Origin of the sequence: Kitasatospora terrestris (genome assembly GCF_039542905.1) — a bacterium.
GTDB classification, from domain to species: domain Bacteria; phylum Actinomycetota; class Actinomycetes; order Streptomycetales; family Streptomycetaceae; genus Kitasatospora; species Kitasatospora terrestris.
The window spans coordinates 1-451,118 of the sequence record NZ_BAABIS010000001.1 but is presented as its reverse complement, the minus strand read 5'-3'; the positions used below and the strand labels follow the sequence as shown (position 1 = coordinate 451,118).

428 protein-coding genes, 4 tRNA genes, 16 pseudogenes and 1 riboswitch (1 of these 449 running past the window's edge) are annotated in these 451,118 nt (G+C 72.8%); of the genes and pseudogenes, 235 read left to right on the top strand and 213 right to left on the bottom strand.

All coding sequences use genetic code 11. From position 1 onward, the window contains the following. On the bottom strand, positions 1–70 hold the start of the coding sequence (locus ABEB06_RS02225; RefSeq protein ID WP_345695054.1) for a putative Ig domain-containing protein. The gene continues 1,640 nt to the left of window position 1, outside the view; 70 of the gene's 1,710 nt are visible here — the first part of the coding sequence; the start codon lies at positions 68–70; its stop codon lies off the left edge, out of view. Positions 71–242: 172 nt separating this feature from the next. Between ABEB06_RS02225 and ABEB06_RS02220 the strand changes: the two genes are divergently transcribed. Genes ABEB06_RS02220 through ABEB06_RS02210 form a run of 3 tightly spaced genes read left to right on the top strand, consistent with a single transcriptional unit; the run spans position 243 to position 2,920 of the window. Continuing rightward, positions 243–890, top strand: coding sequence for a hypothetical protein (locus tag ABEB06_RS02220; RefSeq protein ID WP_345695053.1), 648 nt, complete (start codon positions 243–245; stop codon positions 888–890). A gap of 47 nt (positions 891–937) precedes the next feature. Then, entirely contained in the window at positions 938–2,734 is a 1,797-nt protein-coding gene (locus tag ABEB06_RS02215; protein WP_345695052.1) for an acyl-CoA dehydrogenase, read from the top strand. 33 nt (positions 2,735–2,767) lie between these two features. After that, on the top strand, positions 2,768–2,920 hold the full coding sequence (locus ABEB06_RS02210) for a hypothetical protein (RefSeq protein ID WP_345695051.1): 153 nt from the start codon (positions 2,768–2,770) through the stop codon (positions 2,918–2,920). Between the two features lie 98 nt (positions 2,921–3,018). On the opposite strand, the gene ABEB06_RS02205 is transcribed toward ABEB06_RS02210, so the two are convergent. Continuing rightward, on the bottom strand, positions 3,019–3,306 hold the full coding sequence (locus ABEB06_RS02205; protein WP_345695050.1) for a hypothetical protein: 288 nt from the start codon (positions 3,304–3,306) through the stop codon (positions 3,019–3,021). Positions 3,307–3,389: 83 nt separating this feature from the next. Between ABEB06_RS02205 and ABEB06_RS02200 the strand changes: the two genes are divergently transcribed. From ABEB06_RS02200 to ABEB06_RS02190, 3 genes are all read left to right on the top strand, one after another. Then, positions 3,390–3,839 carry a DoxX family protein gene (locus ABEB06_RS02200; protein WP_345695049.1) on the top strand — a complete coding sequence of 150 codons (450 nt, stop codon included), beginning with the start codon at positions 3,390–3,392 and terminating at the stop codon, positions 3,837–3,839. A 93-nt stretch (positions 3,840–3,932) separates the two neighbouring features. Then, positions 3,933–4,139, top strand: coding sequence for a hypothetical protein (locus tag ABEB06_RS02195; protein ID WP_345695048.1), 207 nt, complete (start codon positions 3,933–3,935; stop codon positions 4,137–4,139). Positions 4,140–4,181: 42 nt separating this feature from the next. Beyond that, positions 4,182–4,922 carry a VOC family protein gene (locus ABEB06_RS02190; protein ID WP_345695047.1) on the top strand — a complete coding sequence of 247 codons (741 nt, stop codon included), beginning with the start codon at positions 4,182–4,184 and terminating at the stop codon, positions 4,920–4,922. Between the two features lie 14 nt (positions 4,923–4,936). Here the strand turns inward: ABEB06_RS02190 and ABEB06_RS02185 are convergent, their stop codons facing one another. Then, positions 4,937–5,347, bottom strand: a complete 411-nt coding sequence (locus ABEB06_RS02185; RefSeq protein ID WP_345695046.1) for a hypothetical protein — start codon at positions 5,345–5,347, stop codon at positions 4,937–4,939. A 44-nt stretch (positions 5,348–5,391) separates the two neighbouring features. On the opposite strand from ABEB06_RS02185, the gene ABEB06_RS02180 reads away from it, so the two are divergent. Further along, on the top strand, positions 5,392–6,210 hold the full coding sequence (locus ABEB06_RS02180) for a class I SAM-dependent methyltransferase (protein WP_345695045.1): 819 nt from the start codon (positions 5,392–5,394) through the stop codon (positions 6,208–6,210). Between the two features lie 22 nt (positions 6,211–6,232). Here ABEB06_RS02180 and ABEB06_RS02175 read toward each other — a convergent pair whose 3' ends face one another. The 6 genes from ABEB06_RS02175 to ABEB06_RS02150 all read right to left on the bottom strand — a co-directional run bounded on the left by ABEB06_RS02175 (position 6,233) and on the right by ABEB06_RS02150 (position 11,457). Then, a complete protein-coding gene (locus ABEB06_RS02175) occupies positions 6,233–7,147 on the bottom strand; it encodes a hypothetical protein (protein WP_345695044.1) in 915 nt (304 codons plus the stop codon). 120 nt (positions 7,148–7,267) lie between these two features. After that, complete coding sequence (locus ABEB06_RS02170) at positions 7,268–7,930, bottom strand: GNAT family N-acetyltransferase (RefSeq protein WP_345695043.1); 663 nt, start codon at positions 7,928–7,930, stop codon at positions 7,268–7,270. A 59-nt stretch (positions 7,931–7,989) separates the two neighbouring features. Next, positions 7,990–8,412: an amidase family protein gene (locus tag ABEB06_RS02165; RefSeq protein ID WP_345695042.1), complete on the bottom strand. Its 423-nt coding sequence runs from the start codon at positions 8,410–8,412 to the stop codon at positions 7,990–7,992. A 266-nt stretch (positions 8,413–8,678) separates the two neighbouring features. Continuing rightward, positions 8,679–9,158, bottom strand: a complete 480-nt coding sequence (locus ABEB06_RS02160; protein WP_345695041.1) for a flavin reductase family protein — start codon at positions 9,156–9,158, stop codon at positions 8,679–8,681. 100 nt (positions 9,159–9,258) lie between these two features. Then, a complete protein-coding gene (locus ABEB06_RS02155) occupies positions 9,259–10,488 on the bottom strand; it encodes a serine hydrolase domain-containing protein (RefSeq protein ID WP_345695040.1) in 1,230 nt (409 codons plus the stop codon). Positions 10,489–10,551: 63 nt separating this feature from the next. Then, the gene (locus tag ABEB06_RS02150) at positions 10,552–11,457 is read right to left on the bottom strand and encodes an alpha/beta hydrolase (protein WP_345695039.1); all 906 of its coding nucleotides are present in this window, start codon (positions 11,455–11,457) and stop codon (positions 10,552–10,554) included. 462 nt (positions 11,458–11,919) lie between these two features. On the opposite strand from ABEB06_RS02150, the gene ABEB06_RS02145 reads away from it, so the two are divergent. After that, entirely contained in the window at positions 11,920–12,834 is a 915-nt protein-coding gene (locus ABEB06_RS02145; RefSeq protein ID WP_345695038.1) for a hypothetical protein, read from the top strand. 219 nt (positions 12,835–13,053) lie between these two features. Here the strand turns inward: ABEB06_RS02145 and ABEB06_RS02140 are convergent, their stop codons facing one another. Next, positions 13,054–13,620 carry a TetR/AcrR family transcriptional regulator gene (locus tag ABEB06_RS02140; protein ID WP_345695037.1) on the bottom strand — a complete coding sequence of 189 codons (567 nt, stop codon included), beginning with the start codon at positions 13,618–13,620 and terminating at the stop codon, positions 13,054–13,056. A 112-nt stretch (positions 13,621–13,732) separates the two neighbouring features. Here ABEB06_RS02140 and ABEB06_RS02135 point away from each other — a divergent pair, with 112 nt between their 5' ends. From ABEB06_RS02135 to ABEB06_RS02110, 6 genes are read left to right on the top strand one after another with little or no spacing between them, the layout of a single operon-like run. Further along, positions 13,733–14,218, top strand: coding sequence for an ATP-binding protein (locus ABEB06_RS02135; protein ID WP_345695036.1), 486 nt, complete (start codon positions 13,733–13,735; stop codon positions 14,216–14,218). 56 nt (positions 14,219–14,274) lie between these two features. Beyond that, complete coding sequence (locus tag ABEB06_RS02130) at positions 14,275–15,954, top strand: CocE/NonD family hydrolase (protein ID WP_345695035.1); 1,680 nt, start codon at positions 14,275–14,277, stop codon at positions 15,952–15,954. Next, positions 15,951–16,901 (top strand): ABC transporter permease, encoded by a 951-nt coding sequence (locus ABEB06_RS02125; RefSeq protein ID WP_345695034.1) that lies wholly within the window; start codon positions 15,951–15,953, stop codon positions 16,899–16,901. Before ABEB06_RS02130 ends, ABEB06_RS02125 begins: the two co-directional genes overlap by 4 nt. Beyond that, positions 16,898–17,800: an ABC transporter permease gene (locus ABEB06_RS02120; RefSeq protein ID WP_345695033.1), complete on the top strand. Its 903-nt coding sequence runs from the start codon at positions 16,898–16,900 to the stop codon at positions 17,798–17,800. The genes ABEB06_RS02125 and ABEB06_RS02120 overlap by 4 nt, the downstream gene beginning before the upstream one ends. Beyond that, entirely contained in the window at positions 17,797–18,822 is a 1,026-nt protein-coding gene (locus ABEB06_RS02115; protein WP_345695032.1) for an ABC transporter ATP-binding protein, read from the top strand. Before ABEB06_RS02120 ends, ABEB06_RS02115 begins: the two co-directional genes overlap by 4 nt. Continuing rightward, positions 18,815–19,594, top strand: a complete 780-nt coding sequence (locus tag ABEB06_RS02110; protein ID WP_345695031.1) for an ABC transporter ATP-binding protein — start codon at positions 18,815–18,817, stop codon at positions 19,592–19,594. The genes ABEB06_RS02115 and ABEB06_RS02110 overlap by 8 nt, the downstream gene beginning before the upstream one ends. Before the next feature lie 90 nt (positions 19,595–19,684). Here ABEB06_RS02110 and ABEB06_RS02105 read toward each other — a convergent pair whose 3' ends face one another. The 5 genes and pseudogenes from ABEB06_RS02105 to ABEB06_RS02085 all read right to left on the bottom strand — a co-directional run. Further along, positions 19,685–20,488: an alpha/beta fold hydrolase gene (locus tag ABEB06_RS02105; RefSeq protein ID WP_345695030.1), complete on the bottom strand. Its 804-nt coding sequence runs from the start codon at positions 20,486–20,488 to the stop codon at positions 19,685–19,687. A 74-nt stretch (positions 20,489–20,562) separates the two neighbouring features. Continuing rightward, the gene (locus ABEB06_RS02100; RefSeq protein WP_345695029.1) at positions 20,563–22,176 is read right to left on the bottom strand and encodes a sodium:solute symporter family transporter; all 1,614 of its coding nucleotides are present in this window, start codon (positions 22,174–22,176) and stop codon (positions 20,563–20,565) included. Continuing rightward, the gene (locus ABEB06_RS02095; RefSeq protein WP_345695028.1) at positions 22,173–22,514 is read right to left on the bottom strand and encodes a DUF485 domain-containing protein; all 342 of its coding nucleotides are present in this window, start codon (positions 22,512–22,514) and stop codon (positions 22,173–22,175) included. The genes ABEB06_RS02100 and ABEB06_RS02095 overlap by 4 nt, the downstream gene beginning before the upstream one ends. A gap of 416 nt (positions 22,515–22,930) precedes the next feature. After that, positions 22,931–23,182 (bottom strand): annotated as a pseudogene (locus ABEB06_RS02090) (ABC transporter substrate-binding protein); the annotation flags it as partial. A gap of 109 nt (positions 23,183–23,291) precedes the next feature. Next, positions 23,292–24,002, bottom strand: a pseudogene (locus ABEB06_RS02085) (ABC transporter substrate-binding protein); the annotation flags it as partial. A 430-nt stretch (positions 24,003–24,432) separates the two neighbouring features. On the opposite strand from ABEB06_RS02085, the gene ABEB06_RS02080 reads away from it, so the two are divergent. Beyond that, positions 24,433–24,894 (top strand): DUF3237 domain-containing protein, encoded by a 462-nt coding sequence (locus ABEB06_RS02080; RefSeq protein WP_345695027.1) that lies wholly within the window; start codon positions 24,433–24,435, stop codon positions 24,892–24,894. 70 nt (positions 24,895–24,964) lie between these two features. Here the strand turns inward: ABEB06_RS02080 and ABEB06_RS02075 are convergent, their stop codons facing one another. Continuing rightward, entirely contained in the window at positions 24,965–25,396 is a 432-nt protein-coding gene (locus ABEB06_RS02075) for a MarR family winged helix-turn-helix transcriptional regulator (protein ID WP_345695026.1), read from the bottom strand. A gap of 154 nt (positions 25,397–25,550) precedes the next feature. Between ABEB06_RS02075 and ABEB06_RS02070 the strand changes: the two genes are divergently transcribed. The 4 genes from ABEB06_RS02070 to ABEB06_RS02055 are packed head-to-tail and all read left to right on the top strand — an operon-like array spanning position 25,551 to position 29,404. Then, positions 25,551–26,462 carry an SDR family oxidoreductase gene (locus ABEB06_RS02070; RefSeq protein ID WP_345695025.1) on the top strand — a complete coding sequence of 304 codons (912 nt, stop codon included), beginning with the start codon at positions 25,551–25,553 and terminating at the stop codon, positions 26,460–26,462. A gap of 40 nt (positions 26,463–26,502) precedes the next feature. Next, complete coding sequence (locus ABEB06_RS02065) at positions 26,503–27,375, top strand: amidohydrolase family protein (protein WP_345701716.1); 873 nt, start codon at positions 26,503–26,505, stop codon at positions 27,373–27,375. Between the two features lie 10 nt (positions 27,376–27,385). After that, positions 27,386–28,906, top strand: coding sequence for an acyl-CoA synthetase (locus ABEB06_RS02060; RefSeq protein ID WP_345695024.1), 1,521 nt, complete (start codon positions 27,386–27,388; stop codon positions 28,904–28,906). Between the two features lie 39 nt (positions 28,907–28,945). After that, a complete protein-coding gene (locus tag ABEB06_RS02055) occupies positions 28,946–29,404 on the top strand; it encodes a MaoC family dehydratase (RefSeq protein WP_345695023.1) in 459 nt (152 codons plus the stop codon). 48 nt (positions 29,405–29,452) lie between these two features. On the opposite strand, the gene ABEB06_RS02050 is transcribed toward ABEB06_RS02055, so the two are convergent. Further along, a complete protein-coding gene (locus tag ABEB06_RS02050) occupies positions 29,453–31,180 on the bottom strand; it encodes an amidase (RefSeq protein ID WP_345695022.1) in 1,728 nt (575 codons plus the stop codon). 81 nt (positions 31,181–31,261) lie between these two features. On the opposite strand from ABEB06_RS02050, the gene ABEB06_RS02045 reads away from it, so the two are divergent. Then, positions 31,262–31,861 (top strand): TetR/AcrR family transcriptional regulator, encoded by a 600-nt coding sequence (locus tag ABEB06_RS02045; protein WP_345695021.1) that lies wholly within the window; start codon positions 31,262–31,264, stop codon positions 31,859–31,861. Between the two features lie 56 nt (positions 31,862–31,917). Here the strand turns inward: ABEB06_RS02045 and ABEB06_RS02040 are convergent, their stop codons facing one another. Together ABEB06_RS02040 and ABEB06_RS02035 are read right to left on the bottom strand one after the other, a co-directional pair. Beyond that, positions 31,918–33,459 (bottom strand): amidase, encoded by a 1,542-nt coding sequence (locus tag ABEB06_RS02040; protein WP_345695020.1) that lies wholly within the window; start codon positions 33,457–33,459, stop codon positions 31,918–31,920. A gap of 127 nt (positions 33,460–33,586) precedes the next feature. Then, positions 33,587–34,288 carry a substrate-binding domain-containing protein gene (locus tag ABEB06_RS02035; RefSeq protein WP_345695019.1) on the bottom strand — a complete coding sequence of 234 codons (702 nt, stop codon included), beginning with the start codon at positions 34,286–34,288 and terminating at the stop codon, positions 33,587–33,589. A 74-nt stretch (positions 34,289–34,362) separates the two neighbouring features. On the opposite strand from ABEB06_RS02035, the gene ABEB06_RS02030 reads away from it, so the two are divergent. From ABEB06_RS02030 to ABEB06_RS01990, 9 genes are all read left to right on the top strand, one after another. Continuing rightward, complete coding sequence (locus tag ABEB06_RS02030; RefSeq protein ID WP_345695018.1) at positions 34,363–35,130, top strand: IclR family transcriptional regulator; 768 nt, start codon at positions 34,363–34,365, stop codon at positions 35,128–35,130. 128 nt (positions 35,131–35,258) lie between these two features. Beyond that, complete coding sequence (locus ABEB06_RS02025) at positions 35,259–36,464, top strand: 4-hydroxybenzoate 3-monooxygenase (RefSeq protein WP_345695017.1); 1,206 nt, start codon at positions 35,259–35,261, stop codon at positions 36,462–36,464. Positions 36,465–36,503: 39 nt separating this feature from the next. Then, positions 36,504–37,532: an amidohydrolase family protein gene (locus ABEB06_RS02020; RefSeq protein ID WP_345695016.1), complete on the top strand. Its 1,029-nt coding sequence runs from the start codon at positions 36,504–36,506 to the stop codon at positions 37,530–37,532. 16 nt (positions 37,533–37,548) lie between these two features. Then, the gene (gene ligK, locus ABEB06_RS02015) at positions 37,549–38,241 is read left to right on the top strand and encodes a 4-carboxy-4-hydroxy-2-oxoadipate aldolase/oxaloacetate decarboxylase (protein WP_345695015.1); all 693 of its coding nucleotides are present in this window, start codon (positions 37,549–37,551) and stop codon (positions 38,239–38,241) included. A gap of 2 nt (positions 38,242–38,243) precedes the next feature. Then, entirely contained in the window at positions 38,244–39,158 is a 915-nt protein-coding gene (locus ABEB06_RS02010; protein ID WP_345695014.1) for an amidohydrolase family protein, read from the top strand. Between the two features lie 29 nt (positions 39,159–39,187). Beyond that, positions 39,188–40,495 carry a protocatechuate 4,5-dioxygenase subunit alpha gene (ligA, locus tag ABEB06_RS02005; protein WP_345695013.1) on the top strand — a complete coding sequence of 436 codons (1,308 nt, stop codon included), beginning with the start codon at positions 39,188–39,190 and terminating at the stop codon, positions 40,493–40,495. Between the two features lies 1 nt (position 40,496). Continuing rightward, positions 40,497–41,471 carry a Gfo/Idh/MocA family oxidoreductase gene (locus tag ABEB06_RS02000; RefSeq protein WP_345695012.1) on the top strand — a complete coding sequence of 325 codons (975 nt, stop codon included), beginning with the start codon at positions 40,497–40,499 and terminating at the stop codon, positions 41,469–41,471. Beyond that, complete coding sequence (locus tag ABEB06_RS01995) at positions 41,468–42,484, top strand: aldo/keto reductase (RefSeq protein ID WP_345695011.1); 1,017 nt, start codon at positions 41,468–41,470, stop codon at positions 42,482–42,484. The genes ABEB06_RS02000 and ABEB06_RS01995 overlap by 4 nt, the downstream gene beginning before the upstream one ends. 90 nt (positions 42,485–42,574) lie before the next feature. After that, positions 42,575–43,195 carry an L-threonylcarbamoyladenylate synthase gene (locus ABEB06_RS01990; protein WP_345695010.1) on the top strand — a complete coding sequence of 207 codons (621 nt, stop codon included), beginning with the start codon at positions 42,575–42,577 and terminating at the stop codon, positions 43,193–43,195. Between the two features lie 27 nt (positions 43,196–43,222). Here the strand turns inward: ABEB06_RS01990 and ABEB06_RS01985 are convergent, their stop codons facing one another. Further along, the gene (locus ABEB06_RS01985; RefSeq protein WP_345695009.1) at positions 43,223–43,498 is read right to left on the bottom strand and encodes a hypothetical protein; all 276 of its coding nucleotides are present in this window, start codon (positions 43,496–43,498) and stop codon (positions 43,223–43,225) included. 328 nt (positions 43,499–43,826) lie between these two features. On the opposite strand from ABEB06_RS01985, the gene ABEB06_RS01980 reads away from it, so the two are divergent. The 3 genes from ABEB06_RS01980 to ABEB06_RS01970 all read left to right on the top strand — a co-directional run bounded on the left by ABEB06_RS01980 (position 43,827) and on the right by ABEB06_RS01970 (position 47,312). Next, positions 43,827–44,285, top strand: a complete 459-nt coding sequence (locus ABEB06_RS01980; protein ID WP_345695008.1) for an SRPBCC family protein — start codon at positions 43,827–43,829, stop codon at positions 44,283–44,285. A 187-nt stretch (positions 44,286–44,472) separates the two neighbouring features. Beyond that, positions 44,473–45,975: a glycosyltransferase family 39 protein gene (locus ABEB06_RS01975; protein WP_345695007.1), complete on the top strand. Its 1,503-nt coding sequence runs from the start codon at positions 44,473–44,475 to the stop codon at positions 45,973–45,975. An 89-nt stretch (positions 45,976–46,064) separates the two neighbouring features. Then, positions 46,065–47,312 carry a serine hydrolase domain-containing protein gene (locus ABEB06_RS01970; protein ID WP_345695006.1) on the top strand — a complete coding sequence of 416 codons (1,248 nt, stop codon included), beginning with the start codon at positions 46,065–46,067 and terminating at the stop codon, positions 47,310–47,312. Positions 47,313–47,383: 71 nt separating this feature from the next. Here ABEB06_RS01970 and ABEB06_RS01965 read toward each other — a convergent pair whose 3' ends face one another. Both ABEB06_RS01965 and ABEB06_RS01960 read right to left on the bottom strand, forming a co-directional pair. Continuing rightward, entirely contained in the window at positions 47,384–47,911 is a 528-nt protein-coding gene (locus tag ABEB06_RS01965; protein ID WP_345695005.1) for a hypothetical protein, read from the bottom strand. A 10-nt stretch (positions 47,912–47,921) separates the two neighbouring features. Continuing rightward, positions 47,922–48,497, bottom strand: a complete 576-nt coding sequence (locus ABEB06_RS01960; RefSeq protein WP_345695004.1) for a hypothetical protein — start codon at positions 48,495–48,497, stop codon at positions 47,922–47,924. A gap of 103 nt (positions 48,498–48,600) precedes the next feature. On the opposite strand from ABEB06_RS01960, the gene ABEB06_RS01955 reads away from it, so the two are divergent. Next, entirely contained in the window at positions 48,601–49,590 is a 990-nt protein-coding gene (locus ABEB06_RS01955) for an SMI1/KNR4 family protein (RefSeq protein WP_345695003.1), read from the top strand. A 42-nt stretch (positions 49,591–49,632) separates the two neighbouring features. Here the strand turns inward: ABEB06_RS01955 and ABEB06_RS01950 are convergent, their stop codons facing one another. The 13 genes from ABEB06_RS01950 to ABEB06_RS01890 form a co-directional block, all read right to left on the bottom strand. Continuing rightward, the gene (locus ABEB06_RS01950) at positions 49,633–51,879 is read right to left on the bottom strand and encodes an MMPL family transporter (RefSeq protein ID WP_345695002.1); all 2,247 of its coding nucleotides are present in this window, start codon (positions 51,877–51,879) and stop codon (positions 49,633–49,635) included. A gap of 133 nt (positions 51,880–52,012) precedes the next feature. Further along, complete coding sequence (locus tag ABEB06_RS01945; RefSeq protein WP_345695001.1) at positions 52,013–53,122, bottom strand: sensor histidine kinase; 1,110 nt, start codon at positions 53,120–53,122, stop codon at positions 52,013–52,015. Continuing rightward, a complete protein-coding gene (locus tag ABEB06_RS01940) occupies positions 53,115–53,807 on the bottom strand; it encodes a response regulator transcription factor (protein WP_345695000.1) in 693 nt (230 codons plus the stop codon). The genes ABEB06_RS01945 and ABEB06_RS01940 overlap by 8 nt, the downstream gene beginning before the upstream one ends. 97 nt (positions 53,808–53,904) lie before the next feature. Continuing rightward, positions 53,905–54,660 (bottom strand): dienelactone hydrolase family protein, encoded by a 756-nt coding sequence (locus ABEB06_RS01935; RefSeq protein WP_345694999.1) that lies wholly within the window; start codon positions 54,658–54,660, stop codon positions 53,905–53,907. Between the two features lie 150 nt (positions 54,661–54,810). Beyond that, positions 54,811–55,452, bottom strand: coding sequence for a VanZ family protein (locus ABEB06_RS01930; protein ID WP_345701715.1), 642 nt, complete (start codon positions 55,450–55,452; stop codon positions 54,811–54,813). A 98-nt stretch (positions 55,453–55,550) separates the two neighbouring features. Further along, positions 55,551–56,783 (bottom strand): serine hydrolase domain-containing protein, encoded by a 1,233-nt coding sequence (locus tag ABEB06_RS01925; RefSeq protein WP_345694998.1) that lies wholly within the window; start codon positions 56,781–56,783, stop codon positions 55,551–55,553. Between the two features lie 118 nt (positions 56,784–56,901). After that, complete coding sequence (locus ABEB06_RS01920) at positions 56,902–57,498, bottom strand: O-methyltransferase (RefSeq protein WP_345694997.1); 597 nt, start codon at positions 57,496–57,498, stop codon at positions 56,902–56,904. 162 nt (positions 57,499–57,660) lie between these two features. Beyond that, complete coding sequence (locus ABEB06_RS01915; RefSeq protein WP_345694996.1) at positions 57,661–57,813, bottom strand: hypothetical protein; 153 nt, start codon at positions 57,811–57,813, stop codon at positions 57,661–57,663. Between the two features lie 150 nt (positions 57,814–57,963). Beyond that, entirely contained in the window at positions 57,964–58,896 is a 933-nt protein-coding gene (locus ABEB06_RS01910; protein ID WP_345694995.1) for an acyl-CoA thioester hydrolase/BAAT C-terminal domain-containing protein, read from the bottom strand. A 110-nt stretch (positions 58,897–59,006) separates the two neighbouring features. Continuing rightward, a complete protein-coding gene (locus ABEB06_RS01905) occupies positions 59,007–59,705 on the bottom strand; it encodes a DUF1062 domain-containing protein (protein WP_345694994.1) in 699 nt (232 codons plus the stop codon). A gap of 267 nt (positions 59,706–59,972) precedes the next feature. Further along, positions 59,973–60,959, bottom strand: a complete 987-nt coding sequence (locus ABEB06_RS01900; protein ID WP_345694993.1) for an AraC family transcriptional regulator — start codon at positions 60,957–60,959, stop codon at positions 59,973–59,975. A 211-nt stretch (positions 60,960–61,170) separates the two neighbouring features. Next, on the bottom strand, positions 61,171–62,136 hold the full coding sequence (locus tag ABEB06_RS01895; RefSeq protein WP_345694992.1) for a coiled-coil domain-containing protein: 966 nt from the start codon (positions 62,134–62,136) through the stop codon (positions 61,171–61,173). A 160-nt stretch (positions 62,137–62,296) separates the two neighbouring features. Next, complete coding sequence (locus ABEB06_RS01890) at positions 62,297–62,689, bottom strand: hypothetical protein (protein WP_345694991.1); 393 nt, start codon at positions 62,687–62,689, stop codon at positions 62,297–62,299. 184 nt (positions 62,690–62,873) lie between these two features. On the opposite strand from ABEB06_RS01890, the gene ABEB06_RS01885 reads away from it, so the two are divergent. After that, a complete protein-coding gene (locus ABEB06_RS01885) occupies positions 62,874–63,629 on the top strand; it encodes a nucleotidyltransferase domain-containing protein (RefSeq protein WP_345694990.1) in 756 nt (251 codons plus the stop codon). Positions 63,630–63,690: 61 nt separating this feature from the next. Here the strand turns inward: ABEB06_RS01885 and ABEB06_RS01880 are convergent, their stop codons facing one another. The 3 genes from ABEB06_RS01880 to ABEB06_RS01870 form a co-directional block, all read right to left on the bottom strand. Then, positions 63,691–64,407, bottom strand: a complete 717-nt coding sequence (locus ABEB06_RS01880) for a histone deacetylase (protein WP_425559564.1) — start codon at positions 64,405–64,407, stop codon at positions 63,691–63,693. A gap of 132 nt (positions 64,408–64,539) precedes the next feature. Beyond that, positions 64,540–65,796 (bottom strand): MFS transporter, encoded by a 1,257-nt coding sequence (locus ABEB06_RS01875; RefSeq protein ID WP_345694989.1) that lies wholly within the window; start codon positions 65,794–65,796, stop codon positions 64,540–64,542. Positions 65,797–65,808: 12 nt separating this feature from the next. Further along, positions 65,809–66,153: a helix-turn-helix domain-containing protein gene (locus ABEB06_RS01870; RefSeq protein ID WP_345694988.1), complete on the bottom strand. Its 345-nt coding sequence runs from the start codon at positions 66,151–66,153 to the stop codon at positions 65,809–65,811. An 83-nt stretch (positions 66,154–66,236) separates the two neighbouring features. On the opposite strand from ABEB06_RS01870, the gene ABEB06_RS01865 reads away from it, so the two are divergent. Both ABEB06_RS01865 and ABEB06_RS01860 read left to right on the top strand, forming a co-directional pair. Then, a complete protein-coding gene (locus ABEB06_RS01865) occupies positions 66,237–66,818 on the top strand; it encodes a hypothetical protein (RefSeq protein ID WP_345694987.1) in 582 nt (193 codons plus the stop codon). Positions 66,819–66,862: 44 nt separating this feature from the next. Next, complete coding sequence (locus ABEB06_RS01860; protein ID WP_345694986.1) at positions 66,863–68,539, top strand: SpoIIE family protein phosphatase; 1,677 nt, start codon at positions 66,863–66,865, stop codon at positions 68,537–68,539. A 16-nt stretch (positions 68,540–68,555) separates the two neighbouring features. On the opposite strand, the gene ABEB06_RS39225 is transcribed toward ABEB06_RS01860, so the two are convergent. Beyond that, positions 68,556–68,672, bottom strand: coding sequence for a hypothetical protein (locus ABEB06_RS39225; RefSeq protein WP_425559756.1), 117 nt, complete (start codon positions 68,670–68,672; stop codon positions 68,556–68,558). Here ABEB06_RS39225 and ABEB06_RS01855 point away from each other — a divergent pair. Next, entirely contained in the window at positions 68,617–68,745 is a 129-nt protein-coding gene (locus ABEB06_RS01855; RefSeq protein ID WP_345694985.1) for a hypothetical protein, read from the top strand. The two genes, ABEB06_RS39225 and ABEB06_RS01855, sit on opposite strands and share 56 nt — an antisense overlap. A 62-nt stretch (positions 68,746–68,807) precedes the next feature. On the opposite strand, the gene ABEB06_RS01850 is transcribed toward ABEB06_RS01855, so the two are convergent. Then, entirely contained in the window at positions 68,808–69,242 is a 435-nt protein-coding gene (locus ABEB06_RS01850) for a DUF5959 family protein (RefSeq protein ID WP_345694984.1), read from the bottom strand. Positions 69,243–69,319: 77 nt separating this feature from the next. Continuing rightward, positions 69,320–69,393 (bottom strand) — tRNA-Met (locus ABEB06_RS01845). Positions 69,394–69,645: 252 nt separating this feature from the next. Here ABEB06_RS01845 and ABEB06_RS01840 point away from each other — a divergent pair. Beyond that, the gene (locus ABEB06_RS01840) at positions 69,646–70,743 is read left to right on the top strand and encodes a serine hydrolase domain-containing protein (protein ID WP_345694983.1); all 1,098 of its coding nucleotides are present in this window, start codon (positions 69,646–69,648) and stop codon (positions 70,741–70,743) included. A 61-nt stretch (positions 70,744–70,804) separates the two neighbouring features. Here ABEB06_RS01840 and ABEB06_RS01835 read toward each other — a convergent pair whose 3' ends face one another. Then, positions 70,805–70,984: an OsmC family protein gene (locus tag ABEB06_RS01835; RefSeq protein ID WP_345694982.1), complete on the bottom strand. Its 180-nt coding sequence runs from the start codon at positions 70,982–70,984 to the stop codon at positions 70,805–70,807. 22 nt (positions 70,985–71,006) lie between these two features. On the opposite strand from ABEB06_RS01835, the gene ABEB06_RS01830 reads away from it, so the two are divergent. After that, positions 71,007–71,333: an alkyl sulfatase C-terminal domain-containing protein gene (locus tag ABEB06_RS01830; protein WP_345694981.1), complete on the top strand. Its 327-nt coding sequence runs from the start codon at positions 71,007–71,009 to the stop codon at positions 71,331–71,333. A gap of 404 nt (positions 71,334–71,737) precedes the next feature. Then, positions 71,738–71,947 (top strand): annotated as a pseudogene (locus ABEB06_RS39220) (catalase); the annotation flags it as partial. 57 nt (positions 71,948–72,004) lie between these two features. On the opposite strand, the gene ABEB06_RS01825 reads toward ABEB06_RS39220, so the two are convergent. Then, positions 72,005–72,178 carry a hypothetical protein gene (locus tag ABEB06_RS01825; RefSeq protein WP_345694980.1) on the bottom strand — a complete coding sequence of 58 codons (174 nt, stop codon included), beginning with the start codon at positions 72,176–72,178 and terminating at the stop codon, positions 72,005–72,007. 255 nt (positions 72,179–72,433) lie between these two features. Between ABEB06_RS01825 and ABEB06_RS01820 the strand changes: the two genes are divergently transcribed. Beyond that, the gene (locus tag ABEB06_RS01820) at positions 72,434–74,200 is read left to right on the top strand and encodes an ABC transporter ATP-binding protein (protein WP_345694979.1); all 1,767 of its coding nucleotides are present in this window, start codon (positions 72,434–72,436) and stop codon (positions 74,198–74,200) included. A gap of 90 nt (positions 74,201–74,290) precedes the next feature. Here the strand turns inward: ABEB06_RS01820 and ABEB06_RS01815 are convergent, their stop codons facing one another. Further along, on the bottom strand, positions 74,291–74,446 hold the full coding sequence (locus tag ABEB06_RS01815; protein WP_345694978.1) for a DUF6131 family protein: 156 nt from the start codon (positions 74,444–74,446) through the stop codon (positions 74,291–74,293). Between the two features lie 93 nt (positions 74,447–74,539). Continuing rightward, the gene (locus ABEB06_RS01810; protein ID WP_345694977.1) at positions 74,540–75,733 is read right to left on the bottom strand and encodes a DUF4240 domain-containing protein; all 1,194 of its coding nucleotides are present in this window, start codon (positions 75,731–75,733) and stop codon (positions 74,540–74,542) included. A 127-nt stretch (positions 75,734–75,860) separates the two neighbouring features. Between ABEB06_RS01810 and ABEB06_RS01805 the strand changes: the two genes are divergently transcribed. After that, entirely contained in the window at positions 75,861–76,766 is a 906-nt protein-coding gene (locus ABEB06_RS01805) for a LysR family transcriptional regulator (RefSeq protein ID WP_425559755.1), read from the top strand. Positions 76,767–76,879: 113 nt separating this feature from the next. Then, complete coding sequence (dmpI, locus tag ABEB06_RS01800) at positions 76,880–77,062, top strand: 4-oxalocrotonate tautomerase DmpI (RefSeq protein WP_345694975.1); 183 nt, start codon at positions 76,880–76,882, stop codon at positions 77,060–77,062. A 268-nt stretch (positions 77,063–77,330) separates the two neighbouring features. Here dmpI and ABEB06_RS01795 read toward each other — a convergent pair whose 3' ends face one another. Beyond that, entirely contained in the window at positions 77,331–77,936 is a 606-nt protein-coding gene (locus tag ABEB06_RS01795) for a hypothetical protein (RefSeq protein ID WP_345694974.1), read from the bottom strand. 256 nt (positions 77,937–78,192) lie between these two features. Between ABEB06_RS01795 and ABEB06_RS01790 the strand changes: the two genes are divergently transcribed. Beyond that, positions 78,193–79,344: a DUF3103 family protein gene (locus ABEB06_RS01790; protein ID WP_345694973.1), complete on the top strand. Its 1,152-nt coding sequence runs from the start codon at positions 78,193–78,195 to the stop codon at positions 79,342–79,344. Positions 79,345–79,529: 185 nt separating this feature from the next. Then, entirely contained in the window at positions 79,530–80,060 is a 531-nt protein-coding gene (locus ABEB06_RS01785) for an RICIN domain-containing protein (RefSeq protein WP_345694972.1), read from the top strand. Between the two features lie 156 nt (positions 80,061–80,216). On the opposite strand, the gene ABEB06_RS01780 is transcribed toward ABEB06_RS01785, so the two are convergent. Then, positions 80,217–82,745, bottom strand: coding sequence for a DUF7617 domain-containing protein (locus ABEB06_RS01780; RefSeq protein WP_345694971.1), 2,529 nt, complete (start codon positions 82,743–82,745; stop codon positions 80,217–80,219). Positions 82,746–83,054: 309 nt separating this feature from the next. Here ABEB06_RS01780 and ABEB06_RS01775 point away from each other — a divergent pair, with 309 nt between their 5' ends. Together ABEB06_RS01775 and ABEB06_RS01770 are read left to right on the top strand one after the other, a co-directional pair. Further along, complete coding sequence (locus ABEB06_RS01775) at positions 83,055–84,653, top strand: FG-GAP repeat domain-containing protein (protein ID WP_345694970.1); 1,599 nt, start codon at positions 83,055–83,057, stop codon at positions 84,651–84,653. 101 nt (positions 84,654–84,754) lie between these two features. Then, positions 84,755–85,573, top strand: a complete 819-nt coding sequence (locus ABEB06_RS01770) for an alpha/beta fold hydrolase (RefSeq protein ID WP_345694969.1) — start codon at positions 84,755–84,757, stop codon at positions 85,571–85,573. A 10-nt stretch (positions 85,574–85,583) separates the two neighbouring features. Here ABEB06_RS01770 and ABEB06_RS01765 read toward each other — a convergent pair whose 3' ends face one another. Then, positions 85,584–86,267 carry a VanZ family protein gene (locus ABEB06_RS01765; RefSeq protein WP_345694968.1) on the bottom strand — a complete coding sequence of 228 codons (684 nt, stop codon included), beginning with the start codon at positions 86,265–86,267 and terminating at the stop codon, positions 85,584–85,586. 168 nt (positions 86,268–86,435) lie between these two features. Here ABEB06_RS01765 and ABEB06_RS01760 point away from each other — a divergent pair, with 168 nt between their 5' ends. Next, positions 86,436–86,900, top strand: coding sequence for a phage tail protein (locus tag ABEB06_RS01760; RefSeq protein WP_345694967.1), 465 nt, complete (start codon positions 86,436–86,438; stop codon positions 86,898–86,900). Between the two features lie 63 nt (positions 86,901–86,963). On the opposite strand, the gene ABEB06_RS01755 is transcribed toward ABEB06_RS01760, so the two are convergent. After that, positions 86,964–87,266: a hypothetical protein gene (locus ABEB06_RS01755; protein ID WP_345694966.1), complete on the bottom strand. Its 303-nt coding sequence runs from the start codon at positions 87,264–87,266 to the stop codon at positions 86,964–86,966. Between the two features lie 559 nt (positions 87,267–87,825). Between ABEB06_RS01755 and lanKC the strand changes: the two genes are divergently transcribed. From lanKC to ABEB06_RS01740, 3 genes are all read left to right on the top strand, one after another. Continuing rightward, entirely contained in the window at positions 87,826–90,408 is a 2,583-nt protein-coding gene (gene lanKC, locus ABEB06_RS01750; RefSeq protein ID WP_345694965.1) for a class III lanthionine synthetase LanKC, read from the top strand. 94 nt (positions 90,409–90,502) lie between these two features. Further along, positions 90,503–90,640 carry a SapB/AmfS family lanthipeptide gene (locus ABEB06_RS01745; protein ID WP_345694964.1) on the top strand — a complete coding sequence of 46 codons (138 nt, stop codon included), beginning with the start codon at positions 90,503–90,505 and terminating at the stop codon, positions 90,638–90,640. Positions 90,641–90,770: 130 nt separating this feature from the next. Next, complete coding sequence (locus ABEB06_RS01740) at positions 90,771–92,540, top strand: ABC transporter ATP-binding protein (protein ID WP_345694963.1); 1,770 nt, start codon at positions 90,771–90,773, stop codon at positions 92,538–92,540. Positions 92,541–92,585: 45 nt separating this feature from the next. On the opposite strand, the gene ABEB06_RS01735 is transcribed toward ABEB06_RS01740, so the two are convergent. The 3 genes from ABEB06_RS01735 to ABEB06_RS01725 form a co-directional block, all read right to left on the bottom strand. Next, the gene (locus ABEB06_RS01735) at positions 92,586–94,139 is read right to left on the bottom strand and encodes an NlpC/P60 family protein (protein ID WP_345694962.1); all 1,554 of its coding nucleotides are present in this window, start codon (positions 94,137–94,139) and stop codon (positions 92,586–92,588) included. A gap of 398 nt (positions 94,140–94,537) precedes the next feature. Beyond that, positions 94,538–94,762 carry a DUF397 domain-containing protein gene (locus tag ABEB06_RS01730; protein WP_345694961.1) on the bottom strand — a complete coding sequence of 75 codons (225 nt, stop codon included), beginning with the start codon at positions 94,760–94,762 and terminating at the stop codon, positions 94,538–94,540. Then, the gene (locus ABEB06_RS01725; RefSeq protein ID WP_345694960.1) at positions 94,759–95,589 is read right to left on the bottom strand and encodes a helix-turn-helix domain-containing protein; all 831 of its coding nucleotides are present in this window, start codon (positions 95,587–95,589) and stop codon (positions 94,759–94,761) included. Before ABEB06_RS01725 ends, ABEB06_RS01730 begins: the two co-directional genes overlap by 4 nt. Positions 95,590–95,713: 124 nt before the next feature. Here ABEB06_RS01725 and ABEB06_RS01720 point away from each other — a divergent pair, with 124 nt between their 5' ends. Continuing rightward, the gene (locus ABEB06_RS01720) at positions 95,714–96,124 is read left to right on the top strand and encodes a hypothetical protein (RefSeq protein ID WP_345694959.1); all 411 of its coding nucleotides are present in this window, start codon (positions 95,714–95,716) and stop codon (positions 96,122–96,124) included. 143 nt (positions 96,125–96,267) lie between these two features. Here the strand turns inward: ABEB06_RS01720 and ABEB06_RS01715 are convergent, their stop codons facing one another. Next, positions 96,268–96,738, bottom strand: coding sequence for a hypothetical protein (locus ABEB06_RS01715; RefSeq protein WP_345694958.1), 471 nt, complete (start codon positions 96,736–96,738; stop codon positions 96,268–96,270). 117 nt (positions 96,739–96,855) lie between these two features. Between ABEB06_RS01715 and ABEB06_RS39215 the strand changes: the two are divergent. Both ABEB06_RS39215 and ABEB06_RS01710 read left to right on the top strand, forming a co-directional pair. Beyond that, positions 96,856–97,042: pseudogene (locus tag ABEB06_RS39215) on the top strand (IS982 family transposase); the annotation flags it as partial. Between the two features lie 200 nt (positions 97,043–97,242). Then, entirely contained in the window at positions 97,243–97,737 is a 495-nt protein-coding gene (locus tag ABEB06_RS01710) for a protein-tyrosine phosphatase family protein (protein ID WP_345694957.1), read from the top strand. A 79-nt stretch (positions 97,738–97,816) separates the two neighbouring features. Here ABEB06_RS01710 and ABEB06_RS01705 read toward each other — a convergent pair whose 3' ends face one another. Further along, positions 97,817–98,317 (bottom strand): GNAT family N-acetyltransferase, encoded by a 501-nt coding sequence (locus tag ABEB06_RS01705; RefSeq protein WP_345694956.1) that lies wholly within the window; start codon positions 98,315–98,317, stop codon positions 97,817–97,819. Between the two features lie 304 nt (positions 98,318–98,621). Here ABEB06_RS01705 and ABEB06_RS01700 point away from each other — a divergent pair, with 304 nt between their 5' ends. The 3 genes from ABEB06_RS01700 (at position 98,622) to srmL (ending at position 101,075) form a co-directional block, all read left to right on the top strand. Further along, positions 98,622–99,377 (top strand): GNAT family N-acetyltransferase, encoded by a 756-nt coding sequence (locus ABEB06_RS01700; protein ID WP_345694955.1) that lies wholly within the window; start codon positions 98,622–98,624, stop codon positions 99,375–99,377. Positions 99,378–99,438: 61 nt separating this feature from the next. Further along, positions 99,439–99,663, top strand: coding sequence for a translation initiation factor IF-1 (gene infA, locus ABEB06_RS01695; protein WP_345694954.1), 225 nt, complete (start codon positions 99,439–99,441; stop codon positions 99,661–99,663). A 284-nt stretch (positions 99,664–99,947) separates the two neighbouring features. Continuing rightward, positions 99,948–101,075: a PheS-related mystery ligase SrmL gene (srmL, locus tag ABEB06_RS01690; protein ID WP_345694953.1), complete on the top strand. Its 1,128-nt coding sequence runs from the start codon at positions 99,948–99,950 to the stop codon at positions 101,073–101,075. 16 nt (positions 101,076–101,091) lie between these two features. Here srmL and ABEB06_RS01685 read toward each other — a convergent pair whose 3' ends face one another. Further along, positions 101,092–101,457 carry a DoxX family protein gene (locus tag ABEB06_RS01685; RefSeq protein WP_345694952.1) on the bottom strand — a complete coding sequence of 122 codons (366 nt, stop codon included), beginning with the start codon at positions 101,455–101,457 and terminating at the stop codon, positions 101,092–101,094. A gap of 80 nt (positions 101,458–101,537) precedes the next feature. On the opposite strand from ABEB06_RS01685, the gene ABEB06_RS01680 reads away from it, so the two are divergent. Continuing rightward, complete coding sequence (locus ABEB06_RS01680; protein ID WP_345694951.1) at positions 101,538–102,389, top strand: LysR family transcriptional regulator; 852 nt, start codon at positions 101,538–101,540, stop codon at positions 102,387–102,389. 116 nt (positions 102,390–102,505) lie between these two features. On the opposite strand, the gene ABEB06_RS01675 is transcribed toward ABEB06_RS01680, so the two are convergent. Continuing rightward, complete coding sequence (locus tag ABEB06_RS01675; RefSeq protein WP_345694950.1) at positions 102,506–103,237, bottom strand: helix-turn-helix transcriptional regulator; 732 nt, start codon at positions 103,235–103,237, stop codon at positions 102,506–102,508. Positions 103,238–103,479: 242 nt separating this feature from the next. Between ABEB06_RS01675 and folE the strand changes: the two genes are divergently transcribed. Further along, positions 103,480–104,091: a GTP cyclohydrolase I FolE gene (folE, locus tag ABEB06_RS01670; RefSeq protein ID WP_345701713.1), complete on the top strand. Its 612-nt coding sequence runs from the start codon at positions 103,480–103,482 to the stop codon at positions 104,089–104,091. 16 nt (positions 104,092–104,107) lie between these two features. Here folE and ABEB06_RS01665 read toward each other — a convergent pair whose 3' ends face one another. The 3 genes from ABEB06_RS01665 to ABEB06_RS01655 all read right to left on the bottom strand — a co-directional run bounded on the left by ABEB06_RS01665 (position 104,108) and on the right by ABEB06_RS01655 (position 105,616). Continuing rightward, the gene (locus ABEB06_RS01665; RefSeq protein WP_345694949.1) at positions 104,108–104,782 is read right to left on the bottom strand and encodes an endonuclease; all 675 of its coding nucleotides are present in this window, start codon (positions 104,780–104,782) and stop codon (positions 104,108–104,110) included. 115 nt (positions 104,783–104,897) lie between these two features. Next, positions 104,898–105,125: a helix-turn-helix domain-containing protein gene (locus ABEB06_RS01660; RefSeq protein WP_345694948.1), complete on the bottom strand. Its 228-nt coding sequence runs from the start codon at positions 105,123–105,125 to the stop codon at positions 104,898–104,900. After that, positions 105,125–105,616 carry a DUF2975 domain-containing protein gene (locus tag ABEB06_RS01655; protein WP_345694947.1) on the bottom strand — a complete coding sequence of 164 codons (492 nt, stop codon included), beginning with the start codon at positions 105,614–105,616 and terminating at the stop codon, positions 105,125–105,127. The genes ABEB06_RS01660 and ABEB06_RS01655 overlap by 1 nt, the downstream gene beginning before the upstream one ends. Positions 105,617–105,929: 313 nt before the next feature. On the opposite strand from ABEB06_RS01655, the gene ABEB06_RS01650 reads away from it, so the two are divergent. From ABEB06_RS01650 to ABEB06_RS01640, 3 genes are all read left to right on the top strand, one after another. Continuing rightward, a complete protein-coding gene (locus ABEB06_RS01650) occupies positions 105,930–106,262 on the top strand; it encodes a hypothetical protein (RefSeq protein ID WP_345694946.1) in 333 nt (110 codons plus the stop codon). Between the two features lie 342 nt (positions 106,263–106,604). After that, positions 106,605–107,354 (top strand): transposase family protein, encoded by a 750-nt coding sequence (locus tag ABEB06_RS01645; protein ID WP_345694664.1) that lies wholly within the window; start codon positions 106,605–106,607, stop codon positions 107,352–107,354. A gap of 290 nt (positions 107,355–107,644) precedes the next feature. Further along, positions 107,645–108,082 carry a protein-tyrosine phosphatase family protein gene (locus ABEB06_RS01640; RefSeq protein ID WP_345694945.1) on the top strand — a complete coding sequence of 146 codons (438 nt, stop codon included), beginning with the start codon at positions 107,645–107,647 and terminating at the stop codon, positions 108,080–108,082. 30 nt (positions 108,083–108,112) lie between these two features. On the opposite strand, the gene ABEB06_RS01635 is transcribed toward ABEB06_RS01640, so the two are convergent. After that, positions 108,113–108,949, bottom strand: coding sequence for an undecaprenyl-diphosphate phosphatase (locus ABEB06_RS01635; protein ID WP_345694944.1), 837 nt, complete (start codon positions 108,947–108,949; stop codon positions 108,113–108,115). A 330-nt stretch (positions 108,950–109,279) separates the two neighbouring features. Continuing rightward, the gene (locus tag ABEB06_RS01630; protein WP_345694943.1) at positions 109,280–110,251 is read right to left on the bottom strand and encodes a helix-turn-helix transcriptional regulator; all 972 of its coding nucleotides are present in this window, start codon (positions 110,249–110,251) and stop codon (positions 109,280–109,282) included. Between the two features lie 65 nt (positions 110,252–110,316). Between ABEB06_RS01630 and ABEB06_RS01625 the strand changes: the two genes are divergently transcribed. Next, positions 110,317–110,793, top strand: coding sequence for a hypothetical protein (locus tag ABEB06_RS01625; protein WP_345694942.1), 477 nt, complete (start codon positions 110,317–110,319; stop codon positions 110,791–110,793). Here the strand turns inward: ABEB06_RS01625 and ABEB06_RS01620 are convergent. Further along, a complete protein-coding gene (locus ABEB06_RS01620; RefSeq protein ID WP_345694941.1) occupies positions 110,774–111,832 on the bottom strand; it encodes a helix-turn-helix domain-containing protein in 1,059 nt (352 codons plus the stop codon). The two genes, ABEB06_RS01625 and ABEB06_RS01620, sit on opposite strands and share 20 nt — an antisense overlap. A gap of 157 nt (positions 111,833–111,989) precedes the next feature. On the opposite strand from ABEB06_RS01620, the gene ABEB06_RS01615 reads away from it, so the two are divergent. Beyond that, entirely contained in the window at positions 111,990–113,528 is a 1,539-nt protein-coding gene (locus ABEB06_RS01615; protein ID WP_345694940.1) for an MFS transporter, read from the top strand. Between the two features lie 83 nt (positions 113,529–113,611). Further along, the gene (locus tag ABEB06_RS01610) at positions 113,612–114,271 is read left to right on the top strand and encodes a DUF402 domain-containing protein (RefSeq protein WP_345694939.1); all 660 of its coding nucleotides are present in this window, start codon (positions 113,612–113,614) and stop codon (positions 114,269–114,271) included. A gap of 76 nt (positions 114,272–114,347) precedes the next feature. Here ABEB06_RS01610 and ABEB06_RS01605 read toward each other — a convergent pair whose 3' ends face one another. Continuing rightward, on the bottom strand, positions 114,348–115,094 hold the full coding sequence (locus ABEB06_RS01605; protein WP_345694938.1) for an SOS response-associated peptidase: 747 nt from the start codon (positions 115,092–115,094) through the stop codon (positions 114,348–114,350). A gap of 272 nt (positions 115,095–115,366) precedes the next feature. Between ABEB06_RS01605 and ABEB06_RS01600 the strand changes: the two genes are divergently transcribed. From ABEB06_RS01600 to ABEB06_RS01585, 4 genes are all read left to right on the top strand, one after another. Continuing rightward, positions 115,367–115,885 carry a hypothetical protein gene (locus ABEB06_RS01600; RefSeq protein ID WP_345694937.1) on the top strand — a complete coding sequence of 173 codons (519 nt, stop codon included), beginning with the start codon at positions 115,367–115,369 and terminating at the stop codon, positions 115,883–115,885. A gap of 111 nt (positions 115,886–115,996) precedes the next feature. After that, complete coding sequence (locus ABEB06_RS01595; RefSeq protein WP_345694936.1) at positions 115,997–116,896, top strand: UTP--glucose-1-phosphate uridylyltransferase; 900 nt, start codon at positions 115,997–115,999, stop codon at positions 116,894–116,896. A 128-nt stretch (positions 116,897–117,024) separates the two neighbouring features. Continuing rightward, a complete protein-coding gene (locus ABEB06_RS01590) occupies positions 117,025–117,201 on the top strand; it encodes a hypothetical protein (protein ID WP_345694935.1) in 177 nt (58 codons plus the stop codon). Positions 117,202–117,350: 149 nt separating this feature from the next. After that, on the top strand, positions 117,351–119,738 hold the full coding sequence (locus tag ABEB06_RS01585; protein WP_345694934.1) for a SpoIIE family protein phosphatase: 2,388 nt from the start codon (positions 117,351–117,353) through the stop codon (positions 119,736–119,738). On the opposite strand, the gene ABEB06_RS01580 is transcribed toward ABEB06_RS01585, so the two are convergent. After that, positions 119,695–120,981, bottom strand: coding sequence for an MFS transporter (locus ABEB06_RS01580; protein ID WP_345694933.1), 1,287 nt, complete (start codon positions 120,979–120,981; stop codon positions 119,695–119,697). The two genes, ABEB06_RS01585 and ABEB06_RS01580, sit on opposite strands and share 44 nt — an antisense overlap. A 99-nt stretch (positions 120,982–121,080) precedes the next feature. Here ABEB06_RS01580 and ABEB06_RS01575 point away from each other — a divergent pair. Together ABEB06_RS01575 and ABEB06_RS01570 are read left to right on the top strand one after the other, a co-directional pair. Then, positions 121,081–122,179, top strand: a pseudogene (locus ABEB06_RS01575) (DUF5937 family protein). A gap of 154 nt (positions 122,180–122,333) precedes the next feature. Further along, positions 122,334–122,972: a histidine phosphatase family protein gene (locus ABEB06_RS01570; protein ID WP_345694932.1), complete on the top strand. Its 639-nt coding sequence runs from the start codon at positions 122,334–122,336 to the stop codon at positions 122,970–122,972. Positions 122,973–123,013: 41 nt separating this feature from the next. On the opposite strand, the gene ABEB06_RS01565 is transcribed toward ABEB06_RS01570, so the two are convergent. Genes ABEB06_RS01565 through ABEB06_RS01555 form a run of 3 tightly spaced genes read right to left on the bottom strand, consistent with a single transcriptional unit; the run spans position 123,014 to position 125,208 of the window. After that, positions 123,014–123,289 (bottom strand): hypothetical protein, encoded by a 276-nt coding sequence (locus ABEB06_RS01565; RefSeq protein ID WP_345694931.1) that lies wholly within the window; start codon positions 123,287–123,289, stop codon positions 123,014–123,016. Between the two features lie 47 nt (positions 123,290–123,336). Next, positions 123,337–124,083, bottom strand: a complete 747-nt coding sequence (locus ABEB06_RS01560; RefSeq protein ID WP_345694930.1) for a barstar family protein — start codon at positions 124,081–124,083, stop codon at positions 123,337–123,339. A 12-nt stretch (positions 124,084–124,095) separates the two neighbouring features. Further along, positions 124,096–125,208: a serine hydrolase domain-containing protein gene (locus ABEB06_RS01555; RefSeq protein ID WP_345694929.1), complete on the bottom strand. Its 1,113-nt coding sequence runs from the start codon at positions 125,206–125,208 to the stop codon at positions 124,096–124,098. An 80-nt stretch (positions 125,209–125,288) separates the two neighbouring features. Between ABEB06_RS01555 and ABEB06_RS01550 the strand changes: the two genes are divergently transcribed. Both ABEB06_RS01550 and ABEB06_RS01545 read left to right on the top strand, forming a co-directional pair. Then, the gene (locus ABEB06_RS01550) at positions 125,289–126,176 is read left to right on the top strand and encodes an AraC family transcriptional regulator (RefSeq protein WP_345694928.1); all 888 of its coding nucleotides are present in this window, start codon (positions 125,289–125,291) and stop codon (positions 126,174–126,176) included. 78 nt (positions 126,177–126,254) lie between these two features. Then, positions 126,255–126,881, top strand: coding sequence for a hypothetical protein (locus tag ABEB06_RS01545; protein WP_345694927.1), 627 nt, complete (start codon positions 126,255–126,257; stop codon positions 126,879–126,881). A 57-nt stretch (positions 126,882–126,938) separates the two neighbouring features. On the opposite strand, the gene ABEB06_RS01540 is transcribed toward ABEB06_RS01545, so the two are convergent. The 3 genes from ABEB06_RS01540 to ABEB06_RS01530 all read right to left on the bottom strand — a co-directional run bounded on the left by ABEB06_RS01540 (position 126,939) and on the right by ABEB06_RS01530 (position 129,187). Then, positions 126,939–127,838: an ion transporter gene (locus ABEB06_RS01540; protein ID WP_345694926.1), complete on the bottom strand. Its 900-nt coding sequence runs from the start codon at positions 127,836–127,838 to the stop codon at positions 126,939–126,941. A 232-nt stretch (positions 127,839–128,070) separates the two neighbouring features. Then, positions 128,071–128,616 carry an RDD family protein gene (locus ABEB06_RS01535; protein WP_345694925.1) on the bottom strand — a complete coding sequence of 182 codons (546 nt, stop codon included), beginning with the start codon at positions 128,614–128,616 and terminating at the stop codon, positions 128,071–128,073. A 142-nt stretch (positions 128,617–128,758) separates the two neighbouring features. After that, positions 128,759–129,187 (bottom strand): hypothetical protein, encoded by a 429-nt coding sequence (locus tag ABEB06_RS01530; RefSeq protein ID WP_345694924.1) that lies wholly within the window; start codon positions 129,185–129,187, stop codon positions 128,759–128,761. A 176-nt stretch (positions 129,188–129,363) separates the two neighbouring features. Here ABEB06_RS01530 and ABEB06_RS01525 point away from each other — a divergent pair, with 176 nt between their 5' ends. Beyond that, a complete protein-coding gene (locus tag ABEB06_RS01525; protein WP_345694923.1) occupies positions 129,364–129,780 on the top strand; it encodes a hypothetical protein in 417 nt (138 codons plus the stop codon). Between the two features lie 36 nt (positions 129,781–129,816). On the opposite strand, the gene ABEB06_RS01520 is transcribed toward ABEB06_RS01525, so the two are convergent. Continuing rightward, entirely contained in the window at positions 129,817–131,013 is a 1,197-nt protein-coding gene (locus ABEB06_RS01520; RefSeq protein ID WP_345694922.1) for an ROK family transcriptional regulator, read from the bottom strand. Positions 131,014–131,206: 193 nt separating this feature from the next. Here ABEB06_RS01520 and ABEB06_RS01515 point away from each other — a divergent pair, with 193 nt between their 5' ends. The 8 genes from ABEB06_RS01515 to ABEB06_RS01480 all read left to right on the top strand — a co-directional run bounded on the left by ABEB06_RS01515 (position 131,207) and on the right by ABEB06_RS01480 (position 139,652). Next, positions 131,207–132,544, top strand: coding sequence for an ABC transporter substrate-binding protein (locus ABEB06_RS01515; RefSeq protein WP_345694921.1), 1,338 nt, complete (start codon positions 131,207–131,209; stop codon positions 132,542–132,544). After that, positions 132,541–133,536: a carbohydrate ABC transporter permease gene (locus ABEB06_RS01510; protein WP_345694920.1), complete on the top strand. Its 996-nt coding sequence runs from the start codon at positions 132,541–132,543 to the stop codon at positions 133,534–133,536. The genes ABEB06_RS01515 and ABEB06_RS01510 overlap by 4 nt, the downstream gene beginning before the upstream one ends. Then, positions 133,533–134,363, top strand: a complete 831-nt coding sequence (locus ABEB06_RS01505) for a carbohydrate ABC transporter permease (RefSeq protein ID WP_345694919.1) — start codon at positions 133,533–133,535, stop codon at positions 134,361–134,363. The genes ABEB06_RS01510 and ABEB06_RS01505 overlap by 4 nt, the downstream gene beginning before the upstream one ends. A gap of 43 nt (positions 134,364–134,406) precedes the next feature. Then, positions 134,407–135,696, top strand: coding sequence for a Gfo/Idh/MocA family protein (locus ABEB06_RS01500; RefSeq protein ID WP_345694918.1), 1,290 nt, complete (start codon positions 134,407–134,409; stop codon positions 135,694–135,696). A gap of 95 nt (positions 135,697–135,791) precedes the next feature. After that, positions 135,792–137,099 (top strand): family 16 glycosylhydrolase, encoded by a 1,308-nt coding sequence (locus ABEB06_RS01495; protein WP_345694917.1) that lies wholly within the window; start codon positions 135,792–135,794, stop codon positions 137,097–137,099. Positions 137,100–137,185: 86 nt separating this feature from the next. Continuing rightward, entirely contained in the window at positions 137,186–137,839 is a 654-nt protein-coding gene (locus tag ABEB06_RS01490; RefSeq protein ID WP_345694916.1) for a hypothetical protein, read from the top strand. 130 nt (positions 137,840–137,969) lie between these two features. Beyond that, positions 137,970–139,235 (top strand): ABC transporter substrate-binding protein, encoded by a 1,266-nt coding sequence (locus ABEB06_RS01485; protein ID WP_345694915.1) that lies wholly within the window; start codon positions 137,970–137,972, stop codon positions 139,233–139,235. 51 nt (positions 139,236–139,286) lie between these two features. Continuing rightward, complete coding sequence (locus ABEB06_RS01480; RefSeq protein ID WP_345694914.1) at positions 139,287–139,652, top strand: iron chaperone; 366 nt, start codon at positions 139,287–139,289, stop codon at positions 139,650–139,652. 47 nt (positions 139,653–139,699) lie between these two features. On the opposite strand, the gene ABEB06_RS01475 is transcribed toward ABEB06_RS01480, so the two are convergent. Both ABEB06_RS01475 and ABEB06_RS01470 read right to left on the bottom strand, forming a co-directional pair. After that, positions 139,700–140,461 (bottom strand): SDR family NAD(P)-dependent oxidoreductase, encoded by a 762-nt coding sequence (locus ABEB06_RS01475; protein WP_345694913.1) that lies wholly within the window; start codon positions 140,459–140,461, stop codon positions 139,700–139,702. A gap of 49 nt (positions 140,462–140,510) precedes the next feature. Beyond that, on the bottom strand, positions 140,511–141,650 hold the full coding sequence (locus tag ABEB06_RS01470; protein WP_345694912.1) for an acyl-CoA dehydrogenase family protein: 1,140 nt from the start codon (positions 141,648–141,650) through the stop codon (positions 140,511–140,513). Positions 141,651–141,740: 90 nt separating this feature from the next. Between ABEB06_RS01470 and ABEB06_RS01465 the strand changes: the two genes are divergently transcribed. Further along, on the top strand, positions 141,741–142,343 hold the full coding sequence (locus ABEB06_RS01465) for a TetR/AcrR family transcriptional regulator (protein ID WP_345694911.1): 603 nt from the start codon (positions 141,741–141,743) through the stop codon (positions 142,341–142,343). A gap of 57 nt (positions 142,344–142,400) precedes the next feature. On the opposite strand, the gene ABEB06_RS01460 is transcribed toward ABEB06_RS01465, so the two are convergent. The 5 genes from ABEB06_RS01460 to pip form a co-directional block, all read right to left on the bottom strand. Continuing rightward, positions 142,401–143,180 (bottom strand): hypothetical protein, encoded by a 780-nt coding sequence (locus ABEB06_RS01460; protein WP_345694910.1) that lies wholly within the window; start codon positions 143,178–143,180, stop codon positions 142,401–142,403. Beyond that, a complete protein-coding gene (locus ABEB06_RS01455) occupies positions 143,164–144,387 on the bottom strand; it encodes a hypothetical protein (RefSeq protein ID WP_345694909.1) in 1,224 nt (407 codons plus the stop codon). The genes ABEB06_RS01460 and ABEB06_RS01455 overlap by 17 nt, the downstream gene beginning before the upstream one ends. Positions 144,388–144,562: 175 nt before the next feature. Continuing rightward, positions 144,563–146,020 (bottom strand): MFS transporter, encoded by a 1,458-nt coding sequence (locus tag ABEB06_RS01450; protein ID WP_345694908.1) that lies wholly within the window; start codon positions 146,018–146,020, stop codon positions 144,563–144,565. Between the two features lie 91 nt (positions 146,021–146,111). Beyond that, positions 146,112–146,609, bottom strand: coding sequence for a MarR family winged helix-turn-helix transcriptional regulator (locus tag ABEB06_RS01445; protein WP_345694907.1), 498 nt, complete (start codon positions 146,607–146,609; stop codon positions 146,112–146,114). Between the two features lie 64 nt (positions 146,610–146,673). Next, on the bottom strand, positions 146,674–147,630 hold the full coding sequence (gene pip, locus ABEB06_RS01440) for a prolyl aminopeptidase (RefSeq protein ID WP_345694906.1): 957 nt from the start codon (positions 147,628–147,630) through the stop codon (positions 146,674–146,676). Between the two features lie 134 nt (positions 147,631–147,764). On the opposite strand from pip, the gene ABEB06_RS01435 reads away from it, so the two are divergent. Beyond that, on the top strand, positions 147,765–148,265 hold the full coding sequence (locus ABEB06_RS01435; protein ID WP_345694905.1) for a hypothetical protein: 501 nt from the start codon (positions 147,765–147,767) through the stop codon (positions 148,263–148,265). 13 nt (positions 148,266–148,278) lie between these two features. On the opposite strand, the gene ABEB06_RS01430 is transcribed toward ABEB06_RS01435, so the two are convergent. After that, positions 148,279–148,899: a hypothetical protein gene (locus tag ABEB06_RS01430; RefSeq protein ID WP_345694904.1), complete on the bottom strand. Its 621-nt coding sequence runs from the start codon at positions 148,897–148,899 to the stop codon at positions 148,279–148,281. A gap of 298 nt (positions 148,900–149,197) precedes the next feature. Here ABEB06_RS01430 and ABEB06_RS01425 point away from each other — a divergent pair, with 298 nt between their 5' ends. Further along, on the top strand, positions 149,198–149,752 hold the full coding sequence (locus tag ABEB06_RS01425; RefSeq protein ID WP_345694903.1) for a GNAT family N-acetyltransferase: 555 nt from the start codon (positions 149,198–149,200) through the stop codon (positions 149,750–149,752). Positions 149,753–149,808: 56 nt separating this feature from the next. Here ABEB06_RS01425 and ABEB06_RS01420 read toward each other — a convergent pair whose 3' ends face one another. The 6 genes from ABEB06_RS01420 to ABEB06_RS01395 all read right to left on the bottom strand — a co-directional run bounded on the left by ABEB06_RS01420 (position 149,809) and on the right by ABEB06_RS01395 (position 154,722). Further along, complete coding sequence (locus ABEB06_RS01420; RefSeq protein ID WP_345694902.1) at positions 149,809–150,258, bottom strand: type III secretion system chaperone family protein; 450 nt, start codon at positions 150,256–150,258, stop codon at positions 149,809–149,811. A 55-nt stretch (positions 150,259–150,313) separates the two neighbouring features. Further along, complete coding sequence (locus ABEB06_RS01415) at positions 150,314–151,951, bottom strand: serine/threonine-protein kinase (RefSeq protein ID WP_345694901.1); 1,638 nt, start codon at positions 151,949–151,951, stop codon at positions 150,314–150,316. Positions 151,952–152,037: 86 nt separating this feature from the next. Then, positions 152,038–152,937 carry a pyrroloquinoline quinone biosynthesis protein PqqB gene (gene pqqB, locus ABEB06_RS01410; RefSeq protein ID WP_345694900.1) on the bottom strand — a complete coding sequence of 300 codons (900 nt, stop codon included), beginning with the start codon at positions 152,935–152,937 and terminating at the stop codon, positions 152,038–152,040. After that, a complete protein-coding gene (locus tag ABEB06_RS01405; protein WP_345694899.1) occupies positions 152,934–153,125 on the bottom strand; it encodes a hypothetical protein in 192 nt (63 codons plus the stop codon). The genes pqqB and ABEB06_RS01405 overlap by 4 nt, the downstream gene beginning before the upstream one ends. Beyond that, on the bottom strand, positions 153,122–153,277 hold the full coding sequence (locus ABEB06_RS01400) for a hypothetical protein (protein WP_345694898.1): 156 nt from the start codon (positions 153,275–153,277) through the stop codon (positions 153,122–153,124). The genes ABEB06_RS01405 and ABEB06_RS01400 overlap by 4 nt, the downstream gene beginning before the upstream one ends. 461 nt (positions 153,278–153,738) lie before the next feature. Continuing rightward, complete coding sequence (locus ABEB06_RS01395; RefSeq protein ID WP_345694897.1) at positions 153,739–154,722, bottom strand: GlxA family transcriptional regulator; 984 nt, start codon at positions 154,720–154,722, stop codon at positions 153,739–153,741. Between the two features lie 70 nt (positions 154,723–154,792). On the opposite strand from ABEB06_RS01395, the gene ABEB06_RS01390 reads away from it, so the two are divergent. Further along, a complete protein-coding gene (locus tag ABEB06_RS01390; protein WP_345694896.1) occupies positions 154,793–155,446 on the top strand; it encodes an HD domain-containing protein in 654 nt (217 codons plus the stop codon). A 95-nt stretch (positions 155,447–155,541) separates the two neighbouring features. On the opposite strand, the gene ABEB06_RS01385 is transcribed toward ABEB06_RS01390, so the two are convergent. The 5 genes from ABEB06_RS01385 to ABEB06_RS01365 form a co-directional block, all read right to left on the bottom strand. After that, complete coding sequence (locus ABEB06_RS01385; RefSeq protein WP_345694895.1) at positions 155,542–156,408, bottom strand: NmrA family NAD(P)-binding protein; 867 nt, start codon at positions 156,406–156,408, stop codon at positions 155,542–155,544. Further along, positions 156,405–156,977, bottom strand: coding sequence for a hypothetical protein (locus ABEB06_RS01380; RefSeq protein ID WP_345694894.1), 573 nt, complete (start codon positions 156,975–156,977; stop codon positions 156,405–156,407). Before ABEB06_RS01380 ends, ABEB06_RS01385 begins: the two co-directional genes overlap by 4 nt. A 93-nt stretch (positions 156,978–157,070) precedes the next feature. Next, positions 157,071–157,592, bottom strand: a complete 522-nt coding sequence (locus tag ABEB06_RS01375) for a MarR family winged helix-turn-helix transcriptional regulator (protein ID WP_345694893.1) — start codon at positions 157,590–157,592, stop codon at positions 157,071–157,073. 53 nt (positions 157,593–157,645) lie between these two features. Continuing rightward, positions 157,646–158,320: a class F sortase gene (locus ABEB06_RS01370; protein WP_345694892.1), complete on the bottom strand. Its 675-nt coding sequence runs from the start codon at positions 158,318–158,320 to the stop codon at positions 157,646–157,648. Next, positions 158,310–158,978: a hypothetical protein gene (locus tag ABEB06_RS01365; protein WP_345694891.1), complete on the bottom strand. Its 669-nt coding sequence runs from the start codon at positions 158,976–158,978 to the stop codon at positions 158,310–158,312. Before ABEB06_RS01365 ends, ABEB06_RS01370 begins: the two co-directional genes overlap by 11 nt. A 231-nt stretch (positions 158,979–159,209) precedes the next feature. On the opposite strand from ABEB06_RS01365, the gene ABEB06_RS01360 reads away from it, so the two are divergent. The 3 genes from ABEB06_RS01360 (at position 159,210) to ABEB06_RS01350 (ending at position 162,013) form a co-directional block, all read left to right on the top strand. Next, a complete protein-coding gene (locus ABEB06_RS01360; protein WP_345694890.1) occupies positions 159,210–159,962 on the top strand; it encodes a hypothetical protein in 753 nt (250 codons plus the stop codon). Positions 159,963–160,193: 231 nt separating this feature from the next. Next, complete coding sequence (locus ABEB06_RS01355) at positions 160,194–161,453, top strand: DUF6493 family protein (RefSeq protein ID WP_345694889.1); 1,260 nt, start codon at positions 160,194–160,196, stop codon at positions 161,451–161,453. Positions 161,454–161,593: 140 nt separating this feature from the next. Further along, a complete protein-coding gene (locus ABEB06_RS01350; protein ID WP_345694888.1) occupies positions 161,594–162,013 on the top strand; it encodes a VOC family protein in 420 nt (139 codons plus the stop codon). A gap of 9 nt (positions 162,014–162,022) precedes the next feature. Here ABEB06_RS01350 and ABEB06_RS01345 read toward each other — a convergent pair whose 3' ends face one another. Further along, positions 162,023–162,463 (bottom strand): SCO4402 family protein, encoded by a 441-nt coding sequence (locus tag ABEB06_RS01345; RefSeq protein ID WP_345694887.1) that lies wholly within the window; start codon positions 162,461–162,463, stop codon positions 162,023–162,025. 105 nt (positions 162,464–162,568) lie between these two features. Between ABEB06_RS01345 and ABEB06_RS01340 the strand changes: the two genes are divergently transcribed. Then, on the top strand, positions 162,569–162,871 hold the full coding sequence (locus ABEB06_RS01340; protein WP_345694886.1) for a putative quinol monooxygenase: 303 nt from the start codon (positions 162,569–162,571) through the stop codon (positions 162,869–162,871). Between the two features lie 187 nt (positions 162,872–163,058). Then, on the top strand, positions 163,059–163,901 hold the full coding sequence (locus tag ABEB06_RS01335) for a hypothetical protein (RefSeq protein WP_345694885.1): 843 nt from the start codon (positions 163,059–163,061) through the stop codon (positions 163,899–163,901). Between the two features lie 9 nt (positions 163,902–163,910). On the opposite strand, the gene ABEB06_RS01330 is transcribed toward ABEB06_RS01335, so the two are convergent. Both ABEB06_RS01330 and ABEB06_RS01325 read right to left on the bottom strand, forming a co-directional pair. Continuing rightward, on the bottom strand, positions 163,911–165,284 hold the full coding sequence (locus ABEB06_RS01330) for a GNAT family N-acetyltransferase (protein WP_345694884.1): 1,374 nt from the start codon (positions 165,282–165,284) through the stop codon (positions 163,911–163,913). 32 nt (positions 165,285–165,316) lie between these two features. Next, the gene (locus tag ABEB06_RS01325) at positions 165,317–165,925 is read right to left on the bottom strand and encodes a hypothetical protein (RefSeq protein ID WP_345694883.1); all 609 of its coding nucleotides are present in this window, start codon (positions 165,923–165,925) and stop codon (positions 165,317–165,319) included. Between the two features lie 193 nt (positions 165,926–166,118). On the opposite strand from ABEB06_RS01325, the gene ABEB06_RS01320 reads away from it, so the two are divergent. After that, the gene (locus ABEB06_RS01320; RefSeq protein WP_345694882.1) at positions 166,119–167,810 is read left to right on the top strand and encodes a glycoside hydrolase family 99 protein; all 1,692 of its coding nucleotides are present in this window, start codon (positions 166,119–166,121) and stop codon (positions 167,808–167,810) included. Between the two features lie 18 nt (positions 167,811–167,828). On the opposite strand, the gene ABEB06_RS01315 is transcribed toward ABEB06_RS01320, so the two are convergent. Beyond that, the gene (locus tag ABEB06_RS01315) at positions 167,829–168,275 is read right to left on the bottom strand and encodes a hypothetical protein (RefSeq protein ID WP_345694881.1); all 447 of its coding nucleotides are present in this window, start codon (positions 168,273–168,275) and stop codon (positions 167,829–167,831) included. 192 nt (positions 168,276–168,467) lie between these two features. On the opposite strand from ABEB06_RS01315, the pseudogene ABEB06_RS01310 reads away from it, so the two are divergent. The 3 genes and pseudogenes from ABEB06_RS01310 to ABEB06_RS01300 all read left to right on the top strand — a co-directional run. Next, positions 168,468–168,743, top strand: a pseudogene (locus ABEB06_RS01310) (peptidoglycan-binding protein); the annotation flags it as partial. A gap of 9 nt (positions 168,744–168,752) precedes the next feature. Further along, positions 168,753–169,142: a M23 family metallopeptidase gene (locus tag ABEB06_RS01305; RefSeq protein WP_345701712.1), complete on the top strand. Its 390-nt coding sequence runs from the start codon at positions 168,753–168,755 to the stop codon at positions 169,140–169,142. 165 nt (positions 169,143–169,307) lie between these two features. After that, the gene (locus tag ABEB06_RS01300) at positions 169,308–170,912 is read left to right on the top strand and encodes a phospholipase D-like domain-containing protein (RefSeq protein WP_345694880.1); all 1,605 of its coding nucleotides are present in this window, start codon (positions 169,308–169,310) and stop codon (positions 170,910–170,912) included. A 29-nt stretch (positions 170,913–170,941) separates the two neighbouring features. Here the strand turns inward: ABEB06_RS01300 and ABEB06_RS01295 are convergent, their stop codons facing one another. Beyond that, positions 170,942–171,922: a helix-turn-helix transcriptional regulator gene (locus ABEB06_RS01295; RefSeq protein WP_345694879.1), complete on the bottom strand. Its 981-nt coding sequence runs from the start codon at positions 171,920–171,922 to the stop codon at positions 170,942–170,944. A 101-nt stretch (positions 171,923–172,023) separates the two neighbouring features. Here ABEB06_RS01295 and ABEB06_RS01290 point away from each other — a divergent pair, with 101 nt between their 5' ends. Next, on the top strand, positions 172,024–172,713 hold the full coding sequence (locus tag ABEB06_RS01290) for an alpha/beta fold hydrolase (protein ID WP_345694878.1): 690 nt from the start codon (positions 172,024–172,026) through the stop codon (positions 172,711–172,713). A 28-nt stretch (positions 172,714–172,741) separates the two neighbouring features. Here ABEB06_RS01290 and ABEB06_RS01285 read toward each other — a convergent pair whose 3' ends face one another. From ABEB06_RS01285 to ABEB06_RS01265, 5 genes are all read right to left on the bottom strand, one after another. Further along, entirely contained in the window at positions 172,742–173,563 is an 822-nt protein-coding gene (locus tag ABEB06_RS01285; RefSeq protein ID WP_345694877.1) for an NPP1 family protein, read from the bottom strand. 122 nt (positions 173,564–173,685) lie between these two features. After that, positions 173,686–175,623, bottom strand: a complete 1,938-nt coding sequence (locus ABEB06_RS01280; RefSeq protein ID WP_345694876.1) for a lamin tail domain-containing protein — start codon at positions 175,621–175,623, stop codon at positions 173,686–173,688. Between the two features lie 145 nt (positions 175,624–175,768). Beyond that, positions 175,769–178,660: a poly(A) polymerase gene (locus ABEB06_RS01275; protein ID WP_345694875.1), complete on the bottom strand. Its 2,892-nt coding sequence runs from the start codon at positions 178,658–178,660 to the stop codon at positions 175,769–175,771. After that, positions 178,660–180,405 carry an RNA ligase family protein gene (locus tag ABEB06_RS01270; RefSeq protein ID WP_345694874.1) on the bottom strand — a complete coding sequence of 582 codons (1,746 nt, stop codon included), beginning with the start codon at positions 180,403–180,405 and terminating at the stop codon, positions 178,660–178,662. The genes ABEB06_RS01275 and ABEB06_RS01270 overlap by 1 nt, the downstream gene beginning before the upstream one ends. 180 nt (positions 180,406–180,585) lie before the next feature. Continuing rightward, positions 180,586–180,732: a hypothetical protein gene (locus ABEB06_RS01265; protein WP_345694873.1), complete on the bottom strand. Its 147-nt coding sequence runs from the start codon at positions 180,730–180,732 to the stop codon at positions 180,586–180,588. 615 nt (positions 180,733–181,347) lie between these two features. Here ABEB06_RS01265 and ABEB06_RS01260 point away from each other — a divergent pair. The 8 genes from ABEB06_RS01260 (at position 181,348) to ABEB06_RS01225 (ending at position 187,264) form a co-directional block, all read left to right on the top strand. Then, complete coding sequence (locus tag ABEB06_RS01260) at positions 181,348–181,905, top strand: YrhB domain-containing protein (protein ID WP_345701711.1); 558 nt, start codon at positions 181,348–181,350, stop codon at positions 181,903–181,905. Positions 181,906–181,914: 9 nt separating this feature from the next. After that, a complete protein-coding gene (locus ABEB06_RS01255; RefSeq protein ID WP_345694872.1) occupies positions 181,915–182,397 on the top strand; it encodes a hypothetical protein in 483 nt (160 codons plus the stop codon). Next, entirely contained in the window at positions 182,397–182,732 is a 336-nt protein-coding gene (locus tag ABEB06_RS01250; protein WP_345694871.1) for a hypothetical protein, read from the top strand. Before ABEB06_RS01255 ends, ABEB06_RS01250 begins: the two co-directional genes overlap by 1 nt. A 147-nt stretch (positions 182,733–182,879) precedes the next feature. After that, entirely contained in the window at positions 182,880–183,260 is a 381-nt protein-coding gene (locus ABEB06_RS01245; RefSeq protein WP_345694870.1) for a hypothetical protein, read from the top strand. A 105-nt stretch (positions 183,261–183,365) separates the two neighbouring features. Next, positions 183,366–183,725: a hypothetical protein gene (locus ABEB06_RS01240; RefSeq protein ID WP_345694869.1), complete on the top strand. Its 360-nt coding sequence runs from the start codon at positions 183,366–183,368 to the stop codon at positions 183,723–183,725. Between the two features lie 426 nt (positions 183,726–184,151). Further along, positions 184,152–185,429, top strand: a complete 1,278-nt coding sequence (locus ABEB06_RS01235; RefSeq protein WP_345694868.1) for a cation:proton antiporter — start codon at positions 184,152–184,154, stop codon at positions 185,427–185,429. A gap of 75 nt (positions 185,430–185,504) precedes the next feature. After that, the gene (locus tag ABEB06_RS01230; RefSeq protein WP_345694867.1) at positions 185,505–185,969 is read left to right on the top strand and encodes a CBS domain-containing protein; all 465 of its coding nucleotides are present in this window, start codon (positions 185,505–185,507) and stop codon (positions 185,967–185,969) included. Continuing rightward, complete coding sequence (locus ABEB06_RS01225; protein ID WP_345694866.1) at positions 185,966–187,264, top strand: ArsB/NhaD family transporter; 1,299 nt, start codon at positions 185,966–185,968, stop codon at positions 187,262–187,264. The genes ABEB06_RS01230 and ABEB06_RS01225 overlap by 4 nt, the downstream gene beginning before the upstream one ends. Positions 187,265–187,368: 104 nt before the next feature. On the opposite strand, the gene ABEB06_RS01220 is transcribed toward ABEB06_RS01225, so the two are convergent. Beyond that, positions 187,369–188,259: a LysR family transcriptional regulator gene (locus ABEB06_RS01220; protein WP_345694865.1), complete on the bottom strand. Its 891-nt coding sequence runs from the start codon at positions 188,257–188,259 to the stop codon at positions 187,369–187,371. 130 nt (positions 188,260–188,389) lie between these two features. Here ABEB06_RS01220 and ABEB06_RS01215 point away from each other — a divergent pair, with 130 nt between their 5' ends. Both ABEB06_RS01215 and ABEB06_RS01210 read left to right on the top strand, forming a co-directional pair. Further along, positions 188,390–189,115 carry an SDR family oxidoreductase gene (locus ABEB06_RS01215; RefSeq protein ID WP_345694864.1) on the top strand — a complete coding sequence of 242 codons (726 nt, stop codon included), beginning with the start codon at positions 188,390–188,392 and terminating at the stop codon, positions 189,113–189,115. 65 nt (positions 189,116–189,180) lie between these two features. Continuing rightward, positions 189,181–189,825, top strand: a complete 645-nt coding sequence (locus ABEB06_RS01210; RefSeq protein WP_345694863.1) for a class III extradiol ring-cleavage dioxygenase family protein — start codon at positions 189,181–189,183, stop codon at positions 189,823–189,825. Between the two features lie 271 nt (positions 189,826–190,096). Here ABEB06_RS01210 and ABEB06_RS01205 read toward each other — a convergent pair whose 3' ends face one another. After that, complete coding sequence (locus tag ABEB06_RS01205; protein ID WP_345694862.1) at positions 190,097–191,425, bottom strand: IS630 family transposase; 1,329 nt, start codon at positions 191,423–191,425, stop codon at positions 190,097–190,099. A gap of 82 nt (positions 191,426–191,507) precedes the next feature. Here ABEB06_RS01205 and ABEB06_RS01200 point away from each other — a divergent pair, with 82 nt between their 5' ends. After that, positions 191,508–192,728, top strand: a complete 1,221-nt coding sequence (locus ABEB06_RS01200; RefSeq protein ID WP_345694861.1) for an RNA-guided endonuclease InsQ/TnpB family protein — start codon at positions 191,508–191,510, stop codon at positions 192,726–192,728. An 89-nt stretch (positions 192,729–192,817) separates the two neighbouring features. Continuing rightward, the gene (locus tag ABEB06_RS01195) at positions 192,818–193,552 is read left to right on the top strand and encodes a hypothetical protein (protein ID WP_345694860.1); all 735 of its coding nucleotides are present in this window, start codon (positions 192,818–192,820) and stop codon (positions 193,550–193,552) included. An 18-nt stretch (positions 193,553–193,570) separates the two neighbouring features. Here ABEB06_RS01195 and ABEB06_RS01190 read toward each other — a convergent pair whose 3' ends face one another. Then, positions 193,571–195,082 carry an alpha/beta hydrolase family protein gene (locus tag ABEB06_RS01190; RefSeq protein WP_425559563.1) on the bottom strand — a complete coding sequence of 504 codons (1,512 nt, stop codon included), beginning with the start codon at positions 195,080–195,082 and terminating at the stop codon, positions 193,571–193,573. 371 nt (positions 195,083–195,453) lie between these two features. Here ABEB06_RS01190 and ABEB06_RS01185 point away from each other — a divergent pair, with 371 nt between their 5' ends. Together ABEB06_RS01185 and ABEB06_RS01180 are read left to right on the top strand one after the other, a co-directional pair. After that, a complete protein-coding gene (locus ABEB06_RS01185; protein ID WP_345694858.1) occupies positions 195,454–196,683 on the top strand; it encodes a sensor histidine kinase in 1,230 nt (409 codons plus the stop codon). Beyond that, entirely contained in the window at positions 196,680–197,351 is a 672-nt protein-coding gene (locus ABEB06_RS01180; protein ID WP_345694857.1) for a response regulator, read from the top strand. Before ABEB06_RS01185 ends, ABEB06_RS01180 begins: the two co-directional genes overlap by 4 nt. A gap of 58 nt (positions 197,352–197,409) precedes the next feature. On the opposite strand, the gene ABEB06_RS01175 is transcribed toward ABEB06_RS01180, so the two are convergent. Continuing rightward, positions 197,410–199,206 carry a discoidin domain-containing protein gene (locus ABEB06_RS01175; protein WP_345694856.1) on the bottom strand — a complete coding sequence of 599 codons (1,797 nt, stop codon included), beginning with the start codon at positions 199,204–199,206 and terminating at the stop codon, positions 197,410–197,412. A 348-nt stretch (positions 199,207–199,554) separates the two neighbouring features. Here ABEB06_RS01175 and ABEB06_RS01170 point away from each other — a divergent pair, with 348 nt between their 5' ends. After that, positions 199,555–201,618, top strand: coding sequence for a discoidin domain-containing protein (locus ABEB06_RS01170; protein WP_425559754.1), 2,064 nt, complete (start codon positions 199,555–199,557; stop codon positions 201,616–201,618). A gap of 121 nt (positions 201,619–201,739) precedes the next feature. Here ABEB06_RS01170 and ABEB06_RS01165 read toward each other — a convergent pair whose 3' ends face one another. Continuing rightward, positions 201,740–202,321, bottom strand: coding sequence for a TetR/AcrR family transcriptional regulator (locus ABEB06_RS01165; RefSeq protein ID WP_345694855.1), 582 nt, complete (start codon positions 202,319–202,321; stop codon positions 201,740–201,742). 460 nt (positions 202,322–202,781) lie between these two features. Between ABEB06_RS01165 and ABEB06_RS01160 the strand changes: the two genes are divergently transcribed. Then, the gene (locus ABEB06_RS01160) at positions 202,782–203,093 is read left to right on the top strand and encodes a hypothetical protein (RefSeq protein ID WP_345694854.1); all 312 of its coding nucleotides are present in this window, start codon (positions 202,782–202,784) and stop codon (positions 203,091–203,093) included. On the opposite strand, the gene ABEB06_RS01155 is transcribed toward ABEB06_RS01160, so the two are convergent. After that, entirely contained in the window at positions 203,077–203,565 is a 489-nt protein-coding gene (locus ABEB06_RS01155) for a YfbM family protein (protein ID WP_345694853.1), read from the bottom strand. The genes ABEB06_RS01160 and ABEB06_RS01155 overlap by 17 nt on opposite strands. Positions 203,566–203,632: 67 nt before the next feature. Between ABEB06_RS01155 and ABEB06_RS01150 the strand changes: the two genes are divergently transcribed. After that, the gene (locus ABEB06_RS01150; RefSeq protein WP_345694852.1) at positions 203,633–204,361 is read left to right on the top strand and encodes an SDR family oxidoreductase; all 729 of its coding nucleotides are present in this window, start codon (positions 203,633–203,635) and stop codon (positions 204,359–204,361) included. A gap of 352 nt (positions 204,362–204,713) precedes the next feature. Next, the gene (locus ABEB06_RS01145) at positions 204,714–205,121 is read left to right on the top strand and encodes an NUDIX hydrolase (protein ID WP_345694851.1); all 408 of its coding nucleotides are present in this window, start codon (positions 204,714–204,716) and stop codon (positions 205,119–205,121) included. Positions 205,122–205,540: 419 nt separating this feature from the next. On the opposite strand, the gene ABEB06_RS01140 is transcribed toward ABEB06_RS01145, so the two are convergent. Beyond that, a complete protein-coding gene (locus ABEB06_RS01140) occupies positions 205,541–206,266 on the bottom strand; it encodes an HU family DNA-binding protein (RefSeq protein ID WP_345694850.1) in 726 nt (241 codons plus the stop codon). A gap of 559 nt (positions 206,267–206,825) precedes the next feature. Next, positions 206,826–207,287, bottom strand: coding sequence for a DUF4265 domain-containing protein (locus tag ABEB06_RS01135; RefSeq protein ID WP_345694849.1), 462 nt, complete (start codon positions 207,285–207,287; stop codon positions 206,826–206,828). Positions 207,288–207,666: 379 nt separating this feature from the next. Here ABEB06_RS01135 and ABEB06_RS01130 point away from each other — a divergent pair, with 379 nt between their 5' ends. The 4 genes from ABEB06_RS01130 (at position 207,667) to ABEB06_RS01115 (ending at position 212,379) form a co-directional block, all read left to right on the top strand. Beyond that, entirely contained in the window at positions 207,667–208,203 is a 537-nt protein-coding gene (locus ABEB06_RS01130; protein ID WP_345694848.1) for a hypothetical protein, read from the top strand. Then, positions 208,200–208,409, top strand: coding sequence for a hypothetical protein (locus ABEB06_RS01125; protein ID WP_345694847.1), 210 nt, complete (start codon positions 208,200–208,202; stop codon positions 208,407–208,409). The genes ABEB06_RS01130 and ABEB06_RS01125 overlap by 4 nt, the downstream gene beginning before the upstream one ends. A 484-nt stretch (positions 208,410–208,893) precedes the next feature. Next, the gene (locus tag ABEB06_RS01120; protein WP_345694846.1) at positions 208,894–211,761 is read left to right on the top strand and encodes an AfsR/SARP family transcriptional regulator; all 2,868 of its coding nucleotides are present in this window, start codon (positions 208,894–208,896) and stop codon (positions 211,759–211,761) included. A gap of 126 nt (positions 211,762–211,887) precedes the next feature. Further along, positions 211,888–212,379: a GIY-YIG nuclease family protein gene (locus tag ABEB06_RS01115; protein ID WP_345694845.1), complete on the top strand. Its 492-nt coding sequence runs from the start codon at positions 211,888–211,890 to the stop codon at positions 212,377–212,379. 114 nt (positions 212,380–212,493) lie between these two features. On the opposite strand, the pseudogene ABEB06_RS01110 reads toward ABEB06_RS01115, so the two are convergent. From ABEB06_RS01110 to ABEB06_RS01045, 14 genes and pseudogenes are all read right to left on the bottom strand, one after another. Further along, positions 212,494–213,517 (bottom strand): annotated as a pseudogene (locus ABEB06_RS01110) (aldo/keto reductase). Between the two features lie 10 nt (positions 213,518–213,527). After that, complete coding sequence (locus tag ABEB06_RS01105) at positions 213,528–217,535, bottom strand: ABC transporter ATP-binding protein (RefSeq protein WP_345694844.1); 4,008 nt, start codon at positions 217,533–217,535, stop codon at positions 213,528–213,530. Continuing rightward, complete coding sequence (locus ABEB06_RS01100) at positions 217,532–218,875, bottom strand: LLM class flavin-dependent oxidoreductase (RefSeq protein WP_345694843.1); 1,344 nt, start codon at positions 218,873–218,875, stop codon at positions 217,532–217,534. Before ABEB06_RS01100 ends, ABEB06_RS01105 begins: the two co-directional genes overlap by 4 nt. 18 nt (positions 218,876–218,893) lie before the next feature. Next, a complete protein-coding gene (locus ABEB06_RS01095; protein WP_345694842.1) occupies positions 218,894–219,400 on the bottom strand; it encodes a flavin reductase family protein in 507 nt (168 codons plus the stop codon). Then, positions 219,397–220,470 (bottom strand): LLM class flavin-dependent oxidoreductase, encoded by a 1,074-nt coding sequence (locus ABEB06_RS01090; RefSeq protein WP_345694841.1) that lies wholly within the window; start codon positions 220,468–220,470, stop codon positions 219,397–219,399. The genes ABEB06_RS01095 and ABEB06_RS01090 overlap by 4 nt, the downstream gene beginning before the upstream one ends. Before the next feature lies 1 nt (position 220,471). Further along, complete coding sequence (locus tag ABEB06_RS01085; protein ID WP_345694840.1) at positions 220,472–221,266, bottom strand: ABC transporter ATP-binding protein; 795 nt, start codon at positions 221,264–221,266, stop codon at positions 220,472–220,474. Beyond that, entirely contained in the window at positions 221,242–222,141 is a 900-nt protein-coding gene (locus ABEB06_RS01080) for an ABC transporter permease (RefSeq protein WP_345694839.1), read from the bottom strand. Before ABEB06_RS01080 ends, ABEB06_RS01085 begins: the two co-directional genes overlap by 25 nt. A gap of 2 nt (positions 222,142–222,143) precedes the next feature. Further along, positions 222,144–223,172 carry an ABC transporter substrate-binding protein gene (locus ABEB06_RS01075; protein WP_345701709.1) on the bottom strand — a complete coding sequence of 343 codons (1,029 nt, stop codon included), beginning with the start codon at positions 223,170–223,172 and terminating at the stop codon, positions 222,144–222,146. Between the two features lie 74 nt (positions 223,173–223,246). Beyond that, the gene (locus ABEB06_RS01070) at positions 223,247–224,197 is read right to left on the bottom strand and encodes a TauD/TfdA dioxygenase family protein (protein ID WP_345694838.1); all 951 of its coding nucleotides are present in this window, start codon (positions 224,195–224,197) and stop codon (positions 223,247–223,249) included. A 435-nt stretch (positions 224,198–224,632) separates the two neighbouring features. Beyond that, entirely contained in the window at positions 224,633–225,817 is a 1,185-nt protein-coding gene (locus ABEB06_RS01065; RefSeq protein WP_345694837.1) for an ROK family transcriptional regulator, read from the bottom strand. A gap of 182 nt (positions 225,818–225,999) precedes the next feature. Beyond that, a complete protein-coding gene (locus tag ABEB06_RS01060) occupies positions 226,000–226,713 on the bottom strand; it encodes a GNAT family N-acetyltransferase (RefSeq protein WP_425559753.1) in 714 nt (237 codons plus the stop codon). Positions 226,714–226,790: 77 nt separating this feature from the next. Continuing rightward, a complete protein-coding gene (locus ABEB06_RS01055; protein ID WP_345694835.1) occupies positions 226,791–227,813 on the bottom strand; it encodes an ABC transporter substrate-binding protein in 1,023 nt (340 codons plus the stop codon). A gap of 59 nt (positions 227,814–227,872) precedes the next feature. Then, positions 227,873–228,679 (bottom strand): amino acid ABC transporter ATP-binding protein, encoded by an 807-nt coding sequence (locus ABEB06_RS01050; protein ID WP_345694834.1) that lies wholly within the window; start codon positions 228,677–228,679, stop codon positions 227,873–227,875. Then, positions 228,676–229,665, bottom strand: coding sequence for an amino acid ABC transporter permease (locus tag ABEB06_RS01045; protein WP_345694833.1), 990 nt, complete (start codon positions 229,663–229,665; stop codon positions 228,676–228,678). The genes ABEB06_RS01050 and ABEB06_RS01045 overlap by 4 nt, the downstream gene beginning before the upstream one ends. Before the next feature lie 490 nt (positions 229,666–230,155). Continuing rightward, a riboswitch (SAM riboswitch) is annotated at positions 230,156–230,269 on the top strand. 29 nt (positions 230,270–230,298) lie between these two features. Between ABEB06_RS01045 and ABEB06_RS01040 the strand changes: the two genes are divergently transcribed. The 5 genes from ABEB06_RS01040 to ABEB06_RS01020 all read left to right on the top strand — a co-directional run bounded on the left by ABEB06_RS01040 (position 230,299) and on the right by ABEB06_RS01020 (position 235,318). Next, positions 230,299–230,463, top strand: a complete 165-nt coding sequence (locus ABEB06_RS01040; RefSeq protein WP_345694832.1) for a hypothetical protein — start codon at positions 230,299–230,301, stop codon at positions 230,461–230,463. A 157-nt stretch (positions 230,464–230,620) separates the two neighbouring features. Further along, complete coding sequence (locus ABEB06_RS01035) at positions 230,621–231,892, top strand: LLM class flavin-dependent oxidoreductase (RefSeq protein ID WP_345694831.1); 1,272 nt, start codon at positions 230,621–230,623, stop codon at positions 231,890–231,892. A 21-nt stretch (positions 231,893–231,913) separates the two neighbouring features. Continuing rightward, positions 231,914–233,278, top strand: a complete 1,365-nt coding sequence (locus ABEB06_RS01030; RefSeq protein ID WP_345694830.1) for an NtaA/DmoA family FMN-dependent monooxygenase — start codon at positions 231,914–231,916, stop codon at positions 233,276–233,278. A gap of 41 nt (positions 233,279–233,319) precedes the next feature. Further along, positions 233,320–234,453: an LLM class flavin-dependent oxidoreductase gene (locus ABEB06_RS01025; protein WP_345694829.1), complete on the top strand. Its 1,134-nt coding sequence runs from the start codon at positions 233,320–233,322 to the stop codon at positions 234,451–234,453. 40 nt (positions 234,454–234,493) lie between these two features. After that, positions 234,494–235,318, top strand: coding sequence for a DUF1684 domain-containing protein (locus tag ABEB06_RS01020; protein WP_345694828.1), 825 nt, complete (start codon positions 234,494–234,496; stop codon positions 235,316–235,318). A gap of 69 nt (positions 235,319–235,387) precedes the next feature. Here the strand turns inward: ABEB06_RS01020 and ABEB06_RS01015 are convergent, their stop codons facing one another. Continuing rightward, entirely contained in the window at positions 235,388–236,173 is a 786-nt protein-coding gene (locus tag ABEB06_RS01015) for a YqjF family protein (protein WP_345694827.1), read from the bottom strand. A gap of 174 nt (positions 236,174–236,347) precedes the next feature. Between ABEB06_RS01015 and ABEB06_RS01010 the strand changes: the two genes are divergently transcribed. After that, on the top strand, positions 236,348–236,779 hold the full coding sequence (locus ABEB06_RS01010; protein WP_345694826.1) for a hypothetical protein: 432 nt from the start codon (positions 236,348–236,350) through the stop codon (positions 236,777–236,779). A gap of 185 nt (positions 236,780–236,964) precedes the next feature. Here ABEB06_RS01010 and ABEB06_RS01005 read toward each other — a convergent pair whose 3' ends face one another. Further along, positions 236,965–237,207, bottom strand: coding sequence for a hypothetical protein (locus tag ABEB06_RS01005; RefSeq protein ID WP_345694825.1), 243 nt, complete (start codon positions 237,205–237,207; stop codon positions 236,965–236,967). Between the two features lie 49 nt (positions 237,208–237,256). Next, entirely contained in the window at positions 237,257–237,469 is a 213-nt protein-coding gene (locus ABEB06_RS01000) for a DUF6011 domain-containing protein (protein WP_345694824.1), read from the bottom strand. Positions 237,470–237,700: 231 nt separating this feature from the next. Here ABEB06_RS01000 and ABEB06_RS00995 point away from each other — a divergent pair, with 231 nt between their 5' ends. Then, complete coding sequence (locus ABEB06_RS00995; RefSeq protein ID WP_345694823.1) at positions 237,701–237,904, top strand: cold-shock protein; 204 nt, start codon at positions 237,701–237,703, stop codon at positions 237,902–237,904. A 48-nt stretch (positions 237,905–237,952) separates the two neighbouring features. Here the strand turns inward: ABEB06_RS00995 and ABEB06_RS00990 are convergent, their stop codons facing one another. Then, positions 237,953–238,384 (bottom strand): hypothetical protein, encoded by a 432-nt coding sequence (locus ABEB06_RS00990; RefSeq protein ID WP_345694822.1) that lies wholly within the window; start codon positions 238,382–238,384, stop codon positions 237,953–237,955. A 305-nt stretch (positions 238,385–238,689) separates the two neighbouring features. On the opposite strand from ABEB06_RS00990, the gene ABEB06_RS00985 reads away from it, so the two are divergent. Both ABEB06_RS00985 and ABEB06_RS00980 read left to right on the top strand, forming a co-directional pair. Continuing rightward, a complete protein-coding gene (locus tag ABEB06_RS00985) occupies positions 238,690–239,457 on the top strand; it encodes a protein kinase family protein (protein WP_345694821.1) in 768 nt (255 codons plus the stop codon). A gap of 173 nt (positions 239,458–239,630) precedes the next feature. Beyond that, on the top strand, positions 239,631–240,290 hold the full coding sequence (locus tag ABEB06_RS00980; protein WP_345694820.1) for a VOC family protein: 660 nt from the start codon (positions 239,631–239,633) through the stop codon (positions 240,288–240,290). Between the two features lie 74 nt (positions 240,291–240,364). Here ABEB06_RS00980 and ABEB06_RS00975 read toward each other — a convergent pair whose 3' ends face one another. Continuing rightward, complete coding sequence (locus tag ABEB06_RS00975) at positions 240,365–241,894, bottom strand: TerD family protein (RefSeq protein WP_345694819.1); 1,530 nt, start codon at positions 241,892–241,894, stop codon at positions 240,365–240,367. 236 nt (positions 241,895–242,130) lie between these two features. On the opposite strand from ABEB06_RS00975, the gene ABEB06_RS00970 reads away from it, so the two are divergent. The 4 genes from ABEB06_RS00970 (at position 242,131) to ABEB06_RS00955 (ending at position 245,825) form a co-directional block, all read left to right on the top strand. Further along, entirely contained in the window at positions 242,131–242,772 is a 642-nt protein-coding gene (locus tag ABEB06_RS00970) for a restriction endonuclease (protein WP_345694818.1), read from the top strand. 48 nt (positions 242,773–242,820) lie between these two features. Continuing rightward, positions 242,821–243,414: a DUF4240 domain-containing protein gene (locus ABEB06_RS00965; protein ID WP_345694817.1), complete on the top strand. Its 594-nt coding sequence runs from the start codon at positions 242,821–242,823 to the stop codon at positions 243,412–243,414. A gap of 135 nt (positions 243,415–243,549) precedes the next feature. Then, entirely contained in the window at positions 243,550–244,248 is a 699-nt protein-coding gene (locus ABEB06_RS00960) for a response regulator (protein ID WP_345694816.1), read from the top strand. Continuing rightward, positions 244,245–245,825 (top strand): ATP-binding protein, encoded by a 1,581-nt coding sequence (locus ABEB06_RS00955; RefSeq protein ID WP_345694815.1) that lies wholly within the window; start codon positions 244,245–244,247, stop codon positions 245,823–245,825. Before ABEB06_RS00960 ends, ABEB06_RS00955 begins: the two co-directional genes overlap by 4 nt. 88 nt (positions 245,826–245,913) lie before the next feature. On the opposite strand, the gene ABEB06_RS00950 is transcribed toward ABEB06_RS00955, so the two are convergent. From ABEB06_RS00950 to ABEB06_RS00940, 3 genes are all read right to left on the bottom strand, one after another. Then, entirely contained in the window at positions 245,914–246,537 is a 624-nt protein-coding gene (locus ABEB06_RS00950) for a hypothetical protein (RefSeq protein WP_345694814.1), read from the bottom strand. 186 nt (positions 246,538–246,723) lie between these two features. Beyond that, positions 246,724–247,239 carry a class F sortase gene (locus tag ABEB06_RS00945; protein ID WP_345694813.1) on the bottom strand — a complete coding sequence of 172 codons (516 nt, stop codon included), beginning with the start codon at positions 247,237–247,239 and terminating at the stop codon, positions 246,724–246,726. 311 nt (positions 247,240–247,550) lie between these two features. Then, positions 247,551–248,009 (bottom strand): excalibur calcium-binding protein, encoded by a 459-nt coding sequence (locus tag ABEB06_RS00940; RefSeq protein ID WP_345694812.1) that lies wholly within the window; start codon positions 248,007–248,009, stop codon positions 247,551–247,553. Between the two features lie 316 nt (positions 248,010–248,325). Here ABEB06_RS00940 and ABEB06_RS00935 point away from each other — a divergent pair. The 3 genes from ABEB06_RS00935 to ABEB06_RS00925 all read left to right on the top strand — a co-directional run bounded on the left by ABEB06_RS00935 (position 248,326) and on the right by ABEB06_RS00925 (position 248,599). After that, a tRNA-Gln gene (locus ABEB06_RS00935) sits at positions 248,326–248,397 on the top strand. A 26-nt stretch (positions 248,398–248,423) separates the two neighbouring features. Continuing rightward, a tRNA-Ser gene (locus ABEB06_RS00930) sits at positions 248,424–248,515 on the top strand. A 1-nt stretch (position 248,516) separates the two neighbouring features. After that, positions 248,517–248,599: transfer RNA gene (locus ABEB06_RS00925), tRNA-Tyr, on the top strand. A 57-nt stretch (positions 248,600–248,656) separates the two neighbouring features. Here ABEB06_RS00925 and ABEB06_RS00920 read toward each other — a convergent pair. Both ABEB06_RS00920 and ABEB06_RS00915 read right to left on the bottom strand, forming a co-directional pair. Then, complete coding sequence (locus tag ABEB06_RS00920; protein ID WP_345694811.1) at positions 248,657–250,435, bottom strand: serine/threonine-protein kinase; 1,779 nt, start codon at positions 250,433–250,435, stop codon at positions 248,657–248,659. Between the two features lie 145 nt (positions 250,436–250,580). Beyond that, positions 250,581–251,777, bottom strand: coding sequence for a PP2C family protein-serine/threonine phosphatase (locus ABEB06_RS00915; protein WP_345694810.1), 1,197 nt, complete (start codon positions 251,775–251,777; stop codon positions 250,581–250,583). Positions 251,778–252,033: 256 nt separating this feature from the next. Between ABEB06_RS00915 and ABEB06_RS00910 the strand changes: the two genes are divergently transcribed. After that, on the top strand, positions 252,034–252,855 hold the full coding sequence (locus ABEB06_RS00910; protein ID WP_345694809.1) for a ribonuclease BN: 822 nt from the start codon (positions 252,034–252,036) through the stop codon (positions 252,853–252,855). Between the two features lie 11 nt (positions 252,856–252,866). Here the strand turns inward: ABEB06_RS00910 and ABEB06_RS00905 are convergent, their stop codons facing one another. From ABEB06_RS00905 to ABEB06_RS00890, 4 genes are all read right to left on the bottom strand, one after another. Further along, a complete protein-coding gene (locus tag ABEB06_RS00905; RefSeq protein WP_345694808.1) occupies positions 252,867–253,340 on the bottom strand; it encodes a hemerythrin domain-containing protein in 474 nt (157 codons plus the stop codon). 127 nt (positions 253,341–253,467) lie between these two features. Beyond that, positions 253,468–253,647, bottom strand: coding sequence for a hypothetical protein (locus ABEB06_RS00900; RefSeq protein ID WP_345694807.1), 180 nt, complete (start codon positions 253,645–253,647; stop codon positions 253,468–253,470). Between the two features lie 30 nt (positions 253,648–253,677). Beyond that, on the bottom strand, positions 253,678–255,243 hold the full coding sequence (locus ABEB06_RS00895; protein WP_345694806.1) for an MFS transporter: 1,566 nt from the start codon (positions 255,241–255,243) through the stop codon (positions 253,678–253,680). A 228-nt stretch (positions 255,244–255,471) separates the two neighbouring features. Continuing rightward, complete coding sequence (locus tag ABEB06_RS00890) at positions 255,472–256,578, bottom strand: YihY/virulence factor BrkB family protein (RefSeq protein ID WP_345694805.1); 1,107 nt, start codon at positions 256,576–256,578, stop codon at positions 255,472–255,474. Between the two features lie 193 nt (positions 256,579–256,771). Between ABEB06_RS00890 and ABEB06_RS00885 the strand changes: the two genes are divergently transcribed. Next, positions 256,772–257,656, top strand: a complete 885-nt coding sequence (locus ABEB06_RS00885; RefSeq protein ID WP_345694804.1) for an IS5 family transposase — start codon at positions 256,772–256,774, stop codon at positions 257,654–257,656. A 23-nt stretch (positions 257,657–257,679) separates the two neighbouring features. Here ABEB06_RS00885 and ABEB06_RS00880 read toward each other — a convergent pair whose 3' ends face one another. Beyond that, positions 257,680–258,366, bottom strand: coding sequence for an alpha/beta fold hydrolase (locus ABEB06_RS00880; RefSeq protein WP_345694803.1), 687 nt, complete (start codon positions 258,364–258,366; stop codon positions 257,680–257,682). Positions 258,367–258,553: 187 nt separating this feature from the next. Between ABEB06_RS00880 and ABEB06_RS00875 the strand changes: the two genes are divergently transcribed. Beyond that, positions 258,554–258,988, top strand: a complete 435-nt coding sequence (locus ABEB06_RS00875) for a DoxX family protein (RefSeq protein ID WP_345694802.1) — start codon at positions 258,554–258,556, stop codon at positions 258,986–258,988. Between the two features lie 81 nt (positions 258,989–259,069). Then, complete coding sequence (locus ABEB06_RS00870; protein WP_345694801.1) at positions 259,070–259,297, top strand: DUF6458 family protein; 228 nt, start codon at positions 259,070–259,072, stop codon at positions 259,295–259,297. An 86-nt stretch (positions 259,298–259,383) separates the two neighbouring features. On the opposite strand, the gene ABEB06_RS00865 is transcribed toward ABEB06_RS00870, so the two are convergent. The 3 genes from ABEB06_RS00865 to ABEB06_RS00855 form a co-directional block, all read right to left on the bottom strand. Next, entirely contained in the window at positions 259,384–260,121 is a 738-nt protein-coding gene (locus tag ABEB06_RS00865) for a hypothetical protein (protein ID WP_345694800.1), read from the bottom strand. A gap of 114 nt (positions 260,122–260,235) precedes the next feature. Further along, complete coding sequence (locus ABEB06_RS00860) at positions 260,236–260,844, bottom strand: hypothetical protein (protein WP_345694799.1); 609 nt, start codon at positions 260,842–260,844, stop codon at positions 260,236–260,238. 199 nt (positions 260,845–261,043) lie between these two features. Continuing rightward, a complete protein-coding gene (locus tag ABEB06_RS00855) occupies positions 261,044–262,228 on the bottom strand; it encodes a hypothetical protein (RefSeq protein ID WP_345694798.1) in 1,185 nt (394 codons plus the stop codon). A 260-nt stretch (positions 262,229–262,488) separates the two neighbouring features. Here ABEB06_RS00855 and ABEB06_RS00850 point away from each other — a divergent pair, with 260 nt between their 5' ends. Together ABEB06_RS00850 and ABEB06_RS00845 are read left to right on the top strand one after the other, a co-directional pair. Further along, a complete protein-coding gene (locus ABEB06_RS00850) occupies positions 262,489–262,908 on the top strand; it encodes a hypothetical protein (RefSeq protein ID WP_345694797.1) in 420 nt (139 codons plus the stop codon). Between the two features lie 145 nt (positions 262,909–263,053). Next, positions 263,054–263,458, top strand: a complete 405-nt coding sequence (locus ABEB06_RS00845) for a hypothetical protein (protein ID WP_345694796.1) — start codon at positions 263,054–263,056, stop codon at positions 263,456–263,458. A 64-nt stretch (positions 263,459–263,522) separates the two neighbouring features. Here ABEB06_RS00845 and ABEB06_RS00840 read toward each other — a convergent pair whose 3' ends face one another. From ABEB06_RS00840 to ABEB06_RS00800, 9 genes are all read right to left on the bottom strand, one after another. Beyond that, positions 263,523–264,020 carry a phosphoribosyltransferase gene (locus ABEB06_RS00840; protein WP_345694795.1) on the bottom strand — a complete coding sequence of 166 codons (498 nt, stop codon included), beginning with the start codon at positions 264,018–264,020 and terminating at the stop codon, positions 263,523–263,525. Between the two features lie 171 nt (positions 264,021–264,191). Further along, entirely contained in the window at positions 264,192–264,431 is a 240-nt protein-coding gene (locus tag ABEB06_RS00835) for a hypothetical protein (RefSeq protein WP_345694794.1), read from the bottom strand. 71 nt (positions 264,432–264,502) lie between these two features. Then, entirely contained in the window at positions 264,503–264,994 is a 492-nt protein-coding gene (locus tag ABEB06_RS00830) for a hypothetical protein (RefSeq protein ID WP_345694793.1), read from the bottom strand. Beyond that, the gene (locus ABEB06_RS00825) at positions 264,919–265,098 is read right to left on the bottom strand and encodes a hypothetical protein (protein ID WP_345694792.1); all 180 of its coding nucleotides are present in this window, start codon (positions 265,096–265,098) and stop codon (positions 264,919–264,921) included. The genes ABEB06_RS00830 and ABEB06_RS00825 overlap by 76 nt, the downstream gene beginning before the upstream one ends. Then, complete coding sequence (locus ABEB06_RS00820) at positions 265,095–268,844, bottom strand: DUF4132 domain-containing protein (protein ID WP_345694791.1); 3,750 nt, start codon at positions 268,842–268,844, stop codon at positions 265,095–265,097. The genes ABEB06_RS00825 and ABEB06_RS00820 overlap by 4 nt, the downstream gene beginning before the upstream one ends. A 180-nt stretch (positions 268,845–269,024) precedes the next feature. Continuing rightward, positions 269,025–269,660 carry a dihydrofolate reductase family protein gene (locus ABEB06_RS00815; RefSeq protein WP_345694790.1) on the bottom strand — a complete coding sequence of 212 codons (636 nt, stop codon included), beginning with the start codon at positions 269,658–269,660 and terminating at the stop codon, positions 269,025–269,027. A 192-nt stretch (positions 269,661–269,852) separates the two neighbouring features. Continuing rightward, positions 269,853–270,371, bottom strand: coding sequence for a GNAT family N-acetyltransferase (locus tag ABEB06_RS00810; RefSeq protein WP_345694789.1), 519 nt, complete (start codon positions 270,369–270,371; stop codon positions 269,853–269,855). A 324-nt stretch (positions 270,372–270,695) separates the two neighbouring features. Next, positions 270,696–271,529 (bottom strand): class II glutamine amidotransferase, encoded by an 834-nt coding sequence (locus ABEB06_RS00805; RefSeq protein WP_345694788.1) that lies wholly within the window; start codon positions 271,527–271,529, stop codon positions 270,696–270,698. Positions 271,530–271,769: 240 nt separating this feature from the next. Further along, positions 271,770–272,045, bottom strand: a complete 276-nt coding sequence (locus ABEB06_RS00800; RefSeq protein ID WP_345694787.1) for a hypothetical protein — start codon at positions 272,043–272,045, stop codon at positions 271,770–271,772. A 1,318-nt stretch (positions 272,046–273,363) separates the two neighbouring features. Here ABEB06_RS00800 and ABEB06_RS00795 point away from each other — a divergent pair. Both ABEB06_RS00795 and ABEB06_RS00790 read left to right on the top strand, forming a co-directional pair. Beyond that, the gene (locus tag ABEB06_RS00795; RefSeq protein WP_345701708.1) at positions 273,364–274,248 is read left to right on the top strand and encodes an IS5 family transposase; all 885 of its coding nucleotides are present in this window, start codon (positions 273,364–273,366) and stop codon (positions 274,246–274,248) included. Between the two features lie 100 nt (positions 274,249–274,348). Further along, complete coding sequence (locus ABEB06_RS00790) at positions 274,349–274,507, top strand: hypothetical protein (RefSeq protein WP_345694786.1); 159 nt, start codon at positions 274,349–274,351, stop codon at positions 274,505–274,507. 74 nt (positions 274,508–274,581) lie between these two features. Here ABEB06_RS00790 and ABEB06_RS00785 read toward each other — a convergent pair whose 3' ends face one another. Both ABEB06_RS00785 and ABEB06_RS00780 read right to left on the bottom strand, forming a co-directional pair. After that, entirely contained in the window at positions 274,582–275,589 is a 1,008-nt protein-coding gene (locus tag ABEB06_RS00785) for an acetylxylan esterase (RefSeq protein ID WP_345694785.1), read from the bottom strand. Positions 275,590–275,682: 93 nt separating this feature from the next. After that, positions 275,683–277,002, bottom strand: coding sequence for a DUF3370 family protein (locus tag ABEB06_RS00780; protein ID WP_345694784.1), 1,320 nt, complete (start codon positions 277,000–277,002; stop codon positions 275,683–275,685). Between the two features lie 378 nt (positions 277,003–277,380). On the opposite strand from ABEB06_RS00780, the gene ABEB06_RS00775 reads away from it, so the two are divergent. The 9 genes and pseudogenes from ABEB06_RS00775 (at position 277,381) to ABEB06_RS00735 (ending at position 289,119) form a co-directional block, all read left to right on the top strand. After that, on the top strand, positions 277,381–278,697 hold the full coding sequence (locus tag ABEB06_RS00775; RefSeq protein ID WP_345694783.1) for an ABC transporter substrate-binding protein: 1,317 nt from the start codon (positions 277,381–277,383) through the stop codon (positions 278,695–278,697). A gap of 159 nt (positions 278,698–278,856) precedes the next feature. Further along, positions 278,857–279,735, top strand: coding sequence for a carbohydrate ABC transporter permease (locus tag ABEB06_RS00770; protein WP_345694782.1), 879 nt, complete (start codon positions 278,857–278,859; stop codon positions 279,733–279,735). Beyond that, complete coding sequence (locus ABEB06_RS00765; RefSeq protein ID WP_345694781.1) at positions 279,732–280,655, top strand: carbohydrate ABC transporter permease; 924 nt, start codon at positions 279,732–279,734, stop codon at positions 280,653–280,655. Before ABEB06_RS00770 ends, ABEB06_RS00765 begins: the two co-directional genes overlap by 4 nt. Next, entirely contained in the window at positions 280,652–281,416 is a 765-nt protein-coding gene (locus ABEB06_RS00760; RefSeq protein WP_345694780.1) for a GntR family transcriptional regulator, read from the top strand. The genes ABEB06_RS00765 and ABEB06_RS00760 overlap by 4 nt, the downstream gene beginning before the upstream one ends. Continuing rightward, positions 281,413–282,417, top strand: coding sequence for an ROK family protein (locus ABEB06_RS00755; RefSeq protein ID WP_345694779.1), 1,005 nt, complete (start codon positions 281,413–281,415; stop codon positions 282,415–282,417). The genes ABEB06_RS00760 and ABEB06_RS00755 overlap by 4 nt, the downstream gene beginning before the upstream one ends. Continuing rightward, positions 282,414–283,973 (top strand): DUF4127 family protein, encoded by a 1,560-nt coding sequence (locus ABEB06_RS00750; protein ID WP_345694778.1) that lies wholly within the window; start codon positions 282,414–282,416, stop codon positions 283,971–283,973. The genes ABEB06_RS00755 and ABEB06_RS00750 overlap by 4 nt, the downstream gene beginning before the upstream one ends. Further along, positions 283,970–285,427 (top strand): annotated as a pseudogene (locus ABEB06_RS00745) (FAD-dependent oxidoreductase); the annotation flags it as partial. The gene ABEB06_RS00750 and the pseudogene ABEB06_RS00745, both read left to right, overlap by 4 nt. Positions 285,428–285,784: 357 nt before the next feature. After that, positions 285,785–286,480, top strand: a complete 696-nt coding sequence (locus tag ABEB06_RS00740; protein ID WP_425559752.1) for an N-acetylmannosamine-6-phosphate 2-epimerase — start codon at positions 285,785–285,787, stop codon at positions 286,478–286,480. After that, complete coding sequence (locus tag ABEB06_RS00735) at positions 286,477–289,119, top strand: glycoside hydrolase family 38 N-terminal domain-containing protein (RefSeq protein ID WP_345694777.1); 2,643 nt, start codon at positions 286,477–286,479, stop codon at positions 289,117–289,119. Before ABEB06_RS00740 ends, ABEB06_RS00735 begins: the two co-directional genes overlap by 4 nt. A gap of 103 nt (positions 289,120–289,222) precedes the next feature. Here the strand turns inward: ABEB06_RS00735 and ABEB06_RS00730 are convergent, their stop codons facing one another. Then, positions 289,223–290,017 carry an SGNH/GDSL hydrolase family protein gene (locus tag ABEB06_RS00730; protein ID WP_345694776.1) on the bottom strand — a complete coding sequence of 265 codons (795 nt, stop codon included), beginning with the start codon at positions 290,015–290,017 and terminating at the stop codon, positions 289,223–289,225. 290 nt (positions 290,018–290,307) lie between these two features. Here ABEB06_RS00730 and ABEB06_RS00725 point away from each other — a divergent pair, with 290 nt between their 5' ends. The 8 genes from ABEB06_RS00725 (at position 290,308) to ABEB06_RS00690 (ending at position 301,047) form a co-directional block, all read left to right on the top strand. Then, positions 290,308–291,282, top strand: coding sequence for a LacI family DNA-binding transcriptional regulator (locus ABEB06_RS00725; protein WP_345694775.1), 975 nt, complete (start codon positions 290,308–290,310; stop codon positions 291,280–291,282). Positions 291,283–291,525: 243 nt separating this feature from the next. Further along, positions 291,526–292,884, top strand: coding sequence for an ABC transporter substrate-binding protein (locus ABEB06_RS00720; protein WP_345694774.1), 1,359 nt, complete (start codon positions 291,526–291,528; stop codon positions 292,882–292,884). A 65-nt stretch (positions 292,885–292,949) separates the two neighbouring features. Further along, positions 292,950–293,873 carry a carbohydrate ABC transporter permease gene (locus tag ABEB06_RS00715; RefSeq protein ID WP_345694773.1) on the top strand — a complete coding sequence of 308 codons (924 nt, stop codon included), beginning with the start codon at positions 292,950–292,952 and terminating at the stop codon, positions 293,871–293,873. Next, positions 293,870–294,763: a carbohydrate ABC transporter permease gene (locus ABEB06_RS00710; RefSeq protein ID WP_345694772.1), complete on the top strand. Its 894-nt coding sequence runs from the start codon at positions 293,870–293,872 to the stop codon at positions 294,761–294,763. The genes ABEB06_RS00715 and ABEB06_RS00710 overlap by 4 nt, the downstream gene beginning before the upstream one ends. Positions 294,764–294,768: 5 nt before the next feature. Continuing rightward, positions 294,769–296,805: a beta-galactosidase gene (locus ABEB06_RS00705; protein WP_345694771.1), complete on the top strand. Its 2,037-nt coding sequence runs from the start codon at positions 294,769–294,771 to the stop codon at positions 296,803–296,805. Then, positions 296,802–298,964 carry an alpha-galactosidase gene (locus ABEB06_RS00700; protein ID WP_345694770.1) on the top strand — a complete coding sequence of 721 codons (2,163 nt, stop codon included), beginning with the start codon at positions 296,802–296,804 and terminating at the stop codon, positions 298,962–298,964. Before ABEB06_RS00705 ends, ABEB06_RS00700 begins: the two co-directional genes overlap by 4 nt. 116 nt (positions 298,965–299,080) lie before the next feature. Beyond that, entirely contained in the window at positions 299,081–300,631 is a 1,551-nt protein-coding gene (locus tag ABEB06_RS00695; protein WP_345694769.1) for a PucR family transcriptional regulator ligand-binding domain-containing protein, read from the top strand. A 92-nt stretch (positions 300,632–300,723) separates the two neighbouring features. After that, positions 300,724–301,047: a hypothetical protein gene (locus ABEB06_RS00690; RefSeq protein WP_345694768.1), complete on the top strand. Its 324-nt coding sequence runs from the start codon at positions 300,724–300,726 to the stop codon at positions 301,045–301,047. 40 nt (positions 301,048–301,087) lie between these two features. Here the strand turns inward: ABEB06_RS00690 and ABEB06_RS00685 are convergent, their stop codons facing one another. The 5 genes from ABEB06_RS00685 to ABEB06_RS00665 all read right to left on the bottom strand — a co-directional run bounded on the left by ABEB06_RS00685 (position 301,088) and on the right by ABEB06_RS00665 (position 307,354). Next, positions 301,088–302,443, bottom strand: a complete 1,356-nt coding sequence (locus ABEB06_RS00685; protein ID WP_345694767.1) for a M20/M25/M40 family metallo-hydrolase — start codon at positions 302,441–302,443, stop codon at positions 301,088–301,090. Between the two features lie 40 nt (positions 302,444–302,483). Continuing rightward, positions 302,484–303,317 (bottom strand): M55 family metallopeptidase, encoded by an 834-nt coding sequence (locus ABEB06_RS00680; RefSeq protein WP_345694766.1) that lies wholly within the window; start codon positions 303,315–303,317, stop codon positions 302,484–302,486. After that, positions 303,305–304,321 carry a S66 peptidase family protein gene (locus tag ABEB06_RS00675; RefSeq protein ID WP_345694765.1) on the bottom strand — a complete coding sequence of 339 codons (1,017 nt, stop codon included), beginning with the start codon at positions 304,319–304,321 and terminating at the stop codon, positions 303,305–303,307. The genes ABEB06_RS00680 and ABEB06_RS00675 overlap by 13 nt, the downstream gene beginning before the upstream one ends. Then, positions 304,318–306,396, bottom strand: coding sequence for a S9 family peptidase (locus ABEB06_RS00670; RefSeq protein ID WP_345694764.1), 2,079 nt, complete (start codon positions 306,394–306,396; stop codon positions 304,318–304,320). Before ABEB06_RS00670 ends, ABEB06_RS00675 begins: the two co-directional genes overlap by 4 nt. Before the next feature lie 76 nt (positions 306,397–306,472). Beyond that, positions 306,473–307,354: a MurR/RpiR family transcriptional regulator gene (locus tag ABEB06_RS00665; protein WP_345694763.1), complete on the bottom strand. Its 882-nt coding sequence runs from the start codon at positions 307,352–307,354 to the stop codon at positions 306,473–306,475. Here ABEB06_RS00665 and ABEB06_RS00660 point away from each other — a divergent pair. After that, complete coding sequence (locus tag ABEB06_RS00660) at positions 307,327–308,175, top strand: helix-turn-helix domain-containing protein (RefSeq protein WP_345694762.1); 849 nt, start codon at positions 307,327–307,329, stop codon at positions 308,173–308,175. The two genes, ABEB06_RS00665 and ABEB06_RS00660, sit on opposite strands and share 28 nt — an antisense overlap. Before the next feature lie 185 nt (positions 308,176–308,360). Here the strand turns inward: ABEB06_RS00660 and ABEB06_RS00655 are convergent, their stop codons facing one another. The 5 genes from ABEB06_RS00655 to ABEB06_RS00635 form a co-directional block, all read right to left on the bottom strand. After that, positions 308,361–309,377 carry an ABC transporter ATP-binding protein gene (locus tag ABEB06_RS00655; RefSeq protein WP_345694761.1) on the bottom strand — a complete coding sequence of 339 codons (1,017 nt, stop codon included), beginning with the start codon at positions 309,375–309,377 and terminating at the stop codon, positions 308,361–308,363. Then, positions 309,374–310,465 carry an ABC transporter ATP-binding protein gene (locus tag ABEB06_RS00650; RefSeq protein ID WP_345694760.1) on the bottom strand — a complete coding sequence of 364 codons (1,092 nt, stop codon included), beginning with the start codon at positions 310,463–310,465 and terminating at the stop codon, positions 309,374–309,376. The genes ABEB06_RS00655 and ABEB06_RS00650 overlap by 4 nt, the downstream gene beginning before the upstream one ends. Further along, positions 310,462–311,361 (bottom strand): ABC transporter permease, encoded by a 900-nt coding sequence (locus tag ABEB06_RS00645; RefSeq protein ID WP_345694759.1) that lies wholly within the window; start codon positions 311,359–311,361, stop codon positions 310,462–310,464. Before ABEB06_RS00645 ends, ABEB06_RS00650 begins: the two co-directional genes overlap by 4 nt. After that, on the bottom strand, positions 311,358–312,350 hold the full coding sequence (locus ABEB06_RS00640; protein ID WP_345694758.1) for an ABC transporter permease: 993 nt from the start codon (positions 312,348–312,350) through the stop codon (positions 311,358–311,360). The genes ABEB06_RS00645 and ABEB06_RS00640 overlap by 4 nt, the downstream gene beginning before the upstream one ends. A gap of 121 nt (positions 312,351–312,471) precedes the next feature. Further along, the gene (locus ABEB06_RS00635) at positions 312,472–314,304 is read right to left on the bottom strand and encodes an ABC transporter substrate-binding protein (protein WP_345694757.1); all 1,833 of its coding nucleotides are present in this window, start codon (positions 314,302–314,304) and stop codon (positions 312,472–312,474) included. Between the two features lie 265 nt (positions 314,305–314,569). On the opposite strand from ABEB06_RS00635, the gene ABEB06_RS00630 reads away from it, so the two are divergent. After that, positions 314,570–315,454: an N-acetylmuramic acid 6-phosphate etherase gene (locus ABEB06_RS00630; RefSeq protein WP_345694756.1), complete on the top strand. Its 885-nt coding sequence runs from the start codon at positions 314,570–314,572 to the stop codon at positions 315,452–315,454. Between the two features lie 44 nt (positions 315,455–315,498). Here ABEB06_RS00630 and ABEB06_RS00625 read toward each other — a convergent pair whose 3' ends face one another. Together ABEB06_RS00625 and ABEB06_RS00620 are read right to left on the bottom strand one after the other, a co-directional pair. After that, entirely contained in the window at positions 315,499–316,440 is a 942-nt protein-coding gene (locus ABEB06_RS00625) for a MurR/RpiR family transcriptional regulator (RefSeq protein WP_345694755.1), read from the bottom strand. Between the two features lie 82 nt (positions 316,441–316,522). Next, a complete protein-coding gene (locus tag ABEB06_RS00620; protein ID WP_345694754.1) occupies positions 316,523–317,614 on the bottom strand; it encodes a serine hydrolase domain-containing protein in 1,092 nt (363 codons plus the stop codon). A 127-nt stretch (positions 317,615–317,741) separates the two neighbouring features. On the opposite strand from ABEB06_RS00620, the gene ABEB06_RS00615 reads away from it, so the two are divergent. From ABEB06_RS00615 to ABEB06_RS00585, 7 genes are all read left to right on the top strand, one after another. After that, positions 317,742–318,710, top strand: a complete 969-nt coding sequence (locus ABEB06_RS00615) for a GNAT family N-acetyltransferase (RefSeq protein ID WP_345694753.1) — start codon at positions 317,742–317,744, stop codon at positions 318,708–318,710. After that, a complete protein-coding gene (locus ABEB06_RS00610) occupies positions 318,707–320,137 on the top strand; it encodes a type III PLP-dependent enzyme domain-containing protein (protein WP_425559562.1) in 1,431 nt (476 codons plus the stop codon). Before ABEB06_RS00615 ends, ABEB06_RS00610 begins: the two co-directional genes overlap by 4 nt. Next, the gene (locus ABEB06_RS00605) at positions 320,137–321,669 is read left to right on the top strand and encodes a glycoside hydrolase family 3 N-terminal domain-containing protein (protein ID WP_345694752.1); all 1,533 of its coding nucleotides are present in this window, start codon (positions 320,137–320,139) and stop codon (positions 321,667–321,669) included. Before ABEB06_RS00610 ends, ABEB06_RS00605 begins: the two co-directional genes overlap by 1 nt. Before the next feature lie 318 nt (positions 321,670–321,987). Continuing rightward, positions 321,988–323,370: a GH25 family lysozyme gene (locus tag ABEB06_RS00600; RefSeq protein WP_345694751.1), complete on the top strand. Its 1,383-nt coding sequence runs from the start codon at positions 321,988–321,990 to the stop codon at positions 323,368–323,370. Positions 323,371–323,467: 97 nt separating this feature from the next. Next, positions 323,468–324,499, top strand: a complete 1,032-nt coding sequence (locus ABEB06_RS00595; RefSeq protein ID WP_345694750.1) for a peptidoglycan-binding protein — start codon at positions 323,468–323,470, stop codon at positions 324,497–324,499. A gap of 150 nt (positions 324,500–324,649) precedes the next feature. Continuing rightward, entirely contained in the window at positions 324,650–326,242 is a 1,593-nt protein-coding gene (dacB, locus tag ABEB06_RS00590) for a D-alanyl-D-alanine carboxypeptidase/D-alanyl-D-alanine endopeptidase (protein WP_345694749.1), read from the top strand. A gap of 45 nt (positions 326,243–326,287) precedes the next feature. After that, on the top strand, positions 326,288–327,307 hold the full coding sequence (locus tag ABEB06_RS00585; protein WP_345694748.1) for an N-acetylglucosamine kinase: 1,020 nt from the start codon (positions 326,288–326,290) through the stop codon (positions 327,305–327,307). Positions 327,308–327,663: 356 nt separating this feature from the next. Here the strand turns inward: ABEB06_RS00585 and ABEB06_RS00580 are convergent. Then, positions 327,664–328,938 (bottom strand): annotated as a pseudogene (locus ABEB06_RS00580) (glycoside hydrolase family 10-like protein); the annotation flags it as partial. 217 nt (positions 328,939–329,155) lie between these two features. On the opposite strand from ABEB06_RS00580, the gene ABEB06_RS00575 reads away from it, so the two are divergent. From ABEB06_RS00575 to ABEB06_RS00525, 10 genes are all read left to right on the top strand, one after another. After that, positions 329,156–330,376, top strand: coding sequence for an anhydro-N-acetylmuramic acid kinase (locus ABEB06_RS00575; RefSeq protein WP_345694746.1), 1,221 nt, complete (start codon positions 329,156–329,158; stop codon positions 330,374–330,376). A gap of 263 nt (positions 330,377–330,639) precedes the next feature. Then, positions 330,640–332,286, top strand: a complete 1,647-nt coding sequence (locus ABEB06_RS00570; protein ID WP_345694745.1) for a peptide ABC transporter substrate-binding protein — start codon at positions 330,640–330,642, stop codon at positions 332,284–332,286. A gap of 102 nt (positions 332,287–332,388) precedes the next feature. Then, on the top strand, positions 332,389–333,315 hold the full coding sequence (locus ABEB06_RS00565; RefSeq protein ID WP_345694744.1) for an ABC transporter permease: 927 nt from the start codon (positions 332,389–332,391) through the stop codon (positions 333,313–333,315). Continuing rightward, a complete protein-coding gene (locus ABEB06_RS00560) occupies positions 333,308–334,252 on the top strand; it encodes an ABC transporter permease (protein WP_345694743.1) in 945 nt (314 codons plus the stop codon). The genes ABEB06_RS00565 and ABEB06_RS00560 overlap by 8 nt, the downstream gene beginning before the upstream one ends. A gap of 44 nt (positions 334,253–334,296) precedes the next feature. Continuing rightward, positions 334,297–335,337, top strand: coding sequence for an ABC transporter ATP-binding protein (locus ABEB06_RS00555; protein WP_345694742.1), 1,041 nt, complete (start codon positions 334,297–334,299; stop codon positions 335,335–335,337). Positions 335,338–335,390: 53 nt separating this feature from the next. After that, positions 335,391–336,428, top strand: a complete 1,038-nt coding sequence (locus tag ABEB06_RS00550; RefSeq protein ID WP_345694741.1) for an ABC transporter ATP-binding protein — start codon at positions 335,391–335,393, stop codon at positions 336,426–336,428. A 134-nt stretch (positions 336,429–336,562) separates the two neighbouring features. Beyond that, positions 336,563–338,563: an N-acetylmuramoyl-L-alanine amidase gene (locus ABEB06_RS00545; protein ID WP_345694740.1), complete on the top strand. Its 2,001-nt coding sequence runs from the start codon at positions 336,563–336,565 to the stop codon at positions 338,561–338,563. An 83-nt stretch (positions 338,564–338,646) separates the two neighbouring features. Continuing rightward, positions 338,647–340,194 (top strand): C39 family peptidase, encoded by a 1,548-nt coding sequence (locus ABEB06_RS00540; RefSeq protein ID WP_345694739.1) that lies wholly within the window; start codon positions 338,647–338,649, stop codon positions 340,192–340,194. Positions 340,195–340,362: 168 nt separating this feature from the next. Then, entirely contained in the window at positions 340,363–341,184 is an 822-nt protein-coding gene (locus ABEB06_RS39210; protein ID WP_425559561.1) for a WhiB family transcriptional regulator, read from the top strand. A gap of 546 nt (positions 341,185–341,730) precedes the next feature. Further along, complete coding sequence (locus ABEB06_RS00525) at positions 341,731–342,555, top strand: YihY/virulence factor BrkB family protein (RefSeq protein WP_345701704.1); 825 nt, start codon at positions 341,731–341,733, stop codon at positions 342,553–342,555. Positions 342,556–342,821: 266 nt separating this feature from the next. Here the strand turns inward: ABEB06_RS00525 and ABEB06_RS00520 are convergent, their stop codons facing one another. Both ABEB06_RS00520 and ABEB06_RS00515 read right to left on the bottom strand, forming a co-directional pair. Continuing rightward, positions 342,822–343,472 carry a response regulator gene (locus tag ABEB06_RS00520; protein WP_345694738.1) on the bottom strand — a complete coding sequence of 217 codons (651 nt, stop codon included), beginning with the start codon at positions 343,470–343,472 and terminating at the stop codon, positions 342,822–342,824. Further along, positions 343,469–344,617 carry a sensor histidine kinase gene (locus tag ABEB06_RS00515; protein WP_345694737.1) on the bottom strand — a complete coding sequence of 383 codons (1,149 nt, stop codon included), beginning with the start codon at positions 344,615–344,617 and terminating at the stop codon, positions 343,469–343,471. The genes ABEB06_RS00520 and ABEB06_RS00515 overlap by 4 nt, the downstream gene beginning before the upstream one ends. Before the next feature lie 132 nt (positions 344,618–344,749). On the opposite strand from ABEB06_RS00515, the gene ABEB06_RS00510 reads away from it, so the two are divergent. After that, the gene (locus tag ABEB06_RS00510; protein WP_345694736.1) at positions 344,750–345,478 is read left to right on the top strand and encodes a class I SAM-dependent methyltransferase; all 729 of its coding nucleotides are present in this window, start codon (positions 344,750–344,752) and stop codon (positions 345,476–345,478) included. Beyond that, the gene (locus ABEB06_RS00505) at positions 345,475–346,137 is read left to right on the top strand and encodes a DedA family protein (RefSeq protein ID WP_345694735.1); all 663 of its coding nucleotides are present in this window, start codon (positions 345,475–345,477) and stop codon (positions 346,135–346,137) included. Before ABEB06_RS00510 ends, ABEB06_RS00505 begins: the two co-directional genes overlap by 4 nt. A gap of 242 nt (positions 346,138–346,379) precedes the next feature. Here the strand turns inward: ABEB06_RS00505 and ABEB06_RS00500 are convergent, their stop codons facing one another. Further along, the gene (locus tag ABEB06_RS00500) at positions 346,380–346,817 is read right to left on the bottom strand and encodes a hypothetical protein (RefSeq protein WP_345694734.1); all 438 of its coding nucleotides are present in this window, start codon (positions 346,815–346,817) and stop codon (positions 346,380–346,382) included. A gap of 380 nt (positions 346,818–347,197) precedes the next feature. Here ABEB06_RS00500 and ABEB06_RS00495 point away from each other — a divergent pair. Next, positions 347,198–347,461 (top strand): annotated as a pseudogene (locus ABEB06_RS00495) (hypothetical protein); the annotation flags it as partial. Between the two features lie 102 nt (positions 347,462–347,563). Here ABEB06_RS00495 and ABEB06_RS00490 read toward each other — a convergent pair. From ABEB06_RS00490 to ABEB06_RS00470, 5 genes are all read right to left on the bottom strand, one after another. After that, entirely contained in the window at positions 347,564–349,507 is a 1,944-nt protein-coding gene (locus ABEB06_RS00490) for a YhgE/Pip family protein (protein WP_345694733.1), read from the bottom strand. Then, positions 349,504–350,181 carry an ATP-binding cassette domain-containing protein gene (locus ABEB06_RS00485; RefSeq protein ID WP_345694732.1) on the bottom strand — a complete coding sequence of 226 codons (678 nt, stop codon included), beginning with the start codon at positions 350,179–350,181 and terminating at the stop codon, positions 349,504–349,506. Before ABEB06_RS00485 ends, ABEB06_RS00490 begins: the two co-directional genes overlap by 4 nt. Before the next feature lie 121 nt (positions 350,182–350,302). Further along, on the bottom strand, positions 350,303–350,701 hold the full coding sequence (locus ABEB06_RS00480; protein ID WP_345694731.1) for an STAS domain-containing protein: 399 nt from the start codon (positions 350,699–350,701) through the stop codon (positions 350,303–350,305). A gap of 620 nt (positions 350,702–351,321) precedes the next feature. After that, positions 351,322–351,663 carry a DUF3140 domain-containing protein gene (locus ABEB06_RS00475; protein WP_345694730.1) on the bottom strand — a complete coding sequence of 114 codons (342 nt, stop codon included), beginning with the start codon at positions 351,661–351,663 and terminating at the stop codon, positions 351,322–351,324. Continuing rightward, positions 351,660–351,899: a hypervirulence associated TUDOR domain-containing protein gene (locus tag ABEB06_RS00470; protein ID WP_345694729.1), complete on the bottom strand. Its 240-nt coding sequence runs from the start codon at positions 351,897–351,899 to the stop codon at positions 351,660–351,662. Before ABEB06_RS00470 ends, ABEB06_RS00475 begins: the two co-directional genes overlap by 4 nt. Before the next feature lie 531 nt (positions 351,900–352,430). Between ABEB06_RS00470 and ABEB06_RS00465 the strand changes: the two genes are divergently transcribed. Continuing rightward, positions 352,431–352,787 (top strand): hypothetical protein, encoded by a 357-nt coding sequence (locus ABEB06_RS00465; protein ID WP_345694728.1) that lies wholly within the window; start codon positions 352,431–352,433, stop codon positions 352,785–352,787. 444 nt (positions 352,788–353,231) lie between these two features. On the opposite strand, the gene ABEB06_RS00460 is transcribed toward ABEB06_RS00465, so the two are convergent. Then, on the bottom strand, positions 353,232–354,527 hold the full coding sequence (locus ABEB06_RS00460) for an MFS transporter (protein ID WP_345694727.1): 1,296 nt from the start codon (positions 354,525–354,527) through the stop codon (positions 353,232–353,234). Between the two features lie 1,309 nt (positions 354,528–355,836). Here ABEB06_RS00460 and ABEB06_RS00455 point away from each other — a divergent pair. Beyond that, a complete protein-coding gene (locus tag ABEB06_RS00455; RefSeq protein WP_345694726.1) occupies positions 355,837–356,868 on the top strand; it encodes a YihY/virulence factor BrkB family protein in 1,032 nt (343 codons plus the stop codon). Between the two features lie 368 nt (positions 356,869–357,236). On the opposite strand, the gene ABEB06_RS00450 is transcribed toward ABEB06_RS00455, so the two are convergent. From ABEB06_RS00450 to ABEB06_RS00430, 5 genes and pseudogenes are all read right to left on the bottom strand, one after another. Continuing rightward, entirely contained in the window at positions 357,237–357,488 is a 252-nt protein-coding gene (locus ABEB06_RS00450) for a gas vesicle protein GvpG (protein WP_345694725.1), read from the bottom strand. A 9-nt stretch (positions 357,489–357,497) separates the two neighbouring features. Continuing rightward, entirely contained in the window at positions 357,498–358,208 is a 711-nt protein-coding gene (locus tag ABEB06_RS00445) for a GvpL/GvpF family gas vesicle protein (RefSeq protein ID WP_345694724.1), read from the bottom strand. Between the two features lie 3 nt (positions 358,209–358,211). Continuing rightward, complete coding sequence (locus ABEB06_RS00440; RefSeq protein WP_345694723.1) at positions 358,212–358,658, bottom strand: gas vesicle structural protein GvpA; 447 nt, start codon at positions 358,656–358,658, stop codon at positions 358,212–358,214. Positions 358,659–358,714: 56 nt separating this feature from the next. Further along, the gene (locus tag ABEB06_RS39205; protein ID WP_425559560.1) at positions 358,715–358,942 is read right to left on the bottom strand and encodes a gas vesicle protein GvpO; all 228 of its coding nucleotides are present in this window, start codon (positions 358,940–358,942) and stop codon (positions 358,715–358,717) included. Between the two features lie 954 nt (positions 358,943–359,896). Further along, positions 359,897–360,608, bottom strand: a pseudogene (locus ABEB06_RS00430) (IS5 family transposase); the annotation flags it as partial. Positions 360,609–360,845: 237 nt separating this feature from the next. Between ABEB06_RS00430 and ABEB06_RS00425 the strand changes: the two are divergent. Both ABEB06_RS00425 and ABEB06_RS00420 read left to right on the top strand, forming a co-directional pair. Then, on the top strand, positions 360,846–361,364 hold the full coding sequence (locus ABEB06_RS00425; protein ID WP_345694721.1) for a GNAT family N-acetyltransferase: 519 nt from the start codon (positions 360,846–360,848) through the stop codon (positions 361,362–361,364). A gap of 535 nt (positions 361,365–361,899) precedes the next feature. Further along, positions 361,900–362,412, top strand: coding sequence for an SUKH-4 family immunity protein (locus ABEB06_RS00420; protein ID WP_345694720.1), 513 nt, complete (start codon positions 361,900–361,902; stop codon positions 362,410–362,412). Between the two features lie 6 nt (positions 362,413–362,418). On the opposite strand, the pseudogene ABEB06_RS00415 reads toward ABEB06_RS00420, so the two are convergent. Next, positions 362,419–362,613, bottom strand: a pseudogene (locus ABEB06_RS00415) (IS630 family transposase); the annotation flags it as partial. Positions 362,614–362,756: 143 nt separating this feature from the next. Between ABEB06_RS00415 and ABEB06_RS00410 the strand changes: the two are divergent. Both ABEB06_RS00410 and ABEB06_RS00405 read left to right on the top strand, forming a co-directional pair. Further along, positions 362,757–364,349 carry an ISL3 family transposase gene (locus tag ABEB06_RS00410; protein WP_345694718.1) on the top strand — a complete coding sequence of 531 codons (1,593 nt, stop codon included), beginning with the start codon at positions 362,757–362,759 and terminating at the stop codon, positions 364,347–364,349. Positions 364,350–364,372: 23 nt separating this feature from the next. After that, positions 364,373–364,843: a DUF4259 domain-containing protein gene (locus tag ABEB06_RS00405; protein WP_345694717.1), complete on the top strand. Its 471-nt coding sequence runs from the start codon at positions 364,373–364,375 to the stop codon at positions 364,841–364,843. A 57-nt stretch (positions 364,844–364,900) separates the two neighbouring features. Here the strand turns inward: ABEB06_RS00405 and ABEB06_RS39200 are convergent. Beyond that, positions 364,901–365,260: pseudogene (locus ABEB06_RS39200) on the bottom strand (transposase); the annotation flags it as partial. Between the two features lie 595 nt (positions 365,261–365,855). On the opposite strand from ABEB06_RS39200, the gene ABEB06_RS00400 reads away from it, so the two are divergent. The 5 genes from ABEB06_RS00400 to ABEB06_RS00380 all read left to right on the top strand — a co-directional run bounded on the left by ABEB06_RS00400 (position 365,856) and on the right by ABEB06_RS00380 (position 370,483). Then, the gene (locus tag ABEB06_RS00400; protein WP_425559751.1) at positions 365,856–367,445 is read left to right on the top strand and encodes an ATP-binding protein; all 1,590 of its coding nucleotides are present in this window, start codon (positions 365,856–365,858) and stop codon (positions 367,443–367,445) included. Positions 367,446–367,462: 17 nt separating this feature from the next. After that, positions 367,463–367,849, top strand: coding sequence for a roadblock/LC7 domain-containing protein (locus ABEB06_RS00395; protein ID WP_425559559.1), 387 nt, complete (start codon positions 367,463–367,465; stop codon positions 367,847–367,849). Between the two features lie 112 nt (positions 367,850–367,961). After that, entirely contained in the window at positions 367,962–368,324 is a 363-nt protein-coding gene (locus ABEB06_RS00390) for a DUF742 domain-containing protein (RefSeq protein WP_345694714.1), read from the top strand. Further along, positions 368,305–368,922 carry a GTP-binding protein gene (locus ABEB06_RS00385; RefSeq protein WP_345694713.1) on the top strand — a complete coding sequence of 206 codons (618 nt, stop codon included), beginning with the start codon at positions 368,305–368,307 and terminating at the stop codon, positions 368,920–368,922. Before ABEB06_RS00390 ends, ABEB06_RS00385 begins: the two co-directional genes overlap by 20 nt. 91 nt (positions 368,923–369,013) lie before the next feature. Beyond that, entirely contained in the window at positions 369,014–370,483 is a 1,470-nt protein-coding gene (locus ABEB06_RS00380; protein WP_345694712.1) for a cytochrome P450, read from the top strand. 564 nt (positions 370,484–371,047) lie between these two features. Here ABEB06_RS00380 and ABEB06_RS00375 read toward each other — a convergent pair. Continuing rightward, positions 371,048–371,416 carry an SOS response-associated peptidase family protein gene (locus ABEB06_RS00375; RefSeq protein ID WP_345694711.1) on the bottom strand — a complete coding sequence of 123 codons (369 nt, stop codon included), beginning with the start codon at positions 371,414–371,416 and terminating at the stop codon, positions 371,048–371,050. Positions 371,417–371,643: 227 nt separating this feature from the next. Between ABEB06_RS00375 and fdxA the strand changes: the two genes are divergently transcribed. Then, on the top strand, positions 371,644–371,967 hold the full coding sequence (fdxA, locus tag ABEB06_RS00370; protein ID WP_345694710.1) for a ferredoxin FdxA: 324 nt from the start codon (positions 371,644–371,646) through the stop codon (positions 371,965–371,967). A 640-nt stretch (positions 371,968–372,607) separates the two neighbouring features. Here the strand turns inward: fdxA and ABEB06_RS00365 are convergent. From ABEB06_RS00365 to ABEB06_RS00350, 4 genes are all read right to left on the bottom strand, one after another. Next, a complete protein-coding gene (locus ABEB06_RS00365; protein WP_345694709.1) occupies positions 372,608–373,072 on the bottom strand; it encodes an ATP-binding protein in 465 nt (154 codons plus the stop codon). 60 nt (positions 373,073–373,132) lie between these two features. Then, the gene (locus tag ABEB06_RS00360; RefSeq protein WP_345694708.1) at positions 373,133–373,531 is read right to left on the bottom strand and encodes an STAS domain-containing protein; all 399 of its coding nucleotides are present in this window, start codon (positions 373,529–373,531) and stop codon (positions 373,133–373,135) included. A 596-nt stretch (positions 373,532–374,127) separates the two neighbouring features. Next, positions 374,128–374,403 (bottom strand): hypothetical protein, encoded by a 276-nt coding sequence (locus ABEB06_RS00355; RefSeq protein ID WP_345694707.1) that lies wholly within the window; start codon positions 374,401–374,403, stop codon positions 374,128–374,130. A gap of 723 nt (positions 374,404–375,126) precedes the next feature. After that, positions 375,127–376,365, bottom strand: a complete 1,239-nt coding sequence (locus ABEB06_RS00350; RefSeq protein WP_345694706.1) for an IS256 family transposase — start codon at positions 376,363–376,365, stop codon at positions 375,127–375,129. Positions 376,366–376,560: 195 nt separating this feature from the next. Here ABEB06_RS00350 and ABEB06_RS00345 point away from each other — a divergent pair, with 195 nt between their 5' ends. Both ABEB06_RS00345 and ABEB06_RS00340 read left to right on the top strand, forming a co-directional pair. After that, on the top strand, positions 376,561–377,244 hold the full coding sequence (locus ABEB06_RS00345) for a GNAT family N-acetyltransferase (protein ID WP_345694705.1): 684 nt from the start codon (positions 376,561–376,563) through the stop codon (positions 377,242–377,244). Positions 377,245–377,300: 56 nt separating this feature from the next. Then, a complete protein-coding gene (locus tag ABEB06_RS00340; RefSeq protein WP_425559750.1) occupies positions 377,301–377,429 on the top strand; it encodes a transposase in 129 nt (42 codons plus the stop codon). 99 nt (positions 377,430–377,528) lie between these two features. Here ABEB06_RS00340 and ABEB06_RS00335 read toward each other — a convergent pair whose 3' ends face one another. From ABEB06_RS00335 to ABEB06_RS00325, 3 genes are all read right to left on the bottom strand, one after another. Further along, positions 377,529–377,876, bottom strand: coding sequence for an excalibur calcium-binding domain-containing protein (locus tag ABEB06_RS00335; RefSeq protein ID WP_345694704.1), 348 nt, complete (start codon positions 377,874–377,876; stop codon positions 377,529–377,531). 378 nt (positions 377,877–378,254) lie between these two features. Next, complete coding sequence (locus ABEB06_RS00330; protein ID WP_345694703.1) at positions 378,255–378,872, bottom strand: Asp23/Gls24 family envelope stress response protein; 618 nt, start codon at positions 378,870–378,872, stop codon at positions 378,255–378,257. Next, on the bottom strand, positions 378,863–379,516 hold the full coding sequence (locus ABEB06_RS00325; RefSeq protein WP_345694702.1) for an RNA polymerase sigma factor: 654 nt from the start codon (positions 379,514–379,516) through the stop codon (positions 378,863–378,865). The genes ABEB06_RS00330 and ABEB06_RS00325 overlap by 10 nt, the downstream gene beginning before the upstream one ends. Before the next feature lie 182 nt (positions 379,517–379,698). Here ABEB06_RS00325 and ABEB06_RS00320 point away from each other — a divergent pair, with 182 nt between their 5' ends. Genes ABEB06_RS00320 through ABEB06_RS00300 form a run of 5 tightly spaced genes read left to right on the top strand, consistent with a single transcriptional unit; the run spans position 379,699 to position 382,112 of the window. Further along, positions 379,699–380,175, top strand: coding sequence for an Asp23/Gls24 family envelope stress response protein (locus tag ABEB06_RS00320; protein ID WP_425559558.1), 477 nt, complete (start codon positions 379,699–379,701; stop codon positions 380,173–380,175). A 31-nt stretch (positions 380,176–380,206) separates the two neighbouring features. Beyond that, entirely contained in the window at positions 380,207–380,386 is a 180-nt protein-coding gene (locus ABEB06_RS00315; protein WP_345701702.1) for a hypothetical protein, read from the top strand. Continuing rightward, the gene (locus ABEB06_RS00310; RefSeq protein WP_345694701.1) at positions 380,383–380,766 is read left to right on the top strand and encodes an Asp23/Gls24 family envelope stress response protein; all 384 of its coding nucleotides are present in this window, start codon (positions 380,383–380,385) and stop codon (positions 380,764–380,766) included. Before ABEB06_RS00315 ends, ABEB06_RS00310 begins: the two co-directional genes overlap by 4 nt. A 25-nt stretch (positions 380,767–380,791) precedes the next feature. Beyond that, complete coding sequence (locus ABEB06_RS00305; protein ID WP_345694700.1) at positions 380,792–381,469, top strand: DUF6286 domain-containing protein; 678 nt, start codon at positions 380,792–380,794, stop codon at positions 381,467–381,469. Positions 381,470–381,506: 37 nt separating this feature from the next. Then, complete coding sequence (locus ABEB06_RS00300; RefSeq protein ID WP_345694699.1) at positions 381,507–382,112, top strand: alkaline shock response membrane anchor protein AmaP; 606 nt, start codon at positions 381,507–381,509, stop codon at positions 382,110–382,112. 109 nt (positions 382,113–382,221) lie between these two features. Here ABEB06_RS00300 and ABEB06_RS00295 read toward each other — a convergent pair whose 3' ends face one another. Next, the gene (locus ABEB06_RS00295; protein ID WP_345694698.1) at positions 382,222–382,698 is read right to left on the bottom strand and encodes a hypothetical protein; all 477 of its coding nucleotides are present in this window, start codon (positions 382,696–382,698) and stop codon (positions 382,222–382,224) included. A 308-nt stretch (positions 382,699–383,006) separates the two neighbouring features. Here ABEB06_RS00295 and ABEB06_RS00290 point away from each other — a divergent pair, with 308 nt between their 5' ends. The 3 genes from ABEB06_RS00290 to ABEB06_RS00280 all read left to right on the top strand — a co-directional run bounded on the left by ABEB06_RS00290 (position 383,007) and on the right by ABEB06_RS00280 (position 384,690). Continuing rightward, a complete protein-coding gene (locus ABEB06_RS00290) occupies positions 383,007–383,162 on the top strand; it encodes a DUF6131 family protein (protein WP_345701701.1) in 156 nt (51 codons plus the stop codon). Between the two features lie 307 nt (positions 383,163–383,469). Continuing rightward, entirely contained in the window at positions 383,470–383,841 is a 372-nt protein-coding gene (locus ABEB06_RS00285; protein ID WP_345694697.1) for a DUF6193 family natural product biosynthesis protein, read from the top strand. Positions 383,842–384,243: 402 nt separating this feature from the next. Then, positions 384,244–384,690 carry a hypothetical protein gene (locus tag ABEB06_RS00280; protein WP_345694696.1) on the top strand — a complete coding sequence of 149 codons (447 nt, stop codon included), beginning with the start codon at positions 384,244–384,246 and terminating at the stop codon, positions 384,688–384,690. 28 nt (positions 384,691–384,718) lie between these two features. On the opposite strand, the gene ABEB06_RS00275 is transcribed toward ABEB06_RS00280, so the two are convergent. The 4 genes from ABEB06_RS00275 to ABEB06_RS00260 all read right to left on the bottom strand — a co-directional run bounded on the left by ABEB06_RS00275 (position 384,719) and on the right by ABEB06_RS00260 (position 387,977). Next, positions 384,719–384,850 (bottom strand): hypothetical protein, encoded by a 132-nt coding sequence (locus ABEB06_RS00275; RefSeq protein WP_345694695.1) that lies wholly within the window; start codon positions 384,848–384,850, stop codon positions 384,719–384,721. A 53-nt stretch (positions 384,851–384,903) separates the two neighbouring features. After that, positions 384,904–385,818, bottom strand: coding sequence for an IS982 family transposase (locus tag ABEB06_RS00270; protein WP_345694694.1), 915 nt, complete (start codon positions 385,816–385,818; stop codon positions 384,904–384,906). A 55-nt stretch (positions 385,819–385,873) separates the two neighbouring features. Beyond that, positions 385,874–386,815, bottom strand: a complete 942-nt coding sequence (locus ABEB06_RS00265; protein ID WP_345694693.1) for a tetratricopeptide repeat protein — start codon at positions 386,813–386,815, stop codon at positions 385,874–385,876. 595 nt (positions 386,816–387,410) lie between these two features. Next, entirely contained in the window at positions 387,411–387,977 is a 567-nt protein-coding gene (locus ABEB06_RS00260; RefSeq protein WP_345694692.1) for a hypothetical protein, read from the bottom strand. Positions 387,978–388,198: 221 nt separating this feature from the next. Between ABEB06_RS00260 and ABEB06_RS00255 the strand changes: the two genes are divergently transcribed. Further along, positions 388,199–388,546: a VOC family protein gene (locus ABEB06_RS00255; RefSeq protein WP_345694691.1), complete on the top strand. Its 348-nt coding sequence runs from the start codon at positions 388,199–388,201 to the stop codon at positions 388,544–388,546. Between the two features lie 352 nt (positions 388,547–388,898). Further along, the gene (locus tag ABEB06_RS00250; protein WP_345694690.1) at positions 388,899–389,465 is read left to right on the top strand and encodes a hypothetical protein; all 567 of its coding nucleotides are present in this window, start codon (positions 388,899–388,901) and stop codon (positions 389,463–389,465) included. Between the two features lie 117 nt (positions 389,466–389,582). Here the strand turns inward: ABEB06_RS00250 and ABEB06_RS00245 are convergent, their stop codons facing one another. Together ABEB06_RS00245 and ABEB06_RS00240 are read right to left on the bottom strand one after the other, a co-directional pair. Further along, the gene (locus ABEB06_RS00245; RefSeq protein WP_345694689.1) at positions 389,583–390,431 is read right to left on the bottom strand and encodes a hypothetical protein; all 849 of its coding nucleotides are present in this window, start codon (positions 390,429–390,431) and stop codon (positions 389,583–389,585) included. Positions 390,432–390,890: 459 nt separating this feature from the next. Next, positions 390,891–391,687 (bottom strand): IS5 family transposase gene (locus tag ABEB06_RS00240; protein ID WP_425559749.1). Its coding sequence is split into 2 segments (ribosomal slippage): positions 390,891–391,352 and positions 391,355–391,687, totalling 795 coding nucleotides; the frame shifts between segments, so codons are not numbered across the junction. Between the two features lie 275 nt (positions 391,688–391,962). Between ABEB06_RS00240 and ABEB06_RS00235 the strand changes: the two genes are divergently transcribed. The 3 genes from ABEB06_RS00235 to ABEB06_RS00225 all read left to right on the top strand — a co-directional run bounded on the left by ABEB06_RS00235 (position 391,963) and on the right by ABEB06_RS00225 (position 394,522). Beyond that, complete coding sequence (locus ABEB06_RS00235; protein WP_345694678.1) at positions 391,963–392,802, top strand: IS5 family transposase; 840 nt, start codon at positions 391,963–391,965, stop codon at positions 392,800–392,802. Positions 392,803–393,036: 234 nt separating this feature from the next. Further along, a protein-coding gene (locus ABEB06_RS00230; protein ID WP_345694688.1) for an IS3 family transposase occupies positions 393,037–394,226 on the top strand; the annotation gives its coding sequence in 2 pieces (ribosomal slippage) (positions 393,037–393,301 and positions 393,301–394,226; 1,191 coding nt in all). Between the two features lie 41 nt (positions 394,227–394,267). Continuing rightward, positions 394,268–394,522 carry a hypothetical protein gene (locus ABEB06_RS00225; RefSeq protein ID WP_345694687.1) on the top strand — a complete coding sequence of 85 codons (255 nt, stop codon included), beginning with the start codon at positions 394,268–394,270 and terminating at the stop codon, positions 394,520–394,522. 240 nt (positions 394,523–394,762) lie between these two features. Here ABEB06_RS00225 and ABEB06_RS00220 read toward each other — a convergent pair. Both ABEB06_RS00220 and ABEB06_RS00215 read right to left on the bottom strand, forming a co-directional pair. Then, positions 394,763–395,952 (bottom strand): IS3 family transposase gene (locus tag ABEB06_RS00220; RefSeq protein ID WP_345694686.1). Its coding sequence is split into 2 segments (ribosomal slippage): positions 394,763–395,688 and positions 395,688–395,952, totalling 1,191 coding nucleotides; the frame shifts between segments, so codons are not numbered across the junction. A gap of 355 nt (positions 395,953–396,307) precedes the next feature. Next, positions 396,308–396,832 (bottom strand): ferredoxin, encoded by a 525-nt coding sequence (locus tag ABEB06_RS00215; protein WP_345694685.1) that lies wholly within the window; start codon positions 396,830–396,832, stop codon positions 396,308–396,310. Between the two features lie 1,408 nt (positions 396,833–398,240). Here ABEB06_RS00215 and ABEB06_RS00210 point away from each other — a divergent pair. Beyond that, positions 398,241–399,707 carry an alpha/beta hydrolase gene (locus tag ABEB06_RS00210; RefSeq protein WP_345694684.1) on the top strand — a complete coding sequence of 489 codons (1,467 nt, stop codon included), beginning with the start codon at positions 398,241–398,243 and terminating at the stop codon, positions 399,705–399,707. A 141-nt stretch (positions 399,708–399,848) separates the two neighbouring features. Then, entirely contained in the window at positions 399,849–400,448 is a 600-nt protein-coding gene (locus ABEB06_RS00205) for a hypothetical protein (RefSeq protein WP_345694683.1), read from the top strand. 210 nt (positions 400,449–400,658) lie between these two features. Here ABEB06_RS00205 and ABEB06_RS00200 read toward each other — a convergent pair whose 3' ends face one another. Beyond that, complete coding sequence (locus ABEB06_RS00200) at positions 400,659–403,343, bottom strand: MXAN_6230/SCO0854 family RING domain-containing protein (protein WP_345694682.1); 2,685 nt, start codon at positions 403,341–403,343, stop codon at positions 400,659–400,661. A gap of 339 nt (positions 403,344–403,682) precedes the next feature. Then, positions 403,683–404,078 carry a hypothetical protein gene (locus ABEB06_RS00195; RefSeq protein WP_345694681.1) on the bottom strand — a complete coding sequence of 132 codons (396 nt, stop codon included), beginning with the start codon at positions 404,076–404,078 and terminating at the stop codon, positions 403,683–403,685. Positions 404,079–404,483: 405 nt separating this feature from the next. Between ABEB06_RS00195 and ABEB06_RS00190 the strand changes: the two genes are divergently transcribed. From ABEB06_RS00190 to ABEB06_RS00175, 4 genes are all read left to right on the top strand, one after another. Continuing rightward, complete coding sequence (locus tag ABEB06_RS00190; RefSeq protein ID WP_345694680.1) at positions 404,484–405,338, top strand: IS5 family transposase; 855 nt, start codon at positions 404,484–404,486, stop codon at positions 405,336–405,338. Then, a complete protein-coding gene (locus ABEB06_RS00185) occupies positions 405,335–405,733 on the top strand; it encodes a type IV toxin-antitoxin system AbiEi family antitoxin domain-containing protein (protein WP_345694679.1) in 399 nt (132 codons plus the stop codon). Before ABEB06_RS00190 ends, ABEB06_RS00185 begins: the two co-directional genes overlap by 4 nt. 242 nt (positions 405,734–405,975) lie before the next feature. Next, entirely contained in the window at positions 405,976–406,815 is an 840-nt protein-coding gene (locus ABEB06_RS00180; protein WP_345694678.1) for an IS5 family transposase, read from the top strand. 880 nt (positions 406,816–407,695) lie between these two features. Then, entirely contained in the window at positions 407,696–408,046 is a 351-nt protein-coding gene (locus ABEB06_RS00175; protein WP_345694677.1) for a hypothetical protein, read from the top strand. A 248-nt stretch (positions 408,047–408,294) separates the two neighbouring features. Here ABEB06_RS00175 and ABEB06_RS00170 read toward each other — a convergent pair whose 3' ends face one another. Beyond that, positions 408,295–409,266 carry a LuxR C-terminal-related transcriptional regulator gene (locus ABEB06_RS00170; protein WP_345694676.1) on the bottom strand — a complete coding sequence of 324 codons (972 nt, stop codon included), beginning with the start codon at positions 409,264–409,266 and terminating at the stop codon, positions 408,295–408,297. A gap of 390 nt (positions 409,267–409,656) precedes the next feature. Here ABEB06_RS00170 and ABEB06_RS00165 point away from each other — a divergent pair, with 390 nt between their 5' ends. From ABEB06_RS00165 to ABEB06_RS00140, 6 genes are all read left to right on the top strand, one after another. After that, positions 409,657–409,797, top strand: coding sequence for a hypothetical protein (locus tag ABEB06_RS00165; RefSeq protein ID WP_345694675.1), 141 nt, complete (start codon positions 409,657–409,659; stop codon positions 409,795–409,797). Positions 409,798–409,805: 8 nt separating this feature from the next. Then, a complete protein-coding gene (locus ABEB06_RS00160; RefSeq protein WP_345694674.1) occupies positions 409,806–410,108 on the top strand; it encodes a hypothetical protein in 303 nt (100 codons plus the stop codon). Between the two features lie 163 nt (positions 410,109–410,271). Beyond that, positions 410,272–411,483, top strand: coding sequence for an NlpC/P60 family protein (locus ABEB06_RS00155; protein WP_345694673.1), 1,212 nt, complete (start codon positions 410,272–410,274; stop codon positions 411,481–411,483). Positions 411,484–411,578: 95 nt separating this feature from the next. Then, positions 411,579–412,619 carry a transglycosylase family protein gene (locus ABEB06_RS00150; RefSeq protein ID WP_345694672.1) on the top strand — a complete coding sequence of 347 codons (1,041 nt, stop codon included), beginning with the start codon at positions 411,579–411,581 and terminating at the stop codon, positions 412,617–412,619. 649 nt (positions 412,620–413,268) lie between these two features. Beyond that, positions 413,269–414,033 carry a transposase family protein gene (locus ABEB06_RS00145; RefSeq protein WP_425559557.1) on the top strand — a complete coding sequence of 255 codons (765 nt, stop codon included), beginning with the start codon at positions 413,269–413,271 and terminating at the stop codon, positions 414,031–414,033. A gap of 139 nt (positions 414,034–414,172) precedes the next feature. Further along, a complete protein-coding gene (locus ABEB06_RS00140) occupies positions 414,173–414,922 on the top strand; it encodes a transposase family protein (RefSeq protein WP_345694664.1) in 750 nt (249 codons plus the stop codon). A 120-nt stretch (positions 414,923–415,042) separates the two neighbouring features. Here ABEB06_RS00140 and ABEB06_RS00135 read toward each other — a convergent pair. Continuing rightward, positions 415,043–415,478: pseudogene (locus ABEB06_RS00135) on the bottom strand (transposase); the annotation flags it as partial. On the opposite strand from ABEB06_RS00135, the gene ABEB06_RS00130 reads away from it, so the two are divergent. The 3 genes from ABEB06_RS00130 (at position 415,416) to ABEB06_RS00120 (ending at position 417,634) form a co-directional block, all read left to right on the top strand. Next, complete coding sequence (locus ABEB06_RS00130) at positions 415,416–416,069, top strand: hypothetical protein (protein ID WP_345702118.1); 654 nt, start codon at positions 415,416–415,418, stop codon at positions 416,067–416,069. The pseudogene ABEB06_RS00135 and the gene ABEB06_RS00130 sit on opposite strands and share 63 nt — an antisense overlap. A gap of 234 nt (positions 416,070–416,303) precedes the next feature. After that, the gene (locus ABEB06_RS00125; protein ID WP_345694670.1) at positions 416,304–416,549 is read left to right on the top strand and encodes a hypothetical protein; all 246 of its coding nucleotides are present in this window, start codon (positions 416,304–416,306) and stop codon (positions 416,547–416,549) included. 659 nt (positions 416,550–417,208) lie between these two features. Further along, a complete protein-coding gene (locus ABEB06_RS00120) occupies positions 417,209–417,634 on the top strand; it encodes a hypothetical protein (protein ID WP_345694669.1) in 426 nt (141 codons plus the stop codon). A 417-nt stretch (positions 417,635–418,051) separates the two neighbouring features. On the opposite strand, the gene ABEB06_RS00115 is transcribed toward ABEB06_RS00120, so the two are convergent. Further along, positions 418,052–422,032: a LamG-like jellyroll fold domain-containing protein gene (locus tag ABEB06_RS00115; protein WP_345694668.1), complete on the bottom strand. Its 3,981-nt coding sequence runs from the start codon at positions 422,030–422,032 to the stop codon at positions 418,052–418,054. 340 nt (positions 422,033–422,372) lie between these two features. Here ABEB06_RS00115 and ABEB06_RS00110 point away from each other — a divergent pair, with 340 nt between their 5' ends. Beyond that, positions 422,373–429,845: a ricin-type beta-trefoil lectin domain protein gene (locus ABEB06_RS00110; RefSeq protein ID WP_345694667.1), complete on the top strand. Its 7,473-nt coding sequence runs from the start codon at positions 422,373–422,375 to the stop codon at positions 429,843–429,845. 520 nt (positions 429,846–430,365) lie between these two features. Then, positions 430,366–430,704: pseudogene (locus ABEB06_RS00105) on the top strand (transposase); the annotation flags it as partial. A gap of 19 nt (positions 430,705–430,723) precedes the next feature. On the opposite strand, the gene ABEB06_RS00100 reads toward ABEB06_RS00105, so the two are convergent. Together ABEB06_RS00100 and ABEB06_RS00095 are read right to left on the bottom strand one after the other, a co-directional pair. Beyond that, positions 430,724–431,119: a hypothetical protein gene (locus ABEB06_RS00100; protein ID WP_345694665.1), complete on the bottom strand. Its 396-nt coding sequence runs from the start codon at positions 431,117–431,119 to the stop codon at positions 430,724–430,726. Between the two features lie 148 nt (positions 431,120–431,267). After that, a complete protein-coding gene (locus ABEB06_RS00095) occupies positions 431,268–432,017 on the bottom strand; it encodes a transposase family protein (RefSeq protein WP_345694664.1) in 750 nt (249 codons plus the stop codon). Positions 432,018–432,488: 471 nt separating this feature from the next. Between ABEB06_RS00095 and ABEB06_RS00090 the strand changes: the two genes are divergently transcribed. From ABEB06_RS00090 to ABEB06_RS00080, 3 genes are read left to right on the top strand one after another with little or no spacing between them, the layout of a single operon-like run. Continuing rightward, complete coding sequence (locus tag ABEB06_RS00090; protein ID WP_345694663.1) at positions 432,489–432,875, top strand: hypothetical protein; 387 nt, start codon at positions 432,489–432,491, stop codon at positions 432,873–432,875. 10 nt (positions 432,876–432,885) lie between these two features. After that, the gene (locus ABEB06_RS00085) at positions 432,886–433,728 is read left to right on the top strand and encodes a caspase family protein (protein WP_345694662.1); all 843 of its coding nucleotides are present in this window, start codon (positions 432,886–432,888) and stop codon (positions 433,726–433,728) included. Further along, complete coding sequence (locus ABEB06_RS00080) at positions 433,638–434,453, top strand: hypothetical protein (protein WP_345694661.1); 816 nt, start codon at positions 433,638–433,640, stop codon at positions 434,451–434,453. Before ABEB06_RS00085 ends, ABEB06_RS00080 begins: the two co-directional genes overlap by 91 nt. Before the next feature lie 246 nt (positions 434,454–434,699). Here ABEB06_RS00080 and ABEB06_RS00075 read toward each other — a convergent pair. Further along, positions 434,700–434,833, bottom strand: a pseudogene (locus ABEB06_RS00075) (IS5 family transposase); the annotation flags it as partial. Between the two features lie 340 nt (positions 434,834–435,173). Between ABEB06_RS00075 and ABEB06_RS00070 the strand changes: the two are divergent. Continuing rightward, on the top strand, positions 435,174–436,076 hold the full coding sequence (locus ABEB06_RS00070) for an abortive infection family protein (protein WP_345694660.1): 903 nt from the start codon (positions 435,174–435,176) through the stop codon (positions 436,074–436,076). A 619-nt stretch (positions 436,077–436,695) separates the two neighbouring features. Here the strand turns inward: ABEB06_RS00070 and ABEB06_RS00065 are convergent. After that, positions 436,696–437,556, bottom strand: coding sequence for a hypothetical protein (locus ABEB06_RS00065; RefSeq protein WP_345694659.1), 861 nt, complete (start codon positions 437,554–437,556; stop codon positions 436,696–436,698). 183 nt (positions 437,557–437,739) lie between these two features. Here ABEB06_RS00065 and ABEB06_RS00060 point away from each other — a divergent pair, with 183 nt between their 5' ends. Together ABEB06_RS00060 and ABEB06_RS00055 are read left to right on the top strand one after the other, a co-directional pair. Continuing rightward, positions 437,740–439,512 (top strand): acyltransferase, encoded by a 1,773-nt coding sequence (locus ABEB06_RS00060; protein WP_345694658.1) that lies wholly within the window; start codon positions 437,740–437,742, stop codon positions 439,510–439,512. Between the two features lie 2 nt (positions 439,513–439,514). Continuing rightward, positions 439,515–440,135, top strand: coding sequence for a hypothetical protein (locus tag ABEB06_RS00055; RefSeq protein ID WP_345694657.1), 621 nt, complete (start codon positions 439,515–439,517; stop codon positions 440,133–440,135). A gap of 109 nt (positions 440,136–440,244) precedes the next feature. On the opposite strand, the gene ABEB06_RS00050 is transcribed toward ABEB06_RS00055, so the two are convergent. Next, the gene (locus ABEB06_RS00050) at positions 440,245–440,769 is read right to left on the bottom strand and encodes a ferredoxin (protein ID WP_345694656.1); all 525 of its coding nucleotides are present in this window, start codon (positions 440,767–440,769) and stop codon (positions 440,245–440,247) included. A gap of 489 nt (positions 440,770–441,258) precedes the next feature. Between ABEB06_RS00050 and ABEB06_RS00045 the strand changes: the two genes are divergently transcribed. Next, entirely contained in the window at positions 441,259–441,861 is a 603-nt protein-coding gene (locus ABEB06_RS00045; RefSeq protein ID WP_345694655.1) for a ribonuclease FAU-1 family protein, read from the top strand. Positions 441,862–441,885: 24 nt separating this feature from the next. On the opposite strand, the gene ABEB06_RS00040 is transcribed toward ABEB06_RS00045, so the two are convergent. After that, on the bottom strand, positions 441,886–442,164 hold the full coding sequence (locus ABEB06_RS00040) for a hypothetical protein (protein WP_345694654.1): 279 nt from the start codon (positions 442,162–442,164) through the stop codon (positions 441,886–441,888). Between the two features lie 110 nt (positions 442,165–442,274). Here ABEB06_RS00040 and ABEB06_RS00035 point away from each other — a divergent pair, with 110 nt between their 5' ends. Further along, complete coding sequence (locus ABEB06_RS00035) at positions 442,275–443,108, top strand: hypothetical protein (protein WP_345694653.1); 834 nt, start codon at positions 442,275–442,277, stop codon at positions 443,106–443,108. Between the two features lie 320 nt (positions 443,109–443,428). Here ABEB06_RS00035 and ABEB06_RS00030 read toward each other — a convergent pair whose 3' ends face one another. Continuing rightward, entirely contained in the window at positions 443,429–444,805 is a 1,377-nt protein-coding gene (locus ABEB06_RS00030) for a tetratricopeptide repeat protein (protein WP_345694652.1), read from the bottom strand. 259 nt (positions 444,806–445,064) lie between these two features. Here ABEB06_RS00030 and ABEB06_RS00025 point away from each other — a divergent pair, with 259 nt between their 5' ends. Continuing rightward, complete coding sequence (locus ABEB06_RS00025; RefSeq protein ID WP_345694651.1) at positions 445,065–445,871, top strand: alpha/beta fold hydrolase; 807 nt, start codon at positions 445,065–445,067, stop codon at positions 445,869–445,871. A 290-nt stretch (positions 445,872–446,161) separates the two neighbouring features. On the opposite strand, the gene ABEB06_RS00020 is transcribed toward ABEB06_RS00025, so the two are convergent. Both ABEB06_RS00020 and ABEB06_RS00015 read right to left on the bottom strand, forming a co-directional pair. Beyond that, positions 446,162–446,746, bottom strand: a complete 585-nt coding sequence (locus ABEB06_RS00020) for an SMI1/KNR4 family protein (RefSeq protein ID WP_345694650.1) — start codon at positions 446,744–446,746, stop codon at positions 446,162–446,164. Positions 446,747–447,166: 420 nt separating this feature from the next. Continuing rightward, complete coding sequence (locus ABEB06_RS00015) at positions 447,167–447,847, bottom strand: RICIN domain-containing protein (protein ID WP_345694649.1); 681 nt, start codon at positions 447,845–447,847, stop codon at positions 447,167–447,169. 755 nt (positions 447,848–448,602) lie between these two features. Here ABEB06_RS00015 and ABEB06_RS00010 point away from each other — a divergent pair. After that, complete coding sequence (locus ABEB06_RS00010) at positions 448,603–448,977, top strand: hypothetical protein (RefSeq protein WP_345694648.1); 375 nt, start codon at positions 448,603–448,605, stop codon at positions 448,975–448,977. 147 nt (positions 448,978–449,124) lie between these two features. Here the strand turns inward: ABEB06_RS00010 and ABEB06_RS00005 are convergent, their stop codons facing one another. Beyond that, the gene (locus ABEB06_RS00005) at positions 449,125–449,652 is read right to left on the bottom strand and encodes an RICIN domain-containing protein (protein WP_345694647.1); all 528 of its coding nucleotides are present in this window, start codon (positions 449,650–449,652) and stop codon (positions 449,125–449,127) included. Positions 449,653–451,118 lie beyond the last annotated feature (1,466 nt).

The window sequence follows — 451,118 nt, the reverse complement described above, 5'->3', positions numbered from 1 at the left end:
CGCCGGCGAGCACCACCAGCGCGGCGGCGGCGAGGGCCAGGGGACGGGCGGCGGTCGTGGATCTGATCACGTGTCAACACTCCTCGTGCCAGAGGGGTAACAGAGGGAGCGCGCTACGCGCGTAGGCGCGGCCACACGGTGCCATGGTCGGGTAATCGGAGCTTGAACGGAACATGTTGACTCGACGTTTCGCGGAGAACCCCCTGCGGAGATGTCAGTGGGACCGGCCAGGATGGGCTGCCATGACGGATGGAACGACCTGGCTCGCCGAACCCCAGTCCATCGCCTTCGGCGGGTACCGCGTGGTGCTCGCCCGCGGCCTGACCGCCGACGAGCTCACCGCCCGGCTCGCGGCGACGCTCACCTACCCCGGGCCGCACGACGTCGTCGCGATCGGCGAGCACACCGGAGACTCCCTGCTCGCGCACATGGACGACGCCTACGGCTACTCCCTCGACGGGATCGGCCTGCGCGTCGGCCGCAGTGGGGAGTTGGTGTACGCCGTCGCCCACGGCGGCTGGCAGGGCGAGTTCGCCCCGCCCGGCCCGGTGTCGGACGACGGCGCGCACGTCTTCCTGCTGGAGTACGAGGAGGAGAACGGCAAGCTCGTCCCGCCGCAGTTCGCGTACTTCCACGACGGGCGCCCGGTGGTCTCCTTCAACCTCCACCTGGACTCGTCCTGGGGCTACGAGGGCGTCGAGGGCGACCCCGCCACGGCCGCCCGGCTGGAGGCGCTGCTCGCCGACGCCGGGCTGCCGGACCCGGAGCGGGAGGAGCGGGAGGTGCACCGCGCGGCACTGGGCGTCGTCGAGGCGTTCTTCGGGCTCTCGCTGCCGAAGGAGGCCGTCGTCGGGGGTGTGCTGCCGGCCGTCCTGTTGGAACCCGCGTAACCGGCGTACTCTAAGCAAGCGCTTAGTCAATCGGAAGGGTGCGCCCCATGACCTCCCTGCTGCTCTCCCGCCGCGACCTGGACTTCCTGCTGTACGAATGGCTGGACGTCCAGTCGCTCACGGCGCGGCCGCGGTACGCCGACCACTCGCGGGAGACCTTCGACGCCGCGCTCGAGCTCAGCGAGCAGGTCGCCGAGCGGCACTTCGCCCCGCACAACAAGCGGAACGACGCCGAGGAGCCGAGCTTCGACGGCGAGCGGGTCCACATGATCCCGGAGGTGAAGCAGGCGCTGGCCGTCTTCGCCTCCACCGGCCTGCTCGGCAGCGCCATGGACCACGAGGTCGGCGGCGCCCAGCTGCCGGCCGTGGTGGCGAACGCCTGCTTCGCCTGGTTCCAGGCGGCCAACCCGGGCACGGCCGCCTACCCGTTCCTCACCGCGGGCAACGCCAACCTGCTGCTGGCGCACGGCAGCCCCGAGCAGATCGACACCTACGTCCGGCCGATGGTGGACGGCCGGTTCTTCGGCACCATGTGCCTGTCGGAGCCGCAGGCCGGGTCCTCGCTCGCCGACATCCGCACCCGGGCCGAGCCGCGGGCCGACGGCACGTACCGGCTGTTCGGCAACAAGATGTGGATCTCCGGCGGCGAGCACGAGCTGTCCGAGAACATCGTCCACCTGGTGCTGGCCCGGATCCCCGGCGGGCCGCCCGGGGTGAAGGGCCTGTCGCTGTTCGTCGTGCCCAAGGTGCTGGTCGGCGCGGACGGCGCGCTCGGCGAACGCAACGACGTCGTCCTGGCCGGGCTCAACCACAAGATGGGCTTCCGCGGGACCACCAACACGCTGCTCAACTTCGGCGAGGGCGTCCACCGGCCGGGCGGGGAGCCGGGCGCGGTCGGCCACCTGGTCGGCGAGGAGCACCGCGGCCTGGCGTACATGTTCCACATGATGAACGAGGCCCGGATCGGCGTCGGGCTCGGCGCCACCGCACTCGGGTACACCGGCTACCTGCACGCGCTGGAGTACGCCCGCACCCGGCCGCAGGGCCGCCCGGTCGGCGCCAAGGACGCCGCGAGCCCGCAGGTGCCGATCATCGCCCACGCCGACGTGCGCCGGATGCTGCTGGCCCAGAAGGTCTACGCGGAAGGCGCGTTGGCGCTGGTGCTGTACTGCGGCCGGCTCCTCGACGAGGAGCGCACCGCCGCCACGCCCGAGGACCGGGCGCGCGCCCACCTGCTGCTGGACGTCCTCACCCCGATCGCCAAGAGCTGGCCCTCGCAGTGGTGCCTGGAGGCCAACAGCCTCGCCATCCAGGTGCACGGCGGCTACGGCTACACCCGGGAGTACAACGTCGAGCAGTTCTACCGCGACAACCGGCTCAACCCCATCCACGAGGGCACGCACGGGATCCACGGGCTGGACCTGCTCGGGCGGAAGGCCGTGATGGACGGCGGCGCGGGCCTGCGCCTGCTGGTGGAGACCGCCTCGGCGACCGTCGACCGGGCGAAGGCCGTCGGCGGGGACGCCGCCGAGTACGCGGCGCGCCTGGACGCGAACCTCCAGCGGATCGTCACCGTCACCGGCCGGCTGTGGGCGACCGGCGACCCGGAGACGGCCCTGGCCAACGCCACCGCCTACCTGGAGGCCGTCGGCCACACCGTCGTCGCCTGGCTGTGGCTGGAGCAGCTCCTCGCCGCCGAGGGCTCCACCAGCGCCTTCCACGACGGCAAGCGGCACGCCTGCCGGTTCTTCTACCGCCACGAACTGCCCCGGACCGAGGCCCAGTTCCAGCTCCTGGAGAGCCTGGACCGGACGGCCCTGGAAATGCCCGACGACGCCTTCTGAGCCGACGCCGCCACCGGTGAGGCGATGGGCGCCGTGGAGATCGCCGTGACCGGCGGCGAACCGACCGCCGCGATCACCGCCTGCGCCGACGCCTGCGCCGACGCCTGCGCCGAGCCCGGCCCGGCCGCGGGCTCGTCAGTGGTCGCGCTGATCAAGCCGACCGAGGCCGCGCCGGCCACGGTCTGAGCGGGGACACGGGCGTGAGCCCCGCCCGGCCCGACGGAGACTGAGGAACCGTCGGGCCACTCCCGGCAGCCGTGCCCCGAGGCAGATGCGGTCCGGCGTCACAGGCCGTCGTAGCCCTCGGCCAGCGCGGCCAGCGCCATCGTCCCCGCCACCGCGGCGGCCGAGCACAGCACCAGGCCGGCCCACGCGCCCAGCCGGCCGCCCCCGGTGCGGCGGGCGCGCCGCAGACCCGCCACGGCGAAGGCGATGCCCAGGAACGCGCACGGCAGTGCCGGCGCGAGGACCAGCCGGCTCCAGACCAGACCCGCGATCAGCAGCCCGCCGCCGATCGCGACCGCGGGCAGGGTCCACGGGTTCGGCTCGTGCTCGGTTCCGTCGAATTCCACGGTGTCATCAGACCCGGCGCCGCCCGCCCGCGCAACCTGCCCGCCCGACGGTTGGTTCGTCCCCGGAAGGAAAGACGCGGGGCATGTCGCTCATCAGAACCGTTGCCCGCCCCCTGCTCGCGTCGATGTTCCTCTCCGGGGGAGCGCACGCCATCATGAACCCCGAGCGCCTCGCGCCGGCCGCCGAACCGGTGGTCGAAGAGCTCGCCGACGTGCCCGCCGTGCCGCGCGACGTACCGACCGCGATCCGCCTGAACGGCGCCGTCCAGGTCGTCGCCGGATCGCTGCTCGCGCTCGGACGCTTCCAGCGGCTCAGCGCCGCGGCCCTCGCCTGCACCCTCCTACCGGTCACCTGGGCCGGACACCGCTTCTGGGAGACGGAGGACGCGGACGAACGGGCCCAGCAGCGCATCCACTTCCTGAAGAACCTCTCCATGCTCGGCGGCCTGCTCATGACCACCGCCGACACCGGCTCCGGCCCGTCCCTGACCTGGCGCCTCGCCCGCCGGATCCCGTCGCCCGCGCACCACTGACCCGGCGTGGCCGAACCGCCCCGAGGCGGGGGGACGCCCGGCGTGTGGGACATTGACGGTGTTCGAGGAGGCCGTGGTCCCCGAGGAGGGAACATGCTGGGTGCGGTGCTGGTCGGTGTGCTGGCGCTGGTGGCCGGCGGATGCGTGTGCGTGATCTGGGCCGACCGCGGCGGGCCACGCTGGGTACGGACCGTCGCCGCCGTCACCGTCGCGCTGGGAGAGGCACTGCGCCAGCTAGAGAAGGGCAACCGGCGGCGGGGCATCACCAAGGCGGGCGACAGCGGCGGCGGCGACAGCTGAGCCCACCCGCTCGCGGCCGGACGGGTGCGTAGGATCGCCGGCATGGCGCTGCGACCCGTCCAGGTGAACATCAAGGCCCTCGACGCCCCCGCCGTGGGCAGGTTCTGGGCGGAGGCACTCGGCTGGACCGCCTACTTCCCCGGCGTGACCAGCTACGTCGGCCCGGCCGGCGGCCTGCTCTGGCCCGACCCGGTGCACGTCGGCATCGACGTCGTCCCCGTCCCGCAACCCAAGACCGCGACGAAGAACCGGCTGCACCTCGACCTCGCCACCACCTCCGCCGCCCACCAGGAGGAACTCGTCGAACGCCTGCGCGCCCACGGCGCCGCACCCGTCGACATCGGCCAGGGCGACGTGCCGTGGACGGTCCTCGCCGACCCCGAGGGCAACGAGTTCTGCGTCCTGGAACCCCGGGAGGTCTACCGCGACACCGGCCCGGTCGCCGCGATCGTCGTCGACTGCGCCGACCCGCGCGCCATGGCCCGCTTCTGGGGCGAGGCGATCGACTGGACCGTCCACGAGGTCGCCGACGACCACGCCACGCTGCGCTCCGTGAAGGCCGTCGGCCCGTACCTCGAGTTCATCCGCACCCCGGACGTGAAGACCGTGCCCGACCGCGTCCACCTCGACCTGCTGCCCCACCCGGGCGACGACAAGGAGACCGAGGTCGCCCGGCTCCGCGCCCTCGGCGCCACCGACCTCGACCTCGGCCAGGGCGAGGTCCCGTGGACGTGCCTGACCGACCCGGAGGGCCACGAGTTCTGCGTCCTCGCGCTGCACTGAGTGCGTCGTCCCGGTCAGAGCAGGTAGGGGTACAGCTCGACCTTGTGCGCGTCGACGGTGATCTCCACCCAGATGCCGTCGTCCGGTGGGGGCGAGCCGATGTCGAAGGGCAGCTGCGACTCCCCCATCTCGAGGACCGCCGGCATGCCGTCCCCGGCGAGCCGGAGACGCCCTCGCAGGACGACCCGGCCGGACTCCTCGCGCAGCCCCGGTTCGGCGACGGCCGCCCGCCGGGTGTTGACGCCCCAGTGGACGTCCTCGTCGACGGTCCACTCGATGTGGTGCCGGCCGACCGCCTCGTGCGGCTCGCCGCGCCACACGGCGACGGCGCTGCCGACGGGGGTGTGGACCCTTACGGTCATCGGCTCCGACGGGCTCTGCGGCATCAGTTCGGTACGCACCAGCACGTCCTGATCATCCACCACGCCGGCTCCCGGGTGTGTCGCGGGTCGGCCCGGAGCGGTCGGTGGTGAACAGTGGCCGTGTGGAGCGCGAGAAGTACGACGTGTGGGCGGCCGGCGCCGCGTACGACCGGTACATGGGGCGGTGGAGCAGGGAGGTCGCGGGGCGGTTCGTCGGGTGGCTCGGGTGCGGTGCCGGACTGCGGTGGCTGGACGTGGGCTGCGGTACGGGCGTGCTGTCGGCGGTGGTGGCGGAGCGGTGCGAGCCCCGGTGGGTGGTGGGGGCCGACCGCTCGGAGGCGTTCGTCCGGGCGGCGGCCGAGCGGACGGCGTCAGGGTTCGTCGTGGCGGACGCGATGGCACTGCCGGTCGGTCGCGGCACCTGCGACGTGGCGGTCAGCGCGCTGATGCTGAACTTCCTCCCCGAACCGGGGGTGGCCGTCGCCGCGATGGCCGACGCCGTCCGGCCGGGCGGCACGGTGGCGTCGTACGTGTGGGACTACGCCGAGGGGATGGGCCTGCTGCGCTCCTTCTGGGGCGCCGCGGCGAGCGTCCTCCCGGCCGCGGCGGACCTCGACGAGGGGCGCCGCTTCCCGCTGTGCCGGCCGGAGGCGCTGCGCGCTCGGTGGGAGGACGCGGGGCTCGTCGAGGTGTCGACGACGGCCGTCGACGTCCCCACCGTCTTCGCGGACTTCGACGACCTCTGGACCCCGTTCCTGGCCGGCCAGGGCCCGGCCCCCGCCTACGTCGCCTCGCTCGCCCCGGCCGACCGCGACCGCGTCCGCGACGCCCTCGCCGCCGCCGTCCCCCGCCGCCCGGACGGCTCGATCGCCTTCACCGCACGCGCCTGGGCGGTACGCGGCCGCCGCGGGCAGGCCCGGGAGTAGCCCACGACGCGGTGTCCGGCACTCAGACTTCGAACCGGATCCAGGTGTCCCCGGCGCGCAGCCAGAGGACACCGTCGCGGCCCTGCGCGCAGTACAGCACCACGGGTCCGGGGACGGTCAGCTTCTCCTGGCCGGTGATCACCCAGGCGTCGTCGAGGAACTCCGCGCGGCTCAACTCGACACGGGAGCGGCCGTGCTCGCGGCGGGTGAGGAGCATCCCGGTGCCGCGGACGGCGATGCCGTCGGTGCCCCACAAGGGGTTGCGGTAGGTGGTGACGTCGCCGGCGGTGTCGACCCGTGACACGAAGGGGCCCTTGTGGCTGTACCAGGCGAGCCAGGCCGTGGACTCCTCGGTGGCGCCCGCGTTTCCGCCGAGGGGCCACACGGGCAGCCGGCCGCGAGGGCTCCAGGTGTGGGTGCCGTCGGTGTCCCAACGGGCCAGGCCGGGAGCACTCTCCGGGTGGTCGCCGTAAATGCCCTCGTCGCCGTACGAGGTCCAGATGCCCCCGTCGCGGTCGGACAGGGCGTAGTCGATGTCGTCACCGACGCACAAGCTGCTCACGGGGTGTCCCCCGGCCGTGTACAGAAGCGCGTTCCGCTCCCACCCTCCGGTGTCGTCCCGATGCGTGCGGCCTTGAACCAGCAGGAACCGTGACTGCGGGAGCAGGACCAGGTGGGTGGTGTGCGGGAAGATGCCGGTCACCGCGGTCCGGTGCTCGACTCCGCCCGACACCACGACCAGGACACCGTCGCACGGAGCGGCCACGCTCCATCCGACCCAACCCCTGGTGTGCCGGGAGCGGCTCAGGTTCCTCTTCTGGACCAGCATCACCGCGAGTTCGTTGCCCGGTCCGACGCTCCACCACAACGCCCGCCAACCGGCACGGGCATCCGCGGCGGGCAAGCTCCACGCGACGGGCAGCTCACCGAGTGCCATCAGCATCCACCTTCGGGACTCCGGGCACCGACAGCGCCCGAAGGGGGTCACACTACCGGCAGGGGCCGCGGCGCGGCCATCCCGGACGGAAGGCCTCGGGGCTGGGGCCTGGGTGGTGGGTCATGATGTGGCGGGCTCCGGTCCGAGGCCGAGGACGGGGAGGCACGCTTCGACGCCGGTGAGGTGGATGTCGTCGCGGCGGGTCCGCTCCCAGGTGTCGCGGGTGAGGCGCCACTGCTGGATGCGGGCGGGCTCGCCGCGGCGGGTGTCCCAGTCGGTGCCGTTGGGTTCGTAGCCGAGGCTGCGGGAGATGTGGTTGGAGGCGGCGTTGTCGACGAAGGCGTCGCTGCCGGCTTCGCGGGCGCCGAGGCCGGCGAAGGCGAGGTGGAGGACGGCTGCCCGCATCTCCTTGCCGAGGCCGCGGCCGCGGTGGCCGGTGGCGAGCCAGGAGAAGCTGGAGACGGTGCCGAAGCGGTGGAAGTCCCGGCCGATGAGGTCCTGCATGCCGACGGGTTCGCCGTCGACGAGGACGGCGAAGTAGAGGCGCCACGCCTCGGGGCTGACGCGGGACCGGCCGGCCCAGACGGAGCGCTGCCAGCGCCATTCGCGTTCGGGGCTGTCGGCGTAGAAGGAGCTCGGGTCGTCGAGGGGCCACGGCGGGGTGTCGGCGATCCCGGCGCGGACGTGCGGGACGAGGCGTTCCAGCAGGTCGTCGGTGGCGCCGGCGAGGGTGAGGCGCGGCGTGCGGATCTCGACGTTCAGCGGGGGATAGGTGTGGGCCACGCCGGGACATTAGCCAGCCGCGGGGTCGGCCGCATCCGGTTTAACGGGGGAGGGGAACGCTACGAGAGGGTGGGTGTCCGCCCGAACCACGGTCGGGCGGCTTCGAGTTGGGCGGCGAGTCGGAAGAGGGCGGCCTCGCCGCCGGGCCGGCCGAGGACGTGGACGCCGACGGGCAGGCCGGCCGGTGACCAGTGGAGCGGGACGGACATGGCGGGGGCGCCGGTGAGGTTGGCGACGACGGCGGGGAAGGCGACGAAGGGGGCGCCGGCGCGGGCGGTGCGCCACGGGTCGTCCTCGGTGGAGGTCATCTCGCCGAGCGGCAGGGGCGGTTGGGCGAGGGTGGGGGTGAGCCAGGTGTCGTACCGGTGAGGAATCGGGCCACGGTGCGGGCGAAGGACTGCAGGGTGGTGACGGCGAGCAGGTAGTCGCCGCCGGTGACGGTGCGGCCGTCTCCCACCGGCCCGGCGGGTGCGCGGGAGCACGGATGCGCGGGAGCACGGACGTCCCGGTGGGTGCGCGGGTGCGCGGGAGCACGGACGTCGGCTCCCGGACCGTGCCGGCGGCGATCGGTGGGCCGGGCCGACGTCCTGCCCGTCCTACGGGGTGGGACCGGTGGCCATGGTGTGGATGAGGCGGCGGACGCCGTCCGACCCCCGGAAGGCGCCCCGGGGACGGACGGCACCCGCCCGGTCGAGCCCCCGGCCGCCCGTCGGGCGGCCGGCGGGGCGGGCGGGTCGGCGGGGCGGCGTCAGGCCGGATGCCCCGCCTCGATGTCGGAGGCCCCCTTCAGCGTCAGCGACGCGGCGGCGGGGTCGGGGACGTGGGCGGACAGGGGGGAGAGGAGGAAGCCGGTGTGGTCGCCCCCGTCGACCCGGTCGAGGACCCGTCCGGTGAAGCGGGCCGGGACGTCGTCGAGCAGCGGGACGCCGTGCGGGCCCGGCTCCCAGCGGACGGCCGCGAATTTGTCGACCTCGTCGCCGGTCAGAGCGCCGAACAGCTCGGCGAGCCGCCGGTCCGTGGGCAGCAGGTGGACCGCCAGGACGGGGGAGCGCAGGGCGACCCGGTGGGTGTGGTTCGCTTTGGATATCCACACCATGAACCGGGCCGGGTCGATCGAGGTCTGCCCGGCGAAGCCGACCAGGCAGCCCGCCCGCTCACCGTCGGACGCGGCCGTGACCACGTACACCGGATAGTCCAGGAGACCGAGGAAACGCTCGAACCCGTCCACTGCCGCCGTCCTCCTCCACCGTTCGGCACGCCGGACACCTCCCGGGCGGATGCCCCGGTCCGGTCGCCCCACACGTGGCGCCGACCGGCCCGTGCGGGCTCTACGGACGGCCGCAGAGGGCGAGGTGGTGGACGGCCTCCAGGGCGGTGTCGATCGGGTGGGTCCCGGGGGTGCCGGTGGTGTCCGCCCGGCCCCAGCGCATCAGGTTGATCGCGACGGTCATCTGCCGCGCGCCGTCGGCGCGGGTGAGGGAGACGGTCCCGGCGCCCCAGGCGCTGCCGTCGTGGCCCCAGAAGGTGCCGCAGCCGGGCACGGTGACCTTGTGCAGGCCGAGGCCGTACTCGACGGTCGAGCCGTCGAAGGCGCGGACCGGGTGGGTCACCTGCATCTGCGCGAGCGACTCCGGGCCGACGATCCGTCCGGCGAGGAGCGCGGCGAAGAAGCGGTTGAGGTCCTCGGGCGTGGAGACCAGGGCGGCGGCCGGGCCCACCCAGGACATGTCGTAGACGCTGAAGTCGCGCGGCGGGTCGAGGAGGCCGTACAGCGCCTCGTACATCCGCGGGTGCGGGCCGTCGATGCGCGGGCCGGTCGGGAACCCGGTGTGCCGCAGGCCGGCGGGTTCGACGACCGTGCGGGTGATGTACTCCTCGGCGGGTGTGCCGGTGACCTGCTCGATCAGCCGGCCGAGCAGCAGGTAGTTGGTGTTGGAGTAGACGCCGGTCGCCCCGCCGGGCTCGCCGACCGGCGGCGCGGCTACGCCCATGGCGATCAGCTCGTCGGGGTCGAACTGCCGGTAGCGGTTGTCCTCCAGACTGGCGGCGGACCCGTCGGCCAGCGACGGGAAGGCGGCGTACAGGTAGTCGGCGAGGCCGCTGGTGTGGTCGAGCAGCATCCGGACGGTGACCGCGCGTCCGCGCTCGCCGGGCACCAGCTGCGGCAGGTGGTCGCCGATCGGCTCGTCGAGCCGCAGCCGTCCCTGCTCGACGAGGTGCATCACGGCGACGGCGGTGAAGGTCTTGGTGACGCTGCCGACGCGCTGGCGCATGTCGGGGCGGATCGGCCGGCCGGTCGCGAGGTCGGCGACCCCGGACGCGCCGCGCCAGGTCCGCCCGGCGTCGCGCACCTCGGCGAAGACGCCGGGCATGCCGGCGCGGTGCAACTCGTCCAGGGCGGACTGGAGCCGCGCCGGGTCGAGCCCCGGGGTGGCGGCGGCACCCGCCTCGCCTGTGTGCTCCGGGCGCAGGCCGTTCGGTGCCGGGACGGCGGCCGCCGTGCCCGCGCCGATGCTCAGCGCGGCGGCGCCGGCGCACACCGCCAGTCGGATCCTCATGTCGGGTGTCCTCTCGGGTCGAGGTGATCAGTACGAGGTGCTCGGTCAGTACGAGGTGCTCGGTCAGTACGGGTGGGCCAGCGCGCGGCGGAGGGCCGCGGCGAGCTCGGCGTTCTGCCGCTGCGAGACGGCGGCGGAGAGGATGGCCTGCGAGCCGTGGAAGGTGCCGGGCCAGTGGTGCAGTTCGACCGGGACGCCGGCCCGCAACAGGCGCAGCGCGTAGTCGATGTCCTCGTCGCGGTTCGGGTCGAGCTCGGCGGTGGCGATGTACGCGGGCGGCAGACCGGTGAGGTCGGCGGCGCGGGCCGGTGCGGCGTACGGGCCGGCGGGCCGCCCGCCGAGGTAGTGGCGCCACGCCGTGGCGGCCTTGCCACGGTCGAACCACGGGGTGTCGGTGAACCGCCGCTGCGACCAGCTCTCCTGACGGTCATCCAGGCCGGGTTGGTTGAGCAGCTGGAAGCGGATCGCCGGCCCGCCCCGGTCACGGGCGCGCAGCGCGAGCGCGGCGGCGATCCCGCCGCCGGCGCTGTGGCCGCCGACCGCGATCCGCTCCGGGTCGAGGCCGAGCCGGTCGGCGTGCCCGGCGGCCCAGGTGAGGACCGCCCAGGCGTCGTCGAACGCGGCGGGGAAGGGGTGCTCGGGGGCGAGGCGGTAGCCGACGGAGATCACCACCGCGTTGGACGCGGCGGCGATCCTGGCCGCCCAGGGGTGTTCGGTGTCCAGGTCGCCCATGACGAAGCCGCCGCCGTGCAACCAGACGACCGCCCCGCCGTCGGCGTGCCGCGGGCGGTAGATCCGCACCGGGACGTCCGGGTCGGCGGGGACCGTGCGGTCCTCGACGTCCAGGTCCGCGGTGTCGGGTGCGGGGACGGCGGCGGCCAGGGCGGCCAGGCCGGCGCGCGCGGCGGCCGGGTCGGAGAGGTCGGTGCGGGGGAAGAACGGGACGAACGCTTCGAGCTCGGGGTCCATGGCGACCATCCTCCCGAGCACGCCCGGGGAGGTCATCCGCCGTCCGTCGCGGCTCCGGCGCCGATCACGCGCCGACCGGCGCACGGAGCGACCGGTGCAGGGCGCCGACCGGCGCACGGCCGGAAGCCGGAGGCGTCCGAGATGGTTCCCCACGTCGTGCTGCCGTCTTCGGGCGGGGGCCTGGTCTGGGGGAACACGATGGAAGGCGATCAACTCTTCCTCGTCCCCCGGGAGGACGGGTCCTGGACGGTCTCGGCGTTCCGCCGTGGTTGGGCGGACCGGTACGACACCGACCTGGGCTTCATCGACTGGTTCCACCTGGCGCCGGCCGGCCGGCCGGACGGCCACGGACTGGCTGCCGGAGCGCGAGCCCGGCCGGGTGGGAAACGGGGTGCAGTGCCAGACGGCTGCAGAGCACCATGGCGGGCGTTGCCGTTTCTTCCCGTTGAGAGGTCCGAGGCCATGACGAAGCAGCGGTCGGCCGAGGTCGAAGCCGTGCGGGCTGCGGTCGAGGCGTACTACGGGAAGCGGACCGGGTCGTTGCGGATGTTGATCGCCGGGATTCCCGACGGTCTGGTGGAGGTGCTGGAGCCCCAGCTCGGCCGGTTGGAGTCGGAGGTACGGGGCTGGCGGTCGGGGGCGCGGCTGCCGGACGAGGTCGTACTCGATCTCTACCTGGACACCCTCGACCCCGAGCATCCGCAGGACGACCTGCGGCCATTGGCGGACGCCGCGGCAGAAGACGACCGGCAGGCACGGCTGGCACTCCGCCGAGGGCTGCTGGCCCTGGGGTACGGCCTCGAACCGGACCCCCACGCGCCGCCCGCCACAGGCGGCGCTCCCCGCTGGCCGGCGTTGCTGCCCGTTCCGCTCGGCGACTCTCTGGCCACCGAGCTGCGCGAGGCCGGACGGTACGTGCTGGTGCAGTACGGCCGCGCCGTCCACGCGGCGCTGACCGAGGCACAGGTCGACCCGATCGAGGAGGCGCAGCAGGGCCTGTACTTCCCCTTCGCGGCCCGCGACCCGGACCCGCCCGCCGACGGCCGTCCGCCGGTCGGCGCCGCTCCCGCCACGTGGTGGCAGTGCGAGCACGGCGTGGAACTGGACTGGAACGACCGGAAGGGATGGGTCCACGGCCCACTGGACATCTGGTCCGGGGCGGGCTGGGAGTATCACGAGCCGCTGCCGCTGCCGCTGTTCGCCCACCCCGAGGACATCGTCGCCGTCGTACGGCAACTGCTCGCCGGCGACCGCACCATCGCCCCCCGCACCCGGGAGTGGGAGCACGCCGATGCGCTGACGATGCTCTGGGAGCAGATCGAGACCCTGGAGCGGGTCTACCAGGAGCGCGCAGAAGCGCACCCCTGGCTGCGCTAGACCGCCTCCCTCGGACATGTCCGCGGGGTAGCGGCGCGCACGGCCCCGTGGCCGGCGGCGTTCCCGAACCGGTTGCCGGGCAGTCACCCGCGGCGGCTGCCGCACTCACCCGAACGAGACTCCTGTTCGACCGGCACTCCTCAAGACCGGAACGACAATCCGTGACGGACGGGGCCACCGGGGTGAAGCCCCGGTCGCATCAGTGGCTCGACAGCAGCATCAGGAGGTGGTGAGGGCGTCGACGACGGTTTCGGCGACGCGGGCGACGCGTTCGGGGGTCCAGTAGCCGGGTTCCTCCATCGAGGAGATGTAGTAGCCGCGGGTGAGCAGGGAGAGGAGGTCGGCGGCGAGGGCGGCGTCGGGGACGCCGGCGGTGAGCGAGGCTTCGAGGAACTGCTGGCGGGACTCGCGGGGTTCCTGCCGGTCGACGCCGGCCGGGTCGGTGTGGGCGGCGGAGAGCATCTCGACCCAGAGAGAGCGCAGGAGCAGGTCTTCGGGGTCGGTGCTGAGGTGCCATTCCACGGTGGCGCGGAGCCGGTCGGCGCCGGTGCGGTCGCCGACGTGGGCCTCCAGGTCCTCGCGCCACTGGGACTCCGCCGCGCGGACGGCGTTGAGGATGAGGGCGGCCCGGGTGGGCACGTAGTTGGTGACCATGGCGGTGGAGCCGCCGAGTTCCTTGGCGACCGCGCGGATGGTGATCGCGCGCGCTCCCTCCCGGGCGGCGACCGCGAGGGTGGCCTGGGCGATTGCCTTGCGGCGCTGGACTTCGTCGACGTCGATCGGCATGGAGGAAACCTAGCTCAGAGGGGGGTTGACGCAGAACACCGCGTGATGAAACATTGTTATATCACGACGTTGTCTCGTCGAGGGGGGATTTCGCTCCTTGAGGAGAATCCCGATGGACGCCCTGCCGCGCACCGAAAGCCGCCGAGTCGCCGCCCTCTGCCTCCCGGCCACCCTTGAGAACGCGCACCGCGTGCGCGCCTGCTGCACCGGGCTGCTGGCGGCGTGGGGCGTGCCGGCGGGTGACGCGCTGGTCGTCCTCGCCGAGCTGCTGGCCAACGCGGCCGAGCACGGCGGCGAGGAGATGGCCGTCCGCCTGTGCCACCGCGCGGACCGCCTGGAGGTCGAGGTGGTCGACACCGGCTCGTCCGGTCGCCCGCTGCCCGCCGCCCCCGGACCCGCCGCGCGGGGTGGCGTCGAGGCGTGGGGTGACGTCGAGGGGCTCCGGGGCCGCGGGCTGCCGATGGTGTCCGTCCTGTCCGAGCGCTTCGTCCTGCGTCGCGGGTCGGACGGCTCCACCCGGGCGCTCGCCCTCGTCCGGACCGGGGCCGCGCGCCGGATTCCTTCGCCGGACCGGGGGTTGACGCTGGTCGGCGCGTGATGCAACGCTGTTGTATCACGTTGTTTTCCAAAGATTCGCTTCCCTGGAGGGCCCCTATGAGCCTTGCCGTCCAGCGCGTCACCCCGCAGCCCGTCCCCCCGCACGCCCGGCAGCACATGGTGCGCATGCGTGACGGAGTGCTGCTGGCCACCGACGTCTACACCCCGGGCGGGGACGGGCCGGTGCCGACCGTCCTCGCCCGACTGCCGTACGACAAGAACAGCCGGTACGTCTTCTTCGACCGGATCGCCGAGCGGTTCACCGCCCGCGGCTACGCCGTCGTCGTCCAGGACGTCCGCGGCAAGTTCCGCTCGCAGGGCCGGACCCTCGGCTGGACCGGCGAGGTGGACGACGGCTACGACACCATCGAGTGGATCACCCACCAGCCCTGGTCCGACGGGATCGTCGGCATGTTCGGCGACTCCTACTACGGCTTCACCCAGTGGTCGGCCGTCTCCAGCGAGCACCCGGCGCTGCGCGCGATCGTCCCCCGGGTGACCTGCACCGGCAACGGCCCGGGCATCGCCGGCTACGACACCGGGGCCGGCCCGCAGCCGCTCTGGCTGGAGGGCGCCACCTACCAGGCGCAGGTGTGGGTGGACAACGACATCCACGAGTTCGACCTCGACCTGACCCGGCGTCCGGTCGCCGCCGCGTACGAGGAGGCGTTCGCCGCCATCGGCAAGCGCTCGGCGGGCTTCGACCTGATCGTCGCGGGCATCCCGCTCGCCCCCTACAACGGGCCGCACCCGTACGACGCGCGGCCGGTGCCGGTGCTGCACTGCGTCGGCTGGTTCGACAACCTCGGCACCGCCCACATGCGGGACTGGACCGAGCTGGCCCGGCGCCCCGGCTGGTCGGCCGTGCAGTACCTGCTCGCCGACACCATCGACCACGAGAACTACTTCCTGGAGAGCGCCCCCGTCCGGCCCGAGGACGACCACCTGGCCGACGACGCCGCCCTCGACCGCATGATCGACCGCTACACCGGGCCGGCCGCCGACTTCTTCGACGTCTTCCTCAAGGGCACCGCCCGGCCCGAGTCCCTGCCCCGGGTCCGCTGGCGGCTCGGGCACGTCGGCTGGCGCACCGCCGAGAGCTGGCCGCTCCCGGAGGCGGTGGAGACCGAACTGCACCTCGCCGACCCGGCCGCCGCGACCGGACCCGTCCCCGGCGGCCGCCTCGGCACTGACCCGGCGCCCGCCGCAGAGGCGGTCGACTGGCGCTACGACCCGGACGACCTGGTCCCCTCCGCCGCCGCCGACACCTTCCTGCAGCTGCGCGACCACGCCGACGAGCGGGCCACCCTCGACCGCGACGACGTCCTGGTCTTCACCACCCCCGCCGCCGAGACCCCGCTCGACCTCGCCGGCCCCGCGCACGCGGTGCTGCACGTCGAGAGCACCGCCCCCGGCTACGACGTGTTCGTCCGGCTGCTCGACCTCGCCCCCGACGGCACCGCCCGCCTGGTGCTGCGCGGCTGCGCCCAGGCCGACCGGCCCGGCGAGCTGGAGATCGCGCTCGGCCACACCGGCTACCGGCTCCGCCCCGGCCACCGCCTCGCGCTGCTGGTCGCCTCCAGCGACTTCCCGAACCACCTCCCCAACTCCGGTACGGCGGAGAGCCCGTGGACCACGACGACACCGAAGGCGAGCGTCCAGACGCTGCGCACCGGGCCCGCCCACCCCTCCCGGCTGCGCCTGACCGTCCTGCCCGGAAGCGGGGAGCCCCGATGACCCCGCGGTACGTCGCCTCCCGGCTCGGCATGCTGCTGGTGACCGTGTTCGCCTCCAGCCTGGCCATCCACGGCGCCATGTTCCTCACCCCCGGTGACCCGGCCACCCTGCTGGTCGGTGGCAGCCGCAACCCCGACCCGGCCGTGCTGGCGCAGATCCACCGGGAGTACCGCCTCGACGACCCGTTCCTCCAGGGCTACTGGCACTGGCTCGGCGACTGCCTGCACGGTGACTTCGGCCGCTCCCTGGTCTACCGCGACTCCGTCGCCGACCTGATCGGCGCCCGCGCGGGCGACACCCTTGCCCTGGTCGGCTACGCCGCCGTGCTGGTGCTGGCCGCGGGCATCGCCGTCGGCACCGTCTCGGCGCTGCGCGGCGGCCGGACGGAGACGCTGGCCACCGGCCTCACCGCCGGCGCGATGGCGGTGCCGACCTTCGTCCTCGCGGTCCTGCTGATCTGGCTGTTCGCCGTCCGCCTCCCGTGGTTCCCGGTGTACGGGTCCGGCGAGGGCCTCGCCGGCACCCTCTCGCACCTGACGCTGCCCGCCGTCGCGCTGGCGATGACCTGGATCGGCTACGTCGCCCAGGTCACCCGCACCGCCGTCCGCGCCGAGCTGCGCGGCGAGCACGTGGAGACCGCGCGCAGCCGCGGCGTCCCCGAGCGGACGGTGATCCGCAGGCACGTCCTGCACAACGCCTCCGGCCCGGTGTTCGCCGTCTCCGGCGTCGCCGTCGCCGGACTGATCGCCACCGCCGCCGTCGCCGAGCAGGCGTTCGGCACCGGAGGGCTGGGAGCCCTCATGATCGAGGCCGCGTCCAAGCAGGACATGGCCGTGGTCCAGGCCGTCTCGCTGATCTTCGTGGTGGTGTTCGTCGTCCTGAACACCGCCGTCGACCTGGTCAGCGCCGCCCTCGACCCCCGAGCCGCCCAGAAGGGGGCGAGATGACCACCGCCCGGTCCACCCGCGCCACCGCCCGGTCCACCCGCACCGCCGCCGTGCCGGAGACCCGCACCGCCGCCGCGCCGAAGCCCCGCGCCCCGCGCGACCGCCTCACCCCCGTCGCCGGCTGCGTGGTCGCGCTGTTCGTCCTGCTGGCCGTCCTCGGGCCGCTGATCGCCCCGCACGACCCCAACGCCGTCGACCCGCTCGGTGTCAACGCCGGACCGTCCCCGGCCCACCCGCTCGGCACCGACGACACCGGGCGCGACCTGCTCTCCCGGCTGATCACCGGGGCCCGGGCCAGCCTCGCCGCCCCCGCCGTGGTGATCCTGGTGTCCACCACGCTCGGCACCCTGCTCGCCCTGGCCGCCGCCTGGTCCGGCGGCCTGCTCGACCGGATCGTCTCCGGCGCCCTGGACATCGTCTTCGGCTTCCCCGGCCTGATCATGGCCGTGATCGCCGCCGCCGTCTTCGGCGCCGGCCTCGCCGCGCCGATCGCCGCCCTGTCCGTCGCCTACCTGCCCCTGGTCACCCGCGTGGTGCGCTCCGCCGCGATCCGCGAACGCCACCTGCCGTACGTGTCGGCGCTCCAGCTGCTCGGCGCCCCGACCGCCCGGATCTGGCTGCGGCACCTGCTGCCCAACCTGCTGCCGCTCGTCCTCGTCCAGGCCACCATCGGCTTCGGCTACGCGCTGCTCGACGTCGCCGCGATCTCCTTCCTCGGCCTCGGCAGCCGGCCGCCCGCCCCCGAGTGGGGCCTGATGGTGTCCAACGGGGCACCCTCCATCCTCGCCGGCCAGCCGCAGCAGTCGCTCTACGCCGGCCTCGCCGTCCTGGTCGTCGTCGTCGCGTTCAACCTGCTGGGCACCGGCCTGTCCCGACGCCTGCCCGGAGCGAACGCATGAGCCCCCGACCCCTGCTGGAGATCCGCGGACTGCGGATCGACCTGCCGCTCGACGGCGCGCTGCGCACCGTCGTCCACCGCGCCGACCTGACCGTCCCCGAGGGCGCAGCCCTCGCCCTGGTCGGCGAGTCCGGCTCCGGCAAGTCGCTCACCGCCCGCTCGGTGCTGCGCCTGCTGCCCGCGGCCGCCCGGATCCACGGCGAGCTGCTGTTCGCGGGCGAGTCCGTCCCGGCGATGACCCCCGAACGCCTGCGGGCCTTCCGCGCCGGCGACGTCGCCATGGTCTTCCAGGACCCGCGGGCCCACATCAACCCGGCCCGCAGCATCGGCGACTTCCTGACCGAAGGGCTCACCGCCGCCCGCCGCCTCCCGGCCGCCGACGCGGTCGCCAGGGTCACCCGGATCCTGCGCGAGGTCGGCATCGCGGACGCCGAACGGCGGATGCGCCAACGCCCCCACGAGCTCTCCGGCGGCCTGCTGCAACGCGTCATGATCGCCGCCGCGCTCGCCGCCGAGCCGCGCCTGCTGCTCGCCGACGAGCCGACCACCGCCCTCGACGTCACCACCCAGGAGGAGGTGATGGCCATCGTCGCCGAGACCCGCGCGGCCCGCGGACTGGCGATGCTGTTCATCACCCACGACCTGGAACTCGCCGCCGCCGTCTGCGACCGGGTCGCCGTGATGTACGCCGGCTCGACCGTCGAGGAGCTCCCCGCCGACCGGCTGCGCGGCGGCGCCGCCCACCCCTACACGCGGGCGCTGCTCGCCTCCCGCCCCTCGGTCGACGACGCCGGCGCCGCGCTGCGCGCCATCGACGGCCGGCCGCTCTCCGGCTTCGAGGCCCCCGACGGATGCGCCTTCGCCGACCGCTGCCAGCGCGTGGTGGAGCGCTGCCGCGAGGAGCGGCCGCGGCCGTCCGCCGTCGGCGCGTCCACGGCGTCCTGCCACGTCCCGCACCCGCACCCGCACCCGCACCCGCACCCGCACCCGCACTCGTCCGAGGAGGCCGGCAGCCATGCTTGAGGTCCACGACCTGCGCAAGGAGTACGGCGATTTCGTCGCCGTCGACGAGGTCGCCTTCGCGCTCCCCGCCCAGGGCTCGCTGGCGATCGTCGGCGAGTCCGGCTCCGGCAAGACCACCACCGCCCGCATGATCGCGGGACTGGAGACGCCCACCGCCGGCCGGATCACCGTCGCCGGCGAGGAGCGCCGGCCCGGCCGGATCGGCTCGCGCGAGCGCCGGGCCCGGGGACGGCAGATCCAGATGGTCTTCCAGGACCCGTACTCCTCGCTCGACCGCCGCCAGCGCATCGGCGACGCCGTGGCCGAGGCCGTCCGCCTGCACCGCCCGCTGCCCGCCGACGCGCTGCGCGCCCGGGTCGCCGACCTGCTCGACATGGTGGGCCTGGACGAACGCCAGGCCCGCTCCCTGCCCCGGGCGCTCTCCGGCGGGCAGCGCCAGCGCGCGGCGATCGCCCGCGCGCTCGCCGCCGAGCCGCAGGTGCTGATCCTGGACGAGGCGATCGCGGCCCTGGACGTCTCCATCCAGGCGCAGGTCCTCGGCCTGCTGGCCCGCATCCGCGCCGACACCGGCACGGCGCTGCTGTTCATCACCCACGACCTCGGCGCCGTCCGGCACATCAGCGACGACGTCCTGGTGATGCGGGCCGGCCGGGTCGTCGAACGCGGCCCGGTCGCCGACGTCCTCGGCACCCCGCAGGACCCGTACACGCGGCGCCTGCTCGCCTCCGTCCCCAAGCCCGGCTGGAAGCCGCAGCGCAGGTCCGCCGCCTGACCCCCCGTCACCACGAGAGCGCCCGCCCCGCACAGCGAAGTCGACGGGGCGGGCGCTCCCGGTGCTTCCGCCGCCGGACGGACGGCGGTCTCAGCGCGGACCGGCTCCCGCCACCGCCAGCGCCTCCACCAGGACGTCGGCGATCCGTCCCGGCTCCTCGTTGGGCAGGAAGAAGCTGGAGCCGGGAACCGTGACCACCGTCGCGTGCGGGCAGGCGTCCAACGTGCGCCGCTCGTCGGCGGTGAGCCCGCCGTCGCCCTTCTCCGCGTGCACGACCCAGACCGGCACGCCCGCCGCACACAGGCGTACGGCGGGCCGCTCGTGGGTGCCGAGGTGGTCCAGGTAGCCGCGGAGGATCCGGCGCACCGCGCGCGGCTCGTTCCGCCGCAGGTCGCGGAGGAGTTCGGCCCGGCGCTCGGGCGGCACGCGCATGCCTTTCGAGGCCGGGCCCATCAGCTTCAGCAGGGCGGCGGACGGCAGCGGGCCGAGGACGTCGCCCAGGCGGCAGAGGGCCCGGAAGAACGCGGGTTCGTCCGCGGGGGACATGCTGATGCCCAGCAGTACGGTCGGGCCGGTGAACGCGCCGGTCGCGACCATCTCGGCCGCGACCGTGGCGCCCATGCTGAATCCCACCACGACGTCGACGGACCGCTCCTCGGCCAGCCGGGCGGTGTGCCGGGCCAGGGTGCCGACCGTGAAGTCCTCCGGCGGCGCCGTCCCGCAGTGTCCCGGCAGGGTCGCGGCGAGCAGCCGCACCCCGGCGAGTGCGGGCTCGGCCATCACCTCGGCGTACGACCGGGCGGAGTTCAGCCCGCCGGGGAGCAGCAGCACCGCCTGGCGGGCACCGGCCGGCCCGGCGACGGCCAGGTCCCACGCGACGTCGGTCGGGTCCATCGGCTGTCCTCTCCGCACCTGTCCTCCTCATCGTGAGGTCGGCGCCCGCGCCGGGCCAGCGGGCCGGGGCGCGCTCAGGTCCGGCCGACCAGGACCGCGGTCTCCGCCGCGGTGCAGGCCGCCCGTTCGGCGGGCGTCGGGGGCCGCAGGCGGCTGCCGGCCCAGCCGAGCAGGAAGCCGACGGGGACGGTGGCCACGGCGATGTTCTGCAGCGGGAACCAGTGGAAGTCGACGCCGGGGAGCAGCGAGTACGGCTGCCCCGACACGGTCGGGCCGAAGAGCTGCAGCAGGACGCAGCAGGCGAGTGAGCCGTGCAGCGTCCACAGCATCCCGAGCCGGGAGAAGCCGGGCCAGAAGAGGGTGTAGAGCAGGGCGGGCAGGATCACCGAGGCCGCGGCGGCGGCCGCGAAGGAGGCCAGGAAGAGGATGCTCCAGCCGCGCAGCAGGACGGCCAGCCCGACCGCGACCACGCCCACCGCCACGATCGACCACTGGGCGGCGGCGAGCTCCCGCCGGTCGGTGGAGCGGCCGCGGCGCAGCACCCCGGTGTGCAGGTCGTGGGAGAGGGCTGCGGCGCCGGCGAGGGTGAGCCCGGCGACGGAGGCGAGCGCGGTGACGAAGACGGCGCAGGCGACCGCGGTGAACAGCACCCGGCCGCCGGCGCCGTGGGCGAGGGCGTCGGTGAGCAGGAGCAGCGCGGAGTTGCCCTGCGGGTCGTCGGTGGCGATCCCGCGGACGCCGACGACCGCGGCGGCGGCCAGGCCGAGCAGGACCACCAGGCCGTAGAAGACGCTGATCACGGCGGCGGCGCACCCGGTGGCGCGCCGGGCGGCGCGGCCGTCGAGGGAGGCACCGACGCGCATCAGCAGGGGCGGGACGACGGCGGACCCGAGCGCCACGGTCAGGCAGAGCGAGAACTGTTCGAGCGGGCCGGGCGCGCCGGGCCCGAAGAGCAGGCCGGGGGCGTGGAAGACGGCCGCGCCGCCCCCGCCGATCGCCGAGCGGTCCATGAGCGCGTCGAAGTCCCAGTGGAGCGCGCCGCCGGCGGCCACCGCGAGGGCGACGACCACGCCGAGCACCAGGAGGGTCTTGCCGGTCTGGATCATGCCGGTGCCGCGCATGCCGCCGAAGGCCGCGAAGGTGGTGATCAGCAGTCCGCTGAGCACCGTGCAGACCAGCGCCGCCCCGGGGGTGCGCGACCCGAGGACGTACGCGGTGGCCTCGCCCGCGACCCTGAGCTGCACGACGGCCAGCGGGACGCAGACCGCCAGCGTGGTCACCGCGCCCGCGATCCGGGCGGCCCGCCCGGCGGGCCCGGGCGCGCGGGAGGCGAGCACCGACCCCAGGGTGAACCGGCCGGTGTTGCGCAGCGGCTCGGCGAGGACCAGCAGCACGGCCGTGCTCGCGGCGGCGCTCGCGGCGGTCGCCATGCCGTCGTACCCGGCGAGGGCGACGGTGCCGACCGGGCTGAGCAGGGCGGTCGCGGGGAGGTAGTCGCCGCACAGGGCGAGGGCGTTGCGCAGCGCGGGCATCGAGCGCTCGGCCGTCCAGAAGTCGGCGGCGGTGTCGTTGGCGACGCCGGCGACCAGGCAGAGCAGGAAGCAGAGGCAGATCACCACCAGGAAGGCGGTCAGCGGCGAGAGCAGCGAGCCCTGGTCGGCGGCGAGGAGGACGGCGGAGGCGGTCACGGCCGGGCCCTCCCGCGGTCGTGCGCGGCCGCCGCGAGGGCGTCGGCGTGCGGGTCGCCGTGGGTGCGGCAGGCGCGCTCGTACCAGGCGGCGGAGCCCAGCAGGGTGGCGGCCTGGAGGCTGAGCAGCAGCATGCCGACGGTGTAGCCGCCCAGCAGCGGGGTGGCGAGGCCGCCGCCGGTCAGCGGGGCGAGGGCGGTCAGGAGCCCGGCGGCGGCGTTGGCGGCCAGCAGCCGGCGCCGCAGCCGGCGGGTGGTGCGGCGCAGCCGGGCGAAGGAGGGGTGGGCGGCGGGGTCGAACCCCGGTGGTTCGTGCAGCGCCTGGTCGAACGGGGGCATCGGGAGGACTCCGGGTGCTCGGTGCTGGAGGGGGGCGGACGTGCCGCGCCCCCGGCGGTCGGCAGGACCGCCGGGGGCGCGGGGAGTCGGTGTGGCCGGGCTACTTGCCGGTGCCGCCGAGGGCTGCGGCCCACGGCATGCCCAGGTAGGCGAAGGAGGTCGGCGCGCCGGAGAGGCGCTTGTTCATGAACATCCGCTCGTGCGTGGTGGCCAGGTAGACCGCCGGCGCGGTGGGGGGTGAACAGCGCCTGGGCACCGGCGTACGCGGTGGCGGAGGCGGTCGGGTCGGTGGCGGTGCGGGCCTGGTCGAGCAGGCGGGTCACCTCGGCGTCGTCGTAGCCGGTCCAGTTGAAGATGCCGCGCGGGGTGACCATCTCGGCGACGTACGAGGCCGGGTCGGGCATGGTGACGTAGCCGAAGGTGAGCACCAGGTCGAGGCTCCTGCGGACGGACGGGTCGTAGAACAGCGAGGACATCTCGGTGGGCTGCAGCTGCTTGATCTCGATGTCGATGCCGATCTTCTTGGCCGCGGCCTGGATGAAGGTCATCGCCTGGAGCGAGCGCTGGTCGCCCGCCGGGATGGCGGCGGTCAGCGGGCGGGTGAGCGGGCCGGCCTGCTGGGCGAGCTCCTTGGCCTTGGCGGTGTCCGGGGCGGGGACGGCGGGCAGGGCCTGGTAGGCGGCGTCGAAGGTGGCGGCGGCCTGGTCGCCGCCCCAGGTGGCCGGGGGGGACGAGCGACTTCAGCGGGGTGGCGTCGCCGCCGAAGACGTTCCTGATCAGTGCCTCGCGGTCGATCACCCGGGAGAGCGCGTCCAGGCGCCGGTGGTCGGTGGCGGGGGAGTCGGCGTTGGCCGGGATGAGCAGCACGTTCTGGGTGGACGGCCCGAGGTGGATCGCGCCGTTGCCGGTCCGGGCGAGGGCGGTGGCGCTGCTCGGCGGCAGCTCGTAGGTGCCGTCGACCTCGCCGGAGAGCAGGGCGCCGGTCAGCGTGTTGCTGTTGGTGATGAACCGGAAGAGGACCTGGTGCGCCTTGGGCTTCAGCGCGGCGTCCCAGTAGGCGGTGTTGCGTTCCAGGGTGATGCCGCTGCCGGACTCCCAGGAGCCCAGCTTGAACGGCCCGGTGCACATCAGGCCGCCCTTGGCGGTGCCGTAGGCGGCGCCGGCCTTCTCGGTGTACGCGCGCTGGTTCACCGCGCCGAAGGAGGTGGAGAGCGCCTTGGGGAGCGTCCGGTCGTAGCTCCTGGTGGCGAGCGTCACCTGGTGCGGGCCGGTGGCGGTGATCGCGGTGACGGCGGCGAGGTAGTTGCCGTACAGCGCCTGGGTCTTCGGGTCGCGCTGGCGTTCCAGGCTGTACACGACGTCCTGCGGGGTCATCGGGGAGCCGTCCCAGAAGGTCACGTCGGAGCGCAGGTCGAGGACCAGGGTGTGCTCGTCGGCCCAGGTGACCTTCTGCGCGAGGCCGGGGCCCAGCGAGAAGTCCGCGTTCATCCGGGTCAGGGTGTCGCAGAGGTTGGCCTCGACGGTCTGCGGGGAGTAGTCGCCGATCTTCGCCGGGTCCAGGGTGGTGGGTTCGCCGTAGGGGAGTGCCCAGGTGACCTTGGAGAGGTCGGCGTCGCCCGCGGTCGTGGTGGTGGTGAGGTGCGCGGCCCCGGGGGCGGCGTCGCCGCCGGTCGGGGAGGAGGTGCAGGCGGTGGCGGCCAGCAGGCCGAGGCCCGTGAGCAGCGTCAGCACCGACTTCTTCGCAGCCATGGCTGTGCTCCTGTCGAGGAGGAGTGAGGGGGAGGGGCGCTCGGGAGGAGGGGGGGAGCGCGGACGACGAGACGTCGTAAACTAACGTCATATAACGTTGTTGCATGTCACGCTCGCATCTGGTGAGCTGGCGAGTCAAGAGCTAGTTCCGAGGCATTGGAGAACCCTCATGTCCTTCACCCCGGCCCTGCGTTTCGCCTTCGAGATCCGGGCGGAGGTGGCCGAGACGCTCCACATCGGCCACGGCGACGGCGAGGTCACCGAATTCACCCCGATCACCGGCGGCAGCGTCGACGGGCCCCTGCTGCGCGGGGAGGTGCTGCCCGGCGGGGGCGACTGGAGCAGCACCCGCGGCGAGGTCTGCGAGCTCGACGCGCGCTACCTGCTGCGCGCCGAGGACGGCGCGGTGATCGACATCGTCAACCGCGGCTTCTACGCGCCCAAGGCCGCCAGCCCGGACCAGTTCGACGGGGAGCTGCAGGTCAGCGAGGCCGGGCACTACTACCGGACGTCCCCGGTCTTCCGGACGGACGCCCCGGCCCACCGCTGGCTCGCCGAGACCGTCTTCGTCGGCCTCGCCCGCCCGGACGGCGACCGCGCGGTCGTCATCCGGATGTACGCGCTGGACTGACCCGCGACCGCCGGTGGCCCCCGGGCGGGGAGGGGCCACCGGCGGTGCGCGGCGGTTCGGGCGCGATGGTTCAGGACAGGGCGCGCCAGGCCGCGTTCAGCGCCTCGCGGAAGCCGTCGACCTGCTCGGCGGTGAGGCCGGCGACCATCCGCGCCTCCAGCTCCCGGGCCGGTCCGGCGTACTCGGCGAGCAGCCGCCGGCCGGGCTCGGCGAGCAGGACCAGGCGCTCGCGGCGGTTGCCGGGGTTGGGCTCGCGGCGGATCAGCCCGCGGCTCTCCAGGGCGCGGACCATGTCGGCCATCGACTGGGCCGTGACGAAGGAGTCGCGGGCCAGCTGGGCGGCCGAAATGCCGTCGTGGCGCTCCAGCACGGTGAGCGCGGTGTACTGCAGCGCCGTGATGCCGGCGGGCTTGAGCAGCTCGTCGAGCCGGGCGCGCACCGCCAGCTCGGTCCTCTTGACCAGGTACAGCAGCGAGGTGCCGGTCACTGCGGGTCGGTCCATCTCGTTCCCTTCGCCGTCCGCCGCCGGTGCGGCGGCGGGGCCAAGCCTAGGGCATTGACAGGAATCCTGATGATTGACCACACTGCCGTTCATCAGGATTCCTGTCGATCCTGACCTTCCCCCTCCCCACCACCCCTACGAGAGGTGCACCCTCATGGATCTCCAGGGCAAGGTCGCCGTCGTCACCGGCAGCGGCCGCGGACTCGGACTCGCGTACGCCCGGGCCCTCGCCGCGGCCGGCGCCGCCGTCGTCGTCAACGACGTCGACCGCGCCGCCGTCGACGCCGCCGTCGCCACCATCACCGCCGCCGGCGGCCGCGCCACCGGCGCCGTCGCCGCGGTCGGCGACAGCGCCGCCGCCCAGCTGCTGGTCGACACCGCCGTGACCGAGTTCGGCAGCCTCGACGTCCTGGTCACCAACGCCGGCATCCTGCGCGACCGGGTGCTGTGGAAGATGACCGACGAGGACTTCGACGACGTCGTCCGCGTCCACCTGCGCGGCACCTTCACCTGCGCCCGCGCCGCCGCCGTCCGGATGCGCGAGCAGGGCACCGGCGGACGCCTCGTCCTGATCTCCTCCCCGGCCGGCCAGCGCGGCAACTTCGGCCAGACCAACTACGCCGCCGCCAAGGCCGGCGTCGTCGCGATGGCCCGCACCTGGGCCATGGAGCTCTCCCGCGCCGGCATCACCGTCAACGCCGTCGTCCCGGTCGCCGCCACCGAGATGACCCGCACCATCCCGGCCTTCGCCCCGGTCATCGAGGAGGCCGAGCGCACCGGCAGCCCGCTGCCCGACTGGCTGCGCAAGCAGGAGGGCCTCGGCACCGTCGAGGACGTCGCCGCCCTGATCACCTTCCTCGCCTCCGACGCCGCCAAGGACGTCACCGGCCAGGCCATCGGCATCGGCGGCGACCGCCTCGCGCTGTGGGCCCACCCCCAGGAGAAGGCCGTCGCCCTCGCCGACGGCGGCTGGAGCGCCGAGACCATCGCCGCCCAGTGGCAGGACGGCGTCGGCGCCGAGCCCGAGAGCTACGGCATCCCCGCCCCCAAGGCCCCGGAGGCCTGACGTGCCCGACCCCACCCCCGCGCCCGCACCGGCCCCCGCCCTGGACGTCGACCGGCTCACCGCCATCGACATGCACACCCACGCCGAGGTCTCCAAGGACGGCCACGGCGCGCTCAGCCCCGAGCTGTTCGGCGCCTCCGAGGCCTACTTCAAGGCCCACGGCCACCGGCAGCCCACCATCGACGAGATGGCCGAGCACTACCGCGAGCGGCGGATGGCCGCCGTCGTCTTCACCGTCGACGCCGAACACGCCACCGGCCACCCGCGGATCGCCAACGAGGAGATCGCCGAGAGCTGCGCCGCCCACCCCGACGTGCTGATCCCCTTCGCCGGCATCGACCCGCACAAGGGCCGCGCCGGCGTCCGCGAGGCCCGGCGCCTGGTCGAGGAGCACGGCGTCCGCGGCTTCAAGTTCCACCCCAGCATCCAGGCCTTCGCCCCGAACGACCCGCTGGCCTACCCGCTGTACGAGGCCATCGAGGAACTCGGCGTGCCCGCCCTGTTCCACACCGGGCAGACCGGCATCGGCGCCGGCGTGCCGGGCGGCGGCGGCATCCGGCTGAAGTACTCGAACCCGATGCTGGTCGACGACGTCGCCGTGGACTTCCCGGAGCTGCGGATCATCCTGGCCCACCCGTCCTTCCCCTGGCAGGACGAGGCGCTCGCGGTCGCCACCCACAAGCCGCAGGTGTACATCGACCTCTCCGGCTGGTCGCCGAAGTACTTCCCGCCGCAGCTGGTGCGCTACGCCAACACCCTGCTCAAGGACAAGGTGCTCTTCGGCTCCGACTACCCCGTCATCACCCCCGACCGGTGGCTGGCCGACTTCGCGCAGCTCGACATCAAGCCCGAGGTGCGGCCGAAGATCCTCAAGGAGAACGCCGCCCGGCTGCTCGGGCTGCTCACGGACTGAAGGAGTCCCCGTGCTGAACCAAGGCATCGGCTCGTGGCCGGCCCGCCGGGCCCGCAAGACCCCCGACCGGGTCGCCGTCGTCCACGAGGAGGGCTCCCGGACCTACCGCGAACTGCACCGCCGCGTGCTGCGCCTGGCCCACGGCCTGCGCGCGCTGGGCGTGGCGCAGGGCGACCGGGTCGCCTACCTGGGCCCCAACCACCCGGCCTTCCTGGAGGCGCTGTTCGCCGCCGTGGCGCTCGGGGCGGTCTTCGTGCCGCTCAACACCCGGCTCGCCGCACCGGAACTGGCGTACAACCTCGCCGACTCGGGCAGCACCGTGCTGGTGCACGCGCCGGAGCAGGCCGGGGCCGCCCGGGCCGCGGCCGACCGGGCGGGCGTGCGGCTGCGGATCGCGCTCGCGGGCCCCGCCGAGGGCGTCCTCGGGTACGAGGAGCTGCTCGCCGGCGCCTGCGAGGAGCCGTTGGACGTCGCCGTCGCCCCGGACGACCCGTGCATGATCATGTACACCTCGGGGACCACCGGCCGCCCCAAGGGCGCGGTGCTCTCCCACGCCAACATCACCTGGAACAGCGTCAACGTCCTCGTCGACACCGACCTGGCCGGCGACGAGGTGACCCTGGTCGTCGCCCCGCTGTTCCACACCGGCGGCCTCAACATGACCTGCCTGCCCACCCTGCTCAAGGGCGGCCGGGTGGTGCTGCACGGCGCCTTCGACGCCCAGCGGGTGCTGGAGACCGTCGAACGGCTCGGCGTCACCTACATGTTCGGCGTCCCGACCATGTACGACGCGATGGCCGCCCTGCCGCGGTGGGCCACCACCGACCTCTCCAGCCTGCGCTCCCTCAACTGCGGCGGCGCCCCGGTGCCCGCCCGCACCATCGCCGCCTACCTCGAACGCGGCCTGGCCTTCAGCCAGGGCTACGGCATGACCGAGGCGTCCCCCGGCGTGCTCTACCTCGACAAGGAGCAGGCCGCCGCCAAGGCCGGCTCCACCGGGGTGCCGCACTTCTTCACCGACACCCGCGTCGTGCGGGCCGACGGTCGCGACGCCGCACCGGGCGAGCGCGGCGAGGTCCTGGTCCAGGGCCCCCACGTGATGACCGGGTACTGGGGACGGCCCGAGGACACCGCCGCCGCCTTCGCCGACGGCGACTGGCTGCGCACCGGCGACATCGCCCGCACCGACGCGGACGGCTACGCGTACATCGTCGACCGGGTGAAGGACATGTACGTCTCCGGCGGCGAGAACGTCTACCCGGCCGAGGTCGAGGACGCGATCCTCGCCCACCCCGCCGTCGCGGAGTGCGCCGTCATCGGGGTGCCCGACCCGCGGTGGGGCGAGGTCGGCCGGGCCGTCGTCGTCCTGCGGCCCGGCGCCGACGCCGGCGAGCAGGACATCCTCGACCACCTGCGGGGGCGGCTCGCCAAGTACAAGATCCCCAAGTCCGTGGTGCTCGCGGACACCCTGCCGCGGACGGCCTCCGGGAAGATCGTCAAGCCCGCCGTCCGCGACCTGCACGCGTCCTGATTGACCGTCAGATCCCCTACCAGTGAACAGGAACCACCCATGACCACCACCGCCCGCGGCATCGACGGACTCAAGGCCCTGACCGGCACCGACCTCGGCCGCACCGAGTGGCGCGAGATCACCCAGGACCGGGTGAACACCTTCGCCGACGCCACCGACGACCACCAGTGGATCCACACCGACCCGGAGAAGGCCAAGGAGGGCCCGTTCGGCGGCCCGATCGCGCACGGCTACCTCACCCTGTCGCTGATCATCCCGCTCTTCGGCGAGCTGCTGGAGATCGACGGCATCGCGATGAGCGTCAACTACGGCCTGGAGAAGGTCCGTTTCCCGAGCCCCGTGCCGGTCGGCGCGAGGATCCGGCTGCACGGCGCCGTCGGCGAGGTGGCGGAGGTCAAGGGCAACGGCGTGCAGATGCCGCTGACCTTCACCGTCGAGGTCGAGGGCAGCGCGAAGCCGGCCTGCGTCGCCGAGGCCGTCTACCGCCACTACAGCTGAGCCGGCGGGCTCCCGGGACCGCGACCGTCCGGGAGCCCTCTGCGCCACCTACAGCCGCGGCGTGCGCGGCGGCTCCGTCCGGCGGCTGCCCGTCGCCTCGAAGGCCGCGGCGAGGGTCAGCAGGAGGTTGTCCTCGTAGGCGCGGCCCGCGAAGGTCAGGCCGACCGGCATGCCGGTGTCGGCCATGGTGCCCATGGGCACGGTCACCGTCGGGATGCCGAGGTGGCGGGGCACCAGGTTGCCGTTGGCGACCCAGACGCCGTTGCGCCAGCCGAGGTCGGCGGACGCCTCGGAGACGTCCATGTCCGCGGGCCCCACGTCGGCGACGGCGGGGAAGACCACCGCGTCCAGGCTCAGTTCGTCCATCCACTGCTCCAGGTCGACCCGGCGGGTCTCCTCCAGCCCGCGCAGCCCCGCCTCGAGGTGCGGCATGTCGGTGAAGGAGGCGTACGGGCGCTCCCGCACGAAGCGCGGGTACTCGCCGATCGTGTCGTCGAAGCCGGCGTAGCGGTCCGGGAGTTCGCCCTCGTGCTTGGGGAAGATGCGCTCGCCGTCGACCTCGGCGAGGGTGGCGAGCGCCGGGTCGCCGTTGGCGCGCAGGAAGTCGTCCCAGGCCCAGGCCGAGAGGTCCTCGATCTCGACGGTGAGGAAGTCCCGGCCGACCAGGCCGCGGGTGAACAGCGACGGGGCTCCGGGGCGGTCGGCCTCGTAGTTCGACACGACGGGGAAGCCGACCTCGACCACCTCGGCGCCGGCCGCCTCCAGGTCGCGGCGGGCCGCCTCCCACAGGGCGATCACCGAGGGCCGGGTGTCGATCCGCTGCCCGGTCTGGCCGCCGATGCCGCCCTCGGGGTTGGTGCCGGCCTCGGGGTCGGCGTTGATGTACATCCGGGGGACGCCCACCCGCTTGCCGGCGAGCGCGGCCCGCGCGGCACGCGGGTCCGCGGGGGCGAGCGCCGGGTAGGAGGCGGGGCGCACCTGCGACACCGCCGGGAGCGCTATCCAGGGCTGCGCGCGCCACAGGTCGCCGCGGGTCTGCGGGTCCTCCGCCACGACCACGTCGAGCAGTTCGAGCAGGTCGGCCATGGTGCGGGTGTGCGGCACCACGACGTCCATGGTCGGCACCAGCGGCCAGTTGCCGCGCACCGAGATCACGCCGCGGCTGGGCGTGTAGGCGCACAGCGCGTTGTTCGACGCGGGCGCCCGACCCGAGGACCAGGTCTCCTCGCCGAGGCCGAACGCGCCGAACGAGGCCGCGGTCGCGGTGCCGGAGCCGTTGGAGGAGCCGGAGCCGTAGGCGCTGGTCAGCCACTCGGCGCTGTACGGGCTCTCCGCCCGCCCGTAGACGCCGCGCTGCATGCCGCCGTTGGCCATCGGCGGCATGTTGGTCAGGCCGATGAGGACGGCCCCGCCCGCGCGCAGCCGCTCGATCGCGAAGGCGTCGCGCTGCGCGACCAGGTGCTCGAACGCGGGCGAGCCGGACGCGGCCGTCAGCCCCTTCGCCAGGTAGCTGTCCTTCGCGGTGTACGGGATGCCGTCGAGCGGGCCGAGCGTCTCGCCGCGGGCGCGGCGCGCGTCGGAGGCCTCCGCCTCGGCGCGGGCCTCGGGGTTCATCACGACCATCGCGTTGAGCGCGGTGGCGGTGCCGGGCCGGTCGTAGGCGTCGATCCGCGCGAGGTAGGCCTCGAGCAGCCCGACCGAGGTGGTCTCGCCCTTCTCGAGAGCCGCGCGCAGGTCGGCGATACAGGTCTCCACAACGTCGAATGCGGGCGTCATGCGGGTTTCTCCTGAGGGTCACGCTGACTAGATTTTCAGTCTAGACTACAGATCTAGATCCCCGGAGACGAGGGTGCAGCCATGGACAGGAAACGCCAGCCCAGCGGGGACGAGGCGCGGGAGCGGGCGATGCGGGCCGCCATCGGCGCCATCGCCGAGAAGGGCACCGGAGCCGTGCGGATGTCGGACATCGCCGCGCGGGCCGGCATGAGCACCGGGCACATCCTGTACCACTTCGGCCGGAAGGACCGGCTGCTGCTCGAAGTCCTCGCCTGGAGCGAGGCGGACCTCGGGGCCCGGTTCCAGCAGGCGGCGGACGAGGCCGCGTCCCCCGCCGAGAAGCTCGCCCTGTTCGTCCGCTGCTACCTGCCGCGCCACCCGGGCGACGAGCGCTACGCACTGTGGACGCAGGTGCTGGCCCAGCACCACGACGAGGACGGCCGGCGGATCCTCACGGCCCTGTCCGACGCCTGGGAGGAGCGCCTGGAGGCCATCGTGGTCGAGGGCCGGGCGCTGGGGGAGTTCGCCGACGTGGAGCTGCCCGAGTTCGTCATCCGGGCCGTGGCCATGCTCAACGGGCTCTCCGGCGACGTGATGTTCGGCCGGACGCGCTGGGAGCGCGCGTCCGCGCACGCCTTCGCCCTGGCCGCCCTGGAGCGCGAACTGCGGCCCGCCGGCTGACCCGATCGGCCGGGGGCAGGCACCCGGGGAGCGGCGTGCCTGCCCCCGGCGGCGGGTCAGAGCGCGGGGACCAGGCGCGGGGTGCGGTCCTCGACGGCCTGGGCGGCGTCCAGGACGGCCTCCTCCTCGAAGCGGCCGCCGACCAGCTGGACGCTCATCGGCAGGCCGTCGACCAGGGCGCTGGGCACGGTCGCGGCGGGGAACCCGAGGATCGGGACGGCGGCCATCGGCCACATCGCGGCGACCAGCTCGGCCGCCCGCGCGGGGCCCGCCAGGTCGGCGTCCTGCTCGAACGGGGGCTCCGCGGAGACCGGGGTGAGCAGCAGGGCGTCGCGGCCCAGCAGCTGCTGGAGCTCGGTGACCAGCGCGCCGCGGCGGGACCAGCCGTGGATGTACTGCGCCAGGGTCGGCGCCTCGCCCCACTGGCCGGCGGCCGCCGCGAAGGAGTACGCCAGCGAGGTGCGGATGTCCGCGTCGCCGAGCAGCTCCACGGTCGGCATGGTGGGGCGGAAGTCCTCGTAGACGAGCAGCGACCACAGCCGCGCCGCCTCGGCGAGCAGCGGCAGTCCGTCCAGCTCCTCGACCGGGTACCCGGCGTCGGCCAGCTTGGCGACGGCCTCGTCGAGGGCCTTCTCGACGGCGGGGTGGTTGGCCGCGGTGCCGATCGAGCGCACCACCAGGACGCGGGGCAGGGCCTCCGGCGCCGGGCGGGTCGGCAGGGCCGGGACGCCGACCGGGTCGCGCAGGTCCGGGGTGGTCATCACCCGCAGGGCCAGGCGCGCGTCGGCGACGGTGCGGGCGAGCGGGCCCTCGACGGCGCAGTTGAGCACGGTCGGCGGCATGACGAGCTGCTCGCGGCCGCCCGGGGTGTCGACGAACACCGGCTCCGCCCAGTTGGAGATCCGGCCCACGGTCGGGCGGATGCCGACCACGCCGCAGCAGGCGGCCGGGTAGCGGATCGAGCCGCCGATGTCGTTGCCCTGCGCGATCGGGGTCATGCCGGCGGCCAGGCTCGCCGAGGCGCCGCCGCTGGAGCCGCCGGGGGTGCGTTCGGCGTCCCAGGGGTTGAGGGTGCGCCCGTGCAGGTCGTTGGTGGAGAACCAGCGGTAGGAGAAGGCGGGGGCGTTGCTGCGGCCGACCAGGACCGCGCCCGCCTCGCGCAGCGCGGTGACGCAGGCGGCGTCCTCGGTGGCGGGGGTGGCGGCGAGGGCGACGACGCCGTGGCTGGAGGCGTACCCGCGCTGGTCCGTGTTGATCTTCGTGGAGACCGGGATGCCGTGCAGCGGGCCGAGTTCGGCGCCGGAGGCGGTGAGCCGGTCGGCGGCGCGGGCCTGGTCGAGGGCCTCCTCGGGGCGGAGGTCGGCGAGGGCGTTGATGCGGGGGTTGACGGCGTCGATGCGGTCCAGGCAGGACCGCACGACGTCCACCGAGGACAGCGTGCGGTGACGGATCGCGGCCGCGAGCTCGACGGCCGACAGCTGCCACGGTTCGGTGGCGGGGGAGTCGTGTTCCATGATCGCCTCTGCGAGGGCGCGCCCGCGGCGGAGCGCGCGGAGGGAGCGGAAGGCGGCGCGGGGCCGCTCCGGGTTGTAAAACATCGTTATAGGACGACGTTTGATTCAGTCATCGTGACTCCCGGTGCCGGAGCTGTCAAGGCCGCCCCGCCGCCCACGCTACGGACCGGCCGCCCGGCCCGCACACCCGCCGGGCGGCCGGACGAGGGAATCAGTCCAGGTCGCGGGCGGCCCGCAGGCCCCCGGCGCGGGCGGTCGCCCAGGTCTCCTCGGCCCCGAACAGGTCCAGGACGGCGACCGCGCGGGCCGGCTCCGCCGACGCGGCGAGCACGGCCCCGCCGAAGACGGTGCTGATCGCCGCGTCGCCGGGCAGCGGACCGACGACCGCCACGCCGGGCAGGTCCATCAGCTCGCTCTGCTGCTGGAAGGCGAGGTCGGCGTCGCCGGAGGCCAGCAGGCTCCCGGCCGGCACCCCCGGCGGCGCCTGGACCAGCCGCGGCGCCAGCTCGTCCGCGAGCCCCAGCCGGGCGGTCAGCGCGACCAGGGCGGTGCCGCTCGGCCCGGTGGAGTACGCGATCCGCCGGGCCGCCAGCAGGGCGGCCCGCAGGTCCGCCGCGGACGCCAGCGCGGGCAGCGGCGAGCCGTCCGGCACGGCCGCGACCACCTGCGAGACCCACAGCGGGCGCAGCGTCCCGGCGACCAGGAGCCCGGCCGCCTCCAGCCCCGCCATCGCGTCGGCGGCGAGCACCAGCAGGTCGCCCCCGGCCCCCGCGCGCACCCGCCGCGCGACCTCGACCCCGCCCGCCGACTCGAAGCGCACCGCGGCGCCGTGCACGCGCCCGACGTACCCGGACAGCTCGGCCAGGAGCTGCCTGGTCGCCATCGAGGACAGGCCGGTGAGCTCTCGGTTCATCACATCTCCTGGTGGGAGGCCGATGCTGCGACGGGCGCACGAGCGGCCCAGTGCCCGTCTGCGACACTGACCGCGTGAGCACAACCCGGAGCACGGCGGCTGGAAAAGTTCTCGAAGTCCTCTCGACCTTCGGCCGCGACCGCCCGTCGCAGACCCTGTCGGAGATCGCACAGCGTACGGGCCTCGCCCTGAGCACCGCACACCGGGTGGTCGCGGAACTGGCGGCGTGGGGCGCCCTGGAGCGCGGCGAGGACGGCTCCTGGCACGTCGGGCTGCGGCTGTGGGAGATCGCCTCGGGCTGCCCGCGCAGCCAGATCCTGCGCGACGTGGCGCTGCCGTTCATGCAGGACCTGTACGAGGCGACCCACGAGAACATCCAGCTCGCCGTCCGCGAGGGCACCGAACTCGTCTTCGTCGAACGGATCGCCGGGCACCGCTCGGTGGAGCTGGTGACCATGGTCGGCTCGCGCTTCCCGATCGGCTCCACCGGGATGGGCCGGGTGCTGCTGGCGCACGCGCCGGCCGACATCCAGGAGGCGGTCCTGGACGCGCCGCTGCGCGCCTGGACCACCCACACCGTCACCGACCCGAGGAGGCTGCGCGCCCAACTGGACGGGATCCGCCGCGAGCAGGTCTTCGTGAGCGACCGCCAGCTCTCGGACACCACGGTCGCGGTGGCCGCGCCCGTCCGGATCGGCCGCACCGGCCCGGTCGGCGCCGCGCTCGGGATCGTCATCGCGGCGAGCAGCGCCGGCCGGGCGCGGGGCTTGCGCGAACCGCTGCTGCGGGCCGTCCACGGCATCTCCGAGGAGCTCGGGCGGCGGGCCCGCGCGGCGGTCTGACCCGGCGCCCGCCGCGGGTGATTCCGGCGGCGACTTCCGCCTGGCGGAAGTCGCGCTGACGGGCCGAGGTGGCGGATGCCAGCGTTCGGGGTGTTCCGAACCCCCCGCCGTCGCACAGGAGATCCCCCATGGCCGAGGCCATCGTCGACACCGTCACCTCGGTCCCCGTGGCCGTCGTCGGCGCCGGTCCCGCCGGGCTCATGCTGGCCCACCGGCTCGGCCGCGCCGGCATCGACACGGTCGTCATCGACACCCGCACCCGCCACGAGATCGCCACCACCCAGCGGGCCGGCATCCTGGAGGCCGACGCCGCCCGGGACCTGGTGGAGACCGGCGTGTCCGACCGCGTGCTGCGCGAGGGCCACGAGCACGAGGGCATCGAGCTGCGCTTCGGCGGCCGCCCGCACCGCATCCACTTCAAGGAGCTGGTGGGCGCCTCGGCGTGGCTCTACCCGCAGACCGACGTGTTCGTCGACCTGGCCGACGCCCGGACGCGCGACGGCGGCACGGTCCTGTTCGGCGTCCGCGACACCGAGGTCCTCGACATCACCACCGACGCGCCCCGGGTCCGCTGCACCCTGCCCGACGGGACCAGGCACGAGATCCGGGCCCGCTACGCGGTCGGCGCCGACGGCTCCCGCAGCATGTGCCGCGACCTGGTGCCGGAGGACCGGCGGGTGCGGTACGGCAAGGAGTACCCGTTCGCCTGGTTCGGCATCATGGCCGAGGCCCCGGCCAGCGCGCCCGAACTGGTCTACGCCCACTCCGAGCACGGCTTCGCGCTGATCAGTCGGCGCACCGAGAGCGTCCAGCGGATGTACTTCCAGTGCGCCGCCGACGAGCAGGTGGACGCCTGGAGCGACGAGCGGATCTGGGAGACGCTGCAGGCCCGGGTGGCGGGCGAGGACGGCTTCCGGCTCAAGGAGGGGCCGGTGCTGGAGAAGACCGTGCTGCGCTTCCGCTCCTTCGTCCAGGAGCCGATGCGCTGGGGCTCGCTCCTCCTCGCCGGAGACGCCGCGCACACCGTGCCGCCCACCGGCGCCCGCGGGCTCAACCTCGCGCTGCACGACGTGAAGGTGCTCGCCGAGGTCCTGGTGCGCGCCCTCGGCGGCGAGGGCGACCGGGCGCTCGACGACTACCAGCCGCGCGCCCTGCAGCGGATCTGGCGGGCCCAGAACTTCTCCTCCTGGATGACCCGGCTGCTGCACACCGAGCCCGGCGGCACCCCCTTCGACCTGCGCCGCCAGCTCGGCGAGCTTGACAGCGTGGCGGGCACCCGGGCCGGCCGGACCCACCTCGCCGAGCAGTACACCGGCTGGCCCACCGGCGCCTGACCCCGCCCCGACCTCCGCACCACCCCCGGGAGAGCACCCGTGATCATCGACTGCCACGGCCACTTCACCACCGCCCCACCGCAGTTGGCCGCCTGGCGCGAGCGGCAGGTGGCCGCCGCCGACGGCGCCGGCCAGGCGCCCGACCCCGCCGAGCTGGTCATCACCGACGACGACCTGCGCACCGCGATCGAGGGCAACCAGCTGCGGCTGATGGACGAGCGCGGCATCGACCTGACCGTCTTCTCCCCGAGGGCCAGCTTCATGGCCCACCACATCGGCGACTTCGAGGTCTCCTCGGTGTGGGCGCGGATCTGCAACGACCTGGTCCACCGGGTCAGCGGGCTCTATCCCGGCCGCTTCGCCATGGGCGCGATGCTCCCGCAGTCGCCGGGCGTCGACCCCGCCACCTGCCTGCCCGAACTGCGCCGCGCCGTGGAGGACTTGGGGGCGGTCAGCGTCAACCTCAACCCCGACCCGTCGGGCGGGCACTGGACGGCCCCGCCGCTCACCGACCGCAGCTGGTACCCGCTGTACGAGGCACTGGTCGAGTACGACGTCCCCGCCATGATCCACGTCAGCACCTCGTGCAACCCGGCCTTCCACACCACCGGCGCGCACTACCTCAACGCCGACACCACGGCGTTCATGCAGCTGCTCCAGGGCGACCTGTTCGCCGACTTCCCGACCCTGCGGTTCGTGATCCCGCACGGCGGCGGCGCGGTGCCCTACCACTGGGGCCGCTTCCGCGGCCTGGCCACGGCCCTCGGCCGCCCCGACCCGGTGGAGCTGCTGGAGAACGTCCTCTTCGACACCTGCGTCTACCACCAGCCCGGCATCGACCTGCTCACCCGGGTGATCCCCAGCCGGTCCGTGCTGTTCGCCAGCGAGATGATCGGCGCCGTCCGCGGCACCGACCCGGACACCGGCCACCACTTCGACGACACCCGCCGGTACGTCGACGCCACCCCGCACCTGAACGCCGAGCAGCGGGCCGCCGTCCACTCCGGCAACGCCCTGCGCGTCCACCCCCGCCTCGCCGCCCGCCTCGCCGCGGCCACCAGTGACTGACCCCGGGAGAACAGCCATGGAACACACCGAGATCGGGGTCGTCCGCACGGCGATCACCCGCGCCGACCCGGAGGCCGTCGCCGCCCTGTCGGAGTTCGGCGTCGCCACGATCCACGAGGCGATGGGCCGGGTCGGCCTGGCCCGCCCGTACCTGCGCCCCGCCTACCCCGGCGCCCGGCTGTGCGGGACGGCGGTCACCGTGCTGCTGCAGCCCGGCGACAACTGGATGCTGCACGTCGCCGCCGAGCAGATCCGCGCGGGCGACGTGGTGGTCGCCGCCTGCACCACCGAGAGCGAGGACGGCTTCTTCGGCGAGCTGCTCGCCACCTCCTTCCGCGCCCGCGGAGCCCGCGGCCTGGTCATCGACGGCGGCGTTCGCGACGTGGCCGACCTGGAACGGATGGACTTCCCCGTCTTCGCCCGGGCCGTCAACGCCAAGGGCACGGTCAAGGCCACCCTCGGCTCGGTCAACGTGCCGGTGGTCTGCGCCAACGCGCTGGTCCGGCCCGGCGACGCGGTGGTGGCCGACGCCGACGGCGTCGTGGTGGTGCCGCGCGAGCGGGCCGCCGAGGTCGCCGCCGCCTCCGCGAAGCGCGAGGCCGCCGAGGAGGGCAAGCGCGCCCGCTTCCGGGCCGGCGAACTCGGCCTGGACGTCTACGGCATGCGCGGCCCGCTGGCCGAGCTCGGACTGCGCTACGAGGACCGGTGACCATGAGCTTCGAGAAGACCCCCGGCTGGCTGGACTGGTACGCCGGCCCGAGCCGCCCCGCCTTCGAGCTGCCCGCGGGCGCCGTCGACGCGCACTGCCACGTCTTCGGCCCCGGCGCCGCGTTCCCGTACGCCCCCGAGCGCAAGTACACCCCCTGCGACGCGTCCAAGGAGCAGCTCTTCGCGCTGCGCGACCACCTGGGCTTCACGCGCAACGTCGTGGTGCAGGCCACCTGCCACGGCGCCGACAACCGCGCCATGGTCGACGCGCTGCGGGCCTCCGGCGGGCGCGCCCGGGGCGTGGCCACCGTCCGGCCCGAGGTCACGGACGCGGAGCTGCGCGAGCTGCACGAGGCCGGGGTGCGCGGCGTGCGGTTCAACTTCGTCAAGCGGCTGGTCGACGCCGCCCCACCGCAGGACCTGCTGGACGTCGCCGAGCGGATCGCACCGTTGGGCTGGCACGCCGTCGTCTACTTCGAGGCCGCCGACCTCGCCGAACTGCGCGACTTCCTGCTCTCGATCCCGGTGCCGGTGGTCGTCGACCACATGGGCCGCCCCGACGTCACCCGCGACCCCGACGGCCCCGGGTTCCGGGCCTTCCTCGACCTGATGCGGGCCCGGGACGACATCTGGTGCAAGGTCACCTGCCCGGAACGGCTCTCGGTCGACGGCCCGCCCGCCCTCGACGGCGAGCGGCACGCCTACCGCGACGTCGTCCCGTTCGCCCGCCGGGTGGTCGAGGAGTTCCCCGACCGGGTGCTGTGGGGCACCGACTGGCCGCACCCCAACCTCACCGACCACATGCCCGACGACGGTCTGCTGGTCGACTTCGTCCCGCACATCGCCCCCACCGCCGAGCTGCAGCACAAGCTGCTGGTCGCCAACCCGGCGCGCCTCTACTGGCCGGACGCCGACTGACCTTCCCAGCTTCACGATTGGAGACCGGCATGGCGCTGGACAAGACCTACAGGCTGGTGCCGGGGACGACCGTCTTCGACGCCGAGCAGTCCGCCAAGGGCTACCACCTCAACCAGTTCTGCATGTCGCTGATGACCGCCGAGAACCGCGCCGCCTACCTCGCCGACGAACGCGCCTACCTCGACGCCTGGCCGCTGCGCGAGGAGCAGAAGCAGGCCCTGCTCGACCGCGACCTCAACGCCGCGATGCGCGAGGGCGGCAACATCTACTTCCTCGCCAAGTGGGGTGCCACGCTCGGGCTCTCCTTCCAGCAGATGGCGGGCTCGATGACCGGCATGACCGAGCAGGAGTACCGCGCCATGATGGTCGCCGGCGGCCGCTCCGTCGAGGGCAACCGGATCGACCACGCCGTCCTGGAGGCCGCCCACGCCGACCCGGCGCAGCCCGCCGAGCACGCCGTGATCACCGGCGCGGTCTTCACCTCGCACGTGCCCGCGATCGGCGCCGCGATGGACCACCACAAGACCGAAGAGCCGTACTGGAAGCCGGTGTTCGACGGCTACGCGTACAGCCGGCAGTGGCAGCGGGAGAACCTCCCCGACGTCATCTTCCTGGTCTACAACGACCACGCCTCCACCTTCGACCTGTCGCTGATCCCGACCTTCGTGCTCGGCACCGGCGCGGCCTACGCCACCGCCGACGAGGGCTACGGCCCGCGGCCCGTGCCCGGCATCGAGGGCGACCCCGACCTGGCCGCGCACATCGCCCACTCCCTCATCCGCGACGACTTCGACCTCACCCTGGTCAACGAGATGACCGTCGACCACGGGCTGACCGTCCCGCTGTCGCTGATGTTCGGCGACGTCGAGCGCTGGCCGTGCAAGGTCATCCCGTTCCACGTCAACGTGGTGCAGTACCCGGTGCCCTCCGGCGCCCGGTGCTTCGAACTCGGCCGGGCGCTGCGCCGGGCCGTCGAGTCCTACGACCGCCCGCTGAACGTCCAGGTCTGGGGCACCGGCGGGATGAGCCACCAACTGCAGGGCCCCCGAGCCGGGTTGATCAACCGGGAGTGGGACAACGCCTTCCTCGACCGGCTGATCGACGACCCCGCCGGCCTCGCCCGGCTGCCGCACCTGGACTACGTCGAACAGGCCGGCAGCGAAGGCATCGAACTCGTCATGTGGCTGATCGCCCGCGGCGCGATGAGCGACGTCGACGGCGGCGGAACGGTCGAGACCAAGCACCGCTTCTACCACGTGCCGGCGTCCAACACCGCCGTCGGCCACCTGATCCTGGAGAACCACCCGCGGGCCGAGACGCCCGGTACGGAGGAATGACATGACCGACCAGCAGCCCGTCCGCATCGCCCTTGCCGGAGGCGGCGCCTTCGGCGCCAAGCACGCCGCCGCCCTGCGCCGGATCGACGGCGTCGAGCTTGCCGCCGTCGTCAGCAGCTCGCCCGACAGCGCCCGGAAGTTCGCCGCCGAGCAGGGCATCGACCGCGCCGCCGCCTCCCTCGACGAGGTGCTCGCGATGGACGACGTCGACGCCGTCGTCCTGGCCACGCCCACCCCGCTGCACGCCGCCCAGACCCTCGCCTGCCTGGAGGCCGGCAAGCACGTCCAGGTCGAGATCCCGCTCGCCGACGCCCTGCCCGACGCCGAGGCCTGCCACGCCGCGCAGCGGCGCACCGGCCTGGTCGCGATGGTCGGCCACACCCGGCGCTTCAACCCCAGCCACCAGTGGGTCCGCCGGCGGATCGAGGCAGTGGAGTACCGGATCCAGCAGATGGACGTGCAGACCCACTTCTTCCGCCGCAGCAACCTCAACGCCCTCGGCCGGGCCCGCTCCTGGACCGACCACCTGCTGTGGCACCACGCCGCGCACACCGTCGACCTGTTCGCCTACCAGACCGGCTCGCCGATCGTGCAGGCCAACGCGGTCCAGGGCCCGATCCACCCCGAGCTCGGCATCGCGATGGACATGTCGATCCAGCTGCGCGCCGAGAACGGCGCCATCTGCACCCTCTCGCTGTCCTTCAACAACGACGGGCCGCTCGGCACCTTCTTCCGCTACATCGGCGACACCGGCACCTACCTCGCCCGCTACGACGACCTGCTCACCGGCAAGGACGAGCCGATCGACGTCAGCACGGTCGACGTCTCCACCGACGGCATCGAACTGCAGGACCGCGAGTTCGTCGCCGCCATCCGCGAGGGCCGCGAACCGAACTCCTCCGTCGCCCAGGTCCTCGACTGCTACCGGACGCTGGCCGACCTGGAGCGGCAGCTCGACGCCGCCCGCACCGCGTGAACGCCGTGCCCGCCGCGGCCGCGCGCCGGATCGGGCCGTTCGAGGTCCCGGCGCTCGGCCTCGGCTGCATGAACCTCAGCCACGCCTACGGCGTCCCGCCCACCCCGCAGGCCGCCGAGCACCTGCTGCGCACCGCGCTCGACGAAGGCGTCACCCACCTCGACACCGCCGCCCTCTACGGCTTCGGCGCCAACGAGGAACTCCTCGGCCGGGTGCTCGCCGGCCACCGCGACCGCGTCCTGCTGGCCAGCAAGTGCGGCATGACCGGCGTCGACGGCCGGCGCGTCGTCGACGGGCGGCCCGAGACCCTGCGGCGCACCGCGGACCGGGCGCTCGCCCGGCTGCGCACCGACACCATCGACCTGTACTACCTGCACCGCCTCGACCCGCGGGTGCCGGTCGAGGAGAGCGTCGGGGCGATGGCCGACCTGGTCGCCGCCGGCAAGGTGCGGGCCCTCGGACTGTCCGAGGTGTCCGCCGCCACGCTGCGCCGCGCCCACGCCGTGCACCCGATCGCCGCCCTGCAGAACGAGTACAGCCTCTGGACGCGCAACCCCGAGGAAGGCACCCTGGCGGCCACCCGGGAACTGGGCGTCGCGCTGGTCGCGTTCAGCCCGCTCGCCCGCGGCTTCCTCACCTCGGCGCCGCCCGCCCCGGACCGCCTGCCCGCCGGGGACATCCGCCGGGCCATGCCCCGCTTCGGCGCCGACCACTACCCCGCCAACCTGGCCCTGCGGCACCGGCTGGCGGGCACCGCCCGGGACGCCGGCTGCACCCTCGCGCAGCTGGCCCTGGCCTGGGTCCTCTCCCGGGCCCCGCACGTGCTCGCCGTCCCCGGCACACGCTCCGTCGCCCACCTGAAGGAGAACCTGGCCGTGCTCGACCTCGCCGTCCCCGCCGAGGCCCTGGAGGCGGCCGGCGCGGTGCTGAACGCCACGACCGTCCACGGCCCGCGCTACGACGAGGCCACCCTCGCCGGGATCGACACCGAACGCTGCGGGCCGGCCGGCTGACCTGGCGAGCTGGCGGCCGCGGGGCGCCCGGCAGCACGCCGGGAGCCGCCGGAGCGCCCACGGACCACGGCGATCCCGTATGGTCGGCCAATGGCGAAGTACTTCGACGTGCACCCGCAGACCCCGCAAGCGCGCACCATCGGCACCGTGGCCGCCAGCCTCCGCTCCGGCGCCCTGATCGCGTACCCGACCGACTCCTGTTTCGCCCTGGGCTGCCGCCTGGACAACCGCGACGGACTGGACCGGATCCGGTCGATCCGGCGACTGGACGAGCGGCACCACTTCACCCTGATGTGCGAGGACTTCGCGCAGCTCGGCCAGTTCGTCCAGCTCGACAACAACGTCTTCCGGGCCGTGAAGGCCGCGACGCCGGGCAGCTACACCTTCATCCTCCCCGCCACCAAGGAGGTGCCGCGCCGCCTGCTGCACCCCAAGAAGAAGACCGTCGGCGTACGGATCCCCGACCACCCCGTCACCCGCGCGCTGCTCGCCGAGCTCGGCGAGCCCCTGGTCTCCAGCACCCTGCTGCTCCCCGACGAGGCCGAGCCGATGACCCAGGGCTGGGAGATCAAGGAGCGCCTCGACCACGTGCTCGACGCCGTGGTGGACTCCGGCGACTGCGGGACCGTACCGACCACGGTCGTCGACTTCTCCAGCGGCGAGCCGGAGATCGTGCGGCGCGGAGCCGGGGACACCACCCGCTTCGAGTGACCGGCCCGCCGTGCGGGCAGGGGTGCCTCAGCCGACCTCGACGTACGCGACCAGGACGATCGTGCCGAGCACCGTCGCCACGTACGCGACGCGCACGCCGTCCTTCGCGTACTCCCGCACCGGGCTGTCCGGCCGCAGCTGGACACCGGCGCCCGCCGGGTCCTCCGCGATCACGCCGAGGTGCGGATCGAGCCGGGTCAGCGCCGCCTCGTCCATCTCCGCGAGCTGCCGCTCCGCGACCTCGTGGAAGGTGATGACGGCGCGGCGCATCTCGACCTCCAGGACGTCCGGGTGACGGTGCATCGAGGCTAACGCAGCACCGGGGCGCGCAGCGAACCGCCTCCGCCGCGCCACGCCGCGCCACGCCGCGCCGGACCGGGCCGCCTCCGCGTCCACCGGCCGGGACGGAGCCGTCCACGGGTTGATCGCAGCCGACGGCGGAGTACGTCGGCGGGCCCAGCAGGTGGTGCCGTGGCCGGGCGGTGCGCCGTTTCCCGGTGGGGCGGCCGGGCGGCCGGGCAGGTGCGGTGGTGCACGGTCCGCCGCACCCGGCGGAGAAACGGAGGTTTGCGTTCCGAGGGCCCGGGCAGACGAGGCGTCGGCAGGTCGCCTGAGAGATCGGAGGAACCGCATGACCATGGTCCAGGAATCCGTTGACGTGGACGTCCCGCTGCACACCGCCTACAACCAGTGGACGCAGTTCGAGGACTTCCCCCGCTTCATGGAAGGCGTCGAGGAGGTCACCCAGCTCGACGAGCGCCACAACCACTGGCGCACCACCGTCGCCGGGGTCACCCGCGAGTTCGACACCGAGATCGTCGACCAGCTGCCGGACGAGAGGATCGCCTGGCGCACCGTCGGCGGCGACGTCCAGCAGATGGGCGTGGTGACCTTCGAGCGCGTCGACGACCGGCACACCACCGTCCGCCTGGCGATGGACTTCGAGCCCGAGGGCTTCGCCGAGAAGGCCGCGAGCATGACCGGCATGGTCGACCGGCGGATCAAGGGCGACCTGCGGCGCTTCAAGTCCTTCGTGGAGGAGCGGGGCGTCGAGACCGGCGGCTGGCGCGGCCGGATCACCCCCGGCTGACCGCCCGGCACCGACCGTGGACGAAGGCCGGGCCCCGCCGCACGCGGCGGGGCCCGGCCTCGCGCGACGGCCCGGACGGTCCGATTTGCTCACACGGGTCCCTTATCATGCAGTAATGGGAAGTAGCAGCGGCTTGTCGGCTTTTGACATGCCATGGGCGGCATCGGAACGGGTCAGGGCGGCGGCGGTGAGGCACTGGCCGGCCGGCGCCTCGGCGGTCACCGTGCTGCTGGTCGGGATGTGGCGGATCGGCTCCCCGCAGCTGTGGCGGGACGAGGTGTCCAGCTGGAGCGCCGCCAGCCGCAGCCTCGGCGACCTGTTCGCGATGCTGGGGAACGTGGACGCCAGCAACGGCGCGTACTACCTGCTGCTGCACGGCTGGACGGCACTCGCCGGCGACTCGCCGACCGCGCTGCGACTGCCCTCGGCGATCGCCATGGCCGGCACGGCGTGGTTCACCGCGATGATGGCGCAGTGGCTCTTCCGCAGCCCGGCGGCCGGCCTGGCGGCCGGGCTGCTGCTGGCCGTCGCTCCCAGCGTCTCGCGCTACGCGCAGGAGGCCCGCTCGTACGCGCTGGTGGCCTGCGCGGTGACGGCCGCGCTGTGGTGCCTGGTCCGGGCGCTGGACCGGCCGGCGGACCGCACGCTCGACCGGCCCTCGTGGCGCTGGTGGGTCGGCTTCACGGTGTGCACGGCCGTGGGCGGCGTCCTGCACCTGGTGTCGCTGGTCGCCGTGGTCGGCCAACTGCCCCTGGTCCTCGCCGCCGGGCGGCGGGCCCTGAAGCCGTACGCGGCATCGGTCGCGGTGGCCGTGCTGCCGGTGGTCCCGCTGGTGGTGCTCGGCACGGTGCAGGCCGGCCGGCAGCTCTCCTGGATCGAGCGGCCGGACTCCGAGGACCTGCAGTTCTTCTGGCAGGGCCTGATCGGCGCCCACCAGGTGATGTACGCACTCCTCGGCCTGGTCGCGCTCGGACTCCTCCTCCCCGGTGCGGCCGCCGGCACCCGCGCGGTGACCGCGCGACTGGTCCTGCTGGCCGCGCTCCCCGTGCTGCTGGTGTGGCTCGTCTCCCAGGGCACCACCTCCTACTTCGCCGACCGCTACCTGCTGTTCACGGTCCCGGTCTGGGCGATCGCGGCCGGCGGCGGAGTCGCGGCGGCGTACGGCGCGGTCCGCGCGGCCGACACCCGGCACACCGCACTGTCCGGGGCCGCCGCCACCGTCCTCGCCGTCGGCCTGGTGGCCTACCCCGCCCACCTCGCGGTACCCCGCGAACGCGGCGTGCGCGGCACGACCGCCCACTCGCCCAACGACTACAGCGGCGCCGCCGAACTCATCGCCCGCGGCTACCGCAGCGGCGACGAACTGATCGCCGCCGGCGGGCTCGAAGCCTGGCTCATGATCGGCCCGGCACTCGACTACTACCTGCCGGAAGGCGTCGAACCCGCCCAGCCCTACGTGGTGCGCTCCGCCGAGGAGGCGGACGACCTCTACCCCGTCGAGTCCCGCGTCCCGGAGGGCGGCCTGCGCACGGCCCACCGGATCTGGGTCGTCACCAACGGAACCAGCGGCGACCCCTACCAGAAGCTCACCGCCGAGCAGACCGCCGCGCTGCGCGCCGACTTCACCCCCACCGAGGTCCGACGGGTCGCCGGCCTCACCGTGTCGCTGCTGGTCCGCAACCAGCAGTAGCCCGGCGCCCCCCGGGCGGCACCGCTCCGCCACGCCCTCCGACGGCCCAACCGCCGGGGCGTGGCCGGAACCCGGCGCTAGATGTACCCATGCACAACGGAACGACAGGAACCCGGACCGGCAAGCGGCACGCGCGGCAGTGGCGGGCGGTGCTGCTGGCCGCCTCGCTGGCCTGCGCCGTCGCCGTGCCCGCGGCCGCCGCGCCCGCACCGGTCGCCGCGCCCGCCGCCGCGGCCAAGGCCGCCGACCGGCCCGCGTACGCGGGCCGGCTCACGCAGGACATGATCGCGCTGATGCAGCGCCTGCGGATCCCCGGCGCGCTCGTCTCGATCACCACGCCCGACTCCGGGGCCTGGACGACCGAACTCGGCACCGGCGACCTCACCACCGGCAAGCCGATCGACCGCGGCGACCACCTGCGGGTCGGCAGCATCACCAAGACCTTCACCGGGACCGTCGTCCTGCAGCTCGTCCAGGAAGGCCTGCTGAAGCTCGACGACCCGGTCAGCGCCCACCACCCCGGCGTGCCCGACGGCGACCGCATCACCATCCGCCAGCTGCTCAACATGACCAGCGGCCTGTACAACTACTCCGAGGACTACGGCTTCAACCTCAGCCTCGACGAGCACCCCGAACGGGAGTGGACCCCGCAGGAACTCCTCGACCTGGCGTTCTCCCACCCGTCCTACTTCCCGCCCGGCACCGGCTTCCACTACTCCAACACCAACACGGTGCTGCTCGGCCTGATCGCCGAACACCTCACCCACCAACCGCTCGGCAAGCTCTTCGAGCAGCGGATCTTCAACCGCGTGGGCATGCACGGCACCAGCCTCGCCAACGGCGACTCCATCCCCAGCCCCCACGCCCGCGGCCACCAGTTCATCACCAACGTCGAGAGCCTCACCGCCCCCACCCTCACCGGCAAGGAAGCCGCCTGGGCCGACTGGTCGGCGGGCAACCCGTACGACGTCACCCACGTCAACGCCTCCTGGGCCTGGGCCGCCGGCGCCGCCGAGTCCACCGTCGACGACCTGCGCCGCTGGGCCCCCGCCCTCGCCACCGGCACCCTGCTCAGTCCCGAACTCCAGAAGGAACGGCTGACCTTCGTCCCCACCTCCGACGCCCCCGACGCACCCGGCTACGGCCTCGCCGTCGCCGAGTTCTTCGGCTTCATCGGCCACGACGGCCAGATCCCCGGCTACACCAGCTTCATGGGCTACGACCCGAAGCGCTGCGCCACCGTCGTCGTCCTCGCCAACCTCAACCAGTCGCCCGACGGCACCGCTCCCGCGAACGAACTCGCCAAGCTGATCATCGGCGAGCTCTTCCCCAGCTGAGCCGCGCGGCTCCCCGGTACGCGAACGGCCCGGACGGCGAGCCACCGTCCGGGCCGTTCGCCGCGACCGGATCAGTCCGCCCGCCGCGGAGCCCGGGAGGCCGCCTGCGCGCGGAGGTGGGCCTCACCCTCCTCGTGCAGGGTGAAGCGGTGCCGCGGCTCGGGCAGGCCGGTCGGCCCCGCACTCCACAGCAGGCGCCCGCCGAAGAGCTCGACCGGGGGAGCCCCCAGAATGCCGGGCCCGCGGGTCGTCGCCCTGACGCTCGCGTGCGCGCAGACGACGAAGCCGTCCGGCTGGTCGGCGGAGGCCAGGACCAGGAGCAGCGGCGGCCTGCGGACCGGGTCGTAGATGTTGCGCGCGGCGTGCGCGAGCAGACGCTCGCGCTCGGCCGGATCCGCCGCCCGGACGGTCAGCGGCTCGAACCGCTGGTGCAGGCTCATCGCCGCGACCCCGTCGAACCAGACGTCGATCGTCTCCTCGCCCTCCTGCCAGGCCGCACTGCGCAGCATCAGCGTCATGTGGCTGACGGTGTAGTGCCAGACCCGGAACGACCGCTCCACGGTGAAACCCGACGGGTCGAAGACCAGCTCATCGCTCATCCGTGACAACCTACTCGACGTACGCCGGCACCGGCTCGTACCCCGGGCAGCAGACGGAATCCTCCTCGGGGAGCACCGTGCGGCAGTTCTCGCAGACCCACACCGACTCGGTCTCCACCGGCTCCGACGCGGACACCTCGTTGTCACGCACCGTCAGCTGCCACCTGTCCCAACCCTCCTCGCCCCGTGCGTCGACCACGCCGTCGAGCACGTGGTCGAACGTGAACCCCTCGAACCCCGGCCGGCCCCGGGCGTGGGCGCCCGGCTTCAGGAAGTGGTCGATCAGGTACGCCATCCACTCCGGTGCGTCGTAGAACTTCTCGTGCCCGTTCCACTCCAGCGCCGCGCCGTCCGCCGTCGGCACCCACATGCACCACAGCCCGGGCTGCCCCGCCGGCGGCTTGTCGTACTCCCGGATGTCCGCGTCCCGGCCCTGCCCGAAAGGACCGGTGCCGTCCACGAAGTACGGCCCCGCGTCCCGGTCCATCCGCCGGCTGCCGGCGAACTTCCGCAGGTAGGCGATCTCCCGCTTGCCGAGCGGCGGTTCGACGGCGATCCGCCCGGTGAAGGTCGTGGTGTAGCCCATGCGCCGCATCGTAACCACGCCCGCCGACACCCCGGCCGGTACGGCCCGCTGATCGGTGGTGGTCGCGAAGGCGCTGTCCGTGCGATGCGGTTGACTCCTGGGGATGGAGACCACCGCCGCACGATTCGCTGCGATCGAGAACCTGCTGGTCGAGCCGTCGACGGCAGACGACACTGGATTCCGCCTGACCTGCCTCGGGGCCTTCGACCCGACCTCGGCCGCCGGTGACGGTCCGGCTGCCGCTGCCGCTGCCGCTGCCGAACTGGCCGCCATGGTGGCGGACCTGTGGCCGAAGTTCGGCCGGCCCCGGACCGTGGCCATGGACGGGTTCCTCGACCCCCGCCTGGAACTGCACGCCGGACCGGCACTCAGCGAGGCACTCGCCGGGGTCGCCGTGGAGATGTACGGCTGGCAGGTCGGAGAGAGGTGGCTGGGGGTCGGCCTGGTCAAGGGCCCCGAGGCCGAGCCGCTCCGGCTGGTCGCCGTCGCGAGCACGTCGACGGGCGCTGAACCGGCACAGGCGAAGCTCTCACCGACCGAGTGGGCCGAGAAGCTCATCTCCGTTGCGGGCCGCGGCGAGACGCGGCGGACAGTCGACTGGGAGTCGGTGGAGAAGCGCCTCGGCCTTCCCCTGCCCGCGGACTACAAGCTGCTGGTGGAGCACTTCGGTGCCGGCGCATTCGACGGCTCGGTCGTACTCCGTGCCCCGGACTCGCCGACCGGGCACCTCGACCTGATCTCGGAGGCTGTGAAGCTCGCCGCCCTTCTCGATTCCCTTCCGGAGTGCCGCGAGGTCTACCATCCCTTTCCTGTTCATCCCGCGCCCAAGGGACTGCTCCAGTGGGGGGCGACGTCCGCGGAGCACGAGTTCCACTGGCTCACCGAAAGCCCCGACCCGGACGGGTGGCCCATCCTCGCCCGCATGGACTCAGCCGACTCGTGGAAGCGCTTCGACTGCTCGGTGAGCGAGTTCGTGTGCCGCACGCTCACCGACAGCGGTCACCGGTACTCCATCGCCGACCGCTTCGAGACCCACTGGTTCGACTCCTGTGAACGGAGCGAGGGTTGCGACCCGCTCCGGGGAGACGAGTAGCACCGACGACAGGCGTCAGCGGGCCGTGTCGGGCGTCGGGGGTCAGGCGGTCGGTGGGGCGACGGAGTCGCCCTCGGTGTCGATGTGGGGGAGGATCCTGTCGAGCCAGCGGGGGGTCCACCAGGCGGCGGGGCCGAGGAGGGTCATGACGGCGGGGACCATCAGGAGGCGGACGATGGTGGCGTCGATCAGGACGCTGACGGCGAGGCCGAGGCCCATCATCTTGATGACGATGTTGTCGCTGACGATGAAGGCGGCGAAGACGCTCACCATGATGAGGGCGGCGGAGCTGATGACGCGGGCGGTGACCTCCAGGGAGTGGGCGACGGCGCCCTTGCTGTCGCCGGTGGCGAGCCAGGCCTCGTGGACGCGGGAGAGCAGGAAGATCTCGTAGTCCATGCTGAGGCCGAAGACGATGGCGAACATCATCATCGGCACGTAGCTCTCGATCGGGACCTTGCCGGCGACGCCGAGCGCCGGACCGCCCCAGCCCCACTGGAAGACGGCGACGAGCACGCCGTACGAGGCGGCGATGGAGATCAGGTTGAGGACCGCGGCCTTGAGCGCGATCAGCGGCGAGCGGAACACGGCGAGGATGATCAGGAAGGCGAGTCCGACGACGACGGCGATGATCGGGATCAGGCGGCCGGCGACGATGTCGAGGAAGTCGACCTGGGCGGCGGTGGTGCCGGTGACGTAGGTCCGGGCGCCGGTGCCGGCGGTGGCCTGGGGGAGGACGGTGTCGCCGAGGTGGTTGACCAGGTCGGTGGTCTCCTGCTCCTGGGGGGCCTGGGCGGGGACGACGGTGTTGAAGAGGACCTGGCCGTCGCTGCTGGTCTGGAGGGGGCTGACACTGGCGGTGTCGGGCAGTCCGGTGAGCGACTGCTGGACGCTGCTCGCGAGGGCGGCGCGGTCGGCCCCGGGGACGTCGCTCTGGTCGACGACGACGGTGAGCGGGCCGTTGGAGCCGGGGCCGAAGGCGTCGGACATCAGGTCGAAGGCGCGCCGGTCGGTGAAGGTGGTGGGGTCGGCGCCGTCGCCGATGTGGCCGAGCTGGATGGAGAACAGCGGGACGGCCAGGATCGCGACGATGACCAGGCCGGAGGTGAGGTAGGTCCAGGGGCGCCGTTCGACGCGCAGCGCGTAGCGGTGCCACATGCCGGTGACCTCCTCGCCGTCGCCCCCTCCCTTCTCGGCGACCGGGGTGCGGACCTTCCAGCGGTCCATGTTGCGGCCGATCAGGCCCATCATGGCGGGCATCAGGGTGAGGGCGCCGCAGACGGCGGAGACGACGGTGACGGCGGCGGCGATGCCGAGGCGGGAGATGAAGGTGACGCCGGAGACGGAGAGGCCGCCGAGGGCGATGCAGACGGTGCAGCCGGAGATGAGGACGGCGCGGCCGCTGGTGGCGACGGCGTGGGCGGCGGCTCCGGGTACGTCGACGCCGTCCATCAGGTTCTGTCGATGGCGGGTCAGCAGGAAGAGCGCGTAGTCGATGCCGACGCCGAGGCCGATCATCGTGGCGAGGGTCGGTGCGACGGTGGCGAAGGTGGCGAGGGCGGCGAGCAGGCCGAGCAGTCCGAGGCCGACGACGGCGGCGATGAGGGCGGTGACCAGGGGGAGTCCGGCCGCGATGACGCTGCCGAAGGCGACGAGCAGGACGGCGACGGCGACGGCGAAGCCGATGAGTTCGCTGGTCCGGTCGTCGGCGGCGGGCCGGGCGAGTTCGCCGAGCGGGCCGCCGTACTCGACCTGGACGCCGGCTTCGCGCAGCGGCTGGACGGCGGTGTCGACCTGGTCGAGGTAGGCGTCGCCGAGCGTGGTCGGGTTGGTGTCGAACCGTACGGTGACGTAGCCGGTCCGGCCGTCCGCGGAGAGCGGTCCGCCGGGCGGGGCGGGCTGGCCGGGCGGCGGCAGGGGGCTCTGCGCGGACAGGACGTGCGGCAGGTGCTGGAGCGAGGTGACGGCCTGGTCGACCTGGCTCTGGAACTGCTCCAGGGGCTGCCCGTCGTGCAGCACGACCTGCGCGCTCGTCCCGCCGACCGCGGGCTCGTGCGCCTGCAGGACGGTCCTGCCCTGCTGGGCCTGGGTGCCGGGCAGCGAGAAGTCGTCCGAGTACTCGCCGCCGACCGTCCGGTTGGCGACCTGGACGCCGACCAGCAGGACCAGCCAGGCGGCGATCACCACCGCCCAGTGCCGGGCGCACCAGTTGCCGATCCGCCACAGCAGGCCGGGACGGCGGCCGGCCGCTCGGGACGCCGTGGTGGTGGTCGGTGACGACTTGGACATGGGCGGCTCCCGGAGGTGGCCCGACGCCGGGCAATGGGTCGACCGTCACTTTATGTGCGGACAAGGGTGCGGAACGTTCCGCAACACTGGCCCATTCCGGGCGAATCGGGGCAGCCGTCAGGGGCGGCGGTGGCTACGGCGTGCGGGGGAGCCGGACGGTGACGAGGAGTCCGCCCGCAGGGCGCGGCGCGAGGTCGAGCGCCCCGCCGTGCGCCCGGACGACGCTCCGCACGATGGCCAGGCCGAGCCCCGCACCGGCGTGCTCGTCGGTGCGGACCCGGGCCGATCCGCGCTGGAACGGCTCGGTGAGGGTCGGCACCAGCTCGGGCGGGAGCGGGCGCCCGGTGTTCTCGACCCGCAGGACGCTCGTCCCGCCGTCCTCCTCCTCCGTGTGGACCGTCACCGTGCCGCCGGCCGGCAGGTTGTGGACCACCGCGTTCTGGACCAGGTTGGTCGCCAGCCGCAGCAGCAGCTCCGCGGAGCCCCGGGTCCGGGCCGCCCCGCCGGTGACGTCGAGGGCGATCCCGCGCCGTTCGGCGAGCGGCAGCAGCGTCTCGGCGGCCTCCTCGGCGAGCAGGGAGAGGTCGACGTCCTCGCGGGGGAAGTCCGCGCGGTCGCCGCGGCCGAGGAGCAGGAGGGCCTCGGTCAGCTCGATCGCCCGCGCGTTGACGGCGTGCAGGCGCTCGATGACCTCGCCCCGGTCCCGGGCGGGGTCGCGGCGGGCGACGTCGAGGAGGGTCCGCGAGATCGCCAGCGGGGTGCGCAGCTCGTGCGAGGCGTTCGCGGCGAACCGCCGGTGCTCGGCGACGTGGGACTCCAGCTGCTCCAGCATCGAGTCGAACGCGTCGGAGAGCTCGCGGAACTCGTCCCGCCGGCCCGTCATCCCGACCCGGTGGGACAGCGACCCGCTCCCGGCGCGCCGGGCGGCGTCCGTGATCCGGGCGAGCGGCGCGAGCATCCGGCCCGCCAGGAGCCAGCCGCCCAGCAGACCGAACACCAGCAGGAAGGCCATCGCCGCGGCCGCGGCGGGCGCGAACATGTGGACCAGGAGGTAGCGGTTGGGCGAGATCCCGAGCAGACCCTGGGAGTTGTCGGGCACGTACCGGAAGATGAACGCCCACACCACCGCCAGCAGCAGGCCGCCCGCCACGGCGAGGAACCCGGCGTAGCTGAGCGCGAGCTTCAGCCGGGCGCTGAGACCACCGCGAGCACCGCGGCCGCCGTGACCGCCGTGGCTACGCATGCGCGCCACCGGGGGCGTGGGCCGGCGCGGGTTCGATCCGGTAGCCGACACCGGGCACGGTCGCGATGATCGACGGTTCGCCGAGCCGCTTGCGCAGCGCGGAGACGGTGATGCGGACGGCGTTGGTGAGCGGGTCGGCGTACTCGTCCCACGCCCGTTCCAGCAGCTGCTCGGCGCTGACCAGCCCGCCCTCGGCGGCCACCAGGACCTCCAGCACGGCGAACTGCTTGCGGGTGAGCGCCACGTAGCGTCCGTCCCGGAAGACCTCGCGGCGGAACGGGTCCAGCCGGAGGCCCGCGATCTCCCGGACCGGCGGCCGGACGTGCGCCCGCCGGCGGTCGAGCGCCCGCAGCCTCAGCACCAGCTCCCGCAGGTCGAACGGCTTGGTCAGGTAGTCGTCGGCGCCGAGCCCGAACCCCGACGCCTTGTCGTCGATCCGGTCGGCGGCGGTCAGCATCAGGATCGGGAGCCCGCTGCCGGACGCGACGATCCGCCGGGCCACCTCGTCGCCGGACGGACCGGGGATGTCGCGGTCGAGCACCGCCAGATCGTAGGAGTTGACGGCCAGCAGCTCCAGCGCCGTGTCGCCGTCCCCGGCGATGTCGGCCGCGATCGCCTCCAGCCGCAGCCCGTCCCGGACGGCCTCGGCGAGGAAGGGCTCGTCCTCCACGATCAGTACACGCATGGCCGAAGCCTAGGCAGTCCGGCGTATCGCCCGCGTATGCGGACGGGAACCGGCCCGGCCCCTGCCGTGGGTGGCGGGCGCCGGGCCGGTGGTGCGGCTACCTCAGGTGGCGGGCGAAGAAGCGGGCCCCCGGCTCCAGCTCGAACGCCGGGACACCGGTGTGCCCGCCCATGTTGGCGTGCAGCGTCTTCTCCGTGCTGCCGAAGGCGTCGAACAGGTCCAGGGCCGCCTGCCGGTCGTTGCCCTCGTCGTCCCACTGCAGCAGGACGTGCAGCGGAACGGTGACCCGGCGGGCCTCCTCGAACATCACGGCGGGGACGAAGCTGCCGGCGAAGAGGCCGGCGGCGCGGATCCGGGGCTCGACCAGCGCCAGCCGGACGCCGACGGAGATCACACCGCCCTCGTACCCGACCGGGCCGTCGATCCCGGGCAGGGCGAGGAGGGCGTCCAGGGCGGCCCGCAACTCCGGGACGGCCTGCTCGACCAGCGGCAGGATCAGCGCGTCGACGATCCCGCCGGTGACCGGCTCACCCGCCGCCAGCACCCGGCGCAGCTCGGCGCGGGCCTCCTCGAGTTCGGGCCGGCGGGGCCGGTCACCGCTTCCGGGGAGCTCGACGGTGGCGGCGGCGAAGCCGAACTCCGCCGCGTAGTACCGGGCCCGCCCCGCCAGCCGGGGGTACATCCGGCGCAGCCCGAGCGGGGGGTGGCCGATCAGGATCAGCGGCGTCGGCGCGGGGGCCGCACCGGGCTCGGGCCGGGACGCGGGCGTCCAGAGGATGCCGGGGATCTCGCCGAGGGTGAATTCGCGTTCGAGGACACCGTCGTCGAAGCGCTGTTCGGAAGTGAAGTGCACGGTCGTGCCTTTCGGGAGTGCGGATGAACGGCGCTCCCGGGACGACCTACCGCCCGACCGTGACCCCGGAGGGGAGCACCCATGTCGAAACTGCGTTCACGGGTACCACCTCCTCGTTCTGACGCACGGCCTCGGGAAACGTAGCAGTGGTCAGCGCCGGCCGCCAAACGGATTCGTGCGCCACCAGCGGCGCGACGCCAGCCCGGCCAGCACCGCGCCGACCGCGTTCACCAGGACGTCGTCCACCGAGGACACCCGGTCCAGGCGCAGGACGTACTGCGCGGTCTCCACCAGGACCGAGCAGCCCGCTCCCAGCGCCAGCACCCTCGGCACCGACGCCAGCGCCGCGAACCGCATCGGGGCGAAGAACCCCAGCGCCGCGAAGACCAGCAGGTTGCCGACGATCCCCAGCGTTCCCATGGTGACCAGGTCCCGCAGCGGCACCAGGCTGACCCGCTCCGGCACCACGCCGGCACCCCCGCCCGGCATCAGCGTCAGCCCCAGGAAGGGGACCGTCCCGTACACCATGCCCACCTCGGCCAGCGACAGCCGCCACGCCGCCCCGCGCCCCACCCCGGCGGCCCGCCGACGGTACGCCAGCGCCCCCGCCACCAGCAGCGCCAACGGCACCGCGACCAGCGTCATCAGCACCACGCCGTTGAACGTGTCGAAGCAGCCGTGCCACCGCCCGGCCAGGCAGCGGGGAGCCGACATCATCAGCGGCCGCCGCAGTACGAACAGCCCGCCCGCCACCCCGAGGGCCACCAGGCCCGGGACCACCGTCCTGCGCATTGCGTAGAGGTTCACGCCCCCATTGCAGCCGCCGGCCCGTTGCACCGGCGTATGCGTTTTCCGATACGCCGACGACAGGCCGGAGCCCCGGGCACCGGTCAGCCGAAGTCGGGGATGGGGTGGTCGGGGGTGATCGTGGCCGCGATGCGCTGGGCGATGGTGTGGGCGCTGTGGCCGCCCGGGGCGCTGGGGCCGTCGGTGGTGGAGACCGCGATGGACAGGCGCTCGCACGGCAGGTAGTCCTGCGAGGCGGAGTAGCCGAAGAACAGCGGGTGCTGGGAGATCCAGCCGCCGATCACCAGGACGCCCATGCCGTAGTGGGTGGACTCGGTCTGCGGGATGCAGACCTTGTCGGAGCACTTGCCGGTCGCCCCGCCGAGTCCGACCGTCCCCGGGTCGAGCAGCTCCTGGTACGAGGCGGGGGAGAGCAGTTCGCCGGAGCCGATGGCCGCCGCCGAGCGGGCGAGGTCGCAGATGTCGGTGGTCTGCACGGCGCCGGGGGCGGTGGTCCAGGAGGGGTTCCAGAAGGTGGAGTCCTCGTAGGTGCCGCGGTCGGAGGTGAAGGCGTGCAGCACCGGCGTCGGGATGTCCGGGGTGAAGCTGTTGGTGGTCTCGGTCAGCCCGAGCGGTCCGAGGAGCTTCTGCTGGAGCAGCTCGTTCAGGCGGGTGTGGGTGATCTTCTCCAGGGCGGCGCCCAGCAGCACGAAGTTGGCGTGCGAGTAGCTCCAGCTCCTGCCCGGCTCGTACCAGGGGTCCTGCTCGAGCGAGACGCCGACCAGCTCCTCGGGCGTCCAGTGCTTGAACGGGTCGGCGTAGAGGGTCTCGCCGAAGCCGGGACTGGTGACGTAGTCGACCAGGCCGGAGGTGGAGTCGCCGAGCATCCGCAGCGTGATCCGGTCGCCGTCCCGCAGGTCCGGGAGCCAGCGCGACACCGGGTCGTCGAGACCGACCACGCCCTCGTCGACCAGCTGGAGCAGCACCGTCCCCAGGTAGCTGATCGCGATGTTGCCGTTGCGGAAGTGCATGTCCGGCTGCGCCGGGACCCCGGTCATCGATTCGCCGAGCGCCGCGGTCAGCACCTCGTGGCCGTCCGCGGTGACCCGCAGGATCACCGACTTCAGGCCCATCTCGGTCTTCGCCTGCTCGGCGACCTTCAGGATGTCGAGTGCCCGGCCGCCTCGGGGCGTGGGCGAGCTGACGCAGGGTCGGTGCCGGGCGCCGTCGCCGTCGCCGTCGGCCGCGCTGCCGGTGGCGGTGACCGGAAGGCCGAGGCCGACCAGTGCGGTGACGGCGGCGAGGCGCAGCAGGGACGTCCTGGAGGTGGGTCGCATAGCCGGAGTATCGGCCGGTCCCGCCCGGGCCCCGGTCCTGTCGTGGGCAACCCGCGCAAAGATCACCCGTCAGGCCGCCGGTCCGTGGACCGGGCGGGCCTTCCCGGCAGGGGACGGGTCAGGGGCGCCGGGTGCCGATCACGGTGGACAGGTCGGGCGCGAGGCGTACTTCGGTCGCGAGCAGTGCCGGGTGCTCCAGCCATGCGGAGCGTGCGGTGTCGGGCCGCCCCTGGAAGGTCGGCGGCCAGCTCGTGAGCGGGGTGAAGTCGTCGACGACGATCGAGCCGCCCGGGGTGAGCAGCACCTCCGGATCGGCCGCGGCGGTCTGCTTGCCGTTGCCGCCGCCGTCGACCACCAGCAGGTCGAACGGGCCGTGCTCGTGGATCCGCGTCCAGTCGCCGTGGACGATCTCCACGTCCGGTACGTCCCGGAACAGCTCGGTGGCGATCTCGACCAGGCGCAGCTCGCGTTCGACGCTCACCACCCGCACGCCCGGCTGCCGGCCGGACACCAGCCACGCCAGGCCGACCCCGCAGCCGGTGCCGGTCTCGCCGATGCTCCCGCGTGCCCCGGACGCCAACGCGTGCAGCAGTCGGCCCTGTTCGAGGCGACACGACTGCGCGAAGCCGGACTCCTGGGCGGCCTCGACGGCGCGGGCGACCAGGTAGGGCAGCGGAATCCCGCTGCGGTAGCTGTCGGTTCCCTGAACGGACACGGTGCCAACCCCTCGGTGTGTCGGGTCCCGGAGCGCTGCCCGGCGCCCCGCGCGAGCCTACCGGCCCTTCACGCCAACGGACTTGGGGGGTCCGGCCGGTGGCGGAAAGGCGGACGGGCCGTCACCGTTGTGCTCGGTGACGGCCCGTCGTGGTGCGGGTGCTCATGCGCCCAGGGTGGAGAGGACCTGCCGGGCGCGGCGGGCGGTGGCCTCGGCGCGGTCCCGCAGACGGATGGCGCGGGCGAGGCGGTACTCCGAGGCCTCGCGCAGGCGTTCGTCGATGGTGGCCCGGGCGGTGTCGAGGTGGTACGTCATGGTGGTTTCCCCCAGCTGTCGGACGGTCTGCCGGTGCCACTGTGGCTCCGGACCCGAAGGCCGCCCTCGTGCTAACGATTCTACACCAAGTTGCGTCGATACACTTTCATTTTCCAGGCCGTTGCCAGTGCTTCACCTTCGATTGATGGATCAACGGTGGGGTGGCGGCGCGATGGCGTCGAGACGGTCGAGACGCTGGAGGCGGTCGAGGACGGCCGCCCAGGCGGCCTCGCCGAGCAGCGCGTCGCCCTCCGGCGTACCGCCGTGGTCGAAGGTCGGCGAAGGCGTGGCGGGACTCTCGCCGGGGAGGACCGGCCGGTGCCCGGCGTCCTCCCGGGTGACCACCTCGACCGGGGCGCCGGCCGCCTCCCGCCGCGCGGCCAGCCGGTGCGCGTACGGGAGGGAGGGCCACATCGCGTCGCCGCCGCCGGCCACCAGCAGGAGATCGGCGCGCGCCCGCTCCACCGGGATGGCGGCGGCGTCCAGCCGCGAGGCGAAGGTCCGCTCGCTCTGCTCGTACCAACCCCGGATCGCCACCGGGCCGTTGCCCTCCCCGCCGTCCTCCCCGCCGTCCTGTCCGCCGTCCTTTCCGCGACCCTCGGGTTGCCAGGACCGGTCCATCGGGACGAACGGCAGCGGCTGCCCGCGCCACGTCCACGAGGAGCGGAGCGGGAGCTGCTGCCCGTCCAGGCCCGGTCCGACGTTGGACCACACCACGGACGTCGGCGCGAGCGCGACCACCAGGTCGACCCGGGGGTCGTGCACCGCGGTCAGCAGCGCCGCCTCGGCACCCTTGGACAGGCCCAACAGGGCGATCCGGCGCGCCCCGCGGGAGCGCAGCAGGTCCACGGCGGCGACGAACGTCTCCAGCGGCACCTCGCAGATCCCCGGCGGCTGCCCGGCGCCGCCGAACCACCGCACCGCCAGGGCGCGGAACCCCCGCTCGGCGAACAGCCGGGCGCGCTGCCGGTCCACCCGGCCGCTGGACCCCGACAGCACCACGACACCCGTGCTGCCGCCCGCGGCGGGCTCCATCAGCACCGCCTCCCACGGCGACGTCAACTCGTGCTCCACGACCGTCATCCATCCCCCTCGCTGCGTTCCGTCCCGACCACCGTAGGCGGTGTGCCGGGCAGTGCCGGGGCAGGGCCTGCTTCCCGGTGGCACCGGGGAGCAGGCCCTGCCCTCCATGACTAACCGCGCGCCGTCGCCCGGCGCGGGAGCTCCCGGCCGGGCGCGGGCGGCAGGCCGATCCGGGCCAGGTCGGAGCGTTCGGCGGCCGACCCGTCGAGGGCCTTCGCGTGCTTGGCCGCATCGACGGAACCCGGTCCGTGGATGGTGAGTTCGAAGTCCCGGTGCGCCTTGGCGTCCGGCGCGAACGGCAGACGGATCCGCCCGTCCGCGACCAGACGCCGCACCTCGGCCCGGCTCAGGCCGAGACCCAGCTGCAGCAGCCGCTCCACCCGGACCGGCACGGGCAGCTCGAACCCCACCCGCACCGAGAGCGGGCTCGGGTCGTCGAGCGCGTACAGCGGCATGCGGGTCTCCAACTCCCAGGTGCCGGTCCAGTCGAGCCGGTACCGGTTCTTCGCCGCGAGCGACGCGCTCATCACCAACTCCCGTACTGCTGACGGGTCGTTGATCTCGTACGCCACCAGCCGGGCCGGCTCCAGCGCCGAGACGTGGACGCGCTCGTGGACGGGCACCTTCGAGGTCCGGTCGCACGCCGCACAGCTCAGCAGCAGCCAGACGTCGAGCAGCTTGCCGTTGGCGTTGACGCGGATCTTCCCCGAGGCGCGGTGCCGCGTGCTCGGGCAGTCCGGGCAGGACCGGACGACAGCGGGCAGGGCGGACTGACGCACGGCCCACAGGGCCTTGCGGTCGGTATTCATGTGTTGTGGGTGCTTTCAGGACTCAGCAGGAGCGCATGCCGAACTCACTCGGCGGCTCCGCTATCTGACGGATGCTCACGAGAAGGGCGCGACCCATCGCCCCGGAGCCGGCTCGTCAGGCCCCGAGGTCGATCGCGCGACAGGTACGTACTACGTGGCAGTGATCAAAAGTCCATGCGGGCGATCATGATCGACGCGGCCGCCCGCGGCAAGCGAATTTCCCCGGGTCCTCGGCCGGCACCGGTCGGCGTCGAACGGGCGACGTGCTCACCGGTGGCCGCGGAGGGTGGCGGAGGGCGGGTGGCCGTAGGCCTGGCGGTAGTCGGCGCTGAAGCGGCCGAGGTGGGTGAAGCCCCAGCGGCAGGCGATGTCGGTGACGGTGCCGGTGGCGTGTCCGGCGGCGACGGCGGTGAGGTCGTGGTGGGCGCGGTCGAGCCGGACGCGGCGGAGGTAGGCGAGCGGGGTGGTGTCCAGGTGGGTGCGGAACCCCTCGCGCAGGGTGCGCGGGCTGACCCGGGCGGCCTGCGCGATGTCGGAGACCGAGACGGGCTCGTGGGCGTGCTCCGCGCAGTAGGCGGTGGCCCTGCGCAGGGCGCTCGGCAGGAGGGCGGCGCGGCCGCGGTCCGCCAGGGCGTCGGTGTAGGAGTGCGGTTGGGCGTCGAGCAGGGCGTCGACCAGCAGCCGCTCGAAGTGCTGGACCCCGAGGGCTGAGCTGCGGGCGAGCGGGGAGACGACGAATTGCCGGAAGGAATCCGCGAGCTCCAGCCAGGAGCGGGCGGCGGGGTCCGCCGCGTCGAGCGCGTGGTGGCGGAAGCGCAGCGGATGCTGCGGGAGGTCCCCCAGCCGTACGGCGAGGGCCTGCTCGACGGTCTGGCGGGACATGGCGAGCGCCGAGTTGACGGCCCGGACGTCCCAGTCCATCGTGACCTCGTCCCCCGGTCCGGCGACGGAGAGCGGGGACGGCATCGCGGTGCCGTTCACGACCACGTCCCCGCCGCCCGCGCGCGGCAGGATGACGTTGTAGAAGTCGAGCAGCTCGCCCGTCTCCAGGCGCACGGGGGCGCCGTACGCCAGCTCGTACAGGCCCAGTCGGCCCTCGTGGAAGGCCCGGAACCGGCCGGGGAGCACCTGCGCGCCGAGGACGGTGATCCGGTGCGGCGACAGGCGTCCGCTGACGACCTGGCGCAACTCCTCGATGTCACCGCCTTCGTACAGCGAGACCGGACCCGCCGCGTGCTCGACCTGATCCGGCACCCTGACCCCCCAAGCGCTCTCCCCGACCCGAACCGGGCCCCGCAGGCCCGGCACCGCCGCCGGTGCGGCGACGGAACCCACTCTGGGGGTGTGTCGTGCCGCCAGGCAACCAAGATCGCGAAGGTGGGGGAGGGAAGGCGACCGGAGGGTGCAGGTCGGCCCGGCAGCGGGTGCGCCCGACGACGCTCGGTGGAGCGCCGGCGGTGGGCGTTCAGGAGGGCCGTTCCGGTGACAGCCGCTCCAGGCGGGTCCGCGCCCGGTCGAGCTCCTGCCGGGCCCGTTCGGTGGTGCGTGCCGCCTCGGAGGCGTGACGCAGGGCGGTCCGGTGCTCGCCGAGGCCGGCCTGCTCGGCCCGGCGGGCGCGCGACAGCCGCTGTTCGGCCTGGGCCAGGGCCTCCCGTGCCCGTTCGGCGAGTCCGGCCGCCGCGGTGGCCTCGGCGGCCAACTGCTCGACCTGCTCCTCCAGCAGGGTGGCGGCCCGGTCGGCGGCGAGCTGCGCCTGTTCGGCGGCGGCCAGCGCCGCCCGGGTCTCGGCGACTCGCGCGAGGGCCTCCCGGCGGGCCGCCTCGTCGGGAGCCGCTGCCGGAGTGCCCGACTGCCGGGACGTCGCGGGTGCCTCCTCCCGCCGCGTCGTCGGACCGCCACCGGCGGAACGCCCGCCACCGGCGGAACGCCCGCGAGCGGGGCGGTCCGTCGGCGCCGGAGGAAGGGGGGCCGACTCGTCCAGTGCGCCGGTGAGGCGGCCCGCCGCCACCGCCTCCGCCGCCCGTTCGTCCGCGAGGGCGGCCCGGAGCGTCTGCTCGACCTCCCGCAGGTGGGCCTCGCCCAGCCGCTCGCCCGCGTCGGCGGCCGCCAGACGGGCCTGGCCGGTCAGCGCGGCGACCAGCCGGTGGCGCTGCGCGGACAGGTCGCGCAGGGTGGGGCCGGCGAGCTGCTCCTGGGCCTCCCGCAGGGCGCGGCCCAGCTCCAGCAGCGGCCCGACCTCCTCCCGGTGGCGGCGGACCAGCAGGTTGACCGCGAACGCCGCGAGGGTCGGCCGGCGCAGGGCCTTGAGCCGGCCGGCGAGCTCCCGGTCCCCGGCCCTCCGCGCCTCGGCGGCCGCGGCGTCGCGCGCGGCGGTGAACCCGCCCGGTGGCAGCGCGTACAGCTCGTCGGCGACCGTCTCGAAGTCGTGCACCGTTCGCCTCCACTGCCCGCCGTCGCCGCTACGGCGATTCGCTCACCTCCGGCGGCGTGCTGCACGCGGGGCTGCGCCGCTCGGCGCAGGGGGCAGGGGCAGGGGGGGCAGGGGGGCAGGGCGAGGGCAGGGCGCACGGGGAGGTCGCAGATCGCAGGGGTCAGGGCTGGTGGGGCCACTGGGTCGGGCCGCCGTACCAGCCGGGCGGCATGGCGGGGTGGGCGGGCTGCATGGCGGCGTGGGTGGCGTGCCAGGCGTCGATCCGTCGCTGCAGCCGGCCCGGGTCCATGGCCCGGCGCCGGACGACCCGCACGGTCGCGGCGGTGGTGGCGACCGCGACGGCGGCCCACGAGGAGAGGGCGCCGAGCAGGTAGAGGGCGGGGTCGTCGGCGAGCAGCCACCACAGCGAGGCGGCGACCGCGAGCGCGGCGAGGGCGATGCGCGCCGGCAGGCGGAGGCGGCGGGCCAGCTCGTTGGTGGCCCAGGCGGCGGCGAACGGTGCCGCGGCGGTGAGGGCCAGTCCGATGAGCAGTAGCGGAATCGCCAGGATCATGTCGTCCCCTCCGACGTCCGCCCGGGCGGCGTTGGGCCCGGCGCGGTACTCCGATCCGTCCGACGGCTGTGGCGTCGGCGGGGAGGCCCGAGCCTGCGGCCGGTGCCTCGCCGATCATGGTGGCAGATATTTTGAACGCGTTCAACATGGCTTCGTCGGGGTGGCGGTGTGGGAGCATGCCCGCATGGCAGACGATGCGACCCGTCAGCTCCTGGACCGGTTCGTGGGTCTGCTGCGGCCGATGCCGTCGGTCGTCGCGGTCTGGGCGCACGGCTCGCTGGCCGGGGGCGACTACCGGCCGGGCCGCAGTGACCTCGACCTGATCGCCGTCGTGGCGCGGCGGCCCTCCCCGGAGCAGGAGGCGCGGCTGGTCCGGCTCCACGAGTCGCTGGCGGCGGAGCTCCCGCAGGCCTCGGCGCTGCACTGCAGCTACGTCGCCGCGGGTGACTGGGACGACGTCTCCGCGCGGCACCTCACCTGGGCCCACCAGGAGCTGATGCGCCGTCCGGTCACCCCGGTGACCCGCGCGGAGCTGCACCGCTTCGGGGCGGTGCTGCACGGACCGCCGCCGGCCGGCCTGGTGCCGCCGGTGACCGGGCGCGAGCTCGCCGGGTTCGTCGCGGACGACCTGCGGGAGTACTGGCGGCCCGCGCTCGACCACCCCGAACGGTGGCGCCGGGACATCTGGGTGGATCTCGGCCTGCTCACCCTGGCGAGGGCGGCGAAGACGCTGGAGAGCGGACGGCTGATCACCAAGGGCGAGGCGTTGGAGGTCCTGGTGGAGCTCGGCGCCCCGGCACAGGTGGTGGAGGACGTCCGGCAGCGGCGGTACGGCAGTCCTGCTCCGGCGTCCCCGCAGTGGGCCGAGCGCCGGGCGGAGCTGACGCGCGGCTACCTCGGCCCGGCCATCGACGGCCTGCTGGCGGGCCGCCGGACCTGACGCCGGGAGGCCCGGTCCGTCGGCGTGCGAGGTGCCGGCGGCCCCTTGCGGTGGCGGGTGGTCAGGGCGGCTCGTCGAGCGCCGAGGTGCTGTCCTCCGCCGCGGCGCGGAGAGCCTCCATGACGCTCCCGGCCGTCCAGTGACCGGCCGCCCCGGGACGGGTGGCGAGGTACACGGCGGAGCGGTCGAGCCGCCAACCGTGGGCGTCGGCGAGACCGGCGGCAAAGTTCGCGAGGTACCCGGCGGACGGCGGGTTGAGGTCGGCGTCGGCGAGGCCCCACGGCGCGGTGAGGGTGTACACGGGCAGGCCGTCGAGCATGCCGGGGCAGACCAGCGTCTCGTACCGTCCCGGGCCGAGCCGGTCGGTTCCGCGGGTGAGGGCCGGGTTCAGCGGGAGGTCGGCGCCGGGTGCCCGGTGCATCTCCTGGGCGGCGATGTCAGCGAGCTGCTGGGGCGTGACGAGGTAGGCCCGGGCGGGCATCTCACCGGGCTGGGCGGGGTCGTAGAAGCCGAGGCCGCCGGTCCAGACGCGCGACTCCAGCGCGAAGTACAACAGCCCGGGGAGCAGCAGCGGTACGGCCCGGTCGGGCAGTCGGCGGTCGCGGCAGCCGGGGTAGCTGCGACTGCCACCGGGGGGACGCCCGCCGGCGATGTAGGCGGCGAGCCGGCGCGCGTCCATGTTGGAGCCGTACGCCGCGTACCAGACCATGCCCTCGTCGCGGTCGCGGTCGCGGTCGCGGTCGGGGTCGGGGTCGGGGTCGCGGTCGGGGGCGTCCATGCCGGTCGACGCTATCCGTCGATGCCGTCCCCACCGGGCGGCCGCCCGGGCGGTGTCACGCGCTCGGGGGACAGCCGTGGTTCCTTCGGCTGCGTGGAGGGGGGAGCGACGTGGTCACGGGCCTCGACGCGGTCAGTTCGTGGCGACCGCGGCGGGCCCGGGGGAGGGGAGCGGCGCCGGATCGTCGATGGCCCGGCCGAACGGGCGCCAGGCGAAGACGGTCAGTCCGGCCATCACCACCGCGGAGAACCAGAACGGGCCGGTGAGGCCGAACGCCCGGGCCAGCGGACCGCCGATCACCGCGCCCAGCGCCGAGCCGCCCACCGCCAGCGCCATGAAGACGCTGGTCACCCGTCCGCGCAGCTCGTCCGGCACCGCACGCTGCACCAGCGTCCGGTCCACACCCATCCACACCGCGCCGTGCACACCGAACATGCCCAGCACCGCGCCCGCCACCCACGGCGACCCGGCCAGCGCCAGGCCGACGTGGGTGAGCGTCTCCAGCACCAGCCCGGTGCGCAGCAGCACCGAGGACGGGAACCGGGCCTGCAGGCGCGGCGCGACCGCCGCTCCGACCAGGCCGCCGAGTGCCGAGGCGGTGAGCAGGACGCCGTAGCCGAACTCGGACAGGCCCAGGTGCTCGCGGGCGTAGAGCACCAGCACCGAGAACCCGGCGATCAGCGTCACGTTCATCAGGCACAGGGCCAGCGTCAGCGCCCGCACCGCGGGCTGCCCCCACAGCCAGCGGACGCCCTCCGTGAACTGCCGCCGCACCGGCGCGCGTTCCGCCGGCCGCCCGGGGGTGTCGGACACCAGCCGCAGCGCCGACAGCAGCGCGGCGGCCCCGACGAAGCTCACCGCGTCCACGGCTAGCGGCAGACCCGCGGCCACCCCGAACAGCGCCGCGCCCAGCGGCGGTCCGCAGAGCTTGTTGAGCACCGAGTACGCGCCGAACATCCGGGAGTTGGCGCGCGGCAGATCGGCGTCGGCGACCACCGCCGGCAGCATCGCCCCGGACGCGTTGTCGCCGAGCGCCGCACAGCAGCCCAGCAGCAGGCCGATCCCGTAGACCAGCGGGAGCGACACCACGCCGGCGAACACCGCACCCGCCAGCACCGCGGTCAGCGCGGCCCGCGCCGCGTTCATCACCAGCGCCAGGCGCCGCCGGTCCACCCGGTCGACCAGCACGCCGCTGACCGGCGCCAGCAGCAGCCACGGCAGCTGCTGCACGAACACCGACAGCCCGACCAGGACCGGGTCCCTGGTCAGCGAGGTCACCAGCAGCGGAGCAGCCGCCGCGACGATCCCGTCCCCGAGTGCCGACACCGCCGCCGCCGACCACAGCGTGGTGAAACCGCGCCCGAGGCCGCGGCCGTCCCTGCCCGCCATCAGAATCCGCCCCTACCGTCCGCAATTCGGCAAAGCCCCGACGCTATCCGGGCGCCGGGCGCCGCGCACCGGGTTTTCCGGCCGGGGTTCCGTGCCCCGGGTGTTCCGGCCGAGGTCCAGCGCACCGCCCGTCGCCTGCGAGGTGCCCCGCCGCTGCGGGTGCCCGGGGCCGCGCAGGCGCGCGCGGGTGGTGCCGAGCTTCCTGAGGGTGTTGGCGACGTGGTGCTCGACGGTCCGCGGCGAGAGGGAGAGGGCGGCCGCGATGTCGCGATTCCCGGCGCCGGTGGCGTGCGTGGCGGTGGCCGGCGCTCCGGCGAGGGACCGCCGGTCGCCGATCATGAACTGATACGGTGTCATGATCCGTTCACGGCGGCACGGTGGCCGACACGGGCCGTCGCCGGGGGCGGGTACGTTCACCGTCCCGGGGGAGTGCCATCACCATGTCCGCATCCGCACGTCTCGCTCGCACCTGCGCCCTCGCCGCAGCCGCCGTCCTGCTGACCGCCTGCGGCTCGGGCGGCGACGGGCACCCCGCGGCGGCGGCGCCGCCCGCTTCCGGCCCCGGGCCCGCGGCACCCTCTGCCGGAGCCTCCGGTTCGCCCTCCGCCGCAGCCTCCGCCTCGCCGTCCGCCGGGGGCAAGGAGCCGTGCGGACCGGCGACCGGGGCGCGGTGGGTGTTCGTCGAGAGCGTCCAGCGCGAGGGCGGCACGCTGGTGCTCAACGCCAGTGCCCCCAAGGTCACCTGCCACGGCGCGGCCGCCGCGCCGACCGTGGAGCAGCAGTCCGGCGCGGTGACCGAGACCTACTCCGTCGCGCCCACCGCCAAGGTTCTGCTCCAGTCCCCGGACGGGAAGCAGGGGCCCGCCGCCACCACCGAGGACCTGGCCGCGCTGTTCGACGCGCACCGCGCCGGCAAGGCCGCTTCGGGCGCGTACGGCTGGCGCGGCAACGTCTTCACCGTCCGGGTCGACGCGCAGCGGACCGTCGTCCTCGTCGCTCAGGGGCTGAGCGTCACCCCCTGAGCATGTCCGTGACACCTCGGCCGGAGATGGAGGAGAATGTCCTGATGACCGGAACTGGTGCACTCAGCAGTGTCGCGGCGGGGGCGGGCCTCTGGCCCGACCGGACCGACCTCGGCGGGTACGTCGTGGACGACGGTGGCCGGATCGTCGCCGTCGACGTCCGCGGTCTGGAGCTGCTGGGGTACGCGGAGGAGGACGTCCTCGGTCGGGACCAGCACGAGCTGCTGCACCGGACGGAGGACGGCGGGACGGCGCCGGCGGCGCAGTGCCCCTTCCTGCACGCCTTGCTCTCCCGCCGACCGGTCCAGGGGGAGTCCCGGGCCTGGTTCGCGTGCGCCGACGGGTCGCTGCTCCCGGTCGAGTGGACGGCCGCCCCCTGCCGCTGGGACGGTGCGGGGGCGGGCATGACGGTGCTCTTCCACGAGGCCCGGCCCCGGGAGACCGGCCGCCGCGGCGGTTCGCTCTCGCAACTGGAGCGGCTGGCGCTGCTGGCCGAGACCACCTCCCGGCTGACCTCCACGCTGCACGAGCGGGAGTGCGTCGCACGGCTGGTCGAACTGATGGTCCCGCGGTTGGCCGACTGGGCGGTGGTCGACCTGGCGGACGAGCAGGGTGAGGTGTGGCGGACCGCCGTGGTGCACCACGAGGCGGGGCGGCTGGTGCGGCGCGAAGACCTGGAGGGCCCGCTGCCGCCGGTCTCCCCGCGCTCCGGCATGCCGCTGTCGCGGGCCCTGCGCGGCAGTGCGGCCTCGCTGGTCGGCCCCGAGGTCTACCGGGCGGAGCCCGACTCGGGGATCGCCGTGGTGCAGCGCGAGCTGTTCGCCGAGACCGGGATGGGTTCGGCCGCGATCGCGCCGATGCGCGGCCCCCGTGAGGTGCTGGGCGCGCTGACCATCGGCCGGGCGGCCGCCGACGCCGAGTTCGACACCGAGGACCTGTCCCTGCTGGAGGACATTGCCCGGCGTGCGGGGCTGGCCCTGTCCAACTCGCGCCTCTACCAGCGGCAGCGCTACGTCGCGGAGACCATGCAGCGGCACCTGCTGCCCCGCCTGCCCGACGTCCCGGGCGTGCGGATGGCGGCCCGGTACCTGCCCGCCCCGGACGCGTCCCAGGTCGGCGGCGACTGGTACGACGCCTTCGACCTGCCCGACGGAAGCACCGCCCTGGTGGTCGGCGACGTCGTCGGCCACGACCTGGACGCGGCCGCCGGCATGGCACAGGTCCGCAACATGCTCCGCGCCCTCGCCTGGTCGCACCAGGAGCCGCCCGGCGCCATCGTGGACCGCCTGGACCAGGCGATGACCCACCTGTCGGACGTCACCATGGCCACCCTCGTCCTCGCCCGGCTGCACCGCGGGGACGACGGCGGCTGGGCCCTGCGCTGGGCCAACGCGGGCCATCCCCCGCCCCTGCTGGTGACCCGGGACGGGCAGGCCGCCTACCTGGAGGACGGCCGGGTCCTGCTGCTCGGCACCGGGATGCCCTTCACCCGCCGCCACGTCACGATGGACCTGCCCGCCGGCTCGACCCTGCTGTTCTACACCGACGGCCTGGTCGAGTCGCCCACCGAGGGCGTCGACCCCGGTCTGGCCCGGCTGCGCCGCCACGCCGCGGCGCTCGCCCAACGGCCGCTGGACGCCTTCTGCGACTTGCTCCTGGACCGGGTCCGCCCGGCGGACAACGACGACGACGTCGCGCTCCTCGCCCTGCGCGTCCCCTGAGCGGGCGGCCCGCCGCTCAGGCGGGAGGACGGTGGGCGCCGCGGACACGGTCGCGGGTCACGCCGAGCTTCCTGGGCGTGTCGGCGACGTGGTGCTCGGCGGTCCGCAGGGACAGCGAGAGCGCGCGGGCGATGTCCTGGGTGGAGGCGCCGTCCGCGAGCGGCGCGCCGACCTGCTGCTCGCGCTGGGAGAGCTCGCCGCCGTAGCTGCGGCGCCGACCTGTCGCCGGGCCCGGGCGGCCGCGGCGAGCCTCACCCGGCCGGTGCGCTCAGGAGCCCTCGGCGATCTTCGCGCGCAGCCGGTCGAGCCGGGTGGCGGCACGCGCGGCCCACCCGTCGCGCGGCAGCAGCGGCACGACCACCGTCACGCCGCTCTGGACCGGGTCGCGGACCTCCACCACGTACGCGTCGTCGGCGATCAGGCGGAGATAGGCGGTGCGGCCCGCCTCGGGCCAGTCGAAGGACGAGCCGTCCGGCCGGGCGTTCTCCTCCTCGGCGGCGGCCCGGGCGTCGAGGTAGCGGGCGAGGGCCGCGAGGTCGGCGTCGGTGAGGTGCACCGGCAGGCTCGCGTCGACGAACCCGCTCCGGACCACGATCTCGGCGTCGTGCCAGCCCCGGTGGCGTCCGCCGCCAGCGGGGTTGTCCAGGACCACCGTGACGCTCTTCGTCCGGTCCCCGAACCTGACCACATCGAGATCCCCCACCGGGCCCCCTCCTCGACTCGCCGCCGGAAAAGGCTCGGGGCCGGAACGCCAGTGCGTTCCGGCCCCGAGCCTTGCAGTAGCGGGGACAGGATTTGAACCTGCGACCTCTGGGTTATGAGCCCAGCGAGCTACCGAGCTGCTCCACCCCGCGTCGGTGAACACGACCTTACGGCATCCCGGGCGAGGAACGGAAACGGATAACCGGCGGCGTAGCGTTCGGCTTCAATGAATTGCAACGGTCGCCGACTGTCGTTGCGTTAGATATAGGCCCATTGCAACTATTTGATGGCTTTGAACTGCGGATATTGCCTGTCTCTGCAACGGTGATGTTGCATCAGTTTCGAAAGCAACGTAGCTTTTCCAATGTCAGAAACTACGGAAGACGCGAGACACGGAGACAGTCATGACCGAGTTCCACGAGCGCCCCGCCCTGCAGAAGGCCGTCCAGGAGTTCGTCGACGCCGGCTTCGCCGGCGTGCAGATGCGGGTGCACGACGAACGCGGCGAATGGGTCGGCAGCGCCGGGGTGCGCCGGCTCGGCGAGAGCGGCGAACCGCCGACGGACGGGCGGTTCTGGGTCGGCAGCAGCACCAAGACCTTCGTCGCCACCCTGGTGCTCCAGCTGGTGGCGGACGGTGCCACGGGCCTGGAGACCCCGGTGGCCGAACACCTGCCCGAGCTCGGGCTGGATGCACGGATCACGGTGCGGATGCTGCTGCAGCACACCAGCGGCCTGCCCAGCTACACCGGCGACCTCGCCCCCGACGGCACCTTCGTGCCGGGGCTGCCCGCCGCGGGCAAGCCGTGGGTGGAGAACCGCTTCCGCACCTACCGGCCGGAGGAGCTCGTACGGTACGCCCTCGCCGGGCCGGCCCGGTTCGAGCCGGGCACCGACCAGAGCTACTCCAACACCAACTACACGCTGGCCGCCCTGCTGATCGAGAAGGTCACCGGAGACTCGTACGCCGAGGTGATGCGGACGCGGATCCTCGAACCGCTCGGGCTGCGGGACACCCTCGTGCCGGGCGGCTCGCCCGAGCTCCCCGAGCCGCACGCCCACGGCTACTACCGCTACCAGGACGGTGACGACTGGAAGGTCGAGGACGTCACCCGACAGAACTCCTCGCTCCTGTTCGGTGCCGGAGACCTCATTTCCAGCACCCGTGACCTGCACGCCTTCATCGCCGCCCTGCTGGGCGGCAGGCTCCTGCCGGCCCCCCTGCTGGCCGAGATGCTCACACCGCGCGGCGTGCTCGGCTACGGCCTCGGCCTGTTCGTCCAGGACCTCGGCCCGGAGGCGGGCAACGCCACGATCGTCCACCACAACGGCGGCGCACCGGGCGGCTACGGCGCCCTGATGATCGCAGCGCCCGACGGGAGCAGGACCCTGACGGCCGGGCTGACCACCGGGGACTCGGACAAGAACCCGGCGGAGGTCTTCCCCCTGGCGCTGGACCGGCTGATCAGGGCCGTCTTCGGCGGCGATCGGGCCGCGGCCTGACGGCGACGGCGACGGGCGAGGGCCCCGCTCCACGCAGCACGTGGAGCGGGGCCCTCGCCCGTCACAGCCGGGTGCTGTTGACCACCAGTGCCACCTCGACGTTGTCACGCGTGGCGTTGGAGTACGGGCAGATCCGGTGGGCGGTGCGGGCCAGTTCGACCGCCTGCTCGGTCGTGACCGAGGGCGGGTCGATCCGTAGGTCGACGCCCAGCCGGAAGCCGGCACCGTCCGGCAGGAGCAAGACCTTCCACCCAGGCTGGGCGGTGCTCGGCCTGCGGGCCTGCTTCGACCCCGAGGCCGCCTGCGGACTCCGGGCGGTCTACGAGTTCCACATCGACGACGAGGTGTTCCACAGCCGGATCGACGACGCCAGCATCGAGACACTGCACGGACCGGCGCAGTACCCGGACGCGACCGTCACGATGTCGGAGCAGATCTTCCTCGGGCTCACCGCGCAGGACCTGACGCCGGCCCAGGCGAGCGAGGACGGGGCCGCCTCGGTGTCCGGAGACGCCGAGGCGCTACGCAGGCTGAGGGGGCTCTTCCGGCTGCCGGCTCCCGGCCCGCGCACCGGCGACACGCCCGTCTGAGCCGGCGGTTTCGCGGGTCGGCGACCGGCCGACGGCCGCTCGGCCGCTCGGCCGCTCGGTCGGGAGCGGCCACGGGTCACTACGGCCGCGCTCGGTGCAGCCGCGGGTCAGTACGGCAGCGGGCGGCCCGAGGGGGTGCGCAGATCCAGCGGAGGCCGCGGGCGCTGCGGAGCGGGGCGCTTGACCACCCTGATCCCTGCCATCTCACTCACCTCCACGATCGTCGAAGATCTCTGCAGGACGTCTGCCCACCCCGGACCCTCCCTACCCCTCCGACCTCGGACCGATTGCTGCCGGAGGTGACACGGTGCCAGCGCGGACTGACGGACCGTCGATGCCGCGCCCCCTGATCAGCTCACGGTGTCGGGCGCCGGGCGAGGGTTCGAGCGCACCGCGAGCACGTCGTGCACGCCCGCGGCGCCGGAACCCGCGGCCACTTCGAGGCGTACGAGTCGCCGCTCGCCGAGTTCACCCCCCCGTGCGGACTTCCCCGGGAGACCGGGCGCCGCACCCCGGTGTTCGTGCGCTTCTCCACCGCGCAGGGGATGCGGGGTTCGGTTGGCACCGTCCGCGACGTGCGCGGATCCGCCGTCAAGTTCTCCATCCGGCACGGGAACTACGGCTGGTCGGCAACACCGTGCCGGTCTTCCCCGTGTCCGGCCCGGCTCCGCTCAGACCCGGAAGCCGTGGGCGGAGCGGCCGACCTCGCCCGGCGCAGTCGCGCGGTCGCCGGCCAGGGTGAGCGCCTCCTGGACGGTGGCGGCCGGTACGGCGAAGACCTGGACTCCGCCGCGAGCGTCATCGGTGCTCCGTTCCTCGGCCGGTTGTGGCCTTCCGGTCCTCACCGCGGCCAAGGCTTTGCAGGAATCATGGGAAAATCTGCAAAATATTCACCGCATCGCGGCGCTGCTGGGCGCAGCCGGAGCTTCCGCAGGCCGATCGGCAGAAATGCCCCCGATGTCAGCTTTCGTAACTCGGTCGAGAATTTGCAGCGCCGTGGGTACGCTTCGGCCCGTGCCGGAGGCCGGCCCCCGCCCGCCCGGCGCACCAACCCCGTCGCACCACCCCGTCGCCCGAGCCCCAGGAGAGCGACCCCCGACATGGCGCTGCCCCAGCACCCCCTCGACCACCGCTACCGCGGCGAGCACCCGCTCCGCTCCGTCGCCTACCTCCTCCAGCAGGACCGCGGCCGCATCGCGCTCGCCGCCCTCGCCTTCGCGATCAAGCACAGCCCCACCTGGCTCACCCCGGTGATCACCGCCTACGTCATCGACGTGGTGGTCGACCACAGGCCGATCTCCGGGCTGTGGGCCGGGACGGGGCTCCTGCTCGTCCTGCTCGTCGCCAACTACCCCTTCCACCTCCTCTACGTCCGCTGCTGGTACGGCAGCGGACGCCGGATGGGCACCCGTCTGCGCTCGGCCCTCTGCCACCGGATGCAGGAACTCTCCATCGGCTACCACACCCGAGTCAGTGCCGGCGTGCTGCAGAGCAAGGTCATCAGGGACGTCGAGGCGCTGGAGCAGGCCTTCGCCCAGACCGGCGACATGGGCCTGTCCGCGCTGGCCACCCTGGTCGGCGCCCTGGTGGTCATCGGGCTCCGCACCCCCGCCTTCCTGCCCGTCTTCCTGCTGGTCGTCCCGGCCGCCTCGGCCCTGGTGATGTGGCTGCGCGGCCGCCTGCGCGCCTACAACGAGTCGTTCCGCCAGGAGGTCGAGCAGCTCTCGTCCCGGGTCAGCGAGATGACCACCCTCATCCCCATCACCCGCGCCCACGGCCTGGAGCACACCGCACTGCGCCGCGTCGACGGCACCCTGCGCCAGGTGCTGACCGCCGCCATGCGGCTCGACCGGCTCAACGGCCAGTTCGGCGCGCTGGCCTGGATCCTGCTGAACGTGCTCGGCGTGGGCTGCCTGGCCGGCGCCGGGCTGGCGGCGTACTACGGCTGGCTCGCCGTCACCCCCGGCGACGTGGTGATGCTCAGCGCCTACTTCTCCTCGCTGACCGCCGCCGTCACCACCCTGATGAGCCTCACCCCGGTGATCAGCAAGGGGCTGGAGTCGGTCCGCTCGGCGGGCGAGGTGCTGGAGGAGCCCGACCTGGAGCACAACGCCGGCAAGACCGAGGTCACCGCCGTCCAGGGCCGGATCGACTTCGAGCAGGTCGAGTTCGGGTACCGGGACTCCGACCGGCCGTCGGTGTGCGACTTCACCCTCTCCGTGCGGCCCGGCGAGACCATCGCCCTGGTCGGTGCCTCGGGCGCGGGCAAGTCCACCGTGCTCAACCTCGTCATCGGCTTCCTGCGGCCGACCGGGGGCCGCATCCTGCTGGACGGCACCGACATGGAGGAACTGGACCTCCGCAGCTACCGGCGGTTCCTGTCGGTCGTCCCGCAGGAGTCGATCCTCTTCGAGGGCACCGTCCGGGACAACGTCACCTACGGCCTCACCGACGTCACCGAGGAGACCGTGCGCGCCGCGCTGCGCGACGCCAACGCGCTGGAGTTCATCGACCGGCTGCCGCGCGGCCTCGACACCGTGGTCGGCGAGCGCGGTGCCCGGCTGTCCGGCGGCCAGAAGCAGCGGCTCGCCATCGCCCGGGCGCTGATCCGAGACCCCCGGGTGCTCGTGCTGGACGAGGCCACCTCGGCGCTCGACCCGCACTCCGAGCGGCTGGTCCAGCAGGCCCTCGGCCGCCTGGTGCGGGGTCGCACCGTCTTCGTGGTGGCCCACCGGCTCTCCACCATCCGCGGTGCCGACCGGATCGCGACCCTCCAGGACGGCCGGATCGCCGAGATCGGCACCCACGAGGAACTGCTGCGCAACGGCGGGCACTACGCCCTGCTCCAGTCGGCCGCCTCGGCCTGAGAACGGCCCGCGGGCCGGCCCACCGGGAACGCGTGGGCCGGCCCGCGGGGTGTCCGGCGGCGGAGCGGCTCGCCTCCGGACCCCGCCTGCTCACCAGTAGTGGCGGCGGCCGCCGACGGCGTGGCCGAGCGCGCCGGCCACCCAGAGGATCAGGCCGATGACCAGCAGCACGATTCCGATCGTCCACAGGAAGCCGATGCCGGTGACGAATCCGATGACGAGCAGAATCACCCCAAGGACGATCATGGGAAACCTCCTGTAGGTCGAGCAGACATGCACCCGTATGCCCGAAATGTCCGATCTCATGCGTTGCCCGGCCCGACTCCTCGCGGCGGTCGGTCAGGACGGCAGGCCGGGCCAGCCCTCCTTGTTGGAGCAGGACTCGTAGTCGTACCGGGTGAGGTGGTCCCACTCCTCGCCGGTGGCCGCCTCGTAGGCGTCCTCGTGGATGTGGAGCAGCTGCTGGCAATCCATGGCCGTGAAGGGCGCGAACCGGTCCGGTCGGCCGAGGACGCTCTCGTACGTGGCGCGACCGGCGGCCACGACCGCCGTGCGCGAGTACAGGAAGCCGTCGTCCGACTGCGGGAACGGGGAGCCGCCGTCCTCCTCCGTCCCGAGGACGGGCAGGGTGCCGAACTCCGCCCGGTCCAGGCGGTAGAGGGCTTCGGCGAGGCGCTCGCCGAAGGCGACGATCCGGTCGGCAGGCCCGTCGGAGAGCAGCTCGGTGAGGCGCTCGCAGGCGTCCTCGAAGCCCGCGCACGTCGCGATGCCGGCCTCGCCGCCGAGCACCTCGATGAGCTGCCAGAACCGGTCCCAGGACATCGGGTCGTCGCCGTCCGTGCCGCCTGTGCCGCCTGTGCCGTCCGTGCTGTCCGTGTCGCCCGGGGTGGAGTAGCCCAGCGCGCGGGCCCTCGCGGCGACGGTCCCGTAGTCGGCGGAGGGCGAGAGCGCCGCGACCGTACCGGGGGTCAGCGGCGCGCCGGCCAGGACCGCCGCCACCGCGGCCCGGTCGACCGGACGCTCGAGGTGCTCCTCGGCGAAGTCCGCGTACCCGTCGGCGCTGCCGTCGAGCAGCAGCTCGAACAGCCAGTCCGCGCCGTCCCTGTCGTCGGGCTCGAACTCCACCGACCCGCACCGCCACACGGTGTCGCCGTGCTCGCGCCACGCGCACACCGTGGCGTCGAAGAACCCGTCGAACTCGAACTCCGGCGCCGCGGGGTAGGCCGCCAGGGCGTCGGGCAGGCCGTCGAGCAGCCCGGGCCAGTGCGCACGCTCCTCCTCCCGCCAGGGAGTGGCGTCGCTCTCGTGGTCGAACCCGTAGAGGAACACCCCGGCCGGGTCGAAGACGATCGCGTACAGGTCGCCCGAACCGTTGTCCATGCACGCCAGGTCCACGCCGTCACGCCAGTCGGGCAGATAGGTGTGCGCGGCCGACCGCTCGTCGAGGACGGCGTCGAGCAGGGCGATCGCCCGGCAGCGAAGGCGCAGCTCAGCGGGGTCGGGCAACAGGGGCAGCAGGTCGCGAACGGTCATGGCGCCCATTGAACAGTGCGTCACCGACACCACCGCCCCGGCTCCGCTCCCACCCCGTGGCGGCCGGACCGCCCACGACCCGTACGCTGCCGACAGCCCATCGCAGGTACGGACCCGGGGGGATCCCATCGAGCTACGCCAGCTGCGCTGCTTCGTCGCCGTCGCGGAGGAACTGCACTTCGGCCGCGCCGCCGACCGGCTGCTGCTCGGCCAGCCGGCCGTGAGCCAGCAGGTCCGGCGCCTGGAGAGGGAGCTGAAGGTCGAGCTGTTCGACCGCTCGCCCCGGCACGTGCGGCTGACCGCGGCGGGGGAGCGGTTCCTGCCCGCGGCCCGGGACGTCCTCGCGGCCGAGGCCGCCGCCGCGGTGCTGGCCGCCGAACTGGCGTCCCCCGCCGCCCGGGTGCTCCGGCTCGGCACGATCACCGGCCTCGGCGGCCGCCTCGACCGGATCCTCGACGCCTACCAGCGGCACGCGCCAGACGTCCGCGTCGAACTCCACGCGCTGCCGGTGCGGGAACGCCTCGCCCTGCTCGCGGACGGCCGGCTCGACGCCGCCTTCGTCCGCGGCGGGATCCCCGAGAGCACCGCCGACGTGCGCTGCCTGCCGCTGCGCCCGGACGAGCTGGTGGTGGCGCTCCCCGCCCGCCACCCGCTGGCCGCCCGCCCCGTACTGGACCTCGCCGACCTGGCCGCACTGCCGCTTCGGCTGACCGAGCGCCGCAACCACCCGGCGCTGGTGGACCTCGTCCTCGCCGCCTGCCACGACGCGGGCTTCCAGCCGGTCCCGGGCCCGGTCACCAGTACCCTCCAGGACACCCTCGCCGCGATCGGCACCGGCACCCCGATGTGGACCGTCGTCTACGCCGCCAACGCCCGCCTGACCAGCCACCCCCGGATCGCCTTCCGCCCGCTGCGCGGCGGGGCGCTCGCCCTGCCGGTCGCCATCGCGGTCCGCCGGACCGCCCCACTGCCCGGGCTGCTGGTCGCCGCCTGCCGCGGCACGTCCGCCGCCGACGGCGATCACGATTCGTGATCGCTGCCGGAGCGAAACCCGTCTGGTTCGCCGCCGCCCGCTCCGGTGAACTGTTCCCAGAGCGCAGACCGGACAGTACGGGCCGGACAGCGCAACCCAGTTGAGGAGCAGACATGCCGATCGTCACCGTCCAGCAGGGCCCCCGCAGCATCGAGCTGAAGCGCGAGCTGGTGCAGAAGATCACCGACGCGTTCGTGGACACCCTGCAGCTGCCCGCCGAGACCGTCCAGGTGTGGATCCACGAGGTCCCCGCCGACAGCTGGGCCGCGGCAGGCAAGCTGACCGCCGACAAGTAGCCGGCCCCCGGCACCCGGCCGCCGGCGGGGCGTCGGCGGCCCAGGGCGGTGCGGAGGGTCGGGCCGCGACGAAGGCGCCGACCGTCACGGGGAACGTGCACACCAGTACCAGGACGCACAGCCGGCTCTGGTCGAGGCGGTCGTCCCCCGTCGCCCTGCCCGTCGACGGCCCGCATGCTAGTCGCCCGCGATCACGCGGCGTGCGGGTGAGACGGCGAAGTCCGTTGCTGGTGACGGGATCTGACGCGCAGTCGTCCGGCTCGCGGGGTCAAGGGGTGGTGGCCAGCCTGGTGAGGGCGGAAGCGGCGTAGTTCGCGAGCTTCGACCGGATCTGGTTGCGGTGCTCCTCGGACCGGTCGGGGCCGGAGCCGTAGACGGTGTCGTCCCACCAGACGGTGACCACGAGATTGCTCTGCCGGACGACCAGGATGCTGCGGACCTCGTGGTCGTTGGGCTCCTCGTCGAAGGCGAACGCGGCATCGCCGAGCTTCTTGACCGTCGCCAGCGCGCTGAACCGGTCGTCGCTCGGCTTGTCGCGCATCCGGGCGAAAGACGAGCGGGCGTCCTCCACGCTCGGCCGGAAGTCGGCGAACAGGTCAAGGAAGTACGGCGCACTGCCCATCCGGCCCTCGAACTCGAACGAGCAGTCCCGGACGGTCGCCTCCAGGTGGTCCTCACCCGGCCGGGGCGTCCCGTACTCGGCCACGAACGGCGCCGGATCGACGGACTCGCAGAGGTTGGTCGGCGGTTTCAGGAAGCGGCCCGGACCCGTCTCGCGGTCGGCCGACGTCTCGGAGCCGCCGCCGCACGCGGTCAGCAGCAGTGCGCAGACCAGCAGCGCCGCCGCCGCACCACCCCGCCGGAACCCCGCCATCCGATCCACCCCCACCTCGTGGCCGATCAGCCCAATGAGGAGCGTAGTTGATGAACAGTCAGATCGGTGCCGGATCGCTCGGACGGATCGTCCGCGGGCGTTCACGCGCGACGGACTGACAGTTCGTTGAACGGGGGTTGATCCCGGGTCGGGGAAGCACTTCACTTGTCATGGCGCCGCTGACCCACCAGGCGGCGGCGCCGCTCCACGCGCACTGCTGCTCCGACACCTCACCCGACGAGTCTGGAGATCCCGCATGCCCCAGTTCCGCCTGCGGCGCGCCGTCGCGACGCTCGCCGCCCTGCCGCTGCTCGCGCTCGGCGCGGGCCAGGCCGTGGCCGCCCCCGCACCGCAGCCCCCCGGCGCAGCGCACCCCGCCGTCGCCGCCGGCCGCGTCACCGCGATCGAGGACCAGGTCGCCCGCACCCTCGCCACCGCCCTCGCCGACTCCGCCCTGCGCGAGCGCGTACGGACCGCGACAGCCGGCAGCGCCGGGCCCGCCGCACTGACCCCGCTCGCCGCCGCCGCTCCCGGCGCCTCCGCGCGGAAGCTCGCCGACACCACCGCGCGAGCCGACCGGGAGGTCGCCGCGGCCAAGGGGCTCGGCGGCGACCTCGGCCCGCTGCTGCGGGTCCAGCTGGCCGACCGCACCATGCGCGGCGCCCTGGACGGCGGCGCCGTGCCGCTGGTCGCGACGGCCGCCACCGACGAGCACGCCCGTACGCTGCGCGCCTACGACACGGCCGGCCGGGTCCACGTCCTGGAGACCGCCCGGGTGCCCGAGCGGCCCGTCTATCTGGTCGACCTCGACACGGCCAGGACCCTGGCGGCCGGAATCGCGCTGCTCCAGCGGGAGTTCGGCAGCCAGGCGCCGACGGGAGCCCAGACCGCGGCCCCGGCGTCGGCCACGGCGGCCGCCGGCTGGTGGGCCACCAAGATCACGTCGATCCAGGTCGCCGACGACGAGGAGCCCTGGTTCAAGGGCGCCGCCGAGATGTTCGCCCTGGTCACCGGCTTCGGCCTGGACGGCAAGGTCCGGGTCGACTCGGTCGCGATGCCGTACCTGCAGTACGACGGCACGCTCTACCGCCCCAACCAGATCCTGGTGAACTGGTCGAACTACAAGTACAACCTCGCCGACGTCGTCCTGATGGAGGACGACGGCGACACCAACTACCTGGCCCTCGCCCAGGCGGTCGCCGCCGTGCTGCTCACCATCGCCGACCAGGGCGCGTACATCGCGCTGGTCAACGCGGTGCTGGGCGCACTCCCCACCTCCTGGTGGACCGACGACCCCGACTACGTCGAGTCCTGGTACACCCTCGCCCGCACCAGCACCGGCCGCCTCGACGGCGCCCGCGGCAACGGCTTCATGACCGTCGAGCCGTACTTCGTCCAGCAGTTCTGACCCGCACTCTCCCTCCAGGCCCCGCCCGCCGAACCGGTGGGCGGGGCCCCTGCGTGTGACCCCCGGAAACCGCGTCGACCGTTCCGGTGCCAACCGCTAGGGTGCCGGTCGGACTGCCCGATGATCATGCGACGGGCCGCCGCACCACCGCCCATCCGCACCTCTCTCCGACGGGAACCGCCGCCATGGCCTTCAAGACCCGGACCGCCGCCGCCCTCCTGGGCACCGGCCTCGCGCTCTTCGCGGGCGCACCCACCGCGAACGCCGCGAGCCCCTACCACCCCAGCGGCGTACCGAACGTCGTCGTGCTGGGCATCGCCAACAGCGCCCACTGCCTGGAGATCGCGGACTGGCGCACCGACAACGGCGCCCCCGCCCGGCAGTGGGACTGCCACTACGGCGGCAGCCAGCAGTGGAGCCTGACGGCCGGTCCCGCGGGCTCGCTGGTCAACGGCCACAGCGGCAAGTGCCTGGAGGTCGCCGACTGGCGCACCGACAACGGCGCGCCGGTCCGCCAGTGGGCCTGCACCGGCGGCGCCAGCCAGCAGTGGACCTGGGCCCACGTCCCCGGCACCGGCTACGTCCTGCGCAACGTCCACAGCGGCAAGTGCCTGGAGGTCGACGGCCGGTACACCATCAACGGCGTTCGCGCCCAGCAGTGGGACTGCTGGAACGGGAACAACCAGATCTGGTACCCCTACTCGCCCAACCACTAGCCTCCGGAGGGGGTGGGCATCAGGCACGCTTCGGCGAACGGCACCTGCCGCGGGTGCCGCAGCTCAGCTCGGACGGCGGCCTCCAAGCGTAGGCCTACGGGTCGAGCCCTCCGTACGGCCCGGGGTGGGCCGTGCGGAGGGCTCGTCCGTGGGCGGTCAGTCGTGGAGGATGCAGAGCAGGGAGCAGGCCAGCGCCGAGGAGGGGGCGGTGGTGGTGGGGGCGGTGCCGGGCGGGGAGTTGGCGGGGACGAAGCTGGCGGAGGCGGTGTTCTTGAGGGGGAGGGCGAGCAGGAAGGAGTCGCAGTAGACCGCGCGGCTGCTTCCGGCGGGCAGGGTGAAGGTGCCGGCGGCCGTCCGGCAGCCGGGGGTGACGGCGTCGTTGACGGTCACGTTGGTGGCGGCGACGGGGCCGGCGTTGGTGACGGTGATCCGCCAGTGCGCGGTGCCGAGCAGGCCCAGCAGGCCGACGGGGCTGGTCTTGGCCCAGGGGCCGGGGCCGCCGGGTGCGCAGTCGTGGGGGTTGCCGGAGCCGCAGATCTCCTTCTCGACGCTGACGCGCGGCTGGCAGCCGGCGCCCGGCGCGACGGCGGTGGTGACGGTGTTGGAGGTCAGGGCCCCGGTGGCGTCGGTGCCGGTCGCGGTGTTGGTGAGGGCCGTGGTCGCGCAGTCGGGCGTGACGGTGGTGCGGAAGCAGACCTGCGGCGCGTCGCCCTGGTACTCGACGACGAGGGCGGGGTGGTTGTCGGCGGTGAAGTCCCCGGTGCCGGTGAGGACCAGCTGGGTGGTGACGGTGATCGAGGGGTGTGTGGCGGGCTGGATGCCGGACAGGTCGACGGTGCCGTCCGGGGCGAGGGCGGTGGTCAGGACGACGGTGCCGTCCGGGTCGGTGACGACGGCGCGGGAGGCTGCCAGGTCGACGTGCGCGAGGTCGATGTCGGTGAGCCGCGCCCGGGTGTAGGCCTGGACGTGGCCGGTGGCGCCGTCGCAGTAGAAGTCGGCGGGCTTGAGGGTGACGGCGGCGCCGCTGTGCACGCACGGGGTCGCGCCGGTCGCCGGGTCGAGGGAGAACAGCACGCCGGCGTCGCCGAGGGCGATCAGGCAGCGGGTGGTGGTGTCGTACGTGTAGCCGTAGTCGCGGGTGGCGCCGCCGTTGACGCCCGGGTGGGTCGCGGGCAGCGGGAAGCCCGCGCACGGTGCGGCGGTGGTCCAGTCGTGGCAGACCGTCGCGCCGGCCACGCTGCCGCCCCAGACGGGGAAGTAGCTGCGCGTCCCGCTCTCGGTGGTGACCGTCTCGGGGTTGAACGTCAGCACCCCTCCGGCCAGCGTCGACAGCGTGCCCGGCGCGCTGCGCGCGGAGCCGTCCAGGCCGTAGCAGGTGGTCAGGACGTTGGCGCCGCCGACGGTGCTGGTGCAGACGCCGTCCGGGTGGCCGGCCGTGTCGTACGCGGTGTAGACGTCGTACGTGTAGTAGCCGGCGTTCGGCCCGGCGAGGTGCGGGGTCGTCCAGCCGGCGCAGGCGGTCAGGGTGGAGGTGTCGAAGCAGCCGATGGCGGGCGCGCCGGGGGCGGTGGAGCCGGAGCCCTGGGGCGAGGAGGAGGCGAAGACCTTGCCGCCCACCACCGTCGTCGCGCCGAGGTACAGGGAGTTCGGGGTGCTCGGCAGGTCGTGGTTGGGGGTGACGACGGGCGCGTACGGCTGGCCGGCGCACGGGGTGCGGGTGGCCGCCGCCAGGCACAGGACCTGCCCGGTGGTGGCGACGCCGTAGACGTTGTCGCCCGCGAGGACCAGGCCGGCCAGGCTGTTGGCGCTGCTCGGGGTGGTGCCGGTGGGGGCGAGGGCGGTGTAGCCGCAGTTGGCGTGCGCGTCGAGGTCCAGGCAGCCGACGCCGACGGAGCCGGCGGTGACGGCCGGGTAGAGGACCTGGCCGGGGTGCTGGGGGTCGAGCACGTACTGGGGTGTCAGCGGGCTGCCGATGTCACCGGTGGCGCCGGTGCCCAGCGGGCCGGCGGTGGTGTTCAGCGGGCGGGGCCACGGTCCGCCGGTGCACGGCTGACCGGTGGACAGGTTGCTGCAGACCACCTGCGGGGCGGTCCGGCCGGCGTGGTGGTAGATGTTCCACGCCTGGACCTCCCCGGAGGCCGTCCGGTGCAGGATCGGGGTGAACCCGTCGCCGCCCGTGGACTGCGCGGTGGGCCGGACGGGCGCCAGCAGCGGCGCGGCGAGGCTGGTGCCGGTGCCGCGGACGGGCGGGTTCTCGGCGCGGACGGCGGTGGTGGCCGTGCCCGGGTCGGTGGGGGCGAAGGTGCTGCCGTCGGTGGACCAGGACGGCGTCCAGCCGGGCGGGACGCGGAGCGAGCCGGGGACGTACGTCTGGGCGCTGCCGGCCCCCGTGATCGGGTCGGTGATCGTGGCCGGGGCGGCGGCTCCGGCGGCGGCGTTCTCGTAGCGGACGGTCCAGTTGACGGTGTCCCCGTGGTCGGCCGCGGCCGCCCCGGGGTGGGTGACGTTCTGGGCGCTCTTGACCAGCGCGGAGGCCGCGGCGGTGGACGGGCCGCTCCTGGCGGCGCCGGCGGCCACCGGAGCGGTGCCGGCCAGGCCGAAGAGGACGACGGCGGTGGTGAGGGCGGCGGCCGTGACGGCGCGCAGCGGACGGATCGACAGGGGCGGACGCGGGCTTTTCAGCACAGGTTCTCTCCACCTCGGATCAGCGAAACGGCCTGACGGTCAGTCAGGTCGGGCCGTCGATCAGGTTAGGCGGATGGAAGGTACGCGTCAGACTCGGTTTTTCGTATTGGATGCATCGCGACCGAATGTGACCGGATGAATGCGGCGCGGACGGCCCCCCGCCCGGTCGCATTTCGAAATTCCGTGCGAGGTCGAATCACCAGCGCTACGGTATGGGCCGATCGGGGCCGAACCGGCCCCCGTACGAGAGCGATGCCGTCCGTGCATTCTTCTTCCTCACGTCATGCCGGCCGTTCGACGGCGGCCTCGGTGGCCGTCGGCGTGGTGCTGGTCGCCGTCGGCACCGCGCAGCCGGCCTCGGCGGCCCCCGCCGGACAGGACCGTCCCACCGCGAGTTCGCCCGCCACCGCCCCCGCCAGCGCCTGCGCCGGCGGCACGGTGATCGGCGACACCGAGATCTCCTTCCGCGCCAAGCTGGAGAGCGCCTCGGGGACGGCGCCGAGCGCCGAGTTCCGGCTCGCGCGGGCCGACGCGCCGGAGACGCCGGTCCGGGAGGTGCGGCCGGGGCAGCTGACCGTGACCTCGGGCCAGGACGCGGTGGTGCCGGTGCCGGCCGCCGACCTGGAGGCGGCCGCCGGCGGGAAGATCACCGACTTCGTGTGGCAGTTCCGGGCCCACGCCGACGGCCGCAAGAGCCAGTGGACGCCGACCTGCCGGTTCTCCTTCGACCCGACCCGACAGGGCGCCCCGGTCGTCGCAGCAGCGAGCGGTGCGGTGATCGGCAAGCCGGTCACGGTGACCGTCGCCCCGCCCGCCGACGGCACGGTGCCGGCCGCCTACCAGTACCAGCTGAACGTCGGCGGCCCCGTGACCGTCCCGGCGGATGCCGGCCGCGCGGTGATCACGCTGACGCCCGACCGGGCCGTCAACACCCTCGCGGTCACCAGCGTCTCGCCGGGAGGAAACTTCGGCGGCACGACGCAGTCCGTCCTCTACGCCGCCGCCCCACCGCCGAACCTGACCACCGCCGACCTGACCGGCGACGGCATACCCGACCTGGTGACGGTCGGCGGGCGCCACGGGCTGCCCTCGGGGCTCTGGCTGGCACCGGGCACCGGTGACGGCCGCGTCGGACCCGCCGTCAACATCGGCAAGGACGGCCCGGGCTACGGCAGCGAACCGGCCCCGGCCGACTTCGACGGCGCCGTCGTGCTGACCGGCCGGTTCACCGCACGCTCCTTCCAGGACGTCCTGATCTACCAGCCGGGCGGCATCCGGGCCGGCCTCACCAGCGTGCGCGCCGGCGACGGCAGCGGCGGCCCGCTGGCCCTGAACGGCCCCAACGGCTACGCCCTCGACGACTGGTCCGGCAACCGTCCCTCCCAGATCGCCGAGGCGGGGACGGTCGCCGGCCGCGATACCGGCTTCCCCGACCTGCTGGGCATCGCGCCCACCGACAGCGGCGGCACCGCGCTGACCCTCTACCCCGCGGGCCCGATGGCCGACTTCTTCGACATGCCGACGGCGCTGGACGTCCGCACCCCCGACGGCGGCACCGACTGGAACGACTGGACGATCGCCTCCACCGAGGTCGCCGTGCCGGGCGGCGGGACGGCCACCGCGCTGTTCCTGTGGAAGAAGTCCACCGGCGAGCTGGACCTCTGGAAGGACCTGGCCGCCGACCCGGGCACCGGCGCCCTGACCTACCGGGCCTTCCCGGTGGCCACCGGCTGGAACACCGGCGCCGACGTCGACCTCCAGGCGGCCGACATCGACTCCGACGGCGACCCGGACCTGTGGACGGTCGGCGCGGGCGGTCAGGTCACCGCCAACCTGTTCGGCGCCCCGTCCGCCACCGGCCCGGCGAGCCTCGTCCAGGTCACCAGCACCCTGCCCGTCTCCGGCTGACCCCGGGCCGCGCGCATCCCGGTGGGACGGGGCCGGCCGGCCGCGTCCCACCGGGGGCGCGACCGGTCGCGCGGCGGTGCCGGCGAGCGGAGGGTGGGGGTATGGACGCGAGACTCGATCGGCTGGACATCCGCAGGTCCGGCCCGGAGGACGCCCGGTGCCGGGCGCTGCTCCTGCCGGGCGGCATCTGCACCACCGAGTTCTACGCCGACGTGATGGCGGAGCCGGCGCTCTCCGAGGCCGGGCTCGGCCTGGTCGCGATGACGCTCCCGGGCTTCGGCCGGACCGCGCCGCCGGAGGACCTGTCGATGGAGGGCTACGCGCGCCTCGTCGGCGAGGTCGCGGCCGCCGAGCGCTGCGACGTGCTGGTGGGCCACAGCATGGGGGCGAACGTCGCGATCGAGGCAGCGGCGCTCGGGCTGTTCCGCGGCCCGCTGGTCCTGCTCTCCCCGACCTTCTCGCGGGCGGACGAGGCGAGGTTCCTCGGCATCCTGGACCGGGCCGGGCGCGTGCCGGGACTCGGCCCGCTGGCGTGGTCGGCCATGCTGAAGGCGATGCCCCGGGCGATGAAGAAGGACATGCTCAAGGACCACGTCCCCGAGGACCGCGCGGAGGTCCTGGCGGCGGACATGGCCGACAACGACCCCGAGTTCTGCCGCCGGGTCGTCCACCACTACTACGCGTACCTCGACCGGTACCCGTCACTGGTGACCCGCCTGCGGGAGTCGGGCGCCCGCGCCTGGGTGGTCCGCGGCGACCACGACGAGATCGGCCTCAAGGACGGGGAGCGCCGTGACCTGGAGGCGAGCCCGCAGGTCACCATGGTGGCGGTACCGCACGCCGGACACCTCGTCCTGGTCGACCAGCCCGCCCGGGTGGCCGCGGTGATCGTCGAAGCGTCCCGCGGAGTGGGCGCCTGACCGCCGGGGCTCACCGGGTGGCGGCGGGCCCACGCCGGCGGCGACGCGAGGCGAGGGCGGCCAGTCCGGCGCCGGCGGCGTTGAGCAGGACGTCGTCGACCGAGGACACCCGGTCCAGCCACAGGACGTACTGCGCGGTCTCGACCAGGGCGGAGCAGCCGGCGGCCAGGGCCAGGACGCGCGGCACCGAGGCCAGTGCGGCGAAGCGGACGGGCGCGAAGAAGCCCAGCGCCGCGAAGACCAGCAGGTTGCCGACGATCTGGACGGTCGCCGTCCCCGCGGAGCCCTCGGTGAGGACCGCGAACAGGTCGCGCAGCGGCAGTAGGCTGACCCGGCGCGGTGCGACACCGGCTCCCGCGCCCGGCAGCATGATCATCCAGATCCACGGCACCGTCCCGTAGACGATCCCGACCTCGGCCAGCGACCTGCGCCGGGCCCACCCCGGCGTGGCCCCGGCGGCCCGCCGGCGGCGGGCCAGCGCCCACACCGCCAGCGCGGCGAGCGGCAGCGCGGCCGCGGTGACGAGGACGACGCCGTTGAACGTCCCCGCCCAGGCGTGCCACCCGTCGCGGTGGTGGCGCAGCGGGCGCTGCGCGAGGAGGACCACGGCCGCCGCGGCCAGGAACGCCGGGCCGGCGAGCGCGAAGCGGCGGGTGCGGCGCCACGGGGCGGGTGGTGGGGCGGTGTGGTTCATGGCTCCACTGCGGGGACGGCGACAGGACGGGGCGGACGGGAGCCCGGCGGCCCCGCCCGCACGGGAGGAGGACGTCCGCCCGCACCGACCCGGTTGCGCTCCGGGAGGGGGCGTGCCGCTTAGGATCACCGTACTCACCCGTGCCGTCCCGAGGACGAGGGATCTGCCATGACCTACGCCGTGGATTTCGAGACCGTGTCGACCGTCGGGCTGGAGTCGTCGCCCGTCGCGGAGGCGCTGGCCGGCCTGCGGGCGAACGAGGCCCGCTACTTCAAGAACAAGTACGACCACGTCTTCACCGTGGAGCCGGCGGACGAGGCCCGGGAGACCGTCGACTGGGTGCACCGGATCCTCGCGGAGGAGCGCGACCTGGTCATCGCGTCGCGGCCGCTGGAGGCCACCGGGTTCCAGGTCGAGGACATCCGGATGGCCTACGTCTTCTACGAGAGCGGCCTGTCGGTCAACGTGATGTACACCCTGGGGGAGGGCGGGAAGCGGGCGGTCGGGTTCAAGCTCTCCGACGGGATGGAGGTCCCGGACGAGCTGGTGTCGCGGTTCAAGTTCGCGCGGCAGAAGTCGAAGCTCGCCGGCACCATCCGCGGCTCCTTCTTCGTCATCAAGAACGAGTACTGAGGCGCCGGGTGCGGGCCCGGCCGGCGGCTGCGCGCCGCCGGCCGGGCCCGCGTCCGTCCCGTCTCAGCCCTCGAAGGTCCGCTCGTCCAGCAGGTCGAGGTTGCGGAAGACCGGCGGCCCGTCGCACAGCGCCGCCATCTGCGCCGCGAACTCGGTGGTCTCCGGGCGGTCGGAGTTCTCCATCGCCTGCTCGTACGACGGGAACTCCACGATGTTCAGGTACACGTTCTCCTTGTCGCGGTCGCGGGTCTGCATCGCCCGGGACGCCAGGCGCCTGCCCTCGTTCTTCTCCACCCAGGCGTCCAGCAGGGCGTCGAACTCGTCGATGCGGCTCGTCCTGTACTCGATGATCTGAACGAACTTCACGGTCCGGCCTCCTCGATCCGCCGGCACGGCAGCCGGCTGCTCGCTCCAGGATCGGCCGGAGGCGGGCGGGAGGCGAGGCGCCTCACCGAGGCGATCGACAATGGCTTTTTCATGCGAACACCAATGCGATTCGTGTGCGTCTGTTCGTTCGCATTCCATAAAAAGGACAATGGTTCCAGATGAATTGGACCATGCGGAACCGTTAATGCCGAGAGCGCGTGCGCCGGTGGCGCCCCCGGGGGCGGGCGGCCGATCGGGGGCCGCCGTGGCTGACGACCGCGCAGGTCGAGGCGGTGTGCGGCGATGGCCGGCGGGGCGCGCGGCGGACGCCGGAGGGGGTCGACCGGGTGGCGGGGGCGTACGTGTCCGCGCCAAGGCTCGTTCGCGGATCGCAGCCCGCGCCGTGGTGAATATTCCGCTGACACAGCATCCGGAGCGCCGTTGCCCACGAACTCATCGGGATTGAATACTTCTGGTTGTCGCACCGGCGGCGGGGGATTCCCCCTACTGCCGGCCTGCTGCACGGCCCCGTCCGCACCCCCGTGCCGAGGAGGTTCCGTTGGACAACCGCTACGAGGCGTACGCCTACGCAGACCCGCACTTCTACGACTCGCCCCGCCGCTGGGGCGCCACCGAGGAGTTCGCCGCCGTGACCCGCCCGCTGCCGGCAGGTTGGGAGCGGGGCGACCTGGAGATCTGGGCCGTCGTGCGGCCCACCGGGGTGCGGCTGCCGGAGCAGGGCTGGAAGATCCACGTCTCCTCGTGCGCCGAGGACGCGGAGGAGGTCCTGGAGACGGTCTTCGCGTACTGCCTGCGGGAGCGGACGGCCTTCAAGTTCCTGCGCGGACTGCCGATCCTCCAGGTCCAGAACTCCAAGTACGCCCCGCGCGGCGCCAGCGGCAAGTTCTGCACGATCTACCCGGTCGACGACGAGGCGCTGGAACGATGTCTCGACGGCCTGGGCACCCTGCTCGCCGGGCGGCGCGGACCGTACGTCCTCAGCGACCTGCGCTGGGGCGAAGGGCCGCTCTACCTGCGGTACGGGGGCTTCGCCGAGCAGTACTGCCGCAACGAGGCGGGGGAGCGGGTGCTCGCCCTGACCCACCCGGACGGCCGACTGGTCCCCGACGTGCGCGGACCGGGCTTCGCCGTGCCCGACTGGGCGCCGGTGCCGCCGGCCGTCGCCCCCGCCGTCGCCGCGCGGGCCGCCCAGCGCGACAGCGGGCTGCCGTACACCGTGGAGCGGGTCCTGCACTTCTCCAACGCGGGCGGCGTCTACCTGGCCCGCGCCACCGGCGCGGACGGGCCGCAGGTGGTGCTGAAGGAGGCCCGGCCACTGGCCGGCCTCGACCAGCGCGGCGTGGACGCGGTCACCCGGCTGCGCAACGAGCACGCCGTCCTGGAACGGCTCGCCGGCGTGCCCGGAGTACCGGCCCAGCACGGGCTGCTGACGGCCTGGGAGCACGAGTTCCTGGTCCAGGAGTACGTGGAGGGCCGTTCCCTCAGCGAGTGGCTGACCGCCGAGTACCCGCTGATCCACCCGGACGCCGACCCGGACGCCGTCGCCGCCTACACCCGCGACGCGCTCGACATCGTCGACCGCCTGGAGCGGGCGCTGGCCGGCATCCACGCCCGCGGGGTGGTCTTCGGGGACCTCCACCCGCGCAACCTGATCCTGCGCCCGGACGGCGAGCTCTGCTTCATCGACTTCGAACTGGCCAGCACCGAGGAGGACTTCCTCCGCCCGGCGCTCGGCGCCGCCGGCTTCACCGCACCCCGGGGCTACACCGGGACGGAGATCGACCGGTACGCGCTCGCCGCCGTCCGGCTGTGGCTGTTCTACCCGCTCGCCCAACTGCCCGCGCTCGACCCCGGCAAGGCCGCCGAACTCGCCGACGCCATCGAGGCCCGCTTCCCGGTCCCGCCCGGCTACACCGACGCGATCCGCCGCTACCTCGGCGCCGCACCGGACGACGGCCGCACCCGGCGCCCCGCGCTCGGCCTGCGCCGCGCCGAGGCCAAGGCCCTGCTGGCCGCACCCGAGGCGGACTGGCCCCGGATCAGGGACGCGCTGGCCGCCGGGATCGCCGCCACGGCGAGCCCCGAACGCACCGACCGGCTCTTCCCCGGCGACGTCGCCCAGTTCACCCTCGGCGGGCTCGGCATCGCCCACGGCGCCGCCGGCGTCCTGTACGCCCTGCACGCCACCGGCGCACCCGTCGACCCCGACCACGTCCGCTGGCTCGCCGACGCCGCCCGCACCCGCGGCACCACCCCCGGCCTCTACCACGGCGGCCACGGCGTCGCGTACGTCCTCGACCTGCTCGGCGAACGCGAGACGGCCCTGGGGCTGCTGGAACGCCTCGCCGCGCCGGACCGCGACCGGACGGCCGACCCGGGCACCTCACTGGCGTCGGGCGCACCCGGCATCGCCCTGGCCCTGCTGCACTTCGCCGACGCCACCGGCAGCGAGCGCCACCTCGACGAGGCGCTGGCCCTGGCCCGCACCTCGGCCGCCGACCTGGAGAAAGCCGGCCGCGACGACCCCAGGCGGCGCGCCGGACTGCTGGCCGGCGCCTCCGGCACCGCCCTCGCCCTCGTCCGGCTCGCCGAACGCACCGGGGAGCGCGCCCTGCTCGACCAGGCCGAGGCCCTGCTCGAACTCGACCTCGACCGGTGCACCCCCGTCGCCGACGGCACCTTCCAAGTGCTCGACGGGCGCCGCGTCCTGCCCTACCTGGAGACCGGGAGCGCCGGCATCGGACTCGCCGTCGACGCGCTGCTCGCGCACCGCCCCGACAGCCCCACCGGACGGCACGAGGCGGCGATCCGCCGAGCCGCGGAACCCGAATTCATCATCCAGCCCGGCCTGTTCAACGGCCGCGCCGGACTGATCGGCTACCTCGCGCTCACCCGCCACCGCGCCGCCGACCCGGACGGGTCCGCGCTGCTCGACCGCCAACGCGCCCTGCTGACCCTGCACCAGGTCACCTACCAGGGCCACCCCGCCTTCCCCGGCGACCAGCTGCTGCGGCTCTCCGCGGACCTGGCCACCGGATCCGCCGGCGTCCTGCTCGCCCTCGGCACCGCCCTGGCCGGAACCCCGTTCCTGCCCTGGACCGGTACCGCCGCGGCGAACTGACCGCACGCCACCCCCCCGGGCGCCCGCGCGGCGCCCCCACCGAACTCCCGGCCGTCCGGCCGGGTGGGTCACAGTAGTGAGAAGGAGAACAGTCATGGCGATCCTCGACCTCCAGACCATGGAGCTGCCCGAGACCGAGGCGGCCCCGATCGACGACACCCTCGCCAGCACCAGCTCCCTCAGCGTCGTCAACTGCGGGACCAGCACGGTGAGCACCCTGCTCTGCCTGTGACCTGACCCTGCGCCGCCGAGCGCAGCCAGGCACCCATCGCCGGCCGGGCCCGCCGCACCACGGGCCCGGCCGGTACCCGGGCCGCAGCCGACCGCTGCGGCCCGATCCACGTCCAGCAGAGAGGTTGCCCGTGGCCGCCGCCCCGACTCCCCGGACCACCCCCCGCGTCCCCGGCCCTCCGCGGCTGCGCCTGCGCCGCGAACTCACCGCCCACCCGCTGCGGCTCGCCGGCGCCCTGCTGCTCGCCCTCGTCGCCACCGCCGCGGGCCTCCTCCTGCCGCTGCTGGTCCGGGAGATCATCGCCGAATTCTCCGAACACCACCCGCTCGGCCCCGCCGTCCTGGCGATGTGCGGGGCGGCCCTCGCCGGCGCGCTCAGCCAGGCCGCCTCCGGCTTCCTGCTCGCCCGGATCGGCGAGCGGATGACCTACCGGCTGCGGATCCGCCTGATGGAGCACAGCCTGCGGCTGCCGCTGGCCGTGGTCCGCGCCCAGGGCGTCGGCGACCTCGCCGCCCGGATCACCTCCGACGCGCTGCTGCTGCGCCAGGTCGTCGAGGTGGCCACCCAACTGCCGCTCGCCGCACTCACCGTCGGGGCGACCCTGCTCGTCATGGTGTGGATCGACTGGGTGCTCACCCTGGTCACGGTCGGCGCGCTCGCCGTGCTCACCGTGCTGGTCCTGCTGATCCTGCGCCGGATGAAGGGCAACGTCACCGGCCAGCAGGACGCCGTCGGCCGGATCGCCCAGCGCTACACCGCCACCCTGGACGCCCTCACCACCGTCAAGGCGTACCGCGCCGAACCGGTCGCCGCCCGGGCGCTTGCCGCCGACGCGGAGGAGCTGCGGGTGGTGTCGCTGGAGGGGGCGCGGCTCGGCGCGCTCGTCCCGGCGGTGCTGACGCTCGGCAACCAGTTCGCGATGATCGCGGTGATCCTCACCGGCGGCGCCCGGCTGGCCGCCGGCGACCTGGAGGTCGGGGCGTTCGCCGCCTTCCTGCTGTACCTGCTGCAGACCGTCCCGTCGGTGAGCACCCTCGCCACCGGCTTCGGCCGCCTGCAGGCCGGCCTCGCCGCCCGCGACCGCTGCAACGAACTGCTCGACCTGCCGCCCGAGGCCGACCCGCAGGACGCCGCGCTGCCCGTCCCCGCGCCCGTCCCGGACGCGCCCTCGGTGGTCTTCCACGGCGTCAGCTACACCCACGCGGGCGCCGCCGACGCCGCACTGCGCGGCATCTCCTTCACCACCGCGCGCACCGGCCTGACCGCCGTGGTCGGCTCCTCCGGGGCGGGCAAGAGCACCACGCTCGCCCTGATCGACCGGTTCATCCAGCCGTCCGCCGGCTCGATCACCGTCCTCGGCCACGACACCCGCCACTGGCCGCTGGACGCCCTGCGGGCCCGGATCGCCTACGTCGACCAGGCGTTCACCCTGCTGGAGGCCACCGTCCGGGAGAACCTCCAGCTCGGCCGCCGCACCCCCGCCGACCCGCACGAGCTCGACGCCGCGCTCGACGCCGTCGGACTCACCGAGGACATCGCCCGCCTGCCGCAGGGCCTGGACACCCCGATCGGCCGCGAGGCCGACCTCTCCGGCGGGCAGCGGCAGCGGATGGCCCTCGCCCGGGCGCTGCTCTCGGACGCCGAGATCATCCTCCTCGACGAGCCGACCAGCCAGCTCGACGGCCTCAACGAACAGCGCTTCCGCGCCATCGTCGGCCGCCTCGCCGCGACCCGCGCCGTGATCGTGGTCGCCCACCGGCTCTCCACCGTGCAGGACGCCCAGCACGTGGTGGTGATGGGCCGCGGCGCCGTCCTCGACGCCGGCGACCACTCCACCCTGCTGGCCCGCTGCACCCCCTACCGCGACCTGGTCGCCAGCCAGGCCGCCCCCGCGCACTGAGCACCGCCCCCTCCGACCGGCTCGGCCGGAGGGGGCGGCGGTGGCTCAGAACCAGCTCGTGCAGACCACGTCGGGACGCCCGGCGACGCTGCCGCAGGCGCGCATCACCACGCCGGAGTCGCGCCACTGGACGGTGTGGACGTCCTGCCCGTCGGTGATGGTGGTGTGGCCCAACTGCGGCTCCCAGTGGGCGCCGCCGTCCGAGCTCCGGTCCACCCAGACGTGGTCGCCGAGGCCGCCGCGGCTGATCCGGCCCCAGGCGCACTCGGTCGAGTCGCTGTAGCGCAGCTCGATCAGCCGCCCGTCGATCTCCACCGAGCGGCCCGCCGGCGTGCGCGCGTCCGACCCGGTGGGCTCGGTGCCGTCGGTGCAGGTCGCGGCGGGCGCCGGGACGGTGCCCCCGGTCGCGCACTCGGGCACCGGCAGCACGGCCGGCCCCTGGATGTAGATGTTGCTCACCCAGCCCTGGTAGTCCGGCAGGTAGGACCAGACGTCGTTGACGTAGCCCTCGGCCTGGACCAGCCCGCCGTGAGCCTGGCAGGTGATCCGCACCGCGCGGGGCGTCGGGACGGTCGACACCAGGTTCGCCGAGGTGGAGGCGCCGCCGCGGACGTTGACGTCGGAGCCCCAGGTGCTGAACCCGCCCCCGCCGGGCGTGCCCGACTCGTGGCTCAGGTCGCGCCCGGTCCCGCACTCGGGGACGTCGGGGAGCACGGCCGGGCCCTGGAGGTAGATGTTGGTGATCCATCCGCCGTACTCCGGCAGGTACGACCACCAGTCGTTGGTGGTGCCCTCGGCGGTGATGCTGTCGCCGCGCCGCTGGCAGTTCACGTTCACCTGCGTCGGACCGGGCAGCACGGCGACCACCCGGGCGCCGTGCACCGGCTGCTCGCCGAGCCGGATCCAGGTGCCCCACGTGCTGTGCACCGGCCCCGAGGCGCCCGGGTCCGGCCCCGGCTGCCCGACGGTGTCCGGGTTGATCCGGACCGCCATCACGAACTTGTCCGGGTTCAGCACCCGGGCGTGCAGCGGCGTGCCCGACTGGGCGGCCTCGGCGATCCGGTCGCCGCCCAGCGAGAGGGCGACGTGCTCGATCGAGTTGCCGTACCAGTGCTTGTCGCCGAAGAACACGATGTCCCCGGGCTCCAACCCGCCGGGGCCGTAGATCACGGTGTTGTGCGCCGCCGGGTTGGTCAGCACCTTGACCTCGTTGCCGGTGGCTCCGCTCCCGACGATGTCGTAGCCCACGGCCTGCGACCAGACGTACCGCACGAAACCGGAGCAGTCGAAGCCCAGCACGGTGTCGTCGTGCCGGGACGCCTCGTCCTGGCCGTCGAAGTACCCGTAGGTCTTGCCCGGCCGGGTGCCGTGGCCGCCGCCCCAGGTGTACATCGTGCCGGCGGCGACCTCCGCGCAGGCCGCCCTGACCGCCAGGTCCGCCAGCCGGTTCGGCGCCGGCGCGTACAGCTGGCACGGAACGTCGGCCGCCCGGGCCGGTGACGCCGCCGCACCCATGGTGAATCCCGCGCACAGCAGCAGGCCGAGCAATAGGCTCAGCCCGCGCCGCCGTCCGCGTGCGAATCCGTTCCGGAATCCCATCGCCCCTCCACTTCGATCGGGAGGACTTCCCCCGTCCGCGCGGACCAGCCGTTTTGCATGTCCGCGACGAACGAGAGCTTAGCCGTGCACGGAAGGGCTCCTGACGGACCCTACGGCTTGCGCGCGTAGGCGAGGGTGAAGGCGGAGTCGGCCGGGCCGCCGGCCGGACCGTCGCAGTGGACGTCGATCGGGAGCGCGGGCGGGCGCTGGTGGCCGCCGGGCTGATGCTGCTGTGACCAACCGGGGCCTCGTAGCGCACCGTCGCGTACGGCCTCCCCCGCCGGTGCAGCGGGTTCGGACGCTCCGTCTTCCTTGTGGTGCAAGCCGATTGCGCCAAGGCGTGCGCGGCAGCGCGGGCGTGCACCGGCTCGTGCGCGGCGCACGCGGTGCGCGTGGGTTCAGGCGCCGCTGAACTCGTCGGCGGCAGCGGCGTCCCAGAGGCCCGTCCAGGCGGCCACCGGCACGACCAGCTTCGGCCCGCCCGGGTCCTTGCTGTCGCCGACCACCATGAGGCCGTGGGACTCGACCAGGGCCTTGGACCAGATGACGCACGAGCCGCCGTTGCCGCTGTAGCGGCTCTTCTCGTAGCTCAGTTCGTTCAGGTTGATGCCGTCGTACATCATGCTGACAGTTCCTTCCGGGCCTGGCGGATCACTGCAAGGGATGCCGCCTGGGACAGTGCCTCGACCTGCAGCCGATCGTAGTCCCTGTCCCACTCCGTCACTGTGGCGATATCCCGCTCCAGGTAACCCCTTTGGTGGGTTTCCGTGTAGCCGAGCGTGGTGCCGTCCCGCAGGGTCAGTAGGATCACCGGGCGCAAAAACGGCCGGCCCTCGCCGAGGTCGAAGGGGGCGATCTGGATGATGAACGTCGGCTGCTCGGCGAGGCGCTCCAGGTGCTCCAACTGGCGTGCGAGGACGGCCGGCCCGCCCACCGCGCTGCGGACGCAGCTCTCGTCCAGCACGGCGTGCACCAGCGGCGGGGGCCTGCGCTCCACGCTGCCCTGGCGGGTGAGCAGGAAGGCGACGCGCTCGTCCGCCTGCTGGCGGGTGGCGCTTCCCCGGGCGACGGCCCCGGCCTCCAGCGCCTGGGCGTACTCGTGGGTCTGCAGGAGCCCCGGGACCACGCCCAACTCGAAGATGCGGATCACCGAGGCCCCGGCCTCCTGCTGGGCGTACTCCGGGAAGCCCTCGAACAGGGCGGTGTGGCTGATGTTCCAGTACATCAACTCGAGGGTGCCGCCGGTGTCGAGGGCCGCGTCCGCCCGCTGGGCCAGTACGAGAGTGGGATTGCGTTCCGCTCTTTCGATACATGACAGGTAGCTGTCGCTGTAGCCGATCAGCCGCCCGAAGCGGACCTGCGAGAGCCCCTTCGCCTCGCGTGACCTGCGCAGTTGGACGCCGAACGCCGCAACCGGAGATGACGACGGGTCAAGCTCGGTACGTCGCACGGCCGATCCCCCTGAGAGCTCCGAGTCCCACACCCGCAAGTGTCAAGTGCGGGGGACTTCCGATGCTAGCCTCGCAAGCCGATCCTTGAATGCAGAACGTGACGACAGGTGAACGGAGCGGTAGGTGGAATACGGGCTGGAGGAGGACGAGGAGCAGCGGTTGAGGCGGTTCCGCGCACTCGGCGAGGAGACCGCCGAGCGCCTGGAGACGGCCTTCCGGCTCGCGGGTCTCTGTCCACCACCGGGTCTCTCCCCGCAGTACGGCGTCCGGGCGATGGCGGACGGTGCCCACATCGCCCTCGGCGGGGCCGGCGCGCACTGGTCCGCGCAGCTCGCGAACGTGCTGATCGAGTACGCGGTCCTCAAGGGCTACGTGGTGACGGGCGGTGACGTGCGGTCGGTGATCACGGTGGAACAACTGGCCGCGCTCGGTCTGGTCCCCGCGGTGATCCCCGCGGTCCCGGACGTTCAGGCGGTGCGTCCGAAGCTGACGCTGTACCGGGAGTCGGCGGGGAGCAGCTCCGGGGCCGCGTGACGGTCCCGCCGTTCCGGCGGGCGGTGGCCGGGGGCGTCCATTGAGAAGCCGGCGAAGCAGATGACGCTCGCCGCGCAGTGGAGGCCGGAGCCGGTGCTGCGTGTCCCGGGTCGCTCACGCCAGCTACCGGATCGCTCCGGGGTTCAACTCAGCTGGTCGCGCACGAGATCGAGGAATGCCTGTCGGCTCGGACGGATGTGCGCCCAGACCTTCTCGTCCTGCGGACCTTCCGGATCTTCGGGGCCCTTCCTGATCACCTCCTGCACTGCCCACGCGAGCCTGCGTGCCGCTTCACTGACCTCGGACGCGCACAGTATGTGGATCGTCTTCTGCGTCACCCACACCCTGTCAAGGACCTGCCGTGCCCGGGCCTGCCACTGTTCGTCAGCCAGGTTGTGGTGATACCGGTCCACCGCGACCCGTTCCGCTTCCTGCACCGCGGACAGGAACTCGATGAGGTGAGTAAGCCGCTCGTTGCGGCGCGCCTCGGCACGTTCACGAGCACTGCGGCGCGCCTCGCCGCGTTCCAAGGCGCGTCCTGCCGAGCGCTGGGCCAGCATCGACATGAGCCCGCCGAGCAGGACGCCGATGAGCGGCGCAAGCGTTGTCCACACAACGTCCGACTATGACATCGATGGCGGTAACACGGCACGGGGTTCGGGCAATCCAGGGCCTGGGCTTGGGCCTGGGCCCGGGCCGGGAGACCCGGCACGGGCGGCCAAGATCGTTCTGTGGCGAATGACCTGGATGCCTTCCCCGCCGCACTGCGTGCGAAGATCGACGACGAGATGACGGGCGCCCGGTGGCCGGGCCACCCCCCGGCTGACCGATTCCGAGCTCGTCCGCCTCGCCGCCGCCCAGGCGGTGCTGGGCTTCACCTCGGAGTCCAGGTGGCCGCGGTTCGTCAGCTCCCGCCTCGACAACCACGGATCACTTCGGAGTGACTCGTCCAGGATCTCGGTCACGGGCTGTGCTCCTCCTCGTTCGTCGAACAGCGCCGGCACCGGATGGCTTGCGCCCGCTGCGACTTCTGCACCCCCGAGGAACCGGCGGAAGCCCAACTCGTCCCCCCGGCTGCCCGACACCACCTGACTCCACCGACGGAAAGTGCTGCTGACATGCGACCCACCCTCTTCACCCTCGACCTCCCCGGCCCCGGACGACTGAGCACCATGGCCAGACCCCGCGGCAATGACTGGCTCGAGGACGAGATGGCCGCGCTGAAGAACCACGGCGTCGACGTCCTGGTCTGCGCCCTGACCGGCCCCGAACTCGACGAACTCGGCCTCACCGACGAACCCGCGGCAGCCGCAGCGGCCGGGCTGCAGTTCGTCGCGCTGCCCATCCCCGACCGCGCCGTCCCCGACCGCACCGCGATCCTGCCGACCCTGCACGGACTCACCGAGCGGCTGTGCGGCGGCGCACACGTCGTCACCCACTGCCGAGCCGGCATCGGACGCTCGTCCCTCCTCGCGGCCTCCCTCCTCATCCTCGGCGGCGTCGATCCCGACACCGCCTGGAACCACGTCGAACGAGCCCGCGGACTCGCCGTCCCGGACACCGCCGAGCAGCGGGAGTGGACCATGGGACTGCTCGGTCAGGCGTGGTGTTGACACATCGGATCCCGCAGGACGGTCCGGTCGACGTGGCCTTCGACAACGCCGGAGCTCCACGGCAGTGCCAGGCCGGCGGTCAGCGTGGCGGCAGGCCGGCCGGGGTCGGTCCGGTGCCGTCGGCGGAGGGCAGGTCCCGCTCGTAGTGGACGAAGTGGTCGGCCGGGACGAAGGTGTCGTAGAGGCGGCGGGCGGGGTTGTCCTGCGCGGTGAGCCAGTGCACGCGCGCCCAACCGCGGGCGGCGGCGAGGTCGAAGAGGTCCTGGACGAGCAGGCGGCCCGCCCCGAGCCCGCGGTGGACGGGGTCCACGAAGAGGTCCTCCAGGTAGCAGACCTGACCGGTGAGCCATGTGCTGTGGTGGAGCACGCTGTTGGTGATGCCGATCACCGCGCCGTCGTGCTCGGCGACGCGGCCCAGCAGCGGCTGGTGCGGATCGAGGAGCCGCCGCCAGGTGGAGTCGGTGACCGCTGCGGGCACGGCGGACTCGTAGAAGTCGAGGTACCCGGCCCACAGTCGGCGCCAGTCCTGCTCGTCGGCCGCGACGAGGTCACGGATGGTGATCGTAGGGGTTTCGGACATCCGGGCTCCAGGTGAGAGTGATCGGACCGCGTGCACGGTTCACCGTGATCGACACGATGAGGATCATGCCGTCCGGGGCAGCCATGTCCAACTCGCCCCGATCACGCGCCGGCTCGTCAAACGGATTGGACAGGCGGTGCGGGCTTGCTAAGGTTCGAGGCACCGTGACAGGACGCGAGGAGGTGTGACCCATGAGAGCTGGATCGAGGTGGGTGCTCCCCCTTTCCCTCACGGTGACCGACTGACCCAGGTGTCGATCGGGAGCGCCCGGCCACAACGCAGGCACTCCCGAAAGGCGAAAGCCATGAACACCACCTTCACCGTCACCCGGGTCGACGAGACCCGGTGGCAGGCCCTGGCCGGCGACCTGGTCGTCGGCCACGGCGACCTCTCCCCGCGCACCGACGGCCGGCGGTTCGTCAGCATCGACGTCTGGGACGACGCGGCATTCGCGCCGCTCGCCGAGGCCATGCTCACCGCCCTGCCCGGCCCGCTGCGCACCGTCGTCGCGGGCGACGACGGCGACCTGACGTCCCGCTGGGAGCGGGCCGGGTTCGCCCCCGAGCGGCGGGAGTGGGAGTACCTCCTGCCCACCGCCCGCGCACCGCGACGGCAGGCGGCCGAGGACGTGACGGTCCTGCCCGCCGGCACGGCCGACGAGGCCGGACTGCGGGCCCTCGACCGGGCCGTGCGCGCCGAGGTCGAGGCCGGCCCCGGCTGGCACACCATGCCCGCCGAACTCCGCTCCGGCCCGCCCGGGGACACCCTGGTCGACCCGTCGCTGTACGCGGTCGCCGTCCACCGGGGCCGGTACGCCGGCCTGGTCCGCGTGGTCCGGGTCCGCGAGCGGGCCCGGATCGGACTGCTCGCCGTCCGCGCCGCCCACCAGCGGCACGGCGTCGGCCGGTCCCTGCTCACCCACGCCCTGCACACCCTGCACGATGCCGGGGTCCCCACCGCGTGGGCCGAGGTGGACCGGTCGAACACCGCCGCCACCGCCCTGTTCGAGAGCCTCGGCGCCGAACGCGCCGGCCACACCCTGCAACTGGTGCGCCGCTGACTCCGGTCGGCCCGCCCACCGCCCGACACCCCTCCACCCCACACCAGAGAATCGAGAAGCCTTGCCACGAGTGTCCAAGGGCCTGGAGATCGAGGGCACCGTCCTCGAGTGCCTGCGCAACGCCACCTTCACGGTGGAACTGCAGAACGGCCACAAAGTGCTCGCCCACATCAGCGGGAAGATCCGCAAGAACTACATCAAGATCCTCCCGTTCGACCGCGTCCTGGTCGAACTCAGCCCGTACGACCTGACCCGGGGACGCATCATGTACCGCTACCGCAACTGACGGGTCGCCCCGCCCCGCCGCCCTGCCGCTCCGGCGGCGGGGCGGCCGCGGGGCCGCGGGGCCGCGGAAAATCCCGGTGCGGGACGGCGGCGTGCGGCTAAGCTGCCGATGTGGCCGTCGTAGCGATCTCTCGCCGATTTACCGGCCCCCCGGCCCCCGATGGGCGCCGCAGGGGTCGGACCTCGCCACGTCTCCGGAGCTGAGCGGGCCGACCGCCGAGCGGCCGGGCCCAGGGGCCGGGGGGTTCCACCACCCCCGTCACCGCCCTTGGCCTGGAGGCCGACATGCCCGCCCATCTCTCCGCCGACAAGCTCGCGCTCGACCTGTCCGTCCGGGACCTCACCGACCCCGCCGCCGGACCGCACGCCCTCCAACTCGTCCTCGACCGCGCGGTCGAGGCCCTGGCACAGCGCTGGGGCTGCGAGGTCCGCTCCTACCGCGGCGAGCGGACCGTCAGCGTCGAGGACAACTACGACAACCTCGGCTACCGCGCCGACGACATCACCCGGGACGCCCGCTACACCCGCTACGTCGACGACCGGACCATGCTGCGCAGCCACTCCAGCGCCCTGGTCCCCGCCGCCCTCCGCGCGCTGGCCGCCGACCCGGACCCGGCCGAGGACGTGCTCCTGGTCTGCCCCGGCCTGGTCTACCGGCGTGACAGCATCGACCGGCTGCACACCGGCACCCCCCACCAGCTCGACCTGTGGCGGCTCACCCGCCGCCCGGCCCCCATGACCACGGCCGACCTGGACGACATGGTCACCACCCTGGTCGACGCGGTCCTCCCAGGCGCCGAACACCGCCACGAGGACCGCGTCCACCCGTACACCCGCTCCGGCCGCCAGGTGGACGTGGAGCGCGACGGCGAGTGGATCGAAGTGGCGGAGTGCGGTCTGGCGCACCCCCGGGTGCTGGCGCGGGCCGGCCTGGACGCCTCGTGGAGCGGGCTCGCGCTCGGCATGGGGCTGGACCGCATGCTGATGCTGCTCAAGAACATCCCGGACATCCGGGTCCTGCGCTCGGCCGAGCCGGCGGTGGCCGCCCAGATGGCCGACCTCTCCCCGTACCGGCCCGTCTCCGCGATGCCGGCGGTCCGCCGGGACCTGTCGGTCGCCGTCGACCGCGACGACCTGGCCGAGGACCTCGGCGACCGGGTCCGCGACGCGCTGGGGGCGGACGCCGGCTGCGTGGAGTCGGTCGAGATCCTCGCCCGGACACCGTGCGCCGAGCTCCCCCCGCAGGCGCTGGAACGGCTCGGAGCCCGCCGGGACCAGGACAACGTCCTGCTGAAGGTCGTCCTGCGGCACCTGGGCCGGACCCTCACCGACCACGACGCCAACCTGCTGCGCGACCGCGTCTACGCCGCGGTCCACCGGGGCAGCGCCCACCAGTGGGCGACGGGCGGCTGACCCGGGGGCGCGCCGCTCAGCACCAGGTGCGGGCGGCCAGGACGAGGGTGGCGACTGCGGCGAGCAGGAGGACCGCGTTGAGGGCGATCCGGCGGTCGCCGCGCGCCAGGTGGACGCCGGTGGCGGCGAGCTGGAGGAGGACGAATCCGGCCGCCGCCGCGGCCGCGAGGCAGGGGGCGGTGCCGGCCAGCGGGGGGAGGACCAGGCCGAGCGCCCCGAGCACCTCGACCAGGCCGACGGCCCGCACGGCGGGCATCGGGGTGCGGTCCACCCACTCCATCATCGGGAGCAGCTGCTCGCGGCTGTGGAGCAGCTTGACGCCGCCCGCGTAGAGGTAGAAGACGGCGAGGAGCCCGGCCAGGGTCCAGGTTGCGAAGGTCATGGCCCGATCCGACCGCGCGGGCGGGCCGGGTGTCCAAGACCCGTCCCGGGCAGCCGATACCGTACGGGTATCGTGGCCGCATGGAGCTGCGCACGCTGCGGTACTTCGTGGCGGTGGCCGAGGAACTCCACTTCGGCCGGGCCGCCGTCCGGCTGCACATGAGCCAGCCGCCGCTGAGCCGGGCGATCCGGCGCCTGGAGGACGACCTCGGGGCGCAGTTGCTGCTGCGGTCGGCGGCGGGCGTGGCGCTCACGCCGGCCGGCGGGGTGCTGCTGGCGGAGGCGCGGGACCTGCTGGAGCGGGCCGCGCGGATCCGCGGGCGGGTGGCGTCGGCGGCCGGCCCCGCCGTGCTGACCGTCGGGCTGCTGGGGGACAGTTCGGACCCGGCGGTGACGCGGCTCGCCGCCGAGTACCGCGGGCGCCACCCCGGCGTGGAGGTGCGGATCCGGGAGACCGACCTGACCGATCCGACCTGCGGGCTGCGCGCCGGGCGGGTGGACGTCGCGCTGACCCGCGGCCCGTTCGGCGCCGACGGGTTGACGGTCCGCGAGCTGCGGGCGGACCCGGTGGGGGCGGTGCTGCGGGCCGACGATCCGCTGGCGGGACGGGCGGGCCTGACCCTGGCCGACCTGGCCGGGCGGCCGTGGTTCCAGTTCCCGCCCGGGACGGACCCCGCGTGGCAGGCGTACTGGAACGGCGGCGAGCCGCGTGAGGGCCCGGTGGTCCGGGCCGTCCAGGAGTGCCTGCAGGCCGTGCTGTGGAGCGGCACGGTCGGGATCGCCCCGCTCGGCCACGACCCGGCCGCCGGGCTGGCCCTGGTGCCGGTGGCGGACATGCCGCCGAGCCGGGTGGTGGTCGCCTGGCGGGAGGGCGAGGAGAGCGTTCCGGTGCGCGAGTTCGTCCGCATCGCGCGGACGGTGTACGGGGGCTGAGCCGCCCGGCGGCCGCCCCCGCCGATCGGCAATCGCCCCCGCCGCCCGGCGGCCGACCCCGCCGATCGGCAGCCGACCCCGCCGTTCCGGGTCGGCCGGACGGGTGCGACGCTCCGTCAGCCGGCCGCGGAGCGGAGCCGCACGCAGCACTCGCCGGGGGCGGGGTCGAGGACGGCCTCGACGCCGGTGACCTCCAGTCCGTCGAGGTAGCCGGTCAGGAAGGCGTGGTTCATGCCGCACACCAGGGCGGGCGCCTTGGCGGCCAGCGGGTGGAAGGGGCAGTTGCGCAGCCGCACCTCCGCCGGAGCCTCCCGGGTCGGCTCGAAGCCGTACGCCTCCAGCATCCGTTCACACATCGTCAGGCCGCGTTCGGCGCCGAGACGGCCGGGACGGGCGGCGTCGCGGTCCGCCCCGCCGAGCGCGCGACCGCGCCGGCCCGCGACCTGGACGGCGGTGTCGGTGGCGGGCTGTTCGCCGGACTGGGCCAGCACCGCGTCGAGCAGCAGCTCGGCCAGCAGCTCGTGCCGGCGGTCGGGGATGCTCACGGTGATCTGCGCGTCGGTGGGCTCGTAGAGCCGGGGCCGGCGGCCGACCTTGCGGGGCGCGTCGGGGGCGTCGGGCGTGCCGAAGTGGGTGCGCAGCAGGCCGACGCCGACGAGCTTGTCGAGGTGGAAGGCCGCGAGCTTGCGCGAGATGCCGACGCTGGCCGCCGCCTCGTCGCGGGTCACCGGCCGACCCGCCCGCCGGACGAACGCGAACATCCGCCGCCGGGACTCCTCGCCGAGGGCGCTGACGGAGTCGATCCCGTCCGTCGGCGTCACGGTCGTCGCACTCTCATCGCTGGCCACGCGCCCACGATAACTCCTACCGGCGCGGGCCGACCTGTCCGTGCGGCGCTCTGGCCTGTGCTCTTGACGGCCGCGGGGAATAAAGACAACACTTGTTGGTGAAATAGCCGGGAAGGGGTCGGGTCATGCGCAGTGAGCGGCAGGTGCGGGGGCAGCAGCGAGTGAGCGCGGTGGTGGACATGTACGACTTCCAGGTGGCGGCGGCCGAACCGGTGCCGGCGCCCATGCCGATGCCGGGGCCGATGTCAGGGCCGGCCGGGGCGGCGTTGCGGGTCGTCCCGGACGCCGACGGCATCGACCTCGCGGCGGCCGAGAGCGCCGCCGCCGGGTTCCTGAAGGCCCTGGGCATCTCCACCGCCCGGGAGGGCATGCGCGGCACTCCCGGACGGATGGCGCGCGCCTACGCCGAACTGTTCAGCCCCCGCCCGTTCGACCTGACGACCTTCCCCAACGAGGAGGGCTACGACGAGCTGGTCCTCGCCCGGTCGATCCCGCTGCGGTCCGTCTGCGAGCACCACCTGCTGCCCTTCGTCGGCACCGCCCACGTCGGCTACCTGCCCGGCGGCAGGATCCTCGGCCTGTCCAAACTCGCCCGGGTCGTCGAGTACTTCGCGTGCCGCCCGCAGGTGCAGGAACGCCTGACCAAGCAGATCGCCGACTGGCTGCAGCAGCAGCTCGACCCCAAGGGAGTCGGCGTCGTCGTCGAAGCCGAGCACACCTGCATGACCCTGCGCGGCGTGCAGGCCACCGGTTCCAGCACCGTCACCTCGACCCTGCTCGGCACCCTGCGCGAGGACGCCCGTTCGCGCGCCGAGTTCCTCGCCCTGACCGGCCTCACCGGCATCCCCGGCTGAGCGCCGGCCGGCGGGGTCACGCGGCGCGGCGCTCCTTCGTCCGGTGCTTCGACGAGTCCTCCGCCGCGTCCTTCGCCGCACCCCCGGACAGGCCGGACCGGACCAGGGCGGCGGCCAGCCGGGCCTCGTCCCCGGGCGGCACCAGAGCGCCCAGCCCGCGCGGCGTGTGCGGCAGGCCCAGGCCCCTCGCCGCCCGGCAGGCCCGGTCGTCGAAGAACGGGCGCAGCTGGGGCCAGACCGCCTGGACCTCCCGGCAGAAGATGTCCGCCCCGACCGCGCCGATCCGCGGGACCTCCCGGAGCAGCCCGCGCAGCGCGTCGACGTCGCCGCCGGCCTCCTCGCGCATCCCGCGCAGATCGCCGCGCCAGCGGCCGAGCACCAGCCCCGCGCCGTCGCCGAGGGCCGTCGCGGTGCTCTCGTCGTAGCGGACGTAGTGCGCCCGGCCCAGGGCGTCCACCCGCTCCTGCCAGGACGAGTCCGCCATCGCCCGGGGCGTGCGCAGCCCCGCCGCGAACAGTTCGCGGGCCGCGTCGGTGGCGACACCGGCCCTGATCCGGACCGAGCACAGGACCGTGAGCACCAGCAGTCGGTACAGCGGCGCCGGCTTGTCGCGCAGCGTGATGCCGGCCTCCTCGGCGTACGTGCGGCCGTGCTCGGCCAGCAGTCGCGCGGTGACCGTGTCGACGCCCATCGCCCTCACCTCGCCCTCCGTCGCCGTGCCGGGCGGCCCTTCCGTGCCGCCCGTACTCCTGCGACTGCCCCGGATCCGCGGCGTCACGCCGGTCGTGGACCCGGGGCCGCGCCGGTCAGTCGCCGACGGCCACGTCCACGTCGGCCTCCCAGCGGAGCAGGTCGCCGGGCTGGCACTCGAGGACCTCGCAGAGCGCGGCGAGGGTCGCGAAGCGCACCGCCTTGGCGCGGCCGTTCTTGAGGACGGCCAGGTTGGCGGGCGTGATCCCCACGCGCTCCGCGAGCTCGCCGACGGACATCTTCCGCCGGGCCAGCATCACGTCGATGTCGACGGCGATCGGCATCAGATCACCTCGTCCAGCTCGGCCTGCATCCGCGTCGCCTCGACGTCGCGGGCGACGGCCTGGGCGAGCAGCATCCGCAGCACCAGCACGATCAGCGCGACCCCGAGGACCGCCACACCGATCCCGGCCATGATGACGGTCACGCCCGGGTCCTCGCGCTGGCCCGGCGCGTTGACGGCCGTCACCGCGAACCACGTCAGGGCGGCCGCCACGATCGAGCCGATCACGCCGTCCACGTACCGGAACGCGGCATGGGAGAACACCGTCCCCCGCCGCACCATCCCCACCAGCCGCCAGACGCAGACCAGGGCGACCTCGGCCGACAGCAGGCCCACGATCGTGATCACCCGGAACGCGGTCAGCGGCACCGACCCGTCCTCCGGATCGCTTCCGCTGATCAGCATCCACGCCATCAACACCTGCACCAGCACGGTGCCGGTGAACACCACCGCGAGCACGGCGCGCAGCGCACCCACTGTCAGTCTTCCCACAGCTCATCCTTCCATCGACTTACGATGGAAAGCTATCGAAAAACGATAGATCCCACAAGGTGTCTCTCCTCCGACCTGGCCGACGTCGGCGACGAGGACGCTGCTGGGGTCGACTGTCTCCACCGTCCGCCTTCGCGCCAAGGTCACCCGAGCCGCCGGCTCCTGTGCCGCCGAGCTCGCGACGGCTTCAAGCCCGTCGAGTCCGCCCAGGCCCGCCGGCGGGCCGCCAACGGTGCCCACCTCGTCCCGCTCGTCCGTGCGGAGCCCGATCCGAGCGCGGCCGACTCGTCGAACGCCCTGAGATCATGGCGGCATGATGGCGAGCCCCGACTCCGACCGGCCGGCGGTCGACGCGGAACTTCTGATCGATCACCTACGGGCCGTGGACGAGACCCGGGCGACCGCAGCCGTGCGCTGCACGCGCGGGCCGGTCCGCCTCGGCGCACGCTTCCACCACATCCGTGACACCACGGCGTCGATCGACCTGGAGCTGACCCGGATCCTCTTCTACGGGCACCCGGTCGACGAACTCGACCCCGTCTGCACGGCTCTCGTCACCCTCCGCGGCGCAGGAACCGCCCTGCTCGCCCCAGGCGACAACACCAACGGCCGGCACGCCATCCAGGGCACCAACCCGCCCTCATGACCACGCTCACTCGATCCCCAGGTAGTGACAATTACTCGACGCGCTACGGCAAGCGCCTACGTCTTTCGCGGCACCACGTGTCCCCTGGAAGGAAGTGGGGAAGGTCGTCCATCGCTTCGGAAGGAGCGAATACAGGCCGCGTGAGCAGGTGGTCACCTGCCATGTAGGTGAGCTCTGCATCGGGCCCGAGGATCTCGGCCGGTCGACCATCCACTGAGCGTTTTCAGCGCGGGCACCGATCGGGTGACGGCTGGGTGACGTCAGCGGGCAGCGAAACGAGCGAGGCTCTCCGGCGGTTGAGTGAGATGTCTGACGTCTCAACTCGGTGGCCGGAGAGCCTCGTTGGTTGTCTATCCTGCATCACTTGACCTGCCGCACGCGCTGGTGGAGTGGGTCACCATGCTGATTGTCACCCGTGAGGGTGACCGGCGCTGCAAGCTCCGGCCGTCGCAACGCGCGATCGTCGCGCTGGTGTACCTGCGCAAGCACGACACGCTCGCGCAGATCGCGGCCGGGTTCGGGATCAGCGTGGGTACGGCCCACGCCTACGTTCGTGCGGTGACCGGGCATCTCGCCCGCAAGGCGCCGGGGCTGACCCGGGCCCTTCGCGAGACGGACGGGGCATACGTACTGGTCGACGGCACCCTGGCCGAGTGCGACCGGGTCGGCGACGGCCGTGCCGATTACAGCGGCAAGCACCGCCGCCACGGCGTGAACCTGCAGGTCATCACCAATCCCGTTGGCAAGCTCGCGTGGATCTCACGACCGCTGCCGGGCCGAATCCACGACCTGACCGCGGCCCGGCACCACCGGATCGTCGAGACCTGCGCCCGGCTGCGGATCCCGGCGCTCGCGGATCTGGCCTATACCGGAGCCGGCCCAGGCGTCGCCGTTCCGGTTCGCCGCCGGCCCAAACGCGAGCTGACCGCGAAGGAGAGGTCCCTGAACAAGGCCCATGCCAGGCTCCGCTGTCCGGTCGAGCGCGGCGTCGCCACCCTCAAGCATTGGCGCATCTTCCGACACGCCCGCTGCAGCCCCAACTGGCTCACGTCAGCCGCCAGGGCGGTCCTCACCCTGGAGAGGCAACGCTGAAAATGCTCACTTCTCCAGGTCGGAAGGTACTCGGCCGACCAACGCCACGCCGTCCGCGGGACCATGAAGCCTGCGGCAGGCCTTGCAGAGCAAGATCTGCCGGACACGGCCCGGACCGACCTGTGCGATCGGAGGCTCAAGGAACGTCAACAGAACACCGGTTCGGGGAACGCGGGCCCCTGAAAACGTCGTTGATCCCCGCGGAGAGGAGCACAGTGAAAACGCGACAGAAGGACCGCGACGTCCCCGGACCGCAGGCACCCTGGAACGAGATCAAGCCACTGCTGTGGATGGGCGGACACTTCTGGACCGATCAGGCCGGTGAGTTGCAGCCTGCCGTCGCGGGCAGAGAGTTCGACTTGGTCATCAGCCTGTTCACCCGCGCCGGCCACGGTCCGCACCCCGGTGTGGAACATCTGATCACCGAGATCCCCGACGGCCCCCTCACGGCGGAGCAGATCCACTCGGTCCAGCAGCTTGCCCTCACTGCCGCGTACGCCGTGCGAAGCGGCCACACCGTCCTGGTCCGCTGCCACTCCGGCTACAACCGCTCCGGCCTCGTCGTGGCGCAAGCCCTGATCGAGCTGGGCCAGGACACTGCCACGGCGATCGACCTCATCCGGCAGAGACGATCCCCCTGGGCCCTCAACAACCAGACCTTCGAGCAGTACCTCACCGCCGGTCTCGACGTCGCGTATCTCCTGACCGGGCTCGACGCCCTCACCTGATCTCGCCCGCCCAGAAGTTGGAGATCAAGCTCAGGCGTTGACCGCGCCGGTGGCGAGGAGGCCCATCAGGAGGAGGCCGATGACGATGCGGTAGACGACGAAGGCGTTGAAGGAGTGCTTGGCGACGTACTTGAGCAGCCAGGCGATCGAGGCGTAGGCGACGCCGAAGGAGACGGCGGTGCCGACGACGACGGGGAGGGGGTCGACGCCGCTGCCGAGGGCGTCCTTGAGTTCGTAGAGGCCGGCGCCGGTGAGGGCGGGGATGCCGAGGAAGAAGGAGAGGCGGGTGGCGGCGACCCGGTCGAGGTCGAGGATCAGGGCGGTGGACATGGTGGCGCCGGAGCGGGAGAAGCCGGGGAAGAGCAGGGCGAGGATCTGGGCCGCCCCGACGATCATGGTGTCGCGCAGGTCGGTGTCGTCCTCGCCGCGCTTGTGGCGGCCGACGTGGTCGGCGACCCACATGAGTCCGCTGCCGGCGATCAGCGAACCGGCCACCACCCACAGGGAGGCGAGCGGCCCGTCGATCAGCGGCTTGGCGGCGAGGCCCACGACGACGATCGGGGCGGTCGCGTAGATGACCCACCAGGCGAACTTGTAGTCGTGGTGGTACCGCTCCTCGCGGTCGACCAGGCCCCGGCCCCACGCGGAGACGATCCGGACGATGTCCTTGAAGAAGTAGACCAGGACGGCGGCGATCGCTCCGACCTGGATCACCGCCGTGAAGCCGACGACGGCCTTGTCGTCGACCGGGATCCCCATCAGCCCCTCGGTGATCTTCAGGTGGCCGGTCGAGGAGATCGGGAGGAACTCGGTCACCCCCTCGACCACTCCGAGCACGGCGGCCTGCATCACGCTGATGGCACTCACGGCGGACTTCCTCGCTTCACGGCGGTTCCGGTACCGGACCAGCTTGCCGTACGGCGGGGGTCCGCGAGCGCAGTCGGTGGCGGGTCGTCAATTTCCAGGTCAGCCCTTGAGCCGGTGTTCACCCGGCCGTTCCCGGAGCCGTACACGCTGCTGCCCGCACGGACTTCGTGCGGCGCACCCCCCCGGAAGACAGCGCATGGACAGACGCATCCGCGCGGCCGCCTGCCTCGCCCTCGCCATGGGCGTGGTGCCGGCCAACGGCCGCGACGGCGGAGCAGGGCGGCGGCCCGACCCGCGGCGCCCGGGGCGCCGAGCACGGGCGGCCCGGCGTCAGCCGTACAGTGCGGCCATCGCCCGGGACGCGGCCGCGAGGCGCTCGCGCAGGTCGGGCGGGGCGAGGACCTCGACCTGCGGGCCCAGCATCAGGAGTTGGCCTTCCGCGTGCGTCGCGCTCTCGATCGGGATCGAGGCGCGGCGCCAGCCGCCCGGGTGCTCGGGCGTCCCCGCGTCGACGGCCTCGACGACGGCGGGCGCCGCGGTCTCCCGCAGCCGTTCGACGCCGGCGGGGGAGATGCGGATCTCGGCGCGCCCCTGCCAGAGCCGCTCCTGGAGGCGCTCGGCGCGCTCCTGCCAGTGCGCGGCCAGGTCGAAGCCCGGCGGAACCTCGAACTCCTCGTCGAGTGGCCGGAGTTCGAGGATCTGGCTGATCCGGTAGACCCGCGGCGCGTCGCCGCCCGCGTGGGCCACCACGTACCACTGGCCCGCCTTGAGCACGATGCCGTACGGTTCGAGCCGCCGCTCCACGAGCTCGGGGGCGTACCAGCGCCGGTAGCGGACCCGGACCGCCCGCCGCTGCCACACCGCCGCCGCGACCGCGGGCAGGTGCGGGACGTCGTCGGCGTTCCGGTACCAGCCGGGCGCGTCGAGGTGGAAGCGTTCGCGGACGCGCCGGGCCCGGCGGCGCAGGCCCTCCGGCAGGGCGGCCTCCAGCTTGAGCTCGGCGGCGGTCAGCACCGGGCCGAGCCCCAGCTCGGCCGCCGGCCCGGGCAGCCCGGCGAGGAACAGCGCCTCCGCCTCGCCCGCGGTCAGCCCGGTCAGGCGGGTGCGGTAGCCGTCGAGGAGCGCGTATCCGCCGTCGTGGCCGGGCTCGCCGTACACCGGGACGCCGGACGCGGCGAGCGCCTCGACGTCCCGGTAGACCGTCCGGACGGAGACCTCCAGCTCCGCCGCGAGCTCGGCGGCGGTCATCCGGCCGCGGTTCTGCAGCAGCAGGAGGAGGGAGAGGAGTCGGTCGGCGCGCATGGCGCGGAAATCTAGCCGCATCCACTGACAGTCGGTGTCAGTGGACCGGCCCTAGCGTCCCGGCCATGGACAACAGCACCGGCTTCGGCTTCTTCACCGGCACCTACGACGTGGTCAACCGTTGGCGCAAGGACTTCCTCGACCCGGCCGAGGGCGACGGGCGCTGGGAGGAGTTCCCCGGCGTGACCCGGGCCTCCGCGCACTTCGACGGCCGCGCCAGCTTCGACGAGATCGAGTTCCCGACCAAGGGCTTCGCGGGCCTGACCCTGCGCCTGTACGACCCCGCGGCCGACGCGTGGTCCCTGTACTGGGCCAGCGGACGCACCGGCACCCTCTTCCCGCCCGTCACCGGAGGCTTCCGGCCGGACGGCACGGGCCTCTTCCTCGGCGACGACGAGTACCGGGGCCGCGCCGTGCGGGCCCGCTTCCTCTGGTCGGGGATCACCGCGACCACCGCCCACTGGGAGCAGGCGTTCTCCGTCGACGGGGGACGGAGCTGGATCACCAACTGGGAGATGGACTTCACCCGCCGCACCGGCTGACCGGGCGGGCGGCCGCGTCCCCCCGGCCGGCCGCCTCCTCCCGGTCGCCGCGCAGGGCGCGGACGAGCCAGGAGTGCACCGGGACGAGGCCGGGCACCTCCTGCCAGCCGTTGACGATCCAGACCAGCCGCCAGTACCGGTCCACCGCGGGGTCGTGCGCCTCCTCGAAACGGCGGGCCAACCAGTCCCGGAACTCCGGGCCGGGGCTGCGCCCGAACGCCTCGGCGAAGCGCCGGACCAGGTCGTCGACCACGGCCGCGGCCCGCTCGCCCCCCGGGGCGATCCCGCACTCCGCGGCCTCGGTCACCCGCCGGTGGGTCCAGGCCGTCAGCTCCTCGCCGGCCTCGACCTCGACGGCGGCCGGCCGGCCGGAAGCCGGGCGCCCGGCCGCCGGGCCGGGGGAGCTCCGCCGCATCCGTGCCCGGAAGTCCTCGTCCCCGACCAGCTCGGCGAGCTCCACCCAGGCGGCGACCTGCTCGTCGGACGGGTCGTCGGGCAGGTCGGGGACGGCGGCGCGCAGCATCGCGCCCGCGCCCGCGTTCGGGTCGGGGCCAGCGTCCGCGTCCGGTCCGGAGCCGGCGTCCGGGTCGGGGAAGGTGTCGGTCAGGAAGTCGTCGATCAGGCGCCGACGCTGCTCGGCGGTGAGCCGGGTGAGCCGGGTGAGGTGGGTTAGCCGGTGCACGTGGGTGGTCTCCTCGGGGTCGGAACCGCGCCGGGCCACCGAGCGCAGCACGTTCCGGCGCAGCCGCAGCTCCCGGATCCGCAGGTCCAGGGCGTCGGCGTGCGCGGCGGCGACCTCCGCGACCGTGAGCTCGCGGTCCAGCACCCGCCGGATCGCGGGAAGGTCGATGCCGAGCTCGCGCAGGGTGCGCAGGAGCTCCAGGCGGAGCAGTGCGTCGAGGTCGTAGAGCCGGTAGCCGGCGGCGGTTCGAGTGGTCGGTGCGACCACCCCCTCGTCGGAGTAGAACCGGATCGTCCTGACGGACAGTCCGGTCCGGCGGGAGAGCTCACCGATCGGGAAGAGGGGCGTCGCGTCCATGCCCCCACTGTGCAGTCTCCAGTCGGTGGAGACTCAACCCGGTTCCGTCACCCCGATGGACCAACCCGGCTGGGCGTTGCGGCCCGGACCCCGTGACACTGACCGCAGGCAGTGATCAACTCGGGCGCAGCGCCCGGGCTCGGGAGGGTGATCGACCATGGCAACCGGCGCCGACCCATCGGCCGCGCCCCCGCGCGCGGCCACCGGTGTGCTCGCGGCGACGTGCGTGTCCGCGTTCGTCGTCAACGCCAACACCTCCGCCGTCAGCATCCTGCTGCCGGCGATCAGCGACGACACCGGCGCCTCGCTGGCCACCCTGCAGTGGGCGGTGACCGGCTACTCGCTGGTCGGCGCGGCCGTCATCGTCACCTCCGGCGCGCTCGGCGACATCTTCGGCCGGCGCCGGATCTTCATCGGCGGCCTGCTGCTCTTCGTCGCGTCCTGCGTCCTGATCGCGCTGGCCAACGGCGCCGGACTGGTGATCGCCGGCCGTGCCATCCAGGGCGCGGCCGGCTCGACGATCCTGGCGTGCGGGCTCAGCCTGCTCTCCGCGGGGATCTCCGGCGAGACGCAGATGCGCTCGGTGTCGCTGTGGGGCGCGGCCTCGGCCGCCGGCGCCGCGGCCGGCCCGCTGCTCGGCGGCCTGCTCGTCGACATCACCGGCTGGCAGGGCCTGTTCTGGATCGACGCGGGCATCGCCGCGGCCTGCGTGCCGCTGACCCTGCGCGCGGTCCGCGAATCCCTGGACCCCTCGCGCCCGCGCTCCGTCGACATCGCGGGCACGCTGCTGGTGGCCGGCATCCTCGTCCCGTTCGTCTTCGCGGTGACCGAGGGCGCCGACTGGGGCTGGCTGAGCGCCAAGACGCTGGTGTGCTTCGTCGCCTCGGCCGCGGCGGTGATCGGCTTCGTCGTGGTCGAGAAGCGGGTCCGCGCCCCGCTGATCGACCTGGCGCTGCTGCGCAACAAGATCCTGGTCGGCTCCAGCGTCGCGATCCTCGTGGTGGCCGGCTGCATCAACGCGGTGATGTACATCTGCAGCCTGTACTTCCAGAACCCCGACGGTCTCGGCATGACCCCGCTGCAGGCGGGGTTCGCCACCCTGCCCGCGGCGGCCGGCATCATCGCGACCGCGCCGCTGATCACACCGCTGGTCGACAAGGTCGGTGCGCGCAAGGTGATCGCCGGCGGGTTCGGGGTCGCGACCGTCGCGTTCGCCGTGCTCGGCTTCGTCCACTCGTCCTGGGCGTACGGGGCGTTCGTGGTGCCGATGGTCGTCCTCGCGGTCGGGCTCGGGCTGGCGAACGGCCCCTCCTCCTCGGTCGCCACCGCCTGCGTCACCGAGGACCAGGTCGGCGCCGCCTCCGGCATCTCCAACATGGGCCGCTACGTGGGCGCCGCCGTCCTCACCGCCGTCACCGCGGCGCTCTTCAACTCGGTCGCCGTCCGCCAGCAGGCCACCGGCGCGGCGAACGCGGACGCCCTCGCGAGCGGGTTCTCCCGGTCGGCGATCGGCCTGGCGCTGTTCTGCGCCTTCGGCATCGCGCTGGCGCTGCTGGTCGGGCGGATCCGCCCCGCGGGCCTTCCGTCCGTCGCCCACTACGCCGGGGCCGGCTCGCACACCGTCCCCACCACGCCGGGCACCGGGACGGCGGGGACCCCGGGGGCAGCGGGAACGGCGGGCGGCGCGGAGGCGTAGCGCGCGGCGGGCGGGATCCCGGCACGGCGCGGCGTCACACGATCGGGCGGAGTCGGCGGCCCCCGGGCGGGAACACTGCCCCCGTGACCGACACCGAGCTCTTCCCGGCCGGCACCACCGTGGTGCGCCGCGACATCCACGCCGGCCGGGTGTGGACCGCCATGCCCCAGCGGGTGGTCGCCGACACCGGCACCGTGCTGACCCTCGCCGGCTGGCCGGGCATCGAGAACCTCGCGCCGACGTCCTGGATCACCTCGACGCGGACCGGCGACGACGCCACCCGCAAGAGCGGCCTCGACGAACTCGCCGCCGGCACCTGGACCCTCGGCCGCTACCGGTGGGAGCGCACCGCGCTGCGCTCCCACTGCCTGACCGGCGAGTGGTTCTCCGTGCACTGCTTCCAGGACGCCGTCACCAAGGAGCCGCTGCACTGGTACGTCAACTTCGAGAAGCCCTACCGGCGCCGCCCCGGCCTCGGCATCGACACCCTCGACCTGTGCCTGGACCTGGTCGTCGCCCCGGACCTGTCGGCCCACCGGTGGAAGGACGAGGACGAGTACGTCCAGGTGCGCCGGCTGGGGCTGGTCGACGACCCGACGCACCGCGAGGTCGAGCGGGGCCGCGAGCGGGCGACCGCGATGATCGCGGAGCGGACCGGCCCGTTCGCCGGAGGCTGGTCCCGCTGGGAACCCGACCCGCACTGGCCCCTGCCGACCCTGCCCGCCGGCGCCGACCGCGCATAGCCGCACCGGCCGGCGCCGGTGGCGGTCGGCGGTCGGCGGCCGCGCGCAGGGTGTCGCAGGGGGCCGGGCGGGGTGGTCAGTGGTCGGCGATGCCGAGGGGGTCCTCGACCCGGGCGAGGAGTTCCGGGCCGTTGTTGCCGACCCTGTTGACGGTGGTGGAGACCGCCCGGACCGCCATGTCGCCGTCGGCGGGGAGGTGCAGCAGGTGGTGGAGGTCCGAGCGGTCGGAGACGGTCGGGTCGAGCCACAGGGCGAGGTCGTCGGGGGCGATGACGACCGGCATGCGGTCGTGGACGCGGCCGGCGCTGTCGGTGGCGTCACGGGTGAGGATGCACGCCGTGGCCAGCCACGCCGCCGGATCGTCCTCCGGCACCGCCGGGTCCTTCCAGAACTCGTACAGGCCGGCCATCAGCATCGTGGTGCCGGTGCTCAGGTAGTACGGCTGCTTGAACGCCTTCCGGCCGTCCCCGGCGGGGACCGGGCGCCACTCGTAGTAGCCGTCCGCGGGGATCACGCACCGCCGGGCGGCGAACGCCTTGCGGAAGGACGGCTTCTGGTCGACGGTCTCCGAGCGGGCGTTGATCAGCCGGGCCGCGCCGGACGCGTCCTTCGCCCAGGACGGCACCAGGCCCCAGCGCAGCGGCCGGAACCGGTGCTCCAGCTCGCCGGTGGACCGGTCGACCCGCTGCATCAGGGCCGGGACGGGGTTGGTGGGCGCGATGTTCCAGCTCGGCGCGAGGACCTCGGCGGTGTCCCAGCGCAATTCGTTCACGAGGTCCACCAGGTCCGCCGGGCCGACGGTGGAGACGAAGCGTCCGCACATGCCCCCACCCTGTCACGACCGCACGCCGGACGCGCCGTTCCGGCCCGGGTCCGGCCTGTCGGTCCCGTCCCGGGCCCGGTCGGGGTGGGGCCGCCGGCCCGCGGTGGCGGGGGAGGGGAGGGTCGCGTCCTCGATCACGGGCCGCCGCCGATCCGGTGGTGAAAAGCGCCGGGACCGGGCAGACGTCAGGGACGATCGCTGCGTCGAGCGTCAGCGATCCGGCAGAGGGAGGCGGCGATGGCGGCAGTGGAACGCCCGGGCGGTGACCGGCCGTGACCGGCCGGTCGGACACGCCCGGCAGTGCCGGCGCGGAGCCGGAGGCGATGGTGTGGGCCCTGGTGGTGCACGCCTCCGCCGACGAGGACGAGCCGCTCTACGCAGAGGCGATCATCGAGTTCGACACCGCGCGCTACCCGGTCGTCGTGACGGACGCCCTCGACAGCGGACTCGCCCTCGCCGTCGGCGAGCCGCCGCCGACCACGGCGGCCGTGCACGTCGACGGCCACCTGCTGACCAGGATCGACCTCGTCGGCGGCCGCCAGGTCTGGGAACCCGACTCCCCGCTCGAGCTCAGCGAGCAGTGGCTGTCCGCCGCCGAGGCCGACGGCGGCATCGTGCTGACCGTCGTCCCGCCCGGCACCTGGCCGCAGGGCCTGGCCGGGCTGGTGCCGGAGGCGCTGGACGGGATGCTCGAAACCGTCCTGGAGGACGCGCAGGAGCGCGGGCCGGTCCTGCACGGGGCCGTCCGCCTGGTCGAGGCCGGCAGCGAGGCGTTCGAGACGGAGGCGTGAGAGCGGCCACGTTCAGGAAGCGCACCGTCCGCGTTCATCCGGTGGCACCCGATCCGACCCCACGGCGTGGTCGAATGGGCGCGCACCGTAGAGGACGTGGAAGAGAGAGCGATGCCCACCACCATCCGCCGCGCCGTCATCCCCGCCGCCGGCCTCGGCTCCCGCCTGCTGCCGCTCACCAAGGCCACGCCGAAGGAGATGCTGCCGGTCGGCGACCGGCCGGTCATCGAGCACACCGTCCGCGAGCTGATCGACAGCGGCATCACCGACATCACCATCGTCGTCTCCGGCGACAAGTCGGCGATCCAGGAGCACTTCCGGCCCACCCCGGCGCTGGTCGCCCAGCTGCGCGCCGACGGCAAGACCGCGTACGCCGACGCGGTGGAGGAGGTCGGCGAGCTCTCCCGCCGCGGCCACATCACCTACCTCTACCAGCACGGCCCGTACGGCAACGGCACGCCCGTGCTGAACGCGGCGCGCAACTTCGGCGACGAGCCCTTCCTGGTGCTCTGGCCGGACGACGTCTTCGTCGCCGAGGTGCCCCGCGCCCGGCAGCTCGTCGCCGCCTTCGAGAAGACCAACGCCCCGGTCCTCGCGCTGATGCCGATGGACCCCGCCGACTCGCAGCGCTACGGCGTCCCGGTGGTCAAGGAGGACCTCGGCGACGGCTCGCTGCGGATCACCGGACTCGTCGAGAAGCCCAGGCCCGAGGACGCCCCGTCCGGCTACGCCGCGATCGGCGGCTACGTCCTCACCCCCGGTGTCGTCGACGAACTGCGCGAGCAGTACCGCCACTTCGAGGAGAACCCGGTCGGCGAGCTCTACCTCACCGACGCGCTCAACGCGTACGCGGCCCGGCGCGCCGTCTACGGGCAGGTGATCGAGGGCCGCTGGTACGACACCGGCAACCCGCTCGCCTACCTCACCGCGCAGTTCGCCCACGTCCTCGCCGACCCCGCGTACGGACCCGCGCTGCTCGAACTCGCCAAGGAGCACGCCGGGGAGCGGTGAGCCCGGCCCCGCCGCCGGTCGGCCGGGCGGCGGACGGGCAGGGATCTCCCTCCCGCGGATCGGGCGTGGACCGCGGGTTCGGGGGTAGCCGCGCACCCGGAAGAGGATCCCGGCGAGAGGACCGCCCCATGACCACCCCCGGTGACAAGGACGCCCCGCTCGAGGACGAGGAGGCGATCGAGCGCTCGGCAGAGGAACGGAACATCACGTCGCCCACCCCGCGGGACGTCCGCGAGAAGGCCGACGACCGGGCGGACGGGAAGGACCGGCCCGAGCCGCCGGCCGCCGACGTCCGGGCTCCGTGACCGACCGCCCCCCGCACCCGCAGCCCGGCGGTGTCCCGCCCCGTGCCCGCGCACGGGGCGGGACACCGCCGTGTCCCCGCGCGCCCGGCGGCGGTCACCAGGCGTAGTGTGGGAGACCGGTCGGCAGCGCGTGCGAGAAAGGTGCGCCCATGCCCCCAGCGGACCCGTTCCACGGCCCGACCACCGCCGTGCCCTTCGACACCATGCCGATGGCGCGGGCGCTCGCCGACGACGGACTCACCGTCACCGGATGGTCCCGGGCCGCCGCCGAGCTCTTCGGCCGCCCGGCCGCCGACGTCCTCGGGCAGCCGCTCACCGCGCTCCTCGCCGACGGCCACCCGGTGCCCGAGCTCTCCGCCGTGGAGGACGGGGTGGTGCTCAGGGCCGTGCACGGCGACGGACGCGTCCTCACCCTCGGTGTCCACGCCACCGCGCTGGACGGACCCGGCGGCCGGCGGATGTGGTCCCTGGCCGCGATCGACCTCGCCACCGCGCCCTGGTGGCGCTCCAGCCACTCGGCCCTCGAACGCTTCCTGAGCGACTCCCCGTACGGCATCGCCGTGCTCGACACCGAGCTGCGCTACGTCTGGGGCAACCGCACCCTGGAGCGGATCGCGGGCGTGCCGAACGCGGCCCGGGTCGGCCGCCGGATGGCCGAGATCCTGCCCGAGCTCGGGTCGGAGGCCGTGGACGAGGTGATGCGGCACGTCCTGCGGACCGGGCAGCCGGTGCTCGACTTCGAGTACCGCGGCCGGGTGCCCGCCGACCCGGGCCGGGACCGCGTCTTCTCGGCCGGCTACCTGCGCCTGGACGACGACCGCGGCCGCACCCTCGGCCTGTGCTACATGGGCATCGACGTGACCGACCGGGTCCGCACCCGCGAACGCCTGGTGCTCCTCACCGAGTCGGGCGCCAGGATCGGCAGCACCCTCGACTTCACCACCACCGCACGGGAGCTGGCGGACGTCGTGGTGTCGCGGCTGGCCGACTTCGCCGCCGTGGACCTGCTGGAGACCGTCCTCGCCGGCGGTGAACCCGACCCGGGAGCAGCCGTGGGCAGGCTCCGCCGGGTCGCGCACGGCGCGGCGGGCCCCGACGGCATCCGGCCGGTCGCGGCCGTCGGCGGCGAGCCCCGCTACCACCCGGACTCGCCGATGGCCGCCGCCCTTGCCACCGGGTCCGCGGTGCTGGAGAACCACCTGCTGCCCTGGCCGCCGTGGCTCGCCGCCGACCTGAGCCGGCAGCCCGCGGTGACCAGCGGCGCCGCCTCGGCCGTCCTGGCCCTCCCGATCGGCGCCCGCGGCGCGGTCCTCGGCGTCGTCGTCCTGCTGCGCGGCGAACCCTTCGAGCCGGACGACGTGGCCCTCGCGGAGGAGCTGGTGTCCCGGGCCGCGGTCTGCCTGGACAACGCCCGGCGCTTCGCCCGCGAGCACCGCACCGCCCTGGCCCTCCAGCGCAGCCTGCTGCCGCCGGTCCTGCCCAGCGGCCCCACCCTGGAGATCGCCCACCGCTACCTGCCGGCCGCCACCGCAGGCGAGGTCGGCGGCAAGTGGTTCGACGTCATCCCGCTGCCCGGCGCCCGCACCGCGCTGGTGGTCGGCGAGGTGGCCGGCCGCGGCATCGACGCCGCCGCCGCGATGGGACGGCTGCGCACCGCCGTCCACACCCTGGCCGACCAGGACCTGGCGCCCGACGAACTGCTCGCCCACCTGGACGACCTGGTGCTGCGCCTCGGCGAGGAACGGGCCCACCAGCCGCACGGCGGCGCCGCGGCGGCGGCCCAGGGCGCCACCTGCCTCTACCTGGTCCACGACCCGGCGACCGGGCGGTGCACCGCGGCCAGCGCCGGCCACCCGGGGCCGATCCTGGCCCGCCCCGGCGACCAGGCCGTCCGGCTCGGCCTGCCGCCCGGCCCGCCGCTCGGCGAGGGCAGCCTGCCGTTCGAGACCGCGGCCCTGGACCTCCCCGAGGGCACCGTGCTCGCCCTCACCACCCGCGCCGCCCGGCCGGACCAGGGCGGCAGGCCGCTGCCCGACGCGGTGTCCGCGGCCGACCCCCCGGAGCTGGTCTGCGACCGCCTGGTGCGCGCCCTGCCGCCCGTGCCGCAGGAGGACGTCGCCCTGCTGGTGGCCCGCACCGGCCGGATCGCACCCGACCGCATCGCCACCTGGGACCTGGAGAGCGACCCCACCGAGGTGTCCCGGGCCAGGCTCCTCGCGGCGCGCCAGCTCGACGCGTGGCAGCTCCAGGAGCTCGCCTTCACCACCGAACTGGCCGTCAGCGAACTGGTCACCAACGCCCTCCGCTACGGCCGGCCGCCGATCTCGCTGCGGCTGATCCGGCAGGCGTCGCTCATCTGCGAGGTCTCCGACGGGGCCAGCAGCTCCCCGCGGCTGCGCCACGCCCGGACCACCGACGAGGGCGGGCGGGGCCTGTTCATCCTGGCCCAGCTGACCCGCCGGTGGGGCACCCGGTACACCGACACCGGCAAGATCATCTGGTGCGAGCAGCCACTGCCCGAGACCGCGCCGGGCTGACGCCGCTCGCCCCGGGGCCCGCCGTCGCGCCGGGGACGCGAGGGCCACGGGGCCGGTCCGCCCCCGGGCGGGCGACGGCGCCCGCCGCGAGCAGCGTCCCGGCGGCGAGGGTGCCCCACAGGGCGGCCGGGCCGTGCGGGGCCAGGGCGGTGATCACGGCCGGGGAGACGGCGAGGCCGGCACCGGTGGAGAGCTGGAAGCTGGCCAGCGCCCGGCCCGGCGCGTGCGCCGGGGCGAGCTCGGTGACCAGCGCGGTCGCCGTCCCCGCGTACACGATCTCGCCGACCGTGCAGACCACGGACACCGCGGCGACGGCCGGCGCCGCCCAGCCGTGGCCGAGTCCGCCGGCCGCGAGGAAGCCCAGGTAGGAGACCGCGAGGACGAGTCCGCCGAGGGCCAGGGCCGTCCGCCGCGGGAGACGGGCCAGCGCGACGGTGACCGGCACCTGGAGGGTCACCACCAGGACCGTGTTGGCCACGAAGACCGCCGCCGACCACACCGGTGAGGCGTGCAGCTGCGTCACCAGGACCAGCGGCAGCGCGATCTCCGGGACGTTGAGGCAGAACACGTACACCGCGTTGGCCGCCAGCAGCGTCCCCAGCCGGGGCGCCGGACCGCCCGCGGCGGCCCGCCCGGCAGCCGGCGGCGCCTCCACGCGCACCGACCGGGCCAGGGCGGCCGCGACCAGGTACGCCACCCCCGTCGCCGCCGCCAGCAGCCGCAGCGCGCTCGCGCCCCCCGCCAGACAGGCCGTCGCCAGCAGCGCCCCCACGCCCAGGCCCGCGTTGCGCAGCGCCCGGCCCGCCGCCAGCGCGGCATCGCGCTCCCGCCCCTCGCTCACCGTCGCCACCAGCGCCGCGTGCGCGGCCGGCCACGCCTGATTGCCGACCCCGAGGAACAGCGCCGCCACGGCGAACAGCGCCGCGCCGCCCGGCGGCGCGACCAGCAGCAGCACCACACCCGCCACCCGCACCAGCATCGACGCCGCGACCGCCGAACTGCGCGCCCCCCGGTCCAGCCAGGCACCCAGCGCCGGCATGCACGCCAGCCCCGCCACCACCCCGACCGTCATCGCCGTCCCGGTCACCGGCGCCGACAGGCGCAGCACCGCCAGGCCGTACAGCAGCAGGAACGGCCGCAACAGGCCGGTGCCGAGCGCGTCGACCGCGAGGGCGACGGCGTAGCGGGGACCCCCGGAGGAGCGGACGAGAGCGGCGGCCCGGAGCCGGATCGTGGATGACATGCCGTCAACGGTGCGCACGACCGCCCGGCCGGTCCCGTCGGTTGACGGAAACCGTCAACCGACGCGGGCACCGGCCGCCCGACCGGCGAGGATGGGCCCGTGACACTGACGATCGACATCACCGGACTGCCCGCCGAGCGGCTGCGCTTCACCGCCTCCCCGCTCGCCGAGCTGACCTCGATGCTGCACGTCCTCGCCGAACCCGGACACCACCCGCGGCTCGCCGGCTGGGCCGCCGAGACCTGGGCCGCCCTCCGCCCCGAACTCGCCGAACGCCTGCGCGAAGCGGAGTTCCTCTGGCGCTCCTCGCGCGCCGACTTCCTGGTCCCCGCCCGCCCCCGACCGACCCTCGCCCAGGAACTCGACGACCTCGACCTGCTCGACGACGACGCCTACGCCACCGCCGCCCTCGTCACCACCTGCGGCAGCAACCGCGTCCGCTTCGGCGCCGGACTGGGCACCGGATCACCGCTCACCGACCCGGCCGCCCGCGACCGCGCCCTCGTCCGGGCCCAGGCCCGCGGCGCCCTCCAGGAGGCCTTCGCCGAACGCCTCCTCGCCGACCCCGCCGCCGTCCGGGCCCGCGTCCGCCACACCCTCGAACTGTGCGGCGAAGCCTTCTTCGACACCGCCTGGGGAGGCATCACCACCCAACTCGCCACCGACCTACGCCTCAAGAACGACCTGCTCAGGCACCAGGGCATCGGCCCGGCCCTCACCTCGGTCTCCGGCGCCGTCGCCCTCTCCCCGGACGGCACCCGGATCCTCGTCGACAAACTCCAGGACAACGCCACCAGCGCGCACGGCAGCGGAGTCACCTTCATCCCCAGCGTCTTCGGCAGCCCCCACCTCGTCGTCGTCAGCGCACCCGGCTGGCAACCCGTCGTCCAGTACCCCGTCGCCGAACCCCGGCCCCCCGCGCCCCGTCCCCCTGCAGACCGTCGAACTGCGCCTCGAAGCACTCTCCCACCCCGTCCGGCTGCGCCTGCTGCGCACCCTCGCCCGCGGCCCCCACACCACCGGCGAACTCGCCACCGCCTGGGACCTCACGCCCCCCGAGGTCTCCCGCCACCTCGCCCTGCTCCGCCGCGCCGGCCTGCTCACCACCCGGCGGCACGGACGCTACGTCAGCTACACCCTCGACCACGCCGCGCTGACCGGCCTCGGCAGCGACCTGCTCACCGCGATGCTGCGCTGACCGCCCCCGCGCCTCCCACCCGTGGGCCGAACGGGTGCGCCCCCCGGCCCGCCTCCCACCGCCTCCCCGACGGACGGGCCGACACCTCGTTGGATGGGCGGGTCAACGAGAGCACGGCGTCGGGAGACGCGGCGCCCGAGCCGGGAGACCACCCATGCCCGAACCCGCCGCACCCCGGCTGCTGATGACCCGCCACGGCCTCACCGCCTGGGCCGAGTCCGGCCGGCACACCGGCCGCACCGACGTCCCCCTGCTGCCCCAGGGCGAGCTCCGCGCCACCCTGCTCGGCCGGCGCCTGCACGCCGCGCCCTGGAACGGCCTCCCCGGGGCCGAGGTGCGCACCAGCCCGCTGTCGAGGGCCGTCCGCACCTGCGAGCTGGCCGGCTTCGGCGGCCGCGCCACCACCTGGGAAGCCCTCGCCGAAGTCGACTACGGCGACTACGAAGGCCTCACCACCGCCCGGATCCAGCAGCAGCGGCCCGGCTGGCAGCTCTGGCACGACGGCACTCCGGGCGGCGAACCCCTCGACGCCGTCAGCGCCCGCGCCGACGAGGTCGTGGCCTGGGCGCGCACGGGCACCGCCGACAAGCTGGTCTTCGCGCACGGCCACATCCTGAGCGCCGTCGCCGCCCGCTGGCTCGGCCAGGAGGTCGACTTCGCCGCCCACCTGCGGCTCGGCCCGGCGTCCCTCACCGTCCTCGGATGGCAGCACGGCATCCCCGCCCTGCTGCGCTGGAACGACAACGCCCACGTCCAGCAGGACAGCAGTGCCGCGGCCGCCGACGACGCCTGAGACCGCCCGCCGCTACCGACGACGCCTGAGACCGCCCGCCGCTACCGGGGACGCCGCGCCAGCGCCACCCCGGCCAGCACCGCCACCGCCCCGGCCGCCAGCACCGCGCGGTCGGAACGCCAGGACATCACCGACCAGCACGAGCGGGCGGACAGCAGCGAACCCGCACTCAGCCACGACCCCGCCGAGCCGACCGACAGCGCACTGCCCACCGACCCGACGGACAGCACGCTCCCGACCGACCCGATCGACAGGCACGAGCCCACCGACCCGATCGACAGCACCGAACCGCGGGAGTACCACGACATCCTCGACATGGCCCGATCCTACGACCGCCCCCGGCACCGGGGCGGCCGACGGCGCGTCAACCGCACGGGAGCCCCTGCCCGCGCAGGTACGCGCTGCGGGACCGGAGGACGTCGGCGGCCTGCTCCGCGGAGCAGTCCAGGCGCGAGCGGAACTCCTCGACCGCCCGCGCGGGACGGCCGGCGAGGATCTCCTCGTCCGCGAAGGCGAGCGGACCGGCCGTCCAAGGAGCGGCCGCCGGATCCCCGCCCGGCCAGTCGGCGTCGGTCAGGGTGGCCAGCAGCCGGCCCTCCGCCAGGGCCACCGCGACGTCCGCGCCGCGGGCCACCGCCTCGGTGAAGGCGGCCGAGGAGGTGTGGTCCAGCAGGAAGACGAAGTGCTGGGCGATCCGCCGGCGGTGCTCCTCGTCGAGGTCGCCGTCGGCGTCGAGGCGCAGGTTCGACCGCCAGGCCGCCGTGGCGCACACCGAGACGAGGAGCCCTAGGAACCGGGCGTCGCGCAGCGCGTCCGCGTGCTCGACCACGATCGCGAGGTCCTGGTCGCCGTGGCCGGGGCCGTGCCAGTCGTGCAGGCAGTCCACCAGGGCGTCCCAGTTGTGGCCGAAGCAGCCGACGAACTCCAACTCCTGCGCGAAGGTCCGGAAGACGGAGGGCGCGTCCCGGAGCTCGCGGCCGTCCAGTCGGAGCACCAGGCCGTCGCGTGCGGTGAGCGCTGCGGACTCCGACGCCCACCAGGGGTCGTCGGCGCGGGTGAACACGACCCAGGGGGAGCGTCGTTCCACGAGGGTGGGCTTCGGCTTCGGCACCGCCGGATCCTTTCAGAGGGACTGCATGGCGGCCATCACGATCTCCATGCCGCGGTTGTCCTCCTGCACGTCGCGGTCGATCATCCGGTTCATCACGTAGGCCGCCGTCAGGCGGGACGCGGGATCGCTCACCACCAGCGAGCCGCCCCAGCCGCCCCAGCCGAAGGTCTCGCCGAACCTGCCGAAGCCCGTCGTCCAGGACATCGGCGTCCCCAGCACCCGGTCCACGCCGCGGAACTCCTCGCGCCACGCGGGCTCGCAGCCCCCGGGGGACAGCAGCCGCACGCCGCCGGCCGAGCCCCCGTTCGCCAGGACCGCGTGGACGAGGGCGACCGAGCGGGCATTGCCGAAGCCGTTCACCGCGGGGAGCTGGGCACGGCGCCAGGCCGCGGAGTTGACGTCGCCCACGCCGATCACGGGGCCGCTGTGCTCCCGGCGGGTGCCGTCCGGTCGGAGCGGCGCCTCGGCGGTGTACTCGCCGGTCCGGGACGGCGGCGGGACGAGCGGCGAGACGCGGTGGTCGTGCTCCGCGGCGAGCCCGAGGTGGAAGTCCGCGCCCAGCGGCCCGGCGACCGCCTCGGCGAAGAACGCGCCCGGAGAGCGGCCGGTGACGCGCCGGACGACCTCGCCGACGAGGAAGCCGAAGGTCAGCGCGTGGTACCCGGCGGCCGTTCCCGGCGTCCATGCGGGCGGCTGCGCGGCCAGGCCCGCCGTCACCGCGTCCCAGTCGTAGAGCTCCTCGACCGTCGTCGGCCCGGACAGGTCCGGCAGCCCCGCCGTGTGCGACAGCACGTGCCGCACCAGGACGCCCTCCTTGCCGGCCGCGGCGAACCCGGGCCAGTAGGCGGCGACCGGCGCGGACAGGTCGAGCTCGCCCCGGTCGGCCAGGAGCAGGGCGCACAGGGCCGTCATGTTCTTGGTCGTCGAGTTCACGCAGACGAGGGTGTCGCGCTCCCACGCGACGGACCGCTCCGCATCGGCGAAGCCGCCCCACAGGTCGACCACCGGTTCGCCGTCCAGGAACACGGCCGCCGAGGCACCCACCTCGTCCTTGCCGAGCAATTCCGCAAAGGCCGCGCCGACCGCGGCGAACCGCGGCGCACAGAAACCCTTAACATCGTTCATGGATCAAAGCCTCGGACGGTGCCGGGATTCCTGCCCGACAATTCCCGTACCGGTTCTGTCGGGAGGAGAGGCGGCCGCGCGTGCTGGAACGGCTGAACCAGGCACTGGACCACCTGGAGGGCCACCTCGACCGGGAGGTCGACGTGGCCGGGGCGGCGCGCATCGCCGCGGTCTCCGAACACCACTTCCGGCGGCTGTTCTCCACCCTCGCCGGAATGCCGCTCCCGGTCTACCTGCGGCGCCGGCGGATGACCGTCGCCGGGGCCGACGTCCTGGCCGGGCAGCAGACCCTGCTCGACATCGCGGTGCGCTACGGCTACGGCTCGACCGAGGCGTTCGCCCGGGCCTTCCGGTCGGTGCACGGCATCGGACCGGGCGAGGCCCGGCGCACGGGGGCGGTGCTCACCGCGCAGCCGCGGATGTCCTTCCGCGTCGTCATCGAGGGAAGCGCGGCGATGCGCTACCGGATCGTGGAGCGGGAGCCGTTCCGCCTCCTCGGCAGGAAGGCCCGCGTCCCGCTCGTGCACGAAGGGGTCAACGAGGCGGCGGCGGCGCACCTGGAGGCTCTCGACGGACCGACCATCGCGCGGATGAAAGCGCTCGCGGGCCGCGAGCCGGAGGGAATCCTGTCGGCCGCGGTGCACCTCACCGACAGCCGGGAGGAGGGCGCCGAGGCGGACTACTGGATCGGCGCGGTCACCCCTCCCGGGACGGCGGCCGAGGAACTCGACGCCCTCGACGTGCCGGCCGGGACCTGGGCCGTCTTCGACGACCGCGGGCCCTACCCGCACGCCCTCCAGCAGCTGTGGCGGGACGTGTTCACCCAGTGGTTCCCCTCGAACCCGTACCTGAGCCGGCCCGGCCCCGAACTCCTGCGGACACATCCCGTGGAGACCGGCGCGGAGACCGACTTCCAACTCTGGATCCCGGTCGAGCGCCACGGCCACGGCCCCTCCCGGCGGGCCTAGGGTCGTCCGGCCGATCACGTGGGAGGCGGAGGAAAACGGCGGGTCCGGAGACTGCCGGCCCTGGTAGAACATGGGGCGATGGGCATTCAGGAACGTGACCGCAAGGTGTACCGGCCTCTGCGGCGAGCCGGCCTCGAGGTGATCCCCGACGCTGTGCCGGCGGGCACGATGCCGTTCGTCCACGGATACGGTGCGGAGGACGTGGCCGGAGGCTTCTCGCACCGGTACGACACCCCGCGGCTGGTCGAGCGGCTCAATGCGGACTGGTACGACCTGGCGGCCTCCGCGGGCCTCTTCGACCACCGGCGGGAGTTCCTCGTGCAGCTTCCGCAGGGCACCCGTTCGCACCGGGCCGCTCTGCAGCACCTGCACAGCGGCAACACCGCACCGGCACTCTGGAACCGGGTCCGGCTGCTGGACCGCTGGGACATCATGGGTCGCGGCGCCGCTTCGGCGTTCCTGGGCGTGCACTCGGGCCACCCGGGCTTCGGCATGATGGCTCTGGACGGCAGCGCGTACCTCGAAGCCTCGACGGGTGAGAGCGGCATCGACGTGCTCGTGGTGCGTCACCCGGACCGCTCGGAGAACGTCCTGCGGAACCTGGAGTGGATCACGCGTTACGACGACCCCTACGTCAACCGCGAGTTCAAGGAGCGGATCGCCGTCTGGCTCGCCGGCCGCGCACGGGGCCTTCCGGACCGCTGAAGACGAGGTCCCGGGCGGGCTGACCGGTCGGCGCAGCGGCGTCCCTCCGCGGGAAGCTCAGCCGCGGGCTCCGGTCAGGGGCGGCCGCGCCCCGGCCCCCTCGTGGTCGAGGCGGGCCTCCAACTCGTCCAGGGCCTCGCGCATCGCCACGATCCGCCGCCGAAGCCCCTGGTCGGCGTCCACCGGCGGGGGCGGGCCGGCCTGGGCCTCCCGCGCCTCCGTCCGCTCCAGCTCCCGGGCCTCCTCCAGTGCGTTGAGCACCACCCCGATCAGGACGTTGACCAGCACGAACGAGGCCAGCAGGACGAACGAGGCGTAGAAGAGGATGCTCAGGGGCGAGATCGCCAGCCCCGCGTGGACGGCGTCCCCGAGCCCGTCCATCATCATCAGCAGAAACAGCGTCAGACCGGCCCGGCCGAGCGAGCCGTAGTGTTCGGGATCGCGTGCGGCGAAGCAGATCCAGCCCACCATGGCGTACACGTAGAGGATCAGCGCCCCCACGAACAGGAAGCTCACCGTTCCCGGCAGGCTGCGGCCGACCGCGACCAGCAGGATCCGCAGCTGCGGCATGAACCGGGCGGTCCGCAGCACTCGGGCCAGCCGCAGCAGCCGGAGCAGCGTGGTGTTCTCGCGCAGGAACGGCACGAAGGCGGAGGAGACCACCACCAGGTCGAAGACGTTCCAGGGGTCCCGGAAGAAAGCTTTCGGCCGGTCCGCGTGCGCACCCAGGCGCAGGGCCATCTCCACCGTGAAGGCGGTCACGCAGAGATCCTCGGAACGCTTCAGCACCTCGTGGTACTCCGCGGCGACACCGCTGTAGGTGTCCACCCCCAGCAGCACGGCGTTCGCCAGGATCACCAGCAGGACGGCGAACCCGAACACCGGGGCCTCGCACACCGCCCTGCAGCGGGTGGCGAGGATCCGCCGGCCGGACGCCGGTACCGTCAACTGAGTCATCGCGCTCCTCCACGTCGACCACCGGCCCGTCGGCTGCTCCCCGGCCGCGGCGGTGATCGAATTCCGGGACTCCTAACGGCGCCCGGGGTGAATCGGCACGCGGGGGGATCGCCCGATCGTGGCGCGCCCCTTGTCCGGTCCGGGGCAGCGACCTCGGGCTTCGCGCGGACGGTTGACAGCTGCCACCCGTCCGCGCGGCCCCGCCGTCAGGCGGCCCTGAGCTGTCGTGGGCTCAGGACTCCTTGACGACCACGGTGGAGGCGGCCTTGTCGTGCAGGGCCTGCTGGAGCGGCTTGTCCCACAGCGGCGACAGGACGTTGACGAGGGTGAAGAGCGAGCCGACGCAGTAGACGGCATTGGGGAGGCCGTACACGGCGGCGCGGATCAGGTAGGCGTTGTCGGCGGGCCGTCCGCCCTGGGCGACGTCGACGATGCGCAGCTTCATGACCTTCTTGCCGACGGTCTGCCCGCCCTGGGTCAGCAGCATGGCCGCCTCGTAGCCGAAGGCGACCAGTGCCGCCAGCGCGTAGTACAGGAACGACGTCCCGAGGATCACGGCGAGCAGCAGGGTGGGGATCAGCAGCACGGCTGCGTCGATCAGCCGGGCCACCAGCCGGTCGGCCAGCGGGGCGAGTTGTGGTGCTCCGGGTATCGGTGCGCCGGCCTCCGGGCCGGGCTGCGGCGTCCCGTAGGGCGTGCCGGGCTGCGGCTGCCCGGCGTACGGCGGCTGCTGGGCGTAGGGGTCCTTGTCGAATCCTGCGGGATCGCTGGTGCTCATGGTGACCTGTTCCCTGTCCGGTGGACGGCGCTGACCCGGGTGTTCTATCGGGTCGGTGGCGATCACCGGAAGACGGCTGCGCAAGTCGTTACCGTCGGAGGACCGTCGGCCGACATCGTCCGCGCCCGGGACGGGCGGCCCGTCAGGGGTGCGCGGTCCGTCCGGCCGCCCACGGGAGGGCGTACCAGGACAGTGCGGCGAGCAGCAGGGCGCTCGGCAACTCGGCTGCGTACGCCAGGACTTGGGCCAGGCGGTAGTCGGAACCGCGGTGCGCGGACCAGAGGTCGAAGAAGGCGTCCATCGCGAGCAGGACCGCCGTCGCCGAGGCCACCGGGCTGGTCGCCGGGTGGCGGCGGCGGACCAGGTGGGCGAGCAGGAACAGCGCGAAGACCTCGATGACGTCCAGCCAGATCCAGGAGTTGGCGAGGTTGCGGGCGCCGAAGCGGTGCACCGACAGGCCGAGTGCGACGATCCAGGGGACGAGCAGGCAGCCCGCGATCCGCAGGGCCCGGGGCAGCCACCGGCGGACGGCCTCCTCCCGGCGCACCGGGGACCTCCGAAGATCGTTCACCCGTCGATGGTAGTACGCCCACCTCCGGTCACGCACAGTTGCGGTCTCGGTTGTATCGGCTACTTACGTAACGGTGTTCCGAAATGCTATTGACCTGGGGATAGTGCCGTGCCTAGCCTGAAAAGGCACTCCGGAGTCCGCTCACTGCGGGTAGTCCTGACCTCGAGGAGGCGGCCGTGATCGCGACGTCCCTGCACCGTCCCGGTGGCGCCGCCGCGGTGTACCTGCGGTGCTTCCCCTTCGACAGCTGGGGGATGGCGGGTCACGAGGAGGCCTTGCGGGCCTACGCCCGGGGCCTCGGCTTCTGCGATCCGCACGTGTTCCTGGACAACGGCCGTCCGTCGGGCGGCGAACTGCCGCAGCTGGCCCGGATGGAGTCGCTGGTGGCATCCGGGCACTGCGGGGCGGTGTTCGTCCCGGGGCTCTGGGTGTTCTCGATGGACGACGCCGCGGCCGGGGCGGTCGCGGAGCGGCTGCGGCGGCTGGGCGGGCGGGTGTGGGAGATGCCGAGCCCCCGGCTGGACGGCGGGGGGCGCTCGCGGGCGGCCGGGGCCGACCCGTGGCGGCGGGGCCCGTCCGTCCTGGTGGGGTGAACCCCCGTGGCGGCGGACGGCGGGCTGCCCGGAGGCTCAGGACGACGGCAGCCGCCGGGCCGGGGGTTCGAAGGCGCCGCGGTTGAGCGGGCGACCGGCCCCGCCGGTACGGGCGGGGGCGCCCGGTGCGGAGGCGGCGCCGCCGAAGAGGTCGTCGTTGAGGTGGTCGAGGGCCAGCCGGGCGGCGCCGAGGGCGACAGCCTCGGTGCCGAGGGCGGAGGCGTCGACCTGCGGCGGGTCGAGGCAGAGCTGGTCGAGGTGGGCGCGGATCGGGCCGACCATGGCCTCGCCGGCCTGCGAGAGGCCGCCGCCGATCACCACCAGGTCGGGGTTGACCGTCAGCACCATGGCGGCGATGCCCTGGGCCAGGGTGCGGGCGAACCGGTCGACGGCGCCCGCCGCCCCGGCGTCGCCGGCCTGGGCGTCGGCGAACAGCCGGGCACTGTCCTCGGCCTCGCGGACGTCGTTCATGCTGTCGCTCTCCCAGCCGAGCACGGCCAGCGCGCCGATCTCGCCGGCGGCGCCGCCGCGTCCGCGGTGCAGCCGGCCGCCGAGCATCATCCCCGCACCGGTGCGGTGTCCGGCGATGACGTGGATGAAGTCGCCGACGTGGCGGGCGGCGCCGAGCCAGTGCTCGGCGAGCGTGGCGAGGTTGGCGTCGTTCTCCGCGTACGCCGGGCAGTCGAACCAGCCGCTCGCCGCCCCCGTCAGGTCGAGGCCGCTCCACTCCGGCAGGGGGGTGGACAGCCGGACGGTGCCGCGGGCGTCGACGATGCCGGGGATCCCCAGGCACAGCGCGCGCAGGCGGATGTCCCGATGGGGGGTCAGGAAGTCGTGGGCGCCGGCCCGTACGGCCTCCAGCCGGGCGGCTCCGCCGAGGTTCTCGGCGACGGCGCGTTGGTCCGCGGCGACGACCGTGCCGTCGAGGTCGGTGAGGACCAGGCGCAGGCCGGTGACCCCGACGTCGATGCCGAGCACGTGTCCGGCCTCCGCGCGGAAGCGGTAGCGCCGGGCGGGGCGCCCGATGCCGCGCTCCGGGGCGACCTCCTCGATCCACCCGTCCTCGGCCAGTTCGGCGATCACCGCGTCGACGGTCTGGCGCGAGAGCGACGCCCCGTGCCCGATCCGGGTCAGGGTCATCGGCTCGGCGTTGCGGAGCACCCGCAGGACCGCCTCGGTGTTCAGGCGGCGCAGCAGGGCGGGATCGCCGCCGGTCAGAGCTGGGCTGTTCACGGCACCTCGCCTTCCCGGGCCGCCCCCTGCGGCCGTGCCCCCATCTTACGCCAGGTACTTACGTAACAGTACGGCATAAGGATATTGACCGACCTGGACCCGGACTCCTAGGCTCCAGTCAGTTCCGAAACAACACGTCATAACTAGCGATTCGTACCGCCAAGGGCCGAGTCCCTGCCCCAAGGAGCTCCCGATGTCCGCAAGAACCTCCCGCCGACCCGCCCGCACCGCCGCGATGTGCGCCCTGCTCGTCGCCGCCACCGCGGGCCTGAGCGCCTGCGGCGGCCTCACCCCCGGCGGCACCGGCACGAGTGCGGCCCCCACCGGCCCGGTCTCCACCGCCCTGCCGACCGGCAACGCCACGCTGACCGTCGTGAGCTCCGAGAACTCCGGCACCACCAAGGCGCTGGCCGAGGCCTTCCACGCCAAGCACCCGAACATCACGGTCGACTTCCAGTACACGGGCGAGGACGACTACAACAAGAGCCTCAACCTCAAGCTCTCCTCCGACCAGGCCCCCGACCTGGCCCTGCTCAACAAGCTCGGCACCACGGTCAAGGCGAACCTGGTGCGCAGCCTCGACGACTACGCCGAGGCGTACGGCTGGGACGCGAAGTACCCCTCCACCGAACTCGACCAGTGGCGGGCGACCGACGACGGCAAGCAGTTGGGCACCGGGCACCTGTGGGCGGCGCCGGCCGGGTTCTCGGTGGTCGGCGTCTACTACAACAAGGACACCGCGGCGAAGCTCGGCATCACCCCGCCGACCACCCGGGCCGAGTTCGACGCCGCCCTCGCGAAGGCCAAGGCGGCGGGGGAGCTGCCCGTCCAGCTGGGCAACCTGCAGGGCCACTCCTCCTTCATCGTGCAGTCGGTCGTGGACGCCACCGACGGCGCGGCGAAGACCAGCGACTGGGTGAACGGCAAGCCCGGCGCCACCATCAAGACCCCCGGCGGCACCGACGGCGCGACCACGCTCGCCGGATGGGCCAAGCGGGGCTACCTCCCGGAGAGCGCCAACGGCACCGACCTGACCGGCTCGGTCGCCGAATTCACCAAGGGCAAGGGCCTGTTCCTGTTCGACGGCAGCTGGGACGCCCAGAAGATCGACAAGGCGGCGCCCGGGAAGACCGGCTTCCTGACCTTCCCCGGCGCCGACGGCAAGGCCACCGGGATCGGCACCTCGGTCGCCTACGCCATCCCCGCCAAGGCCAAGAACCCCGACCTGGCAGCCGCGTTCCTCGACTTCATGAACACCCCCGAGGCCGCGCAGATCCAGTTCGACACCGGCTTCCTCCCCGTCGCCCACGCCGACACGGTCAAGGGCGCCGAGGGCGGAGTGATGAACGAGGTCGCCAAGGGCTGGGCCGCCGTCAACAAGGACAACGGCCTGGTGAACTTCTTCGCCAACACCGACGCCACCATGGGCGACACGCTCACCTCCCAGAGCCAGCAGCTGATCGGCGGGAAGATCGGACCCGAGCAGTACCTCGACGCCCTGCAGAACGACTGGACCAAGGGCCACCAGTGACCAGTACCTCCTTCCCGCCGCAGCCGGGCACCGCACACCGGGCCACCCCGCCCCCGGCGGCGCACGACGGGCGAAGCGGCCGGGCCGGAGCCGACGGGACGGCGCGCACCCTGCGCGTCGGCCCCCGCCGTCCTGGCCGCCAGCGCACCGCCTACCTCTACCTGGCACCGGCCCTGCTGCTCTACACCTGCTTCGTCGCGCTGCCCTGGCTGCACACCATGTGGCTGTCCCTGTTCACCTGGGACGGCGTCACCGCCGGCAGCTGGGCCGGACTCGGCAACTACCACCAGGTGCTGACCGACCCCCTGCTGCGCTCCTCGATCCTGCACGCGCTCGGCTTCGTCGTCTTCTACTCGGTGCTGCCGATCGCGCTGGGCCTGCTGCTCGCCGCCGTCATCGGCGGCCGCGGCGGACGCCGCTACCCGGTCAGCCGCACCGTGCTCTTCCTTCCGCAGATCGTCCCGCTGGTCGCCGTCGGCGTCACCTGGAAGTGGATGTACTCCGCCGACGGCATGGTCAACCAGGTCCTGCGGGCGGTCGGTCTCGGCTCGATCACCCGCGCCTGGCTCGGCGACTTCACCTGGGCGTACGTCGCGGTCGGCCTGATCGGCACCTGGGTGATGCTCGGCCTGTGCCTGATCATCTTCCAGACCGGCATCCAGAAGATCGACCCCAGCCTCTACGAGGCCGCCAGGCTCGACGGCGCCGGGCCCGTCCGTGAATTCCTCGCCGTCACCCTGCCGGGGCTGCGCCCCGAGATCGGCGTCGCCGCGACCCTGACCATGATCTCCGCGCTCGCCAGCTTCGACGTCGTCTACGTCACCACCGGCGGAGGGCCGGGCGACTCCACCATCGTCCCCGGCGTGCTGATCTACCGGCTCGCCTTCACCAACGGCGAGGTCGGCGCCGCCTGTGCGCTGGCCGTGGTGCTCAGCGCCCTGATCGCCCTGGCCGTCGCCGCCGTCGGCCGGCTCACCCGGGAGAAGTCGTGACCACACCCACCCGCGCGCCCCGCGGCCTCGCCGGCCGGGCGATCATGACCGCCTTCGCCCTCGCCGTGATCCTCCCCTTCCTCGGCATCGCGCTGGCCGCCCTGCACCCGCCCGGCTCGATCGTCGACGGCCTCTCCTGGCCCGACCACCCCAGCCTGTCCAGCTTCGCGCGGGCCTGGTCGGACGCCGGCTTCGGGCAGCTGCTGCGCAACAGCGCGGTGATCGTCGGCGGCGTGGTCCCGCTCGCCCTGGTCTGCGCCTCGCTCGCCGGCTACGCCTTCGCCACCATGGCCTTCCGCGGCCGCACCCTGCTCTTCGGCTTCCTGATGCTGGGCCTCGCCCTGCCGTACGAGGCCGCGGTGGTGCCGCTCTACTACGACCTGCGGGCCCTCGGGCTGATCGACACCCCGATCGCCCTGATCCTCGCCCTTGTGGGCCTGTTCATGCCCTTCGGCGCCTTCTGGATGCGCGAGCAGTTCCTCGCCCTGCCGAAGGAGATGGTCGAGGCCGCCGCCGTCGACGGCGCCGGCAGCTGGACGGTCCTCTGGCGGGTGCTGCTGCCCTGCTCGCGGCCCGCGCTGACCACCCTGGGCCTGCTCTACTTCGTCTGGGCGTGGAACCAGTTCCTGCTGGCCCTGATCCTCATCCAGACCCCGAGCGAGCGCACCGCCCCGGCCGGCCTCGGCTTCTTCGTCGGCGCCTACACCATCGACGTGCCGCTGCTGTCCGCCGCGACGCTGATCGTCGTCGCCCCGGTCGTCGCCGTCTACCTCTTCTTCCAGCGGCACTTCATCGCCGGGATGCTCTCCGGCGCCGTCAAGGGCTGACCCGCCGCCACCCCACCGACCACGTCCGGAAGGACATCCCGCCATGACGCACGCCCTCATGCACCCCCAGCCCCCCGTCGGGACACCAGGCCGACTGCTGCGGCTGATCCTGGTCGGCGCCGGCGGACGCGGCTCGACCTACGCCGCCTACGCCGCCGGCACCGGCCGCGCCGAGATCGTGGCCGTCGCCGAACCCGACACCGGCCGGGCCGCCGCCGCTCTCTCCCGACACCCCGGCGCCACCCACCACCCGACCTGGCAGGCACTCGCCGAGCACCCGCCCGAGGCCGACGCCGTGCTCATCACCACCCAGGACGCCGACCACGTCGAACCCGCCCTGCGCTTCGCCGAACTCGGCTACCACATCCTGCTGGAGAAGCCGATGGCCACCAGCGAGGACGACGTCCGCCGGATCACCGACGCCGTCCGCAAGGCCGGCGTGATGCTCGCCGTCTGCCACGTGCTCCGCTACACCCCCTACACCCGGGGCGTGAAGGACATCGTCGACTCCGGCCGGCTCGGCGACGTCATCAGCGTCGAGCACCTGGAACCCGTCGGCTGGTGGCACCAGGCCCACTCCTACGTCCGCGGCAACTGGCGGCGCGAGGACCGGGCCACCCCGATGCTGCTCGCCAAGTCCTCCCACGACCTGGACTGGCTCTCCTACATCGTCGGCTCCCCGGTCACCAAGGTCTCCTCCTTCGGCGCGCTCACCCACTTCCGCCCCGAGAACCGCCCCGCCGGCGCCACCGACAACTGCCTGGACTGCCCCATCGAGCCCACCTGCCCCTACTCCGCGCCCCGCCTCTACCTCGGCTGCCTCGGAGACCCGGACCGGGAACGCTGGCCGCTCGGCGCCGTCACCGGCGCCCGCACCCCCGAAGGAGTCACCCAGGCCCTTCGCGAAGGCCCGTACGGGCGCTGCGTCTACGCGTGCGACAACGACGTGGTCGACCACCAGGTCGTCAACCTCGAATACGCCAGCGGCGCCACGGCCTCGTTCACGATGACCGCCTTCACGCCGTTCACCCACCGCAAGACCCGGATCTTCGGCACCCGCGGATCCCTGGACGGCGACGGCGTCAGCGCCACCGTGACCGACTTCGTCACCGGCCATGAGGAGACCCTCGTCCTCGGCGTCGACGGCCCCGACGCCGGCAGCGGCCACGGCGGCGGCGACGAGCGCCTCGTCGACGCCTTCCTCGACGCCCTCACCACCGGCGACGCGACGCTGATCCTCTCCGACCCCGCCACCAGCCTGGAGAGCCACCTCGTCGCCTGGGCCGCAGAACGCTCCCGGCGCCAGGACACCGTCGAAGACCTGACCTCCTGACAGAGCCCCCGAACCTCCTGCCCCGCCGCGGCCCCCGTGCCCGGCGCGGCAGGACGCCATGCACCACCCCCACCCCCGCCCGAAAGGGACCAGCCATGGCACCACGCACCGCCCCCAACCCGCCCACCCGCACCGGCCGCAGCCTGCTGCGCATCGGCGCCCTGTGCGCCGCGCTCAGCACGGCCCTGGCCCTGCCGGCCACCACCGCGCAGGCCGCCGACACCCCGCCGAACCCGACCACCAAGTCCGGCTACACCCTGGACTTCGACGAGGAGTTCGACGGCACCACGCTCAACTCCGCCAAGTGGCTGGACTCCTACCTGCCGCACTGGACCTCCACCCCGGCCAACGCCAAGGCCCGCTACACCGTCGCCAACGGTGTCCTCACCGAGCGCCTGGACGCCGACACCCCGGCCTGGAACGCCCAGTACGACGGCACGGTGAAGATCTCCAGCATCCAGTCCTACGAGAAGGACTGGTGGCACCGATTCAACTCCTCGATGCCCAACGACCACCACGAGCCGGACTTCAACGGCTACTCCACCAAGTACGGCTACTTCGAGATCCGGGCGAAGAACTCCGACGTCGGCGGCGGCGGCCACCAGGCCATGTGGCTCGTCGGCACCGACGACACCACCAGCGCCAACGCCAACTCCGAGATCGACATGATCGAGACGTTCTTCTCCAAGCCGAACAACTGGCGCATCGCCGCCTACGGCTGGAGCGACCCCAACTTCCTGTCCAGCTGGTACCTGTCCGATGCGGCCGTGCCCAGCGGCAGCCCCACCACCGAGTACCACGTCTACGGCATGGACTGGACCCCCACCCAGCTCAACTTCTACTACGACAACCAGCTCTACAAGACCATCAACGACGCGCCGAACTCGCCCATGGGCATGATCCTCGGCCTCTACACCGACGCCGGATCCGGCGTCCACAACGACACCTGGCCCAAGACCTGGAACGTCGACTACATCCGGGTCTTCAAGAACAACGCCGGCTACTCCGAGGGCTACCAGCGGATCAAGAACCACCAGACCGGCCAGTACCTCAACATCGAGAACAAGACCGGAAACGTCCAGTACAGCACCATCGCGGCCACCGCCTGGAGCTCCCAGTGGACGAAGGAGACCACCGGCGACGGCTACATCCGCTACCGCAACCGCTGGACCGGCGAGTACATGAACACCACCACCGCCGACGCCGTGGTCCACTACGGCAGCCTCCCCGCCACCGACACCAGGAGCCAGTGGACCGAAGAAGCCGTCGGCGGCTACAAGCGGCTGAAGAACCGCTCCACCGGCACCTACGCCCACACCGAGAACCTCACCGGCAACCTCCAGCACGGGGCCGCCCCCAGCACCTGGTGGACCAGCCAGTGGACCTTCGAACCCGGCCAGTGACCCCGCCCGCCCGCAGGTCCTGACCCCCTGAACCGGGTGGCGGGCCGTCCCGCACGGCGGCCCGCCACCCACCCCCGGGAGCGCCCATGCCCACCCCCGCCCACCCCCGCGCCGCACTCGCCGCCGCTGCCCTGCTCGCCGCGGCCGCCTGCACCACGACCCCCGCAGCCCACACCACCGCCACCCCCGGCGCCGCGAGCGCCGCACCGCAGATGCCCGACCACTCCGGCCAGAGCCTGTGGCACGTCATCGACCAGGACGGCAAGACCCTGCGCCGGCTGCCTGACGACGACCCCGTCGTCACCGCTGTGCGCAAGACCGTCGTCCTGCACTCCGGCGCCGTCGACAACCGCGACCAGCAGAACCTCGCCGACAGCATCCAGCAGGAGTTCACCTACTACCACCCGGACTTCGTCGCCGCCCTGCGCTCCCAGCAGTACGAGGACAAGCTCACCCGGCTCTTCACCACCAACCACCTGGCCACCCGCCAGCTCGGCGTCGCCTGGTACCAGTCGACCTTCCCCCAGGACATGACCACCGCCAAGGTCGCCATGGACGCCACCATCGAGTTCACCGCCGCCGACCCCGCCTACCTCGCGGCCAACCACTTCGAACTCCACACGCGCTACACCCAGCACCGCACCGTCAGCCTCACCAAGAACGGCGACCGGTGGACCATCACCGCCATCGACAAGAACCCCCTCGAGCAGGCCGTCGCCCCGCCCGAGCCCACCGGCTGACCGCGACACCGTGCCCCCGGCCCTGCCCACAGCACCGTGCGCTCCCACCCCCACCCCGGCCCGCGCCGCCGCCCACGGCAGCCACACCCGTCACCCTGCCCGACCCCGAAACCCCGCGGAGCGCCGCAGCATGAGTCTCGCCGGCCTGAACCCGGCCCCCCGCTACGTCCTCGCCCTCACCGTCGTCGCCGCATGCGCCGGGCCCGATCAGCTGCCCCTCGGCCCCGAGCCCACCCGACTGACCGTCATCACCTCCGAGAACGTCGGAACCACCCGCGTCCTCGCCGCCGCCTTCCACGCCAAGCACCTCGATGTCGAGATCGACGTCCAGTACACGCCCCAGGACAGCTACGACGCCGGCCTCGACCGGAAACTCGGCTCCGCCGACGCGCCCGACCTCGCCCTGCTCAACAGGATCGGCACCAGCCCCCGCCTGCTCCGTCCGCTGGACGACTACGCCAAGCAGTACGGCTGGGACGCCGTCTGTCCCTCCAGCGAGCTCGACCAGTGGCGGACCGACAGCAGCGGCAAGCAGTTGGGGGTCGGTCCGCTGTGGGCCGCGCCGGCGGGCTTCTCCATGACCGGCGTCTACTACAACAAGCAGATCGCGGCCCGCCTCGGCATCAGGCCCCCGACGACCCGGGCCGAGTTCGACGCCGCGCTGGCCAAGGCCAAGTCGGCAGGCGAACTGCCCGTCCAGCTCGGCAACCTCCAAGGACACTCGTCCTTCATCGTCCAGTCGATCGTCAACGCCGTCGACGGTCCCGCCCGCGCGAGCGACTGGGTCAACGGCAAGAAGGGCGCGACCCTCCACACGCCCGGCGGAATCGCAGCGGCGACGGCCCTCTCCGACTGGGCGAAGAAGGGCTACCTCCCGGCCGACGCGAACTCCCGCGACCTGCCGGCTGCGGTGGCCGACTTCGGCTCCGGCAAGGGCCTCTTCCTCTTCGGCGGCTCCTGGGACGCCCAGCCGATCGACAAGGGCCTGCACGGGAAGGTCGGATTCCTGCCCTTCCGCGGGGACGACGGGAAGGCCACCGGCATCGGCACCTCCGTCGCCTACGCGATCCCGGTCCGCTCCCGGCACCCGGATGCCGCCGCGGCCTTCCTGGACTACCTCAACAGCCCGGAGGCCGCCCAGATCGAGTTCAACGCCGGCTTCCTGCCGGTCGCCCACGCCGACCGGGTCACCACCGACCCCGGCAACGTCATGGCGGACATCGCCAGGGCCTGGACCGAGGTCAACAAGGACAACGGGCTGGTCAACTTCTTCAACAACACCACCGCCACCATGAACGACACGCTCACCACCCGGACCCAGCAGCTGATCGCGGGGGAGACCACCCCGGCCGCCCTCCTGGACGCACTGCGTGCCGACTGGCAGCAGACCCACTGACGGCCTGCGCCGCGGGTCGCCCCCGCGCGCCGACCGGCCTGGCGTGGCCCCATGGTGCGGAGCGGGGCGAGCGACGTGGACGGCTACCTCGCCGAGCTGCCCGAGGAGCGCAGGGCGGCGCTGACCAGGCTGCGGCAGCTGTGCCGGCGGGAACTGGTGGGCTTCGACGAGATCATGGCGTTCGGCATGCCCGCGTACGAGCGGGACGGCACGTGCGAGATCGCGTTCGCCGCGCAGAAGCAGTACCTCTCGTTCTACCTCCTGCGCGGCGACGTCCGTGAGGCGTTCGGCGAACGGCTGGCCGGACACGACGTGGGCCGGAGCTGCCTGCGTTTCCGCAGTCCCGGGAGCATGGACTTCGAGCTGCTCCGCGACCTGCTCAGGGCCACGGCGGCCCGGCCCGGAACGGTCTGCTGACGTTCCGGCCGGGCCTCCGCGGTGGTCGGCGGGCGGTCAGCGGCGGGTCAGCGGGCGGCCATCCGCAGGGCGCCGTCCATCCGGATGGTCTCGCCGTTGAGGTAGTCGTGCTCGGCGACCATGGTGACCAGGCGGGCGTACTCGGCGGGCTCGGCGAGGCGCTGCGGGAAGGTCACGCCCGCGGCGAGGCCGGCCCGGACCTCGTCGCTGAAGCCGGCCATCATCGGGGTGTCGACGATGCCGGGGGCGATGGTGACGACCCGGATGCCGAACTGGGCGAGGTCGCGGGCGGCGGTGATGGTCATGCCCGCCACGCCGGCCTTGGACGCGGCGTAGGCGATCTGGCCGACCTGGCCCTCGAAGGCGGCGATCGAGGCGGTGTTGACGATCACTCCGCGCTGCCCGCGGTCGTCCGGCTCGTGCCGGGCGATCGACTCGGCGGCCAGGCGCATCACGTTGAAGGTGCCCAGCAGGTTGACGTTGAGCACGGCCTGGAAGAGCGCCAGGTCGTGCGGGCCCTTGCGGCTCAGGATGCGGGCGGAGGGGGCGATGCCGGCGCAGTTGACGGCCATCCGCAGCCGGGCGCCGTCCTCGTCGATCCGGGCCAGTGCGGCGCGCACCGGCTCCTCGGCGGTGACGTCGGCGGCGAGCAGGTGGACGCCGTCCGGCCGGGGGCCGGCGGCCTCGACGGCCTGCGGCAGGTCGAGTCCGTACACGGTTGCACCGCGCTCGGCGAGGGCGGCGGCGGTGGCCGCGCCCAGGCCCGAGGCGGCGCCGGTGACCAGGGCGGCGGATCCGGTGATGTCCATGCGAATGCTCCTCGTGGGGCTGTCCGGTGGTACGGGTGGGGGGCCGGGGTCAGCGGCCGAGGCCGCGGCTGATGACGAGGCGCTGGATCTGGTTGGTGCCCTCGAAGATCTGCATGATCTTCGCCTCGCGCATGTAGCGCTCGACCGGGAAGTCGCGGGTGTAGCCGTACCCGCCGAGCACCTGGACGGCGTCGGTGGTGACCTTCATCGCGGCGTCGGTGGCGATCAGCTTGGCGACGCTCGCCTGGCGCCCGAACGGGCGGCCGGCGTCGCGGCGGCGGGCGGCGTCGAGGTAGGTGGCCCGGGCGGAGTCGACGGCGGCGGCCATGTCGGCGAGCAGGAAGCCCAGCCCCTGGTGGTCGATGATCTTGCGGCCGAAGGTGGTGCGCTCGTTGGCGTACGCCGTCGCCGCGTCGAGGGCGGCCTGGGCGACGCCGGTGGCGCAGGCGGCGATGCCGAGGCGGCCGGAGTCCAGGGCGCTGAAGGCGATCTGCAGGCCCTGGCCCTCGGCGCCGAGCAGGCGGTCGGCGTCCAGCTCGGCGCCGTCCCAGTAGGCGGCGCAGGTCGGGATGCCCTGCAGGCCCATCTTCTTCTCCGGGGCGCCGAAGGACAGGCCCTCGGCGGCGCCGGGCGCCAGGAAGCAGGAGACGCCGTTGCCGCCGGGCGCGGTGCGGGCGAACAGCGCGTAGAAGCCGGCCTTGCCGCCGTGGGTGATCCAGGCCTTGGTGCCGGTGATCCGGTACCCGGCCCCGGTGCGCTCGGCCTTGCAGGCGAGCGAGGCCGCGTCGGAGCCGGCCTGCGGCTCGGAGAGGCTGTAGCCGCCGACCAGGTCGCCCGCCAGGGCGCCGGGGAGCCAGCGCTCCTTCTGCGCGTCGGTGCCGTAGGCGTTCAGCGGGTGGCAGGCGAGGGTGTGGACGCTGGTGGCCACGGCGACCGCCGCCCAGCGAGCGGCCAGCTCCTCCAGGACCTGCAGGTAGACCTCGTACGGCTGGCCGCCGCCGCCGAACTCCTCCGGGTACGGCAGGCCCAGCAGCCCGGCCTTGCCGAGGGTGCCGAACAGGCCCTCCGGGTACGTCTCGGTGCTCTCGTGCAGCTCGACCCGGGAGCCGAGCTCGCGGTCGGCGATGTCCCGGACCAGGTCGATCAGGTCTTCTGCTTCCTCGGTGGGAAGCAGACGGTCCACGGCCATGATGGCTCCAAGCGGTACTCAGAGGGGTACGTCAGTACCGCTTAGCGTAGCGCCATCATGGCGCGGGATCGAGGCTGGAATACTGGGCCGGTGATCGAGACCCCAGCGACACCGGCCGCAAGGCCCACCGGGCGCGGCGCCGCGCGGCGGGCGGAGCTCTTCGAGGACCTGGTCGCACTGCTGATCGGCGAGGGCTTCGCGCAGTTCACGCTGGACGACCTGGCGGGCCGGCTGCACTGCTCCAAGCGCACGCTGTACGGGCTGGCCGGCAGCAAGGAGCAGCTCGTCCGGGCGGCCGTGGTGCACTTCTTCCGCCGGGCCACCGAACGGGTGGAGGCCGCCCTCGCGGCCGAGACCGACCCGGCCGGCCGGCTGGCCGCCTACCTGCGGGCCGTCGCCGCCGAGCTGGCCCCCGTCTCGCCCGGCTTCTTCGACGACGTGGCGGCCTTCGAACCCGCCGCCGAGGTCTACGAGCGCAACACCCGGGCCGCCGCCGCCCGGATCGGCCAGCTGATCGAGGAGGGCGTGGCGGCCGGCGCGTTCCGCGAGGTGCACGTGGCCTTCGCGGCCGAGGTGATCAGCTCGGTGATGGTCCGGATCCAGCAGCGCCAGGTCGCCGCCGCCACCGGACTCGCCGACGCCGCCGCGTACGCGCACCTCGCCGAGCTGCTCCTGCACGGCCTGACCCGCTGAACCGGCGGGCCGCGGCCCGCACGGGACGGCCCGGGGGCCCGGGGAGGCCGCCGGAGGTCAGACCGGCGGCAGCAGGTCGCTCGCGCTGACGGTGTAGGTCAGCGGTGGGTAGCGGAAGTCCGTCTCCTGGTTCTCGCGCCGGCGGAGCCGGTAGAAGTCGCGGCTCTGCTCGTCGGTCGCCCGGGTGAGGCGCACGCCCCGGGGGAGGTGCGCCCGTCCGTCCTCGAACCGGAGGAAGGTGCTCGACGTCCGGAAGGTGACGCCCAGCCACTCGTTCTCCGCGGCCCGGCCGGGCGCGTCCAGCACGATCCGGTGCCGGAGCCGACGGTTCAGGGCCACCGAGAACGCGACGACGCCGTGATGGGCGAGGGGGATCTCGAACCCCTCGCCACCGGGCTCCTTCTGCTCGAAGACCAGCTTCCTCGCCGGCTCCGTCCCCGGGTGCCGGTAACAGGAGAACACGGCGATGAAGGAGTCGTCGGCCAGATCGAGGGCCTGGTCGGAGTGGGCGCCCATGGTGGCGTAGGCGTTCGTGTAGACCTCGACGAGGGCGTTGTTGAAGCCGACCGCAAGGCCCGCGCGGTCCTGGACCTCCCGCGCGAGGCGTTCGTGGACCTCCCGGAACCGCTGGGCCGGACTGCCGTACCGGGTGGTGGTGCGCACCAGCGGGACGCGGCCCGACTCGTCGACCCGGGTGAGCACGGCGCCCCGCCGGCCCTTGCCCACGTCCTCCAGGGCGGACGCCGCGGACAGCTCCGCGAAGAGGTCCGCCCCGGACGGGACGGAGAGCCGGAGGATCCCGTCCGGAACGCCGGGAACGCTAGAGCCGAGGGGCACGGTAGTCCCCCGCGTTCATGCTGAACGGGAACCGGCCGCCGTAGTCGACGGGGGAGGTGGACCTGTTCTCCTCCGCGTACAGCCTGCGCAGCTCGTCCATGCCCGCCTCGGTCGGCGGCTCCAGCTCCACCGGACCTCCGGCCGTCCCCAGGAACGTCCGGCCGTCCCGGTGGACGGCTTCGGTGCCGGAGCAGCGCACCACGTAGCCCAGGCGGGTCGGGAGCAGCCCGGCGTCCAGCGCCGAGGGCCGGATCTCGTGGGTGTACAGGCGGTTGGTGGACAGCGGCATGAAGAACACCGACCCGGGGTGCAGGGTCAGCGTGAACTGCCGGGGGAGCGTGCGGGCTTCGTCCCCGGCCGCGTCCTTGAGGCGGAAGCGGAGGCCGGTCAGAGCGCTGACGCCCTTCACGCCGCGGTCGAAGGCGTCGCCCGGCAGCGGCTGCAGCCCGTCGAGCCCGTCGTAGAAGGTGCAGAAGGCCATGATGCCGTTGGCGGGCATGTCCTTGGTCTTGTCCGCGTGGTTCGAGATCCTGGCCTTGGACTGCTTGCGCCCGGCCGTGGCACGGGTGTTGTGGTAGGTCTGGGCGAGGACGTGGTTCAGCGGCGCGTGGCCGCGGAAGAGGGTGTCGGCCTCGGCGTTGAGGGCGTCGACGATGCCCGTGTCCGTCGGACGGAAGTTCTCGGTCGGCCCGGAGAGGTTCGTGGAGCAGCGGAGCAGGCGGAAGCGGAGCCCGTCGCCGTCCCGCGTGACGGGCGTCAGGTAGATCCCGCTGCGGTGCGCCGTGCCGGGCTTGGTGGACTCCGTCAGCGACTGGAACTCGTGCTCCGCGCGGATCCGTCCGAAGTGGTCGTCGCCGGGCTCGAAGAAGCGGGGGTAGTACACGCCGACGCCGTGGACGCGGACGGAGACCCGGCCGGGGCCGACGACGGTCCAGGGCCCGGTGGTGCCCCGGTGGCCGTGCGACGGCTCCCGGACGGCGAACACCCGGGCGGCCGTGCGCAGTCGGCGGACGTCGACCGCCGAGGCGTCGCCGCACAGGTAGACGGTCCTCCCCGTGAGGTCGGGGGAACCGGCGGCGAGCTCGTCCGGGGTGACGACGGAGCCGAAGAAGTCCCTGACCGGGGTGTCGTCCCGCAGCGCCGCGGGCGCGACCAGGACGGCGCCCGCATCCTGGAGGCGGGCCTCCGCGGGCCGGGCTGTGGACATCGGACGGGTACCCCATCGCCTCGCTCGGTGGACCGTGCAAAGCCGTGGACATGACGGACCGTTGGACCCCGATGCTCTCACGGGCGCAGGACGGCGGGCAACGCGCCGCCGCCGCGCCCGCTCGTCCGGAGGGAGGGGCGGCGCGGCGGGCTGAGCCGGCGGGGGCGGAGGGCCGTCAGACGTGGACGGACACCTGCGCGTCGGCGGGAGCCGTCGCGGCCCCGGGTGCGGGCTGCCGCTGCCGCCGGAGGGCGACGGCGGTGACGGCCAGGGCGGTGAGCAGCAGGCCCGCGCCGATGGCGAAGGCCAGGTGGAAGCCGGCGGTCAGCGCCTCCGCCCGAGCCGTGCCCGCCGCGATCAGGCTGCTGCCGCGGGAGGAGGCGACCGTCGTCAGGACCGCGACGCCGAGCGCCGCGCCGACCTGCTGGGTGGTGTTGAACAGGCCGGACGCCAGGCCCGCGTCCTCCGGCCGGGCGCCGGACATGCCCAGAGCGGTGAGCGCGGTGATCGCCAGACCGAAGCCGCCGGCGGCGAGCATCGTGGGCAGCAGGTCGGTGGCGTAGTGGGCGTCGTGGGCGGGCAGCCGGACGAGCAGGCCGAGGCCGACGGTGAGCAGGGCCAGGCCGGCCAGCAGCGTGGTGCGCTCGCCGAAGCGGCCGATGGCGCGGGCGGAGACGGCCAGCGAGACGGTGCCGATGGTCAGTGCGGCCGGCAGCATGGCCAGGCCGGTGCGGGAGGCGCTGTAGTGCAGGACGTTCTGCAGGTAGAGGGCGACCAGCACCTGGAAGCTGAACAGCGCGGCGAGCATCAGAAGTTGGACGAGGTTGGCGGCCACCACCGTGCGGGAGGCGAACATCCGCAGCGGCAGGAGCGGCTTCGCGGCGCGGGCCTGACGGACCAGGAAGGCCGCCAGCAGGGCGATCGACAGGCCGCCGAGCCCGGCGGTGTGCGGGGACGCCCAGCCGTACGACGCGGCCTCGACGATCGCGTAGACGCCGATCATCAGCCCGGCGGTGACCAGGACCGCGCCGAGGGCGTCGGCACCGGCCCGCAGGCCCGGGCCGCGGTCGTCGTCCAGCAGCCGCCGGCCGGCCAGGACGGCCAGCACGCCGATGGGCAGGTTGACGAAGAAGATCCACGGCCAGCTCAGGCCCTGGGTGAGCACGCCGCCCAGCACCTGGCCGAGCGAGGCCCCGGCGGCGCCGACGAAGCCGAACGCGCCGAAGGCCCTGGTCCGTTCGGCCGGCTCCGGGAAGAGCGCCACGATCATGCCGAGGCTGACCGCGGAGGTCATCGCGCCGCCGGCGCCCTGGAGGAAACGGGCGGCGACCAGGACGGCGGGATCGGTCGCGAAGCCGCAGAGCACCGAGGCGGCGGTGAAGACCGCCAGCCCGGCGACGAAGATCCGCCGGCGTCCGATCAGGTCGCCCAGCCGGCCCGCCAGGAGCAGCAGGCCGCCGAAGGCGATCACGTAGGCGTCGACGATCCAGGCCAGGCCGGAGGACGAGAAGCCGAGGTCCTGCTGGATGGCCGGGAGAGCGACGGTGACGATCGACCCGTCCAGGACGATCATCAGCATTCCGGTGCAGATGACGGCCAGGGCCAGCCATCGCGAGCGGGGGGTGCGGGGCATGGGAGTTCTCTCCTGTTCCACGGGTGCGCGGGCACGGCGCAACAAGAGAGACGTTAGCAGATAGTTTTGTAGTAGACGATTTCTTTCGGGACTACTGGCGGGGTCGGCGGGGGCGTCGCGTCGGCTTCTCGGTGCCGGCCGCCGGGACGGTGTCCGCCGCGGGCATCTGCTCCAGGCGGGTCAGCGCGTCGACGAACACCTGTCGCTCGCCCGGCGACATCCCGTCCAGCGCCTCGGCGTGCACCCGGTCGACGATCACCTCGCCGCGGCGCACCAGCTCCTCGCCCGCGGGCGTGACCACGATGATCCGGGCGCGCCGGTCGGTGGGGGACGGGTGCCGCTCGGCCAGGCCCGCGCGCTCCAGTTCGTCCGTGGTGACGACCATGGTGGTCTTGTCCAGGCCGGCGATCTGGGCGAGCTCCGACTGCGTGCGCTGCGCCTCCATGGCGTGCAGCAGGATGCAGTGCGCGCGCGGCGTGCTGTCGATCTCGGCCAGCGCCACCGCGAGCCGGGTGTTCATCGCGTGGGCCGCCTGGACCAGCATGCCGGTCAGGTCGCGTGCCGTCCGTTCCGGAAGGGATGTGCTCATCCCCCCAGGGTACGGCAGCCAGCGGATAGTCCGCTGCGGAACCATCCCGGGGCGTGCGGGGCCGTCAGCGGTGCTTGAACTCCTCGATGGCGTCCCGGGCCACCTGCACCATGCCCGCGCTGCCGACGTGGCCCGAGTCCTCGGAGATGTGCAGCCGTGCGCCCTGCCACGCCCTGGCCAGCTCCCAGGCGCTCCGCGGCGGACAGCCCATGTCGTGCCGGCCGGTGATCACCACCCCCGGGATCCCGGCCAGCCGGTGCGCGTCGCGCAGCAACTGGTCCTCCGCCAGCCACGCGCCGTTGCTGAAGAAGTGGGCGCAGATCCGGACGAACGCGATCTGCTCGTCGACCTCACGGTCGCCGTACATCCCCGCGACGGCCGTGGGCTCGCCCGACACCACCGCGTCCTCCCAGGCCAGCCAGTCGGCGGCGGCCCGGCGCCGGACCTCCCGGTCGGGGCTCTCCATCAGGCGCGCGTACGCCGCGAGCAGGTCGCCGTCCCGCTCCCGCTCGGGGACGCCCGCGCGGAAGCGGTCCCACGCCTCGGGGTGGAACCGGCCCGCGCCCCGGTAGAGCCAGTCGATCTCGGAGCGGCGACTCGTCATCACCGCCTGGAGGATGATCTCGCTCACCCGTTCGGGATGCCGCTGCGCGTAGGCGAGGGCCAGCGTGACGCCCCAGGACGCGCCGTTCAGCAGCCACCGCTCGACGCCGAGGTGCTCGCGCAGCCGCTCCATGTCGTCGACCAGGTGCCAGGTGGTGTTCAGCCGCATGTCCGCCGCCGGGTCGGAGGCGTGCGGGGTGCTGCGCCCGCAGTTGCGCTGGTCGAAGCGGATCACCCGGTAGCGCTCGGGATCCCACGCCCGCAGCGGCCGCCGCGGCGAGCCCGCGCCCGGGCCGCCGTGCACCCCCAGGGCGGGCTTGCCGTCGGGGTTGCCGTACTGCTCGTAGTACACGCGGTTGCCGTCGCCGGTGTCGAGGAAGCCGGTGTCGTAGGGGTGGGTCGGAGGATAGTCGGCCATGACCGACGATCCTACGGGGACGATCGGATTTTCATATGGCAACTCGGCAGCTTGAAAGGCGATTTGAGGCCGAGTCACTGTCGCGGGAGTGCCGCGGTGGGCGTCGGCCCGTCGGTCTCTGATTGGATGTCACCATGATCGCAGGCACCACCCACGCGGAATCCGGTCTCAGCAAGACCGTCTGGAGCGACGCCGACTTCGACGAGATGGAGTGGCACCAGGTCACCATCCACGGACTCTGCGTACAGCCCGGAGCGGCCGACGGCGCGCTGCCGCGCCTGATGCTGGACATCGACTACATCATCCGCTGGGTCTACCCCGTCGAGCCGGAGAAGCACTTCACCTTCTGGATCTCGCCCGCCACGCTGGTGTTCGAGGACGTCCGGGACGTCGTGGGCGACCTCTCCTTCACGGGGCTGCCGCTGAGCCTGGACATCGACCAGCTGCGGCGCGCCGACCCGCAGGACGGCGAGGACGCCCCGCACTGGCACATCGAGGGCCAGTCCTTCGACCTGAGGTTCCGGGCCTCGGGATTCCGGCAGTACCTGCGGCAGGTGCCGCAGCACTCGCCGCGGCTCGTCCTCGCCCCCGACGCCCGCGGCGGGATCGCCTTCACCGAGACCGCCTTCGCCTGACGCCCGCCCGGCGCTACGCGGGCAGGTCGAGGACCCGGGCGAGCGCGGCGCTCACGCCGGCCCGGTGGTCGGGCACGTGCCGGGCCGCCCAGCCGGTGGCCAGGGCCAGGAAGTCCGTCAGGTCGCGCTCCACTCCGGCAAGGAGCGGGGGGAGCGCGGCGGCGGACAGTTCGATCACCGAACTGTCGCTCCGCTCGCTGTCGACCGTGAGCCGCAGGGTGTCGCCGGTGCGCTCCGCCAGCGGCGACACCGGCTCGTGGCCGAAGCCGAGCACTCCGTCGCCGTCGGTGAGCCGGTGCCAGTCGCGCCAGTCCTCCAGCCCGTCGCAGCAGCCCGGCAGGAACTCGGTGCCGCTCACGGAGTCGGCGACCCGCAGGCCGCCCGCCGCGAACGGGTGCTCGAACGTCAGCAGCCCGTGCAGGAACGAGCCGAGCGGGTCGGCGGGCCGCGGCGGACGGTCGCCGTCCGGGTCGATGTCGTTGCAGCCCGCGATCCGCATCACCGCCGTCCCCACCTCGGCGGGCGAGAGCCCGCCGTGCAGCGCGAGGAAGGCGAACGGCTCCACCTCGGCCACCGGCCACAGCCCGAAGCCGTCGGGGGCGAGGATCTCCAGGACGGGCCGCATCACGATCACCCGCCGAAGTGTTCCGCGCGCCCGCCCGCCGCGCCGCCGATTTTCCCGGGGCGCCGGCGCCCGCGCGAAGGACGCCTGTGGGTCCCGACGGGTGGGGAGGGCGACCTCCACCCGGAGGTTGCCCGGGCCCCGGGCAGCACCCACCTGCTCGGACGGGAGATCACCGGCGTGGTCTCCACCGACCCGCAGTACCGCCTCGACCTGTGGGCGGCCCTGCGGCTCGCCCCCGCGCAGCGGCCCTGACGCGTCCAGGGGAAAACCCGTTGCCGGAGCGGGGAGCGGCCGCGAAGCTTCCGGGATGGACCTTCCGCAGCCGGTGATCGACCTGGACGACCTGACGCTCCGCCGCTTCGACGAGGCGGACCTGCCCGAGTTCACCCGCGTCGTCGACGAGTCGCTGGAGCACCTGCGGCCCTGGATGGGCTGGGTCCCCGAGCACACGCCGGAGCGGACCGCCCAGTTCCTGGCGGGTCGTGCCGAGCGCTGGGAGAGCGGGCAGGCGTACAGCTACGCGATCGTGCTGGACGGCGCGATCGTCGGGGCCATCGAGCTGTTCCGCGCCGAGGGCGAACCGGAGTGCGCCCGCGAGATCGGGTACTGGCTGCACCCGGCCGCGACCGGACGGGGCCTGGTCACCCGGGCGGCCCGGGCCGTGGTCGGGCAGGCCTTCCGCCTGCCCGGCGTCGAGTGGGTCGAGATCGTCCACGACCCGGCCAACCTCGCCAGCGGGGCCGTCCCGGCCCGGCTCGGCTTCACCGAGCACCTGCGCCGCCCCTCCGAGCGCCGCGCCCCGGCGGAGAGCGGCGAGGACCAGGTCTGGCGGCTGACCCGCGCGCAGGGGGGCGCCGCCTGACGCCTCCGCGGCCCGGCGTCCGGTGCGCCCCCCGTCTCCCGTTGGAGGGCGGGGACTCAGGCCTGGAGCGCAGCGGTGACGAGGTCGTGGACCCGGTGCTGGTGGTCCAGGTAGGCCAGCAGCGCCTCGGCCAGGCGCTGCGCCGAGTCCAGGGCCTCCGGACGGAGCTCCGCGACGAGCCGCAGGTGGCCGCGCTCCAGGACCAAGGCGGGCTGGCCCAGGTGGAAGTGCTCGGACCAGGAGTCCAGGTGCAGCGCGAGGTACGGTACGGCGAGCGCGGCCGCCATCCGTTCCTCGTACGGGCCGAACGGGGACCAGACCACGACCGGCCCGTCGGCCGTGGCGACCAGGCAGACACCGGGGCGGCCGAGGACGTCGACGGTGCTGGTCGCGTGGCTGTCCAGCTCCCGCGGCAGCAGCTCCGGGAGGTCGAGGAGGCGGAGCGCGTCCCGGATGAGGGTCGCGAGGTCGGCGGCGATGGGGCTGGTCCCCTCGGGAGTCGTCACGGGCGGAGCGCCCCCGCCATCGTAGGCGGTCGGCGGAGCGCCACCCCGCTCGGGCTCAGAGGGCGAGGGTGCGCCAGCCCCGGGTGATCTGGTCGCGCACCGCGTCGGCGAGCGGCGCCGACGGGCCCGGACGGGCCGCCAGGAGCTCGGCCAGCGCCGCGCCGTCCGCCGGGCGGGCCGCCGGGTCGGAGGTCAGGGCCCGGGTCACGACCGCCGCGAGGGCCGGGTCGAGGGCCTGCACGGCGCCGAGGGCGAGCGGCTCCGGCCCGGTGTCCACGATGCGGCGGATCACCGCGCCGGTGCTGGTCGCGGCGAACGGGCTGGCGCCGTGGGCGGCGCACACCACGCAGCAGGCCCACGCCCAGATGTCGGCCGACGGCCCGACCGCGCCGTCGTCCAACTGCTCGGGCGCCATGTAGGTGAGGGTGCCGGGGCCACCGCCGGTCCGGGTCAGCCGGGTGCCGTCGACGATGGAGGCGATGCCGAAGTCCAGCAGGCGCGGCCCGGCCGTGGTCAGCATGATGTTGCCCGGCTTGAGGTCGCGGTGGACCAGGCCCAGCCGGTGCACCTCCGACAGCGCCACGGCCAGCGCGAGCGCGAGCGCCCGCAGCGCCTGCGGCTCGCGGATCGGCCCGTGCTCGCGCAGGTGGACGTCGAGCGGCCGGCCGTCCAGCAGCTCCATCGCCAGGTACGGGCGTCCGGCGTCCACCCCGGTGTCCAGCACCCGCGCGGTGTAGTCGCCGGGGACCATCGCCAGCACCCGCGCCTCCCGTTCGAAGCGGCGCAGCAGCTCGGTGTCGTCCAGCAGTTCGGGGTTGAGGGTCTTCAGGGCGACCTGGGTGGCGGCGCCCTGCCGCTGGGCGAGGTACACCGTCCCCATGCCGCCGGCGCCGATCCGGCCGAGCAGCCGGTAGCCGCCGATGGTGCGCGGCTCGCCGGGGCGGAGCGCCTGGTGGACCGGGTGAGCCGCCACCGGGCCCGCATCGGCCTGCGTCGGCACGTACCCGGCCGGGTGGGCGGGCGGCTGCGCGGACGGGCGTGACGGCACGGGCGGCAGGTGGGCGGGGGCGCCCGCCGGGACGGGCGGCAGGTGCCCGGCCGGGGGCGTGACGGAGGCCCGCAGCCCGCTCCGGCTGGTGAGCAGCGCGACGGCCTGCACCAGCAGGGCGGCCAGCACGAGTCCGGACGGGACGAACACGCCGACCGCCGCGCGGAGCAGGAGGACGAGGGCCAGCCGGGTGCGGGTGGCGGGATCCAGGCGGCGGCCGGGGCCCGTGCCCAGCAGGTTCCGCTGGGTCAGGAACCAGAGCAGCAGCCCGGCGGCCAGCAGGACGAGCGTCAGGACGACGAACACCGTCCGTGCGGTCGACCAGTCGAGGTCGGTGACGATCGCGAACTCGGCGGTCTCCTCGAACGCCACCGAGTCGGTCAGCACCCCGAAGCCGGACACGCCCTGGGTGCGGATCAGCACGACGAGGCCGACGCCCCCCGCCAGCCCCAGGACCAGCTCGCCGAGGGCCGCCGGGGAGACCAGGGCCGAGGGGCGGCCGTCGCGGACCGCCTCCGTCCGCCGACGTGCCGCGCGCTGGGCGGCCGTCAGCAGTGGCAGGGACAACAGCCGTACCACCAGCGCCAGTCCGAGCACGACCACGAGTCCGGGAAGCATGATCGTCGCCCCCGTGTCCACCTCCATGCGTCCCCCGCTCCGTTCCGCACACACCGCGCCCGGTCGGGCACACGGAGTATAGATCGTCCCGGCGCGGGGTGGCGGGCCGACGGTCAGAGCTCGATGAGCATGCCGTCCGTCGCGACGGCGGCGCCGGCCTCGGCGAGGGCCCGGGCGGTGGCGGGGCCGGGCGGGTGGTTCAGCGGGTTGGTGTTGTCGAGGTGGGTGTAGAGGTGGCGCGGGCCGCGGTGCCGGGCGAGGTGGGGGAGGGAGTCGTGGATGGCGAGGTGTCCCATGTCCCGGGAGGTGCGGGCTCCGCCGGTGCGGTCGGTGAGCTCGTCGTCGGTGGCGAAGGTGCCGTCCAGGATCACCAGATCCGCGCCGTCGACGGCGCGGTCGAGGGCGGGCGTCCACGCGGCCACGCCGGGGGCGTACACCATGCGGGCGCTCCCGGCGGCGTCGGTGAAGCGGTAGCCGGTGACCCAGTCGGTGCGGTCCTGCCACTGCTCGCCGGGCAGGTCGGTGGCGTACCGGGGCCGCTTGCCGCCGAGGGCGATCGGTTCGGCGCGCAGGCCGCCGTCGAGCTCGACGGTCCGGCCCTCGGCGACGGTGTGCCAGTGCACCTTGGTGTAGGACGCGAGCAGCGGTCCGGCCGGGAAGGCGGTGTGCAGGGTGTGGCGGACCGGCAGGGCGGCGTGGACGGTGAGTTCGGCGGCCTCGCGCAGCAGCGGCAGGCCCAGGGTGTGGTCGAGTTCGGCGCTGGTGAGCAGGACGCCGCGCAGCGGGGTGTCACGGGTACCGGGTGCCGGGGCGAGCTCGGGGGCGGCCAGCAGCTGGCCGCGCAGGTCGGGCGAGGCGTTGACCAGGTACCAGGCCTCGCCGTCCGCGCTGACGGCGAGGCAGTCCTGGGTGCGGTGGGCGCCGGTGCGGCGGGCGGTGGCGCAGCCCGGGCAGTCGCAGTTCCACTGCGGGAGGCCGCCGCCGGCGGCGGTGCCGAGGATTCGGATCTTCAATGCGGACTCCGGGGTGCGAGCGGGCCGCCGGGTGCGGCGGGCGCGGTGATCGGGTGGTGGTCGGGGGAGGGCCGGCAGGCCGGGTCGGTGGCGCCGTGCTCGACGGCGTCCAGCGCGGCGCGCAGCACGTCGCACTCGAAGGCCGGCGCGTCGAGGGCGGCCTGCGGCCGGGCGACCGGTCCGGTCACCGGGTGGTCCGGGCCGCGTACGCGGTGACCTCGGCGCCGGTGCGGTGGCACTCCACCACGGGCGCCGACCACGCGGGCCGGACGGCCGGCGCGCTCGCCACGGACACGGCCGGGGCGGTGGGGGACGGGCCGGGGACGGGTTCGGTGTTCATCGAGACCTCCTGGACGGCGGGGGTTCGTGCTCTCCCGGGGTTCGTGCTCTCCGTTCTCTCCGGGGGTTCGTGCTCTCCGTTCGGGGCGCCCGCGGCGGCGGGCTCCGTGCCTCAGGACCGTACGAGCCGCCGCGGGCGCGCGCCGCTCCGGTCGTGCCGTTGCGGGCACGATCGCGCTCGAACGAGTGACGGCCGCGGCCGCGCAGGAGCCCGCCCGGCCGAAGGCGACCAGGTGTCGTCCTCGGTGCCGACGAACACCTTGCCGCCGTCGGTCGCGGGCATCGAGAACCGGGTCACCGTGCCGAGCGGGGAGCTGCGCCGCAGCTTCAGCGTGCCGCCGACCGGCACCGGGTCGTAGCCGCGCGGCTCGCCGTTCTGCCCGCCGGGGCGGGTGCCGGAGCAGATGATCCAGGCCGGGTCCGAGCCGCTCGCCGTCCCGTCGGGGGAACCGGCTGCGCCGCTCAGGCCCGCCCGGCGCCGCGCGGCACCGGCGGGCGGGCACGGAAGCTGCTGCGGTACGCCCGGGGCGACGTCCCGACCGCGCGGGTGAAGTGCGCGCGCAGGGTGACCGGCGAGCCGAACCCGGTTGCCGCGGCGACCTGTTCGACCGGGAGGTCGGTGCTCTCCAGCAACTGCTGGGCCCGGTGGATCCGGGCCCGCAGCAGCCACTGCAGCGGCGTCGTGCCGAGCTGCGCGCGGAAGCGCCGGGTCAGGGTGCGCACGCTGGTCGCGCCGTGCCGGGCGATCTCGTCCAGGGTCAGCGGCCGGTGCAGCTGCGCCTCCATCCAGGCGAGCGTGGGCTGCAGCGCCGTCCCGCTGTCGCCGGGGGCCTCGTGCCGGATGAACTGGGCCTGCCCGCCGTCGCGTTGGGGCGGCATCACGATCCGGCGGGCGGTCCGGGCGGCCACCGTCGAGCCGTGGTCCCCGCGCACCAGGTGCAGGCACAGGTCGATGCCCGCCGCCACCCCGGCGGAGGTCGCCACCGAGCCGTTGTCGACGAAGAGGACCGCCGGATCGACCTCCACCGCGGGGTGGCGCAGGGCGAGTTCGTCCGCGTGCCGCCAGTGGGTGGTGGCCCGCATGCCGTCCAGCAGGCCGGCCGCGGCCAGCACGAACGCGCCCACGCAGATCGAGGCGACCCGGGCACCCCGACCGGCCGCGGCGCGCAGCAGCTCCAGCACCTCCTCGGGCGGCGGCTCGCGGAACGCCTCGTGCCCGGGGACGACGACGGTGTCCGCGTCGAGCAGCGCGTCCGGCCCCCACGGCGTCTCCAGCCGCATCGCGCCGAACGCCGGCGCCGCGCGCACCCCGCCGGGCGCGGTGCAGACCCGCACCTCGTACAGCGGCGCCCCGCGATCGCCCGTGCTGGAGCCGAACACCTGCCCCGGCACCGCCAGATCGAAAGCGACCACCCCGTCCAGCGCCAGCACCGCGACCACATGCATGGCCAGAACCTAGCGCACCGCGTCACTCCGGCCACTGTCGGGGCCGTCGGCATGCCCGGAAGATCGACGCATGACCGACCACTACCGCGAGTTCACGATTCCCGACACCGAGCTGACCCGGCAGGCCCACGCGCTGGCCGAACGGCTGGTGACCCCCGCCATCGCCCACCACAGCGTGCGCAGCTACCTCTTCGGACGGGAGCTCGGAGCGGCCCGGGGCCTGCGGCCGGGCCACGACTACGACGACGAACTGCTCTTCCTCGCCTGCGTCCTGCACGACGCGAGCCTGTCCGACGCGGGTGGGCGCGGCGACCGCTTCGAGGTCGAGGGCGCCGACCTGGCGGCCGAGTTCCTGCGCGAGCACGGCGTCGGCGAGGAGCGGGTGCAAACCGTCTGGGAGGCCATCGCCCTGCACACCGCCGTCGGCATCTCCCACCGGCTGCGCCCGGAGATCGCGCTCACCCACCTCGGGGCCGGCGCCGACGTCGTCGCCCGCGGCACCGCCGCCCTGCCCGCCGGCTACGCCGACCGGGTGCACGCCGCGTTCCCGCGCCTCGAGCCGGACGGCGGACTGCCCGCCGCGATCGCCGCCCACGCCCGCCGCGACCCGGCCGGGGCGCCGCTGTTCAGCTTCGGCCACGAGATCCTCCGCCAGGCCGAACCGGGCCGCCCCGTCGCCGACTTCGCCCTCGCCGCCCGCAGCGCCTGGCCCGGCGTCGTCTGAGGCGGCGACGCCTGACGCGGCAAGGCCCCGCGCCGGGTGGGGCGCGGGGCCTGTCGCGCCGGGCGGGGCGCGGGGCCTGTCGCGCCGGGCCCAGGTCAGCGGAAGAGCGGGAGGTTCTCGGTGAGGAAGGCCTCCAGGGTGCGGGGGGTGCGGCCGGTGACACGCTGGAAGGTGTCGTCCGGTGTCTCCGCGCGGGCCACCGCGAGCTGCTGGATCTCCACCACGTGGGCGGCCAGCCAGTCCGGCAGGCCGGCCCGGTGGACCAGGTGGGCGCGCAGCTCGGCCGGGGCGAGGTCGAGGTAGCGGACCGGTCGACCGAGCAACCCGCCCAGCAGGTAGGTCAGTTCGGGGTAGCTGTAGGCGCGGGGGCCGGTCAGCGGGTACGTGCCGCCGGCGAGCTCCGGGCGGGTGAGCACCGCGGCCGCGAAGTCCCCGATGTCGCGGGCGTCGACGTAGTTGCAGCGGGCCGCACCCATCGCGCCGTGCACCACCCCGGCGGCCGAGACGCCGGGCGCGAGCAGCAGCAGCTTCTGCAGGAACGCGTACGGCCGCAGGACGGTGGCGGTCGGGCCGAGGCCGCGCAGCCGCTCCTCGACCAGGTGGTGGCCGCGCGAGACGGCGACCGGGGAGTCCGGTTCGGCGGCGGGTGCGGAGACCTTGACGACGTGTCGCACCCCGCAGTCGACCGCGGCCTCCAGCACGTCGAGCTCGTACCGGACCTGCTGGGGGCCGTTGGCCATGGTGAGGAAGAGCTGCTGTGCGCCGGTGAGGGCCTCCCGCAGGGAGCGCGGGTCGGCGGCGTCGGCCGGGCGGAGCTCCGTCCGGGCGAGCGTGGGCGCGTCCAGGGCGGCGGCGAGGCGGGCGGGTTCGCGGCTCAGCGCGCGGACGGGCACGCCGAGAGCGGTGAGGCTGCGCAGGGTGGCGCCTCCGGTGGCGCCGGCGGCGCCCATGACGACGATCACGGCGACTGCCTTTCGGGTCGGGGTTCGGTGACGTGCGGGGGTTCGGTGCCCGGCCGGGCTGCGGTGGCGGGTCGGAGTGCGGCGGACGGGAGGTGCCGGGGCGCGCCGTGGGCTCCGTGGGCGCCCTGCGGGCGGGGTTGGCGGCGGCTGCCGCGCCAGTGCCAGGTGGTGATGGTGGCCGCGATCGCCGAGGAGACCGGCAGGTCGACCGGCAGGCGGCCCGGCCACGGGCTGTCGGAGAGGGCCGGGAGGTGCGGCAGCCCGTGGGCGCCGGCGAGTCCGACGGCCAGGCCGAGCGCCGCGGCCGCCAGGCCCGCCGCGGCGGCCGCGACCGCGCGCGGGGCGCGGGCGGGGCGGGTGCGCAGCGGCCGGCGCCGCAGGGCGGCGCCGAGGGCGGCGGCGACGAGCGCCGAGGTGCCGCCGATGGTGGTGAGGGCCGCGGCCACCAGTTCGGGCTGGTGGGTGATCGCGCCGGCGGCCCCGGCCGTCAGCGCGGGCATGGCGTACGCGACCAGGACTTCGCGCCACAGGACGAAGGGCGGCGGAGCGCCCGGGGTCCTCCTGTTCATGAGCTGTCCTCTCGTGGAATAAGTGATTAGGTAGCTAACTATCGGGGCTTGAAGAAGGCGGGCCGCCGGGCGGCCCGCCTGGGTGGGGAGGTCTCAGTCCGCGGTGAGCGCGTCGATGCCCGCGACCACGCGGCCCAGCAGGTCGAGGAAGGTGCCGCGCTCCTCGGGGGTGAGCCCGCCGACCAGCGCCTGCATCCGGGCGTAGTGCTCGGGCGCCAGGTCGCGCAGCTTGTCCGCACCGCGCGCGGTGAGGATCACCACGTTGCCGCGCCCGTCCTCGGTGGACGGCCGGCGGGCCACCAGGCCCTCCCGCTCCAGGCCGTCGACCAGGCCCGTCACGGTGGCCCGGGAGACGCCGAGGCCGGCCGCGAGCTGGGACGGCGACTTCTCGCCGCCGTGGTCCTCCAGGTCGGCCAGCAGCCGGTAGCGGCCGGTGGAGAGGCCGAAGCGGCCGAAGTGCACCTCGCCGGCCTGTCCGAGCCGGGCGCCGGCCGCCATCAGCCGGGCCGCGACCAGGACCGCCTGCGGATCGGCCGCGATGCCGTAGCGGGCGATCTGGCGGCGGGCCTGGTCGAGGGTGGGGGCGCCGAGCCCGTCCTCGGGGTACTGGGTCACGGGAACTAATATGGCGCCTAACCATGTCGTCGGTCAAGCGGGCCGGAACCCGGTCACCGCACGCCGGTCAGGTGCGCGAAGACAACCGTGTTGCCCTGGTAGCCGGTGCGCGCGTCGAACGCGCCGCCGCAGGTGATCAGCCGCAACTCGGCCTGCCCCGTCGCGCGGTAGACCGTGTCGGTCGGGAAGGCGCTCTTGGCGTACAGCCGGACGCTGTCCACGGTGAACACCGCCGTGCGCCGGTCCTCGCGGGTGACCTCGACGGTCAGACCCGGCCGCAGCAGCCCCAGGCGGTAGAAGACCGCCGGGCCCTTGGTGGTGTCCACGTGGCCGACCGCGACCGCCGTCCCGTCGGCGCCCGGCGCCGGGCCGCCCCGGTACCAGCCGACCAGGTTCCGGTTGGTGGACGGAGGGCTGTCGAGCTCTCCCCGCGCGTCCAGACCGACGCCGGAGACGGGCGCGTCGACCTTCAGCGAGGGAATGCGTATCCGGGTCGGCCGCGAGGCCGGCAACGCGGCCACCCTCGGGGAGAGGGTCGGCGACGGTGCCGGCAGCCCCGGATCCGAGGAGCCCCGGGCGACGGGCCCGCCCTCGCCCGGCTGCGGCGGATGAGAGGTCGTCATGCCGTCGTGGACCAGCCAAGCCCCGCCCAGCACGGCGGACGCCACCGCGCCGGCGACCAGCCGGCCGGCGCGGTGGCGACGGGCATGCCGTCCGTCAGTGCGCATCGCTGCGGCGGTTGCGGCGGAGCGCCCAGAAGCCGGCCCCGGCCGCACCGGCGATCAGCGCGGCACCGCCGACCACCTCCGGCACGCTCAGCTCCTGGACCGAACCGCCGCCGCCCGCACCGACACCGCCGCGCGGCGTGGCGCTCGGACCGTTACCGCCCCCCGGAGCCGTGGACGACGGGGACGCGGACTTGGACGGGGACGCCGAGGTCGACGCGGACGCCGACGCGCTCGGCGAGCTGCTGGTGGACGGGCTGGCGCTGGGGCTGGCACAGGAGACCGTGAAGACCTTCTGCTTCGCGGCGCCGTTCTCGCCGGCGAACGTCCACTGCAGCTTGTAGTGACCGTCCGGCAGCGAGTAGTCGGCGGTCCGGCCGTGTCCCGTGACCAGCGTGATGTTGCCCGCCAGCACCTGGGCGTTGCCGGTCGGCGGCTGCTGGGAGATGGTCCAGCTGACCTGCTGGACGGTGTCGAAGTTGAACCCGTCCAGGTAGAACGAGCAGACCTGGGGGTCGTTGCGCTGGTCGTCCTCGGGCGTGGTCGAGGCATGGATCTTGACGTCGCCGTTGTCACCCGGAGCGGCATGGGCCGCGGTGGGCAGCAGGAGGAGCGGGGCGGCGGCGAGCGCGGCCGCGCCGGCGAAAGTACGGATGGTCATCAACGGGCTCCAGAACAGCCGAGATGGCTGAGAACGCGGACAAGGACGCGACGAGCCTGGTGCCGGCTGACGGCGTGTCGGACAGCGACGCGCGGGCGAATGTGATTTTTCACCGGTTCGGCCCGCGTGAGATCCACCGGCGCGCGCCCCGGATCCGGCCAGGGGGTTTGACCGCCCCGGGAACTGCCCAGAAAGACGACCAGGCGCCCACACGACCGCAGGGAGGACACCGTGCGCTACGCGGGTCTCATAGTCCTGATCGCCCTGGTCGCCGCCGCCGCGATCGGCCGGCGGCTGCTCCGCTACCCCGGGCAGTGGCGGCACGCCTTCGGCGGCGAGTACGACGAGCACCGGCGCGACCTCGACAGCGCGCGCGACCGGCTGGCCTCGCTGCAACGCGACGCCAAGCGCGAGCACCGGACGGCGGCCTCCGGCGTCGACGCGGCCGCCTCCGCCTACCGCCGCCGCGTCCGCGACGCCGAAGCCCGGCTCGCCGCCCTCCGGGACCCCGGCCGCGGGAACCCCCGCGGAGAGCTCGGCGCGCTCCGCCTCCACCAGTACACGCTCCAGGTCACCACCGGCGGCCGCACCGGCGAGTACCCGCTCGACGAGCTCTCGATCCGGCCCGACCCGGCCGGCGCCGAGACCCACGTCCACCTGATCCTGCCGAAAGGCCGTCAGCAGGTGCTGCCCTTCCCCCGGGAGGATTACCCGGAGGCCGCCGTACGCGCCTTCGTCGCCGACGTCCACGACGCGGTCGCCGCCGCCAAACGCGCCAAGGCCGAACGCGAGACCCTGGTACCGGAAGCCGAGGCCGAACTCGCCGAGGCCCTCGCCGACACCGCCGGACAGCAGCACGCCAAACGGCACTTGGCGGACGTCGAGGCACGCCACGAGGCCGACCCGCGGATCCCCGAGGCCCGCCGCGAACTCGACGCCGCCCGCGACCGCTGGCACCACCTCACAGGCCGCCGCCCCCGCTGACGGGCGGGCGCCGTGCGGCTGGAGGGCGGCGGTGTGGTGCTGACGGCGGACGACCACGTGCGGCGGGCGCGAACGGGGCCGGACGGGCAGTCGAGCCGCACCTGCCTGTGGTGAGCCAAGTACCGGGGCGGGCGCGGACCGTGCAAGCATGCGCTCGCGGTGAGCCTGTGCCCGGACCAGGGGCGCGGCGGCCGCAGACGGGGCGGGGAACACGGCAGTGGAGGGGACACGGTGACGGTGATCGAGCGGGTGCGGGCGGGGGACGCCGACGGGGTCGCCCGGGAACTGGCCGGGCTGACGCCGGCCCAGCGACGCGACTGCGTCGCGGAGCTGAAGGAGGTCCGCGGGGAGATCGGCGAGGAGTGGTGGCTCGAGCGCGACGTCCTCCGGGCGCTGATGGTCGCGGGGGCCGGCTGCCACACCGCCACTTCGGCGGCCGCCTGGCTGAGCACGGGGGGCCCAGGGTTCCGGCAGGACGACAGCTGGGACCAGCCCGCTCTGCTGGCGGTCATCGAGAGCCGGCCGGCGGAATGGCGGAGCGCGCTGGTCGCCGCACTGGCCGAGCGGCGGGCCGCCTCCTGGGCGACGAGGCAGTACCACCTGCTGGAACACCTGGTGCTGACGACCGGCTGCGAGGTGCCGACCACGGACGGATTCGTCACGCAGTGGTGCCGCGGCCGGACCTGGACGTACTCCTCCCACCGGAACGCGATCGTCGTCGTGACCGGTGCGACCCTGTGGGAACGGCTGTCGAAGGACCCGTTCGTGCCGCTCCTGACGCCACGGCTGTTCGACCTCGACGCGATCGGCTCCCCGCTGGACGGCCCGTCGGACGAGCAGCGCCCCGAGGACTGGTGGCCGACCTGCCTGGTCCGGCTGGCCGAGCAGGGCACGCTGGACCGGGGAGAGCTGATCGACCGCTGCCTGGCCCGGCTTGCCCGGGGCGGGCGGACCAGCGACCAGCGCGTCTTCCTGAAGCTGCTGCAGACCTTCGCCCCGACCACCGAGGAGCGGACGGCCAGGGCCAGGAACTACCTCGCGCTGCTCGATGCGCTCCCCTTCGTCGCCGCGCAGGCCCAGCGGGTGCTGGCCGAGCTCGACGAGGCGGGCCTGCTGCCCCCCGGCCTGCTCGCCGAGGCCTCGGCGGCGGTGCTCGTGCGCACCGAGAAGAAGCTCGTCCGCTCGCAGCTCGGCTGGCTGGACGGCGCGGCGCGGCGCGACCCGGCCCGGGCCGACGAGGTGGTGCTCGCGACGGCCCACGCCTTCGGCCACCCCGACCCCGATCTGCAGGGCCGGGCCCTGCAGGTGACGGCCCGTCATCTCCCCCGGGCCGGAACGGCGGTGCTCCCGCAGCTGCGGGCGGCCGCCGAACTGCTCAACCCGGCCCACACCGCCCGGGCCGGGGAACTCTTCGGCGGTGGACCCCCTGCACCCGCCGAGGCGTACCGGGAGCTGCTGCCGCCCGTGCCGTCGGCATCGACGCCCCGCTGAACGTCCTGGCCGGGCCCGGTTCGCCGCCCCTCGCGGAACCGGCGGGGTTCGACGCGGCCCGGGCCGGCCGGGAGTGGTGTAGACCAGTTGTGGCGGGGTGGCAGAATGACCCGCCGAGAGCCGGTCACCAGGAGGACTACATGCGGCAGCGTCTCAATCTGATCCTGCTCGGGGTGCGGGACGTCGCCGCCTCCGTGGCGTTCTACCAGGCGCTGGGCTGGCGGCGGTCCAAGGCGGGCTCGGACGAGTTCGCGCTGTTCGAACTGGGCGGGGTCGCGGTCGCGTTCCAGTCGCGGGAGGCCTTCGCGGCCGACGCGGGCCTGCCCGACCGGGGGCCGGGCGGGTTCGCCGGGTTCGGTCTCGCGTACGTGGCCCGCAGCGCCGAGGAGGTGTACGAGGTCATGGCCAGGGCCGCCGAACTCGGCGCCACCGTCACCCGGCCGGCCGGCCCGAACGCCTGGGGGCACAGCGGGTACTTCACGGATGCGGACGGCCACCTGTTCGAGGTGCTCCACGAGGACGGCTGGATCTTCGACGAGAACGACGACCTGGTGCTCTGAGCGCCTGGCTCAGGCACCGGAGGCCGCGGTGCGCCCCGAGGGCCAGCTGTGGCCCGCGTCGTGCAGGCCGCTCAGCGCCGCGTGGTCGTTGGCCACCAGCACCTGGGCCAGCCGGGCCGCGGCGGCCACCACGGTCGGCCACAGCGGCGAGTCCAGGTAGGCCTCGTCGGGGGCGTCGGCGCCGACCGCCTCTTGGGCGGCGGTGAACGCGGCGCCGAGCCGCGCCATCAGCTCGACCTCCTGCTCGGTGCGCAGGCACTGCCCCAGCCACGGCAGCGGCGCGCGCGCATCGCAGAAGTCGTCGAAGAGCACGTGCACGATGTGGTCGAGGCCGTCGAACTCCGCCGGATCGAGCCACACCTCCCGCTGCCACGCCGGGCTGGCCAGCGCCACCACGGCGGGCACCACGTGCAGGCGGTAGCGCGGCAGGGAGACACCATGATCGATCACGGCCCGAGCGTACCGAACCCGGGCAGTGGCGCTGTCGTGCGCCCGGGGTGTTTGCGTGGTGAGACCGCGGTGCCCGCGCGGGCGAGGTGATCTACGCTCGCGGGCATGTCTCAGCCGATACGACTTCAGATTCTTATTACTACTCTGCCGGGCCGCGGCCAAAAGCAGGTGGACGCGTTCGAGCGGCTCGCGCCGGTCGTGCGGGCCGAGGACGGGTGCCTGCAGTACGACCTGCACCGGGTGGTGGGCGACCCGGACCGGTTCGTGCTCGTGGAGCTCTGGGCGTCGCGGGAGGCGCTGGCCGCGCACGACGTCACGCCGCACATGGTGGCGGCGGACGCGGCCGGCCCGGCGTTCCGCGCGGGCCCGGCGCAGGTGCTGGAACTCGAGGTCGAGCCGGTGGCCTGACGCCGTCCCGCCGTCCCGCCGTCCCGCCGTCCCGCCGTCCCGCCATCCCGCTGTCCCGTCGGGCCGGTCGGGAGATCGACAGGTCGGGCGTCGTGGGGTTGCCGGCGGAGTGGTGGCGCGGTGCGATTCGAACGGTTTGCGGCGTTTCGTCCGGCCGGTGGCCGGGCCGGCGGTCTAGGGTCGCCGCGTGGGAGAGCCAGAGCAGCACGCAGAAGGCGCGGGACCGTTCACCACCCGGCTCACCTGGCACCCGCCCGACGGCGGCACCGCCGTCTGGGAGTCGCGGCTCGCCCGGCGGCGGGGCGTCATGGCCGTCCACCGACCCGGCGCGCCCGCCGGGCGGCACACGAGCGCGGACGAGGAGGCGATCGCGCGGCTGCGCAGGCTGAACGCCATCGCGGCCACCGCCTTCGTCATCGGCGGCGCCCTGTTCGCGGCCGGCGCCGCTGTCGCCCAGTTCGGCTCGGGCGACGCCACCACGGCCGCCACGATCTACTTCGCCGGCGGGCTGTTCTTCAACACCGGCGGCTACGTCTCGCTGCTCCAGGTCGTCAACGCGCCCCGCCACGAGCCCGGCGGCGAGGGGCGGCTGCACACCCGGCGGTGGCGCTGGTGGAGCTACGAGCCGACCCGGATCGACTGGCTGAGCGCGTTCGTCCTGTTCACCGGCACGCTGGTGTTCGGCATCAACCTGCTGGACTCCTTCCTGCAGGGGCTGAGCGTCCAGCAGGTCAACCGGCTGATCTGGACCCCCGACGTGATCGGCTGCGTGCTGTTCCTGATCTCCGGGCACCTGGGCTTCGTCGAGGTCTGCCACGGCCGGTTCCGCGTCCTGCCGCGCAGCCTCGGCTGGTGGATCGTCGCGGTCAACCAGCTCGGCTCGGTCCTCTTCATGGTCTCGGCCGTCGCCGCCTACACCCGGCCCGCGACCGCCAGCCTGGTCAGCGCCGACGTCGCCAACTGGGGCACCCTCACCGGCGCCCTGTGCTTCTCGGTCGGGGGCATGCTCCAGCACTTCGAACGGCCCTGAGGGCGCCGGTCATTCGGGGTCGTCCGCGACGAGCTCCACCTCGAAGCCGTCCGGGTCCTCCAGGTAGGCGGCGTAGGTGTCCGGGCCGCCGGCGTGCGGGTGGCGGTCGGGGAAGAGCAGGGTCCAGCCGTGCCGGGGCGCCTCGGCGACCAGGGCGTCGAGGGCGGGGCGGTCCCGGACGTGCAGGGCGAGGTGGTTGAGCCCTGGGCGGCAGCGGTCGTGGCGGGTCGCGGTGAGGGCGGGGGACTGCTCGACGACCAGGTAGGTGGTGCCGAGGCGCCAGCTGCGGCCCGCGTCCCAGCGCTGGAACGGGGTCCAGCCGAGGGTCTCCAGGAGCCAGCCGAAGCCGGCCGCGGCCCGGTCGAGGTCGGGGACCCAGAGCTCGACGTGGTGCGGCGAGCCGTGGACCGGGCGGGCGTCGACGGGGCGGGTGTGGGCCGGGTGGTCCGGGAGCGCCGCCGCGGGGCGGGTACGGAGGTCGGCGACCATGGTGACGGACGCCTCGCCCCCGGGGTCCGCGTGCAGCCGGAAGCCGTGGCGCTCGTAGAGCCGCCGGGCCGGGTTGTCGCGTTCGACGCTCAGCGAGACCCGTTCGACGCCGGACTCCGCGGCCAGGCGCAGGAGCCGGCCGAGCAGGACGCCGCCGAGGCCCCTGCCGCGTTCCGGCGCGACGACGGCGATGCTCAGCTCCGGGACGTCCGGGGCGACGAAGCCGTAGCCGGGCTCGTCCGCGGTGAAGCGGCGCAGCCAGGCGGCGCCGACCGGGAACGGCTCGGTGTCCGCGCGTCCCCAGGTGGTCTCGGCGACCAGGCCGAGGTCGCCGCGGCGCGGCCAGCCGGTGACGTAGCGGGCGTTGCGCGGGTCGGCGAGCACGTCCGCGCGGGAGGCGCCTCGGCCGGGTGCCCAGTTGACCGCCTCGACGACCATGTCGCCGAGGACCTCGGCGTCGGCGGCGAGCGCGAAGCGGGTGTCGACGTCGGAGGGGCCGCCGTCCGGCCAGGTCTCGTCCTCCAGCCGCTCGGGGGCGAGTTGGCGCAGCGCCGGGCCGTGGAACATCCACACCCGGAAGTACTCCTCCTCCTGGTCCTTCAGGAAGAGCTGCACGAACTCGGGGCGCCGCCAGGGCAGCCGCTCGACGTGCGCGAGGACACCGGGCAGGTCGGCGTGGTCGAGGGCACCGGCGTACACGTCGCACTCGGGGTACTTGCTGCCGCCCCAGCGGGTGTCGCGGTCGGTGGTCCCGCCGAGCGCGCCGACGTACCCGGTGGCGCCCGGCCCGAGGCCGCGCCTGGGGGCGTCGGTCTGCAGCCACCTGCTGAGCGCTTCGGCGGTGGGACGGTCGGCGGTGTCGACGGACAGCATCAGGTTGGCGACGTGGCTCACCCGGCGATTCAACACGAGCGCACCGGTGGCTGCTACCGAATTGCCTCCGTGCTCGAACCGTCACCGGCCGGGTGGAGGACCTCCAGGACGGTCGCGGTGCCGCCCACCGGCCGGCCCTCGTGCATGGTGATCCGGTGCCCCGGGCGCAGGTGCCGCCACCGCGCGGGATCGAGCGGCGCGAGGCGGACGGTGGCGTGTTCGCCGGGTGCGAGGAACGGGGTGTGCTCGACCCAGAGGGCGGCGACGTCGAAGGCGGGTCCGCCGTCGGGCGCGCGGTGGCCGATGTCCCACAACGGCCGCAGCGCGCCGGCGCCCGCGAAGGGCGTCCGTCGGCGGTTCTCGGCGGCGGGCTCGAGGGTGAGGCCGGCGCGGATGACCCCGCGGCGGGTCTCGTTCCACCGCCAGCGGCACCAGGCGGCGCTGCGCTCGAGTCGCAACTGCTCGGCGGCGCCTGCGAGATCCGCCCAGAAGTCGAGCGGGAGCGGGCGGGCGTCGCCGAGCGACTCCAGCAGGCCGAGCGCGGTCTCCCAGTCGTCGTGGGCGAGGTGCTCCCAGACGTCGTCCACCGTGAGGTCGTTCTCGGTGGCGGTCGCGGCGGGGACCAGCAGGCAGGCGGCTTCGAGCAGCGCGGGGACGTCCATGCCGTCAGATTGTGGACCAGAGTCGGCCGGGATGTTTTTTGCTGCTATCGCGTCAGATATTTGCAGAGTGTGTCGCGTGTATTGCTGCGGTGGGTCAGGGTCGTTACGCTCCCGCTGGTCGGACCGCGTCGCTGGCGTGCCCTCAGGTCCGCTGTTCTCCCCTGAACGGTCGATCGTACGGAGGGATTTCGGTATGGGTGTGACACGGCGGGTGTTCCTGCAGGCGGCCACGGCGGCGGGAGTGGCCGGGGTGGTGGGCCTCGGCGAGGCGGCCGCGGCCGCGTCCGCGGCGGCGGCGAGCGCGCCGGGCGACGTGGTGGGCAAGGTGACGGTCGGGTACCAGGGCTGGTTCGCCTGCCCCGGCGACGGCGCGCCGATCAACGGCTGGTGGCACTGGGCGCGCAACTGGGGCCAGGCCCCGTCGCCGTCCAACAGCTCGATCGTCGCCTGGCCGGACGTGCGCGAGTACCCGGCGACGTACCGCACCGCCTTCCCCGCGCTCGGCAACGGGCAGCCGGCCGCGCTGTTCTCCTCCTACGACCAGGCCACCGTCGACCTGCACTTCCGCTGGATGAAGCAGTACGGCATCGACACCGCCGCGCTGCAGCGCTTCAACCCGACCGGCGGCGAGGGCCCGACCCGCGACGCGATGGCCGGCAAGGTGCGCAGCGCCGCCGAGTCGCAGGGCGTCAAGTTCTACGTCATGTACGACGTCTCCGACTGGCTCACCATGCAGTCGGACATCAAGACCGACTGGACCACGAAGATGCGGGCGCACACCGCCTCGCCCGCCTACGCCCGGCAGAACGGCAGGCCGGTGGTGTGCATCTGGGGCTTCGGCTTCAACGACAACCAGCGCCCGTTCACCCCGGCGGCCTGCCTGGACGTGGTCAACTGGTTCAAGGCGCAGGGCTGTTACGTGATCGGCGGGGTGCCCACCTGGTGGCGCACCGGCGACCGGGACTCCCGGCCCGGCTTCGCCGACGTCTACCACGCCTTCGACATGCTCTCGCCCTGGATGGTCGGCCGGATCGGCAACGCCGGGGACGCCGACAACTTCTACAACGTCGCCACCGTGCCCGACCTCGCCGAGTGCACCGCGCGCGGCATCGACTACCAGCCGTGCGTGCTGCCCGGCGGCGTCGGCGACCGGCAGCGCGCGCACGGCGACTTCATGTGGCGGCAGTTCTGGAACATGGCGCGGGCCGGCGTGCCCAGCGTCTACGTCTCGATGTTCGACGAGTACAACGAGGGCAACCAGATCGCCAAGACCGCCGAGTCCCAGGCCTGGATCCCCGCCGGGTCCGGCCTGCTCGGCCTCGACGAGGACGGCACCGCGTGCTCGTCCGACTACTACCTGCGCCTGACCGGCGACGGCGGCCGGATGCTCAAGGGCCAGGCCCCGGTCACCCCCGTCCGCCCCACCGTGCCGATGCCCGGCGGCACCACCCCGCCGCCCGTCCCGGTCGACCTCGCGCTGCGCCGGCCGACCTCGGAGAGCGGCCACACCCAGGCCTACGGGTCCGGCAACGCGGTCGACGGCGACCCCAACAGCTACTGGGAGAGCGTCAACAACGCCTTCCCGCAGTGGCTGCAGACCGACCTCGGGTCGGTGTACGCGGTGCGCAGGATCGTGCTCTCGGTGCCGCTGCCGGCCGCCTGGGGCGCCCGCACCCAGACCGTGGAGGTCCAGGGCAGCACCGACGGCACCGCCTTCACCCGGCTGCTCGCGCCCGCCGGGTACCGCTTCGACCCGGCGAGCGGCAACAGCGCGACGATCGCTCTGCCCGCGGCGCCGGGCGTCCGGTACCTGCGCCTGGTGTTCACCGCGAACACCGGCTGGCCGGCCGGGCAGGTCGCGGAGCTCCAGGTGTGGGAGAACTGACGGCCGACCGGTGAGTGCTCAGTACCAGGCGGAGCAGAGGTTGTCCGTCGGACAGAACATCACGTAGGTCGCGTTGTACCCGACCCGGACGGTCAGGCTGGCCGGGTCGGGCCCGTAGTTGACGTACGACCCGGGGTCCGGCGTCGCCGTGAAGGTGACCACCGTGCCGACCGGGAAGGACGCCTCGCAGGGGCCGCTCGGGGCCGACTGCCAGGTGTCGGAGCCGTCGTACGGGTCCCACGCGGTCTGGTGGCAGTTGATGCCCGCCGGGCTGCTGACCACGGTGCCGCCGCCCCAGCCGTCGCTGGTCCAGGCCGACACGACACTGCTCGTGGTCGCGGCCTGCGCGCTGACGGGGGCGGCGGTGCCGATCGCGGTGGCCGTCGCGAGGGCGGCCGTGGCGACCACGGTCGCCCGCCAGACGTGACGGAGCGTGGGCGAGGACCGGGCGGATGTTGTGTTCATGGGGATCGCCTCCTGCTGCCGGGATGCCCCACAGTCACCAGTCTCCGCGCCCGCGGCGGCGGGCAACACCCCTTCCGGCGGGCAACTTTGCGTCACCCGGGGCACACCGAGACGTACCTGCCGCCCCACCCGGACGCACCGGCCGCCCCGCGTTGACGCGGCGGGGCCGCGGGACCACGGTGGGAGTGTCGGGGCGGCCCCGGGCCACGAGAGAGGGAGACGGTCATGGCACTGCAGCCATTCCCCGGAGCGGGGTTCTTCCACGACGGACAGCGGAGTCCGGTCATCACCGCGATGGGCCGGCGGCTGGTCGAGGAGGGGTGCAGCCGCTACCGGGTCGGACCCGGACCGCAGTGGAGCGACGCGGACCGCGCCTCGTACGCCGCCTGGCAGCAGAAGCTCGGCTTCACCGGCCCGGACGCGGACGGCATCCCGGGGCAGGCCTCCTGGGACCGGTTGGGGGTTCCGGCGGGCACGGTGAGCTCGGGCGGGGTCGGATCCCCGGTCCCCGGGCACGGCGTCACCACCGGTTACGGCATCCCGGGCTCCTGGCAGGCGGGCCACCACACCGGCGCCGACTACGCCGCCGACGAGGGCGCCACCTGTGTCGCGGTGCTGGACGGCGTGGTCAGCGAGACGGGCTTCGACGCGGACGGGTACGGCAACTACCTGGTGCTGCGCTCCGACGGCTCGGACTTCTGGTACTGCCACCTGTCCTCCCGCGGCGTCACCAGCGGTGAGGGCGTCGGCGCGGGCCAGACCCTCGCCCGGGTCGGACACACCGGGAACGCCACCGGTCCGCACCTCCACTTCGAGAAGCGGCCGGCGGGCGGCGGCTACGGCAGCGACGTCCCACCGGTCTGGTAGCGGTACGGCTCCGGCCCCTGCCGACCGGCGGGGGCCGGTCGGCAGGGGGAGATCCGGCCGGGTGACTGGTTGTCATGCTCTGAATGGACATCAAGTTACTTTCGGGTAATGCTCTGATCGGCCCCGCGAGGGGCGATCACCCGTCATGTCCCGAAGGAACCACCCGTGCGCTTCTCCCGGCCCCGCCGTGCGTCGAGGTCCGTCCTCGCCGCCGCCGTCGCCTCCCTGCTCACCCTCGCCGCCCCGCTGCCCGCCCACGCGGCGGACGACGGCGCGGCCCACCTCGACGCCGTCGAGCGCGCCCTGCGCGAGGTGTCGCCGGGACTGGAAGGCACCGTCTGGGAACGCACCGACGGAAACGCGCTCGACCCGGCCGGCTGGCTGCTGCAGACGCCCGGCTGCTGGGGCGACGCCGCCTGCGCCGACCGCCCCGGGACCCGCGCCCTGCTCGACCGGATGCGCAGCACCGTCGCGGCCGCCACCCGCACCGTGGACGTCTCCACCCTCGCGCCCTTCCCCAACGGCGGGTTCGAGGACGCCCTGGTCGACGGCCTCAAGGCCGCCGTCGCCGCCGGGCACCGCCCGCAGGTCCGGATCCTGGTCGGTGCCGCGCCGCTCTACAACGCCAATGTCCTGCCCTCCCGCTACCGCGACGACCTGCTCTCCCGGCTCGGCACCGCCGCCGGCTCGGTCGGCCTCACCGTCGCCTCGATGACCACCTCCCGCACCGCCTTCTCCTGGAACCACTCCAAGCTGCTCGTCGTCGACGGACAGCACGTGATCGCCGGCGGCATCAACGGGTGGAAGGACGACTACCTCGACACCACCCACCCCGTCACCGACGTCGACCTCGCCCTCGACGGACCCGCCACCACCTCCGCCGCCCGCTACCTGGACACCCTCTGGGAGTGGACCTGCGGCCACACCGGCGTCCTCGACAACGCCTGGTTCGCCGCGAGCGACGGCGCCGCCTGCCGGCCCGCCCTCGAACGCGACCTCAACCCCGCCGCACCCCCCGTCGGCGGCGTCCCGGTGATCGCCGTCGGCGGACTCGGCGTCGGCATCAAGGCCAAGGACCCGCGCTCCCCGTACCGCCCGGCGCCCGCCACCGGCGCCACCACCGCCAAGTGCGGACCGGTCGCCCTGCACGACAACACCAACGCCGACCGCGACTACGAGACGGTCAACCCCGAGGAGAACGCCCTCCGCGCCCTGGTCGCCTCCGCCACCGGCCACATCGAGATCTCCCAGCAGGACATGAACGGCACCTGCCCGCCGCTGCCCCGCCACGACACCCGGCTGTACGGGCTGCTCGCCGCCAAGCTCGCCGCCGGCGTCAAGGTGCGGATCGTGGTCAGCGACCCCGCCAACCGCGGCACCGTCGGCAGCGGCGGCTACTCGCAGATCACGTCGCTCGCCGAGATCAGCGACCTGCTCAAGGCCGAACTGCTCGCCGCCACCGGCGACCCCGCCAAGGCGCGCGCCGCGCTGTGCGGCAACCTCCAGCTCGCCACCTTCCGCGCCGCGCCGACCGCCACCTGGGCCGACGGGCACCCGTACGCGCTGCACCACAAGCTCGTCGCGGTCGACGGCTCCGCGTTCTACATCGGCTCCAAGAACCTGTACCCGGCGTGGCTGCAGGACTTCGGGTACGTCGTCGAGGACCGCGCGGCCGCGGCGCGGCTGGACGGCGAGCTGCTCGCACCCGAGTGGCGCTGGTCGCAGCCCACCGCGACGGTCGACTGGGCGACGGGCGTCTGCAACGCCTGACCGCCGCCGCGAAGGCCCGCACCGCGCCGCTACGGGCTCCCATCGGCCGGGGGCACGGCCAGGGCCGCGCGGAGGCGGGCCGCCAGCGCGGCGACCGCCTCGCGCAGCTCCGGGCCGCCCTCCACCCGGTACCCGAACGGGACCTGCGCCAGCCACTCCTGCGCGTACATCGCCGGATTGCGGGTGCTGCCGACGAGCAGGCAGCGCCCGCCCTCCGCCGCCGTCAACCGGCCCATCGACGGCCCCACCCACGGCGCGACCCGCTCCAGCGGGGCGTCGAAGACCACCCGGGTCGGGAAGGCCCAGCCCGAGCCCAGGTTCTCCTCCAGCACCGCCACCGGATCGAGGTCCTCCGGCATCCGGAACCCGACCGCGGTCTCCTCGACGGCCAGCACCCGGTCGATCCGGTAGGTGCGCACCGCGGCCGAGCGGTGCGAGTGGCAGAGCAGGTACCAGCGGGCCCGCCGGACCACCACCGCCCACGGATCCACCTCCGCCCGCCACTCCTCGCCCGCCCCGCTGCGGTAGGCCACCACCACCCGGCGGCGCGCGGCGATCGCGTCCACCAGCGCACTGGTGACCGCCGGATCGGCGTGCGCCGGGTACGGATCGGGCGCCGCCGCGGCGTGCTCGCGCAGCGCCGCCGCCTGCCGCCCGACCTCCTCCGGCAGCACCTGGACCACCTTGCCCAGCGCCGCGCCGACCGGATCGTCCGGACCGGTGGCACCGGGCCGCGCGTCCAGCACCGCCATCACCAGGCCGAGCGCCTCGCTCTGGGTGAAGCTCACCGGGGCCAGCCGCGTCCCGCGCCGCAGCCGGTACCCGCCGTGCGGGCCGCGCTCCGACTCCACCGGGATCCCCGCCTCGCGCAGGATCGCGACGTACCGCCGGGCCGCCCGGTCGGTCACCCCGAGCCGCTCGGCCAGCTGCTCCGCGGTCGTGCCCGGGCGGGTCCGCAGGATCTCCAAGGTGCGCAGCGCGCGGGCGGTGGGGCTGGTTCCGGTCTCCACAGCGGAAAGCGTAGGCGGACGCCCGTGCAATCAGGAAGCCGATCGTCCTGAACCGCTCCTAGCATGGAAGCACACCAAGTCACCTGGAACGGAGCATCACTGTGGACATCCTGCTGATCGGCGGACTGTGGCTGGACGGCTCGACCGCCTGGGACGCGGTGGTACCGGCCCTGCGGGAGCTCGGGCACCGACCGCGCCCGCTCACCCTCCCCGGGCAGGGCGACGGGAACGCGTCCGCCACCCTGGAGGACCAGGTGGCGGCCGTGGTCGCCGCGGTGGACGCCTCGGCCGGCAAGCCCCTGCTCGTCGTCCACTCGGCGGCCTGCAGCCTCGGCTGGATGGTCGCCGACGCCCGCCCCGAGCGGATCGCCGACCTCGTCATGATCGGCGGCTTCCCGCACGACGACGGCCACCCGTACGCCGACCTCTTCGAGGTGCGCGACGGCGCGATGGCCTTCCCCGGCTGGGAGCCGTTCGCGGGCGCGGACAGCGCCGACCTCGGCGAGGAGCTGCGCGAGCGCCTCGCGGCCGACGCCGTCCCCGTCCCCGAGAAGGTCGCCCGGGGCACCGTGCGGTTGAACGACCCGCGCCGCTACCGGGTGCCGGTGACGGTGCTCTGCCCGGAGTTCACCGCCGAGCAGGCCCGCACCTGGGTCGCCGCCGGCGACGTCCCGGCGCTGGCCCTCGCCGAGCGGGTCGAGTTCGCCGACATCGACTCCGGCCACTGGCCGATGTTCAGCAGGCCGGCCGAACTCGCGAAGCTGCTCGATGAGGTGGCGTCCCGGGCCTGACGGTCCGACGGCCTGTCGCCCCGACGGTTCAGGCCCAGGGGTCGAACGGGATGCCGGCGGGCTTCGAGGCGTTCAGCAGGTTGCGGAAGCGGTCGTCCTTGTCGGTGGTCTTGATGGTGGCCGAGCCGAAGTCGGCGTCGTTCAGCCGGTCGCGCAGCCAGGTGCTCGGCCAGCCGTTCCAGTCCACGATCGGCGGCCGGCGCCAGGTGTGGTAGTGGTTCTCCGGCGGCTCGTCGTTGGCGTTGGCCAGCCGGAAGAGGTGGGTCAGGGCCGGCAGCCCGTCCTTGTGGTAGACCACCTTCGGGTGGGTGCCGTCGAAGCGCACCGAGGAGCGCGGGTACGTCGACTGGCCGCCGTGCTGGGTCACCGTCAGGTACTCGACCCGGTTCGACGCCTGGTCGACCCAGGAGACGACGTGCTCCCAGTCGTGCCGGTGGCCGCAGCACCCGGCGACCGTCTGGTCCTTCTCGAAGTAGCTGGCGTACACGATCGCGCACCATCCGTTGTTGCACTTCGAGCGGGCGTAGGTCTGCGACCGGTCCAGGTCCGACTGGTCGTGGCAACTCCCGTTGATCGCACCGCTGGTCTTCAGCCCCGGGTTGAGCGTGCCGTCCGGCGCGATCGCCGACACCGCGTAGCAGCCGTCCGTGTCGTAGTCGTACACCGGCGAGAACGAGGCCTCGTAACCACCGGCGTTCTGGGGCAGGTTGGGCAGCGACTCGGCCTCGGCCGTCGCCCCGGGCAGGGTCAGCAGCAGGACGGCGGCGCCGAGCACCGTACCGATCCGGCGACGGGTGGTGCGGGGCGGTGGCTCGGCGGAAGTGCGCTGCCGCGGGCCGGAGTTCGTCATCTGCGCTCCTCGGTCTGCACCACTTGTCGTGGACACTTTCGAAGGAGCATAGGGCGAACGGCCCGCCCGGGGGATGAAATCCACCGGACGGGCCGCCGAACACGCGCGGGCAGGTGCCCCGATCAGCAGGGGAAGGTGCCGCTGTACACCGAGTGGCCGTAGGAGGAGCTGCCCGGGCCGAAGCCGTAGCTGCCGTCGTCGCTCCAGACCGCCTCGCGGAAGCCGTTGACGCAGGTCGAGGTCGGCGCGAGGGCGAAGCCCTCCAGGTTGTCGACCGGCATGACGGCCGGGTTGGTGTAGGTCACGTCCGGCACGATCGCGCCGCTCGCGTTGACCTTCAGCAGGGTGTGCGTCTCACCGCAGGTGTTGTCGCAGGTCGCGATGATGCGCTGGGTCCCGGCGTCGTACGTCACGTCCATCACCGAGGCCTTGCCCGTCGCGACGGTGCCGAAGGTGGTGAACGTGCCGTCGGAGTTCAGGCCGTAGACGTGCAGCGAGCCGTCCCACTCCAGGCCCGCGAAGAACAGGCCCGAACCGTGCAGCGGGTAGTTCGCCGGGTCGTACGCGGCGCCGGTCAGCGGGTCGACCCAGCCGTTCGCGGTCAGCCAGCCGTCCGGCACGAAGCCGACGCCTTCGAAGCCAAGGTTGGCGTCGTCCTTGCTGCCGGTGTTCAGCTGCGGGAACTGCGAGGTCATGTCCCACTGGTGGACCGGCGTCAGGGTCGTGCCCGTGGCGGCCGGGTCGAACTCCATCACCGTGTCCTTCGGGACGGTGTTGTTGGTGTTGTCCCGCTCGGACGTCACGTAGACGTGGCCGTTGGCGCCGACGGTCAGACCCTCGGCGTCCGGCTGGCCGGAGCCGCCCGCGAAGCGGATCTGCTTGCCCGTCGCGCTCCACGACGCGTCCGGAACCCACGTGCCGCCGCTCTTCACCAGCTTGTACAGCCAGTTCTTGTTCTTCGCCGCCCACAGCACCGACGGGTTCGACGGGTCGAACGCCAGACCGCTCAGGTCCCGGCCCTCCGGACCGGTCGAGGTGGTGAACGCGCAGACGTTGTCGGCGATCGTCACGTCCAGCCCGCCCGGCCACGCCGACGTGCCCGCCGGCGCCGAACCCGTACCCGACGGCGCCTCCGGGGCGCAGCCGCTGGTCAGCGACCCGCCGCCGCCCAGCAGCCGGCCGGTCTGACCGCCGCCGCCACCACCGCTGCCCGTGCAGTCGTTGGCACCGCCGGGCGTCGCCGTCACCGCCGTGCGGAACCAGCCGGTGCCGTTGGCGCACCGCTCGTCCGACGGCTTGGCGCCGTCCGTCGCCCAGCTCACCGAGTCGACCGTGTTGCCGCTGCCGTCCAGCAGGAACACCGAGTCGTTGTCGCCCAGCCCCAGCGTGGAGTTGAACGTCGCGTAGCCGCCCGCCGGGATGCTGGTCGTGCTCGGCGAGGAGGAGGAGACCGTCACCGCGGCGTGCGTGGTGTCGCCGTCCACGTACTTCCACGAGCCGATGCTCACCGCGCTCGTCCCGCCGTTGTACAGCTCCACCGTGTCCGAGCCGTTGGAGGTGACCTCGTTGATCCGCACCCTGCTCGCCGCCGGGACCGACGCCGGGCAGCCCGAGGCGTTCGCGGAGCCGAACGTCGTCGTCGAGACCGTGGTCACCCACGCCCCCGTACCGTCGCCTCCGCAGCGCGCCATCGCCGGCTTCGCGTTGTTGGTGGCCCAGTCGACCCGGTCGACCACCGTCCCGTCCGCCGTGTAGATCACCAGCTTGTCCGAGTCACCCAGCCCCTTGGGCGAGTTGAAGGTGACGAAGCCGCCCGCCGCGATCGTGGTGGACGACGGGCTGAACGACTGCGGCGCGAAGCCGTCGTCGGACATCTTCCAGCCGCTGATGCTCACCGCCGTCGACCCGGCGTTGAACAGCTCCACCGTGTCCGAGCCGTTCGAGGTGAGCTCGTTGATCCGAACGTTCTGGAACCCCGCCGGGTCCGCGGCGGCAGCAGGCTGCGCGGCGATGATCCCGGTGACGACCAGACCGGAGAACGTCAGAGCTGCGGCGCACACGGAAGCGACGCCGGCACGCGAATGTGAGATAGGCACGAGGGGGAACTCTGGCGACGCAACGTGGAAACCGCGTGTACTCCGGCTGAATCCGGGCTGCTGCCCGCAGGAACGACAGGCGCGGGCCGTCCCGGCAGGTGAGACGGGGTCAGCAGAGGGTCGGGACGTCGCCGCCGGGGCGCAGGGTGATGGTGACGCCGGCGGGGAGGCCGCGGATCCAGGGGGTGGTGAGGGCGGCGAGGGCGTCCGGGTCGGGCGGGGTGCGGCCGAGGCCGACGGCCAGGTGGGTGGTGGGGCCGGTGGCGTACGGGTGCGGCCAGGCGTGGGCGTCGGTGACGCCCGCGTCGTCGAGGGCGGCGACCAGGGCCCGGATCCGGCCGCGGACCTGGCCGAGCAGGGCGTCGAGCGCGTCGGGGCCGTCGCCGCGGAGCGTGAGCACCGCCCAGGCCGCGTGCCGCCGGTGCAGGGGCGGCGGAGTGAGCAGCGCGTCGGTGGCGTCGTCGCCGGTTTCGAGGATCTCCCAGGCGCGGTAGAGCTCGTGGCCGAGCAGGTCGCGCCCGCCGTCGGTGACCTGCTCGGTGCAGGAGCGGACGGGGGCGGTCGGGGTGGCGACGGTCACCGGCCCCGCCGGGGCGGTGGCGGGCGGGCCGACCGGCTCGCGCCAGTCCCACGCCGCCCAGCTGCCGAAGAAGTGGTGCAGCAGGTCGGCGCCGTCGAGGTCCGGCGCGTCGACGACCGTCCGGGCCGCCAGGACCGACCAGGCGAGGCCGGGCAGGCCGCCGAACGGCGCCGAGTCCAGTCCGCGGGCCTTCGCCCACGCCTTGACCTCGCGCGCCAGTGCGGCGAACGCCGCGTGGCGCGGGCCGACCGCGGCCAGCAGCGCGTCCGCGTCGGACACGGCGCTCAGCGCCACCGCCGCCGCCCCGCCGAGCTCGGCCCGGCGGGCGACCGCCTCGGCGGGGTCGAGCGTCCCGGTGGCCACGACCGCCAGGTCGACGGCGAGACCGTCGACGTCGAAGCGCAGCCCCGGCACCCGGGCGCCGACCACCTGCCGCAGCCGGACGGCCCGCGGCAGTGCCGCCGCCACCCGCGCCGCGAGCGCCGCCGGATCGGGTTCGCCCGGCAGCGCGGCCACCAGGTCGAGGTCGGCGCCGGGCAGCGCGCAGCCCGTCCGCCGCGAGCCGACGAGGTGCAGCACGCCCTCGGCGAATGCCTCGGCCAGCCGCCGCGTGACACGGCCGGCGAGCGCGTCCGACGCACCGGGTGCGCGTGCGGTATCCGGTGTGCGTGCGGCGTCCGGTGCGCCGGGCACGGGTCCGGGCAGGGACGTGGCGGGTTCGGGCAGCCAGCGGAGTTCGCCGGTGCCGAGGGCGAGGACGGCGCGCGGCCGCATCGGCTCCTCGCCGCGCCGCGAGAGCAGCACCAGCTCGCCGACCGGCACCTCGGCGGCGGGAAGCCGCGCCGCGCACTCGGCGGCGAACCGGTGCGGGTCCCCGGTGCGGCCCAGGCTCAGGTGCGGGGTGAAGCCCTCGGAGCGCCCCCGGCAGCGCGGGAAGCGGTCCAGCAGCGCCCGGTGCAGGGCCTGCCACGGGCCGGCGCCGTCCGCGGCCGGGTCGAGCCACACGGTGGAGTCGCCGCGGTGCCGGAAGCTGCGCACCCCGGCGAGCCGGGCGGTGAACGGGGCCACCCCGGCGGCAGCCTCCGCGAGCAGCGGCGCGGCCGCCTCGAACTCGGACTCCGGCACGAAGCCGTACAGCACGTTGACGTGCGGCGGCCAGCGGTGGATCTGCGGGTCGTGCTCGGCGCGGACCGCCTGGACCGCGGGCCACAGCGCGTCCGGCGGCAGCCAGGCGAGCGCGGTGCGCACCGACGGCGCGACGTCGAAGACGCCGCCCGGTACGGCGCCGCCGGGGCCCAGATCGACCTGCACACCGTAATGGTCCGACGGGTGGAGGCCGTCCGCGTCCGGGCGGTCGCCGAGCAGCACGGCGGTGCGGGCCTGCGGGCCGCCGGGCCGCAGCAGGACGCGGTCCAGCCGGGAGGCCCGGCCGGAGAGCGAGGAGACGGCGGCCAACGGATTGGCTGCCGGGTCGAAGGTGGGGGTGTCGTCGCCGGCGCCGTGCACGGCGCTCCAGGCGTCCTGCAGCCCGAGCAGCGCGGCCGGGCCGTCCGGACCGCCGCGGCCGTCGTTGAAGTCGCCGGCCAGCACCAGGTCCCCCTCGACACCGGCCAGGCCCTCGGCGATCCGGGCCAGTTCGGCCCGCCGACGGGCCGGTCCGTCCTCCGTGTGGTCACTGGTCAGGTGGGTGGCGGCGACGGTGAGCGGACCGCTGCCGGTGTCGACGACGACCGCGGCGAGCGCCTTGTGCGGGCCCAGCCGGTGCCGGCCCGCCTCCAGCACGGGCAGCCGGCTGAGCAGCAGCAGCCCGCACTCGGGCACGTCCCGCCCGCGCGGATCGGTGCCGACCGTCCAGCCCTCCCGCAGCCACGGCTCGCGCAGCAGCAGCTCGACCAGGGCCGGCTCGACCTCCTGCAGGGCGACCACGTCCGCGTCCGTTCGCCGCAGCGCGGCGAGCAGCAGCGGACGGCGGCGCGCGGTGTCGATCCGCTCGCCGTCGTAGCGGTCCCACAGGGTGTTCCAGGTGACCACGCGGACGGCGTCCCGGCCCGGCGACCCGGTCGGGTGCCCGGCCGGGGTGCTCGGGTGTCCGGCCGGGGTGCTCGGCGTCCAGGCGGTGCCGTCCCAGGCGTGCGGGGTGCGGGCGGTGAAGAACGGGGCGTGCAGCCGCCGCCCGTCGCCGGCCCGGCCGGCCCCGGAGGTGTCCAGCCGGTCCACCCCGGCGGCCCGGTCCCACACGGTCTCGCCGTCCGCCTCCACCGACATCACCCGGTGCCACGGAACGTCCCCGCCCGGCGCGAAACCGTCCAGCGGGACGCGCTTGGGCCCGGCCCCGCGCTGCTGGACGACGAGGACGAACCGGGACGGGTCGAACCGGGCGTCCCACCGCACCCGGTGGTAGATCTGCTCGCTGGTGCGCATCAGGAGTCCTCCCCGCCGATCGTGCCCGCCGTGTCCTCGACCGTGCCCGACCCGCCCACGTACCGGGTGCGGTGCGCCTCACCGGCGTACGGCGGCCCGAAGCGGCGCAGCTGCGTGGCGAGCACCCCGGCCGGCACCGGGTGCGGCCGCACCCCGTTGCGCCGCGCCAGCTCCTCCTCGTCGACCAGGAACACCACCTGGGTCACCAGCGCGTCGCGGCGCTGCGCGACGCCCAGGGCGAGCGAGCGCTGCTGCCGGTTGAGCGAGGTGGCGTCCCACACCACGGTCCCGCCGCGGGCGAGCGCGGCGTCCAGCCGGTCCAGGCCCTCGCGCAGCACGTCCGCGTTGGCCCGCTGGTCGCCGCGGTCACCGCGCTCCTCGCGCAGCCCGTCCAGCGAGACCCGCTCCGCCACCCCTGGCAGGTCGGCGCAGAAGACGCTCTTGCCGCTGCCGGACGGGCCGACCAACTGCACCAGCTGCGGGAAGCCGCCCGAGCGCCACCGCCAGGTCGCCGCCACCGCGTCGTCCACGCCGCTCACCCGGCCGAGTGCGAACGCCTCCCGGGCCTCGGCCCAGCAGCGGTCGGCGGCGTCCGGGGCGAGGCCGGCAAGCGCCGAACGCAGGCCGGTCCGCAGCTCGGCGAGCGGGGCCTCACCGAGCAGACCGGCGTCCTCGGCGTGCGCCGCCGACCACTCGACCTGCTCGCGGGCGTCCGCCGCCTCCCCGTCGGTCAGGCTGGCCGTCACGGCGGCGGCCACCGCGTGCAGCACGCCGAGATCCGCCGCCGCGGCCAGCCGCACCAGGCCCGCCCGGCGGTCCTCGTCGGGGTACGGCCGCCGCAGCACCGGGTGCAGGCCGACCAGGTCCGCGACCCGGCGGGCGAGCGGCATCCCGAGCGGAGCGGCGAGCCGCGCGGCCAGCCCGGCCCGATTGCTGCCCGGCAGCGCCGCCGCCAGCACCCCGGCCAACCGGGCGTCACCGCGCCGGCCGAGCCCGTCGAGACGGGCCGTCAGGTCCTCCACCGCCGCCTCGGCGGCCGGCGCCCGCTCCGGGTCCAGCCCGGCGGCCGCCAGCACGGCCGGCAGCTCGACGGGACCGCCCGAACGCACCGCCCACAGGGCGGCCGCCGGGCCGAGCCCGTTCGGCACGACGGCGGCGTGCATCCAGTGGGTGTCGGTCTGCACGTGCTGCGGCCGCACCCACTTCGCGACCCGCAGCCCGAAGTCCTCGCGGGGGAAACCCTCGGCCGTCCGGACCACGTACCCCTCGACCCGCGCGGTGTCCAGCCGCAGCGCGCGCAGGGCCTTCTCGTCGAAGACCCCGCGCCACAGCACCCGCGGCGCGGGGACGCCGAGCCGGCGCAGGAAGCGCACCGTCTCGTCCCAGCCCAGGCAGCGGTCCGCGTCGTCCCAGACCGAGAACCCGTAGAACCAGCCGTCCAGGCAGTGGTAGGCGAGCGAGTGACGGGCGAACAGGTTCTCCCCGCACACCCGCCACCCGGCCGGCACCGCCGGACCGATCCGGCCCTGCAGGCCCTTCACCCAGGCCCGGGACGGATGGTGGCCCGAATCCAGCGAACGGGCGTGCAGACCGTCCCGGTAGAGCGTGGTGTTCTCGCCGTCGAACTTCTCGGTGACCACGACCTCCCGGCCGCGCAACCCCTCCAGCCCGCCCGAGCGGACATCGTCCGCCGACGCACCCGGGGACCAGGGCAGGTGCGGCGTCCGCGGGTAGGACACGCGCATGGTTCGCTCCTGACCAGGGGTGACGGGGACCCGGCCACTCTAGGAGGCCGCTCCGACCTCCTCCAGCCAATTTCCGCCCGCCGCGCTGCCGGTCGACCCCGTACCGACGTCGCACCGCCCCGGAACCGGACCGGAACCGGACCGGAGCCCGGACCGGGCACGGGGCGACACGCCGCCGCGTCAGCGGTGGAGCGCCCAGGCGACCAGCACGCCGCCCGCCGCGTACGCCGCACCCATCGCCGCCCTCAGGCACAAGGCCCGCAGCAGGCGCCGACCCCGGCGGTCGCGGGGCCGGTCCGGTGCGGGACCGGCAGTCGTAGACTCCATCGCGGAGCCCTCCTGTTCTCTCGGTGAGCGGTTCCGAACAGGAGCTCCCGGCAGAGCGGCCAAGCAGCGTCGGGAGCTCCTTTGCGTTCTCGCACGAGGCTAAGCGGGAGGATCGGGGCCCGTCATCTCTACCCAGCGGTAACTGCGCTCCGCCGCAATGCCCTTCGCATCCCCGAATCGCCGCAGGTCAGCGTCGGTGCGGTCACGTAGGCGGGCCCCGCGCCGAACGTGGCGCTGTTCCGGACGACACCGCACACCTGCGCGCCGGCAGAGGCCAGGGCTTCCGCACGTGGGCGGGGATCGTGTTGACGCAGTCCGTCCTGGTCCCGATCAGCCGTCACATCCCGGGGGAGGCTTGGCCCTGAAAGAAGACCCGGTCGCCATCCGCCGGACCCGCGCGAAGCGCGCCACCAGGTCGGCCGGTGAAAGTGGGGGGTGGGTCACGGCATCGAACCGCCAGGGCCCGCACCACTCACCGGGGCCTGGCCGGCCCACCCCCCATGGCCGCGAGTCCCTCACGACCTCCGTCCGGCGTGTATGTCCCGAACCGTAGACCGAGCCGCCGACAACGGCGCCCACCCACGCGACCGAAACCCGGTTGCACCGGACCGGATGATGAGGGACGTGATCACTGAAGAGCGGGCCGTGGCGCTGGTCGAGGCGCTCCTGGCACAACAGCGGCAGCAGAACCCGTGGCTGGCACGGCTGTCCGGGCTCGCCGTCTCGGGTGTGGGAGAGCACGAGCTCTGCTGGGTCGTCAGCTGGCAATCCCTGGACTACCTCCGCAGCGGCAACTTCAGCGACCTGCTGGTGGGCCACGGGCCGTACCTCGTCGACCGGTTGGACGGGAGCATCCACTACCTCACCTGGACGGGCCGCGTCGACGGCTCCTGGGAGCGGCCCTACCTCGAACACGTCAGGGGGGTTCCGGCCGAGCAACCACGAGACCTGGTGGCCGATGGCGTCGCGGCGCTCGTGCGGTCCGACGGCACGGTTGCGGCGATGCGCCACCTGCGCCGCCAAGCGCCCGCACTGCGGCTGCAGCAGGCGAAGGCCTACGTCGCGGCCGTCCGCGACGGCCGGGAGCCGCCGGAGGACCTGGCCGCGCTCACCCGCCGGCCGGTCGCCGAGCCGACCGTCGCCGTCCACACCGTCGCCGGGCCGGACCGGTAGGAGGACTGGATGACGGGAACCTGGGACGAGGCCCGGCTGATTGCGGACGGGTTCGAGCGAGTGCACGTCGAGCACGAGTGGTACAGCGGGCCGCGGGCGGGTGCCGCCGGTGTCGACGGTGAGCCGCACTACTTCCGGAGCGACGACTTCGGCGAGGGCGACGAGGTCGATGCGTACTGGGTCTGGCCGGCGAGCGGGGCTGCCATGGCGCTGGAACGCGAGCAGTGGGCGATCTTCGTCCGGTGGAACGCCCGTTACGAGGTGGGCGCGGCCGACGGGGGCAGCCATCCCGGGAGCGGCGGGGTCGACGGGCGGTACGACGAGCTGGAGCGCCTCCTCGCGCCGCACCGTCAGACGCCGTCCGGTGCCCGTTGCCTGCTGGGGGAGTTGCGGTTCGACGACGGCGCGCGCTACCGGCCGGACGGGACGGACTGCTGGTTCCGGTGGCGGCCGGGGCCCGTACATGCGGTCGAGCTGCCGGGGGAGCGCTGATGTCGATCTTCGTCACCTGGCTGCTGCTAGCCGAGGACGGGGACGCAGCCGCGCCGCTGGTCTACCGGGGCTCGCACGCCAACCCGGCGGACGATGACCCCCGTGGCGGCTGGGTCGAGGTCGCGGCCATACCCGACCACTGCCATCCGGCGGTGCGATGGCAGGTCGCGCCGCCGGAGGGCCTGCCGGTCGAGTACCTGCGGCTGTCGGTCGGTCAGGTCGCGGATCCCTCCTCGGGCTGTGGGCCGGGGTGGGCGACGGTGGTCCTCGACCGGGCGCAGGTGGAGGAGCTCCACGAGACCCTGGGCGCGTGGTTGACCGCGGAGGGGCAGTAGGGGCGGCCCGAATGTCCGGGCACCGGCGTGACGGGGTCCGACTCCCCGGGGCGGGGAAGCCGGGGGTGGTGACGGAGCGGCGGATAATGGGTGGTGCCGCAGGTGGGCGGCGTGCGGGGCAGGGATCGGCGGAGAGGTGGAGGACGGATGGCCCTGGAGGCGGGACGACGCGTCAGGCTGGCGCTGGACCTGGGGATCGGCGCCGCGGTGGTGGGGGAGTTCGGCGAATCGGTGGGGTTCCTGTCGCTGGGCGCCGGGATCGAGGGCACCGTGCAGCAGGTCGACGGCGAGCTCCCGGAGAGCGAGGAGGTCCGCGAGTACCAGCGGCTCAGCGCGCTGCTGGAGGACTACGGCCACACCATGCCGGTGGCGAGCCGGGAACGCCTGGAGGCCGAGATCGCCACGCTGGAACCCGAATGGGCGGCCCACCAGGAGCGCGGCCAGCGTGTCACCGTCCGGGTCCGCTGGGACAACGGCTTCGTCCTCGACGGCGCGCACCAGGACGTCCTCGTCCCGCTGCAGGAGTGACGCCCACGCGGCCACGGGAACCACGGGAACGGACGATCGGCTGACGCGAGCCCGGCCGGCGGCCACACTGGTGATCGATTCGATGATCCGGACGAGGGGGACCAGGTGACCACGAACGCCGACGCGCCGGGGCCGGGGCGCAGGGGCCGCAGCCGTACGGTGTGGCTCGCGATCGGCTCCGCCGCCACGTTGCTCGCCGTCTTCGCGGCGGGCCTCGCCGTCGGCAGCGGCACGGGGACCGGCGACGGCAGCGGCGGGAAGCAGCCTGCGAGCCGGGCCGATGTGTACCGGGAGGGCTACCTGGTGGGGCTGAAGAACGCGGGGTCGGGCGACATCGTCACCGTCGTGGCTGCCCACAAGAGTTGCAGCCAGGCCTTCTACCAGGGCCCCTACGAGGACGAGTTCCTGGGCGGCTGCCTCGCCGGGGCGCAGCACCTGACACCGTTCCCGCCGCCGGCGAAGTGACCGCGGCCCGCCCGCCCGGGCCGCGCGTGGGCGGTGTCGCGCGGCGGCGTTCGCGTCGGCCCCGGCCTGCCGGACCCTGTTGCTGCGGCGGCTGTCGGGATGGACAGGACGAGTGGTCCCGCCGGCACACAGAGGCCGCCCGCCACGGTGCCCAGCAGCACGACGGTCGGGGCGGCGCCGGTCGCGCGGGGGACCGCGTTGAGCGGCGCGCTCAGGACGGTGGCCGGGGCCAGGAGGATCCACTGGGGTTCACCGGCGCACCGTCACCACGGTGGTGCGGCTGCACGCGCCCGGGCGGAACAGTGTGGGGACGCGTCGTGCGGGGGTCTGTCAGGGAATCGTAAACGTCGTATAAAGTCGGTGGCGGAGTGCCGGGAAGCCTGGTCGGCGAACAAGGGACAGATCTCTTCTTCGCCAGGGGTTTTCATGGTGCTCGTTGCTGTTTTCGGGGTCGCGCTGCTGGTCGCGGTCCTGCTGTCGGGGCTGGCGGCCCGTACGGTGCTGTCCACGTCGCTGCTGTTCCTGGCGGCGGGGGCGCTGGCCGGTGACGGCTTCCTGGGCCTGGTGCACATCGACGCGCACGACCCGATCGTGACCGCCACGGCCGACCTCGCCCTGTTCACGGTGCTGTTCACCGACGGCATGCACCTGGCGTTCCCCGCGCTGCGCGCCGCGTGGCGGCATCCGGCGCGCGCCCTGGGCCTGGGCATGCCGCTGGCGTTCGCCGGCATGGCCGTGGTCACCCACTACCTGGTCGGCCTCGACTGGACGACATCGTTCCTGGTCGGCGCGGTGCTGGCCCCCACCGACCCGGTCTTCGCCTCCGCGATCGTGGGCCGCAAGGAGGTCCCGGCCCGGCTGCGGCAGCTGTTGAACGTCGAGTCCGGACTCAACGACGGCCTCGCCCTGCCCGTCGTCCTCGTCCTGATCGCCGCCGCCGGCCCCACCGCCGCGGGCACCGAGTCCTCCCTGACGGTGATCGGCGCGGAACTGGTCGGCGGCCTGCTGCTGGGAGTGGCCGTCCCGCTGCTCCTGACCCTGCTGCTGCGCCTGCCGGGCCTGGGCGCGGAGGCGAAGTTGCAGCCGCTGCTGCCGCTCGCCGCCGGGACCGTCCTGTACGCCGCCTGCCACCTCACCCACGCCAACCCCTACCTGGCGGCGTTCGGCGCCGGCGCCGTCCTCGCCGCGGTCGCACCGCAACCCAAGCGGGCGTTCGAACCGTTGGGCGAGGCCCTCGCCGAACTCGCCAAGTTCGCCGCCCTGCTGGTCTTCGGCGCGCTGCTCACCCCGCGGCTGTTCGCCGGCCTGTCGGTCGGCGGGTACGCGGCCGTGGTGCTGGCGATCGTCCTGATCCGACCCGCCTCGCTGCTGCTGTCGCTGGTGCGCTCGCGGATCGACCGGCGCGAGCGGCTGGTCGCCGCGTGGTTCGGCCCCAAGGGCTTCGCGTCCGTGGTCTACGGGCTGCTGGTGCTGCAGGCCGGCATCCCGCAGGGCGAGCAGGCCTACACCCTGATCGCGGTCTGCATCGCCGCCTCGATCGTGCTGCACTCCAGCTCGGACGTGCCCGTCGCCCGCCTCTTCGACATCGACGCCCCCGATGCCGACACCCCCGGAATCGTTCCCGGGCCTGCACACGGGGCACCGGGCGCCGACCGCGCTGCCGTCCCGACGGCCGGCACTCCCGCAGCCACCGCCGACAACTGAAACCACCGCCCTGCCTGTCGGCCGCCGGGGACAGCCCGGCGGCCGGCCCGCCCCGACGACCGAGGAGACCCTAAGTTGCGTGCCCGCGACCTCGCCGAGCCCTACCCGATCATCGGCCTGGACGACCAGGCCCTGGATGCCGCCCGGCTGCTCGCCGAGCGGCGCCTGCCCGGGGTGCTGGTCGTCGACGACGCCGGACTGCCGAAGGCGGTGCTGCCCGCCTCGCAACTGGTGCGCCTGCTCGTCCCCGGCTACGTCCTGGAGGACCCGTCGCTGGCGGCGGTGATCGACGAGGCGCACGCCGACCGGATGTGCGCGGCACTGGAGGGCCTGCGGGTGCGCGACTGCCTCCCCAGGGACGTCCCGCCGCCGGTGACGGCCGACGCGGACGACACTGCGGTGGAGGTCGCCGCGCTGATGGCCGGCAGCCGCACTCCGCTGGTCGCCGTCCTCGAACGCCGGCCTGCCGGCACCCCCCGGCTGTGCGGCGCCGTCACCGCAGCGAACCTGCTCAAGCACCTGCTGGAGGCCGCCCGATGAGCAACTGGCAGGCCTGGGCGGCCCTCGCGGTGTTCGCCGCCGTCTACGTCCTGATCGTCACCGAATGGGTCCACCGGGTCGCCGCCGCCCTCGGCGGCGCCGCCCTGATGCTGGCCATCGGCGCCACCGACGACCGTGCGGCGTTCTTCTCCACCGACACCGGCATCGACTGGAACGTCGTCTTCCTGCTGCTCGGCATGATGATGATCGTCGGCGTGCTGCGGCGTACCGGCGTCTTCGAGTACCTGGCCATCTGGTCCGTGAAGCGGGCCAGGGCCAGACCGTTCCGGGTGATGGCGATGCTGGTGGTCATCACCGCGGCCGCCTCCGCGCTGCTCGACAACGTCACCACCGTGCTGCTGGTCGCCCCGGTCACCCTGCTGGTGTGCGACCGGCTCGCGCTGAAGGCCGCGCCGTTCCTGATCGCCGAGGTGTTCGCCTCCAACATCGGCGGCACCGCGACCCTGGTCGGCGACCCGCCGAACATCATCATCGCCAGCCGCGCCGGCCTCACCTTCAACGACTTCCTCGTCCACCTCGCCCCGCTCGCCGCGCTGCTGACCGTCGTCCTGCTGGGGATGTGCCGCTTCCTGTTCCGCGACGCCTTCCGCTACGACGAGGACCGGGCGGCGGAGGTCATGGCGCTCGACGAGCGCGAGACGATCCGCGACCCGCGCCTGCTCGTCCAGGGCCTCGCCGTCCTGGCCCTGGTCGTCGCCGGGTTCGTCCTCCACCCCGTCGTGCACTACGCCCCGTCCGTGGTCGCCCTGCTCGGCGCCGGCCTGCTCGTCGCCGTATCCAAGGTCGAGGCCAAGGACGCCCTCGCCGACGTCGAATGGCCCACCCTCGCCTTCTTCGCCGGACTGTTCGTCATGGTCGGCGCCCTCATCGAGACCGGCATCATCGAAACGGTCTCCGAGGCCCTCGCCGACGCCACCGGCGGCAACCCGCTCGCCGCCACCATGACCATGCTCGGCGGCTCCGCCGTGCTCTCCGCCATCGTCGACAACATCCCCTACGTCGCCACCATGGCCCCCATCACCGCCGACCTCGCCCACACCGTCGGCGACACCCACGGCCACGTCCTGTGGTGGGCCCTCGCCCTCGGCGCCGACCTCGGTGGCAACGCCACCGCCATCGGAGCCTCCGCCAACGTCGTCGTCCTCGGCATCGCCGAACGCAACCGCCAACCCATCAGCTTCTGGACCTTCACCCGCTACGGCATCCCCGTCACCGCCGCCACCATCGCCATCTCCGCCCTCTACCTCTGGCTGCGCTACTTCGCCCTCACCTGACCCCGGCCCCTCCACGCCCGCCGAAGGGAACACCATCCCCGCAAGCCTGGTCCTGACCGTCCTCAGCGGTCCGGCCGGGTCCTGATGCGACGTCGCCGACGGGGTCAGGCGCGCTGATCGGTGCGCGCGTGGGTGGCGAGGAGGTCGGTGAAGGCGGTGGTGAGGCGGTCGGGGCGGGTGCGGGTGTAGGCGGCGAGGGTGCGCCGGACCGGGGGGTCGGGGCGGAGCAGGACGCCGTCGGAGTGGGGCGGCACGATGGTGGCGGGGACGAGCGCGGGGCCGAGCCCGGCGGCGGCCAACAGGGGTGCGGCGGAGGTCTGTTCGGCCCGGATCGCGGCGACGGGGTGGAAGCCGGCGGCCGCGCAGGCCTGGTCGAGGACCTCGGCGAGGCCGTTGTCCGGCGCGTAGTGGACCCAGGCGCGGTCGGCCAGTTCGGCGAGCGGGACGGTGCGGTAGGGGGAGGCGGCGAGCGGGTCGTCGGCCGGCAGGACGAGGACGAACTCCTCGACGCCGAGCTCGCGGATCGGCCCGTCCCAGCCGTCCGGCACCGGTCCGACGGCGAGGTCGGCGGCGCCCGCGGCCATGGCCCCGCGCAGCCGGTCGCCGTGCGGGTACTCGCGCAGCCGGATCCGGACCCCGGGGTGCTCGCGGCGCCATGCGCGCAGGACGGGCGGCAGGATGCCGAGGCTGATCGAGTACACGGTGCCGATCTCCAGCTCGCCGTCCTCCAACCCGCTCGCCCGGCGGGCCGCGGCGTGCAGGCGCTCGGTCTCGGCGAGGGCGGCGCGGGCGTGGGGGAGGACGGCGCGTCCGAGCGGGGTGGGGCGGACGGTGCGCGGCAGCCGCTCCAGCAGCGGGCCGCCGAGTGCGGCCTCCAGCGCCCGGATCTGGTGGGAGAGCGCGGGCTGGGTGACGTACAGCCGCTCGGCGGCGCGGGTGAACGACCCGGTGTCGACGACGGTGACCAGGTACTCGAACTGCCGCAGGGTCGTCATGACCACAGTTTATCGTTCCGATAGAAGCCATGCCTTGGACTCATGGGCGGATGCCGGGCGAGGGTGGAGGAGCGGTCGGCGCGGAGCAGGTTCCGCCGACCGGACCCCCTCCCACACCAAGGAGTCACCCATGTCTGCATCCTCCCCGCTGGCGGGCCGCCGGCTGGTCGTCGTCGGCGCGGGCTCGCGCACGGGCCGGGCGGTCGCGCTCGCCGCGTCCGCCGCCGGCGCCCGGCTCGTCCTGGCCGGGCCCGACCCGCGCAAGCTCGAGTGGACCGCCGGCGAACTCGCCGGCGAGGCCGAGGTCCTGCCGCTCGACCTGACGGACGAGCGGTCGATCGCCGAACTCGCCGCGAAGGTCGGCGGCTTCGACCACCTGGTCTCGACCGCCGCGATGCCCGCGAACGGCCCGGTGGCCGAGCTCGACGCGGACGCGGTGCGCCGCGCCTTCGACGCGAAGGTGATCGGCCCGCTGCTGCTCGCCAAGCACCTGGCGGGACGGGTCGACGGAGCCGGCACGTTCACCTTCTTCTCCGGCGTGGCGGCGTGGCGGCCGGCCCCCGCCCGCACCGTGATGGCCACCACCAACGGCGCGCTCGCGTTCCTCGTCCAGGCGCTCGCCGTGGAGCTCGCCCCGATCCGGGTGAACGCCGTCTCCCCGGGCATCGTCGACACCGGCTCCTGGGACGGCCTCGGCGCCGACAAGGCCGCGTTCCTGCGCGGCGTCGCCGAACGCAACCCGGCCCGGCGCGTCGGCGCCACCGAGGACCTGGTGAAGGCCGTGCTGTACGCGATCGACAACCAGTACGTCACCGGCACCGTCCTGCACGTCGACGGCGGCGGCCGCCTCGCCTGACCGCGGCCGTCACGCAGCCCGGCGCCGACCGCCGAGGTCCGACCGCGCCGACTACGCTGTGCGGCATGCTCGTTGCCGCCGCCGTCTGTCCCGACCTGCCGTCACTCGCCGGTGCGCCGGACGGGGACGCGACGGCGGCGCCGGAGCGGCTGCGCGCGGCCTGTGCGGAGGCGGTGACCGCCGTCCTCGCCGCGGCACCCGACCTGGTGGCCGTCGTCGCACCGGGGCCGCGGACCCTGCTGCATCCGGACGGCCGGGCGGGCGGCCTGCCGACCTCGTCGGGCGTCGGCGTCGGTGCGGCGCTGCTGCGCCGGGCGGGCTGGAACGGTCCGGTCCGCGCCTACGAGGTGGACGACGACCGGTCCTGGCCCGCCAACGGCGAGGACGGGGTCCACCTGGCCGGATGGGCGGACCGGGTCGTGCTCCTGGCCCTGGGGAACGGTCCGACCCGGCGCGACACCGACCGGACCACCGGCCCCGACCCGCGGGTCGCCGGGCTCGACGCCGGCATCGCCGCCGCACTGGCCTGCGGCGACGCGGACGGCTGGTTTCCCGACCTGGACGCGGACCTGGCCCGCGAGCTCGGGGTGTCGGGCCGCTCGCCCTGGCAACTGCTGGACGGCGCCGACGAGGACCTGACGACCCACCGGCTGCTCCACACCGCGACCGTGGACGGGACCAGCTGCTTCGTGGCGGTCTGGACCTGGTAACGATGGGCGTCGAGGGGCTTGACCGGCTGCCGCGCGGCGTATCACGCTGAGCCGCCCGGGGAACCGCCGGAGGTCCCATCCTCCCTGTTCGTGACAGCGAGTTGACCGTTCATCGGATACCTCCAAGGAAACCCCGGCCTTCAGGCCGGGGAGTATTGGATTTCCTGCGGAGCGGGGTAAGGGGCTGTGTTTCGCCGCCAGGCGGACCGCGGTGCTCTGACCCGCGGGTTTGATCATTACAAGCAGTCGCGCTAGTGTCCTGCGCCTCAAATCATGAGGGTGAGTTTTGCTCTGATGTCGGGCCTGGCGGGTTGATCTTGGTGAGGTAGTCGGCGAGGGATTTGAGGATCTCGTCGGCGGTCTTGGTCCAGGTGAAGGGCCGGGGGTTGTCGTTCCAGGTGTTGATCCAGGCCCTGATGTCGTTCTCGAGGGCCGTGACGGAGGTGTGGACGCCGCGGCGGAGGAGCTTGTCGGTGAGCAGGCCGAACCAGCGCTCGACCTGGTTGAGCCAGGATGAGCCGGTCGGGGTGAAGTGGACGTGGAACCGGGGGTGCTTCGCGAGCCAGGTGCGGATCTCGGCGGTGTTGTGGGTGGCGTAGTTGTCGCACACCACGTGGACGTCGAGTTCTCGCGGCACGGCCTTGTCTATCGTGACCAGGAACTTCTTGAACTCGATGGCGCGGTGGCGGCGGTGGAGTTCACTGATGACGGTGCCGTCGGCGATGTTGAAGGCGGCGAACAGGCTGGTGATGCCGTGCCGCAGGTAGTCGTGGGTGCGGCGCTCGGGCATGCCGGGCATCATCGGCAGCACCGGCTGGGAGCGGTCCAGCGCCTGGATCTGGGACTTCTCGTCCACGCAGAGCACGACCGCCCGCTCGGGCGGGTTGTGGTAGAGCCCGACCACATCGACGACCTTGTCCACGAACTGCGGATCGGTGGACAGCTTGAAAGAATCCTGCAGGTGGGGCTTGAGGTCGAACCTCTTCCAGATCCGCCCGACGGTCGACTTCGACAGCCCCGTACGGGCGGCCATCGAGGCCCTGGACCAGTGCGTGTCGTTGCCCGGCGCGGACTCCAGCGTTGCCACGACGACGTCCTCGACCTGGTCGAGCAGGATCGACGGCGGGCGGCCCGGACGGGGCTCATCCTGCAGCCCATCGAGGCGCTTGGCGATGAAGCGGGCCCGCCAACGCTCCACCGTCGACTCGTCGACACCCAGGTCCATCGCGGCCTGCCTGTTCGTCCCGCCCTCCGCACACCGCAGCACAATCCTGGCCCGCAAGGCCAGATACTGCGCGGTCTTCGCCCGCCTCGCCCACCGCGTCAACTGGTCCCGCTCGGCATCGCTCAACACCAGGTCGGCCTTCGGCCGGCCAATGCGGCCCGCGTCCTGCAGACCGGCCAGCCCCTCGGCCGCGAACTTGCGACGCCACTTGCCCACCGTCTTGGCCTGAACGCCAACATGGTTCGCAGCGGCGGCATTCGACATGCCATCAGCGCACGCCAGGATGATCCGGGCCCGCTCGGCAGCCCTCCGGTCCCACGACGCCACTCGACGTACCAACTCGGCACGCTCGTCCTCGGACAACGTGATCGACACGGCAGAAGGCCCAGGATGCGACACCCGAAAAGAGTAGCAACTTACCCGCGTGATTTGCGGCGCAGGACACTAGTTTGTGAGCGTGGCCACGAACCACGTGAAGCGGGCGTTCAAGTACCGCTTCTATCCGACCGATGCGCAGGCAGCCGAGCTGTCGCGCACGTTCGGGTGTGTGCGCAAGGTCTACAACATGGCGTTGCAGGCCCGCACCGAAGCGTGGACGCTGCGTCAGGAGCGGGTGAACTACAACGCGACGTCGGCGATGCTGACGGCGTGGAAGAAGACCGAGGATCTGGCCTACCTGTCCGAGGTCTCCTCGGTTCCGTTGCAGCAGACGCTTCGGCACTTGCAGGGGGCGTTCACCAACTTCTGGGTCAAGCGGGCGAAGTACCCGACGTTCAAGTCCCGGAAGAAGTCCCGGAAGTCCGCCGAGTACACCAGCTCCGCGTTCCGCTACCGGGACGGCAGCCTCACGCTGGCGAAGATGGCCGAGCCGCTGGACATCGTGTGGTCGCGGCCTCTGCCGGATGGCGCGGTCCCGTCCACGGTGACCGTGTCGCAGGACAGCGCGGGCCGCTGGTTCGTCTCCCTGCTGTGCGAGGACCGGCCCGCGATGCCGGCCCCGGTGAACCCGGCCGTCGGCATCGACGCCGGGATCACCGGCCTGGTGACGCTCTCCACCGGGGAGAAGATCAACAACCCCAAGCACGAGCGAGCCGACCGCGAGCAGTTGGCCAAGGCCCAGCGGGAACTTGCCCGCAAGGCCAAGGGCAGCGCGAACCGGGACAAGGCCCGGCTCAAGGTCGCCCGCGTCCACGCCCGCATCGCCGACCGGCGCAGGGACTTCCTGCACAAGCTCACCACCCGACTCATCCGTGAGAACCAAACGGTCGTGATCGAGGATCTGACGGTCCGCAACATGCTCAAGAACCGCACGCTGTCCCGAGCCATCTCGGACGCGAGCTGGACTGAGCTGCGGTCCATGCTGGAGTACAAGGCCCAGTGGTACGGACGCGAGGTGATCACCGTTGACCGGTGGTTCCCCAGCTCCAAGCTGTGCTCGGCCTGCGGCACCTTGCAGGGCAAGATGCCGCTCAACGTCCGGACGTGGACGTGCGCCTGCGGGACGACCCACGACCGGGACGTGAACGCGGCGAAGAACATACTGGCCGCCGGGCTGGCGGCAGCAGCCTGTGGAGACGGTGTCAGACCTCAACGGAGCACTCCGGGCGGGCAGTCGTCGATGAAGCAGGAAGTAGTCCCACCGCCGCGCTCACGCGCAGCGGCTCAGCCGCGAGGCTGAGGGGAATCCCCGGCCTTCAGGCCGGGGAGGATGTCAAGCAGCGTTCCCTCTTCCTGCGCGCCGCCGCCACGGCCGCCGCGGTGGGCCTGGTGTCCGCCCCGGCTGCGGGCCCGGCGTCCGCCACGGGCGGCACGTACACCGTGCACCTGCGGCAGACCCTGCCGCTGACCGCGACCGCCGCCGACGGCGAGAACTGCCCCGGGATCCCGTCCGACACGGACGGCTGGCACTTCGTCCTGCCCACCAACGACGCGCACTTCGTCAAGCTCACCGTCTCGTTCGAGCCGGGCGGCCAACAGGTGCTGACCACGTTCGGCCCGCCGAGCGACAAGCACGCGTACGTCGCGTCGGCGCCGGGCGCCAGGCTCACCGCCGCGCTCGCCGAGGTGAGCGGGGGCCACCTGGACCTGTTCAACCTCTCGCACACCTGCGCCGCGACCGGCTCCGGCAGCTCGCCGTCGCCCTCCCCGTCGCCGTCCGGCTCACCCAGCCCGTCGCCCTCGCCCTCGGCCTCGCCCTCGCCGAGCGGCTCGGCGTCCGCCTCGCCCTCGCCGAGCCCGTCCGGCTCCGCGACGACGTCCCCCTCGCCGAGCGGCGGTCCGTCGCCGAGCGGCTCCGTCGGAAGCTCCGGCAGCCCGTCGCCGAGCGCCTCCGGCCCGGCCGGCACGGTGCCGAGCCCCACGCCCGCGGTCGGCCCGAGCGCCGGCGGCCTGGCGTTCACCGGCGCCGACGTCGCGGGCATCGTGGTGACCGGCGCGTCCCTGATCGGCGTCGGCGCCGTGCTGCTGATCCGCCGGCGCAAGGCGGCCGACGAGCGGGAGTAGCCGACGGGGGTGGCGGGGTCACCTGGTGGCCGCCGCCACCCACGTCCCGTCGGGGCGGTGGGTGCTGAGCTCGCCGTAGGCCGACAGGGCGCCGGCCGGGTCGCCGGGGGCGTCGCGCAGGACGGCGTCCAGGAAAGCGAGGGTCGCCCCGGCGACGGTGCGCGGGCTCCCGGTGCGGCCCAGGGTGCCGACGACCGGCGGCACGGGCGGCAGGTACAGCGGGCCGTCCATGAACGTGAGGTGCGCGGCGCCGGGGACGGTGAGCCGGTAGCTCGTCGCGGTGTCGGCGCCGAGCGCCTCGGTGAGGCGGGGCAGGTAGCGCGGGTCGGTGGCCGAGGTGATGTCCTGGGTGAGCGCGAGGGCCGGGCGGTCCAGGGCGGGCGAGACGGGGCCGTGGGGGTAGCCGTCCAGGTCGACGACGGCGCGGAAGCGGTGGTCCTGCCGGGCCGCCTGCAGGGCCGCGGCGCCGCCCATGGAGTGGCCGGTCACCGCCGCCCGGCCGGTGTCCAGGCGCCCGGTCAGCGGGTCGGCGCCCTTGCCGCGGTCCAGGCCGTCGAGCCGGGTGAGGACGAAGGAGAGGTCGGCGGCGCGGATCGCCGTCCAGCCGGCCGCGAGCTCCTCGTCCCCGTCCCGGTCGCCGCTGGAGGCGGTCGCGGTGGTGACCGTCCGGCCGTCGGCGAGGACCACGGCGGCGGAGTCGTACGGGTGGTCGAGGGCGGCGACCAGGTAGCCGTGGCTGGCCAGTTCCTCGGCCCAGGCGGTGTTCTGGGTGCGCACACCGCCCGACCCGGGGGAGAACAGGACGACGGGGAACCGCCCGCCCCGGCCGTCCACCGGGGCGTCGAAGACGGCACGGGAGCGGGCCCGCGGCACACCGTCGACCAGGAAGCCGGGCAGGCCGACCCCGTGGGCGAGCGCGGCGGAGACGGTGCGCGCCTCCTGCTCGGTGCGTCCGAGGTACTGCGCCCGCTCGACGCCCGCCGGGCTCGGCTGCGCGGGGTACCAGAGCTGGACCACGACGGTGCGCCGGTCGTCCGGGTCGGCGGTGAAGCTCTCGGGGCGGCCGGGATCGGTCCACTGCACCACGCGGGTGCCGACCGCGAACTCCCCCGACGGCTCGGGGAACACCGGCACCGGGAACGCCCAGGCGGCCACCGGGCCCGTGGCGATCAGGCCGACACAGGCCAGCGATCCGGGCAGGGCCAGCCACCAGCGGGCCCGCCACGGTGCCCGACCGGTACGCCGCCGCAGCAGCGGAGCGAGCGCGAACGGCAACGCGAGGGCCGCGCCCGCCAGCACGGGCAGCAGCTGCCAGCGGATCCCGGCCGTCAGGCCCAGGGTGAGCACGGACAGCAGCAGGACCGTCCCCGCCGCGAGCACGGCGTGCGGGCGGGCGGCGGGGGGAAGCCAGCGCGCCACCACCAGGGAGGCGGCAGCCAGCAGGGCGAGGATTTCCAGGGGGGACATCGGCAGTCCCAGATGCATCTCGGTCACTCGGCCATCGTCGGCGCCGGGGACGCGTCGCCACATCGCCCCCGGGTCGCGGTCGTGTGCACCCGGGGACGCAACCCGCGGACGGCTCCCGTGCCACCGGGGCAGCAGTCGCGGGCACCGCGCAGGCCGCAGCATTGCGACTGCGGGAGGTGGTGGGACTCCTCCTGCGGTCGTACCTCGGCGCGGTGTGATCACCCGGAGGACTCATGCGAGCCGCGCGGCCCGCCACCTACCGTGACAGGGCGGCGGTGCGCGCCGGGCCTCGCGAGGCGTCCACGCCCCGGGCCCGGTGCGGACCGGGTGCAACGCGCCGCCGACCCCGACCGGGGCCGGCGGGTCACCGAACCGACAGGGGGCGGACGATGACCGAGGCGGCCTCCGGGCCAGCGGCCCGCACGGCACGCGCGGTGCGCTCCGCCCGAGCGGTGCGCGCGCTGCCGGCGGTGACGGCCGCCCGGCGGCGGGCCCGGCGGCTGCCGCCGCTGGTGGCCGAGTCGGTGCTGCCGGTGCTGCTCCTGCTCGACGTCGTGGCCGCGTACCCGCCGCACGAACTGCCGGCGCCCCTCGCCCTCACCGCCGCCCTCGCGCTGCCCCTGCTGTGGCGGCGCCGGGCCCCGCTCGCGGTGTTCGGCGCGGTGGCGGCCGCGGCGCTCGTCCAGTGGCTCGCCGGTATCCAACTCCCGGCGGACGCCGCCCTGCTGGTGGCCCTCCACACGGTGGCCGCGCACTCGAGCCGGCGCGTCACCCTCGCCGCCGGTGCCGTCGTGGAGGCGGGGGTCCTGCTGGCCTGTCTGCGCTGGGCGACGGACGGCGCCTTCCTGACCCCGTTCGTCGCCGTCACCGCGACGGTCGTCGCCGCCGCCGTCCTCGGCGTGAACGTCCGCACCACCCGCGCCTACCTCGCCGCCGAACAGGAACGGGCCCGACGCCTGGAACTGGAACAGGAACACCTGGCCCGACTGGCCGTCGCAGAGGAGCGGACCCGGATCACCCGGGAGATGCACGACATCGTCACCCACAACCTGTCCGTCATGGTCGCGCTCACCGACGCCGCCCTCGCCACCCAGCACCGCGCGCCCGACCGGACCACCGCCGCGATGGTCCAGGTCGCCGAGACCGGCCGGCAGGCCCTCACCGACATGCGGCGCACGCTGGGCGTCCTGCGGGCCGACGAGCCCGACGCCGAGCGCCACCCGCTGCCCGGCATCGCCCAACTGGGCACCCTCGCCGAGCAGATGGGCGCCGCCGGGCTCCCGACCAGCCTCGACGTCCACGGCGACCACACCCACCTGCCCGCCACCGCCCAACTCACCGTCTACCGCCTGGTACAGGAAGCCTTGACCAACGCCCTCAAGCACACGCCCGCCGGCACCCGGGCGACCGTCCTGATCCGTTGCACCGCCGGCACCGTCACCGTGGATGTCACCGACACCGGCCCCCGCCCGCCGCGCACCACCACCGCCGGCACCGCCACCGCCACCGCCGGCACCGGCAACCCGGCCGGGCACGGCATCACCGGCATGCGGGAGCGAGCCACCGCCTACGGCGGGACGCTGCAGGCCGGACCGCTCCCCGGCGGCGGCTGGGGAGTCCGCACCCGCCTCCTCCTCGGCAGCGGCGGAGCGACGGCCGCATGACCGTCCGCATCCTGATCGCCGACGACGAAGCACTCCTGCGCATGGCCTTCGGCACCGTCCTGGAGGCCCAGCCCGACATGGCACCCGTCGGCGAGGCCGCCGACGGCGACCAGGCCGTACGCCTCGCACGGGAGCTGCGCCCCGACGTCGTCCTGATGGACGTCCGGATGCCCGGGACGGACGGGATCGAGGCGACCCGACAGGTCGTCGAGGTCTCCCCGCAGAGCAGAGTGCTGATCCTCACCACCTTCGACCTGGACGAGTACGCGTTCGCCGGACTCCGCGCCGGAGCCTCCGGCTTCCTGCTGAAGAACACCAGGCCGGAGGAGTTCCTCGGCGCGATCCGCAGCGTCGCGGCGGGTGACGCGGTGGTCTCCCCACGGATCACCCGGCTCCTGCTGGACAACCTCCGCCCGCACATCCCCGGCGGCGGGGACACCGGCACCGCCGCCCGCGACGCGCGGCTGCGCCGGCTCAGCACCCGCGAACGCGAGGTGCTCGTCCAGGTGGGCCGCGGCCTGTCCAACACCGAGATCGCGGCCGTCCTGCACCTCGCCGAGGCGACCGTCAAGTCCCACCTGGGGCGGATCCTCCACAAGCTCGAACTCCGCGACCGGATCCACGCCGTCGTCTTCGCCTACGAGAGCCGCCTCGTCCACCCGGCCTGACGGCACGTCCGAGCCGTCCCGCGGCGGGGCGGCCGCGGGACGGCGACGGTCCGGACGGTCAGAAGCCGACGGCGACCTCCATCCACTGCGGGTTGCGCATCGAGGTGTACGCGGCCTGGCCGGCCACGTCGTCGTACGGGAAGCCGTACGCCAGGCGGTCGATGCCGTGGTCGTGCCAGTACTTGGCGTACCAGTTGGCCGGCTCGCCGCCGGTGTAGAACCTGCTCGGGTCCTGCTGCTGGGCGGCCGGCAGGTCGGCGGTGTGGCGGTTGAGCGCCGCGCACATCGTCGGGTTGCCCGCCATGGTGCCCGCGCAGCCGAAGATGTCGGACGTGGAATCGCTGACGCCCACCGCGGCGGCGTACGCCCTGAAGTAGTCGGCGTTGGCGCCGCCGGTGCGGAAGCTCGGGTCGCTGCCGGGCGCGATGATCCGGTACGGGGCCTGGGTCTGCGCCAGCACCTTGAACTTCGCCGGCACCGCGTCCTGGAAGGACTGGAACACCTGGGCCCGGCTCATCGTGAACAGGTCCTGGCTGTCGCCGAGCTTGATGTCCGTGCCGTCGTGGGAGTGCACCCGGATCGCGAGCGGCAGGCCCCAGGCGTCCACCCGGGTGGTGTTGCCGTCGAAGGAGGCGGCGCCGATGGTGAACTCGATGAAGTCGTAGTACTGGCCGGTCGGCGAGCCGACGTAGAAGTACATCCGGCCCGAGGAGTTCGCCGGCATGTCGAAGTACGGCTGCTCGGCGACGGAGTGGGTCTGGCCGTTGAAGCTCCAGAAGACCTGGCTGTCCGGGTAGGCGCCGTTGGTCCGGTTGAGGATCTTCAGTTCCATGACGTTCTTCGCGGCCGGGATGTCACTGGTCGTCCCCCAGAAGGGGTCGTCCGGCGGCGGCGTGGTGGGCGGGGTGGTGGTGCCGTTGGGCAGTCGGACGGCGAACTCGTAGAGCGAGTAGCCGTACGGGGTGGCGCGCTGGGTGCCGTACACGCGGACGTAGCGGCCGGTGCCGTTGACGGTGAGGTTCTGCGTGCCGCCGGTGGAGGTCGTGGTGGCGTAGACGTCGGTCCACGCCGTGCCGTCGGCGGACACCTGGATGCGGTACGCCGTGGCGTAGGCCGCCTCCCAGGTGAGGCCGATGCCGCAGACCGGCAGCGGGGCGCCGAGGTCGACCTGGAGCCACTGCGGGTCGCCGAAGGCGCTGGACCAGCGGGTGCCGGTGCTGCCGTCGACCGCGGCGGAGGCCGGGGTGCCCGCGTTCTCGGTGGTGGAGGCGGTGGCCGGACGGTTCAGGGCAGCGTCGGCGGTCCCGCAGGCGGGCGGGTCGACGGGACCGCCGTAGACCTGGAACTCCCAGAGCGAGACGCCCCATTGGGTGGCCCGCTGGGTGGTGTAGAGCCGGACGTAGCGGCCGGTGCCGTTGACGGCGAGCGTCTGCGTGCCGCCGGTGCCGGTGGCGGTCGAGTAGACGTCGGTCCAGGTGGTGCCGTCACCGGAGGTCTGGATCCGGAAGGCCTTGGCGTACGCCGTCTCCCAGGTGAGCGTGACCTGGGAGACCGTCCGGGTCGAGCCGAGGTCGACCTGGAGCCACTGGGGGTCGGCGGCTGCGCTGGACCAGCGGGTGCCGGTGTCGCCGTCGACCGCGGCCGAGGCGGGCGTGCCCGCGTTCTCGGTGGAGGACGCGGTGACGGGCCGGCCCTGGGAGAGCAGGGCGCCGGCCGCGCTGGCGGGGTGCTGCGCGGTGACGACGGACGCCAGCCCCGCGAGCAGGGCGATCAGCAGACCGAGGATCAGGTACGGCCGGCCGCTGCCGTGCGGCCCGGGCCGTCGGCGCGCCGGTGGGGGAGTGCTGCCTGGCATGGTGTTCTCCTCAAGCGGGTGGGGACTCGTGACGGAGACTCAGCAAGCTTCGGGAGAGAGCGCTCTCCGGCGTGATGCTCGCAAGGCACCGCCGAGGCGTCAAGAGGTTGCCCGGCTGTGGAAATTGAGCCCGACATGCCTTCGGGTCTTGAACAGGAATCCTGGCCTTGTCGGTTCCGGAGTTCCGGAACTCGTTCACTTCATTGACGTGAGCGCAACCGCGTCGTAATCATCGCTGCGTGGAGAGAGCGCTCTCACGCCCCCACATCCCCCAGAGGCCCCCACCCAGGAGACGCTGTGACTGCCAGGCCCCCGCGTAGCACCCTCGCCGCACCACCCCGCTCCCTGATCTTCGCGTTCGTCGCCGTCCTGATCGCGACGTTCGCCCTCGCCGTCGGCCAGGCCCCCGCCCGGGCCGAGGGCACCCTGCTGTCGCAGGGCCGGCCCGTCACCGCGTCCTCCACCGAGAACGCGGGCACGCCCGCCTCGGCCGCGGTCGACGGCAATACCGGCACCCGCTGGTCCAGCGCGGCCGCCGACCCCCAGTGGCTCCAGGTCGACCTCGGCGCCACCGCCACCGTCAGCTCCGTCGTCATCACCTGGGAGACGGCGTACGCCAAGGCCTTCCGGATCCAGACCTCCGGTGACGGCACCACCTGGACCGACGTCTACTCGACCGCCACCGGCACCGGCGGCACGCAGACGCTCGCCGTCAACGGCACCGGCCGCTACGTCCGGCTCTACACCACCCAGCGGGCCACCCAATGGGGCGTCTCGCTCTGGGAGTTCCAGGTGTACGGCACGGCGGGCACCGGGACCGGAACCTGCTCGACCACCAACGCCGCGCTGAACAAGTCCGCCACCGCCTCCTCCGCGGAGAACGCCGGCACGCCGGCCTCCGCCGCGGTCGACGGCAACGCCGGCACCCGCTGGTCGTCCGCCGCCGCCGACCCGCAGTGGCTCCAGGTCGACCTCGGCTCCTCGCAGAACGTCTGCGGCGTCCAACTGTCCTGGGAGACCGCGTACGCCAAGGCCTACCAGATCCAGGTCTCGGCGGACGGCGCCACCTGGAGCACCGTCTACTCGACGGCGGACGGCCGCGGCGCGACCGAGCTGATCACCCTCGCCGGCACCGGCCGGTACATCCGGGTGTACGGCACCCAGCGCGCCACCCAGTACGGTTACTCGCTCTGGGAGTTCCAGGTCTTCACCGGCGGCGGGGGCGGCAACCCGGGCGGCGGCAGGACCCTGCTGTCGTACGGCAAGCCCGGCACCGCCTCGACCTACCAGGACAGCGGCAACTGCGCGGGCTGCACACCCGCCAAGGCCTTCGACGAGGACCCGGCCACCCGCTGGGCGACCAGCGACGTCAACGGCTGGGTCGACCCGGGCTGGATCGCGGTCGACCTGGGCGCGACCGCCCACGTCACCCAGGTGGTGCTGCAGTGGGACCCGGCGTACGCGACCGCGTACCAGATCCAGGTCTCCCCGGACGGCGCCAACTGGACCAGCATCTACTCCACCACCACCGGCAAGGGCTTCAAGGAGACCCTCGACGTCGACGGCACCGGGCGGTACGTGCGGATGTACGGCACCGCGCGCAGCAACGGCTACGGCTACTCGCTGTGGACCTTCGACGTGTACGGCACCGGCGGCAACCCCACCCCGCCGCCCGCCCTGCCGCCGGCCCCGGCCAACCCCCCGCGCCTGGTGTGGAGCGACGAGTTCAACGGCCCCGCGGGCGGCAAGCCGGACGCGGCCAAGTGGACCCAGGACCCCGGCAACGGCCAGAACGGCGAGCTGGAGCTCTACACCAACGGCGACAACACCAACCTGGACGGCAACGGCAACCTCGTCATCGAGGCCCGCCGGGAGGCCAACGGCCAGTACACCTCCGGCCGGATCAACACCCACGGGCACCTGGACTTCACCTACGGCCACGTCGAGGCCCGGATCAAGGTCAGCGGCACCCAGGGCCTGTGGCCCGCCTTCTGGATGCTCGGCTCGAACTTCAAGTCCGGCACCCCGTGGCCGAACTGCGGCGAGATCGACATCATGGAGCACGTCGGCAAGGTCGCGGACTCGGTGTACTCCACCCTGCACGCCCCGGCCTACTTCGGCGGAGGCGGCTACGGCTCCCCGTACACCCTGGCCGGCTCGGACTTCGCCTCCGACTTCCACACCTACGCCGTGGACTGGGACGCCACCCACATGACGTTCGCGGTGGACGGCCACAGCTTCTTCACCGTCGACCGCGCGACGCTGGAGCGGACCCGCGGCCCGTGGGTGTACGACCACCCGTTCTACATCATCTTGAACAACGCCGTCGGCGGTGACTGGCCCGGCAACCCCGACGCCACCACCGTCCTGCCGCAGAAGATGATCGTCGACTACGTCCGCGTCTCGCAGTGACCCCCGGCGCCCGGGGCCGGTCCGTCCGGCCCCGGGCTGCCGACGGGCATCGTGCCGGACGCCGGGGCCACTTCACCGGGGCTCCCTCTTCGCCGACGCCGGCGAAGAGGGAGCCCCGGGTTCAGCGCTGCCCGACGCCGTTGAGCAGGTAGTCGACGCGGGCGGCGGTGTTCTCCGGGTCGAGCCGGTCGGTGCCCAGGAGCAGGCGGTAGTAGATGGGGCCGAAGAGCAGCTCGACGATGGTCCGGGTGGGGACGTCGGTGCGGAGCTGGCCCGCCCGGACGGCCGTGTCGAGGCGTTCCTGCCAGCGGGCGATCCGGGGCTCGAAGAAGCTCTCGCGCAGGTCCTCGGCGAGGCGGGGGTCGCCCTGGGCGTCCGCCACCAGGCCGCGCCACACGGTGCCGAGGTCCGTGCCGAGCATGTGCGTGACGGCCTGGGCCGCGACGGTGATGTCGGCGGCGACGTCGCCGGTGTCCGGCACCCGACCGGCCGGCCCCGTCAGGTCGTTGAGCGCTTCGAGGACGACGGCGGCCTTGCTGGGCCACCAGCGGTAGATGGTCTGTTTGCCGACCCCGGCGGCCTGGGCGATGGCCTCCACGGTGACCTTGGTGTAGCCGTCGCGGGTGGTCAGTTCCAGCGCTGCGTCGAGGATGGCGCGGTGGGACCGCTGGTTGCGCAGTTCCGGGTTCGGTGCGGGAGGCATGCCTGGATTCTCTCACGAGACGCCACGTATCGTCTTGACATGGCCGGTGCCCTCCGTGAAACATGGCTGATGCGAGACGAGACGTCGCGACTCGTATTCGTTGGAAGTGAGCGCCGGACGCCCCGGAGCGCAGTCTCCGAGGCGTCAAGTGCCCGTCACTCTGGGGGATTCCATGGACGAACGCACGACCCCTGCGCCTCGTTCCGCAGTCACGGACCTCGCCGGCCGGGGCGCCCGACACCCCTGCACGCAGGGGGTGCCCTTACACCGCCCGCACCGGGCCCGCCGCGAGATCGGCGGCTCCTGGCAGGGCTGACACCCGATCGGATCCGCAGGGGGCCGGTCGGCCCAGGCGAGGGGGACCGGTCGGCTCTGGTGGGTCGGCCGGCGGCGGCGGGACCATCGAGGCGCGCGAGGCGCGCTCCCGCCGCGCATCGCCGGCCGAAGGATGGTGAGAACCGTGGACGAGATCGGTCGAGCGGGCTGGTTCGGGATCGGAGTCGCCGGCATGGCACTGGCCGGAGCGGCCCACGCCGTGGTCGGGGTCGGGCGCATCGCCAGGGAACTCGTGCGCTCGCCGGGCGGAGACGACCGGGACCCGGTGACGGGTACCTCGGTGGTCCGGGCGGTCAGCGGCACGGGAGGCTGGATCCTCTTCGGCGCCCTCGTCCTGGCGGGCGGGGCCCTCCACCACGTGATGGCCGGCACCGGAGCCGTCGTGATGGAGGCCGTCCACGTGACGGCCGAGGGAGCCGCTACTGGGCGACCGTGAAGACCACGTGGCTGCCCGCGTCCGCCGCCTCCCGGAAGAAGACCACCAGGTCGGTGAAGTTCGCCCAGGTGTAGGCGAAGTCCTCGTCGCCGAACTCCGGACCGTAGTCCTCGACGTCGATCTGGTCGTAGCCCGCCCTCAGCGCCTCGCGGCCGACCCCGGCCACGGCGTCGGCGACGTCGCGCACCTGATCCGGGGTGAGCAGGCAGACGATCCAGTCGTCCCCCTCGTGGAGCGGGACCCCGCCCAGGACCGCGGCGTTCAGCGGGTAGCTGCCGTTCTCGAAGCCGAGGCAGCCGTCGGTCAGACTGCGGTGGATCGCGTCCCACGCCTTGTCGGTGTCGCAGTGTCCGACACCGACCGCCTCCTCCTCGATCTCCTCGACCAGCGCGACGACCTGCCCGTCGTCGGCGGCCGCGAGCAGGCGGCCGGCGGTCGTCGCATCGATGGCGAAATGCACTCCCAGGGTCATGCCGCCCACCGTACGCTCTCAATGATCAACACATGATCGGCACGGGAACGTCGAAGGAGCTGCGCGCATGGACCTCGCCGGGAAGACCGTGGTGGTGACCGGGGCCGGGCGCGGATTCGGCAGGGCGCTCGCGCTGCACGCGGGACGGAAGGGAGCGCGCCTGTTCCTCTCCGCCCGCACCGTGGCCGCTGCCCTGAAGACCGCCGAGGAGGTGGCGGCCGACAGTGGCGCACGGGCGGACGCGTTCGCCTGCGACCTGGCCGACCCCGCCACCGTACGGGCCTTCGCCGAGGGCGTCGCCGCCCGCACCGACCGGGTCGACGTGCTCGTCAACAACGGCGCCCGCTACCTCGCGGGCCCCGACCTGTGGGACGCCGACGACGAAGCGATCACCGACACCGTCGCCTCCGGCGCCACCGGCACCCTGCTGGCGGTCAAGCACTTCCTGCCGCTGCTGCGCACGTCCGGGGGCGCCGACGTGGTCAACCTGGTCTCCTCGGCCGCGGAGCCCCGGGACCACCGGTCCCAGGCGCACCCCGCCTTCTACGCGGCCAAAGCCGCCCAGGCCGGATTCGCCGACATCCTCTCCCACCGGCTCCGCCCCGAAGGCATCCGCGTCATCTCCCTCTACCCGCCCGACTTCACCGACGGCGACCCGCTCCACCCCGCCTGGGACGAGGCCTCCCGCACCGCGAAGGACCCGCTGACCGCCCAGTCCGTCCTCGACTGCGTCCTCTTCGCGCTCGGCCAACCACGCGACTGCTTCATCCGCTCCTTCCACTTCGAGCAGCTCTGACCCCCACTCACACCCGGCTCACAGCTGGTCGGTGGCCTGCCGGGAGATCCCCTCGAAGAACTCCTGCGGGTCGGTGGCCAGGTCGAACCGGTCGGACCAGGAAGCCGCGGTCGACATCCACCCGCGCCCTGAGCCGGTCACGGTGAACAGACGGCCGCCGCGGTCGCCGGCGAAGACCGTGGCGGGCCCTTCATCGGTGATCGCAACGGACCCGTACGCGCGGACGTGCTCCGCCCCCGTCCGTCCGTCTGGCAGCGCCTCGCCGCCCGGTGGCGAGGGGACGGCGCCACGGGTGCCTGACCTGCGGGCGGGGGTCGTTCCGGTGCCGGTGGGGATGGGTAAGGGGCCGGGCATGGAGAAGCGCGAGGTCGTGCCCGAGAAGGTGGCGTGGGTCCTGATGCGCGGCGGCCGGGTCCTCGTGACGCGCTGCCACGGTCTGGACGTCTTCTACTTCCCCGGCGGGAAGCGGGAGGCGGGGGAGTCCGACGCCGAGACCCTGGCGCGTGAGATCGACGAGGAGCTGCGGGCCCGGATCGACACGGCCACGATGGTGCACGTCGGCACCTTCGAGACGCGGCGGGAGTCCGACGGCCGCGCCGAGTTCCGGATGATCTGCTACACGGCCGAGCACACCGGTCCGCTGGTCCCCGCGAACGAGATCGCGGAGCTGGACTGGTTCGGTCACGCCGACCGCGCGCGGGTGTCGCCGGTGGACCGGATGGTGTTCGACATGCTGCACGCGTCCAGCCGGCTGCGCTGACCATCCCGGCCGTTCCCGTGAGGGGAGGAGGTCGGTCGTGCAGCGACCGGTCGCGCACGCTGCACCGGCGGACGGCCGCCGCACCCCACGCCCCGAGGTCGGCGCCCGCGACCCCCGCGCGGCCGGGCCGGAGCGCGGGAAACGCCGGTCGGAGCCTCTCGTTGCCGTACAGGGCCCGCGTGCTCACGGTGCTGCGGACGAGGCCGGGGCACCGGCGCCTGGCTGCGCAACCAGGACGGACTGCGATCCGACGGCAGCTTGACCGAGCAGCGGCTCGCCCTGCTGGACGCGCTCCACGAAGCCGCGCCCGTGGGCGCCCCCAGGACCGGGCGCGAACCCGTGGGCACTGCGACCGGGACCGGCTGACCGGACGCCGCCCCCCGCGCGGAGGGGCTGCGCCCGGTCGGCGGTGCGGGCGGTCAGCGGGCCGCGCGGGTGGCCCGCTTGGCGGTGGTCGTCTTCTTGGCGGTGGCCGCGGTCTTCCGCGCCGGCGCGGTGGTCTTCTTCGCGGCGGTGGCAGGCTTGGCGGCGCTCGACTTCCTGGTGGTGGCCGTCTTCTTCACGGCGGCCTTGGCGGTGGTGGTCTTCTTGGCCGGCGTCGCCTTCTTGGCCGTCGCCGGTGCGACCGCCGTGGTGGTGCGCTTGGCGGTGGTCTTCTTGACGGTGGTCCCGGCCGCCGTCGTCTTCTTGGCCGCGGCCGCCTTGGTCGGTGCCGCCTTCTTGGCGGCGGCCTTCTTCGCCGGGGCCGCGGCGGTCGCCGCGGTCGTGCGCTTGGCCGCTGCGCGCTTGGTGGTCGTGGCGGTCGTACCGCCGGGGGTCAGCGAGCCCTTGGGGGCCTTCATGATGGACGGCCCCTGCTTGGGGAGCTTCTTCGCGCCGGAGACCAGGTCCTTGAACCCCTGGCCGGGGCGGAAGCGGGGGGTGGTGGTCTTCTTCACCCGAACGCGCTCGCCGGTCTGCGGGTTGCGGGCGTAGCGGGCGGACCGCTGGACGGACTCCAGGGTGCCGAAGCCGGTGACCGACACGCGCTCGCCGGCGACCACGGCACGCACCATCACGTCGAGGACCGCGTCGACGGCGTCCTCTGCCGCTGCCCGGCTGCCGAGTTGGCCTGCGACTGCTTCGACGAGCTGGCCCTTGTTCATGGTGACGTCTCCTTGGTGGGTTTTGATAACGATTTGAGCCGTTTTCGCTTTCACGGTAATTCGGAGTTCGCAATTTCGCCTCCGCACGCGGTCGCGCCGGACGGCGAGTTGGTGTCCAGACCCACCCCAGAACCGCCCACCAGGTCGAGTTCCGCCCTCTCCCCGGCCGGATTGCGCGGCAGAGACTCCGGTCATCTGCCCTGCCGCCCAACGGGGTTGGCGCGGGGGCGCTCGGCGCGCAGTGGTCCTGGCGACGCGATGCCGGCCCCGGACGAGACTTTTCACGGATGGACGACAGGACGACCGTCCGTGCCGCCCTGACGCTGCTGACGGAACCGGTCGAACAGGCCGGAGTCGGCGAGTTCGGCGGACATGAGTTCGACGGATGCGAGTTCGGCGGGGGCGAGGCCGTGCTCTACGGCTACGGCCCCGATGCCGCCGCCCTCTTCGCCGTCACGGCTCCCGTCCTGCGTGAGCTCCCCCTCCGCCCGGCCCGGCGGACGATCCAGCAGCGATCCAACGGCGCGGGGACCTGCGACGGAGGAACGGAGCAGCGAGATCAGCGGGCGGCGTCGGCCTGGTCCCCGTTGCCGAACCACCAGTCGACGCCGTCGACACCCGCAGCCCACCGGTCCATGACCCGCGCGATCGCCGGCACGCCGACCGCGCGGCCGACCGTGACGACCGCGAAGCGCAGGTCCCCGGGCGCCTCGGCAACACCGCCGAGCCCACCGATCGCGCGCCGCAGTTCGGTGAACTCCTCGGCAGTGAGGTCGCCGCTCCGAGCTGCCTGGACGCACAGGTTCGGCCCCGGTTCGACAAGCTCGAACCGTCCGTCGTCGCCGACGCGAAGCACGTCGCCGGCCGCACACCCGAGCACCAGACCGGGGCTCCCGGCGAGCTCGAACACGCCGGACGCCAGGAGGAGCGCCGGCAACACCTCGAACACCGGCCTCCCCTCGCTGTGGCCGGCCAGAAGCCGTACATGGGCGTGGGTCGGCGGCTGGGGTTCGAGCGACATGCCGGTGATCGTCCCACACGACGCTCGCCGTACGGACGGCCCGGTGTGCCTGGTGGCCCAGCCCCCCACGGTCGGTCGGATCCGGCGTGGTGAACGGACCACCGCGGCGAGCAGGCCGCGTCCGGCGTCCGCCAGGGCGCCTGCCGTGCAGGCCGGGTGCCGTGACGGCCCGGAGCCATCCGACTCCGCCGGCGCCTGCGTCAACGCCCGGCCGGCGCTTGGTCTTCGCCCGTACGCGGTCGCGCGGCAAGCCCCGGCAGCGGGCCGGCTCCCCGGTTGGTTCGTTGCCGGATCGATATCCGTCACGCCTCTGAGCAGGCGATCTCCGTGAGAGCGTGTCCTGAGGCAGCAGGCGGATCGGGACGGAGAGCGGGTGCGGATGACCGGGGCTCCCGTGCTCGGGCCGCTCGAGTGGAGCGGCGACCGTTGGACGATCGGCGACCCGACCGCCCGCCGCGCGCAGTACCTGACGCTGGACCCGGAAGGCCTCGCGGCCTGGAAGGGCGGCGGCCGGACGGAGGTCGTTCCCTGGCGCCGCTTCATGGAGCTGCACCTGCCCGCCGAGCCGACCCGCCTCGACAACTCCCGTACCCTGGCGGTCCTCGCCGACCTCGCCCTCAACCTCAACGGCTTCAGCCGGTTCGGTGGCGGACCGGCCGGGGTGGGCGCCACCCTCCGGCACCCGTACGAGTACTGGGGCGCCGACTTCTCCCATCACGCCCGCCGCTACAGCCGCTACTCCGTCGGCCTCGCCTCGGAGCTGCTGGCCCAGACCGTCGCTTCCGCCCGCCCCGAACGCCTGGGCGACCCCGCCTGGGTCCGCGCGGTGGTCACCGCCCTCGCCCCGCTCCGCGGCGGCTTCCGCGGCCCCCGGGCCCGGACGGCGGTGGCCGCACACCTGAACGGATCGGTATGACCAATCGCCAACCCGACTCCCGGGCCTTCTCCGTCGCGTCCCGGGTCTTCCTGGTCGTGGCACCCGTCTGGTACTTCTTCGACGGCGTCTTCGGGTCCGGGCCCCGGGCCTGGCTGAAGATCGCGTTCGCCCTGGTGATGGCCGCCGGAGGCATCGCCGGTCTGGTGCTGCGCCACCGGAAGCAGCAGCCACCGGCGGAGAGGTGACGGGTTCCCGCCGGGGCCTACCACCCGTCGGGCGTCGCCGGCTATCCACAAATGTGCGGTGACCCGTTCGCGAAGCGGATAGTCCCGTGATCACCGCTCGGGGATTCTGGACACCGACAGGGCCTTTGGCATGTGGTGGTCATCAAGTGCGGTGGGGGTAGGGCGTGCGGAGCGACAGCGGGGACCGGCGTGACACCTGGGGCCGGGGCGGTCGGGCCGACACCATCTGGACCCTCGCCGGCCGCAACGGCGACGCGTAGGACGCGGGGGCGCCATCGACACCCCGACCGACCAACCGACCAATCGACCGACCGACCGACCGGACGCGTCGGCCGCCGAGCCCCGCTCGCGGCGGTGGCCCGCGCCCCGGGCCGTCGCCACCCCGCGTCGACCGTCCCCGGCCGGGAGCCGCCGCCCGGTCATGTGCGCGCCACCGTGCCGATACGATGCCGCTGACCAGGGGAACTACGGTGGGGGAGCGGGGATGAGGTTCGCGATACTCGGAACGGTCGCGGTCTCCCGCGACGGAGTGCCGGTCCCGCTCCGCGCGCCCATGGCCCGGGGCCTGCTGGCCACCCTGCTGCTGAACGCCAACCGCCCGGTGCCCGCGCACCACCTGGTCGCCGCGCTGTGGGGCGGCAGCCCGCCCGCCACCGCCACGGCGTCACTGCACAACCACGTGATGCGGCTGCGCCGCACCCTCGGCGCGGCCGGGGCCGACCCCGAGCTCGTCCAGCGGGTCCACGACGGCTACCTCATCGCCGTGCCACCGGGCCGGCTCGACCTCGACGAGTTCACCGAGCACTGCCGGCTGGGCCGGCAGGCGCGGGCCGAAGGCCGCTGGGCCGACGCCGCCGAGAGCCTCTCCGACGCGCTCGCGCTCTGGCGCGGCGAACCGCTCGGCGACCTGCCCGGCTCCGGCGCGGAGACCGCCGGCGTCGGCCGGCTGCGCGAGGCCCGGCTGCAGGCCGTGGAAGGGCTGGCCGAGGCGCGGCTGCGGCTCGGCGAATACAGCACGGCGATCGCCGAACTCGGTCCGGTCGTCCGCGAGCACCCCTGGGTCGAGGTGCTGCACGGCCAGCTGATGCGGGCGCTGTACGGCGCCGGGCGCCAGGCCGACGCGCTGGAGGTCTACCGCGACCTGCGCCGCGAACTCGCCACCGAACTCGGCATCGAACCCTCGCCCGCCCTCCAGCAACTGCACCAGCGGATCCTGGACTCCACCGTCGAGGCCCTCGCCGCGGCCGCCGACCGGCTTCCCGCGGCGCCCCCGGCCCCGGTCCCGGCCCCACCGGCCCCACCGCCCGCGCCGGTCCGACCGGACGCGCCGGTGCCGCGCCAACTGCCGATGGTCACCCGTTTCTTCGCCGGCCGCGCCCCCGAACTCAAGCAGCTCGCCGGATGCGTCGCCGAAGCGGGTGATCCCGGCGCGGCCGGGATCACCACCATCTCCGGCACCGCGGGCGTCGGCAAGACCACCCTCGCCCTGCACTGGGCCCACCAGGTCGCCGACCGCTTCCCCGACGGCCAGCTGTACGTGAACCTCCGCGGCTTCGACCCCACCGGGCAGCCGATGCCCGCCGAACAGGCCGTCCGCGGCTTCCTCGACGCCCTCGGCACCGCGCCCGGACGCGTCCCCGCGACCCTGGAGGCCCAGACCGCGCTCTACCGCAGCCTGGTGGCCGGCCGCCGACTGCTCGTCGTCCTGGACAACGCCCGCGACGCCGAACAGGTACGCCCCCTGCTGCCCGGCAGCACCGGCTGCCTGGTCCTGGTCACCAGCCGCTCCGCGCTCACCAGCCTGGTCGCCGTCGAAGGCGCCCAACCCCTCACCCTGGACGTGCTCACCGTCCCCGAGGCGACCGAACTGCTCACCCGCCGGCTCGGCGCCGAGACCGTCGCCGCCGAACCGGACGCGGTCGCCGAACTGATCGGGACCTGCGCCCGGCTGCCCCTCGCCCTCGGCGTCGCCGCCGCCCGCCTCGCCATGAACCCCGCGCTGCGCATCGCCGACATGGTCGACCGGCTCGGCGACGTCCAGCACCGGCTGCCCGCACTGAACGCCGGCGACACCAGCAGCGACGTCCGGACGGTCTTCTCCTGGTCGTACGAGCAACTCGGCGAACCCGCCGCGCGCCTGTTCCGGCTGCTCAGCGTCCACCCCGGTCCCGACGTCTCGGAGACCGCCGCCGCCCGCATCGCCGACCTCTCCACCGGCCGGGCCCGCACCGCCCTCGAGGAACTCGCCACCGCCCACCTGCTCGCCGAACACGCACCCCGCCGCCACCACTTCCACGACCTGCTGCGCGCCTACGCCGGCGACCTCGCCCGCGAACTCGACGACGAGGACCGGCGCCGCGCCGCCACCGAGCGGATGCTCGACCACTACCTGCACACCGCGTACGCGGCCGAACGCCTGCTCAGCCCCGCCCGCGACCCCATCACCCTCACCGCACCCCGCCCCGGCGCGGCACCCGACCGGATCGACACCGTCGACCGGGCCATGGCCTGGTACGACGCCGAACGCCGCGTCCTGCTCGCCCTCGGCCCGGCCGCTGCCGCCGCCGGCTTCGACACCCACGCCTGGCAACTGCCCTGGGCCGTCCTCACCTACCTCTCCCGGCGGGGCCTGCGACACGACCTGCGGGCCGGCCAGCTCGGCGCCCTCGAAGCAACCCGCCGACTCGGCGACCCGCGCGCCGAAGCACTCGTCCACCGCCACCTCGGCCAGGCCTGCCGCGGACTCGGCGACCTCGACGCCGCCCACACCCACCTCCACCGGGCCCTCGCGCTGGAACGGGAACTCCACAACCCGAGCGGCCAGGCGGCTGTCCTGCACAGCCTGGCGCTCTGGCACGAACAGCGCGCCGAACACGCCGAGGCCCTCCACCACGCCCAGCACGCCCTCGACCTCCACCGCACCGCCGGCCACCTGCCCGGCCAGGCACGCCTGCTGAACGCCGTCGGCTGGTACCAGACCCTGCTCGGCAACCACCGGCAGGCCATCGCCGACTGCCGCGAGGCCCTCGCCCTCCTGCGCGAGAGCGGCGACCGCTACAGCGAAGCCTGCACCCTCGCCAGCCTCGGCCACGCCCACTGGCAGACCGGTGACGCCCAGCCCGCCCTGACCCACTACCGCGAGGCCCTCGCCCTCCACCGCGAACTCGGCGCCCGCCCGCAGGAAGCCCTCGCCCTCGCCGAGCTGGGCGACATCCACCACGCCACCGGCGACCACCGGTCAGCCACCGACCACTGGCGCGCCGCCCTCGTCATCCACGCCGAACTCGACCACCCCGACGCCGACCGCCTCCGCACCAAACTCGCCGCCCTCCGCCACCACCCGGCCGGATAGCGCCCGGACGGGCCTGTGGCGGCTCCTCGTGCACGAGGACGAAGGCGCGCGCAGCCGGCATCCGCGGCCATCGCGGATTTGCCGGAGCGGCAGACGGCGTACGGCCGACAGCGGGAGAATCGGCCGATGGAAGCGATACCGAGCCTGTCGGCGCCGATGGAGACCCGCCTGGCTGAGTACACCGAACTGCTGAGTGCGGGCTTGCTTCCCGTGTACTCCCTTCCAAGAGTGGCACGGGATGTTGAGCGGGCCGTACTCGACCGGGCATGGTCCCATGCTGCAAACCCGTACGGCGGGCACCGACTCTACGTCCTGTCAGTGGCTGGGTCGCACCGCCGCGTGAAGATCGGGCAGGCGACGGACGCACGAGTCCGGATCGCCACGCATCAGAACGAGTACCACGTGAACGGGCACGGCCTGGTCGACGCGTGGATCTCCGATCCGCTTCCGGACGCAATCGCCGCCGAGCGCGCGGTGCGTGCTCTGTTGCGTCTCCTCGATGTCAGCGCAGGGCACCGCAGGGAGGAGTACCCCAACGCGCCCTTCGCTCTGATCCGCGGGGCAGCCATCACTGTGACAGATCCCGTGTCTGCCGATCGGCAGCGAGACCTCGAGTGAGTCCGCTCCGGTGGTGAGGTGGCCCGCGGCGTCGTCCGGCTTCCGCACCTCCGTGGGAGCACGCCCGGCCTGCCCACCGCAGAGGGTGGGCAGGCCGGGCCGGGTGGTGGCGGGTCAGGGGGCGGGGCGGCGGCGGAGGGCGGGTGGGAGGTAGCCGGTGTCGCGGGAGGAGAGGGTGGTGCCCGGGGGGACGATCTTGTCGATGGCGTCGAGGACGTCCGGGGGCAGGGGGGGTGGCGGCGGCGCCGAGTTGGTCCTCCAGTTGGGCGAGGGTGCGCGGGCCGATGATCGGCGCGGTGACGGCGGGGTGGGCGAGGACGAAGCCGAGGGCGAGCTCGACGAGGGTGAGGCCGGCCTCGTCGGCGAGGACGGCGAGGGCTTCGACGGCGGCCAGCTTGTCGGCGTTCTCGGCGCTGCCCAGGTCGAAGCGCCCGGGTTGGCGGTCGGCCCGGCTGGAGTGCGGCTGGGCCCCGCCCGCGCGGTAGCGGCCGGTCAGCCAGCCGCCGGCGAGCGGGCTCCACGGGATGACGGCGAGCCCGTACCGCTGCGCCACCGGGAGGACTTCGGCTTCCACGCCGCGGGCGAGGACCGAGTACGGGGGCTGCTCGGCCACGACGCGTTCGCGGCCGCGCCGCTCGGCGGTCCACTGCCCCTCGACGATCCGGGACGCCGGGAAGGTGGAGGTGCCGATGTACCGGATCTTGCCCTGGCGGACGAGGTCGGTCAGGGCGCCGAGGGTCTCGTCGAAGTCGGTGTCCTCCTCGGGGCGGTGCACCTGGTAGAGGTCGATGTGGTCAGTGCCGAGGCGTTCCAGGCTGGCCTCGACGGCGCGGTGGATCCAGCGGCGCGAGTTGCCGGACCGGTTGACGTCCTCGCCCATCCGGCCGTGGAACTTGGTGGCCAGGAAGACGTCGTCGCGCCGGCCGGCGAGGGCCTTGCCGACGATCACCTCGGACTCGCCCCGGGAGTAGACGTCGGCGGTGTCGACGATGTTGATTCCGGCGTCCAGGGCGCGGTGGACGATGCGCACGCCGTCCTCGTGGCTGGGGTTGCCGAGGCCGCCGAAGTTCATCGCGCCGAGCGCGAGCGCGCTCACCTGGACGCCGGTGCGGCCGAACGGCCGGTAGGGGATGGTCATGCGGGACCTTTCACAGGAGGGGGAGGGACAGGGGGAGCGGGGGAGCGAGGGGCGCCGGCAGTGGAGCGGGGACCGAACGGGGGCCGGCGTCCGCCGTGGTGTCGCCGGCGGCGGGTTCGGCGGTGGGTTCGGCGGTGGGTTCGGCTGCGCGGTACGCGTCCCACAGGCGGCGGTAGGGGCCGTGCGCGGCCAGCAGCTCCTGGTGGGTGCCGGTCTCGACGACCGCGCCGCCGTCCAGGACGACGACCCGGTCCGCGCGGGCGGCCGTGGTGAGGCGGTGGGCGACGACCAGGGTGGTGCGCCGCCGGGTGAGTGCGGCGGTCGCGGCCGCGACCCGGCGTTCGGCGGCCAGGTCGAGCGAGGCGGTGGCCTCGTCGAGCAGCAGGATGTCGGGGTCGACGAGTTCGGCCCGGGCGAGGGCGAGGAGCTGGCGCTGGCCCGCGGACAGGCCGCGGCCGCGCTCGCCGACCTCGGTGAGGTAGCCGGACGGCAGGCCGACGACCGTCTCGTGCGCACCGACGGCCCGGGCCGCGGCCTCCACCTCGGCGTCGGTGGCATCGGGTCGGCCGTACGCGATCGCGTCGCGCACGGTCGCGCCGAGCAGGTGCGGCTCCTGCGGGACGACGCCGAGCCGGCACCGGTACGCGACGGGGTCGAGGTCGCGCAGGTCGGTGCCGTCGACGCGGACCGTCCCCGCGGTCGGGTCGTAGAACCGGGCGACCAGTTTGACGACCGTCGACTTGCCGGCGCCGGTGCTGCCGACCAGGGCCACGGTCTGCCCGGCCGGGATGCGCAGGGTCACCCGGTCGAGGACATCGCGTCCGGTGCCGCGGTAGCCGAAGGACACCCGGTCGAGCTCGATCTCGCCGCGCAACCCGCCGACGGGCAGCGGGCGTTCGGCCACGGGCGGGCCGATCGGCTCGCGCATCAGGGTGCGCAGCCGGGCGAGCCCGACGACGGCCTGCTGGTAGCCGTCGAACACCTGGGCCAGCTGCTGGATCGGCGAGAAGAACAGGTCGACGCAGAGCAGGAACGCGATCAGCGTGCCCGCGCTCAGCCGTCCGTCGCGGACCTGTCCCGCGCCGACCACCAGCACCGCGGCGGTCGCGGCCGTGGCGAGGAACTCCACGAACGGGAAGAACGTCGCCATCAACCGCTGCGCCCGCAGCCGGGCGTCGAGGAAGGACCGGGCCAGGCGGGCGAAGTCCTGCCGGTTGTGGTCCTGCCGGCCGAACGCCTGGGTGAGCCGGAGCAGCGCCACGTTCTCCTGGAGGTAGGCGTTGACCGCGCTGATCCGCTCCCGTGCCTCCAGGTAGGCGGGCACCGACCGCGCCCGGAACAGCGCCGCCGAGCCGACCAGCACCGGGAGCGCCACGAGCAGGACGGTGGCGAGGGCGGGCGCGATCCCGAGCAGGGCGAGCAGGACGCCGAGGACGGTCAGCAGCGACACCACGAAGGTCACCAGGCCGGTCTGCAGGAAGGCCGACAGGGCGTCCACGTCCGTGGTCATCCGGGTCATGATCCGGCCGCCGAGCTCGCCCTCGTAGTAGTCGAGGCCGAGCCGCTGCAACTGGGCCCAGGTGCGCACCCGCAGGGTGTAGAGCAGCCGCTCGCCGGTGCGCCCGGTCACCCGCACCTGGGCGATGTTGACCAGCCAGCCGGAGAGCACCACGACGGCCGCCGCGGCGGCGATCAGCAGCAGTGCGCCCGGGGCGTTCCGGGTGACGCCGTCGTCGACCCCGTGCCGGACCAGGACGGGCACGGCGATCTGGGCGAGCGCGTCCGCGCCGACCAGCGCGAGACCTGCGAGCAGCGGCAGGCGGAACGGGCGGAGCAGCGACCGCAGGCCGAATCCGGGGTCGGCGGCGCGGGCCTGCTCCGGCGCGATGTCCGGGTCGTCGTCGACCGCGGGCAGCGCGGCGATCCGGGCCAGCAGCTCCGGGCTCGCCGGGGCGCCGCCGAGCATGCCCGCGCCGTGGGCCATCGCGCCGGGGGCGGCCGCCGCGGCGACCTGCGCGTACGTCGCGGCGGCGCGCGCGGCGGTGCGAGCGGCGGTGTCGCTGCCCGGCGGACGGGCACCGCGGGCAGCGGATGCCCGTACGGTCCCGCCCGAGGGAACCTGTGACGCAGCAGGCCTCGGCGTTTCGCCGTCCGGCCGCTCGGCCGACGGCGCCGCGCTGCCCGCTGTCCTGCCGCGCGGCCGTCCGCCCTCGGCGGTGCGGCCCCGGTCGGTCGGAGGGTCGTCCCGGTGCTCGTCCGGGGAGAGCAGGGACCGGAAGAGCGGGCTGCGCCGGTGGAGTTGCGCCGTCGTGCCGATGTCGACGATCCGGCCGCCGTCGAGGACCGCGACGCGGTCGGCGAGCTCCAGCGTGGAGGCCCGGTGGGCGATGATCAGCGTGGTGCGCCGCCGGGCGACCTCGCGCAGGCCGGTGTGGACGGCGGCCTCGACGCGGGCGTCGATCGCGGAGGTGGCGTCGTCGAGGACGAGCACGTCGGGGTCGCGGAGGATCGCGCGGGCGAGGGCGATCCGCTGGCGCTGGCCGCCGGAGAGGGTGAGGCCCTGTTCGCCGACGAGGGTGTCGTAGCCGTCCGCGAGCGCGGTGACGAACCCGTCCGCCTGGGCGAGGCGCGCCGCGCGCCGGATCTCGGCGGGTGCGGCGTCGGGCCGGCCGTAGGCGATGTTCGCCGCGACGGTGCCGGACAGCAGGTGCGGCTCCTCGAAGACGAAGCCGATCCTGGAGCGCAGGTCCGCGAGGCCCAGGTCGCGCACGTCGACGCCGCCGATCCGGACGGTGCCGGCGTCGGGGTCGTAGAACCGGGGCAGCAGGGCGGCCGCCGTGGACTTGCCGGACCCGGCGGCGCCGACCAGGGCCACGGTCTCGCCGGGCTCCACGCGGAGGGTGAAGCCGTCGAGCACCGGGTCGGCCGTCCGGTCGCGGCCGAGGACCACGCCGTCCCACTCCAGGGCGGGCGGTCCGGCCGGCAGCGGGACGGGGTCCGGCGGCTCGCCGATGCCTGCGGGCGCGTCGATGACGTCGAGCACCCGCTCCACCCCGGCCCGCGCCTGCTGCCAGACGGTGAGCAGCACGGCCACCTGGCGCACCGGCGTCACGAACGAGCCGAGGTAGCTGGTGAACGCGACGAAGGTGCCGAGCGAGATCTCGCCGTGCAGGGCCAGCCGGCCGCCGAGCGCCAGGACGGCGACCTGCCCGAGCGCCGGGACGGCCTGGAGGGCGGGGTGGTAGCGGCTGGTCAGCCGGGCGACCCGGACCCGGGAGGAGAACAGGCCGCGGGCCCGCTCCTCCAGGGCGGCGAGTTCGCGCTGCTCCTGCCCGAAGCCCTTGACGACGCGGACGCCCGAGACGGCCGCCTCCACCACCGCGGCGACCTCGGCGGCCTCCTGCTGGGCGTGCCAGTTGGCCGGGAACAGGTCGCGGCGGCTGCGGTACGCGATGAGCCACAGCACCGGGCCGACGACCAGGGCCACCAGCGTCAACGGCAGCGAGAGGGTGGCCATCAGCGCCACCGACACGGTGAACATCAGCGCGTTGCCGACCATGTTCGGCAGGAACTGCAGCAGCATCTGGACGAGCGTCACGTCCGAGACGGCGCGGCTGACCACCTGCCCGGTCTGCAGCTCGTCCTGGGCCCGGCCGCCGAGGCGCAGCAGCGCGGCGAGGACGTCGTTGCGCAGGTCGTACTGGACCCCGAGGGAGACCCGGCCGGAGCTGTACCGGCGCAGGTAGCCGCCGGCGAACCGGACCGCGCCGAGGCCGAGCAGCAGCGCCACCCAGGCCCACAGCGCGGCCCCCGCCAGGCCGACGCGGTCCACCACGTGCCGCAGGACCAGCGGCAGCACGGCCGTCGCCACCGCCGCGACCAGGGCGGCCCCGTACGCCCGGGCCAGGTCGGCGCGGTGCCGCAGGCAGTACCCGGCCAGCCGCCGGGCCCAGCCGGCGGAGCCCGGCGCGCCGGGAGCGGACGGACGCCCGGCGGACGGACAGGGGGCCTCGCTCACGCGGCGCCGCCGACGGCTGCGGCGAGGGCGAACCGGTCGGCGGGCCGGGGCAGGCCGTAGTGGTCGCGCAGTGTCGTGCCCGTGTACTCGGTGCGGAACAGGCCGCGCTCGCGCAGGATCGGCAGGACCTCGGCCACGAAGACCTCCAGCCCGGACGGCAGGACGGCGGGCATCACGTTGAAGCCGTCGGCGGCGCTGTTCTCGAACCAGTGCTGGATGGTGTCGGCGACCTGGACGGGCGTGCCGGCGAAGGTGCGGTGGCCGCGGCCGCCGCCGAGCCGGCCGATCAGCTCGCGCACCGTCAGGCGCTCGCGGCGGGCGAGCTCCACGATCAGCGTGTAGCGGCTCTTGGCGCCCTCCACCTCGTCCTCGGTGGGCAGGTCGTCGGGCAGCTGCTCGTCGAAGCGCAGCCGCTCGGGGTCCACCTTGAGGACGGTCGCCAGCTGCTCGCGCGCGTACTCGGGCTTGATCAGCCGGTCGAGTTCGGCCTCCAGCTCGCGGGCCTCGGCCTCGGTGGCGCCGATCACGGGGACGATGCCGGGGAGGATCTTGACGTGGTCGGGGTCGCGGCCGGCGGCGGCCGCGCGGCGCTTGACGTCGGCGTAGAACGCCTGGCCCTCCGCGAGGGTCGGCTGCGCGGTGAACACCGCCTCGGCCCAGCGGGCGGCGAACTCCTTGCCGTCCTCCGAGGAGCCGGCCTGCACGAGCAGCGGGTGGCCCTGCGGCGAGCGGCGTACGTTCAGCGCGCCCTCGACCTGGAAGAAGCGGCCGCGGTGGCCGGCCGGGCGCACCCGGTCGGGGTCGGCGTGGACGCCGGCGTCCTTGTCCGCGACCAGCGCCTCGTCGGCCCAGCTGTCCCACAGCTTGGTGGACACCTCCAGGAACTCCGCGGCCCGCTCGTAGCGGGTGCGGTGCAGCGGCTGGCCCTCCAGGCCGAAGTTGCGGGCGGCGGCGTCACCGGCGGTGGTGACGATGTTCCAGCCGGCGCGGCCGTTGGACAGGTGGTCGAGCGAGGCGAACCGGCGGGCCAGGTTGTAGGGCTCGTTGTAGCTGGTGGAGGCGGTGGCGATGAGCCCGATCCGGGTGGTGCCGGCGGCGAGGGCGGCCAGCAGGACGGTCGGCTCCAGCTTGCCGGACGGCCGGCGGCTGGGGTCGCCCCACAGGGCCGGGCTGTCGGCGAGGAACACCGAGTCGAACTTGGCGTCCTCGGCGATCCGGGTGAGCCGCTGGTGGAAGGCCAGGTCGAGGTCGGCGGCGGGGTCGGACTCCGGCAGCCGCCAGGACGCCTCGTGGTGGCCGGTGTCGTGGATGAACAGGTTGAGGTGGAGCTGCTTGCCCATGGTGGTCCTTCGGAAGGTTCAGGGGGTGGGGCGCGGGGCGCCGGGGGCGAGCGAGCGGAAGGTGCTCGCGTGGAAGACCAGCGGGTCCACGGCGGGCTCGGCGTGCAGGTCGAGCACGCGGAGCAGGACGATGTCGTGGTCGCCGGCGCGGATCTCGCGGTCGACGGCGCACTCGAACCAGGCGCTCGCGCCGTCCAGCAGCACGGCGCCGTCCGCCGTCGCCCGCCAGTCGACGCCCGTGAACCGCCCGTCGGCAGGGCCGGCGAGCTGCCGGCACAGCGATCCGTGCCCGGCGCCGAGCACGCTGATGCCCAGGCGCTCGGCGCGGCGCAGCTCGGACCACGTCCCGGAAGTCGTCGCCATGCACAGGGAGACCAGCGCGGGGGCGAGCGACACCGAGGTGAACGAGCTGGCCGCCAGGCCGAGCGGCCGTCCGCCGACCAGGGCGGCGACCGCCGTGACGCCGGTGGGGAAGGCACCGAACACGGCGCGCAGGGCCCTGCTGTCGGTGGCGACGGCGGTCATGCGGGGACCTCCGACCGCAGCAGGGGCAGGAGCCGGTCGCCGATCCGGGCGATCTCCTCCTTGTAGGGGGTGTCGGAGAGCACGAAGTGCGTCACCCCGAGAGCCCGGTACCTCCGCAGCGCCTCGGCCACGTCCTGCGCGGAGCCGACCAGCCAGGTCGTCCCGGCGCCCCCGCCGCCGTAGCGGCCGGGCGTGGTGTACAGGCAGCCGTCCAGCACCTCGCCGCGCTGCTGGAGGTCGAGCAGACGGCGCTGGCCCACGGCGGCCCGGCGCTGGAACGCCTCCGGGTCGTGGGCTCCCCGCGCGGCCATCCGGGCGACCTTGTCCTCCGCGGCCCGCCACGCCTCCTCGGTGGTGTCCCGGACGACGGTGGTCACCCGCAGCCCGAACTCCAGCGGCCGGTGCCGGCGTTCGAGTCGCGCGGAGAGCGCCCGGAGCCGGTCGACGCGTTCGGCGACGCCGTCCAGCGGCTCGCCCCAGAACAGCTGGACGTCGGCCTCCCGGGCGGCGACCTCCTCGGCGGCCCCGCTCGCGCCGCCGAAGTACAGCCGCGGGTGGCGGCCGTCCTCGGCGCCCCAGGGCCGGGGCCGCAGCGAGGAGTTCTCCACCCGGTAGTGCTCGCCGTGGAAGGTGACCGTCTCCTCGCCCCACAGCCGGCGGACCAGCCGGAGGAACTCCAGCGTGCGCCCGTAGCGGCGGGAGGGGTCCGACTCGCCGTCACCGTAGGCCGCGGGGTCGTCCAGGCCGCTGACCACGTTGACCAGGACCCGGCCCCGGCTCAGCCGGTCCAGGGTGGCCGCGGCCGAGGCGAAGTTGGCGGGGTGCCAGTAGCCGGGCCGCACCGCGATCAGCGGTTTGAACGTGGTGGTGCGGGCGGCGAGCGAGGCCGCGACGGTGAAGGTGTCCGGCCGGCCCCAGCCGGTGCCGAGCAGCGCCCCGGCCCAGCCGTGCCGCTCGACCGCGAGGGCGAGGTCGGTCGCGTGGTCGAGGCTGCCCCAGCCGTCGGACGCGTCGTCGCCGCGGTGGCCCGGCTCGACCGTGTTGGGGATGTACCAGAGGTGTTCGCCCATCTCAGCCCCCCGCCCCGGTCGCCACCGGGGCGCCCGCGGCGCCGTCCGGCTCGCCGTCGGGCCCGACTCCCAGCGCGGCCAGCAGCCGCTCGCGGTACTCGCCCAGCAGCGGATCCCGGTAGGTGCGCGGGTGGGGCAGGTCGATGGCCAGGTCGACGGAGATCCGGCCCCGGTCGAGGACCAGCACCCGGTCGGCCAGCGCCGCCGCCTCGTCCACGTCGTGGGTGACCAGCAGCACGGACGGGTGGTGGCGCTGCCACAGCTTGCGCAGCAGGGTGTGCATGCGGATCCGGGTGAGCGCGTCCAGGGCGCCGAACGGCTCGTCGGCGAGCAGCAGCTCCGGGTCGCGGACCAGCGAGCGGGCCAGCGCGGCCCGCTGCTGCTCGCCGCCGGAGAGCTGGCCGGGCCAGGCCCGCTCCCGGCCGGCCAGGCCGACCTCGGCGAGCGCCGCCCGGCCGCGCTCCACTGCGGCGCGGCCGTCGCCGTCCCCCTTGCCGAGGCCGAGCAGGACGTTGTCCAGCACCCGGCGCCAGGGCAGCAGCCGGGAGTCCTGGAAGACCACCGACACCCGCTCGGGGGTGGTGAGTTCCCCGCTGCCCGCGGTGTCGCGGTCGAGGCCGGCGACGGCCCGCAGCAGGGTGCTCTTGCCGGAGCCGGAGTGGCCCAGCAGGGCGACGAACTGCCCGGGCGGGATCTCCAGGTCGATGTTGTCGAGCACGGTGCGCGGCCCGAACGAACGGGTCAGGCCGGCGAGTCGGACGGCGGGACGGGTCAGTTCCCCAGCGATCGGCGCCATGCCAGGACCCTCCTCTCCAGGAGACGGACGGCGGAGTCGGAGGTGAACCCGAAGACCCCGTAGATGAGCAGTCCGAGGACGATGACCTGGGTCTGGCCGTAGTTCTGCGCCTGGAACATCATGTAGCCGAGGCCGTTGGTGGCGTTGATCTGCTCCAGGACCACCAGTGAGAGCCAGGAGCCGGTGACGGCCAGGCGCAGCCCGACGAAGAAGCCGGGCAGCGCCCCCGGGACGACCACCTGGCGGACGAACCGCCGGCGGCTGAGCCGCAGCACCTCGGCGAGCTCGACGTAGCGCGAGTCGATCCCGGCCAGCGCGGCGTGCAGGTTCAGGTAGACCGGGATGTAGACGACGATCGCGATGATGACGACCTTGAACGTCTCCCCGATGCCCAGCCACAGGATGAACAGCGGGATCAGACCCAGCGTCGGCACCGCGCGGTTGACCTGCACCGTGCCGTCGATCAGCGCCTCGCCGATCCGGCTCAGCCCGGCGGTCAGCGCCAGCACCACGCCGGCCGTCAGGCCGATCGCGAAGCCCCGCGCGGCGCGCCACAGGGAGGTGCCCAGATCGGCGCGGAGCGTGCCCTCGGCCCACAGCTGCGCCCCGGTGTCCAGCACCGACCAGGGGGCGGGCAGGATCCGCGGGTCCAGCAGCCCGGCAGCGCTCGCCCCGGCCCAGACGGCGAGCAGGACCAGCGGGCCCAGCAGCCGGGCCCAGGGCCGTCGCGGACCGGGGCCTAGCCGCCGCGTGCGGGGGCGGCCGGCGCCGGCCGCCCGCGCGGCGGACGCGGGTGCGGGTACCGGTGGAGGCACGGCCGGGGTGACGGGCCGCCCGGGGGCGGTCACCACGGCGGTCGATGTGTGGTCGGCCATGGTCAACTCCGGTACTCGGCGGGGACGGCAGCCGCCGCGAGGTGCTCGAAACGGCGGTCGAACAGGGTCTCGGCCCGGAAGGACTTCACGAAGCCGCCCTCGGCCAGCAGGTCGACCGTCTGCTGCTCCCAGGCGATCGCCTCGTCCCAGCTCGGCGGCAGCAGCGGCTTGTTGCTCAGCTGGGTGACCTGGTGGGCCTGCTCGGCGCTGATCTTCTGGCTCTTGACGTAGTACTCCTGCTCCCAGACGGCCGGGTTCTCGTAGACCCACACCAGCCCCTGGGCCCAGATCGGGACGAAGGCGGCGATCGCCGCGGCCCGGGCGGGGTCGGCCAGCACGCCGGCCGGGGCCCACAGCAGGTTGAGCAGGTCCACGACGTCGGTGGTGACGGTGTGCGCGCCGTCGGCGCCGTACTGGTTGAGGTAGGCAGGGGCCTGCGAGATGCCGAGCGGGGCGACGTCCACCTGGCCGGCCGCCAGCGCCGTCAGGAACTGGTTGCTGGTCAGCGGGACGAGCTGGACGTCCTTGTCCTTCAGGCCGGCCTGGTGCAGCGCCCGCAGCAGCACCACGCCCTGCGCCTGGCCCTGGGAGAACGCCAGCTTCTTGCCCGCGAACTGCGCCACCGACTGGATGTCGCTGTGCGGCCTGGTCGCGAACAGGTAGGACGGCTTGCGGGTGAGGTTGATGGCGACGATGCGCGCGTCGTACCCCTGGAAGTGGGCCTGGATGGGCGGGATGCCGGCGTTGTTGGCCAGGTCCAGGGAGTTGGCGCGGAAGGCGTTGATGACGTCCGGGCCGGCTCCGATGTTCGGCCAGGAGGAGACCGCGAAGGGGATCTTCCCGATCAGGCCGGAGAGCTGGAGCTGGAGCTGCTGGGCACCGAGGGAGGAGGCGATGCGCAGGCCGGTGCCGCTCGGCACCTCGGTCGGCAGCGCGGCGCCGGTCGACAGCGCGGGGCCGCCGGCGGCGGCACTGGCGCAGGCGCTGAGGCCGAGTGCGGCGCCGGTGCCGAGCAGGGTCCGGAGGAACATTCTTCGGTTCGGGGTGGGGAGGCCCTGGTACGGGGACACGGACGTGCGCTTCCTTTCGGTGGGGCGGAGCGGGGTCAGGAGGAGACCGCGACGCGGTGGTCGGCGGTGAAGGGGCGTCCGGCGAGCAGCTCGGACTCCTTCCCGTCCGGGCCGACCGGGACCTCGCCGATCAGCGTGACCCGGTGCAGGCGCCGTTCGACGTCCAGGTGCTCCAGGTCGCGGGGGGCCAGGTGGGCGGTGGCCCGGTTGTCCCAGAAGGCGACGTGCCCGGCCTCCCAGCGCAGGCGCACCGTGTACTCGGGGCGGGTGATCTCGGCGTAGAGCAGGTCGAGGATGCGGCGGCTCTCGACCGCGGTGACGTCGACGATGCGGCTGGTGAAGACGGGGTTGACGAACAGCGCGCGCTCGCCGGTCTCCGGGTGCACCCGCACCACGGGGTGGACGGCCACCAGCAGGTTGTCGTTGATCCGGCGGGCGTACTCGCTGTCGCCGTCCACCGGCCGGCTGCCGCCGTAGCGGTGCTCGGCGCGCAGGGTGTCCACGAAGGCCCGGACCGGCGCCGACAGGCCCTCGTACGCGGCGACGAGGTTGGTCCACTGGGTGTCGCCGCCGACGTCCGGGACGGTCTCGGCCCGCAGGATCGATCCGGCGGGCGGGTTCACGGCGGCGGTGACGTCGGTGTGCCAGCCGTCGACGTAGCTGTACTGGCGCTTGCGGTACTCCTCCTGGAAGCCCTTGCCGTACCGCTCCTCGAAGCGGCGCGGGTCGACGGTGAAGATCTCCGGGTGGTCCGCCGGCGGGGCGTCGTCGTGCGGGTGGGCGTAGGTGAGCTCGCCGAACTGGCGGGCGAAGGCGATCTGGGCGGCGTGGTCGAGGGTCTGGCCGCGGAAGAAGACCACCTTGTGGCGGTGGAGCGCCTGCCGGACGGTCTCGACGGCCTCGGCGGACAGCGGCCGGGAGAGGTCGAGGCCGTCGATGTCGGCGCCGATGTGGCCGGCGACGGGGCGGACGGTGGGTGCGGTCATGGCAGCGGAGTCCTTTCGGGGGACGGGAGGAGGGCCCGGTGAGGTCGAGGTGCGGCGCGCCCGGGAACCCGGCGGCGTGCAGGCATGGCGCAGCCATGACACGGCGGTGCCGGGGTACGGGGACGTCACTCCGCCGGGCAGGTGCCCGGGGCGGAGGGGAGCCGCCCGCGCGGCGGTGTCACCGCGGGGAGGGCGGAAGGGGCCGCACGCGGCTCAGCGCCGTGCGGCGCGCGCGTGACAGGGCGTCAGCGCGTCAGCCGAGCCGACAGCGCAGGCCGGCGAAGTGGTGCGCGCGGAAGGCGTTCACGGGGAGCCGCTGTGCGGCTTCCCGGATCGTGGCCTCGTGCTGCGCGTCCATGGCCCCAGTCTGCCGTCCGCGCGTCCCCGCGGACAATGGTTTCCGGCGGCGTGGAAGAAACTCCGCCCGGCGCCCGCTCACCGGGAGCTCCCGACCGTGCGCAGCCCGAGCGGGTCCTGGTAGACGGCCGCGAGGACGGGCACGGCGGCGGCCACCGCGAGGGTGTCCGCGCCGAAGGAACCGGCCCGCACCAGGCCGTCGGCCGCGCCGAGCCCGCGGCTCAGCTCCGGCAGCAGCTGCGGGAGCCGAAGGGTGGCGGCCTCGGTCAGCACCACGGCGTCCGGGCTGATCACGTCGAGCATCGGCCGCACCGCCCGGGCGACCGTCCGCAGCCGGGCGCGGAAGAGCTCCACGGCCCGCGCGTCGCCCTCGCGCGCGGCCCGGACGAGCAGCTGCACGTCCGCCCGCGGCACGACGCCCTCCGCCGCGGCGGTCTCCGCCAGGCCGCGGTCCGCGACGGTCACCTGCAGGCAGCCCGTCCGGCCGCACGGGCACGGGTGCCCCGACCCGGGAACGGGCAGGTGCGCGATGCCCCCGGCGCCGTGCCGGCGGCCCTGCAGCAGGACCCCGCCGGTGGCGATCGCCGCGTCCACGGCGTTGCCCACGAACAGGTGCACCAGCACGCCCTCGCCGATCCGCCCGAACAGCATCTCCGCCCGGGCGAGCGCCCGGGCGTGCCCCTCGACGTGCACCGGCAGCCGGACCGCCCGCCGCAGCGCGTCCCGCACCGGTACGTCGCGCCAGCCGAGCGCGGCGTTCTCCACCACCACCCCGGCGTCCGGGTCCACCCACCCGCCGGTGACCACGCCCAGCCCGAGCACCGAGCGCCCCGAGACGTGCCGGCGCAGGAAACCCGGGAGCCGGGCGGAGACCTCCGCGAGCACCGCGCCCGGGCGCTCCGGCCTCGGCAGGTGCTCGGACGCGACGACCCGCCCGCGCAGGTCGGTGAGCGAGAAGGTCAGCCGCGGCACCGCGATGTGCACGCCCGCCGCGAGGTGGTGCGAGGTGTCGATGTCCAGCGGGATGCGGGGGCGGCCCGGACGCGGCGGCTGCGCGGACTCCGGCGGCTGCCAGACCAGCCCCATGGAGAGCAGGTCGGCCGTGTGCCGGGACACGGCGGCCGCGCTCAGCCCCGTCTCCCCGGCGATGGCGGTACGGGCGAGCGGCCCCCGGTCCAGCACGGCCCGCAGCACGGCGGCGGCGTGGTCGGGGCGGTCGGCGACGGGCTGGGTGCCGGGCCTGGCGACGAGCGCTGGCAGCATGGGTGATCCTCTGTCCGGAGTCGGCCACGTGGCGGCGGGGCAGCCCGGACGATCAGGGGCTACCCGCTGCCGGGACAGTTCGACGACGTCATGCGCCGAATGCTCGCAAGCCGGGCGGGACAAATCAATGGACCACCGTTACGGCGGCATGGCGCTTTCGCGAGCTTCCGGTGCCGGGCCGGTCACGCCGGGCCGGGCGCCCGCACCAGCAGGAAAGCGGTGCGCCGCCGCAGGGTGAAACCGATCGACTCGTAGAGGCGGATGGCGTTCGCGTTGTCCGCGGCCGTGTGCAGGAACGGCGTCTCCCCGCGCTCCCGGATCCCGGCCGCGACGGCCCGCACCAGCCGGGTCGCCAGGCCCCGGCCGCGGTGCTCCGGGTCGGTGCAGACCGCGCTGATCTCGGTCCAGCCGGGCGGGTGCAGCCGCTCGCCCGCCATCGCGACCAGCCGCCCGCCGTGCCGGATGCCCAGGTAGGTGCCGAGCTCGACGGTGCGCGGCAGGAACGGGCCGGGCCGGGTGCGGGCGACCAGGTCCAGCATCTCCGGCACGTCGTCCGGCCCGAGGCGGACCGCCTCCGGCGCCGGCTCCGCCCGCAGCGCCGTGTCGACGAACTGCGCGCCCCGCCCGGCCTCCACCACCTCCCACCCCACGGGCGGCGCGACGTCCGCCCCGGCGACGGGCGTCAGGCTCCCGGGGCCGACCAGGGCCGCCAGGTCGTCCCAGGCCCGCGGATCGGCCTGGTCGCTGAACGCGGTGAACGGCGACACGTCGAGCGGGTAGCGGGCCGCCCGGCCGACCCGCTCGGCGAACCGGGCGTGCGGGCCGGTCAGCGCCGCCCAGGCCGGGTTGTCCAGCGGATGCGGCGGATGGGGGCTGATGGTCACCACGGCGGGGATCTCCTCACGGACGTAGGGAGGGCGGACCCCGGAGAGGCTCCGAGGTCCGCCCGGTGGAGGCGGTGGCGTGCCGCCGGTCAGGAGTTGGTCAGCGGCAGGCCCGGCGGGTTGACCTGCGCGGCGGTGACCGCCTCGTCGGACAGGTTCCAGGCCGCCAGCCACTGCGCGTACTGCCCGTTCTGGATCAGGTGGTTGATGGCGTCGGCGACCGGCTTCGCCAGACCGCTGTCCTTCTTCGCGGTCGCCGCGATCAGCCCCTGCAGCGAGGCGCCGGCCCCCGAGTAGGTGCCCGCGCTGCGGGTCGGGTTCGGGGTCTTGGCGTCCTGCGTGATCTGGTAGGCGATGGACGGGTTGGGGCCGAAGTAGGCGTCGATCTTGCCGCCGAGCAGCGCCAGGTGGGTGGCGTTGTTGTCGGGGAAGTACTTGACGGTGAGCTGCTTGCCCGCCGCCTTCAGCTGCGCCTGCCACTCCAGCAGGATCTTCTCCTGATTGGTGCCGGCGCCGACCGCCACGGTCTTGTCGGCCAGGGTGGTGTAGTCGTCGTTGAAGTTCCAGGTGCTGCTCTTCAGCACCTCGAAGGCCAGGTTGTCCTCGCGGTAGGAGGCGAACTCGTACTTCTTCTTGCGCTCCTCGGTGTCGGTGATGTTGGAGAAGCCGACGTCGGTCCGGCCGCTGTCGATGCCGACGAAGAGGTTCTCCCAGGTGGAGTTCTGCACCACCGGCTTCAGTCCGAGGACGGCCGCGACCAGTCGGCCGAGATCGGGCTCGGCCCCGGTGAGGGTCTTCTGGTCGCTGCCGACGAACGCCAGCGGCGCGGACCCGGCGGGCAGCGCACCCACGCCGATCACCAGCTGCCCGCTCTTGGCGACCGAGGCGGGCAGCTCGGCGTGCAGGGCGGCGACCTCGGCCACCTTGATCTCGGTCCGGGTCCCCGCGCCGTTGGACAGGTCCGCGACGGTCACGGTGCCCGCCGCCGCCTTGTCCGCGGACGCGGAGGACGGGGCGTCGCTCCCGCACGCGGCGAGGCCCGCCGTGAGCGCGGCCGCGGCGGTGCTCGCGATCAGGATGCGGAGGAGTCTGCTGCTGCGGAGATCGGTCATGGTGGTTCCTTGCGTGTTCGATGGTCGGGTCGTTCGGGACAGGTCGACGGGGGTGGGGCTCACAGCACCCTGCTCAGGAACTCGCGGGTGCGCGGATGCCGCGGACGGTCCAACACCTCGCCCGGAGGCCCCTGTTCGAGGATCCGGCCGCCGTCCATGAAGACGACGCGGTCCGCGACCTCGCGGGCGAAGCCGATCTCGTGGGTGACGACGACCAGCGTCGTACCGCCCGCGGCCAGGTCCTTGATGACGGCGAGGACCTCGCCCACCAGCTCCGGGTCGAGCGCCGAGGTCGGCTCGTCGAAGAGGATCACGCCCGGACGCAGCGCCAGCGCCCGGGCGATCGCCACCCGCTGCTGCTGCCCGCCGGACAGCTGCCGCGGATAGGCGGACGCCTTCTCCGCCAGCCCCACCCGCTCCAGCAGGTCCAGCGCCAGCCGCTGCGCCTCGGGCCTGCGCAGCCGGCCGGTGGCGACGGGCGCGGCGGCCACGTTGTCCAGCACCGTCAGGTGCGGGAAGAGGTTGAAGTTCTGGAAGACGAAGCCGATCCGGCTGCGCTGCGCCAGGATCCGACGCTCGCTCAGCTCCTTCAGCCGCCCCCGGTGCCGGCGCACGCCGATCGGCTCGCCGCCCAGGCTGACGTGGCCGCGCTGCGGCTGCTCCAAGTGGTTGATCACCCGCAGCAGCGTCGACTTGCCCGAGCCGGACGGCCCGATGACGACCGTCACCTCGCCCGGAGCGAGCGTCAGGTCGACGCCGTCGAGGACGTGCTGCGCGCCGTACCACTTGTGCACCCCGTGCACCTCGACCCCGACGGGCGCCGGGTCCTCCGCGGCGGGTGGCACCTCGGTGTTCAGCACGGTCATGACGCGGTCTCCCTGCGGGCGCGGGCGATCAGGGCGGGCAGGGCGGCGCGCAGACGCTGCCAGGGGGTCGGCGGCAGCGCGCGCAGCGCGCCGCGCGAGTAGTGGCGCTCGACGTAGAACTGGACCACCGAGACGACGCTGGTGAGGACCACGTACCAGGCGGTGGCGACCAGCAGCAGCGGCACGATGTCGCCCGGGTAGGTGGCGCCCATGCTCTGCACCGAGCCGAACAGGTCCAGCAGTGAGACGTAGAAGACCAGCGAGGTGGCCTTGACCAGGCCGATCAGCTGGTTGACGTACGAGGGGACGATGGCGCGCAGCGCCTGCGGGAAGACGATCCGGGCGAACTGGTACCGCCTCGGCAGACCGAGCGCGGCGGCCGCCTCGTGCTGCCCCTGGTCGACGGAGAGGATGCCGGCCCGCACCACCTCCGCGGCGTACGCGGCCTCGTTGAGGCTCAGCCCGACGACCGCGATCACCAGGTCGGTGGCCAGCCGCGACTCGTCGAAGCGGAAGAAGGCCGGCCCGAACGGCACCCCGAGGCTGAGCGTCCGGTACAACGCGCTGAAGTTGTAGAGGAAGAGCAGCACCACGATCAGCGGCACCGAGCGGAACAGCCAGACGTAGACCCAGCTGACCGCCCGCAGCACCGGGCTGCGGGAGAGCCGGGCCAACGCCAGCACGACGCCGCCGACCAGGCCGAGGACCGCGCTGTACGCGGTGACCTCCAGGGTGACGGCGAGCCCGTCGGTGATGACCGGCCGGGCGAACCAGTACCGGAAGCGGTCCCACTGGTAGAAGGGGTTGGTCGCCAGGCCGTGGACGATCTGGGCGACGACCACCAGCGCCACCGCGCTGACGATCCAGCGGCCCGGATGCCGCAGCGGGACGACCCGCTGCGCGGGGCCCGCGTCCGCCTGTCGTGCCGTCAGGTCCGGGGGAGAGGCCGTGCCCGAGGGCACGGCAGGGGCGAGAGAGTCGGTCATGGCTGAGCTCCAGCGAAGGCCGGCGGCGGGGCCCGTGCCGACGGGCCGCCGCACCGGCGGGAGGAAGTCGCCCGGGGGCGTGCCGGAGCACGCCGCGCCACGGGCGGGAGTCGGGGGTGCACGTCGTCGCACGACGTGCCGCACACCTGTCGGCCGGGGGCCGAGGAGGGGGTCAGCCCCGACAGAGGGCGCTGCTGACGCGCAGCAGGTCGACGGCCCGGTCCAGGAACGCCGCAGCGCGACCGCGGTGGCGGCCGACGGCCGTCCCGGGAGCTGCGTGCATCGCCGTCACCTCTGCTCAGTCGCGCCCCGAAGGGCGTCGCGCCTGCCGATGGTCGGCAAAACTAGAAGGGTTCACTGTCGGATGTCAACGACCCGCCACAGCGTGGGACGGCGAACGTGACGGCCGTGTTGCGCCCCAAGTCGCGCGTGGTCGTTGGCCCTTGAACGGGATTGTGCGGGACGCCGCCGCCGGGTTACGGTGCAGCAAGGTCACGAGTCGCAGCGACAAGCCCTGGCTGGCTGCACGGCAACCCTCCTCCGCGGCGGGGTGCTCCAGGTGATGACCCGGCGGGGCCGACGACGGCACCCGCAAGCGCGAGCTCGATCCGGTGGGTGCCGGGCGGAACGGAGGTGACGGCAGTGCGGCGGATCCAGCGGCGTCCTGCGGTCGCCACCGTGAAGGCCAGCTGCCGCGTCACCACGACGTGTGCCCGGCTCCACATCGACCTGCAGCGGGTGACCACCGCGCTGTGTCCGGCGTCCCCGCACGCCGCCGAGGCGCGCGCCGGCGCCTGACCCGCGCCGCCGCACCCCGCACTCCCGTCACACCGTCACCTCCGCGCCGCGCCGCGCGGCATGCCGCCGCGCACCCGGCGCCGGACCCCGCGCGCTGCACGCCCACGCGTCCGCACCGTCAGCGACCACACCTCCGCCCAACAGGAAGCGGTCTCCCATGCCCGAAAACCCCGCCCCGCTGCACCTCGCCGTCGCCCTGGACGGTGCCGGCTGGCATCCCGCCGCCTGGCGCGAGCCCGACGCCCGACCAGGCGAGCTGTTCACCGCCCGCTACTGGGCCGACCTCGTCGCCGAGGCCGAGCGCGGCCTGCTGGACCTGGTCACCCTGGAGGACTCGCTCAGCCTCCAGTCCACCCACCCCTTCGCCCCGGACGAGCGGACCGACCAGGTGCGCGGCCGCCTCGACGCCGTCCTCGTCGCCGCCCGGATCGCGCCGCTGACCCGGCACATCGGACTGGTCCCGACGGCGATCGTCACCCACACCGAGCCGTTCCACCTCTCCAAGGCGGTCGCCACCCTCGACTTCGTCAGCTCCGGCCGGGCCGGCCTGCGGGTGAAGGTGTCCGGCCGGGTCGACGAGGCCGCGCACATCGGCCGCCGGGCTGCGCCCGAGCTGAGCTTCGAGGACCTCGACACGCCCGCCGGACTGGAGATCCTGCGCGACCTCTTCGGCGAGGCGGAGGACTACGTCGAGGTCGTCCGCCGGCTGTGGGACAGCTGGGAGGACGACGCGGAGATCCGCGACACCGCCACCGGCCGCTTCGTCGACCGGGAGAAGCTGCACTACATCGACTTCGAGGGCCGCCGTTTCAGCGTGCGCGGGCCGTCCATCACCCCGCGCCCGCCGCAGGGCCAACCCCTCGTCACCGCCCTCGCGCACCGCGGCGAGCCCTACCGGCTGGTCGGCCGCTCGGCCGACCTCGGCTTCGTCACCCCGTACGACGCCGCCGACGCCCGCACCGTCGTCGCCGAGATCCGCCGGGCCCAGGCCGACGCCGGCCGCGCGGAGCAGACCGTCCACGTCTTCGGCGACCTGGTGGTCCTCCTCGACGAGACCCCCGGCGCCGCCGCCGACCGCCTTGCCCGCCTCGACCGGCAGGCCGGCGCCGCCCTCACCAGCGACGCCCGCATCTTCACCGGCACGGCCGCCGAACTCGCCGACCTGCTCCAGGAGTGGCAGCACGCCGGACTCACCGGCTTCCGGCTGCGCCCCGCCGTCCTGCCCCACGACCTGGAGCAGATCACCCGCCACCTGGTGCCCGAACTCCAGCGCCGCGGCGCCTTCCGCACCGCCTACGGGGCGACCACCCTGCGCGGACACCTCGGCCTGCCGCGCCCCGCCAACCGCTACGCCACCCACGCGACCGACGCCGCCGACGCGACCGACGCCACCCGCGCGACCGACGCCACCCGCACCGTCCACGCCTGAGCCGGAAGGACCGCACGAGCGATGAGCAAGCCCGTCAAGCAGATCCACCTCGCCGCCCACTTCCCCGGCGTGAACAACACCACGGTCTGGAGCGACCCGCAGGCCGGCAGCCAGATCGACTTCAGCTCCTTCGTCCACCTCGCCCGGACCGCCGAGCGCGCCAAGTTCGACTTCCTCTTCCTCGCCGAGGGCCTGCGGCTGCGCGAGCAGAACGGCGAGATCTACGACCTGGACGTGGTGGGGCGACCCGACACCTTCACCGTCCTCGCCGCGCTCGCCGCCGTCACCGAGCGGCTCGGCCTCGCCGGGACCGTCAACTCCACCTTCAACGAACCCTACGAGGTGGCACGGCAGTTCGCCTCGCTCGACCACCTCTCCGACGGCCGCGCGGCCTGGAACGTGGTCACCTCCTGGGACGAGTTCACCGGTGAGAACTTCCGCCGCGGCGGCTTCCTCGCGCAGGAGGACCGCTACGAGCGCGCCCGGCAGTTCCTCAGCGCCGCGCGGGGGCTCTTCGACTCCTGGCGCGGCGACGAGATCCTCGCCGACCGGGAGAGCGGGGCCTTCCTGCGCGAGCCCGGTCCCGGCCGGTTCGACCACCACGACGGCCAGTTCGACATCTCCGGGCACTTCAACGTCCCGCGCAGCCCGCAGGGCCGGCCGGTGATCTTCCAGGCCGGCGACTCCGACGCGGGACGCGAGTTCGCCGCCTCCGCCGCCGACGCCATCTTCAGCCGGCACGGCACCCCGGAGGCCGGCCGGGCCTTCTACACCGACGTCAAGGACCGCCTGGCCCGCTACGGCCGCACCCGCGACGAGCTGAAGATCCTGCCCGGCGTCACCTTCGTGCTCGGCGACACCGAGGCCGACGCGCACGAGAAAGCCCACCTGATCCGCCGCCAGCAGGTCAGCGGACAGACCGCGATCCGGCTCCTCGAACAGCTGTGGAACCGCGACCTCAGCGCGTACGACCCCGACGGTCCGCTGCCCGAGGTGGACCCGCTCCTCGGCGAACACACCGTCGCCCGCGGCCGCGCCTCCGTCCGCCACCACCGGGACCCGCTCGCCACCGCCGCCGAATGGCGCGCCCTCGCCGAGGCCAAGAAGCTCTCGATCCGCGAACTGATCATCGAAGTGACGGGCCGCCAGTCCTTCATCGGCACCCCGGCACGGGTCGCCGAACAGCTCAACGAGTCCGTCCAGACCGACGCCGCCGACGGCTTCATCCTCGTCCCGCACCTGACCCCGGGCGGACTGGACGAGTTCGCCGACACCGTCGTCCCGCTGCTCCAGGAACGCGGCGTCCACCGCACCGAGTACGAGGGCACCACCCTGCGCGACCACCTCGGCCTCGCCGCGCCCCGCCCGGTCCCGTCCCCCAGCTAGCCGAAGCACCGGCCCGGCGCACCGACGAAGGATTCACCGCCATGAGCAACACCCCGCTGACCGTACTCGACCTGGTACCCGTCTCCTCCGGATCGACCGCCGCCGAGGCCCTGCGCAACAGCATCGACCTCGCCCGGCGCGCCGAGGAACTCGGCTACGCGCGCTACTGGTTCGCCGAGCACCACCTCAACCCCGGCGTCGCCGGCACCTCGCCCGCCGTCGTCCTCGCCCTCACCGCGGCCGCCACCTCGACCATCCGGCTCGGCGCCGGCGCCGTCCAACTCGGCCACCGCACCGCCCTCGCCACCGTCGAGGAGTTCGGCCTGCTCGACGCGCTCCACCCCGGCCGCTTCGACCTGGGCCTCGGCCGCTCCGGCGGCCGCTCCACCCGGGCCGACGCCCCGCCGGCCACCGAGGCCACCGAGGAGCCGCCCGGGACCGACCCCGCCCCGGGCGGCCTGCGGATACCGGCCCGCTTCTCCTACGAACACCTGCTGCGCCACCCGCGCTTCGCCCTCCACCAGCAACTGCTCCTGCTGCCGGAGGCGAAGTCGCAGCCGTACGACGAGCAGATCGCCGACATCCTCCACCTGCTGGCCGGCACCTACACCACCGCGGACGGCGTGCAGGCGCACGTCGTCCCCGGCGAAGGCGCCGACCTCCAGGTCTGGATCCTCGGCAGCAGCGCCGGCATCAGCGCCGAGGTCGCCGGCGCCCACGGCCTGCGCTTCGCCGCGAACTACCACGTCAGCCCCGCCACCGTGCTGGAAGCCGCCGAGGCCTACCGCGCGGCCTTCAAACCCTCCGCCGAACTGGAACGGCCCCACGTCAGCGTCTCCGCCGACGTCGTGGTCGCCGAGGACGAGGCCACCGCCCGCGAACTCGCCACCGGCTACGGCCTGTGGGTGCGCAGCATCCGCAGCGGCGACGGCGCGATCCCGTTCCCCACCCCCGACGAAGCCCGCGTCCACTCCTGGACCGAGGCCGACCGGGCGCTGGTGGCCGACCGCACCGAGACCCAGTTCGTCGGCTCGCCCCAGCAGGTCGCCGACCGGCTGGAGACCCTGCGCGAGGCCACCGGCGCGGACGAACTGATCATCACCACCATCACCCACCGGCACCGCGACCGGGTCCGCTCCTACGAGCTGCTCGCCGAGGAGTGGAACCGCCGATGACCCCGCCCGGCCGACCCGCACCGACCCCTGAGGAGTACTCGTGACCGTCCAGGACACCTCCACCGAGGAGTTCACCCGGCAGTGGGAGCAGTGGCACGCCGCCCACGAGCGGGCCCTCGCCGACCCGCACGGCTTCCTCGCCGTCACCGGGCTGCACTGGCTGACGGGCGAACCCACCCGCTACCCCGACGCGCCCGGCGCCTGGTCCAGCACCGAGCAGGGCATCGCCGTCCACCTCGACGAGGGCGAGGAGCTGGTCGTCGACGGAACCGCCGTGCACGGGCACCACCTGTTCGGCGTCCTCGACGAACGGGCCAGCCTCTACGCCGCGGTCGGCGACGGCTCCCTCGTCGAGATCGCCAAGCGCGGCGGCCACGACATCCTGCGCCCGCGCCACCCCGACAACGAACTGCGCGTCCGCTTCACCCACACCCCGGCGTACGCGCCCGACCCGCGCTGGTCCCTGACCGGCCGCTACCTGCCCTTCGACGCGCCCCGCGCCACCACCGTCGGCGCGGCGGTCGAAGGACTGCAGCACGTCTACGACGCCCCGGGCGAGGTCGAGTTCGACCTGGACGGCCGCACCCACCGGCTGACCGTCTTCAACGGCAGCGGCCCCGGCACCCTCCAGGCCCTGTTCACCGACGCCACCTCGGGCGTCACCACGTACGCGGCCAACCGCGCCCTCTCCATCCCCGCCCCCGACGCCGAAGGCCGGGTCCTGGTCGACTTCAACCGCGCCACCAACCTCCCCTGCGCCTACACCGACCTCGCCACCTGCCCCCTCCCGCCCGCCGAGAACCGCCTCCCGATCCCCATCGAGGCCGGCGAGAAGACCCCCTACGAGCGCACCCCGAACCGTTGACCCACGCCTGACCCACCTTCCCGCCCCGGTGACCACCCCCACCGGGGCGTCCCGCTCCCCGGCCGCGCCTCAGGGCCGCCCGGCCCCGCCGCGACCCGCCGCCGGCACCCCGGGCGGGGCGGGAGGCCCGAACCGGACCGCCACCCCGGGCGAGTACAGGACACTGACCGGGGCGCCGGTCGGCCCGGGCAGGCCCGCGGCAGCCAGGAGGTCCTCCTCGCAGTGGAGGAGTTCGGCCCGGTGCAAGGGCCAGCGGGGGTGACTGTTCGGCAGGTGGACGGGGCGGCCGAGGAAGGTGTTGTGCAGGCCCCAGCGAGCGGTGAGGAAGTTCTCCAGGTCGCTGGGCCGCTCGATGCGCTCGCCGATGCGCACGGTGACGGCCGAGCGGGCGCCGCGTGGGGCGGGCCAGCGGCGGCGCGAGGTGTACGTGATGGTGTCGCCTTCACGCCGGATCGTCATCCCGGCCCAGGTGTAGGGCAGTCGGAAGGCGCTGCGGGCGACGAGCACGGGCAGCAGACGGGACGCTTCCAGGGAGCGGAAGACCACTCCGCGGCGGCCCTGCCCGTCCACCGCGTACAGCCGCACGTTGGTCTCCGGGAAGGTGCCCAGGTAGGGCAGGCCGGGCGCGCCGAACCAGCCGATCCGGTGCATCCGGAAGGGCACCAGGCCGACGTAGGTGAGGCCCTCGTGGGTGTCCGGCACGGTCCCGGCGGGAAGCAGCGGTGCGACGACGGCGGGGTCGAGGGCCCAGTGGAGGAACGACAGGTCGAGCCACGACTGGGTGAGCAGCGTACGGCTGACGGCGCGCACCGGGTCGGCGGTGATCGGCTCGACGGGTGCGGGTTCGGGTGGCATGACGGCAGCGTCGCACACCTCCACGAGCGGGAACCTGCACGCGCGCCTTGATCGCTCACCGTGTCCGCGCGATCACCCCCAGTGTGACGGCGCACACAGTGATGACATGTACACGCTGTGCAATACTGGCTCCCGTCAGGCCACAAGCCTTCGACTTCCAGGGAGAAAACCGCCATGAGCGCCCGTATCGCAGCTTCTGCCCTCGCCGTCACCGCGACTCTCGCCGTACCCACCCCCTCGTTCGCCGCCACCGGCGCCGAGGCGGGAGCGGCCACGAGTACGAGTACGGCCGTCTGTTCCACCGGATCGGCGGTCGGCCGCCCGTGCGTCTGGCACGAGCGCGACGACGACGGCATCACCGGTCTCGCCCGGCTGACCCCGACCGACGCGCGGCCGGTGCTCGCGAAGGTCGAGCTGCGCACCCAGCGGGCGTGGGGCAGCCCGTGGGTGACGGTGGCCTCGGTGACGTCGATCCGGACGGGTGGGGGCACGTCCGTCCTCGCCACGCCGAAGGTGGCCACCGATGACCTGGGCATCGTGTGCGTCACCACGTCCCCGGTGTTCGCCCCGGCGGAGAAGGTCACCACCTGCACCAACCCGGGCTGACGGCCGGCCGGCCGGGCCGGCCCGCCCGAACAGCTCGGCGGGCCGCCCGGCTCACCCGGGAGGACGACCGCGCCGACCGGCGGCCGCTGTGGACCGAACCCGCGATGCCGGCGCTGGTGGGCCCGCCGATGCCCGTCCGCCACCGCCGGCGGGCCCGAACCCGCCGGCGCGCCCCCGCGGGCGGGTCACGCGCCGAAGACCTCGCCGAGGCCGAGGCCGTCGTCGACGGGCCGCCCGGCGTCCACCCACCGCTGGTAGACCGGGGCGGCGAGCCTGCTCGCACGGTCGACGGCTTCGCTGTCGCGGTCGGCCTCGACCAGGCCGGCCAGGTACTCGGGGACCGTCAGCCCGGCCTTGGCCGCGGTCGCCTCCACCCAGTCGGCCAGGTCGCCGTCCAGCAGCACGGGTTCGATTTGACGGAGGGTCATGCCACCAGCGTACCCGCGGCCCCCCGCTCCCACCCGCGCCGCGCACGCGTCACACCCCGGGCAACTGCTCTTGGTCGATGGAGTACACCACCGCCCGCCGCTCCGCCGCCGTCGCGCAGTGCGCGCCGAGCTTCTCCCAGCGGGACTCCGGGCGGCGCAGCGGCCGGTGGCAGCGCCGGCACCGCACCTCGGGCGCGGGCCGACGCGGGGTGGCGGTGCCGGGCAGCGGCGGTTCCACGGGCTGGGTCCGGTCGACGATCATGAGAGCAGTCCATCATCCTGCGGCCCGTGGCGCACGGGCGGCACCGCCCTCGGCGTCGACGCGGTCGCGTACGGGTGGGTGTGTCGCCCCGAAGGGTGAAGCCGTGGCGTGGCGGTTCCGGGTGGCCGCGGGGTTGGGGCAGGATCGCGGGGAAGAGATCAGCAGCCGGGGCCGGTGGCCCGCGGCCGGCGCGCATCGCGTGCCGTGACACGGGATCGAGGACCGACCCTGATGGCGCAAGGAACTGTGAAGTGGTTCAACGGCGAAAAGGGCTTCGGCTTCATCGCGCCGGACGAGGGCGGCGCCGACGTGTTCGTCCACTTCTCCGCGGTCGTCGGCTCCGGGTACCGGAACCTGGAGGAGAACCAGCGGGTCGAGTTCGAGATCCAGCAGGGCCAGCGCGGACCGCAGGCGGTCGAGGTCAAGCCGCTGTAGCCGCCCCGGCGGCCGCCGGGGCGCCGCCCGACCGCCCGCAGGAGCCCGTCAGCCGGTGACCTCGGCGAGGGGGGAGTGGCCGCCGTGGCCGGTGCGACGCTGCGGGCGCACCCGCCCGTGGTCACCGGCGCGGCCGGCCTGGTGGGGCAGCTCGACGACGCGCGCCCCGGTGGATTCCAGGAAATCGGCGACCGCGTCGGCGGTGCGCGAGTCGAGGGAGAACACCCAGCGCCCGGGGATGAGCACGGTGGAGATCTGTCCCATCGACGCGCGGGCCAGCAGGAGCCGCAGTTGCGGCCGCAGGCCGGCGGACGGGGCGCCGTTGTCGAGGTAGGTCTGCGTCGGGCCGGCGCCGAGCAGCAGGGCGTGGTCCTCCAGCGCCCTGCGGTGGGCATCCATCTGCCAGCTGTCGTAGGGATAACAGCGCAGGTAGAGGGCTGTCCCTGTGGAGGCTTCGCCGCCGTCCGGGGTGGTGGTCATCGTCGCTCCTCGTCGAGCCGGACGATGCCACTTCTTCGAGCGTCGTCCATCGACACGCCATCCATGATGGACTGGACCAATGTCGAACGTCCAGACCGATATGCGTCCTGTGCGGTAACGGACAGTAGTGGCCGGCGGTGTCGACGCCGTCCTGGAGGGCCCGGACGCGGCGACGGCCGAGCGCTGCGTGACCACCGCGGCGGGACGAGCCGCACGAGCACGAGCGCCGACCGCTGCGGCACACTGATCACCACGGCCCGGTGCGAACGCCCGGGACGACAGCGGTCGCGGGAGCCGGGGGCGGCATGGAGATCGGCAGCACGCTCGGCGGCCGGTACCTGATCCAGGCACACCTCGCGGGGGAGGTGTGGGCCGCCGAGGACACCCGGTCGGGCCGGCGGGTGGCGGTGAAGAGGCTGTCCGGGCCGCCGGGACCGGCCGTCCGGCTGCGGCACCCCGGCATCGCCACCGTCCTCGCCGTGGGTGAGCACGACGGAACGCCGTTCCTCGCCATGGAACTGCTCGACGGGTACACCCTGGACGACCACCTGCTCGACGGCGGGTACGACACCGCCCAGGTCGCCCACTACGGAGCCCAGGTCGCGGACGCCCTCGCCGTCGCACACCGGGCCGGAGCGAGCCACGGCCGGATCGAACCCGCCCAGCTGCAGCTCACCCGGGCCGGCGCCCTGAAGATCCTCGGCCTCGGCACCGTCCCCCCGCCGCACAGCCCCGACCTCGCCGCCCTCGGCGCCACCCTGGACGAGCTGCTCCGCCGCCCGGCGCCACCCGGCTCGCCGGGGGAGCTCGGCACGCTGATCTCGGAGCTGCGCAACGCGCCGGCCGAGCACGACCCGCAGCTGACCGCGGCCTACGCCGCCCGGCTGCGCCGCCTCGCCGACGAACCGGCCCCGGCGGAGCCGCCGGCCCGGCTCCGGCGACCGCCCGTGGCGCGCACCTTCTGGATCGACCGGCGGCCGGGGCGGATGCTGCTCGGCCGGGTACTGGCCGGGGTGATCCTGGCCGGACTGATCGCGGTGACGGCGTACGCGATCACGGTGACCGCCGCCTGACACCGCCGCGAGCCCGTCCCGCCCGCGGCGCTGGTACGGCCCGTCCCGCTTGGGCCGCCCGTCCCGCCCGCGCCGCTGGTGCCGCCCCGTCCCGCCCGCGGCGCCCGTAGCGGGTCGGAAGCGATCAGATTCGGAGAAGCCCCGCAGGCGGGCAGCCTCCTAGCGTGGTGGTCATGGCTACCACTGCTGCTCCCACTGCATCCGACGCGTCCCTCGCCTCCGTCACCCTCGACGTGGACGACCTGGAGACCGCCCGCCGCTTCTACCGCGAGTTCGGCGTGGACGCGTACGTCCGCCTGCGGGCGTCCGAGGCGCCTTCCACCGGATTCCGCGGCTTCACCCTGGCGCTCACGGTGTCCGGGCCGGCCACGGTCGACGGCTTCGTCGCCGCCGCGGTCGCCGGCGGCGCCACGGTCCTGAAGCCCGCCGCGAAGTCGCTGTGGGGCTACGGCGGCGTCGTCCAGGCCCCGGACGGGACGATCTGGAAGATCGCGACCTCGGCGAAGAAGGACACCGGCCCCGCCACCCGCGAGATCGACGAGGTGGTCCTGCTGCTCGGCGTCGAGGACGTGAAGGCCACCCGGCAGTTCTACGTCGGGCGCGGCCTCGCCGTGGCCAAGAGCTTCGGCGGCAAGTACACCGAGTTCGCCACCGGCGGCGGCCCCGTCAAGCTCGCCCTCTACAAGCGGCGCGCCCTCGCCAAGGACCTCGGCGTCCCCGCCGACGGCACCGGCTCGCACCGGATCGCCCTCGGCAGCGGCGCCGACGCCTTCACCGACCCCGACGGGTTCGCCTGGGAGACCGCCGCCCCGCCCGTCACGGCCCAGGCCTGACCGGACGCGTCCCCTCGGAGTGGGTGCTGCGGACCGCCCGGGCGGCTGCTCGCCGGTCGGCGGGGGCAGGCCGGTCAGCGGCGGACCTTCAGTGTCCACTTCTCGGCGGTGCGGACCGCGAGGAGCCCGGGCGGCACCGGGTGGACCCCGGGCTTCGCGCAGATCTGCCGCTCGGGGCGCAGGTACGCGTCCAGCGTCGCCAGCACGACGGAGTCCGACTCGGCCCCGCGGTCGAGCCGGACGCGCACCTTCGTGCCGGTGCCGGTCATCTCCACCAGCTCCCAGCCGTGGCCGGACAGCTCCCCCCGCAGCTCGCGGACCCGGTCCAGGGGGAGGACCTCCAGCCGCCACGAGGCCACGGGGTCCAGCTTGACCACCACGTGGCACCGGCCCTCCGGGCCCACGGCGAGCGGGCCGCTCGTCGGCATTCCGGTGCCGAACCGCCCGACCCGCTGGCTGGTGCCGTCGGACTGGACGGTGTGGGCGTAGCCCGTGGTGCCCTCCGGCCCGTCACAGGTGGCCCGGAGCAGGGCGGGCGGGCCCGCGTAGCGCAGCACGGCCTGCCCCCTCCCTCCGGCACACCCGTCCAGGACCTCCGCCGTGTCGATCGGACGGACCCGCAGCCGCCAGTCGCCGGAGCCCTCCACCCGCAGCCGGACCTCCGGCTCGCCCTTGGCGAACACCAGCAGCTGCCCCCGCGCGTCCCTGGTGCTGGCGAAGGCGATCAGGTCGGTCACGCCGCCCTGCTCGTCCAGTCGCCAGACGTAGAACCAGCTGTGCGGCCCCGGTCCGTCGAGCCGCTCGTACTCCAGGATCGCCGGCCGGCCCGGTGCGGGGTTCGCGACGGTCAGCTCCTGCTTGCCCTTCCCCTCCCGGACGGTGGTGGCGTGCACCGGGTCCGCTTCGCCGGGGGTCTTCCGGAACGTCCCGTCCGCGCGTGGGGGAGTCGCCCCCGCCGCCGCCCCCGCCGGGCCCGGCACCTTCACCAGGGACGACGCCCGGTCGGCGGTCGCGTCGGACGCCGGCCCGGGAAGCGGGTGCGGCGTGTCGGCCCCGACCGCAGGGCCCGGCACCGGAAGTGCCTCGGCGGAGAAACCGAAGTCCGCGGCGAGCGCGGCCGGTCCGGCGGCGTAGCCCTGGCCCACGGCACGGAAACGCCACGCCCCGTTGCGCCGGTAGCACTCCCCGAGCACCAGCGCGCCCTCCCCGCCGCCGTCCGTGACCTCGTACCGCGCCACGGCCGCACCTTCGCCACCGGCCACCTCCACCGACAGCCCGGCGACCGCGGCGGACGTCCCGCTGGCGGCCACCACGGCGATCAGCACCCGCTGGACGTCGGCCTCCACCGCCGCCTCGTCCACCTCCACCCACTCGACGAGGAGCCCGCCCTCCGCCCCTCCACCCAGGTGCCGGACCGCGCCCGACGGATGCGCCCGCCGACCGCCGTGGACCACGTCGGTCTCGCCCCGCACCCGGCCCACCGCGTCCACCAGCACCGCCACGGCGGCCACCGCAGGGGCCTCCGGCCGGGCCCCGTGGGCCACGGTGACACGGAACGGGCCTGCGGGCAGCGGGGTGTTGGCCCCCTTGAGGATGATCGTCACACCGTCATCCTGGCACTGCCCGCGATCCGCGGACATGGAAATCCCCACGGTCGTCGACAGCCCGGCGGATCGAGGAGTCCGACCTGCTGACGGACGGTGGTTCGGCCGCTGACCATCAGGATCCGGTCAACCCGGGGACGCACACCGACGAGTTGACCGGGATCACCGGCAGCCGACCGGTGGACGCTCCTACGATCGGCGGACACCGGGGTACGACCGTGGTTCGAGGGGGCACCGTGGCGCGCAGACCCGCACGACGACGCCAGAGTTCCGCACGCCGCGCCAGGCAGGCCCGCGACAACTCCGTCCTGGCCCTCGGCCTCGCGCTCGGGTTGATCGCCCTCGTGGCGTCCGGCCTGGTCTGGCTCGCCCACCACCTGCTCCTCCTGCTGGCGCTGCTGACCGCCGCCCTGGCCGTCACCGCCGTCACGGTCCGCCGCCGGGTGGTGGCCGGCCGCCGCGCGTACGAGTCCCGGGTCGCACAACTGCGGCACATCGGGCCGTTCCTGTCGATGTCGCCGAAGGACTTCGAGCACGCCCTGGCAGTGCTCTGCCGACGCGACGGCTGCACGAACGTCAGCGTCGTCGGCGGCGCCGGCGACCTCGCGGCCGACGTCCTCGCCACCACCCCGGCCGGGAAGCGGATCCTCATCCAGGCCAAGCGCTACGGACCCCGCACCTTCGTCGGATCCCAGGACGTGCAGCAGGTCAACGGGACCTACCGCGACGTCCACGGCTGCGACCTGGCCGCAGTCGTGACCACCAACGCGTTCACCAAGGCCGCCTCCGCGTTCTGCGCCCAGGTCGGCATCCGCACCGTCGACCGCAAGGCCCTCGCCCTGTGGGCGGAGGGCACCGGCGCACCGCCCTGGAACTGACGGCAGACCGCCGGTGCGTTGTCGGAGGTCACCGGCAAGATCATGCCCATGGACACGGACGCCTTCTGGAACCTGATCGAGAGCTGCCGGCGGCAGGCCGGCGGGCCGGGCGAACGGCTCGCCCACCTGCGCGCCGAGCTGTCGCGGCGCCCGGTGACCGACGTCGTGGGCTTCCAGGCCCGCCTCGAGGAGGTGACCGACGACGCCTACAGCTGGGAGCTGTGGGCCGCCGCGGAGCGGATCTTCGGCGGCTGGTGCTCGGACGACGGGTTCTTCTACTTCCGGCTCTGGCTGGTCGGCCTCGGCCGGGCCGCCTTCGAACGGGCCCTGGCCGAGCCCGACAGTCTGGCCGGGGCCCCGGAGGTGCGCCGACTGGTCGGCCGTCCCCGGCGCGCCTGGGACGACGACTGGCCCGACTGGGAATCGCTCGACTACGTCGCGGCCGAGGTCCACGAGGCACTGACCGGGACGCACGACGAGGCAGCCACCTTCTACGACCTCGTCCACGCGGAGGAACGCCCCAGCATCCACCCGGGCGCGGACCCCGCCGGCACCTGCTGGGACGTCTGCGACGAAGCCGCCGCCGCCCGTCGGCTCCCGAAGCTGAGCGGGCTGTTCCCGATCGACCGCACCCGCGGCTGACGCCCGCCGCTGACGCCCACCGCTGACGCCCGCGAACACACCGCTGTGGCACGGCGGAGACACGGTCCACATGGGGCGCACACACGACGGCGGAACGCTGCAGGCATGCTGATCGAACGAGGAGAGGAGGCGGACATGGCACGCGTACTGGTCGTCGAGGACGACCACGGGCTGCGGGAGGCACTGCGGTTGGCGCTGATGGGCCTCGGCCACGACGTCCAGGTGGCGCCGGACGGGCCGATGGGGCTGGCCGCGTTGACCGCACCGGCCGGACCGCCGGCGGAGTGCGTGGTGCTCGACGTGATGATGCCGGGCATGGACGGCTTCGAGGTGTGCCGCGAGATCCGCAGGGTCGGCCGCACCCCCGTCATCATGCTCACCGCCCGCTCGGAACCCATCGACATCGTCGCCGGGCTGGAGTGCGGCGCGGACGACTACGTGGCCAAGCCGGTCGAACCGCGGGTCCTGGACGCCAGGATCAAGGCCGTGCTGCGCCGCGCGACCCCGATCGAGCGGGAGAACGACACGTCCGGAACGGTCCACCTGGGATCGGTCCGGGTCGACACCCGGGCCATGACCGTCACCAAGGACGGGGCACCGGTCGAACTCACACCCACCGAGCTGCGCCTGCTGCTGGAATTCGTCACCCACCCGGGCCAGGTGCTGACCAGGCAGGTCCTGCTCGACCGGGTCTGGGACTACGGGTACCTCGGGGACTCGCGGATCGTCGACGCGTGCGTCTGGCGGCTGCGCGCGAAGACCGAGGACGACCCGGCCCGGCCCACCCTGATCGCCACCGTGCGCGGCGTCGGCTACCGGCTGGACCTCCCGTGAGCGCCCGGCGGACGACGCCCCTGACCAGGCCGCTGCCCCGGCTCCGGCCGCTGCTCCGGCCGCTGCTCCGGCTCCGGCCGCGGACGTTCGCGGGCCGCCTCGGCCTGCGCGGACGGATCGCGGCGAGCGTGCTGCTCGCCCTCCTGCTGCCCTCGGTCCTGCTCTCGGCGCTCTCCTACCGCGCCGAACGCGAACGCCTCCAGCACGACTTCCGGGCCCGGATGCTCTCCACCGCGCTCTCCGACCTCACCTCCGCGGCCAACGCCGTCCGCACCGGCAACGGCCCCAACGCCGTGGCCGCGGCCCACGAGGCACTGTCCGTACGGAAGTTCAACACCTACACGGTCTACGCGCTGACCCCCCAGCGGACCGCGGCCGCACCGGAGGGCCCGCCCGGACCCCCCGAGGACTGGCCGGGCCCGAAACCGTCCCTGGTCTCCGACGCCAGCGACGCGCAGATCACCACCACACCCGTGGCCGCGTTCCTGGCCGCCGACTTCCGGCGCCACGCCCTGGGCGAGCAGGACCTGGTCGTCCTGCGCACACCCGGAGCCGCGTGGCTGACCGTCGGCGCGGTGGTCGGCGTGCAAGGTCCGAACGACCGCTTCCCCGGAGAGCCGGTCGTCGCGGTCGAGTACCACCTCCCGAGCGTGGTGGACGAGCAGGCCGGCGCGTACCTGCGCAGCCTGCTCCAGGTCACCGGCATCACCGTGCTGGTGGGTGCGGCCTTCGCCTGGCTGGTGGCCGGGCGGATCCAGCGGCCGGTACGCGCCGCCGGCGCGGCGGCGCGGGCCTTCGGCGGCGGGGACTTCTCCGTCCGCCTGCCGGTCACCGGACAGGACGAACTCGCCGACCTCAGCCGCGAGTTCAACAACATGGCCGACCAGCTCGCCGAGGCTGTCGGACAGCTCACCGCCCACGAGGCGCGCCACCGCCGCTTCGTCGCCGACGTCAGCCACGAACTGCGCACCCCGACCGCCTCCCTGCTGGCCGCCGCCACGGCCCTGGAACACCCGGACACCCGCGACGCGGCCGTCGAACTGGTGGCGCCGCAACTGCGCCGCCTGGCCCGGCTCACCGAGGAGCTCCTGGAGATCTCCCGGATGGACGCGGGCGAGGTCGTCCTCGACCGCCGCCCGGTGGACCTCGCCGACCTGGCCGCCGACGTCGCCGCGCACAGCGCCGACCCGTCCGGGGTGACCGTGGAACGCCACGGCGACACCGTGGCCGCGGTGGACGCCCGCCGACTGCACGGCGTGGTCTCGAACCTGGTCGGCAACGCCCTCCGGCACGGCGCCCCGCCGGTCCGGGTGACGGTGGAGGGCACGGCGCGCACGGTGACCGTCCGGGTGGCCGACGCCGGACCGGGCGTCCCGGCAGAGCTCCGCGAGCGGATCTTCGACCGCTTCGCCCGCGGCGACGCGGCCCGCACCGGCGGCGAAGGACACGGGCTGGGCCTGGCCATCGCCCGCGAGAACGCCCGCCTGCACGGCGCGAACCTCGACCTCGGACCGGAGCCGCGGGACGGGGGCGGCGTGTTCGTCCTGACGGTGCCGAAGCCACCGGTCGGCGACTGACCGCCCGCGCGCCCGGCGCCGTCCGGCCCGCGCCGCAAGGCCCGGGCCTCCGCTGAACGAAGGCCACGGCTGACCACCCCCGGGGTGGTCAGCCCCCTTCGGCAGCTTCGGCCCGCTCCGCGACATCGGCGGCGACCTGACGCAGCAGCACCGTGGGCGACGGCATCACGGCGTACCAGGTGTTCGCACACGCCTCCGCGACCGCGGCCGGAGCCCACGCGGCGACCACGGGAAGCTCGCAGTGGTCACCGGCCTCCAGCGGAGGCAGCCGCCAGGTGATGGCGCGCGAACCGGTGCAGTCCACGCCCCAGCCGTCGAAGGAGTAGCCGTTCACCTCTTCGGTCAACGCCGCCCACCGCCGGGGAGCCTCGCCGCACTCGGCGGCCCAGCAGATCGCCTCCTCGTCGTTCCCGCCGAAGGTGAGCAGCGTGCCCTCGTCCTCCGCCGTGATCGCGCACAGCCCCTGCCCGCCGTCCCACCCCGCCTCCACGCCCACCGGGAGCTCCGACGGCAGCCCCGCCGAGAACCGCACCCGACCGAGCGGCGCGAACGCGTCCAGCCGCCAGACCGCCCGGCAGCCGGTCAACGGGCCCCAGTGCTCCGGGTCGAGCTCGGGATCGTACGCCGTCAGCAGCAACTCGACCCGCGCCGCGGGACCGGCCCAGCGCGCGACCGTCCGACCACCCGGCAGTTCGAACAGCTCGTCGGGCACCGGCGGAAGGTCGAGACCTCCCACGCCCGTGGCAAAGGTCAACGCGCCGAACGGCGTCTCGACCGCCGGCCGGACGGCGGACGGCACACGGACACGCGGAACACCGGGCAGCAGCACCGCCCCAGCGTATTGCGCCCTCGCCCGCACCCCGCCGGACATGGGGCCCGGCCTCTGCCGGGCGGCCGCTCAGGATCCACCGGCCGGACCCGGGACGACGGAGTCCAGATGCGCGGACACGACGACGTTGTCCCGGTACCCGCCGTGCGCGCGGTCGTACGGGCCGCCGCAGGTGATGACGCGGAGTTCGGGGCGGGGCGCGGGGGAGTAGACGAGGCCGCTGGGGAAGGCGTTCTTGGGGTAGGCGACGACGGAGTCGACGGCGAAGCGGACGACGGTGCGGTCGGCCCGTTCGACGGCGATCTCCGCGCCGGGCGCGAGCTCGACCAGACGGAAGAAGGCGGCCGGGCCCCGGGCTGTGTCGACGTGCCCGGTGACGACGGCCGTCCCCGTCTCGCCGGGACTGGTGCCCTCGGCGTACCAGCCCGCGAGGTTGCTCTCCGACGCGGGTGGCGGCTGGAGGGACCCGTCGGCGGCCAGGTGCAGCCCGATCAGCGGCGCGTCCACAGCCAGCGACGCGATGCGGATCCGCTGCGGCACACCGCGACCGAGCGCCGGTACCGTCTCGGCGGCGGCGACCGGCACGTCTGCCGGAGCTCCGTGCGGCGCCGAGGCGGGGCGGGCACGGTGCGGCAACGACGGGCCGGCAGTGGAGGTCGACCAGGCTCCGCCCGCCAGCAACGCGGACACCACCAGCAGGACCCCCGACGTCCAGGCACCTTCCCGAGCCCTGTCGGCCGACGTCGCACCGGCTGCCCGGTCGCCCGCACGTTCCACGCTCCCACCCTTCCTCTCAGGCCTGACTGACGGCCGACGAGCACGCACCACGCCGGGCCCTCGGCGGGAACCGCACACACGCCCCGCCGAGGGCCCGCAGAAGATGCGACGTCAGTGGATCAACGCCCGCTGCGCCGGACGCGGCGCCGCGCGACGAACGCGCCGCCGGCCGCGAGCACCGAACCACCCGCGAGGGAGATGGCGACGGCCGACTGCCCGCCTCCCGAGTCCCGACCCACACCCGCTGCGACCGGACCGGTCGGAGCGACGACGGCCGCGGCCCCGCTGCTCGCCGAGGCGCTCGGCGCGGCGCTCGGCGCGGCACTGGCCGCGGCACCCGGCGCGGCGGGGGCAGCGCTGCTTCCGGTACCGCTGGGCAGGTCCTCGCAGGCGATGTTGTCGTTGTCGGCATCGAGGTTGTTCGGATCGGAGGGGTCGGCGTTCAGCACCGCCTGGGCCTCCTGCTGCGTGGAGAAGTTCGGGCAGTCCAGGTCGGCGGCCTGGGCGCTGCCCGCGAGCGGCAGGCTCCAGGCGGCGGCGATCAGTAGGGTGGTGGCGACGGTGAGACGCATACGCATGAGGAAGATCCTTACTGTTTGTGAGCGATCTACTACTCATGGTGCCGACGTGGTGCGCGCCCGCCACTCGGCGGCGGTAAATGTGTTGTGGCGCCCGGCCGCCACACGGCACTGTGGACCCGTCGCGCCGAACAGGCCCAGGGACAAGAGGAAGGAGCGCGAGACGTGAACACCGTGATCCGTGTCCAGTCGTATCAGCGCTCCTCGCGGTCCCAGTATCGCGGGACGTCCTCGTAGCGCGCTGACCGGCTTCGTGTCGGGTCGCCCTCGGGGATCGTCTCCCCGCTCGGGCGGCCTTTTTCGTGCCGCCCCGCTGTGCCGGAGGGTGCAACTGGCAGCACACCTGACTCTGGATCAGGCGATCGGGGTTCGAATCCTCGTCCGGCAGCGCAGTACCACTGCAGTACCACGTGTGGAGGGGCCAGCCGATGGGCGCCGGCCGCGGCTCGGAAAGCCGTCGGGGTGCGTGAGCACCCGTGTGGGTTCGACTCCCACCTCCTCCGCCAAGGGCGAGCTGGGCACAGGAGAGCCCCGGGGTCTGTAAAACCCCCGCTTCGGCTGTGACGGTTCGAATCCGTCCTCGCCCACCATCCGTCCGTCGCCGTCCGGGCGTGCCCGTGGGGGGCGAGGGCAGTTGGGCGGGGGGCCTACGGGCGGTTGCCGAGGTAGTTCTGCGGCCCGGTGGAGTACGAGGCGGCCAGTGAGGCCGAGTCGAGCCACGGCTTGATGGACTGGTCCTGGGTCAAGGAGATGTAGAGGGCCCTGGCCTCGGTGACGTACCGGTGGGTGCTGTTGAGGTAGCCGGCCTGGGTGGCGCGGTTGATCGTCGCCGTGGAGTTGGTGCAGACCGCTGCGGCCGGGCCGGTCGGCGGGCACCAGATGGCCCATTCGCCGCTGGCCGCCTCCAGGAGGTCCGCGCGGGCGGCGCCGGCGGCGGTGGCGTCGGGCATGGCGGCCACGGTGACGACGACCAGGATGTGCTCGGCGGTGTCGGTGTAGGTCGCGGCCACGGTGCCGCGGCAGCCGTTGCGGGTGAGGGCGGTCCGGACCCGGCTGGATTCGCGGCCGTCGACGCAGGGTTCCACCCCGCCGCTTCTCATCGTGTACAGCACTCCCTTCGCGTCGGTGAAGTTCTCGGGGAGCAGCGCGTGGGTGGTGAGCGGTGTGCGGTCGGTGTCTGCGGAGTCGAGCGATCCGGGGTCGAAGGCGGTCCGGCTCGTGACGGCGGTCGGCGACGTGAACGTGGACGGGGATACGTACGGGGACGGGGTGGTCTTCGTGGGGCTGGGTGACGCGGTGGCGCTGCGGGTCGGTGACGGCACGAGATGCGTGCTCGACCCGGTCGTGGCCGCGCTCCGTCCGCCGGACGCGCTGCCGCGTCCGGTGTCGCGGGTGGCGGAGACGGCCCAGGCGACCGCGCCGACGGCGAGGACGGACGCGCAGACCACGGCGACGCTCCGCTCGCGGCGGCCGCGCGGCGACGGCGCCTGCCCCGGCTGCGGTGGTACGGGCGGCTGGTCGCCGACGGGGGCCGGCGGCAAGCGGTCGGCGGGCGGTGGCGGTGGGGGAGGTGGGGGCGGTGGGGTCGGGGCGTGGTCGCCGGCTGTCCGGGCGGCGGAGGTGAGGGCGGCGGCGACGGCCGTGGCGTCCGGTCGTCGGGCCGGGTCCTTGGCGAGGAGGGAGGCGACCAGTCGGTCGAGCTCGGCGGGGACGTCCGCGCGGATCGTGCTCGGTGGCGGCGGTACTTCGTCGAGGTGGCGGCGCATCAGCGACCAGGCCTGCTCCCGCTCGGGGAACGGCGGACGGCCGGTCAGCAGGGCGTGCAGCACGCAGCCCAGGGCGTACAGGTCGCAGCGCGCGTCGACGTGCTCGCCGCGCCACTGCTCCGGTGCCATGTAGGCCGGGGTCCCGAACGGCCGGCCGGTCTGCGTCAGGCCCTGGGTGGCCTGCGCGGTCCGGGCGATCCCGAAGTCGCAGAGTTTCAGACGGCCGTCGGACAGCAGGAAGAGGTTGCCGGGTTTCAGGTCGCGGTGCACCACCTGCTGCGCGTGGGCCGCGGCGAGCGCACCGGCGGCCTGTGCCGCGAGGTCGACGGCCCGGGACACCGGAAGGCCGTCCGGGTTGCGGGAGATGAGCTGCCCGAGGTCCGTCCCGCGCAGCAGTTCCATCACGATGAACAGCCGGGTGCCGTGCCGGCCGATGTCGTGGACCACCGTGATGCCGGGGTGCTGGAGGCGGGCGCCGATGGACGCTTCGCGTCGGAACCGGCGCAGCCACTCTTCGCCGGTCTCGAACTCCAGCAGGACCTTCAGCGCGACCGGTCGGCCCAGCTCGACGTCGAACGCCTGCCAGACCTCGCCCATGCCGCCCTGGCCGATCCGCGCGTCGATCCGGTACCTGCCCCCGAGAACGTCCCCCGCCCGCACGCCGCCCCCTCGTCAACTTCCCCTGCGGAAGTGACCATTGTCCAGCACGGGGATCACGGGTGCCAGGCGTTCCGGTCGGGCTCTCCCGCCGCTGCGGCCGTTCGGTCGCGCGTCACCGGGCCGTGGCGCGGGCCGCGGAGGCCGTTCACCGGGGAGGGGCCACCGGCTGCCATTCGATGATCATGATGGTGGCGTCGTCGGTGAGGCCTTCGTCCTGGTGTTCCAGGATGGCGTGGATGAGGCGGCGCAGCGCTTCGGGTGCGGCCTCGCCGGCGGCGGTGGTGCGGATCACGAAGTCGGTGAACCGTTCCAGGCCGAAGAACTCGTGCTGGGCGCCCTTGGCGTCGACGACCCCGTCGGTGTAGAGGAGCAGCCGGTCGCCGGGCTGGAGGGAGAAGGTCTGCACGCTCCGCGGGGTGTCGCCGAGGTGGCCGAGGCCGAGGGGGAGTTCGTCCGGGCCGGCCAGCGCGTCGGGGACGACCTCGTTGGCCCGGATCAGCAGGGGCTGGGGGTGGCCGCAGTTGGCCCAGTGGAGGGTGCCGGTGGCGATGTCGAGCCGGAGGAAGACCCCGGTGGCGAAGCGGTCGGGGAACCACTCGTGCAGTGTGTCGTCGATGGTGGTGATCAGGTCGGGCACGTCGCCGCCGTTGCGCCGGGCGTTGCGGCAGGCAGCGAGGGCGAGTGCGGCGGTGAGCCCGGACGCGAGGTCGTGGCCCATGGCGTCGAGGACGGCGGCGTGCAGGACGCCGTCGGCCAGGGAGTGCTCGAACGCGTCGCCGCCCAGCCGGTAGGCCGGTTCGAGCACGGCGGTGGAGATGACCCGGTCCGTGCAGACGGTGCGCGGTGGCAGGAAGGCGCGGAGCATCTCCGAGGGCAGGCTCATGGTGTCGGCGCGGGTGCCGTGGGCGTAGCTGTCGCTGGTGTCGCGCTTGGAGGTGATGACCATGGCGAGCAGGGCCGCGACCAGGCGGCAGCGGCGGACGGCCTCGCGGTCCAGCGCCGGTGTCCGCAGGCTCAGGACGCCGAGGCGCTCGGCACCGTCGACCAGCGGGAACCACACCGCCAGGCCCGTCGCGTCGTCCTCCTCGACCTGCATCGTGCCGGTGCGGAACGCCCGGCCGGCCAGGGTGCCCTCGATCGGCAGGTCGCGGCCGTCGGCCAGGGCGACCAGGCGGTTCTGCTGGATGTCGGTGAGGTAGACGGCGCTCGATCCGAGACCGAGCGCGCGGGTGTACTGCTCGGCGATGCGGGGGGCGTCCTTCGGGTCGAGGGTTCGTCCGGAGGTGAGGAACTGCTCCAGCATTTCCTCACCGAGGTTCAGGGGCAGGGTCTCGTCCGGCATTCCTCCAGCGGATCCCGGACAGGGCTCCGGAGCGCGCCGACACGGCGGGCGGCGCGGCAGGATGCGCCGAACGGCCGACACCCGGATCCGCGGGACGGGCCCCGCGCGGTGCGGTGGCCCCCCGACGCGCCGTCGACCGGCCGGCGGCGCGTCGGGTGCGCGGTTGTCCGTCGGGCGCGGAGGATGGGAGGAGCGGGCGCACCCGGCGGCGCCCGCCAGCCGTTGACGGCCGGTGGGCGGAGGTCGGTGGGGTTCCGTGGCGGAGGAGCGGGCCCGTGCCCGTCTGGCCGGGCTGGGACGTCGGGTCCGGCGGGGCGCGGGGCGGGTCTGGCGTCAGGGGCGGGAGCTGGAGCTGCTGCACCGTTCGATGGCGTTCGCCACGCTGTTCTTCGTCACCCTGGTGCCGCTGCTGGTGGTGATCGCGGCGGCCCTGCCGGCCCGCGGCAGCGGCGTCGCGGACTGGATCACCGAGGGCCTCGGCGTGTCCGGCAGCTCCGCCGACGCCGTGAACGAGCTGTTCGCCTCCCGCAGCGAGGTGCTGAGCACCACCACGGCGCTGGGCCTGGCGGGCCTCGCCGTGTTCGGGGTGTCGCTGATGGCCGCCGTCCAGAACGCCTACGAGCGGATCTGGCAGCTGGCGCCGGCGCCCTGGCACACCCTGTGGCGGCAGGTCCTCGGCCTGGCGGGGCTGATCGCCCTCATCCTCCTCAGCACCTGGCGCGGCCTGCCCTGGCGCGGCGACGCCGTCTCGCCGGCCCCCCGGATCGCGGTGGGGGCCTGCGGCGGGGTGCTGTACTTCTGGTGGCTGCAGCACCTGCTGCTCGGTGCGCGCATCGCGTGGCTGCGCCTGCTGCCCGGTGCGTTCGCCACCGTGGCGGCGTTCGCCGGTCTGCGGTACTTCTCCGAGGTGGTCTTCGCCCCGCTGATGGTGTCCAACGCGGTCTCGTACGGCGCGGTGGGCACCATCCTGGTGGTGCAGTCCTGGCTGATCGGCGTGGGGTACACCGTGTACGGGGGTGCGCTCGCCGGCCGGCTCCTCGCGGCCTCCAGCCCGCCGGACGGCGGGCGCAGCCCCTGACGCGGCGGACGCTACTCGCGCGCGCTCGGCACCTTCAGCGGGTCGCGGGTGGCCGTCCGCTTCGCCTCCTCCATGCGCTCGCCGAGTTCCAGGAGCCGGTTGCGGCCCATCGCCTTGCGGACCTCGGGGAACCAGTCCTGCTCCTCCTCCTCGACGTGGTGGCGCACGTTCTCGATCAGCACGGTCACCTTCGCGTCGAAGCGCTCGTCGGAGGGGTCGAGGTCGGCCAGCTCGGAGAGCATCCAGACGACCACGTGGTGCTCCTCGACGCTCTCCAGGACGTGGTCCCGGGTGTCGGGGGCGGCCTCGCGGGCGGCCGGGTAGAAGACCTGCTCCTCGATCACGGCGTGCACGGTGAGTTCTTCGATCACCTGGTCGACGATGCGGCGCTTCTCGTCGTGGGCGTCCTCGCCGGCCTTCTCGAAGGCCTTGAACAGCTTCTCCACGGTCTTGTGGTCGTTCCTCAGCAGCACGATCGCGTCCATCTGCGCGGTTCCTCTCCGGCTTCGACTCCGTCCTGGGGTGGGCGTGTACCCCGTCGGCGGGTTCCGAGACGGGCCGGAGGCGAACCGCTTCGCCGGGCCGGCCCGGCCCGGCGAAGCGCGGCTCCGGTCACGGCCGCCGGTGGTGCCGTGACCAGATCCGGACGGCGAGCAGGGCCAGGGCGGCGAGGGCGCCGGCCGCGCTGCCCAGGGCGACGTCGCGGCCCTCGTTCCCGCCGGTCACCAGGCCGACGGTGAGCAGGCCGGCGACGTACGCGGTGAACGCCCATCCGAGATCCGTCCAGCGCATGTCCGCCGCACCTCCGGCCGGCCGCCGGTCTCAGGACCGGTAGTACTCGTCCTTGGTGAGGTTCCCCGGCGTGCGGCGGACGTGGCTGGTCAGGCCGCCGGTCAGCCCCGACGCGCTGGTGTCGCCGGCCCGGACGGTGACGGCGGACAGGGGGATCGCGACGCTCTCCAGCGAGCGGCGCTCCGCGTCGACGCCCCACCGGTAGGCGGTCAGGCCGCCCGCGACCATGAGGACGGCTCCGACCGCGTACCCGGCGAACACCCGCCACGGATCGGCGCCGTCGCCGATCAGGGTGGCGAACAGCCACGGGGCCACGACGCCGCCGAAGAGCATGGAGACGGCGAAGAAGAACGAGATGGCCTGGGCCCGCATCTCCACCGGGAAGATCTCGCTGACGGTGAGGTAGGCGGACGAGGCGGCGGCGGAGGCGATGAAGAAGATGACGCACCACAGGACGGTCTGGGTGACGGCACTGAGCATCCCCGCCGCGAAGAGCCATCCGGTGGCGAACAGCAGGAGACCGGACGCGCAGTACGTGGCACCGATCATGCGCCGCCGGCCGACCGTGTCGAAGAGGCGCCCGAGGACGAACGGCCCCATGAGGTTGCCCACGGCGAACGGGAAGATGAAGTAGGCCACCGCGCCGCCGTGGATGTCGTAGAACTCGGCGAGGATCAGGGCGTAGGTGAAGAAGATCGCGTTGTAGAGGAACGACTGGGTCACCATCAGCATGAACCCGAGGACGGAGCGCTTGCGGTAGTCGCGGAACAGGATCCGCGCGAGTTCCCGGTAGCTGACCGGCGGTCGGGGCCTGAGCTCGATCCCTTCGCTCTCCGGCACCGGTTCCAGGCGCGCCCCACCGCGCTCGACCTGACGTTCGATGTCGTCGACGACCCGCTCCGCCTCGGCCGGCCTGCCGTGCGTGAGCAGCCAGCGCGGACTCTCCGGCAGCGTACGGCGCAGGCCCCAGATCAGGGCGCCGATCACCGGCCCGACCAGCAGGCCCAGCCGCCAGCCGACGTCCAGTCCGAACAGTGCCGGGTTGAGGAACGCCAGGTTGGCCGCGGCCCCGATCATCGCGCCCAGCCAGTAGGTTCCGTTGACGGCCAGGTCCGCGTGGCCGCGGTGGCGGCTCGGGATCAGCTCGTCGATGGCGGAGTTCAGGGCGGCGTACTCCCCGCCGATACCGGCACCGGCGATGAAACGGGTGACCGCGAAGAACGCGAAGTTCATCGACAGCGCGGTGAGGCCGTTGCCCACCAGGTAGACGCCGAGCGTGGCGATGAACAGCTTGCGCCTGCCCAGCCGGTCGGCCAGGCGGCCGAAGAACAGCGCGCCGAAGACCTCGCCGAGCAGGTAGATGCTGGCCGTCAGGCCGACCTGGCCGGACGAGAACCCCAGGGTCTGCTGGTCCCGGAGCCGGTCCGCGATGGAACCGGCGATGGTGATCTCGATCCCGTCCAGCACCCAGGTGATCCCGAGCGCGATGACCACCTTCCAGTGGAAGGTGCTCCAGGGCAGGCGGTCCATCCGCTGCGGCACGGTGCTGCGCAGCGGGGCCGCCCGGGTCGGGGCCTCGGTTCGATGGACCGTCATGGCGTCCTCCTTCGCGGTCGACATGTCCTCGCTCAGGCGGTCGCTCCTACCCCGGGAGAGCCGGTGTAGACGGCGACCCGGTCGCGTCCGTCCTCCGGCCGGGCGGGCCGCCCGCCGCTGGGCGGGTGGCGGCCCGCCCGGCGGCGGAGACCGGGGCAGCCGGGTCCGTGCTCGCCGTGGGCCGGGGACAACAGCCGCGTCGGAGACGGCTGCCCGGACAGCGGCGTCCTACACGTCGGAGCCGTGGAGGCGGTGGGGGCCGTCGGAGCCGTCGGCATCGTCCGGCCAGGTGCGGGTGGAGCGGGGCTCGACGTAGGGCTCCTCACCGGGCGGCATCCCGGACAGGACGGCCTGCTCGCGGGCGAGTTCGGCGTCCAGTTCCAGGCCCAGCAGGACGGCGAGGTTGGTCAGCCACAGCCAGACCAGGAAGACGATGACGGCCGCGACCGTGCCGTACGTCCGGTTGTAGGAGGCGAAGTTCGCCACGTACGCGGCGAAGCCGCCCGAGAGGGCGAGCCAGAGCAGCACCGCGAGCGTGCTGCCCGGGGTGATCCAGCGCAGGCTGCGGCCGCGGACGTTCGGGGCGGCCCAGTACAGCAGGGCGATCAGGAAGGTGACCAGCACGACCAGGACCGGCCACTTCACGACCCCCCAGACGGCGAGGGCGGTGCGGCCGATGCCGAGCAGGTCGCCGGCCCAACGGGCGACCTGCCCGGTGAGGACGACGATGCCGGCGCACACGACGAGCAGCAGCATGGTCAGCAGCGTGAGGCCGATCCGCAGCGGGGTGGTCTTCCACACCGGTCGGCCCTCGCGGATGTCGTAGACGGCGTTGCCCGCGCGCATGAACGCGCCGATGTACCCGGACGCCGACCAGAGCGCACCGGCGAGGCCGACGACGGCGACGACCCCGCCGGTGCCCGGGCTCGACCGGAGCTGGGTGATCGCGTCGTGCAGGACGTCGCGCACCGCGCCGGGGGCGAGGGCCTGGACGTTGTCCAGCAGCGTCTCCGTGGTGCCGGCGCCGATCAGGCCGAGCAGGGACACCAGGACCAGCAGCGCGGGGAAGATCGCCAGCACCCCGTAGTAGGTGAGGGCCGCGGCGCGGTCCGGTAGCTCGTCGTCGAGGAACTCGCGGCCGGTGCGTCCGAGGACCGCCACCCACCCCCGCCCCGGGATGTCGGTGGGGCCGGTGGGGCCGCCGTCGCCGCCCGGGCCGGGGATCTTGGTGGGACGGGCTGGGCCGCCGTCGCTGCCCGGGCCGGGGGCGGTCGGTTCGTGCCCCTGTCGGGGCCTGCGGTGGAGTGGCATGCCGGGGCGTGTGCCCACCTCCATCAGGCGCATTCTCCGGCGGATCCGGCAGCGCGGGGCGGACGGCGCGGGCGGCGCGGGCGCGGGGCGGCTCCGGGGCGGAACGGCCCCGCCCCGCGGGGTCGGGTCTCAGAAAGTGTTGGGTAATTGATCAACTGCTTGGCGTGATGCCCTGGCGGTGATCTTTGCGGCCACGGTGTCCGTGAAGATCACCGCCATGTGTGTCTGTGCGTGCAAGCCTTCCTATTCCTCGTCGTTGACGGATGCCCAGTGGGCGGCGATCGAGCCGCTGCTGCCGGTGCGGGATCCGCGCAGGGCGGGTCGGCCGCTGAAGTTCCCGCGCCGGCTGGTCGTGGACACGGTGCTGTATGTGCTGGTCAGCGGTTGCGCCTGGCGGTTGGTGCCGCACGATCTGGCCCCGTGGGACGCGGCCTACCGGTGGTTCCGGGCCTGGACTGCGGACGGCACCTGGAACCGGGTCCACGACACGCTGCGCGAGCGGGTGCGGGTGGCGGACGGGCGGGATCCGCAGCCCTCGGCGGCGGTGCTGGACTCGCAGTCCGCCCGCAGCCACCAGGGCGGGCAGGCGATCGGCTACGACGCGGGCAAGCGCGTGCGGGGCCGCAAGCGGCACCTGCTCGTGGACACCTGCGGACTGGTGCTGCGGGCGGTGGTGCACTCGGCCTCGGTGCAGGACCGGGCAGGCGCGAAGCTGGTCCTCGCCGGGATCCGGAGCTCGTTTCCGCAGGTCGGGCCGGTCTGGGTGGACGGCGGATACGTGAACGTGGTCGACGCGGGACTGGTCGGCTGGGCGGCCGAGCACGAAGGGCTGGAGATCGTTGCGGTGCCGCGCAACGCCGATGTGAAAGGGTTCCAGGTACTGCCCCGCAGGTGGGTGGTCGAGCGGACATTCTCCTGGCTGGGACGGTGCAGACGGTTGGCACGGGACTACGAGCGCAAGACCGCGCACGCCGAAGCGATGATCAAGGTCGCGATGATCCGGCTCATGGCCGCCCGCCTCGCCGGCGAGGAGATCGAACCGCACGGTCCCATCGAGACCGAAGCGGCCCGCCGCCTCGCCGACGACCTCAAGAACGAGTGATCATCCGATTACCCAACACTTTCTCAGCCGTCGAGGGTCGCGGCGGCCTCGCGGATGACGTCCAGGACGACGTCGGGGTGGGAGAGCATCGGCACGTGGCTGCTGTCGACGGCGCGGGTCTTGGCGCCGATGCGTTCGGCGGTCGCCCGCTGCAGGTCCGGGTTGACGGTGCGGTCGTCGTTGGCGACGACGTACCAGCTCGGGGTCGTGCGCCAGGCGGTGCCGGGCACCTGCTGGGCGAACAGGTCCGGGACCGGCACGGCGCCCGTCGCGAGGACGAGCTTCTGCTCGGCGGCGGGCAGGTCGCCGCAGAAGTCGCCGATGCCGGACTCGAGGAGCCAGATCCGGCCGTCGGTGACGTCGAGGTGCCCGAAGACCGGCATGGTGGGGAACTTGTCCTGCTGGTCCTGCGTCGTCTCGCCCTCGTCGGGAGCGAGGGCGGCGAGGTAGACCAGGGCGCCGACCCGGTCGTGGGTGCCGGCCTTGGTGATGAGCGTGCCGCCGTAGGAGTGGCCGACGAGGACGACCGGGCCGGGCACGTGGTTGATGGCCCGGGTGACGCACGCGACGTCGCCCTCGAGCGAGTCGAGGCCGTGCTGCGAGGCGTACACCTCGCGGCCCTCGGCCTGGAGCGCGGGGATGAGCTTGTTGAAGCACGACCCGTCGGCCCAGAGTCCGTGGGCGAAGACGATGCTGGCCTTGCTGGCCATCGGTTCCTCCTTCGTCGGTTTCACGCGGTGCGGCCACCCTACGTTGCGTAGCCGTTCGGTGACTCCCGGCTCGCGCATCCACCGTTCCGTCGTACGGCCGAAGAATTCTTCCCGGGGACCGATGAGTCCGGGGGCCCGCGGCAGTCAGACCTGCGAAAGCACCCACAGCCGACCGGGGAGTCCCGAGATGTCCAGCACCCGTACCGCCGCCACCACCGTCACCGCCGCCGCCACCGACCCGAAGCAGGGCAAGGCCGCCGTCCGGACGGTCTGGACGCTGCGGATCGTCCTCGCGCTGTTCTTCGCGCTGGCGAGCGCGCTGCCCAAGCTCCTCGCGCTCCCCGCCGCCACGACCGTCTTCGACGCGATCGGGGCGGGCCACTGGTTCATGTACGTCACCGGGCTGGTGGAGCTGGCCGGAGCGGTCGGCCTGCTGCTGCCCCGGCTGGCCGGGCCGGCCGCGACGGCGCTGATCGTCTTCCTGGTGTTCGCGTTCGTCACCCAGCTCACCGCGATGCACGGCGAGAACGCCGGGACGCCGTTCCTCTTCATGGTGCCGCTCGCCGTCGTCGCGTGGCACCGGCGCGCCGAGACCGCGGCCCTGGTCGGCCGCCGGCCCTGACCCGACAGGCGGGGTCGCGGTGCGTGCGTCGCGGTTTCGGGGGTAGCCGAACGCCGTTGTCTGCCAGGAGGAGTGGTGAGAATGGGTATCGGTGGCTGTGTCCTGCTGTTCGCCCTCGGCGCGGTACTGGCGTTCGGGGTCGACTGGCACCTGTCGGGCGTGAACGTCCACGTCGTGGGCTGGATCGTGATGCTCGCGGGCCTGCTCGGGCTGTTCACGTACGCGAGCATCTACAAGCGCCGGCGGTACGGGAGCCGTGCCGGGGCCGACGAGGTCGTCGAGGAGCGCCGGTACTACGACCAGCCCTGACGCCCCGTCCGTCAGCCGGAACGCATGCGTGCACCGACCACCCGGTGGGGGTCGGTGCACGCGCCGTCTGTGCCCCGGTCCAGGCCTCAGTCCAGGACGCCGACGGCGTGCGCGATCACGAGCAGCGAGGTGATGAGCGCCGCGACGCTCTCGACGGCCATCAGTGCCTTGGCCCGGGTGGAGAGCGGCATGGTGTCGGTCGGGCTGAAGGCGGTGGAGTTGGTCACCGACACGTACAGGTAGTCCATCAGGGTCGGCACCCAGTCGGAGGTGCGACTGGATCCGTCGGCGACCTCCTCGACGGCGTCGTCGTTCTCGTCCTGGGAGAAGCGGAAGTCCGCGAGCGGCAGTTCGGACCGTTTCGCCTGGGTGCGGACCACCGGGCCGCCGCGGTCGAGCTCCCAGAAGGCCAGGCCGAAGACGATGACGCTGGTGGCCCAGACCTGGAGCGCCGCGAGCAGCAGCGGGCCGCCGTTCTGGGCCCGCTCGGTGACCATGGCGTCGATCAGCAGGCCGAGCGCGACGAGGTTGCTGACGCCGATCATCGCGACCAGTGTCAGCGACAGCGTCCTGGACAGCCTGTTCTGCCGGGTCATCCGCCGCGGATTGACCGCGATCAGCGGCACCAGCAGCAGCACCTCCAACCCCGGCAGGACGAACCGCGGGGCGATCAGCAGCTGCTGCGGCAGGACGAGGTACAGCAGGATCGCCACGAGGGTCGCCAGTACGGCGGGCAGCCGGGCCTCGCCACGGCGCTCGTGCCGGGCGAAGCGCTGCCGCGCCTTCGTCCGGTGCTCGTTCGGTGGCCGCTCGTCGGCGCCCATGGTCTCGACCTCCCCGGTTGCAAGGGTTGACTCTCTCCCAGGGGCTTCCCCCGTTTCCGGAACCCACGCGTCCGAGGCGGGCGGGCAGGCGACGGGGGCGGGGGCGCCGTACGGTCAATCGGGCCCGGAGGCGGCGCCGCAGACGGTGATGCGGTGGCCGAGGCCGAAGTAGGTGACCGGGTCGCCGCAGATCTTCTCGACGGCGGCCAGCCCGGCGCTCGCCTGCCCGAGCCCCTCCACCGAGGCGCGCGCGGCAACGTAGAAGTGCCACTGCCCGACGTCGAGGGGATCGTAGTCGGCGTGGTTGCGCGCGGTGTGGAGCGCGAAGACGTAGACGTCGGCGTTGTACGACGGGTCGGGGGAGGTCCCGGAGCCGGGCGACCAGGTGCGTCCCCGCAGACGGGAGAAGCGGATCGTCGACAGCCGGGACTGCCCCCAGGCCTGGAGGTAGGCGCTGGTCTTGACCTCGATCCGAAGCCCGCACGGTGCGAGGACGTCGAAGCTCTCCCACTCTGCGTTCCGGTCCGGCGCCCCGACGGCGCGGTGCACCAGGAACTCGGCGAGCAGCCCCCGGGTGGTGTTGGTCCGCAGGTCGGGCAGGGCGTAGCGCCAGAAGTCGAGCACCGTTGCGCCGTCCGCACCCCGGAACGCCTCCGTACCCGCGAGCGGTACCGGCGGGGACGGGGCGTGCGGGCCGCGGGGAGCGGCGAGGTCGAAGGACATGCGGTCAGCCTGCCGCCCGGCCGGAGGGCCGCCTGACGGTCCGACGCCGCGCGGAGCGCCGGCGCCCGCGGCGGACGGGAACGAAAGGGGTGGGCGGAGCGCTGCGCGCCGTGGGCGGCAGGCGCGCGAGCGTTCACCCGAACGGGACGGCGGGTGCGCGGCGTCCGGGCCACCGCGTACCCGCCGAGCCCCAGGTGGGTCAGCCCCCGCCGTAGGTGGCCTGGGTGACGGCGAAGACGTTGCGCCCGCCGGTGGTCTCCTGCAGGGACCACAGCAGGTCGGGGTCGGTGGTGTCCTCCCAGTACGAGATGCTCTCGCCGCCACCCACCCAGGCGAAGGTCGAGGGGCCCGCCGTCGGCGTCCAGTAGTAGAGCTTCTTCTGGCCCGAGGAGTTGAACCACCACCGGCCGTTGTGCGAGGCGACGCCGTTGAGGTTGTACCAGGGCAGCTGGAGCGCCTGGCTCGCGGTCGTCGTCGCGGCGAAGGTCGTCGCCCCGGACGCGAACGGGAAGCGCACGGCCCGCGGCGGCCGGTTGGGGTAGTCCGTGCAGGACGACTGGCAGGTGTACTCGGTCATCACGATCGACTTGCTCACCCGGTCGAGGGAGATCGACGACCACGCCAGCTTGTCGGCGGAGGTGGTCTGCGCGGTGACGGTGCCGATCTGCGGCAGCACGTAGGCGTAGTTGTGCGCGTAGTACACGGAGCCCGACTGGCGGCCGATCTGGTCGGCGGTACCGCCGGTGTCGGTGTTGAGGATCTTGCGCATGTCGAAGACGCGCATGCCGCGCCCGGTGTCAGCGACGTAGAGGTAGTTGCCGTACCAGGACACGCCGCCCGCGTGGATCGGGATGTCCTTGAAGCTCGGCGCCGCCGCCGTCCCGGTCGGCTCCACCAGGAGGATCTTGCGGTACTTGTTCGGGAAGGTGGCGTCCCAGTCGGCCAGCGTGATCCGGCTGCGCTGCTGCGCGCCGCCGCAACCGTCCTTGGTGTACCAGCTCACCAGCACCAGCTGGTGGCCGTCGTAGTTGCCGCTGTCGGCGGTCCCCACGGCGTCCCGGCTGGTCGTGATGCCCTGCGGGAAGCTCTGGCAGTCGGAATTGTCGCCGTCGTCGAACCGGAAGCCGGTGGACAGGCCGGCGACCGAGAAGGACGAGGGGAGCGGCTGCCGGTCGTGGTTGGCGTTCTCCATCACCGTGTGGACGGCGGAGGTCCCCAGCGTCGTGACGAGGGCCGAGTTGAGGGTGTCGAACTGGTGGTAGTCCGCGGTCAGGGTGAACTGGGACGCGGGCAGGGCGGTCGGGGCTGCGGCGGCCGCTGCCGGCGACGCGCCGAGGAGCGCACCGCTGACGGCCAGACCCGCTGCGAGCACCGCATTCGCCACGCTCCGGACTTGACGGATCATCAATGCTGGCCTCTCCGCGCGACTCGATCAACGGCCCCTCACGCTAGGCGCGGTCTGAGCATGTCCGCAACACTCCGGCTCCGCGGCGGCGCGCTTCCACGACTTCCGCACCGTCAAACCACCGGCCGGGCACAGGGGTCGAGTCCCGGCCAATCTCCGTTCGGTGACGGCTGGACGCGGCGGGCCGGGGCAGACGACGGCCGGGGCCGCAGTGGCCCCGGCCGTCGAAGGAGACCACCATGAACGCACCGGTGAACCTGTCCACCGCGGAGCTCGCCGCCGAGGCCGCCGAGCTGGTCCGATCCGCCGCCCTCGCCACCGGCCCCGACGGCCGGCCCGGCCTGGTGCACTCGGCGGACGCCGCCGAGACCGTGGCAGCACTCGCCGGCCTGACCGCCCGGCTGCCCGAACTCCTCGACCAGCTCGCCTCGTTCCTCAGCAGCGAACAGGCCGCCGGACGCATCGGCCCGGCCCGCGGCGCCACCGAGGACGCCGCCCACGACGCGCTCCGGGCGGCCCGCGACGCCCGCGAGCAGCTCTACGAGGCGGGCCGGACCGCCGCGCTGCTCGCGGAGTCGGTGGCGTCGGCCGCGGCCGTGCTCGCCCCGCTCGGAGCCGCCGCCCACCCGGTGGGCAAGCCCACCATCCCGCACGTGTGACACCTCCGGGGAGCGCCCCGTCACCCCCCGGCCCGCGCCCCCGGGCTGTCCTGACGGATCGCCAGGGGCGCTCCGCCGCACGGGATATCCCGACGACACCACCCGCCGACGGCGCTACGCTCCCCGGGGACGGGGAGGTGGGCCCATGGGACGCGGCAGGTCGCCCCAGGAGAAGAAGCAGCTGAGCTACGCGAAGGACCGGCGCAACCACTACGGCGAGAACGACAAGAGCTCCCGGCGGAACATCCGCCGCAACAAGCAGGCCGTCAACAGCGCCAACCGGCGGCTCGCCCGCACCGTGCTGGTCACGGCCACCGGACCTCTCGGGCCGGACGACGCCCCGGCCGACGCCGTCGAACAGGACCTGCTCCGCCGACGCCCCAAGACCTGGCGGAAGTCCCCCGATGCGCCCCTGGGCGCGGCCGTCGTCCGGGCCCTCGGCCGCCGGGCACGGCTCGGGATCGACGAGCCCGAAGGGGCCCAGCAGCGGATCCGCCGGGTCCGCGCAGGCCTCCGCGGGCCGGCCCGCAGCGCCACCGACGAGCTGTGAGCGGTGGTACCCGCCGACGGGCCTGATTGACGAGGACCCGGGCCGGTCTCTGGAGCGGCCGCCGTCAGGCGTCCAGCACCTGGTCGCCGCGCCTGACCACCGGCGGTTCCGTCGACCAGGGGAAGTTGATCCAGCCGTCGGTCCGCTTCCACACGTACTCGCACTTCACCAGCGACTGCGTCTTCTCGTACAGGACGGCCGACCGCACCTCGGCGACGTGGCTGAGACAGAAGTCGTGGACCAGTTGCAGGGTCTTGCCGGTGTCGGCCACGTCGTCGGCGATCAGGACCTTCTTGTCGGTGAAGTCGACCTCCTGGGGGACGGGCGCCAGCATCACCGGGAACTCGAGCGTGGTGCCCACACCGGTGTAGAACTCGACGTTCACCAGGTGCAGGTTCTTGCAGTCCAGCGCGTACGCCAGACCGCCGGCCACGAACACACCGCCGCGGGCGATGCTCAGAATCAGATCGGGCTCGTACCCGTCGTCGGCGATCGTCTGCGCGAGCTCGCGCATCGCCCGGCCGAAGGTCTGGTAGTCCAGCGTCTCGCGGAAGTCAGTCACAGCGCCCAGTCTCCCCGGCCGCCCGCCCGGCGGCGAGCACCGCCGCGCACGCTCACAGGTCGATCCCGGGACGGGCGGGTCGAGGAGATCAGGGCCCCGGCGGGCCGACTCGGTCGGCGTACCCGCCGGAGGGGACCAGGCGCCGCACGGTCACCTCCCTCGCCGTCCGGGTCAGCCGGACTCGTTCACGGTCGCACCGTTCCCTCCGGGGCCGGAGAGGGTCCAGACGTCGGCCCAGGCCCGCTGACCCGGTGTGCAGTGGTAGCAGTGGGCGACGAGACCGTCGTGGTTGTACCACTCGTGGGCCCCGCAGTCCTGGCTGCCCTTGCGGGCCGGCCCCCACTCGATCAGGAACCACGGCAGGTGCCTGCGCAGGCGGGTGCGCCATCGATAACGGCCGGTCCGAGTCATCCCGGCAGCTTATCTGCGGCCGGTGGTCGCGCGGATCCCGGGGCTCGCCACCGACACCGGACCGAGCGGGGCTACCGCGTGAAGCGGCGCCAGTAGGACCAGTGCTCCGGGGGCGCGGGGCGGTCGGGGTCGGGGTCGTCGGGGGGTGTGGGACGGGTGCCGAAGAAATAGCCGTGGAGGTCGAGGAGGAAGCCGTAGAGCTCGCCCTCGGAGTAGAAGTGCATGTCGTGGTGGGTGATGGCGTGCCAGGTGTCCAGGCCGGCGGGCTGTTGCTCCAACAGGTGTTCCAGGCTGGTGCGCAGGCGTGCGGCGTAGGCGCGGTCGCGGGCGAGCGCGCGCTTATCCTCGACGAGGTCGATGCCGATGTTCGGGTGGAGGAAGTAGCGGTAGAAGGCCCGGAGTCGGCCGTCCTCGCCCCAGCCGGGGATGTCGCGGGCGCTCCAGACGGGCGGTCCGGCCTTGAGGTGGGTGAGTTTCGGGCGGTCGGTCATGTCGTCGGCCCAGGTGCCGGGGGTGCCGGGGGTGCGGGGGGCGTCGAGGAGGTCGGCAGCGCGTAGTTCCACGAGTACTTGATCTGGTCCTCGGTGGTGGCCGCGCCGCCCTGGACGACGGCGTAGCGGACCTCGGCGGGCGGTCGCTGCGGCGGGTGCCCGGGGGCGGTGGTCACGAGGCCGTCATCTCCTCGAGGTCGGCGAGCAGTTCGGAGGCGGCGACGGCGTCGAGGTCGCCGAAGCGCAGCGGGTAGTCGCGGCCCGACCAGTGGTCGCGGGGGACGGTGTCCAGCCAGACCGTCTCGAAGGTCTGGTCGGGGGACTCGTTGACCACGCCCACCCAGATGCCCTGGTCGAGCTGGATCACCAGGTGGCAGCCGTCGGATATCCGCTTGGAGAACCAGCGCTCGACGCCGGCGTCCTGCGGGACGCCGCGCTCCCAGCCCTTCTTGGTCATGCCGAGCAGCCGGCCCACCGGCACGGTGACGCCCTCGAAGCGCAGCAGCCGACCGGAACCGGCCTCCTGCGCGGTCAGCCGGCGCACCGGACGGCCCAGTTGCGGGAACGGCTGCAGGATCTCGTGGTCCGCGAACAGCTCCGCCCACACCGGCAGCTGCTCACCGAGGTGCAGCGGGTGGGCCAGGCGCACGCTCGCGCCCTCGGGCAGGGCGAACGCCTCGTCGGACGCGTCGGCCAAGGTCCGGTCCTCGGCGACCCGGAAGGCCACGGTCGGTGCGTCGGCCACGTCCGCCAGCCAGACCAGACGGCGCGCCAGGTGCCGGACCAGCGGGTGGCGCAGGAACAGCTCGTCGAACTCCGTCGCCGACCAGGAGCGGCCGGCGACCATCGCCGCCTCCAGCCGGCGGATCTGGTCGGCGGCCACCGCGCGGACGTCCTTCTTCAACGCGGCGAACCGCTTGCGCTCCGCCGGGGCCAGCTCCCGGTCGTCCCGGGCGCCCGGCACCGGCAGCTCCTTGTGCCGCTTGCCGTCGGCGTCCAGCACGTACGGGCGCAGCTGCTCGTCGAAGCCCACGGTGAACCGGCGCGGACCGTAGTCGACGACCGTCGTGCCGTCCGCGTCCAGGCCGAGATCCGGCACCAGCCGGTCCGACAGCTGCTCCCCGGTCAGCCCGAGTTCCTCCGCGACCTCGGCGATCTTCTCCTGGGCGCGCTGCTTGAGCGCCTTGAACTTCACCCGCTGGGCGATCGTGTGCAGGTGCAGCAGCGCCACGTCGGTGCCGATCTCCGCCAGCACGTTCAGGCCCTCCACCGCGCGGTGGTGGGCGCCCTCGCCGGGCCACTCGCGGACGATCGGGGTGAGCCGGCGGACCGTGTCGTCGTCCCCGAGCACCCCGAGCGCGTGCAGCACCCAGCTCTCTTTGGCGGGCATCGCCGCCTGCCGCCACTCCTCGAACATCGCCCAGCCGAGCGCCGCCAGCGAGTCCGGCCGGCAGGCGTCGACGGCCACGGCGAGAGCCGGGTACGGGTCGCCCGGCTTGGACAGGGCCAGCATCGTCAGCACGTGCCCGGTCGCGGCGTCCGGCAGCGCCTCGCCGGAGGCGAGCAGCAGCTGCGGCAGGACGGCGGGCTGCAGCCAGGCCGGCAGCACCGGCATCCGGGCGGGCAGCGCGTTCTCCCACGGGTCCGAACCCAGCGCCTCGGCGAGGATCCCGGCCGCCTCCTCGCCGTAGCGGTCCGCCGCGGCGGCCAGCAGGGCATCGGCACCCTCGGCCGCGGCGACCAACCGCAGCGCCTGCTCGGCCGCCCGACGGGCCGCACCGACCGGACCCACCGCGTCGGGCACCAGCAGCACGGCGGCCGGGACACCGTGCCGGGCGAACCACGAACGCGCGGTCTCCTGAACCGACTTGAGTCGGACCAGGGCGTCCGCCATCACCCGGGCCGCGGTCACGTCCAGGACCGGGAACAGCAGCGGCGCCAGGGTGGCGGGCTGCGTCCGGGCGGCGTGGAGCACCGTCGGCACCGCCGCCGGACCGTACGTGGCGAGGACCGGGCGCAAGCACTCCAGCCCGTTCCACAGGTCGCCCGGCCGCCAGTCCGCGACGTACGGGGACAGCTCCTCCACCGGCCCCTGGAGGAGCAGACGGGTCGCGTACCAGAGACCGGCGTGCTCGTTGAGCACCCGCTCGGCGGTCACCGCCCAGTCGGTGTTCGCCGGGTACTCGTGGCCGGTGTGCTCCGTGCGGGCCCAGCGCTCCCGCTCACCGTCGCGCCACAGCAGCACCGAGGCGGCGTCCGGCTGCAGGCCGGCCAGCACGCGCGGCTTGCTCGGGGGGCGCTTGCGGGTCCACGGCGGCGAGACCAGCACGGGCGGCAGCGCCTCCGGCGCGGCCTCGGCCACCCGCGCGGCGGCAGCGTCCATCGAGCGGACCAACTCGGCCGCCGCGGAATCGAGTCGTGGCAGGATGGCGGGCAACTGGGCGCGGTGCAGCCGGACATGGCTGTCGAGCAACTGCCGGGCGGCGGGCGCGTTCTTGCCCGACCCCGTGGCCGTCCCCGTGGCCGTCTCCGCGAGCAGCCGCACGGCCCGGACCGGATACCGGGTCATGGCCTTCTGCAGCGCGGCCCGGGAGTGCTTGTCGTCCAACCGGGAGAGCAGGAACCGGAAGGCGTCGTCGGTCGGGAAGACCGTCGCCGCGTCGGTGACGGCCCGGATGTGGTCCGTGCCGTAGCCCTGCTCGACCGCCTCCGGGAGCAGCGGCACGCAGGCCGTCCCCACCGAGTCGGCGAGCGTCGCGAAGAAGTCCACCGTCCAGGCGTTCCAGAGGAGCTGAGGCCTGAGGCCGAGGCCCCGCAGCTGCGCAGGGTCGTCCAGCGACTGCATCAGCATCGTCCGCAGCCACGGGCCGTCGTCGACGTACGGCCCGTCCGCCAGGCACTCGTCCGCCCAGCCCGGCGTCCCCGGGGCGAGGAAGACCGTGACGACCCGGCGCTGGGGCGTGGTCCGGCACACCGCCAGGGCGTCCACCGCCTCGCGGTAGGACGCCTCGTCGGTGACGGCGAGCAGGGCCCGCACCAGGGTCGCCACGCGGTGCCCCGAGTGCCAGGTGCCGCTGGTGTAGTGCGGCCCCTGGAGGCGGGGCCGGCACAGCATCATGTCGGAGCGGTGACGGCCGGCCTGCTGGTAGGCGGTGTGCACCTCGAAGACCTCGACCGCCGCCAGGGCGGCGAAGGCCGGCCCGTGCTGGGCGGCCCACCGGTCCACGATCGGCAGCCGCTTCAGCAGGGTGTCACCCATCACCGAGAACAGCATGCTCGCCACCGCCGCCGCACCGAGCGCGTCCGGTTCACCGGCCAGGTACGCATGCGCGGCGCGGACCAGCTCGGGGTCGGAGGCCGGAGCGGCGAGCACCTGGTCGATCCAGGCCTGGTGCTCCGCGAGATCGGCGGACTCCAGGCCCCGGCCGTCGCGCGCGGCCGGGGCGGAGGCGGGTGTCGCGCGGGAGCGGCGGGGCAGCGCCTTCGCGCGCCACTCCGCAGGCAGCACGAACGTGTCCTCGTCGGGCAGCCCGGCAGGCTCCTCGACCGGCGCGGTTGCGGGCGCCGCCGGCTCGGACGGCCCGGCCTCGGTGGGGGCGGGGGCCGGTGCGCGCTGCGGACCGGCCTCGTCGGCGGCCGGTGCGCACTGCGGACCTGTCTCGTCGGCGGCCTGCGCAGGCTGCGGGCCTGCCTCGTCCGGGGTCCGTGCAGGCCGCGGACCGCTCTCGGCGTAGCCCTTGCGCTCCTTCTCCGCGACCAGCCTGGCGAAGTGCGCCCCGGCCGCTTCGTCCGAAGCCAGCTCCTTGACCTGCTCGCGGCCGCCGGTGCCGATCCGGCCGTACCGGACCCGCACCGACGCGCCCTCGACCGCCGCCTCCCAGAACTTCGCCGAACCGTCCCCGACCAGCTCCCAGCGCCGCACCGCTCCTCCTCCGCACCCCCGGTGATCAACGGGCGAAACCCTAGCGACCACCTCCGACACCCCGTGCCCGGCCCCGGAGGGTCCGACCTGCGCGGACGGGCCCACGGCGGCCGGGCAGCGCCGGGTGCGCCGGGTGCGCCGGGAGCGGTGGGAGCGGTGGGGGAGCGGGAGCGGCGTCGGTCAGCCGGCGTCGTGCGCGTCGCGTCCGGGTGCGCCCATGTCGCCGGTGGCGGGAGTGCCGTCGGCGAGCGCGTACCGGAGGAAGACGGCGCCGCGCGGGCCCGCGACGGGCGCATCGAGGAGCGTGAGGTTGGCGGGGACGGTGCCGGTGTCGAAGACCCTCTTCCCGGTGCCCAGGGTGAGGGGGTGGACCCACAGGTCGAGGCGGTCGAACAGCCTCTCGCGCAGGAGGGTCTGCACCAGGTCCAGACTGCCGACGACCTTCACGTGCTCGTGGCGCTCGCGCAGCTCGCGCACGGCGGCGGGCAGGTCCGGTCCGAGCCGGGTGGAGTGGGCCCAGGGGAGGTCGGGGGTGCCGCGGGAGGCGACGTACTTCGGGATGCCGTTGAACAGCGCGGCGAACGGATTGCCCTCGGCCTTGGGCCAGTAGGCGGCGAAGATGTCGTAGGTGCGCCGGCCGAGCAGCAGGGCGTCGGCGTCCTCGTACGCGGCGTCGACCTGCGCCCCGGCGACCTCGTCCATCAGTGGAACCTGCCAGCCGCCGAACGGGAAGCCCTCGGGGTCCTCGTCCGGGCCGCCGGGCGCCTGTGCGACGAGGTCGAGGGTGGTGAACAACTCGATGTGGACGAGTCCCATGGTCAGCTCCCGATGCGGTGGGTGGTCCTGTCGAGAGCTGTGACGGATCGGGACGGCCGAACTCATCGCTCTCCCCGGAGGAAGCCGACAAAACGCAGGTCAGGCCGGTCGCCAACGGCGGCAAGGGGGTGCTGTCCGTCCCCCGTGGGGGTCAGGCGCCGTCGCCCGTGCGGCGGCGGTTCGCGGTGCACGTCACCGGGCGCGAGTGCTGGCGAAGACGGCCTCCGGGGGATCGGTGGGGTTGTAGCGGTCGGAGACGCCTTCGTCGAGCATGCCGGCCTTCCGCGCGACCCGCAGCGAGGCGTGGTTGCGTGGGTCGACGGTGGCCACCAGCCGCGGGATGCCGAGAGCGTGAGCGTGTTCGAGGGCTGCGGTGGCCGCCTCGGTGGCGTAGCCGCGGCCCCAGTGCGGGGCGGCGAAATGCCAGCCGATCTCGTACTCGCCGGGGTGGCTGGACATCGGGCGGACGTAGACGTCGCCGACGAAACCGACACCGTCGGCGTCGACCGCCCAGAAGCCGCAGCCGGGGCCGCGGTCGGCGACCGTCTGCCAACGGGCGATGTCCGCGTGGATCACCGAGAGGTCGCCGGGCGGATCATCACCCGTGTACCGGCACACGTCGGGGTCGGACCACATCGCGAACACGGCGTCCGCGTCCGTCGTGGCGAAGGGGCGGACCGTGAGCCGGGCCGTGCGGAACACAGGAGACATGGGCCGGATGCTACTGCTCCGGTTCGTGCCGGGCGACGGAGAATCCGGTGGCACGGCGACCGGCGCACGACGCCGACCGGGTGGAAGCCCCAGGCGTCCGCTCCTGGTCGGGAACCTACCCGGGCGGCGGGCTCCGGAGCACGTCGACGGTGGTCGGCGGACCCCCGCTCCGTCCCCGGGGCGGTTCGGGTGCGACAGCTCCACGTGACGAGCCTCGGGTGCGAGGCGGGATTGGTCAGGACGGAAGCCCGGCTCGATCACCCGGCCGGGATCGAGGACCGACTGCGGCTGTGGCGTGCCGGACCGGGTCTTCGGGCTTCCCCGTCAGGCGGGAGTCCGCGGGGTGAAGGGGATCAGTTCCTCCCGGTCCTGGCTCACCACGCCGTAGGTGGCCTCCGGGACCTCGACCCAGGCACCGGGAAGGTCCCCGATCGGTTCGGACACCACCAGGCGCGTGCCCTCGGCCGCCTCGCGCAGGACGGCCCGATCGGGATACATCTCCCTGAGTTGCCGGACGCTCCGGTTGAAATACAGCGATCGGCTCCGGCCCACGCTGGAATACCGGAACGCCCACAGCGAATCGCCGTCACTGGTCGCGATCGTGCCCTGGAAGGGGAACCGGTGTCCGTGCTCGCGGCCGCGCGCCTCGACGAACCCGATCATGCGCGCGACAGCGCCCGGAGGGTCGTCCTCGAGTCCGTAGGTGAGCGCCAGGTAGAACATCAGTTCGGTGTCGGTCGTGCCCTTGACGTCCAGCCAGAGCGCGGGGTCGATCTCGAAGGAGAGCTCCCGCTTGATGTCACCGAGCCCGTCGATGAAGCCGTTGTGCATCCACAGCCACCGCCGGTACCGGAAGGGGTGGCAGTTGGTCCGCTGCACGGCGGAGCCGATGGCGGCGCGGATGTGCGCGAAGAACAGCGGTGAAGTGGTGTGCGCCGAGACCTCGCGCAGGTTGGTGTCGTTCCATGCCGGCTCGGTGCTGTGGAACACCCCCGGCGCGTCGGTCCCGTCGTACCAGCCGATCCCGAAGCCGTCACCGTTGGTCGTCTCGGCTCCCAGCTTGGAATGCAGACTCTGATCGATGATCGAGTGGACCGGTGTGTAGAGCACGTCCGTCAGCCGGACGGGAGAGCCCCAGTAGGCGAGCCATCGGCACATGGTCGACCTCCTCGTGGACGGAGCGGCCCGGCACGCCCATTCGACGCGAGGACACGGGCGGTCACCGGCCACTGCAGAAATTATCGATCACCCTCGGCGGCGACGCAGGACGGCGGGCCAGGACACTGGGCGGTGTACCAGCGATGCAGGGGCCGGTGCGCGCCGCGGGCGACGGGTTCGCGGCGCGCACCGGAGTGTCGCCTGGGCTTCGGATGTGCCTGCGCGTGCCGGTCGGCGCCGCTACGGGGTCCAGTGGGCGTGGGTGGGGTGGATCTCCGGCCGGGCGCCCTGGGGGAGGCCCATTTCCTGGGCGATGGGCATCACGATGCCCATGAACTTCCGCATGGCCTCTTCCGACTCCCACAGGTCGTAGATGGCGAGGCCGGAGGCGGTGGGCACGCAGGCGTGGGAGATGCAGCCGGCGAAGGTGTCGCCGGGCAGGGCCTGGAGCCTGCTGTTCAGGGCGTCGTACTGGTCGGTCGTGATGGGAAGGTCGGACTTCACCAAGATCGCCACAGTGGCATCCTTCGAGGGTCGGGTCGAGTGGGCCGTCAGGGGTCCGGCCGTGCTCGGGGGTTCACGGCCGGACCGCCCTGCCACCAGCGTGCGACCGCACCGCCCGACACGGAGGGGTGGCTGCGCCGCTCGGAGCATTGTTCGCCCCCGTCGGCATGACGGCTCCGCTCCCGCGCATCGGCCGGTGGTGGGGACCGGCGCCACGGAGAAGACGGGCGTCCAGGGTGTGGCGCGGCTCCTCGCCCCGCCGCACAGGTTGAAGATCAAGTTAGGCTGTGTCTCGGAACCGGTGCGGGGTGGGGTGCCCCGCGTGCCGATCGGAAGAAGTTCTCGTGGTCGACCCAGCGCTCAAGGCCGCCCTGACCCGCCTTCGCACGGTGAAGTCACAGCGACCAACCGGCATGAATGCCAACGAGTTTGCCGACTGGCGGGAGAGGATCGCTGATTCCCTCGACGGCTTGGCGAGAGTGCTTCTCTTCGAGGAGGACCAGGTCGGGGCGCGAGCGGAGGCAGCGGCGGCGCGAGCCCAGGCGGACGAGATCCGACGCCTGGGACTTCGAGCAGCGGGAGACCGAGGCCTTCAGCGCCTGGCGGCGGCCCGCGCCGCGAACGCCGCGCTGCGCCTGTGACGGACGCGCCGTGGCTCGATGCCGGAGCTGACCGAGAAGGCTGCCCCGGCCGGTTGGAGTGCCCGCAGTGCGTACGGGAACGCGTCGAGAAGAACCGGGGACCGCTGGTGCTGTCCGCTCCGACCGCGCGCGAGCAGGTGGCCGCCCTGGCTTCCGCGCCGGACGATCCGTGGTGGGAGGTGCGGGCTGCTGCGCGCCAAGCCGTACCCGGTGTATGGACAGCGCGTCGATGAATGCGGTGGCCCGCCGGTGGGGCAGCCCCCGTGTCAGGCACCATCGGCGCGAAGAGCGGCGTTGATCTTCTCGCGATCTCCCGCCCCGAACGAAAGGTGCAACCCGTGACCGACTTCTCGAGCCGGAGATCGGCACGGAACTCCCCAGCGAGTACAAGGATTTCATCGACGAGTGCGCGCCGGTCAAGGTCAACAGTCACCTCTGCTTCGTGCACCCGGCGACCACGCAGTGGAACCTTCTGAAAGGCATCCGGGAGACCGAGCAGGCCTTCCGCGATGCCGGCTGGGACGGCCTCCCGCACCCGGACGCCGGTGCTGACGGAGTCCTGGTCCCGGCGCTGTCGACCGACTTCGGCTTCCACGTCTTCCTCAGAAAGTGTCGGGTAATTGATCAACTGCGTGGCGTGAGCACTGGCGGGGATTGTCGTGGTCGAGGTGTCCGCGATGATCACCGCCATGTGCGTCTGTGTGTGCAAGCCGTCCTACGGCTCATCTCTGACGGATGCTCAGTGGGCGGTGATCGAGCCGTTGCTGCCGGTGCGGGATCCGCGCCGGGCGGGTCGGCCGCTGAAGTTCCCGCGCCGGCTGATCGTGGACACCGTGCTGTACGTGCTGGTCAGCGGCTGTGCGTGGAGGCTGGTTCCGCACGACCTGGCCCCGTGGGACGCGGCCTACCGGTGGTTTCGCGCCTGGAGCGCCGACGGAACCTGGAGCCGGGTCCACGACGCGCTGCGCGAGAAGCTGCGAGCTGCCGACGGCCGGGATCCGCAGCCCTCCGCGGCGGTGCTGGACTCGCAGTCCGCCCGCAGCCACCAGGGCGGGCAGGCGGTCGGCTACGACGCCGGCAAACGGGTGCGGGGCCGCAAGCGGCACCTGCTGGTGGACACCTGCGGTCTCGTCCTGCGGGCGGTGGTGCACTCGGCCTCGGTCCAGGACCGGGCAGGCGCGAAGCTGGTCCTCGCCGGGATCCGGAGCTCGTTTCCGCAGGTCGGGCTGGTCTGGGTGGACGGCGGATACGTGAACGTGGTCGACGCGGGACTGGTCGGCTGGGCGGCCGAGCACGAAGGGCTGGAGATCGTTGCGGTGCCGCGCAACGCCGATGTGAAAGGGTTCCAGGTGCTGCCCCGCAGGTGGGTGGTCGAGCGGACATTCTCCTGGCTGGGACGGTGCAGACGGTTGGCACGGGACTACGAGCGCAAGACCGCGCACGCCGAAGCGATGATCAAGGTCGCGATGATCCGCCTCATGGCCGCCCGCCTCGCCGGCGAGGAGATCGAACCACGCGGCCCCGTCGAGACCGAAGCAGCCCGCCGCCTCGCCGACGACCTCAACGATCAGTAGCCAGCCAATTACCCCACACTTTCTCAGCCGCAGCCCGCGGGTGCCCGGCTGGAGCGTGGTGGTGCACGACCGGGACGAAGGCGGGTACTGGGAGCATCCCATGGGATTCGCCGAGTGGCTCTACCGGCACCTCGTCGGCGAGGAGGTCATCCATCCCAACGGGACGTGCTTCTACCCCGGTCCGGTCGAGCTCCAACACCTGCCCACGAGCCCGGAGGACCGCCCGCTTCCCTGGTACGGACCCGACCGCGGGATGTGACCCCGGGCGGCGCGTTCGGAGTGTTCCCGCGGCCGCTCCGGGGAGAAGGGGGCCCGCCAGGCCGTGGCACGAGTTCAGCCTGATCGACGGGTGGCGCGGGTGGGAGCACCGGTGATCGCTGCGACGAACTCCTTGTGCGAGGCGAGTTGTGCGGTGCCGCCGCCTTCGTGGCCCGCGTATTCCCACAGGCGGATGGCCTTGTCCGCGACTCCTCCGGTGTTCTCTCCCCAGCGGTGGTAGGCCGCGAAGACGGTGGACGGCGGGCACACGGGGTCCATCAGGGCGGCGGAGAAGCGCACGGGGGCTGTGGCCCGGGCCGCGTGGTTGGCGGCGTCCACGTAGGAGAGCGTGGTGAAGACCTGCTCGATTTCGGTCGGGCGGCCGCGGAGGTAGTCGGTGAGTTCCTTGTAGGGGTAGGTGTCGACGATGTGGGAGGCGCGTCGGAAGTGGCAGAGGAACGGGACGTCGACGCAGGCGCCGGCGAGGCCGGGGCGCAGGCCTGCTACGGCGATGGCGATGCCGCCGCCCTGGCTGCTTCCCGTGACGACGATTCGTCGGGCGTCCGTTTCGTCGAGTTCCGCGACGGTGTCGACCGCGCGGACGGCATCGGTGAACAGTCGTCGGTAGTAGTGGTGTTCGGGGGAGGTGAGGCCGCGGGTCAGTACTCCGCCGGTCTGGGGGGCGGTGTCTCCGTCGTAGGTGTCCGCCGCGCCGTAGGGACTGGACTGCCCCCGGTTGTCCATCACCAGGTGGGCGTAGCCGAGGGAGGACCAGAGGGTCGGGAGCCATGCCGGGCCCCGGGCGCAGCCGTAGCCGAGGTATTCGACGACGGTCGGTAGGGGGCGGGGGGAGTGTCGGGGCAGGCGTAGCCAGGCACGGACGGGCTGTCCGTCGTATCCGGAGAAGGTGACGTCGTAGGTGGTGATGCCGATGAGTCCCGTTCGGGTTGTCCGCAGTCTCGGCGGGCGTGCCGCGGTGCGGGCGGTGTCGAGGGTTCTCGTCCAGAATTCGTCGAAGTCGTGGGGTTCGGAGCCGTCGAAGCGGTAGGTGCGGAGTTGTTCGGGTGGCAGATCGGTGAGCATTTCGCGTTGCCTCGGTCGTGAGGGCCGGTGGTGCTGGGCCGCGGCGGCGCCCCGTGCGGTGGCGCCGCCGCGGTGTGCGGGTGCCGGCGGGGGTCAGACGCTCTCGAAGAGCAGTTGCGATCCGGCTGTGATCAGTCCGGGAACCTCGAATTCGAGCTCCACGAGGGTGCTGGCGCCGGGGGCGAGGCGGTAGCGGCCGATCTCGCACCGGGGGACGGTGGGGCGTACGTAGAGCGTGGTGATGCCGGGGGTTCCTCCGTCGACGCGGACGGAGGCCGCGCCGTTCCAGGTGTCGCCGGGTACGTCGGTGGTGCCGGTGATGTTCGACCCGAAGGTGAGCACGGCGGTGCGGTCCTGGGCCGAGGGGTTGGTGAGGCGCGCGCGGACGGCGTAGCGCATGCCGTAGTTGCCCCAGCTGCGCTGTGAGGAGTCGGACAGTGCCGCGGTGGCGGGAACGGTCTGGTCGAGGGCGGCCACCTGGCGCTGCGTGGTGTTGAGGGCGAGGCCGAGGTGGGCGCCCGCTGCGGGAACGGCGACGTCGAAGGTGCCGGTCTCCCAGCGGGAGGCGGCGTAGACGCCGGCTTCGCGGCCGTAGGTGGTGGCGGTCTGGGAGGCGATGTTGCCGGGGGCCGCCTGGGAGTCGTTCTGGGTGTAGTTGATGGCGGTGCTGGTGCTGCCGGTCGTCGTGACCGCGGTGTAGACGTAGACGCCGCCGGAGGCTGTGACGTCGAGGAGTCCGTCGATGATCGAGGAGGTCATGGGGATCTTGGCGATCTCCACCATCGTGCGGGGTTGGACGGTGGTGGTGGGCAGGTAGGTCTTCGTGGTGCCGGCGACCCAGTCGTACGAGGTGGCGTAGCAGGGGCCGGTGCCGGCGCGCTGTGCCGGGTCCTGGACGAGGGGCTTCTGCGCGTTGGTCCAGATGGCGCCGGAGGCGCTGACGGTGACCGCGCCGCTGTTCGGGTTGGATGCGAGGACGTGCAGGTAGGCCGTCCCGCCGGTGCTGTTCTGGTGGTACAGGTACACGGGGAACGTGCCGGTGAGGGGGTGTGCGGAGCCGCCCCGGTTGGCGGTGGTGCGGGCGCACTGGGCGAGCCAGCCGGGGCCGGTGAAGGTTTCGGGGTTGTTGGAGACGAACATCTCGGTGCCGGTGGCGCCGCCCGGGAGTTGGAGGAGCTGCTCGCGGGGCACGGTGGGGCCGGGCGCGGTGGGGGTGCCGGTGGTCCACGAGGCGGTGTCGATCGTGGCGGTGGGCTGCTGGGTGCACTCGCAGCTCTGACGGCTCGCCTTGGAGTGGTTAGGACCACTTTCCGCGTGGGCCTGGGTGGCGGTGAGTGGCACTGCCGCACCCGCGAGGAGGGCGGGTGCGAGGCCGAGGAGGCTTCGCCGGGAGGTCGTGGGGCGGTGGTTCACGTGTTTCTCCTCATAAGGGTCTGGGGGCGGCTGGCGGCGGCGGTGGGCCGGCGCGGTGGCTCGGGCACGTGAGGGGCTCCGGTGCGTGCTGTGCTCAACGCTTCGAAGCCCAGAGAGGTAGATACCAGATGCGTGGTCCCGGCATAAGTGGCTGGGACCGAATCCGGGCGTGCTCGTTCGGGTCGACGCGACTGCTCGCGGGTGGTTGATGGTCATAGAGCGTGGTTTGCCCGGTATTCCGAAGCGGGCTTTTCAGGTCGGCATGCCACCGGGGTTGACGGGGGAGGGGGCGAGCTGCCAGCTTTCTTCCCAAGTGGTCCGTACCACTTCCGGAGAGCTCCGGACCTCCTTCACCCTCCCCGCCGTAGTAGGAGAGTCATGCCCAGCAGCAGAGGCATCCGCCTGGCCGCCGCCGTCGTCACCGTCGCCCTCGCCACCAGTGCCTGCGGCCTCGGATCGAGCGGCTCGTCCACCGACGCGGGAGCCCCGGCGCCCGCGAAGGTCGGCGGCACCATCACGCTGGAGACGCTGCAGCTCAAGCCGACCTTCACCGACTACATGACCGGCGTCATCGCCGCCTACGAGAAGGAGCACCCCGGCACCGAGGTCAACTGGGTGGACATCCCGTTCCAGGGTGCCCAGGAGAAGCTGACCGCCGACGCGGCCGCCGGCAACCTGCCGGACGTCGTCAACCTGAACCCGCAGTTCGGCCAGGCCCTGGAGGCCAAGGGCCTGTTCGTCGACATGGACAGGGCCGCCGCCGACGTCAAGCCCACCTACGTGCCGGGGGCCTGGTCCGCCTTCCAGGTGCCGGGTCAGCAGGGCTCCTTCGCCCTTCCGTGGTACCTCACCTCCGAGGTCACCATGTACAACAAGGACCTGTTCGCGAAGGCCGGGCTGGACCCGCAGAAGCCGCCGGCCACCTTCGACGAACTGCTCGCCGACGGGGCGAAGCTCTCCGCTGCCGGCAAGGGCGCCTTCTTCGGCATCCACCCGGCCCTGGAGAACCGCTTCGTCACCGACCTCGCCAAGCAGGGTGTCCCGCTGCTGGACGCCTCCGGCAAGAAGTGGACGTTCAACACCCCCGAGGCCGTGGCCTACCTGCAGAAGCTGGTCGACGCCTACAAGGGCGGCGTCTACCCGCAGGACTCGCTGACCCAGAACCACAGCAAGGAGAACGAGGCCTACCAGTCCGGGCGCATCGGCCTCCTGCCGTCGGGCCCGAACTTCCTCGCGACGATCAAGAAGAACGCCGCCGACATCGCGGCCGACACCGGTGTCGGCCCGCAGATCACCGGCCCGGCCGGCGCCACCAACATGTCGGTCATGGGCCTGCTCGTCCCGAAGGCCGGGAAGAACCAGGGCACCGCGCTCGACTTCGCCAAGTACCTGTCGAACGCGCAGAACCAGCTGGCCTTCAGCAAGATCGTCACGATCCTGCCGAGCACCCTCGAATCCCTGAAGGACCCGTACTTCAAGGCCGAGGGCGACACCACTCCCGAGGGCACCGCCCGCCGGATCTCCGCCGAGCAGATCGCCAAGGCCAAGAACCTGGTGCCCGTGCAGTACGACTCCCGGGTCACCGCAGCCGTGATCGGCAAGGTCCAGCTCGCGCTGCAGGGCAAGCTCAGCCCCCAGGCGGCGCTCGACCAGGCGGTCGAGGAAGCCGACAAGATCACCGGCGCCGCCGGCTGATGCCCGGGGCCGGACACGCCCCCCCGCACGCGTCCGGCCCCGTACTCCCGGCCAGGCCCCCGGCCCGGTCAGGACGCGTCGTCGCGGGCGGCTCCATCCGCCGCCCGCGACGACTGCCCACCCAGATCCCGCGCCCGCACCGTACGACAGGAGACCCCCGTGACCGGCCGACGCTGGTACGTCCCCTGGCTCTTCCTCCTCCCGGCCCTGGCCGTAGCCGTCTGCTTCTTCATCGTCCCGTTCGCCAACACCGCGGTGCTGTCGTTCACCAACGCCAGCACGCTGGGCGGCGGGACCTTCACCGGCGGGCACAACTACGCCCGGCTGCTGCACGACGACCAGTTCTGGCAGTCGGTCCGCAACACGCTGCTCTACACGGCGATCGTGGTGCCCTGCCTGGTGGTGCTGCCGCTGCTGCTGGCGGTGCTGGTGCAGAAGCGGATCGCCGGCATCGGTTTCTTCCGTGCGGTGTTCTACTCGCCCGTGGTGGCGTCGATGGTGGTCGCGGGCCTGATCTGGTCGTGGCTGCTCTCCAGCGACGGCCTGGTCAACTCCGTGCTGCGCGGTCTCCACCTCGTCGCCGCGCCGGTGCCCTTCCTCACCGACGCGCGACTTCTGCTGTTCAGTGCGATGGCCATGACGGTGTGGAAGGGCCTGGGCTACTACATGGTGGTCTACCTGGCGGCCCTGGCCAACGTGCCCCGGTCGCTGCTGGAGGCGGCCGAGGTGGACGGCGCCGGCGCCCCGCGCCGCTTCTTCCACGTCACCCTCCCGCTCGTGCGCCCCACCATGGTGCTCGTCGCGACGCTCGCGGCGATCGGCTCCGCGAAGGTGTTCGCCGAGGTCTACACCCTGAGTGACGGAAGTGCGGGTCCGGGCGGAGAGGCCCGCACCTTGGTCTACACCATTCGCGAGGTCGGTCTCGGACTGGGCGGGGAGGCCGGATACGCCTCCGCGATGAGCATCGTGCTGTTCCTCGGCACCCTCGGCCTGTCCGTCGCCGTCACCCGCCTCAACAGCCGCGAGGAGAGGGCATGACCCCGCTGCAGGCCCCCCACGCCCCCGCAGGCGCCGAGACACGCCGCGCGGACACCGTGCCGCAGGCGGCCACCCCGGTGCCGGCCTCCCGCCGAGTGCGTACCACCGCGGGACTGGCAGGCCGCTACCTGCTGCTCGCGCTGGTCTTCGCCCTCACCGTCGGCCCGTTCCTGTGGCAGCTGTCCACCTCCCTCAAGGGCAACGGGGAGCGGGTGTTCGGCTACCCGCCGCAGCTCGTTCCCTCCCGCCCGACCCTGCACCACTACGCCGAGGTGCTGGACACCGTGCCGGTGCTGAAGTTCGCCGGCAACTCGCTGCTCGTCGCGCTCGGCTCGGTGCTCACCAACTGCCTCCTCGGCTCCATGGCGGGCTACGCGCTGGCACGGATGAGGTTCCGCGGCCGGGCCCTCGCCGCCGGCGTCTTCCTCGCCACGATGATCATCCCGTTCGAGAGCATCATGGTCTCCGAGTTCCTCGTGGCCCGTTCGCTGCACCTGACCGACACGCTGCTCGGCGTGATGCTCCCCGGTGCGGCGTCCGGCCTGTCGGTCATGCTGATGCGCAACGCCTTCCGCCGGCTGCCCGCCGAGATCGAGGAGGCGGCGATCCTGGACGGCGCCGGCGAGTGGACCAGGTTCCGGCGGATCGCGCTGCCGTCCGTGCGGGGAACCCTCGCCGCCGTAGCGATCTTCAGCTTCGTCTTCAGCTGGGACGACTTCCTGTGGCCGCTGGTGTCGCTGTCGGACCAGGGCAAGTACACGCTGACCATCGGCATCCAGTACCTGTCGGGGACGTTCACCAATGACCAGCGGGTGATCGCCGCAGGCACGATGATGGCGGTCGTACCGCTGCTGGCCTTGTTCTTCGCCCTTCAGCGGTTCTTCTTCCGTGGCGTCGGTGAGGGAGCGGTCAAGGGATGAGCAGGACGACGAACAGGACGCTCGGCGGAACCGGCCGTACGGCCGGCGCCAAGCAGGAGCCCAAGCACGAGACGCTGCGACGCGCCCTGCTCGACCTCGTCGAGGCGTCCGCGCCGCACGACCCGCTGCCCAGCGAGCGTGAGCTGATGACCCGTTACGACGTCAGCCGGGTCACGGTGCGCCGGGCGGTGGAACGGCTCGGCCAGGAAGGCCGCATCTACCGCGTCCAGGGGTCGGGAACGTTCGTCGCGGACCGCGAGACGATCAGCAAGTCCCTCCACCTGACGTCGTTCTCCGAGGACATTCGTGCCCGGCGCATGACTCCGGCCGGTCGAATGCTCCTGATGGAGCGGGTCCCCGCCGACGTCGTGAACGCCCGCGACCTGTTCGTCGAGCCCGGCACGCCGCTGATCCACCTGGAGAGGCTGCGGACCGCGGACGGCGAGCCCATGTGCCTGGAGAACGTCTGGCTGCCGGAAACCCTGCTGCCGGGGCTCCTCGACCGGGGCGAACCGGCTTCGCTCTACGACGAGCTCGAGCGCGCCGGTGCCGCCCCCGACAGTGCGCAGCAGACCGTCCGGGCCACCCTCGTGGACGCCACGCAGGCAACCCTGCTCAACGTGCCGCCGCAGTTCCCCGCACTCTGCGTCGAGCGGGTGACCCGCGACGCAAGGGGGCGGGCCGTCGAGCGGGCGGTGAGCCTCTACCGCGCCGACCGCTACGACTTCACCTTCACCATCACCAGGGAACGCCGACGATGAGATCCACCCCCGGGAGCCCGGCTGCGGGCTGCCACCAGCCGGTCCTGGCCGTCGACATCGGCGGCACCAAGACCACGGCAGCGGTCGTGGTCGACCGCGACGGCACGCCGGTTCCCGCTGTCCGCCGCACCGCCCCCACCCCGGCGGCGGACGGTGGCGCCGCCGTCCTCGCCTCGGCGCTCGGGCTCGCGCTCGCCTGCGCCGAGGAAGGACGTGCCGTCCTCGGCACGGCAGCCGTGGCCGTCGGATTCGGCACCGCCGGCGTGGTCGACCGGCTGGGGCGATCCGTCGTCGCCGCGACCTCGGCGCTTCCCGGCTGGGCCGGAACGGAGCTCGCGAGTGCCGCTGAGCGGGAACTGGGCATGCCCGCCACCGTCATGAACGACGTGCAGGCCTTCCTGGCCGGCGAGTGCGCGGCCGGGGCCGCCCGGCACTGCGACGTCGCCGTGGCCGTCATGGCGGGTACGGGCATCGGGGGAGCCGTGGCGGTGGGCGGCAGGCTCGTCCGAGGCGCCCACGGCGCTGCCGGGCACCTCGGTCACCTCCCCGTCCCCGGCGCCGAGTCCCTGCTGTGCCCCTGCGGGGCGACGGGGCACGTGGAGGCGCGTGCTGCCGGTCCCGCCATGACCGACGAGGCGCGTCGCCGACTGCCCGACCGCCACCTTCCCGACCTGCGGGCCGTGGCGGCCCTGGCAGAGGCCGGCGACTCGGTGGCCCGGTCCGTTCTCGAGTCGGGCGGTCACGCGCTCGGCACCGCCCTGGCGGGTGTGGTGGCGGCGCTCGACCCGGACGTGGTCGTGCTCGGGGGCGGCGCGGCCGCCTCGGGTCCGTGGTTCGAAGCCGGTCTGCGGGCGGCCCTCGCGTCCCACACCCTGCCCCTGCTGGCGGGCGTCCGGTTGACCCGCTCCGCCCTCGATGCCGACGCGGTCCTGATCGGCGCCGCGACAGAAGCCCGCCGCCTGCCCGCCGACGCCTCCTCCGAAAGCACAGGAACGCTGTGACACCCCCTCGAATCGCTCTCGTTCCGCTGGACGAGCGTCCGGCCTGTGCCGAACTCCCGCGTCTGGTGGCTGCCGTGGCCGGTGTGGCGCTGGTGACACCGCCGGCCGAGGCCATGCCGGCGCTGCGCCGGGCCGGAAGCCCTGATGCCCTGGCGGCCTGGCTCACCGGTCTGGAGGCGGACGCCGTCGTCGTCTCGCTCGAGACACTGGGCCACGGCGGCCTGATCGCCTCGCGCACCCGGCCCGCCTCCGTCGCCTCCGTGACGGCGGCGTGGGCGCCGCTGCGCGACCTGGCGTCCCGGGGCGTCGCGGTCCACGCCGTCACCCTGATCACCCGCACTCCGGACTCGTCCGACGCGATGGAGGAGCCCGACTACTGGGACCCGCACGGACCTGCGCTGCACCGCCTCTCGGCCTCCCTGCACCGGGCAGCGGGCGACCACGCGGCCGTCGCGGCAGTGCTGGAGGCGTCCGAGCGCGTCGACGGCGTGCCGGCGGAGATCCGCGCGGACTTCCTCAGCCGGCGGGTGCGCAACCACGCCGTGAACACGGCCGCGCTCGAACTGGTCGCCGACGGCACCCTGCGCTCGTTGGTCGTCGGCGCCGACGACACGGCCGAGCACGGACTGGCGACCGCCGAACTGCGATGGCTGGACACCTGGACCGCCTGGCTCGGCCTGGGCGAGCGCGTCAGCGTCCGCCCCGGAGCCGACGAAGCATGCACCGTGCTCCTCGCACGCACCCTGCTCGACGTCCTGGGAGCACAGGCCCCCACCGTCCGGATCGAGGCCGTCGACCCCGCGGGGCTGCGCCGCGTCGCCGCCTACGAGAACGTGCCCGTGGCCACCACGGCGACCCGGCAGCTCCAGGCCTGCGGCGCGGTCGTCCGTGACGACGACCCGGACGTCGTCCTCCTCGTGCACACCCCCGACGGCGCGGGGGACTGGGCGGTCGCCCCGCCCGTTGCCACCGACCCCGCGCCCGCCCGGGCCCTCGCCGAGCGCGCGGCGACCCTGCTGGCCGCCGGGCAGGCCGTCGCCGTCGCCGACTGCGCCCAGCCCAACGGCGCCGATCCGCAGCTGGTCGAAGCCCTGGCCGAGGCGGGCGTCCTGGAGCACCTGACCGCGTACGCGGGATGGAACACCGCGGGGAACACCCTGGGAACGGTGGCAGCCCATGCCGTTGCGGCCGTCGCCGCCCGGCGGGCGGGCCGCTTCGACGAGCGGGCACACCGCCGTCTGCTGCTCCACCGCCTGGTCGAGGACTGGGGCTGGATGAGCAACGAACGCGCACGCGTGCGCGCCGCCCTGGGAAGCGACCCGACCCGTCACGACCGCGTTCCGGCCGACCATCCCGTGATGGCCGACATCGCGGCCGGCCTGGCGAGGCGGCGCGCCGAACTGCCGGGCTTCGCCGCCCTGAGCGTGGACCCGTCGTCCGTCAGGCTGCCCTGGTCGCGGACCTTCGAGGTCGACTTCGCGCTCGACGATCCCGGCGACACCACGACCGACCCAGCAACCGACACGCGCAACGGCGCCCCGGAGGCCGCCCGATGACAACCCACGAGCCCGCACCCGCACGGCAGCCGGCCGCCGAGATCGCCGTCATCGGCGGTGGACTCGGCGGGGTGGCCGCTGCCCTGGCTGCCGCAGAAGCCGGCCGCACCGTCGTCCTGACCAGCGACCAGCAGGTGCTCGGAGGCCAGATCACCACCCAGCTCGTGCCCGCCCTCGACGAGCACCCGCACATCGAAGCGCCCGGCGGTTCCTCGGCCTCCTACCAGCGGCTGCGCCGGGCACTGCGGGCCGAGTACGGCGAGGACAACCCCGGTGGCGGCTGGGTCAGCCGGCTGTGCTTCGAACCGCAGGCAGCCGTCCGGGCCATCGACTCCCTCCTGGCCCCGCACGTCACCGCCGGCCGGCTCCGGATCGTCACCGGCGTGCGCCCGGTCAGGGCGGTGCGGGAGGACGGCCGGATCGTCTCGGTGCGGCTGCGCGACGGCCAGGGCCACGACGTCACCGTTGCCGCAGAGGTGTTCTGCGACGCGACCGAGACCGGTGAGCTCCTCCCGCTGGCGGGCGCGCCGTGGGTGATCGGCTCGGAGGGCCGCGAGGCCTTCGGGGAGAGCCTGGCCCTGCCCGGCGGAGGCCATCCGCACGCCGTGCAGTCCTGCACCACCGGGCTGCTCGTCGAGCACCGGCCGGGAGAGGACCACACGGTGCCGCGCCCCGAGGGGTACGAGCGCTGGCGTGACTCCCAGCCGTTCACCCTGGAGATCGCCGGTTGGGACGACCGGTCGCACCGCTACCGCATGTTCGTCGACGGACCGGACGGTCATCCGCCGTTCTGGACCTACCGTCGCCTGCGCGAAGGCGCCCTGTTCGGCACCACCGACCTCGCGCTGATCAACTGGGCCGGCAACGACTACGCCGACGCCTCCCTCGTGCACGAGCCCGACCGTGCGCGCGCCGAGTCCCGCCGGCTGTCGCTCGCGTTCCTGCACTGGCTGCAGACCGAATGCCCGCGCGACGACGGCACCGGCGCCGGCTACCCGGGACTGCGTCCGGTACCGGACGCGACCTGCGCGCCGGACGGCCTGGCCGCCGAACCGTACGTGCGCGAGTCCCGGCGACTGGCGGCGCGCATCCCGGTGCGGCAGCAGGACCTGGAGCCCGTCCTGGGCCAGGCACGTGCGGCCAACATGGCCGACAGCGGCGGCCTGGCGTTCTACCACATGGACCTCCACGCCAGGATCGGTCACCCGCGGTCGGCGTACTCGCCGACCGCGCCGTTCCAGGTCCCCCTGTCGGCACTTGTCGCCGACGCCCCGAGCAACCTGCTGGCCGCAGCGAAGAACCTCGCGGCCACCCAGGCGGCTGCCGCCGCCTACCGGGTCCACCACGGTGAATGGGCGGTCGGCGAGGCCGCCGGCACCCTCGCGGCCCAGGCGGTCGCCCGGGCGCTGGAACCGGCCGAACTGCTCGACGAACCCGCCGAGGTGGCGCTCCTGCAGCGTGCGCTCGTGCACCGCGGCGTTCCGCTCGCCTGGCTGCTCGATCTCGACCCGGCCGACCCCCTGTTCGCCCCCGCCCACCGCCTCGCCGCCGCCGGCGGCCTCGGCGGTGCCCGCCGCGAACGACTCACCGCCGAGCCGGAGGCACCCTGCGACGAGCAGGACCGGGCGGCGCTGGTCACGGCCGCCGACCAACTGGCTCCCGGGGCCGGACGTGCCGCCGACCACCTGCCGACCGACGCCTCCTGGGGAGAGGTCGTCGCCGCGCTGGGAGCCGCTGTCGAGGAGCTGACCGTCGACACCGGTGGCCGACGGCCGGCCGTGCCATCCGGCGGGCGGCCCTCCCGCAGCCGCGTGGTGCTGCCTTCCGGTCTGGCCGGCAAGCTGGTGGTCTCGTGCCAGGCCCTGCCGGGGGAACCGCTGCACGGGCCGCAGTTCATGGCCCAGATGGCGGTTGCCGCGCACAGCGGCGGCGCCGCAGCGGTACGGATCAACGGGCCGGCGGACATCGCCGCCGTGCGGATGGCCGTTCCGCTTCCGGTGATCGGTCTGTGGAAGGACGGCGAAGACGGCCCGTACATCACACCCACCCTCGAACACGCCATGGCCGTGGCGGACGCGGGCGCCGACATCGTCGCCCTGGACGGCACCAGCCGGCCGCGACCTGACGGGCGCTCGCTCGCCGACACGATCGAGGCGTTGCACGCGCGCGGGATCCCGGTCATGGCGGACGTGGCCACGCTGGAGGACGGCCTGGCCGCCGCCGCCGCCGGCGCGGACCTGGTGAGCACCACCCTGTCCGGGTACACCCCCGACAGTCCCCACCAGCCGGGGCCCGACCTGCAACTGGTGCGTGCCCTGGCCGACCGGCTCGACGTCCCCGTCGTGGCCGAGGGCCGCATCGCGACCCCCGTCGAGGCGGCCGCCGCTCTTGCCGCCGGCGCCCACACCGTCGTGGTCGGCGGGGCCATCACCCGGCCCGCCGACCTGACCGCCCGCTTCGCCGCGGCCCTCGCATCCACCCGCCCTGCCCCGGAGAGCCAGCCGTGACCATCACCCCCCGTCCGCCCGTGGACTGCCACGTCGTCACCCACGTGCACTGGGACCGCGAGTGGTACCGCCCGTTCGAGTCCTACCGGGCGCGTCTGGTCGAACTGGCCGAGCGGGTGTGCGACGAGCTGGACGACGGCCGCACGACGACCTTCCACCTCGACGGCCAGACCATCGTTCTCGCGGACGTCCAGGCGCTGCGCCCCGACCTCGCCGACCGGCTCGCCGGCCACGCCCGGGCCGGTCGGCTCACGCTCGGTCCGTGGCACGTCCTCGCCGACAACCAGCTGGTGTCGGGCGAGAACCTGGTGCGCAACCTGCTGACCGCCCGCCGCTGGGGCGGCCGGGTGGGCGCGCTCGCCGAGGTCGGCTACTGCCCGGACACCTTCGGACACCCGGCGGACCTGCCGCGCATCCTCAACGGCTTCGGAATGGACACGGCCCTGGTGTGGCGGGGTGCCCCCGACGGCGTGGCCCGCTTCCACTGGCGGTCGCCCGACGGGTCCCAGGTCCTGGCGGCCAATCAGGGCTACCACGCCGCCGAGGTGCTGTGGGCCGAGCCCGGCGGTGACGCCGGCCGCGCCGAGCGCGTCGCGGAGTTCCTTGCCGCTGAAGGAGAGCGGCTGCCCGGTGGGCCGTGGCTGTTGATGAACGGCGGCGACCACCTGGCCCCGACCGATCCCGCGGGCGCGCTGAAGGCGGTCGCCGGTGCGGCCGCGAACGAGGGCGCCGAGCTGCGGGAGAGCACGCTGGCGGCGTTCTTCGCGGCGGCACGTGAGGCCGCCCGGACGGGTGGCGTGCCGGTGGTGGAGGGCGCGCTGCGGCACCGGCCCGGCCGGCTGACGTTCCTGCTGCCGGGCACGCTGTCGGCCCGGACGTACCTCAAGCAGGCGAACGCCGCCGCGCAGACCGTGCTGGAGCGCTGGGCGGAGCCCCTGCTGGCCCTGCACGCCGCGGGGGACGCGACCCTCACGGAGGAACTGCGTCACGCGTGGGAGCTGCTGCTGCGCAATTCGCCGCACGACTCGATCTGCGGATGCAGTGTGGACGAGGTGCACCGTGAGAACGAGGTGCGGTTCGACCGCGTCCGGCAGGTCGCCGAGCACGTCGTCGCGCGCGCCCTGGGGGCGGCCGGCCTCGACACCCGCCTCTACGGCGCCCCGGAGGGCGACCGGGCGTCGTTCGCGGTCCTGAACCCGCACCCGAGCCCGCTCGGCGGGCCGGTCGTGGTGGAGCTGCTCACCGCGCCGGGCCGTTTCCCGCAGTCCGTCACGGGACCGGACGGAGCGGCTGTCGCGTTCGAGTGGGAAGAGGTCGGTGAGGAGACCGCGTTCGAAGCGGACCTGGACCTGCTGCCGGACTCGCGGCCGGCGCTGCGCCACCGGCTCCGCCTGCTGGCCGCCGGCATCCCGGCCCTGGGCCACGGCGTGTACGCGGTGGCCCTCGGCGACACGCCGCCCACGGACGCGGCCGCGCCGGGGGAGGACGGTGAACGGACCCTGGACCTCGAAGGGGGTGCGAAGCTCCTCGTCGAGCAGGACGCGTCGCTGACCATGGTCCTGGCGGACGGCACCGCACTGCCGGGCCTGGGCCTGCTGGTCGACGACGGCGACCGCGGCGACACCTACAACTTCGACCCCGTCCCGCACGACGTCCCCAGGGTGCCGCGGCTGCTCGCCGTTCGCCGCCGGGTCTCCCGGGTGCGTGCGGTGCTGGAGATCGACGCGGTGATCGACGTGCCCGCGGCGCTGACGGCGGACCGCACGGCCCGCAGCGCGGACACGGTGGCGATGCCGGTGGCGGTCACCGTCGAGCAGTGGCACGGCGTGAGCGCGCTGCGATGGAACGCACGCCTCGACAACCCGGCCGACGATCACCGTCTGCGGGTCCATTTCCCCACCCCGGCGCCGTCCGCCCGCTGGAGCGCCGACACCCACTACAGCCTCCTCGACCACCCCGTCGGCGCGGACCTCGGCCCGCTCCCCACCGAGCGGGCCCACGAGGCCGAGTACGGGTGCGTCCCGGTGCAGAGCGTGTCCGCGATCGGCGACGGCGACGTTCGCATCGCGGTCGCGGCGGCCGGTCTGCCGGAACGCACCGGCCTCGCCGCGCAGCACAGCGGCTCCGGCTGCGACGAGATGGTCATCACCCTGCTCCGCTCGGTCGGCTGGCTGTCGCGTTTCGACCTCAAGGCCCGCACCACCGGCGCCGGCCCGATGCTGCCCACCCCCCAAGCACAGTGCCGCCGGCCGCACTCCTTCGACCTGGCGATCGAGGTCGGCGAGCGCGTCGCGACCGACATGGCCCTTGCCCGGCTCGCCGACACCACCACCGTGCCGCTGCGTGGCGTCCAGCTCCGCCCCGGCAGCAGCCCCGCTGCGCCGGTCGCTCCCGGGTTGCGGGTGGACGGCGCGCGGATGACCGCCCTCAAGCCGGCTGACGACGGAAACGGCCTCGTCCTGCGCCTGTCCAACCCGACCGGGGAGCAGATCCGAGGGGACGTCGAACTGCCCGGGGGTTGGCGGGCGACGCCGGTGCGGCTCGACGAGTCCCCGGTCGCGGCCCCTTGTCCGACCGGCACGATCCACCACACCTTCCGGCCCTACGAACTGTGGAGCCTTCGCCTCACCCGTGCCTGACCGCCGCAGGCCCCGCCGTCGGGGCAGGGACCGACGAGCCGCTCCGCCCGCCCCCGCGGCTGGGTGGAGCGGCTCGTCGGCGTTCGGTGGCAGCCGCCGGGTGTCAGGTTCGGGCGGAGAAGACCGGCAGGTAGCCGTTGGCGTGTCCTGCGACGTTCGGGTGGTAGCTCTCGTGGACCGGGATCCGGGTGCTGTTGAGCCACCAGTCGGACGAGCAGATCTCGTGGTTGGTGAAGACCTGACGGACGTCGCCGAAGCTGAACCCGGCGGCGGAGGCGCGGCCCGAGACGACGGAGTCGATCGTGTCGGCGGCACCGTTGATGGCGTTGCGGCTGGTGTCGCTGATGCCGAAGGAGCAGCTACCGCCGATCTTGTACAGGTGGGGGTATCCGAGGACGACCACTCTGGCGGACGGGGCCCGGTTGCGGATGCCCGCGTAGACCTGGTCGAGCAGGCCCGGGAGCTTGGAGTTGGCGAACGCCTTGGCGTTGTTGACGGCGGTCAGGCACGCGTCGGTTCCGCTGAGCACACAGGTCTGCATGGCGCCGGCGAAACCGGCGTCGTTCCCGCCGATGCTGATGCTGACGAGCGTGGTGGAGCTGTTCAGGGAGGAGAGCTGGTTGTTGATGACGTCCGTGGTGGTGGCGCCGGAGCAGGCGACGAACGCGAACGAGGTGGGCGCGTGGGCGGCGGCCCACAGCGCGGGGTAGGCGTGGTTGCTGCGGTTGCAGGATCCGGCGGAGCCGATGTAGTCACCGGTTCCCTCGCCCGAGGAGTACGAGTCGCCGAGTGCGACGTAGTTCCCGCCGGCGGCGGAGGCGGGGGTCGCGGTGAGGAGCAGACTGCCGGCGAGCAGCAGTCCGGTGCCGAACAGGGGCAGGACGGAGCGCGATTTCACGGGACCTCCCACGGTCTACGCGCGCCACATTGACGCGGCGGTAACTTTTTAGCGGCGTCCTCCGCGTTCTGAAAGATTCGTCACAGGGGCGGTTTCGTGAATCGGGTTCACCAGCCCCTCACTGCGAGGGAGTTGTCGAGCGAGACGCGTGGGCTGTACTCGCGGGCGCGGTATGCAGTGACCCCCACCGCTTGTCGCACTGCCAGTGGCCCCGTGCGGGGGGCGGGTAGCCTGCCCGCGGGAATCCGTGGACCGCAGTCAGGAAGGGGGCTCGAGTGGATCGGGTCACCATGGCCGACGTCGCCAAGGCCGCCGGGGTATCGGTGGCGACCGTGTCGTACGTGCTCTCGGGCAAGCGACCGGTCAGACCTGAGACGCGGGTGGCGGTGGAGGCTGCGATCCGGCAGCTCGGATTCACCCTGAACAGCGCTGCGCGAAGCCTGAGGACGGGGCGTTCCGCCCTGGTGGGGCTGGTGGTGCCGGATCTGGCAAACCCGTTCTTCGCGCAATTGGCCTCTGCCCTGCAGGAGCACGTCAGGGACCTGGGCCTGCACGTGGTTGTCTGCAACACGCGGGCGGACCGCAGGGAGGAGCTGGCCTTCGTCCGCGAGGCCGTGCAGCAGCAGTTCGCGGGGGTGGTCATCACACCGTTCCGGCTGGTGGCCAAGGACCTCAAGCCGCTCGAGGATGCCGGGGTGCCGGTGGTGGTGAGCGCCGACATCCGGCTCGACGGGGTGGACCGCGTCGAGCCCGAGGCCCGCGCCGCCATGCGCGCCGCGCTCACGGCGGTCACGGCGTCCGGCCGTCGGCGCATCGCCATGATCGCCGGACCGCGAGACGCGACAGGTGGCGACCCGCGCCTGGAGCTCCTGCGGGCTCTGACCGGCCAGTTCGGCACGGTGTTGCCGCACGGCATGGTCGTGCGCGGAGAGCACACCCGGGAGGCCGGCGCGGCGGGCTTCGGGCAGCTCATGGGCCTGAGGCACCCGCCGGACGCGGTCTTCTGCGCGAACGACGTGATCGCTGTCGGGGCCATGGGCCGGGCGGAGGAGCTGGGGCTCCGGATCCCCGGGGACGTCTCTCTGATCGGCTACGACGACGCCGACTTCGCCTCGCTCGTCCGGCCACGTCTGACCACGATCCGCTATCCGGCCGGTGCGGTGGGAGCCGCCGCGGCGAGGCTGTTGCGGGAGCGGATGGACGGCCGGTCGGTTCCGAAGACCCTGAGGGTCGGCGCGGAATTCGTGGAGCGGGAGTCGGTCTGAGCGTCCCCTTCCGTACGGTCCGGGGGCGGTCGTGGACCCGTTGCGTAATCGATTACGCGCATGAACTCCTCCGCCTGGCGGTCGGTCATAAGTCCACTTCAAAGCCTGTTTTGGCTGTCCTTCTCGGTAGAACTGGGCTTTGCAGCCGGTAACTTTTTCCGTCGAAGTGCTTGACGTGTGCTGCATCGGCCTGGATAGGTTGCCGCCTTGTGGTTCCCCACCCTCGAACCCAAGGAGCACCTGATGGTGTCTACCGGTCGACCCCTCCCCGGACGCGTCAGCGCGGTGAGTACGGCGCTGCTTCTCGCACTGCTCACCGGATGCGGCGGGGGAGGGGGATCCGACAGCAGCGACGCCGGAGCGGCCTGCCGGCCCTCGTCTGGAAAGGTCACCCTGGAGTACTGGTCCTGGGTGCCGGGGATGGACAAGGCCGTCGCTCTCTGGAACAGCCAGAACCCTGACATCCAGGTCAACGTCAAGACGACGCCGTCGGGCAACGCCGGCACGTACCAGAACCTGAGCAACGCGCTCAAGGCCGACAAGGCTCCCGACCTGAGCCAGATCGAGTACGACTCGCTGGCGAGCTTCCGGATCAAGAACGGGCTGCGCGACATCTCCGGCTGTCCCGGGGTCGCCGAGGCCAAGGGCACGTTCATCGACTGGACCTGGTCGCAGGTCGACTTCGGCGGGGCGGGTGCGGACGGCGTGTGGGCCGTTCCCCAGGACACCGGCCCGATGGCGCTGTTCTACCGAAAGGACGTCTTCGACCAGCTCGGGTTGAGTGCCCCCACGACGTGGGCGGAGTACGAGGCCGCAGCGCGCACGATCAAGGCAGCGGGCAAGGGGCAGTCCATCACCCACTTCTCCCAGACCGACCCGAACTGGTTCACGGGCCTGCTGTGGCAGAACAAGGCAGGCATGTTCCAACGCAACGGTGACCAGTGGAAGGTCACCATCGACCGGCCGGAGAGCCGCCAGGTCGCCGACTACTGGCAGCACCTCATCGACGACAAGCTCGTCGCCACCGACCTGCAGGGCTTTTCGCCCGCGCTGTACAAGGCCTGGGACAGTGGCGAGGTCGTCACCTGGATCAGCGCGGCCTGGGGCTACAGCACCATCCGGGACAACGCACCCTCCACGGCGGGCAAGTGGGCGGTCGCCCCGATGCCCCAGTGGACGAAGGGCGCCCAAGCTGCGGGCAACTGGGGCGGATCCACCACCGCGGTCCTCAAGGGCAGCAAGCACCCGGCCGAGGCTGCCAAGTTCGCGCTGTGGCTGAACACCGACCCGAAGGCGCTCGAGATACTCAACCGCGAGGGCGGCCTCTACCCGGCGGCCAGTTCGGGTCTGCAACTGCCCGCCCTCCAGCAGCCGGTGAGCTTCTACGGCGGCCAGAAGATCTTCGATGTCTTCGCCCAGGCGTCGAAGGGCGTCGATACAGGCTTCACCTGGGGGCCGACCATGACCGACACCTACCGGTTCCTGAGCGACGGAGCGGCCAAGGTGGCAGGCGGCACCGGGAACCTCTCCGACGTCCTCGAGCAGGCCCAGAGCCAGAGCGTCCAGTCGCTGCACGAGCAGTCCCTCGACGTCGTCGGCTGACCCCTTCCCGCCCGCAGCCCCGCCGCCGTCGACAAGCGGCGGGGCCCCCACCCCGAAGGGCCACCGTGACCGCCACGCTCGCCCCACCCGCGGCCGCCCGACGGCCGCGCCTTCGCGCACACGCCGCACCGGCCGGCTTCCTGCTCCCGTTCCTCGTCCCGTTCACGCTGTTCACGCTGGTGCCGGTGGGCTTCGCGTTCTGGCAGAGCCTGCACGCGACCCGACGATCGGGCGGTACGTTCGGCCGGACCGAGTCCGTCTTCGCGGGCCTCGACCAGTACGCCCGCGTACTGTCGGCCCCGTACTTCGCCGACAGCATGCTGCGGGTCGCGGCCTTCGCCGTCGTCCAGATCCCCGTCATGCTCGCCCTCGCGACAGGACTCGCCCTGCTCCTGGACTCGGCCGCCGCACGCCTGCGGAGCTTCTTCCGGTTGGTCTACTTCGTGCCCTACGGGATCCCGGGGGTGGTCGCGGCGCTCATGTGGGCCTTCCTGTACGACCCGCGGCTGTCCCCGATCGTGCACCTGCTGCACTCGATCGGGATCGACGCCGCCTTCCTCACTCCGGCCGGCGTTCTCTGGTCGATCGGCAACGTCGTCACCTGGACCTACACCGGCTACAACATGCTGGTTCTCTACTCCGCGCTCCAAGCCGTCCCGAGGGACGTCTGCGAGGCGGCCAAGGTCGACGGAGCCGGCCAATGGGCCATCGCCCTGCGGATCAAACTGCCGATGATCCTCCCCGCTCTCGTGCTGACCACCGTCTTCTCGCTGATCGGCACCTTCCAGCTCTTCACCGAGCCCCAGGTCTTCCGGCAGATCTCCACCAGCGTCAGCAGCACGTTCACGCCCAACCTCGCGGCCTACTCGCTCACTGCGGGCGACCGCTACGGGGAGGCGGCAGCGATGTCCGTCCTGCTGGCATCGGCGACCTTCGTACTGTCCTTCGCCTTCCTCCGCCTGACCACCCGTCGACAGGGCCGACCGTGACACCACTCACCCGCGTGGAGGGCGCCCACCCCGTACCACGCCCGCAACGTGCATCGACGTCCCTGTCCACGACCGGCGTCGTTCTCGTCCTCACCTTGCTCGCCCTCTACATGCTCGTCCCCGTCTACTGGCTGTTGGTCTCCGCGACCAAGAGCCAGCACGACCTGGTCACCACTCCCGGCCTGCTGCCCGCCGCCTGGCACCTGGGGGACAACCTCTCCGCACTGTTCACTGCACAGGACGGCGTCTACGGGCGCTGGCTCCTCAACAGCCTCGCCTACGCCGGCGCCGGAGCCTGCACCGCAACGCTGCTCGCCGCCATGGCCGGCTACGGGCTCGCGAAGTACCGGTTCCCCGGCCGCGAAACCGTGTTCTCCGTCGTCCTCGGCGGAGTGCTCGTTCCCGCCACCGCGCTCGCCCTGCCCCTGTTCCTGCTCTTTGCGAAGATCAACACCACCAACACGTTCTGGTCGATGTTCCTGCCCAATGTCGTCAGCCCGTTCGGGGTGTACCTCGCACGGATCTTCGCCGAGGCCTCCGTCCCCGACGAGGTCGTCGAAGCGGCCCGTATGGACGGCGCAGGCGAACTGCGGATCTTCCGCTCCATCGCGGTGCGGATGATGGCGCCGGCCCTCGTCACGGTCTTCCTCTTCCAGTTCGTGGTGATCTGGAACAACTTCCTGCTGCCCCTGGTGATGCTGCAGGACGAGCACCTCTACCCGGTCACACTCGGCCTGTTCACGTGGCAGTCGCAGACAAGTCGACTGCCCGAACTGCAGACCCTCACCCTCGTCGGAGCCCTCGTCTCGGTACTCCCGATCATTGTGACCTTCCTGCTGCTGCAGCGTTACTGGCGCGCTGGCCTGACCGCCGGGGCGGTGAAGTCGTGAACCGAATGGGAAATCCTCTGGCGGCGCTCACCGAGCGACTGGGCGGAATCGCCTACGGCGGTGACTACAACCCGGAGCAGTGGCCCGAACACGTCTGGCACGAGGACATGCGGCTCATGCGGGAGGCCGGAGTCAACCTCGTCACCCTCGGCGTCTTCTCCTGGTCGCGGATCCAACCCGGCCCCGATACCTGGGACTTCTCCATCCTCGACACGGTGATGGACCTGCTCCACGAGCACGGCATCGCAGTGGACCTCGCCACCCCCACAGCCGCCCCGCCCCCGTGGTTCACCCACCACAACCCCGACGCACTGCCCGTCACCGCCGACGGAACCCGCCTCGCCCACGGCAGCCGGCAGGCCTTCTGCCCCAGCAGCCCCGCCTACGCCCGCGCTGCCGACGCCGTCGTCACCCGGCTCGCCACCCGGTACGCGACCCATCCCGCGCTGGTCGCCTGGCACGTCCACAACGAGTGGGGCAACCACAACGCCCTGTGCTACTGCGACATCAGCGCCGCGCACTTCCGCCGCTGGCTCCAGGAACGCCACACCACCCTGGACAACCTCAACGCGGCCTGGGGCACCGACTTCTGGAGCCAACGCTACGGGGGCTGGGAGGAGATCCAACCGCCCCGCGCGACCACGGCCTTCCGCAACCCCGGCCAGGACCTTGACTACCGCCGGTTCTGCTCCGACGCCCTCCTGATCCGGCACGAGGCGGAGAGCACGCTGCTGCACCGGCACGCACCGGGCATCCCCGTCACCACCAACCTCATGGGCACGTTGGAAAGGAAGATCGACGGGCACGCCTTCTCCCGCCGGTGCGACTTCATCGCGGTCGACCACTACCTCACCGCGGCCGACCCGCACAGTCACATCGACCTGTCCCTCAACGCCGACCTCGCCCGCGGAATGGCCGAAGGACAGCCGTGGCTGCTCATGGAGCACTCCACCTCCGCGGTCAACTGGCAGCCCGTCAACCTGGCGAAGGCGCCGGGACAGATGCGCCGCAACAGCCTCGCCCACCTGGCGCGGGGCGCCGACGGCATCATGTTCTTCCAATGGCGCCAGTCCCGGGCCGGGGCGGAGAAGTGGCACTCGGCGATGCTTCCGCACGGCGGCACCGGCAGCCGGATCTGGCACGAGGTCACCTCTCTCGGCACCGACCTCGCCCGGCTGCGCGAAGTCTCCGGCACACAGGTCAGTACCGAGGTCGGCCTCCTCTTCGACTGGCCCACCTGGTGGGCGCTCGAACTCGAGGCGCGGCCCTCCGAGCACCTGCGCTACCTGGACCTCATCCACGACTGGTACGGGACCCTGTGGAACCTCGGCATCACCTGCGATCTGATCTCCCCCGACGCCGACCTCGGCCGGTACCGCGCCGTCTTCGCCCCCAACCTCTACCTGGCCACCGCGGCCACCGTCGACCGTCTCACCGCCCACGTCCACCGGGGCGGACACCTCGCCGTGGGCCCGTTCAGCGGAGTCGTCGACGAACACGACCGCCTGTGGGACGGACCGCACCCCGCCGCCTTGGCGGAACTCCTCGGGTTGACCGTCGACGAGTACCTTCCCCTGCCCGAGCGCGCCGGCGCGCAGTTGGACTCCGGCACACACGCACGCCTTTGGGCCGAGCGAGTGCGCTGCGACACCAGTAGCCCGTGGATGCGGTTCGCCGACACCCCGTACGGTGGTCCCGCCCGCGGAGGGCCGGCCATCACCGTACGGAACGACACCGGCGGCACGGTCTGGTACGCCGGAGCCAGGCTGCCCGAGCCGACCCTCGTCGAGTTCCTCGACGCGGTCTGCCACACGGCGGGAATCCGTCCCACCGCAGAAGTCCCCCCGGGCGTCGAAGCCGTGCGCCGCACGGGCGAGGGCCGCAGCCTGCTCTTCCTGATCAACCACACCAGGCGGGCCGTCACCGTGCCCGTCGACGGGACCGCCCTGCTCGACACCCCCGTGCTCGACGGGTACCTCACGCTCGATCCGGGCGCTGTCGCCGTCATCCGGGAGCACTCCGCGAAGGGAGACGGCCGGTGACAGCACTGCTCGCCATGGACGACACCGACGGGACCGTGCTGATGCAGGCCGGCGACACGAGCTACGCGCTGCGCGTCGACCGGGCCGCCGGCACCGTTCGGCTGCTGCACTGGGGTGCCTCCATCACCATCGAGGACGCCCGCGCGCTCCGTCTGCCCCACGAGCCCGCCAACAGCTTCCACAGCCCGCTCGACGGTACCGAAGAACTCGCCGTCAACGGCCAGGTCCGATTCGCGCTGCCGGCTCTCGACGTCCGCTACGCCGACGGCAGCGACTCCCTGGAACCCGTCGTCGAGGGCTCCGTCGGCCACGAGGACGCCGAAGGCGTGTCCTTCATTGTGCAGCTCCGCGACAGGGACCGCCCGCTCGCCTGGGAACTGCACTACCGGGTCCGCACCGGCAGCCCGGTCATCGAGCGGCACACCGTCTACCGGCACTCCGGAACGACCGGAGAACCCTTCGTGCTGGCACGTCACGCCAGCGCGCAGTGGAACCTGCCGATCCGTGACGCACACCGCCTCTCCAGCGTTCACGGCGGCTGGGCGAGCGAGTTCCAGCTCCAGCGCACCACGCTCGCGGTCGGCGAGACCACGCTCACCAGCCGGCGGGGCCACACCAGTCACCAGGCCAACCCCTGGGCCGCGATCGACGACGGCACGGCCGGCGAGACCCACGGTGAGGTGTGGGTCATCGCCCTGGCCGCCTCCGGCAGTTGGCGCACCACCGTGCTGCGGACCGCGCAAGGCCACTGCAGTGTCCTCACCGGCGCCGGCCACGAAGGCGTCGAGGTCACCCTCGCCCCCGGCGACTCCTGGACCACCCCCACCACGACCGGCCACTACACGCACGAGGGGTTCGGGCAGGCCAGCCGGGACTCGCACACCTACGTCCGCTCCCATGTGCTGCCCCATCCCGAAGAAATCCGGCCCGTCCTCTACAACTCCTGGGAGGCCACGGGCTTCGACGTGACGCCCGCCAACCAGCGCCGACTCGCGGACATCGCCGCCAGCCTGGGCGCAGAGCTCTTCGTCGTCGACGACGGATGGTTCGGACTCCGCGACGACGACCGGGCCGGCCTCGGCGACTGGACACCACACCCCGTCCGGTTCCCCGAAGGGCTGCGGCCACTCGCCGACCACGTCCATGCCCTCGACATGCAATTCGGGATCTGGGTCGAACCCGAGATGATCAACCCGGGCAGCGAAGTCCTCCGGCGCCACCCCGAATGGCTGCTCCACCTCCCGGATCGCACCGCCAGCACCCTGCGCAACCAACTCGTCCTCGACTTCAGCCGCGAAGAGGTCACCGAGTGGGCCTTCTCCTGGTTGCTCGCGCTGGTCGAAGCCGCGGACGCCGACTTCCTCAAATGGGACTTCAACCGCTCCTTCACCGAGGCCGGCCCACGCTCCGCGGGCCACCGCGTCCACCTCGACCACGCCCTGGCCGTCCACAGGCTCCTGGACCGTCTCCGAGCCGCCCGCCCCGACCTGCGCATCGAGTCCTGCGCCGGCGGCGGTGGCCGGACCGACCTCGCAGTCCTCGCCCGCACCGACCAGGTCTGGCCCTCCGACAACACCGACCCCATCGACCGGCTGACGGTGCAACACGGCTTCACCCAGTTCTACCCGGCGCAGGTGATGTCTTCCTGGGTCACGGACAGCCCCAATGCGATCACCGGCCGCCGGGTGCCGCTGCGCTTCCGCCTGCACACGGCGATGGCCGGGGTCCTCGGCCTGGGCGGCGACCTGACCAAGTGGACCGACGCCGAACTCACCGAGACGGCCGAACACATCGCCGCCTACAAGACCGTACGTCGCACCGTGCAGCACGGCGATCTGCACAGGCTCGGAGAACCCGGCGACCAGGGGTACTACGCGGTGCAGTACGTGGATCCGGACCGCAGCGGATCCGTGGTCCTCGAATGGCGCGTCGATCCCGGCGGCGCCCGCACCGCACCGCCACTGCGGCTGCGAGGGCTCGACCCGCGGGCCCGCTACCGGATCACCGACGACGCGCTGCCGGCACAGGCCCGGCCGGCCGCGTTCACCGGTGCGGCCCTCATGGCGCACGGCATCCCCCGCGCACTTCCGGCGGGCCCGTTCGGGAGCCGCATGCTCATCGTCCGGAGAGAGGGCACAGGCAGCGGCAGGTCGTCCTAACCAGTTGTCGCCGATGGTTCGAAATGGAGGGTCAACAGTGAAGGCCGCTGCGCACGGCGGTGTTCCTGTGCTATCAAATCCGGGATGACCTCCACCGTCGAACGGACGACCGGCTGATGCCCCTGACTGTCCGGGACCTCCTGGCCATTCCCGCTCTGCGGCTCGGACTTGCCGCAGGCGCCGCCGGCCTCGGCCGAACGGTCGGCGCCGCGCACGCCTCCGAGGCCACGGACCCCTCGGCATGGCTGGAACCCGGGGAAGTGGTCATGACCACTGGGCTGCTCCTGGGGAGCAGCCCCGCAGCCCTGGTCGCCTTCGTCGAAGCCCTCGACCGGGCCGGGGCCGCCGCACTCGTGGTGTCGGTCGGCAGCTCCCTTCCCTACCCACAGCTGCCACCGGCCCTCGCGCAGTCCGCCGAGCAGCACGGCCTCCCCCTGATCACCGTCCCCGAGAACACCTCGCTGGCCGCCGTCACCAAGGCCGTGTTCGACGCCAGGTCCGCAGAGGAACGCCGGCTGCTCGAACGCACCCTCCGCGCCCAGCGGCGGCTCACCGCTGCCGCGGCCTCTCCCGACGGACTCTCCGAGCTGCTCACCGCCTGGTACCGCGCCACCGGTGTCGCGGTCGTCGTCTGCGACGTGCTGGCCAGACCGCTGGGCGCTTCGGGCGCCGACGCCGCCGAGATCCTGGCCGACGCGGCCCCGATCCTCGACGCCATCGCGCTGCGGGGTCTCCGTGGAAGCGGAGGCGGTGACCTGCCCGCCGGACCCGCCCACGCACAGCCCCTCGGCGCGGCCCGGCTGCGCGGCTTCGTCATCCTGATCGGCGAATCCAGTGCCGAAACCCGGATGCTGAGCAACGTCCTGGTGTCGCTGCTCTCCCTCGAACTCGAACGCCGCCACCTCGCCGAGGAACCGCGCCGCCGCCACCTCACCACCGTGCTCACCCGACTGTTCGCCGCGGACCTCACCGCCGCGCGAGCCACGGCACTGCTGTCGTCGGTGAACCTCTCGGTCGGCCCCCTGCGCGCCGTCGCGGTCCAGATCGGCCCCGGCCCCGGTACCGCACCCACCACCCGTTCGGAGCAGCAGCCCGGACCGGGCCGACCCAGTGAGGCCGCGGAGGTCGCCGCCGACCTGGCCCTCGCGGTCCCGGGAGGACTCGCCCGCGCTGTCGGCACGACAGTGGAAGCCGTCGTGCCGGACGGCACCGACGCGCTCGCCCTGCTCGGCCGCTTCGTCCCGGGCAGGCCCGCCGGAATCGGACCGGCGGTGGCTCCCCAGCACGCCGCGCTCTCCCTGCGCCAGGCCCGCGCGCTGCTCGCCGCGAGCGCCGAGGCAGGCCGGCCGGTCACCGCCACGGAGGCCGGCTCGGTCCGGCTGCTCCTGAGCCTCGGAAGCCCGGAACTGCTCGCCGCGTTCGCCGACACGGCGCTCGCGGTCGTCGACAGCGCCGATCCCGACCACGAGCTGATGGAGACCCTGAGGGTCTGGCTCGAGACCAACGGCAGTTGGGCCGACACCTCGGCGATGCTCGGCCTGCACCGGCACACGGTGCAGAACCGGATCGCCAAGATCGGTCGCCTCACCGGCCGCCACATGGACCGCGCCGAGGACCGAGTGGACCTGTGGCTGGCCCTCCGCGCCCGGGAAGCGGCCGGGCACTGACGGGCCGGTGCACCGGTTGCCGCGGGCGGGGTTCCTCCGGCCGGCGGATCGAAACCGGACATCGCCCGCGTCCGGGCCGTAGCGTTGCCGGCATGAGGAGCGAGAGAACAGCGGTGGGGGTGCGCACGGCCGACGAGGTCTTCGCCGCGCTGGAAGAGCTCAGCATGTGCCGCAGGCCCTGGACGGACTTCGAGCAGGGCCTGCTGCAGGCCTATCGGTGGGCGGTGGGCTCCCGGGCCGTGGGGCCCGTCACGGGCGACAGGGCGACAGGGCCGGTCGGTCCCTGCAGGGCCCAGTTGCTCGCGGAGTGCCAGGCCGCGACGGTGCGACTGCGTGGCAGCGGCGAGCCGGAGCTCACGCTCGGTGCGTACTCGGCGCTGGCCTGGGTGTGCGGGTACCTCGACGATCGGCCGTGACAGCGGGGCGCTGCCCGGAAGGTACGGGGTCGTTTCCGCCTCAGTAGGTCCGGAGGAAACGGTCGAGCACCCTGACGCCGAAGCTCAGGCCGGCGGCCGGCACCCGCTCGTCCACGCCGTGGAACATCCCGTAGTAGTGCAGGGAAGGATCCAGGAGCAGCGGGGCGAAGCCGTACGACCGGATGCCGAGCCGGGCGAAGGACTTCGCGTCGGTGCCGCCGGACATGACGAACGGCACCGGACGGGCGTCGGGGTCCTCGGCGCGCAGGGCGTCGGCCATGGCGGCGAACGCAGGGCCCCGGTGGTCCGCCGCCACGGCGTCCTCGCAGTTGATGAACTCCCTCGTGATCCCGGGGCCCAGCAACCGGTCCACGGTTGCCAGGAACTGCTCCCGGTGTCCGGGCAGGAATCTGCCGTCGACCTCGGCGTGTGCTTGGCCCGGGACGACGTTGACCTTGTTGCCCGCGGCGAGAACGGTGGGGTTGGCGGAGTCGCGTACGGTGCAGTCGAACAGTTCGCCGAGCTGTCCGAGCCGGGCGGCCTCCTGCTCGAGCCGTGTGCGGTCGATGGTCAGGCCCAGCTCCTCCTCGAGCGAGGCGATCAGGGACGCGACCGGTGGGGTCAGCGAGGTCGGCCAGGGGTGGGAGGCCAGCCGCGACAGGCCGTGGACCAGCGTCGCCACCGCGTTGTCGGGGTTCTGCTTGGACCCGTGTCCGGCGGTGCCCCGGGCGGTGAGCCGCATCCAGGCCGTGCCGCGCTCGCCCACCGCCACCGGGTACACCCGCACCTCCCTCCCCGTGTCCGGGCCGCTCTCCCGTCGCGCGGTGATCGAGAAGCCGCCCGACTCGCTGATCGCCTCGGCGCATCCCTCCAGCCAGTCCCGATGCCGGGCCACGACGAACCTGGACCCGAATTCGCCGGTGGACTCCTCATCCGCGAGGAAGGCCAGCACGATGTCGCGCCGGGGCCGGGTTCCGCTGCGCGCCCAGTGCCGCGCCAGGGCGACGACCATCGCGACGGTGCCCTTCATGTCGACGGCGCCGCGTCCCCAGAGGCAGCCGTCGGCCAGTTCTCCCGACAGGGGGTGACGCGTCCAGCCGGTGGCGTCGAAGGGGACCGCGTCGAGGTGGCCGTGGATCAGCAGCGGTGGCAGCGCGGGGTCCCGGCCGGCGATCCGGGCCAGCACCGTGGAGCGGCGCGGGGCCGCTTCCACGAGCGTCGGGGCGACGCCGGCCGCGTCGAGGGCGGCGCTCACGTACTCGGCGGCGGCCCGTTCTCCCGGGCCGGTGCCGTCCCCGAAGTTGGTGGTGTCGATCCGCAGGAGGTCGTGGCAGAGCTGGACGGCGTCGTCGCCGGCGGTGGCGTTGTCGGCGTCGGGGGCAGGGGAGGAAGGCATCGGGGGCGTCACATTCCGTTCAGGAGCGGGTCGGTGGGGGTCAGCCGTACTGTTCCTCGGTGGCGGAGGCCGCGACCGTGGTGCACACCTTGAAGGCGCGGGCGCCTTCGGTCGCACTCGGAGCGGTGTAGGCGACTGTGCGCGGGCCGGTCCGTTCCACGGTGGGTACGGCCTCCACCGCTGCCGCTTGGTGGGTTGCGTGGAAGGTCACTTCGAAGCGGTGCTCCGTGGTCGTCGCGGTGGGGCGTTCGGAGACGAGGGCGGCTTCCACCGCGGCCCGTGCCTGTGACGCGATGAGGGCCGAGCTGCGGGCCGGGGGCAGGCAGACGGCCGCGTACCGGCTGACCGCCCGCTTCACCGCGGCGGTCCGGGCGAGCGGCGCCCAGCGGCGGGCGGCCTCGCACGTCAGGTCGTCGCCGGTGACCAGCAGGACCGGGACGCCGTGCTCGGCAGCGACCAGGGCGTTCATGCGCCCTTCGTCGGCCGCCTCGCCGTCGATGCGGAAGTCGACGAGTCCCGTGCCGAGGTAGGTGTGGGCGAGCACTCCTTCCTCGCCGGCTCCGGTGTGGTAGCCGAGCATCACCACACCGTCGGTCTCCTGGACGCCGTGCATCATGCCGAGCGGCTTGTGGCGGCCCGTCAGCAGGGTGGCCCGGTCGTCGAGATCCTCGATCAGGACGTTGCGTTGCGTGTAGTGCGCTTCGTTGACCAGCACCTCGGTGGCGCCCCCGGCGAAGAGGCCCGCCACGCAGGCGTTGACGTCCCCGGTGAGCAACCGCCGCATCCGTTCCCAGGCCGCTGTCCCCGGTTCGACGTCATCGGGCCAGGTGACGCCGGTGGCGCCCTCCATGTCCGCGGAGATCATGACGCGCATGGCTGTCCGTCCTTCCTGTCGGTGCGAGGGGTGTCCCGCGGTCGGGGGGCCGCGCCGGCACGGGCCCGCAGTGGTGCCTGGCTGAGCAGCAGGATGCTTTCCCCCGGCCCGGTCACGGCCGTCAGGTCGGCGCGCAGGCCCAGTGGCACGGTCAGCTGGACCTCCCCGTGCCCGGCGCGGAGCCCCGCCGCCACGGGGACGCCGAGATCGGCCAGACGGTCGTGCAGCACCTCGGCCACGGCCGCGGGGGCGCCGCAGTCGGTGAAGTCGCCCAGGACGATGCCGGCGGCCGCTGCGAGTACGCCGGCCCGGCGCAGCTGGGTGAGGATGCGGTCCAGTCGGTACGGGTCCTCGCCGATCTCCTCGAGCAGTAGCAGGGAGCCGTCCGGGGCCGTGGGTCCCGGCCCGCCGACGGAGGACGCGAGCAGGCTCGCGTTTCCGCCGGCCAGGATGCCCCGTGCCTGTCCGGTTGCCAGCGGCGGTGCGAGCAGGGGAAGTTCGCGGATCCCTTCCGGCGTGAAGAGCATCCGGTGAAGGTGGGCCAGCGTGGTGGGTTCGTCGAAGGCTTCGGTGGCGACCATCGGTCCGTGCAGCGTGGCGACGCCGAGGCGGGTGGCGAACAGGCGGTGGAGCTCGGTGACGTCGCTGCACCCGACGAGTGGCTTCGGCTCGGCGGCCGCGAGGGTGTCCCAGTCGAGCAGGTCGGCCATCCGCTGGCAGCCGTAGCCGCCGCGGGCGCAGAGCACGGCGGCGACCCGGGGATCGGTCCAGGCCGCCTGCAGGTCGGCTGCCCGGTCGGAGTCCCGCCCGGCGAGGTGACCGAGACGGGTCTCCGTGACGTGCGGCATGACCGTCACCCGCAGGCCCCACGACCTCAGTACGGCGACACCGCGCTCGAGGAGGTCGGGCCTCACGGGTCCGGCGGGGGCGACGACGGCGACCGTGTCGCCGGGGAGCAGCGCTGCTGGTCGGCGCAGGGACGCGGACGGAAGGAGGGTGCTCACGAGGTGCTGCCCGCGGTCGGTGGGGTGCCGGGTCGCCCGGTGGGTCGGGGCGCCGGTGCCCCCGCGGTGGTGAAGATCCGCCGGTAGAAGGCGATTTCGGCCCGCAGGACGGTGGTGATGGTGCTGGCGTGCCGCCAGCCGTGCTGCTCACCGGGGAGTTCCAGAAGGGTGCAGGTGAGGCCCGCGTCGTCCATGGCCTTGGCGAAGGCGCGTGACTGCTCCGGCCCCACGACGACGTCCTCGAGGCCGTGCAGGAGCAGGGCCGGCCCGCTGGCACGGTGGGCATTGAGGACGGGGGAGCGTTCTTCGTAGCGTGCGGCGGCTTCGGGCAGGGGGCCGATGAGACCGTCGAGGTAGCGGGACTCGAAGTCATGGGTGTCGGCGGCCCAGGCGAGTGGGTCGGTGATGCCGTAGTGGGAGACGGCGCCCGCGTAGAGGTCGGTGGAGGTGAGGGAGGCGAGTGCCGTCCAGCCGCCGGCGCTGCCACCGCGGACGGCCAGGCGGTCCTTGCGGGCCAGACCCCGGGTGACGAGTCCGCGGGCGACCACCGCGCAGTCTGCGACGTCCACGACCCCCCACGCGCCTTGCAGCTGCTGGCGGTAGGCGCGGCCGTAGCCGGTGGAGCCGCCGTAGTCGACGTCCGCGACGCCGATGCCTCGGCTGGTGAAGTAGGCGATCTCCAGGTCCAGGGCCATCGGGGAGGATCCGGTGGGGCCGCCGTGGACGAAGACGACCCACGGGGGCAGTTCGCCGGGGGCGAGCCGGTGGTGGGGGTTGTGCGGGGGGTAGAGCACGGCGTGCACGGGGTGCCCGTCGTCGTGGTGGAAGACCTCGGCGCGGGGCGTGGGCAAGTGGTCCGCGATGTGCGGCGCAGGGCTGTCGCCCGTCAGGGCCCTGTGGTTGTCGCCTCCGGTGGCGGCGGTGCCGGTCGTCGCCAGGTCGGTGAGCACCACGCGGTGGTGGATGCTCGGCGAGCCGGCCACGCACACCGCCTGCCCGTCGGCGGCGTGGACGGTTGCGGCGAAGTCGTTGTAGGGCAGGTCCAGGTCGTGCACGGTGTCGTCGATCGGGTCCACGATGCCGAGATGCCGGTCGCTGCCGGTACCGTGCACGGCCAGCACCCTGCCGTCGGGAAGCGGGGTGAACCAGGCGGCTCCCGGTCGCCACAGCGCCCCGCCGAACTCCTCCGCGCGGGGTGCGACGGTTCGCGCCGGGCTGCCGTCCAGGGGGACGAGCTGCAGGTTCCACCAGCCGTCCGGGTCGGCGACGGCCCAGATGGTGTCCGCGTCGCGCCACTCCGCCTGGACGACGGAGCACTCCGCGCCGCCCGCCAGCACGCGGGGTGGACCGGGGCTGTGGAGGTCGGTGACGCACAGGTCGGTGCCGTCCCACGGCATCCGGGGATGGTTCCAGCCGATCCAGGACAGGTGCCGGCCGTCCGGGGACTGCCGTGGGCAGGCCAGGAAGTCGTAGCCGTCCGCCAGGACCCTGACCCGGTCGGGATCGGTGGCGGCCGAGCCGTCCAGCGGCACCGCGACGACGGCGCGTCGCACGTCACGCGGATGCGCTCCCAAAGTCTCACGCACGCACCACACCGCGTCGCCACCGGGTGGGGCGTACAGGTCGCCGTACCGCACCGACGGGGTTCCCCGCAGGTCCGAGGCCGCTGTCAGCGGGCGTGGCTCGCCCCCGGGCACGGTCACCAGCAGGCGCTGGTCGTGCCAGTCGACGAACACCAGCGCCCGAGCGGGCCCTGACGGGCCGTCGGCGGCAGTGCCTTCCGGCGGCGGGAGGACGACGGGCCGCCAAGCGCGTCCGCCGTACTCGTGGAGTCTGCTGCGGGCGTTGAAGCCCGCCGGCAGCAGGTCCTGCACGGTGCCGTCCGGTGAGCGTCGTACGACGCACCGTCGGCCGCCCTCCAACGGGCGCGGCTCGTCCCACCACACGGTGGTTCCGCCGGGTTCGGGAACGAGTTCCACCCAGCCGGGGATGCCGTCCTCGCGGGCCACGTCCTCGGCTTCGACGGGGGAGGGCCAGGCGGCCGGGGCGGGCCGTCCGGGATCTGCTGAAGTCATGGTTCACCCAATGGCGTTTCGGGGGAGCGACTCGGAGCGAGGCGCTCACGGGCGGGGTGGAGAGGGCGGTGGGAGGTCAGTCGTCGGCGAATCTGTTCAGCACGCGGTTCGCCTCCTCCCGCCGGTCCAGGCGGCGCAGGGCTCCCTTGGAGCGGGCGGCCGCCGCCGTGAGGAGGGCGTGGCCGAGGGCGACCAGGGCGGTCGGGGAGTCCGCGAAGGACGGGCCGCCCGTCGCCGCGGTCAACGTGAACCCGGCGAGCGGCGCCACGGGTGAGCCGTGGCCGTCCACGATGGCCACCACTGGCACCCCGAAGCGACGCAGTGCCTCGGCGGTGCGGAGCGTCGCGCGGTCGTAGCGGCGCACGGAGTAGACGAGGGCGACATCCTTGGGTCCGGCGTCGGTGAGGGCCTCCACGGTGCGGTCGGCGCTGCCGTCCAGCAGGACCACTCGGCCGAACACGCTCTCCATGTCGGCCGCCATGAGCTGGGCCAGGCCGCGGCTGCGCCCCGTGCCCAGGACGAAACGCCGTCTGGCCGTCACCAGCGCCCGTGCGGTGCCGTCCAGGGCGCCGTCGTCCTCGGCCGCGTGCAGGGTGGCGACGACGTTCGCGGCCTCGCGCTCCGCCATGCGCCGCGTCAGGCCCGGCAGGTGGGCCGGGCGAAGCCTGGCGCGGAACCGCTCGTGCGGGCTCGCCAGCTGCTCGTCGAGTCGTTCGGCGACCCGTGCCTGCAGCTCGCCCAGGTCACGGAATCCGGCCGCGCGGACCAGCCGTTGCAGGTCGCCGCGGGCGGCGCCGGTTTCGGCGAGCAGGGCGTTCGGCGGCCGCAGCGCGGAGTCCGGCCAGTCGGCGAGCATGGCGAGGGCCAGCTTCCGTTCGGCCGCCCCCAGTTCGTCCGCCGCGTCGGCGAGCGTCTCGGCGGGCTCCGACCATGCGGAGGCGTAGGTGGTGGTCGTCATCGGCGCGGTCCGGTGGACAGCACCGGGCGGAGGGGGCCGGACACGGGCGTACTCCCTGGTGCGGGGGCGGGTCGGGACCGGTAACGTGCGGTGATCCGATCGGGCCGAGCGGCCGGCGCTCGGGCGGCAGGCACGGGACGCAGACGGACGGGACGGGGGCGACGGTGACGTCGGGGCGTGACGGGACGGGGAGGACGGGTGAGGCCGCGGGTGCTGCCGGTGCGCGCGCGGACGGTGCGGCGGCCCGCCTCGGCGAGCGCTTGCACGCCGCGCGGTCCCGGCTGGGTCTGACGCTGGACGGCGTGGCTCAGCGCAGTGGTCTCTCCCGCAGTTTCCTCAGCCGGCTGGAGGCCGGGGGCGCGAACCCCACGCTGCGGACCCTGGAGCAGGTCGCGGAGGCGGTGGAGACACCGCTGTCGGTGCTGCTGGGCGGAGCCCCCGCGACTGCTCGGCCGGTGGGGCCGCCGCAGCCCGGGGCGGTGCACCGGCCGCGTCGCGAGCCGCGGGCGTGGCCCCCGGGCGAGGGCCGGACCTTCGCGCTCACTCCGGTCGGCGCGCGCCGCTTCGAGGCGGTGCTCGCCGAGGGAACCCCGGCCCACCACGCCTTCGCCACCTCGCACCCGGGCGAGGAACTGTGCGTCGTGCTCTCCGGGCGGGTCGCCGCCGAGGTGGACGGCGAACGGTTCGAGCTGGAGGCCGGCGATGCCCTCCACTACGAGGCGGCCTCCGCGCACAGGCTGGTCGCGCTGGGACCGGACAGCCGGTACCTGCTCGTCGTGGCGGGGCCGGGCGCCGTGGCGGGTGGGCCGCGGCGGTCCTGAGAGGCGGCTGGGTCCGGCGGACGGCCGGCGCCTGTCGTCCCGCAGCGCCGGCCGTCCGCGCTGTGCTGAGAGCTCCACATCCGCCACGGTACGAGTCCCGGTGCCGGCCGGGCGATCGACGAATTGTCGATCCTCCGGCCGGCACCGGCGACATCCGGTCCCGGGCTCGCGTGTGCCGCAGCGCGTCAGTGCGCTGCCGGGGCCTCGGTCGCGACCACCCTGCGCGCCTGCGGGTGCAGGCACGCGTGGCGATGCTCCTCCCCGGGGGTGAGCACGGTGAGCCCGGGTTGGGCGGCGGTGCACTCGGGCGTCGCGAACGGGCATCGCGGGGCGAACAGGCAGCCGGGGGTCGGAACGCGCTCGTCGAGTGCGGCGAGCGGGACGAGGCGCTCCGGGCCCGGCTCCTCCAGTCCGCGCAGGACGGGGACGGCGGACAGCAGGCACTGCGTGTACGGGTGCACGGGCTGCTGGACGACCTGGTCGGTGGGGCCCCGTTCGATGACCTGGCCGCGGTAGATGACGTGCAGTTCGCCGCCGTCGCCGAGGTAGCGTGCGGTGGCGACGTCGTGGGTGATGAAGAGCAGCGAGATGCCGAGCCGCTCGCGCAGGTCGCGCAGCAGGGCGAGGATGCCGAGCCGCATCGACACGTCGATCATCGACACGGACTCGTCGGCGACCAGCGCTTCGGGGTCGACGGTCAGTGCCCTGGCGATGACGACGCGCTGGCGCTGCCCGCCGGAGAGCTGGTGCGGGTACTTGCCCAGCACGCCGCCGGGCCGCAGGCCGACCAGTTCCAGCAGTTCGGCGGCGCGTTCCCGCTGCTGGGAGCGGCCGGCTCCGGTCTCCCTCGCACGCATGCGCAGCGGGTCGCCGAGGATCTGGCCGATGTCGCGGGTCGGGTTGAGGGCCGAGTAGGGGTCCTGGTGGATCATCTGGATGCGCCGGAAGTACGGGGCGCGCCGGGCCGCGGGCAGCGTCGACACATCGGTTCCGTCGATGACGAGCGAGCCGCCGTCGAAGGTGTCGAGGCCGGTGAGGATCTTGCCCAGGGTGGTCTTGCCGCAGCCCGACTCGCCGATGAAGGAGACGGCGCCGCCCTTGGGGAGGGTGAAGTCGACGCCGCGCAGGGCGTGCACCGTGCGGGTGCCGGTGAAGGCGCCGCGGCCGGTGTAGGTGCGGGTGATGTTCCTCGCCTCGATCACGGTTCTGCTCGCTCGGGGGTGTCGTGGGTCCGCGCGGCCGGAACGGGGGCCGCGGCGGTCCCTGGCGTGCTGTGCGTCGGGTCGGCGTGGCAGGCCCGGTACCGGTCGGGCGCCCACTCGGTGAGGGCGGGGTCGGTTTCCTCGCACACCGGCATCGCGATCGGGCAGCGGTCCCGGAAGACGCATCCGCGCCGCGCGAGGGTGGTGAGGTCCGGCGGCCGGCCGGGCAGCGCCCGGGCGAGGCCGGTGTCGCCGACGATGCGGGCGGTGGCGCCGATCAGGGCCCGCGTGTAGGGGTGCGAGGGCCGTCGGAGGAGCTCGGTGGTGGGGCCGTGTTCGACGATCCGCCCGCCGTACATGACGGCGAGGCGCTCGGCGATCTCGGAGACCACTCCCATGTCGTGGGTGACGACGAGGGTGGCCAGGTCGTGTTCGCGGTGCACGCCGCGCACGATGTCGAGGACGGCGGCCTGGGAGATCATGTCGAGGGCGGTGGTCGGCTCGTCGAGGATCAGCACCTTGGCGTTGAGGACGAGGGCGAGCACGATGCCGGCGCGTTGGCGCATGCCCCCGGAGAGCTCGTGCTGGTAGGAGTCCAGGACGCGAGTGCCGTCGAGGCCCATGCGTTCGCACAGGTCCTTCGCGCGGTTCACCAGGCCGCGCAGGTCCTCGACGTCGTGGGAGCGGCCGAGGTCGAGGAGTTGCCGTCCGATCGTCTTGAGGGGGTTGAGCGAGTTCTGGGAGGCCTGGAAGACGTAGCCGAGCGCGCTGCCCCGGGTACGGCGCAGCCGGCGGCCGCTGAGCCGGGTGACGTCGCCGACGCCTGCGACGTGGATGCTGCCGGTGCTGATGCGGCCCGGTTCGGGCACGGCGTTGAGGAGGGAGAGCGCGAGGGTGGACTTGCCCGAGCCGGACTCTCCGACCAGGCCGGTGATCTGTCCGGCGTGCAGGTCGAGATTGGCGTGGGAGACCGCCGGCAGGTCGCCGTGGTCGGTGCGGTAGACGACGGTCAGGTCGCGGATGCTGACTTCGGCCGACGGGGCCGTGGTGGTCGCGGCTCCGTGGTGGGACGGGGTGTGCGTGGTCACGTGCGCTCCCGCAGTCTCGGGTTGAACAGCTCGTCGACCGCGTCCATGAACAGCACGATGCCCAGGGTGATGAGCAGGATGCAGGTCAGCGGGGCCAGCAGGTAGGTGAGGGCCTCCGGGCTGCTCATGACGCCGCCGGAGAAGACCGCCTGGTTGAGCATCACGCCCCAGTTCTCGCTGGAGAACGGCACGACCCCGAGGAAGAACAGCGCCACCTCCGCTCCGATGAATCCGATGACGGACAGCAGGAGGTTCATGGCGACGTACGGTGCGATGTTGGGGAGCAGTTCGCGGAGGAGGATGTGCCGGTGGGAGAGCCCCAGGCCGCGGGCGGCCTCCAGGAAGCCGCGCTCGCGGAGCGAGAGGGTCTGGGAGCGTACGGCGCGGGCGACGCCGCCCCAGCCGGTGACGCCGAGGACGAGTCCCATCTGGAAGGCGCTGCTGAAACTCCACAGGGTGGACAGGACGATCAGCAGGGGCAGGCCGGGCAGGGTGAGGACGAAGTCGGTGATCCGCATGAGTCCGGAGTCCGCGAGGCCGCGGCGGAAACCGGCGACCAGTCCCACCAGGGTGCCGGTGGCGGCGGTGACCAGGGCGGCGACGGTGGCGGTGAGCAGGACGTAGCGGGCGCCGACCACGACCTCCTGGAGGACGTCGGAGCCGGCGAAGTCGGTGCCGAGCCAGTGTTCGGCGCTGGGCGGGGCGTAGACGGCCTCGGGGTCGACGGCGAGGGGCCCCGGGTACAGGAGCGGTCCGAGGAGTGCCATGAGGGTGAAGAAGACGATGATGAGGAGGCCGATGATGCGGCCGGGCCGTCGGGTCAGCACGCGGAGGGTGCGGGCGCGGCGGGTGGGCGGGCGCGTGGCGCGGGCCGTCCGGTCGAGGGTCTCGGTCATCGCCTCACCCGGGGGTCGATCACCGAGTACAGCATCTCGGCGACGATGTTCGCGAGGACGATCGTGACGGTGATCAACAGGAAGGCGCCGCCCATCAGGGGGTAGTCGCGGCTGCCGATGCTCTTGAGGAGCAGGTTGCCCAGACCCGGGTAGTCGAAGACGTCCTCGATCAGGACGGATCCGGCGAACATGTGGCCGATGGACAGGGCGAGCGTGGTGAACAGCGGCAGTACGGCGTTGCGGCCGATGTAGCGCATGCGGGTCGCCGGGGCGATGCCGCGCAGTTCGGCGGCGAGGATGAAGTCGTCGCCGAGGACCGAGGCCACGCTGGACTTCATGGTCAGCAGCCAACCGCCGTAGCTCAGCAGTGCGTAGGTCGCCACGGGGAGGACGGCGTGGGTGGCGACGGAGCCGACGTAGTCGGGGGTGAAGCCGGGGGCGATGGTCACGTCGCTGGTGTCTCCGTAGGGCAGCACGTTCCAGAGGGTGTGGAACAGGAAGGCGAGCAGCAGCGCGAGGACGAAGGACGGCACGCCGGCCATGAGGGAGCCGGAGAGCGAGAGCAGGCCGCCGGTGCGGGAGTTGCGCCGGACGGCGGCGATCACGCCGGCGGTGCATCCGACGAGGAAGCTGACGACGAGTCCGGACAGGACGGGCAGGACGGTCCAGGGGACGGCTGCGCGGATGACGTCCGAGACGGGGACCCCGCTGTAGGAGATCGAGACTCCCAGGTTGCCGCGGGCGAGTTGGCCCAGGTAGCCCAGGTACTGGTCGGTCAGCGGTTCGTGGGAGGTGAAGCCGTAGATGACGGCGACCTTGGCCCGGGCCGTCTCGGGCGGCATGCCGCCGAGGACGTACGCCTCGTAGGCGGCGTCGCCGGGGTTGCCGGGCAGGGCGTGGACGAGGAAGAAGGTGAAGGTGGCGACGGTGAGGACCATCGCCAGGCCTGCGGCCAGCTTCGCGGCGAGCCTGAGGAGGACTGCTCTCACCTGGGCTCCCCCTGTGGCCGGTTGGGTCGGCGGGCCATGCGTGCTCCTGGAGACGGTTTCGGGTTCGGGGCGGTGCGGCCGGCGGCAGGGGGCCGCTGGCCCCGCGCCGCCGCCGGCGCGGCTACTTCTTGGACTTGGGCTGGACGTAGCCCTGCATCATCCACACGCCGGGGGAGTTGCTCAGGAGGCCGTCCTGGCCCGCCTTCGGGAAGTTCGTGAACCGCTTGTCGTTGACGAACTGCACGTTGGTGTAGTCCCAGATCTGGACGACCGGCACCTGCTGGTTGGTGAGCCGGGCCAGCTGCTGGACGATGTCCTTCTGCTGGTCGGGCTTGAGGAGGGTGAGCCTGGCCGTCAGCTCGCCGGGGTCGACGGTGGCGCCGTCGAGGGTGAACGAGGTCGGGGTGTTGAGCCAGTTGCCCGAGCCCTTCCCGGTCTTGTGCGTGACGGCGGCGCCGATCGCGGTGAAGCCGTTGTCCGCGCCGTAGAGGCGCTGGAAGGCGGCGTCGGTGCCGGGGCCGAGCGCGGTCAGCCAGAACCCGACCGGGTACTTCCCGTCGGCCATCTCCTTCTTGTAGGTGCTGAAGTCGGCGGTCAGCGCGGTCTTGGTGGGGATGCCGAAGGCGGTCAGCTGGTTGGCGAGGACGGTGCCGCCGGCGATCCAGTCGCTGAAGCCGTTGACGGTCTGCAACGTGATGGTCCACGGAGTGCCGTCCGGCAGGTACCAGGCCCCGTCCTTCTTGGTGAGGCCGGCCTGCTGGAGGAGCGCGGCGGCCTTGGTCTCGTCGTGCGGGTAGGGGTCGAGCGCGGCCTGCTGCTCGGGGGTGAGCCACTTCTCGGCGACCTTGTCGATCAGGCCGGTGGTGGCCTTTGAGGCCGCGCCGCCGACGGGCTGGCCGACCTTGGTGACGGCCGCGCGGTCGATGACGTGCGCGAGGGCCCGGCGGACCTCGACCTTGTCGAACGGGGCGACGCTCTGGTTGAAAGCGATGGCGGCGTCGACGTAGTTGATGGCGTCGACGCGCTGGTTCCCGGCCTTGAGGATGCGCTGGAGGACGTTGTCGGGGATGGCGGTGAACGGCGCGGCGTCCAGCTCACCGTTGGTCATGTAGTTCCAGATCTGCTCGTTGCCGGTGTAGTTGCGCACCACGACCTGCTTCGGGCCGATCCTGTCGGCGGCGAAGAAGTGCGGATTGCGGTCGAGCACCGCGGAGCCGGGGTTGATCCGGGTGATGACGAACGGGCCGGCCGAGACGTCGGTGGCGGGGGCGAACGCGGAGATCTTCTTGCCGATCTCGTTGAGTTTGTCGACCGCGGCCTTCGCGGCGTCTGCCTGCCCGGGGTCGGCGCTCTGGCTGGCGTGGACCACGTCCCAGACGTCGGCGGGCAGCATCGAGCCGTAGACGGACGCCGGAACGATCTTCTGGGTGAGCACCAGGCGGGGGAACTGGATGTTCTTGGCGCCCGGCACCTGGCTGATCTCGATGGTGTGCGGCGCGGTCTCCTTGATCTCGGCGACGTCGAGCCCCTGGGTGAGCACGCCCGCCCCGACGGTCGCCGCGCCCTGGGTGAGGGCGATGGCCATGGAGGCCTTGACGTCGTCGACGGTGACGGGCTTGCCGTCGGACCACTTGGCCCCGGGTTCCAGCTCCACGGTGATCGAGGTGTCCGTGGTCTTCCAGCTCCTGGCCAGGCCGGGGAAGAAGTCGTTCGGGTCCTGCGGGTTCTTCTTGGTGAACCCCAGCTGCATCGTGTCGTAGCCGAGGAAGGTGTTGCCGGCGGCGTTGAACGGGTTCATGGGGGCGCCGGCCGAGATGGGGTGGTTCCCGTCGATGGTGGTGAACACCCCGCCGCCTGCGGAGTCCGAAGAGCTTGCCGAGGAGGAGCAGGCCGCGGTGCCGCTGAGGAGCAGGGCGGCCGCGAGGGGGAGAGCGGCACGTCTGGCGTTGCGCATGGGGGATGGACTCCGATCAACGTGTGCATGAGGGCGGAGCTGCAGTAGGCCGACGGTAGGAGTCGCGGCACGCTCAAGTCAATGAGTTACGCACGAACATGACTGCCCGTAACTCGTCGACCTGCTCTCAGCTGGGCGTTGTTGACGGGCAGCCAGGCGAAAAGCAACGCATCGGTGGCATGCAATGTTGCAAAACTACGTGGCGGGGCGGACGATGGCAGAAACCGAGAGGACACCCGTGACCCCGAGCCGTTCCGTCCGCGTCATGTCGCCCACCGAGCAGCGCAACCCCCGCACCCTGGCCATCGACCGAGCCGACCCGCTCGCGGTGCTCAGGATGCTCAACGCCGAGGACTCGCGCGTCGCCGGGGAGGTGGCCAAGGTCCTCCCCCTCCTCGCGGTGCTGGCAGAGGTGACCGCCGACCGCCTGCGCGCGGGCGGCCGCCTCCACTACTTCGGCGCGGGCACCTCGGGCCGCACCGCCGTCGTGGACGCCGCCGAACTCGGCCCCACCTTCTCCCTGCCGGCCGGAATCGTCGTCGCCCACCACGCCGGCGGCGCCGCGGCCCTGACCACCGCCGTCGAAGGCAGTGAAGACAGCGAAGAACTCGGGGCCGCGGACGCCGCCGCCGTCGAACCGGGCGACGTGGCCGTCGGCATCGCCGCCAGCGGCCGCACCCCCTACGTGGCAGGTGCGCTCGCCGCGGCGCGGCAGGCAGGAGCCTTCACCGCACTGGTCAGCTCCAATCCGGAGGCGCCACTCGCCGACCTCGCCGACCTGCACATCGGCGTCGACACCGGACCCGAAGCGATCGCCGGATCCACCCGCCTCAAGGCCGCCACGGCGCACAAGCTCGTGCTCAACGGGTTGTCCACCGCCGTGATGATCGCCCTGGGGCGCACGTACTCCAACCTGATGGTCGACCTCTCCGCCAGCAACGCCAAGCTCCGGGGCCGGCTGGTCACCATCCTCATGGAGGCCACGGGGCTCGGCGAGGAACCCTGCTCCCGGGCCCTCGCCGAGGCCGACGGCCAACTGAAGACGGCACTCGTGTGCCTCCTCTCCGGCTGCGCCCCGGAGGACGCCCGGCAGCGCCTGGCCGCCGTCGACGGGAGGGTCTCCGCTGCGGTGGCCGCGTCGATGAGCTGACCGGCTGCCCGCTCCGTTGGTGGGCGGCCCGCCGGCGGCCCCGGTTACCCCTGGAGGCGGTGGTTCTGCACCGCCGCGTAGGTGCGCTCCAGCGCCTTCAGGGTGCGTGTGCGGTGGCGCTGGGCGACTCCGACGAAGAGGCAGTCGACGACGGTGAGGGCGGCGATCCGGCTGGCCATCGCGCCGGAGCGGAACGTCGTCTCGCGCACTGCGGTGGTCAGCACGTGGTCCGCCTGGTCGGTGATGGCCGACCGCGGGAAGTTGGTGATCGCGATCGTGGTCGCGCCGTTGCGCTTCGCTTCCGCGAGGACGTCCACGGTGGCGGCGGTGTCGCCGGTGTGGGACACGCCGATGGCCACGTCGCCGCTGCGCAGCAGTGCGGCGGAGGTCAGCGCGATGTGGGGGTCGACCCAGGCGTTGACGCGGCGGCCGATGCGGTGGAGTTTCTGCTGGAGGTCCAGCGCGACCAGGCCGCTCGCCCCGACGCCGTAGACGTCCGTGCCGTCGGCGGACGAGACGGCGTCCACGGCTCGTTTGAGGGCGTGGAGGTCGAGTTGGCCGACGGTGTCCTCGACCGCCCGGGCGTCGGCGAATCCGAGCTTGGCGACGATGTCGGCGAGTGAGTCCCGGGGGCCGATGTCCGCGCCGACGGCACTCCAGCCGGCGCTGCTCTCCTCGACGCTGGCGGCGGAGGCGAGGCCGATCCGCAGGTCCGGGTACCCCTTGAGGCCGAGGGTGCGGCAGAAGCGCACGACGGTGGTCTCGGAGGTGCGGCATTCGGCGGCCAGTTCGCTGATGGTCTGCGCGGCGACGTTCGCGGGGTCGGCAAGGGCTGCCTCCGCGACCCGGCGTTCGGCGGGAGCCAGCGACGGCAGGAGCGCCCGGATCTGTACGAGGACGGTCTGGGGTGGCCCGCTGGGTGCGGCGGGTGCGGCCGGGCGGGAGGCCGGCCTGCGCTTCGGGCGGGTTCCGTCGGCTGCGGTCATGGGGGCTTCCTTCGGGTGGGGTTGCGCGGTGGGAGGGTTGAGGTGTGCTCCGGTCTACTGTGCCCTGTGCCGGCCGGGGGCCTCATGGCGGGTCGTACAGGGCGTCGCAGGTCGCCCGTCGCAGGGTAGCGATTGCGGATGCGTCGCGGCCGAGGTGCACGGCGTTCGTCAGCAGGACGACCCAGGGGCCACCGGGCGGGTCGAGGGCGATGCTCGTGCCGGTGAAGCCGGTGTGTCCGGCGCCGTCGGCGGGCCAGTGGCGGCCCAGGTGGTCCCAGCGGTCGCCGCGAAGGGTCCAGCCCAGGCCGCGGCGGCCGTCGAGGGATTCCGTGTGGCAGCGCAGTGCCGTGGCGCGGACGTTCGGGGACAGGACGGGTGAGTCGGGGTGGAGCCAGCCGTACCGCAGGTAGCGGGCCAGGTCGCCGGCGGTGCCGAAGAGGCCGGCGTGGCCGCAGACGCCGCCGAGCGCCTCGGCGTTCTCGTCGTGGACGGTTGCGCAGGGGACGGTGCCGTCGGGCCGAGGCTCGGTGGGCGCGGTGCGGGAACGCCAGTGGGCGGGCGGCCGGTACCGGGTGCTGGTCATGCCCAGGGGGTCGAGGACGAGCTCGGTGACGGCTCGTTCGAGTGATGCGCCGGTCGTGCTGCGGATGATTTCGCCGAGGGCGATGAATCCGAGGTCGGAGTAGGCGACGGTGGTGCCGGGGGCGGCTGCGAGGGGTTCGGCGAGGGCGCCGGCGAGCCGGTCGTCGGGTGTCCCGGGCAGCTCGTGGAGGGGGCGGTGCGGGGGGAGGCCCGAGGTGTGGGTGAGCAGGTGGCGCACGGTGACTCCGTCCTTGCCCGGGCCGGTGAACGCGGGCAGGTACCGCTGGACCGGGTCGTCCAGGTCGAGTGCTCCGGTGTCGGCCAGTCCCAGGACGGCGGGCAGGGTGGCCGTGACCTTGGTGAGCGAGGCGAGGTCGTAGACGGTCTCGGTGGTGACCGGTGCGGACGGGCCGGTCACCGCCGTGCGGCCGAAGGCGCGGACGTGCGGTTCGGTTTCGTGGCCCCAGCCGGTGGCGAGCACTGCTCCGGGGATGCTGCCGGCCTGTACGGCGGCGGCGACGAGGGCGGCGGCTGCGGCGGTGGCGTCGGCCAGGCGTGCGGTGGCGGCGCGGGTGGGCCGGGCGGCGCGCACGGGATCCTCCAGGGCTGTTGCGTCGCGGTCGCGGCCCGGTGGGTCTGGTGGCCCCGCGCGATCGTTGGTAGTTTTCCACCGCTCGAAAGCTCAACTATGTTATCAATTAACGGATGGGACGGACAGCATGGAGGACGGATCCAAACCCGAGCTGCGCACGGCACGCCGCGAAGACCTCGCCGCCCTGCACGCGATCGCCGCGGCCTCACTCGCCCACGACGCGGACGCGGACCGGGTCCTCGCCCTGCTGTGGGACCTGGCGGCGCAGACGCCGGACCTGCGGGTCGTCGCGGACGCCGGCGGCACCGTCACGGGTCTCGCCTTCGGCTGGCTCGCCCCGCAGGACGAGCCGCACCGGCGACCCGGACACGTCACCCTGCTCGCGGTGGCACCGGGGCACCGCGGGCAGGGCCAGGGACGAGCCCTGCTGGCCGCCGTCGAGGACCGCCTGTCGGCGGCGGGCGCCACCCGCCTGCTCGTCCGCGGCACCCCGCCCGCCTACGCCTGGCCCGGACTCGACATCCGCTACACCCCCGCCGTGTGCCTGGTGGAGTCCGCCGGCTACGAGAGGGGCCCCGACGCGTTCAACATGCTGACCGACCTGACCGCGGCCGACCTCGCCACGGCCGACGACGAGCGGCGCCTGGCTGCCCTCGGCGTGCGCGTGCGCCGCGCCCACCCCGCGGACGCCCCGCGCTTCCTCGCCTGGATGCGCACCTGGGGCGGCACCTGGGCCCAGGAAGCGGCCGCCGCTCTCGCCCACGAGCCGCCACGCTGTCACGTCGCGGTCCAGGGGGACGGCACCGAGGAGGAGTTCGTCGGATTCGCCTGTCACGGCGTCAACCGCGACTCCTGGTTCGGCCCCATGGGCACCGCCGAGTCGCAGCGGGGCCGGGGCGTGGGGGCGGTCCTGCTGCGCCGGTGTCTGCGCGACCAGCTGGACGCGGGCCTCCCGGAGGCCGAGATCGCCTGGATCGCGCCCTACCGCTTCTACTCCCGTGCGGTCGGCTCCCGACTGCACCGGGTCTTCCGGGTCTACGAGAAGGATCCGGATGCCGCTGCGAACCCCGTTGCCTTCCTGGAGGAGCAGTCGTGACTCTCGCCCGTGCCACCCGCCCCGTCGCCGAACCCGAACCCGAACCCGTGCCCGCTGCCGACCGGGCCGGACGGCGCGACCTCGCGGTGCGCGCCGCCGTCCGGGCCGGGCTCCTGGACCCGGAGGAGACCCCGCTCGCCGCCTTCCTGGACCTGACGGGCATCGCGGAGACCGCAGCCGCCCTTCGTGCCGCCTGGCCGGACGGAGTGCAGGTCGAGCACACCTTCGCGGCGAAGGCCAACAGCCTGGTGCCGGTGCTGCGCCTGATGCGCGGACACGGGCTGGGCTGCGAGGTGGCCAGCCCCGGAGAACTGGCCCAGGCGCTGGCCGCGGGCTTCGCACCGGGCCGGCTCGTCCTGGACTCGCCCGCCAAGACCCTCCCGGAGCTGAGGGCCGCGCTCGCTTCGGGGGTCACGGTCAACATCGACAACTTCCAGGAGCTGGGGCGCGTCGACACCCTGGTCGCCGGGCACGGCACGGGGTCGAGGATCGGACTGCGCATCAACCCCCAGGTGGGGCTGGGGGCGATCGCCGCGATGTCGACGGCCGGCAGCGAGTCCAAGTTCGGCATCGCGCTGGGCGACCCTGGCAACCGCGAGCGGATCGTGCAGGCGTACCTGGCACGGCCCTGGCTTCGCTGGCTGCACGTGCACGTCGGTTCGCAGGGCTGCCCCCTGGAGCTGTCCGCGGCCGGTGTCGCGGCGGTCGTGGACCTGGCGGAGGAGATCGACGAACGGGCCGGTGCGGCACGGATCGAGGGCATCGACGTGGGCGGCGGCCTGCCGGTGAACTTCGCCGACGACCGTGACGACCCGACGTTCTCCGACCAGGTCGCCGCTCTGCAGGCGGGCTCCCCGGCCCTGTTGAGCGGCCGCTACCGGCTGGTGACCGAACTCGGCCGCGCGCTGCTGGCGAAGAACGGGTTCCTGGCCTCCCGGGTGGAGTACACCAAGGTGTCGGGAGGGCGGGCCGTCGCGCTCACCCACGCGGGTGTGCAGGTCGCCGCCCGGACGGTCTTCCTGCCGGAGTCCTGGCCCCTGCGGGTGCTGCCGTACGATGCCGACGGCGTGCCGCGGCCGCTCGACGGGGGAGCGCGGGGGACGGTCGCGCAGGACGTCGCCGGGCCGTGCTGCTTCGCCGGCGACCTCGTGGCGCGCGCCCGGGAGCTGCCGCTGCTGGAGCCCGGCGACCTGGTGGTGCTGCCCGACACCGGCGCGTACTACTTCTCCACGCCGTTCCACTACAACAGCCTGCCGCAGCCCGCCGTGCACGCCTTCGACGTGGACCACGAGGGGCGCGTCCGGTTCACGCTGCTCCACCGGCAGGAGACGGTGGCGGACGTGGTGGCCCGCACGCTCGGGGAGGCCCCCGCGTCGGAGCCGCGCCAGGTCCCGGCGCCGGCCTCAGGGACGGGCGGAGGACAGTAGTGGGCACACCGGACGACCGCGGTCTGCTGAGCCTCGCGGGTGGCGTGCTGCAGCCCGGCTTCGAGGGCTGGAGCGCCCCGGACTGGATCCGGCGCCGACTCGCGGACGGCCTCGGTTCGGTCCTGTTGTTCGGCCGGAACTTCGCGCCCGCTCCCGGCGGGCGCGAGCAGGCGTCGGCCCTGGTCGCGCAGCTGCGCGCGGAGAACCCGGACGTGCTGGTCGCCGTCGACGAGGAAGGCGGCGACGTCACGCGGCTCGAGTGGGAGACCGGATCGTCCTCCCCGGGGAACCTCGCGCTGGGGGTCGTCGACGACGTGGACCTGACCCGGGCGGTGGCCCGCTCGATCGGCCGCGAGCTGGCGGCCCTGGGCATCGACGTGGACTACGCGCCGGACGCCGACGTGAACTCCAACCCGCGCAACCCGGTGATCGGTGTCCGTTCCTTCGGCGCCGACCAGGCCGTGGTGGCGCGACACGCGGCGGCATGGGTGCGAGGTCTCCAGGAGGGGGGCACCGCTGCCTGCGCGAAGCACTTCCCCGGCCACGGCGCCACGGTGGTCGACTCGCACCTCGGCCTGCCGACCGTCGACGCGGACCTCGCGGAGCTGTCGCGCGTCGCCCTGCCGCCGTTCCGCGCCGCCGTGGCGGCCGGAGCCCGCGCCCTGATGACCGCCCACATCCTGCTGCCCGCCCTGGACCCCGAGCATCCCGCGACGGTGAGCCCGCGCGTGCTGCACGACGTGCTGCGCCGCCGGCTGGGATTCGACGGCCTGGTGGTGACGGACGCGGTCGAGATGAGGGCGGTCGCCGACCGCTACGGCTGCGCGGGGGCTGCGGTGCGGGCGCTGGCGGCCGGCGCCGACCTGGTCTGCGTGGGGGATCGCGGATCGGCGGCCGAGTACGACGCGCTGCGATCCGCCGTGGTCCGGGCGGTCCGCACGGGGGAGCTGGCCGAGGAACGGCTCGCGGAGGCCGCCGGCCGCGTCGCGGCGTTCGCCCGCTGGGCGCGCGCGTTGCGTGCCGGGTCGCAGGCGGCCGAGGGCGGGCCGGCCGGGCGTGCGCCGGGCCTGGCGGCGGCACGGCGCGCGCTGATTTCGGTCCGGCCCCCCGGGGCGGAGCCACCCACCCGGGGGGTTCCCTACGTCGCCGAGTTGCGGCCCGGGACGACGGTCGCGGTGGGTGCCGTCACCGCCTGGGGGCTCGCCGGACCGCTCGGGGCGCTCCTGCCGGGCACCGAGGTGCGGCAGGTCGGCCACGCCGAGGCGGAGGCGGACCCGGCCGGAGTCGTGGAGCGGATCTGCGCGGCGGCGCGCGGGAGGCCGCTGGTGCTGGTGGTGCGCAACGCGCACCGGCACGGGTGGATGGACGCGACGGTGGTGGCCGTGACCGCTCGGCGGCCGGATGCGGTCGTGGTGGAGTTCGGGATTGCGCAGTCGCCTCCCCGCGGTGGGCTGCACGTGGTCCCGCACGGCGCGGCGCGGGTGTGCGCGGAGGCCGCGGCGGAGGTGGTGGCCGCGCACCTGACAGGATGAGAGGTCGTCGCAATCCTTCGGACGGGGCGCTTGTCGTGTAAATCGGCACTCGCCCTCGGCGAGCAGACCAGTGCGGCTCGAGGCGGTGCACCCGGCGGCGGGTGCACCGCCTCAATGCTGCCCCCACCTGTGACAACAACAACTGACTATCCATCAGAAGTGGTATTGCCGTGACGTCTTGCGGGAATCCGGGCGTGTTGCGGGGTTGGAAAATTTCTGCCCAAGCACTTGTCCGCGAGGTCAATTTCCGCACTACTGGTCACCCGGGCCGGTGCTCACCCCCACCCGGTCCACCCCCACACCCCTGCAGGAGCAGCCATGCCGCGCAGCGCGCCATCGTTCCTGAACCACCGGACGGCACACCTCGCCGTCGCCGTCCTCCTGCCGCTGGCCGTCGCCCTCGGCACCGCAGCCCCCGCCACGGCGGCCCCGCCCGCGACCGCGGCCCCCGCCGGCGCTTCGTCCACCGCCGCCGGCAAGGGCACGCCCGGGCCGATCACGCACCCCGACTCCGACCACCTGGGCTCCACGCTCGGTGGCCGTTCCGCCGCCGGTGCGGCCGCGCGCCCCCTGGTCGCCGAACCGCTCGCGCCCGGCGCCGGCCGAGAGAGCACCGGGGCGCCCGCCGCCGCGCTGCCCGCCGGTGCGAAGCCGCTCGGCATCGACGTCGCGGCCTACGAACCCAACGTCGACTGGGCCGCCACAGCGGCGGCCGGCGCGTCGTTCGCCTACATCAAGGCCACCGAGGGCACCACCTACACCAGTCCCACGTTCTCGTCCCAGTACAACGGGTCCGCGGCGGCCGGCTTCATCCGCGGCGCCTACCACTTCGCGTTGCCGGACCGCTCCAGCGGCAAGTCCCAGGCCGACTTCTTCGTCGACCACGGCGGCACCTGGACCGCCGACGGCAAGACCCTGCCCCCGCTGCTGGACATCGAGTACAACCCCTACGGGGCCACCTGCTTCGGGCTCAGCGCCTCGGCGATGGTCGCCTGGATCCAGGACTTCGGCACCGAGGTCAAGACCCGCACCGGCCGCTACCCGAGCCTCTACACCACCACCGACTGGTGGCGGACGTGCACCGGCAACTCCGCCGCCGTCAGCTCGTACCCGCTGTTCCTCGCGAACTACACCGGCACCGCCGCCCCCGCACCCAACGGCTGGACCGGCCAGAGCATCTGGCAGTACGCCGACGCCGGTGTCTTCCCCGGTGACCAGGACGTCTTCAACGGCACCGCGGCCGACCTCCAGGCCTTCGCCCTCGGGACCGGCCCCGCCGCGCCCCCGGCGCCCACCGCCCTCAGCTGGCCCCTCACCCAGCAGGGCGACAGCGGCACCCGCGTCACTGTGCTGCAGCACCTGCTCAACGCGCACGGCGCCTCCCTCACCGCCGACGGCCAGTTCGGACCCGGCACCCGCAGCGCGGTGATCTCCTACCAGAACTCGGCCGGACTGGGCGCCGACGGAGTCGTCGGACCCGCGACCTGGCAGTCGCTCACCAACACGGTCAAGCAGGGCTCCTCCGGCAGCGCCGTGAAGGCCGCCCAGGTCGGCCTCAACGCGCACGGCGCCTCCCTCTCCGTGGACGGGCAGTTCGGCTCCGGCACCCGCAGCGCCGCGCAGTCCTACCAGGTCGCCCAGGGACTGCCCGCCGACGGCGCCGTGCTCAAGCCGACCTGGCTCGCCCTGGTCGCCTCCTGACGGCAACCGCCCCCGCCCCCCACCAGCGAGCGAACCCCGACCCCGCACCGGCGCGACGACCCCCGGAACCGCGACCCGTGCGAGACAGGAGAACACCGTGAACACCACCCGCTCACCACGCCTCTCGGCGCCGCGAGGACCGGCCCGATGGCTGCGCCGCACGCCGCTGCGCCTGGCCGTCGCCCTGACGGCGATCTGCTCCGTCCTGCTCGGATCCCTGCTGATGACGCTGGGAAGCGCCCAGCCCGCCCACGCCGCGGCGCCCGCCTGGCCCGTGCTCTCGCAAGGAGCGGGCGGCAACGACGTCGCCAGCATGCAGTTCCTGCTGCGCCAGCGCGGTCAGACGCTCGTGGCCGGTGGATACTTCGACGCGCAGACCAAGAGCGCCGTCGTCTCCTTCCAGAGCGCCAACAGCCTCACGGCCGACGGAATCGTCGGCCCCAACACCTGGGCCAAGCTCGTCGTCACCGTCTCTCCCGGCGACACCCAGGACAACGCCGTGCGGGCGATGCAGTTCCAGCTCCAGAAGATCGGCTACAACGTGCCCACGGACGGCGTGTTCGCCGGGGACACCACCACGGCCGTCAACGACTTCAAGGCCAAGCAGCAGCTGACCGGCGGCAGCACCGTCGGCGTGACCACCTGGCAGTACCTGCTGGGCGCGGCCGCCGGCAGCGGCGGCGTCTTCGGCGGCTACGCCTTCGTGGTGCCCAGGGGCTCCGTCTCCGGCGGCCGCGACAGCCTCCTCCAGCCGCACCACGACTATCCGGCGGCCGACATCCCGGTCGTCGAGTGGACGGACGCCTTCGCCGTCACCTCCGGCACCGCGCGGCAGAACGGCGGCGTCAGCGACGCCTGCGGATACGGCCTGGCCATCGACGGCGACGACGGCATCACCTACCAGTACTGCCACCTCAACAGCCGGCTGGTCGCCACCGGCGCCCGCGTGACGGCCGGTCAACTGGTCGCCCACACCGGGAACACCGGCAACACGACCGGCCCCCACCTGCACTTCGGCATCTTCCGCGGCGGAGTCTCGGTCTGCCCCCAGCAGATGCTGGCCGCGCTGTGGGACGGCACCACCCCGCCGTCCCCGCAGTCGCTGCCGACCACCGGCTGCTTCTACTGACCGGTCGCCCAGGACCCGCGCCGGTGTCCCGGCGCGGCACCGCCGACCGGACCGGGGAACGAGGGCCCCGGCCCGGTCGGCGGCCCTCCGCGCCGAACGGCAGCACCGCAGCCCACCTTCTGCGCCGAACCCGACGAACAGGAACCACGCATGCGTCCCCTTCCCCGCCGACGCGCCGCCCTGCCGGTGGCCGTCGCACTCACCGCCGCTCTGCTGGCCGGTTTCGCCCCCGGCGCAGATGCGCCGGCCCGGGCCTCCACCGCCTCCGCGTCCACGCTCACCGACGACCTGGACCTGCTGCTCGCCGACCCCCGGCTGGCCGGCGCGACGGCCGCCGTGAAGGTGGTGGACACCGAAACGGGCGAGGTCCTGTACGCGCACGATGCGCAGCGCCTGGTCCTGCCCGCGTCCACCATGAAGCTGGTGACGTCCGCCGCGGCCCTGGACGCACTCGGCACCGGCCACCGGTTCGCCACCGACGTCCTGGCCACCGGCCGCAGTGACGCGGGTGTCCTGCGCGGCGATCTCGTCCTGCGCGGCGGCGGCGATCCCAGCCTGCTGGCCGCGGACCTCGACGCGCTCGCGCAACAGGTCGCCGACAGCGGCGTGCGCCTGGTGACCGGCGCCGTGGCCTACGACGCCTCCCGCTACGACGACGTACCGCTGGGCAGCGGTTGGGCCTGGGACGACGAGCCGTACTACTACAGCCCGCAGATCTCGGCGCTCACGCTGGCCAGCGACACGGACTACGACATGGGCACCCTGCAGGTCACCCTGACGCCGGGCGAGCCCGGCACGCCGGCCGCCGTGCGGATCACGCCGGCGGACACGGGCGTGACGGTCTCCGGGAGCGTCACCACCGGGCAGAGCGACAGCCCCTTCACCGTCGATGTCACCCGCCGCCACGGCACCGGCGAGATCGTCCTCTCCGGCAGCCTGCCCGCCGGCAGCGGCCCCGACGACGAATGGGTGACCGTCGAGGACCCCGCCGAGGTCACCGCGCACGTCTTCGCGGCAGCCCTGGCCCGGCACGGTGTACGGGTGCTCGGCCGCGACCCGCGAGCGGTCACGGCCCCTGCCGGCGCCCGGCAGGTCGCCCACCACGAGTCGGCTCCGCTCGGGGACCTGCTCGTGCCGTTCCTCAAGCTCAGCAACAACGGCATCGCGGAGCACCTGGTCAAGGAGATGGGAAGGACCGGGGCCGGTGACGGCAGCTGGCGGGCCGGTCTCGCCCGGATCTCCGACTTCCTCCACCGCAACGGCCTCGACGTCACCCCGGCCCGGCAGGCCGACGGCTCCGGCCTGTCGCGCTACGACCTGGTCACCGCCGACCGCTACACTGCGCTGCTCTCCTACGCCCGCAAACAGCCCTGGTTCGCCACCTGGTACGAGGCCCTGCCGATCGCGGGCAACCCGGACCGGATGGTGGGCGGGACCCTGGCCAACCGCATGCAGGGCACCGCTGCGGCAGGCAACGTCCATGCGAAGACCGGGTCGATGAGCGGCGTCACCACCCTCGCCGGATACGTGACCTCGCCCGAGGGCCGCAAGCTCGCGTTCGCCGTCCTGTTGAACGACTTCGCCGGATCCAGCCCCCGCCCGGTCGCCGACCGGATCGCGGTCCGGCTGGCCTCCGGTCCGGCGCCGGCCGCCCAGCTGCGGTCCCGGGTCGCACCCGGTACGGAGGGGCAGGTGGACGAGCCGGTGCCGTCGAAGGGGGTGCGCGGTCGGACCTGGGACTGACAGCACAGCAGACAGCCGCCGTCGCGAAGGAGAGGAAACGCGCCGATGAGTACCGCTCCGGAGCCCCGCGTCCCGCTGGTGATCGGCGTGGACGCAGGAGGGACCGCAACCCGCTGCGTGGTCGTCGGCCTGGACGGGCGGGTCCACGGCCGTGCCCGCGGCCCCGGCGGCAACCTGCGCTCCAGCGCCGACCCCCGGGCGGCGCTGCGCCAGGTGTTGGAGGAAGCGCTGGGGAGCGTCGACCGGCGCCGGGTCGCGGCCGGACACCTGGCATTCGCCGGAGCCGGAGGCGACGACGGTGCCGCGTATCAAGAGCTCGCCCAGCGGGCTTGGCGGGAAGCGGACCTGAGCGGTGTGCCCGGCGTCGGCGACGACCTGGCCGCTGCCGTCGCCGGGGCCACGGACAGCCGGGACGCGGTGCTGCTGCTGTCCGGGACGGGTGCGGTGGCGGCTCTCTTCCGCGACGGTGTGCAGGTCGCCCGGCGGGACGGCTACGGCTGGCTCCTGGGCGACGAGGGCTCCGGGGTGTGGCTCGGGCGGCAGGCCGTCGTCCTGGCGCTCGCCGCTCTGGACGGCCGAGGTCCGACGACCGCCCTGGTGGACCTCGTGCCGCAGGCGCTCGGCCTGGAGTCCGGGGGCACCGGGGGCACGGGCACCGCCCTGGCACGGCGGATGGTCACCGCGGTGCACGCCGCCCCGCCGGCCGATCTCGCCCGTCTCGCACCGCTGGTGGACGCCGCGGCTCGGACCGGCGACGCGGTCGCCGAGCGGATCGTCGCCGAGGGCGCGCACCGTCTGCTGCGCACGTTCGATTCGCTGACGGTCGAGGCCGGTCCGGACTTCGCGTCGCTGCCGGCGGTCCTGGCGGGGGGCCTGCTCACGGCTCCGACCCTGCTCGCTGCCCGGGTCACCACCGTGCTGCGGGCCCGCGGTGTCGGCGTGGTGCCGGTGCGGGACGCCGCAGCCGGTGCCGCGGCGCTGGCCGCGCTCACCGCGGGTGGTGCCGCGCCGCCCGGCGGTGCGCGTCGTCTGCACCGCACGGTGGCGGGACTGGACGTCGCCTGACCGGGCGGCGCAGGGGGCTACCCGCCGCTGCGCGGGGCGCGGGTGCGGACGGCGGTGCTCGGCCTGCTCTCCCGTCCGACCCGGTCGACGGCGGTGACCACGTACCAGGCGTCGCGCGGACCGTCCGGGTCGTCGAACCGCCCGGTGGCGGCCGGGACGACGGCCACCAGGTGGGCGGCGTCGAGCACGGGGTCGTGCCCCGGTGCGGTGTCGTAGCGGTAGACCGCGTAGCGGAACGGCGCGGGCCGGCCGGCGGGACTGCCGGGACTGTCGATGTCCAGGCCGTCCGTGCCGTGGCGCCGGGCGTGCACGGCGGGCCTGCGGGGCGGCGTGCCGTCGGCGAGGCGCGGCAGGACCGGGACGAGCGCGGGCCGCTGCCAGTGGTCGGCCTGCAGGCGGCTGACGGCGCCGATCCGGTCGGCCCAGGTGTCCTTGGCGCTGAAGAGGATGTCGCCGCTCACCTGGGGGAGGGTGGCGTTGAGATCGAGGTGGCGGGAGAGTTCGGCCGGGTCCTGCCAGGGGGCGGGCTGGGCCGGGTCGGCGACCTTGTAGGCGGCTTGGCCGATCCACAGGAGGGTGTCGGTCCCGGCGGTCTGCGCGGCCCACCAGGGGGCCAGTTCGGCGTAGTCGGCGACGGCCAGTCCGATGTGCCAGTACAGCTGCGGGGCGATGTAGTCGAGCCAGCCCTTGGCGATCCAGCCGCGGGTGTCGGCGTGCAGGCCGTCGTAGGACTGGAAGGCCTTGGTGGCGGATCCGGCCGGATCGCTGGTGTCGTTGCGCCACACGCCGAACGGGCTGATGCCGAAGCAGGCGTCCGGTCGCGCTTCGCGGACCAGCTGCTGCATCTCGCTGACCATCAGGTCGACGTTGTGGCGGCGCCAGGCGTTGCGGTCGGTCCACCCCTGGCCGTAGGCGGCGAACGCGTCGTCGTCGGGGAAGTCCCGGCCGCTGACCGGGTAGGGGTAGAAGTAGTCGTCGAAGTGGACCCCGTCGACGTCGTAGCGGCGCACCGCGTCCAGCATGGCCTGCTGGGCGAAGCGGCGGGCGGCCGGCACGCCGGGGTTGTAGTAGAGCTTGCCGCCGTAGGAGACGGTCCACTCCGGGTGGGTGCGGGCGGGGTGGTCGGGGACCAGGGCGGTGACGTCCGGCTGCATGGAGACGCGGTAGGGGTTGAACCAGGCGTGGAAGGCCAGTCCGCGCTCGTGGGCCGAGCGCACCATGAAGTCGAGCGGATCCCAGCCCGGATCCCGGCCCTGGACTCCGGTGATCCACTGCGACCACGGCTCGTAGGGGGACGGCCAGAAGGCGTCCGCCGTGGGGCGGATCTGCACGAAGACGGCGTTCAGGCCCCGCGCGACGGCCCGGTCCAGCTGGCCGAGGAAGTCGGTCCGCAGGCGCTCCGGCGTCAGCCCGGGCGCGGACGGCCAGTCGATGTTGACGACGGAGGCGATCCACACGCCGCGCAACTGCGCCTTCCCGGCGGGCGGTCGGCCGTCCGCCGCGAATCCGCGGCCGGTGGCCAGCAGCCCGCCGCAACTGCCGGTGGCGACGACGGCGAGGGCGGAGAGCACCGACCGCCGTGACGGGGTCGACGGGCGATGAGCGGGGACGGACGAGGGGGACGGCGACATGGCGGCTCCCGGAGAGTGCGCAGAGGGCGCGGGACCGACCGCTGGTGCTGCGGGCGAGGTCCCGGCGGGGCGCGCCCACTGTGCCGGGTGCGGCGCACCGTCCGTCAAGGAGTTCGCGATCCCCGCGGCCGGATTCCACTGTCAGGCAACTTCGAGGCCTTGCCAGGGGTGCCGGTCACCACGACCGGCACGAGAACGACGACTCAGGAGCGACACGGTGAAAGTCCTTGGTCTGATGTCGGGCACCTCCCACGACGCGATCGACGCGGCTGTGGTGGACCTCGCCCTCGACGAGAGCCTCCGCGGGCAGGGGCCCGTGCTGCGGGGCCGGCTGCTGCACCACGTCGCGGTGCCCTACCCGGACGAGCTGAGGCAGGACCTGGCGGCCGCGCTTCCGCCGCACCGGGTGGACCTGGCCGCCGTGTGCCGGCTGGACACCCGTATCGGGCAGGCGTTCGCCGAGGCCGCGGCCGGCGCGGCCGCAGCCGTCGGCGGGGTCGACCTGGTCGCCTCGCACGGGCAGACCGTCTACCACTGGGTGGAGGACGGCACGGTGCGCGGCACGCTGCAACTCGGTCAGCCCGCCTGGATCGCGGAGGCCGTGGGCGCCCCGGTGGTGGCCGACCTCCGGGCGCGGGACGTGGCGGCGGGCGGGCAGGGCGCCCCGCTGGTGGCTCTTGTGGACCTGCTGCTGCTGGCGGGGCTGCCCCGCCGGCCGGGCCTGCTCCGGGGCGCGCTGAACCTCGGCGGCATCGCCAACCTCACCGTCCCGCGCACCGGACGCGGGGGCTGCGCGGCGTACGACACGGGACCGGCGAACGCACTGCTGGACGCGGCCGTGCTGCGCGCCACCGGACGGCACTACGACCGCGACGGCGCACTGGCCGCGCGGGGCTCGGTCGAGCCGCTCCTGCTGGCGCGGCTCCTCGACGAGCCCTACTACCGGCGGCCGGCACCCAAGAGCACCGGAAAGGAACTCTTCCACCACGGCTACCTGGACCGGATGCTGACCGAGCACCGGGCCGCCGGCGGCCGCGAGCCGACAGCCCCGGACCTGTTGGCGACCCTGGCGGCACTCACCGCCCGCACGGTGGCGGACCAGGTGCGGCTCCACGGCCTGGGGGAGGTCGTGGTGTCGGGCGGCGGCTGCCGCAATCCGGTGCTGTCGGCGATGCTCGCCTCCGAACTGCCGGGCGTGGCGCTGGTCCCCAGCGAGGCGGTGGGGCTGCCCTGGGACGCCAAGGAGGCGGTGGCGTTCGCGGTGCTCGGCTGGTACGCGGTGCACGGGCTGCCGTCCTCGGTGCCGTCCTGCACGGGCGCCCGGGGCCCGCGGGTGCTCGGCGCGGTGACACCCGGCCCCGCCGGACCTCCCTCGACGAGGGCGGTGCCGCGTCCACCCGTCGCGGCGACCTTCCGCCCGGCAGGAAGCCTCAATTGACGGATCGACAGGATGTCGGCCCCGCCCCGACAGGGATCGACAGCCTGTCCATCGCGGCCGACGGCGGAGGGCCCCTACGGTGGGGGCCCGCAGAGGACAGCGACCGTACCGTTCCGTCGGTGCGCCCGACCGGACGGCAGAGCGGCCGACGGCCTCCGCGGGCCCGGAGAGCAGAAGCCCGCTCCCGCGCACTCGCACCGCACCCCCGTCTCCGGTACCCCCTTCCTGCCCCACCGGCAGGAACCGAGAGGAACACAGCGGCCATGCACACTCCCCGGCACAGACCTTCCCACCCCGCCCGCTCGCTGCCGGCCCTCACCGCAGCCACCGCCCTGGTCCTGGCGGTCTCCGCCTGCGGCGGTACGGCGAGCGGCGGCAAGAACTCCGCCGACCAGGGCCCCGGGACCCCCGGCGGCACCTACAGCGTCGCGCTGACCGAACCCAACCACCTGACGCCGGGTCAGACCACTGACAGCTACGCCATCCAGGTGATCCAGGGCCTGTTCGACACCCCGGTCACCCTCGACCCGAAGGACGGCCACGTCCTGCCCCTGGCGGCCGCGTCGGTCGACTCCGGCGACCAGAAGGTCTGGACGGTCAAGCTGCGCCCGGACGGCACCTTCCACAACGGCGAGAAGGTCACCGCGCAGAGCTTCGCGGATGCGTGGAACGCCGCCGCGTACGGGCCCAACGGCTGGGAGTCGAACTACTACTTCGCCCAGATCGAGGGCTACGCGGACCTCAACCCCGACCAGGGGCAGCAGCCCAAGGCCGAGAAGCTGTCCGGATTGAAGGTCGTCGACGACACCACCCTGCAGGTCACCCTGTCGGCACCGTTCAGCCAGTTCCCGATGATGCTGGCCTTCACGGCCTTCGCGCCGCTGCCGAAGGCCGCGTTCAGCGACCCCAAGGGCTTCGACGCCCACCCGATCGGCAACGGGCCGTTCCAGATGGACGGCGACTGGGTGCACGACCAGAAGATCGCCCTGAAGAAGTCCGCCTCCTACACGGGCAGCCGCAAGGCCATGGCGGACGGCGTCACCTTCAAGATCTTCACCAGCAAGGACACCGCCTTCACCGAGCTCCAGGCCGGCAACGTCGACATCATGACCACCGTGCCCGCGGCCCGCGCACCCGAAGCCAAACGGGCATTCGGCGACCACTACTCCGTCCGTCCCAGCGGCACCATGGACTACCTCGGGCTGCCCCTGTGGGACCCGCGCTTCCAGAACCCCGAGCTGCGCCGCGCCCTGTCCATGGCCATCGACCGGCCGGGCGTCACCCAGGCCATCTACAACGGCGTCTTCAAGCCCGCCGACTCGGTCGTCGCCCCGATGATCCCGGGCCACCGCGACGGCGCCTGCGGGGAGGCCTGCACCTATGACCCCGCCAAGGCGAAAGCGCTGTTCGACAAGGCCGGCGGTTTCACCGGCCCGATGGAGCTCTACTTCTCCAACTCCGACCCCACGTACGAACAGTGGATGACCTCGGTGGCCAACCAGCTCAAGCAGAACCTCGGAATCCAGGACATCACCTTCAAGAAGATGGCGTCCGCCGACCTCGGCCCGATCCTCAACAAGCGCCAGGGCACCGGCCCCTACCGCCAGAACTGGGTGATCGACTACCCGAGCATGCAGAACTACCTGGACGGGCTCTACAACCCCGACAACCGGATGGGCTGGAGCAGCAAGCAGTTCGACGCGCTCCTCGCCGAGGGCAACGCCGCCAAGGACGGCAAGGACGGCCTGGCCGCCTACCAGAAGGCCGAAGACCTCGCGCTCCGGGAGATGCCGCTGATCCCGCTGTGGAACTGGCAGGACCAGTCGGCGTGGAGCACCAACGTCGGCCACGTGCTGATCGACCCCTACGTCACCGGCCTGCACCTCGACGAGGTCACCGTCAAGCACTGACCGCCCGCGGCCCACGTGCCGCAGTCGTCACCCGCACGAACGCCCGTCCGCCGGCCTCGCCCCCGCCAGGGCGGCGGACCCTACCTCCGGGGGCAGCCTTCCATGGGCAGATTCGTCGCCCGCCGCCTGCTGCACGCCGTACCGGTGCTGCTCGCGACCACCTTCCTCATCTACGCCCTGGTGTTCGTCCTGCCGGGCGATCCGATCCAGGGCCTGGCCGGTGACCGGCCCGTCCCGCCCTCGGTCCTCGCCGAGCTCCACCGCCGCTACCACCTGGACGACCCGCTGGTGGTGCAGTACGCCAAGTACCTGGGCGGCCTGATCACCGGTGACTTCGGCACCACCTTCCGCGGCCAGCCGGTCGCCGACGTGATCGCCGAGCGCTGGCAGGTGACCGTCCGGCTCGGACTCACCGCCTGGTTCTTCGAAGTGGTCCTCGGCATCGCCCTCGGTGTGTGGGCCGGCCTCAACAAGGGGCGCTGGGCCGACAACGTCGTGCTCGGCGCCACCACCCTCGTCATCGCCGTGCCCGTTTACATCGTGGGCTACCTGGCGCAGTTGGTCCTGGGCGTGAGGTTGGGCTGGTTCCCGGTGTCCGGCGGCGACGCCGGCTGGCCCACGGCCTACCTTTTGCCCGGCCTGGTCCTCTCCTCCTTCGGCCTCGCCTACGTCGCACGGCTGACCCGCGCCTCCCTGGTGGAGAACCTGCGGGCCGACTTCGTGCGCACCGCCGACGCGAAGGGCCTGAGCCGGCGCAGGGTGGTGGTCCGCCACACGCTGCGCAACTCCCTGATCCCGGTGGTCACGTTCCTCGGCGTGGAGCTGGGGTCCTTGATGGCCGGGGCGATCGTCACCGAGTACATCTTCAACCTCCCCGGCATCGGCCAGCAGGTCTTCCAGTCGATCCAACTGCGCGAGGGGCCCACGGTCGTGGGCATCACCACGGCGCTCGTGCTCGTCTTCGTCCTGGCCAACCTGGCCGTCGATGTCCTCTACGGCCTGCTCGACCCGAGGATCCGCCTTGACTAGCCTCCGCCTGCCCGGCCCCACCCAGGACCCGCCCCCGGATCCGGCACCGGGCGCCCTGCCCGTCGACGGCGTGCCGCAGACCGCGCGCGCTTCGCTGAGCCGTGACGCCTGGTCGCAGTTGCGCTCGCGTCCGCTGGTGTGGGTGTGCCTGGCGGTGATCGCCCTGATCGGCCTGATGGCGGCCTTCCCCGGCGTCTTCACCGCGGCGTTCACCGACGACGACGGCCGCTGCGAGCTCGCGCACTCGAAACTGGGACCCGCCGACGGCCACCCCTTCGGATTCGACCTCCAGGGCTGCGACTACCTCGCCCAGGTCGTGCGGGGCAGCCGGCCCTCCCTGCTGGCCGGAGTCGCCGTCACCGCCGGTGCGCTCGTGGTGTCCGTCGTCCTCGGCCTCCTCGCCGGGTTCTACGGCGGATGGGTGGACGACCTGCTGTCACGGGTCACCGAGGTCTTCTTCGGTCTGCCGTTCGTCCTGGGCGCCACCGTCATCCTGGTCGCCTTCCCCCGCCACGGTCTGGGCGCGATGACCCTGGTCCTGGTGGCGCTCGGCTGGAGCACGATGACCCGGGTGATGCGCTCCCAGGTCATCGCGGTCAAGGACGCCGACTACGTCCGGGCCGCCCGGATGTCCGGAGCCCGGCCGGCCAGGCTGATGTTCCGGCACGTCCTGCCGAACGCGATCACGCCGGTCGTCGTCGTGGCGATGCTCAACGTCGGCAACGTGATCTCCGGCGAGGCGACCCTCGACTTCCTCGGCGTGGGCCTGCAGTACCCGGCGGTCAGCTGGGGGCTCCAGTTGAACACCGCCCAGAGCTTCTTCCTGGACCACCCGCACCTGCTGGCGTTCCCCGCCCTGTTCCTGTCGGCGACCGTGCTGAGTTTCATCCTCCTCGGAGACGCGGTCCGTGACGCCTTCGACCCGAAGTTGAGTTGACATCCTCCCCGGCCTGACGGCCCGGGCACCCTGGGAGAACAAAGGTGACCGCTTCCCGACCCGTCCGTGCGCCGGCCGTGCCGCCGCTGCTCGAAGTGGACGACCTGCACGTGGAGTTCCGCACGGCACGCGGTGTGGTGCGGGCCGTGAACGGCCTCAGCTACACCCTCCACTCCGGCCAGACCCTGGCCCTGCTCGGCGAGTCCGGCTCCGGGAAGTCGGTCGCGGCGCAGGCCGTGATGGGTCTGCTGCCCTTTCCACCGGCCCGGATCACCCGGGGCGCGGTCCGCCTCCACGGCCAGGACCTGCTCAAACTCACCGACGCCGAGCACCGCAGGGTCCGCGGGACCCGGATCGCGATGGTGTTCCAGGACGCCCTGTCCGCTCTCAACCCGGTGCTGACGGTCGGTGCCCAGCTCGCCGAGATGTTCCGGGTCCACCGGGGCGCCGGCAGGAAGGAGGCGCGGGCCCGAGCCGTCGAGTTGATGGACCGGGTCCGCATCCCGGCCGCGGCCCGGCGGGTGAACGACTACCCCCACCAGTTCTCGGGCGGCATGCGCCAACGCGTGATGATCGCCATGGCGCTGGCCCTGGACCCCGAGGTCGTCATCGCGGACGAGCCCACCACGGCACTCGACGTCACCGTCCAGGCCCAGATCATGCGACTGCTCCACGACCTCCAGCAGGAGACCGGCACGGGACTGGTACTGATCACCCACGACCTCGGAGTGGTCGCCTCGGTCGCGGACCGGATCACGGTGATGTACGCGGGCCGGGCGGTCGAGGAGTCCGACGCGGACCGCCTGTACGCCGTGCCCGCCCACCCCTACACGCGGGGACTCCTGGCGTCGGTGCCGCGGGTGGACCGGCCCGGCCGGCGGCTGGTTCCGGTGCCGGGATCACCGCCGGACCTCGCCCGGCTGCCGGCCGGTTGTGCCTTCCACCCCCGGTGCGGGGCCGCGCGGGCCCGGTGTGCGCAGGAGCGTCCTGTGCTCGGGCCGGTCGGCGGTCGCGAGGCGGACGGGTCGCGCCGCAGTGCCTGCCACTTCACCGACGAGCTGTTGCAAGGGGGGTGGGGAGCGTGAGCGTCCGCGAGGAGGACCACGGGGGAACGGCCCCGGGCCACCGGCTTCCGATCGTGGACACGGCCACGGACACGGACGCCGGTCCGGAAGGCGCAGGGCCGGTGTTGCGGGTCCGCGGCCTGGTCAAGCACTACCCCGTCGGTGGGGGCCTGTTCGGGCGCCGGTCGGCCGGCCGGGTACGGGCGGTGGACGGGGTCGATCTGGAGCTGTTCCGGGGGCAGACACTGGGCCTGGTCGGAGAGTCGGGCTGCGGCAAGTCGACGCTGGCGTCGGTCCTGATGGGGATGGAGCGCCCGACCGCCGGCAGCGTCGAGGTCGACGGGCGCGACCTGTTCGCCCTCGGCCGACGGGACTTGCGGGCGGTGCGCCGGCGGATGCAGATGGTCCTGCAGGACCCGTACTCCTCGCTGGACCCGCGGATGACGATCGGTGGGATCGTCGCCGAGCCGCTGGTCATCCACCCGGAGGTGGTGGCCCGGGGCGAGCGCGGCGCCAGGGTCGTGGAACTGCTGCGGCTGGTGGGGCTGGACGAGGCGTTCGCCGACCGGTATCCGCACCAGTTGTCGGGCGGGCAGCGCCAGCGGGTGGGCATCGCCCGGGCACTCGCCCTGGGCCCGGAGTTGCTGCTGTGCGACGAGCCGGTGTCCGCGCTGGACGTGTCGGTCCAGGCCCAGGTGCTGAACCTCCTCGCGGACCTGCGGGAGCGGCTGGGCCTGGCGTGCGTGTTCATCGCGCACGACCTGGCGGTGGTGCAGTACCTGTGCGACCGGATCGCGGTCATGTACCTCGGGCGGATCGTGGAGACCGGGACCCGGGCGCAGGTCTACGACTCGCCCCGCCACCCCTACACCCGCGCACTGCTGGCAGCGGTGCCGGTCCCGGACCCGGCGCGGCGCCCGGAGCCGGAGGGCCTGCTGGAGGGTGACCTGCCGTCGCCCGCGAATCCGCCCTCCGGCTGCCGGTTCCGCACGCGCTGCCCGCAGGCCCGGGAGCTGTGCGCGCGTGAGGAGCCCGCGCTGGAGGTCCGGCCCGGCACGGACCACCCGACGGCCTGTCACTACCCCCTGGAGGCGGCGCCGGTCGGCCCCTGAGACCACGGCCGGAGAGGCCCGCTGACGACGGGCCCGCCGCCCGCTCGCCCCCTGCCCGTCGGTCCCGCGCCGGGCGCGGACCGATGCACGACCTCGACCTGTTCCGTCCCCTCGTGCGAAGGAGCACTGCACCCATGTCAGAACCGCTCGAACCCTCGCCCCTGTCCCCGCAGCGCAAGCCGGTGCGGGCGCGCACCGCCCTGGCGGCCGCGCTGGCGCTGCTGCCCGCCCTTGCCGTGGTCCCCCCGGCAGGTGCGGCGGAGCCCGGCACCGCGCGAGCGGCGGCGTTCTCGGCAGCGGCCGCCGAATACGGGGTGCCGCTGCAGGTGCTGCTCGGCGTGTCCTACCTGGAGAGCCGCTGGGACGGCCACGGCGGCGCCCCCAGCACCGATGCCGGGTACGGCCCGATGCACCTCACCGACGCCACGGGCGCCCTCGCCACCCTGCCCGGGGGCGGCGACGGTGCCGGCGACGCGCGGGGCAAGGACGACGTGCCGCTCGTGCCGCGGGACCGCCCGGCGGTGGCGGGCACCGCATCGGACGCGGCGGCACCCCGACTGGAGACGCTGCGCGAGGCGGCCCGGTTGACCGGCATCGCGCCGGAGCGGCTGAAGACCGATCCGGTGGCGAACATCCGCGGCGGGGCCGCCCTGCTGGCCGCGCACCAGAAGGCCCTGGGTGAGGCGGCATCCGCCGATCCGGCGGCGTGGTACGGGGCGGTCGCGGCGTACTCGGGGGCGGACGACGAGGCGACGGCACGGCGGTTCGCCGACGACGTCTTCGACGTGATCGCGGAGGGCCCCTCGCGTTCGACGGACGCCGGCGGGGGCGTGGTGTCGCTGGCCGCCGCGCGCGTCACGCCGCGCATCGAGCAACTCGCCCGCCTGCACCTGCGGCCGACCGCGGACGGCGCGACGTGCCCGGCGGGCCTGGGCTGCGAGTGGATCCCGGCCCCGTACCAGCAGTTGTCGCAGGATCCGGGTGACTACGGGAACCACGACCTGTCGAACCGGCCGTTCAACCAGCGGATCGACTACATCGTGATCCACGACACGGAGACGCCGTACGAGCCGACCCTGCGGCTGGTGCAGGACCCGACGTACGTGTCCTGGCACTACACGATCCGTTCCGCGGACGGGCACATCGCGAACCACGTGGATCCGAAGGACACCGCGTGGCACGCGGGGAACTGGTACGTGAACGCGAAGTCGGTGGGGATCGAGCACGAGGGATTCCTGGCCGAGGGCGGCCAGTGGTACACGGAGGCGATGTACCGCAACTCGGCCCGGCTGGTGCGCCACCTCGCCCTGCGGTACGGGGTGCCGCTGGACCGGGCGCACATCGTGGGGCACGACAACGTGCCGGGCACCACCCCGGGCAACATCTCCGGCATGCACCAGGACCCGGGTCCGTACTGGGACTGGTCGCACTACTTCCAGCTCCTGGGCCGCCCCTTCACCCCCACCGGCGACCCGAAGCGGGCCGGGCTGGTGACCATCGCCCCCGACTACGAGGCCAACACGGAGCCGTACTACTGCGGGGCGACGCCGGCGGACCTGTGCCCGGTGCACGGCTCCGCCTCGATCACCCTGCGCACCGAGCCGCGGGACGACGCGCCCCTGGTCACGGACATCGGGATCCGGTCGGGGCCGGGGGACTGGTCGGTGTACAACCACGCGGCCAGGGTCAGTTCGGGGCAGCAGTACGCGGTGGCCGGGCGCAGTGGCGACTGGACGGCGATCTGGTACCTGGGGCAGAAGGGCTGGTTCCGCAACCCCGGGGGGCACCCGGCGGCGGTCGCGGCGTCCGGACTGACGGTGGTGGCGAAGCCGGGGCGCGCCGCGGTGCCGGTGTACGGGCGGGCGTATCCGGAGGCCGCCGCCTACCCGGCGGGCATCAAGCCGCAGGCGGTCGTCCCGCTGCCGTACGTGCTCCTGCCGGGGCAGCGGTACTCCTTCGGTGGGGCGGTGCACGGGGAGTACTACTTCTCCACCACCTTCGACCCGGCGAGCCACACCGTGGTCCGCGGGAACACCGTGTACTACCAGGTGCAGTTCGGTCAGCGGTTCATGTTCGTCAACGCCGACGACGTGCAGCTGGTGCCGAGCTGGACGCCGGTTCCGGCGACCGGTTGAGGCGCGGGTAGCGTGGGTGCCGGCGGCCGGGCCGCCGACACCCTTGACCGGCCCGGGGCGGGCAGGAAGCCAGGACGACTGAGATGACAGGCCACACCGCACGCGGGCCCGCGGCACACACGCAGCCCCAGGGCCGGGCCGAGCAGCAGGGCCGGACCCGGGCCGGGGTGCGGACCGACCTGCCCGGCCGCGTGCGGCACCCGGCGGCCGGGACCGGGGGACAGGTCGCGCTGCACCGCTGGGACGGTGCCGCCGCGTTCGCCTCCGGCACCCTGGAGGGCCTGGCCGTGGCGGACGGTGCCCCGGTGTTCCCCGGACGCACCGCCCTGGTGTGGGAGGCGCCGGCCGGCTCCGCGGTGTACGCGGATCCGTTCGGGCACCGGCCGCGGACCTGGGAGTGGGCCCGGTGGACATCGCCGTGGACGGAAGCCTGCCTCGCCACCCCCCACCCCCACGACCACCAGGACCCCGACGGCCCCGACCGCCCCGACCGCCCCCGGGACGACGGCCGTGACGGCCTCGGCGGGCGCGGTGCGGGGGAGTGGCACGCGCAGGAGTTGGTGCCGTCCTGGTCGGCGACCGGCCCTGCCGGTTGCCGGGTGACGGTGCGTCTGCAGGTCCGGGACGCCGCCGGGGCCGTCTCGGGTTGGTTCACGATGGCGCGCTGGGCCGCGGGCGACGAGGTGGTGCACCGGACGACCGTCCCCGGGCAGGCGGACGCGTTCGGGGCGGTGGACGTGGACACGTTCACCGCTGCCCCCGGGCGGCCGGTCGCGGCGTTCCGGGTCCGGGCGGTGGTCCACCGCCTGGCCGAGGAGGCACCGGCCGACCCGCCCGCCGGCACCGGCGCGCACCCCAAGCCCGGCCCGGGCAGCGACACCGACGGCGGTCCGGACGCTTCCACGGCCGGCCCGGCAGGGGACGCGGTGGCGGACGTGCTGCCGGCGCTGCACTCGCTGGCCGTTCTCGCCTCCCGTGCTCCGGCGCCGCCCCTGGGAGCAGTGAGCGGGCCGGGCGGAGGGTGGGGCACGGTGCTGGACGTGCCGCGGCGTTCGCAGGAGGTCCACACCGGCCACTGCCCCCAGTACGACGGCGGCGGCGAGGCCTGGGCCGGCCCGGCGTGCACCGCGATGCTCACCGCCTACTTCGGCCGCGGACCCGCCGCCGACGACCTCACCTGGCTGGACCCGCACGACCCCGCCCCGGACGTCGACTTCACCGCCCGAGCGGTGTACGACTACGCCTACCGCGGCTGCGGGAACTGGGCGTTCAACGCCGCCTACCCCGCCCGCTGGGGCCTGCTCGGCCTGGTCACCCGCCTGCGCTCGCTCGCCGAGCTGGAACGGTTCATCCTCGCCGGGATCCCCGTCGCCACCGCCCAGGCCGCACGCAGCAGCGAGCTCGGCGGCTACACCAGCGCCGGCAACATCATGGTCGTGTGCGGCTTTACCCCCCACGGCGACGTCGTCGTCAACGACCCCCTGTCACCCACCGACGAAACGGTCCGCCGCACCTACCCGCGAACCGACTTCGAACGCGTCTGGCTGACCGGCGGCGGCGTCGTCTACCTCCTCCACCCACCCGACCACCCGCTCCCCGCACCCGTCCCCGGACACCCCGCCAACTGGTGACCCGCTCGACCCGCCTCCTCGGCAGCAGCGGATCCCGGCCGACGCAGACGCTGCGCAAATGATGCAAGTCGAACCGCGCCTCCCACGCTCACGATCATGAACTCCTCCTGGACCGCTGTCCCCCCGCAGACCTCCGAGGTCGCGGACAGAAGCTGAGAGGAACGGGCGATGCGTGAGGAGAGGAACGGGACCGATCCGCTGCGGGACCTCCCCTGCCCGCCGCAGGTCCGGCAGACGGCCTGGCGGGAACGCGCCGCCTGCCGGTCCGAGGACCCGGAGCTGTTCTTCCCGATCGGCATCGACGGCCCGGGCCTTCTCCAGGTCCAGCGGGCCAAGGCCGTCTGCGCGCGCTGCCCGGTCATCGCCGAATGCGCCGACGCCGCGATGGCAGCCGGCGAGTCCCACGGCGTCTGGGGAGGCATGGACGAGAAGGAGAGGCGAGACCTCTCCCGCACGCGGAACGCGAAGTCCCCGCACGGCCGTCGAACCCTGACACCCGCGGTCGTCCGGGCTGCCGAGCAGGACGTCCGGACGGCGGCGTTCCGCCTCCCCGGCGCAACGGCGTGGCTCGACGACGCCGGGCCGCACAGCGGTCCGATGGTCGCCGAGGTCTGGGTCTTCGACCCCGCCGAGGGCAAGGTCCTGCTCGTCGACCACCGCTGGCGCGGCCTGGTTCCCCCGGGAGGGAAGGTGGAACCCGGCGAGACGCCCCGGCGCGCGGCCGCCCGCGAACTCCTCGAGGAGACGGGCCTGTCGGCCGTGCTGCTCCACAAGCCCGCCATGGCCTCCGTCCGGCGCTTCCGCGAGGACTCCGGGGAAACCACCCTCTGTCTCACCTACGCGGCCCTGGCCGACCTGGCGACCAGACTGCGCTGCGAACCGGGCCAGCCCGCACGCTGGTTCGACATCGACCACCCCTGGCCCTGCGAGCACCCCCAGGACCGGGCCCACATGCGCAGCTACTTCGCCCCTCTCACCGGGCGTCGGTGACGGCAGCGACCGGCCCGCAAGGTCCGTGGGGCCGCTCGGACGCTCCCGGCAGTGGAACGACGACCACGTCCCAAGCACGCGCAGGGGGTCGGCGGCGACCGTGGTCCGGATCCGGATCCGGATCCGGATCCGGATCCGGGTGCGGCTGTGGACACCCGCGCCGTGGCCGCGGGTGTCCACCGGCCTGGCGGTCCACCACGCGGGGGAGTTGCCGGACAACCTTCCTCCGGGCCTCGGCCCGATTGCTGCCGCCCGCCGCCGTGCGACTGCGGGCCCTCCCGTCCGCCGTGCACGGCATGCCGGTGGCCGCGCCTGGCGTGGCCGACTGGGGAGGTCTGCGGCTTGTTTCGCCGGGAGGTCGGCCGGCGGTCGGGGTGTGGCCTTCGGCGCGGCGGGGCGCCGGACGGTTTCCCGCTGCGCGGGGCGGGAATCGGGCTCGTGCGGCCACTCGGGCGCGGTCCTGCGGGTGGACGGGAGTTTTCGGTGGTTCGGTCGTCGGTCGGCAGCGGGCGGGGGTGGCGTGCGCTGCGGCGCACGCCGGTGACGATGTGGAACGACGACATCACCGACTACGCGGCGGCACTGACGTACTACGCGATCCTGGCGGTCCTCCCCGCTCTGCTGGCCACGGTGGTCGGCTTCGCTCTGGTCAGCCCGCGAGCGGCCCGGGACGCGGCAGCGCATCTGGCCGGCCTGGTGCCCGGCCAGGCCGGCGACGACCTGGGCGGGGTACTGACCCAGGCACTGGGGCACGGTTCGACCGGCTGGACACTGCTCGGGGCGGGCACCGTGAGCGCGCTCTGGTCGTGCTGCAGCTATCTCGCGGTGTTCCGCCGGGCGCTGCACCGGATGCACCGCACCACCGATCGGCGCTCGCCGCTGCGGACGGCGCCGCGGATCGTGGCGACGGCCGCTGTCCTGCTGGTGCTGCTGGCGGTGAGCGCCGTGGTGTTGATCGTGAGCGGTCCCGTGGCCGAGGCAGCGGGCCGGATGCTGGGCCTGGGCAGGACGGGGCCGCTGGTGTGGTCGGTGGTGCGCTGGCCGGTGCTGCTGCTGGTGGTGGCGGCGCTGGTGCTGATCGTCTTTCGGACCGGACCGGCACCGGCGTGGCGGTCCCGGGCCGGTGTGCCGGGCGGCGCTCTGGCAGCCGGTCTGTGGCTGCTCTTCTCGGCCGGCTTCGCGCTGTACACAAGCGTTCTCGGGACCTACAGCCGCCTGTACGGCTCGCTGGCGGGAACGGTGGTGTTCCTGATCTGGCTCTGGCTCTCCAACCTGGCGCTCCTCGCCGGCGCGCAGTTCACGGCGGAACTGCACCGCGCCGCAGCCGGGCCGTCCGTCGTCACCGCGCCCGAGCCCGCCACCAGGTCCTAGAGATCGCACCGCGCCGATCGAAGACACCGACCCGGCGGTGCAGCCCTGCACCAGGAAGAGCGGGAACGGGCCGTCGCGTACCCGGCGGTGTCCAGTGCGTAGCCGCCGCTGAGCAGACCGGCCGGGACAACGACCGGAAGCATCGCCCAGCTGAGCAACCCGGCCGAGCGGCCGACCGCCCGGTTTCGACCGTGCGGCCCACAAGCGACGGAACACGGTCGAGTGAGGACCGGCAGCCATTCGACGGTGCTGTGCTGGGGCGGATTTCAGCGTGCGAGGCCCGCGTCGCGGGCCAGGAGCGCGGCCTGGACGCGGTTGGTGACGCCCAGGGCGGTCAGGATGCGGCTGACGTGGGATTTCACCGTGCTCTCCTGCATCCCGAGGGCTCTGGCGACCTCGGCGTTGGTGTCCCCCTGGGCGAGCAGGGCCAGGACGTCCCTCTCGCGTGGAGTCAGGTCGTCGATGCGGGCCCGCGCCTGGACAGCCCGGGGACGGCTCGTGTGGTGGTAGCGGTCGATGAGGCGGCGGGCGGCGGCGGGGTGGAGCATGGCGGAGCCGGCGGCGACGAGGTGGACGGCGCGCAGGATTTCGGCCGGGTCGGTGTCCTTGAGGAGGAACCCGTCGGCTCCGGCGGCCAGCGCGTCGTAGACGTACTCGTCGAGGTCGAAGGTGGTCAGGGTGATGACCTTCGGTGGGTGCGGCAGTGCGCGCAGGCCCTTGATGGCGGTGATGCCGTCCATGCGGGGCATGCGGACGTCGACCAGGGCGACGTCGATCCGGTGGGCGGTTGCCTGCTCGATGGCGTGGAGGCCGTCGGTGGCCTGGGCGACGACACTGATGGTGTCGTCGCCGTCGAGGAGGTCGGTCAGTCCGAGGCGGACGAGGGCGTCGTCGTCGACGATCATGGCGCGGATCACGTACGGGGACCGTTCTCTTCGGTGACGGGGTGGGGGATCCGGGCGGCCAGACGCCAGGTGCCGGCGCCGCCGGGCCCGGCGTCCAGGTGCCCGCCGAGTGCTTCGACCCGCTCGCGCAAGCCGATCAGGCCGAAGCCGGAGGCGACGGGCCCGGCCCCGGTCAGGTCGGTACCGGGCGGGTTGGTGACCTCGACCACGGTGGCGGGCGGCGCGTAAGTGATGCGGACGCCGACCGGTGCGCCGGGGGCGTGCTTGCGGGCATTGGTCAGTGCCTCCTGGACGAGCCGGTAGACGGCCAGCCGGTGCGCAGCGGGCGCCTGCGCAGGGCTGCCCTCCACGGTCACGCGGATCACCTGCCCGGCCGACCGAGCCTGCTCGATCATCTCTTCGACGTCGCGCAGGACAGGTGCGGGCGGCTCCGCGGCAGGGACCGGCTCGGTGGTGCGCAGGGCGCCGAGCACGTCCCGCAGGTCGGTCAGGGCGTCGGTCGAGGCGGTGCGCAGCAGGCCGAGGCGTTCGACGACGGGTCCGGGCAGCGTGTCCCTCCTGGTGGCCAGGATCCCGGTGTGCAGGGCGATCAGGCTGAGCCGGTGGGCGAGGACATCGTGCATCTCCGCCGCGATAGCGGAACGCTCCGCCAGCCGTACGGCCTGTTCCCGCAGTTCCCGCTCGGTCCGCAAATGCTCCACCTGGGCGTGCAGCGCCTGGACCAGGCGGCGCCGGTTCCCCATCCACAGCCCGCCGATCACGGCCAGCAGCAGGAAGAGCGTCGAGCCGTACTGCTGCGGGACCCACAGGGACGTGGCCGGGTGCAGGACGGCATTGCCGGCAAGCGCCAGGACCGAGCAGACCAGGGCCGCGCGCAGGCGCCGCCGGTCGGCGAGATCGAACAGGGCGACCAGGAACAACGGCAGCCCGGGCCACCCCCACACGCCCGTGGTCACCGTGGTCAGGGCCGGAGCGAGCCACCACACCCCCCGGCCCCACAGCAGGGCCAGCCCGCACGCCACCAGCGCCCCGCTGCGGACGGTGACGTACGGGCCACCACCGGACGCCGCCCCGTTCTGAACAGCACCCAAGGTCAGCACCACCACCAGCGCGTAGCGCCCGTACCTGGCCCATCTGCGGCTTCGTTCCCGTTCCACCTGTGCAGCGTAAACAGGTGACCACCTGTTCCACCGCCGACGTTCCGCCATGACAACCCCCTACTTTCGTAGGGGGAGACGGTCGCACAAGGAGTGATCCGCAGGGCTGCAGGCGTCTCTAGCGTCGAAGCCATGGACAACTGGACCACCTCGCACGACCGCGTCCTCGCACAGCGCAACTCCGAGGGCTGGACGTTCCTCATCGAAGCCGTCCGCGACCTGCGCACCACCGGAGCCGTCGCTCCCAGCAGCAAGGCGCTCGCCCGCCTGCTCACCGACCCGGTCCAGCAGCACGGGCCGCACCCCCTGAACGTCCTGGAGGCGGGCGCGGGCACCGGCTCGGTCACCCGCACCCTGGTTCCCCGCCTCTCCCCGGGCAGTCGACTGGACATCGTCGAGGCCAATGCCCGCTTCGCCTCCCGGCTGCGCCACCTCGTCCGCACCCATCCGCAACTGGCCGGCGAGAACGAACGGGTCCGCGTCCACCACGCCCGCGTCGAACAGCTCGACACCGGGCGCCCCTACGACGTCATCGTCTCCGGCCTGCCGTTCACCAACTTCACCCCCGCCCAGGTCGAGACGGTCATGAACCGGTACATGCAACTGCTCCACCCCGGCGGCACCCTCACCTACTTCGCCTACCGCGGCACCCGCTACGCCCGCGTCCTGACCTCCTCCCGCGCCGAGGTCCGCCGTCACCGGGCCGTCGAAGAAGTCCTCGCCGGCTACCAGCGCCGGTACGCCACCGGCTGCTGGACCGTGTGGGGCAACCTGCCCCCGGCCGACGTCTGGCAACTGCGCCGCCCGCTTCACCCGTCCGCGCCCGCAGTGCGGGGCATCACGGCGGGAGCGGCCCGGTGAACACGCTGACCGGACTGATCGGCCACGTCCCCGCTCCGGCCGCCTACACGATCCTGGCCGTCGCGGTGCTGGCCGAGTCCGTGCTGCTGCTCGGCGCGTTCATCCCGACCCTGGCCCTCCTGCTGGCCTCCGGCGCCTTGGCCCGCACCGGTGACCTGAACCTCGTCCTGGTCATCGCCACCGCCGCAGGCGCGGTCGTGGCCGGTGACGCACTCGGCCACCGTACCGGGCACCTCCTGGGCAGCCGCCTGCGCACCGGCCGCCTCGGCCGCCGCATCCCCGCCCCCGCCTGGCAACGGGCCCAGACGCTCATGGCCCGGCGCGGCGGCCAGGCCGTCCTCCTCTCCCGTTTCGTCCCCGTCGTACGAACCCTCACCCCGCACCTGGCGGGGGCGATCCGCCTGCCCTACCGGCGCATCGCCCCCTACAGCCTGCTTGCAGCCCTCTTGTGGGCCGGCACGGAAGCCACCGCCGGATACGCCGCGGCCACCTCGTTCCAGCACGTCATCACCTACGGCGGCCCGGCCCTCGCCGCCGCAGCAGCAGTGACCGCCACCGTCGCACTGGCCGCGCACAAGGTCCGACACCGCAGGCGGGCCCGCCCGGCCGACCGCGAGAATCCCCCCGCGCCCACCACCGCGGCCGTCCTGCACACCTGAGGGCACCGGGCGAACGGTCCGGTCCCCTCACCGCCCCCGCCACCCGGTCGACTGGTTGGACGGCCACAACGTCGAACACCGCGCCCCGCGCCGCCGGCCCGCGCGTCGGCGGACAGTCGGTGCGGCCGTGTCCGGGATGGTCAGGCGATATGCCGCCACCGTCCGGTTCGGGAACGGCCCGTAGGCTCCCGACCTGCCGGGACATCACCTGGCGCGCGGTCAGCAGCGCAAGGCTTCGTGGATCACGATCCCACCGTCCCACCACCTCGCCGGCAGGCGCTTTGCGACGCACGAGAGCCTGGCGGCCGCGAGGGCTTCCGGACACGAGTGCGCGGCAGATCGAGGAGGTCGAGGACCTTTACCACGCCGAACCCAGCGAGATCACACGAGATCACAGGGGCGTAGGGGCGCCGTGCCGGGAGCGCGGTGCGGCCGATCCGGTCGGGCTGGAGATCGGCGGGCAGCACGGCCAGGGAACCTGCCACGACCGCCACGGACCACCCCCGGCGCAGGCCGCGACGCTCCGGCCCGGCCACCACGGGTTCCAGGCCCACCGCGATGAACACCGCGAGCAGCAGGAGTGTGAGCAGCGAGGTCAGCTGGAGCACCGCGTCCACCAGGTGCCAGGCCAGGAGGGCCCCCACGCTCAGCGCGAAACCGGCCCGGAACCAGGACTTCACCTGCCCGGGTCGGCGTCCCGGCGCTGGGATCCGGGTCCGCGGTTCGGCCGCGCGCCGGGTCGGCGTCAGATCGTGGGTGTGTTCCCGGCGGACACCTCAGCTTCCACAGCTCCTCCTCGATGCCAGGACCGGCCGGCTGCCGAGTCCGCAGCCCTGGGCCGTCTGCCCCGCAGTGCGACCGGGAAGCATCGCAGCCCTGCGCCGCCCCTCCGCTCCGGGCCGAGGGGCCGTGCCCGGCAGTCCGCCGGCGCATCGGCGGTCGGTTCACCACATAACCGGATTCCTGCGTAGCGTTTACGCCGGGGAGGAATCCGGGTTCCCGCGTAGCGGGTCAGGGGTGGCCGACGGCAGTGGGAGCGGCCTCGAGCACGTGCAGGATCTCAGCCGGTCGGTGCATCGGCATCGACTGGGGTGTGGGGGAGACCGCGACCACGACCAGCGATGCGCACGACCTGCCGCACGCCGAGCACGGCAGGAAGGCCCGGGCGAAGCTGACCCGGTACGACCGGATGACGGCCCGGCGCAAGCACCGCCTGCCGCTGTCCGAGCGCACCTGCACGTGCACCGCGTGCGGAGCTGTCTCCCCGAGGGACAAGAATTCCGCCCGCGTGATGCTCATCCGGGCTGGACTCGTACCCGGCTGACGTCGAGGGCGTAGGACACGGCGGTCCGCGGGGCCGCCATGCAGCCCGAGTCAGAAATCCACCGTCCGAAGGCGGAATCCCCCGCCTTCGGACGGGGAGCAGTCAAAGCTGGATGTCCGGGTGCAGCCGGGCCACGGTCCACAGCCGCTGCCGGCGGATGACCAGTGCTGACAGCGCGAGGCACACCAGGCCGAAACCGCCCAGCACCGCGGCATCACGGACCAGGTGGCTCACGAGGCCGCCGGAGACGGTCACCCGCAAGCCGTCGACCAGGTAGGTCATGGGCAGCAGCGGGTGCAGCGCCTGGAAGAACGCGGGAGCGGTGGCCATCGGGTACAGGCCTCCCGAGGCGGTGAGCTGGAGGATCAGCAGCACCACCGACAGCGCGTCGCCGGCCACTCCCAGGGCGGTCCGCAGGAGGTGGTCGACCGCCACGAACGACCCGGCGGCCAGCACCACCAGGGCCGCGGTGGCCACCGGGTGGACCGGGTCGAGGCCGAGGGTCAGGTCGACCACGCCGTAGAGGACCAGGGCCGCCACCGTGCCCAGGGCTGCGGCCGGCAGCCAGCCGGCCACCGCGAGGCCGACCGTGCCCGTGCGCCCGGCCAGGGCCCGGCGGTTGACCGGTCGTAGCAGGAGGTAGGCGAAGAGGCCGAAAACCCACAGGGCGATGCCGATGAAGAACGGTGCGAGGCCGCGGCCGTACACCCCGGCGGGGTGGAGGTTGTGCCGGTCGATGTGCACGGGCGAGCCGAGCACCTCGGCGGCGTGGTCCACCTGCTGGGCGTCCAGCACCGGGATCCGGTTCAGCTGGTCGTCCACCGTGCGGGAGAGGTCCGCGGCGCCGCCCCGGGCCTGGTCGGCAGCGCTGTTCAAGACGTCCGCTCCCTGTTGAAGAGTGGCGAGCCCCCGGGTGAGCGTTCCGGTGCCGGTGGCGATCGACTGCGCCCCCGCGTCGACCAGCCGCAACGGAGCTTGCAGGGCGGCCGTCTGCTGCTGCAGTGCCCCGGACTCCTGTCGGAGGTTCTGCGCACTCTGCCGGGCGCGGTGCGCGTCGGCGGCCGCGGTGGTGGCCCGGTCGTCGATCCGTCCGGCTGCGGCGTCCGCCGACTGCGCGTCGCGCAGCGCCAGTTGGAAGGCCGCGTCCCGGGCCAGCTCCGGGTGGCGGTCGGCGAACCGCTGGAGGTCGGTGACGGCTGCGGCCGTGCCGTGGCGGACCTGGGAGGTGCCGTCGTGCACCGCGTCCGTGCCCGCTGCAGCCAGGCCCGCGGCGTCGGACAGGACGTCTGCCAGCGACGGGAGCTGACTGCTCACGGTGTTGTTCAGCCGGTCGGCGGCCGAGTCGATCCGGTGCACCGCCTGACTGATCTGGTCGGCCCCGGTGGCCAGTTGGGACGAGCCGGTGTGGGCGTCGGCGGCGGCGGAGGCGAAGGTGGTGCCGGCCTGCCGGGCGGTGGTGGTGGCATCGGCCAGCCGGTGTGCACCGTCCGAGGCCACCCGCAACTGGTCACGGACGGTGGAGAGTTCGCCATAGAGGCCGCGTACGTAGGCCGCGTGGGTCGCGGAGTCGATCTGCGCCTCCAGCTTGGACTGGACGACCTCCGTCATCACGCCGGCGATGTAGTTGTTGGCGTCGTTGAGCTCCATCCGGATCCCGGCCCGTTCGGGCCGGGGGTCGGCTCCGGTGGCCAGGCGGCTGCTGAAGTCGGCGGGGATCTCGATGGTGAAGGCGTAGCGGCCGCTGCGCAGCCCGGCGGCGGCCGTGGCCTGGTCCACGAACCGCCAGCCGAAGGTGCCGGACGCCTTGAGCTGCTGGACCACCTGCTCGCCCGCCCGGAGGGACTGGCCCTGCGAGGTGACGGCGGGGCGGTCCAGGTCGACCACGGCGACCGGGATCCGGCCGGTCTTGCCGTACGGATCCCAGTTGGCCCACAGGTACATGGCGCCGTAGAGCAGCGGGACCAGGCAGAGCAGCAGCGGGACGAACCGTCGCAGCGGCCCACGGAAGCGGAGCAGTTCGAGGAGGGCCAGTCGCAGGGCGGTCACGCGGCGGCCCCCTTGCCGGACGGCCGGGCGGTCGGGCAGGTGGTCGGGCGGTGATCTGCGCTGCGCGCGGGCGGGGCGGCCGGGAGCCGGTCCGCACTGCGGGCGGGCAGGGAGAGCAGGACCGTGTCCGGTCCGGCGTCCGCGGGCGGCTGGAGGGCCGACGCCAGTACGGTGCAGCCGCATGCGCGGACGGCTTCGAGCCCCTGCCACGCCCGGTGGCGATCGGCGTCCGGCAGGCCGTCGTCCACCCCGTCCACCACCAGTCCCGCCGGCCGGGCCGCGAAGGCGAGCGCCACGGCGAGCTGCAGCGCCTCCAGCGGGGCGAGATCCTCCGCCAGGGCCCTGCCGCGCAGGTGGCGCAGGCCGACCAGTCGGGCCGCCTCGACGATCCTGCGCGGCGTGGCCCCCTGTTCGAGCCAGCGCCGCTCGGCGACCAGTTCGCGCACGCGCAGCCGGACCTCCAGGCCCACCGCCGGTTCCGCGCGAGCCACCGCCACGGCTTGCCGGGCCCGGATGCGTCCGGCCGCCCGGCCGGCGTCGACCCGGACGACTCCCGAGCTGGGCCGCATCCGGCCGGCCAGGGTCAGCAGCAGGGCGGTCCGACCCGATCCGGCCGGGCCGTGGGCCACGAGCAGCCCGCCTGCCGGGACGTCCAGGTCGACGCCCTCGAACACCGGTCCCCGGGGGCCGCGAAGGCCGGCACCCCGGGCCGTCACCTCTACACCACGTATCTCCACTACCCGCGAGTAACCCGATCGGGAGGGAGCATGCGCAGTCCCGGTGAGATGTGCCGCTTCAGTCTTCGGTGACGGGGTGGGGCATCTCGAGCCCGAGGGAAGCCACCGCGGACTCGACGTCCGGGTGGACCTGCTGGGTCAGACCGATCCCCGTGAGGCGGAACAGCTGGTCGACCTGCGGCGTCAGCCCCACGAGGGTCAGGCTGCCCTCCTCGGCCCTGGTGGCGCGTACCGCCCGGATGATGACGTTCAGACCGGAGGAGTCCATGAACGGCACGCCGCCCAGGTCCAGGACGAGGTGGCGGCGGCCGTGCGCCAACTGGTTGGAGAGGTGCACGTACAGCAGCGGGCCGGTCGCGACGTCCAGCTCGCCGGTGACCGTGAGCACGGCCAGCTCGTCCCGGGCGACACAGGAAACGCTCAGCGCGAGCGCGGTGACAGGAGTGGCTGCGGACATCAGGGGTCTCCTCGGGGCTCATCCGGCCAGGGCGCCGACCCTTCTGCCCCGGCTCGGCGATCTCATGCCGTCCGGAAGAGACGCCCGGCCGACAGGGCGTCAGCGGGTCGGCCGGAACAGGGCGAGCGGACCGCTCGCCCTCGTGGTCTGCCAGCGCTGCGGGGATCCCCCTGCGGGTAGCTCGCCAGGACGTCGCCCACCGAAGCGGCGTCACTCGCACCGCGGACGAGCGCGGCCGGAACGACGCACACCTTCCCCGACGAGGGCGGCGGCCCCCACGCCGGCCCTCACCCGCCCCCCCCGAGGCAGTAACGGGCACCGAGGTGGACGGCAGGTGACCGCCAGCGGCACGCACGGCGCTGCGGCACGCCCGTGCGCTCGGCCGGCCGGTCAGCCGGTCGGTCGGCGGTGGAGTCGGGCTTTCCTCCAGGCCGCCAGTTCTGGCTCGGTCAGGGACCATCGGGCGTACGGACTTCGAGGCACAGATGCGGGCGAGATGGACCGCGCACGCCCGGTTGCTGAAGGCATGGCCTCGACACCCTCACCTGCGAATAGTGACTGTGCGGCGGTCAGATCGGTGTCCGTGTTGCCCGCGGGATCCGTCCTGTGACGGGTGGGGTTCAGTCCTTGAGAGGGTCGTGTCCCCAGTTCATCAGCGAGTACCGCCAGGTGCTCTCCCGGATGTCGCCGTCCGGGCGCTGCGCGAGGTGGCGTTTGATGTAGCCGGTGACTTTCCGCATGTGGGCGAGATCGTCGTCGGTGAGGTCGGCTTTCGCGGTGTTGAGGATGCGGACGATGCGCCGCCCGGACGCATGGCCGGTGCTCTCGCCACCGTGCTTGTGCTGGCCGGCCTTCCTGGACGTGTCGCCCTGCAGCCAGGAGTCGAGCTGTGAGGGGGTCAGATTGACCAGTCGACGGAAGTCCGCCAGCGTGCGTGACGTGTCCTTGGCGACGCTGGTCATGATCGACTGCCCCGGTGGTCGAGGGATTCGGGCCGGTGGACGGCGGTGCGTCCGGTCTTGTCACTGCGGACCCGGTACTGCGGGTCGTCCGGCGAGGCGTCGACCGTCCGTCCGGCGGCCGACGTACGGGAGGTGATCTTCCCTTCGACCTTTCCCTGCACTGTCTGTCCGTGGCTCCGCCAGGACACGTCATCGCCTTTGCTGAGGTTCTTGTCGCGTCGCTGCCTCTTGCTCATCCCGATGCCTTTCCGAAGGCGCCGACCGTGCGACGGGCCTGCGCGCTCTGCTTGGTTCGTTCGCCCGGGGGTGTCCGCGTTGCCCTGCGGCACGTCGGAGCGTCTACCCGGAGCGCGGTGGCCGAGTCATGGCAGAGCAGGAGCGATAGGCTGCCTGTCCGATGCGGGCGGCGGCCGGTCACGCCGGCGGAAGGGACGACCGGAACCGGGCGATCCAGCAGGCCCGCCGCGCCACTCCCTTGTGCTGCTCACCGACGTCACCGTCCGGCTCGGTGGCGGCCTCACTCCGGCGGTCCAGGCTGCCCTGCCGGTTCACCTTTCGGGCTCGTGGCTGATGCAGGGTTCGGCCGGATGCGGTGTGTCGGGGGCCCGACCGAGAGGGGAGTCGGTCGGGCCCGCCGCACTGGTCGTGTGCCCGGGGGTGGTGTTTTCATGCGAGGCGGCACCGGCTTTCGGTGACGGCCGGAGGAGAGGGCACAGAGGCGGTCGACCGCCGGGCCCCGGGCGGGTGCGCGGGGGAGCCTCTACGTGATGCGCCACGGCCAGTCGTTCGATCCGGATCCGGATCTACAGGACCAGGGCTGCGTCATCTACCCGGGCGGCCGCGAGCCCATGGAGTTGCGGCTGCTGTTCAGACCGTACGCGTTCCTGGAGATCGGCGATGAGGTCGTCGACGCCGGGGGCGACGCGTGGCGCTTCGAACATCCCTGGAGCTGGTACTCCCTCAGCGGACGGACCGGAATGCCGACGTGGCCGCTGAGCCGCTTGACACGCGGAGGACAGCCAGTCGAAGCGAAGACCGTGGTGGCCGAGACGCTGAGCGGATCGCACGCGGCCGAGGAGGCGCGGTGGCGCGGCCTGACAGGGGCCGAGCCGGTCGTGCCCTGAGCACAACCGCGGCTCGAGAGGATGATCCGGGACGACTCGCACTTCATCGTCTCCGCGCAGCGCTGCGTCCTCTGTTCGCAGGCCGTCGCGTGTCTTCACCGAGGACGTCGACTGGCTCGCCTCGCAGGACGCGCAGTACGGGACCGTGCTGCCGATCACGGACGCCGAGGCGACGATCTGGTGGCGGGGTGGTTGAGCCCGCACCGGGTCGGAGGTCGGGGCCCTGGGGGACGGCCGCCGCCATCGGCAGAGCGACTGGCCGAGCGAGGCCGAGGAGCCGTCCGTGTACTGGGACAGCGGCGTCTTCGAGGTACGCGAGGGTCACTCCGCCGCCGCCCATGACCGGCCGGGCGCTTGTGGCCGCGTCGGCACCAGCACATGCCCGAGTCGCAGGACATTTGCGCGGTGTCCCGGTCGGCCGACCGAATCGGCCGGCGCCGTGACCTACCCCGCCGCGCTTGCCGCTCGCCCACCCTCCCTGGCACCCGCGGCGTCCACGGCACCCACGCCATTCGCGTCCGCCGCGCCGCGGCGGAACTCCGGGGTCGAGGCGGCGACCGCGCCCACCGCCGCCAGACACAGCAGACCGCCGCTCACCAGCGCGGCGGCGGCCCCGCCCCATGCCGCGACGGCGCCCGCGCGCAGGTTGCCGAGCTGCGGCCCGGCCTGACCGACGACGGTCTCCGCCGCCGTGACCCGGCCGAGCAACGCGTCCGGGGTGCAGGTCTGCACGATCGTGGTCCGGGCGAGCACCGCCAGCGCGTCCGCACCGCCGGCCACGGCCAGCAGGAGCAGACTCGACCACACCCCGTGGGTCAGGCCGAAGGCCGCCAGCGCGCCGCCCCAGACTGCCGAAGCGGCCAGCATCACCGGACCCGGGCGGCCGAACCGTGTCACCGGCCCCGAGAACGCCGTCGCCACGATCCCTCCCACCGCCAGCGCGGACAGGAACAACCCCAGGGTGCGCGGGTTTCCGCCGATGCGTTCGGCGTTCACCAAGGGGAAGAGCGACAGCGGCATGGACAGCACCGTCGCCGCCAGGTCGGTCAGCAGCGCGCCGCGCACCGCCCGGTGGCGGGTGAGGAACCGGAGCCCGTCCACCACCCCGCCAAGACCCGCCCGCGACGCACCGCCGACCGGCGGCAGCGCCGGCAGTCCGAAGGCGCACGCGAAGGAGACGCCGAAACTCGCCGCGTCCAGCAGGTAGCACACCCCGACGCCCCACCAGCCGAGGACCACGCCCGCCACCGCCGGGCCGACCAGCATCATCGCCTGCCCCGACGCCTGGTTCAGCGCCACGCCCGCAGCGACCTGGTCCTTCGGCAGCAGGCGCGGCACGAACACCCCCGCCGCCGGAGCGCCCAGCGCGCCGAAGGACGCCTGTAGCGCGACCAGCGCCAGGACCACGACCACCGGCACGTGCCCGACGAAGCCCTGGACCGCCAGCAGCAGCGAGCAGGCCGCCTGCCCCGCGTTCCCCAGCAGGTAGATCCGGCGCCGGTCGGCCCGGTCCACCCAGGCCCCCGCGAACAGGCCGACCCCGATCATCGGCAGCGCCTGCGCCAGCCCGACCGCCCCGCTCCACACCGGGCTGCGGGTGCTGTCCCAGACCTGGAACATCACGGTCACCACGGTCATGAAGCTGCCCAGGGTGGAGACCGTCCGGCCGAACAGCAACCACCGGAACAGGCGGGAGGTCCGCAGCGGCCGCAGATCGATCAACGCGCGGGTGAGGCTCACGAGGCGCGCACGGACAAGGAAACGGACAAGGCTACGTTCTCAGGCACGCCGAGAACCCTAGTACTCCGGCAGCGCTTCTCCATTCCCGCTGGTCAAAGGCGCACCACGCACCACTGGATCCGGAGGGCTCCGCCCGGCCGGACCCTGGCGCCGGAGCCGGCCGCGCGTCGGCCCGACTGATGGGCGGCGGCGGCCCGCGCACCGCTGCTCAGCCGGGCGGGCCGTCGAAGGCCGGTACGGCGACTCGTCGTGCACCACCGTGGCGGACGCCGCCGGTCCGGCGGACCGCAGCAACACCGGTCCGGGATCTGGTCCCGGCCGTAGGGGTTTGTCCGGTCCGGCACGGGTGAGGCGGGGTGTGGGCGGGAGACGCGGTCCGGGAGCCCATGGCCCCTGTGCCGGCCTGGGCGATTCCGCCAGGTTCAGACCCGGCCGCCGAGACATCCCTCTCCGGCGGCCGGGGACCTCTTCGGTGGGTTCGGCAACCGGTTCTCCGTCAGCAGCGCGTCTGCGTGCTGCCCGCGCCGCGCTGCGCGGCAGACCCCGCCGGGCGGGTGAGCGCCTCGATCGAGGCGGCACGGCGTTGCCGCATCCGCAGGTCGAACCGCACCCTCACGGGCCCGGCCGTGCAGGTTGCGCTGCGCCTGTGGTGCTGGGCCTGGCGGGGGATATTGCGCCGATCGGGTGGATCCCTGTCGGCACACGAATGCCAAGGGCCCGGGGGAGCAGACGGACCCGTGGTGGGGGCCTGTGCGGCCGCCGAGAACCGCACGCAGGCCCCCTCCCCTCGTCCTCCGGGACGAGCGGAATGCCGGGAGGGAAGTGGGAACGAGCAGTGAACCGGCCCAGCACCCTGCACGGCGGGCGCGTCCGCCTGTGCCACCTGCTGTGGCGTCTCCTGGCCGCGAACCTGCACGGCGCCATGGACCGCGCCCTTCAACACCCGCCCAGGCCGAGGACTCGCTACCGCACCGGAGAACTCGCGCCAGCACTCGGTAGCCCGCCGGGGTGGCACAGCGCCTCGGCTCTCTCTGCAGCCCGAAGACCTTGAGCCACAGGGCAGGGCATGAGCCGTAGGGCGGCTTACGCGCCGGACCGCGGCGCGCTGGTGCGGCACGTAAGCCGCCCTACGGCCCGTGCCAGACGGTACGGCGGGCGGGAGCCGGGTGCCCCCGCAGGGAAATGACGAGACAGTAGCGCTCCCAGGGCAGTGAACTGCCGCCGCGTCCGCGCTGGATGCCGGGCATGGCGGACCCGACGGGGGATACCGCAGCGGTTGGGGGCCAGGGGATCGGAAAGGCGTGCGGGCATGGAATTCACCCACAGGCACGAGGACGACTCCCGCAGGAGGGAGCCCGAGCAGGCGGCGTCGGGCGAGGAGGTGGAGGCCCGGGCGCCCGACAGCCCCACCGACGTGTCCGGCCGGGGTTGGTTCGCAGTGCTCAAGCGCACCGGCAAGGAGTTCCTGGACGACGAACTGCCCGACCGGGCGGCCGCGCTCACCTACTACGGAGTGCTGGCGATCTTCCCCGCCCTGCTGCTGCTGGTCTCGGTGCTCGGCCTGGTCGGCGCCTCCGCCACCAGCCAGGTCCTGGACAACCTGCAGAAGCTCGCCCCCGGTGCCGCCCAGGACATCCTGCGGACCGCAGTCACCCAGCTCCAGGGCAGCCGTGGCACCGGCGGTCTGCTGGCGGTGGTGGGCCTGCTGGGCGCCCTGTGGTCGGCGTCCGGGTACATCGCGGCGTTCATCCGCGCGTCCAACGCCGTGTACGACATCCGTGAGGGCAGGCCGGCGTGGAAGGTCACGCCGCTGCGGCTGGGGCTGACCGTCCTGATGATGGTCATGCTCGCGGCGAGCGCCCTGATCGTGGTGTTCACCGGGCCTCTCGCCAAGCGGATGGGGGACCTGCTGGGGCTGGGCGACACCGCCCTGAAGGTGTGGTCCATCGCCAAGTGGCCGGTCCTGGTGCTCTTGGTGGTACTCATGATCGCGCTGCTGTACTGGGCCGCGCCGAACGTGCGCGGACGGGGCTTTCGCTGGGTCTCGCCGGGCAGCCTGCTCGCCGTCGTCCTGTGGCTGCTGCTCTCCGGCGGCTTCGCCCTGTACGTGGCGAACTTCGGCTCCTACAACAAGACGTACGGCACCCTGGCCGGCGTGATCATCTTTTTGGTCTGGCTGTGGTTGTCCAACCTGGCGATCCTGCTGGGCCTGGAGTTCGACGCCGAGCTGTCCCGCGAACGCGCCATCGAAGGCGGGATGCCGCCCGCCGAAGAGCCCTACGTCCCACCCCGCGACACCCGCAAATGGCCGGACGACACCGACAACGGGAACGGACCGTGAGCCGCGCCGCTGCGAGGGGGAAGCGCAGAGCGGGAAGCGCAAGCCCTGCCCCGGTGAGGAAGGCCGCGCAGGAGCCGGCCGGACCGAGCCGCATCCGTCTCGCCCGTAGGGCTGGGTTCGCCGGGCCCGGCAGGGCAAGGCCGCCGAGCACGGCGCGCGTGGTGGGCGACGGCCGCCCTGGCAGCCGCACCCGGGACATACACGCGCGTCGGTTCGGGGCACACCGCAGAGGCCATCGCATTCGCGGCCACCGCCGGCCGCTCGCTGCCCCGGGACGCGGTGGCCGGCGTGGCCACCGCGGCGATCGCCACCGCCCGTGTCCACACCGATCGGCCCGGGGGCGGCCGGTCTCATCCACCGGGTTGAATTCAGGCTTGCTTCTGAGCCCAGAACCGGTGGATCTCGTCGAGTTCGTCCAGCAGGTCGTCCTCGCGGCGATCGAACTCTTCCTGGCTGATGCGTCCGGCGATCAGCTCCTGTTCGAGGGACTTGAGCGCCTCCTCGACCGGAGCCGGGTCGTAGTACTGGCGTTCGGCGGCGTCCGCGACCTGTCCGACCACCCAGGCGACTCCGCGCACAGGAGCCAGCGGCAGCGTCAGCAGGCCCGTGATCAGCCCCATGGCGTCCTCCTAGACGAAACTGTAGGGAGGCAGGGGACCGTGCAACCGGAAGTCGTACCCCTCGCCCCACTGTTCGGCCAGTTCCGCTTCCGCGGCGAGGAAATCCTTGCGGCGAGTCTCCTCCACCAGGAAGGAAACGCTGACGAAGTCATCCCCGTGAAGATCGTTCTCGTGGATCTCGCGCGCCAGCGGCCGCATCGCCTCGCGAACCTCGGCAGCCGCGGACTCGCCGCGCGCCTGGAGCTCCTTCACGATGATTTCACCGAGCCGCACCTTCACGTTGGGATCACCGGTGCGCCGGCTCTCCTCGTTCAGCCGCTGCGCCTCGGCGGATTCGCGGAGCACCTGTCGGATCATGAAGTCTTCGTCGAACGACGCTTTGAGCAAGTACTCCGCGCATCCCGTCAGGGCCTGCAGCCGCTCCCGGTAGAAGTCGCCGCGCTCTTCGAGGATTTCCTGGACCTCCTGGGGTTCGGAAGCCACCGTGCCGAACCTGAGCGGGAGCACAGGACCGTCGGCCATCAGCCGTTCGAGCACGTTCTGGTGGGCCATGACATCGCGCCGGCGGGCCCGCAGTCCTTCGGGTGCCGGGCTGACGATCGCCGTCAGGTCGGAATCGCCGATGGTGGAGAGCTCCTCGGGAGGATCGCCGACCCCGGTGAGGTCGTCCGTGCGCGCCGGGTGATGGGCGGCGATGATCGCGTAGACGTAGACGGCCATGACTCACTCCTCCCGGGGGCGCGTGCGGCGCGTCGGCCGCGACCTCTCGCGCCTTTCGGCCGGCTCCGGCTCTTCCTCCGTGTCCTGTGTGTGTTGGCGGATGGTGTCCGTCACCGCTTCCACCGCGCCGGTGAGGGCTCCCTTGCTCTTTCCCCGGGCGCCCCCTTCGGTCATTTCGCCGACCAATTCCGGCAACTGGGTGGGCGCCTTGCGGCCTGATTCCAGATCCAGTCGGTTGCACGCCTCCGCGAAACGCAGATACGTGTCCACGCTCGCCACGACGATGCGCGCGTCGATCTTGAGGATCTCGATGCCCACGAGGGACACCCGCACGAACACGTCGATGACCAGTCCCCGGTCGAGGATCAGCTCGACGACGTCGTACAACGTGCCCGAGCCCTTGCCTCCTGCCACTGCACTGCCACCGCCGCCCTGTGGTACGACCGTCACAGCGTCTCCTTCCACGGTCGCGCCTGCACCGCCCGATGCCCACTCGATCCGGCCGCTCACGTGCGGCGGTCGAGTTGATCACGCGTGTAGCGACGCGTCCTTTCGTAGCCCAGCAGCTCCCCCCTGGTGTCGAGCGTCACCCGGTAGCTGGCGATGATGCTCGCCGTGTCCGGGATCCGCTCGACTTCCACCACCTCCACATCGGCCTGCCAGCCCTCGTCCGTACGCTTCAGCCCGGACACCGACTCGGGCGCCCGACTCAGAAGCTCTTCCAGTTGTGCCATCGCGGCTCGCATGGCCGTCGCCGCGGACAATCGGGCAGTGTCTTTTCGCGGTGTCCGCCTCGGTGTATCTCCCGCAGCCCTTCGCGGGGGCTTCCTCGGCCGCTCACCGTCGTCCTCGTTGTAACGAGGCATAGACCGTCCTCCCGTTTCCTGCGAACGCCTACCCGCCAGATCCCATACAAACCCGGATGATCAGTGAGCGTCCTGCCAGCCGCGCGGATGACGACTTTCTCGTTGCGGGCCAATCCGGGCCATTCCTGGAGGCTCTCGTGGCGGGGGGGATCCTGGTGCACGTGGAACTGCGCGCCGGCTACCAGCCGACCACCCCCGGCCCCGAGAATCGACGGCCACTGGCGCGGCCTGATCCGCCTGCCCGACCACGCGCCCTGCCCCATGATCGACGACTCGATCGGCCACGGCATCGGGAGCGGTGCCGCCCAGAACAACATGCCGCCCACTTCGGCAGACCCTGCCCTGTGTGCCCTCAGTGCCCAGCCCGCGATGGCGTCGACGAGATGATCGCCGCGTTCGTCCTGGGCGGCACCGCGCCCGAAGCCGCAGACGGGGTCGGCACGCGACCGACTGGGCGACCGAAGTGGAGTTCCGGCTGCCCCATGTCGCCGGGTGGGTCGCCGCGAAGTTCACCGCCTACCGCGGGCTGTTCCGCACGAAGGCGAAGAGCAGCGACCCGCGCCGGCCGACCGCACGGTGCGGCGGCGGCGGACCCGGCCCGGCTGCACCCGGCCGGATGCCCACCCGCCGCCCTGGTCGTCACCGGCGCCGGACCCGTCGCCCTGGCCAACCGCCAGGAGGACGTGGCGGACCTGTCGGCCGAGTGCCGGCGCGGCTCATGGTGGACCCTTCGGCTGGACGACAACGACGGCGACGGCTGGCGCGAGTGCGACGACGCGATGCCCATCTTTGCGACCACGCTGGATGGGACCTCATTAGAAGTCATCTCATTTGGGCGAGAAGCCTGCGGTGGCAGATGAGGGCGGCGGCGATGGTGGTGAAGGCCGCGAAGTGGTCGGCTTTGCGTTCGTAGCGGCGGTGGAGCCTGCGGAAGCCGCCGAGCCACGCGACGGTCCGCTCGATGACCCAGCGGTGCCGGCCGAGGCGGGTCGAGGGCTCGATGCCGCGGCGGGCGATGCGGTGGGTGATCTGCCATCGTCGCAGGTAGGAGCGGATGAAGCGGTGGTCGTAGGCTTTGTCGCCGTGGAGCTTGCCGGGCCGGCGCCGTCTCGGGCCGCGGCGGGAGCGGATCGGCGGGATCGCCTCGACGAGTGGGATCAGGGCCTGGCTGTCGTGCAGGTTGGCGCCGGAGATCGCGAGCGAGATGGGCAGACCGGTGCGTTCGGTGAGCAAGTGGATCTTCGACTCGAACTTGCCCCGATCGACAGGATTCGGACCCGTCAGCTCCCCCTTTTCGTGGCGCGCATGTTCACCGAGTCGACCGCGCACCTGGACCAGTCCAGCTCGCCGCGAGCGCCGAGTTCGTCCAGGCCCAGGCGGTAGAGCTTGGCCCACACCCGGGCCGCGGTCCACTCCGTGAATCGGCGGTGCGCGGTCGTAGAACGTGTACCGGTCGACGCCGACCAGTATGTCGTTCGTGCCGTCGGCGGTCAGCCGCAGGCGGGCGCGCCACCGTCGGTCGACCGGGTCCGGGACGATCGGGACGGTGAGCTGGCGGGCGCCGTTGTGCCGGGTGGTGAACTCGGTGACGTCGAGGCTCGGCAACGTGCCGTCCTCCGCGGTGTGGGCCACGGTGAGGGGCTGGATCATGATGGTGGCGCCGCCGGGGATCACCGCCGAATGATTTCGCGGCCACAGTGAAACCGTTCCGCATCCCGCATCGAGCGGAAATGGGATGCCCGATGAGCCGAGGCCTGCGAGGCTGCGCTGCATGGACGTTCATCTCAAGCCGTGGTCGGAATCCGCGCTCGGCCTGCTGCGGCGGATCAATACCCCGCAGATGCGCCACCACGTCGGCGGACCCGAGCCTGAGGAGCAGCTGCTCGCCCGGCACCGCCGCTACCTGGCCATGCCCGAAACCAGCCGCGGCTGCATGTTCGTGATCCTGCTCGCCGATGAAATGGTCGGCAGCATCGCCTACCACCAGCGCGACTGGCAAGGCGAGCAGATCTACGAAACCGGCTGGAATGTCCTACCGCCCTACCAGGGCCGCGGCATCGCCGCCGCAGCCGGCGCCGCCTTGATCGGCATCGTGCGTGAGGCCGCACGCCGACCCGACGCGCCCCAAGGCCTGCACGCCTTCCCCTCGGTCGAGAACGCCCCCTCGAACGCCCTCTGCAACCGCCTCGGGTTCACCCTCATCGACGCCTGCGACTTCGAATACCCAGCAGGCAGCGGAACCCTGATGCGCAGCAACAACTGGCGCCTCGACCTCGCCGACCAGGGATAAAAGCCCGGAACGGTTCAGCCCGAAGGTTTGAGGGGGCCAGTCTGAACAACTGGTACAGCGTCGTATCCGGGTCATGTTGTATTCCGTGTGCCGGGTGGAAGTGGAAGTAGTACACCTCCCATCAGACCCGATGGCGATGCTTTGGCTGTCGGAAGACCAGGAGCAGGAGGTAAGGCTGCTACTGAACTTGAACGGGTGATGTCGGTGGGGCTCCCTCGGCGGTGGCGGAGGCCCGGCTCGCGCCTTCCCGGCTCGCGCCTTCCCGGCTCGCGCCTTCCCGGCTCGCGCCTTCCCGGCTCGCGCCTTCCCGGCTCGCGCCTTCCCGGCTCGCGCCTTCCCGGCTCGCGCCTTCCCGGCTCGCGCCTTCCCGGCTCGCGCCTTCCCGGCTCGCGCCTTCCCGGCTCGCGCCTTCCCGGCTCGCGCCTTCCCGGCTCGCGCCTTCCCGGCTCGCGCCTTCCCGGCTCGCGCCTTCCCGGCTCGCGCCTTCCCGGCTCGCGCCTTCCCGGTCTGTCCGGAGCACGAGGATGATGCTCACATGATCCGAGACTTCCCGTTGCTGCCGTTGCCCCAGTACGGCGTGGCCCGTATCGGCTGCTCGCCGGAGGTGCCCGCCTCGATCGCCGCCGATCTGCGAAAGATCGGTGTGCCAGCAGGGCTGATCGGTTATGAGTACCAGCCCCTGACCGAGGCGACGCTGCTGGGCCGGATCGGTGAGTCGGGGTTGGTCGTCTTCGGGACCAGCGGCCTGTTCGGTCGGCTCGGCATCGACGTGGCCTCGGGTCGCGTCGTCCAGATCCCCAAGACCGATTCCGCGACCGCCTGGCATGTGAACAGGGACCTCGGAGCCTTCCACCAGTGCGTCGCGGCCACCATCGCCCGATTCCCGTTCTACGAGGAAGACGAGGAGGACAGGTTCCAGGAGGCGGCGGACGAGCTTCGCCGGCTCCTCACCGCGCTCGATGACACCGCACTCGCAGACAACGGGTTGTGGGAGACCTTGTGCGACGACGTGGCGATGGGCGACTACGCGAACTGGGAGGAGGAATGAGTCACGTCAGTCCTCCTGAGCCAGGCCGGTGGCCGCGAGGCAGCCGTCGACGAGATCCGGGCGGTACTGGATCCTCTTGAGCCGACGTTTTACGGCTCGGGTGATCTGAGTGAGGTCCGCGGCGGCGAGGTTACCGATCTCGCGCTTGACCAGCGACCAGATGCCCTCCTGCGGGTTGAGGTCGGGTGCGTAGGTGGGCAGGTTTGCCTTGTTCATGAGAACGGGTTCTGGTTCACCTTCTGTGGTGTGGCTACTCCCTGTCACTGTCGGTCTTGCTGAGAGGTCTCGCGAGATCGTCCGGAAACTGACGGTGCTGACCTCGTTCGGGCTGATGGTTCTGGGCTGTGCGCGAGCTATTGCTCCAGTTGGAAGGGCTGCTCTTCCTGGCGGATCCGAGGATCAGGGTGGAATCGGTGCAAGACGATGGCGAGGTGATCCGAGTTGGTGTCAGATGCCGGACGACTGGAGCTGGATGCCCAGGCTGCGGGACCTGGTCGGAGCGCGTGCATGGCTCTTACCTGCGGTTTCCCGCTGACCTCCCCGTGGCGGGACGGCGGGTGATGCTCCGACTTCGCGTCCGGCGCTTCACGTGCGAAGTCGTCTCCTGCGGGCGGCGTACGTTCGTCGAGCAGGTCGCGGGGCTGACCCGGCGGCACAGCCAGCGCACCGAGCGAATGCGGTCGGTGCTGGCCGAGGTCGGCCTCGCCCTGGCCGGCCGCGCCGGTGCCCGGTTGGCCGACGTCGTCGGCGCCAGGGTCAGCCGGAACACGGTCCTGCGGCTGGTCGACGCCCTCCCTGAACCCCAGCCAGCGGTCCCGCGTGTGGTCGGCGTCGACGAGTACGCGATGCGCAAGGGCCGTGTCTACGGGACAGTGCTGGTCGACGTCGAGACCGGCAGGCCGGTGGACCTGCTGCCGGATCGCGAAGCAGGCACTGTTGCGGCTTGGCTGGCCGAACGCCCGGGGATCGAGGTCGTCTGCCGTGACCGTGCCTCGTTCTTCGCCGAGGGCGCCAGGGCCGGGGCACCCACCGCGGTTCAGGTCGCCGACCGATTCCACCTTTGGCGCAACCTCGGCGAAGCAGCCGAACGGTGCGTCTCCCGCCACCGCTCGTGCCTCCGTGCGACCTTCGCCGAGCCGGTGCCGGAGAAAGCTCCGGCACCGGCCGAGAGCGAGTCGCCATGGCCCACCGGGCACCGGTTCGCCGACCGCACCCGTGCCAAGCACGCCACCGTCCACGCGCTGCTGGCCGCCGGCCACAGCCGACGCTCGATCCAGCGCCAGCTCGGCATGACCTACCGCACCGTCCAGCAATTGGCCGACGCCGCGAGGCCGGAAGACCTGTTCCACGGGCAGTGGCAGAACCGCAGGACCAAACTCGACGACTTCAAGGCCCACCTGCACGTGCGATGGGCCGAAGGCTGCACGAACGCCTGGACCCTCTGGGAAGAGATCAGGACACACGGCTACACCGGCGGCTACGGAGCCGTCCGCGCCTACCTCCAGCCGTTCCGCACATCCCCGACAGCACCGGCCGCCCGTCCGCCATCCCCGCGCACGGTCACCGGCTGGATCCTGACTCACCCCGACACCCTGCCGGAGGGCGATGGCCTGAAGCTCAAGTCCGTCGTCGCCGGCTGCCCTGAGCTGGATGCCCTCACCGGGCACGTCCGCACCTTCGGGCAGATGCTCACCCAGCTCCAGGGCGACCAGCTTCCAGAGTGGATCAAGGCGGTTCGCGCCGACGACCTACCCAGCCTTCACGCTTTCGTCAACGGCCTCGAACGCGATCTCGCCGCCGTCACCGCCGGCCTGACGCTGCCGTGGAGCTCCGGCGTCGTCGAGGGCCACGTCAACCGAATCAAAATGATCAAGCGCCAGATGTACGGCCGCGCTGGCTTCGACCTGCTGCGGAAACGTGTCTTGCTCGCTTCATAACGCCGTTGTCGGTCACCGGTGCCATGATCACCGCACTGCGATGCGAGGAGAACGCCATGGGTACTTGGGGCACCGGTCCATTCGACAACGACACGGCCGCGGATTTCGCCAACGCCCTGGACGACGCCGGGGCCGAGGAACGCGAAGCCCTGATCCGTGGCGTCCTCGTCCGCACTGTCAACGCGACTGACGAGCTCAGCGAAGCGGAGGAGGCGGTCGGGGCAGCGGCCGTACTGGCCTCGCAGTGCCCGGGCGGCCAACCAGTCGATCCAGTCTGCGGCCCAGAGACGCTCATGCCGGAGTTCTCCACCGATCTTCGGGTACTTGCCGCTGAAGCCCTCACTCGAATCGCCTCCGACGACGACGGATTGGTATCGAACTGGGTGGAACCTGGCGACGCGCACCGCTGGCTCGCCATGGTTGCCGCGCTTCGCGCGGTGCTTGACCCGCCGCCGCCTTCCATGGACATCCCGCTCTTCGACCTCGAAAGCTGACGCAGCGTCGCCGACCGCAGAAGTTGGACCAGAACCCGTTCTCATGAACAAAACCAGCAGGTGGAATACCGTCAGCCACTCGGTGTTCGTCTCGATGAACGCACGCATGCCGACGGTCAGGTGTAGACGGAGGTTGTCCCAGACCAGGACGATCGGGCCTCCGAGCGGGATGCGGGTGCGGACGATCAAGTCGCGAAAGTCTCGCCAGCCGAAGCCCTTCGGCTCGTCCTTGCGGCCGCGATACTCGCGGATCGCGTAGATCAGCCGGGACCGCTCGCCGGGCTTGTAGCAGGTCATGCCCGCCATCGACACCCGCCCGGAACCCTGGCCCCGCACCCTCGCAACCGGGGTCTGGCCGATCCGGCCCCAGGTCCTGGCGCGCGGCGGAGTCATGGACTGCCCGGCCTCGTCCTCGAAGCGGGCGGTGGCGTTCTGCTCGGTCGCGTCCCGTTCGGCCAGCACGGTGTCCGCCGGTTGCGCGAAGTGCCGCTGTGCCGGCATCTGCGCGACCACCCGGCGCACCGAGTCGAGACGGGGACGGTCGGCGGGGCGCCGCTCCACGTTCTGCGCGATCCGCTGACGCGGAATGACCAGCCCGGGCGGGTGGGCGGCGGTCTGCCGATGTAGACGGCCACGCGGCATCTCGGTCTCATGTCGGCGGGCAGGCAATCTGCCGAGACGATCACTCAATCTGCCACAGCCCCAGCTGAGCGGTCATTGACCGCCCATGGGTCGATACGCACTCTGCACAGCGGTGGCCCCTATCAGGTGACCTGGTGGATGCGCAGCGGAATTGTCGGAATTCGCTCCCATGAGTGGATTCGGCGAGGAAGCCCGTTGGCGCCGCTCCGGGCAGCAACGCTTTGTAGTGGACCGGACACGCCGTCCGGCTGGGCCTCCGGCCCCGTCAGGGAGCCGCTGAGGCGCACGATGGACCGGATCAACTGCAGCACAAAGAACAACAATTGACGGACAGTCAGGATTTTGCACCGGTTATGCTGGGCGAATGCTGATGCCTCACGCCGGATCGTCACCCGGGAGCCGACTCTTCGCTGCCGTTCTGCTCGGCCTCGCGCCGGCCACGGTGGTCGCTGTCACGGTCGTCCTCGCGGTGTCGGCGACCCCGCACGGAGGGCGCGCGGGAGTGCTCTGGTGCGGGTTGGCCGGTGCCGCAGCCGTGACGGTCGAGGCGGTGCGGCGGCAGCGCGCCGTGGCGGCCGTCCGGGCGCAGTGCGCCCAGCGGGAGCAGGGCCTGCGCCGCCGGATGGCCGCGCAGGAGGCCGGGATGCTCGAACTCGCGAATGTCGTCCTTCCCGAAGCGGTGGCCCGGCTCCAGCGCGGCGAGTTCAGCGAGGACGTCATGAAGGCGTCCCCGGCGCCGGACCCCGTAGTCGGGCCGGAGTTCCAGAGCGCCCGGCTGGAGGTGCTGCGCGCGGTCCTCAGCGCCGTCGACAACGAGGAGGGCATGCGCGAGGCGGCCCAGCGGGCCTTCGTGAACATCGCCCGCCGCGTGCAGGCGATCATCCACCGCCAGGCGCAGGACCTGCGCGACATGGAGGACCGGCACGGCAACGACCCGGCGGTCTTCGACGACCTGCTGCGGCTGGATCACGGAAACGCGCTGATCGGCCGCCTCGCGGACAGCATCGCCGTGCTCGGCGGCGCCCGCCCGGGCCGGCAGTGGAACGCGCCGGTGCCGCTGTACAGCGTGCTGCGCGGAGGCATCTCGCGGATCCTGGACTACCAGCGGGTCGAGCTGCACCCGGTGTCCGAGGTCGCGGTCGCCGGCCCGGCGGTCGAGCCGCTGATCCACGCGCTGGCCGAACTGTTGGACAACGCCACGCGCTACTCGCCGCCGCAGACCACGGTGTACCTGACCGCCGTGGAGGTGCAGACCGGTATCGCGATCGAGATCGAGGACGGCGGCCTGAGCCTGGGCGAGGAGGGCCGGGCCCGCGCCGAGCGGATGCTGAGGGAAGCCCAGTCCGGCCTCGACCTCAACGACCTCGGCGAGACGCCGCGGCTGGGCCTGGCAGTGGTGGGCAGACTCGCGCGGGCCTACGGCTTCCAGGTGTCGCTGCGGCCGTCCGCGTACGGCGGGGTGCGCGCGGTGCTGATCGTCCCTCAGAACCTGATCACCACCGCACCCACCACCAGCCTGGCACACGGCATTGGCGGCATCGCGTCCGGTGCGCCGATGGTCCCCTCCGCCCGGACGGAGTCGACGGCCCGTCCCGGGGAGACGGAGTTCCGTCCCTCACCGCCGCCCGCGGCAGTCCGACCCTCCCCGTCGCCCGCGACGGGCCACGACACGGCGTTCCACGGGACGGGGTCCCACCGGACGGGGTTCCACGGACCGGCAGACGACGAGGCTCCGGCGGTAATCGAGCGGGCCGCCAACGGTCTGCCGCAACGCCGTCGGCACGCGGCGCCGCCCCTCCGCGGAGGCACCCCCGAGCGGTCCCGGATCCCGGAGCCGAACCGGGAGGCGGTCCAGCCAGGACTGTGGATGGCGGCCTTCCACGAGGGGGTGAACGGCAACACGCCGTCCACCGCGACGGGCCACACAGGCGAAGAGTCCGCAGCGAAAGGCGAGCAGTGATTCAGCAACGGACCAACATGGACTGGATGCTCACGGAGCTGGTGGACGGCGTACCGCAGGTGCGCCACGTCATCGTCCTGTCGGCCGACGGTCTGCGGATGGCCCAGCACGGCACCGACCTCGACACCGCCGACCGCCTCGCCGCCGCCTGCGCGGGCCTGCAGAGCCTGGCCGCCGCGGTGGGACACGAATTCCCGGGCGGCGACGGGCGGATGCGGCTGGTGGTGATCGAGGTGAGCGGGGGCTTCTTCTACCTGATGGCGGCCGGCTCCCGGGCCTACCTCGCGGTCCTGGCCGACGAGGGCGTGGACGCCGGCCTGGTGGGCCAGCGGATGCGGGACCTGGTTGCCCGGATCGGCGACCACCTCACCACGCCCGCACGCACCGACGGGCCGACGGCGTGAGCGAACGGAACGATCCGATCAGCAGGACGCGGGTACGACATGCGGCGAGCGCCAGGCACTGCCCGGCGCCGGTACGTCATGCGGAGTCTGCCGGGCACAGCAAGGTGCGGGCATGACGACAGCCGGCCATGGCTGGGACGAGGGCAATCCCGAACGCCTCTACGTGATCACGCGCGGTCGGCGCAACCCGCTGGCAGCCAACGCCACGTTCGACCTGGTCACCCTGGTCATCGCCCGGTCCGGTCCCACACCCGCGATGCAACCCGAACACGCGGCGATCCTGCGGATCTGCGACTCGCCGCTGTCCGTGGCCGAGATCTCCGCCCACCTGCGACTGCCGGCGAGCCTGATCACCGTGCTCCTGGCGGACCTGCTCGCGGCGAAACGGATCGAGGTACGCGCCCCGGTCCCACCCGCAGCCCTACCCGATCTGGCCCTGTTGGAGGCGGTGATCAATGGACTTCAGAGGCTCTGAACCGGCCCGGGGGCCGAGGGAGGCGGACCGGCTCCCGGCCTCGACCGCCACGGCGGTCAAGGTGGTGATCGTGGGCGGCTTCGGAGTCGGCAAGACGACGATGGTCGGCGCCGTCAGCGAGATCCGCCCGCTCACCACCGAGGAGACGATGACGCAGGCCGGCGCGGGCGTCGACGACATCGCCGGTGTCGAGCGCAAGAGGTCCACGACCGTGGCGATGGACTTCGGCAGGATCAGCCTCAGCGACGAGCTCGTGCTGTACGTCTTCGGCACCCCCGGCCAGGAGCGGTTCTGGTTCCTGTGGAGCGGCCTCTTCGAGGGAGCCCTCGGCGCGGTCGTACTCGTGGACACCAGGCGACTCGAAGTCAGCTTCGACGTGATCGGGCGCCTGGAGGACCGCGGAGTGCCGTTCGTCGTCGCCACCAACACCTTCCCCGAGTCCCCGACCCACGGCACCGAGGACCTGCGGGCAGCCCTGGACCTGCCCCCCGAGGTCCCGATCGTGGCCTGCGACGCACGGGCCAGGGAGTCCGGCAGGGACGTCCTGATAGCCCTGATGCGCTACCTGTACGACCTCTCGGCCCGGTCGGCCCGCTGACCCCGCCCCCGACCGGCTGCACCGCTGTTCCGACCCGACCCGGCTTTCCCACCCCCGAGACGCCCGTCTCGCCGTCGCCCCGGAGAAGTCCGTGACCACCCAGCCCCCCGAGAACTCCCTCCCCACCCCGCCGCCCGGTTGCCCCGCCCACGCCGGAATCGGAGGTGTGCGGCGGCTGTACGGGCCGGAGGCCGAGGCCGATCCCGCCGGCCTGTACGAGAAGCTCCGCGCCGAACACGGCGAGGTGGCGCCCGTGCTGCTGTACGGCGACGTGCCGGCCTGGCTGGTCCTCGGCTACTCCGCGAACCTCACCGTGATGCGCACACCCTCCCGCTTCTCCCGGGACTCCCGCCGCTGGTCGGCGTTCCGCACCGGCCAGGTCGCCCCCGACAACCCGGTGCTCCCGGTCGTTCACTGGCAGCCCATCTGCGTGTTCGCGGACGGCCAGGAACACCGGCGACTGCGTGCTCCGGTCACCGAAGGGCTGAACCGCTTCGACCGGCGCGGCATCCGCCGCCACGTCACCCGCTTCGCCGACCAGCTGATCGAACGCTTCAGCACCACCGGCCGGGCCGACCTGGTGACCCAGTTCGCCGAGCACCTGCCGATGCTTGTGATGACCCAACTCCTCGGCATGCCCGAGGAGTACGGCCCGCGACTGGTCGACGCCGCCCGGGACATGGTCCGCGGTACCGAGACGGCCATCGCCAGCAACGAGTACGTGGTGTCCTGCCTGCGCCGGACGATGGACCGCAAGAAGGGGGCACCGGGCCACGACCTGGTCACCTGGCTGATGGACCACCCCGCGGGCCTCACCGACGACGAAGTCCTCGAGCACCTGCGGGCGGTCCTGCTCGCCGGAAACGAGACGACCGTCAATCTGATCTCCGACACCCTGAAGATGGTCCTCACCGACAAGAGGTTCCGCGCCCACCTCTCCGGCGGCCAGATGACTCTTCCCGACGCCCTCGACCAAGTCCTCTGGGACTCGCCGCCGTTCCTGCTGATGGCCGGCCGCTGGGCCACCGGCGACACCGAACTCGGTGGCCGCAAGATCAACGAGGGCGACATGCTCCTGCTCGGCCTGGCGGCCGGCAACGCCGACCCCGCGGTCCGGCCCGACCTCTCCAAGCCGCTCTTCGGCAACCACTCCCACCTGGCCTTCGGCAGCGGCCCGCACGAGTGCCCCGGCCAGGACATCGGCCGGGCCATCGCCGAAGCCGGCATCGACATCCTGCTCACCCGCCTCCCCGACCTCCACCTCGCCGTGCCCGACGAGGAGTTGACCTGGAGATCCTCCTGGATCGCCCGCCACCTGGTCGCCCTGCCCGTCCGCTTCACCCCACAGTCCGTCAAGGCCTCCCCGGCAGCGTCCCCGAGCACCCCGATCGCCTCCACCCCGGACCCCGCCGCGACCGCGACCGCCGCCTCCCCGGCGACCGCTACCGCCGCCTCCTCGGCCGAGCCCGCTGCCCCGCCGACGCCGGACATCGGGCTCGGCGCCCTGCCCCGGCAGCGCCGCCGCTGGTGGTACGTCCTGACCGGAAAATCCAGGCGCTGACCCCCGGCCCCAGCCGAATGCCCCGACCGGCTGCCCCGCGCGGATCCTCGATCGGCCCGCGCGGCGGCCGGGCTGTCGGGGGCACTTGCTGCCGTCCGGGACATGCCCTCAAGTGATCGACTGCTCGGCCTGATCCGGAACACTCCGGAGAGCGGTCTGCTGCTCCGGTGCGGTCGGACGGCTGCTGGCGCGTGGAACCGGATACGTCGGTCGGCGGTGGCCCAGTCCTACGGTTGGTCTGCTGGCTTATGGCGCTTCGCCCCCCGGGCGTGGACCGCGCCGACCCACGCCGGGGCGCCTTCTGCGCCGCCTGCCCGAACATGGGATGCAGGCCATCTTCCCGGCCCCCTCGGCCGCCCGGTCGGACCGCTCGCCGTCCAGCACGACCACCCGGCGAGAGGGCGCTCCCACTCGGCGTGCGCGAGGACCAGACCGGCGGCGCTCCTCCCACCCGAGGAAGCCGAGGACCGTTGGGCCGGGCACGTCGGTCGGAAGACGAACGAGACGAGTGCGTGACCCCGATACGTACGCCGCGCCCCCGAGCGCCGGCCAGGCCCGGCTTGGTCAGGCGGGCAGGGGATCGTCCACCCCGGTCAGAAGGTCGGCGCGGTCGTTGTGCACGCTGTCAACGCCGGTGCTGATCGCCGTGACGGTCAGCTCGGTGCCAGAGGATGTGGGCAGGAGCGCCCGCAGGCTGGCGGGGTCAGTGTGGTCGGGGTCCAGCCAGGCCTCTCGGTTGGCCGCAGTGATGGTCAGGGGCATGCGGTCGTGGATGCGGCCGGCCGCGTCGGTGGCATCGGTGGTGATGACGGTGCAGCTGGTGAGTCGGGCCAGCGTGGTGAGGCCGCCGCGGCGCGAATGCTGGACCTGGAAGCTTGCGCCGGATGGACCTGTGACCTGCAGTTCTCCGGCCGCGACCATGCCATTCTGCATGCGCGGGCCCGCCGAGACCTCTCCGGTCCGGGCTGCGCCGCCTTCAGGTCGTCGGGGAACTCGAACGTCTTGTTCTTCGCCACTGCGGAGTCGTACGGGCGACCGGCGACAGCCGACCGGAGGTCCGCCCGCTCGCCCACTCCGATAGTGCACGTAGCGTAATCGTTAGAATGCATACGGCTACCACGACGTGGTGGTCAGCGACACCCGCGCAGAGGGAGCCCACCTTGACGTACGTAGTGACCGACAACTGCATCAAGTGCAAGAACACGGACTGCGTCGCGGTATGCCCGGTCGACTGCTTCTACGAGGGCCCGAACATGCTCGTGATCCACCCGTTCGAGTGCATCGACTGCGGCGCCTGTGAGCCGGAGTGCCCGTCCCACGCCATCTACGTCGACGATGAGGTGCCCCGCGACATGGCGGAATTCATCGAGCTCAACGCCGAACTCAGTGAAATCTGGCCGAACATCACAGAGTCCAAGGACCCGCTTCCCGGCGCCGCCAAGTGGAACGGCAAACCCGGCAAGATCGCCCACCTGAAGCGGTAGCACCCGCCTACCCGCCACAGGTCCACCAGATCCTCCGGGATCGGCGACACCGGGAGGCCGGCCTCCCGGTAGGCAGAGCCCACACGGTGCGCAGCTGCGCCTCGTCCGCGCACGCCGGCAGGCACGCCTCGTACGCGGCGAGCCGCTCCACGAGGTTCCTGCATGAGGTCGGGGTCGGTGATGTCCACGGCGGCGTCCTGTCGGCCCAGGACCTCGACTACCAGCCGCCCGGCGGCTGCCGCAGCGCTGTGCGCCTGCCGCCGGTGTCGGGCGAGCACCAGCTGCTCCTCGAGCGACAGCCCGGCCGCGGCCTCGGCGGTGCGCTCAGCCGCCGGGCGGCGCGCGGGGAACGCCGCCCATGCCGCGGGGCGGGTACGGACAACAAGAGCGAGCGGCCGAGCCCGCCAGATCCTGGAGATCGTCAGCGCCCCGGGCTTCGACGGCATCCGGGCCGCCGGCGACATCCGATTCGAGACCGGAGTTGCCAACCTGCACGGCTCCACCGGGGCCTTCCAGCGCGTGCTCACGGACAGCCGCGGGTCAAGCAGCGGAAACGCAAGACGGCTGAGCTGAACGGGTTCACGCTTCACCACGTCCGCTCTACCAGGGCCCCGGAGGTCGGTTGCGCCCCTGGCTCAGGTCATGTGCGGTCCGTGTCTGTCAGGGCCTGGGCGTTGGTGGGGTGGGGTGCTTGGGGGAGGGGGAGCTCGGCCCAGACGGTCTTGCCCGAGCCTGTGGGTGTGGAGCCCCAGGCGCTGGCGAGCCGGTCGACGACCCGCAGGCCGTGGCCGTGCGGCTCGTGGGCCGGCGAGGACCGAGGCCGCGGCGGGTCCGGCGCCGGGTCGTCGACCTCGATCCGCACACCGTGCCCGTCCGGCTCGAAGCACAGGTCCAGGGCGAGGGGGCCGCCGGCGTGCCGGTCTGCGTTGGCGAGGAGCTCGGCGACCACCAGCAGCAGGTCGTCGACCGCCGCGCGGTCGGCGTCGGGCCGACGCAGGGCCAGGGCGGTGCGGGTGAAGGCGAGGCCGCGGCGCACATGGGCCGCGTCTCCGCGGGGCGGGGAGGGCAGGCGGTGGTGGAAGGCCGGGGCGAGCGGTCTGCGCATGGGAACGTCCGTGTGAATCGTGTCGGGTCCGGTCCTCACATCTGCCCGCACGCACCGGCCTTACACGCTCGGTGACCGCTGTTGGTGGCGCACCGCCCGTTCCACGCTCGCGTACACGGGCAGGACCAGGTCCGCTTCGGTGATCCGCAGGACCCGCTGCACGATCCGGCTGGGCTCTGCCAGCACCAGCGGCACGCCGTCCGCGGTGGCGCGGCGGCGGGCGATCAGCAGCATGTTGAGGGCGCTGGAGGTGAACAGGTCGACGGAGGCCAGGTGGACCACCAGCAGCGCGGGTCTGCGGTTGAGGGCCTGGGCCAGGGCGCGGCGGACGTGCTCCTCGTTGTCGGCGTGCAGGGCGCCGGCGAAGGCGCACACCACGGTGCCCGTGGCGGTGGTGATCTCCGCGGTGATGTCCGGTCCCTGGAAGACGGGAACGGCGTCGTGCGGCTGGGATGTCATGACGTGTCTCCAAGCCCACCGAAGGCTCCACCGCCAGGGGTGGGCCGAGGCATCGGACCCCGGATCGATCGGGAGACAGTGCGGCGACAGCCGACGGGCATCCGACTCCGCCACGATGACGGAGCCGGTCCTCCACTCTGCTCATACCTGAACCGGTCCTGTCCACCCCCCACAGTTCCTGAACATGCCAAAGAGTGATTGTCGGCGCCGCCCGCCCGGGCGGAGCAGTCACAGGCCTGCGCCGGCGCAAGGCGCCACTGCGCGGCTGCGGCGCACCGCTGGCAGCTGCGCGTAGCGCGGTCGTGATGCCCGCCGGTACCGAGAAGTACATCCCGGCCATCACCCGGCGGGCATCCCGAACCCCGAATGCCGCCCCGCCCCGGGGAGCGGCCCGGCCGGCTGGTCCAGGACGCGGCCGACCTTGGCGACGGCCTCCTGGAGCTCGCCGCGGCTCACAGTGGAACGGTGCGCGATCTCGTACCGGGCAGTCTTCTCGTGCAGTTGCGCCTTGGCCGGCCGGGACAGGTCCTCCTTGGCCGCGGTCGCTCTTCGGGCCGGACGCTGGTCAGGGCCGCCGGCCGTCACCGCGCTCGGGGTCAGGCGAAGCCGGCGAAGGTGAGCGGGCCGGTGTTGGTGGCGGAGCGGCGGGCGCGGGTGACACGGATCGGCGGGCCGTCGTGGATCCAGTGGGTGACGGAGGCCGGGGAGTGTTCCGCCCGTAGGTGGATCCTGGCGGCGACCGTGCGGGCGTCGGCGTCGTCGAGGCGGGCCGTGACCTCTTGCCAGCCGTCGGCGAGCCGGACCAGCAGCCGCTCCGGGTGGTCGGGCGGGCCGATGAGGCCGACCAGCAGCGCCGGCTCGATGGTGTTCACCGCTTCATCGTCCCTCACCGGAGGCCGGGAGGAGCCGAGCGATCGCGAACGAGTGGGACGCAGACCGGGCCGGTCGGTCGATGCCCGGCGGCGGGAAGGGGCGGGCCGTGTGTTCCTCGGTCGGGGGGCCGACGATCTGAGTGCAGACGCCCACGACCACGAGCAGCACGGTCGCGACCGCGAAGGTGACGGCCGCCGCCAAGGCCATTGAGTAAAGGTCCGCGCCGGCGGACAGCCGCGGGTGAAGCAGCGGGTGCGCAAGGCGGCCGGGACGAACGGTTTCACGCTCCACATCTCCGGCAGGTTCGGCTTCGACGCCGGCCCCGACTCCATCGACGATCCCTGCGAACGGTTCCTGGAAACCTCCGGACGCCCGGCAGCGTCGCCCAGGCACTCTACGCCGCCCGCGACCGCGGTGCCCCCCAGGCCGAACAGGAAGAGATCCTTGCGGACGGCCTGCGCGAGCACTACTTCCGGTCGGCGGCGGCCAGAGCGTGGCGAAGGTCGCGCTGAACGCCTCAACTGGATGGACCTGGAGTTGCAGACCCGTTCGACGGGCCGTGCCCCTCGGCGCGTTGTGACTGAGCACTTCACCTGGCGAGCGAGGAACAAATTGGTGAAGTGAGCACCAGGACACCGCTGCCGTGTGCAAGAAGCTTCGGTTGCTGGGGTCACGTCCGCTGGAGTGGTGTATCGACGGCCATTCGGTGATCCGTTTTCAGGTTAGGCGGTGAGTGCGGTCGGGACGGTCTCGTCGGGGGTTTCTCCCTCGATCGGGTGGAGGCGGCAGCGGCCGAGGATCTCGGAGCCGATGTAGCGGCGCTGTTCGGCCCATTCGTCGCTCTGCTCGGCCAGCACCGCGCCGATCAGCCGGATGACCGAGGAACGGTCCGGGAAGATCCCGACGACGTCGGTGCGACGGCGGATCTCCTTGTTCAGACGTTCCTGCGGGTTGTTCGACCAGATCGACTTCCAGACCGTCCGCGGGAAGACGGCGAAGGCCAACAGACCCTCGCGGGCGCGCTCCAAGTGCTCGGCGGCCTTGGGGAATCGCTCGTCAAGGGCGGCGATCACGGTGGCCATCTGCCGGCGGACGGCGTCCGCGTCGGGCTGTTCGAACACGGTCCGCAACAGGGTGGCGACCCAGGGCTGGGCGGACTTCGGGACCTGCGACAGCAGATTGCGCGCGTAGTGCGTCCGACACCGCTGCCAGGCCGCCCCGGGCAGCGTGGCGTCGATCGCATCCACCAGGCCCGCGTGGGCGTCGCTCACGACGAGTTTGACCCCGCCCAGGCCCCGGGCGACCGGAGACCGCAGGAACGCCGGCCAGCCGGCGCCGTCCTCGCTGGTGGCGACGTCCAACCCGAGGATCTCGCGCCGGCCCTCGTTGTTCACACCGACCGCGACCAGGCAGTGGACGTTGACCACCCTGCCGCCCTCACGGACCTTCTGGGTCAACGCGTCGACCCAGACGAACGTGTAAGGGCCCTGGTCGAGCGGGCGGTGCCGGAACTCGGCGACCCGCTCGTCGAGGTGCTTGGCCATCTCGCTGACCTGCGACTTCGACAGCTGCGTGACGCCGAGGCTCTCGGCGAGTTTCTCCACCCGCCTGGTCGAGACGCCGAGCAGGTAGCAGGTGGCGACCACCGAGACCAGGGCCTGCTCGGCGCGCCGCCGCCGCTCCAGCAGCCAGCTCGGGAAGTAGGAGCCGGAGCGGACCCTGGGGATCGCCAGGTCGATCGTGCCGACCCTCGTGTCCCAGTCCCGATTGCGGTATCCGTTGCGGGAGTTGACCCGGTCCTCGCCCGGTCGGCCGTACTCGCCGCCGCAGGCCCGGTCGACGTCGGTGGACATCATCGCCTCCGCGAACGTCTTCATCATCGCCCGCAACAAGTCGGGACTCGCCGAGGCCAGGTTCTCCTCCAGCAGGGCGGCAAAGGGCACACTGTCAGGTGCGGTCATCGTGCTGTGACTCCTTCAAGAGCTTGGTCGTTCTCGAAGAATCAGCCGGTGGCCGTCTCACGTTCCCGGGCGACACCCGCTACCGGGACGAAACCCCCGGAACGGGTGGAACCCGTACACCACTTCCCTGGACGCAACCCCGACGGGGATGGTCATTCGCCCGTCCGCAGGTTGCGGTCATGCTCTAATCGCCGGATGACGAAGATCGAATCAGAGCTGATACGACGTTGGCTGAACGGTTGGACCGTGGCTCGCTCCCTGCCCGAGGCCGAGCCGGTCGAGTCCGCCGGGGACGGCCTGCGGTCCATTTGCAACCAACCCGGCCGTGAGGTCGAGGTGTTCGCGCTGCGTGCGGACGAGGAGCCCGAATCCTTGGATCGGCTGGCGGCGGCCGTCGCCGCCGCGAGGCAGACCACCTGGCTCACGGTGCCTACGCTGCGCCCGGGCACCGTCGAAGCCGTCGTCGGCGCCGCTGGACTGGAGCTGCTCCACCGTTCCGAGTGGTTCATGACGACCGATCTGACCGCGCACCCGCAGCACGCGCCCGCCGCGCCGTACGAGCGCGAGGTCCGCACGGAGGGACCAGTCACGGTCGTCTCCCTCCACGACTCCTCCGGAGAGGTGGCGGCGCGCGGCACCATCGCCGTGGTCGGCGCCGATGCGATCGCCGATCGCATCGAGACGGACGCGGCGCACCGGCGGCGCGGCCTGGGCCGCGCCATGATGAGCGCTCTGGCGGAGGCCGCCGTGGCCCAGGGCGCCCGTACCGGTCTTCTCATCGCCAGTGAGGAAGGTCAGCGCCTCTACTCCTCCCTCGGCTGGCGCCACGAAGCCGACGTCCTGATCGCCCGGGGGCCAGTGGTTCCCTCCAACCAGTAGGACTGGCTCACGCGGACCTATCCGCCTGTGGGCGTTGATGGAGCCATTGCTACCGCCTGCACGGTCCGAAGGAGGGGCGGCGGGAGAAGCACCCACGGCGGCGGATCGTGGACGCGATCTTCTACGTGGTGCGAACGGGGTGTGCCTGGCGGCAGCTGCCGAAGGACTTCGCCCCGTGGCGCTGACTGCTTCGACGAATCGGACGACAGGCGCACGGCTGGCCTTTGCGGGCGGTTGGCAACTGCCCGCAGACCGGGCGCCCCCTGATTGCGCGCAGCAGGCGGTCAGCTGGTTTCGCAGGCCACGCCGTCGCCGTCGCGGTCCAGGTGAGGGGCGTAGCCGGGGTCGCCCCGGTGGAGGGGAGCGACGCCTGCGGCGCGGGCCTCGGCGCAGTTCTTGTAGTACACCGCGGGGCCGGTGGTGTCCGGCGCCTCGGTGGTGGTTGCCTGTTGCTGGCCGTCGGAGGGCTGGGGTTGCCCGGCGGCGGTCGGGGTCTGGGTCATGGTCACTGTGGTGGTGGCCGTGGCGGGTGCGGCGGAGGGCGTCGCCGTCACCGTGGCGGTCGTCTGCACGGTGGTGGGACCGGTGGGATTGCCTGCTCCGCTGTCCTTGCCGGCCGTGCCGATCCCCATACCGAGCAGCAGGATCGCTGTACCGCCCACGACCTCGGCCACTGAGCCCTTTCAGCGGCGACTCCAGAGGGTGACGTGCGGCTGGCGGTTGACGAGTCTCCAGTCAGCGCGATCCCAGCGGCGAGTCCAGCCGTCGTGCCTTGTCCCGTCACCCGATCAGTGGGCGAGCTGAAAGAGCTCACTGTTCGGCGCCGGTTCCTGCCTCCACTGGGCCGGGCGCCCGGTGGTGCCTGCCATGCCGGTCTCGGGTTTCGCGCCATGATGCCTCCCGGGACACATTCCACCCATGAGCTGGGGCCTCTCTGCCCAGGATGCGTCTGTCGGCGCCATCCCACCTGCCATGACGAGGGACCGAGGTGCTACCGGACTGCCTCGGTTCTACGGGTGGTGTCCGTGGGGCGACGTGCGAACGGCCGAGGGGTGGTGTTCGTGTTCGCGACCCGTGCCCGAGGGCCGGCGGGGGTCTGGTGGGGGAAGGACGTCGGTGATGGTCAGGTCGATGGTGCGGACGGGCAGGCCCAGGGTGGCGGTGGCGGTGGTGAAGGCGACGCGGCGCACGTGGTCGGCCTGGTCGGGCAGCGGGAGTCCGTAGGCGACCAGGAATGTCATGGCGATGGTGACGTCTCCTCGGGGATCGGGGGTGAGGCGGCAGCTGGCTACTACTGCGTCGGTGGCGGTGTCGACGGCGCGGCGCAGTGCGTCGGCGGCGGCCGTTTCCCAGATGTAGGTGGGGGAGCGGGAGGGGCGTGGTAGGAGTCGCCCGCGGCGGGCGTAGGGGCGGACGGCGGTCAGGATGTGCTGGGTGAGGTCCGGGCGCGGGGCGGTCGGCCGGGTGGTGAGCGCTTGGGCGGCGCGGCGTACCTCGGCCGGGGCGGTGCGTGCCCGGCGGCAGCGGGGGCAGTGGGGGGCCTGCTGGTCCGGTTCGTGCGCCCATGCCGCGCCGGCGGTGTGCCCGCACGGCAGGAGGCCGTCCGGTGGGCGGGGTTCTAGTGCCATGGCGCCATCACGTCCTGGAGGGTTCGGCGGGCGCGGAAGAGCCGGCCGCGGACGGTCGGCTCGCTGGTGTCGGTGATCCGGCTGATGTCGTTGTAGGACAGGCCGTGCAGTTCGTAGAGCACCCAGCACGTGCGTTGTTGCGGGGGGAGGCGGTCGAGGGCTGCCAGCAGGGCGGTGGCGAGCGCGTCTGCTTCGGCGCTGGCGCTCGGCACACCGTTGGGGGCGGGGTCGGCCGGCTCGGGTATCGCGTGCAGGGGCAGCGGAGTGCGGTGACGCCGTTGGAGGTTCAGGCAGCTGTTGACGGTGATCCGGTGCATCCAGGTGTGGAAGGACGCCCGGTGGTGGAAGGCCGCCAGCCGGCGCCATGCGCTGATGAACGCGTCCTGAACGGCTTCCTCCGCGTCGGGCAGGTTGCCGAGCAGGTGGTAGGCAAGTCGCAGCAGGCGCGGTGTGTGACGGCGGACCAGTGTGGAGAACGCCTCTTGGTCGCCCTCGGCGGCTCGGACGGCCAGGACGTCGTCAGGCAGTTGACGACAGTCGGAGCCCACCGCGGCCGGGACGATCACGTCCGGGCCCGGCACAGGGTCCGGTGCCGGGGGCGGAAGACCGTTGGCCAACAGGTGCGGGCTCATTCGAGGTGCCATGGCCGAAACCCTTCGCGAGGGGTGCACGCGGCTGTACCCACTTCTCGCGTGCGACCTGGAACGCGCCTTTACATGTCCACGAATTTCACTCCTCGCGGCGTGAGGATTGCGCTCCCCGGTGTGTCCAACCATGTGACTGCCCCGAACGGGGGCACTCTCAGGACAGGCGAAGGACCAGAACCATGACCGATCCCAGCAGCCCTTCCGGTGGCAGCGGCGACCAGGGAACGATGCCCACGTTCGGAGGCTCCCGTGACAGGGGCCAGCCGGCTGAGTCGCGTGGCAAGACCACCATCGCCGATGGAGTCGTCGAGAAGATCGCGGGCATCGCAGCCCGGCAGGTCCCCGGCGTCCACAACCTCGGAGCCGGCTTGGCCCGCACGCTCGGCGCAGTACGAGACCGTGTTCCCGGCGGGCGCGCCAGCGTCAGCCGCGGCGTGAAGGTGGAGGTCGGGGAGCGGCAGGCCGCCATCGACCTCGACATCGTGGTGGAGTACGGGCCCTCCATCGCCGATCTGGCCGGCGACGTGCGCGCCAGCGTCATCGACGCGGTGGAACGGATGACCGGGCTGGAGGTGGTCGAGGTCAACGTGACCGTCGACGACGTTCACCTGCCCGAGGACGACGAAGACGAGCAGACCGAGAGCCGCGTGCAGTAGGACGCCTGGGCGCAAGGACGGTGAGTGAATGATGAGTGCTGCAATCGCGGGCCTCTTGACGGGCATCGCCCTGGGATTCGCCGGCTTCTTCGGGGGCTTCTGGGCGTTCCTGCTGGTGGCTGTGCTGGGTGCGGTCGGGTTGTTCATCGGCTGGCTCGCGGAGAGCGACACGCCGATCGGCGACATGTTCCGAACCCGGAGCCGCAGGTGAGCACCGGCACGCCGGCCGCCCGCAGCGGCCGCCTCGTGGCGCTGCCCGCTCCGGCCGAGCGCGGCGCCACCGTGATCCCCGACCGGGTGGTGGCCCGGCTCGCCACCCAGGTCGCGCGCGAGGCCCTCACCGGCCTCGTCACCGGAGCACCGCGACCCCACGCGGACGCCGCCCGTACGAAAGCCGCCGTCCGCTCGGGAACAGCCCGCTTGGAAGTCACCGTCGATCTCCCGTACCCCATCGACATCTCCTCCGCAGCCGAAGCGGTACAGCAACGCATCGTGGCCCAGATGGAAGAACTGACCGGCCTCTCCGTCAGTGACGTGGTCCTGACGGTACGCAACCTGTATCTGGCCGCCGCGCCGGGACGGGTGGCCTGACCCGGCCTGTGAGGAGGCACGCCAGATGGAGAACGATCACCGGCACCCCACCGCCGACCCGGCCGGCGGCCCGGTTGCCGTGCCCCGGTCCGGGGTGACGGTCGCCGCCGATGGCAGCGCGTCCTCCCCGAGTGCGGCAGGTGGAGCTCCTGATGGGAGACGGCGCGGCCACCGGGTGTGGTCGGCGCGGCGGTGGCCGGCCGCCGTCGCAGCGGCACTGATCACCGTCGGAGCCGGGCTGCTGCTCTACGACGTGTGCGCCGTCCGGGCCGGCCAACGCGCCTTCACCTGGCGCACCCGCCTCGCAGAGGAGCTCGCCACCCGGCCGATCGACGACACCTGGGTCCTCGTCGGCGCGACCGTCGCCGCCGTCCTGGGACTGCTGCTGGTGGTGCTGGCCCTCACACCGGGCCACCGCGCGCTGCTGCCGATGCGGGCGCCGGAGGGCACCCCCACGATGCGTGCCACCCTGGAGCGGAGCAGCGCGGAGGTCGTCCTACGGGACGCCGCCTGGCACGTCCCAGGCGTCTCCCGCGCCCGCATCCGCGTGAACCGCCGACGGATCGATGTCTACGCCGACGTGCGCTACCGCGACCAGCAGGAGGTCCACGAGGACCTCACCCGGGCGCTCGGCGCCGCCTGCGACACCCTTGCCCTGACCCGCGCGCCCCGGCTGCGGGTCAAGGTGCGCCGCCCCCGGTGACCCATCCGCGGCCGGCACAACGAATCGAGGACGAGGCATGAAGAGGCGCTCACGGATCAACCGGACTCTTCTCGCCCTGCTGGGCGTCGTTGTGCTGATCGGCGGCCTGCTCGTCGTCATGGGCGGCCTCGACCTCTACCGCCGCTGGAACCTCGACCCGCCCGAGGGCTGGCCCCTCACCTCGCCCGGCGACGTTCTGCTGCCCGCCGCCGACCGGACCCGCTACACCGCCGAAGACTGGTGGTGGCCCGCCGTCATCGGTGCCCTCACTCTTCTCACCCTCCTCGCCCTCGTGTGGCTCCTCAGTCAGGGACGCCGCCACCAGCCCCGCAAGCTCACCGCCGGCGCCTCCCGCCCCCACCGAGCCATCCAGATCCGCAACCAGACCCTTGCCGACGCCGTCGCCGCCGACACCGCGCGGCTGCCCGGCATCGACCAGGCCCGCGCCCGCATCACCGGGACCGTCAAACACCCGGAACTGCGTCTGAGGCTGACCCTCACCCCCGGCGCAGAGCCCGCCGCCGTCCTCAGCGCCCTCCACGACGGGCCACTCGCCAACCTGCAGACCGCCACCGGCTGGCAGGACCCCCCTGTCCACGCCCGTCTGAAAGTCACCCCCCACCCCGCCCGACACACCGACTGACCCACCCCGGGCAAGGGACCTACTGAACCGGCATCGAACCTGTTCATGACGCGCGCAACAGGACGACAACCGTCACCCCGAGCGGTGGCCCAGTAGCGGGCGCAGGCGTTCAGCTTCGCGGCCAGGCGGGGCCCGCCCATGGTGCCGCGGTCGACCTCGACGAACGCCCGGTCGGCGACCCGTCCCTCGTAGGGGCGGTGCGCCCGTAGTGGAGCAGGCCGTCCGAGCGCACCGTGCCCTCCTGGCCCTCGGCGAAGCGGTGGGTGATCTCCGGGACCAGGTCGAACGGCCCGTAGGAGTCGCCACGGGTGCGGGCGTCGGCGAGGAACACCAGGTGTGTGCGGACGACGGCGAACTGGTGGTACGGCGTGAACTTGAAGGCCTCCCCGTCCCCGGGCAGCCACGGGGCGGGGATGTCCGCCGGCTCGGGGAACGCGGCCGCGATCCGCGCGCCGTGCTCGGTCAGGAACCAGCCCTTCGCCCGCCCCGACTGCGGCAGCACCGGCTCCTCGGCCAGGCCTTGCTCGCGGAGCCTGCGCAGCTGTTCGGCGGTGGCGATCCGGAACTGGAACAGTGAGACCGCCACGGCCAGGTGATTTCCACCTCCCGGGTCTCGCTGTCGGGCTCGGCGCCCGTCCTCGCCCTCGTCCTCGTCTTGGTGTTCTTCGTGGTGCTGTCGTCCGCTTCCTCGCCGGAGGCAAGCCTTTCGCATGCCCCGACGAAGGAGACCGCGACGCTGCCGGGGCGGTTTGCCTTGCCCGACTTGCGGTAGACGTATCGGTCCGCAGGCAGGGGGACCGAAGGGCAGTGCCAGTCTCGCCCTCAGTGGAGATGGGCGGCCCGGTCTCGGTCCACCTCCTGCTGCTGTTCACAGCACATCTCGTGGAGGCCACCGTGATCGTCCTCGGCGTCATTCTGCTCATCATCGGCTTCGTCACCGGGATCTCGATCCTGTGGACCATCGGCATCATCCTCGCCGTCATCGGCCTGATCCTGTGGGTCGCCGGCGCCCTCGGCCACGCCGTCGGCGGACGCCGCCACTACTACTGACCCCGTCGGTTGTCGAACGATTCGCTTGCGGGACGACCTGGCGGACGGTGCAGCAAGGCCCCGGACGCCGCGCGCATCCGGGGCCGGGCTGACAGGCGAGACACCGTGTCAGTCGCCGAGCTGGTCGCGGGCCTGCCGGGTGGCGTCCCAGCCGGTCTGCCGCGGATCCTGCGCCGTCTGCTTGGCGGCCTGCTGCCCGCTGGTCCTTGGTGGAGGTGCTGGTGGTGATGGACGCCGGCTACGACGCCTCGGTCCGGTCCGGGTCGGCCTCGTGCTCCTGGTGCTCGTGCTCGTCCACCTTCTCCGCATGCCCGCTGACATGCGGTGGAATCCGCGCGAGCCGTTCGGCCCGGTCGAGTTGGCGTGGCACTCCAAGCTCGACCGCATCCACATGCCGCCTTACGACCGGCACCTGCGCCCGCACGCGCTGCTGGCGGCGGCGTACGCCCAGCCGGTGCTCAGCCGGCTGATGCCGGTCAACAGTCACTTCAACCTCTGGTTCTCCACGAGCATCAGGGACTCCTGGAAGGCGCGGGTCGGGTACGCCATCCACCCGTACGACGAGGGGCTGTACGGGGTCTGGGACAAGGGAGTGCCACTCGTCCGCACCGAGACGCCGGAGGAAGCCGTCGCCGTCCTGGTGGCCGCTCTCCCGGAAGGACTCGGGCCCGCAAGCTGAGGCGACACAGACCCACGGCAGGCAGCACCCGAGGCTCCACAGCTGCCCGCCGGCCCCGGCGCACCCGCTGCGCCAGGTTCTGCCGGGCCGCAAGCCGAGCTTCGCGCTCCGCGATCCGCGGCTGGGCCGGCCCGTCGAGAGCCATGTCGTAGGCCGTCCATCCCCTTGGCGCTGACGAGGGCGGCGATTTGGTCGCCTCCCACTCGGGGCGAAGCCCGGAGTCCTCCACGTGGCCGGCCTCCCGTTCCCGGGCCTGTGCCTCCATCGGCCGGCTTCGATCCGCTCGGGCGACCTTGTCAACGGTCTCCGAAAGTTGACCCCTTTGCGTAGTTGGCGACTCGGGTCTGCTGACCTTGCTCCGGACAAGCCGGGCTGTCGGCGATGGATGCGAGACTCGTCGCCATGACGCTGTGCGATTACTTCTCTGCTGCTGACGACCAGGCCGCCGTCGCCGTGGCAGAGCGGCCCGGAGGGTCGGCCGAGGCCGCGCTCGACGTGGTCTTCCTCAAGAACATCGACCCGGTCGTCGCCATCGCCCAGCTCGAAGCCATCCTTACGGACTGCACCTATGAGGAGGCCAGCCAGCGCCCGCGGTCGGGGCAGCTGCTGTCGTCTCCGGAGAACGACGCCGTGCTGGTGTTCAGCCTGTCGGAGACCCTGGGCGAGGCCCTCGCTGCGGCAGCGCCCGCTGACCTGCTGCGCGTTGCCGAGCCGTGGTCCATGACAGCCGAACTGCTGCAGTGTCAGGTTGATGCTCAGGCGGCGCTCGGAATCCTGGAGGCCTTGGCGGGTCTGGCTCAGCGAGCTGATTCTGCCGGCCTGCGTCTGTATTGTCGGTGGTCCCTGTGACCACCGGTTTTCAGTAGCCGGGGCTGGATCAGTCGCGGCTGGCGCGGTTCTCCCTCGCGAGAAGCTCGCGCCGCTGGCGGGTGCGGTAGGAGTCGCCGGTGAGGGTGAGGACCTCGATCGACGGATCGACGACCGGGTGCACGATGCCCAGCCATGGCACCTGGCGGCTGTAGCGGGCGAGGAGTTCGTCCGCTAGATGAATGATGCGAAGGGTTAGTGGTCATAGGCGGTCAGCGAGCGCATGATGGGCTGGCCGGTGCGGTCGTTGTGCCAGATCGCGCAGGTCAGGGCGAGGATGCGTTGTAGGACGCGGGCCATGACACCGCCCGGGGTGCGGCCTTGGTGGCGTTCGAGGTCGAGTTGGGCCTTGAAGGTCTGGTTGACGGACTCGATGACCTGTCGGAGCGGTTTGAACAGGGCGGATCCGGCTCGCGGGGGTTCGCCCCTGCGGGCCGGCCGCAGCAGGTGGACGCCCCACTCAGCCAGTTCGTGTTCGAAGGCGCGGCCGTAGTAGTGCCGGTCGGCGATGAGGGTCTGGCCCGGGCGGGCAGCGACGAGGCCGGGTTCGGTGTGGAGCATGCCGAGCAGGGTCTGCCGCTCGTCGGCCTTCGCTCCGGTGAGAGTGAAGGCGACGGGCAGGCCCTGCAGGGTGCACACCAGGTGCAGGCGCAGGCCCCAGAAGTACCGGGAGTGGCTGGCGCAGTAGCCGTACTCGGCCCATCCGGCCAGGTCCGAGCGCTTTGCGGTCTCGCGGGAGCGCCCGCACTCCACCGGCGTGGAGTCGACGACCCACACGGTGTCGGTCCACAGGGAGGTGTCCGTCGCGAGGAGGCGGTTGACCTGGGCGATCAGGTCGGCGGCCTTGCGCAGCCGCCGGTTGTAGCCGGACTGCCCGGGCAGGTAGGGGAACAGGTGCCGCAGATGGGACGAGGCGTGGCGGATCCAGCGGCGTTCGGAGGTGAAGCCGAGGAGTGCCTGCATCACCGCGAGGGTGACCAGTTCCGCGTCCGTGAGCCGGGGTGCGATGCCGACAGCGGGGCGCCACGGCGCCAGGTACGGCGATTCCTTCAGCAGGTCGTCGGTCTTCACGTAGAGTGCGGTCGCGAGGGAGTCCAGGTTAGGCGTCACAACCGACCTTTGGACTCCCTCGCTTCATGTCATGCGTGCCAGCGAGCCCTTGGCATCAATCATCTAGGTCGTGGCCGGGGTGGGCGCGGGCGTGGTCGGCGAGGGCGAGCAGGTGCTCCGTGCCGCTGCCGATCTGGTGGTGCAGGCCGTGCAGCAGTGGTGCGGCCATCGGATGGTCGGGCTCATGGTCGAGTGCGCGCTCTATCCAGGCGAGTCCGGCCTCGGGGTGGCCGGTGGCCGCGTACAGTCCGGCCACCTCACCCGCCAGATGACCGTCGAACGGCCCCTCCTCGAGCGCCGCCTCCCACACGGCCAGCGCCTCGTCCGCTCTACCGTCGGCGCGCAGTACCCAGCCGTACATGACGGCCTCCACACGCCCGGGGCTGATCCGGTACGCCCGCTCGGCCCGGTCGACGGTCAGGCCGTCGGCCCCGAGCAGGCGGGGCAGTGCGGAGGAGAGCGCCAGCAGAGCAGCATGATCGGGATGCCTGTCCAGCACCGCGGTCACGAACCGGTCCAACGGCACCAGAGCCGTCCGCACATCCCCGGCTGGCGGCTCCCGCAGCGCGCCCGTCGCACGGGCGACCGCACGAACCACAGCCTCCGGCGCGATCAGCTCCGGCAGGTCCTCGCGCAACAGCCAGGCCGCCCCGGCCCACGGCCGAGCAGGCTCGGCCTCCATCACCACAGCCAGCGCCTCCAACGCGCCCTCCCAGTCACCGGCCGCCGCACTCACATGCGCAAAACAGGCCGCTGCTCCCAGGGACGCCTCGCCGACGGTCGGGAAGTACTCCACGGCTGCCGCTGGGCCGCCGGCGTGGGCGCAGAACTCGGCGAGGGCCTCGTGGACGTCGGGCAGTGCGGGATCTGTTGCCATGGCGTCGGCCAGGTGCGAGGCCGCGTGCGGGAGGTCGCCTGCGTCCATCGCGAGCCGGGCGACGGCGATCTCGCCTTCGGCTGCCAGTCGCTGGTCACCGAATTCGCTGGGACGTGCCATTGGTTCTCCTCGCTGGCTGCTGCTCACGCGACCGCGGGGGGAGCAGGGAATCATGCGCTCCGATGGTAGGGGCTCTGCGGGCGCCCCCCAGTGTCCCGCCCTGCGCACCGGCGTCGCTGGGGCCATCACCCCTCCACCTCGCCATGAACGAGCAGAGCCTTGATCCCCGCCAAGGCGGTGCCGGCCGGCACGTAGAGGCGCACCAACGGGAGTCCCACACCGACGGCCTCACTGCCCGGCTCGAATCGGTGCGGGGGACGACTCATCCAGGCGCTCGGGCGCTGCCGGTCAGGGGCCGCTGCTGCTCCTGTCGCAAGAGCTGGGCGAGTCAGTTGGAGGGGAACGTCGGCGCTGTGCGTATGGTTCTGTCGCCGCACCGCATTGAGCACGTGGCGCGTGGTCGGTGGGCGGCGCGGACGATCACGGCGCCGCAGTCGGCAGTTGGCCATCGTTCGCTGGCCCGGGAGGGCCAGGTCGAAAGCCGACAGAGCCTCATCGCCGTACACCCGTGCGAGTCCAACCACCCGCGAGATCGCCTCGAAGTGAGCCAAGATCATGGGGGGCGGTCAAACTTCGTTGAGACAGGCCGGGGGCTTCAGCCCTCGCCCAGTAGCCAGCTGTAGAAGGCGGGCGGGTCCGGCCAGTCGGCGCTGGTCGGGTGGGCAACGAGCCAGATCGCGATCATGTCCAGTTCGCCGTAGGAGGTGAACTCCTCGCTCTGCCCCACGACCAGTGCGACGGTTCCGACCCGCCAGGCAGCCATTCGCCTGGAGTGCCCTTCGGTCATGACGGTGACGTCGGCGACTCCGAGCTCATCGACCACCGTCGCGCATGCCTGATGCCAGACGTCGTCGAAGCCGTCTTCCACGACCTCCCAACCCTCCAGCTCGCACTCGTCACCAAGCGGTCCCGCGTCCGCGTCCTCGCTCCCGTCGGCAATACAGAAGGGCAGGAAGAAGCGGGACTGACCGCCGTGTGTCCAGTCAGGGTCTGCCGCCACGAGTTGGTGGCCGGAGTCCGTGTTGAAGCCTTGCCAGGCCGACTCCTCCCACCCGCGCTCCTGGAGGAACGCCCCTATTCCTGCTTGGTCCCATTCGGTATTAGCCAGGGTGACCATGCTCTTGAGCAGTTCAGCGGGCAGCGGCTTCAAGCGGACGATCACAGGGCTTCCTCGAACGTGGTGAACAGAGAGCATGATCCTGGCGTATGGGATCGCCGTCCCGTCCACCGGGGCACACGGCAGGCATCGTCCGCTTCACCAGGCCGGCGTCGCCAGAGCCAGTCGAACTTCGATGGGAGCGATCAAACTTCGTTGAGACGGGCCAGCGTGTCGTAGTACTCCTGGGGAGACAGGAACACCTTCCTTCTTGTGTGGAGTCGTCGATGGCCGTTCGTCGTGTCGTGCCCAACATCCAGTCGGAGGCTACGCAGGAGAGCCGGGAGTTCTACGGCCTGCTGGGCTTCGAGGAGGTCATGAACCACGGTTGGATCATGACGCTCGCGTCCCCGTCCAGCCCGGCAGCGCAGATCAGCGTCATGACCAGCGACGAGACTGCGCCCGTCGCTCCCGACATGAGTGTTGAGGTGGACGACGTGGATGCGGCTTATGCGGTCATGCGGGCGAACGGTGCGGAGATCATTCACCCCTTGCAGGACGAGGAGTGGGGCGTGAGGCGGTTCTTCGTCCGTGACCCCAGCGGACGGGTGGTCAACGTGCTGGGTCACCGCTGACAACCCTCCCGCACCCCAGGTGAAAGTGCTGGCCACAGCCACTCGTCCAGTGGGCGGCCTTCGTCCTCCTGGTGCCCGCGCTGCTGGTCCCATGAGTGCCGCAGGGATGGCGTCCCGCCGAGTGGTGTAGGAGTGATCTTGGAGTAGGCGCAGGTCAACGACCCTGGCAACCGCTGTCCGGGGCCGGCGGGAGATGCGCATCCTCGCTGCCATCTGCACGTGAAGAGCGGCGCGCTGCTGCCCTTCGAGGAGCCCTACTGGGCGGGGGAGCGCCCGGCCGCCGCCCTCGCCGCGGCCGCCTGACCTGTCCCGCCCCGACCACATCCCCACCACCACGAAGGAGCACCCCGCCATGACCACCGACACCGCCACCATCAGCCCGATCACCCAGGACGTCAGTCCGATCACCCTGGACGGCTTCACCGGCACCGACCGCACCGCCGACGCCCAGCACCTCTACCACCGGGCCGGCACCGGCGTCGGCGGCGTGGACGACCTCGCCACCATCGACGTCCTCACCCGCTACAACACCCTGCACCCCCGGCCCGCCGCCGAGCTGCACGCCCGTCACGAGCGCGACCAGGCGCTGCGCCTGGTCGAGGAACGGTGGGAGGACCTGACCACCGCCGAGGCCTGGCTCGCCGCGCACCACACCTACGTCGTCGCGGTCGCCGACGCCCGGATCTGCATCGACATCTGGCGCGACCGCGCCGACGCCGCCGCCGCGGTCCGCTACATCGCCGACGGCCCGGCCGAGATCGCCGCGTACGAGCGCATCCTGGACGCCGGACACCCGGACGTCGTCCCCCTCGTGGGCGACGGCGAGGAGACTGCCGAGATCCTGCTCGCCAACCTGGAGCAGGCGCACCGGTACCGGTCGCGCCTGGCCGCCGATACCCTGGCCGTCGCAGCTGGCTGACCCGCCGACAGCGACGCCGGAGCCAGGGCCAGTGGCTCCGGCGCAGTACCGTAAGGGCCCCGCGGCTCGTCCCCCGTTCGCTGGGGGACGAGCCGGGGCCCTTTTGCGTTTCCGGGCCTACTCCGCTGCCGGGGTGCCGGTGTGGCGGCGCAGCCGGCGGCGGACCTCGCCCGCGTTCTCGTATCCGGCCAGGACGGCCTGGGCCAGGGCCGCATCGTGCTGGACTGCGGCGGTCAGGTTCTTCGCGGTGAGCAGCTGCGCGGCCTTGGCGAGTTCGGCGAGGCCGTCCCGTACCCGCTGGACCTCCGCAGGCTCCTCCACCACCTCGGCGTCGATGACCTCCGAGGTGCCCGTGGCCGACCCGTTCGTGGTGGAGCCGCCCCGTGAGGTGGGGGTGAGGCCGAGTTGGTCGCGGACCGCTGCCAGCTTCTTCGCCGTGAGCTGGCCGGGCGTCGCGTTGGCCGTGGTGAGGATCTTGCGGGCGGCGTCGGCGCCGTGCTGGCGCACGACGACAGCGAGGAGCCGGACCTGGGACTCGGGCAGCGGCGATTCCACAATTGTGGAAACGGCTCCGGTCACCAGCACCATGTCGATCAGCTGGTAGGCCCGGGAGAGGCTGTACCCCCAGCGGCTCGTGACGTACGACAAGAAGTCGGCGAAGCCCTTCTCGCCGTACAGGCCCTCTTCCCGGATCATCTCCAGCGCCATCCCGGCCCGGAGTTCGAACCGCGCCTTGGCGGCCTTCACCGTCTCTGCGGCGAGGGCGAGTGCCTCGTCGATCGCCTCGCACAGCGGTGGTAGGTCGCCGGTGAGGTCGCTGAGGACGACCAGCGGTGCGGTGAGTGCCGCGGAGCCGATCGCCAGGAGCGAGACGCGCTCGGCGGCATGCAGCGCGGGCCGGTGGCCGGGGCCGGCACCGTGGAGGAGGTAGGCGTCCAGGGTCGCCGAGGGCTTGGCCGCCGTCATCCCCCAGTACCTCGCCGATGCCCGCACCCCGGCACCCACACCACCGCCCGCCCGGCTGCGTACCGTCCCGCCCCCCGAGCCGGCGGGACGGGCACCACGACGGTCTGAAAGCCGGTGTGTGATGTGTGGTCAGCTTTGTCGGCGTCCACCTCAAAGTGGCTCGTACCCCGACACGAGGGCTTTGCGTGAGGGTGGAGATACTGTGCACTTAGCATGGGCTTGGGGGTTGGAGGGGTTCGGCATGGGGGAGCTGCGAGGCGGCTACCGGGTGGTCTTCTTCGTGGCGCTGGGGCTCTGCGGGGCCGACCTGCTGTGCATGGCCACGACCTGGCTGCCCGGGGAGTGGACCGTGCCCACGTGGCTCGTCGTGGGCCTGTTCCTCGCGATCTTCCCGGTCCTCCTTGTTGCGGTCTTCGGCGGCCAGGGCGGAGCCCGGTTGCTGGGGCCTAAGAAGTCATCTCATTTGGCCAGTCTGCGGTGGCAGATGAGGGCGGCGGCAATGGTGGCGAAAGCGGCGAAGTGGGTGCCTTTGCGCTCGTAGCGGCGGTGGAGCCTGCGGAAGCCGCCGAGCCATGCCACCGTCCGCTCAATGACCCAGCGGTGCCGGCCGAGGCGGGTCGAGGACTCGATGCCGCGGCGGGCGATGCGGTGGGTGATCTGCCGTCGCCGCAGGTAGGAGCGGATGAAGCGGTGGTCGTAGGCTTTGTCGCCGTGGAGCTTGCCGGGCCGGCGCCGTCTCGGGCCGCGGCGGGAGCGGATCGGCTGGATCGCCTCGACGAGTGGGATCAGGGCCTGGCTGTCGTGCAGGTTGGCGCCGGAGATCGCGAGCGAGATGGGCAGACCGGTGCGTTCGGTGAGCAAGTGGATCTTCGACTCGAACTTGCCCCGATCGACAGGATTCGGACCCGTCAGCTCCCCCTTTTCGTGGCGCGCATGTTCACCGAGTCGACCGCGCACCTGGACCAGTCCAGCTCGCCGCGAGCGCCGAGTTCGTCCAGGCCCAGGCGGTAGAGCTTGGCCCACACCCGGGCCGCGGTCCACTCCGTGAACCGGCGGTGCGCGGTCGGCCCGGACGGTCCGAAACACGGCGGCAGCTGGGCCCACGTGCACCCGGACGTGGCCACGAACACGATCGCGGCCAGCACCTCCCGGTCCCCGTGGCGCCGGCGGCCACCACCCTGCGGCCGGGTCGGCGCCGCCGGCACCACCCGCTGGAACAGCTCCCACAACTCGTCCGGCACCAGACGCTCCACGATCGTCACGCGAGCAGCCTACAAGCCCAAATGAGATGACTTCTAACTGGGCGTTTCACCCGCGAAAGAGCCAGTTGCTCCCAGTTTCCGGACCGCCTGGCCAGTTTTCCTGCGGTAACTCCAGAGGCTGCTGCGACGGGAGGGCTGCCTGCGTACGAATGTCTGCCGGAACTGCGCGCTTCCTCTTGTCTCATCCCAAAAAGCCAGACTGGAAGATGTTTGTCTCCCGAGAACCGTAAGCCCTGGGCAGAGCGACGATCCCGCAGTATGCCGTCATCATGACGGATCGTCGACCGTATCCGAGCGACCTGTCCGATGCCCGCTGGGCCCTCGTCGAGCCCACCCTCACTGCCTGGCGCCAGGCCCGAACCGAGCGGGCCCTGGCGTTCGGCCGGCCGCCCGAGCACGACCTGCGCGACCTGCTGGACGCGATCCTGTACGTCGACCGCACCGGAATCCCCTGGCGCTACCTCCCGCACGACTACCCGCCCTGGGAAACCGTCTACGCCTACTTCGCCCGATGGCAGAAGGAAGGGGTGTTCGAGCAGCTCAACGGCTTGTTGCGTCGCCTGGTCCGCACCGCCGAGGGCCGCGATCCGGAACCAACTGCGTGCATCATCGACTCGCAGAGCATCAAGACCTCCACCAACGTTCCCAGCGCCACCCAAGGCGCCGATGTCGGGAAGCGGATCGTCGGCAGGAAACGCAACATCGTCACCGACACGATCGGTCTGCTGCTCGTCGTGCTGGTCACCGCCGCGAGCGTCCAGGACGGCACCGCCGGCCGGCAGCTGCTGACCGCCGTCGCGGCCGAGCACCCGACCATCGGCAAGGCCTGGGCCGACATGGGCTACAAGAACGCCGTCGTCGAACACGCCGCCGCTCTCGGTATCGACCTCGAGATCGTCCGGCGCGACCCTGCCACCAGGGGATTCGTCGTCCAGCGCCGCCGCTGGGTCGTCGAGCGGACCTTCGGCTGGCTCATGAACCACCGCCGCCTCGCCCGCGACTACGAGGCACTCCCGGCCCGCTCCGAAGCCATGGTCCACGTCGCCATGATCAGCCTCATGACCCGCCGACTCACCGGCGAAACCACACCGACCTGGCGCGGAACCTGAGCTCCAAAGTCAGGGACGAAACGCCCAGTAAGAACTCCGGTCGGCTCGGCAGGTTCGTGGTGCTGCTGCCGCCTGTCCTGAAGCGGACCTACGCGGCCGTCGTGTGCCTGGCCGCGCTGGGCATCGCCACAGGTGCCAGCACCGCCGAGGACGTGCAGGTGAGCTGCTCTGGCTTTCCTGGAGTCCTTGATGTCTGGGTTTGTTACGATCCAGACGTAAGGAGAACCACGAGCAGTGCCAGCACCCCGTAAGTACCCCGATGAACTTCGTGAGCGCGCCGTGCGCGAGGTCCGCTCGACGGGTCGGCCCGTCGCTCACGTGGCCCGTGACCTGGGTATCCACAAGGAGGCCCTGCGGTCCTGGGTGCGCCAGGCCGAGGCCGACGCCGGAGAGCGCGACGATCGGCTCACGACCGCAGAGCAGGACGAGCTGAAGGAACTCCGCAAGGAAGTCGCCGAGTTGAGGCGGGCCAACGAGATCCTCAAGGCTGCCAGCGTGTTTTTTGCCCAGGAGATCGACCGTCCCCGGACGAGGCCGAGCAGGTGATCGACCACCTGCGCGACGGCTTTGGGGTCGATCCCGTATGCCGGGTGCTGGAGCTGTCGCCGTCGACGTACTTCGCGCGCAAGCAGCGGCCGAAATCGGCCCGCCGGCTCCGCGACGAGGAACTGATTCCGCTGGTCACAGCGGTGTGGGAGGACTCGGGCCGCACCTACGGGGTCCGCCGCATCACGCGGGCCCTGGTCCGCGCCGGCCACCAGGTCGCGCGGTGCACCGTCGAGCGGCTGATGCGCGAGCTCGGCATCGAGGGCGTGATCCGCGGGCAGCGGCGCCGCACCACCGTCCCGGAGCCGGCGGCACCTCGTCCGCCGGACCTGGTCAACCGCCACTTCGCCGCCCAGCGCCCGAACCAGCTGTGGCTGGCCGACCTGACCTACGTCCGTACCTGGTCGGGCTGGGTCTACGTGGCGTTCGTCCTGGACGCGTACTCCCGCCGGATCGTGGGCTGGCAGGCCGCCACCCACATGCGGACCGACCTGCCGCTGGACGCGTTGGAGATGGCGCTGTGGCGACAGAAGATCAAGAAGGGCGCCGGCTTGATTCATCACAGCGACCGCGGGTCGCAATACGTGTCCATTCGCTACACAGAGCGATTGTCCGAGGCCGGCGCCTCGGCGTCCGTGGGCTCCGTCGCAGACTCGTACGACAACGCGATGGCCGAGGCCCTGAACGGTACGTTCAAAGCCGAACTGATCGAGCATCAGGGACCATGGCGGGACTTCGACGAGGTTGAGCGGGCCGTCTTCCAGTGGGTCGCGTGGTACAACGGTGAACGACTCCACTCCGCCCTCGACTACATGCCACCCGACGAGTACGAACAGGCATACTGGGCGAGCCTGGACCAACACCCGCAAGTCGCTTGATCACACGATCGCGGACTCCACGAAAGCCGGGGCAGCTCAAGGTGGATGCGTCCGGCTACTACTACACCTACTGGGACCGGGCCGCGCACCCGCAGCGCGAGGCCAGGGTGGACCTCACGCGGCCCGAGTACTACGGGGCGCTGAAGAGCCAACTGCGGGTCTTCAGCGCTGTCCCCGCGCTGTTCTTCGCGGCCGGCAGTTTCCTGGTCCTTGGCTCGGCTTCGGTGGCTGCCGCCCGCGCGGGGAGGGCCGCAGGAGGTCGGTCCGGCGCCGCCACGCAGCCCGGACGGTTCTGAACGCAGGCTGCGAACGGGTCACCGGGCCAGAGCTACTTTGAGGTGTACGCCGACAAGCGTGCCGAAGGCTGGCGCCGGGTACGATCCGACCAGCACTGCCCGGCCGGCCTGACCGGTGAGAATCGCCCCGCGGCCTGTTGTCCAGGGCCCGGATCGGCCCGGCGGCACGCTTCCGATACCGCTTCCGGTCACCCTCCACCTTGAGCTGCCCCGGCTTTCGTGGAGTCCGCGATCGTGTGATCAAGCGACTTGCGGGTGTTGGTCCAGGCTCGCCCAGTATGCCTGTTCGTACTCGTCGGGTGGCATGTAGTCGAGGGCGGAGTGGAGTCGTTCACCGTTGTACCACGCGACCCACTGGAAGACGGCCCGCTCAACCTCGTCGAAGTCCCGCCATGGTCCCTGATGCTCGATCAGTTCGGCTTTGAACGTACCGTTCAGGGCCTCGGCCATCGCGTTGTCGTACGAGTCTGCGACGGAGCCCACGGACGCCGAGGCGCCGGCCTCGGACAATCGCTCTGTGTAGCGAATGGACACGTATTGCGACCCGCGGTCGCTGTGATGAATCAAGCCGGCGCCCTTCTTGATCTTCTGTCGCCACAGCGCCATCTCCAGCGCGTCCAGCGGCAGGTCGGTCCGCATGTGGGTGGCGGCCTGCCAGCCGACGATCCGGCGGGAGTACGCGTCCAGGACGAACGCCACGTAGACCCAGCCCGACCAGGTACGGACGTAGGTCAGGTCGGCCAGCCACAGCTGGTTCGGGCGCTGGGCGGTGAACCGGCGGTTGACCAGGTCCGGCGGACGAGGTGCCGCCGGCTCCGGGACGGTGGTGCGGCGCCGCTGCCCGTGGATCACGCCCTCGATGCCGAGCTCGCGCATCAGCCGCTCGACGGTGCACCGCGCGACCTGGTGGCCGGCGCGGACCAGGGCCCGCGTGATGCGGCGGACCCCGTAGGTGCGGCCCGACTCCTCCCACACCGCTGTGACCAGCGGAATCAGTTCCTCGTCGCGGAGCCGGCGGGCCGACATCGGCCGCTGCTTGCGCGCGAAGTACGTCGACGGCGACAGCTCCAGCACCCGGCATACGGGATCGACCCCAAAGCCGTCGCGCAGGTGGTCGATCACCTGCTCGGCCTCGTCCGGGGACGGTCGATCTCCTGGGCAAAAAACACGCTGGCAGCCTTGAGGATCTCGTTGGCCCGCCTCAACTCGGCGACTTCCTTGCGGAGTTCCTTCAGCTCGTCCTGCTCTGCGGTCGTGAGCCGATCGTCGCGCTCTCCGGCGTCGGCCTCGGCCTGGCGCACCCAGGACCGCAGGGCCTCCTTGTGGATACCCAGGTCACGGGCCACGTGAGCGACGGGCCGACCCGTCGAGCGGACCTCGCGCACGGCGCGCTCACGAAGTTCATCGGGGTACTTACGGGGTGCTGGCACTGCTCGTGGTTCTCCTTACGTCTGGATCGTAACAAACCCAGACATCAAGGACTCCAGGAAAGCCAGAGCAGCTCAAGTCCGCTGCTGAGACGCTGATCCGCACGGTCCGACCCAGCGCCGCAGACTGAACACCGGCCGAAGAGGAACTGACAGGGAACCGAAACCGGGCTCGCCTGACACGGCATGAGAAAGCCAGAAAACGTGCAGGTCAGGGCTGCGGCGGATGACACCGGGGCTGAGAACCTACACCGGCGGCACCGCCCCGGGCCGCAGCGTGCGGAAGACGCCGAACTCGCCGCCGATGGCGATCCCTGCAGACGTCGGGGATCTTCGTCGGCGGCGGGCACGCGGTGTGTCAGAGGTTGGGCAGTTCCTCGCCGAGGCGCGGCTCGCGGCCCTCGGTCAGCCAGAACAGGTAGCCGCGCAGGTAGGTCTCCAGCCCGTCCTCCAGGTAGGCGGCGTACCGGTGCAGGGCTTCCGGCTCGTTCCGGTCGTCGGCCGCCAGTTCCGCCGTGATCCAGTCCCGGACGTCGGTCCGGCGGGCCCACCATTCTCGTACCGCCTGCGGGGTCCAACGCTGGTCGCCGTCCCATGCGTAGCCGCCCAGCGGCTCGTCGTGGGCGATCTCCAGCAGGCCGGCCACCTCGCGCGGGTTGGCGGGCTGGCGGTAGACGAACTCGTAGTGCTCGTCGCTGGAGAGCACGTGCTCGGGCAGGTAGTACGGGCCGTTCAGTCCGGTGTCGGTCACGCCGGCGTAGAACGGTCCCGGAACGTTCAGCCAGCTGCGGTCCTCCCAGCGCCCATCGCCCATCGAGCCGGTCACGCCCCGGGCGGTGGGCAGCGGATCCCAGTACGCCAGGTCCTGCCACCGACCCTCCACGGGGTGCAGGAGAAGCCGCCCGCGCATCCGCGCGGCAGCCTGCCGTAGCTCCCACTGGTGGGAGAAGGGCCTATCGGGTCGGCGGACCCCTGCCCAATTCTTGATCCGGGACCACCAGCCGGCCGACCCGCTCACGTGCGCCCCTTCCATGCCGCGCTCACCCGCCCGCATACCGGGAGCCGGGCGGTGCGTGCCGCGGGCAATGGGGTGCGGCACGTACCGCCGCACCGATCCTCCCACCCCGCCCGCCGTCCCTCCGGATGCCCCCTGTGGCGGCCTGCCCCTGCGGCCGCCGGTGACCGGAGCGGTGCCCCTGTGCGGTCTCCTCATGGGCCGGTGCGTGCCGCCGGGAGCCTGCACCTGTCTTGAACGGCTTCCGGCCCGATGGACCCTGGCGAGCGGTGAAAAGTGGCCCATCCCTCGAACGGGAAGTCGACGGCTCAGCTCGCCGGCGCCGCCGGCCTGATCCATGGGACTTCGAGCGTCCGCTCACGACAGCGACGGGATCCGGCAGGGCTGCCGTCCCGGCTGGGACAGCCCGCGTACCGCCGTGGCGCGGCCAACCCGAACGGCTCGACCAGCACCCTGCTCCGACGGTCTCGGCGCGCGCGGCGTCCTCAAGGCCGCCACCGCCGACCAGTTCCAGCGCCTGGTGTGCCTCGGCGCGTTCGTCAACGCCGAAGGCCCGGTCGTGTTCGGCCTCGACGGTACCGCCCCCCTTCGGGTTTCTGTTGGACCCGCCCGACGACGCCCCCACCCGCGCCTCACCGCCACCGTGTCCGCGCCGTCTGCACCCGGCAGTCCCCCCGTGCGCAGGCCCGCCAAGAGCACCGGGAACTCTCGAAGACCCTGACCTGCCGCCCACTGCGGAACATCCCCACGGAGGAGAGCACCTGGGAGCACGGTCCCATCGGCGGCAAGCGGTGGACCCGCCGCTGTGGTGACCGCTACTGGTCGTGCCACGAGAGGGCTCGGCAGCGCCGTGGGAAGGTCCGGGGCGCCGAGGCCCGGGCACGGCTGGAGGCGGTCCGTGCGGCGGGCGGGGCTCTGCGCCGGTGCTGGACGCGGCGGTGCTCGTTCGGCGGATAGCCGGGCTCGTTGCTGCAGCTGGCCGAGGAGGCGGGCCCGAACCGGCTGGAGTTTTCACTGTGCGTCAGGGACCGGGAAGAGCGGGAACTGGGCCCGCTGGTGCTCGGGCACAGGTGGCCGGCTGTGGCGGGGCCGTCTCGGGGTTGGTGGTGATGGTCCCGTACGGGTGGGGGTTGCCGGGCGGTACTTGCGGTGGATCTTGAAGCCATCCTGCGGTAGGACCGGTGGCGGTTGTGGGCGGCCGGAGACTGGTGGCGATCCGAGAGACCGAGTTCCGTGGAGGGGCGGCATGGTGCTGCGTGGTGGACGAAGGACTTCTGTGACGGTGGCGGGTGCGGCGGTGCTGGTGGCGCTCGTGCCGGCGACCGCGTTCGCGGCGGACGGTGAGGTGCTGCTGGGTGAGGGGCGGCAGCAACTGCGGTGGGAGCGGTGCGCGCAGGACCAGCCGGCGTCGTTGGAGTGCACTGTGGTGAAGGTGCCGCTGGATTACGCCGATCCGGGCGGCCGGACCATCGAGATCGCGGTGTCCCGGATCAAGGCGGAGAACCCGGTGAAGCGGCGCGGCGTGCTGCTGATGAACCCCGGCGGGCCGGGCGGTGAGGGGCTGACGATGCCGGCCGGGATGGCGCCGCTGCTGGCAGCGCAGGTGCGGGAGCGGTTCGACCTGATCGGCTTCGACCCGCGCGGGGTCGGACGCAGCGCGCCCGTCCACTGCGGCCTGGCGGGGGACGAGCAGGTCCTCAACCACCCCTACTCGGCGGCGACGTTCGGCCAGGACGTGGCCCGGGCGCGGAGCATCGCGGACAAGTGCCAGGCCAAGGCCGGGGACCTGCTGCCGCACCTCACCACCCGCAACTCCGCACGGGACATGGACGCCGTCCGGGCCGCGCTGGGGGAGCGGAAGATCTCCTACCTCGGGCACTCGTACGGCACCTACCTGGGCGCCGTCTACACCCAGATGTTCCCTCAGCGGGCGGACCGCTTCGTTCTCGACAGCGCCCTCGACCCCGCCCTGGTCTGGCGCGGCGTGCTGCGCGGAACGGCCGGGGCAGCCGAACTCGCGTTCACCCGCTGGACCCGGTGGGCCGCCGAACGGGACGCGGCCTTCGGTCTGGGCGCGACCCCGCAGGCGGTCCGCGCGACGTTCTGGGATCTGGTCGCCCGCGCCGACCGCACGCCGATCACCCTGGAGGGGCAGGTGTTCGACGGCGCTGCGATCCGCGGGCAGTACCGGGCCTTCGTCCACCTCGAGGCCGTCACCCCGTTCATCGTCGCGCTGAAGGCCGCGGCTTCGGACACTGCGGCCCCGGCCGGTAGTGGTGCCGATGTCGCGCGGGCCGAGGCTCCGCCGCAGATGCCGGATGTGGACAACGTCGTCTCCCTCGCCTGGTCGGTGCTGTGCGGGGAAGGCGGGACCTGGCCGCGCGACCCGGAGCAGTACCGCCGCGACGCGATCCGCGACCGCGCCGTCCACCCACTGGCGGGCGACTTCGGCGCCACCATCCAGCCCTGCGCCTTCTGGAAGTCCGCCCCGCGGGAGACGGCCATCGTGGTCGACAACAACGTCCAGGCCCTGATCGTCCAGAACGAATGGGACCCACAGACACCCGTGGCGATGGCCCAGGGCATGCGGCGCGCCCTGCACGGCGCCCGCATGGTCACGGTCGCCGGCGGTGAGGGCCACGGCGTCGTGGTGAGCGGCCGTCCGACCTGCGCCGACGCCGACGTCACCCGCTACCTGACGACGGGCCGGATCCCCGCGAACGACCGCACGTGCACCACCTGACCCACCATGGAGCGGCCCCGACGTGTATGGGACAGGTGTTTTGAGAGCCGGTCGGACACCTGCCCAACGCCCCCGGCCACCCGCCGTCCAGCGCTCCCTCCCCAGTACCGGCACCGGACGGCATCGCGTTCCGCTCAGGCCGTGCGGCCCGCGCTCTCCGCCGGCGTCGCCGCGCTCTTCGCCGGCGTTGCCGCGGTCTTCGGCGATCCGGACGTGCGCGTGCGGGAGACCGCACTCGCGGCCGCCGGCCTCTTGTCGGCCGCGCCGTCGCTCGCGCACCAGCAGTCAGCGAACGCCCGTGTTGCGGACCAGGGATGTCCCGCTCGGGGTGTTCGCGGTCACCGCCTGCGGGCGTTCGGGGCTCGCCCGTACGGTTGTCACAGGTGGTGGCCCGTCGGGAAGACAGGGTCGGCGATGGTGTCGCTGTTCCGGCGGTTGGACGAGGAAGAAGCCATCGTGCGCGGCGAGTTGAACGCGCTGCGGGAGAAGCTCGCGTCGGCCGGGGAGCCTCTGGCCCCGACTGGCGATCACCCGGGAGACCGTGCTGCAGCTGCTCGGCAGCCGGGCCCCGGAGGCCGATCCGATGCCCGGCCCGGTGGCTGCGACGGCTGCTGCCCCGGAGGTGATCGGGGCTCCGGCGACAGCACCCTCGCCGGGCTGGATGAGCTCGGCGTAGACCCGCTCGTGGTCGGCGGGCGGCGCACTCAGGGCGTCGGTGCGCAGCGGCTGCAGCTCTTGTGAGAGCGGCCGCCCCTGGGGCCGGTGTTCCCGGCCGTCCAGGCCCGCGCTTCGTCTGCGGTCATCGCCTTCCAGCGGGCGACCCCGCCCACCGCTGGTTCCGCGACCAGGTCCGCGCCACCCTCGCCGACCTGTCCTGATGGCGCGGTCGCACGCTCGGGGACGGGCTCGGACGGGCGGGGTCGGGCGGACGGGGTCGGGCGGCGGGTTCCGTCAGCGGCGCGGCCGGGGGACCAGCCCCGCGACCAGGTCGCCGGCCGTCAGGCGCTCCAGCTCCTCCGGCGCGGCGTCGATCGGACCCGGGTAGAGACGGTACAGGGTCCCGGACAGTTTCTCGGGCACGGGCACGTCGCCGTCCACCAGGGCGACGAACGCCCGCTTCCCGGAGAGGAGGTCGGGCAGGCCGCAGTCGGCCTCACCGTCGCTGCCCCGCAGGGCGCGCAGCCGCGCGCCGAATGCCTCCGCGCTCTCCGCCCCGCCCCGCCGCCACCGCTGTACGCCGCCGTCGGAGCCGCGGACGACCACCTCGTCGGCGCACGCCGCCGCCCGGGCGGAGGCGATGTCCCAGAGCGTGGCGCGGTTCTCCGGTGAGAAGTGGGCCAGTACGTCGCGGCTGAGCGCACCGACCTCGGCCGCGTGCCGGTAGACGCTGTGGAAGCCGCCGTCCGCACCGGTGTTGAGGTCGGTCCAGGTGTACCGGCGGTCGGCCAGGTCCACGATCATCGGCACGCACACCTTGGCGTCGCCGACCAGGTCCAGCCGCTGGCGGACCGTCCTGGGGTGGAAGTGCGAACCGCCGGAGGGCGTCCCGTCCAGGTCCATGAACCCGGTGAACGCGTCGGTCAGCTGCTCGAAGGCGACGTCGTTGTAGCTGAAGACGATCATCACCGCGTACCGCGACCCGCTCGCCGCCAGGCCGGCGAGGTCCAGGTCGACGAACTCCGTCGCGCCGTTCGGCGGCGGCGCCGACACGTAGTCACCGGAGTGCACCGCGGCCCGGTCACCGTGCACCAGGTTGGTGTAGTCGCACAGCCCGGTGAAGGCCCAGTGCTCGTCGTACAGCGCCACCGACAGGTCGAGATCGACCCGCAGGTGCTCGGGCTGCATCCAGTGCAGGAAGAGCCGCAGCCGCTCCCCCTCCGGCAGCCGCTGCCGGCTGCCGCGCGGCACGCACACCAGGGTGCGGGCCGCGGCCCGTTCGGCGAACGGCGCGACCAGGTCGACCAGCTCCGCGTCGAGCAGCGCCACGTCGAACCGCTCGCCGTCGGCGCCGCCCCTGCGGACCAGCTCCGCCTCGATCGCCCCGAGGACCGGGGCGGCGAGTTCGGCCGGTACCACCGTGCCGTGGTCCTCGCGGGCGTGCGCCAGCGAGACCGTCCCGCGCGGGAAGTACAGCCGTCGCTCGCCCGCCGTCCGCTGCCCGCGCAGCGCCCCGTAGGCGCCGAGCAGCGGCCCCGGAGCGACCCGGGCCAGCGCGCCGGCCACCGTGTCGAGCAGGGCAGACGGCAGCGGAGCCCCGGGCGTGGCGGTGGCGTGCACCCGCAGCACCTGGTGCAGGCGGCGCACCAGCTCGCCGGGCCTCCCGGCCAGCACCCGCAGCGCCCCCTCGACGTCACCGGCGGCGAGCAGGCTCTCGACCCGCCCGGCGAAACCGGTGAACCCCAGCCGGGTCCGTTCGCCCGCGCTCACCACCCGCAGTGGGCCGGCCACCCGTGCCGCGACCTCCCGGCCCACCGCATGCGTGCGCAGGTCGCTCTCGCGCAGCACCACGAATGCCTGCGTGACGTGCGGGAACCGCTGCCGGTACTCGTACGGGTGCAGCAGCTCGCCCGCCCGCAGCCAGGCCGACCGGTGCCGGCGCAGGTCCTCGACGAGCGAGGTCGGCGGCAGGTTCTCCAGCATCTCCAGCAGACCCCGGCGAAGTGGCCGGGACAGGCCCCGCAGGCGCAGCCGCCGGGCGGTGGCCGGCAGCAGGTCCGGCTCGGCGCCGGACCACGCCCACAGCAGCCGCAGCACGTCGGTCGCGGTGTCGACCCGCTCGGCGATGTCCGGCAGAGCCTCCGCCCCGCCGCGTCGCAGCAGGGCCGCGAGGACCATCGCCTTCGTCTCCCGCACCGGGATCTGCGCGGGCAGCCGCCGCGGCAGGTCGTCCGGCGCGTGGGCGAGCAGCGCGGAAAGGTCGTCGCGGTCCTGCGGGGACAGCGGGGTCCGGCGTGCCAGCAGCCGGTGGAGCTCGCCCATCGCGGCCGTGACCTGGTCACCGGTGATCAGCCGCAGCGGCCGCAACGCCCGCTCGCCGCCGAAGTCCTGCGCCGCCTTGCGGCCCGCCGGGCTGTCCTCGGGCAGATACGTGCCGCTGCCCAGTGACACACCACAGGTCGGGCACTCGGCGCCCCGGCCCTCGGCCGTCAGACCCGCCAGGCATGCCGCGCAGAGCAGATGGGCACACGGCGCGAGCGCCCCGATGCCCGCCTCGGCGCCCCGGCGCCCGCAGTGCGCACACGGCTGGCGGGGCTGGTTGAGCAGGAACGCCCGGATCTGCCGGCTGTAGAACAGCTGCGCGTGATCGGGCACCGCGTCGGGGAAGCGTCGGAACAGCGGCACATGCTCGCGGTCCGCGCCGAGCAGATGATCGATCCGGGCGAGCAGACCGTCACCGATCTCCGCCAGCCGGGTCGGCGCCGACCTGGCCAGCGTCGAGCGCAGCTGACTGGTCAGCAGGTATCCCCGCCGGGCCAGGTCGGCGTCCAGCGCCACCAGCCCGCGGACGCTCCACGCGTCCGGACCGGGCAGCAGATCGCCGGGGGCCACACAGACGGCGCCACGCCGGCGGAGCAGGAAAGAACCGAGATCGAGGTCGACATCGCTGTCGAAAGGAGCCGTGATGGCTCGGGGCATGCGGAGAGACCCCCACGAAGGTGGCAGAAGAAGAGAGAAGCGGGCGGAGAGGGGGCGCGCTACAGGTTTCGGAGGAGAGTCAGAAGGAAGCACGCCGCGGAGCCGCCCGCCCGAGCACCGTAGCGCAATCCGATCCACGGCCCAACGGGTTTTCCGTCCCCGTCCCACCGCACGTCCGAAGGTGAAGCACTGACGGCGGATCACCACCTCGCGCCACCGGTGGCACCCGGCGGCGTTGCCGGACCGGGGTCGCCGGACCAGCACAGGCACTGAGCTGATCTTGTGGGGGACACCGCCCCTGACCTGCACTGACAATGCGGAGGACGGAGCAGACGGCCGCTATGTGCCGGGCCGCCGGGCGGGCTTCCGGGCCGGGGGCTGGTTCTTGACGGCGCTGCAGGCCAGCAGTTCGGTGCCGGTGGCGTCGAAGTAGAGGGTGTAGAACCAGGACCGGTCCGGCGCGTCGAGGATGCCGGTGCGGAACGATACGTTGCGGTGCCGGGAGAGGATCTCGACCGACTCGTCGAGGCCGAGCGTGGTCAGGCCGATCCGCCGTGAGTGACGCAGCCGCGAGGCGGCGATGCCGCGCACCATCCAGTCGGGCGCAGCACCGTCGAACAGCCGCAGCTCACCGCCGGCCAAGAGGGCCTCGCGGTCCGGGGAGCAGGCGGCCGTCCGGTCGGTGAGTACGGTAGCGAGATCGGGCCGGGTTGGGTGCTCGTTCTGGCTGGTCATCCACAGACCGTAGTGACCGACAGCTGGGCGGTGCCACCCGATTCTGCCGGCTGGCACTCCTACGGTCGGATCGACTTGCCTTGATCTCCTGGAGATTGGGGGAGATCCGCTGATGCCGGTCGTACCCCGGGTGACGACGGCCGCCCAGTTCGAGCCCGGGTACCGCCGCCCAACCTCCGCACCTTCGCACTTCCCACTCCGCGCGCAGCTCGGCTCCATGCAGCCCTCCTCGAGCCAGCGCGGGGTCGCACCTCTCGCTGGCACTGTGGGGCGCACAGTCGGAGCAGGTGTGCGAGGTGTCTCAGAGGACGTTAAGTCCGTTTCTGGATGATCTGGTGTCGCCCGTTCGTGTGTACGGAGCTGTCCAGGCTGAGTCGCCTGTCGTGGGCATGGTGTGGTCGGGGTATGGAACGGATGCCGTACTCAACGGACTTGTCCGACGGGCAGTGGGCGTTGATCGAGCCGCTGGTCACCGCCTGGAAGCAGGAGCGGGTGTCGCGCTCGGCGACCGGGGACCCGGGCTCCTGCGACCTGCGTGAAGTCGTGAACGCGTTGCTTTACCAGAACCGGACTGGCTGTCAGTGGCGGCTCCTGCCCCATGACTTACCAACCTGGTCGGCGGTGTTCTACTACTTCACGCTGTGGCGCCAGGACGGTCTTGACCAGCGGATCCAGGAGATCCTGCGCTGCCAGGTGCGGGAGCGGGCCCGGCGATTAGAGGACCCGTCCCTGGTGATCATCGACACCCAGTCGGTCCGCGTGGCGGCCGGGGTGCCGAAGGAGACCACGGGACTGGATGCGCACAAGAAGACGCCCGGCAGGAAGCGGGGACTGGCCGTCGACGTGCTGGGCCTGGTCATCGGCGTGGTGGTCCTGGCCGCGAGCGCGCACGACAACGAGGCCGGCATCGCCCTGCCGGACCAGGCGGCGATGCGGTGCGGGATGCGCCTGGAGAAGGCCTTGGTCGACCAGGGCTTCAAGGACGCCGTGATCATCCACCGGGCCGTGAAGGACATCACCGTCGAGGTGGTCCGGCGCAACCCCGACGACCGGGGCAAGGGCTTCGTCCCCCAGCCGAAGCGCTGGGTGGTCGAGCAGGTCAACGGCACCCTCATGCTCCACCGGCGCCTCGCCCGTGACTACGACCACCGGCCCGACAACGCCGCCTCCCGCGTCTACTGGGCCTCCACCGCCGGCATGCTCCGCCGCCTCACCACCCCCAACCCCGCCTGGCGCGACGACGTCGAGCTGGCCGCGTGAACGTCACCGAACTCCTGCGGCTGCTGCAGGTCGAACACGACGAGACCGCCGCACGCGCCCACAGCCTGCGCGAACAGATCGAGCGCCTGACCGCCGAGCTCGCAGATGCCGAAGCCCGCCTGGCCGAGCTCACCGCGACCCGCAAGGTCATCGACGGCCTCACGCCGCCCGACCACGAGCCGCCTCCCTCGGAGACGGACACCGTCTACCAGCGCATTGTGACCGCCTTCAACCGTCATCCTGAGCAGGTCTTCCGGGTTCGCGAGCTACACGAGCTCCTCGGGCTGCCCACCGACGAGTCCTCGATCAACGCCACCCGCTCCCGCCTGGGACGACTCGTCCGCCAGGGAGTCCTCGAGCAACCCGGACGCGGCCGCTATCAAAAACGGACTTAACGTCCTCTGACTGGGCGTTTCACCCGCGAAAGAGCCAGTTGCTCCCAGTTTCCGGACCGCCTGGCCAGTTTTCCTGCGGTAACTCCAGAGGCTGCTGCGACGGGAGGGCTGCCTGCGTACGAATGTCTGCCGGAACTGCGCGCTTCCTCTTGTCTCATCCCAAAAAGCCAGACTGGAAGATGTTTGTCTCCCGAGAACCGTAAGCCCTGGGCAGAGCGACGATCCCGCAGTATGCCGTCATCATGACGGATCGTCGACCGTATCCGAGCGACCTGTCCGATGCCCGCTGGGCCCTCGTCGAGCCCACCCTCACTGCCTGGCGCCAGGCCCGAACCGAGCGGGCCCTGGCGTTCGGCCGGCCGCCCGAGCACGACCTGCGCGACCTGCTGGACGCGATCCTGTACGTCGACCGCACCGGAATCCCCTGGCGCTACCTCCCGCACGACTACCCGCCCTGGGAAACCGTCTACGCCTACTTCGCCCGATGGCAGAAGGAAGGGGTGTTCGAGCAGCTCAACGGCTTGTTGCGTCGCCTGGTCCGCACCGCCGAGGGCCGCGATCCGGAACCAACTGCGTGCATCATCGACTCGCAGAGCATCAAGACCTCCACCAACGTTCCCAGCGCCACCCAAGGCGCCGATGTCGGGAAGCGGATCGTCGGCAGGAAACGCAACATCGTCACCGACACGATCGGTCTGCTGCTCGTCGTGCTGGTCACCGCCGCGAGCGTCCAGGACGGCACCGCCGGCCGGCAGCTGCTGACCGCCGTCGCGGCCGAGCACCCGACCATCGGCAAGGCCTGGGCCGACATGGGCTACAAGAACGCCGTCGTCGAACACGCCGCCGCTCTCGGTATCGACCTCGAGATCGTCCGGCGCGACCCTGCCACCAGGGGATTCGTCGTCCAGCGCCGCCGCTGGGTCGTCGAGCGGACCTTCGGCTGGCTCATGAACCACCGCCGCCTCGCCCGCGACTACGAGGCACTCCCGGCCCGCTCCGAAGCCATGGTCCACGTCGCCATGATCAGCCTCATGACCCGCCGACTCACCGGCGAAACCACACCGACCTGGCGCGGAACCTGAGCTCCAAAGCCAGGGACGAAACGCCCAGTGAGAAGCAACTGCCGGCTCCCGGCTGCGCGGAGTGCGGGGCCGGGCTGCGCTCCACCGGGCTGGGCCGGCACCCGGTCTACTGCGGCCGCTCCTGCTCCTCCAGGGCCTACCGCCGCCGCCGCGAGATGCACCAGCAGGACGCCGTCGCGGATGCCCTCATTGCCTCGCGCGTCGAAACAAGCGACACCGGAGCGGCGGGCGACGACCGGTTCCTGGAGCTCGCCGTCGCTGTCTAGCGTAGTGCCGCCCGGTTCCTCGAGCGCCTGGAGCAGGCCCGTCGCGGCGAGGGCGATGATCCGCGCTGTATCCAGGCGCTGGCCATGCTGGAGACGCAGCTGGAGGGTGCCGCCCAGCGGATCCTGCGCCAGGCCGGCTACCTGCGCTACGAGATGGCCACCGCGCGGCTGCGCGCCGAGCGTGGCGCCGCCGGCGCTCCGGCCGCCGAGCTCACTTCCTCGCGCGTCGAAACTGCAGCTCTGCCCGGCGCCGCCCCGACGGCCGGCACGGGCGCTGCGCACCTTGTTCCGTCGCGCGTCGAATCACCCGCCACGGGCGGCGACCCCTCTCCGGCTGTCGAGCGGGGCGGCCCGTTCCTTGTTCTGTTGCGCGTCGAATCATCCGCTGTCGGCGAGACGCCGGTCGCCGAACTCATTTCCTCGCGCGTTGAATCGCCCGCTTCCGGCGAGGCGCCGGAAGCGGAGCTCACTTCCTCGCGCGTCGAATCGAGTCGTCCTCGACTTCGACACCGCACCCGCAACGGCTGGCGCTGCTCTGGCAGCAACCGCCCCCGCGGCGCGCTCCGGTGTTCGCGCACCCGCCGGTCCGCAGGACGCCGTGTCGTGGGACAGCGGTGCCCGCTGCGGTCCCGGCGGTTCCCGGGCAGCTGCGCCTGGCGCTCGCCGCCGACTGCACCGCCACCTCTCCGGCCGCCCGCGGCCTCGGCCACCCGACCTCCACCTGGACCGTCCCCGACACCGACCTCCTGGTCGAGGGCTGGGACTGCGAGCCCGGCGTGTACGCGGTACACCGGACCGACCGGGTCCTGTTCGGCTGGATCGCCCAGGACACCGGCGGCGGCTGGGCCACCAACATCCAGGGCCGCCAAGTCGTCGACGCCACCGACCGCCGGCCCTGGCTCTCCCGGGACGCCCCCCACGCCATCTCCCTGCTGCGCGCCGCTCTCGACCGGCTGGCCACCTGAGCCACCGCCACCGCCATCGCCTGCGGCCGACGGCCCCGGTGGCCGGGCGGCCGCATCGTGCGAGGTGTCTTGTCGGACGCCGTGCCGGGCGCCGTGCCGGGCGCCGTGCCGGACGCCGTGCCGGGCGCCGTGCCGGGCGCCGTGTGGGGTGTCTTGTCGGTTGTCCTGTTGTGCGCCTGCCGATTCGCCCCGGGGCGCTTACCCGGCGCGTGGCTGCAGTCGGGCTCGCTGGAATGGGTGGGGCCTGGTCAGAGCCAGCCTTTGTGGGTGGCTTTGATGCCGGCTTCGAAGCGGCTGGTGGCGTCGAGGCGTTCCATGATGGAGGCCATGTGGCGGCGGACGGTGCGGGTGGAGATGCCGAGGCGTTGGCCGGCGGTGTCGTCGGTGGCTCCGGTGCCGAGCAGGCGCAGGAGGTGGCGTTCGGTGGGGGTGAGTCCGGTGTCGGGGTCGCCGGGTTGGGTGGCGCCGAGGGGGATGGCGGTGTTCCAGGCTTGTTCGAAGAGGTCGGTGAGGGCGGTGAGGATTCCGGGTTCGGTGATGTGGAGGGCGCCTTTTCGGTTGTCGGTGGGGTCGATGGGGACAAGTGCCTGGGCGCGGTCGGTGATGATGAGTCGTTGGGGGATGGTGGGGGCGGTGCGGACTTCGCCGCCGTGGCTGAGGAGCCAGTGGGCGTAGGCGGCGGTGTGGGGCTGGTGGCGGGTGGCGTCCTGGTAGAGGGTGCGCATGGCCACGCCGCGGGCGAGGGCTTCGGTGTCGGCGGGGCGGGAGGCGTGGAGGTCTTCGGGGTGCTGGTTGCCGGGCTGGACGGCGAGGACTTCGAAGGTGGCTGTGCGGCCCATGTGTTCGAGGCGGGCGTGGATGGCGTCCATGCCGAGGAGGCGTTCGCCGTGGGTGGCGCGGTGTTCGGCGCGGTCGGCGACCATGCGGGTGACCGCGGCGCGTGATGCGGCGAGGGCGGCCTGGCGGGCGGCGAGGTCGGCCTCCTGGCGGGCGACCATGTCGGCGAGTCCGATGGCGGGGTCGACGGCACGCATCTGCCCGGGGCGGTCGGCGGAGGCGCGTACGAGCATGAGTGCGCCGAGTTCGTCGAGGCTGTCGTGGACCTGTACGGGGGTGAGTGTGCAGCGGGCGGCCAGGGCGTCGACGCCGTCCTGCGGGTGGTCGAGCATGGCGCGGTAGACCGCTGCTGCCGTGGTCGACAGGCCGAGTGCTTCAAGCATGGGATCCCCCCGGATCGACGTGACGGTGTCGGCATCCTTTCAGTACGACCGATTCCCATCAAGATCTTTAATTTGCGCTTCGTCGCAGTTCAGGGGGTATGTCGATGAATTCTGGCGTGTGTGCATATCGCCCTGAATGGCCTCTGGTGGGCGCAGGAATAGGCAAGGACTTTCCGGGATACTTCTTGGCGTGTCCTTGTCATGATGTCCGGATGGGGACTGGCCGGTTGGTGACGCCCTGGATCTCTTTCGCCTGTCCGGGGCGGGCGGCGAAGCTAGTGATCGCCGCCAGGGAGACAGCCCGGAGCGGCAGCCGGACAAGGCGTCAACCGCGGGACGCCTCACCGGGAACCGACCACCGTTCTTCGAATTGGCCAGAGGACTCCTGACATGATCCGTATCGCCCGGGCCGCCGCGGTCGCCGCTCTCTCCCTGACCGCCGCGCTCACCGCGACCGTGGCGGCCACTGCGCCCAGCACGAACGTCTCGACCACCGTGGTGGCCGGCGACAGCCTCGGTTGGGGCGGCTGACCCCGCTCGTGGACCTCGTCTACGCCAGCCTTCAGCGCAGGCGCCCCGGGCCCGGCTCGAGCGGCGAGAAGGCCGAACTCCTCGCCGCCCTGTGGGCGCACGCCCTGCCCGACGACGGACTCCAACACGCCACCGCACGCGTCGTCGAGCCGGATCGGGTCGATCTCCTGCTCTACCTCCTCAGGCCCGGCCCCACGGCCGACCCGGCGCCGCCGGCCGCGGCCGCGTACGCCCTGATCGCCCGCAGCCACCGGGCTTCGCCCCTGCTGCGCCGGCGCTACCTGACGCCGGTACCACCGCCCGGCCGCTGACCTCGCACCACCTGCCTGCGAGCCGGCTCCAGGCCGCGCCGACCCGACCGCTGTTCCTGCAGGACAGCCGTCCGCCCCGCGCACGCCCTGCCCGCCCGGCGCATCACCTTCTTCCGGCATCCCGATGCCACTGCCGCCCGCCTCTGTCACAGGAGATTCCGCCATGCCTTCTGCCAGCTCCAAGATCGCCCGCTTCGCCCTGGCCGCCGCCATCACCGCCTCGGGAGCGATCGCCACCACGACGTTCACCGCCACCGCCGCCCACGCCGCCTCCTCCGTCGGCGGCCAGATCACCCGCTCGGAGGTCATCGCCCGTGCCCAGTACTGGTACGGACAGAATCTCATCTACGACCAGGGTGGCTCGGCCCCGGACTCCTCCGGAACCATGTACCGGACTGACTGCGGCGGGTACGTGGACATGGCCTGGCACCTGGCCGGCGGAAGCAACGGCCCGAACACCGACGGCCTGGTTGCGTACTCCACCGAGATCGCGCGCAGTGACCTGAAGCCGGGCGACATCCTCGACAGCCCCGCGCACGTCGTCCTGTTCGACCACTGGGACGACAGCAACCACACCACGTTCTCCTACTACTCGTTCGGCTCCACGCCCCTCAAGCACGTCAGCGGAGCCTCCTTCAACGACGACATGCTGAGCAGCCACAAGATGAGCACCTACACGGCCCGCCGCTACAACAAGATCGTCGACTCCGCGTCGTCGGTGGGTGTGTTCCGGCCGTCGAATGCGACGTTCTATCTGAGCAATGGTGGTTACGCGTCGTTCGGTGCGAACGGTGATGTGCCGTTGTCGGGTGACTGGAACGGGGACGGGAAGGACACGTTCGGTGTGTACCGGCCGTCGGACCAGAAGTTCTACCTGACCGACAACAACTCGACCGCGGTGAAGCAGCCGAAGTACGGGAACCCGGGCGATGTGCCGCTGGTGGGGGACTGGAACGGTGACGGTGTCGACAGCATCGGTGTGTACCGGCCGTCGGACCAGACGTTCTACCTGACCAACGACGACAACGCGACCGAGGTGTACCACGTCAAGCTGGGCGTCCTGGGCGACAAGCCGATCGTGGGCGACTGGAACGGCGACGGGAAGGACACCGTCGGGATCTACCGGCCGTCGGACCAGACCTTCGCGATGACGGACTCCACCACCGGCGGCACCACGACCACCCACAACTTCAAGTACGGCAACCCGGGTGACGCTCCGATCAAGGGCGACTGGGACGGCGACGGCCGTGACGAGGTCGGCGTCTACCGCGCCCAGTACTCCGACTTCATCGAGGCGACCTTCGACGGCGGCGGCGTCTACAGCAGCCCCCGCTACGGCGTGAACGGCGACATCCCCGTCATCGGCCAGTGGTAACCCAGTCCCCCTCGTGAAGCGCGCGGCGGCACCACCGCCGCTGCGCGCTCCCTCCTGCCCCGCGCCCCGACCAGCCTTCCGCAGAGGACCCGCTGATGATCCGCAAGAAGACCCGCACCGCTGCCGCCGCCGCTGTGGCCCTCGGCATCGCCACCACCGCACTCGCCATCTGCGCCGGCCCCGCCCAAGCAGCGTCCGTCGCCACCTGGGACAAGGTCGCCCAGTGCGAGAGCAGCGGCAACTGGGCCGCCAACACCGGCAACGCCCACTACGGCGGTCTGCAGTTCGACCTCCCCACCTGGCAGGGCTACGGGGGCACCCAGTACGCCGCCTACCCCCACCAGGCGACCAAGCAGCAGCAGATCCTCATAGCGGAGAAGGTCCTCAACGGCCCGCAGGGCTACCATGCCTGGGAGTGCTGGCCGAACACCGGCCTCGACACCGACCGCACCAACCCCTATCCGGCCGCCGCGTCGTCGGTGGGTGTGTTCCGGCCGTCGAATGCGACGTTCTATCTGAGCAATGGTGGTTACGCGTCGTTCGGTGCGAACGGTGATGTGCCGTTGTCGGGTGACTGGAACGGGGACGGGAAGGACACGTTCGGTGTGTACCGGCCGTCGGACCAGAAGTTCTACCTGACCGACAACAACTCGACCGCGGTGAAGCAGCCGAAGTACGGGAACCCGGGCGATGTGCCGCTGGTGGGGGACTGGAACGGTGACGGTGTCGACAGCATCGGTGTGTACCGGCCGTCGGACCAGACGTTCTACCTGACCAACGACGACAACGCGACCGAGGTGTACCACGTCAAGCTGGGCGTCCTGGGCGACAAGCCGATCGTGGGCGACTGGAACGGCGACGGGAAGGACACCGTCGGGATCTACCGGCCGTCGGACCAGACCTTCGCGATGACGGACTCCACCACCGGCGGCACCACGACCACCCACAACTTCAAGTACGGCAACCCGGGTGACGCTCCGATCAAGGGCGACTGGGACGGCGACGGCCGTGACGAGGTCGGCGTCTACCGCGCCCAGTACTCCGACTTCATCGAGGCGACCTTCGACGGCGGCGGCGTCTACAGCAGCCCCCGCTACGGCGTGAACGGCGACATCCCCGTCATCGGCCAGTGGTAACCGAACCAACCTGAAACGCCAGCCGGACTCCCGAGAAGACACGGTAGGCCCAGGCTTCGAAAGCGCAGCCAAAGCTGTCCGTACGCCCCGCTCGGGCTGCCGATCGGATCGATGGGCGGCCTCCGTGTCGCCAGCAATGAAATTCCCGGCCACCTTCATGAGGCCGGGAATTTCATTGTCCATCCATGAATTCCCGACAGCGCCCGAGGAGGGTCGGAACGCCACGCGGCCCGGTTCCGGCCGTGCATCGGCGCGTGAGGCATCGATCGTGCGTCCGCCGACTTTGATCGCGTGGCATCCGCCGGTGGCGTCGAGGTGCCCGGCCCTCGCGGCGACCTGCTGGACGCCGGCCTCGGTCGCGACGACCGCCGGGTGCCCGCCGCCGAGCCGCCGGGGGCATGGAACTCCCCGCCTCGCGCGAGGCGGGGAGGCTTCTCGGTGTCGACAGCGTCGATATGTTGAATTCGTCGTGCGAGGCATGGGATGGGGTCCCGGGGACTCGCGTGGTGCCTCGCGCGTGTCATTGAACCTCTTTCATCCTGTCCCGGCGGGGTGAAATGGCTGGTCAGAACAGGTGGAGTAACAGGCGAGGCTCCTGGTCGTTGCGCTGGTGTTCTCTACGCACCGCGCTTCGCCCGAGGAGCCTCGCTTGGTCTCGTATCCTGCCATGCTCGATGTCCCGCACGAGCTCGTTGAGCACGTCTCGTGGCTGATCTACGCCCGAAGGCGTGAACTGCATTCGCGTTGGCGGCGCTTGAGCTGCTTCAAGCAGGCCCTGCTCACCCTGGCCCATCTTCGGAAGAACGAGACCCTCGCACAGTTGGGAGCCGGCTTCGGGGTGTCGCAGGCGACCGCCTGGCGGTACGTCGACGAGACCGTCGAGCTTCTGGCCGCCTGGGCACCGGGCCTGCGCGAGGCGCTGGTGGGTCTGGGTGAGGGCGACTTCGTGATCGTCGACGGAACGCTGATCCCGACCGACCGGATCGCCGCGGACGAGCCGTACTACTCGCAGAAGCACCGGAAGCACGGGATGAACGTGCAGGTCCTCGCCACTCCGGACGGCACGCCGTTGTGGTTCTCCCGAGCTCTGCCCGGCCGCACCCACGATCTCACCGCCGCCCGAGCCCACGGCATCGTCCAGGCCTGCCTGACCCGGCAGATCCTGGTTCTCGCCGACCGCGCCTACCAGGGCGCCGGCGCGACCGTCCGCACTCCCTACTACCGCCACGACGAACTGCCCGAACACTACAAGCAGTACAACCGCGACCATGCCCGGCTCAGGGCACCCGGTGAACGCGCCTTCGCCCGACTCAAGTCATGGCGGATCTTCCGCAAAGCCCGCTGTTCGACCAACCGCATCGGCCCGCTCGTCGCTGCCGTCCACACCCTCCTCAGCTGCGAAAACTCAAGATGAAAGAGGTTCATTGAGCGTTTTCAGCGCGGGCACCGATCGGGTGACGGCTGGGTGACGTCAGCGGGCAGCGAAACGAGCGAGGCTCTCCGGCGGTTGAGTGAGATGTCTGACGTCTCAACTCGGTGGCCGGAGAGCCTCGTTGGTTGTCTATCCTGCATCACTTGACCTGCCGCACGCGCTGGTGGAGTGGGTCACCATGCTGATTGTCACCCGTGAGGGTGACCGGCGCTGCAAGCTCCGGCCGTCGCAACGCGCGATCGTCGCGCTGGTGTACCTGCGCAAGCACGACACGCTCGCGCAGATCGCGGCCGGGTTCGGGATCAGCGTGGGTACGGCCCACGCCTACGTTCGTGCGGTGACCGGGCATCTCGCCCGCAAGGCGCCGGGGCTGACCCGGGCCCTTCGCGAGACGGACGGGGCATACGTACTGGTCGACGGCACCCTGGCCGAGTGCGACCGGGTCGGCGACGGCCGTGCCGATTACAGCGGCAAGCACCGCCGCCACGGCGTGAACCTGCAGGTCATCACCAATCCCGTTGGCAAGCTCGCGTGGATCTCACGACCGCTGCCGGGCCGAATCCACGACCTGACCGCGGCCCGGCACCACCGGATCGTCGAGACCTGCGCCCGGCTGCGGATCCCGGCGCTCGCGGATCTGGCCTATACCGGAGCCGGCCCAGGCGTCGCCGTTCCGGTTCGCCGCCGGCCCAAACGCGAGCTGACCGCGAAGGAGAGGTCCCTGAACAAGGCCCATGCCAGGCTCCGCTGTCCGGTCGAGCGCGGCGTCGCCACCCTCAAGCATTGGCGCATCTTCCGACACGCCCGCTGCAGCCCCAACTGGCTCACGTCAGCCGCCAGGGCGGTCCTCACCCTGGAGAGGCAACGCTGAAAATGCTCATTGAGCGTTTTCAGGGCGGCCACCGATCGGGTGACGGCCAGCGGTCGTGGGCCGGGGAGAAACGGACAGAGCTCCCGGGCGGTTGAGTGAGACATCCGATGGGGATAGCGGTCAAGCCGCGATGGCAAGTTCGAGCTTGGGAGGGGCCGGAAAGGCGGTGCTCTCGCTGTAGAGCGTGCCGGTCGCCAGGCAGTGGTGGAGGCAGCCGAGGAAACGGTTGTAGAGGTTGCGCTGGGCGGAGCTGTGGCGGTCTCCGGCCTTGCGGCAGCGGTCGTAGTGGGCTCGCGCACTGGGCGAGGCGGTGAGCGAGGCGAAGGCCCAGACGTAGCCGGCTGCGGCCAGGCGTTGGTTCTTGACCCGGCGGACCATGACCGCGTGGCTCTTGCCGGAGGCGCGGGTGACGGGCGCCGATCCGGCGTAGGCCTTGAGTGCCTTGGCGTCGGCGAAGCGGGTGCGGTCGTCGCCGATCTCGGCGAGGACCCGGGTGCTGTTCGAACAGCTCGACCGAGGCCTCGGCAAGGTCGTCCGCAGCGGCGCAGGCGGCCTCGCCGACCGGATACCCGCCGCGGCCGACCGCCTGGAAAACATCGCCCACACCCCGGGGCCGCGCCGCGAACGTGCGGGAGCCCTGCTCACCCTGGCCGACTGGGGACGGGACACCGCAGCACTGCTCACCGACGAGGACCCGGCGGTGCGCACCTGCGCCGCGCTCGGCACCGCCGGCCCGTCGGCGGTCGACCATCTGCTGGCCGCGCTTGCCGACCCCGGTGCGGTGGACGGCTGGTTCGACGAGCCGTTGCCGCAGATGGACGGCTGGTTCCGCTTCACCGTACTGGACGGGCTCCTCGAGCGCGCCGAGAGCTTCGAGCGGGTCCTTCCCGCCGCGCTCGCTCTCGTCCCGCTGTGCAGCCAGTACACCGTCGACCGGGACTGGGGCCCGCTGCTCGCCCTCGCCTTCCGAGAGTCCTACATGGCCGAAGCCGGCCTGACACCGCCGCAGAGCGCCTTCCTGACCGCCTTGGTGAAACACGAGCCCTGTTGGGGGACGATCGCCAACCGGGATACCTGGCTGCGCGCAGCCGGGCTGCCCGCGGACCGCGAGGAACTCCGAGTCCTCGTGCAGACTGCGGGGGAGTAGGAGCGCCTTTGGGGGCGGTGTTTCCCGCCGTCTGGGCCGGGCCGAGCAGTCGCACACCCGCGAGCAGCACCACCGGCCCGGCTGCCGGATGCCCGGCGCGGTTGCGTGGGGAGAACCGGTGCTGTCCCGGCACGCGCTGGGTGGTCATATGTGGCGTTTCGGCAGATCAGCCCCGGTATTGCCCTTCTGTCCTGACACTTGGTCGACGTCACCGCTGGGCCCTACAGTGCGCGCATGAATCTCCGTACCAAGAAGACGTCGGCTGCCCTGCTCAAAGGCGCGATCGTGCTCACCGGCGTGGCCCTCTACCGCGCGGCCAGAGGCTGGCAGCTCGAGGCCGATCCGGTCTTCTTCGTCTTCGTAGTCCTGTTCCTGGGAAGCGTCGGGTACACGTGGTGGTGGTACGGGGACTCTCCCAAGGCGGTGGCTGTACGGGCGAACGCAGAGGCCAAGAAGGCCGCCCGGCAGCAGTTGGGGTGAGCGCGCCCCGGCTCTCTTGTTCACCCGCATCCGCTTGTCACAAGCGTCCGTTTCGACCACGCCACTCCCCGGGATTCTCAGAACAGACTCCGGCGCGTGCGGCCTTGCGCGTTCGGGCGGGCTACGGGCCGCGGCTTTTCCTGCCGTGAGGGCCGGGTGATTCGGCCAGAGGGGGACATTGCGGCTGTCATGGTCGTGTCGGGGCTCGAATCGGTGATGGCGCGGACAGGGGGCCTGAGCGGGGACCGCGTGGATGTGGGGTGGTTGATCGGCGTGTGACCAGGCGGGATACCTTGACCTGCTCGTTCGCGGCAGTCAACCATTGTGTTGGTAGTGGCACTGCGGGGTGGCCCGGCATGTCACCATCTCGGTCGGCTGTGTCAGCCACCTGCGCGTCCTGGGCGTCGCGGGCCGCAAGACCGCGGCCCTGGCCGGGTCGCTTCGTGTGTCGGCTCTTCGGCTTCCACGGTGTCGGCATCTCCGCCACCGGCAGGCACACCAAACGCCGGTGTCGACGGGCGTGGACCATCAGAGGGGAACGAGTGACCGTGTCCGAGCAGTGTCCGCAGTGCGGAGGAACAGACAGCACCCTCAGGGCACGCCAGGCCTACGAGGGTGATCCGCCCGCTGTCGAAGTGGCCCCGCCGGCCGCGCCGCCGGTGACCGAGATCGCCACGGCCGAGCCCCGTTGGAACCCCGCCACGCGGACGGTGGCGCTGATCGTCGGCGGGTATCTGGCAGTCGCCCTGGTGGCGGTCCTGGTCGCCGATGCCACCGGGGTGGGTGTGGGGGCGGTGCTGGCCGGTGTGCCGCTGCCCGGTCTCGGGTTCTGGGTGGTGCTTCATCTGGCGCGTGGCCGGGATCCGCTGCCCGCTGCCAACGCGGAGCAGGTGTCCTTCCACAAGGTCATCTGGACCCGGCGGATGCAGGTGTGGGAGCACGCCTGGTTCTGCTCGGCCTGCCGGGTGGCGTTCTGGCCCGCCGGGGCGTTGAAGCCCACCTTCCCGGCCTCGCCGGCTGTGCCACCGCACGAGTTCCCGCTGATGGTCGCCACGATGGCCGACCGGGCCTACGCGCAGGCCTGACGTCCCGCCAGGCCCTCCTGGTGGGAACGAGCGTGCAGCGGGCTGCGCCGCGGTCGCGCCTACCGTCAGGACACCACCGGCGTGGGAGCAAACGCTGCTGTGGCATTGCACCCGGTCCGTGCTTCCGCTGGTGGGCGGGGAGCCGTGCGGTTCGCTCGAAGGCCTGCAAGTACGCCGCCGAGCGGATGCGCCGACCGTGGGACGCCGTCGCCGCTGCGCTCCCCTTCGCCAATCGGGACCTGCAGGGGTCTGTCTGCCGCAGGCCCGGCCCGGTCATGGCCCCCCCCGAGCGCTCGTATCCGTTCGGCGGCGGCTTGGTCGAGTAAGCCCAGGTGAGCCGCTGCTCGTCCGCCTCAGACACGGTGCGGCCCCGCCCACCTGTGGTGGGCGGGGCCGTATTGGGGAGTGGCCGGGTGGTCAGCTGGTGTAGAGGTTGGTGACCTGGGCGGGGGTGAGTGGGTAGGGGTAGGTGCGGACGTCGCTGACGGCTCCGTGGGTGACGTTGGAGGGGGGGTAGTTGGCGGCGGCGTCGGCGCCGATGGTGACGGGGCCGGTGGCGTTCCAGGGGGTGGGGTTGTAGGCGGAGCCTGCGTAGGTGCCGTTGACGTAGAGCGTCATGACGTGGGAGGCGGCGTCGTAAGTGCCTACGAGGTGGGTCCAGGTGTCCAGGGTGGGCGGGGTGAGCTGGAATGCCGCGTTGTAGACGCCGGTGTTGGCGTGGTCGTCGCCGGGGGCGACGAACGCCCAGGCGCTGTAGGACCGGGAGTACTGGAGGTAGTAGGAGCCGCGTTCGTTGCCGTTCTGGGTGACGAAGGTTTCCCAGTTGTTGGTGTCGGAGAGCTTCACCCAGGCGGAGACGGAGTAGCTCTTGCTGGTGTCGACGGCGGGTGCGGCGGTCTTGAAGTAGTTGCCGTTGATGACGGCTGCGCCGTTGGCGGTGCCCTTGTGGTCGGTGGTGAAGGTGGGTGTGTTGGGGTTGCTGATGCCGGTGGCGGGGTTGGCGCCGGTGGTGTCGGTGGCCTTGCCGTTGGTGTAGGTGGCGCTGGTGAGGGGCCACTGGTTCGCGCCGGCGGCGGTGGTCAGGCCGGTGGGGATGGGGGTGGTGTTGTCGTACGTCCAGGTGGGGGCCTGGGCGGTGCCGGTGAGCTTTCCGGTCAGGATGTGGATGTCACCGGTGGTGGTGATGGCCCACAGGGTGGGGTTGCCGTTGCCGGTCAGGTCGCTGTCGGAGCCGATGCGGGGGTAGGTCGTCGCGGAGACGGTGCCGCTGACCGCAGTGGTGGCGATGCCCGTGATCACGTCGTAGGTGATGGTGCTGCCGAAGGGGTCCTGGACGCTGTCGGTGCCGGTGGTGAAGGTGATCTGGGAGAGGGCGCCGGTGGAGCGGTTGCGGGCCCAGATGCCGGGGTGGCCCTGCTTGGCCCAGTCTCCGGCGGAGATGAGGTCGACGTTCAGCCAGCCGGTCGCGGCGATCCGGATCGGGTGGCCGAGCTTGGTGTCCTCCGTGGCCGGGTAGTACCAGAGCGACCCGTCGGTGCCGGCTGCGTTCTTCTCCACGGTCAGCAGACCGGTGCGGTTCTTGAAGTTCTTGGCGGGTGTCAGGTCGGTCGCGGTGGGGTCGCCGAGGGCAGCGATGGAGAGGGTGTTCGCCCAGTCCGTGTTGTTGTGGCCGGTGCAGTCCGGGGTCAGCGTGGTGACCGTGCAGGCGGGCCGGGCCAGGGTCTCCCAGCTGCCGAGGACGCCGACAGGCTTGTTGTTGCCTGGGTTCCTGTAGAGGTACAGCACAGCGTCGCTGTCCTTGTGGACGATGACGTCGTCGACGTGGGTGCCGCCGCGCAGGCTGCCTCGGTGGGTGATCCGGTAGTCGACCTGCGTGGGGTCCGTGCCCCAGGAGGTGCGGTTGGGGGCATCGGCAGGACCTGCGGTGAGGGTGCTGGTCGCGCTGGTCGCGATCGGGTTGCCCGGGACGGTGTAGGAGCGAAGGTTGCCGGCACTGTCCGGGGCGAGGATGTCGGGGACGCCGTCGCCGGTCATGTCACCGAACACCGGCGCGGGGCCGGCCGGGTTCCACGGCACGTAGAACGCGTACGGCGCGATGGGGGAGAGGTTGCCGGCGTTGTCCTTGGCCTGGACGTAGAGCCTGTTGGTGCCCCACTGGGTCGGGGTGATGCCGATCTGACTGCTGGGGCGCGCCGCGCCGCACTGCCAGGCGGCACCGGCGAGCTGCGGGTCGTAGCTCCAGCGCAGGCAGGCCAGGCCGGAGGTGTAGAGACCGCTGGGGTTCGGGTCCGTGGCGGTGAAGGGGACGCTGCCGCTCTTGCCGACGGACAGGGTGGTGGTCTGGCCGTTGCCGGCCGGGGGGAACTGGGTGGCGGGGTCGCTTACCGTGGTGGGGAAGGTGACGGTGGGCGGGGTGAGGTCGGCCTTGAAGTGGCAGGTCGGCGTGGAGGCGGACCAGGACACGCCGGGGAGCTGGTCGGTGGCCATGATGCTGAAGCCGTAGGAGTGGCCGTCTGTGATGACGCCCGCCGGCACGGAGTACGGAGCGTTGCTGCCACTGGCGACCAGCGGTGACAGGCCGCCGGCAACGTCCGGCATACCTGACTTCTGGTAGTCCCAGATGTGCGACCAGGAATACAGCTGGCTCTGGGCGGGGCTGGAGACGGTCGCGTTCAGGACGGTGCCGCCGGCCTGGTTGGCTCCCGTGCCGACCCAGGCCCAGTTGTTGGCGTTGTCGTCCGCGCAGGCCTGGTAGGTCTGGCCGGTGCCGGCGATCTGCGGCGTCGGCGAGACACCAGGGTTGGTGGGGGTGTTGGGCACGCGGTCGTACTTGATGGACAGGGACGGCTGCGGGGTGAAGCGCTTGAAGCCGTTCGCGTCGGTCTCGTTGCCGTACAGGCCGAACGTCAGCTGCCCGTTGTTGGTGTACTGCTGGAGAGTGCCCGTGATGTTGTAGCTGAAGGAGAGGTTGCTGGAGCACCCGGAGCGGCCAGAGCCGCCGAGGTCAAGGGTGCCAAGAGCGCTGCCAATCTGAGGAGGCTGGTTGTTCCAGTTCGTCTGATCGCTGATCGCACCGGTGTGGTAGAGGCTGACCGGGTATTTGGTAGTGCAGGACCAGTTCGCGGAGACGGTCTGCTGAAGGTCCAGCGACGCCGCGTTGACGACCGCGCCGCTCAGGGCGCTGATGTCGAACTGGTAGAACGTGCGGTACTTCGACGTGGGCGAGCAGCTGCCGCCCGCTGCGTAGGTTCCGCAGAAGCCGACGCCCGGGTAGTCGCTGCTGTCGCTTCCCGAGCGCCTCCAGTTCGAGGTCATCGTGGGGTAGGCGGACTGGACCCAGGTCCAGGAGCTCGCCGACGGAGCCCACGCGAGCCAGTCCGGGTCGATGTAGTACGGGGCCGTACCGGTGGCCAGGAGGTTCTGGTCGGGTGTCAGCGTGACACCTGCGGTGTCGGCGGTCACCGGCATGACGGCGGTCTTGGCGGCCGCGCTGGGCACGTCGGCCGTGCTGACGGCCGGCACGGCCTCGTCGGCGGTCTCGTCGGCCGTGGTGGCCTGGGTGAACGAGGCCTTCGTCGCCGTCGCCCCGCTGGCGGCGGCCGGGGCAGTGTCGGTGGTGGAGCTGTCCCACATGCGGGGCGCGGACGCGGTCCACCGAGGCTTGCCGTCAGCAGCCTTGGCGATGAGTCCGCCGCCGGCATCCTTGCTCACAGTGACGCCGTCCGCCTCGGTACCGAAGCGCAGGCTCTTCAGCACCGGGCTCGCCGCGGCGGCCTGCGTCTTGACGACAAAAACCGTCGTGACACCGCCGAGCTTGCTGACCGTGGCCTTGAGATCGATGTCAGGCGCGACCTCGGGGTAGACCAGGCCGTCGCCGTCCTCGTCGATCCGAGGCGTAGTCAGGGTGAACGGAACGGTCAGGGACAGGCCCTTGCCGTCCGCACTGGTCATCGTGGCGAGCTTCGTGCCGCCGCCCTTGGACAGGCTCACGCCCGTGGCCGACGCCTTCGGCGAGAACGAACCGTCGGCGTTCACCACCAGGTGGTCGTCGAGCGCGACCCACGAGGACCCGCGCTTGACCCGCTGCTGATCGGGATGGGTCCGCAGACCCAGGTGCCCGTCAGGGGTAGCCGCAGTCTCGCTGAACTCTGTGGTCAGCGACTCGACCGGCACCTCCTGACCACTCTCCTTCGCCTTCGCGATCGCCTGCTCGACCTCACCGGCCGGCGGCTTCTGCTGCGCCCGTTCCGCGTCGATCGCGGCGATCTCACTCGCCGACGGGAACGTCTGGGCGGCGGCTGGCACGGCTGTGCCGAGCAGGGCGACGACGGCGGCGAAGGCGCCGCCGGCGGCTGTCAGGCGTTGTGCGGCGGGCCGGCCGCGGCGGCGTCTGGTCACAGAAGAAACTCCCACGTACTGATGCGCCCTCAACATGCCAGTGCACAGAGGTAATACGGCACACATATCTCCACATCCCCCCCTCGCACAATGTGACTTACAGTCAGATAGTCCGTTTTGCAACGGTGGCAAACGGTATGCGAAGCGAGTGATTTAAGTCACAACCTGACTGACTGTCAAGCCATTGACCTGCACATATGTGATCTTGATAAGCTCGCCCGCCCAATTCATGATCACTTTCCGAGATTAACTCGGGAGTAGGGGAAACTCTGTGTCACCACTAAATCGGGTAAATAGGAAACGACTTACCCAGTCATCAGCAATACGCAGACTGTCCGTAGTGACAGCGGTCGGCCTGCTTGCCTCACTCGTCGCGCCGGTGTCGGTCGCCGTCGCGGCAGGGCCCGACTACTCGCGCAAGTGGACCCCGTCCAACACTGCGCTGCCCCGGACGAAGTCCGTGAACGGCAAGGACGTCCAGCCGGTCGCGGTGACCAAGCCCGCGCACGAGGTGCCGCCGACGTGGCAGCCGCCGAAGAGCCCGCGCAAGGCCCCGCAGGGTCACGCCGAGGTCCGCCTGGGCAAGGCCCCGGCCGCGGCAGCCTCCCGTGCCGCCGGCCAGGCGCCGTCCACCGGATCGGCGACCGAGGTCTCCGGCCTGCCGGTCACGCTGGCCCCGCTGGCCGGTTCGTCGGCCGGCGAGCAGTCCGTCGGTGTCGACTTCGTGGATCCGAAGACCGTCGGCGCGGCCGGTGTCCCCGGTCCGGTCCTGAAGCTGACCCGTGGTGAGGCGAAGAGCCCCCCGGGCCCGGTGCGGGTGAGCCTGGACGTGTCGAAGCTCGCCGAGAGCTACGGCGCCGGCTGGGCCGCACGCGCACGGATCGTGGCGCTGCCGGAGTGCGCACTGACCACCCCGCAGGTGGCGGGCTGTCTGCAGCAGACCCCGGTCGAATCCCACCTCGACGCCACGACCGGCAGGCTCAGCGCCGACGTCACGCTCCCCGGCGACGGTGTGTCCGGGCAGACGCGCATCCAGTCCGTCCAGGCCGGCACCGCCGCGCAGCCGATGGTGCTGGCCGCGGTCGCCGGCACCACCAGTGGTGCGGGTACCTACTCCGCAACCCCGCTGAACATCTCCCAGGCATGGGCCGCGGGCTCGTCCTCGGGTTCCTTCACCTACGCCTACCCGATCCAGGCGCCGTCCTCGCTCGGTGGCGCTGCGCCGCAGGTGGCGCTGGGGTACGACTCGTCGTCGGTGGACGGCAAGACGTCCGCCACGAACTCGCAGGCGTCGTGGATCGGTGACGGCTGGGACTACAGCTCGGGCTTCGTCGAGCGGACCTACCAGCCCTGTTCGAAGGACGGCATCGCCGGCTCCGGCGACCAATGCTGGGCGGGTGCGAACCTGACCCTCTCGCTGGCCGGGCACTCCGGTGAGCTCGTCCCGGACGACGCCTCCTGCCAGGCCGGTGCCGCGGCCACGATGGAGCAGTCCGCGTGCACGTGGCGGCTCAAGGGCGACGACGGAAGCAAGGTGCAGTTCCTCACCGGCGCCTCCAACGGCACCTGGAACGGCTCCTACATCAAGGTCACCGACACCAGCGGCACCGTCTACTACTTCGGCCTGGCGCACCTGCCCGACGCGGCCGGCAACCCGTCCACCAAGGGCCCGGACTCCGGGTCCGCGTGGACTGTTCCGGTGTACTCGCCCAACAGCGGCGACCCCTGCTACGACTCGGCCAAGGGCAAGGCGTCCTGGTGCCAGACCGCCTGGCGGTGGAACCTCGACTACGTCGTCGACCCGCACGGCAACCTGATCACCTACACCTACACGCCCGAGGCGAACTTCTACGCCCGCGGCGCAGGCCAGAACAGCGGCACCGGCGTCAACAGCTCCTACACCCGCGGCGGCGTCCTCACCTCCATCGGCTACGGCCAGCTGCTCTCCGACCAGATCACCGCGAACGGCGCCTACAACCCCGCAGCGAAGATCGTCTTCACCTCCGACGAACGCTGCGTCACCTCGGTCGCGGCCTGCGCCCCGGCCAACCGCACCACGGCGAACGCCGCGAACTGGCCCGACGTCCCCATGGACCAGCAGTGCGCCTCCACCGGCACCTGCACCAACTACGGGCCCTCGTTCTGGACCAGCAAGTGGCTGAGCAGCATCACCACCCAGGTCCGCAACAACGGCACCTACCAGGACGTCGACTCCTACGCCCTGACCCACCGGTTCGTCAACGTCGTCAACACCACCGAGTCCACCCAGGTCCCCTGGCTCGGCTCCGTGCAGCGCACCGGCAAGGACACCCAGGCCTCCGCCACCGCGATCACCCTGCCGCCGGTCTCCTTCACCGAGATGCTCCTGGCCAACCGGGTCGACGGCACCAACCTCGTGCCCTCCCGCCCCGCCTACAACCGGCCCCGCATCCAGCTGATCACCACCGAGACCGGCAGCACCATCGGCGTCGACTACTACCCCGCCGACTGCTCCCGCACCAACAACGTCATGCCGGCCACGGCCGACACCGACACCCGCTCCTGCTACAACGTCAAGTGGCACCAGCCCAACGAGCAGCCCGGCGCCGACCCCGTCGACGACTGGTTCCAGCGCTACCCGGTCAAGACCGTCACGGTCAACCCCGGCACCCCGGGCGCCGTCCCCATGACCACCGCCTACACCTACGGCGCGGCGGCCTGGCACCGCAACGACTCCCCCCTCACCGACACCAAGGACCGCACCTGGGACCAGTTCCGCGGCTACGCCAGCGTCACCAGCACCGCTGGCAGCGGCACCGACGGCCCCAAGTCCCAAAAGTCGACGTACTACCACCAGGGCATGTACGGGGACGTCACCACCGCCGGTACTCGGACCTCGACGGTCGGCGGCCCCAAGAGCGGCCAGGTGACCGACTACGACTGGCTCAGCGGCCAGGTCGTCGAGGACGACACCTTCACCCAGGCCTCCGGCACCCTCACCGCCTACACTCTCAACACCAGCAGCAACCCTGTCACCACGGCCACCCACAGCCGGGGCTCTCTCCCCGCGCTGATCGCCCGCTACGGCGCGACGAGCACGGTCTCGACCTCGAAGTCGCTGAAGGCCGACGGCTCGTGGATGGCTGCCTCCACGACGACCACCACGGACAGCGCGCACGCCAACCGCACGCTCACGCTCCTCTCCACGGCCGACGGCGTTCCGGACGTGTGCGCGCGGTTCTCGTACGCGTCGGGGCCGGACCCGCAGGTTGCGGCCCTCGTCTCGGAGCAGCTCAGCGTCACGGGCAGCAACGCGTGTACCGCCACCCCCGGGACACAGAACACCGCGTCCTGGAAGCGCGTCTACTACGACGGCCAGAACCTCGGAGGCCTCGCTGCGAAGGCCGAGGTGACGTCAACGACGAGCATCGACAGCTTCAACGGAGCAACGGCGGTGTTCACCACCGACGCGAAGCTCACCTACGACGGCTACGGTCGTGTTCTGACCATTACCGACCCGAAGACGGTCGACAGCGCGCATCTCAGCGGCGCCACCGTCACGACGGCCTACTCGGCACGTCAGGCGGGTGAGCTGCCGAACTCGCTGTCCGTGACCAGTCCCGCTCCGGCCGGAGCGAGTGACGAGGGCACAGGGCGCACCACGGTCACCGCGCTGGACACGGCCCGTGCCCTGCCGAAGAGCGTGACCGACCCCAACGGGCGGGTCACCACGGTCGGCTACGACGCGCTCGGCCGCACCACCGGTGTGTGGCTGCCCGGCCGCGCCACCACGCTGTCGCCGAACACCGCGTACAGCTACGCGGTGCCGGGCATCGTGGCCGGCAAGGCCGTTCCGCCGACCACGACCACCACCAGCCTGGTGGGTGTCGGCACCGGTGACACCTATACCTCGGTGTCGTCTACGCAGATCATGGACGGTCTGGGCCGGACCATGCAGACCCAGTCCCCTCCTGCGGTGACGTCGTACCACGGCCGGATCATCTCCGACACCGTCTACGACTCCCAGGGGCGTACGGTCCGGGTCAACAACCCCTGGTACAACGACACTGCCGCGCCCGGCACGACGCTGTACCAGACCACCACTGCAGAGGTCCCGAACCAGACCCACACCGTCTACGACGGCCTCGGTCGACCGGTGACTACGGAGTTCGTCGCCTATGGTGTCGTCCAGACGGCCACGACCGCGGCCTACCCCGGTGTGGACCGCACCGACCTGACCCCGCCCACCGGGGCGACGCCGACCAGCACGGTGACCGACTCCCGAGGTCGCACCGCCCAGCTGTGGCAGTACAAGACCGCCACCGCGACCGGCATCGCCACCGACGCCGACGTCACCACCTACACCTACACGGCGGCCGGACTGCCCGCGACCCGCAAGGACGCGGCCGGTAACACGTGGACCTACGGCTACGACATCCGTGGCCGGAAGACCACGTCGACCGACCCCGACACCGGCACCAGCACCACCGCCTACGACACCGCGGGCCGGGTCTCCTCCACGACGGATGCCCGCGGCCGCACCATCACCAGCACCTACGACCTGCTCGGCCGGCCCACCGCCACCTACGACGGCACCGCGGTCGACTCGTCGAAGCAGCTGACCGCCCGCACCTACGACACGATCCTCAAGGGACTGCCCTCCACCTCCACCCGCTACGTCGGCGGAGCCGCCGGCAACGCCTACACCTCCGCCGTTCTGACGTACGACACGGCCTACCACCCCACCAAGAGCACTATCACGATCCCCGGCACGGAGGTGGCACCCGCCTCCCCGCCGCCGGCTCCGTTCACCTACACCTACCAGGCCGCGTTCGACCCGGTGACCGGTCTGCTGACCGCAGACAACCGCTCCACGGTCGGTGACATCGCCGGTGAGACCGTCAGCTACGGCTACGACGGCTGGGGACTCCTCGGCCACTACGGCTCAGCGAGCACGACCTACGACCTGGCGAACGACTACGACGCCTACGGCCGCTCCAGCCGCACCACGGTCAACCCGTGGGGCACCCAGATCGTCGTCACCAACACCTTCGACGAGTCGACGGGCCGTCAGCTGGCCCAGTACGTGGACAAGCAGACTGCCGCCACTGGCGCGGTCCAGCAGACCACCTACGCCTACGACCCCTCGGGGCGGATCACCGCGATCCGCAGCATTCCCGACAACACCCCGTCCGCGACCGACCTGCAGTGCTTCAGCTACGACTACCTCAACCGGCTGACCACCGCATGGACCGACACCGGGGCACTGGTCATGCAGCCCCAGCCCAAGGTCGGCGGACTCGGCGCCTGCGCCAACACCACACCCACCAGCGGCGCCGTCGCCCCCGCCAAGACCACCGCCGGCGGCAGCGTCCCCTACTGGCAGGACTACACCTACGACCTCACCGGCAACCGCAAGACCCTCACCCAGCACGACGTGGCCGGTGACACCACCAAGGACGCCACCACCACCCAGGCCTTCACCTCCACCGGCACCGTCAACAACGGCAACGGCTACGGCGGGCCCCACGGCCTGATCAGCGGAACCACCGTCGTCAACGGCTCGACCAGCAACTACCGGACCTACACCTACGACGCCGCCGGAAACACCGCCACCCAGTACTCATACGCCACCGGCTACGACAACTTCACCTGGAACAGCGAAGGCAAGCTCGACACCGACCGCCCCTCCGTCCAGATCCAGGGCGTCGGCGGCAAGTGCCTCTACATGCAGGGCAGCCTCAGCACCGACGGAACCCCCGCCGAGATCACGAGCTGCAGCACCAGTGGCGCCCAGAAGTTCGCCACCACCGGCGGGCGGCTCAAGATCATGGGCAAGTGCCTCACCCCCATGGGCACCACCGACGGCTCCGCCGTCCAGCTCCAGCCCTGCACCGGAGCCGCCAACCAGACTTGGACCCCCCGCGCCGACGGCACCATCCTTAACGCCGGCACCAACCTGTGCCTCGCCGTCCCCGGCGACGTCACCACATCCGGCACCGACACCGTCGTCAACACCTGCGGCACCACCGTCCCGGCCGGCCAGAAGTGGACCGTCCCCGACAACGCCACCACCTACGTCTACGACGCGGACGGCAACCAGCTGATCCGCCGCAACCCCGGCAAGAACACCATCACCCTAGGCGGCGGTGACGAACTCACCTACGACACCGTCGCCAAGACCACCAAGGGCACCCGCTACTACCAGATGCCCGGCGGCCTCACCCTGGTCCGCCAGGGCACCACCTCCACCTGGCAGGTCAGCGACCACCACGGCACCGCAGGCCTCGCCCTCGACGCCACCACCCTCATCGAGACCCGACGTCCCACCGACCCCTTCGGCCAATCCCGCGGCACGCAGCCCACCACCTGGGCCGGAACCCACGGCTACGTTGGCGGCACCAAGGACGACACCACCGGACTCACCAGCCTCGGTGCCCGCCAATATCAACCCACCACCGGGCGCTTCATCAACCCCGACTTCATTCTCGACCCGGCCGACCCCCAGCAATGGAACGGCTACGCCTACAGCAACAACAACCCGGTCAACCTCAGTGACCCCAGCGGACTCCGCCCCGAGGGGACTTGCGGTGGATTTGGACAGTGTCAAACCCCGGAGGGGCAGCTCGTTCAAGAAATCTGGGCGCCGACAGATCATGGCGGCTGGAGCGTAACAATATCTAAGACTCAAAAAGCAATCCTTGGTAACGGGGTGAAGATTTCACCCACCAGCATGTTCAAGAAGCTTTCAGAAAAGACCAACGACTACGTTAGGGACTATCAGAAGAAGAACCACTACGTGTTCGGGGAGGACCCGACCGAGGATCGCCATCAGTGGGCGGCATCTGCCCTTAACGCCTGCCAGAAGATGCCCGAGTGTAAGAATTCCCCCACTTTTCAAGAGCTCTGGGAGGAACTCAGCAATTGGGAATGGGAGAATCTTCCCGTATTTGAGGGCGGCGACGTTGCATTTCTCACCTCGGTCGTCGGAAAGGGGCTAGCTAAGCTCAAAAAGATCGATCCGCGACCGGGAAGGGAGTCGAAGGGGTGTCCTAATAGTTTTCCGCCAGGAACGTACGTGCTTCTCGCCGATGGAAGTGCGAAGCCGATAGAGGATATTGGCGAAGGTGATGTCGTTCTCGCGGCTGATCCTGAGAATCACAGATCTGGTACTGGACGAGTCGCAGCTGTCATCTATACCCCCGACGACACCGAATTCACCACACTCAGCGTCATCAACGCTGAAACTCTGGCAATAGGTACCATCACTTCAACAACTCACCACCCTTACTGGAATGAGGCCAAGCGCCGCTGGACCGACGCAGGCGACCTGAAAGTCGGCGATCGAGTAAAAACGACGACTGGCGCGGCAATGGTCGTTGCGGTTAGCTCCCAGATCGTCCGCGCTCAACCCGCATATAATCTTGCAATTGCAAATATTCATACATATTATGTGCTGGCGGGCGAGACTCCGATCCTCGTGCACAATTCCGGCTGCTTCGAGCTAACGGACATCGGAGGTGGCAATTTGCAGACTCCCGCCGGCTTGATTTACGGGCCAATGAATGGCGGAGAGAAGCATCGCATATTCCATCTTGGCGCCCACACGGCAGAGCCTGTGAAGAATAAGAGCAATCACAGCATTTTTTCTGGAAATGCGAGCCCGCTAGAGCTTGTGGATGAGGCGTGGACGCGAAGGGGTGCTGCCGAACCTGGGGATCCTGGCGCGTATGTTGTTAATATGGGGCGAGTGGTCGGAAGTGATGGTCAAATGTCGATCAGGATCATTGTAAAGCCAGGCACAACTGAAGTCATCACCGCCTACCCATACTAAAATATTGATTGGAGCTTCAAGTGGTTGAATGCCCTAGGTGCGGTCAGGGAGTTATTGAGAGGGTTAAAGTGACCCGGTTCTCTCTGTCGATTGCAAAGTGCTCGGAATGTGACGCGATCTGGCCAGCTGAAGGAACTATCCAGCGGTCTAATTTCGTTCAGTTCCAGACCTTCTTGGACCTGCTGGGAGAAGCTGAATCAGATACACTTTACGAGTATCTCGGGCAGCTCTAGCGCAATATGATGGCGGCCCACCACTTTAGTGGTGGGCCGCCATCATATTAGCCTGGAACGGGTAATTTTCCGGCGGAGTGTGAAGGATCTGATGGGTCGCGCGCGTTGATACTCCAGTGAGAGTTCTTCGTTTTCCCTTGTCAGCGGCCCGGTGGCGGTGAGTGTAGCCGGGCCGCGCCGGGGGTGGAGGGGTGTTCGCGGGGATGTCGCGCGAACGAGTGGCCGCGGCGCATGTAGTGGCAGCGCCGCGGACAGACCCTCAGTGTGAGCGACGATCTGACGGATGTGTGGGACGGGAACTGACCGAACTCTTCCTGCGGATCGGGGCTCGCTTCACGCGGGTGGAGCCGCGGAGGCGGATGCGGGACTACGTGTGCGGACTGTTGGGTCCGGTGGGGCGAAAGAACAGCTGGCAGCAGTTCGCCGGGCACCCGGCCCCGCATCGGCTGCAGCACCTGCTCGCCCGCGCCTACTGGAGCGCGGATGAGGTCCGCGATGACCTGCAGGCCTACATCGGTGAGCAACTCGGCACCCCTGACGGTGTCCTGATCCTCGACGACACGAGCTTCGTGAAGAAGGGCACCGTCTCGGCCGGCGTGCAGCGCCAGTACTCGGGCACTGCTGGGGCTTGTATCTGAATAACTGTCAGGTTGGATCTCCCTTGCCGGCGGACTCGGGCAGAAGGGTTTGGAGCTGTTGGAGGGTTCGGGCGGGCGGTCCGGGCAAAGGCGTGACGTCGATGCAGTGCAGGTCCAGGAGCCGGTGGCCGTCCTGGAACTGGTTGGAGAGGTTGGTGCGGGTGACGCCCAGCAGCTGGGCCATGAGAGTGCTGGTGATCGCCCTGCGGCGGCGTAACAGGGCTGCCAGGAGGCGGTGGTAGTGGTCGATGCTGCTGGTCTGCGGGTGGAGGTAGCTGCGGGGACGGTGGAAGCGCCGCTGGAAGGCGGCCTCGGCGAGGGCGTCCCAGTACGGCTCGGAGACTGCCACCAGGCGTTCTAAGTCGGCCGGCGGCATGCCGGTCAGGGCCGGATTGCTGAGCATCTCGGTCAGGCCGGGGTCGATCCGGCGGGCGGCCGGCGTGGCCTGTAGAGGTCGGGGTGGAACTACCGCTGCCCGGAAACGGACCTACCTGGCCTCGTGGAACATCGGCTGATGGTCGCCAGCGACAGTTCTGGATGAGTGAGCATTTTCAGCGTTGCCTCTCCAGGGTGAGGACCGCCCTGGCGGCTGACGTGAGCCAGTTGGGGCTGCAGCGGGCGTGTCGGAAGATGCGCCAATGCTTGAGGGTGGCGACGCCGCGCTCGACCGGACAGCGGAGCCTGGCATGGGCCTTGTTCAGGGACCTCTCCTTCGCGGTCAGCTCGCGTTTGGGCCGGCGGCGAACCGGAACGGCGACGCCTGGGCCGGCTCCGGTATAGGCCAGATCCGCGAGCGCCGGGATCCGCAGCCGGGCGCAGGTCTCGACGATCCGGTGGTGCCGGGCCGCGGTCAGGTCGTGGATTCGGCCCGGCAGCGGTCGTGAGATCCACGCGAGCTTGCCAACGGGATTGGTGATGACCTGCAGGTTCACGCCGTGGCGGCGGTGCTTGCCGCTGTAATCGGCACGGCCGTCGCCGACCCGGTCGCACTCGGCCAGGGTGCCGTCGACCAGTACGTATGCCCCGTCCGTCTCGCGAAGGGCCCGGGTCAGCCCCGGCGCCTTGCGGGCGAGATGCCCGGTCACCGCACGAACGTAGGCGTGGGCCGTACCCACGCTGATCCCGAACCCGGCCGCGATCTGCGCGAGCGTGTCGTGCTTGCGCAGGTACACCAGCGCGACGATCGCGCGTTGCGACGGCCGGAGCTTGCAGCGCCGGTCACCCTCACGGGTGACAATCAGCATGGTGACCCACTCCACCAGCGCGTGCGGCAGGTCAAGTGATGCAGGATAGACAACCAACGAGGCTCTCCGGCCACCGAGTTGAGACGTCAGACATCTCACTCAACCGCCGGAGAGCCTCGCTCGTTTCGCTGCCCGCTGACGTCACCCAGCCGTCACCCGATCGGTGCCCGCGCTGAAAACGCTCACTGCCAGCGGCGAGCCTCTGCTCTGCCCGGCCGCCGACGCAGCCCTTGCCCTGCTGCGCCGCGCGCTCGGGGAACACCTCACCCGTTGGTAGGCCGGACCCACCGCCGCGACCGCGCGCTGGCCCGCGCGATGGACAGCTCCAGCAGCGCGGCGCGCCTATGGACAGACTCTGCAGAGTCCGCTGCACGTCACCGCGATGGTGCGGTCGACGCGCGCGTTCCGCACCTACGCCAATTCGAGTGCAATCCGATCAACTCCCCTCGGCGGCAATCCTCTTGTGGGAACCTGTCCGCACCTTGAATTCCCACCTTGGGGGGCGTAGTGAATCGAGCACTGGGGTCGGTGGATGTCGGCCTGGTCTTCAGTGATCCGGACGGCGTGGAGGCAACCGAACGCGAGATGGAGTCGCTGCTCGAAGAGCTCCATCAGCTTCCACTGCTGCACTTGGAACACGCTCCGGCACCGCTGGCTCCCCACGGCACTCGGGCTGCTGACACCACCCTCTACAGCTCCCTCATCTTGAGCCTGGCGGGAGCGCCTGCCGTCCGATCGCTGATCCTGCTGGTCCAGGACTGGCTGGCCCGCCGCACCTCGGGCAAGGTCACGCTCCGGATCGGTGACAACGAACTGATCCTGGAGTCAGGATCACCCGCCGAGCGCCGACGGAACGTCGAAGCCTTCCTCGCGCACCTCGCTTCCACCAGCGGCGCGGAGGCATCCGATGGCTAGGCGGGCCCTGGTGCTGGCCACCGAGACATACGACGACCCCAAATTCGACCCCCTTCCTCGTGCAGCAGCCGACGCCGCACAACTCCAGGGCGTTCTCAGCGACTCTGCGATCGGCGAGTTCGAGGTGAACGTCCTGTTCAACGGCTCGGCACGAAGCTGGATGAAGTCGATCGAGCATTTCTTCAAATCCGCTACCAGCGAAGACACCCTGCTGTTGCACCTGTCCTGCCATGGACACAAGGACCTCCGTAACCGGCTGCACTTCGTCACCAAGGACAGCGAGTTCGACTCGCTCGCTGCCACTTCGGTCAGCGCCGACTTTGTTGCCGACTGGATAGATCAGAGCCGTAGCCGGCGCATTATCCTATTGCTCGACTGCTGCTACAGCGGAGCTTTCAACAGAGGAATGCGTGCCCGCGGCGACAAGCAGGAGAAAATCGAGCTCACGGAGACCTTCGAAGGCAGTGGCCGGGTCGTCATCACCTCCTCCACCTCACTTCAGTACAGCTACGAATCCGCACCCGGAGACAACCTCGCCAGCAGAGCCAGGGGCGAAGCCTCGGTATTCACTTCCGCAGTCGTACACGGTCTGCGAACTGGAGAGGCCGACCTCGACGAGGACGGCATCGTCAGCGTCGACGAACTGTACAGCTTCATCAGCAGCTGGGTTTCCAAGCGGATACCAGCCAGACACCAACGTGGAGCGTCACTTCAGCCGAGGGAAAGCGCTTCGCGCTGGCCCGCAACCCGAATGCCGCCAGAATGGCAGAACTGGCCGAAAAAGCACTTGACCAGGCGATCAACGGCGGCGGCGAGGTGTCCAGTCCCACGGAACGGCAGGCACTCGCCATAGCCGCCCGCCGAATGCGGGAGTCAGAAGCCGAGGCAGCCGAGCTGAGGGCCGCGAGCGAGAGGGACCGAGAAATAGCGGCCCGCAGCAACAGTTCTCGGGCCCGAACCTTCCGAGAACTGCTGCGGGTCCTGACCCTCCTGTTCGGGGTCGTCGGAGGGGCGATCGGATTGTGGACGGCATCGTTCTGGGTTCCCGGCTTCACCCTGCCCAACAATGGCGGTAAATTCCTGGCACTGGCGATCTGCGCCGCAGTCCTCAACGCCACCTCTTTCGCCGTGATTGTCGGAACGATCAAGGCGTCAGTCTGGGGGGCAGAGAGCATGAAAAGCTTGATCGTGGAGGAGCAAATGCGTTCCTGGGGAAAACCGACCCGCCGAAATCCCCTCCGCCGCCTCTTGCTCGGCGCCGCCATGGCACTCCCGTTCTTCGCGCTCGCCGCCGAGGTAATCTGGCTGGCACCCGCGAGCCTCCGCCTCGGAGGATGGATTTCTGGTCTTGCGGCATTCCCCGTCGGTCTCCCCTCCGGCTGGGGCGGCGTGCTAGTCACACTGTTCGAAACCGTCGGAGTAACCATCGTTGGAGCCATAGCCCGTGCACGCACACCAAACCATGAGGTCCACGAAGTAAAAGGACCCGGCTACATGCAGCGGGTCGAATACAGGAAGTTCGGTCCTTTCCGCCTGAGGACAGAGCACCGGCAGGGCCGGGACATTGACTTCTTCTAACCCGACCGCGGCGAATTGGGCGTCGTGCAACGGTGTGCGCTCGACGCCCACGCCTCGGGCATTCGTCCTATCGTCGGTGGAGAAGATGGCGCTTGCTGCGATCGGCTCCGCGGCACTGTCGCCGCCCACCAGCTCAGCGTTTACTGACTTCGGCTCGTCAAGGTGAAGCATCCCGGTTTGCCTGGGTTTGTTGCGGTGGCGGTATCCGACGGTGTGACTGGGCGTTTTCGTCCCTGACTTCGGAGCTCAGGTGCCGCGCCAGGTCGGGGTGGTCTCGCCGCTGAGTCGGCGGGTCATGAGGCCGATCATGGCGATGTAGATCATGGCTCCGGAGCGGCCGGGAGGGCCTCGTAGCTGCGGGCGACGCGTCGGTGGAGCCAGTCGGCGAAAGGCCCTACCCGACTTGGTGCAGAGAAGATCGAGCGAGCACCACACTCCGGGCGGGGTGGTCGTCCAGATGGCCAGGCACTAACCCGTCTGTCCGGCCTGGGCGCGCCGGTAACCACCAACACGGTGACCGGGCGGCCCGCGGGTGCGGGTGTGCGCGGTCCCGGCCCACGATGGCCGACTCTGCCTGATCCGCCGCCTTCGTTCGGCCGGCCTCCAGCACTCACTGCCTGACTGCCTGACCGAGGCCGTCGCCGCGGTCGAGCAGAACGCATCAGACCGCGCACCGGGAAAACCCGAGCGCCCGTCCGCGCCAGCTTCTACAGTCCTGCCATGGCTCCCACCTCCGATCTGATCGCCCGCGCCGCACGCAACGCCATTCGGGGGCTGATGAGCGGCCTCGCGCAGGCCGCCATCTGCGAGTACTGGGAGAACGAGCACTTCGCGCCGAATCCGGACTTCACCGCCGAAGGTGAAGGAGGCGTCCGCAAGCAAACCTTCGACTCCTACGCCTCGGCCGTCGATTGGACCGACGAAGACCAAGCCCGGCGTGCCCTACGCGTCTTCGAGAGTCTCCTGCGCAGGGTGGACCGCGACGTCAGACGGTTCAACGACACCGGACTGGACTCCGACACCCTTGCTGACCTGCGGGAGGCTTTCGCCCGCACCGGTTGTCTGCTCGACGATGACCTGCGTATTCACCCCCCACGCGTCGCCGGCCTCACCGTTCGGGCAGAGGCGCTGTCAGGCGCCTCCGGAATCAAGGCCGAGCTCGACCGTCTGCGCCGCTTCGGCGCCGACTACCCCGACGACGCCATTGGCGCAGCGAAGCAACTGATCGAGGCCACCGCCAAGTTCGTCCTGCTGCAGCGAGGCCTTCCCGTCGACGATCGCCATGACGTTCCGGCGCTCGTCAAGCAGGCCCAGCAGTCGCTGCTCCTCCACCCCGGGGCGCTCCCCGGCCCTCGGTCCGGTGACAGTCCCGACAATGCGGAATCCATCAGGCGAGTCCTTGGCGCTCTTACCTCGGCGGCGGTGGGGGTGGCTGAACTTCGCAACCGCTTCGGCACCGGCCATGGCCGACTGGTGGCTCCGACGGGCCTGGGGCCGCGCCATGCACGCCTCGCCGTCGGTACCGCGGCTACCTGGTGCGAGCTGATGCTCGACACCCTCGCTGACCCTGACGCGCCCTGGCGGAAACTGCCGGTGCAATCTGCTGACGGCACGACCACCTGAACCCGGCTGGCTGAGGTTCACCAAGGACGCTGCGGCGTTCTGCGCGAAGGTCAGTATCGGCGCCGTCGACCAGAAGGCGCTCGCTCTGTGGGCGGAGGTACCGGCAAGGCGCCCTGGAACTGACGTAGCCCGGCCGCCAGTCGCTGTCTCGTGCGTACGCGGGCGCAGCCACCCGGCACTGGCCTGGGGCCGTCCGGGAGAAGCGCAGCGACCGGGTTCTGGATATAAGGCAGCACCCACGCTGCCAGGGTGGCAGCACCGGTGCTGCCACCCTCTTGCTTCGTCGGGGGCGATCGAACGGGCCGCGGGCCCGGGTCGGGGGACTCGGCGGAGGCCGGCCGGGATCGCGCGTCGCGCGCGTAGCCACCTGTAGGGGGCCTTCGGCGCCCGAGAGGGGCTCTCATAGGGATGTCCGGCTGGTGGGGAGGCCCCCTTCGTCAACGGCGGGGCCTGTGACGGAGCACCGTACTTTGCGAGTGATCGTTTAGAACCTGCTGGTCAGCACCATGGCGGTGCAGGGCAGTTTGCGAAGGAGGAGCGCGATGCCTTGCGAAGCGGTGCCGTCCGGTTGTTCGCCCGCCGTTGCTCCGCGCGGCCGACTGCGCTGCGGCTTGGCTGCCTATTCGGGATCGTCGGTCTCTGCGGGGATGGTCCAGCGCAGCACGGTGGTGGTGCCGGCCCGTTCCAGGGTGACGGCGTAGACCTGGTCCCAGGCACGTTCACCGCGGTGGCGCATGGAGTGATCACCCGGCTCCCAGCCCAACTGCAGGACCTGGGACCCGTCGAGCTCGATCTGCCCGGCCAGCAGGGGGTGAATCTCGCCGTCCCGCTGGAGCAGGTGGAAGTGGGTGCGCGCATCCATGGAGACCACCAGGCCGGAGCGGGGCGCCCAGCTGCGGATCCGGTCGGCGAGCTCGTGGGCCTCGCGCAGCGGGAGTTCGAGCCTCCCGTAGGGCCCCTGGCCGCCGTATTGGGGGGTCCGTTTGCCGCCGAAACGGGCGTGGGCGTCGTCCTCGTACTTCCCCCAGTAGGTGACATCGGCGAGCCCGTCGATCGACTCGCCGGACAGCCCGACGAACGAGTCGAGGGCGCGGGCATCCCCGAGGACCATGCCGCACCGGTCGACCGGCAGGTCACCGAGACGGACCGGCTCTCCGCCAAGATCGCCCGGCCAGGGCAGGCCGAGGTCGACTTCCAGGAGAGCGATGACCTGCCCGTCGTACGAGTCCCACGTCTGCGCGCGGACCTTCAACGGCCGACCGGCCGCGGCCGGCACCGCGACCGCCTCGCAGAACCACTCCTGGCTCGGGCCGTCCTCAGGCTCGTGGAGGTGGCCGCCGCCCTGCTCCGCCGCAGCCGTTGCCCGCACGGACAGCGGGTCGCCATGCTCGGGCCACTGGTCGATCCAGCCGGCCATCCCCAGGACCAGCACGCCGGACGGTGTTGTGACAACTGCGAGGTCGACAAAGGGCTCGCTCATCCGTTGATTCAACCAGGAGCGGATCGGCCGACCCCTCCGGCCTTGGCGATGCGGAACCGAAGTCGCACACCAAGCTGCTCCGCTGGCAAACTGCGGTGCTCCGTCACAGCTCACCCCACGCAATCCAGTGAATCAACGCCATCTCTATGGAATTTGACCATGCAATATGGATAGGGTGTCGGCATGGCACTCAGTACGTTGGAAACGTTGCGGCTCACGGTGGCCGCGCTGCGGCAGCGGACCGGGGAGAGTCAGGCTCAGTTGGCCGCGGGTGTCGGTCTGACGCAGGACAAGGTGTCCCGTCGTCAGTCGGGGGCGCAGGCTTGGACCCTGGATGAGGTCGACGCCCTGGCCGCGCACTGGGGGATGGCGCCGCTGGACCTGCTCGCCGGCCCCACCCACGCCGTCCTGTCCCTGACCTGGCCCCCGCACGCCGCAGCACCGCAGGCCGTCCCGGCCAGCTTCACCACCACCCCGACCGAGCCCGTCCCGCCCGCCGTCCCGGCTGCCGCACCGGTGCAGCCCCCCGCCCCGGCCCCCGTTGCCGAGCAGCTCTCGGTGCCTGCGGACTACGACCGCGGCCCGGATGGCGAGATCCTGGACCACGAGGCGGCGCCGTGCGAGCGCTGCGCCAAGCCGGTCCGCCACCGTGTCGCCGGCCGCCCGATCCACCTCGGCGGCTGGTGCACCCCCGCCACTCCCGCTGCCGCCCCTGCCTCCGTTGCCCAGCTTGTCCAGGCCGCCCCCGCCGAGGCGCCGGCCGCGCTCGTCCAGGCCGCCACCGAGCACGCCCCGACCACCCCCGCCCCGACCACCCCCGCCCCGGCCGAACAGCCCCCCACGGCCACCCCGGCGCAGGCGCCCGCGCCCACCCGGCCCGCTGCGCCCAGGCCCGCGGCCCGCCCGGCTCCCGCGGCTGCGCCCCGTCCGGCGCCTGCCGCTGCCGGGTTGTCTCGTTCGGAGTACGCGGGTACGGGTCGGGATCTCGGCTACTACCTCGACATGATCACCTCGGCGGTGGATCAGGCCTTGGAGGAGCACGGCGGTGACACGGAGGCGGCTTCGGCGGCGTTGGAGAAGAAGGCGATTCCGAACGGGATGGCGTTGTTCGAGGCGACCCGGGTCGGTGCCGCGTACGAGCACACGGTGTATCCGGACCGCCTGGAATTCCTCAGCAAGAAATCCCGCAGCGGCGCGGACGACGTGTGGGAGGGCCGCCACAAGTGGGAGAACGTCCCGCTGATGGAGGCGGTGCGCCGCGGCGAGGGCGGGGTGGTCGTGGATGTCCTGGACACCAACGCCGCCTACTGCAGCGCGCTCAAGTGCCACCTGCCGATCGGCAGCCTGGTCCACCAGCCCGACGGCGGGTTCGACCCCAAGCGCTCCGGCATCTACCTGCTGCCCAAGCGCCCCGTCTGGGACCACCCACACCTGCCCGACCCGATCGGCAACCGCCACGAGACCGGCCCGGTGCTCCTGGACGGCGCCACCGTCCGCCTGCTGGCCCGCTGCCACAAGCTCGGCCTCGCCGACGCCCCGCACATCACCGAGGCCTGGACCTCCGGCGCCTCCGAGGGCCTGCTGGAGAAGTTCCGCCGCGTCCTCACCCAGGCCCGCGAGAACGCCATCACCGACGGCGACACCGTGACCGAGAAGTACGTCAAGGCCATCTACGCCAAATTCGCCTCCACCATCGGCGAATCCACCTACAACCGCGACATCCGCCGACCCGACTGGATGCACATCATCCGCTCCCAGGCCTTCGCCAACCTCTGGTACAAAGCCCACCGCGCCCACACCGCCGGCCTCACCGTCGTCCGACTGCGCGGCACCGACGAACTCCACGTCACCGGAGAAACCGACTGGCGCACCGTCTTCACCGAAGGCCGCCTGACCACCCAGATGAAACTCAAGGACCAGTACACCCTGCCCCCGAGCCGGAAGCGGAGCGCCTGAACGTGTCGACCGACGGATGGAAGAACTTCGGCCGCTACGGCGCGAACCTGGACCCCGGCAACATCCACGGCAAATTCGCCCTCGCCCGCGCCCTGGAAGACGCCCTGGAGCGCCTCATCATCGAGGGCGGCATCAAGTCCCCCGCCACCAGCCGCCGCGGCCTCATGGCCCGCCTGCGCTACCTCACCGAGACCAAGGGCGGCGCCCAGGCCCTCGCCGACGCCGGCGTCACCGTCACGCCCGCCACCGTCAAGGCCTGGCGCCGCGGCAAGCAGCGCCCCAGGCCGGCCACCCTGGAGGCGATCGACACCGCCTACTGGAACCTGCGCGCCGCGAACGTCCTCGCGAACTCCGGTGCGTTCAAGCAGCACCTCAACCGCGCAGGGCGCGGCACCCGTGTCGAGATCCACCCCGTCAACCAGGACGTCGTCGACGAGCCGCGGCGCCGCGAGAACCTGCGCGTGCGCACCTTCCAGGTCCGCTACGTCTGGGACGACGCAGTCGACGCCCTCACCGCCGGCGACACCGACAAGCTCGAAGAGATCTGGGACGACATCATCGCCGACATGGACTCCGACTGGGGCGCCTACACCTACGTCTCCCACATCGGCCTCGGCGCCTGACCCGGCAGCACCACCCCCCGGGCCACAGAGTGCGGAAGACGCCGAGCCCGCTGTGGCGGCGATCCCTGCAGACGTCGGGGATCTTCGTCGGCGGCGGGCACGCGGTGTGTCAGAGGTTGGGCAGTTCCTCGCCGAGGCGCGGCTCGCGGCCCTCGGTCAGCCAGAACAGGTAGCCGCGCAGGTAGGTCTCCAGCCCGTCCTCCAGGTAGGCGGCGTACCGGTGCAGGGCTTCCGGCTCGTTCCGATCGTCGGCCGCCAGTTCCGCCGTGATCCAGTCCCGGACGTCGGCCCGGCGGGCCCACCATTCTCGTACCGCCTGCGGGGTCCAACGCTGGTCGCCGTCCCATGCGTAGCCGCCCATCGGCTCGCTATGGGCGATCTCCAGCAGGCCGGCCACCTCGCGCGGGTTGGCGGGCTGGCGGTAGACGAACTCGTAGTGCTCGTCGCTGGAGAGCACGTGCTCGGGCAGGTAGTACGGGCCGTTCAGTCCGGTGTCGGTCACGCCGGCGTAGAACGGTCCCGGAACGTTCAGCCAACTGCGGTCCTCCCAGCGCCCTTCGCCCACCGAGCCGGCCATGTCCCGGGCGGTGGGCAGCGGATCCCAGTACGCCAGGTCCTGCCACCGCCCCTCCACGGGGTGCAGGAGAAGCCGCCCGCGCATCCGCGCGGCCGCCTGCCGCAGCTCCCACTGGTGGGAGAAGGGCCTATCGGGTCGGCGGACCCCTGCCCAATTCTTGATCCGGGACCACCAGCCGACCGACCTGCTCACGTGCGCCTCTTCCATGCCGCCCACCCTAGGACGCGGCACTGCACCGGCTCTGACGCCCGCCGCGGTCCGGTCGCACATCAATGGCGTTGAGCTTCCGGGCGCCGCTGCGCCTCCGGGGCGGGTATCCGGCGGCCGGATCCGTGCCCCTGCGGTCTCCTGGCGGCTCGCCCGGTGGTGTCCGTAGGAATGGGTCCGCAGGGCGCCGTGGGGGGCCGCCCTGGGGAGGGTGGTACCGCTCTCCGCGGCTGGCGAGGCGACGGGGTCGTCGCAGCTGGCCGCCCTGAACCGCGCGCCGGGCACGGCCCCAGTCCGGGGGACCGCTGTCCTGCCCGGCGCGCGAAGGCATCCGCCGGGGTGGCCCGAGGCGCTGGCCGGTGCAGTTATGTCCAATGCTCGACGGAGTTCAGTTTTTCGATCATCGGCGCCAACCGGATCCACGACCTCGCCCCGACCACCTGGACCACGGCGCTGCGCACCGGCGACGACACCACCCGCAAGAGCGGCCTGGAGAGCCTTGCGGTCGGCACCTGGAAACTGGAGCCCTGGGTCTGGCGGCACACCGTCCTGCGCTCCCGCTTCGACACCACGGGCGAGTGGTTCTCCCTCCACCACTTCCAGACCCCCGCAGGCGAGCCGCTGCGCCTGTACGTGAACTTCGAGCGCCCCGTGACCCGGACCCGCATCGGGATCGACACCTTGGACCTGCTCGTCGACCTGGTGGTCGAACCCGACCTCTCCTCGGCGACGTGGAAGGACGAGGACGAGTACGCGCACGGCCGCCGCCTCGGCTTCATCACCGACACCGACCATCGAGCAGTCGAACAAGCTTGCGAGCGCGCCCTCGCCCTCCTCCAGGACCGGGCGGGCCCGTTCGCTGCTCCGTGGCCCGCTTGGACGCCGGATCCCACCTGGCCCCTGCCCGAACTTCCCGACGGTGCTGACAGAACGGCCCGGTAGGGTCACCGCGCAACCCAGCAGCCCTCACCGGCCCGGGCCGGCCGTGGCCTCGGCGGCCGCGCGCAGCCGGCCCGCCGTCGCCGCAGCCGCCTCGCGGACCACCGCGTCCTGGCTGTCGGCCAGCAGCCCGAGCAGCTCCACCGCCGCGGTCAGCGCCAGCACCGGCACCGCCGCCTCGCGCAGCAGCAGGAGCTGCTCGGCGGCCCGGTGGCCGGCAGCCGTGGCGGGAGCGGCAGCGGGCAGCATCGCGGTCAGCCCGCTGCCCAGGCCGGGCCGCCGAGAAGAGATGGAGGGGTACGTCATGCCCGCACAACCACCCCCGGCCCGCCTACGTCGAGGCTGTTGGCCCGACCGGTCGGCTACGCGCTCAGTAGTCGGTGGTGTTGATCCTCCGCGGCCCGTACGGTCGGTCCATGGTGATCAAATCGGGCGAACCCCGCAGGCTCGGCATCCCGGCCCCCGAGGCGCGACTGCGCTTCGAGACGGAGCGACAGGAGACCGGGGGCGGGCCGGGGCGCAGGTTGCTCGTGGTCAAGGGGGAACCCGCTTTCGAACTCAGCCCGTGGTGTGGAACGTGCCAGTTCCTGTTTCGTCGGTTGGTGACCTCCAGAGAGACGCTGTCGCTGGAGAGCGTGCAGGAGAGGCTCACCGGCACGCTGACGGATCCGGACGACGATGAAGTGGTCGGCGCGTTCGGCGCGCTGCTGCCGGAGGGCGAGTACCTTCCGGTCCTGCTCCAGGTGAAGCCCCGCCTTGTCGTTCCCGGCCGGGAAGGCGACTACTTCAGCGGTGAACAGGTGGCCACGTGGGGGCTCGACCAGTTCTGGGGCCTCCCGGAGCACCCACACACTCCGTACTACCGGTCCTTCGAGACGGCAGTCGATGCGTCCACCCATCTCTATGAGTTCGTCGTGCCCATGGTCCCTCCAACGTGGAACGAGAGGGAGCGCGTGGAGGAGTACGTCGAGCTCATGAACCGGGGAACGGTCCCGACAGCTGTGGCGGTCTCAACACTGGACGTTTGCCAGCCCGCCATCGACCTGGCGGCCGACTACTACCTGCACTGGGGTCTGACGCACTTCCTCCTCGACGGCCACCACAAACTGGAGGCTGCCGCCATGGCCGGCCGCCCCGTGCAGCTCCTCTCTCTCCTGGCCCTGGGGGAGGGCCTGGCTGGGGCTGAAGACTGTGCTCAACTGCCCGCCCTGCGCGGTCAACCTCGCTCGATCCGGGCGATCAATACCTGAACCCGGCACGGGCCGTACGAGGATGGCAAGCCCGAGCAGGAAGGCATTTTCAACCGACCGGCTGACCGCCTGCACCGGGCGCTGGACAGACCCTTTTGGCTCCCGGAGAGGCCAGCGCCGTGCAGCCGCCGACGATCGGATCCATGGCCTTGCAGCCCCGCAGCGTGGCTTTGTTCACGAGTTCCGCCCTTCTCGCGAACAGAGCAAGCAGCGTGTTGATGGTCGAGTCAGTGGGGGGAGATGTTCACGGGTCTGCGGATGCGGCAGTTCGAGCACACCTTCGCCCGCATGAAGAACCACAAGATCCTCCGCGACAAGGTTCAGCAGGGAGGCTCGAGAGCGTAGCCGTGGTCGTCGGTGGGGACCGGTGTCTTTGCTTCTTTCGCCGCGCGTTGCTCGGCGACCATGGGCAGAACGGCGAGCGCCTCGGCGGCGCGACCATGGGTGGCCAGGATTTCGGCCAGGTCCGACAAGTGAGCGGTTCCGCCGGCCCGGAGCAGCGCGAGGGCTTCCTCGACACGGCCCGAGTCCGCGAGCAGCCAGGCCTTTGTCTCCAGGAGGCGGTATTCGTCTGCGGGCAGGGTCGCGGCGTACTCGAGGGCTTCGTCGTACCGGCCGGCCTCGCCCAGCAACCACAGCCGGTTCGAGGAGAGCCAGGAGAAGTGGTCCTCGACGAACTCGGTGCTGCGTTCGTCGAGGAGCGCCAGGGCGTCCTCGGGACGCCCGGCCTCCTGGAGGAGGTGGATGACGCCCTCCAGGAGGCAGGCATCGTGGTAGTCGAACGTAGGACGTCCCACCTCGACGGCTTCGTCAAGGCGACTCCGGCGGGCCAGCAGTTCGATCAGGGGCCAGCGGAAGCGGTCCGGATGCTCGGCGGAGTCGATGAACTCCCGCAGGACCTGCTCCGCCTCCTCGGCCCTCCCGGCGTCTTCGAGGGCCCGCGCGTAGTACCGGAGAGCGACGCCCGCCCGCGGTCCGGTGCCCAGTTCGCGCAGCGCCTCGACGTGCCCGTGCCGCAACAGGAGTTCGGCGTACGCGGTGAGGGTGTTCTGGACCAGGAAGCGGCCTGCGGCTACGTCTTCGCCGAGGATCCGGATCGCCTCGTCGGCACGGCCGGAACGTTCGAGGACAAGGGCCTGCAGCTCCTGCGCATTGCTGCAGGGATGGTTCCACCGCGCCTTGCCCCGGGCGTGCCGGGCGCTCTCCGCGAGTGGGTCCAGCAGCTCCAGCACCCGCTCGTCCCGGTCCTGTCCTTCGGTGATCTCGACCAGGGTCGACGTCAGCCACCAGCCGCCGAGGCGGGGCAGCAGGAAGTCGATCGCTTCGTCCACGCGCCCGGCTGCGGCCAGGAGTTTGACGAAATCGAAACACGCGCCGTCCGACTCGGGGCCGGTGTTGTCCGGGCGGGCCAGTTCCAGAGCCTCGTCGATCCGACCACACCGGATGAGGGTGTGCGCCATCGCCAGGACAGCGGACCGCTCGCCCGCCGCGACGAAGGGCTCCAGGACGCCGCGGGCCCGCTCGTGTTCTCCGACCCGGCACAACTCACGGGCGGCCGCCTCAGCACAGGACCACTCGCCCTGCTCGTACGCGGCCCGGATCACCAGCTCCAGGTGCCCTCCCTCCAGCAGGAGGTCCACCAGCCTCCAGGAGTCTCCACGGTCGATCGCCGGCCATTCAAGATCATCGATGCTCACGGCCGCCAGCGTAGAGAGGCCCGCTGACACTCAAGACGGTGGTTCAGGTCGCGGCTTTGATGGGGTGAGGCGCACCCGCCCCACCGGCTGCGCCTTACCGGTATCACTGGCCAACTGTGGTCATCGGCCGAGGGGGCCGGGCCGACGCATGGCCGATCAAACCGGTTGAACAAATGTCTTACACGATTGTCCCACTCCGGGTTATGCTCTTCCCGTCGATCAAGCCGTCGACCACATCCGACTCTTCGGGGGACCAGACATGACCAACCTGACCGCGACCACGCCCGCCACCGCTTCCCGGGCCGAACTGTCCATCGGCGGTCGCCGGCTCTCGTACCTGGACTTCGGCGGCACGGGCCGGCCGCTGGTCGCCCTGCACGGGCACCTGTCCGAGGGCGCCACCTTCGCCGACCTGGCCGCGGCGCTCGGCCCCCAGTGGCGGCTGATCGCCCCGGACCAGCGCGGCCAGGGCGAGTCCGACCGCGCCGCCGACTACTCGCGCGACGGCTACCTCGCGGACCTGGAGACCCTCCTGGACCACTTGGACCTGGGCGGGGTCGTCCTGCTCGGCCATTCCCTCGGCGCCATCAACGCCTACCAGTTCGCGGCCCGCCACCCCGAGCGCGTCGCCGCGCTCGTCAACGCCGAGGGCCCGGTCGCGCTCGGCCTCGACGGCACCAACCCGTTCGGGTTCCTGCTGAACCTGCCCTACGACGCGCCCACCCGCGAGGCATTGGTCGAAGGGCTCGGCCCGGCCGCGCCGTACTTCTCCGACCGCCTGCGGGAGAACGCCGACGGCACCTGGCGGCTGCCCTTCCACCCGCAGGACATGTACAGCTCCGAGGACCAGGTCCACGGCGACCACTGGGCCCAGTGGACGGCCACGAACTGCCCCGCCCTGCTGATCCGCGCGACCAAGGGCACCCTGCCGGCCGACCAGGCCGCCGCCATGATCGAGCGCCGCCCCGGCACCGCGTTCGCCGAACTGGACGCCGACCACCTCCTGTACACCACCGCCCCGGACGCCTTCGCCACCACCGTCCGAAACTTCCTCGCCACCCTCTGACCCGACCCGCGCAGGCCGTCCCGCCCCGAAGTGCGGCTGGCTGACGGGCGACTCTGGAGGCTTGCCGTGCCACCCCCAGGCCGGCGCCCTGGGGGTGGGGAGACCTGGTGAGCAGGTCTGTTCCGAGCCCGAGTAGGAGGTGGGGACTTTCAAGGTTCTGGCCGCGATTCCCTGAAGCCCAGAGCGGATCGTGAACGAAGGAACTTTCACTCGGGGCACTCCTCGATCATGGGGCCCCGGTCGAAGACGTGCTGTCCCCGGGATCGATGTGCGGTTGGAGGGCCGGGGTGTCACCGCTGCGCCGTGTCCCTGAGCCGGGCCGGCTGCAGTCGCGATGCCGCGTCTGCCCAGCGGACCCGGGGGAAGCCTCCATTTACGGCGTCTTCTTCGTACCAGCCTCGGCCGTCCAGCCACGTCCCGAGCCACTCGGCGAGGCTGCCTCCGTCGACGAACCACGCCCTGGACACGTCCTGGCTGCTGATCGCGTTGGGATCGAAGAGCAGGACGGTTCCGTCGTCGCTGCGGCAGTCCACGCACGCGAACATCGCGCAGCCCCAGTCCAGCACCGGGACAACCCCTTCGGGCCATGACCACCAAGTGTCCGATCCCTGCGGAGGGATCCTGTCCGAGTACCCCTGCACCACCGAGGTCTCCCAGTCCGCGTTCGGCCCGCCGGAGAGCGGCAGAACGGAGTCCGAGGGGCCGAAACCGCCGTTGCCGACCCTTCGGTAGAGCGCGGCGAGCAGAGGGTGCAGGCGAAAGCCGAGCTTCCGCTCGGCCTCGGCCAGCTCTGCGGCGGAAACCGGGGATCGGAGCAGGTCACTCGCGGCTGACGCAGCCACGACTCGGCTGATCAACTCTTCGAAGTCGTTCACGGCCGCATCGTCTCCGACGCATCCGACAGGTCAAGGATCGGGGCCCGCTCAGCGATATTCACGCAAGCGCGGGCAGAGCGACTTTCAACGAGCCTCACCACCCTGGCGCCCCGCAGCGGCCCTCTCCGGACCGGGCCCGGAGAGGGCCGCGCAGTACGAGGCGCAGGACTCGATAGAAAGAAGTGGCCGTGATGGCCTGGACCGGAGTGCTGTCCGGCCTTGCGTTGAAGCTCTGGCGTGTCAGTCGCGGCGCTGGCCCTGCGACCCGGACCGCCCTCAAGTCGTTGCCGGCACTCAGAGGCAGCGGCCCGGGCGGGTCCGGCTCGCAGGAGGGTCAGCCGCCGTGAACGGCCCGGGGCCGCCGCCGGACTACGGCCACGCCGAGAGCAGGCCGACAGGCCCGCGAATCAGTGCAGTGGGTCAGGGGATGGTGTAGCCGACCCAGTTGTGCTTCGTGCTGTCCGCCTGGCATGTCCACTGGACCGCGTCGGCGCCCTGAGTGACACTGCCTCCGTAGATGGTCAGACAGCGCCCGCTACCGCCGTTGATCATGATGGCGCCTCCGGCGGTTCCAGGAGACAGGTCCCAGTGCTGGGCGGCGCTGCCGTTGCAGTCCCACTGATTCATGACGGCACCGTCGGAGATGCTGCCGCCGTAGACGGTCAGGCAGCGGTTGCTGCTGAAGTTCCTGATCTCGTTGCCGTTCCAGTACCAGTTCTGAGGACTGCTGCCGTTGCAGGCCCACTGGACGATGTTCGCGCCGTTGTTCAGGCTGCCACCGTACGGGGTCAGGCACATACCGCTGTTGACGTTCTTGAAGCGGACGGTCGTTATGGAACGGGCGGTCGGCGCAAAGTCGAAGACGAGCCGCTGGGGCAGGGCACGGTCCAACTGGCCGACCTCGTTCACGCCGCGGATCCGGCCGGTGGAGGAGTCCCAGTCGAGATTCTGCGTCATGTCGGGGACCGCAGTCAGGACACTCGTGGAACCGCCAGGCGAGCCCTTGTGCACGCACGCGCTCTCCCGGTATCCGTTGTCGAAGCTGCCGGGGCAGGCCGCGCTGATGTAGAAGGTGCCGTTGACGTTGACGACGCCCTGCATCTTCCACACCGGCGTGGTCCAGGCGCCGAGCGCGGAGGTGCCCGTCCTGGGCAGACCACTGCTGAGGTCGAAGGACCACCGGATGATGCGGCCGTTCGCGTTGTCCGGGCGGAATTCGCTCGACAGCAGGGCGCCATTGGCGCGGTCGAAGCTGAGTGAGGTGAGGCACGGCGTGTTGCCCGTCTCGGGGACGCACGCGCTCGTTGCAGTCGCGACGGTGCGGTAGAGGTAGGCCCGGGGGAAGGACGTAAGTGAATCCCGTCCCAGCCAGTCCGACCGAACTGTGCATCAGGTCGCCCAGCCGGAAGACCTGGACAAGACCGCCCGTGCCGATGAGGAGGTTGTTGTCGTACCAGACCACGCTGTCGGCGTGGATGGGAAGAGGAGTGACCGTCCCGTCCTGAGCCAGGGTAGCGAGGAGAACGTCCACGTACCGCGGGGTGGCGCTGGCCCGGTCGACGAAGCGCAGCTTGGCGACGCTGTTGTCCCCGTTGTGCCAGGAGACGACCTCCCAGCGCCTGCCTCCCCACGCTCCGTCGGCCGCGGCGGAGTGCGGAACGGAGAAACCTTGCGGGTACCAGCCGGCCGAACCGCTGTCGTCAGCTGTGTTGCCCCAGCAGTAGCCGTCGGCCGAGACACCCGGATTGAAAGGGGTCGGGTAGCACAGGCCGTCCTTGCCGGAGCTGAAACTCCCGGCAGGAACGGAGGACAGACTGACGGGGTTCAGGGAACCGTTTGCGGCCTCGCCGGCGCTGATGTCACTGGTCGAGCTGGAGTCGAGAGTGAGCTTGAAGCCGCTCGCGGTGATCGGCGCGATCGTCGACGACGCATGCGCCGTGCCGGAAATGGTACAGGTACCGGCCAGAACCATCACACCGACCGTGACCACACGCCCAGCACGTCCGATACGCCGACGTAGGCCAGAAGAGAATTTCGAAAAGTTCACGGCGCAAATCATGGCACGCCCCCAAGCCCGCTCCGGCCTGAGGATTCCCAGTCTGAATCACATCGGTGATCTCGGCGCAAGGATCGGCAGCGACGACCGGTGGAAGGAACGCCTGCGGCGGCCGGCGCCGGGGAACTTGCCCCGCGCCCCGATCGCCGCAGGTCCGCTCCTCACCATGAGCTGACGAACGAGGATGACACCCGCGTCCCAAGATCAGTAACCAACCACCCCAGGTGTACAAGGTGAGAACCCAGACTGGCTACCCACTGCGGCCTGGCGGGCATGCCAACCGCGCGCCAAGCGCACAGCGCCGAATGCGGTCAGCCCGGGATCAGGACTGAATATCCCCGAGAAACCACCTCTGAGCCGGGGAACCGTTGCAGTCCCACAGCGTCATGACGACGCCGCTGCTGCTCTGGTCTCCACCCTTCGAGGTCATGCACTTCCCGGATCCCGCGTGATTGATGGTGTAATTGCCGCTGTAACCGCCCATATACCACTTCTGGGCTGCGGAGCCGTTGCAGTCCCACTGGGTGAGGTACGTTCCGTTGGCAGTGGACCCCCCGTACAGAGTGATGCACTTATTGCTGTTCCTGTTCCGGACCTGATATCCGCCCGGAATCTCGTCCCACGACCAGTTGTGAGCCGTTATATTGGTGACAGTGTCGCAGCGCCACTGAACGATGTTGGCGCCATTGCTGGTGCTACCACCATAGGGGGTCAGACACACGCCGGCGCCATACGAGTAGATCTCATCCCAAGTGTATGCCGATGCCGTGCCTGCGTTCACCGTGCCCAACGCCAACGCGCTGGCCAGTGCCCCAGCAACCGTGAGTACCCTAGATACCTTATTCTTCATTTTCCGCACTCCTTTTATTCCGGGCGATCCCAGAATGGACCCACCCCGTGTGGAGATTCCCTGGAAAGGCCAGAGATCGTAGACCCTGTGTCGGGAAGTTCAGATGCATCGCGCGTGCAGAAAGCTCATGCTGACCGCCCCGCCGTACACTCCCCCTCCATGATCAGTCGGCCATACTGCACGAAGACTTACGCATGGTCAACTTGAATGTTTTTTACCGGCACATCTGTCAGTCAGAAGTCAGTACTCAAGGGGCGATTGCGCGTCGCGGCCACCGCCAGCCCGTCCCCATCCCGGCCTCGACACCCCACGGAGAAGCACCCCACAGCGACGAGCCGGACCGGCACGCACAGTGCGAGGGCTGACAAGGACCCGGGCGGGTGGGAGTGTAGGCTGCGGATGGCGACGCCCGTCCGTTTCCGCAGCTCAGATCAGGCTTTCGCTGATCTCATCAGCCCGACTGCCTCTCTGTGTGCCTGGTCCTGGTAGTGGAGATTGGCGGGTGCGGCGCGTCGGTCTGGGCAGGGCGCTCACCGGCGCTGGCCCGAGGGCGGAGGCCAGCGCCGGTCCGCCACCATTCCGTCGGCCTTATGGTCAATTTCCATGGGGGCGGCGGCATCTCCGGATGGAGCCGGCTTTGTATATGGGGTTTTTGCATGAGGCCGGGTTGGTGTTGTGGTGGAATTTCTTGTCATATCGTCAACGGTCAGACCGGGATGTTTCGTGGGTTGTTGACGGCTTGTCCGAGCGGTTTTCTGGCCGTTTTCCTGATGGTTCGGCAGGCCGGGCAGCTAAGGGCTTTCCGGGTCAGGGGGGTTGCGGAATGAGCTTTTTCAGCTCCTACTCGGCAGGGTGAGACATTGTCTACCGTTGACGACCACCCGGGCCAAGGGGAACGCGGTCAGCCGGATCGGCTGCCATGTCCGCCTTGTCACCCGATCGGTGGGTGCCCTGAAAAGGCTCAATGATCGGATGACAGGTGAATTTGATAGGCCCTTTTCGGGGCCATGGGTGGGTTTTCAGGCTCGGATCGGGCACCTTTGGGTCTAGACCAATATTGGAGGTGTAGACCACTGTGCTAGTGGTGCTGCATGTTCGGCTCCGGGGTTACCCGGCCCGGCCTGCGGTGACAGAATGTGCCTGCAAGATAGGGCGGGCCTGGCGCCCGCCGCGTACTGGCCGGCACCTCTCGCAGCAGCGCCAGCAAGCTCCCCCAGTCAGCCCGGCGCACGGAGTGCACCAAAACTCCAACTGACCTGTACAAATGATGTCAGGCTAGCCGGTCTCCGGCCCCGGGGCGGAGCCACGGGGCCCGTACGAACCCACGCTGCGATAGGCCGGCACCAGACTCGGGCCCGGCGGCGCGAAGCGTCGCTGACCACCCTCCGTCACTGCGTGACGGAGTCACGCAGCGTCATTCCGTCACGTTAGTGACGGCGCGTCATGTCTGCGGAGCAGACGGCGCG

Excerpts from the sequence above, each read along its gene's own strand:
- ABEB06_RS02200 (WP_345695049.1), top strand. The coding sequence starts at position 3,390 with ATGTCGCTCATCAGAACCGTTGCCCGCCCCCTGCTCGCGTCGATGTTC.
- ABEB06_RS01005 (WP_345694825.1), bottom strand. The coding sequence starts at position 237,207 with ATGACCCTCCGTCAAATCGAACCCGTGCTGCTGGACGGCGACCTGGCC.
- ABEB06_RS01540 (WP_345694926.1), bottom strand. The coding sequence starts at position 127,838 with ATGACTCAGTTGACGGTACCGGCGTCCGGCCGGCGGATCCTCGCCACC.
- ABEB06_RS00695 (WP_345694769.1), top strand. The coding sequence starts at position 299,081 with ATGCCCCTGACTGTCCGGGACCTCCTGGCCATTCCCGCTCTGCGGCTC.
- ABEB06_RS01065 (WP_345694837.1), bottom strand. The coding sequence starts at position 225,817 with ATGCTGCCAGCGCTCGTCGCCAGGCCCGGCACCCAGCCCGTCGCCGAC.
- ABEB06_RS02135 (WP_345695036.1), top strand. The coding sequence starts at position 13,733 with ATGGACGCCCTGCCGCGCACCGAAAGCCGCCGAGTCGCCGCCCTCTGC.
- ABEB06_RS01965 (WP_345695005.1), bottom strand. The coding sequence starts at position 47,911 with ATGAGCGATGAGCTGGTCTTCGACCCGTCGGGTTTCACCGTGGAGCGG.
- ABEB06_RS00915 (WP_345694810.1), bottom strand. The coding sequence starts at position 251,777 with ATGCCGGACGAGACCCTGCCCCTGAACCTCGGTGAGGAAATGCTGGAG.
- ABEB06_RS01155 (WP_345694853.1), bottom strand. The coding sequence starts at position 203,565 with ATGACCCTGGGAGTGCATTTCGCCATCGATGCGACGACCGCCGGCCGC.
- ABEB06_RS01955 (WP_345695003.1), top strand. The coding sequence starts at position 48,601 with ATGGAGACCACCGCCGCACGATTCGCTGCGATCGAGAACCTGCTGGTC.
- ABEB06_RS02140 (WP_345695037.1), bottom strand. The coding sequence starts at position 13,620 with ATGCCGATCGACGTCGACGAAGTCCAGCGCCGCAAGGCAATCGCCCAG.
- ABEB06_RS02125 (WP_345695034.1), top strand. The coding sequence starts at position 15,951 with ATGACCCCGCGGTACGTCGCCTCCCGGCTCGGCATGCTGCTGGTGACC.
- ABEB06_RS00400 (WP_425559751.1), top strand. The coding sequence starts at position 365,856 with ATGCCTCACGCCGGATCGTCACCCGGGAGCCGACTCTTCGCTGCCGTT.
- ABEB06_RS00170 (WP_345694676.1), bottom strand. The coding sequence starts at position 409,266 with ATGCTTGAAGCACTCGGCCTGTCGACCACGGCAGCAGCGGTCTACCGC.
- ABEB06_RS00755 (WP_345694779.1), top strand. The coding sequence starts at position 281,413 with ATGAGATCCACCCCCGGGAGCCCGGCTGCGGGCTGCCACCAGCCGGTC.
- ABEB06_RS00810 (WP_345694789.1), bottom strand. The coding sequence starts at position 270,371 with ATGTCTCCTGTGTTCCGCACGGCCCGGCTCACGGTCCGCCCCTTCGCC.
- ABEB06_RS00565 (WP_345694744.1), top strand. The coding sequence starts at position 332,389 with ATGGGCAGATTCGTCGCCCGCCGCCTGCTGCACGCCGTACCGGTGCTG.
- ABEB06_RS01990 (WP_345695010.1), top strand. The coding sequence starts at position 42,575 with ATGGCGAAGTACTTCGACGTGCACCCGCAGACCCCGCAAGCGCGCACC.
- ABEB06_RS01450 (WP_345694908.1), bottom strand. The coding sequence starts at position 146,020 with ATGCCCCGCACCCCCCGCTCGCGATGGCTGGCCCTGGCCGTCATCTGC.
- ABEB06_RS00195 (WP_345694681.1), bottom strand. The coding sequence starts at position 404,078 with ATGACCAGCCAGAACGAGCACCCAACCCGGCCCGATCTCGCTACCGTA.
- ABEB06_RS02075 (WP_345695026.1), bottom strand. The coding sequence starts at position 25,396 with ATGGACCGACCCGCAGTGACCGGCACCTCGCTGCTGTACCTGGTCAAG.
- ABEB06_RS00255 (WP_345694691.1), top strand. The coding sequence starts at position 388,199 with ATGGCCGTTCGTCGTGTCGTGCCCAACATCCAGTCGGAGGCTACGCAG.
- ABEB06_RS00805 (WP_345694788.1), bottom strand. The coding sequence starts at position 271,529 with ATGTGCCGATGGCTCGCCTACTGGGGCTCTCCCGTCCGGCTGACGGAC.
- ABEB06_RS01795 (WP_345694974.1), bottom strand. The coding sequence starts at position 77,936 with ATGGCGGGGTTCCGGCGGGGTGGTGCGGCGGCGGCGCTGCTGGTCTGC.
- ABEB06_RS00635 (WP_345694757.1), bottom strand. The coding sequence starts at position 314,304 with ATGCGCAACGCCAGACGTGCCGCTCTCCCCCTCGCGGCCGCCCTGCTC.
- ABEB06_RS01255 (WP_345694872.1), top strand. The coding sequence starts at position 181,915 with ATGACGGGAACCTGGGACGAGGCCCGGCTGATTGCGGACGGGTTCGAG.
- ABEB06_RS00790 (WP_345694786.1), top strand. The coding sequence starts at position 274,349 with ATGGGATTCGCCGAGTGGCTCTACCGGCACCTCGTCGGCGAGGAGGTC.
- ABEB06_RS01710 (WP_345694957.1), top strand. The coding sequence starts at position 97,243 with ATGCGACCCACCCTCTTCACCCTCGACCTCCCCGGCCCCGGACGACTG.
- ABEB06_RS00345 (WP_345694705.1), top strand. The coding sequence starts at position 376,561 with ATGACGAAGATCGAATCAGAGCTGATACGACGTTGGCTGAACGGTTGG.
- ABEB06_RS01490 (WP_345694916.1), top strand. The coding sequence starts at position 137,186 with ATGCCCACCCCCGCCCACCCCCGCGCCGCACTCGCCGCCGCTGCCCTG.
- ABEB06_RS01025 (WP_345694829.1), top strand. The coding sequence starts at position 233,320 with ATGAGCAACACCCCGCTGACCGTACTCGACCTGGTACCCGTCTCCTCC.
- ABEB06_RS00250 (WP_345694690.1), top strand. The coding sequence starts at position 388,899 with ATGACCACCGACACCGCCACCATCAGCCCGATCACCCAGGACGTCAGT.
- ABEB06_RS01070 (WP_345694838.1), bottom strand. The coding sequence starts at position 224,197 with ATGACCGCACCCACCGTCCGCCCCGTCGCCGGCCACATCGGCGCCGAC.
- ABEB06_RS00405 (WP_345694717.1), top strand. The coding sequence starts at position 364,373 with ATGATCACCGCACTGCGATGCGAGGAGAACGCCATGGGTACTTGGGGC.
- ABEB06_RS01630 (WP_345694943.1), bottom strand. The coding sequence starts at position 110,251 with ATGCGCGCCGACCGACTCCTCTCCCTCCTCCTGCTGCTGCAGAACCGC.
- ABEB06_RS01760 (WP_345694967.1), top strand. The coding sequence starts at position 86,436 with ATGACCTACGCCGTGGATTTCGAGACCGTGTCGACCGTCGGGCTGGAG.
- ABEB06_RS01605 (WP_345694938.1), bottom strand. The coding sequence starts at position 115,094 with ATGTGCGGACGCTTCGTCTCCACCGTCGGCCCGGCGGACCTGGTGGAC.
- ABEB06_RS01545 (WP_345694927.1), top strand. The coding sequence starts at position 126,255 with ATGGGCATTCAGGAACGTGACCGCAAGGTGTACCGGCCTCTGCGGCGA.
- ABEB06_RS02010 (WP_345695014.1), top strand. The coding sequence starts at position 38,244 with ATGAGCTTCGAGAAGACCCCCGGCTGGCTGGACTGGTACGCCGGCCCG.
- ABEB06_RS01985 (WP_345695009.1), bottom strand. The coding sequence starts at position 43,498 with ATGCACCGTCACCCGGACGTCCTGGAGGTCGAGATGCGCCGCGCCGTC.
- ABEB06_RS01875 (WP_345694989.1), bottom strand. The coding sequence starts at position 65,796 with ATGGCGGGCAGGGACGGCCGCGGCCTCGGGCGCGGTTTCACCACGCTG.
- ABEB06_RS01125 (WP_345694847.1), top strand. The coding sequence starts at position 208,200 with ATGACCAATCGCCAACCCGACTCCCGGGCCTTCTCCGTCGCGTCCCGG.
- ABEB06_RS00585 (WP_345694748.1), top strand. The coding sequence starts at position 326,288 with ATGAGTACCGCTCCGGAGCCCCGCGTCCCGCTGGTGATCGGCGTGGAC.
- ABEB06_RS00995 (WP_345694823.1), top strand. The coding sequence starts at position 237,701 with ATGGCGCAAGGAACTGTGAAGTGGTTCAACGGCGAAAAGGGCTTCGGC.
- ABEB06_RS01705 (WP_345694956.1), bottom strand. The coding sequence starts at position 98,317 with ATGTCCGAAACCCCTACGATCACCATCCGTGACCTCGTCGCGGCCGAC.
- ABEB06_RS00305 (WP_345694700.1), top strand. The coding sequence starts at position 380,792 with ATGGAGAACGATCACCGGCACCCCACCGCCGACCCGGCCGGCGGCCCG.
- ABEB06_RS00960 (WP_345694816.1), top strand. The coding sequence starts at position 243,550 with ATGGCACGCGTACTGGTCGTCGAGGACGACCACGGGCTGCGGGAGGCA.
- ABEB06_RS01555 (WP_345694929.1), bottom strand. The coding sequence starts at position 125,208 with ATGAACGATGTTAAGGGTTTCTGTGCGCCGCGGTTCGCCGCGGTCGGC.
- ABEB06_RS01940 (WP_345695000.1), bottom strand. The coding sequence starts at position 53,807 with ATGCGTGTACTGATCGTGGAGGACGAGCCCTTCCTCGCCGAGGCCGTC.
- ABEB06_RS01365 (WP_345694891.1), bottom strand. The coding sequence starts at position 158,978 with ATGACCATCCGTACTTTCGCCGGCGCGGCCGCGCTCGCCGCCGCCCCG.
- ABEB06_RS01380 (WP_345694894.1), bottom strand. The coding sequence starts at position 156,977 with ATGAACAGGAGGACCCCGGGCGCTCCGCCGCCCTTCGTCCTGTGGCGC.
- ABEB06_RS01000 (WP_345694824.1), bottom strand. The coding sequence starts at position 237,469 with ATGATCGTCGACCGGACCCAGCCCGTGGAACCGCCGCTGCCCGGCACC.
- ABEB06_RS01120 (WP_345694846.1), top strand. The coding sequence starts at position 208,894 with ATGAGGTTCGCGATACTCGGAACGGTCGCGGTCTCCCGCGACGGAGTG.
- ABEB06_RS00705 (WP_345694771.1), top strand. The coding sequence starts at position 294,769 with ATGGGAAATCCTCTGGCGGCGCTCACCGAGCGACTGGGCGGAATCGCC.
- ABEB06_RS01320 (WP_345694882.1), top strand. The coding sequence starts at position 166,119 with ATGGGTGTGACACGGCGGGTGTTCCTGCAGGCGGCCACGGCGGCGGGA.
- ABEB06_RS01495 (WP_345694917.1), top strand. The coding sequence starts at position 135,792 with ATGGCACCACGCACCGCCCCCAACCCGCCCACCCGCACCGGCCGCAGC.
- ABEB06_RS01140 (WP_345694850.1), bottom strand. The coding sequence starts at position 206,266 with ATGAACAAGGGCCAGCTCGTCGAAGCAGTCGCAGGCCAACTCGGCAGC.
- ABEB06_RS01400 (WP_345694898.1), bottom strand. The coding sequence starts at position 153,277 with ATGAACACCGAACCCGTCCCCGGCCCGTCCCCCACCGCCCCGGCCGTG.
- ABEB06_RS01425 (WP_345694903.1), top strand. The coding sequence starts at position 149,198 with ATGGACCTTCCGCAGCCGGTGATCGACCTGGACGACCTGACGCTCCGC.
- ABEB06_RS00015 (WP_345694649.1), bottom strand. The coding sequence starts at position 447,847 with ATGCAGGGCGTCGTCAACGTCAACGGCACCTTCTACATCAGCGCGGCC.
- ABEB06_RS02045 (WP_345695021.1), top strand. The coding sequence starts at position 31,262 with ATGGACAGGAAACGCCAGCCCAGCGGGGACGAGGCGCGGGAGCGGGCG.
- ABEB06_RS00315 (WP_345701702.1), top strand. The coding sequence starts at position 380,207 with ATGAGTGCTGCAATCGCGGGCCTCTTGACGGGCATCGCCCTGGGATTC.
- ABEB06_RS01865 (WP_345694987.1), top strand. The coding sequence starts at position 66,237 with ATGTCCGCATCCGCACGTCTCGCTCGCACCTGCGCCCTCGCCGCAGCC.
- ABEB06_RS00005 (WP_345694647.1), bottom strand. The coding sequence starts at position 449,652 with ATGAAGAATAAGGTATCTAGGGTACTCACGGTTGCTGGGGCACTGGCC.
- ABEB06_RS02190 (WP_345695047.1), top strand. The coding sequence starts at position 4,182 with ATGGCGCTGCGACCCGTCCAGGTGAACATCAAGGCCCTCGACGCCCCC.
- ABEB06_RS01015 (WP_345694827.1), bottom strand. The coding sequence starts at position 236,173 with ATGCCACCCGAACCCGCACCCGTCGAGCCGATCACCGCCGACCCGGTG.
- ABEB06_RS00450 (WP_345694725.1), bottom strand. The coding sequence starts at position 357,488 with ATGGGGCTGATCACGGGCCTGCTGACGCTGCCGCTGGCTCCTGTGCGC.
- ABEB06_RS01950 (WP_345695002.1), bottom strand. The coding sequence starts at position 51,879 with ATGTCCAAGTCGTCACCGACCACCACCACGGCGTCCCGAGCGGCCGGC.
- ABEB06_RS01175 (WP_345694856.1), bottom strand. The coding sequence starts at position 199,206 with ATGCCAGGCAGCACTCCCCCACCGGCGCGCCGACGGCCCGGGCCGCAC.
- ABEB06_RS00480 (WP_345694731.1), bottom strand. The coding sequence starts at position 350,701 with ATGTCCGCAGCCACTCCTGTCACCGCGCTCGCGCTGAGCGTTTCCTGT.
- ABEB06_RS00645 (WP_345694759.1), bottom strand. The coding sequence starts at position 311,361 with ATGACCGAGACCCTCGACCGGACGGCCCGCGCCACGCGCCCGCCCACC.
- ABEB06_RS01475 (WP_345694913.1), bottom strand. The coding sequence starts at position 140,461 with ATGGACATCACCGGATCCGCCGCCCTGGTCACCGGCGCCGCCTCGGGC.
- ABEB06_RS01050 (WP_345694834.1), bottom strand. The coding sequence starts at position 228,679 with ATGACCGTGCTGAACACCGAGGTGCCACCCGCCGCGGAGGACCCGGCG.
- ABEB06_RS01080 (WP_345694839.1), bottom strand. The coding sequence starts at position 222,141 with ATGGCCGACCACACATCGACCGCCGTGGTGACCGCCCCCGGGCGGCCC.
- ABEB06_RS00420 (WP_345694720.1), top strand. The coding sequence starts at position 361,900 with ATGATCCGAGACTTCCCGTTGCTGCCGTTGCCCCAGTACGGCGTGGCC.
- ABEB06_RS00600 (WP_345694751.1), top strand. The coding sequence starts at position 321,988 with ATGCCGCGCAGCGCGCCATCGTTCCTGAACCACCGGACGGCACACCTC.
- ABEB06_RS00870 (WP_345694801.1), top strand. The coding sequence starts at position 259,070 with ATGGGTATCGGTGGCTGTGTCCTGCTGTTCGCCCTCGGCGCGGTACTG.
- ABEB06_RS01435 (WP_345694905.1), top strand. The coding sequence starts at position 147,765 with ATGATCGCAGGCACCACCCACGCGGAATCCGGTCTCAGCAAGACCGTC.
- ABEB06_RS00540 (WP_345694739.1), top strand. The coding sequence starts at position 338,647 with ATGACAGGCCACACCGCACGCGGGCCCGCGGCACACACGCAGCCCCAG.
- ABEB06_RS01945 (WP_345695001.1), bottom strand. The coding sequence starts at position 53,122 with ATGCGTAGCCACGGCGGTCACGGCGGCCGCGGTGCTCGCGGTGGTCTC.
- ABEB06_RS00895 (WP_345694806.1), bottom strand. The coding sequence starts at position 255,243 with ATGACGGTCCATCGAACCGAGGCCCCGACCCGGGCGGCCCCGCTGCGC.
- ABEB06_RS01930 (WP_345701715.1), bottom strand. The coding sequence starts at position 55,452 with ATGCGCAGGACGGTGGTCCCGGGCCTGGTGGCCCTCGGGGTGGCGGGC.
- ABEB06_RS00685 (WP_345694767.1), bottom strand. The coding sequence starts at position 302,443 with ATGCCTTCCTCCCCTGCCCCCGACGCCGACAACGCCACCGCCGGCGAC.
- ABEB06_RS01470 (WP_345694912.1), bottom strand. The coding sequence starts at position 141,650 with ATGGCCGTGGACCGTCTGCTTCCCACCGAGGAAGCAGAAGACCTGATC.
- ABEB06_RS00850 (WP_345694797.1), top strand. The coding sequence starts at position 262,489 with ATGAACGCACCGGTGAACCTGTCCACCGCGGAGCTCGCCGCCGAGGCC.
- ABEB06_RS00475 (WP_345694730.1), bottom strand. The coding sequence starts at position 351,663 with ATGACCAGCGTCGCCAAGGACACGTCACGCACGCTGGCGGACTTCCGT.
- ABEB06_RS00890 (WP_345694805.1), bottom strand. The coding sequence starts at position 256,578 with ATGGAGGTGGGCACACGCCCCGGCATGCCACTCCACCGCAGGCCCCGA.
- ABEB06_RS00335 (WP_345694704.1), bottom strand. The coding sequence starts at position 377,876 with ATGGGGATCGGCACGGCCGGCAAGGACAGCGGAGCAGGCAATCCCACC.
- ABEB06_RS00775 (WP_345694783.1), top strand. The coding sequence starts at position 277,381 with ATGCCCAGCAGCAGAGGCATCCGCCTGGCCGCCGCCGTCGTCACCGTC.
- ABEB06_RS00395 (WP_425559559.1), top strand. The coding sequence starts at position 367,463 with ATGGACTGGATGCTCACGGAGCTGGTGGACGGCGTACCGCAGGTGCGC.
- ABEB06_RS01535 (WP_345694925.1), bottom strand. The coding sequence starts at position 128,616 with ATGAGCACCAGCGATCCCGCAGGATTCGACAAGGACCCCTACGCCCAG.
- ABEB06_RS01660 (WP_345694948.1), bottom strand. The coding sequence starts at position 105,125 with ATGCCGATCGCCGTCGACATCGACGTGATGCTGGCCCGGCGGAAGATG.
- ABEB06_RS01075 (WP_345701709.1), bottom strand. The coding sequence starts at position 223,172 with ATGTTCCTCCGGACCCTGCTCGGCACCGGCGCCGCACTCGGCCTCAGC.
- ABEB06_RS01885 (WP_345694990.1), top strand. The coding sequence starts at position 62,874 with ATGGCAGACGATGCGACCCGTCAGCTCCTGGACCGGTTCGTGGGTCTG.
- ABEB06_RS01765 (WP_345694968.1), bottom strand. The coding sequence starts at position 86,267 with ATGAACCACACCGCCCCACCACCCGCCCCGTGGCGCCGCACCCGCCGC.
- ABEB06_RS00875 (WP_345694802.1), top strand. The coding sequence starts at position 258,554 with ATGTCCAGCACCCGTACCGCCGCCACCACCGTCACCGCCGCCGCCACC.
- ABEB06_RS01700 (WP_345694955.1), top strand. The coding sequence starts at position 98,622 with ATGAACACCACCTTCACCGTCACCCGGGTCGACGAGACCCGGTGGCAG.
- ABEB06_RS01315 (WP_345694881.1), bottom strand. The coding sequence starts at position 168,275 with ATGAACACAACATCCGCCCGGTCCTCGCCCACGCTCCGTCACGTCTGG.
- ABEB06_RS00720 (WP_345694774.1), top strand. The coding sequence starts at position 291,526 with ATGGTGTCTACCGGTCGACCCCTCCCCGGACGCGTCAGCGCGGTGAGT.
- ABEB06_RS00235 (WP_345694678.1), top strand. The coding sequence starts at position 391,963 with ATGACGGATCGTCGACCGTATCCGAGCGACCTGTCCGATGCCCGCTGG.
- ABEB06_RS01915 (WP_345694996.1), bottom strand. The coding sequence starts at position 57,813 with ATGACGTACCACCTCGACACCGCCCGGGCCACCATCGACGAACGCCTG.
- ABEB06_RS02000 (WP_345695012.1), top strand. The coding sequence starts at position 40,497 with ATGACCGACCAGCAGCCCGTCCGCATCGCCCTTGCCGGAGGCGGCGCC.
- ABEB06_RS01285 (WP_345694877.1), bottom strand. The coding sequence starts at position 173,563 with ATGACGAACTCCGGCCCGCGGCAGCGCACTTCCGCCGAGCCACCGCCC.
- ABEB06_RS02035 (WP_345695019.1), bottom strand. The coding sequence starts at position 34,288 with ATGAACCGAGAGCTCACCGGCCTGTCCTCGATGGCGACCAGGCAGCTC.
- ABEB06_RS00080 (WP_345694661.1), top strand. The coding sequence starts at position 433,638 with ATGGCAGAACTGGCCGAAAAAGCACTTGACCAGGCGATCAACGGCGGC.
- ABEB06_RS00905 (WP_345694808.1), bottom strand. The coding sequence starts at position 253,340 with ATGGACGCGATCGTGCTGCTGAGGAACGACCACAAGACCGTGGAGAAG.
- ABEB06_RS02175 (WP_345695044.1), bottom strand. The coding sequence starts at position 7,147 with ATGGCACTCGGTGAGCTGCCCGTCGCGTGGAGCTTGCCCGCCGCGGAT.
- ABEB06_RS01095 (WP_345694842.1), bottom strand. The coding sequence starts at position 219,400 with ATGACCGCCGTCGCCACCGACAGCAGGGCCCTGCGCGCCGTGTTCGGT.
- ABEB06_RS00155 (WP_345694673.1), top strand. The coding sequence starts at position 410,272 with ATGCCTTCTGCCAGCTCCAAGATCGCCCGCTTCGCCCTGGCCGCCGCC.
- ABEB06_RS01910 (WP_345694995.1), bottom strand. The coding sequence starts at position 58,896 with ATGACGGTCGTGGAGCACGAGTTGACGTCGCCGTGGGAGGCGGTGCTG.
- ABEB06_RS00765 (WP_345694781.1), top strand. The coding sequence starts at position 279,732 with ATGACCCCGCTGCAGGCCCCCCACGCCCCCGCAGGCGCCGAGACACGC.
- srmL (WP_345694953.1), top strand. The coding sequence starts at position 99,948 with ATGCCCGCCCATCTCTCCGCCGACAAGCTCGCGCTCGACCTGTCCGTC.
- ABEB06_RS02080 (WP_345695027.1), top strand. The coding sequence starts at position 24,433 with ATGTCCTTCACCCCGGCCCTGCGTTTCGCCTTCGAGATCCGGGCGGAG.
- ABEB06_RS00180 (WP_345694678.1), top strand. The coding sequence starts at position 405,976 with ATGACGGATCGTCGACCGTATCCGAGCGACCTGTCCGATGCCCGCTGG.
- ABEB06_RS01270 (WP_345694874.1), bottom strand. The coding sequence starts at position 180,405 with ATGCGCGTGTCCTACCCGCGGACGCCGCACCTGCCCTGGTCCCCGGGT.
- ABEB06_RS01790 (WP_345694973.1), top strand. The coding sequence starts at position 78,193 with ATGCCCCAGTTCCGCCTGCGGCGCGCCGTCGCGACGCTCGCCGCCCTG.
- ABEB06_RS01340 (WP_345694886.1), top strand. The coding sequence starts at position 162,569 with ATGTCTCAGCCGATACGACTTCAGATTCTTATTACTACTCTGCCGGGC.
- ABEB06_RS01225 (WP_345694866.1), top strand. The coding sequence starts at position 185,966 with ATGAGCAACTGGCAGGCCTGGGCGGCCCTCGCGGTGTTCGCCGCCGTC.
- ABEB06_RS01890 (WP_345694991.1), bottom strand. The coding sequence starts at position 62,689 with ATGATCCTGGCGATTCCGCTACTGCTCATCGGACTGGCCCTCACCGCC.
- ABEB06_RS00100 (WP_345694665.1), bottom strand. The coding sequence starts at position 431,119 with ATGCTCAGCAATCCGGCCCTGACCGGCATGCCGCCGGCCGACTTAGAA.
- ABEB06_RS00165 (WP_345694675.1), top strand. The coding sequence starts at position 409,657 with ATGATCCGTATCGCCCGGGCCGCCGCGGTCGCCGCTCTCTCCCTGACC.
- ABEB06_RS00900 (WP_345694807.1), bottom strand. The coding sequence starts at position 253,647 with ATGCGCTGGACGGATCTCGGATGGGCGTTCACCGCGTACGTCGCCGGC.
- ABEB06_RS00525 (WP_345701704.1), top strand. The coding sequence starts at position 341,731 with ATGTGGAACGACGACATCACCGACTACGCGGCGGCACTGACGTACTAC.
- ABEB06_RS01210 (WP_345694863.1), top strand. The coding sequence starts at position 189,181 with ATGCTCGTTGCCGCCGCCGTCTGTCCCGACCTGCCGTCACTCGCCGGT.
- ABEB06_RS01390 (WP_345694896.1), top strand. The coding sequence starts at position 154,793 with ATGACCGACCACTACCGCGAGTTCACGATTCCCGACACCGAGCTGACC.
- ABEB06_RS00630 (WP_345694756.1), top strand. The coding sequence starts at position 314,570 with ATGTCGCCCACCGAGCAGCGCAACCCCCGCACCCTGGCCATCGACCGA.
- ABEB06_RS01030 (WP_345694830.1), top strand. The coding sequence starts at position 231,914 with ATGAGCAAGCCCGTCAAGCAGATCCACCTCGCCGCCCACTTCCCCGGC.
- ABEB06_RS01665 (WP_345694949.1), bottom strand. The coding sequence starts at position 104,782 with ATGGGCGTCGACACGGTCACCGCGCGACTGCTGGCCGAGCACGGCCGC.
- ABEB06_RS01090 (WP_345694841.1), bottom strand. The coding sequence starts at position 220,470 with ATGGGCGAACACCTCTGGTACATCCCCAACACGGTCGAGCCGGGCCAC.
- ABEB06_RS01580 (WP_345694933.1), bottom strand. The coding sequence starts at position 120,981 with ATGTCATCCACGATCCGGCTCCGGGCCGCCGCTCTCGTCCGCTCCTCC.
- ABEB06_RS01640 (WP_345694945.1), top strand. The coding sequence starts at position 107,645 with ATGGGCGGACACTTCTGGACCGATCAGGCCGGTGAGTTGCAGCCTGCC.
- ABEB06_RS01130 (WP_345694848.1), top strand. The coding sequence starts at position 207,667 with ATGACCGGGGCTCCCGTGCTCGGGCCGCTCGAGTGGAGCGGCGACCGT.
- ABEB06_RS01650 (WP_345694946.1), top strand. The coding sequence starts at position 105,930 with ATGATGGCGAGCCCCGACTCCGACCGGCCGGCGGTCGACGCGGAACTT.
- ABEB06_RS01235 (WP_345694868.1), top strand. The coding sequence starts at position 184,152 with ATGGTGCTCGTTGCTGTTTTCGGGGTCGCGCTGCTGGTCGCGGTCCTG.
- ABEB06_RS02150 (WP_345695039.1), bottom strand. The coding sequence starts at position 11,457 with ATGGACCCCGAGCTCGAAGCGTTCGTCCCGTTCTTCCCCCGCACCGAC.
- ABEB06_RS02215 (WP_345695052.1), top strand. The coding sequence starts at position 938 with ATGACCTCCCTGCTGCTCTCCCGCCGCGACCTGGACTTCCTGCTGTAC.
- ABEB06_RS00470 (WP_345694729.1), bottom strand. The coding sequence starts at position 351,899 with ATGAGCAAGAGGCAGCGACGCGACAAGAACCTCAGCAAAGGCGATGAC.
- ABEB06_RS00390 (WP_345694714.1), top strand. The coding sequence starts at position 367,962 with ATGACGACAGCCGGCCATGGCTGGGACGAGGGCAATCCCGAACGCCTC.
- ABEB06_RS00385 (WP_345694713.1), top strand. The coding sequence starts at position 368,305 with ATGGACTTCAGAGGCTCTGAACCGGCCCGGGGGCCGAGGGAGGCGGAC.
- ABEB06_RS02120 (WP_345695033.1), top strand. The coding sequence starts at position 16,898 with ATGACCACCGCCCGGTCCACCCGCGCCACCGCCCGGTCCACCCGCACC.
- ABEB06_RS00360 (WP_345694708.1), bottom strand. The coding sequence starts at position 373,531 with ATGACATCCCAGCCGCACGACGCCGTTCCCGTCTTCCAGGGACCGGAC.
- ABEB06_RS00060 (WP_345694658.1), top strand. The coding sequence starts at position 437,740 with ATGGCACTCAGTACGTTGGAAACGTTGCGGCTCACGGTGGCCGCGCTG.
- ABEB06_RS00990 (WP_345694822.1), bottom strand. The coding sequence starts at position 238,384 with ATGACCACCACCCCGGACGGCGGCGAAGCCTCCACAGGGACAGCCCTC.
- ABEB06_RS00985 (WP_345694821.1), top strand. The coding sequence starts at position 238,690 with ATGGAGATCGGCAGCACGCTCGGCGGCCGGTACCTGATCCAGGCACAC.
- ABEB06_RS00125 (WP_345694670.1), top strand. The coding sequence starts at position 416,304 with ATGAATCTCCGTACCAAGAAGACGTCGGCTGCCCTGCTCAAAGGCGCG.
- ABEB06_RS00280 (WP_345694696.1), top strand. The coding sequence starts at position 384,244 with ATGACGCTGTGCGATTACTTCTCTGCTGCTGACGACCAGGCCGCCGTC.
- ABEB06_RS00040 (WP_345694654.1), bottom strand. The coding sequence starts at position 442,164 with ATGACGTACCCCTCCATCTCTTCTCGGCGGCCCGGCCTGGGCAGCGGG.
- ABEB06_RS02220 (WP_345695053.1), top strand. The coding sequence starts at position 243 with ATGACGGATGGAACGACCTGGCTCGCCGAACCCCAGTCCATCGCCTTC.
- ABEB06_RS01265 (WP_345694873.1), bottom strand. The coding sequence starts at position 180,732 with ATGGAGTCTACGACTGCCGGTCCCGCACCGGACCGGCCCCGCGACCGC.
- ABEB06_RS00785 (WP_345694785.1), bottom strand. The coding sequence starts at position 275,589 with ATGCTCACCGATCTGCCACCCGAACAACTCCGCACCTACCGCTTCGAC.
- ABEB06_RS00285 (WP_345694697.1), top strand. The coding sequence starts at position 383,470 with ATGCCCGCTGACATGCGGTGGAATCCGCGCGAGCCGTTCGGCCCGGTC.
- ABEB06_RS00670 (WP_345694764.1), bottom strand. The coding sequence starts at position 306,396 with ATGACTTCAGCAGATCCCGGACGGCCCGCCCCGGCCGCCTGGCCCTCC.
- ABEB06_RS02115 (WP_345695032.1), top strand. The coding sequence starts at position 17,797 with ATGAGCCCCCGACCCCTGCTGGAGATCCGCGGACTGCGGATCGACCTG.
- ABEB06_RS00545 (WP_345694740.1), top strand. The coding sequence starts at position 336,563 with ATGTCAGAACCGCTCGAACCCTCGCCCCTGTCCCCGCAGCGCAAGCCG.
- ABEB06_RS01165 (WP_345694855.1), bottom strand. The coding sequence starts at position 202,321 with ATGCCTCCCGCACCGAACCCGGAACTGCGCAACCAGCGGTCCCACCGC.
- ABEB06_RS00940 (WP_345694812.1), bottom strand. The coding sequence starts at position 248,009 with ATGCGTATGCGTCTCACCGTCGCCACCACCCTACTGATCGCCGCCGCC.
- ABEB06_RS01815 (WP_345694978.1), bottom strand. The coding sequence starts at position 74,446 with ATGATCGTCCTTGGGGTGATTCTGCTCGTCATCGGATTCGTCACCGGC.
- ABEB06_RS01905 (WP_345694994.1), bottom strand. The coding sequence starts at position 59,705 with ATGAATACCGACCGCAAGGCCCTGTGGGCCGTGCGTCAGTCCGCCCTG.
- ABEB06_RS00035 (WP_345694653.1), top strand. The coding sequence starts at position 442,275 with ATGGTGATCAAATCGGGCGAACCCCGCAGGCTCGGCATCCCGGCCCCC.
- ABEB06_RS01615 (WP_345694940.1), top strand. The coding sequence starts at position 111,990 with ATGGCAACCGGCGCCGACCCATCGGCCGCGCCCCCGCGCGCGGCCACC.
- ABEB06_RS39205 (WP_425559560.1), bottom strand. The coding sequence starts at position 358,942 with ATGGCACAACTGGAAGAGCTTCTGAGTCGGGCGCCCGAGTCGGTGTCC.
- ABEB06_RS01245 (WP_345694870.1), top strand. The coding sequence starts at position 182,880 with ATGGCCCTGGAGGCGGGACGACGCGTCAGGCTGGCGCTGGACCTGGGG.
- ABEB06_RS39210 (WP_425559561.1), top strand. The coding sequence starts at position 340,363 with ATGCGTGAGGAGAGGAACGGGACCGATCCGCTGCGGGACCTCCCCTGC.
- ABEB06_RS00965 (WP_345694817.1), top strand. The coding sequence starts at position 242,821 with ATGGACACGGACGCCTTCTGGAACCTGATCGAGAGCTGCCGGCGGCAG.
- ABEB06_RS00300 (WP_345694699.1), top strand. The coding sequence starts at position 381,507 with ATGAAGAGGCGCTCACGGATCAACCGGACTCTTCTCGCCCTGCTGGGC.
- ABEB06_RS02040 (WP_345695020.1), bottom strand. The coding sequence starts at position 33,459 with ATGTTTTACAACCCGGAGCGGCCCCGCGCCGCCTTCCGCTCCCTCCGC.
- ABEB06_RS00330 (WP_345694703.1), bottom strand. The coding sequence starts at position 378,872 with ATGGCACTAGAACCCCGCCCACCGGACGGCCTCCTGCCGTGCGGGCAC.
- ABEB06_RS02195 (WP_345695048.1), top strand. The coding sequence starts at position 3,933 with ATGCTGGGTGCGGTGCTGGTCGGTGTGCTGGCGCTGGTGGCCGGCGGA.
- ABEB06_RS01250 (WP_345694871.1), top strand. The coding sequence starts at position 182,397 with ATGTCGATCTTCGTCACCTGGCTGCTGCTAGCCGAGGACGGGGACGCA.
- ABEB06_RS02110 (WP_345695031.1), top strand. The coding sequence starts at position 18,815 with ATGCTTGAGGTCCACGACCTGCGCAAGGAGTACGGCGATTTCGTCGCC.
- ABEB06_RS00350 (WP_345694706.1), bottom strand. The coding sequence starts at position 376,365 with ATGACCGCACCTGACAGTGTGCCCTTTGCCGCCCTGCTGGAGGAGAAC.
- ABEB06_RS02130 (WP_345695035.1), top strand. The coding sequence starts at position 14,275 with ATGAGCCTTGCCGTCCAGCGCGTCACCCCGCAGCCCGTCCCCCCGCAC.
- ABEB06_RS01035 (WP_345694831.1), top strand. The coding sequence starts at position 230,621 with ATGCCCGAAAACCCCGCCCCGCTGCACCTCGCCGTCGCCCTGGACGGT.
- ABEB06_RS00265 (WP_345694693.1), bottom strand. The coding sequence starts at position 386,815 with ATGGCACGTCCCAGCGAATTCGGTGACCAGCGACTGGCAGCCGAAGGC.
- ABEB06_RS01745 (WP_345694964.1), top strand. The coding sequence starts at position 90,503 with ATGGCGATCCTCGACCTCCAGACCATGGAGCTGCCCGAGACCGAGGCG.
- ABEB06_RS00845 (WP_345694796.1), top strand. The coding sequence starts at position 263,054 with ATGGGACGCGGCAGGTCGCCCCAGGAGAAGAAGCAGCTGAGCTACGCG.
- ABEB06_RS01840 (WP_345694983.1), top strand. The coding sequence starts at position 69,646 with ATGACCGAGTTCCACGAGCGCCCCGCCCTGCAGAAGGCCGTCCAGGAG.
- ABEB06_RS02155 (WP_345695040.1), bottom strand. The coding sequence starts at position 10,488 with ATGAGGATCCGACTGGCGGTGTGCGCCGGCGCCGCCGCGCTGAGCATC.
- ABEB06_RS01485 (WP_345694915.1), top strand. The coding sequence starts at position 137,970 with ATGAGTCTCGCCGGCCTGAACCCGGCCCCCCGCTACGTCCTCGCCCTC.
- pip (WP_345694906.1), bottom strand. The coding sequence starts at position 147,630 with ATGGCCGACTATCCTCCGACCCACCCCTACGACACCGGCTTCCTCGAC.
- ABEB06_RS00795 (WP_345701708.1), top strand. The coding sequence starts at position 273,364 with ATGTGCGTCTGTGTGTGCAAGCCGTCCTACGGCTCATCTCTGACGGAT.
- ABEB06_RS00375 (WP_345694711.1), bottom strand. The coding sequence starts at position 371,416 with ATGCAGAATGGCATGGTCGCGGCCGGAGAACTGCAGGTCACAGGTCCA.
- ABEB06_RS00245 (WP_345694689.1), bottom strand. The coding sequence starts at position 390,431 with ATGACGGCGGCCAAGCCCTCGGCGACCCTGGACGCCTACCTCCTCCAC.
- ABEB06_RS02055 (WP_345695023.1), top strand. The coding sequence starts at position 28,946 with ATGACCACCACCGCCCGCGGCATCGACGGACTCAAGGCCCTGACCGGC.
- ABEB06_RS01150 (WP_345694852.1), top strand. The coding sequence starts at position 203,633 with ATGGACCTCGCCGGGAAGACCGTGGTGGTGACCGGGGCCGGGCGCGGA.
- ABEB06_RS00320 (WP_425559558.1), top strand. The coding sequence starts at position 379,699 with ATGACCGATCCCAGCAGCCCTTCCGGTGGCAGCGGCGACCAGGGAACG.
- ABEB06_RS00325 (WP_345694702.1), bottom strand. The coding sequence starts at position 379,516 with ATGGCACCTCGAATGAGCCCGCACCTGTTGGCCAACGGTCTTCCGCCC.
- ABEB06_RS01180 (WP_345694857.1), top strand. The coding sequence starts at position 196,680 with ATGACCGTCCGCATCCTGATCGCCGACGACGAAGCACTCCTGCGCATG.
- ABEB06_RS00025 (WP_345694651.1), top strand. The coding sequence starts at position 445,065 with ATGACCAACCTGACCGCGACCACGCCCGCCACCGCTTCCCGGGCCGAA.
- ABEB06_RS00190 (WP_345694680.1), top strand. The coding sequence starts at position 404,484 with ATGGAACGGATGCCGTACTCAACGGACTTGTCCGACGGGCAGTGGGCG.
- ABEB06_RS01055 (WP_345694835.1), bottom strand. The coding sequence starts at position 227,813 with ATGACCGATCTCCGCAGCAGCAGACTCCTCCGCATCCTGATCGCGAGC.
- ABEB06_RS00510 (WP_345694736.1), top strand. The coding sequence starts at position 344,750 with ATGGACAACTGGACCACCTCGCACGACCGCGTCCTCGCACAGCGCAAC.
- ABEB06_RS01515 (WP_345694921.1), top strand. The coding sequence starts at position 131,207 with ATGTCCGCAAGAACCTCCCGCCGACCCGCCCGCACCGCCGCGATGTGC.
- ABEB06_RS00835 (WP_345694794.1), bottom strand. The coding sequence starts at position 264,431 with ATGACTCGGACCGGCCGTTATCGATGGCGCACCCGCCTGCGCAGGCAC.
- ABEB06_RS01730 (WP_345694961.1), bottom strand. The coding sequence starts at position 94,762 with ATGATGTACGACGGCATCAACCTGAACGAACTGAGCTACGAGAAGAGC.
- ABEB06_RS01135 (WP_345694849.1), bottom strand. The coding sequence starts at position 207,287 with ATGTCGCTCGAACCCCAGCCGCCGACCCACGCCCATGTACGGCTTCTG.
- ABEB06_RS00425 (WP_345694721.1), top strand. The coding sequence starts at position 360,846 with ATGGACGTTCATCTCAAGCCGTGGTCGGAATCCGCGCTCGGCCTGCTG.
- ABEB06_RS00690 (WP_345694768.1), top strand. The coding sequence starts at position 300,724 with ATGAGGAGCGAGAGAACAGCGGTGGGGGTGCGCACGGCCGACGAGGTC.
- ABEB06_RS01820 (WP_345694979.1), top strand. The coding sequence starts at position 72,434 with ATGGCGCTGCCCCAGCACCCCCTCGACCACCGCTACCGCGGCGAGCAC.
- ABEB06_RS01735 (WP_345694962.1), bottom strand. The coding sequence starts at position 94,139 with ATGGGATTCCGGAACGGATTCGCACGCGGACGGCGGCGCGGGCTGAGC.
- dacB (WP_345694749.1), top strand. The coding sequence starts at position 324,650 with ATGCGTCCCCTTCCCCGCCGACGCGCCGCCCTGCCGGTGGCCGTCGCA.
- ABEB06_RS00660 (WP_345694762.1), top strand. The coding sequence starts at position 307,327 with ATGCGGAGGCGTAGGTGGTGGTCGTCATCGGCGCGGTCCGGTGGACAG.
- ABEB06_RS00070 (WP_345694660.1), top strand. The coding sequence starts at position 435,174 with ATGGCTCCCACCTCCGATCTGATCGCCCGCGCCGCACGCAACGCCATT.
- ABEB06_RS01190 (WP_425559563.1), bottom strand. The coding sequence starts at position 195,082 with ATGTGGCGACGCGTCCCCGGCGCCGACGATGGCCGAGTGACCGAGATG.
- ABEB06_RS00010 (WP_345694648.1), top strand. The coding sequence starts at position 448,603 with ATGTCACTGGTCGAGCTGGAGTCGAGAGTGAGCTTGAAGCCGCTCGCG.
- ABEB06_RS01220 (WP_345694865.1), bottom strand. The coding sequence starts at position 188,259 with ATGACGACCCTGCGGCAGTTCGAGTACCTGGTCACCGTCGTCGACACC.
- ABEB06_RS01445 (WP_345694907.1), bottom strand. The coding sequence starts at position 146,609 with ATGAGCACATCCCTTCCGGAACGGACGGCACGCGACCTGACCGGCATG.
- ABEB06_RS01680 (WP_345694951.1), top strand. The coding sequence starts at position 101,538 with ATGGAGCTGCGCACGCTGCGGTACTTCGTGGCGGTGGCCGAGGAACTC.
- ABEB06_RS00150 (WP_345694672.1), top strand. The coding sequence starts at position 411,579 with ATGATCCGCAAGAAGACCCGCACCGCTGCCGCCGCCGCTGTGGCCCTC.
- ABEB06_RS01590 (WP_345694935.1), top strand. The coding sequence starts at position 117,025 with ATGACCACCCCCGGTGACAAGGACGCCCCGCTCGAGGACGAGGAGGCG.
- ABEB06_RS01970 (WP_345695006.1), top strand. The coding sequence starts at position 46,065 with ATGCACAACGGAACGACAGGAACCCGGACCGGCAAGCGGCACGCGCGG.
- ABEB06_RS01880 (WP_425559564.1), bottom strand. The coding sequence starts at position 64,407 with ATGGACGCCCCCGACCGCGACCCCGACCCCGACCCCGACCGCGACCGC.
- ABEB06_RS01275 (WP_345694875.1), bottom strand. The coding sequence starts at position 178,660 with ATGCGCACCAGCGAGCAGATCTACCACCGGGTGCGGTGGGACGCCCGG.
- ABEB06_RS01100 (WP_345694843.1), bottom strand. The coding sequence starts at position 218,875 with ATGGGCAAGCAGCTCCACCTCAACCTGTTCATCCACGACACCGGCCAC.
- ABEB06_RS01595 (WP_345694936.1), top strand. The coding sequence starts at position 115,997 with ATGCCCACCACCATCCGCCGCGCCGTCATCCCCGCCGCCGGCCTCGGC.
- ABEB06_RS01260 (WP_345701711.1), top strand. The coding sequence starts at position 181,348 with ATGAGGGACGTGATCACTGAAGAGCGGGCCGTGGCGCTGGTCGAGGCG.
- ABEB06_RS01395 (WP_345694897.1), bottom strand. The coding sequence starts at position 154,722 with ATGCATGTGGTCGCGGTGCTGGCGCTGGACGGGGTGGTCGCTTTCGAT.
- ABEB06_RS01925 (WP_345694998.1), bottom strand. The coding sequence starts at position 56,783 with ATGCGACCCACCTCCAGGACGTCCCTGCTGCGCCTCGCCGCCGTCACC.
- ABEB06_RS02105 (WP_345695030.1), bottom strand. The coding sequence starts at position 20,488 with ATGGACCCGACCGACGTCGCGTGGGACCTGGCCGTCGCCGGGCCGGCC.
- ABEB06_RS01785 (WP_345694972.1), top strand. The coding sequence starts at position 79,530 with ATGGCCTTCAAGACCCGGACCGCCGCCGCCCTCCTGGGCACCGGCCTC.
- ABEB06_RS00625 (WP_345694755.1), bottom strand. The coding sequence starts at position 316,440 with ATGACCGCAGCCGACGGAACCCGCCCGAAGCGCAGGCCGGCCTCCCGC.
- ABEB06_RS01045 (WP_345694833.1), bottom strand. The coding sequence starts at position 229,665 with ATGACCGACTCTCTCGCCCCTGCCGTGCCCTCGGGCACGGCCTCTCCC.
- ABEB06_RS00455 (WP_345694726.1), top strand. The coding sequence starts at position 355,837 with ATGGAATTCACCCACAGGCACGAGGACGACTCCCGCAGGAGGGAGCCC.
- ABEB06_RS01500 (WP_345694918.1), top strand. The coding sequence starts at position 134,407 with ATGACGCACGCCCTCATGCACCCCCAGCCCCCCGTCGGGACACCAGGC.
- dmpI (WP_345694975.1), top strand. The coding sequence starts at position 76,880 with ATGCCGATCGTCACCGTCCAGCAGGGCCCCCGCAGCATCGAGCTGAAG.
- ABEB06_RS00065 (WP_345694659.1), bottom strand. The coding sequence starts at position 437,556 with ATGAGCGAGCCCTTTGTCGACCTCGCAGTTGTCACAACACCGTCCGGC.
- ABEB06_RS01085 (WP_345694840.1), bottom strand. The coding sequence starts at position 221,266 with ATGGCGCCGATCGCTGGGGAACTGACCCGTCCCGCCGTCCGACTCGCC.
- ABEB06_RS01685 (WP_345694952.1), bottom strand. The coding sequence starts at position 101,457 with ATGACCTTCGCAACCTGGACCCTGGCCGGGCTCCTCGCCGTCTTCTAC.
- ABEB06_RS02145 (WP_345695038.1), top strand. The coding sequence starts at position 11,920 with ATGACGAAGCAGCGGTCGGCCGAGGTCGAAGCCGTGCGGGCTGCGGTC.
- ABEB06_RS02070 (WP_345695025.1), top strand. The coding sequence starts at position 25,551 with ATGGATCTCCAGGGCAAGGTCGCCGTCGTCACCGGCAGCGGCCGCGGA.
- ABEB06_RS00665 (WP_345694763.1), bottom strand. The coding sequence starts at position 307,354 with ATGACGACCACCACCTACGCCTCCGCATGGTCGGAGCCCGCCGAGACG.
- ABEB06_RS01115 (WP_345694845.1), top strand. The coding sequence starts at position 211,888 with ATGGAAGCGATACCGAGCCTGTCGGCGCCGATGGAGACCCGCCTGGCT.
- ABEB06_RS01325 (WP_345694883.1), bottom strand. The coding sequence starts at position 165,925 with ATGGACGTCCCCGCGCTGCTCGAAGCCGCCTGCCTGCTGGTCCCCGCC.
- ABEB06_RS01480 (WP_345694914.1), top strand. The coding sequence starts at position 139,287 with ATGGTGCGGAGCGGGGCGAGCGACGTGGACGGCTACCTCGCCGAGCTG.
- ABEB06_RS01455 (WP_345694909.1), bottom strand. The coding sequence starts at position 144,387 with ATGTCCACAGCCCGGCCCGCGGAGGCCCGCCTCCAGGATGCGGGCGCC.
- ABEB06_RS01870 (WP_345694988.1), bottom strand. The coding sequence starts at position 66,153 with ATGACACCGTATCAGTTCATGATCGGCGACCGGCGGTCCCTCGCCGGA.
- ABEB06_RS01145 (WP_345694851.1), top strand. The coding sequence starts at position 204,714 with ATGGAGAAGCGCGAGGTCGTGCCCGAGAAGGTGGCGTGGGTCCTGATG.
- ABEB06_RS00615 (WP_345694753.1), top strand. The coding sequence starts at position 317,742 with ATGGAGGACGGATCCAAACCCGAGCTGCGCACGGCACGCCGCGAAGAC.
- ABEB06_RS01860 (WP_345694986.1), top strand. The coding sequence starts at position 66,863 with ATGACCGGAACTGGTGCACTCAGCAGTGTCGCGGCGGGGGCGGGCCTC.
- ABEB06_RS00365 (WP_345694709.1), bottom strand. The coding sequence starts at position 373,072 with ATGCGCAGACCGCTCGCCCCGGCCTTCCACCACCGCCTGCCCTCCCCG.
- ABEB06_RS01585 (WP_345694934.1), top strand. The coding sequence starts at position 117,351 with ATGCCCCCAGCGGACCCGTTCCACGGCCCGACCACCGCCGTGCCCTTC.
- ABEB06_RS00570 (WP_345694745.1), top strand. The coding sequence starts at position 330,640 with ATGCACACTCCCCGGCACAGACCTTCCCACCCCGCCCGCTCGCTGCCG.
- ABEB06_RS02050 (WP_345695022.1), bottom strand. The coding sequence starts at position 31,180 with ATGACGCCCGCATTCGACGTTGTGGAGACCTGTATCGCCGACCTGCGC.
- ABEB06_RS01350 (WP_345694888.1), top strand. The coding sequence starts at position 161,594 with ATGCGGCAGCGTCTCAATCTGATCCTGCTCGGGGTGCGGGACGTCGCC.
- folE (WP_345701713.1), top strand. The coding sequence starts at position 103,480 with ATGTCAGGGCCGGCCGGGGCGGCGTTGCGGGTCGTCCCGGACGCCGAC.
- ABEB06_RS00860 (WP_345694799.1), bottom strand. The coding sequence starts at position 260,844 with ATGTCCTTCGACCTCGCCGCTCCCCGCGGCCCGCACGCCCCGTCCCCG.
- ABEB06_RS01810 (WP_345694977.1), bottom strand. The coding sequence starts at position 75,733 with ATGACCGTTCGCGACCTGCTGCCCCTGTTGCCCGACCCCGCTGAGCTG.
- ABEB06_RS02095 (WP_345695028.1), bottom strand. The coding sequence starts at position 22,514 with ATGCCCCCGTTCGACCAGGCGCTGCACGAACCACCGGGGTTCGACCCC.
- ABEB06_RS01980 (WP_345695008.1), top strand. The coding sequence starts at position 43,827 with ATGACCATGGTCCAGGAATCCGTTGACGTGGACGTCCCGCTGCACACC.
- ligA (WP_345695013.1), top strand. The coding sequence starts at position 39,188 with ATGGCGCTGGACAAGACCTACAGGCTGGTGCCGGGGACGACCGTCTTC.
- ABEB06_RS00445 (WP_345694724.1), bottom strand. The coding sequence starts at position 358,208 with ATGGCCGTCTACGTCTACGCGATCATCGCCGCCCATCACCCGGCGCGC.
- ABEB06_RS01770 (WP_345694969.1), top strand. The coding sequence starts at position 84,755 with ATGGACGCGAGACTCGATCGGCTGGACATCCGCAGGTCCGGCCCGGAG.
- ligK (WP_345695015.1), top strand. The coding sequence starts at position 37,549 with ATGGAACACACCGAGATCGGGGTCGTCCGCACGGCGATCACCCGCGCC.
- ABEB06_RS00865 (WP_345694800.1), bottom strand. The coding sequence starts at position 260,121 with ATGGGCGCCGACGAGCGGCCACCGAACGAGCACCGGACGAAGGCGCGG.
- ABEB06_RS01960 (WP_345695004.1), bottom strand. The coding sequence starts at position 48,497 with ATGGGCTACACCACGACCTTCACCGGGCGGATCGCCGTCGAACCGCCG.
- ABEB06_RS00680 (WP_345694766.1), bottom strand. The coding sequence starts at position 303,317 with ATGCGCGTCATGATCTCCGCGGACATGGAGGGCGCCACCGGCGTCACC.
- ABEB06_RS01570 (WP_345694932.1), top strand. The coding sequence starts at position 122,334 with ATGCCCGAACCCGCCGCACCCCGGCTGCTGATGACCCGCCACGGCCTC.
- ABEB06_RS01620 (WP_345694941.1), bottom strand. The coding sequence starts at position 111,832 with ATGGACGCGACGCCCCTCTTCCCGATCGGTGAGCTCTCCCGCCGGACC.
- ABEB06_RS00760 (WP_345694780.1), top strand. The coding sequence starts at position 280,652 with ATGAGCAGGACGACGAACAGGACGCTCGGCGGAACCGGCCGTACGGCC.
- ABEB06_RS01215 (WP_345694864.1), top strand. The coding sequence starts at position 188,390 with ATGTCTGCATCCTCCCCGCTGGCGGGCCGCCGGCTGGTCGTCGTCGGC.
- ABEB06_RS02025 (WP_345695017.1), top strand. The coding sequence starts at position 35,259 with ATGGCCGAGGCCATCGTCGACACCGTCACCTCGGTCCCCGTGGCCGTC.
- ABEB06_RS01625 (WP_345694942.1), top strand. The coding sequence starts at position 110,317 with ATGGACAACAGCACCGGCTTCGGCTTCTTCACCGGCACCTACGACGTG.
- ABEB06_RS00980 (WP_345694820.1), top strand. The coding sequence starts at position 239,631 with ATGGCTACCACTGCTGCTCCCACTGCATCCGACGCGTCCCTCGCCTCC.
- ABEB06_RS01010 (WP_345694826.1), top strand. The coding sequence starts at position 236,348 with ATGAGCGCCCGTATCGCAGCTTCTGCCCTCGCCGTCACCGCGACTCTC.
- ABEB06_RS01370 (WP_345694892.1), bottom strand. The coding sequence starts at position 158,320 with ATGCGCACTGACGGACGGCATGCCCGTCGCCACCGCGCCGGCCGGCTG.
- ABEB06_RS01565 (WP_345694931.1), bottom strand. The coding sequence starts at position 123,289 with ATGTCGAGGATGTCGTGGTACTCCCGCGGTTCGGTGCTGTCGATCGGG.
- ABEB06_RS00200 (WP_345694682.1), bottom strand. The coding sequence starts at position 403,343 with ATGCCCCGAGCCATCACGGCTCCTTTCGACAGCGATGTCGACCTCGAT.
- ABEB06_RS00885 (WP_345694804.1), top strand. The coding sequence starts at position 256,772 with ATGTGTGTCTGTGCGTGCAAGCCTTCCTATTCCTCGTCGTTGACGGAT.
- ABEB06_RS01415 (WP_345694901.1), bottom strand. The coding sequence starts at position 151,951 with ATGGAGGTGGACACGGGGGCGACGATCATGCTTCCCGGACTCGTGGTC.
- ABEB06_RS00880 (WP_345694803.1), bottom strand. The coding sequence starts at position 258,366 with ATGGCCAGCAAGGCCAGCATCGTCTTCGCCCACGGACTCTGGGCCGAC.
- ABEB06_RS00725 (WP_345694775.1), top strand. The coding sequence starts at position 290,308 with ATGGCCGACGTCGCCAAGGCCGCCGGGGTATCGGTGGCGACCGTGTCG.
- ABEB06_RS00815 (WP_345694790.1), bottom strand. The coding sequence starts at position 269,660 with ATGGGACTCGTCCACATCGAGTTGTTCACCACCCTCGACCTCGTCGCA.
- ABEB06_RS00465 (WP_345694728.1), top strand. The coding sequence starts at position 352,431 with ATGCGCCACGGCCAGTCGTTCGATCCGGATCCGGATCTACAGGACCAG.